We start from the raw sequence: 461,373 nt of genomic DNA on the forward strand, positions 1-461,373 counted from the left end.
GCACCGATTGCAATTGGACTCGTTCTAAGATGTTGGCCGTTTACGATGGTAGTTATTTATATGTTACATACGGGCATCATGAGGAGTTCTTTCTAGAGGCACCTGAAAACATTCGTCATCACCCCAACTTTTCACATTGGTCTTGGAGTGCAATTAATAAATACCAAATTGAGGGGCGTAACCTCATTTTACTCGGCCAAATTCGTAAATGTGAATACATGAGCCCCATGATAAGAGAATGGAGCAATAGTGTTTGGACTTACGATGGGGAGATAGATTGTACTTATCAAGAGAGTGGCCGTTATAAAAGTATTTTTGTGGCTACCATTGATGAAACACTCACTGGAAGTAGAAGTTCTATCGTGGGTGCTGAAAACGATGCATTAGATGGCGATATCACTAATAAATTATCGAAGCTTAAAGATTTGTACGAACGCGGGTTAATTACGCAAGAAGAATACGAGCAAAAAAGAAAGGAAATATTGAGCAACCTTTAACGTATCACCTTTAACATTGAGTTCTTCAGCTAACGTAAAAAAGGCATTCTATTGAATGCCTTTGTTTGACGTGCTTTATGCTAACTATTGCGCCGACGCGTTCAACAGTTCCAACACCTGCCCGTCATTTTGTTTAGACTGCGCGAGTAACGATACGCTTGCTTGTTCCACAATTTGGCTCTGGGTTAACCTTGCTGTTTCTTGCGCATAATCAGTATCCGTTATTCTGCTACTCGCAGCGGATACATTTTCGTTCATTATGGCGTTTTGTTTGTAGGCTGAATACATCTGATTAATTTTAGCGCCATAGTAGGCTCTTGATTCCCCAATTTCTTCCAAGGCTGAATCAATACGAGCCAATGCATCTTCTGCCGACGTTTGCGTTTCTAGCGACGTTGTTTCGATACCTAATGTCGTCATGGTTGCAGGCGTTTTATCTAGGCTAATATACTCGGTACCTACACCGAGTTGATTACTGTCGGTAATATTCACGCCACCCAGGCTAAAGGGGTTACTGCCCTGCGTACCTATGGAATCCCAGCCTACCGTAATATTGAAGTATCCATTGCCCACAACGGAAATGATTAGTGGTTCGCTAGTTTCATCTATGGTTAGCGACTCAAGGTAAGTACCAGGGTGTCCATCGCCTGAAAAGGTAAACGTAGCGCCGTTATGGGTACTCACGCCAGAGGTAGATAGATTACTGTCATCGTACGTTGCGTTCGGCTGATAACCATTAGTTTCAAGGAAAAATGAATCTTCAATGTCATTGGCATTATTGATGTCATTCACTCCCCAAGCACCATCGCTTAGGGGGGTGCCTATTACGTGTTCACCGTTGGTCTTAAATACTTGTATGTCATCGTCTGCGCCAAAGGAATCTAAACTGATACTTATACCTTTCGACCCTGCAGGAATATAAGCAATGGAACGTAACCCGCTTTCCATCGAGGTAGTTTGCCCGGCGGTAAACACATCATCCAAAGAGGATACATAGCTAGAGAGCAAATCATTATCGTCGACAAGGGGTAGTCGATTGAAAACTTCGGTGTTAAACGCAATGGCGTTTACTGCGTTCTTAAGTTGGTTAAATTCTTTATTCAGTGCTGCCCTGTCAGAATCGCTGTTAATACCATTTTGCGCTTGCACGGCAAGTACACGCATGCGTTGCAGTAATGCGGCAGATTCTTGCAGCCCTGTGTCTGCGGTTTGGGCGTAACTGATACCATCGTTAAGGTTGCGGTTAATTTGGCTATGGGCTGAACGTGATGAAGCTAAGCGTGTCGCTATTTGTAGCCCTGCACTGTCGTCGGCAGCACGATTAATGCGGCTTCCAGAGCTAAGCTTCTCTAGTGACGCGTTAAGCTGGCTGTTTTTAAATGTGTTAGCGATAGCTGCTGTATTTAAATTTGAGAGTGAAAACATACCTGTTTAATTTACATGCTCGTCCTAATTCTACATGTATGTAGCAAGTACCGTGCACAAACTGAACAAAGGGTGGAAAACGTCAGAAACAAAAAAGGGGCAGAGTTTTCACTCTGCCCCTTTTTCAATGTGAGTATTAATTACTCTTCAGTTGCTTCTACTGCTTCTTCTTCAGCTTCTACAACTGGACGGTCAACTAGCTCAACATATGCCATTGGGGCATTGTCGCCAGAACGGAAACCGCATTTTAAAATGCGAGTGTAACCGCCTGGGCGAGCTTCGTAACGAGGACCAAGCTCGTTGAATAGTTTACCTACAACCTCTTTATCACCAGTGCGGGCGAAAGCTAGACGACGATTTGCAACGCTGTCTTCTTTAGCCATAGTGATTAGAGGCTCAATTACGCGACGTAATTCTTTCGCTTTTGGTAACGTAGTTTTGATCACTTCGTGCTTGACCAAAGAGCCAGCCATGTTTTTGAACATAGCTTGACGATGGCTGCTGTTGCGATTCAACTGACGACCACTCTTACGATGGCGCATAGTTTTATCCTTCTCTACAAATCAGTTTGATAAAAACCTGATTAATCTTTTTCAGCGATGCTCTCAGGCGGCCAGTTTTCTAGGCGCATACCTAGAGACAAACCACGAGATGCTAGAACATCTTTGATTTCAGTTAGCGATTTCTTACCAAGGTTAGGCGTTTTAAGTAGCTCAACCTCAGTGCGCTGTACCAGGTCACCAATGTACTGGATAGCTTCTGCTTTCAAACAGTTTGCAGAACGTACTGTCAGTTCAAGGTCATCTACTGGACGAAGCAGAATCGGATCGAATTCTGGCTTCTCTTCTTTCGCTTCTGGCTCTGACACATCTCGTAAATCTACGAATGCATCTAGCTGTTCAGCTAGGATAGTAGCAGAACGGCGGATCGCTTCTTCAGGATCTAAAGTACCGTTCGTCTCCATGTCGATGATCAATTTGTCAAGGTCTGTGCGTTGTTCAACACGAGCAGACTCAACACTGTATGCAATACGTTCAACTGGGCTGTATGAAGCGTCTACTAACAAACGACCAATTGGACGATCATCTTCTTCAGAGGAGCGACGGGTAGAAGCTGGTACATAACCGCGACCCATTTCTACTTTAACGCGCATGCTGATTTCAGCTTCGCCAGTTAAAGTACAAATAACGTGGTCAGGGTTAACAATTTCTACGTCGCCATCATGCTGAATATCACCAGCAACAACAGGGCCAGCGCCAGATTTCACTAGAGTTAGGGTTGCCTCAGTTTTACCTTCAAGGCGAACCGCTAAACCTTTCAGATTAAGCAAGATTTCAATCACATCTTCTTGCACACCTTCTTTGGTGCTGTACTCGTGAAGAACGCCATCAATTTCTACCTCGGTTACTGCGCATCCTGGCATGGATGACAATAAAATACGACGTAGGGCGTTACCTAGAGTATGGCCAAAGCCGCGCTCTAGTGGTTCCAAAGTTACTTTGGCACGAGTAGGAGAAACGTTTTCGATCTCAACTAATCTCGGTTTTAGGAATTCAGTCACAGAACCCACAATGCTTCCTCTTTAGTTAGCTTTACTTAGAGTAAAGTTCGACGATCAACTGTTCGTTAATTTCAGCAGACAGGTCAGTTCTTTCTGGAACGCGCTTGAAAGTGCCTTCCATTTTGCTGCTGTCTACTTCAATCCAGGTTGGCTTCTCACGTTGGTCAGCCAGTTCCAAAGCAGCAACGATACGCGCTTGCTTTTTAGCTTTTTCACGAACAGAAACCACGTCTTCGGCAGAAACGTTAAACGATGGAATGTTCACAACTTGACCATTTACCATGATCGCCTTGTGGCTAACTAGCTGACGTGCTTCAGCACGGGTGCTAGCGAATCCCATACGATAAACTACGTTATCAAGACGCTGTTCTAAAAGTTGTAACAAGTTTTCACCTGTGTTGCCTTTTAGACGTGCAGCTTCTTTGTAGTAGTTACGGAATTGCTTTTCAAGTACGCCATACATACGACGAACTTTTTGTTTTTCACGCAACTGAACACCGTAGTCAGACAAACGGCCACGACGGGCACCATGTTGACCAGGCGCAGTATCGATTTTACATTTAGAATCGATTGCGCGAACGCCGCTTTTAAGGAACAAATCCGTTCCTTCGCGACGGCTAAGTTTGAGTTTTGGACCCAAATATCTTGCCATGATCTTTCTCCAACTGTCCGTCGATTAAACGCGACGTTTTTTCGGTGGACGACAACCGTTGTGAGGAATAGGGGTCACATCGGTAATGTTTGTGATCTTATAACCTGTAGCGTTAAGAGCACGGATCGCAGACTCACGGCCTGGACCTGGACCTTTAACGAACACTTCAAGGTTCTTAAGACCGTATTCTTGTGCAGCTACACCTGCACGCTCAGCAGCAACCTGTGCAGCAAATGGGGTAGATTTACGTGAACCACGGAAACCTGAACCACCAGATGTCGCCCATGCTAATGCATTGCCTTGACGGTCTGTGATAGTCACAATTGTGTTGTTGAAAGACGCATGGATATGAGCCATACCGTCTGCAACCTGACGTTTTGCGCGCTTACGCGTGCTACGAGCTGGTGCTTTTGCCATAACTTACTCCCCGCTTACTTCTTAATTGGCTTACGAGGACCTTTACGGGTACGCGCATTAGTTTTAGTGCGCTGACCACGTAGAGGCAAGCTACGACGGTGGCGAATACCACGGAAGCAACCCAGGTCCATCAAACGTTTGATGCTCATAGAGACTTCACGACGTAAGTCACCTTCAACGGTGAACTTAGCCACTTCGTCACGAAGCTTATCAATAGTCGCTTCGTCTAGCTCTTTGATTTTTGTATTTTCTGCAACACCAGCACCCGCACAAATGCTTTTCGCACGTGTGGGACCAACGCCGTAGATCGCTTGGATAGCGATGACAGCATGCTTGTGCTCAGGAATGTTAATGCCAGCGATACGGGCCATTAACAGCACTCCTCTTGTTTATTTGTCGACGACCTAAAAAGCCCGATAGGATACTTACCCGTCGACTAAATTGCAAATTTTGGTGCAAAATACTTATAAACAAAACTAGCAGAACCTGATAAGTATGATTCAGGTTCTGCTTACTTAGCTTTGCAAATATTCTGTACCGCTTAGATTAGCCCTGACGCTGCTTGTGCTTAGGGTCAGAACTGCAAATTACACGCACAACACCGTTGCGCTTGATAACTTTACAGTTACGGCAAATCTTTTTTACTGATGCACGAACTTTCATTACATCGTTCCCCTTTCTTTCAAAATTAAGGGGCTAACTTATCGGCCGTAGCCTTTAAGGTTAGCTTTCTTCAGCACAGACTCATATTGACTCGACATCAAATGTGTCTGTACTTGTGCCATAAAGTCCATGATAACCACTACGATAATGAGAAGCGACGTACCACCGAAGTAGAACGGCACATTCCAAGCAATTAGCATGAATTCAGGCACTAAACAAATAAAGGTTATGTACAGTGCGCCCGCCAGCGTTAAGCGAGTCATTACCTTATCGATATAACGTGATGTTTGCTCACCCGGACGAATACCCGGAATAAACGCACCAGACTTTTTCAAGTTATCTGCAGTATCACGCGGGTTGAAAACCAACGCCGTGTAGAAGAAGCAGAAGAAGATGATAGCTGCTGCATATAACATCACGTACAGCGGTTGACCAGGCGATAGCATTAATGCTACGTCTTGTAACCACGCTGTCGATTCATTTTGCCCAAACCATCCTGCGATAGTCCCTGGGAACAAAATGATGCTGGAAGCAAAGATAGGCGGTATAACACCAGCCATGTTGACCTTCAGCGGTAAATGCGTGCTTTGCGCGGCGAAAACCTGACGGCCTTGCTGACGCTTCGCGTAGTTTACCACAATTCTGCGTTGTCCGCGCTCTACAAATACCACAAGGTATGTAAGCGCGATAACAATCACAGCAATCAACAACAAGAACAACAGATTAATGTCGCCTTGTCTTGCTTGTTCCGCTGTCTGACCTATCGCTGTTGGTAGACCGGCAACAATACCAGCAAAAATCAATATAGAGATACCGTTACCAATACCTCGTTCAGTAATTTGCTCACCTAACCACATAAGGAACATCGTTCCTGTGACTAAGCTCACTACTGCCGTAAAGTAGAATCCGAAGCCAGGGTTTATCACCAATCCATTAATCAGGTTGGGCAGACCAGTCGAAATACCAATTGACTGGAAGATAGCCAATACCAACGTTAAATAACGTGTGTACTGGCTGATCTTACGACGACCTGCCTCGCCTTCTTTTTTAAGCTCCATCATCGGTGGATGAACCACCGAGAGCAACTGCATAATAATGGACGCAGTAATGTATGGCATAATGCCCAAAGCCAGAACGGATGCACGCTCAAGCGCACCACCAGAGAACATGTTAAACATTTCTACAATGGTGCCTTTTTGTTGCTCGAACAAGTCAGCAAGTACCGCTGGATCGATGCCAGGGATAGGAACATAAGAACCTAGTCTGAATACAACAATCGCACCAAGTACGAACAACAATCTTGCCTTAAGCTCACTCAAGCCGCTTTTAGCGCCTGAATCCAATCCTGGTTTAGCCATCTAGCTTATTCCTCTACTTTACCGCCAGCAGCTTCAATCGCTTCTTTAGCGCCTTTAGTAACCTTCAACCCGCTTACTGTAACAGCGCGTGATACTTCACCGCTCTTGATAACTTTAACAAACTGAATCTCTTTTTTGATAAGACCCGCTGCTTTTAAAGTTTCAAGAGATGCTGTATCACCCTCTACCTTAGCGATTTCTGCAAGTGTCACTTCGTCAGTAACAAAGCTCTTGCGTGAAGTGAAACCGAATTTAGGAAGACGACGCTGAATAGGCATCTGACCACCTTCGAACCCTGGCTTAACGCGGCCACCTGAACGGCTTTTTTGACCTTTGTGACCTACGCCACTCGTTTTACCAAGACCTGAGCCGATACCACGACCAGTACGCTTACCAGTTGGTTTTGAACCTTCGGCTGGAGAAATTGTATTTAAACGCATGTCTTACTCCTCCACTATCTCAACCATGTAATTTACACGGTTGATCATGCCACGTACGGCTGGGGTATCTTCCAGTTCACGAACATGGTTGATTTTACGAAGGCCTAGGCCTTTAAGCGTAGCTTTGTGCTTTGGCAAGCGGCCAATCGCACTTTTAGTTTGCTTTACTTTAATCGTTGCCATGTTTGATTACCCCAAAATTTCTTCTACAGACAATCCACGTTTCGCAGCAACTTTCGCTGGAGAATTCATCTCTGTCAGCGCGTTGATTGTTGCACGAACAACGTTGATTGGGTTTGTAGAGCCGTAACATTTTGAAAGTACGTTCTGTACACCAGCTACTTCAAGTACTGCACGCATTGCACCGCCGGCGATGATACCGGTACCTTCTGATGCAGGCTGCATGTAAACTTTAGAGCCAGAGTGACGACCTTTAATTGGGTGCTGTAACGTGTGGCCATTAAGGTCTACGTCAACCATGTTGCGACGAGCCTTTTCCATTGCTTTTTGGATTGCAGCAGGAACTTCACGTGCCTTACCGTAACCAAAACCAACGCGACCATTACCGTCACCCACTACTGTCAATGCAGTGAAACTAAAGATACGACCACCTTTAACCACTTTAGAAACGCGGTTTACAGCGATCAATTTCTCTAGAAATTCACCATTTTGAACATCTTGTTTAGCCATTATAAACTCCTAGAACTGAAGACCAGCTTCGCGAGCTGCATCAGCTAATGCCTTAACGCGACCGTGGTATTTAAAGCCACTACGATCGAAAGCCACTGTCTTAATGCCTTTCTCAAGTGCGCGTTCTGCGATTGCTTTACCGACTACCGTCGCTGCTTCAGTATTACCTGTAGATTTAAGATCTTTTGCAAGATCTGTTTCAACAGTTGAAGCCGCTGCCAACACTTCAGAACCGCTAGGAGCGATTAACTGAGCATAAATGTGGCGAGGTGTACGGTTAATTACCAAGCGATGCGCGGCCAGTTCACGAATTTTTGCACGTGCGCGAGTTGCGCGACGAATGCGAGCTGTTTTCTTATCCATCGTATCACCCACCTACTTTTTCTTAGCTTCTTTACGACGTACGTTTTCGTCAGCATAACGTACACCTTTGCCTTTGTAAGGCTCTGGTGGACGGTAAGCGCGAATGTTCGCCGCAACCTGACCTACCATCTGCTTATCGGCGCCTTTCACGACGATTTCAGTTTGGCTAGGAGTTTCAACGGTAATGCCTTCAGGCATCTCGTATACTACTGGGTGTGAGAAACCTAGCGTTAGGTTAAGCTTGGCACCTTGTGCTTGCGCACGGTAACCAACACCGTTTAGCTGAAGCTTTTTCTCAAAACCTTGTGAAACACCTTGAACCATTGCATTTAGGATAGAGCGAGCAGTACCTGCTTGTGCCCAGCTATCAGCGAAACCTTCACGTGGAAGTGCTTTAAGTTGGTTCTCTTCCTGTACAACTTCTACTGCGTCATTAAATACGCGGGTCAAAGTGCCTTTACTACCTTTAACAGTAACTTCTTGACCAGAGATAGAAATTTCTACACCTGATACAACATTTACTGGGGCTTTTGCTATACGTGACATTTCAACTCCTCCGTTATGCTACATAACCGATGATCTCACCGCCCATGCCTGCGTTACGCGCTGCACGGTCAGTCATCACACCTTTAGAAGTCGACACGATAGCAACACCTAAACCACCCATTACTTTTGGAAGCTCATCTTTTTTCTTATAGATGCGCAGACCAGGACGGCTTACACGTTCGATAGTGTCAATTACTTGCTTGCCTTCGAAGTACTTAAGCGTCACTTCTAAAACAGGCTTAACGTCACCAGAGGTTGCATAGTCAGCAATGTAACCTTCTGCCTTCAATACTTCACAAATAGCTGCGCGAAGTTTAGAAGACGGCATAGTTACAGAAACTTTCTGTGCCATCTGGCCGTTACGGATGCGGGTAAACATATCCGCGATAGGATCTTGCATGCTCATTATCAGCTACTCCTTACCAGCTGGCTTTTTTAAGGCCAGGGACTTCACCGCGCATCGCTGCTTCGCGAAGCTTAATACGGCTAAGACCGAATTTGCGTAGGTAACCATGTGGACGACCAGTAACACGACAGCGGTTGCGCTGACGTGAAGCACTAGAGTCACGTGGCAGTTGTTGTAGCTTTAGAACAGCGTCCCAACGCTCATCTTCAGAAGCGTTAACATCGCTGATAATCGCTTTAAGTGCGGCGCGCTTTTCAGCATACTTAGCGACTAGCTTAGTACGCTTAGCTTCACGTGCCTTCATTGATTCTTTTGCCATAACCCTACACCCCTACTTTTTGAATGGGAAGTTGAACGCGTCCAGCAGAGCACGTGCTTCGTCATTAGTATTCGCACTGGTAGTGATAGTAATATCCATACCGCGAACTTTATCCACTTTATCGAAATCGATTTCAGGGAAAATGATTTGCTCACGCACGCCCATGCTGTAGTTACCACGACCGTCGAATGATTTTGGGTTCAAACCACGGAAGTCGCGAACACGTGGAATAGCGATTGAAATCAAACGCTCTAGGAATTCCCACATACGCTCGCCGCGTAAGGTTACTTTACAGCCAATCGGATAACCTTCACGGATTTTAAAACCCGCTACTGATTTTCTTGCAACTGTGACTACAGGTTTCTGACCGGCGATAGCCGTCATGTCAGCTTGAGCATTCTCAAGTACCTTTTTGTCAGCAACTGCTTCACCTAAACCCATGTTTAGAGTGATTTTTTCAATCCGAGGGACTTGCATGACGCTTTTGTATCCGAACTGCTTAGCAAGTTCAGCTACTACTGTTTCTTTATAGAAATCATGCAGTTTCGCCATCGTACTCTCCAATATAATTAAACAAGTTCACCGTTTGACTTGAAGAAACGAACTTTCTTCTCGTCTTCGAAACGGAAACCAACGCGATCTGCTTTACCCGTTGCTGGGTTAACAATCGCAACATTAGAAACGTGAATAGAAGCTTCTTTCTCAACAATACCACCAGCAATACCCAGTTGTGGGTTAGGCTTAGTGTGTTTCTTGACGAGATTAACGCCTTCTACAATTAAACGGTTATCAGCAATAAGCACTTTAAGGACTTTGCCTTGTTTGCCTTTGTCTTTACCCGCTAATACGACTACTTCATCATCACGACGAATTTTATTAGCCATTATCGTGACTCCTTATAGTACCTCTGGGGCCAATGAGATGATTTTCATGAAGTTTTCACTTCTCAACTCACGGGTTACCGGTCCAAAGATACGCGTACCAATTGGTTGCTTGTTTGCATTAAGCAAAACAGCCGCGTTACCGTCAAAACGAATGGATGAACCATCAGCACGACGAACGCCTTTTCTAGTACGCACCACCACTGCATTCAGTACGTCACCTTTTTTAACTTTACCGCGAGGAATTGCTTCCTTCACAGTAACTTTGATGATGTCACCGATACCTGCATAACGGCGATGCGAGCCACCAAGAACCTTAATACACTGAACCCTGCGAGCGCCGCTGTTGTCTGCAACGTCCAGGTTAGTTTGCATTTGGATCATGTTAGTGCTCCGCTCTAAAAATTAAGACTCTCCCGAGTCGTTTAAGCTGCTAATCTCAACATGGAAGCGCTGAAATTATATACATACCCCCATAAAAAGGGCGCGAAATGATAACAGAAATCTTGGGGTAGTGATAGCGTTAAATTGAATTATTTTTAGGCGATGGAAAAATAATCGGCCTCGCGAGATAGTAGAAGCCGGAAGAGCGTTTATTATACCTGCTTAAGCGGTGCTGTCGAGCATTTCCGTTGGTGGGGATAGATGATAAAGCAAACGATCCCGTAAGCGGCTTATTCCCACTGGCTTTGAAATAAAATCATTCATGCCGGCGTGTAAGCATTTGTCTTTTTCGCTGGGCATCGCGTTGGCGGTTAACGCAATAATTGGCACGTCACTGCCTGCACCGTCTAAGCGCCTAATGTGTTTGGTCGCGGTAATGCCATCCATCACTGGCATATGGCAATCCATCAGTATTAGGGTGTAAGGAGCTTTAACGTTAATAGCATGCGTCACTTTGGCCACGCCCACTTCGCCGTTTTCCGCCACCTCTACTTTTAAACCAATCTCTTTTAATTGCTCTTTAATGACAATTTGGTTTATCTCGTTATCTTCTACTACTAATACCTTGGCATTTTTAAAGGTGTTTTTAAGTTCTGCCGCCGTATATCTCGCCTGGGCTTTATGCTGGTTTACTTTTGGCGCTATGCCATCGGCACTGTCTAATGTAAGGGTTACAATGAAGCGTGTCCCTGCCCCTAGCTCGCTAGACACATCTATACTTCCCCCGTAGTGGGTTATGATTTTATGCACAATAGCAAGCCCCAACCCGGTGCCACCAAAGCGGCGTTGTGTTGACTCTTCAGCCTGCAAGAACGGCGTGAATATTACCGCTTGCTGTGCTTCACTTATGCCTATACCAGTATCGGTTACTATAAGTTTTATTCTGTAGCGGTCAGGGCCATATTTGGTGCAACGGGTGGTCACTTTCACGTTACCCTTAAGGGTAAACTTAATGGCATTATTGATGAGGTTTATGAGTACTTGATTTAACCTTAAACTGTCTGCCATGAATAAATGGCCCGATAAGGCTTTCGTATCCGCTGTAAATTGTAGCCCTTTTTTATTCGCTAAACGTTCAAACATGGGTAATTGATGCAGTATTACCTCTTCAATATTCACGGGAGACGCTTCAAACGTCATTTGGCCTGAGTCTATTTTAGAAAAATCGAGTACATCATTTACAATGCCAAGTAGTGCTTCGGCACTTTTCATCGCCACATTCACATACTCTTTTTGCTTGGACGACAATGTCGATGCTTCCAACGTTTCCAACATACCTTGAACACCGTGGATTGGCGTGCGAATTTCATGGCTCATATTGGCGAGAAAGTCACTGCGGGCCGCTAAGGCTTTTTCTGCAATTTCAGTTTTATCTTGAAGCGTCTGTAAGGTATAGATGCGATCGGAAATATCTCGGGTGGCGCCCACTACCTTAGTGCACTTTCCGTTTTCAAAAATAGGTTGGGCACGGCTTTCTAGCCATTTGGTCTCGCCCGCATCGGTAAGAACTTCTAGCTCGTAATTCCAACCTTCACCGGTTTGTATAATTTCTTCAAACTTGCTTTGGTACTGTGCTTTGGTTTCATTATGCTTAATGAGAGCTAACACTTCCTGAGTGGTGATGTCTCGGTCTGGGTGAATATGAAGCATGCGTTTTAGGGCATCGCACCAATATAGCTGCTGTGTTGCGACGTTATACTCCCAGGTGCCTACGCCTACTAATGTGGTAATTTGGGTTAGCAAGGTATTTTGTTCAGCCAAGACCTCTTGCTGCTTTGACATACTGCCGAATGCCTGCTGTTTTTCGATTTCATTGCCAATCCAATCGGCAAACAGAAGCACATAGTCATAATCTAAATTGGAGAATGGGTTATCGCTGGCTTGTTCGGAAGAAAAATTAAGGGTGCCGTAGCATTTGTTATTCACATAGATGGGAGAGGCAATATAACGACGGAGTTTGAACTTATCGTAACAAGGGTGTGAAGCACCTGGATAGGCATCAATATTGGCGTAGGCAACGATTTCGCCCGCATTTATTGTATCTGCACAGTAGGTGTCAATAAGACTGAACGCGGTGCCAGCGACAATACTGTTATCAGGGGTTAACGCATGCATAATCACGTAATTATCATTTGTGACTTTGCTAACGATGGCGTTATCGAGGCCGAGGGTTGCCACGCCTATTTTCAAAAGATGCGCTACTTTATCGACAAACGGCAGGTCGTTATCCGTAGAAATTTGGTGCAAGTCGTTTATTACGCTCATTCGGTTCCTCCTTTTAATGCAGGCGCCATGAGGCAAAAAAGGCCATCACTTCAAAGTACTGGCCTTTTAACAACTTAACCTAATTTTTACTTATTGGAAGGCTTCTCACCTTATCAATTAGTCTAATTTTCAGGCAAATCAACTAGTAAAGAATGTTGATTTCATAACCTGTTGCAGTGTCAGCAGGTTCAACCGTTACAATATAGTTTTCTTCTTCATTAAACCCGAACAATGCTGTTCTATCTAAAAGGATTTGCTCTTCGTTGTCGTCTTCATATACCGCGATAACTTCGTAATAATCTGAAGGCAATACTTCGCTGTCGCTTTCACCAAACTCTAGGTTTTGTAAATCATACTCTGCGGTATCGATAGTTTCATCGTTACGTACAAGGTAAAAGTCTACATCATCGAAGTCTTCAACTAGGTTGATGAAATTAACCGTTTTGTCGTAGGCCTGTGGCAATCCACTTTCCACAAAGGTTGCTGCGCCAAGGGCACCATTTCTTTCGTAGATAAGAATGGCTTTACTCTCACCTTGGTTAAGGGTAATCAGTTTATTACTCAGCTGTGTATATTCACCTGTGCTGTCTGATACAGTAACGCGGTAGTCACCGTATGTGATAGTAGTAAATTCACTTAATTCACCCGCGTCTAGCGAGAAGGCTACATCTTCTTCGTCGGTTGTACCGCCAAAAGTGACATCCAATGCGGTGCTTAGGTTTGTTGAATTATAGATGCGGTATTGTGCATCTGCTTCAACGTCGGTTAGCGCAGTTACTGTAGATGAATTCAAAATTGTGTCTACAATTAGGCCGTCTTGAATAGCACCACTAACATCGCGCATTGTCATTAAGTATTCTGTCTCATAGGCAAAGTCGATAGTTTGCGATTCGAATACAACGTCTGTGCTACCTGGTTCTGTTAGGTAAATAGTATATTCACCTTCATCAAAGTAATCGCTGTCGTCATCTGGATCCCAGTAGTCCAATTCAATCATTTCGCTCGCAGTTACCGTGCCGAGGAAGTTTGCGGCTTCAAAAGGGTCGCCTGCATCACTGAGATAAAAATCGTAAGAATCTTCATCTATGGTTACCGAAAGGGCAAACAGTCTGAAGTGGTCTTCTAGTGTTTCACGCTCATACTGATATTCAGTAATAATAGGGTCTGAGAAGTCACCACTCATCACAATCAGTGTTTTGTACCCTGTTTTTAAATCAACTGTGTAGGTATCGATAAGCACTTCTTGATCGTCTGAGTCTGTGCGGATGAACTCTAGTTCATATTCATCCTTTTCCATAGAGTACATGGATGTGGTATCGCCAAACTGTGCAGAACCGAAGCTATCGCCATCCACCTCACGCATTTCTACGTTGGCTCCATTAGGAGATGCATTATAAAACTGAATATAAGCATACGAATAATCGGTGCTACTACCACTTGAGCCACCACAGGCACTTAAGCCAAGAAGTGCGATAAGCCCAATAGCTACATTTCGTAACCAAGCCTTTGAGTGAAATTGCATAAACTAAATGTCCTTACTGAATCATTGTTGGGTAAAGCAATAGGCAGGTGCTGCCGCGCTTAATGTTAGGCACTATGCCTGAGTAGTTACCTAACGGGGTGAACTATACTGCGCTATGGCAGTAAACAGAGAGGGTTAGTTCCAGCCTTTACGCCTTCTTTACAAAGCTGACTTAAAACTGTGTCTTTTATGCCAACAACAAGCAGAAAGCCCGCATTATGCGGGCTTTCAAGACGTATCAGGAATAATGTAAAGGCGACTATTACAGCGTGCGTTGTCTCACTATTTCGTACAAGCAAATCCCCGTTGCCACTGATACGTTTAAACTACTTACACTTCCTGCCATGGGTAACTTAACCAATTCGTCGCAGGTTTCTTTCGTTAACCTGCGCATCCCCTTACCTTCAGCGCCCATAACAAGCGCCGTGGGGCCTTTCAGGTCGATATCATATAAGGTTTTGTCGGTTTCACCGGCAGTACCTACAATCCACAAGCCTTTGTCTTGCAGATGCTTAAGCGTACGCGATAAATTAGTCACTTGGATAAGTGGAATAACTTCAGCTGCGCCACATGCCACTTTTCGTACGGTACCATTGAGGCTGGCTGATTTATCTTTAGGTACCACGACCGCATGCACACCTGCACCATCGGCAGTACGTAAACATGCACCCAAATTATGAGGATCGGTGATGCCATCTAACACTAACAATAAAGGTTGGTCTTGGCTTTCTAAAATACGGTCTAAGTCGGCTTCATCCAACACTTTTGCCGGTTTTGCACGTGCAACCACACCTTGGTGTTGTTCGCCGTTTACTTTATCGTCTAACGCTTTACGTTGACAAAACTGCACCGAAATACCGAAACGTCGTGCTTGATTCACAATATTGGTAAGGCGTTCATCATTACGCCCTTTTAATACCATGACTTCCATCACTCGCTCTGGCTCTTGCTCTAGCACAGACTGCATTGCATGAAGCCCATATAACCATTCTTGCTGCGCCACTACCCGTTACCCCCTTTTCTTCGCTCGTGGTGTTGCACCTTTACCTTTCGGTGCTGGCCCTTTCGGCCCTCGTTTGGCGTTCCTGCTTGGTTTTTTGGCCGTTTTCACTTTTACCTTCTTACCACCAGGGCCGCGCAGCATAGACTTATCCAGTAATAAATCAATCTTTCTTTCATCGAGGTTAACCGCAGCCACTTTCACCTCAAGCGTATCGCCAAGCCTAAATTGGCGATGGCCAGATTCACCCAAAAGAACCTGCTTAACTTCATCGTAATGATAAAAATCATCATCTAACGAGGTAATGTGGACCAAACCATCAATGTGGTATTCGGTAAGGCGAACAAACAAGCCAAAATTCGTAACCGAGCTCACCACACCTTCAAAAGTGTCTCCCACGTGGTCTAACATAAACTCGCATTTAAGCCAGTCTGCTACGTCACGGGTGGCATCATCAGCCCTGCGCTCAGTCATAGAGCATTGCTCACCAAGTTGCTCTATTTCTTCGCCAGTGTAATTTTTAAAGCCTGATACCGCTTTTTTGCCCTGCTGTTTAGCAATAATGCCTTTTAACGCACGGTGAACCACTAAATCGGGGTAACGCCTAATAGGAGAAGTAAAATGGGCATACGCATCTAAAGCTAAACCAAAGTGACCCAAATTATCGCCATCGTAGATAGCTTGCTTCATTGAACGTAAAAGCATAGTTTGAATCAGCTCTTCATCCACCCGCCCGCGGGTTTTCAGCACCACATCGGTAAAGGCTGAAGGCTCGGCATCGTCAGTAATGCGATGGGGTATCCCTATTTCACCCAAGTAGCTGGTGAATGAGGTTAACCGGTCTGCATCGGGTTTATCATGTACACGGTACAGTGCGGGCGCTTCATGCTTTTCTAGCATTAACGCCGCACTGACATTTGCCATAATCATGCACTCTTCAATGAGCTTATGTGCATCGTTACGCACGAGGGGCACAATATTTTCTATTTTGCGCTGTGCGTTAAACACAAATTTCACTTCTTGTGTTTCAAATTCGATGGCACCGCGCTGTTGACGTGACTTTTTAAGCGCCCGATACAAATCGTGTAAATGGCGTAAATGCGGCACATGGGCTTCGTAGCGCTGATGAAGATCTTTATCGCCTTGCAGAATATTCCATACTTTATTGTAGGTAAGACGTGCATGGGAATTCATGACCGCTTCGTAAAATTGGTATTCCTCCAGCTGCCCTTGAGCAGAAATAGTCATTTCACACACCATGCACAGACGGTCTACCTCTGGATTTAGCGAGCATAAGCCGTTGGATAATACTTCCGGCAGCATGGGAATAACTTGATCAGGGAAGTACACCGAGTTACCACGCTGCTGCGCTTCATCATCTAACGCCGTGCCTGTGCGTACATAGTGGCTAACATCGGCAATGGCCACCCACAATTGCCACCCGCCGTTGTCTAACGGTTCGCAATATACTGCATCATCAAAGTCTCTGGCATCTTCACCGTCAATGGTAACAAGGGGGAGTTGACGTAAATCGATACGGCCTTCTTTGGCTTCATCAGGCACCGACTCTGTCAGGTTACTTACTTGCTTAGTGACCCCTTTCGGCCATTGGTGTGGAATGTCGAACGTACGCAGCGCCATTTCAATTTCCATACCTGGCGCCATATGTTCACCAAGCACTTCCACTATTTTACCAACGGGGCTCATTTTCCGACGTGGACGCTGGGTCAATTCTACAACCACCACTTGCCCCATTCGGGCACCGTTGGTGTGCTCTGGTGGAATGACAATTTCGTGTTGTAAACGGCTATCGTCGGGCACTACCATGCCAAAGCCTTGCTCTACAAAGTAACGCCCAACAATGGGTTCGCTACGAGGCTCGATAACTTGGGTAACAAAGGCTTCTTTTCGCCCGCGTCTGTCGGTGCCGCTTACCCGCGCCTCCACGATGTCATCATGTAAGAATAGGTTCATTTGACCTGCGCTAATGAACAGGTCTCCACTTTTATCTTCAGGGCGCAAGAATCCAAAACCGTCTCTGTGGCCAATAATGCGGCCTTTAAATATTTCATCACGGTTTTGGAGTATGTACTTTTTCTGTTTGGTAAATTGAATCTGGCCTTCACGTTCCATTGCGCGCAAACGGCGCTGGATGCCAATTCTGGCTTCTTCTTCGTAGGCGTTTACCAAAGCGCAGATATCCAGAAACGACAATGGCTTGTCGTGTTCTTTTAATACGCTCATTAGATATTCTCGGCTTGCTACCGGGTTTTCGTACTTCTCTTTCTCGCGCTGATAATGCGGATCATCACTCATGTATTTATAAATTACCTTTTGTTGTTTCGTTTCGCGAATGCGTGTATTTCATTTGCTTGATTTTCTTAGACACATTCACGTAATTTGGTTCATGTGGTCAATTGATACACAGTATAACAGTATTTACAGCAAAACATTGCGTTGTAATTACAAGGGGATTAAACCTTGAAATGCCACGCCAGTGTCACACACCCTGTATAACATTAGCGTTCTTATTTTATGTCGCGGTGTTTCGCCACTGACAATAACCATTAACGAAAAATCAATAAATAAGCAGGCATTATGGACAGAAGATCGTTTATAAAATTATCGTCTCTCGCGGGCGTAGGGCTGACGGTATCTACCGGCTTGGCGGGTTGTGTATCTACCGCTAAGCCGCAGGTTGCTGCAAAATTTACTCATGGCGTTGCCAGCGGCGATCCATTGCAAACAGCGGTTATATTGTGGACGAGAGCCGTGCCCTCAGATGACACTAATCAAGCGCAAATTATATGGGAAGTGGCTGAGTCAGAAAGCTTTAATACCTTAGTTGCCAGCGGTGAAGTGTCATCAAACGCGACGCGAGACTTTACGGTTAAGGTTGACGTTACTGGGCTAAAGCCAGGTACCCGCTATTTTTACCGTTTCCGCAGTGCGTCTTCTGTCAGTGCCGTAGGTGAAACTAAAACACTGCCCGGTGACGCAGTTAACGAGGTTACTTTTGGGGTGTTCTCCTGTTCTAACTACCCTGCAGGCTTTTTTACTCCTTATGCCGAAGCCGCCAAGCAAGACAGCATTGATTATGTGTTGCATTTGGGCGATTACATCTATGAATACGATGGCAAGGGTTACGGAACCCAGCACGCTGAAGAAATGGGGCGTACCTTTGTTGCAGACAATGACACAGAGCTCTTTACATTAACTGATTATCGCAAACGCTACGCGCTATATCGCACCGACGAAGGCTTGCGTTCGCTTCACCAACGCAAGCCGTTCATTGTGGTATGGGATGACCACGAAATTTCCAACGACACCTATAAAGATGGCGCACAAAATCATCAGCGTGATGAAGGTGACTTTTATGCGCGCCGGGCAGCGGCAGTTCAAGCTTATTATGAATGGCTGCCTATTCGCCCCCCCTTTGGCGATAGCCGTTTAGAGATTTATCGCCAATTTACGTTTGGTAAGTTAGTGGATTTGTATATGCTAGATACCCGTGTGCTTGCGCGGGACAAGCAACTGGTTTACAGCGATTTTCGCGACCCACAAACGAACGCCTTCGATCAACAAGGTTTTGTCGCCGCCATGAGCAACCCTTCAAGAGGGCTGTTGGGCACTGCACAGCGTGAATGGCTTACCAATAATATGACCAAAAGTGAAGCCAAGTGGCAAGTGTTAGGGCAACAGTTATTAATAGGCCGCATGCATTTTCCTGCGTCTATTTTTAATGGTGTTCCCCGTGAACAGGTACCTGCTCATGTTCACACCTTAGCCAATGCTAAACGTCGTCAACAAGCCGGTGAGGATATTTCTGCAGAGGAAACTCACATGCTGAGTATGCTGATGCCTTACAACTTGGATGCATGGGATGGCTACCCCGTTGAGCGTGAGCGATTACTTGGCTTTATTCGACAACTCGATAAGCCGGTGATTTCATTGGCCGGTGATACCCACAATGCGTGGCACAACACGTTAACGCTTAATGACGGCACGGCCGTCGCCACAGAGCTTGGCACATCTAGCGTAAGCTCGCCGGGTATGGAAAATTACTTGAAATTTGACGACGATACCGCGAAAACCCTCGCCAACGACCTACCTGTATTAATCACCGACTTGAACTACTGCAACCTCCACCAGCGCGGATTTATGACGGTGAACTTTACTCACGATCACGCCGTTGCCACCTGGCACTTTGTAGATACGGTGCGTGATAAAGCCGGTAAAGTTGCTTCTACCTACTCCACAAAAATATCAGCCTAGCCAACAGTGAAAAACTAGGGCTCGCCTATTCAGGTATATGCTGCACATAAAAAATCCCGCATAAAGCGGGATTTTTTAATCACTTAAGCTCGTGGCTTAAAAATCGTAATACAAGCGAACCCCGGCAATTCGAGGCATGCCTCTTACAAAGGTAGGAATACCTAATCCACCACCGGTATTACCCGCATCAATGAGGTACTCTTTGTCGAGTAAATTGTCTACGTAGAGTTCAAAGGCGAACGGGCTGTTATCTTTAGACACTTTCATCGAGACATCGGTCAACGAATAGGTATCTTGCCAAAGGCCAGGGTAGTTGCTGCTTTCAAAATACACTTTCGACTGGAAGCTAGTTAGCCAGTTAAAGTCCAATAACCAGTTGTCCATTTCGACCAATTTATTGATGTTTATCGCGCCGCTAACTTCTGGTGCTAGGCGAAACTTGTTACCGCCATATTCGAATGGCGTGCCTTCAGCGGTTTCATCAGCAAACTCTGCATCCAAAAAGCCCAGGCTTGTGGTAAAAGAAAGCGTGTCGCTATATTGGTAAGTGGCCATACCTTCAATACCGGACATGGTTGAATCACCTACAGTAACGGTAATAGATTGTAGGGTTTCTGCATCAGTGTACGACTGTTGGTAATCGCTATACTGATAGGTAAACACGGCACCGGTAAAGGTAAAGTTAGCACTTTGGTATTTCACGCCTACGTCGTAGCTGTCTACAATTTCCGCTTTTGTGACGGTTACGCCAGAAGCGTCGGCATTCACTACGGGTGAACGACGGCCTTTTGCGTAGTTTGCGTAAAAATTCCAGTTATTGTTCATATCATAACTGACGGCTAAACGCGGAAGAGTGTCGTCAAAATCACCTTCCCCTTCAAATACAAAGGTACCCGCATCTAAGGTGTAGGTGTTTTTGGTGTAACGTGTTTCATCAATGTACCGAATACCTGCTGTTACGTTGATGTTATCGGTAACAAAGTAAGAAACTTCAGCCACGTAAGAGTTAATGTCTAACTCGGCCTCAAAGATATACGGCCCTTGAATAATGGTATCGGGAAAAGCATCGTTAGAGATGGGCGTACCGTCAGCATTAAACAATGAACCCACTAAGATAGCACGCAGCGCTTCAATTTCTTCGAGTGAAGCATCAGTGGCAATATTTTGGTCAAGCGGAATATCAAAAGTGGCTTCAAGCTGCGCTTTGACCGCGTCAAACGTGCCGCGAACAAAAGGGTCGACCATAACATAGTAAGGCAATATAGAATCATCATGAGACGTAGATGCACCAATGAATCCAACAAGCTTGTCCCCAGAGTCATAAACCAAACGCACCGAGCCGCCGTTCAACGTGGCATCGTTATCAAAATATGCATCCTGAATGCGTAACGCTGAACCATCCGCATCGAACCCTTCGCTAACTTCAACGTCTTTATAATAGGCGTCGGCGTGTAGCGTAAGCATGTTATTGATGTCGTAGTTAATTGTGAGATCGTATGCTTGAAGTGTACGCTCGATACCCAGTTCACTACCCATGCTAAATTCAGCCGCAGTATAGGGGCTGGTATCACCGCCATTTGGCGCGATAGAACCAGACTTAAATGCAATGCCCGGCTGGTCGTTGTATTCCATAGAAGCACGAGCAATCACTTCAAGTTGCTCGTAAGTGGCTTTCCACGTACCTCGAACCGCTTGAACCGACACACCTTGCAAATCTTCACTGTTACAAGAAACACTGTTGCCAAGATGGTCAGTCATGTTCGCGTTGCCATAGTAACTGTCGTCACTACATGCGTTATTTTCAACAATACCATCCATTTCACGATACAAACCCGCAATACGGAAACTGTGATTATCGTTAATTGGGCTGTTGAACATAAACTCAGCTTCTTTACCCGATTGCGTATCGTAGCCAAGCTGTACTTTCATTTCCTTTTCATCGGTAGGAAGTTGTGAGTGGATACTAATGGCACCATTTGCTGCCGCTACACCAAACAATGTAGGTTGCGGCCCTTTTAATACTTCTACTCGTGCAATGTCGTAAAGCGACACACTCGATACTGTTTTTTTGCTGATATCAAAGCCATCTTGATAGACAGAAATGCGAGGTGTACTGGATACGGATGAGGTGTCGTCGGTAACGCCACGTATGTTAAACGAAGGTAAACTCACCGCCTGTTCTTGTATTTGCACATTAGGCAACACCCGCGACAACTCATCAAGTTCCATGATGTTTGTACGCTCTAGAAACTCACTAGAAATAACGTCCATGGTGACAGGCACATCCATTACGGATTGCTCTCGCATCTGTGCAGTTACCGTAATTTCTTCAATGTATTCTTGTTCATCTAGCACTTCTTGCGCATAGGAAGGCGTGGCGAGCGCGCTTAAAACAGCGCTAGCCAATAGCGTTTTGCGGTACATGTGTCGTCCCTTATTTGTGTGTGTTGTTTTTAGTTTTTTGCGAATGCGAATTTATTTTTGTGAAGGCAATGAATCTAGAGGCGAATTGCGACCAATTAATGACCTGTGGGTGACAATTTTAAGGCAGTTTTGTGACGCACGGGCATCACCCACTCATTGAGTGATGCGGTACCGAAGAGAAAACCAGGGGTGATGAATAAGGTTAGGTTTAACTGTCTGCTGGACGTTTGGCTTCACGCACCGCTTTGGGGTGCATAAGCTTTTCAAGACGGGCTAAATAGGTGGCTATTTTTTGATGTTGCGTTTTATCATCGGTTACCGAGTGGTGTAGCCAATGATAAGCATCTTGATAATCGTATGGGCTGCCGTAGCCCTCTAAAAACAATTCCACTAATCGCATTTGCGCGGATAAATTTTTCAGCGCTGCGGCTTCTCTTAAATACACCACGGCTCTGCTTTTATCTTGCTGTACCAAGGTGCCTTTCGCGTAGTAGCGGCCTAATTGTTCTAGTGCAGCAGGTAAGCCCTGATTGGCAGCATCTTCCATGTAACTAATGCCCCTGGCTGGCGCGGCATCGACACACACACCCCAAGCCAACATATCGCCCCAAAGAAACTGATACGCAGGCACTTTTAACACATCGGCTCTGGCTTCTATGTCTTGAACGAGCTGACAGCGGTCTGCCACTACTTTATCTAGGTGCGTGTTCTCATTAATCATTTTGATTAATGCATCTTGGCTATACAGCTGCACGGCAAGCACTTCTTCTAAGGTTTCACCTTCTCTGGCCAGCGCGGGCGCGTGTACCACCAGGCAAAATAACCCAAACAATGTTGATAGTGTAAATGGCTTCATAAGTTTGTAACTGTTTGTTGAACATACAATCGAGTTATCGGCAGCGTAAGATAATTCTTAACGCTGCATTTATACTAGTGACCGCCCTTTGAGGTACATAAAGCACCTTGAATGTGCCGGGCATGATCGGCCACATCTATACCTAAGTCGGTTAAATATCCCCCGTCTGGCTGAGTAATCATACCCTTAGCGTATAAGCGACTTGCTGCGTTTACCATGGATTGGCTTGCATCGTGGTGTATTTTCAACCCTTGCAATAAACTGTTAGTGGGAAATTTAAGAATGAGGTTTAGTTCATCCACCATATCTTGATTAAACGTGTTCATAGTTCTACCTCAGGCAAAAAGGTTATTATTTTATTTTTCGCATTTGCGGGATGAGAGCAAAAATATTGCCTACATCCTTGTGTCCATGAAGGGCTATATGACTATCAATTGCCCAGACTGTCCAGATCATTTTGTGTACCTTTACGTCGTGCCTTACATTAAAAAGCATTAACCGTCAGCGTTTATTGTGCTTACAGGTCGGACTTTACGGCGAAATAGTATATTCTTGCCTCTAACTTTAGTCTGCGGATACCCCCTGTTCAAATGAAGTACAAAGATTTACGTGACTTTATTCACCAGTTGGAAGCCAAAGGTGAACTTGTTCGCATTTCCAAAGAGATTGATACCGACTTGGAAATGACAGAAATCGCCGATAGAACCCTTCGTGCTGGCGGCCCGGCGTTACTGTTTGAAAACCCTAAAAACCATACCATGCCAGTGCTCGCCAATTTATTTGGCACACCTGAGCGGGTGGCCATGGGCATGGGTCAGAACTCGGTGGAGGCGCTGCGGGAAGTGGGTAAGCTTTTGGCGTACTTAAAAGAACCAGAGCCGCCAAAAGGATTAAAAGACCTTTGGCAAAAATTACCGGTGTTTAAACAAGTATTAAACATGCCAGCAAAAACGGTAAAAAAAGCCCCTTGCCAAGAGGTAGTGATAAGTGGCGAAGAAGTTGATTTAACCCAAATACCCGTTCAACGCTGTTGGCCTGGCGATGTAGCGCCTTTGGTTACTTGGGGTCTCACCGTCACACGAGGGCCCCACAAAAAGCGCCAGAACTTGGGTATTTATCGCCAACAAGTTATTGGGAAAAACAAACTGATTATGCGCTGGCTATCGCATCGAGGCGGCGCACTGGATTTTCGTGAATGGTGTCAGACTCACCCTGGCGAACCCTATCCGGTGTCAGTTGCCCTTGGCGCCGACCCTGCCACGATATTAGGTGCTGTAACGCCAGTGCCAGATACCCTCTCGGAATATGCATTTGCAGGATTACTTCGAGGTGACAAAACAGAAGTTGTTAAGTCTATCAGCAACGATTTGCAAGTACCGGCTAGCGCCGAAATTGTTCTTGAAGGCTATATTGCACAAGATGAAACCGCTCCAGAGGGACCTTACGGTGACCATACCGGTTACTATAATGAAGTGGATGATTTCCCTGTTTTTACGGTAACGCATATCACCCACCGTAAAGATCCAATTTATCATTCTACCTACACAGGCCGTCCGCCCGATGAGCCAGCCATTCTTGGCGTGGCGCTTAATGAAGTGTTTGTTCCAATTTTACAAAAGCAGTTTCCTGAAATTGTCGACTTCTATTTACCCCCAGAGGGTTGCTCGTATCGCATGGCAGTGGTGACGATGAAAAAGCAATACCCTGGTCATGCTAAGCGGGTAATGATGGGCGTGTGGTCGTTTTTACGGCAGTTTATGTACACCAAATTTGTTATTGTGTGCGACGACGATGTCAACGCGCGGGATTGGAACGACGTTATCTGGGCCATCACTACACGAATGGACCCCGCTCGTGATACGGTAATGATAGAAAATACACCTATTGATTACCTCGACTTTGCGTCTCCTGTATCTGGGCTAGGCTCGAAAATGGGCATGGACGCAACCAATAAAATGCCCGGCGAAACGGACCGCGAGTGGGGTGAACCCATCGTTATGGACGAAGCGGTGAAAAAACGTGTAGATGATATCTGGGACGAACTTGGTATTATGAACGCTTCCTCGGTTAAACGTTAACAGCAAAGGTAAGAAGAGAATACATGTCACACATTAAATGTCAGGTTGCAAGCATTACGCCTTTAACCGACGTCGTAAAAAAAGTGGTGCTTACACCACCCGCTCCTTTAGATTTTCAAGCTGGCCAATATGCTATGGTGGTGATGGGTGAAAAAGATATGCGCCCGTTTTCCATTGCTAATGCAGCCTACGACAATGCGCGTATCGAATTACACATTGGTGCTGAAGCAGGTAATGCTTATGCAGGCGAAGTGCTCGCACGTATGGAAGCTGAAGGTGAAATTACCATTAGCGTGAATAATGGCGACGCCTTTTTACAGTCAAATGGGTTGCCTATGGTATTAATTGCCGGTGGCACAGGGTTCTCTTATACCTATTCTATTTTGCAGCAGCACTTACACAGTAACGATACCACGCCGATTACCCTGTACTGGGGAGGAAAGCATGCTAGCGATCTTTACCTGAGTGATGCATTAGAAGCATTAGCCAGCACACATTCACACTTTACGTTTGTGCCCGTGGTAGAGTTTGCCGAAGATAACTGGAAAGGCCGCACAGGCTGGGTGCATCACGCCGTCATGGCTGACCATGCCGACTTCGCCAATATTCAAGTGTATGTGGCAGGCCGCTTTGAGATGGCGAAAACCATTCGCGACGACTTAACCGCCCGCGGCCTTAAGTTAGAAAATCTTTTCGGTGATGCATTTGCTTTTATTTAAGTAAAGCATACCCGTTTGAATTGAGTTACCCCCTAATAAACGACGCCAACCGCAGCGTATTACTCGCTTCTGTTGGCGTTTTTACTTGTTCACTTCTTCCCCCCAGCCAACTGTAAAGATTACGTAAATATTTTCTACTTTTGCGCATTAAACCCTGCTAGTATCTTTTCTCTTATGAATAATTAACGAACCAAAACAGTTATCTTAGGCATTTTTAGAGTCGCTTTATTAGTAGCAGGACGCACGCACAAAGACCTGTCATGAAAGGGCACTTCGTATGCTTTCTAGGGAATGAGAATGAAGTATAAAAATACGTTTTTAGCCGCTGGCATACTTGCCGCACTGGCAGGCTGCGGCGGTGGTAGCGACGGCGAGACGAATGTGCCACCTCCGGGAAATTCTGGTGACAATCCAACCAATCCTTCTTACGAATATGTTGTCAATGCTACCTACATGTCTAGCTGTGGATACATAACGCCACAAACCGATGCAATGGTGATTCGCCATGGCAGCGATGGCTCTGCTGTGGCTGTGTATGAAGCCGACGCAAACGGTGACATTGCTATTGATTATGAAGATGTAGCCACGTACACCATGCTAAATGTTGGCTACTGGAATGGGCAGCCTTACCCACGCATACACACCTACGTTGATGTTACCGCGGATAAACTTGTCGACCGTAGAATTATTTCACAAGACTATGTTGATGACGGTACTTGCGATTGTGACACTGTCACCTTAGACATCAGTAGTGTGCCTGTGGCCTCGCCTGCTGCTAATGTAGTTTACTCAACCACTACCGCGAGAACTATTTACGAAGACCGTGATTTAGACGATTTCGTTGACGTTGAGGTATGTCGCCAAAACAACGAGGAATGGCCTGCCATTGCGCTAACCCTCACCAATTCAGAAGACGATGTACCGGAAGACTACTACACAGCCCTCATCACTAACTATACCTTTGATGAAACCCTGGTGGTGGACAATGCAGTACTTAGCAGAAAAGTTCCTATCAATGTGTCTAACCACAATGAAGACACTAACGGTAATCTGCGACTAGCAATTCGGGGGCGGGTAGACAATATCATCTACTATGCCGACAACATAAGTGGCTACGATCCCTCTGAACTTCCTAACAGCGTCCCCATGTTTGAAGAGCCTGGAGAGGCCACCACGGGCATTGATGTTTTCAATACCGAATATCAAGAGTTCTATGATTATGGTGAAGAAGTCAATATTACTTTCTACACAGGCGCTGAGGTAAGACTGCCTTCAACACATACCGCCACGGTAGATTTGCCAATGATGAGCTACAACCTGTTTGCTGAGCAGGCGATGTCTTTCTTTACCACCGAAAACTACGATTTTTCAGCATCAGGTGCTGACTCCGTAGAAATCGGTTTTTCAGCGCGAAATGCAGAGGATAATGTGGCCTTTTTCTTCACCTTGGTTACGCCGAACAAAGGGTCGCTAGATATTATTGATACCTTAGACGCAGACAATGTAGATTTCGCTCTTGATTTTGACTTCGACATGGACGAAGAGCTAAGCGGAAGTTACATGTTTATTCACACTAAGGATGTGATAAGCACAGATGATTATCTTGAATCCTTAGGAAGTGATGAAATGACTGCCTACGGTATTGTCTATTTTGATTTTTAGTTCAACACTGTAATTTAATAACCCGCCAAATGGCGTGAAGAAATGGCGTGAGAGTTTACTTTCACGCCATTTTTTATGCGCTTATGTTTATTGCCCGTTACATATGCGCTTTCCGCTATGCAATGTCTTTACGCGAGTTGCCTGACTATTTTTATTAAATGCGACTGTACACATTGTTCCTTTTCGTCGTATTCAGTATGGTTAAAGTACACAAAGGAGAAAACAATGATAAAAAATATATCCTCTCGCCTAACTCGCCCTCGGCTGTTCACTATTTGCTTTTCCTCATTAGCGATTATGCTGATGCCATCACAAGGGGTTCACGGGGAAGAAAATACGCGGCAACGCGCCTTGTACGATATTGCCGAGGCTATCTCCCCGCAACGTATAGAGCAAGACATTACCACCTTGGTCAATTTTGGTACCCGCCACACGCTATCAGAGACAGAGTCAGATACCCGAGGTATAGGTGCTGCCCGCCGATGGATAAAAGCCGAGTTCGAAAAGATTTCCGCTGAGTGCGGGGGCTGCTTAGAGGTTTATTTTCAATCTGAGGTAATTAGCAACGAAAAGCGTATACCCGAGGCAACGGACGTCGTCAGTGTGATAGCCATTCAACGAGGCAGCACAGATCCCAGCCGTTACATGATTATGTCTGGCGACATTGATTCACGGGTATCTGATGTGATGGATTTCACCTCTGATTCTCCCGGTGCAAATGACAATGCTTCTGGCGTAGCGGGTACGTTAGAAGCTGCGCGAATACTGACTCAGTACACCTTTAACGGCAGTATAGTGTATGCCGCACTAGCCGGTGAAGAGCAAGGCTTATTTGGCGGGCGTATCATGGCTGAACACGCTAAGAAAGACGGCTGGCGAATTAAGGCCGTGCTCAACAACGATATGATTGGCAATATTGAAGGGGTTAATGGGGTTATAAACAATACAACCGCACGTATCTTTGCGGAAGGTACGCGAGTGACAGAAACCGAGGCCGAGGCACGTAGACGCCGCTTTACCGGCGGAGAGGTAGATTCTCCAAGCCGCAATTTGGCCCGCTATATCGACAAGATTGCCGATCAGTATATTGAAAATTTAGACACCATGGTGATATACCGGCTAGACAGGTTTGGCCGTGGCGGCCACCATCGTCCGTTCAATGATCTCGGCTTTCCGGGTATTCGTATTATGGAGACTAACGAAAATTACACCCGTCAACACCAAGACTTACGTACCGAAGACGGTATTGCTTATGGCGATACCCTTGATGGTGTTAACTTTGACTATGCTGCTAAATTAACAGGGTTAAATGCCGTTTCTTTGGCGGCAATGGCTTGGGCACCTAACCCACCAGCAAATGTGGAAATAGCAGGCGCCGTTCAGCCCTCGACGACACTAAAATGGGAAGCATTAGATACACAACAGAACCCGCAACTAGCCGGCTATAAAATTTACTGGCGTCATACGGATGCTCCTCAATGGGAATTTTCTAAATTTGTTGGCAATGTCACACAAGCTACCCTCGACAATGTGGTGATTGATAATTACTTTTTCGGTGTCGCCAGTGTGAATAAAGAGGGTTTAGAAAGCCCTGTGGTATACCCAGGTCCAGCGGGCAGCTTTGGGTTATAGTGGTTTTTAACTACAGTTAATGCCAGCGGTACTAAAAATAGCAAACAATAAAGGCGGTAGTTAAAAATGGCTTTGGGTAAAAGTACAACCAAGAACGTAAAGCGCAGTATATTGTTAGGGTTATTTTTACTTAGCGCCAACGTAGGGGCAGAGGCACTTTCTCTTGCCGCCGCCCCCTTTGAAACCTACGTGGCCGATGACGGCGAACCCGGCCGAATTAATTCCTTACTTCACGAAGCTTTCGCCAAAATGGACGAAACCCAAGTGGATCTTCAAATTATGCGCGAGGCTTTTTTAGGAAGCGCTGTACGCGCAAAACGGGTTGACGGTGAGTTTGCTTATATCGACTTGGGTGAAAAGCAGCAAGGTATCGTGCTTTCGCGCCCCTATTTACCACTTACCCTTTATGCTACTGGGAAAGGCCCGGAAGTAGAGAACGTGAAATTGTTTCCTCATTTAAAAGGTCACCGTGTAGCTATCGAAAATAGGTTTGCTAACACGCCTACCTTTCGGTTACTAAAAAACATCAAGTGGTCTCGCAACCCCTCCACTTACGATGCCTTTCGCCAACTGGCCGATGACAGAGCGCCCTTTTTAATCACCAGTAAATTGCTGATTGATGAGTTTAATTTACTCCTTTCTTCGGTAGATGAAGAGTTGTTGCGCTTTTCAGCAAAGCCATTGCTGACATCGGGGTTTCGTTTAGCGCTGCATAGCGATGTACCCAATGCCCAAGGCTTTCTCTCTACCTTTAATGCCGTCATAGATGCCATGCAGCAAGATGGAAGTTATAACCGCTTGTTGGGTATTCATTGGCTTCTAAAAGATGTGAACAGTGACGGTGTGGCTGACTTTATCGCCAACAGCCGCATTACTACAGCGGCATCGCCTTTATCTACGGCCTATGCGTTAGACAATTCATTGCCTTCTGAGACTAGCCTGTTTATTGTGGATGGCGTGCAGTATGCTGATTTCGACCAAGCCAAGCTATCATTAACCGCCCCTGTAACGCCTCGTGAAAGCTTGCTTGACCCAGAGCTATACGACCTCATGTTAAAGCGTTGGTAAACGAGAGCGTGATTATTTTTGATGACGTAGCGTTTTAATATCTTGAATTAAGTAATCCACCGAGGCCGCATTTAGCCCATTATAAATTCCACGGATATGCTTGTTTTCATCTATAAGAAGCAAGCTTTCAGTGTGTAGAAAATCCTTATTCTTCTGTACATTGCCTAAATCTTCGCTGGCAAAATAAAAGGTTTTAGCAAGGCTGTAGATTTCCGCTTTATCACCCGTTAGCAAGTACCATTGCTGGTTGTTAATGCCATTCTTATTCGCATAAGCCTGCAAGATTTCCGTTGTGTCGGTAGTCGGGCGTATAGAGTGCTGAACAATTTTTACGTTTTCATCGTTGGCAAAAGTGTCTTGTACCTTGATAAGCTTAGAACGAATTGTGGGGCAAATGCCCGGGCAGGTACTAAAGAAAAAACCTGCCACATATACTTTTCCGTCTAAATCACTTTGAGTGATGGTATTGCCGCTTTGGTCGGTGAAGCTAAATGCAGGTATCTTGTGGAAAGACGTTAAATCAACCTCTCCCTTCGACAGCCAATAAGGTGTAAATGCCCCATCTTGGTAATAAGGTAATTCTTCACTTAAGGCACCAGCACTAAGCGTCGCCAGCTTGATTACGATAATAATCCACAGATATTTTTTCATCTTCTAACCCTACACAGTTATTTGATTTTCTAAGGCCAAAAATGCGCCCGTTTTTGTATTCAAAATTGCTAAACAACTTGCCATTTTTGCGCCAAGCTTGCTGCAATCCACTGGGTTGACCGGCAAGATAGTTAAAACGCTTAAATTTGTTTCCATTGCGGTACCATTGCCAGGCTTCACCTTCTGCTTTTCCGTTAACGAAAAAGGCTGCAGAGCGTTGATGACCATTAAACCACCAGCTTTCAGTAACCCCATGACGCACGCCCGCTTTGTAATGAGACAGAAAGGCCAGTTGGCCGCTTTCAAACCACTTTTGCACCACGCCATGACGTCGGCCGTCTTTAAATTCCTCGAGTGCCGCCATCTTGCCACTAGGGTAACGAGTGATCATTTCGCCACTAAAAGGAACATCATTGAGCATACGAAGCCCTTGATGGTTCGTCGCAAGTTCGGTGTTTAGTACAGGCGAATTGGGGCTAAACAAAACATCGCTAAATACTGTAAAGCCACCAACCAACAACAAAAATACGACACTTAGCACGTTAAGCATTGCGTCACCGCCTAATTGACACCGTTAGGCGTACCTTGGAAATTACCTGGAAAAATAAGGTAGTAATCGCCGTTAAGGTATTGCTCACCAGATATGTGATAGTGGTATTCGGCATCTTCAGCGTCTGAGCCGGTGAATTGAGTTATGGCGGTATGACCGTTAGATTCATCCAAATCGGTGGGGTAATCGACACTTGAATAACAGCGTCGACCATAAATGAAAAAGCCATCAGACATAATGCCCACCAGACTATCATCATCGTATGAAATCGCCTCTGGCTCTAAATGATAGTGATAAGTTTGCGGGCCGGTATGCGCACCGTTTCTATCGAAACCTTGAATAACACCAAGAGACACATCACCGTTTCCTTCCGAGTCATTAAAAATAGGTGCGCCGCTAGTGGCAATACCAATAGCGCCTAACGGCGTGGCCGATGAGGAACTCGCCAACGCTGGCTCTATGGGTACAGTTAATGTAAATACATTAATATAGTCTTCAATGTCACCTGGTGAACGGCGTTGGTCAAACAACTCAGGATCTTCCGGCTCGACATAAAGCCCGCTTTCGTTGCCTGAATCCCAGTATGAAGACGTATGATTAGGTTTACCATTGGCTTCAACTGTCACGTAGCAACCATCCGATGAAAGCACTGCAGTGACGTTAGGTGAGGTATTGAACTCTAAAAATATGGTGGGCAATGAAGTAACAGGGTTATCACAGGTTCCACTGTTGTCATCTGTGCCACTTGAGTCGTCGACTATAGAGACAGAGTCCACCGTGTCTGTACTACTACCTCCTCCACCACAAGCACTTAACAAAAGTACATTCGCGACCACCAGAGCACTTGCCTGCAAACCTTTCTTCACCATGATTATCTCACCTATTAACGACGTGTGACAAACAAGAGTACAGATGAAATGTGCAGAAACTGCACAGGAACAGCGAATTTATAAAGGCTTTTTAAAATCACGTCATCAACGTAAAAGATATTGAAAGACTGACTGTGGAAGGTAACTTCAACGCCTTTTACGGCAAGTAAGAGAACGTATATTCAAACATTTACGCCGCAGGTTGCGATACTGATGCGACGCTATAGGTTTACTCATCCTACGTGCAAGATGAAGAAGATTCTTCGCGCGGGGATTTTTTACACTTTACCAAAGAAATGTAGTTCAAGATTGCGCGATTTAAGGAAGGATTCATCATTTAGGATTTGATTAACTGTGTCGTCAAATTTTCTTTGCGGTACGCCTAATACGCTGACGGTAAAAACCTTCACGCTGAGTGAGTTTCACAGATATACCGCAGAAAAATCAACCTCTACAAACGGCACATTCTAAGATAAGAAGGAACGAATAAATGAAATCGATTGGTCACATTATCAAGGTAGCGATATTGAGCACCCTGATTGCAGCATGTGGTGGCGGTGGAGACAGCGGGAGTCGTGATTCGGGCTATTCAGGCAACAACGATGGTAATGACACCAACGTCCCCGCCGAGCCTTCTAGATTGGTATGGGACACTCAACTCCCTGTGGCTAGCTTCGCGTATTATTCATCGGTGGCGCTAAGTACCGACGAACAAACCTTATACGTGGGCACAGCTAAAAACGTACGAAACCCTTCTGCGGGTAACGATGTTGTCGCAGCCTATAACGTAGATGGCAGTATACTATGGCAACACTCGCTGCCAAACGGAGAGGAAGTTCGCTCAAGCCCCGTGGTGCATAACGATACTATTTATGTACTCGTAGAGAAACGTTCCGGTGAGTTCACTAAAGCCTATCGCGATCTCATTGCATTAAATTCTATCGGCGCACAGATTTGGCGTAAACGGGTGTCTACCTACCCAAATCAAACCGGTTCTGGACTATCCAAAGTTGTCGCCTATAACAATCAGATTATTTATACCGGGTTAGATATTTACGCATTTGATGCCGCTACTGGCGACGTGCTTTATGAGCGCTTATGTCATTGTAGCGAGCGACAAGACAGATTTATGAACGGCGCGGTAAACCATAACGGGGAATTAGTGTTTTTTGATGAAGGCAAAGTGCTCAAGCTGAATTTAACTGACTATACCTTATTAGGTGAATTCAAAGACGCAGAAACATTCGAATATGATCTGGTCCTTTCCACACCAGCCATCGATTCAAATAACAATATTTACTTTGGCTCAGAAGCTGGCATCTTGTACAGCTTTGACGATAACTTAGCGTTGAGATGGCGTTTCGAATTAGGCACGCCTGATGTGATTGAGGCCCCACATATTCGCTCATCAGTGGCCATAGATGAATCCCGTTCTACCCTTTATTTTGGTACAAAAAGTAATGAAAACAGTGAGTTTTACGCCTTAGACATGAACGATAAAAGCGTTAAATGGCAAGTGGCTATTCCAGGGGATATCTACGTTTCACCCGCCATCGGCGACAATGGCAACGTCTACTTTGCCTCGGAAACCGATTACCTATACAGCTATAATCCCGCTGGCGAATTAGAGTGGCAGGTTGATTTAGAGGTAAATGTGACTTGGTCATCCCCCGCCATAGACAGTAACGGCATTTTGTATATTGGTGGGCTGTCGTCTTCTGATTTATCTGCTTCAGACGCCACGGGCAAACTCTTTGCGATACAAACCGATAGCACCGGACTGATGCCAAATACATGGTCTAAACTTCATAAGAACAATCAGAACACAGGTGCGGGTCAGTAATCTGTGTCTGCCCTACGCTAATGTCAGCAGGGGTGCAAATTAAGTACAAAGCTAAGCACAAAGCCATTCAATAATGAATGGCTTTGTTATATCAAGGATTTCCATTTAACCACGCATATGGTCACCTGCCCCGCTATGCGCACCCCAAATACACTTCAACCCGCTTTTGCTACAGCGAACATCCCAGCATAAACCGCAACTGAAAATAAAATTAACTTGATCTGGATCAATAAGCGGCATAAACTTTCAGTAATTTCTGAAACTTCATACAGGACAACTCTTATGAAAATGACACCACTCATTACGTCTGCGGTGATGCACTTCGGTGAAATGGGAAGTCGCTGGGGATTTAACCGTACCGTGGGGCAAATTTTAGCGCTTATTGTGCTAAATGAAGAGCCCATTTCTGCCCAAGAAATTGCGGATGCCCTCAACATCTCGCGAGGTAACACCAGCATGGGACTAAAAGAGTTACAGTCGTGGCGATTGGTGAAGCAACATTTGGTGCCTGGCGAGCGAAAAGATTTTTTCATTCCCGCTGGCGATATTTGGACACTGGCGAATCGTGTGTTTGAAGAACGTCGCAAGCGAGAAATTGACCCCACGATGAGTTTGTTGAGGGACTTGCTGCTTGATGAAGCCGCGAATGAAAAAGAGGCGAACGCGCAACAAAAGTTGAACGAAATTCACGATTTACTCGAATCAATTACGGCATGGTCTGAAGAACTTCAGCACCTGGGGCCTGAGAAGTTAAACACGCTGATGAAGCTGGGATCTGGCGTGGGTCGTATGCTTGAGCTAAAGGACAAGTTATTACCGGGCAAAAACAGCGTTAACTAAGGGGGCTATCTGTGGATGCATTCTTGCTGTCTCGATTACAATTTGCGTTAAATATCAGTTTTCATATTCTGTTTCCTACCATCACCATGGCAATGGGCTGGTTTCTTTTCTATTTTAAATTACGTTCAAATACCTCAGGGCATCCCGTATGGATGCGTATGTACCGATTTTGGGTAAGGGTGTTTGCATTAAGCTTTGCGCTTGGTGTGGTGAGCGGCGTGACGATGTCGTTTCAATTTGGCACTAACTGGCCAGGATTTATGGAAAAAGTCGGCAATGTGGCAGGCCCTTTATTGGGTTATGAAGTCCTCACCGCCTTTTTCTTAGAAGCCACGTTTTTAGGTATTATGCTATTCGGCATACGCCGTGTGCCGAACTGGCTCCATACCGCCTCCACACTGATTGTGGCGTTAGGTACCACGACTTCTGCCTTTTGGATTCTGGCGCTGAACAGCTGGATGCAAACCCCGCAAGGCTTTGAAATGGTTGATGGCGTCGTGTATGCCACTAACTGGAAAGAGATTATTTTTAACCCTTCCTTTCCCTATCGATTTGTTCACATGATGTTGGCGTCTGGATTAACCGCAAGCTTTTTAATCGCCGGTTTGTCTGCCTATAGAATGTTAAAGGGCGACGATAAACTTGCACCTAAGTTAGCTCTTAAAACGGCCACTTATACTGCGGCAGTGCTTATTCCATTACAAATCTTTGCCGGTGACATGCACGGGCTAAATACGCTTGAGCACCAGCCCCAGAAAGTGGCCGCCATGGAAGGGTTGTGGGAAACCACCGAGGGTGCGCCTCTGCTCCTATTTGCTATTCCAGATGAAGAAAGCAGGGAAAATCACTTTGAAATACCCGTTCCTTACGGCGCTAGTCTTATTCTTACTCACGAATTACAGGGTGAAATCAAAGGGCTAAATGAGTTTAAAGGAGAACATCCCCCCGTGGCACCAGTGTTCTTTGGCTTTAGAGTCATGGTGGGCATGGGCCTATTAATGCTCGCCGTGTCTTGGTTAGGTAGCCTTTATCATCTACGTAATAAAACCTTGCCCACTTGGTTGAAGCGCACTTTTGCCGGTATGGCCTTTAGTGGCTGGATAGCCACCTTAGCAGGTTGGTATGTTACTGAAATTGGTCGCCAGCCCTATTTAGTGAGCGGCGTGCTTCGTACTCAAGATGCGGTAACTCAGTTACCCCCGGCAAACGTTGTGCTCTCGTTCTCCTTATACGCCATTATTTATACGGTTTTACTCTTTGCCTATATGGGAACGTTAATGTTGATGTGCCGTCGAGCAGTAGAAATTGAAGAAATATCTACTGAAGAAAGAGAAATGGCGAAAGCCGGAAAAATGTCCCCAGCAAATACATAAGGAGGCCACATGGTATTTGAAAATGTTTCTGCCGACGCCTTAGGTAATATTTATATTGGATTACTGGGTTTAGCGGTGCTGCTTTACGCCATTTTAGATGGCTACGATTTAGGGGTGGGCGTATTGCTTCCCCCTCGAAATGAAAAATTTAGAGATGACATGATTGCCTCCATTGGACCTTACTGGGACGCAAATGAAACCTGGTTAGTATTGGCGGTTGGGTTACTGCTTTTTGCGTTTCCTGAAGCACACAGTGAGGTACTACAGAGCTTGTATCTACCGGCCACCTTTATGCTACTGGGCCTAATATTACGCGGTGTCTCTTTCGACTTTCGCGCAAAAGTGGTTCAGGTTAATAAACGCAAGTGGGATTTAGCATTTAAGTACGGCTCTTTGCTAACCACCTTAGCGCAAGGTTATATGTTGGGGATATATGTAACTGGGCTACGCAGCGATTTATGGGCGCAGATGTTTGCTCTGTTAGCGGCATTGGGTGTCACTGCTGCTTACGCGTTTATTGGCAGTTGTTGGTTAATTTTAAAAGCGGAAAATCAATTGCAAGAAAAGGCCTATTATTGGGCAAAACGCGGATTAGGTGTTTTATCTATAGGCATTGTCGCGGTGAGTATCGCAAACCTAACACTGCACGACGAAGTCAGGGAGCTATGGCTATCAGCGCCGTGGGGTTATGTGTTAATGGCCATTCCTGTCGCTTGTTTTGCACTGTTGTCTTTGTGCGGCATGCTACTGAAAAAACTTCCAGAGGCGAAAGGCAAAGGAGAATGGCTGCCGTTTTTCATCGCCCTCTTAGTCTTTGTTCTTTGCTTTAGTGCGTTTGGAATAAGTTACTACCCCTTTGTTATTCCGGGTAAACTGACCATCACAGACGCATTGAGTGACGCAAACTCCTTACGCTTTTTACTTGTAGGCGTGGTGATTGTGGTACCTTGCATTTTAGCCTACACCGCTATGGTATATAAGATATTTTCAGGCAAGTCGGAAAAGCTCTCGTACTATTAATAAATAGCCTAAAGGCGCGTTTCCTCTTATATACTTTGCCTATATAGTAAGCATCACTAAAATGAAGTGGTGCTTACTCTTTTCACCATTTATCATTTTTGTTACGCACTTTTGTGTGTGTGAAGATGCGATCTTTCTTCAATTTTTGATCTTTTTCTCGTCCCAGCCATTACAAAATTTTAAGGATAAAGTGGAAACTTGCCTTAAATGTAAGCAAATTGTTACATGCATCTCATTTTTCACTCTATCCATAATAACTATTGACATTAAACTGTAATAATACTATCTTTTATTTGGGGCACTATTTATACAGAAGGAGCATAAAATGGTCAACGTTCTCCATCCGTTTTCTCGGTTCTTCAAGCGTGCACACCCCTATACAGTCGCTCATTATATTGGCCGTAAGAATGCACAGCGTATCTTAGGATGTAAAATCAAAAAGAAATCCAAGATTTTCGCGGAACAGCAAAGTGAAAACGAACATCATTAATTGATATGGGTCTCAGTTGAGACCCATTTTTTTTAGCTAAGCTTAAACTTGTTAGTGAGTATATTGAGGTTGCTGGCTAATTGAATCAAGGTACCAGATGCCTTTTCTACTTGTTCGTTATTACCGGAAATATCGCTCCCTAACCCGTTGAATTTATCAACCACGGCTTTAACGTTTTCAACTTGCTGCTGAGATTGTGATGCCAGAGTTGCCGCTTCTTGGCTAACCGCAACCAAAGATGAAATAGTGGCTTCTCCTTCGGTCAGGCTATCCACCAACTCGTTAGCCAACGAAACAGAAAAGTGCGCCTTATCTTGATTCGAACTCATGGTAGCCCCTGCGCGCTGGATAGCGGTGACAATTTTTTCCAGGATGTCGTTAATTTCTAACGTGGACTGATGTGTACGCGCAGCTAAAGTTCTAACTTCATCGGCAACCACTGCAAACCCCCGTCCAGACTCTCCTGCCCTCGCCGCTTCAATAGCTGCATTTAGCGCCAACAAGTTCGTTTGAGCAGCAATGTCAGCAATGGTTTTCACCACGCTAGATACGTTCTCACCTTCGTTTTGCAACGTCACTAAAATATCGGCAGTTTGTTCGATATCGGCCGTTAAATCAGAAATGGCAGTGGCTGTTTGCTGGACATTTTCGCGCCCTAAGCGCACATCGCCAGCACTCTGCTGCGCTACTTGAGCTGCGACCTCCGAGCGCGTCAAACTTTGCGACATACCTTCGTGTAACGCATCCATAATGACGACAAGAGCATCGATTTCTAGACGCAGATTTGCTACCGAAGTGGTCGATGCCGAACTAGATTGCGTCAGCACTAGCGTTGCATTATCTATACCGGTAGCAGCTTCCCTCACATCTTTCAGCCCCGCGTCAAAGACGTTAACAAGCCCTTGAAGACTGTCTGTCATTCTATTGAGTTCTTGCGTTGAATGGGCAGGTAAAACTGTCACTAAGTTTCGAGTCTTTGCTAGCTCGTCGAGTTCGTCGGCCATGCAAGCGATGGGTTGAGCGATACTTCTTTTCGTTAACCAAAACGCAATAAGCACAACTGTACTCAAAATAACAATGAGTGAATAAACCACAATTTGACTGGAAAATAACTGCGCTTCTATTTCTGCAGTGCGGCTATTTGCCGCCTTTGCCACTGATACCCGGACTTCATCAAGCCCTTGTTGGAATTGGCTAGCCAGTTGTGTAATACGCTGTAAATCGGAGCGGGCCACATCCCAATTTACGCTGTCTGCGGTCATTGTTTCAAACAGCGCATTTAATGAAAAAGACAGTGCCTCATAGTCTTGAAGCAAGTCATCATTATCTGTATACCCTAGGGAATAAAAGGCCGCTAGCGTAGATCCCTTGATACGATCAAACTGCTCATCAAACTCGCTAGCTTCTAAAGTGTAACCATATAGTGAGTACCCTATTAGTACCATCGACTTAGTGTTTGCTTTAATATTATCTATGTGTTTTAAGGCGGGTAGTGTTTCAGAAACAAACATATTAACGTGCCGAGCCACCTCCCTATTGTTGAGTGTTAGCACAGCCGCCGCTAGCAGCGTGACAAAAAGCACACTCGCATAGCCTGTTAGCACGCGAGCATTGACGGTATTGAGCATATTGAGAGCACTCCGGCAGGGTAAACACACGTCTACACAATGAAAATAAAAAACGTTTCAGTATAGATAGACCCGTGTTGCGGAGATTTTCTTTCGGCGCAACTTAAACCCGCTTTAGCGGTTTACTGCTATAACCACCAAGGTGCAGTGAAATTGACGTTTTCACTCGGTATCACATGGGTGAATGGTGGCGTAAAAGGTGCCCAAAAAACGTCTGCATAATCTTTATCGTGGATAACGAATTTACCCTGCTGCTGGTATTGTTTTAACAAGGTAGCGTAGGCTTCAATCGGCGTTAATGGGTTTGATTGTTGGAATATTACCTGCCCGCCAAATTTCTCATACAAGGCTTTCTCTCGTTGCCATTGCAACACTTGTTCTTTGGCTATTTCATCCGTGTCGGTATCGGACAAAGCTTGCTCAGTGAAGTCGTTTTTAAAACGCGCTTTGAATTTGGCGACCAAGGTGGAATCTAGCGGGATGACATCTTGAGGAAAGAAGTCCCCTAATACACCCTCAATGACTTTTTTGGCGAGCACTTGCTTCTTCATCTCTTCAATGATGTCTGCATATTGCTTGGGGTAATTCTTTTTCGTTTCTGCTTTAACTTTATTTTCAATCGTTAAGTCATTGCTATAAATAGGGGAGCCTAGCAAGGTAGCAATGGGCGCTTCATCTGCGAAAGCGTTAATTATTGAACAAAGGTAAATAGCAACAACCCATCCACTCACCGTTTTCAGCTTACTTACTAATAGCCACATACGCATACATCCCTTTTCTTTGTGGTTTCCCGTGTTTCTACTCTATTCAGTGGCGAATGAATAAACATGACAATCTACTACTCAACAAGAATAATGTTAGTACATAGTGTTACTGCAATAGGATTAAACGTCAAAGAGAAAAGCGAGGCATTACGCTTAAAATAGATAATAAGAGAGTGTGCTTGCCAGGTGCAAACAGTGGATGAAGTAAGGAAGAAAGAAAAACGGCGGTCTAATGACCGCCGTTTTTGAATTTCTTAGATGGCTTGCACGTTAGCAGCTTGAAGACCTTTTTGACCTTCTTCAACTTCAAATTCTACGCGCTGACCTTCTGGAAGAGTCTTGTAACCGTCAGAGATAATTGCACGGAAATGAACGAATACGTCCTTACCGCCGTTATCTTGAGTTAGAAAACCATAACCTTTATCAGCGTTAAACCACTTAACGGTGCCTGTAACTTTAGACATGTCGTATAGACCTCAAATATCATTTTAAAATGCGCGAATACGCGCGTGTAGCGTTTGTCTTTAATTAGGCGGAGTTATTGGGTCTTACTTACGAATGGATAACAACTTACAACAAATCACAAGGTAACTTGAGTGGTTCTACATATAGCAAATAATAAAATAATCGCGTCTATTTAAAGACATTTGGCTCAAAGCCAAAGTCACTATAACACTCTTCGGACTGATTAATATACAAATTAATTAAGAAATACAGCATTTCATAAAAATTTCACCCTACCGTAACACGGTTTAGTGGGTATAGCGCCAAGCAACGCACCAACAAGTCAGACCAGTAAGAGCACTTGCGCAAGGTGCGTACCAAGACAGGCCATAAAGTGGCAGAAGTGCCGCCAGTAAAACAAAGGTAGCGCCTACAATACCGAAGTGCATAGCGCGCCTAGATTTCTTCTGCTCTACCATAAGCGCTAAGTGCGATCTTTGCTGCTGCAATGGCATACGTTTCACTTGTTGCAAGCTGTCGTAGAGTAAATCAGGCATTTCCGGCAGTTTCTCAGACCAGAAAGGTAAGTTTGCCTTAACCTTACTTAACATCGCCGAAAAGCCGACTTGTTCACGCATCCAGTTTTCTAAAAAGGGTTTGGCGGTTTTCCATAAATCTAGCTGAGGATACAGTTGCCTTCCAAGCCCTTCTATATAGAGTAAGGTTTTTTGCAACAGTACCAATTGTGGTTGCACCACCATATTAAAACGGCGTGCTGTATTGAATAGTTGCAATAATACATTACCAAAAGAAATTTCTGCCAAGGGCTTTTGAAATATTGGCTCGCATACGGTACGAATGGCCATTTCAAATTCATCAATATTGGTATCGCCAGGTACCCAGCCCGAATCGGCGTGCAATTGCGCAACCTTTCGGTAATCCCGATTAAAAAACGCAATAAAATTTTCGGCTAAATAACGTTTATCTTCACGATTTAATGTTCCCACAATGCCAAAATCAATGGCAATATACTTAGGGTCTTCCGGGTGTTCGGTACTGACAAATATGTTGCCCGGGTGCATATCTGCGTGGAAAAAGCTGTCGCGGAATACTTGGGTAAAAAACACTTCCACACCACGTTCAGCCAGTTTTTTCATATTGGTGTTTTGCGCAAGCAGTGCGTCAATATTGGAAATAGGTAAGCCATAAATACGCTCCATAACCAATACATTATGGCGGCAATAGTCGCTATAGATTTTGGGGACATAGAGGGAGTCGGAACCCTCAAAATTTCGGCCTAGTTGAATACCGTTGGCCGACTCACGTAACAAATCCAGTTCATCGACAATGGTCTTTCTATACTCTATAACAACTTCTACGGGGCGCAAGCGCTTGCCGTCAGGCAACCATCGTTGAAGCACACCCGCTAAACTGAATAGCAACTCCATATCGGCCACTATCGTTTCACGAATATCGGGGCGCAACACCTTAACCACAACATCTTCATTGTTTGTATTAAGTTTGGCCGCGTGCACTTGGGCTATGGATGCTGACGCCAAGGGCGTCTCTTGAAACTCACTAAATAGCTCTGATAAATGGGACAGCCCTAATGAAGCTTTTATAATCTCTTGCGCCGCTTCTGAAGAAAACGGTGGTACTTTATTTTGGAGGCGAGCTAATTCATTAGCGATGGCTGGAGGAAGCAGATCCCGGCGAGTAGAAAGCATTTGCCCAAACTTAATAAAGACAGGGCCTAAGTTTTGTAGTGCTAACGTAATGCGCTCTCCAGGAGAGGTATGTTTATGTTGGTTGCGTATCCAAAAAATACAATGGCGTAAAAAGCGCGCATACCACGGCAGCCACTTGGCGGGAATAAGCTCATCAAGCCCATGCTCAAGTAATACTTTATTTATTCGATACAGCCTTAAAATACGCATGAACGTCTCTTACACTTATTATTTTTTCTGTTGTTCTAATACAGTTAGTCGCGCGTCTAATTTAGCCGCTGCATCTCTCACACTGTTGACTTCATCACTAAAATGCATAACCGCCAACTTATGCGCTGCCAGCTTTTTTTCTTCCACAATTGCGTTTGCCGCAATGCTACTTGTACCTGCCAGTGCCTTTTGCAATTGGGCCTTAACCCTGCCTAGAATACGAAAACTCTGATGAGCTAATACATCATTGGTTTTACCCGCGACAATCTCTTCAGCGTCTATATCTAACTGCTGGAAAAGCGCACTCGCCTGCTGTGCCACGGCTAATTCCCCTTCCACCTGCAACTTATTTTGTTGAATAAGGCGGGTCAGCATATTGGTGTTTTTAAGCTCAGGCAGCGTTTGCAACGAGGTTTTAATACAGCAATCTTTGGAGTTTAATTGCCCGACCATTTCTTCAAACGGCAGTGACACCGTAAGCACATCCACTTGCTGGGAAAACGCCAGCATAATGGCATGGGGTAGCGGGTCAATATAAGCAATGAGCCTTGCTCCATGCAGGGGCGCAAGACGCCCTTGGCTATCGGGGTCGAGTTTCAACACCGCGTTGATTGCTGTTTCAATGGTGGCGCTAATTAATGCTGAGGTGGGCATTAAAATTTATACCCACGGTGTAGAGCCACGATGCCGCCAGTAAGATTTTGATAGTCGCAGTGTTCAAAGCCCGCGGTTTCAAACATACCTTTGAGGGTTTCTTGATCTGGGTGCATTCGGATACTTTCCGCGAGATACTGATAACTTTCTGCATCGTTGGCCACAAGCTGCCCCATTTTAGGCAAAATATGAAACGAGTACATATCGTAAATTTTGCTTAATTGTTCGGAGGTGGGTTTAGAAAATTCCAACACCAACAGTCGACCACCCGGCTTAAGTACACGGTAAATCGAATTAAGCGCATTTTGTTTTTCAGTGACGTTGCGTAAACCAAACGCCATGGTTACCACATCGAAGTGGTTATCAGGGAAGGGTAATGCTTCTGCATCTGCTTGTACGTAATCTATATTACTCACTAACCCGCGGTCACGAAGCTTATCGCGCCCTACTTTTAACATAGACAAATTAATATCAGCCAACGTAACACGCCCCGTAGGGCCTACAAGACGCGAGAATTTGGCTGTTAAGTCGCCTGTGCCACCGGCAATATCGAGTACCTTTTGCCCACTACGTACGCCAGAACAATCTATGGTGTAGCGTTTCCACAAGCGGTGAACGCCCATGGACATTAAATCGTTCATAACATCGTACTTAGCCGCTACCGAGTCGAACACATTAGCAACCATAGAGGCTTTTTGGTTTTTTTCTACCTGCTTAAAACCGAAGTGCGTGGTTGGCGTTTGCGCCGAGGTGGTATTGGTATCATTATCGCTCATGGCATTCCTGTTCGTGCTACTAGCTAAAGGCTAAAGTGTATAGGATTGTTACGGTGAGAAACAGCGCTTTACTTGCAAAAAAGCGCAGGATTAAACCCTGCGCTGGTTTGATCCCCAACTGAAAGCCACCAGTAGGCTCAGCTCTTGTAGCGACCGACCACTTTCTTGTTGCCACTGAGCAAAGGCAGCATTGGCAGCCGTCAGGGTTTTCTTACTAGTTAGCCCACCATCAATGATGTCTTGTTTACGTAAATAATCTTCAACATCGCTGGAAAATAAAAAGGTGTCGACCCCCATTGCTCGCAGCATATACGGGCCTGTATTGCCTCCTAGCCGCGCCCCGCGCTGCTTTAGGAACAGCCACAAATCTGTGATGTTTTCAGCAGAAAATGACGAAACAAACTGTCCAAAGCTTCCGTGTTCTCGCGCCACATCCTTAATCATTAGGGCATTTTCGCGAACCGTCATCACTTTTTTGTAGTTACGAACAATACTGGGGTCAGACGCTTTTTGTTCGAGCATTTCATCTGGCATCAACAAGACTTTGTCTATGTTAAAGTCAAAAAATGCCGCTTCGAAGTTGGGCCATTTTTGCTCTATAACACGCCATACAAATCCGGATTGAAAAACCTTTTTTGTCATGGCAGAGAGAAATCGATGATCACTCAATTTGGCCACGTCGGCACGGGAAAGGGGCGTACTAAGCAATGCTTCCACCGCCGCCTCGCCACCTTTTCGTTCACAAGCGCGCGTGTAAATTTGCGCGAACTTTTCCGCCATTAACCTTTAATCCCGCTGTGTCTGAGTAGGGCATCCACTTGTGGTTCACGCCCCCTGAAGGCCACGAATAAATCCATAGGTGCTTTGCTTCCCCCCATTTCCAAGATATTTTCAAGGAAGGATTTACCCGTTTCGCGATTAAAAATTCCGTCTTCTTCAAACTTACTGTAAGCATCAGCCGACAGCACTTCTGCCCACTTATAGCTGTAATAGCCTGCTGCATAGCCCCCGGCAAATATGTGACCGAAACTATGTTGAAAACGATTGAATGAAGGCGGCACTACCACAGCGACTTCATCTCTAACGGCATTCAGTACTTGTTGTACATCAACCGATGCGCCGTCTTGGCTATGTAATAGAAAGTCAAAGAGACTGAACTCAAGTTGACGTACCATTTGCATAGCAGATTGATAATCCCGGGCAGCCAACATTCTATCTAGCAAGTCGGTTGGAAGGGGGTCACCCGTTTCATAATGACCAGAAATAAAGTTCAACGCGTCCTCTTCCCAACACCAGTTTTCCAAAAATTGACTGGGAAGTTCGACGGCGTCCCAAGGCACGCCGTTTATTCCAGAAACCCCCGCCACCGACATTTTAGTCAGCATGTGGTGGATACCATGACCAAATTCGTGGAACAGCGTAACAACTTCATCATGGGTAAATAACGCAGGTTTGTCGCCAATAGGAGCATTGAAATTACACGTTAGGTAAGCCACGGGAAGCTGTATTTCTCCACTGGCTGTTTCACGGCGTACTCGGCATTCGTCCATCCATGCCCCACCCCGTTTTTTAGCACGCGCGTAGAGGTCGAGATAAAAGCTTCCGCGCAACGCATCCGCGCTGTCGGTAATAGTGAAATAACGCACATCGTCGTGCCAAGTATCGATACCAGGTTGCTCAATAATCTTTAAGCCATAAAGACGGTGTACCACTTCAAATAGCCCCGACAACACTTTGTCTTCAGGGAAGTAAGGACGCAGCATTTCATCAGAAATGGTGTACTTTTCCTGTTTAAGCTTTTCGCTGTAGTAAGGTAGATCCCATGCCTGCAAATCGGTGACTTGGTGGGTTTGTTCTGCGTATGCCCGCACTTCTTGCAATTCATGCTCAGCTTGCGGTTTAGATTTAGCCGCAAGGTCACGCAAGAAAGTTTCAACTTGCTCGGTAGATTCTGCCATCTTGGTGGCCAAAGAACGCTCGGCATAGCTGTCAAACCCGAGTAATTGGGCAAGCTCGGTACGCAGCGCCAAAATTTCTTTAATAATAGCCGTGTTGTCCCACTTACCCGCATTTGGCCCTTGATCTGAGGCTTTGGTGGCATACGCGCGGTACATTTCTTCACGTAACGAACGGTTGTCTGCGTATAGCATCACAGGTAAATAAGAGGGAATATCTAAGGTAAACAACCAACCTTGTAGATCTTTTTGGTGGGCAGCTTGAGCGGCGGCTTCTTTTGCTGATTCAGGCATACCGGCTAGCTCATCTTCATCGGTAATGTGCTTTGTCCACCCCATGGTCGCGTCCATCACATTATTGGAGAAGGTTGACGACAGCTCACTTAGCTTGGCTTGTATTTGCGCAAACCGCTGCTTTTTGTCTTCGGGTAATGCCACGCCAGAAAGGGTGAAATCTCGAATAGCGTTATCGATAACTTTTTTACGTTGCGCATCTAACGTTGCGTATTCTTCAGAGGCTTTAAGTGCTTCATATGCCTGATACAAACCGTGATGCTGCCCTACCCAAGTACCGTATTCTGACAATAACGGTAGGCACGCATCATGGGCTTCGCGCAATTCGTCGCTGCTGACCACCGAATTCATATGGGAAACCGGCGACCACATTTTACTGAGTTTGTCGTCGACTTCCTCTAAGCGCAACACCAAATTTGCGTAGCTATAGTCTTTTGATGCCACCACCTCGTCTATTTCCTGCTTACAGGTGGCAATTGCCTTTTCAATCGCAGGCTTTATGTCTTTCGGCTCAATTGCAGAAAACAATGGAAGGCCGTCTACCTTTTCAATCGCGGGTGTTGTCATACGTCATTCACTCTTATTTGCTCATATCAATAACATGTTGGGTCGGTAGCCGTAAAAGCAAGTCTCACGACAAACAATTAACGGGCAATTAAAACTGTTACGTTAGCGGTTATCAGACAGTTTAGTTTGTATTTTCATGGACTTGTGCTGTCGCAAATGTCGCACCCTATCCTTATGTCTAGTTTGTCACTTAGATTTTCAATGCTATACATTACTGAGTCACTCAAAGAGATGGTGCAATGAAAACATTATCGTCCGGTGAAATTGCATCCTATTGCGATGTCAATTTACGTACAGTTATACGATGGATTGAAAGCGGCAAGCTCAAGGGCTTTAAACTGCCTGGCAGAGGAAACAACCGTGTTCTCGTAGATGACTTTATTGAGTTTCTCAACGACCACGGCATGCCCATCCCAGAGGCGTTGATGAGCGATGCTGCTCCCTCAATACTGATTGTGGATGATGAAATGCCTGTAGCAAAGTCTATCCAACGGGTGGCGCGTCGTGCGGGCTTTGAAACCCAAATTGCTACAGGCGGTTTTCAAGCTGGCGTTATGCTTAGCCAGCAAAACCCCAAAATGATGACACTAGATTTAAGTATGCCGGGCATGGACGGGTACAGTGTCATTGAATTCACCCGTCAACAGACTAAACACAAACACCTAAAGATTTTGGTTATTTCAGCGCTAGATGACGCAAGCCTTGAAAAAGCCATTGAATTGGGTGCTGACGCCACACTACAGAAACCGTTTTCAAATCATGACCTTACTCAGATTATTGAGCAGTTTATGACGCAATAAAGCGTGAGACGTTGATTTAACGAGGTTGGCTATGGTTGTACGACACATATTTAGGTTATCAATTTGCCTGTCACTGCTTTGCGTGGTGAGTGTGGCCATGTGCGAAACCCTAACCTTTGGCATTGTGCCCCAGCAATCAGCTAAAAAATTAGCGGAAACCTGGCAACCCTTGATTGATTGCCTGGAAGAAAGCACCTCCCTCTCTATTGAATTTCAAACGGCAAAAGACATACCCACCTTTGAGGCACGCTTGGCAAATGGTGACTACGACATTGCGTATATGAACCCCTACCACTATGTCGTTTTTAGCGACTCACCAGGATATCAAGCGCTGGTAAAACAGAAAGATAAAAAAATCACCGGCATTATTGTAGTGAGAGCGGATAGCCCTATTCAAACGCTCGATGAGTTAAACGGCATGCGGTTGGCATTTCCAGCACCTGCCGCATTTGCTGCTACAATTATACCTAGCGCACATTTACGCCAGCAAAATATTTCGATAAATCCGCACTACGTGTATTCACACGACTCGGTTTACCTAAACGTAGTGCGAGAGTTTTTTCCTGCGGGCGGAGGAATAATGAGGACGTTAGGCACTATCGATGAAGCCACTCAACAGAATTTACGTGTATTGTGGAAAAGCCCGGGCTTTACCCCCCATGCCATTGCCACACACCCTGATGTTTCCGAGGACGTTCGCATGGCGTTGGAAAAAGCGTTTTTAGCACTATCGGCCGATGAGAGTAAACAAGCGTTACTTCACAAAATGGGATTTACGCAGTTTGAAGGCGCGCACAATAGCGATTGGGATGATGTGAGGGCATTAGGCATCACATCGTTAGCTCGACCGCATTTGTAACGAGAACATAATTATGCGCCTGTCTCTTCGAACAAAAACAATTGCTGGCATGGCTATCATCGCCACTATTTTATTGACCTTTCTGTTAGCCACCGTGTTTAGTTTATTGAATCAATTGGTTGACGAAAGCGTAGAGAAATCGGCAAATACAACCGCAAATTTATTTGTCTCCACCACCAAAAATGCGTTTTTAAGCTTGGATTTGGCATCGTTAGAAGCCGATACCTTCGAGGTTCTCACCAACCCTAGCATTGCTTATGTTCGAATAAAAAACAGCGCTGGTAAGGTATACGTTGAAAAAGGCGACCTTGATGCCCTGCAAAGGCCATTTAATGCAGACAAAAACGTACGTTCGGCGGAAGACGGCGTTTACGAAATTTCAGCCCCTATTCAGGTTAACGACACCCTTTATGGCCACGTTGAGTTAGGCATGAATGTTAATGAAATCAATAATGCGATAACACGGGTTCGAAGCTGGACGTATGCCTTGGCCGCCTTCGAACTTACCTTGGTCGCCCTATTTTCGTTCTTTTTAGGTTCGTACCTAATGGCGCAGCTTAGGCAGTTAAGGGCCGGCGCCCGGCATTTAGCCGTTGCAGTAAAAGATAAGAACTATCAAAACATTACCGTGCAGGTAAGAGGCAAAGATGAGCTTAGCGAATTGGCAGAGGCATTTAATCAGCTCGTCAATTTACTGAAAGACGAGCATACCCAACGCCAACAAGTGGAAGATGAGCTTAAAAACTTCAATAGCTCTTTAGAGCAAAAAGTAAAAGACAGAACCCAGTTATTGAATCAAAAAAACCTTCAACTGGAAAACGCGAATAAAGATTTAAAAGACGCACAAGTACAGTTGTTGCAGGCTGAAAAAATGGCGTCGGTGGGTCAACTGGCTGCGGGTGTAGCCCACGAAATTAACAACCCAATAGGCTTTGTTAGCAGTAACTTAGCAACTTTAAGCAGTTATATTTCAACCTATCAAATGATATTTGCGCAGATAGCTTCTGTGCTGAATCAGGAGAATGAGGAAAAACGTAAAGCTGCGCTAGAAGAACTAGACAAATTACTAGCCAAGCAAGACATGGATTTTATTAACGGTGACATAAACGAGCTAATGTCTGACTCGAAAGAAGGCATGTTACGGGTAGCAGAAATTGTGAAAGGATTGAAACTCTTTTCACGTATCGACAGTGAAGAAAAGCAACTCTACAACATAAACGATTGCGTGCGTACTACGTTAACCATGGTAAACAACCAGCTTAAGTACATTTGTACGGTAGAAACGCATTTAGGCAATGTGCCCATGATACCGTTAAATGTCGGGAAGATTTCTCAAGTGGTAACAAACCTCTTAATTAACGCGGGGCAAGCGATAGAAAGCAGCGACGAAAACGGAACCATTACGGTCACCTCCTCGGTGAACAACAATATGGTTGAACTTAAAATAGAAGACACGGGTTGTGGTATTCCAGCGTCGCATTTAGACAAGCTGTTTAACCCCTTTTTCACCACGAAACCCGAAGGCCAAGGTACAGGCTTAGGCCTGTCAATTTCATTTGGTATTGCAAAAGAGCATGGCGGTTCACTTGATGCAAGCAGCGTAGAGGGTAAAGGCAGCTGTTTTATTCTTCGCTTACCTATAGACCCAGAGAATAACGAAGAGGCACTTTCTAATGCGTAAACCTACTGCTATGTTTACTTCTTTAAGCATGTTAATGCTGCTTGTGGACGCTGGCGCAAATACACACAAACATAATGAGGTGGTGCGTAATGAGTGGAAATGAGGCACAAGAAAAAGTCATCTTTACCGTTTTGTTTGTGGATGATGAACCTAATATTTTACGCGCCATTAAACGCGCACTTTTCACATTAGACATTAACTTATTGCTAGCGGAAAGCGGCGCAAAGGCCCTTGAATTGCTGTCCAGTCAAGACGTGCATGTGGTTATTTCAGACATGAAGATGCCACAGATGTCGGGGGCTGAACTCCTTGAACAAGTCGCGCTTCGCTACCCTGACACCTTCAGGGTTGTGCTGACCGGCTATGCCGATATTGAATCAACGATAAAAGCCGTTAACCAAGGGAAAATTCACCGTTACCTTCAAAAACCATGGGACAACCAAGAGCTTATTCGCGTTATAGAGGAAGGGTTAGAACGGGTTAAATTGAAAGCGGAGAATTTACGCTTACAGCACCTGACACGGTTGCAAAATAAGAAACTCAAAGAGATAAACACCTCCCTTGAAACCATGGTACAAAAACGCACTCGACAAATAAAAGCCGCGTTAAACAAAATTGAGAAGCATAACCTTGCGATGGAGCAGGTGCTGTTCAATGTCATCAGTATCAACCCCAATATTGACGGCAAATTTGCCATTGAAGTAAGCGAACTGGCGACTAAACTCGCCAAAATGGCAAAACTCGACAAAGATGAGGTAAAGCGTATTGGTTATGCAGGCCTCATTGGCGAACTTGGGTTACTCGGTTTACACACCGATGACTTCCTTGCGCCCTTTGGCAAACTTAACTATCAACAGCAACAGAATTATTTGTCTCAAACTAAACAGGCGGCGCTTATTTTAGCCCCTGCACATGACTTACTGCCGGTGTCAGAAATTATTGAGTACCAGTTTGAGCACTTTAATGGTTCGGGGTTGTACAACAAAGTTGCCAAGGAAATTCCTATCGGCTCTCGCGTTTTGGCCATTGCCCGCGATTACTGGCGCTTAGTGACAGGGCGATTAAGCGGAGTAGAAATGCTGGCTCGTGATGCGAAATTAGAGATGAAAAAGCACACCAACACACGCTACGACGGTGAAATACTCTCGCTTTTGCTTGAGGCAGAAGACATTGGCAAACCTCAGCACATTCAAGCCACACTGCAAGCCACTCAACTGCAAGCCGGTATGGTGCTATCACAGAATTTATACAATGATAGCCATATACTCATTCTGCCTGAAGGCCATGTGTTTAGTGAGGCAACTATCCATAAATTGCGCATGTTTGAAAAAGAAAAGGGTAAGCCATTCAGTATCTTAATTGAGCCTGAAAAACAAGAGTCGGCCGTGACAGAAAGCTGAACATGGTGGATCAACCCTTGATCAAATTAAAATCCAGTTCGTAGTGATACGCACTGGATTTATTATTTTTAGCATCTGCATCCTGTAAGCGTTTGTCGACTATTGCGGTCTGTTGATGGTGAACAGAGTGTGCCTTTCGCACATTTCGTGTAACAATAAACTTATTATTTATCGCCCTATGGATAAAAAGGCATCTCGAATGACTCATTTTGATTATATATGTATTGGCGGTGGAAGCGGCGGTATCGCGTCTGCCAACCGTGCAGCTAAACATGGTAAAAACGTTGCCATTATTGAAGCCAAAGATATTGGTGGTACTTGTGTCAATGTGGGCTGCGTACCTAAAAAGGCCATGTGGTATGGTGCCCAAGTTGCTGAAGCAATTCACAAATACGCACCAGAATATGGTTTCGATGTTACGTTGAACACGTTCAGTTGGGACAGCCTCATTGCCAGCCGCCAAGCCTATATTGAGCGTATCCATGCCTCATACGACCGAGCATTGACGGCCAATAATGTTACCCTTATCCGTGGCTTCGCCACCTTCATTGACAATAAAACCATTGAAGTTGATGGCGAACATTATACCGCCGACCATATTACTATTGCGACGGGCGGCCGCCCCATTATTCCTGACATTCCAGGGGCGCAGCACGGCATTGACTCAGACGGCTTTTTCGCGCTAAGAGAGCAACCTAAACGGGCAGTCGTGGTTGGCGCCGGTTACATAGGCGTTGAACTTGCTGGTGTCATGCATAGCTTAGGTACAGACACTCACTTAGTGGTGCGAAAGCATGCGCCTTTGCGTCATTTTGACCCTTTGATCCATGAAACCCTGGTCGATATGATTCATGCTGAAGGCTGTACGTTGCATAACCATGCTAGCGTGGAAAAGGTAGAGCGTAATGATGATGGCACTTTATCGATACATTTGACCAACGATGAAGTTCTTGAAGCAGATTGTCTCATTTGGGCCATTGGCCGCCAGCCTGCCACGGACGTTATTGCCATCGAAAACACCGATGTTGAGCTAACTGACAAAGGTATGGTAAAGGTCGATAAGTACCAAAACACCACAGCGGAAAATATCTATGCGGTTGGCGATATTACCGGTAAGGCAGAGTTAACACCTGTTGCAGTCAAAGCGGGCCGCCTGCTGAGCGAGCGCCTATTTAACGGCCAAAAAGACGCACATATGGATTACTCCACCATACCTACGGTGGTGTTTAGTCATCCGCCAATTGGCACCATTGGATTAACAGAACCCGAAGCCATTGAGGCCTATGGCGAAAGTGAAGTGAAAGTTTACACCTCTAGCTTTGCATCAATGTATACCGCGGTAACCCGTCATCGCCAGCTGACTAAAATGAAGTTAGTATGTGCAGGTAAAGAAGAAAAAGTGGTGGGCTTGCACGGTATTGGCCATGGTATGGATGAAATATTACAAGGTTTCGCCGTGGCCATAAAAATGGGCGCAACCAAAGCCGACTTTGACGCGTGTGTAGCCATTCACCCTACAAGTGCGGAAGAGTTTGTTACGATGACATAAACGCCACAGCGGCCAGTGACAAAAATGGCAGCCCTTCGGCTGCCTTTTTAGTTTCCTGTCTGGACAATAATGATAAAAAGCGGAATAACGACAATGATAAAAACAACGATAGCGCTGCTAAGTACTGCACTTATCGCAGGGTTGAGTGCCCAAACAGCAGCCACCCCATCTGACGACAACACCACTGTGGATACCCTCGCAGAAACATCTAAGTATGATGTAGAAAATTGGCAAGTCACCCAGCCGCCATTCAAACTCAACGAGGTTGCCATTTCTACCAATGAAACCACTTGGTCGAGCCTTGACGTGTCCCCCAATGGCAAGTTCATGATTTTCGATATGTTGGGTGACTTATACAAAGTGGATATAAAAGGTGGCAACGCCACCCCACTCATTCAGGATTTCGCGTGGAATATTCACCCCGCAATTTCTCCTGACGGCAAGCAAGTTGCCTTTGTTTCAGACCGTGATGGGCTAAGCAATGTCTGGGTTATGGATATTGACGGTACTCATCTAAAACAAATTACCCGTGAAAAGAAAAATATTATTCATGCGCCTAAATGGAGCCCAGATGGCGAATATTTGGTAGTGACTAAAGGCATAATGTCTAGCCGAAGCATTCCAGCGGGCGAGATTTGGATGTATCACAAGTCGGGTGGAGATGGCCTTCAAATAAAAGCAAGAAACAGTGGGAAACGGGATCAGCAAAATATTGCCGACCCTGCCTTTTCTCATGATGGTCGCTACATTTACTTCACTGAAAACACCGTTCCGGGCAGCCGATTCGAATACAACCGTGACCCTCTTGAGGGCATTTTTGCCATCACCCTATACGACCGCGAAAGTGGCGACGAACGCCGATATATTAGCGGTACCGGCGGCGCCGTAGTTCCTACACCCTCGCCAGATGGCAAATACGTCGCGTTTGTTCGCAGAGTGAAAGATAAAACAGCGCTTTTTCTAAAAGACATTAAAACCGGCACTGAAACACCACTGACTTTCGCCTTAGAGCGTGACATGCAGGAAGGATTTGGTTCAGAAGGTTACTTCACTTATTTTGATTGGACGCCAGACGCATCGGCCATTGTTTATTGGAGCCGTGGTAAATTTCACATCATTGACGTCGATTCGAAAGAAACCGAAACCCTTAATGTGCATATTGATACCACAGTAAAATTTGCAGATGCACTGCGTTTCCCAGTCGATGTAGCACCGGATAACGTTGAGGTCAAAATGACCCGCTGGTCGCAGATGTCACCCAATGGAAAAACCATTTTATTTCAAGCGCTAGGTAAGTTGTACGTACGAGATGTGAAGTCAGGTAAAGTAAAGCGTCTGACCAAACAGAACGACCACGATGAATATTACCCTCGCTATTCAAATGATGGAAAGTCTATCGTTTATACTACGTGGAACGACCAAGATTTAGGTACCGTTCGCGTGGTGTCTGCCCGTGGCGGCAAAGGCAAAGTCATTAGCGTGCAACCTGGACACTACATTGAACCGTCTTTTTCAACTGATGGTAAAAAGGTGGTTTTTCGTAAATTTACTGGCGGCAGCTTACTTGATCCTAAGTATTCAGTGGACCCCGGAATTTATGTGGCAAACCTGAAAAATGACACAGTAGAAAAAGTGGCTGACAGCGGGTACAACGCGCACTTTGCCGGTGATAATGAACGCATATTTTTTACCGAATCGGCCGGCGGAAAAGCGTATTATGAAACGCAACTTTCAAGCGTAAATTTAAAAGGAAATGACAAACGCACTCACTTATATGGCGCAGATAAAGTAAGTGAGTACAAACTTTCACATGATAAAAAGTGGGTGGCGTTTGTGTATCAATTTAAAACTTACGTCACGCCCTTTGTAGAAAACGGTAAGAAAATCACGGTAGGGCCAAACATGACTTCGTTACCCGTGACGCAGTTGTCGAGTCGTGCGGGTGAGTATTTAACCTGGTCTGCTGACAACAGCACAGTAAGCTGGTTTAACGGCCCAACCTTATTTACGCGCTCTCTTGATGAGGCATTCGCCTTTGTTGATGGCGCGCCTGAAACGCTGCCAGACCCCGTAGCTGATGGAATTGATTTATCCTTTACCACCAAGGCCGATAAACCTACAGGTTACACCGCCTTGATGGGGGGCAAGATAGTGACCATGCGTGATGCGGATAGCACGCAAGAAGTTATTGAAGATGGTGTGGTCCTGATAAAAGACAATCGCATTGCGGCTGTGGGCAAACGAGGCGAAGTAGACATCCCCGATAACACGTTGCAAATTGACACTCAGGGGAAAACCATCATTCCTGGTTTAATTGATGCTCACGCCCATGGCTCACAAGGGCGCAACGAGATTATTCCTCAACAAAACTGGAAACAGTACTCCAATGTGTCGTTTGGGGTGACCACCATTCACGACCCATCCAACGACACCACAGAAATAATGGCGGCCGCCGAACTACAACGTACTGGCCATATTGTAGCGCCACGCATCTATTCTACCGGCACCATTCTGTATGGCGCTGAAGGTTTAGGTTACAAAGCCATTATTAATAATTATGAAGATGCTTACTTCCACGTAGAACGTCTTAAAGAGGCCGGTGCCATTTCTGTAAAAAGTTACAACCAACCTCGTCGCGACCAGCGCCAACAGGTTCTGTGGGCAGCGAAGAATCAAGAAATGATGGTGGTACCTGAAGGGGGCGGGAAGTTACAGCAAAACTTAACCATGTTGGTAGATGGTCACACAGGTTTAGAACACAGCCTTCCTATTGAAAAGGGGTACAGTGACGTAACCCAATTGTGGAAAGCCACGAAGTTTGGTTACACACCGACCTTCGTGGTGTCGTACGGCGGCATGATGGGAGAAGAATATTGGTATGATAAAACAGAAGTGTGGAAAAACCCTCGCCTTCTCCGTTATACCCCCAGCACGGTGTTAGATAAGCGTGCTATTCGCCGGCCCACTGCACCGGAAAGTCAATACAACCACCAAAACGTGGCCCGTTACGCAAAAACCTTACGAGATAATGGTGTAAGTGTGCACATTGGTGCTCATGGACAGCGTGAAGGCTTAGCCGCACACTGGGAGTTGTGGATAATGCAACAAGGTGGCTTCACCCCTTGGGAGGCCCTACGCGGCGGCACCATTGATGGTGCAAAACACCTTGGGATGAGCAAAGACATTGGTAGCATTGAAACGGGCAAGCTCGCTGACTTGGTGGTTATTGATGGCGACGTACTTAGCGACATTAGAAAAAGTGAATTTGTTGAATATACGGTGCTTAATGGCCGAGTTTATGAGTCTGCAACCATGAACGAGGTAGGCAGTAAGAAAAAACGTAAGCCATTTTTCTTTGAACAAGACAACGCCACTTTTATGCCACAACAAACTGCCGATGAAGTTGAAGCAAAAGCCCATCATTATCACTGGGAACACTAACCCCCAAACCCCAGTGAAAGCAGTTTATAAATTAGAGGTTAACCCCTAATAGCCGAAAAGCCAGCGCGCAAAGGAAAACGCTCTTTTGAACGCTGGCTTTTTTTTATTGGCTTATCTGTTGCGGCCATACTGTTCGTGTGACGATACCCAATCGGAAGAACTAATGGCGGAGGCGAGAGAGATTTCACCTGCTAGCACAACAGAGGCCACTATTTCTGCAAGCTTATGCACCTTTCCTTTGCCATAGCAATCGATAAGCTCGAGGCATTCTCTTTGTGTCCCTATACCTGTGCCGCCTCCGTAGGTGGCAACAATTAATGAGGGAATGGTAATAGACACATAGAGGTCGCCTTCATCAGTGAGCTCGGAATACATCATGGCCGCTGATGACTCACTGACATTCGCCACGTCCTGACCCGTGGCAATAAACATCGCTGTAATGCCATTCGGGGAGTGTAAACCAGTATTGTTGACACCAGAAAGGAACGATCCCACGCCTGCAACCCGTCCGTGATAATCAATTTGTTTAGGGTCTACCCGCATAACCTGCAACAAATGCTCACGTTTAATCGTGGCTTCTGCCGTTACTCGCTTGCCTCGAGTTCGCATGATGTTAATTTGTGACGCTTTTTTATCAGTGGCGAAATTAGATTCTAAGTAAAAATTTTTAATCCCTTCGTAATTATCTAAAATCCATCCACAGGCAGCAAAGGTTGCTCGGCCTACCATGTTTTGCCCTGCGGCATCACCGGTTTTATAGTTAAACCGTAAAAAGGCAAATTTATTTGATAGGAAGTGGTCAACATAAGTGAGTTTGGCAATGCTGGATGTTGCTTCAGCTTCCTCTCTTATTTTATCCATGTTCTGTTTAACCCAAGCGACAAAATCTCTCGCGCCTCGGGCATTTTCAAAAATAAAAACCGGGGCTCGTTGCATGGCATCATCCACCACGGTTGCGGTTACGCCACCACTCATATTAAGCAACTTCATTCCGCGGTTATACGACGCCACCAGCGTACCTTCCGTTGTAGCCAAAGGAACAACGAAGTCTCCTTTGGCATGTTCGCCGTGAATAGTTAACGGCCCAGCAATCCCGATAGGCACTTGAGCCACGCCAATGAAGTGCTCGATATTCCCCTTTAATTCATTAGGATCGATGGAGTATTTAGCCACATGATTGAGTTTATTACCGGTAGCGCTCTCAAAATAGGCTTGACGAGCCTGAATCATGGCGCTGCCATAATCATCTAAGTCATCTCGTGGAATGTGGCCACCGCGCTTGGTGGCTTCAGTAATGTTATCTTCAACTTCAAATTTAAGCTTGCCAAACGGTGACGCTGAAAAACAAATACCTAATTTCCTTTTTTCAGGGCTAACTGCTTGGTCGAGAGCCACGTGCACCGTGATGGTTTGCCGCAGCGAAAAAGGCATGCCTTTATTCTTGTGCAATTCCTCCACCGAAATGTGGCTGTCTTTCGACGTTTGTAAGGTTATTTTATGGGTTGCTACTTTTTCACCATCCAACGATATCCATTTTAATTCTTTTAACGTGGCATCTTTCAACCGATTTTTTAAAGCAAACGAAATTCCCTTTTCTGTTTTAGTAAGACTGCCATGGGTATACAACTGTTTTAATAAAATACTCGGTACAAACATGTGAATTCCTATTTCAAAAGTCGGTGGGTAATATTTTTATCAGTGTGCTTAATTTTTTATAGCACAAACTTCGTACAGTACCGTTGAACTTTTTCAATTTCATTGCACTTCCTCAACATTTAAATTTGGGACGAAGCATTAAAAAATGCGCCAACGCCAGGCTATACCTCCCCTCCAAAGAGGCTGACTTAAGTTAGGTCACCCACTATTTTCACATCCATTATGCTTTTCAACGTCAACGAAAAACCTGACCACTTTGGATATTCAGTTCAACAACAAGTAAGCAACGCCCACCGGCTCGCTATGGTTCATTGGCCACTAAGGAAGTGGCAGCTGAATATCACTTTTTTAGGAGCAACGCATGAGAAAAGGTTTATTCCGCCAGCAAGCTTTACGTTATCAAAGGTCGCCGATTGAAGGTACCTTATTGATGACACCAAAGCCTGCCTATGTTTGGTTTACCTTTTTCCTGATTTTTTGGTTGCTCGCGATTGGCGTTTTCTTGAGTACCAGCAGTTACGCGAGAAAAACCACTGTGTCAGGTTGGCTGTCTCCTTCAGAGGGTGTTGAAAAAATTTATGCCGAGCCAAGAAAAGGGCGAGTGTCGGCGGTATTTGTTGAAGAAGGTCAACAGGTGCAACAAGGCAATGCACTATTAAGCATCGATTATGGCGTGCAACACACACAGGGGAAAAGCATAGAAGGGAAACAGCAAGAAGAACTAGATAAAAAGCTGTCTCGATTATCGGAAAGTTTACGCTTGCGCACCCAACAATTCAGCCGTGAAAATGCGCAGTTAGTTCAAGCATTAGAACATGCGAACACTGATAAGCGAGCATTAAGCAGCTTAAGTGACTTAGCGTATCAAGGCTATCAACTTGCCTCCCATCAATTAGAAGCCCAAACCGCGCTGATTGCTAGTGCCAGCATAAGCCGTGCTGAATACCAACAATCCAAGCTTGCGGTTATTCAGGCCAAACAGCAGTGGCAACAGGCCATTCGCGAGGTCAAACTTAAACAAGCCGACATTCATCGCTTAGAGTATCAATTAGCGGAACTGCCACAAGCCTATAGCAGGGACATTGTGGTAATTGAAAACCAAATAAGCGACCTTAATAGTCAGCGGTTAACCTTAACAAAGGCTGCTTCTCACACCCTATACGCCAGTCGAGATGGCGTGGTGTCTGCACTTCAGGCTTACCCTGGTCTGAATATACAACAAGGGTATCCACTACTTAGTATTACGCCTCTCCATGCTCAGATTGAAGCCACCTTACTGGTGCCGGTGAGCGCGGCGGGCTTTATTGAAGAAGGCCAAGCATTAGCCATTCGTTACGACGCCTTTCCCCATCAAAAATTTGGTATTCAAGAAGGCAGTATATTAAGCGTGTCCCAAGCCTTAGTATTGCCTGGCGAATGGAGCCATGCTCCGGTGCCAATGAAAGAGCCTGCCTATTTAGTAAAAGCAGCGATTGCCCGCTCTACCATAGAAGCGTATGGCAGGTCTGTACCTTTACGCACAGGCATGACATTTTCGGCGGATGTGTCCCTAAGCCAACGTAGCTTACTCGAGTGGTTACTGGAACCTGTTTACAGCATAACAGGGAGACTGTAGCCGTGCATTTAAATACCCTGCGTTTCTCCACCCGCAAATCTACGCCCTTGGTTCTGCAATCAGAAGCCGCGGAATGTGGACTGGCCTGCATTGCAATGATAGCGCAGCACTACGGTGACAGCCGAGACATGACCCAGCTTCGGCTACATACCTCTGTGTCGCTGCGGGGGGTGACTCTCATGGACGTAATGCACATTGCCGATGATTTAGGCTTGCAAAGTCGGGCACTAAAAATTGAGTTGAACGAGCTGACTCAGTTACGCTGCCCCGCCATTTTACATTGGGATATGCAGCATTTTGTGGTGCTCACACGCTGCACCAATACTACCATTACCATTCACGACCCCGCTTACGGCAAACGCACGCTTCCCATAAAAGAAGCCAGCGATCACGTAACAGGGGTTGCATTAGAAGTGACCCCCAGCGACACCTTTAAACCCGTAACGTCCGCACCGACATTATCGCTAAGGGATTTTTTCTCGCGCACCCTGGGATTTAAGCGAAATTTGCTCACTTTATTGGCCCTGTCCATTGTCATACAGGTGTTTTCTCTTGCCTCTCCCTATTACATGCAAACCGTTATAGATGACGTTTTGTTGCGCAACAATACCGCCTTGTTGGTTGCACTTGCAGTGGGGTTTGGCCTGCTTTTGTTGATGGACGTAATCACCAATATTGTCCGTCGTTTTCTCATACTGACCCTTTCAACCCGCTTGCAATTGCAACTCACTGCCTCAGTGTTTAAGCATTTGCTGTCTTTGCCCCTTGATTATTTCGCCAAACGTCACGTAGGTGACCTAGTGTCTCGATTTGGATCGCTAGCCAACATTCGCGAGTTTCTTACCACCAGCTTAGTCACTGCCCTTTTAGATGGATTAATGGCCGTTATCACCCTAGCAGTTATGGCAGTGTATTCAACTACGCTGACCTGGGTAGTACTGGGCGTCATGACCATTTATTTAACCTTACGCATTGCCTTGTTGCCTTTAATGCAGCGCTTAACGACGGAACGAATCTCATTGGCGGCCACCGAGCAAAGTCACTTTATGGAAAGCATGCGTGGCATCTTACCTATTCGTGTTTACCAACAAGAAGTTAAACGCCATGGCCAATGGCAGAATAAGCTGGTAGCCACCTTGAACAAAGATGTGAACTTAGGAAAAGTGGGAGTGGGTAACGCGGCGGCAAATCAACTCTTATTTGGAATAGAAAATATTGTGGTGGTGTATATTGCCGCGTCCATGGTCATGGGCAATGCCATGACCATTGGCATGATGCTCGCCTTTATCGCTTACAAAACTCGCTTTAGCAGTGCCCTGGACAACTTAGTCAATACCTTTATTGAGCTCAATATGCTTGGCGTTCACCTTTCTCGATTGAGTGACATTGTCTTTACCGCACCAGACAAGCGCCCTTTGGTTCACGATACGCCAACTGCCCCCCATTCAGACACCACTCACAGCGCCACGTCTAATAAACACGTGATAACAGAAAATCTTGCGTATCGATATGGGGATCATTGCCCCACAGTGTTTGAAAACATAAACCTAACCGTAAATAGGGGAGAGTTTATTGCCATTGTGGGCGCGAGTGGGAGCGGCAAAAGTACCTTTTTGAAATGTTTAATGGGGCTTTATGCACCGTCATCGGGCGCAGTAGAGCATATTGGTTCGCCCCGTCGCCCAAGGGTAGCATCCGTTTTACAAGAAGACATGTGTTTAAGTGGCACCATTGCAGACAACATAAGTTGCTTTGATGAAAACGTGGATCATAAGCGACTGTTTGACGTGGCGCAGCTCGCTTGCATCCACAATGAAATTACTGCGATGCCTATGCAATACCACACCCTTGTTGGTGATATGGGTAGTAGTTTAAGCGGCGGTCAAAAGCAACGTTTGTTACTTGCCAGAGCCCTTTACCAGCAGCCAGACATTCTTTTTTTAGATGAAGCGAGTAGCCACCTTGACGTAGAGAACGAGCGCCACATAAACCGCCACCTCAAAGCGTTAAATATCACTCGGATAATGGTTGCCCATCGTCCCCAAACGATTGCGCAAGCCGATACCGTTTACCAATTATCCCAAGGAAATTTACACCGATTAGATCCAACCCCCACCACAAATACAGTCGCCAACAATGCACTACAAAACAGCACCGGAGAAACACGATGAAGGAAGTAAGAGAACCCAGAAAAGCTATTATTAACGCTATGCCTATTTACACTATGGCTCACACAAACCCTGCGCTGACACACGCAATCAGCTCTTTATCTCGCCGCGAGATTGAAGTGGCCACCAAGCTTTTAGAAGGCTTACCCAACAAAAAAATTGCCGTTGAATTATTTATTAGCGAGCGAACGGTTAAATTTCACTGCGCCAATATATACAAAAAGCTCAACATCAATAGCCGTACTGCGCTTATCGCAGCTTGCTTTAAAACGTTTTATCAACTTGGCGAGGCATAAACCCTAGCCTATTTACTTTTAACACTCACTAATAAGGAAACAATCATGAACCATTCAAACACAACGGGCATGCAAGTGCTTAACGAAGCCAGCATTCAACAAGTGAGCGGAGGATATACCCGCGCGGTAGGCGTAGCTAACGTCAACCCTCCCCTTTTTGTGGTTACCTACCCGGTAACCCACATTTATGACAGGGATTCCCGCCATGGCAGTGGCTACTTTTTTGACAAAAACCTGTGAGCTGAAGGAGGTTAAGTTGTCCTCCATGTTATATTTTACCTAGGAATCTCTATGCAAATTGCATTACTTGGAAGTGAAAACGAGCCACAGGTAATCCATGTGGCTAGTGCATTAAAATCAGAAGGACATGAGCCTATCATCGTCAATACTCAATATTTTGGAAAACATTGGCAGCTTACCTATGACCCCGATTTCCATGACGGTCTATTGCATTTTTTAGACAGTTATCCCCTTGATAATAACCGCATGACCTTATCAGAAGTGCATGCAGTTTACTGGCATCAATACCTCCCGCCGGCAATGCCCCATGAAGATCCTAAACAAGCACAATGGATTGATCAGGAAGTTACCAGCGCTTTGCTATGCTGGTTTAACTTTAGCGACATTAAGTGGGTAAACGGCATCTCAGCCATTCGTGCACACCAATGCAAACCGTCTCAAATGCAGGTGGCTGCGCACTTAGGTGCCCATTTACCCTATACCTTTGTGGGCAACTCTGAAATTGCCGCCTTTCAATTTTGCAACAACATGGGAGAGGTCATTTACAAACCCATTAGAGGGGGGGAAACCACACACTTTTTACACAAAGGGACACAACTTAGACATCAGTTGTCGCAACTTTTACTCTCTCGCCCTGTTATGTTGCAAGCGTATGTACCGGGAATAAATATACGCAGTTATGTCTTTGGCGATGAAGTGTTAAGTGTGCAAATAGAAAGTCATGATACGCAAACTGCTGAAAGCCAGCACCATAAACCCCTTATCGTCATCACGCCGGCAGATATTCAACGGCTATGCGTGGCTATTTGTAAAGGCTTAGATATGCATTGGTGCACTATCAACTGGCGTAAAACAGCCAAAGGAGACTACTTCTTTTTAGATGCTGATCCCTGCCCTGACTTTCTCACGATTGAGAATCAAACCGGCATGGATATGACAGGGCGACTTATTAAGGTACTGACTCAATAAGCCCCCCTGCTAGAGGCCGTTTGTTGCGGTTTATCTTGTTACTACAAGATAAAGCGGGATAAATCTTCGTTATCAACCAGGCTTTCTAAATGACTATTTACATAGTCAGCGTCGATAACGAATGACTCTCCGCTTTTTTCTGAGGCATCAAAAGAAATGTCTTCCATGAGGCGCTCTAATACAGTGTGTAAACGACGTGCACCAATGTTTTCGGTGCGCTCGTTCACCTGCCATGCCGCTTCTGCAATACGCTGAATACCTGATTCAGCGAATTCTACATCTACCCCTTCTGTCTTCATCAGCGCCTTGTACTGGGCCGTTAGCGACGCATTAGGTTCGGTAAGAATACGGGTGAAATCTCCAACCTTCAACGCAGATAACTCCACGCGAATGGGCAAGCGCCCCTGCAGTTCAGGAATAAGATCTGATGGCTTGCTCATTTGGAATGCACCAGAAGCAATAAACAAAATGTGGTCTGTTTTAACCATTCCATGCTTCGTTGAAACCGTTGAGCCCTCGACTAAAGGCAGTAAGTCGCGCTGCACACCTTCGCGAGAAACATCACCCGAGGTATTGCCTTCTCGCTTACAGATTTTGTCGATTTCATCCACAAACACAATGCCGTGTTGCTCTACTGATTCAATGGCTTTTTCTTTCAAGTCTTCTTGATTCACAAGGCGAGCAGCTTCTTCTTCAATCAAAAGCTTGAACGCATCCTTAATCTTCAGCTTTTTCTTTTTGCTTTGTGAGCCAGACAGGTTTTGGAACATGCCTTGAAGCTGGTTGGTCATTTCTTCCATGCCCGGCGGCGCCATAATTTCTACGCCCACTTGAGGCAAAGCAACATCAATTTCAATTTCTTTGTCGTCGAGTTCGCCCTGACGTAGCTTCTTGCGAAACGCTTGGCGTGTGCCGCGATCTTCCACTTCCTCTTTTTTGCCCCATGCATCTTCAGGCGGGGGGATCAACACATCAAGAATGCGATCTTCCGCGGCTTCTTCGGCGCGAAACTTCACTTTTTTCATTTCGTTTTCTTTGGTCATCTTAACGGCAATATCAGCAAGATCACGAATGATGGTTTCTACTTCTTTCCCTACATAGCCTACTTCGGTGAACTTCGTGGCTTCAACCTTAATGAAAGGCGCATTCGCGAGTTTTGCTAATCGACGAGCTATCTCGGTTTTACCCACACCAGTGGGGCCAATCATCAATATGTTTTTAGGCGTCACTTCTTGACGAAGCTCTGGCTCAAGTTGCATACGACGCCAGCGGTTTCGCAGCGCGATAGAGACCGCACGTTTGGCATCTTGCTGACCGATTATATGACGGTCCAGTTCATGAACAATTTCTCTTGGTGTCATTTCAGACATGCATAAACCCTTTTCATTTGGTGTTTGTGTTACACAAACATAGGTGAAGGCGTTGGTTCGCTTTCACTTAGTAATCAAGTACATCTATCGTTTGGCTGTGATTGGTGAATACACAGATGTCGCCCGCAATGGTTAAACTTTTCTCGGCAATGTCTTTTGCACTTAATTCAGTATTGTCTAATAGTGCGGTTGCGGCCGCTTGGGCATAGTTTCCACCTGAACCAATCGCTATCAAGTCTTGCTCCGGTTGCACTACATCACCATTACCCGTAATGATGAAAGAAGCCGTTTCGTCTGCCACGGCAAGTAGGGCTTCAAGTTTCCTTAGCATTCGGTCAGTTCGCCAATCTTTCGCTAATTCTACCGCTGCCTTGGTTAAATGCCCTTGGTGTGCTTCAAGCTTAGCCTCAAAACGCTCAAAAAGCGTAAAGGCGTCTGCTGTACCACCCGCAAAGCCCGCTAATATTTTATCGTGGTATAAGCGACGCACTTTTCGGGCGTTACCTTTCATCACTGTATTACCCAGTGACACCTGGCCATCACCAGCCATCACTACTTGATTTCCACGTCGTACAGATACAATCGTTGTCACGTTTATTCCCCGTTTCTCTGGGTGCGCCAGCCTAGAAAAGATTCAAATTGGCTAACACATATAAATCCAATAATTCATAAGTGGGGGATGGCTGGGTAATTTCAAGGGGGAAAGACACGAGGATTAAACCCAGGCTTGTGGCCGAATGCGGTCACAAGCCTTGGCAGTAAGAAGGGTTATAAATTCCAGTACCAGATTTGACAGGTCGCAATATTGACTTTGCGTAAGCTGTGTTTGGCTTTTTCAGCGTCGCGTTTTGACTCGTATGGCCCCAAGATAACGCGGAACCAATCACCGTTACTACCACTACTGTGTCGAATGAGTGCTTCAAGCCCTTGAAACGCAATTTTCGCTTTCATTTCTTCCGCCTGTGCTCGTGTTCTAAATGACGCGCATTGCATTAAATAGCGTTTGTCCGATTTTTCTTGTGCTTCCACGTCAACTTCAACTTCATACCCTGGCAAAGTACGAATATATTCCCATTCTTCTTCTGGCAGTTCAGGTAAGGCTTCTTCGGTGGGCGCAACGGGACGCGCTATTTCTGTATCAACTTCAGTGCTAGCGTTGTCTTTAATTGACCATAAGAACACGCCAAACCCTATAAGCAGCACCACCACAATAACGAGGCGTACGATAGGAAACGACGCGACAGCACCTTGTTTAGATTGTTGAACCTGCTTGCGCTGGTTATTTTTATTGTTGGGTTTCTTCTTTTGTGGCGGTCGGCCACGAGAGACATAATCGCGTTGAGCCATGGGTGGCAGATTTCCTACTTCTTATGGTTTTATCGTTATCGTAAAAGGGTGATGCACGCAACACGGCCAGGCTAAGGGTTACGTGTGTACCTTTGCACACGAAGTTTATCGCAAACACCACTTGGGTGCTAACTGAAATCGGTAGGATCAATATCCACCGACCAACGCACTTTAGCCGCATCAGGTAGTGCCTGCATGTAAGGCAGTGCCACCCGTAAGCCATGATGAAGCGGGCCGCGCTTTTCATTGCTACACACTAACATAAACCGGTAACGCCCTTGTCGCTTTTCCATTAAACAAGGAAATGGGCCCGCCACACTGGGGCTGGTAGACCCTGACGGCATGAGAATGTGCTTACATTGCTGTAAAAAACGAAAGACTAACGCGCTGTCTGTGGCTTCCGCACGAATGACAATTTGACTAATATAAGGCGGCAAACCTGCTGCCTTTCTTTCCATTAATGCATGGCGAGCAAAGTGGGCATAGCCATTGTTGACCAAATCTTGCAACAACGGATGATGAGGGTTGTGGGTTTGTAACCACATTTCTCCGGGTTTACTGGCTCTTCCCGCTCGCCCCGCTAACTGGGTAACCAATTGCGCTAACTTTTCTGCGGCTCTAAAATCAGCACTGAACAAGGCCCCGTCACAATCGAGAACCACCACCAGTGTCACGTGAGGAAAATGGTGGCCTTTCGATAAAATTTGAGTGCCAACGAGTAACTGGTATTCACGATTATTAATAGCATCCAGGGTGGTGTGTAATTTGTCTTTCCCCCTTATGGTATCGCTGTCTATTCGCACTTGTTTGGCGTCGGGGAAAAGCGTTTCAAGGCCCTTTTCTACTTGCTCTGTGCCGGTGCCCGCCGTCACTAATTCAGTACTGTGACACACTTCACAATGACGTGGAATGGCTCTGGTTGCTGCACAGTGGTGACATTGCAATCGATTTTGCGATTTATGCACCGTATAGGGTTTATCACAACGCTTACAGGTAACGGTTTCCCCGCAGTGATGGCATAACATGGCAGGCGCATAACCTCGACGATTAACAAAAACCAGAATTTGGTTTCCTGCATTAACGTGTTGGCGCATCAGTGTCAGCATGCCTTCGGTAATGCCATAATGAACAGGTTGGTCTCGGGCATCGAGTAAATGTTGTTGCGTACGTTGAGCGCCACCCGCGCGTTGGGTGAGTTGCAGGTGAGTATAACGGCCAGAAAGGGCATTATTGAGGGTTTCCAGTGCCGGTGTGGCACTTCCCAGCAGTAAGGGAATGTTTTCTTCTTTCGCCCTGACGGCGGCTAAATCTCGGGCGTGATACCGTAATCCATCTTGCTGTTTAAAAGACTCATCATGCTCTTCGTCGACAATAATCATGCCCAAGGCTTTAAACGGTGTAAAAATAGCAGAGCGGGTGCCAATAATAATGCCTAGCTCACCGGCTTTCGCCCGCTGCCATACTAACAACCTTGCCGAATCTGTGAGTTGAGAATGAAGTACCCCCACGGCAATGGAAAAACGTTTTTCAAAACGCGCCACCGTTTGTGGTGTCAGCCCAATTTCGGGCACCAAAATAAGCACTTGCTGCTTTGCGGCCAATAAGGGCGCAATAGCCTGTAAATACACTTCGGTTTTGCCACTGCCTGTGACACCTTCTAGCAAACTAATCACAAAACGATGATGTTGTTGGTTTAGTGCAGCAATGGCTACCGCTTGTTCCTTGTCAGGTACCGGTGTCGCGCTTACCTTTAAATGAGATACATAATCAAAGGGTGTAAACGAAGGCATTACCTCTTTCATTTCCACCAACCCTTTTTCGATTAGGGCTTTTACCCCAGTGGGCGAAAACGCTTTTCTCGCTTCTGTGGCTATCATGGGTGATTTTTTCAGCGCGTCTAAACAGGCAAGTTGTTTTGGTGCCCGCTGCAACTTCGCCTGTTCACACATGTACCCGTCTTCTGTTGCAAAGAGGTAAGCCTGTTTGGATGGCTGCGCCGATTCGCCTTTGCGCAGCAACACGGGCAGCATGGCATGCAGTACTTCGCCCGGGGCATGATGATAATATTGCCAAAGCCACTGCGCCATTTTCATCAGTACACCATCAATCACCGGCGTGTCGTCTATGACCTTCTCGATGGGCTTAATTTTGTTGATATTCTCAACGTCGGCCTCGTTTTGCTGTGCTACCACTACGCCAATTAACGACCGCGGCCCAAAGGGAACAGCCACTCGAACACCACTAGGCAATGCAACCGCGTGTTGATAGGTGAACAATTGGCGAATGGGTACAGGTACCGCGACCTGAATAAATACCATGAAGATTAAGCCTTACTAATGTGAATACAGAGAAGTAACCCTGTGTATGATCTGGTATTTCTGGAGAATGTCAAACGTACTAGCTTGTCATGTCGCATGTTAGCTTCTGTTGCTATCCATAGGCTAATTGCTTACTGAATAAACAAAAATAGCTTGATTGCGCAGCCCTCTTCCTTTAATATGCGCCGCTCTTTTTACGGCTGCCTGCACTTATGCGGTCGGTCATTTGAATATTAAGTTACGTATGGTGTGCAACTTCGGGTTGTATAGCGATACGGCCTTTTACGTGAGGTAATCCCATGAAACAAGGTATCCACCCAGAATACACTGAAATTAAAGCGTCTTGCTCTTGTGGTAACGTGATGAACATCCGTTCTACACTTGGTAAAGACATCAACCTAGACGTTTGTTCTTCTTGCCACCCTTTCTACACTGGTAAGCAGCGTAACGTTGACACAGGTGGTCGTGTTGATCGCTTTAAGAAGCGTTTTGGTGCATTGGGCAAAAAGTAAGCCTGATACCCTTTTCGCAAAAAAGCGCCTTTATGGCGCTTTTTTTATACATTAAATATACTATTTAAAAAAAGACGTGCGATTAATGCACACTCCCTTTTTGTAAATGCTTCGCCCAATTGCCGCCACTTCGTTCATTGCACGCTTGTTCACTTTCAAATCGAAAACTTTTGGCTTCCCCTTTTACGGCTTCGCAGGCGAATTCCGCAGCTTCTACAAATGCGCTGTACCAACCATTGGAAAGTGCCCTTGCTTTATGTGCCTCGGTTTCAAACACCGCAACAATCTCAGGTCGACGCCAATGCCCTATATGGGTTAACCACACAAACCCTTCCTGCTTTTGCTTTGCCCATTCACACACATCGGTTAACTGTTCTACCAATCGTTCTTCAGACATCACTTTCTCCTTAACACCGCCAGCACATAGATACTGTTTCACAGAAAAATAGAAAAAACGTATAACTTACAAAAACATCATAAATAATGTGAATAACTAATATTCGACAAGGTGACTGGTCTTAGGCGTCGTCCTCCCCTACATTGAGTTATGTAAAAAGCTGATCAGATATGTACCACTTAATGGCGTGTGATACAGTTGCCACGTGAGAATACGTCAGCAAATTTGCATGCTATCTGGTTCTCATTTAGGCAATTTTTTGCTTCTAATTAATATAAACCATAGCAAAAACTGGGCAATGACAAAGATAAAAATAACCCCCTTTATCGCTATCTGGTAAACACGTTGCAATAACCCTACATCTAAGGATACGTTTACTCATGTCAGATTTTAGACAACGCGCACTCGATTATCACGCAAAGCCTACACCAGGAAAAATTCGTGTCGAGCTTTCGAAGCCGGCGGATGGCGTAGATGACTTGGCTCTTGCCTACAGCCCTGGCGTAGCGGAGCCGGTGAGAGAAATTGCCGAAGACCCCGACAACGCTTATAAATACACAGCTAAAGGCAATATGGTGGCGGTCATCAGTAACGGTACTGCCATTTTAGGATTGGGCAACTTAGGCCCTCTGGCGTCAAAACCCGTGATGGAAGGTAAGGCGCTCCTGTTCAAACGCTTTGCAGGCTTAGATGCTATCGACATTGAAGTAAAACACCGCACCACTGAAGAGTTCATCAACACGGTGGCCAATATTGCAGATACCTTTGGTGGCATTAATTTAGAAGACATTAAAGCACCTGAGTGCTTTGAGATTGAGCAAGAATTGATAAAGCGCTGTAAAATCCCGGTGTTTCACGACGACCAGCACGGCACGGCTATTGTAACGGCTGCGGGTATGTTAAATGCGCTGGAAATTCAGGGCAAAAATATCGAAAGTGCCAAAATAGTCTGTATGGGTGCAGGGGCTGCAGCCGTTGCTTGTATGGAATTACTGATTAAATGTGGGGCGCAGCGTGAGCGCATTTATATGCTCGATCGCAAAGGTGTTATCCATACTCGCCGGGAAGATTTAACCGAACACAAAAAGCTGTTTGCCAACAATACGGATAAACGCACGTTAGAAGACGTAATGGCAGGCGCAGATATCTTTGTTGGGGTATCCGGCCCTGACGTACTTCCACCAGAAGCATTGGCACTGATGGCGGAAAACCCCGTGGTGTTTGCGTGCTCTAACCCTGACCCTGAAATTAAGCCAGAACTCGCCCATGAAGTTAGGCAAGATCTTATTATGGCAACGGGACGCTCTGATTACCCTAATCAAGTGAATAACGTGTTGTGTTTTCCCTTTATTTTTCGCGGTGCATTAGATGTACGTGCGAGCGCGATAAACGACGAAATGAAAGTTGCCGCGGTAGAAGCGTTGCGCAGTATTACAAAAGAGCCGGTTCCTGAAGAAGTGCTTAAAGCCAGCAATAGTGAAAGTTTGGCGTTCGGAAAAGAGTACATTATTCCTAAACCTATGGATCCACGCTTATGTGAACGTATCGCCGGCGCTGTCGCCCAAGCGGCGATTGATTCTGGTGTGGCCAGAATACCGGGTACCTCTACGGACTAACTTGCTGTCGAGTTAGTCACTAATCTCAACCCATCTAACCCATACGGTTAGATGGGGCCCTCTACTAGGCTTATTAACGGCTAAGATTCTTTTTCATTTTCTACACTGGGGTCTATCCCCATTTCTTCCATAATACGGCGCGCCTCTGCCGGAATACGATTCGGGTTGTCTTTTTTCAAGTCGTCATCATTGGGCAATGGCTGACCTGTAAATGCGTGTAGAAAAGCTTCACACAACAATTCTGAATTAGTCGCATGTCGAAGGTTATTAATTTGGCGACGTGTGCGTTCATCCGTTAGCGCTTTAAGCACATTAATTGGAATAGACACAGTGACTTTCTTTACTTGTTCACTTTTTTTGCCATGCTCTGCGTAGGGGTGAATATAGTTACCGTTCCACTCTGCCATTATACTAACTCAGTCCACTTTTATTTTATGTTATGAACCGAAATTCTAAACAAGTTCACGAAAAGGTCAATTGAGCAGTGTAAACCTCTTGACGTCTAGACATATATTCATTAGTTTAGACGTCTAAACGTCTATAAAAGAGTAATAAGTCATGGTTTCTTACGCACAAGGTGTGGATGCACTAAATCAGTCCCTTTCGGAACTGCGCGATATTGATGTGTCATTCGAGTTTTTTCCGCCAAAATCTGAAAAGATGGAGCAAACCTTGTGGAAGTCAGTAGAACGCTTGGCGCCACTAAAACCTAGTTATATGTCGGTTACTTACGGTGCGAACAGCGGTGAACGTGATCGTACCCACGACGTAGTAAAGCGCATTCAACAACAAACTGGCGTTGCCGCCGTACCTCATCTCACGTGTGTGGATGCCAGTCGCGATGAACTTAAGCAAATTGCAAAAGACTATTGGGATTCCGGTATTCGCCGAATTGTGGCGTTACGTGGCGATCTTCCTCCTGGTGTTCAAAAAACTGAAATGTACGCTTCTGATTTAGTGGCCTTGCTTAAAGACGTGGCCGACTTTGATATTTCCGTGGCTGCTTATCCTGAAAAACACCCTGAAGCCCCTAACGCCCAGTTTGACTTACTCAACCTCAAGCGCAAAGCAGAAGCCGGTGCCAGCGAAGCCATTACGCAGTTTTTCTTCGATACCAGTGTATTTTTACGCTTCAGAGATCGCGCCGCTGCAGCCGGAATAGATTTAGACCTCGTGCCGGGCATTCTACCCGTAACCAACTATCAAACTTTGGTGAAATTTGCGGGCTTTACCAATGTTCACGTGCCAGGCTTTTTACACAAAATGTTCGATGGTCTTGATGATGATGACCAAGCCACACGTAACCTAATTGGCGCAAACATCGCCATGGATCAGGTTAAGGTATTAGCCAAAGAAGGCGTGAAACACTTCCATTTTTACACCCTTAACAGAAGTGAATTAAGCTACGCCATTTGTCATATGTTGGGTGTACGCGGCAACGGGACAAAATAGATTTAAACGTTTTATACATGAAACCCTTTGCTAGTCATGGGGCACGCGTTATACCATTTACCTTGTTTTATGACGAAACACATATTTATGATGCAAGGTACTTAGGAGTGCTCTAGTGGACTGGGAAAGGGTTTCAAGCGTTTATCAAAAGATTTCTCCGCAAATGCGGGATCTCTTTCGTATTTTCATTAAGCGCTGTAGAGAAGACAATATTACTATCTCTGCCGGCCACCTTGCTTATGTAACCCTCTTATCATTAGTGCCCTTTATCATGGTGACATTCACCATTATGTCGGCATTTCCTGCCTTTGCCTCCGTGCGCAGTAAGCTAGAACATTTTGTGTTTAGTAATTTTGTCCCTACCGCCAGTGACGTGGTACACAAATACATGACCGACTTTGTGGGTAACGCATCACAAATGAGCGCCATCGGCATTTTGTCGTTATTGGTGGTAGCACTCATGCTGATTTCTAATGTCGATAAAACCCTTAACCGTATTTGGCGTACGCAAAGCGACAGACCTATCGTCTATACCTTTGCCATTTATTGGATGGTCATCACTTTGGGCCCTATGTTAATTGGCTCAAGCGTTGTGGTCAGTTCTTATTTAACTGGCCTTGCAACCTTCACAGAAGAATATACCCCAGGCTTAGGTACCTTCTTACTCAGCCTGGTGCCGAGTTTTGCCGCCCTTCTCGCTTTCGGTATCTTGTACATGGTGGTCCCTAACCGTAGGGTCTATGCACGCCATGCATTCGGTGGCGCCTTTGTGGCTACAGTGGCATTTGAAATAACGAAGAAGGGGTTTGCACTTTATGTCACCAACTTTCCTTCTTATGAACTCATTTACGGCGCCTTAGCCGTTATACCCATTCTCTTTTTATGGGTATACATGTCATGGGTCATTGTCTTATTTGGCGCTGAATTTACGTGTAGCTTGGGTGAAGCGCTTGACCATAGAAAAGCGGAAAATGAACCTCGTAAAGTCCCTAAAGAATAGCGTTTGATTCGGTTCAATTAAGCTGCGTGTAAGCCTGGCAGACATAAAAAAAGCGCGACGTTAGTCACGCTTTTTTCGTTTACAGTAGATGCTAGTTGTTCATGGCTGAAATAAACGCATCTGATTCTGCAATGGCGGCATTCATTTGGCGAATAAGCTGACTAACATTGGTTTCAATGCTAGAGAGTTCACCCTGCAATGCGCCAATCGCGTTGGCATTTAAGTTATGCTTTAAGTACAACACATTATCTTGCAATGCCTCTAACACTGGCGGCATTTTGCTTTCCGCCTTACGCATTGCAGCTATTAAACTGCTGTATCTACGCTTAGTGTCACGAAGCTTAGCGGCACTGTCTCGTTTAAGCGCACCGCTTTGGTACTCTTCCAGCTCAGTTTCCCACTCGTCAAACAAGGCCTCGGCCACACTTTCAACTTTATCGATACGCGCCGATACATCTTCAGCTGCAGCAACACTGTCTTCGTATTGGCCATTGAGGTCGTTATAGACGTCTTCTAGTTCGCCACCGTCAAAAGCCACCGCCGCGCTGAAAGCTTCTAGTGCAGAGCTAAATTGCTCCTGTGCATCTTCTTGCGACTCTTTTGCATTTTCTACCCTATCTACCAGGATATCACGCTTCTCTACCCCTACCTTTTCCCAGGCGGCGTAATAAGCCGATTGACAGCCGGTGAGGGCAATAATAGTAAACACGGCTAGTATTGCGCGCATCATAATGCTGATCTTCCGCTATAGCGCGCAGCACTAATGATAGAAATAATGTGTAAAATAACACCTAGGGGCCAGAAAATAATGGCCAATACCACAGTTGCAGCAAGCGCATAACTCACACCCACAGCAATAAAGTAAAACAGTGCGCCTAAAATACGCCCTTGTACTAAATGGCCTAACCCTGGAATAAAAAAGTTACAAATGGCGGCAATGACATTGCCCCCTGATCCTTGACCTGACATACAAACTTCCTCGCAATTGCTCTTAGAATATGATTATGTAGATTTATGTAAGCATAAACTAAACTAAAACAGGCACCCGCACAACGCGTTGAAATAAAATGAAACGACTTTACCCAGATGTAACCTGCTATCAAAGTGGATTTGTGGATGTAGGAAATGGGCACTCGCTCTACTACGAGCAAAGCGGCAACCCTGACGGTATCCCCGTACTTTTTGTCCATGGCGGACCCGGCGCTGGCCTGCCGCCAAACTATAAATGCTTTTTTGACAACCAGCGTTATCGCATTATCGGATACGAACAACGGGGGTGTGGCCGCTCTCAATTCCACCACGCCACTCACCATAATGACACTTGGCTAAACGTAGATGACATCAATACCCTCCGCCAACATCTTGCTATAGATAAATGGCTCCTTTTTGGGGGGTCGTGGGGGTCCACGTTAGCGTTACTCTCGGCACTTAAACACCCAAGTCACGCCTATGGCTTGATACTTAGAGGCGTGTTTCTCGCGCGGCAAACCGACAGAGACTGGTTCCTTTCTCCCCAGGGTTGCGCAGCACAACTATTTCCTGAGCATTACCGAAAGTTTACCAAAGACATAGAATCTCCCCTGACTAGCGAGTCAATCTGTTCGCATTACAATCAAGTGCTTAGCGAGCACAATGAAGTTCGCCGGCACAGTGCACTTAAACGATGGTATCAATGGGAAGAGCGACTATCACGCCTCGCTTTACCCCCAGGAACGGGAGAATCTATAGGCCAATATCCGCTCTCGCTGGTTACCAGCCTAGCCACGCTAGAATGTCACTTTTTGCTTAACAAATGCTTTATGGAAGAAAACTATATTCTTGATAACATAAGTAAAATTAAAGATATCCCCGGAACCATCGTTCACGGCCGATACGATATGATATGTAAAACCGAGGCAGCGGAGAGCTTACATCGGGCATGGCCATCGAGTCAGTTACAGATAATTCCTGACGCTGGGCATAGTACTTCAGAACCCAGTATTGCCTATGCGTTATGTAGAGCGACCCGAGATATGTCTCGATTTATTCAGGAAAGTAAAAAATGATTGGATTGATTCAACGCGTGTCACGGGCTAGCGTGACGGTTGAGAGCAAGGTTATTGGTGAAATAGACCAAGGTATTCTGTTACTACTTGGTGTTGAAAAAGATGACGGTGACGATGAAATTGAAAAGCTTGCCAATAAGGTGAGTCGATACCGCATGTTTGCCGACAGCGACGGTAAAATGAACCTAAATGTAGAGCAAGTTGGCGGAAAGATTCTCGTGGTATCCCAATTTACACTCGTCGCGGATACGCAAAAAGGTAACCGACCCGGCTTTTCTCAGGGCGCAACCCCAGAACACGGCAAAGCGGTTTACTTAAAGTTTGTTGAAGCCCTTCAGGCGAAAGGGCTGGCCGTGGAAACCGGAGAGTTCGGTGCTGATATGCAAGTTGCTTTAGTTAACGATGGCCCCGTTACCTTTCATTTTAAGGTATAATACTCGCCTAAATTCGTGTGTACCCACATATTTTGGGAAAAACAATTTTGATTTTCTCTTACTTCATATAAGGCGTATTACCGTGTATAAGGTTGTCACACCAACAAGCAATACAGACTTTGACGCGTACTTTCAGTTTCGCTGGGCTCACTTACGCCAGCCGTGGAATTTCCCTCCGGGATCGGAAAAAGACGAGTATGAGCAAGTCGCAGAGCATCGCATGATTGTTGATGGTAAAGGCAACATCGTGGCATGTGGTCGCGTTCACCTTAACACAGCCGAAGAAGCGCAAATACGTCACATAGCAGTAGATACTCATCACCAGCGTAAAGGCTTAGGCCAAATGATGATGAGTGCACTTGAAAATGTCGCCAAAGAGCTTGGCGCAGAGCGTGCGGTTACCAACAGCCGAGAAATATCTATCGACTTTTTTACCGCGTGTGGTTTCTATGTGGAAAGAGAAGCCCCAAACGAATTAGGCATGCTTAAACGCCAGCAAATGGTGAAAAAACTCACCGAAAATAACTCGTTAGTGATGCACCCTAAATGGTGTAAGTCATTACAACAAACATGGTCGGATACCATCCCCATTACTGAACATATGGGGATTAAGTTATATCAGTACACGGGGCGCACCCTTGAAACCCGCGCATCGTTAAACAAAAATATCAATATTCATGGCACCATGTTCGCGGGCAGTATTTTTTCTTTGGCCACCCTCACAGGGTGGGGGCTAATTTACTTACAACTAAAAGAGCGCGGACTGGAAGGGGATATTGTCTTAGGTGATGGAGACATTCATTATCATAAACCCATTACCATGAAACCTCGGGCCATCTGCAACATAGAATCTTTGTCCGGCAAGTACTCTCCGTTGGAAAAACAACAAAAAGCGCGATTTGAGCTGAGTGTAAATATACTCGATGGCGATACCGCGGTAGCAGAGTTTGAAGGGGTATTTTGGGTTTTACCTGCCACCGAGAACGAAAACGACGACCACTAGTCCCCGTATCACCAACGACCTATCACGCCTGATCACGCCTGATCACGCCTAGATGGCTGCGTCAACCTAGTGGCAACGTAAACTCAGTTCTCATTTTTTAAGGCAATAAAAAAGCGCCGTTATAAGGCGCTTTTTCGACATGTGATTACCCTGCTGGGTAACGAGACCTGAATAGATTTAGCTATGTGATGTCTATTACGCCACCATAGCAGCTTGAAGTTTTTTCATCGCGTTCTTTTCTATTTGACGAACACGCTCTGCAGACACTTCATATTTATCGGCCAAATCTTGCAAAGTAATTTTACTGTCTGCCAACCAACGGGTTTCAATAATGTCCTGACTACGCTCGTCGAGGGTTTTGATCGCAGAGTAAAGACGCTTACTTGCGTTGGCATCCCAGTCACTGTTGATAACATCAGTTTCAACATCTGACGATTTATCCTCTAGAAACTGTACAGGAGCAAAATTGCCAGTTTCATCTTCATCAGCAGACAAATCGAAAGCTTGATCTTGGCTGCTCATTCGCGCTTCCATTTGAAGCACTTCTTTTGTACTCACACCGAGCTCATTAGCCACAGTTTGCACTTCTTCATGCGTAAACCAACCCAAACGCTTTTTCGCTTTACGTAGGTTAAAGAAAAGCTTTCTTTGTGCTTTTGTGGTGGCGACTTTCACAATACGCCAGTTTTTAAGCACAAACTCATGAATTTCAGCTTTAATCCAGTGCACCGCAAAAGACACTAGGCGTACACCCACAGTAGGGTCGAAACGCTTCACGGCTTTCATCAAGCCAATATTACCTTCTTGAATCAAGTCGGCTTGTGGCAAGCCATAGCCAGAATAAGACTTTGCAATATGCACAACAAAACGCAGATGCGACATCACCAGCTTACGTGCAGCTTGGAGATCTTCATCTTCGCGAAGACGGACAGCGAGCTCACGCTCTTCTTCCGCACTTAACATATCAATGCTGCTCACAGCTTGAATGTAGCCTTCGATGCTACCATTGTGAGGCACTGACAGTGCCATTGATTGTAAGTTGTTGCTCATTATTCACCTCATTCGTTGCCGCTTTATATTAGCAAACTAATATAAGCCGCGCGAGACCTAATTGTGATCAGAAATCTAACCGATATATGGATATAGTACTCATCTGCTAGAGATCAAGACCAAATCACAAAAAAAAAGTTCATTTTACTAAAACGTGGATAGACAGATAGCTAGAAAGGAACGACGCCTGTGTTTAGCAGCATGGTAATAACTCTGCCGCTACCTTCATATTTTTATCTACGAACTAAAAAATATCACTGTTCCATTATAATTTAATGACAGAAAAAACCCAATCCGTTCATCCTATCATACTGACATCAGCCGCTTTTCGTGCTGTGTGCCGCCGGCTATCCATAGCTGCTCTTGGCCACGGATATGACTATAGTGCTTTTACTCGACATTTGCGACATCAACAATTAGATTAATAGCGTCGCTTTTTTCGATAGAAGACTATCTACCTGAAGAACGCCCCCATCGCGTAGATAAAAATAATGATAAATAATGAACGCTGAGAGATAAGAGGTCCTTAATGTTCGCGTACGTGGCCAGACAACCCATTTTTGATGCACAGCAACAGGTTTATGCCTACGAGTTGTTGTTTAGAATGGGAGAAGACAATTGCTTTCCCGATATTTCCCCTGACGAAGCCACTTCCAAAATATTGACTTCTACCCACCTAAGCTTAGGTATTGAAGAAATTACGGGGGATAAAAAGGCGTTTATCAATTTTCATCGCGACACCTTGATGAATCATTTTCCTACCTCGCTAGATCCCAGCAAAGTGGTGATCGAGGTTGTTGAAACGGTGGACGTCGACGACGCGCTTGTCTGTGCCTGCAAACACATTAAGGAAATGGGATACCCTATTGCCCTAGACGACTATGACATGAAAGGAAAGTGGGAAGCCTTTATCCCCTTTACCAGTGTTATTAAAATAGACATTACCGAAATTCCCCATGACGAGATCCCGGCACTGGTTGAACGGTTTAAAGCGCACAACATAAAACTGGTGGCTGAAAGAATTGAAACCCACGAAGAATTTCAAACGTTTAAACATATGGGGTTCGACTACTTTCAAGGTTACTTTTTAGCGAAACCTGAAGTCGTCAGGCATAGGAAACTTGGGCCAAGTAGTTTAACCATGATGGAGTTGCTTACCTTAAGTAGCCGCCCACAACTCGATTTGACGCAAGTCAATACCATCATAGAGCGAGATCCTTCCTTAACCTACCTTTTACTTCGCTTCATCAATAATCCGCTTATTAATAAAAGGCACAAGATCACGTCATTGAAGCATGCCTTAAACTTCATGGGCGAAGTGGAAGTTAAAAAGTTTATCGCGTTACTTGCGCTCGCTAATCTCAGCGAGAGTAAACCCACTGAACTTATGTCCATGGCCTTAGTTAGAGCAAAATTTTGTGAACTCGCCTTTGCCGACATGAATGCACATAACGACCCCATGAAGGGGTTTCTCACTGGCTTACTGTCGTTGCTAGACGCCATGATGGAGCAACCCATAGAAGATCTTATTCGTAAAATACCTATTAGCGACGATGTGAAATCGGCGCTATGCGCCGAACGGGGCCATCTAAGAGACACACTTTTACTCGCCCAATGTTTTGAACGGGCAAATTGGGGAGGGATTAAAAAGTTAGCGTCTAAACATGCCTTCAAGCAAACCAAACTGCATGATTACTTCAATGAAGCCATAAAGTGGGCACATCACGTTCAAACATCAACCACGAAAACGTAAAGAGGCTCGTCATTTTTTATACAAGAATGACGAAATTCTGCATTTAATGTAAAAACCCTGTAATTAGTTGACGTAACACATCTTTAGGTCGATGATATAGATTCACACCGCCACACTGCCGTCATGTAAGAAGGTTGAATTTTCAGGAAATTTTATGTTTGCGTTTATCGCTCGAGAACCCATTTTAGACAAAAGCAAAAGTGTTTTTGCCTATGAACTTATCTTTAGAGATGGAAAAGGCGGTGCGTATCCAGAACACTCTCCCGAAAAAGCGCAATATATCGAAGAACAGTTTCACCCCTTAGGTTTAGACGATATTAGCGGCGAAAAAAGTTCGTTCATCAACTTTTCATCGGAAACCCTTATTTCGCGCTTCCCCACTACTCTGGATCCAGCATCGGTGGTGGTTGAATTGGCGGATAATCCGTTTACAGATACGGGGCTACTTGAAGCCTGCCAACATATCAAGCAGTTAGGCTATCGACTCGCGATTGATGACCCTATGATGCTGAGCGCCAGGCACGACATTCTGCCTCTTATCGACATTGTGAAAGTGGACGTGTCCCGTACTCGTTTTGAAACCATTGAAAAACATATTCCCCGTTATTTAGATGCTAATGTCAGATTGGTCGCTGAACAAGTGAATACGCCGGATCATTTCGCCACGTGTTCAGATTTAGGCTTCGACCTCTTTCAAGGCTACTTTTTTGCCCAGCCAGAAGCCCGAATTGTGCGCCAACTGCCCGCCTCTAAAATGAACATTGTCGATTTAATGGGTGAAGTTTCTGGCGATAGCTTTGATATTAACCGCATAAGTCATGTGATTGAGCGGGATGCGGCGTTAAGCTATTTGCTTCTGAAGTTCATTAATAATCCAGCCATTAATAAACGCTATAAAATCACTTCCTTAAAGCACGCCCTTAATTACATGGGCGAAGTCGAAATTAAGAAGTTCATTGCGCTACTAAGCCTGACTAACCTTGGTGATGAAAAGCCATTAGAAATTATTCACATGTCTTTGGTGCGGGCAAAGTTCTTTGACTTACTCTCACAGCAAAGAGGGTTAAAGGCCAACCCACCCATTGGCTTCCTGGTGGGGTTATTTTCGTTGCTAGAAGGTCTTTTAGACCAGTCAATGTCTGACATTGTAAAGCAGCTGCCACTTTCCGATGATCTTAACAATGCGCTGTTAGGCAAAAATGCCGAGTTTGTTCAATACATGACGTTAGTTAAGGCGTTTGAAAGTGCGTTGTGGATGAACGTCATTAAGGTTGCCAAGAACCTAGATATTGATCAGAAGCAGCTACACACCCTCTATAACCAAGCTATTGTTTGGGGCAATGGCGTAAGAAGTGTGATTACGGCCCATTACCCACAAGCCCAAGTACGAGAAAACTAGGCAAAGTAAGTTGCCCCGTTGCTGTCTTGTTTAGCTGCTACCTTGGTTCGATTTGCCTACCTTGGTTCGATCTGCCTCACGTGGCGCTGCACTGATATACGTGAACCTAATAAGCCAAGCGCCACAGACAAGCCAAGCATAGTCAGTAGTGCCGTGCCTGTAAGCCCTGTAATATTAAACTCTTTTTGATACATAGCGGCAAATGTTTGAATGCTACTGTCCATCCACCACAGAATAATAATCACAGCGAACCACGCCATTAAGCCACCTAGCAAACCATACCAAAACCCGGTATACAGAAACGGACGATGAATAAATGCGTCTGTGGCACCCACCAGTTTCATCACCACAATTTCATCGTGCTTATTAAGTATATTGAGGCGAATAGTATTGCCAATAATCAGCACCACAGCCACAAACAGAAGCAGACCGATAAGGGTGACTAAATCACTGGCAATGTCCACTAGCGCGTAAAGGCGCTCTAACCACTCAATATCTAGCTTTCCGATATCCACTTCTCGCTGTTGCGTTAACTTATTCAGTAGTGCTTTTGCAGCAGTAGGCCCAGCGTGCTTATCAGTTGGGGTAACTAACACCACATCAGGTAAGGGGTTAGATTCTAAGTACGCAATGGCATCACCTAAGCCAGACAAATGCTGGAATTCCTTCAGTGCGTCATCCGCGGGTATGTAGACTACCGCGTCAATTTCGGGCCAGGTGTTTAATCGTGCAACCAACTGCTGAGCACTGGTTGACGACGTAGACGATTTCAAAAAGAGCGAAATTTCAGAAGCTTGCTCCCACCCCGCAGTAATCTTTTCTGTATTTTTTACCATGATATAAAGCGTACTAGGCAAGGTTATACTTAACCCCAGCACACCAATAGTCATTAACGAGGCTACCGGTTGACGCCATAGCTCACCAAGACTAGACAATGCTTGCCTAACATGGCTAACAAAAAACATCACCAAAGATTGAATAACCCCAATTTTGACACGAGACGCCCCCGCTTTTCGATTTGAAAAAAGAATACTCATGATTGCCAACCTTCATCCAAACTGTCGTTGAGGCCGTCAGTGATCATTTGCCCATTTTTCAATGTCAATGTACGGTATTTCATACGTGCTATTAGCCCCAAATCATGGGTGGCAATGAATACAGAAACCCCCGCTTGATTGAAATCTTCAAATAAGCGGATAATTTCCATAGACAGTTTTGGATCTAAGTTGCCGGTAGGCTCATCGGCAAGAAGCAAAGGCGGTTTGTTCACCACTGCACGGGCAATGCCCACCCGCTGTTGTTCACCACCAGATAGCATAATAGGCAGGCTTCGGCTTTTATCCCTTAAGCCAACCATTTCTAACGCGGCGTCTACGCGCTTACTGATTTCTTTGTGGGTGTAGCCTTCAATCACTAACGGTAATGCCACGTTGTCAAACACCGACTTATCCATAAGCAGCTGATGACTTTGAAATATCATGCCTATATCGCGTCTTATATAGGCAACATCTCGACGTTTGATTGCGTTAAGGTCGTGGCCGTTAATTAAAACGCGCCCTACGGTAGGGCGCTCCATAATGCTGATGAGCTTAAGCAACGTACTTTTCCCCGCTCCAGAATGGCCGGTTAAAAACGCCATTTCCCCTGGGGCAATATGAAAGTTAACCTTACTCAGTGCACGTTGGCCGCCTGGGTAGGTTTTGCTTACCTGCTCAAACTTAATCATGAATGTTCCCTACAAAATGCCAGTGAAATTTATTTTGCGACGTCGCCACTCTCTATTTCACTAAACAGCGCATCTATGAATTCTTGGCCATCAAATTGGCGGAGGTCGTCTATGCCCTCGCCGACTCCTATGTATCGAATAGGTATACCAAATTGATCAGCAATAGAGAAGATGACCCCACCCTTTGCCGTTCCATCCAACTTAGTTAAGGTAATGCCTGTTAGCCCTACGGCTTCATTAAAGAGCTTCGCTTGGCTTACTGCATTTTGCCCTGTGCCGGCATCTAGCGTCAGCATGACCTCGTGGGGGGCATTTGGGTTAAGTTTTTTCATCACCCTAACCACTTTTTTCAGCTCTTCCATAAGGTTATTTTTGTTCTGTAAGCGACCCGCAGTATCTGCAATAAGTACATCACATTTACGAGACTTAGCGGCTTCTAAAGCGTCATACAACACTGATGCACTGTCTGCACCTGTGTGTTGTGCGATAACCGGTATATTGTTACGTTCGCCCCACACTTGTAGTTGCTCAACGGCCGCCGCACGGAAGGTATCACCCGCCGCTAACATTACCTTTTTACCTTGCTGCTCAAATTGCTTAGCTAACTTACCTATGGTGGTGGTTTTACCTACGCCATTAACGCCTACCATCAAAATAACAAAAGGCCCATCTTGCGCGTCGTGGCTTTGCATAACGTCTGGTAAGGGTTGATTTACCTTGGTTAGCATATCTGACATCTGCTGTTTTAAAATATCGAGCAAGGCTTCGGCATCTTTCAAATCTTTTCGAGATGCACTGTCTGTTAAATGGGTAATAATTTTTTGGGTGGTATCCATCCCCACATCGGCGACAAGCAATTGCGTCTCTAAATCTTCGTATAGCTCATCATCTATGGTTTTTCCCTTGAATAAGCTAACAAACCCGCTGCCTAAATTAGCCTTTGTTCTCGATAAGCTATCTTTTAAACGAGAGAAAAGTGATTTCTTTTCCTTTTTCTCTTGCGCTATTGGTGTGGCGCTTTCCTGTTTTAAGCTGGCAACAGCTTCCTCGGTTTGCGCTGTATCAACGACCCTTTCCGTGGCAGACACAGCCTCACTGACACTGGCAGTATCGACACTGACATCGTCTTTTGCGGTAGGCGTATCTACAATGGCATCAGCCTCTACGGGCACACCTTCGTCTCTAGTCGCCTCTGGCGCTTGATCGGACATCAAGTTTTCAGTTTCTGACGGTGTAATAGGTGATTGCGTTGTTAGCACATCATCTTCAGCGTCACTGCCTGGAACTTCTAATGGTGTGACATTTTCTTCAACAGGCTGTTGTGTTGCCTCTTGAGTATCTTCACCGACAGTGACGTTAGGCATGTCAGATGAACCTTGCGGCTCCGTACTTGTTTCGTTACTAGTGTCTGTATTCGTCTCAGAAAGCGTGGCATGCTCTGTTTCGTTTTCAGTAGTTTTTTGTTTATCTGTTTTTTTGTTCTTGCTGAACCAGCCAAAAAGTTTCGACATAGTGAGGACAAATCCTTATAAATTCTGCGCAAATTCGGCTACACTGGCCGGCTATTGTATGAACCAATGATACCATTGTCAGCTACCATGAAGCGAGTTTCTCGCCCTGCTAGGGCATCATCAAACACAAAACGTAGAAATACTACGCATAAAGCCGGAAAATCAGGTCATATTCGGATTATCGGCGGTCAGTGGCGAGGTAGAAAGCTACCTGTGATTGATGCAGAAGGTTTACGCCCTACCACCGACCGAAATAAAGAAACCTTGTTTAACTGGCTAATGCAATATACGCAGAATGCCCGTTGTTTAGATGTGTTTGCTGGCGCAGGCAGTTTAGGTTTAGAAGCGCTTTCACGCTACGCGACAAGTTGTGACTTTATTGAACTTGATAAACAAGCAAGGGAGCAATTAGTTGATAACCTTCGTACACTTGCGGTACCAAAAGAGAGCAGTACGACAGTTCATGCAGGTGACGCCCTTGCCGTTTTACCTCAACTAAACAAGCTTCCCTACGATATTGTGTTCGTGGACCCGCCATTTAACAAGGGATTGGTCGAGCCAACTTTAAACGCCCTCGACGCATTGGCATTAGTGCAACAAGGCAGCCACATCTATGTGGAACACGAAGCCGCCTTACCGCCTCTTTCGTTACCTGACCATTGGCAGGTAACAAAGGAAAAACACACCAGTGCACTGCGCTATTTTTTAATAGAAGTCAGTTAAAGCGCCAGCCCTATGTTGGATATGCCCTCTTCTAACGCAATGGCTTTTAATTGCTGAGCCGCTTCCTTTGGCGCGCTTGATTGCTCTACGCATTCCAATAAGGCATCTTGAACCGCAATTTCAAATTCCATTAAAGGGTGAGACTTCACTGTGTCATCGTCGGCTTCTTCACTGGCAAGTAAATAGGCTTCTACACTCCCCTGTGACAGTTTGCTCACTACCACGGCGCCTTGTGGATCATCACCGGCTAATAAATTAAGTACCGCAGCCACACCAATCGCGGCATCGATTGCTGGGTATACGCCGTAGGTATCAAAGTCTTGCGTGTCTGGCGTGCCGACTTCCACTTTCTCCAGTTGCACCCCAATATTAAACTTACTTTTAGGCGAAGTTATGGCCTCCCACACTAAATCGAGGCAGCTTCGTAGGTTGGCTGGCTCTTCGTACTCTGACACTTCGCAAAAAAGTGCGTAGTTAGGGATCATACGCTCTAAAAGGGAAGCGCTAAATGCAACGGCTTTCCAGCCTTCTAACGCACGAACCCGTGCGAATGTATTGAGTTTTTGCTTTGCCATTTAATTTGCTCCGGTGGCATGCATAAAGTATTGGGTGGCACCATCTAGCAACATCTGGATTGCGATCATAACCAAAATCATGCCCATTAATCGTTCCATTGCCACCAAGCCTTTTTCGCCTAGTAGTTTATGAAACACCCCTGAAAACATCAAAATAATAGCACTCACCGACCAAGCTGCGGCCAAGGCTATTGCCCAGTCTGTCATGCGGTCTGGGTTCTGATTTGCTAACAAAATTAGCGCGGCCAACGTGGAGGGGCCCGCAATCATGGGAATGGCCAATGGAACCAAGAAGGGTTCTTCTCCTACTGCCAGCCCACTTTGGTGACCGGCGGAGGGAAATATCATTTTTAGTGCGATAAGAAAGAGAATAATACCACCCGCAATGCTGACCGTTTCCTGTCCCACGTTGAGGAAGTTTAACACTGACTGACCGCTAAATAGAAAAACAAACAAAATGACAAGCGCGAACACAAGCTCTCTTATCAATATCATTTGTCTTCGTCGGGGTTCTATTGATTTTAGTACCGACATGAATATCGGTAGATTGCCCAGGGGGTCCATGATCAAAAATAACATGACTGCGGCAGACCAAGTGTCCATGGGTGTTTATTCTCCAATAGATTCCTGCGTGTACGCAGAATAAATGGTGCTATTTGTACGTGATGGGCAAAAAAGCACTCGAAAAAAATGAGATTTAGGCTTAACTATAAAGATTACGTCCTAAGAATACACCTTAAGATTACGCCTTAAGAACAATGCCATATCTGTACTACTTTTGGTGTAATAGCGAATCGGTTCTCTTGTTTCGCTGTGAAACGAATGTATTCACTGAGTACGGTTAAGGTGATTGGCGTAGAGTGTAACCAAAATTAGAAAGAAACCCAATAAAATACAACAACGTGTGGAATCAGCAGAATGAGTTTAATGACGGTAAAAGAAGTGGCTGCCTATCTGGGTGTGAAAGAAGTTCGTGTGGAAAGGCTAGAGCGTGAAAGCTTATTAGTATCGAAAGAAAAAGACACCGACGGTAACCCCCTTTTCGACAGCGGTGATGTGGATCGTTACAAGCAATTAGCCGAGCGATTGGGCGGAATTTAATTTTCCTCTTTCACGCATTTACCCCCTATACGTGCCACACGGGAATGTGACACGCAAAGGGGGAACATGTGTAGTTAGGCTTTGAAATCGTGAAGCATACGAGCAATAGCTCGGATGCCTTTTGCTGTAGCCCCAACAGGCATTTCTGCCGTTGCTCCACCATGATAAGCTGCAGCTAAATCTAAATGCACCCACCCCTTGCCTTGTGGATTAACAAAACGAGACAAGAATCCAGCCGCATTCGATGCGCCGCCGCCTCCGCCCCCTTTCATGGGACGGCTATTCGCAGTATCGGCAAATGCCGATGGACAACGATCGGCGTGAAACGCCTCTAAAGGTAACGGCCAAAAACGTTCATTTTCAAGTTTAGCGGCATTCAGCATTTGCTCGCGAGCACTGTCGTCTTTTGAAAATACGGCATGATAGTCAGAACCTAGTGCCACCATTGCAGCCCCCGTTAAGGTAGCAGCATCGATAATCAGTGGCGCGCCCGTTTCCGTTGCCGCCATTAAGCCATCAGCTAATACTAAACGACCTTCGGCATCAGTATTCACCACTTCTACCGTCACCCCATTTTTATAGGTGAGCACATCACCAAGCTTGTAAGCGTGGCCGCTAATCAGGTTTTCCGCACAGCATAAAATAAGTTTGATACGCTTATTAATACCTTGGGTAATGGCCAATCCCAATGCGCCTGTCACTGTCGCTGCGCCGCCCATATCGCATTTCATGTCGAGCATGCCTTCGCTCGATTTGATGCTGTAGCCACCGCTATCAAAGGTTATGCCTTTTCCTACGAGGACGGCATCAACGGGCGCGTCAGCATTGCCAGTGGGGTTGTAATCTAGTTCTAACATGGCTGGTGGTCGTTCACTGCCACGCCCCACATTGTAAATACCCACCCAACCTGCATCTTTTAATGCTTCGCCTACGGTCATCGTGAAGCTAACTTTGTCTTGACCTAAGCTTTTTACCCATTGCGCAGCGCGCTGAGCCAAGGTTTCGGGGCTTAAATCTTCTGGGGTGTCGTTCACCAATTGGCGGGTAAACACAAGTGCGGCATATTCTTGCGCCAATTGCGCTTGGTCATCGTTGTCGGCCCAAGTAATAGCACCCGGATGACGGGCACGGGTAAAGCTTAACGCAAACGCCCATTGCTGTTCTTTTTGCCAATCACCCGTTAAAGTAACCGCCGGTAAATTAAGACCGTCTAACTTACGGGCCGCTTGGGCAATCGCACGCTCACTGTCGCTGTCTTGTGCTAGGTGAATCACCGCGCCGGTTTCAGTAAATGAAAGCCGTGCATTTTCGCCCCAAGGCGCGCCAGCCTTTTCGTCACTCAAGCTAACGGTAAAATCTGCCATGGCAAGTTTATCCTTATATCATTATCAATTTATGTTTCGGTGCTGCTTCAATTTAACCGCACCATCACCCGTGCTAGGAGGCTGAAAGCATGCAATATTCAACACCCTTAATTCGCGGCACATTAGTGAAACGCTATAAGCGTTTCTTAGCTGACGTGACCTTAGAAAATGGTGAAGTTGTCACTGCACACTGCCCGAATACCGGCGCCATGACCGGTTGTGCTGAACCAGGCTTCACCGTTTATTTAAGTGAATCAAACAACCCAAAACGTAAACTTAAATACACTTGGGAGCTAGCACAAACCTTTCATGGCGACTTCATTGGCATTAACACGCACAATGCTAATAAACTGGTGGCAGAAGCACTAAATAACAAGGCCATACCCGCTTTTTCTCACATAGAAAGCGTAAAAGCGGAAGTCACACCGCCTGGCGCTGATAGCCGTTTTGATTTTGCCTGCATAGCGAATAATAAAACCCAATACATTGAAGTGAAGTCATTAACCTTGGCTCGAGGCGAACAGGGATTTTTCCCCGATGCAGTTACCGCGAGAGGAGCGAAGCACTGCCACTCTCTTGCTGCACTTGCGCAACAGGGTATACACACCACGCTTATTTTTTGCGTGCAACACACCGGAGTAACCTCAGTGCAAATTGCGCAAGACATTGATCCCCTTTATGGCGAGGCCGTAAAGATTGCCGCCCGTGCTGGCGTCAACATCATGGCATTATCGTGTTTCATTGATGAACAAAAAATTTATATAAATCAACCACTCCCTTTAAACTTGTAAAAAAGAGGTTGATTTTTTTTAATTCGCCTTCATATTTGCGCCTTGTTTTACCAGAAGGGCGACTATTTGCGTTGACTGGTAACTGTGTTAATGAATTCACGAATTCCCATTAGCATACTAATTACATAGACACGAGTCATTGCCTGAAATGCGCGATTCTGCTATAGATATGCGATTCTTTCGGGACAAAATGGATGTCGTAGTGTAGGAGATGTGGCATATGCCAACAGGAAAAGAAACAAAATCCCTGGGACTTTTAGCCCTTGCAGGTTTACAGCCTTACGAAGCAAAAGCTGACGAAGAATATATGGGCGAACCGCAAATGGAACATTTCCGTTTGCTACTTAAAGCATGGCGTAACCAACTTCGTGAAGAAGTTGACCGCACTGTAACCCACATGAAAGACGAAGCGGCTAACTTCCCCGATCCCGTCGATCGTGCAGCGCAAGAAGAAGAGTTCAGTCTTGAATTACGTACCCGTGATCGTGAACGTAAGCTCATTAAAAAGATTGAAAAAACACTTAAGCGTATTGAAGAAGACGATTTTGGTTTTTGCGACCAATGCGGTATCGAAATTGGTATTCGTCGTCTAGAAGCCCGCCCTACAGCCGATTTATGTATCGATTGTAAGACTATGGCGGAAATTAAAGAGAAGCAGTTACAAGGATAATTCACTTGTAATGAGCAAACTGCCAACCGAATACTCGTTTGGCAGTTTGTTGCTATTGCGCTTACCACTAGCGCTATATAACTGCGCCAATAGCTAATGTTAAGTGCCTATGACCCACACAGCTATATCCCCGCACAGTCATCATTCTGCTTATGTTGGTCGCTTCGCGCCCTCGCCTTCAGGTTCACTCCATTTCGGTTCCTTAGTCACAGCCTTAGCCAGTTACCTTGATGCAAAACATCACAAAGGTACTTGGTTAGTACGTATGGAAGATATTGATGAACCAAGGTGTGTAAAAGGTGCTGATGCTGCCATTCTCACTACGCTTGAACGTCATCATTTACAGTGGGACGGAGATGTTCTCTATCAAAGCCAGCAGCACCCCAGATACCAAGAGAAAGTGAATCAACTTTTACAGCAAGGTGCTGCGTATTATTGTCGGTGTACCCGTAAGCAAATAAAAGCCATGGGCGGGCGGTATAATGGCGAATGCCGCACACAAAACATAATAGACGATGGTCACGTCGCCGTGCGAATGAAGCTGGACAATCCACTGATGTCGTTTGACGATGGAATGATTGGGCACGTCGACGCAGGGGGTGAACCAGAAGACTGTGTTATCAAGCGCCGTGATGGCTTGTTTTCTTATCACTTAGTCGTCGCCCTTGATGATGCTTACCAAGGGGTAACCCATATTGTACGTGGCCGTGATTTACTTGATGTAACCCCGCTTCACAAAACCCTTTATGCCGCCTTAGGTTGCCCACCGGTAGCCTATTGTCACGTGCCAGTGGCTGCTGTCGCTGCTGGACGAAAGCTCAGCAAACAAAACCATGCGAAGCCAGTAAATAACAAACACGTGATGACAAACTTGCTTCACTGCCTGCAATTTTTAGGTTTGGCCAACGTTATGCCGTTAGATTCTCAGCATTATTCCAGCCCAGAATCTTTAATTTCTGCCGCAATTAGCCATTGGGATAGGAAATTAGTACCAAATACTGCTGAAATTATTGTCGATAGCAACGAATCCACTTATTATAGCCAACCTTTATAACCTTCGGAGACTCCGTCATCATTCATCGTGTTTTCAATTCTGTTAAGCGTGCCTTTACCAAGGAAAACACTGCTGACACCGCACTAACCCCTCGCACCATGACGCGAGGAGAACATGGTATATCTCGCGAAGATGTAAGTCCTAACGCGTTAAAAGTGATGTACCGCTTAAATGGTGCGGGCTTTGAATCCTACTTAGTTGGCGGTTGTGTACGCGATATTTTGATGGGGCATGAGCCCAAAGACTTCGATGTGGTCACCAATGCGACTCCCGAGCAAATTAAAGGCTTATTTAGAAATTGTCGTTTAATCGGTCGACGTTTTCGTCTAGCTCACATTGTTTTTGGCCGCGAAATCATTGAAGTCGCCACCTTCCGAGGCCATCACAGTGAGCCTGATAGTAACGATGAGGCGGCTGGCGATAGTAAAGCGGCAAAAGCCAAGGTTACGGCCAAACAAGACGCCCACGGACAACTGGTTCGCGACAACGTATTTGGCACCATTGAAGAAGATGCTGAACGTCGCGACTTTACCTTCAATGCCATGTACTACAGTGTGGCGGACTTTACAGTAAAAGACTTTGCCGGAGGCTTAGAGGCCATAGAAAAACGCGAAGTTAGGCTGATTGGCGACCCCGAAGTGAGATACCGTGAAGATCCGGTGAGAATGCTCCGTGCCGTAAGGTTCGCCGCTAAGCTGTCTATGTCCATTCACCCGGATACCGCGACACCTATAAAGAAACTCGCAAGCTTACTGACGAATATTCCACCGGCCCGTTTGTTTGAAGAGACCCTTAAGCTCTTTCTTTCGGGAAAAGGGGAAGCGACCTTCTTGATGCTGCGCGAATACGGCCTGATTGCGCCATTGTTTCCGCAAATTGAACCCTTTTTAGCCGACGAAAGCTGTCGCGAAATGCAGTTTATCCTTAAGGTATTACGTAACACCGACGATAGAATCAACAATGATCAACGAGTGACACCTGCCTTCTTGTATGCGGCGCTACTGTGGTATCCACTAGAAGAAAAGAGCCAAATTTTACAAGCTGAGTCTGGGTTAAATGCTCACGATGCTTTTAATATTGCGTCAGGTGAAGTCATTGCCAAGCAAACTCAGCGCATCATGATCCCGAAGCGTTTCTCAACGGTGATGCGCGATATCTGGATTTTGCAGCAACGCTTACCCAAACGATTTGGCCGTCGAGCTTTTCAGTTACTTACCCATCCTAAATTTCGAGCGGGCTACGACTTCTTATTAGTGCGTGGTCAAATTGAAGGGGGTGAATTGTTGGAGTTGGCCCAATGGTGGACTCAATTTCAACACGCTGATGCAACGAAGCAAAAGGGCATGCTAAACGCACTACGTAAAAGCGAAAACGGGCCTAGACCACGCAAACGCAAACGTCGGCCAGCAAAGAGGCCTCCTGATGCATAAAGAGCATGTATACCTTGGCGTCGGCAGTAACCTGGAAAACCCTATTAAACGCGTCACAGACGCTTTCTCTGCCTTGCACACCATTGAAGATACACGGGTATTAAAAACCTCGTCGCTTTATAGTAGCAAGCCTATGGGGCCGCAAGATCAACCGGATTACATTAATGCCGTTTGCTTAATCGAAACGGCACTTAAGCCCCATAGCCTGCTAAAACAACTCCAACAGGTGGAGCTCGACTTTGGCCGAGAACGTAAAGGCGAAAGATGGGGAGCGAGAACCCTTGATCTGGACATATTACTTTACGGTAGCCAACAAATAAAAACCGCCGACCTCACTATTCCACACATAGGCATGGCGGAACGCGAGTTTGTGATGGTTCCCTTGTTTGAAATTGCACCAAGTATGATAATGCCAGATGGAAAACCCATTTCTCATTGGGTGGCTAACTGCGCTCTTGATGGGCTAAAACGCCTACGCTCTTCCAATTAGCCGCAAAATCCGTATAGTTCGCCACACGATATCAACATCCGGATGGTTACCATGAAAAAAGTTACCGTTTCTGGTTTGCTTAAGAAGAAGCAAGCCGGAGAAAAAATCACCTCCTTGACCGCTTACGACGCCAGCTTCGCTAAGATGTTTGACGAACAAGGTATTGACGCGTTGTTGATTGGTGACTCCTTAGGCATGGTACTTCAAGGCGAAGACGATACCTTACCTGTAACTATCGATGATATTGCCTATCATACACGTAGCGTTAGAGCGGGAACGCAACGGGCGTTTGTGTTAGCTGACATGCCATTTATGTCATACGCCACACCAGAGCAAACCTATGCAAACGCAGCAAAACTAATGGCTGCAGGCGCAAGCATGGTGAAAATGGAAGGTGGACGCTGGTTATGCGAAACCATTCAGGGGTTAAATTTGCGTGGTGTCCCTGTGTGTGGTCACCTAGGGCTAACGCCTCAGTCTGTTCACGTGTTTGGCGGCTTCAAAGTTCAAGGAAGAGATGCAGATAAAGCGCAACAACTTATTGAAGAAGCCAAAGCCCTAGAAGCAGCAGGTATTCAATTATTGGTGCTTGAATGCGTACCTTCGTCACTTGGTAAAGCGGTGAGTGAAGCGCTCACTATACCGGTTATCGGGATAGGTGCGGGCAAAGATACCGACGGTCAAATACTAGTTATGCACGATATGTTCGGTATAAGCGCCAATTATATGCCTAAATTTTCAAAGAACTACTTGAGTGAAACCGGAGATTTGCGCAAAGCAGTTCAACAATACATTTTAGAAGTGCAAAACGGTGAATTCCCGTCAGCGGAACACAGTTTTGAGTAAAGAGGTTTTTATGCAAGTTGTCGATAATATCGCGGCGTTACGTGCGCTTACTCGCGAATGGAAGCGCGATGGCAACACAGTAGGTTTTGTTCCCACCATGGGAAACTTACACCAAGGGCACCTTAAACTCGTGAAACGTGCGAAAGCACATAATAGCAAGGTGGTGGTAAGTATCTTTGTAAACCCATTACAATTTGGGCAAAACGAAGACTTAGATGCCTATCCTCGTACCATTGAAGAAGATAAGCAGAAGTTAATCGAGGCGGGTGTAGACGCAGTATTCATGCCCTCCGTAAGGGACATGTACCCACGAGGGCTAGATCACCAAACCTTTGTAGAAGTGCCTGACATCTCGAACATCTTGTGTGGTGCAAGCCGTCCTGGCCACTTCAGAGGCGTAGCCACTGTGGTGTCCAAGCTGTTCAATATGGTTCATCCCGACGACGCTTTTTTCGGTGAAAAAGACTTTCAACAGCTTCAAGTCATACGGTTAATGGCGCAAGATTTGTCTACCGGCATTGTTATACACGGTGTGGAGACTGAACGAGACGCAACCGGCTTAGCGCTTAGCTCGCGCAACGGTTATTTATCGGCAGAACAAAAGCATACAGCGGCATCTATTTACAAACAAATGCATATTGCCAAAGCCCGAATCCTTGATGGCGAGCGAGACTTTATCACTGTGGCAAACGACCTCGCAGATGCGTTAGAAAATGTCGGCTTTAAAAAAGACTATGTGCATGTAGTTAATGCCCATACGCTTAAGCCAGCCACCCAAGAAGATACCCATTTAGTGATTCTTGTGGCTGCGTTTTTAGGCACCACTCGTCTTATCGATAACTTACAAATTAACCTGTAACGTTTAAACGCCACATAACCACAAACGAAAATGCCCCCGCACTTCATGCAGGGGCATTTTTTATTGTGCGTGCCCGGTAAATCCGACCACTAAACTTAAGGATGCTTAGCCGTTATGCTGGGTCTTGCGCAGCCAACTGACTGAGTGATTGCCATAATGGCGTACTGGTGGCAAGGAGGTGTTGCTCTGCCAAAATGGCGGCTAAATCATTGTGACTGGTTAATGGGTTAGCCAAAACAACCCTGAAAACCGTTATGCACTTTGCTGGGTAGTCTGGCGCTTCTAAACGGGTACGTGACACGAAAGATTTGCCCGCCTCACGTTGTTGCTTCTGCACACTCACCACCAGCGTATCAATTTTTTCATTAATTTCATCACGGGTACTGTCGTCTACCTGCTTTAAGGTGTGTTGCAAGGCTTGTGGGCAAACGCGATAGGTAAGCAACGACAAGGTAGGTGACGTGGTTAGTTCAAAATCAGGGTGTTTATCTATCATGTCAGCAAAAGCTTTGGCTTTTTGAATACTTCTATCAATAAGCAATTCATAGCCTCTGCGACCAAAAATATGTAGCGCTGAGTAGACCATCATGGCCATACCGTTTCTTGAACCTTCAAGGGTAGTGGCTCCTAAGTCCTTCGAGCCTGCGCGCAGAATGTATTGTGCATGATGACGTACGGCATTGGCGTTTTCGGGGTCTTTAAAGAGCGCCATACCTGCCCCCATAGGCACATACATTTGCTTATGCGCATCTATGGTCACTGAATCAGCACGTTCAATCCCTTTCAGTCTATCTCGGTATTGTGAAGAGAAAAGCGTAGCTCCCCCCCACGCAGCGTCGACGTGAAACCAGCAACCTAATTGCTCAGCAACATCCGCCAACTCGTCTAGCGGATCTACGTGACCGGTTTCAGTGGTTCCACCTACGCCCACAATAGCCAGTAACTTGTTTCCTTCCTCTTGATAACGTTTACCTGCGCGTAAGGCTTTTTCGGGATCTAGCGTTTGTTGAGGCGCTGGTAAGGCAATTAACTGCTCGCGGCCTAATCCTAAAGCGTCCACAGCTTTAGACAGAGAATAATGCCCTCGTTTACTGCACATCACCCCTAGATGATTGATGTTGTGAAAACGGTAGGCGGCGGCCAGACCCGCTTTAGCCACGCCAGCAAACCCTGGCTGTGGCCCTAGCAGTTTGTTTCGCGCTACCCAAAGGGCAGTGATATTTGCAATAGTACCCCCTGAACAGAATGCGCCAAGTGCATGTTGCGCGCTGTGTAAGTGTTGCTCGTAGAAGGCCTCTGAACGGTCGTATACTAGATTGTGCAACATCCCCAAGACTTGACGCTCTAGCGGCGTGAAAGCTTTCGAGGTTTCTATTTTCACCAGGTTTTGGTTTAAACCAACCATGAGCTTTGAGAGGGGTAAATGAAAATAGGGTAACGCAGAGGTCATATGCCCAATAAAGGTAGGCGAGTATGTGTTCACCGAGTGCGCTACCAGTTTATCTAACAAGGTTTCCGCATGGGTAGAGACAAACTCTGGCGATTCAGGCACTTTCGCGTTGGCAAAGTCTTTTTCAACCTCTTCAAGGGAGGTTTTTTTAGTGACCACGTGCTGCGACAAAAAATCTAAAATATTGTCGGACAAATGCTGTTCTATTTGCGCCAGCTTTGAGTCTTTGTGTTCAGGCTTGGTAAAGACCCTAAACAAGTGCTCCAGACTAACTTGAGCTTCACCCACTAAACACACCTCGCTAAACGATAAAACTTATGTACATCGACAATACTTGTTGGTCAATGCTCATCACCTTGGACTGATTGGTTATTCCCTATGAAAACTTATCACAACACTTTCAGGGTGACGAACTTTACCCTAGATTGACGAACTCGCCAAGAGGTAACATAAGGCATTTGTTTGCCCTACACGATAGCTGACAAGGGTGCTATCGTGACTCTTCCTGCCCACAAAGAAGCTGCCAGCATACTTGGCCGCTAGCGCGATATTTGCGTTCAAACGGCGTCATGCTCTTATCTCCAGTAATTTCAATAATATCTGACTGAATACCATATTGCTGCGCCGCTTGCGCAAATTCCAGCAAATACACTAACCAATTACTGCGAACCTCAATATGCGGGGTAATGGCCATCAAGTCCACCATCGCAGCACTTGCATGCCAGCGTTTTTGCACTTGTGTTTTTTTAGGATAGGGGTTCGGGTATAGCAAAAAGTGCTTATGGACCTGCCACTGATGGCGGCGCACTAAACGCCAAAAATCGTTAACATCCGCACGTATAACGCGATAGTTATCTTGCCCAGCTGCATAGTGCCCGTGCTTATCCACACGCTGTGCGGATTTATCTAGGCCTATGACCCTATGTGTCGGGTACGCGTTCGCGATATTCGCAGTACTTTCTCCGACCCCACAACACGAATCTAAAATGATGTTGGAAAAGTCTCCATTTAGCCATTCACACACATGGTTAAAAGCCGCTTGTGTATGCTCCCCGATAGGGCGCAAATTTTCTGACGTTTTGTACTTTTTCACCACATCATCAAGCTTCTCATGCACGCCTTGTTGATTAGTCGAGATAGCACGGGAGTTGCCAGTGGTCATTAACTACGGATCCCTTTTCCTGTTTTAAGTAAATAATAGGCAATGCCAAAAAGCACGACATTAAATATCACTAATAAACTCAGGGAAAAGGTGACTGGAACATCAGAAACACCCAAAAAGCCATATCTAAAGCCGTTTACCATATAAACAACAGGGTTGGCTTTACTCACCCATTGCCAAAATTCAGGCAATAAGGTTAGCGAGTAAAAGACGCCCCCTAAGTACGTTAATGGGGTTAATACAAACGTTGGTACCACGCTGATGTCATCGAAGGTTTTCGCAAACACCGCATTGATTAACCCTGCGGTGGCAAAAAGCGTTGCCGTTAATACTAGGGTAAGGGCGATGATGCCCAAGTGATGAATTTGCACATCAACAAAAAATAACGACACCAAAGTAACAATAATACCAATCAAAATGGCCCGGGCCACACCGCCGCCTACATACCCTAAAATAATCACCGAGGTGGGCACGGGGGAAACCAGTAACTCTTCAATGTTGCGCTGAAATTTCGCGCTAAAGAAAGAGGAAGATACGTTCGCATAGGAGTTGGTTATTACCGACATCATAATGAGGCCTGGAACAATAAACTCCATGTAAGTAAAGCCACCCATTTCACCAATGCGGTTACCAATTAAGTTGCCAAATATGACGAAATATAGGCTCATGGTAATGGCGGGTGGCACAAGGGTTTGTACCCAAATTCGTAAAAAACGTGTGCACTCTTTTATCCAAATAGTGGTCAGTGCCACGTAGTTTTGTTTAAACCAACTTACTTTTTTGTCTTGATTCATTAAGCTACTTTCTTGCTTCATTCTTTTACCCTGCCTGCTTCGCAGTTTCCACTAGGCGAACAAACAGCTCTTCTAGCCTGTTTGATTTATTACGCATACTCATCACTTGCACACCCTGTTCACTTAACTGAGTAAACACCGGGTTTAATCCCTCGGTTTTCTCAACATCAACTTCTAACGTGTGATCATCGATTAAGCGGTACTCAAACCCTGTTAAGTTGGGCGCTTGCGCCGTGGTTTTAATATCCAACACAAAAGTTTCAATACTCAGTTTGGAGAGTAATGATTTCATACTGGTATTTTCTACAATAATCCCCTTGTTAATAATGGCGATATTGCGGCACAACATTTCAGCCTCTTCAAGGTAGTGAGTGGTTAAAATAATAGTGATGCCTTGGCGGTTAATCTCTTCTAAAAAGCCCCACATAGAGCGGCGAATTTCAATATCAACCCCCGCCGTAGGTTCGTCAAGAATCAGTAGTTTTGGCTCATGCATCAGGGCACGCGCTATCATTAATCTGCGTTTCATACCGCCAGAGAGCTCACGGGCACGGGCATCTCGCTTTTCCCACAAATCCAGCTGGGCTAGGTATTTTTGTGCTCGTTCTTTGGCCACGGAACGAGGCACACCATAGTATCCGGCTTGATTCAGCACAATCTGCATGACAGTTTCAAACTGATTAAAGTTGAATTCCTGTGGCACTAAGCCAATACAGGCTTTTGCTTGTTCCATTTGGCTATTCAAATCGAAACCAAATACAGACACCTTGCCATTGGTTTGATTAACCAACGAGCTAATGATGCCAATGGTGGTGGACTTTCCCGCCCCATTCGGCCCCAGTAGTGCGAAGAAATCGCCTTGCTCAACCGTGAGATCTACGCCATTTAACGCTTGCACGCCGCCTTTATAGGTCTTTGTTAACCCTTGAATATCTAACGCTTTCATGAAATGCCCGTGTGTTGAATGCTACTGTTTATTCACGTTGGTGAGAGGTGCCTGCCAAAAAAACATGTAGGGTATTATATTGCTTCTCGCCCTAGTGTACCCTAATCCATTGATTAAGTTGATCTCACTCAGCAATTCCTTGACCCAACACATGTGAATAAGAAGGCAAACGCCTACCTTGTGCCGTTGTTGATTAATAATAGTGAAATTCCATTTTTCAACCCTAAGCGCCACTGATTGGGCAACATGAATGACATAAAATAGAAAGCTGATAACGGCAATAAAAAAGCGCTGTGCTTCGGTTGGGGACAAAACACAGCGCAAAGGGTAGGTGACCCAAGTTGGGGTGTGCATGAAGGCATACATGATGTCAAGCACCTGATAAGTAAAACATCACGATGAGGCATTGTTGGGGAGCGAAAGGGGAAAAGTTCCGACGATTACGGGCAATTATGTCAGCATTGTGGCCAAGTTATGCTTTTTTTGCCGAACTCAGGCAATTGTGAAACTTGCACGGTATAGTACACACAATATCCATGTTCCTCTGTAAATGAAGAGTGATTTTTATGCCTAAAACCATTGCTTTGGTTGAAGATGATGCCGCGATTAGAGAAAACTATTTGGCGGTTTTACGCGCTCAGGGTTACCACGTAGATGCCTATGAAGATAGACCCAGCGCGTCACGCGCATTTAATGCAAACCTACCTGACCTTGCCATCATTGATATCGGCTTAAAAGAAGAGATGGAAGGCGGTTTTTTACTGTGCCAGCAACTACGCAACTTGTCGCCAACCTTACCGATAATCTTTTTCACTGCCCGTGACAACGATGTGGATACTATCAGCGGGCTTAGAATGGGCGCAGACGACTACCTCACCAAAGACATTAGTATGGCGCATTTGTTGGCCAGGATTGCGGCTTTGTTTCGCCGTATAGACTTGATGCGAGCGCCAAAGGCACAAAATGATGAAACTGTGATTGGAGAATTACGTGTTGATGCATCGAGAATGACAGTGAGCTGGAAAAATGAACCCGTGGCGCTAACTGTGACCGAATTTTGGATGCTACATGCTTTAATTAAACATCCCGGACACGTTAAAAGTCGCCAGCAATTAATGGATGAGTCTCGTATGGTGGTTGACGATACCACCATTACCTCACACATAAAGCGGATGCGTAAAAAGTTTATTCAGCTTGATGCTCAATTTGATCATATCGATACCGTATACGGTATGGGTTATCGCTGGCAGCTATAGGGCATTCACCTAATGCGGTTTCGTTTTTCCATACGTCTACAGCTTCTGGTGCTGTCACTGTTTTTATTTGCTATTCCGTATTTAGGATACAAATACGTATGGGAATTAGAACAGTATTTGCGCATTGGCCAAGAACAAACCATGATTGGTACGGCTAGAGCCGTGGCCACTGCCCTACACGAACGCCCTGCGCTGTTTGACAGTCAATCTGCGTATCTAAAGAATGTACGCCCAGGCACAGATCTTTACGCACCGCCTATACAATACCCTATTCAGCTTGATGGCGAACTTAATGATTGGCAGCGAATTGATCACTTGGTGGCAAGTTATGGCAGCGATGAAGTCGTCGAAACCTACACAAAGACACTGGCTAACCCCAACCCCACTTTACGCTTCAAACACATGGTGGGACGTTACGGCCAGTTTTTGTATGCTATGTTTGAAGTCACTGATGATGTATTGCTTTGGCGTCAACCCAATAGTTTAAGTGTAGAAAGAGCAGACCATTTACTGATTGGGTTAAAAACGCCACAAGGCGACCTCGCACGTTATGTTATCGCCCCTTTTGAGAGCGGATGGGTAAACGCGTATAAGTTGTCAGATAACCCCAACACCTATCGTGCGGTTAAGAATGCCCTACAGATACAAGGACGCTGGCAGCAAACCGCCACCGGCTACAATATAGAGCTTCGTTTTCCTTTATCGATGACAACAGATGCTTTGGGCTTCGCCATTGTAGATGTTGATGATGATAGGACTAGAGAGAAACGACACGCCATTGGCACTGCTAACCCCAATCATATTGAGGAGCTAGGCACCGTAGTTACGCCGTCACCGGAAATTGAACGAATTTTGGCGGGATTGAAATACGCAGACTCACGGGTTTGGGTGATAGATAAACACAAACGTGTGCTTGCTCGGGCCGGCGATATTCAAACCGCCCCAGGTATTGCAATAAAAGATGCCAGGCGCGAATCGCAAGGTGTGTGGGGATGGATAGAATCCCGTTGGCTACTGCCCCTTTATTACCATATTCTCACAAAACCACCGGCAGATTTCGTAGACGAACTAGAAGACGCCTATGCCCTCGCCGGTCAAGATCTCGGCAAGGCCCTTGCTGGTCAACCCGATTCTTTATGGCGTCTTAGTCCAGACAATAAAGCGGTGATTTTATCCGCCTCTTACCCTATTTTTATTGAAGGTAACGTGATGGGCGCGGTAGTGGTAGAGCAAACCACAAATGGTATTCGTTCTTTGCGTAATCGCGCCTTAGAGCAACTTTTCCACGTAATACTGGCAGTCATGCTACTTGGTACAGTAGGCTTACTATTATTTGCAAACCGCATCTCTGGCCGCATTCGCCATTTACGGGACAGCACCGAGCGCATCATCGACAACAACGGAAAAATTGTGGGCACCTTACCTGTGAGTAAAAATCAAGATGAAATTGGTGATTTATCTCGTGCGTTTTCAGATGTGCTTCAACGTTTGCAGCAATATAACTCGTACCTGGAAAATATGGCGGCGCGATTGTCTCATGAGCTGCGAACGCCCATTGCCATCGTTAAATCTTCGCTAGACACCTTTTCGCAAATCGATGATGAGTCTCAAAAAGATATTTTTATACAGCGAGCGCAAAGTGGAATTCATCGACTCAGTACCATTTTAAATAGCATGAGCGAAGCCACAAGATTAGAGCAAGCCCTTGTGGATGAAGAACGCGTAACCTTTCAACTCGCTAACGTAGTTGAAGGATGTGTTGGCGGGTACGTGCATGCCTACACGCAACGTAAATTCAGCTTTGCTTGTCATACCGACAACAGTAAATTGCATGGCTCACCAGACTTAATTGCACAAATGTTGGATAAAGTGGTAGCAAATGCCGTTGACTTCAGCCAAAACAATGATGAAATAAGCCTCTCCATTTCGCAAAAAGATAAACAAATTCAGCTTATTATCTACAACCCTGGTCCATTACTGCCCGATGGTATGAAGTCGCAACTCGTCAATTCTATGGTCTCCGTGCGTGCCGATGCCACACGCCATGAAAAGAGTGATACCCCCCACTTAGGCCTAGGTTTGTTTATTGCCGACCTTATTGCTAACTTTCACCGCGGCACCCTTAATATTAGCAACGCCCCTGATTTTAGTGGCGTAGAAGTGATTTTTACCTTCCCCACCTTAAAGTAACACTTAAAACTTTTTTAAAAAAATATCACCATGATAATTATTATCATTTGTATTTACAAAAATTTTGACTTTCTTTACACTTCTGATCACACACATACAGATACTTCAAAGAAGACACTAGGAAACACAATGAAAAATAAAAGCTTATCGATGGGTGCATCTACCATTGCTGCGGCCTTAGCATTTGGACACAGTGCCGCATTTGCGCAAGATACCGATGTTGATTGTAAAGACTTAACGGCTGCAGAGTGCGCAAAACAAAGCGACGAGGCCATTGAGCTCATTCGAATTCATGGCGTTCAGCAGTCGATATACCGTTATAGCAAGTCTGGCGATCCTCGCCGTGTTGCGGATTTAGTTGATACACCACAAACCATTAGCGTTCTTACTCAAGACCAAATTCAAGAGAGCGGAAAAACCGACCTTAAAGATATTCTTTCAGCGCAGGCCGGTGTAACGCTGGGTACTGGTGAGAATGGTAATGCTTTTGGTGATCGCTATATTATTCGAGGCCACGAAGCCCGCAGCGATGTTTTTGTTGATGGACTGCGTGACCCAGGCATGACCACGCGTGAAAGCTTTGCTACCGAACGTGTTGAAATTACGAAAGGCCCAAGCTCTACATTTGCCGGTCGTGGTTCATCAGGCGGTGCGGTTAACTCTATTACTAAAAAGGCGTCAACCAGCTACAACTTTGGCCGCGTAGATGCAGCCATCGGTACCGATGAACATACTCGTTTTACTCTCGATTTAAATAAGACACTTACCGAAAACAGCGCCGTTCGTTTAAACGCCCTGACGTCGTCAGAAGACAAGCCAGGTCGCGAAGGTATTGAACGAGATCGTAATGGCCTTCAGCTTTCTTATGTAAACCAACCTACCGATCGCTTGTCGTTTACTGGTGATATTTACTATCTTGATGCGGAAGATAAGCCTGACCTTGGCAGCTACTTCGACCGCGATGCCGGCTATCCTCTTGAAGATATTCCAGTATACGCACAAGATGAAGACTTCATGAACTCAGAAGTGACGACCTTTACACTGCGTACCGAGTATGAAATTAGTGACAACGTGCGTTTTTATAACGCGACCCGCGTCGGTAAAACAGAAAATGAATATGTCACTACCGGTATGCGAGGAACAAACCGAGACGCAACCGACCCTGATGCCCCTGGTGCCTACACGCTATCGCTAAGCAATCACCAAGGCTGGCAAGATGTTGACTATGTCACTACTCAGTTTAACCTATTCTGGGACACGCAATTTGCCGGCTTTGAGCATAAATTTGTGTTCGGTTTTGAGTACACCGACGAGTCAGTGGACAACGGTGTATTCAGTGTAGAATACGGAAATGAGTCAAACTGCTTAACCGGTGGTCGTCGTGGTGTATCTGAAAGCTACTGCCTGCTCGATGGTGATGGCAACATGGTAGACAACATCAACAGCCTAATGGGTAAACAAATCACCCGTGGTGATGCTGACGCGCTTTACGATATTGAAACCTACTCATTGTACGCAATGGATACCTTCGAGCTAACTGAAGCCCTTGATGTATTTTTCGGCTTACGTATAGATAGCTACGACTATAGCAACCAAACATCTTCTGAACTCTATGAATTCTCTGATGAACTTTATAACGGCCACGCCGGCCTTGTTTATGAAGTATCAGAGCACGGTAATATTTATGCCTCTTACAGTACAGCCACTAACATTAATGGCGGCGAGTCTGACCTAGGTGCTAACTGTGGCTATGGCGGCCTTTGCGGTACACCTGAGCAAGCGGCGCAAGCCGATCCTGAACAAGTAGAAAATATTGAACTTGGTACTAAATGGCTATTGTTTGATGAGAAACTCAGCGCTAATGCCGCTATTTTCCGCATCACCAAAAGCGATGTACACGAAAGCGTAGGCGATGCATATTCTACGCTAGGCACACTAAACACCGGTGAGAACCGCGTTGAAGGTGTAGAATTTGGTGTGAGTGGTGACGTGACTGAGAAGTTTAGCATTCAAGCGTCTGCGGCCGTTATGGACTCTGAAGTACTAGACTCTTATTCTGACGATAACATTGGCCTTGCACTGAGTAACTTTGCTGATAAGAGCTTCTACCTACAAATGCGTTATCAACCCAACGAGAAGTTCGCGTTCGGTGGTGATTACAGCTATCAATCTGAAATGTATGGTGGCCAACCCGATACGGCGGCGGGTTACGATGCTGATGCGGGTGAATACAGTATTCGCGTACCTGACTATCAAGTTATCAACCTCTTTGCTAACTACTATCACTCAGAATCATTGACATTCCGTGTTAATATCGGCAATGCCCTTGATGAAGAGTACTGGACAGCGGCATACCGTTCTGGCGCCTTCATGTACATAGGTGATGGCCGTAATATTACCGGCACCGTGAACTACGAGTTCTAATTAGCCACGACAAAGAGATACGTTGAACCATGATCGTTATTGATAACCTGCTAAGTGCTAACGAAGTTGAACAATTTGTTGAAGCACTGGCGCTTGTGCCCTTTAATGATGGTAAAGAAACCGCCATGGGCATGGCCGCTGGGGTTAAAAATAACGGTCAGGCAGACGCACAAAATAAGCAAGTTCAGCAACTGGCTAATCACTTGCTATCGACATTGGGAAGCCACCCTAAGGTGGTTTCTGCTGCGCTTCCTCAACGTATCTTCCCGCCTTGCTTTAATCGCTATAGCGAATCACAAACCTATGGTTATCATGTTGATGCGGCCATTATGCGCATCCCCAATACACCGGACGTATTAAGAAGTGATATGTCGATGACGGTGTTCTTATCTGACCCTGATAGCTATGAAGGAGGAGAACTCGTTATTCAAACAGGGTTTGGCGAGCAGAGTATCAAGTGTGCCGCTGGCAGTGCTATTTTATACCCATCTTCAAGTTTACATAAAGTGACCCCCGTTACCAAAGGTGAACGAATGGCGGCCATCACGTGGATGCAAAGCATGGTCAGTGATCAGCACATTCGCGAGACGCTTTATCAATTGGATCAAAGCATTCAGTCACTTATTGCTAATGAGTCGGCCACGCGAGAAGAACTTGACCAATTGCATCATGTTTATCACAATCTGATTCGCAAATTTACCCAATTGTAAAAACCTACCAACTGGCAATGAAAGTAAAACCTGACTTGTCGGGTCTCTATATCGGGTATAGGCTATATATCACTCACCATTTGAGAAACCTGCATGAGAACAACACCTGTCCAGTTCATTTATTTGCTACTTTTCACCTTCTCGTGTTTATTTGTTAATGCGCAAGAATCGGTATCGGTGCAGGTTAACCTAAATGATGCCGAAAGCCATGCCGTGGAAAATGCCGTTATTATTTTTACGCCAACCTTTTCTGCCCCCGCAGTCTCAGAGCAGAACCAAACACCGGCAATCATGAATCAAATTGATAAACAATTTGCACCTCATGTTTTAGTGGTTCAAGCCGGCAGGTTTATTGCCTTTCCAAATGCCGACAACCTCTTTCATCACGTCTATTCTTTCTCGCCCGCAAAGCAATTTGAATTAAAGCTGTATAAGGAATTTACTGCTGAACCTTTGCGCTTCGACGAGCCGGGAATAGTGGACATAGGCTGTAACATTCACGATTGGATGTTAGGCTATATTGTGGTTACAGAGTCGCCCTATTTTATTAAGACAGACACCCATGGCAAAGCACAGATTGACCTACCAGCGGGTGAGTACGCGTTATCATTCTGGCACCCCCGCGCTAAGGATGCGACACCATTTAGCCAGAACACCATGGTATTTGACACCTCAAAGACCCTGTCTTTGCAACTCGATACAGTGATTGAAAACGACCTGGGGTTTGATGATGGGTTTGGCGAATACTAGCCGTACGCCTTTAACTAGCGCAGCCGTTTTCCTACTGACGCTTTTAGTCAGTGGTCAACTTTATGCAGACACCACCTTACTATTGCGTGGTGAATTGGTTAGCCAAGATGCAGACACCAGTTTTCAACAGCAAGGCATTAGTCATCAACGCTTCGACGATAATGAAATACAGCTGTCGCAAGCCATTTTAAGTACCCGCTTACAGCTAAACAGTGATTGGAAACTTCATGGTGTCTTCAACGCTTACAGTGATGGCGAGAAAACAGTGGGGGTCTCGCAGTTATTCGCCCAGTATCGTCCGTTGGTACGCCACACCATTAAACCCGAAGTCAAAGTCGGTGCTTTTTACCCCGCGCTTTCTGTCGAAAATACGGATATGGCTTGGCTATCTCCTCACTTTCTCTCGAACTCAGCCATTAATAGTTGGATTGGCGAGGAGCTTCGCATTGGAGGGGTAGAAGCCAGTTTACGGCAAAACGGCCGTCAGGTAAGACGTTCATGGTCGTGGAAAGCCTTAGCTGGCCTGTTTAAAGGCAATGACACCACAGGCACCTTATTATCTTGGCGTGGCTTCGCGTTACACGATCGCCAATCATTGTTTGACGATAGGGTTAATTTCTACCCCCTGCCTTGGATAGTGAATGATGATGAGTTAAATGCCCCTGCTTGGACAGAGCCCTTTAGAGAAATAGATAACCGAATAGGGTTCTACTTAGGCGGTCACCTCGCTTACCAGCGGCAATCGGAGCTACGTTATTATTACTACGACAATAGAGCAAATCCGATAAAAGTAGACCCAGATAGGCTTTATGCATGGCGAACTAAATTTCACTCTTTGTCTGTTCGACACCGCCTATCCTCTAAGCTAACTTTATTCAGCCAAGCGCTAGCGGGAAGCACATTAATGGGGGAAGATATTGTCAGAAACCACTTCTATAGTGTGTATCTTGCTGCTAGCTATCAACTTGACAACGCGGTGCTGTCTACTCGCTTAGACTGGTATCATGTGATTGATGATGACTCTACATGGCGAGATCCCAACCGAAGCATCGGCCAAGCCATGACGTTAAATTACTCCCGCCCCCTTTCCGAGTTGTTAACCCTGTCAGCGGAATGGCAACTGAATAAGGGTAAGCAGGCAAACCGCGTTGAGGCTCAGCACAGTGAATCTTTCAGTGAACATAGCGCCAAGCTAGCGATAACCCTTCGTTATTAACACCGAAGCGGCTACTGATCTTTACCATTTTTGTCTAACGCTGCATCGGGTACGTTTTTCACTAACATTCGCTCTTTACGCTTTATCATCATTTTAGCCAAGCGGCGCATGCTTACCGTGGTGTCTTTTTCATCGACAATATCTACACCGAGTAATCGCTCTAACAAATCTTCTAAGGTAAGCACACCTTCTAAGCCGCCGTATTCATCCACCACCAGCAACATATGAACGTGCTTATTAATGAAGTGTTCGAAGGTTACCGACAACGGCATAGTATTGAGCACGGTAACCATATCTTTAGCGTACTCAGACAAAGCCTTATCAGTATTTCCCCTTGCTTGCGCCACCAATAAATCGGAACGCATAACAAAACCGGTTATATTTTCCGAGTCCTTTTCTTCGTAGACAGGAATTCTGGAATATTCAATATTGGCGTATTTGTGGAAAAACGCCTCTACTGTGGTTTGCTCAGACACCGAAAACAACACGGTTCTGTGAGTAATCGCATCTTTGACTTTGAGTTCATGTAGGCTGAGCAGGCTCTTTAATACTGTGGCTTCGTGATTGGCCAACTGGCCTTCTTCACCCGATAACTCCGCCATGGCATGTAATTCACTTCGGCTTAACCCTCTTAGCGGACTGTCTTCTTTAAAGCCTCGGGTTAGTAGCGCAGACATTTTCACAAACGGCAATAAGATGAGCGATAAATACTTCAAAAAATACGCAGTGGCGGGGGCAAGGCCGCGCCAATAGGTGGCGCCTAATGTTTTAGGAATAATTTCTGAAAATACTAAGATAAGCAAAGTCAGTACGGCCGATATAACGCCTAAGTAGGCCTCACCAAATACCGCAGCGGCTTGCGCGCCTGCGCCTGCTGCTCCCATTGTATGAGCGATAGTATTTAAAGTCAGTATGGCCGATAGAGGGGTATTGATATTGTCTGTTTGCTTTCGTAGTAGCGCCCCGCTAGGACGCCCTTCTTTCTCTAATACAGAGATGTAAGCAGAGGACACACTAAGTATGACAGCTTCAGCAATGGAACATAAAAAAGAAAAGCCCAGTGCAATAACGACATAAAAAATTAATAACAGCATGTGTCCTTTCCGTGAAAACGGATCCTAAACTCAAACCCCTATTATGCTGTCATAGACGCCACTTACAAGAGCAGTTCCTAATTTTTCTTTTGCTGCTTCCGTTGATGTGGATTTACGCACTCGCCTTTGGCGCCATCTTACCCACAACAATGGCTACTTTCGCGCTTTACTCTATTCAACGCTGATATCTTTTTAATGTATAGGCGCACTATCAACCCAGCTAAAACCACCGCGCAAAGTGCGTAAATGGCTTGAACATCGGCTCCATGCTGATGTAATGCCCCTTCAGTTTTAATGAGGCCTTGTAATGAAAATGCGGACACCGCCCAGTTAACTAAATAGCCAAATGCGATACTGGCAGACACCACACTAAAAAGGTACGTCACTAGGGTTTTGCTGCCCATTTCTTGCTTTATCATACCCATAGTAGAAACGTTTGTGGCTGGCCCCGCCATTAAAAATACCAACACAGCACCGGGAGATAATCCTGCGGCTAAAAATCCCACCGCGAGTGGGGTAGAAGCCGTTGCGCAAATATACATAGGAATACCAATCACTGCCATAACCAACATCGCGATAACACCGTCGCCCCATTGGGTGAGAAAATCGGTGGGCACCCAGGTTTTGATGGCGGCAGCTAAGGCTAAACCAATGAGCAGCCACTTAACGATATCATCTAATAATTTTCCACTGGCATAACTCACCACTTGGCCTAATTTTACCACACCAGTAGAAAAAACACCGGCGTGAGCAGGGGCGTCTGCTTTGGCTTCACCAGAACAACAGGTGTCTTCTTTAACCGGCGGGGCGTTCACAGTTGTACTGTCACAGCAGCTATGTTGATTAGTCTCGACTTTAATAACCTCTGCTTTTGAACTGCAGCATGTACTTTGCGAGGTAGAAGAACGATGTCCGTGACCGTCATCATGAGTAGACACCTTAGCTACAGGCGCGTGATTAAATAAGCGCACCATGAGACCCGCATAGATAGCACTCACAATAGCGGCAATGGGCCTGACAATGGCATACAAGGGGCCTAACAATGCATATGAAACAGAAACACTGTCTACCCCAGTTTCGGGAGTAGAAACTAAAAAGGAAATAGTCGAAGGCGTAGAAGCGCCACTTCGGCGTAAACCGAGTGCAGCAGGAATGACGCCACAGGAACACAAAGGCAAAGGCGCGCCTATAACGGCTGCTTTCGTAATAGCACCCACAGAGTTATTCCCCATGTGGCGCTCTAAAAATGTCACGGGTACTAATTCATGCATGATGCCCGCAACCAATAAGCCCAATAGTAGCCAAGGCGCAGACTCTAAGAACAGTGCAACAAAGTTTTGACCCAGCATTAAAATATCGGACATGTACCCTCTCTGCCGTGTTAGGGGTTAGCTGATCCGTGTTGACACTTAGGTATCTCCAGAGCCATTTAGCCTCATTGTGCACCAATGCCCTTGATACCCCGCGTGACTAAGCACCCAAAGAATTCTATTTCATAGTAACAGAAGTCTCTCACCACAGAAAATGGCGAAAAACGATTAGTTTAATTTGTTTAGCGCAAACAAAATAAGGCCAGCATGTTAGGCTGGCCTTATTTCATGATTGACGCGTTATCAACAATAACGATATTACAAAGTGCCTATTAACCTTCAGACTCTAGGCTTTCGCGCTTTTCATCCTTTTTCAGTTTGGACACCACGGAGAACGCTTCAAGCATAACCAGCACAGAGACCACCAACACGACTGCATCAAGGAACACCAATAGGTAGTTTTCAGCCAGATAGTATTCTTTTAGCTTAATTAGCCCGGCGAAAAACGCCATAACGAGTACAAACACCATAGGGATGAGGGTGTATTTGGCGGGGCGTCCTAGCTTTATCAACATCACAGAGATAACCAACAAGGTGAGGCTGGCAAGTATCTGGTTGGTTGAACCAAACAGTGGCCAAATGATCATACCGCCACTTCCAGACGCGCCGCCTGCGCCAAAGGCTAATAGTAGGCAACATCCCACGGCAAGCAAGGTAGCAACCACACCGTTTTTCAGTAGGTTAATGGCGTAAATATCCCCCCATTCTTGAATAATGTAACGCTGAAGGCGTACACCAGAGTCCATGGTGGTACCGGCAAACAACACCACCATGACAGCCAGAATAGTGGATGAGAAATCTACAGGTAGCCCCCACCCTTGTTGAATGAGATTTGCGCCGCCGGTAATAAAGGCCCCTACGCTGCCCGCTCCAAGATGACTATAGACTTCATGCCACTCTTCCGGCGATGCTGCAAACGCTACACCACTGACGGCCACAATGGTAATGAGTGCCAGAGAGCCTTCCCCAATAGCGCCTAAGTAGCCTACAAAACGCGCATCGGTTTCTTTATCTAGCTGTTTAGAGCTTGTACCTGAAGCCACAATACCGTGGAAACCGGATACAGCACCACACGCAATCGTCACGAATAGCAAAGGAATCAGGCTAGGCGAATCAATGGCGGTTTGGGTATTAAACGCTGGTGCGGTAATGTCTGGTAGTGAAAAGAAAACCGCGCCATACAGTAAGAAAAGCCCCACTAATAACTGCATACCATTAATGAAGTCACGGGGTTGCAATAACATCCATACCGGAAGTAAGGACGCAATGGCTGCGTAAACAAACAAGATAATGATCCAGTTTGCTTTGTCTGCTAAACCGAACATGGTTTCCGGCAAACTAATCGGAATATAACTGCCAAAATAAACAGACGCATACAGTACAGCAATACCGACTAAGCAAAGCGGCACCAATGCAAAATTTCGTTTTAACAATTGGCCAATAACTAAGGCAACGGCTATGGCCATCCATGCAGGAAATACAGCATTGGGCTGTGAAACGAAGGAATTGGCGATCACCACACCAAATACCGCATTCACCATAAGCAATACCAGGAAGATGACAATCATAAACAACGAGCGTGAGCGCTTACCTATCACACTTTCAGATAACGCCCCCATTGATTTGCCTTTATGGCGTGAACTGGCCCACAAGGCGCCCATATCGTGCACCCCGGCAAACAATATTGTACCAAACACAACCCATAACACCGCGGGAACCCAGCCCCAATACACCGCAATAGCGGGTCCAACAATGGGGGCAGCACCGGCTACCGAGGTGAAATGGTGCCCCCACAATACCACTTTGTTAGTAGGAACAAAGTCCACACCGTCTTGTTCGGTGTGTGCGGGGGTAACGAAACTATCATCCAATTTAAATATGCGGCTTGCGATAAATTTTGAATACACAAACCAACCAAACATCATTCCGATGATGCCCAGTATAACGATGGCAATAGACTGCATGTTATTATCCTACTGTCGCATTAGTACACGCCGTAAGGGCGCTACGGTAACTAAAAGTGGGTAAAAGCATTACCCAATACGTAATTAGAACATTAATGTGGCGTTAACAAACGGGATGTTAGACTAAAGTCTCATTAACGAGAAGTTTTTTGCTACTCGTCGTACCATTTTTACGACAATTTTCATGTTTTTCCGGCAAATTTCTTAAAATTCCGCCATTTATCCCCGTGCCACTTCAAATAATACTTATTCTCGTTTATAACTATAGCCCCTAATCATCATACAAACTTGAAAACATCTATGGCTTCACCAAAATTACACATGGCATTTCGTAAATATCACCGCTGGCTGGGATTTTTCCTTGCTGGGATAATGGCTGTGTATGCCATTAGTGGGATTTTATTGATTTTCCGTCCCACCGACTTTTTAAAGTTTGAGCAAACTGAGATAAGACAATTAGACAGCGGGCTTACTGCCAAACAACTTCCTAATGTGCTTAAAATAAAGGGAAGTCGCGTTGTGGATGAAACCGATACCCACATCACCTTAAACGTGGGTGAGTATAGTAAAGCATCGGGTGAAGCGACTATTACCCGCAAGAACTACCCGTTGGTGCTTAATAAAATGGTTAAGCTACACAAAGCCACCAACAATAGCCCGCTATTTTGGCTGAATATTTTCTTTGGTATTAGCTTACTATTTTTCGTTATTTCTGCATTTTTGATGTTTATTCCCAAACTGCCCATGTATAAAAATGGATTGAAAATAGCGGGAATAGGTGCGGTGGTTACTGTACTCGTTGTCGTATTCGGCTCTTAAGCTCGCAACACCTAAAGCACCCACAGGGGCATGCTGCACAAAAGGAATACTTCACTGCAGCACGCCCAACTACCGTCAACGGTCTACTGCGTAAAGCCCACCAAAAAACGTTTCAGCTGTCGATATACAGACTGAGATTCAGGGGTTTGATGCGACACCAAATAGTCGGCATGGGACAGACCTTCATAAACGTCTAGTACGGTAGTGACACCCGCATCACGCATTTTACGGTTTACCCTTACCGTATCGCTTAAAAACATATCCCGCGTCCCTGTAACTAAAAAGGTAGGCGGAAAGTCGGTAAAGTCACCATAGATGGGCGACACTTTCGGATGGGTGAGAGGGGTATTACCCGCATATAAGCGCGCCGATGCGCCGAGTGTTCCATCGTAGGTAATCAGAATCCTATCGATGCCTTCATTGGTATACAGAGAGTCACCCGTTTTCGTTAAATCAGCCCAAGGCGTACCTGCATAAATGGCCCTTGGCGTTGCCACACCATTTTCAATTAGCCCTTGAACAAACGCGAGCAGTAAGCCCCCGCCTGCTGAAGTGCCCCCCATAAAAATATGATTAGCATCGTATTGCTGAGATAGAACACGATAAACATGTTTAACATCATCAAGCGCTGCAGGAAACGGGTAGGCAGGTGGCATTCTATAGTCGACACTGTACACCACGATCCCCAACCTGTGGGCAATCAAAATACCCTCTTCAATAGAAGGCAAGCCGGCGAATAACACATAAGCCCCACCGTGAATATCAATATACACATGGTCTTTGAATTCGGGAGACAGAGACTTCGGCGTTATCTTACGAACCGTTACACCCTTTATATCGAGCATCTCAACCGTCACCCCATAATGCTTACGCATGTTTTGAATTTTGGTTTTTTGCATTTTGTTTGTGGCCTGTACATAGTCACGCCACTGCGCGGCTGTCGTAGGAACAAATGACCTGGCTTCCTCCACTGAAGGCGAAGGATATTGCGCAAGCACCGCTTTTAACTCAGCACTAATAGACTGAGGTATGGGCACCTCTTTAGCCTGTTCCGCCGCCACCGCTTTATCAACACCTTGAACCATTAAAATCACCAAACTACAAAAAACAAGAAGACCATAGCGATGCATAGTATAAACACCATCGAAGTAAACCTGCGTCTACCATAGCAAATCTCCACGAAAAACACGCTGTTATAAAGGCAATCACGTACTAACAGGATCACTCTGCATCCCCTCCCCCAGACTTTCTACTATGCCGTGCAAAGGAAGTGAGTGTTGTGCCCTCTGAAACCCGACACCGCAGGGACGCGGTGTCGGAGCCGCCATATATTAGAAGCGATGGGCCCACGGCGTGTTACACCCCTCCCCCAGACTTTCTACTATGCCGCGCAAAGGAAGTGAGTGCTGTGCCCTCTGAAACCCTACACCGCAGGGAAGCGGTGTCGGAGCCGCCATGGATGGCTTTACGGCGTGTTTCTTCCTTCTCCGTACAGGCTCAATAAATGCAAAAGGGGGCGCTTGTTCACTCTAGAACTCTCAGCTGCATGGAAGCAGCTGCGAAGCCCCCATGGATGGGTTCACGGCGTGTTCTAGAGTGAACAAGCGCCCTCTGGTGTGCAGGCATAAAAAAAGCGCACCTGAGTGCGCTTTTTGGCTTGTGTTGCTAAGTCTAGATTAGTCTAGGATCTTAGATACAACACCAGCACCTACTGTACGACCACCTTCACGGATTGCGAAACGAAGACCTTCTTCCATCGCAATCGGAGCAATTAGCTCAACTTTAAATTTAAGGTTGTCACCAGGCATTACCATTTCTACGCCTTCTGGAAGCTCTACAGCACCAGTTACGTCAGTTGTACGGAAGTAGAACTGTGGACGGTAACCTTTGAAGAATGGAGTATGACGACCACCTTCATCTTTAGACAGTACGTATACTTCTGCTTCGAAGTTAACGTGTGGCGTGATTGAACCAGGCTTAGCTAGTACTTGACCACGTTCAACTTCGTCACGCTTAGTACCACGTAGAAGAACACCAACGTTCTCACCAGCACGGCCTTCGTCAAGAAGCTTACGGAACATCTCAACACCAGTACAAGTCGTCTTAGTTGTATCTTTGATACCAACGATTTCTACTTCTTCACCTACTTTAACGATACCTTGCTCAACACGACCTGTTACAACAGTACCACGGCCTGAGATTGAGAAAACATCTTCAATTGGAAGAATGAACGGCTTGTCGATTGCACGCTCTGGCTCTGGGATGTATGAATCAAGCGCTTCACCAAGCTCGATGATTTTCTTTTCCCATTCTGCGTCGCCTTCAAGGGCTTTAAGGCAGAACCTTGGATAACTGGAAGGTCATCACCAGGGAATTCGTATTCGTTAAGAAGTTCACGAACTTCCATTTCTACTAGCTCTAGAAGCTCTTCATCATCAACCATGTCACATTTGTTCATGAATACGATGATGTAAGGAATACCAACCTGACGACCAAGTAGGATGTGCTCACGAGTCTGAGGCATAGGGCCATCAGTCGCAGCGACTACTAGGATACCACCGTCCATCTGAGCAGCACCGGTGATCATGTTTTTAACGTAATCAGCGTGTCCTGGGCAGTCTACGTGAGCGTAGTGACGACAGCGGAATCGTATAAATATGAATCGTCGTTGTGACACTCTTAACGAGTGCCCACACAGATTGTCTTGTTTAAATTGTTAAAGAACGTTGCGACTTCGTCGCAATTCACTAGAAGCTTTTCTCGTTTCCTAAGTTAAAAGTCCGACCCACAAATAGACCGGACCGAACCTTCATTTAGATTAAATTCTAGATTCAATAATAGCCTGCGCCACATTGTTCGGCGCCTCAGAATAATTGAAGAACTCCATTGAGTATGATGCACGACCCTGCGTTTGTGAACGCAGCGCAGTAGCATACCCAAACATTTCTGAAAGCGGCACTTTTGCACGTATTATTTTAACACCTGCTACGCCATCTTCCATACCTTCGATCATGCCGCGACGACGATTTAAGTCACCAACAACATCACCCATCCAGTCTTCTGGAGTCGTTACTTCAACTTTCATAGTGGGTTCAAGCAACACCGGATTTGCTTCTGCGGCGCCATTTTTGAAACCCATAGAGCCGGCGATCTTAAACGCCATTTCAGAAGAGTCAACATCATGGTATGAACCATCGAACAATGTAACCTTAACGTCAAGTACCGGATACCCTGCTACGACACCACTTTGCAACTGCTCCTGAATTCCTTTGTCGACTGCGGGGATGTACTCTTTGGGTACAACACCACCGACGATTTCGTTCACAAATTCGTAGCCTGCGCCTTCTTCCTGAGGCTCAATACGCAACCAAACATGGCCAAATTGACCACGGCCGCCTGACTGACGAACGAACTTCCCTTCCACTTCAACAGATTTACGAAGGGTTTCACGATAGGCTACCTGAGGGTTACCTACGTTACATTCAACCTTAAATTCGCGTTTCATGCGATCGACAATAATATCCAGGTGCAGTTCACCCATACCGGAAATGATTGTCTGGCCTGTCTCGTCATCTGTTCTTACTTTAAATGACGGATCTTCAGCCGCTAATTTGCTAAGTGCAAGACCCATTTTTTCTTGGTCTGCCTGCGACTTAGGTTCAACTGCAATAGAGATAACCGGCTCTGGAAAATCCATGCGCTCAAGGGTAATCACATTATTAGGATCACACAAGGTGTCGCCTGTGGTTACGTCTTTTAATCCAATGGCAGCGGCGATATCGCCGGCGCGCACTTCTTTTAACTCTTCGCGATCTTTTGCATGCATTTGAACAATACGTCCAAAGCGCTCACGCTTGCCCTTCACTGGGTTATAAACCGTGTCACCCGTGTTTACCACGCCTGAGTAACAACGGAAGAAGGTAAGCGTACCCACGAATGGGTCGGTTGCAATTTTAAATGCAAGCGCAGAAAACGGCTCGTTGTCGTCTGCATGACGCTCAGCTTCTGTTTCGTCTTTGTCGTCAAGCACACCTGTGATGGCTTTAACTTCTGTCGGAGCAGGTAAAAAGTCGATAACAGCATCGAGTACAGCTTGAACACCTTTGTTTTTGAAGGCACTGCCACAAGTGGCAAGAACAATTTCGTTGTTCAAGGTACGCGTACGAAGGCCTAAACGAATCTCTTCCTCGGTGAGCTCTTCGCCTTCCAAGTACTTATCCATTAACGCTTCTGATGCTTCTGCAGCCGCTTCAATCATTTCGACACGGTACTGCTCTGCTTTATCGAGATATTCAGCCGGAATGTCTTCATAGGTAAAGGTCATACCCATGTCAGCTTCATTCCAGTTGATTGACTTCATCTTAATTAAATCGATGACGCCATGGAATTCATCTTCAGCGCCCATGTTCAATTGAATTGGAACACAGTTTGCACCTAAACGTTTGCGGATTTGACCCACAACGCGTTCAAAATCAGCGCCAGCCCGGTCCATCTTATTGACGAACACAAGGCGTGGCACTTCATATTTATCAGCCTGTCGCCAGACTGTTTCTGATTGAGGTTCAACCCCGGAAGACCCACAAAAAACAACTACAGCGCCATCGAGAACACGTAACGAACGCTCTACTTCAATAGTAAAGTCTACGTGTCCAGGGGTGTCTATGATGTTGATCCTGTGTTGATCGTACTGTTGCTCCATACCAGACCAGAAACAGGTAGTGGCAGCAGACGTGATAGTAATACCACGCTCCTGCTCTTGTTCCATCCAGTCCATGGTTGCAGCACCATCATGCACTTCACCGATTTTATGAGACAGTCCTGTATAAAACAGAACACGCTCTGTGGTCGTGGTTTTACCCGCGTCCACGTGAGCCACAATACCAATATTGCGATAACGCTCAATCGAGGTCTTACGAGGCATAAATCTCTCTCAGTTATATAACGTTGATTACCAACGGTAATGAGCAAACGCTTTGTTTGCTTCGGCCATACGGTGAACGTCTTCACGTTTCTTAACCGCTGAACCTTTGTTTTCTGCAGCATCAAGCATTTCAGCCGCTAGGCGTTGTGCCATAGACTTTTCGCCACGTTTACGTGCAGCTTCTACCATCCAACGCATACCTAGTGCATTACGACGAACTGGACGTACTTCAACTGGAACCTGATAAGTTGAACCACCTACACGACGAGATTTAACCTCTACAGTAGGACGGATGTTATCAAGTGCTTCCTCGAATACATCTAGGTGTGCCTTGCCGGTTTTTTCAGCAACAATATCAAGCGCACCGTAAACGATTTTTTCAGCGACTGACTTTTTGCCGTCGAGCATTACGACATTCATGAATTTTGCAAGTAGTTGTGAACCGAACTTCGGCTCAGGTAGGATTTTACGTTGACCTACGACTCTTCTTCTTGGCATTTTCTCTTCTCCGTATGAATTCAGGGATAACCCAAAACTCTTAAACTTCAGTTTGGCCTTACTAACGGAGAACCGTTAAGATTTAGGCTTCTTCGCACCGTACTTAGAACGGGCTTGCTTACGATCGTTAACGCCTGCACAGTCAAGGGTACCGCGAACTGTGTGATAACGAACACCTGGTAAGTCTTTAACACGACCACCACGGATAAGTACTACACTGTGCTCTTGTAGGTTGTGACCTTCACCACCGATGTATGAAGAAACTTCAAAACCGTTAGTTAGACGTACACGACATACTTTACGTAGTGCAGAGTTTGGTTTCTTTGGCGTAGTAGTATATACACGAGTACATACACCACGTCTTTGTGGACAAGCTTGCAAAGCAGCTACGTTGCTTTTTTCAACGGGCTTTTTGCGAGGCTTGCGCACTAACTGGTTAACTGTTGCCATTAACTAGCTCCTGATTAAAAACTACGAAAACCCAATCACTATGATTGGGTCCATACTAATGCGACTTCATCTTCGTCGCTCTCTTATTGCTAACCCTGTGCTCGTCAGGTTTAGCAGAGCTCTGATACAAAAAACCGCGCCCCTTTTCTGTTACCTTTTAAAGGCTATCAAAAATCGGGTCGCGGAATATTAATGATCATCGCCCTGACTGTCAAGCTGTACAAAGGATAGGCAGTTAATATTCCTAAAATATGTCAGCTTGACGTGCCAATTTGTTAGGAGCACGTTAACGTGCTCCCATAATCATACCTTATTCGGCAGTATCTTCGTCTGCACCCGCATTTAGCGCTTCGGTTAATGCCTGTTCTGCTTCTGCAGCAGATACTGACATTTCTTCGATTTGCTCTTTGCGTTTTTGTGCACGACGTTCGTGGTAAGCGAAACCGGTACCCGCTGGAATGAGTCGACCAACGATTACGTTTTCTTTCAGACCACGTAGGTCATCTTCTTTACCTTGAACCGCAGCTTCGGTAAGAACACGGGTTGTTTCTTGGAACGAGGCCGCTGAGATAAATGACTCAGTAGACAGTGACGCTTTGGTGATACCAAGCAGTTGTGTTTCATACTGCGCTGGGATCTTACCGTGTTTTTCAATTTCACGGTTAGCCACTTTAACGTTCGAGACTTCAACCTGCTCGCCTTCAAGGAACTGGGTATCGCCTGGGTGCGTGATAATACATTTACGTAGCATCTGACGGATAACGACTTCGATGTGCTTATCGTTAATTTTTACACCCTGTAGACGGTATACTTCCTGAACTTCGTTCACGATGTAGTTCGCTACCGCTGAGATACCACGTAGACGCAAGATATCATGTGGAGATTCTGGACCATCGGCGATAACTTCACCTTTTTCCACTTTCTCACCTTCAAACACGTTAAGTTGACGCCACTTGGGAATCATCTCTTCGTATGCGTCGCCGTCTGGCGGCGTGATAACAAGACGTTTCTTACCTTTGGTTTCTTTACCAAAGCCGATAGTACCTGACACTTCTGCAAGAATAGCTGGCTCTTTCGGTTTACGCGCTTCAAACAGGTCGGCTACGCGAGGTAGACCACCGGTAATATCACGGGTCTTCGAGCTTTCTTGAGGTATACGTGCTAGCACGTCACCTTCATTAGCCACTTTGCCTTCTTTCGCTTCAATAGTGGTGAAGCTCGGAAGACGAATTTCTTGAAGACCGAACTCGTCGCTCTCTAGAATTAGCTTAGGCTCTTTAGAGTTAACCTTAGAAAGATCTTTCACTACGATACGTGTAAGACCGGTCAGCTCATCCTGCTGCATCTCGGTGTTAGAGTCGTCAATGTCAGCGAAGCTAATCTTAGCTGCACGTTCAGTAACGATTGGGTGACTATGCGGATCCCAGTTAGCAACAATGTCGCCAGCTGCAATCGTTGCACCGTCATCCACGCTAAGTACAGCACCGTATGGCACTTTATAGCGCTCTTTCTCACGACCTTGCTCATCAATAACAGTAAGCTCGGTTGAACGAGAAACGATAACCAATTTGCTATCAGAGTTACGTACGAACTTCGCATTGTGTAGCTTAAGGCTACCCGCTGTTTTAACCTGTACGCTGTTTTCTGCTGATGCTCTTGATGCCGCACCACCGATGTGGAAGGTACGCATGGTAAGCTGTGTACCTGGTTCACCGATTGACTGTGCTGCAATAACACCAACCGATTCACCGCTACCTACCATGTGACCACGTGCTAGGTCACGACCGTAACACTTAGCACATACGCCGAAGTCGTTGTCACAAGTGATTACTGAGCGAACCATAACTTGGTCCACTGAGTTCGCTTCCAACATGTCTACTAGGGCTTCATCAAGCAATACGTTACGTTCAACAAGCACTTCATCAGAACCTGGCTTGATAACGTCTTCAGCGATAACACGACCTAGTACACGTTCACGTAGTGGCTCAACAACGTCTCCACCTTCGATAAGTGGTGTCATTTGAACACCTTCGAATGTGCCACAGTCGTCGTTAGTGATAACCAAATCTTGTGCAACGTCTACTAGACGACGGGTTAGGTAACCCGAGTTAGCAGTCTTAAGTGCAGTATCCGCTAGACCTTTACGCGCACCGTGAGTAGAGATGAAGTACTGTAGTACGTTCAGACCTTCACGGAAGTTCGCCGTAATTGGTGTTTCGATGATTGAGCCATCTGGCTTAGCCATCAGACCACGCATACCCGCTAACTGACGAATCTGTGCGGCACTACCACGAGCACCGGAGTCAGCCATCATGTAAACAGAGTTAAATGATGATTGCTCTTCTTCTTCGCCATCGCGGTTAATTACGATGTCAGTCTTAAGGTTATCCATCATGGCCTTTGCAACTTTCTCGTTGGCATTAGACCAGATATCGATAACTTTGTTGTAACGCTCACCCGCGGTAACAAGACCGTTTTGGAACTGTTCCTGAATTTCGATAACTTCTGCTTCAGCCGCGTCGATAATTTCTTTCTTAGCAGCAGGGATAACCATATCGTCGATACCAACAGATGCACCCGCGATCATCGCGTAGTGGAAACCGGTATACATGATTTGGTCAGCAGCAATGACTGTGTCTTTCAGACCTAGCGTACGGTAACAAGCATTCAATAGTTTTGAAATTTGCTTTTTACCCATGGCTTGGTTGATGATTTCAAACGGCAGACCCTTAGGTAGGATCAGTGAGAAAATCGCACGACCAACCGTAGTGTCAGTGAGCGTAACTTTCTCAGTTTTGTTGCCATCTTCATCGATGTCGAATTCTGAAATACGTACTTTAACGCGAGAATGAAGCTCAGCATTACCTGTACGGTATGCTTTTTCTGCTTCGTTCGGGCTGGTAAATACCATGCCTTCGCCTAAGCCGTTTACTTTGTCACGGGTTAAGTAGTAAAGACCTAATACAACGTCCTGTGAAGGTACGATGATTGGCTCACCATTCGCCGGTGACAGAATGTTGTTCGTAGACATCATTAACGCACGTGCTTCTAGCTGTGCTTCGATTGTCAACGGAACGTGTACCGCCATTTGGTCACCATCGAAGTCGGCGTTATACGCCGCACACACAAGCGGGTGAAGCTGAATCGCTTTACCTTCGATAAGTGTTGGTTCGAATGCTTGGATACCCAAACGGTGAAGTGTAGGTGCACGGTTAAGTAGTACCGGGTGTTCGCGGATAACGTCGTCTAGTACGTCCCAAACCTCTGGTGCTTCGCGCTCTACAAGCTTCTTAGCTGCTTTAATTGTTGTGGCTAAACCACGACCTTCAAGCTTACCGTAGATAAACGGTTTGAATAGCTCAAGTGCCATCTTCTTAGGAAGACCACACTGGTGAAGACGTAGTGTAGGACCAACGGTAATTACAGAACGGCCTGAGTAGTCAACACGCTTACCAAGAAGGTTTTGACGGAAACGACCTTGCTTACCTTTGATCATGTCTGCAAGCGACTTAAGTGGACGCTTGTTAGAACCCGTGATCGCACGACCACGACGACCGTTATCTAGAAGGGCATCTACCGCTTCCTGAAGCATACGTTTTTCGTTACGTACGATAATATCAGGAGCCGCAAGGTCTAGAAGACGCTTAAGACGGTTGTTACGGTTGATAACACGACGGTATAAATCGTTAAGGTCAGACGTTGCAAAACGGCCGCCATCTAGTGGTACTAGCGGACGTAAATCCGGTGGAAGAACCGGAAGTACTGTCAAGATCATCCACTCTGGCTTATTACCAGACTGTTGGAATGATTCTAGTAACTTAAGACGCTTAGTGATTTTCTTACGCTTAGTCTCAGAGTTAATTGAAGGTAACTCTTCACGCATGGCTGCTACATCGGCATCAACGTCAAGGACAGTTAGCAAATCGAAAACCGCTTCGGCACCCATTTTAGCGTCGAACTCGTCACCGTGCTCTTCTAGAGAGTCAAGGTACTCTTCTTCGTTAAGAAGTTGTCCACGCTCTAAGGTCGTCATACCTGGTTCGGTTACCACGTATGATTCAAAATAAAGCACGCGTTCGATATCACGCAGTGTCATATCAAGCATTAAGCCGATACGAGACGGGAGTGATTTAAGGAACCAGATGTGTGCCACTGGGCTAGCTAGCTCGATGTGGCCCATACGCTCACGACGAACTTTAGTCAGCGTCACTTCAACGCCACACTTCTCGCAGATAACACCACGGTGCTTAAGACGCTTATACTTGCCGCAAAGACATTCGTAGTCTTTTACCGGACCAAAGATACGCGCACAGAACAGACCGTCACGCTCAGGCTTGAACGTACGGTAGTTAATGGTTTCAGGCTTTTTAACTTCACCAAATGACCATGAACGAATCATGTCAGGTGAAGCAAGACCAATGCGAATATTATCGAATTCTTCGGTCTTGTTTTGTTGCTTTAGAAACTTTAATAAGTCTTTCACATTACTCTCCCAGCGGAGTCAGTCTCTAGAACCCGGCGCAAGCGCCGGGCCATCTCATATCATTACGCAGCGATTGCCGTGTTACTTTTCTTCAAGCTCGATGTTGATACCCAACGAGCGAATTTCTTTAAGTAATACGTTGAATGATTCTGGCATGCCAGGCTCCATTCTGTGGTCGCCATCGACGATGTTCTTGTACATCTTAGTACGGCCGTTAACATCATCCGACTTAACAGTAAGCATTTCCTGAAGGGTATATGCTGCACCGTAAGCTTCAAGGGCCCACACTTCCATCTCACCGAAGCGCTGACCACCAAACTGAGCTTTACCACCCAGCGGCTGTTGCGTAACAAGGCTGTACGAACCAGTAGAACGCGCGTGCATCTTGTCGTCTACTAAGTGGTTCAGTTTCAGCATGTACATGTAACCCACGGTTACAGGACGCTCAAACTCGCGACCAGTACGACCGTCGAACAAAGAAATCTGACCGCTTTCTGGAATATCAGCTAGCTTTAACATTTCTTTGATTTCAGATTCGCGTGCACCGTCAAATACAGGTGTTGCTACTGGAACACCTTTACGTAGGTTTTCTGCTAAGCGACGAACTTCGTGATCAGTGAAGTTATCGATGTCCACTTCTTGGTGATTTTCACCAAGTTCGTACACCTTCTTCAAGAATTCACGTAATTCTGCCAACTCACGCTGCTCTTTAATCATGCGGTCAATCTTCACACCTAGACCATGGGCTGCCATGCCTAAGTGAGTTTCTAAGATCTGACCGATGTTCATACGAGACGGTACACCTAGAGGGTTAAGCACGATATCTACCGGCGTACCGTTAGCATCGTATGGCATGTCTTCTACTGGCTGGATAGTCGAGATAACACCTTTGTTACCGTGACGACCGGCCATTTTATCACCCGGTTGGATGTGACGTTTAACCGCTAGGTAAACCTTAACAATTTTAAGAACACCTGGTGCTAGGTCATCGCCTTGCGTGATCTTACGACGCTTGGTTTCAAACTTCTTATCGAAGTCTTCTTTAATTTCAGCGTGTTGATCTGCAATTTGGTCAATCTCTAGCTGTGCGTCTTCATCGTTAAGTGCAATTTCGAACCACTTCTCGCGAGGCATGCTGTCAAGCTTAGCTTGATCAACACCTGCGCGGTTAAATGCGTTACGAGCACGTGCAAAGATACCATCCGCTAAGATTTCAAATTCATCAGTAAGATCTTTCTTAACCTGACGAAGTTGCATGTCTTCGATTTCAAGCGCGCGTTTGTCTTTCTCTACACCATCACGGGTAAATACTTGAACGTCGATAACGGTACCGTGAACTGAGTTAGGTACACGTAGAGACGTGTCTTTAACGTCAGACGCTTTCTCACCGAAGATAGCTCTTAATAGCTTCTCTTCTGGCGTAAGTTGAGTTTCACCTTTAGGTGTTACCTTACCTACTAGAATGTCACCGCCTTTCACTTCTGCACCAATGTAAACTACACCTGATTCATCAAGCTTGCTTAATGCAGATTCACCTACGTTCGGGATATCAGAAGAAATTTCTTCTGGCCCAAGCTTAGTATCACGAGCAATACAGCTTAGCTCTTGAATGTGAATCGTAGTGAAACGGTCTTCTTGTGCTACACGCTCAGAAATAAGGATTGAATCCTCAAAGTTGTAACCATTCCAAGGCATGAACGCGATACGCATGTTCTGGCCTAGAGCAAGGTCACCTAAGTCTGTAGAAGGACCATCAGCGAGTACATCGCCTGTCACAATCGGGTCACCCACGCTACACGTAGGCTTCTGATTGATACAGGTGTTCTGGTTAGAACGGGTGTACTTAGTCAGGTTATAGATGTCGATACCCGCTTCGCCAGGAAGCATTTCTTCTTCATCGACTTTAATAACGATACGGCTTGCGTCAACGTAATCGACCACACCACCACGTTTAGCGACAACAGTTACACCTGAGTCTACCGCGATAGTACGTTCCATACCTGTACCTACTAGCGGCTTATCTGCGCGTAGCGTTGGTACAGCCTGACGTTGCATGTTGGCACCCATCAGTGCGCGGTTAGCATCATCGTGTTCAAGGAACGGGATAATACTTGCCGCAATTGAAACGATTTGCTGTGGTGAAACGTCCATGTATTTGATGTCTTCTGTAGGCATCAAGGTAGTTTCACCACGGTGACGACAAGGAATAAGGTCGTCAACTAGCTCACCATTTTCAGTTAGCGCAATGTTCGCCTGTGCAATGGCGTATTGGCCTTCTTCAATCGCAGATAAATAATCGATTTCGTCAGTAACCACACCGTCTACGATACGACGGAACGGTGTTTCTAAGAAACCGAAATCATTGGTGCGCGCGAAGCTCGCCAATGAGTTGATTAGACCGATGTTCGGGCCTTCAGGGGTTTCGATTGGACATAGACGACCGTAGTGGGTCGGGTGTACGTCTCGAACTTCGAAGCCAGCACGTTCACGGGTAAGACCACCCGGACCTAAAGCAGAAATACGACGTTTGTGCGTTACTTCTGATAACGGGTTGTTTTGGTCCATGAACTGAGAAAGCTGTGATGAACCAAAGAACTCTTTAACGGCAGCTGAGATAGGCTTAGCGTTAATTAGGTCTTGCGGCATAACATTGTCAAGATCGCCTAAGCTTAGACGCTCTTTAACAGCACGCTCAACACGTACTAAACCAACACGGAATTGGTTTTCTGCCATTTCACCTACAGAACGGATACGACGGTTACCTAGGTGATCGATATCATCAACTTCGTCTTTACCATCACGAATCATTATTAGCTGTTTCATAACAGAAATAATGTCTTCTTTATCTAGTGTGCCAGAACCAATAAGTTCTTCACGACCCAGACGACGGTTAAACTTCATACGACCAACAGATGACAAGTCATAACGTTCTTCAGAGAAGAACAAGTTGTCAAACAAGGTTTCTGCTGCATCTTTCGTTGGTGGCTCACCAGGACGCATCATACGGTAGATTTCAACAAGCGCTTCTAGGCGGTTAGTTGATGAATCGATACGTAGTGTGTCAGAGATGTATGAACCGTGATCTAATTCGTTGATGTAAAGCGTTTCGAACTCTTTAATGCCCGCTTGGCTTAACGCAGCAAGGTTTTCAAGAGTGAGTTCGTCGTTCGCGCTAACAATGACTTCGCCAGTGTCTTCATTGACGTAAGTAGCAGCAAATACACGACCAATCAGGTAATCTGCAGGTACTTCTAGCTCAGTAAGACCGGCTTTTTCCAAGGCACGAGTGTGACGAGCAGAAACACGACGTCCGGTTTCAACAACCACGTTGCCTTCGCCATCAATGATATCAAAGGCGGCTGTTTCACCACGTAGGCGATCAGGCACCACTTCCATCATTAACTTGTCTTTATCAATCCGTACGCTAACTTTGTCAAAGAAGGTATCTAAGATCTCTTCTGACGTCATTTCTAGCGCGCGTAAGATGATTGTTGCAGGCAACTTACGACGACGGTCAATACGAACAAATAGGTTATCTTTCGGGTCAAACTCAAAGTCTAACCACGAACCACGGTAAGGAATTACACGTGCGTTATAAAGCACTTTACCTGACGAGTGGGTTTTACCTTTGTCGTGATCAAAGAAGACACCAGGTGAACGGTGTAGCTGTGACACGATAACACGCTCAGTACCATTGATAACGAACGTACCGTTCTCTGTCATCAATGGGATCTCGCCCATGTACACTTCTTGTTCTTTAATATCTTTTACGGTACCTGGGGCAGCGTCTTTATCGAACAACACTAACCGTAGTTTTACTCTTAACGGAGCAGAGAAAGTTACACCGCGAATTTGACATTCTTTAACGTCAAATACTGGCTCTCCCAGGCGGTAGCTTACATATTGAAGCTCTGAATTACCTGAGTAACTTTTAATTGGAAAAACGGAACGAAATGCTGCTTCCAAACCGTATTGAGCATCTGCGTCGATCTCAATAAACTTTTTGAAAGAATCAAGCTGAATTGAAAGAAGGTATGGAATTTCCAATACCTGTGGGCGTTTGCCAAAATCCTTACGGATACGTTTCTTTTCGCTATAAGAGTAAACCATGGGTTCCTCAGCCTGCTGATTTATGACCCAACCTGCTGCAAAATGCTTTAAAACGCGTGCTATGGGCTAAAAGCTGCGTTTTAAATGGCGCACTAAGCAACAAACTTCCACAACCCTTTTTCGGGTAGATACACCAGCATACAACAAAATTCAACTTATTATTAGTTAACTTGTTGGATTTTTATGCTTTTTATGGGTATTTCCGAAGTGCGCATTTAGCCGTGTAGTCAAGGGTTAGAATCTACACGCTATACAGCGCAAAAAGGCTGGTGGTTCAAAAAACCACCAGCCTTGCCGTCTCAGGCAAATAATCTAAACAAATAGATTACTTGATTTCAACTTCAGCGCCAGCTTCAACTAGCTGTGCTTTAAGTTCTTCAGCTTCTTCTTTGCTTACGCCTTCTTTGATAGCTTTAGGAGCAGATTCAACTACTTCTTTAGCTTCTTTAAGACCTAGGCCAGTCGCGCCGCGAACTGCTTTGATTACTGCAACTTTGTTGCCACCGAATGAAGTCATTACAACGTCAAATTCAGTTTTCTCTTCTGCTGCTGCTTCACCGCCAGCTGCTGGACCAGCTACAGCTACTGCTGCAGTTGCTTCAACGCCGAACTTTTCTTCAGCTGCTTCGATTAGCTCTACCAATTCCATAACTGGCATTTCAGCAATCGCGTTTAAGATATCTTCTTTAGTTAGAGCCATGTTCTCTAAACTCCTGGGTTTTTAATGTTAAAAAAATCAATATGCCAAAAACGGGAATTACTTCTCGTCTTTGATCGCCGCCAATACGCGCACAAACTTGGTAGGAACTTCGTTGATTGTTTGAACGAATTTGCCCACCGGTGCTTTGAAGGTTGCAAGAAGTTTTGCAAGCGCTTCGTCGCGAGTTGGAAGTGAAGCCACTGCGTCCAATTTCTCTGGACCAAGAAGACCACTACCAATTGATAGTGCTGTTACTTTTAGCTTATCGTTCCCTTTCGCAAAGTCTTTGAAAAGACGTGCCGCACCGCCTGGTGCGTCGATTGAGAAACCATAGATAAGCGGACCAGTAAGAGCGCTATCGATGTCTGCAAATTTGCTGTCTGCCAATGCACGCTTAGCTAGAGTATTACGTACAACCTTTAGGTATACGCCTTGCTCACGAGCTTTAACGCGCAGGTCAGTCAGTTCTGCAACTTCCATCCCACGGTATTCAGCGACGGCAACGGATAGAGCGCGAGACGCAACTTCAGAAACTTCTGCTACGATCTCTTTTTTTGCTGCTAAACCTAGTGCCACTGAGTTCACCTCTTTGTATCTGACTTTGCTTGTAGTTTCCTACTTACGCCGTCAGGGTTCACAGATTGATATCAACCAACACAGTTGATACCGCTCTACGGTGTTTGTTACCCCAGAGAGTCTGAGTCAAACCACCGTCTGCGCAGGTTGTTGTATTAAGCAATGTGTTGACTGTGAAAGTTCTCTTACCTCTTTCACCACATCGCACCTGCGGTCTTGGACGGGAGCTGCTTACTAGCACTGCTATGTACACAGCTCCAACCCATAACCTTTCAGAGATCCAATGGGAGATAATCCCTTTGGAATTAAAGACCTACAGAAGCCTTGTCAAGAGATACGCCAGCGCCCATAGTGGTGCTTAGGCTGATCTTCTTGATATAAGTACCTTTAGCAGAAGAAGGCTTAGCTTTCTTCAATGCTTCAAGTAGTGCTTCAAGGTTTTCTTGAATTTGGTTTGCTTCGAACGCAATTTTACCGATGCTAGCGTGGATGATACCGTTCTTATCGTTACGGTAGCGTACCTGGCCCGCTTTCGCGTTCTTAACAGCAGTAGCAACGTCTGGCGTTACTGTACCCGTTTTAGGGTTAGGCATAAGGCCACGTGGACCTAAGATTTGACCTAGTTGACCAACAACACGCATTGCGTCTGGGCTAGCCACTACAACGTCAAAGTTCATTTCGCCTTTTTTAACTTGCTCAGCTAGGTCGTCCATACCAACAATGTCAGCACCGGCTTCTTTCGCTGCTTCAGCATTTGCACCTTGAGTGAATACAGCAACACGAACGTCTTTACCAGTACCGTTTGGAAGCACTGTTGCGCCACGAACGTTTTGGTCAGATTTTTTCGCATCGATACCAAGGTTAACTGCTACGTCAACGCTTTCTGCGAACTTAGCTGTTGCTAGTTCTTTAAGAAGCGCTACCGCTTCATTGATTTCGTACTCTTTAGTCGCTTCAACTTTGTCGCGAATAAGACGAGCGCGTTTCGTTAATTTAGCCATTCGATTAGTCCTCTACGTTCAAGCCCATTGAGCGAGCAGAACCCGCGATAGTGCGTACCGCTGCATCTAAGTCAGCTGCAGTTAGATCTGGCTCTTTAGTTTTAGCAATCTCTTCTAGCTGAGCGCGAGTAACTTTACCCACTTTCTCAGTATTAGGACGGCCAGAACCACTCTTGATGCCAGCTGCTTTCTTAAGCAGGTAAGACGCAGGAGGAGTCTTAGTTTCGAATGTGAAAGAGCGATCTTCGTATACCGTAATTTCTACTGGTACCGGAGCGCCTTTTTCAAGGCTATCAGTTTTCGCATTGAAAGCCTTACAGAATTCCATGATGTTCACACCATGTTGACCTAGTGCAGGACCAACTGGTGGACTTGGGTTAGCAGAACCAGCTGCAACCTGAAGCTTGATAATACCGCTTACTTTTTTAGCCATTTTACATGCTCTCTTGTTTGGGTCTAACGCCTCGCAAATACAGAGAATATTTGCTCAATCGGCTTCCCGTTTCCGTTTAAAAGGGCGCGCATTATATAAGGTGATTAATTGCTATGCAAGCATTAATGTGATTAAAAAACGCTCTCACGGACAGTTTTTTAATGGAATTCTTCGGCAGATAATTATCAAGCCAACTCACTGGCAATGACTATCAAGAGGAAATGAAATGGAAGAATATCAATTTACAACATTAAGTGAAGACGAAATGAACCGTGTTAATGGTGCTTGGCTTGCAAATGCTGCTGGCGCTATCGCCGGTGGTGTAGGCGGTTTTTTTGGCGCTATAATTTCTGGGGGGCAAGACGCAACAGCAGAAGATTTAGCTATTGGCGCATTTTCTGGATTTATCGCTGGTGGATTAAACCCTGTAAGGGGTTTCGGAAGCTTGGCGACAACGTTGGGCGGTACAATCGTAGGATCAGGTGCGTCTAGCCTGGCTGATGATATGATACAGAGCAGAAGGCTACGTTATTGAGAGTGAGAGGAACGTTTATGGAATTTATTATTGGTACGCTATTGTGGTTAGTATGGGTAGTTGCCCTCAATGTCGTATTTAAGGGCGTATTGAAAGTCGGCTTTTGGGGCGCTATAAGCGACGCACCACAACTTTCGTCTTGGCAAGCACACCTACTGCAAGGCATATTCATTCTTGCCCTATTAGTTCCTGCTTACTTGCTTATTCCTTTTGGAAACGTTTCTTGAATAACGCTATACCGACAAAAACGTAATTAAAAACAAAAAACCTGCCAGAAGCAGGTTTTTTATTCGATAAAGCTAAAGGGCGATTAACCTTTTTCTACTTGACCAAATTCTAGGTCTACTGGTGTAGAGCGACCGAAGATAAGCACCGATACTTTTACGCGACTCTTTTCGTAGTCGACTTCTTCTACCACACCGTTGAAGTCTGCAAAAGGACCATCGGTAACACGAACCACTTCGCCCGGCTCGAACAAAGTTTTTGGCTTTGGCTTATCAACCGACTCTTCAAGACGGTTTAAGATAGCGTCTGCTTCTTTTTGCGTAATAGGCATTGGGCGATCTGATGTACCACCGATAAACCCTAGTACACGAGGCACACTTTTCACTAAGTGCCATGAATCTTCGTTCATCGCCATTTCAACCAATACATAACCAGGGTAAAACTTACGCTCTGATTTACGCTTTTGGCCTGCACGCATTTCAACCACTTCTTCTGTCGGTACAAGTACCTGACCGAAGTGCTCTTCCATGTTGTGCATTTTGATGTACTCAAGCAGAGTCTTTTTTACACGTGCTTCATACTGCGAATATGCTTGTACTACGTACCATCTTTTCTTAATTGCTTCTTCAGACATACGTTATGCTCCTATTCCAGTAATAAAGCCCACAAGACGAACAATAATGCCGTCTAGGCCCCACAAAATGAGTGACATTACCAAGGTAGCTGCGAGTACGATGATAGTGGTTTGATTAGCCTCTTGGCGAGTAGGCCATACCACCTTGCGTACCTCAGTACGAGATTCTTTTGCAAAACTTAAGAAATTACCGCCTTTGGTGGTAGATGCAGCAAGAAAGCCCGCAATTGCCACTACGACTACGGCCGCAACCGCACGGTAAAGTACCGAAATTTCGCCATACATGGTGTTAGCCGTAACTAAACCAGCAAGTAGGGCAAACACGATTACCCATTTAAACATGTCCAAGCCATTGGACTGATTTTCCGTTTTTTCGCTCATGTCACGATCCTAGCACTACAGCGTCGTTTAGCTCACGTTAATACGAAAGCACTTAATCTGGCAGGGGTGGAGGGACTCGAACCCCCAACCATCGGTTTTGGAGACCGCTGTTCTACCAATTCGAACTACACCCCTGTGGCGTTAAACTCACAAATTTTACTTACACTACCCTTGGGAATTCAGCGTCTTTTCGTTGGAAAGTGCGGTATCGCAAGGGAGGGACGCGTATTATACTCAAGAATGCAATGGGCACAAGGATTTTTCCACTCATACTGTCACTCGACACCAATAAAGCCCCCTGTTTGATGCGCCCACAACTTGGCGTAAATGCCATTGTGTTCAAGTAATTGTGCGTGGCTCCCCTGTTCTACAATTTTGCCTTTATCCAACACAAGTAGCCTGTCCATTTGCGCTATGGTTGACAGTCGATGGGCAATGGCCAGTACCGTTTTGCCTTCCATAACTTTATCGAGACACGCTTGTATCGCCGCTTCCACTTCTGAATCTAGGGCGGAGGTGGCTTCATCAAGAATTAATACGGGGGCATCTTTCAATAGCACTCGAGCAATGGCCACCCGTTGTCGTTGCCCACCTGACAGCTTCACACCTCGCTCGCCCACATGAGCATCGTATCCAGTGCGCCCCTGACTATCGGTGAGCGTAAGGATAAACTCATGGGCCTCGGCTTGTTTGGCTGCACGAATCATATCCTCTTCTGTGGCGTCGGTTCTGCCATATAAAATATTGTCGCGAACCGAGCGGTGCATCAACGAGGTGTCTTGAGTCACCATGCTTATTTTCGCGCGTAAGGTTTCTTGGCCTACTTGGGTAATGTCTTGGCCATCAATGGCAATGTGTCCACTTTGGGCATCATAAAAACGCATTAACAGGTTCACTAGGGTAGATTTTCCCGCCCCGGAACGACCGACCAAACCCACTTTTTCCCCTGGTTTGATGGCTAAGTCGAGTTGCCGGAATACATCTATAGGCTTGTTTCCGGCCCCCGTATAAGAGAAGTGGATATTGTCGAATGTTATTGCGCCGCCGTTAACCGTCAGAGCATTCGCCTTAGGGGCATCTTTTACCGCAATGGGTTGCGCCAAGGTATTCATGCCATCTTGAACGGTGCCTAAATTCTCAAATAAGCCTGACACTTCCCACATGATCCAATGCGACATACCGTTGAGGCGTAAACACAAACTTATCGCAATGGCGATATCGCCAGCACTGGCAATATTTTCTAACCAAAGGTGTATCGACAACGCACCTATAACAAAAATCAGTATGGCATTGGCCATTTCAACGCAAAATTCGAGTACGGTAACAAGGCGCATTTGCGGGTATACGGTTTTTAAAAAGCCGTCCATGCTTTCTTTGGCGTAATCGGCCTCTCGTCGGCTATGGGAAAACAGTTTTACCGTGGTGATATTGGTGTAACTATCAACAATACGCCCAGTCATTAGTGAACGGGCGTCAGCCTGCCGCTGAGAAACAACTTTCAGCTTAGGCACCAATACACGAAGAATACATATATAGACAAAAAACCAAACAATAAGCGGTACCGCTAATCGCCAATCCGTGCTGAAAATTAGCACCACCATTGAAATGAAGTACACACAAATGTACACCATTAAATCGAGCACTTTGGTTACCGTTTCACGCACTGATAACGCAGTTTGCATCACCTTTGTTGCTACCCTACCGGCAAATTCGTTATGAAAAAAGGTGAGGCTTTGCCCTAGTAAATAGCGGTGAGCCTGCCAGCGAATTCGCATGGGATAGTTCCCCATTAACGACTGCCTAGAAAACAATGAGCGCAGCAAAATAAAACCGGGAATAAGTACTAATACCGTGGTTCCCATCCCCACCAATGTCCATTTTTGCTCATCAAGAAAGGTGTCTCTGTTTTGCTCGGAAAACCAGTCCACCATTTGGCCAAGAAACCCAAACAGCGCGACTTCCAGCACAGCGACGATCGCACTTAATAAGGAAACAATAGCGATAACCCCCCACATGCCCTGGGTGTAGTATTTGCAAAAAGCGACAATACCTTTAGGAGGTTGAGCGGGTGGCGTGTCGGGAAAGGGCTTAGTTAAGCGCTCGAAAAATGAAAACATGGGTATGACTCACGTGGTTATACATCAACTGCAAATTATCTACAGGATTCTACACCATCTATTCGGTGCTATCGGTAAAACCTTTCACATTTTCCTCACTCTAAACGTTCACGCCTTACGCTAAGGTAGAAAAGACTGAAAGTGGTCTAACCTTTGTCGATAGTTTGGAATTATCTCGCGCCCATCACATATTGATGTAATGCTGACAGTTCTATGGGTATTAACATGAAGAAATAACAGTGATTTTAGCCTTTCAGTACACCGGATGCCGTTTTTCAGCTAGACTCCACCCTATGTCTACATTTAGCGTTTTCATTTATTGATGAAAGTTTTTACCGCGCGCCAAGCTATTTTTAACCGTCGCCAACATACTGTTGCCTACGAGGTCTTCTTTCGCGACGGTATTGAAAACGTCTTCCCAAAGGGTGTTGACCCTACCGTGGCAACCTCTCGGCTTATTGTAAATCAACATTTAAACGTGGGTATTACCGCTATTACCAACGGTAAACGCGCCCTCGTTAACTTTTCTCAGCAAGGCCTGATTGACCGCATCCCTTCTCTGATGCCGCCTAATGATATCGTTATAGAGGTGCTTGAAGATGTGGAGCCCACTGACGAAGTGTATGAAGCGTGTCGAGAGCTTTTTCACAAAGGCTATCGAATGGCCTTGGACGATTTTTTGTATCACAAGGATTGGGAGCGGTTCTTAAACTTCACCCGATTATTAAAGTTTGATATTCAAAACACCCCGTTAGAAGAAATCGCACCGCTTGTAGAAAAGTTTAAAAAACGCAAAGGCCTTAAACTGCTTGCGGAAAAAGTAGAAACACAAGAAGAGTTTATGCTGGCAAAAAAAATGGGCTTTGATTTCTTCCAAGGTTACTTTTTCTGTAAACCTGAAATGATTGAAAACAAGGATATTGAAGCGCAGCATGCCATGACGCTGATTATCTATCATGAAGCGTTAAAGCCGTTTTTAAACTACACAAAACTTGCGAGTTATTTCGAGCAAGATGTTAGCCTGAGTTACAAGCTTTTGCGCTTTACGAATTCAGGTCTATTTGTATTAAAAGAGCCCATTGAATCTATAAAGCAAGCCCTAGTCTATTTGGGAGAAGAGCAAGCAAGGAAATTCATTTGCTTAATTGCCACCGCCCACCTACGCAAAAATAAACCCGTAGAAATTATTAGAATGTCGATTATTCGTGCGCGCTTTTGTGAACAAATCGCCAAACACGTTGCCCCGGGCACTTCTGATAGCGCCTTCATGGTGGGCCTGTTTTCCATGATAGATGCCTTACTTGATACGCCCATGGCGTCGTTACTTGCTAAGTTACCGCTCAGTGAAGATATTAAAACGGCGCTACTGGGGGAAAAGAGTTTGTTACTGAATACCTTAGAATTGGTCAAAGCCTACGAGTCTGGCAGTTGGTGGGCCATCACGAAAAAAGCGGAACTGATTAATATTCCCCAAGATGATTTGCCCGATATGCACCGCAATGCAACCTTGTGGTCTGAAACCTACGAGACCATCAGTTAACCCATTAGGTCACAGGAATTACCGATAGCTTTGCCGTTATTTTCTACGCTAACGTTACTCGTTGCCGAACTCGGTAACATTTTCATACCCTGTGTTAATACGATACATTCCTTTTACGAGCACCCCGCTGGCATAATGCCGCTATCCATTGCCAGCCCACGCATAGTGGGCGTTTAACCCTAACTATTTAACTGGTGTGGTTCCTGCTTTTCCTATTAGTAAGCCAGTGAGCGTATTCACTGATGTCATTGAATTACCCTTGACTCACAAATAAGGAGAGCATGATGAATAAACGCAAAATAACCGCAATGGTAGGCGCAGTATCGTTAGCACTCAGTTCAGCAAGTTTCGCGGCTCACCATGATGACGATCATATCAGTGTGGTAATGAAAGATTTAAAGACCGAGAGCAGCATGGGCACAGTTAAAGTGAGTGACTATGATGACGATGGCGTGGTTTTCACCCCTAATCTTAAAGGGTTAACCCCCGGTATTCATGGCTTTCACATCCACGAAAATGGCGACTGCTTAGCCACCATGAAAAATGGTAAAACGGTACTTGGAGGCGCTGCGGGTGGCCATTTCGACCCCGAAGCAACCGGCCAGCATAAAGCCCCTTGGTCGGAAGCGGGTCATGAAGGCGATCTACCCACTCTATACGTGGATGAAAGCGGCAATGCCACGCAACCTGTTTTCGCCCCAGAGTTAGAACTTGAAGACATTCGCGGCAAAGCCATCATGATTCACGCAGGTGGCGATAACTATTCAGATGAGCCGAAAAAACTTGGCGGTGGCGGTCCTCGTGTAGCATGTGGCGTTATTTCAGAATAGTGGCACTTTGATTGACCCACAGGATGAGCCCTCTGCTGGGGCTCACTTTTGCGGGCACAAAAGGTACTAACCGAGGTGCCCGCTAGCCTATTGAAAGCCTAACTCTTTTAATATTCCTTCCACTTTTTCGACATGTTGTGCTTCCCACTGTGCTAACGACATTGCGGCGTCTTTTTGAGCCCGCGCACGGGCGACGTCATAAGCCTGTTCAGCTGCGGCTTTTGGAATCACAGCAATGCCTTCTTCATCGGCAACGATGATGTCGCCGGGGTGCACTAGTACAGAGCCACAATGCACGGGTTGATTGAGAGGCGACACACATTTTTTAGCGCCTGGTTTGGGTATCACCCCTTTTGCAAACACTGGAAACTGATTTTCTCTGGTTTCAGCAATGTCACGAATAACACCATCAATCACAAACCCTTTGATGCCTCTTGCTTGCGCAATAGCGCAAACATTACCACCAGCCACGGCAAACTTGTCGTCGGCCTCCACCACAAGGATGTCGCCCGGCCGCGCGCGATAGATGGCCGCATGAAGCATCAAATGATCGCCCGGTTCGCATTTTACTGTAAAGGCAGGACCTGCAATACGTGGCATTCCTGACCAAAGCGGCTTAATGCTGTAATGCATAAATTGATGGCGAGGCAAGGCATCGGCATATTCACAGGGTGATATTGAATCGAAGGGCAACATACGGGTTCCTTATCAAGAGTGCTGTGCACAGAAGCGCAAAGAATAGATGATATTCACTATAACCAACTTCCCTCCCTAAAGTTGTTACAAGCTATGTATTTTCACTATAAACGCTTTTTCTATTCGTCACTGCGTGATAGAAATATCCGGTCGTAAACGCCTATAAAAGGCGTACTAACAAAAATAAACCAGGAAGAAGTCATGTTACGAACTGTAGTAAGCCTAAGTGTCGCACTCGCACTAACGGCATGTAGTCCTCAAAACACCACCAGCGAAACCCCATCTCAAGCTCAAGCAGAACAACAACAAGCCTTACAATCTGGCGTAATTAAAGAGAACATGGATTTATCGGTAGATCCAGGTAACGACTTCTTTAGCTATGTTAATGGTAAATGGGTAGATAACCTTGAGATCCCAGCAGATAAATCTAGCTATGGTGCGGGCATGATTTTAAGTGACGAGTCTCAAGAAAATGTCATGGACATTATTAAAAGCTCTTCTGAAGGAGATTTTGCAGCGGGTTCCGACGAACAAAAAGTAGGTGATTTTTATCGTGCGTACATGGATATAGATACCCGTAACGCACTAGGTATGACCCCTATTGTTCCTGAACTAGAAAAAATTGACACCATTGAGAGCTACGACGACCTAGCGGCGTATTTTGCTTACGCTAACCGTTATGGCTATGCCAAACCCTTCAGTATCGGCCAAAATGCAGACTTCAAGTCGCCAGAAAGCTACATGATTTATACGTGGCAGTCTGGCTTAGGCTTACCTGATCGTGAGTATTACTTTAAGGATGACGAAGCCTCAAAAGACATTCGCGATGCCTATATTAAGCATATTGAGCGTATGTTTACGTTAGCTAAATTCGACGCACCTGCAGACAATGCTCAAATGCTTTTCAATATGGAAATGGCCATTGCCAAACTTCATATGAAGAAAGAACAAGTACGTAACTGGGCAGTAAACTACACGAAAGTACCGGTAGATGAACTCAGCACCTACATGCCAAATTTCCCGTGGACGTTATTCCTAAAAGAAATGCAGCTTGAAGACTTAGATAATGTGGTTTTTCTTCAAAGTGACTTCATGAAGAATATGGACAGCTTCATTGCTGAAACTTCCCTTGAAGATTGGAAGGTATTTTTGAAATGGGGTCTTCTTAACGCCTCCGCTAGCCGTTTAAGTGAAGACTTTGACCAGGCTGATTTCGACTTTTACAGCAAAAAACTTAGCGGCGTAGAAGAACAGCGCCCATTATGGCGCAGAGCCGTGGGGCTCACCAACGCCCACGTGGGCGAAGTTATTGGTAAGGTGTATGTGAAAAAGTACTTCCCACCCGCGGCGAAAGATCGCATGACAGAAATGGTGAACAACCTACTGCTTGCCTATAAAGACAGTATTGAGCAATTAGACTGGATGACGGAAGAAACCCGCCAACAAGCGTTAGACAAACTGTCTAAATTCACCGTAAAAATTGGCTATCCAGAGCAATGGAAAGATTATTCACAGTTGACGGTGAAAGCGGAAGACTTGTTCGGCAACCTTAAGCGCTCGGCTGACGTGCAGTATGACGTTATGCTTAAAAAGCAAGGCGGTCCAGTGTGGAAACATGAGTGGTCGATGACACCGCAAACGGTGAACGCGTACTACAACCCAACGGCGAATGAGATTGTATTCCCAGCCGCTATTTTGCAGCCGCCATTTTTCGATATGAATGCGGAAGATGCAGTAAACTACGGTGGTATTGGGGCCGTTATTGGCCACGAAATTGGACATGGGTTTGACGATTCTGGCTCGACCTTCGACGGCGACGGTGTGCTTCGTAACTGGTGGACAGATTCAGACTTAAGCGAGTTTAAAGCGCGTACCTCGACCTTAGTCAATCAGTACAATGAATTTGAAGTGCTGCCTGATTTGTATGTGAACGGCGAATACACGTTAGGGGAAAATATTGGTGATTTAGGTGGCATTAGTATTGCGCTTAAAGCCTACCATCTTTCATTACAGGGTGAAGATGCGCCCGTGTTAGATGGCTTCTCGGGCGACCAACGGGTGTTTATTGGTTACGGACAAGTGTGGGCTAGCAAGTATCGTGAAGAAGCCTTGCGTACGCAAATTCAGACCGACACGCACTCTCCAGCGAAATTCCGTACGAACGGTGCGCTTCGCAACGTACCTGAGTTTTATGAAGCCTTTAATGTAACCGAAGAAGATGCGTTGTACCTTCCACCGGAAGAGCGCGTAAAAATTTGGTAATACCATAGCGTTTAACACACGCTATTACCGATAAAAAAGGGGCGACACTTGGTGTCGCCCCTTTTTGTTTCTGTTATTGAGGTTAATGTGACAAAGAGGACAACACCATAACGGCTTCATCAGCACGCTGGCAAGGCACAAAAATATGATCGTGGTAAAAGCCTGCCACCACATTTGCACTAATCCCTTTGTCGGTGAGTGCCGTTGTCATGGCAGCTGTCATACCTACCGCATCTAAGCTTGAGTGCACTTCACAGGTAATACAGCTAAATGTACCTTCAAAAGTAAATCCATGTGTTTTTGCCACCTCAACCTCTAAAATCAACGTTACCCCTTCTTTTTCTTTAAAGGTTGCCAGGGCTTGCGACATCACATCAACAGACAATATGTCTGGCGCCACGCACACAAACACATAGTCCCCTGGCCTTTTCACAGGCATGAGGTTTTTTAGCAATGCTGACAACTTGGATTCACCCAGCATGTATACTCCTTTGACGTATTGACCGTTTCATCACCTAAAGCTTGCGAGCACGAACCCGCTTGCCTTTAATTTTGCCGTCTCTAAACAAGGCCATAGCGCGTTTTACACTGCGTGTTTTTAACGCCACAAAACTCATGCTATTTTGCACCGCAATTTTACCCACGTCATCGCCTGGAATACCGGCATCTTTGGTTAATGCTCCCACTAAGTCGCCAGGGCGTAGTTTTTGCTTTTTACCCGCGCCTAATGAAATACAGGTAAAATCAGGTAATACAATACGGTTTTTGTGAAAACGCAATGCTTGTGCGCCTTTCATCTCGATATCGCTTTCCTGAAGCACTTCGATTTTTCGCAAAAAGTGCTCCTCTTCATCACCTACAAGGGTAATGGCCGTTCCTTTCGCGCCCGCACGGGCAGTACGTCCAATTCGATGAATATGGGTTTCCGGCTCTTCACTCACGGTGTAATTAATGACACATTCTATGTCGTCAATGTCTAGCCCTCTAGCCGCCACGTCGGTTGCCACTAGCACCTGTAATGCATCGCTAGCAAATTGCATTAACACGGCAGTGCGCGCTATCTGCTCCATGTCGCCTTGCAAGCCCGCCGCACTAAAGCCTTCCTCTGTAAGCTCCTCTACCACTTCGTTGACTTGCACCCTTCGGTTACAAAACACAATGGCATTCTTAGGCTGGTAATGGGTCAACAGGGCTTTTAGTGTTTGAATTCGTGTATGAGGAAGTACTTTATACCCCAGTTGCGTAATAGCAGGCTTATTGATTGCGGCCTCTACCTTGCAGGTTACCGGGTCAGTTAAGTTTTGCTCAGCAATGCGTTCAATTTGCTCGGTAAAGGTAGCCGAGAAAAGTAACGTTTGTACCGTGTTTGGCATCGGCGAAAATATGACGTCTAACGCCTCTTCAAAGCCCATATCCAACATACGATCGGCTTCGTCTAGTACCCTTAACGTTACATTGGATAAATCTAATCGGCGACGTTCTACATGGTCCATCACCCGCCCTGGCGTACCCACAATAATATGAGCACCGTGTTTGAGCGACTGGATTTGCGGCCCCATAGGTTGGCCCCCGCACAGGGTAAGGACTTTTATATTGCCAATTTGCTTGGCCGCGTTACGGCACTGCTGCGCCACTTGGTCAGCCAGTTCTCGGGTTGGACATAACATGACAACTTGAACAGAAAAGTTGCTCTGGTCAATTTTTTCTAAGGCAGGTATGACAAAGCAAAGGGTTTTACCACTTCCTGTTTGTGCCTGCCCTATGACGTCTTTACCTGCCAAGGCATGGGGTAAAGATTGTGCTTGGATAGGCGAAAGCGTATAAATGCCCTGCGCATCCAAAGCACGTTGAATGTCTGGGTTGATATCTAAGTGCTTAATGGTTTCTACTGTCATTTCGGTTTTCCAAAGATGACAAAGGCCAGATTCACTGGCCTTTGATTAATAATGCAGGAATGAATTAGTTTGCGTTAAATGCGCTTTCTAATTTCCATTGTAATTCTTGGCCTGCGTAAAAAGGTACCATGTCTGTGCCATCGGCAAGGGTGACTTGCTCAGGTACCTGCCATTGCTGTTTGACTAACGTCATTGTAGTAGTATTGCGTGGCAGACCATAGAAATCGGCACCGAAATGGCTAGCAAAGCCTTCCAATTTATCCATTGCCCCTAGCTGCTCGAACACTTCTGCGTACAATTCAATTGCTGACCATGCGCTATAACAACCCGCACAGCCGCACGCATTTTCTTTCTTATGTTTCGCATGTGGCGCAGAATCTGTGCCAAGGAAAAAGCGCTTATGGCCACTGGCCACGGTTTCTCTTAGCGCTTGCTGGTGAGTATTGCGTTTTAGCACAGGCAAACAATAGTTGTGAGGGCGCACGCCACCCACGAGAAGATCGTTTCTATTCAAAAGTAAGTGCTGTGGCGTAATCGTTGCGCCAACAAAGTCACTGGCGTCTTTCACAAAACTAGCCGCATCAGCAGTGGTAATGTGTTCAAACACCACTTTCAGAGCTGGAAAAGCGCTTACAATTAACGACAAGTGCTTATCGATAAATGCCTTTTCTCTATCAAAGATATCAATATGGTGCTCGGTGACTTCGCCATGAACAAGGAGCAATAGTCCATGTTCTTGCATAGCCTCAAAGACGGGATAAAGGGCCTCTATGCCCTTAACTGCCGCATCTGAATTTGTAGTTGCCCCGGCAGGATAAAGCTTACAGGCGGTAACCCCTGCTTGCTTTGCCTCTGCAATATCTCGCGGCGTGGTTTGGTTAGTTAAGAACAAGGTCATTAAAGGTTCAAAGTGGCTTCCCTTTGGCCTTGCGGCTTCAATTCGTTGCTTATATGCCACAGCCATCTCAGCATTGACCACAGGCGGTACTAAATTTGGCATAACAATGGCGCGTTGAAAACAACGAGCCGTAGCAGGTACAGTTTCAGGCAGCATTTCGTTATCACGAAAATGCAGATGCCAATCGTCTGGAGTTGTAATAGTTAAAGTTTGCATGCCTGTATGATCTCTACTGTATAGCTAACGAATTAAGACTTTTTAGTGTATGAAGCAATGATAACAATGCGAGTACCATTCACCCTGCCTTCGATATGCAAAGGGTTGTCACTTAAACTGATGCCTCTCACCGGGGTGCCGCGCTTCGCAGTAAAACCGGCGCCTTTTACGTTCAGGTCTTTCACTAAATGAACGTTATCCCCAGGCTGAAGCACAGTGCCATTGCAATCTAGTGTTGGCTCACGTTCAATTAACCCCGCTTCAGCCCACTGCTTGGTGGCGTCTTCAAGGTACATCATATCCAGCAAATCTTGCGCCCAGCCTTCGCTGCTTAAGCGGCTTAACATTCGATATGACACCACTTGAACGGCAGGTTCAGTAGACCACATAGCGTCATTAAGACAACGCCAATGGTTAGGCGTTAACTCAGCGTCGCCCGTTAATTGCTCGCGGCACGTTTGACAGGTAGCGATAGCACACCCAGCTGTCTCATCTGGAGACTCTGGTATCATGTACACATCTAGGTTTTCGGTGTTTTTACATAGTTCACAAGCGCTATTCGCCCGCGTCATGACCGCTTCTTGAAGCACGACTATTATCCTGGCTAACTAACTGAGTTTAATTTGCGGCGCAGTATAGCACATTTAGCATTAAATAGTCGGTATGCTCGATGAGTTAAACCTAGTTAGCGTTAGCGGGATCGTGGTCAACCCATATAAGTTTATCTGTGTCATAACCTTTTTGGTTGGCAAAAGAGAGTAGCGCGTCTCGTGTCTCATCCGAGATGGTTTTAGAACGGGCTAAAAACCAAAGATAATCTCTATCAGGCCCGGTGACTAAGGCATATTGATAATTTTCTTTATCGAGCTTCATCACCACATAGCTGGCGTAAAATGGGCCAAAAAACGACACTTTTAAGTGAGCGATGCTAGGTTCACCTACAAAATAGGCTTTCCCTTCGGCTTCGTCCCATGTTCCTTCCTGCGCTGAGTATCCGCGGTTAATCACTTTTACACCACCGTCATCACGCATGGAATATTGGGCAGTAACGTGGCTTAAACCTTCTTCAAAACTATGATCATACCGCGCAATTTCATACCAGGTACCAAGATACCGGTTTAATTCAAACCCTTTAACTGGAGTGACATTGTCTGGCGTACTTGTGCAACCGGCTATTGCCATACCCACGATGGCCAAAAGTGCTGCTTTCACACTGAGTGCTATTTTCATTATTGTTCCTTTGAACTCTGTTCGCTTGTATCAGTATATTTAATTTATACCTTCATACGTATTCAAAGGTTTACCTGTCGACTATTGTACTTGCTTCATCTATATAGGGCTTACAATAATAGACAGGCAAGGCTACTGTAGCGGTAGCATAACGATATTGGAGTAACAAAATGCAAACTTATTTTCCCGAAGCAAGCCGGCTTATTTACGGCTGTATGGGGCTGGGCGGCGGATGGAACGATATAGCCGCCACCAACGATGATGTTAAGCAAGCGCAGAGTGTGATTGAAAAAGCCCTAGAGCTTAACATTAATGTATTCGATCATGCTGACATCTATACCTTTGGTAAAGCCGAAACCGTCTTTGGTAACGTTTTACGGGATTCCCCTGCGCTCAAAGAGCAGATGGTTTTGCAATCGAAGTGCGCCATTCGATTTGAGGACGATATGGGTCCCAAACGATATGACTTTTCTGCGAAATGGATTAGCTCCTCTGTGGAAGGCATTTTGTCTCGGCTTCATATTGAACAACTTGATATTTTGCTACTTCACCGCCCAGATCCACTGATGGAACTGGAAGAAGTTGCGCAAACCCTAGCGTTGCTTCAGCAGCAAGGTAAAATCAAACATGTTGGGGTTTCTAACATGCATAGCCACCAAATGGCTTATTTACAATCTGCCTTATCTACGCCTATTGTTGCGAACCAGCTTGAGATGAGTTTAGCTTTTAGAGACTGGTTAGAAGATGGAGTGACCACCAATAGTCCAGCGAATCGTCATTCAGGCTATGCCCCTGGCACCTTAGAGTATTGCATGATGAATAACGTGCAATTGCAAGCATGGGGGAGTTTGGCACAAGGCAAATACACTGGTGCTGCAACACAGAATGAGATGGAGGCTGCCACGGCGGCACTCGTTAACCAATTGGCCGCAGAATATACGACAAGTCCTGAAGCCATTGTACTGGCCTGGCTAATGCGCCACCCCGCCAATATTCAACCTGTTTTAGGTACCACCAATTTATCGCGGTTAACCGCGTGCGAACAAGCCAATCGTACACACTTATCTCGTGAACATTGGTACAAGTTATGGGAAACCGCGCGTGGCACAGAAATGCCTTAGGGCAAACTCAGCCAATACCCCGTTAGGAGAAAATCAAAGTGGAAACGAAAAAGGCGCAACTTAAAGGCTTCCATCATGTGGCGGTTATCTGTAGTGACTATGCAAAGTCGAAAGCATTTTACACAGAGATATTAGGGTTTGCCGTGATTGACGAAAATTACCGTGAGGAACGGGATTCTTATAAATGTGATATTGCACTGGCCGATGGCAGTCAGTTAGAACTGTTTTCGTTTCCGGGCGCGCCAGCGCGCCCTTCTCGTCCTGAAGCGCAAGGGCTACGCCATTTAGCCTTTAAAGTGGACCAAATAGAACAGGTTATCTCACATTTAGCCCATCATGGCGTAGCCTGCGAGCCTATTCGTATTGACCCTTATACACACAGGCGGTTTACGTTTTTTCAAGACCCAGACGGTTTGCCACTAGAACTCTACGAGCAGTGAATTGCTTCTTAGTGGCTCACCCTGTTCGAGTGAGGTGCGCATTATACGCTGGAAGTTTTTGTTGTCAACACTTTTTGAAAATTTATTTTCTGAAGCGTTTTCTTCTAAACTCCCGTCTTTACTGGCCTATAAAGGTAGTAGAGACTTACTTCAGGAGGCTTGCTGTTTTGCTTTTCCCCCGAAGCGGATGCGCATTTTAGGGAAATGAGCGCTCACGTCAACAAGTATTTTCAAAAAATAGGAAATTTGCGTTTTTTCGGTGCTTTTCTGTACACATGCATTAAATAGTGACCAGTAAACCTTGTTTAATGTTTACTGGTAGTACTTTACCCTTCACCATATTCGCTTGCTTCTAGCTCAGCTAACCTGGTTTGGGTTGGGTTTTTAACGTAGTTATAGCAAAGCCCTAAAAATAGAATAAGGGCAAAAACGGTCGCAACAATAAATCCGTATTTTGCATCGCCTCCATTCGCATCGCTCACCACCCCCATTATAAATGGACCCGCCGCTGCACCTGCAGCAGTAAAGAATAGAATGACGCCAGCCACACTACCGTGCTGATGTTTTGGAAAACAGCTAATTCCCTTTGAGTTAAACGTAGGGTAAATAACAGACATGAAGATGCCTGTTAAGGGGAACAAATACAGAGCAACGTGTTTGCCACCTACAAGGCCTAAGGTGAAACAGGTTACAATAGCACCGCTAAATAACATTAATACTAGTGCCCAGTTAAAGCGTGACATCATCCAAATACCTAAAAAGCGCCCTGCTGCTCGTAATATAAAGAAAGCAGTAACGGAATAAATGGCTAGCAATTGTGATGCGCCCTCACTGTAGCACTGGTAAGTTGCCTTCATACTTGTTGCATCACATACCAAATACGTTGGCATCCAAACATAAATAGCACTTTCAGCTGCCACATATAAAAATGCGCCTATCGAGAACCCCATTGCATAAGGGTTTTTGACCAAGGCTAGGCTGTTCCATAAAGACACTTTGTCTGTAGATGAAGAAGGTTGTGTATTGTAGGTGGGGTATTTCACGAACAGTGCGCCAAGGATAAGCAGCGTACATACGCCACCGGCAATAACGTAAAGCCATTGCCACGGCACCCCTTGGTGAATTAAGTACGCAACAATCAGCGGTCCTATAATTGCGCCTACACCAAAAAAGGCCTCGGCCCCGTTCATAGTAGAGGTATGCTGTTTGGTTGACGTTGATATATCGCCAATTAGCGCCAATGCGCCTGTTTTAAATATTCCAACAGCCACCCCAGACAAACTCATCAGACTTACAATAAGCAAAAAGTCATTGGCGACTAAAAAGCTATAGCAGGCTAATCCAAATAGAAGCAAACCAATAATAATAGTAGGTTTGCGTCCAATCTTATCTGCAAGAAAACCCAAAAATAAGCCAGATAGAGCAATTCCCAACATAGGTAGAGAGTGCATTAAGCTTGCTTGGGCGTTGGTGACAGAAAATGCCACTTTAACCTCTTTAATGATCTCGCCAACAGAGTCAGATGTCATCGCAAACATCATGAACATCAAATAGGTTAACCAGCGAATAACCCTGCTGTTTGGATCCTGGTTCGTCATAGTTTTACTCGTTATTAACTGCTTTTTGGTTTGGGTAAACTAGCCAACTTACACCCTACATTTACATGCTTTCAAAAATAACACGAATGTGAAATACGTAACTCAGCTGCTATACAAAACGAAACTTAATCGATTAAGATAAAAGTTAACAGAATATGAAAACCCTGTAAACCTTTTAATTTCGCCGGCACCAAGTGATCATTTTATTCATAACTAGGTAGAAGAACCTAGTTGATAACCAATAAGTGTTAAGTCGCAAGCGTATTATCCGCAGTCCCTTGTGACTAGCGCAGTAAAGGCAAACTCCCACCGAGGGAAAACTATTTTTCTTTACATTTTCTAGGGTTAGTTGAGTGCACTTAATTTATCGGCGCATTTCGTCAATAAGTGGCTATATTTTAGGGAACGAACTTATGCACGTAAAAGTATAAGCGCGTTGCACGTTACATGCGTGGTGATGTCAGCAAGGAGCATTAAAGATATGGAAAGTCTAATAAGGAAGTGTCATGAACAAAAACCAACCTCTCGAATACTTGTGTCCATACTGTGGCGTTATAAACGCGTTTGAACTCAATTCATTGCGAGACATGTATCACGAGCAGGTAGAAACGTGTTTTTGCTGCAAAAAGAAACTTAGCCTAACGGCGGCTGATGGCGTAGAAGGTCAAATCAACTTGGTGATTACTGAACTGGAAAATGAACTTCAGGTTAAATAACGTATTCCATCAATAGAAAGGAATTCGCCCACACTAGCCTAGCGCTTGCTTAACCTGGCTGTTGGTATGGGCGTAAGCGAATCACCTATTCAATGAATTGTGCTTAGGCGAAGAATTGTCGTCTTAGTTCTGCATCTTCTAAGAACTTCCCACCTAATGCAGACGTTTTGGTGTAGGAATTGGTATCACGAATACCTCTTGCCTTCACACAATAATGTGTGGCGTTAATGCTCACCGCAACATCTTCAGAACCGGTTAAGGTTTGGATGGCAACCAACACTTGCTGAGTTAAGCGTTCTTGTACTTGTGGGCGCTGAGCAAAAAAGCCGACAAGACGATTGATTTTAGATAATCCTAGCACGGTGTCTTTCGGAATATAAGACACAGTAGCGGTTCCATCGATAGTGACAAAGTGATGTTCGCAAGTACTGGTAAGGCTGATATCAGATACCTGCACAGGCTGGTCTAAACGCATTTTATTTTCAATTTGCGTAATTTTTGGAAACTTACGGTAATCGAGGCCGCCAAAAATTTCATCGACGTACATTTTGGCGATGCGCTTGGGAGTATCGCATAGGCTATCGTCCGATAAATCGAGACCTAGCGTATCCATGACCTCTCTCATAGCACTTTCAATTTTCAGTCGCTTTTGCTCGTCAGAAAGGCCATTACCTGCCATAGGTGTTTCTAAACCTTTCTCTTCTAACGCTGCTCTTACACGCTGTGCCGATTCGGAAATGGAGGGATCCAGCGCATCGCGCACGATTACCGCTTCTTTTGCTAACATTAACTTATTCCGTAATTACTTCTTTTTTGACCTTATACGCCCAATAAAACGTAAAGATCCGTTGGGCATAAAGATGACATTATTTTAATCTAATGGCAGTCCTCTATACCTTACTGGTAGTGTGATTTCGTTACACTACTATACCTCATTAGAGTAGTCCGACCCCTACACAGAAAAAGGAGACTTACTTGTCGTTACCTGTGTTAATTACCGGCGCTAGTCAGCGCCTTGGATTGGCTATGGCTGAAAGCCTTTTAGACCAAAAAATTCCCGTTGTTATCACCTACCGCACATATAAGCCGTCGGTGGCGTCACTTAAAGAGAGAGGGGCTACTGTTATACAGGCAGATTTTAGCACTGAGCAGGCTATTGATCGAGCAATTGCTGAGATTAAGGCAATCAATAAAAGCTATCGCGCCGTGATTCACAACGCCTCCGACTGGGCGATTGATGACAAATATGAGAACAAAGACCAATTAATGACATATATGATGCGCATTCATGCCCTTGTGCCTTATCGCATAAATTTAGCGCTAGAAACCCACCTTACCAACCACAACTTGGTGGCCGACATTATTCACATGACCGATTATGTACAAGAAACCGGTAGTGAAAAGCACATGGCGTATGCGGCAAGCAAGGCTGCATTGCACAATTTGACCTTGTCCTTCGCGAAGCGCTTAGCCCCTAAAGTAAAGGTAAATAGTATCGCGCCTGCGTTATTGATGTTCAATGATGGAGACTCGGATCACTATAAAGAAAAAGCGCGCACTAAGTCCTTACTTGAAGTTGTGCCAGGTGCACAAGAAGCGGTAAAGGCAATGCACTATTTGATGCAAAGTGAATATATTACTGGGCAAACTCTTCATCTTGATGGTGGCAGGCACTTAAAATAAAGCGTGGGGTAAATGTTGCGTATTCAGTCACGCAAAATTTTATTCTTTTCCAGCAATTAAATTCATGAAACCAGCTATTGGTAGGCAACCATTCCCTAGCTATAATTGTGGGTTTACACAAATCAACGAGATTAACATGCAAGGTAACCGAGTCATGGCTCCGGAATGGAACCAAGTGGATGCAGTACTTTTAGCTTGGCCCCACGCTCAAACTGATTGGGCGCCGTGGCTTGAGCATGCACGATTAACCTATATTAACGTCATTAATGCGGTTAACCGTTATGGTGCCGGCGTAATCCTATTGTGCGCACCTGATGACATTGATGCGCTTCAAGCACGCCTACCTGAGCAAGCAAAAGTGCTGATTATTCCCGCGTCGTTCAACGATACTTGGATGCGTGACTACGGCTTTATGACTTGTATAGACAGTGAAGGTAACGGCGCACCTGTAGAGTTCAAATTCAATGGCTGGGGCGAAAAATTCGATGCCTCCGAAGACAACCTAGCTAACCAACGCTATTTAGCGTCTTTGTGTCAATTGCCCCTGCGCAGCAGTCCGATTGTTGTGGAAGGCGGCGCGCTTGAAATTGATAGCACAGGGCACCTGCTCACCACCGCGCAATGCTTACTTAACCCTAAACGAAATGGCGATATGGATTTAAACTCATACGCTGAAGTGTTTACGCAGATGCTTGGCTGCAACAAAGTCACCGTGCTTCACAATGGCCATCTTGAAGGTGATGATACCGATGGGCATATCGATACTCTAGTGCGCTTTACGCCAAACAATGGTTTGGTCATTCAAGCTGCCTTTAACCGGCCACAAGATAGCCACTATGCGGGGTTGAAAGCATTATGTGAAGAGTGCGAACAATACCTCCCTCAGCACACGCAGTATCATTTACCTTTGCCCTATATTGTGGACGAAGACGGGGTTAGGCTACCGGCTTCTTATGCCAACTTTTTGATCTGTAACGACGCTGTTCTGCTACCCATTTATAAGCAGGATGAAGACGCCATTGCCATTGACGTTATGCAAAGCGCCTATCCCAACCATGTTATCGAACCCATTGATTGTTCTGTTTTGGTTAAACAGTATGGCAGCTTGCATTGTATTTCGATGCAAGTTCCCACCAACACACTGCAGGCTTCTGTACTAGCGCTGCTGGAAAAAGGAGTATCAATTTATGCCCAATAAAACCCTTAAAGTAGGCGTGGTTCAGCAAGCTGTCGCCGACAATAACAAGCAAACTAATTGGAATAAAAGTGCTGAGCAAGTGGCTAAGTTAGCCGATGAAGGGTGTGAGTGCATATTATTGCAAGAGCTTCACAGTACCTTGTACTTTTGCCAGCAAGAAGATACCGATGCGTTTGATTTAGCCGAGCCGATTCCTGGGCCCGCTACCGATTTTTTTGGTGAACTTGCTGAGAAGCATAATATTGTGTTGGTGACCTCTTTATTTGAGAAACGCGGTTCTGGCTTGTATCACAACACCGCGGTGGTATTTGATAGAAGTAAAGAAATTGCAGGTAAATATCGTAAAATGCACATTCCCGATGATCCAGGTTTTTATGAGAAGTTTTACTTCACACCTGGCGATATGGGTTTTCAACCTATACAAACCAGTGTGGGTAAATTAGGTGTATTGGTTTGTTGGGATCAATGGTATCCAGAAGCGGCGAGATTAATGGCCATGGCAGGCGCAGACTTACTATTTTACCCGACGGCCATCGGCTGGGACCTCAACGACACTGATGATGAACGCGTTCGCCAACATGGTGCCTGGGAAACCATTCAACGTTCTCATGCTGTGGCCAATTCCGTGCCTGTTATTGTGGCTAACCGTACTGGATTTGAAGCTTCTCCTGTGGACGGCGACCCTGGTATTCAATTCTGGGGGCAAAGCTTTATCGTTGGCCCACAAGGTGAAATTCTTGCCAAGGCAGACGCCAACGAAGAAACCACATTAACTGTTGAACTTGACCTTGCCCGCACTGAACAAGTTAAGCGCATCTGGCCTTACTTTAGAGACAGACGCATTGATGCATACGAAGATTTAACCAAGCGCTGGCGCGATTAAGGCAGGACGCAAGTAAGTTTATGTGAACCGGGCAACGTGATTGCCCGTTTCTTTATGCCATGCTGTTGTCTGAAGGACACAGAATTACACCTTAAAAATCGCACGGTCATACAACATATAACAAGCACGGGATTTTTCGGGCACTAATGCCAGCATAACCTCATCATTCACATCTAAGCCCCCGGTGAATTGACCAAACGCAGGCATGATGAATAAGTTGTCAGAAATCACGAAACACTTACCGGAAAATCGGCGTCGAGAAATGGTTTTTCGTGTTTTAGGGTGGTAATGCCCGATGACTTGCGGCGTGCTTTCGGCCTTGCCGGTTGCACTTACACTACTTTTCAGCGCGTCTGGTTCATGGCGAAACACCACACTATCGTGCGCTATTTCATGACAAGGATTGCCGGGAATGCCTACAGGTAAATCAGGATCGTGATTCCCCTCTACCCAATCCCATTGGGAAACGCTATTGACGATATCGCACAACAGGTTTTTGTCTTGTAGCGTCATGCGGGACAGACTGTGATTATCGTGAAAGCTATCACCCAAGCTAATCACCCGAGCAGGCATATAGTCTTTTATAACCAGCTGCAACCGTTTCAGCGTAGCTACTGAATCTATACTTGGCAGCGGATTACCATAACTACGTAAATAGCTGCCTTTCTCAAGGTGTAAGTCGGATACCACCAGCCAATCGAGCGCAGGTAAATAGGCCACTCCTCTGGCATCTAATACCCAAAGCAGCTCTGAAAACTTCACAATACTAATGTTTCGCAAGGCCACCTGCGACGATAGCCACTGCTCACTTATTGCCACTCTTTATTTACTTCCTCAGTCGATGACGACTTGATTTCTACCGTTTTCTTTAGCTCTATACAAGAGGGTGTCTGCACGTTTAATTAAAGAATCCAAAGAATTAGGTGATTTGCTATTTAGCGTTGCTCCTACGCTAAATGTCATCTCTTTCTTTGGATTAAAAGCTTCAATGGCATCGCAATATTTTTGGAAGGCGACGGCAAGCTTTTGAAAGATGTTTCTAACTACTTTTTCATCTGCCGAATTTAAGACGAATAACCATTCCTCACCACCGTATCGGCCAAATTCGTCGCCTTTAGGTAATGTATCTTTTGCTGCATTGGCAAAAGCAATTAGCACCATGTCGCCTATGTCGTGGCCATACTCGTCATTAATCTTTTTAAAGTAGTCTAGGTCAACAATAGCGATGGATACACTATGATGAGCTAGCTTAACGCTGGCAGCATTAAGTATTCCCCTACGGTTGAGACAGTCTGATAAATGATCGGTTGATGCCATACGATGGTATTTTTTTCGTTGGCGCACTTGCCGATAAAATAATAGCAAAGCCACAAGTACTAAAATAAACGCTATTGCCGCACTAAGGCGCCAAATTATTTTTTGTTGATACTCTTCTTTTGCCTGAAGTTCACTGATATTTTTTTGGTATTCTAACCTTCGAATTTCATCTTCTTTTTCTTTGACTTCAAACTTGACTTGCAGGGCTTTAATATTGCTTTCGCTGGTCGCTTCATAATGCTTATTAATGAAAAAAAGCTTTTTCTCCAGCGCTTCGAATGCTTCATCTACTTGATTAATCTTACGTTTTAGTTCATACCTTTCACCAAAAAACTCTGCTTTATAAATACTACGGCTAAATTTTTCAATGAGGTTAAAAACGTCATCATTTATTTGATTCGCTACTTCCAAGTTACCCTTTTCAATATATATATTACTCAGCAGGATCATAGAAGCCAGTTGCATATCATGAATACCCGAAGCCCGTGCAAGCTCTATATTTTCCTGAGCTAACTGTAAAGCCTCATCAAGATTGCCTTGAAGATATTGAACATTAGCAATGGAATATTGAGCAAAAGCTAACCCCTTTTTCATGTTTACTTTTTCAAAATAAGCCAGGGCTTTATGTAAGTAGAGCAACGCATTTGGGGTGTCATCGTTTTCTAGAAGTATATTGCCTAGGCTCCAATATGCCTTAGCAGTAAAAAGGCCGTCATTCGTTTTTTCAAACGTACTAACAGCCTTTTTAGCGTAATATATCCCTTTATCGCTTTCACTAAGGTAGGTGTAGGCGTCAGCTATTTTTCGGTAAAAATAACCTTGAGAAGCTACATCGCCTGTTTGCATCGCCAACTCGAGGCCATCTAAAGCCGCTTTCAGCGTTTTGCGCAACGCATCATCAGCCGTATAGTAATAAGCTAAAGCTCGATAGATAGTAATTTTTTCATCGTTTGAATGTTGCGATAGCTGTACTTCTAGCTTTTTCGCAAGTGCTTGTGCTGGGGCTGGATCATCCATTAATGTTAAAGACTTTAATTTCGTCTCTAGAAATAATAAATGAATGTCTTCTCGTTCTATGAACTCTTTTTTATCTAAGTAATATTGAAGGTGTGACGTTAAATCGCTGTATTTTTCTTGTCTGAAAAGAAGCTCGGAATAAAGCGCTGCCGCTTCAGCGTGAAGCGAATTCCAACCCTTTTCTTTAGCCACATTAAATACTTCCTTTAGGCTTTTTTCATTTTCAAGGTAATCAAGTCTGCTTTTTCTTACGTCACTAATAAACTGCTGAATCGCTTCACGATTCGGCGTATCTAGAGCGAGCTCGAGTGCTAGGCTCTGAAGGCTAAAAGAAAACACGGAAGCGAGCACGAATGCTCTGAAAAAATATCGAATACTTAGGCCTCTTGAGTGGGTGTTATTTTCAACAATTATCACTTTTGAACCAGCAAACTTAATCACACCATTTATCACTATAGCACTTCTTTACAAAGTTAAACCCATGTTTTTCGTTAATAATTTCCATCTAAATTGAAGTATTCAACGCTAACTCTAACTCACGCAGACAATCATGATTCAATAAGACTGCATGACAAGGTCTACTTTACCCTTATGATGATTGTTTAAAGGGTCGGTTCACTTATCAATCTCACCCTAATACCTCTATCATCACGTTTTCGTCACGTTTTTTCACACAAAAATCATTACATTGATTCATAAATTGAGCACCCTGTAATAAATCAACAAGGGACGACTTAGTAATGAATTCAAACCTAATAATACGAACTTTAGCGCTGTTGCTGACACTGGCTGCCTTTCATTCATACGCGGTTATCACCCGACATGATGTGGACCCAGCCCGTTATAAAATCGATACACCACCAGAATATTTTATTGATATGCCTTTTCAAGGTGCAGCAGTCTTAATTGATAAACATTGGTTACTTGCTCCTGCACACGTTATCTACACGTTTATGTATGAATATCAAAACAAACCCATAGCCATACACGGGGTCGATAACGTAATTGCAGAGGTTATTTTGCACCCTGATTACGAACGAGTAGGGGCATCATCAGATAACTCCCTGTTGACGCAGCTTAATAACAGCGTAGATATTGCATTAATCAGGCTGGAACATCCGGTGACCCATGTTTCGCCTATTCCACTTTATGGTAGCAACGATGAGAAAGGTATGAAAGTTACAGGATTTGGTCGCGGTGCCATAGGCACAGGGCTAACTGGCGAGGTTGAAGACAGTCAAGGACCAGGCTACGTGACCTATTATTGGTATCAAATCACAAAGTTCTTCTCAGACTGGGCATTTACTCAGGAAAACTATCAGCTTCAACAGTACAACAACCAGATAACTGAAGCCTCACAGCAATGGCTAAAATTTTCATTCGAAAAAGAAGACAACGCCATGCCCCTTGAAGGGACTATTGGTTCAGGGGACAGTGGTGGCGCGATTGTGATTTTTCGAGATAACAAGCCAGTTTTACTAGGCATGGCTTCATGGCGAGAATTTGAAGGAGATGTGAAGCAATTTAGCTTTGGACACTATGATGAGGTTGCAGTTTTTACACGGGTTTCATATTTTAAGGAGTGGATAATGGAACATGTTGAAACTGCTGAGGTAATTTTTAGGTAGTTAGCTGCCTAGAAAGCAATGGTGTATTCATCCTATGAATACACCATGAGGACGTCAGTCTCTCACACCGTTGGTATCAATGATTGTAAATTTCTCAAGATAGCGTGTGAGCGAAGCAGTTTCGTCGACTTACCTCACCAGCCCTTAAAATATTCAGTCAAACAGATTTGGATTCAGCGGTAAGTACTCGTTGATGCTTCCGCGTGTGTCTGGCTGCTTAAGACAAGGAGCGGACCTTTACCGCTTCAATCAGCCGCCACGTTAGCGGTCGGTTGCTTTGATTTGTTAAGTGACGTTGCTTCGATATCCAATATGATTAGGCCATTTCGTTCGGGGTAGCTGATAATCACCTCATCGCTAATAATTTCGAGGTCTCGCGGGCCATTTGGCGCCTCCCCTAGATAAAAGGTCTCAATAACTTCGAGAGATGTTTTGTCTAGCACGGCTAGTTCGCAATTGTTTCTATTCAATGAAAGGAGGTAGTTTTCATAAACTTTAACAGATAAAGGATCGACCCAATTGAAGTGTTTATTATGGGCGCCTTTCTGAAATCTAATGTCAGCACAAACCTCATAAGAATTGGAATCGACAACGCAAACCCCTCGCATTGACTGAAACATACCTATGTATATTTTTTGATCTTGTGGATCGATCTCTATACAAGCCGGAGTTGCATCATCTGAACGCCCATTATTGATCTCTGCGAGGTATAGAGTTTTCAAATATTCTTTCCGAGAAAGATCATAGACTGCCACAAAGCAATTTCCACCAAAATATGAAACTCCATTTAGCTTCCCTCCACGCTGTACCCCAATATATATAATCCTACCGCCTGGGTCTGCGGATAAGGACATGCAGCCACGTCCACCTAATGGGTAACTAATAGGTTCAAATTTATAGGTAGCACTATCTATTATATAAAACTGATTTTCTTTATTACTTGCAAAATAGATGGATTTTTCATCAGGAGATACGGCTATTTGTCCCTCTCCGCCTCCGGGGAGATAAATGCGCTTTACAATAGAATGAGTTTCAATATCAATTACAAGCAGAAAGTCCGAGAATACTTGGCCAACAAAAAGTCTCCCTTCAGCTATAGCCATATCTCCAGCCGGATGTTTTCGAATAACACGCTTACCGGTTCTTGAAGATTTTGATTCATATCTGTCTAGTTCAATAGTTCTAACTATCGTTCGTTTTTTTGGATCTACGATTGATATTGTTCCGCTTCCCCAATTAGCTGAAACTATAAGCTCTCCATATCTCAATAAGTGTTGGGGCTTTGAGTCATCTGGGAACTTATAGATCACCATACCATTTCCGCTATCAGAATAGATAAGCTGCTCTTCGCTGGAATTGGTTGATGCAGTTCTCTCAAATTCTTCTATTGATGTGACGAGAGTGATATTTGTATCTCGGACTGCATCTAGTGCTCCAGATTGAAATCCTTTTTCACTAACAATAATTCCTCGGTCCGCACCCACATCATCCACGATTGACTTTAGCGCCATAACCTTTTCTTTAGGCACTTTAGTTTTCCAAAGCTTGCATTCAACGACCCAGGTGCATTCAATACCCGAACGATGAAATTTCACATGCACATCGACTTCATGCTTTGCTCGTACACCTTGTACTATTTTTTCCACTTCGGCGTTGCAGCCTTGCCTTCTAAAGAAAGCAGCAACTTCGTTTTGATATGCACGCCAATCTGAAAATTTCAATAATGCCTCCCTAGGCACTTAACATTCTATTATTGAGATTTCATGGTAACACCCGTTTCCACTGAAAAACCATATTCTGTGTATTCATGGGAAGGAATATGAAATGTTTGCTGTACTTACGGAACTACCCTACAGCAAGCATTGACGGGCATCAAAAGACAAAGAGCGGACATTCAATGATGTGATTTTCTACTTCTTACTTTGGTCAATAGCGGACATTAACGCCGTAAACAGGGGGGAGCTGTAATGAGGCCCCTGCCAGATTTGATTTGCTGATGTTTATGGTAGCAGGTATCTACTTTATGAATAGGATTTAAGCCTATGACTCATATGGATTCTTTAATCATGATTTAACTAAATCGAAGTTTCCAAGCATAAAAACACTAAATACAGCCAATTTTAAGGTTGGTTTAAACAAAATTCAGTGAAGAGCCCGGTTCATCTGTTTTAACTGTCACAACCGATAGTTACTTTTCTGGTACTGGAGCACCTATATGAAATTTAATAAAATTGTACTTTTTTCGCTAACACTGCTATCGATAATAGTATACCCATTGATTTTCGACACAAATTTGGCTATTCATTTAGCTCAGAATATACAAAACTTTTTGCTGGCCTTCACGACATCCATCCTTTCTGTAATGTTCTATAAAAAACACTAACGTCTTATTGATGGGCGCATAAATGCTTGGCTGAAATTAGCGATGAAGGAGCGCAGGCCAAGCGTTTTACGTCTCTAAGAGTAACTGTAGAGCACATTACTTACTACTTCCGCTTTTCGCTCTAACTCATCCTTCTCAGGGTCTTCCAAGTCCCACTGAGATAAGCACACATATGAGCCAGATGTTAGTCCATCTATTTTCGCCATGATAGAAGGATCGTTATCATCACCGAACCGAACAACATAACCATAAAGCAATCCATCGTTGCTGTAATCGCCATCAATTTCGTAAGCGATTTGCTCTAATTCACCTTCGGTAACTCCAAGAAGAGCAGCTAAGCGACTATTTTTTTGTTCTTCAATTCTATCAAGCCAGTAGTCTTTATTACTGCCCATCAATGTGACTCCCTGCGAGGACGTGACAATTTAATAGGTTCATAGTCGTCTCTCAACTAAGCGCCGTACGAGGTCTTCAGTTACACTTTCATTAATTTCGAAGCCGCTGAACACTTGAAATAGTGGTGTAATTACTTGATGTATATAGCCTGAATAAGCACTTATAGCTGTATCGACAGGTACAGTTATATTCGTAGTTAAAGTATCTTGATGCGCAACTGCTGACCAAGATAACATTCTATTAGGGTTTGCCCATGAACTTAGGCTTCTGCCTTGTAACCCTTTCCATCTGAAAGTAAAACTAACATTTGACGTTTCTGAAGCCCCTAAAGATTTCGCGAACTCAATTGCTACAACTACACATTCTGCAATTCTCAAAATCATCAATGCAAAGTCGAGCACAGTGCCAGCCGCAGGTGTCCTATCTCCCCCACCAACATCATCTTGTAATGCCCTATGTAAATAAAATTTACCATCAGGGCTCAAACGCCAATAGTCAATATGATCACCAAAGCCTCTATCCAGACTTACGATTAGTGCTTCCCAGTATCCATCGAAAACAAATGGCCTTGCAGAATCATCAGTAAAAGAACGACTATCACACCATACTGGCCATCCTGTATATCTTGGGTTGCTAGAAGCCAATAAATTTAAAAAGTTTACATTAGTTGTGTGCTCATTTATCTCGCCTGTTACAACAGCAGCTACTTCGTAGCTTCCAAATGCTGGCAAGGTTAAATTGCGCTCACCTACAACTGTTTGAAATCTCCCATATGATTCTTCAATAAATTCAGCGGGCGTATCATTGTTTTCTTCAGGGGTCTCAATTCCTCTTAAAGTTTGAATTAGTTCTGATAAATGTTCACCTGACAAACTTGTTAAGTGACGTCTTAAAAACCGCCCCACATCAGCTTCTCTATTATCAAAACATTTTTCGACAATTGAGGGCCAGTCTGACCATTTAGCTTCTGTTGTACTAGGAGTGTTATTAGAACTCAACGAGCGTATTATGACTTTATGTGCTCTTATAAAATGTCGATCGCCTTCTTGAAGCCCTGACTTTGTTGCTACTGGAGATTTAACTCCTGATGGCGCTTCAACAACAACGAACGTATTATCGTCTAACACAGGGTAGTGGACACTTATCTCGAATGCCTCTGAAGAAAACCGAGATATAAGCCCTTGGATAATATCGACATGGAAAAGCTCACTGACATTGTCAGGCCCGTTAGGGTTTGGACTTCCGTCTGCATCATTAAAACCAATAAGTAAATAACCTCCGTTATTATTTCTCATTGCGATTAATGCTTTAACTATTTTTGACTGTCCCTCTTTAGTATTCGGATCAATCCAATCCTTTAACTCTAACGAAAGGCTCTCAACAGGATTGATTATCAACTGTTGAACATGGTTATCTGCTAACGGCATAAATGGACTTCCTTGTGAATTTCAAAACATATTAGTCATAAGCCATAGTAACACCCGTTTTCTCTGAAAACACAGTAAGTGTGCTTTCAAAAAGAATATGAAATGTCCGCTTCACGTACTTTGCTGCCTAACCTCGAACACTGACGGGCTTTAATAAACAAAATATAGTCACCACTACTTATAAGTTTGAGTTGAGCCTTGCGCTCAAGTGGTTGAGTGTATCGCTAACCTTAGTTGAGGATGAACGCACTGGAAACTTCAGGGTTCTTTAAACATCGTTGTAAGCAACCTTTCTCGTAGCGTTTTTCCGCTCACTTCGTCAATTAGAATAGCTAACAGCACATAGCCTATGTTGCCATAGTGCCATTTAATGTCTGGCGCATGGGCAAGAGGCAACGTTTTAACAAGAACGTGAAACTCTTCCACCGTAAGATAGTCTTCATTGCCAATACGAAACGGGTTACCCGATACAGCGGAAGACATCAATAAGGTCATAGGGTCTGCATCCCAAAAACGTATTCCACACCTTCGTCTTCTAACGCTTTTACAAACAAGTCAGACGCTTTCATGTGCTCCTCTCTCCTTTTAAGCTAAAAAATAATAGAGATCTTCGCTACGAGAAACCATCATAGGGATTTAAGACAGATAAAAAAATGTCCGCGAGCAAGCGCGGCATAATTTCAATGAAGGAAGAGGCGTGTTTATTCGCTAATAATAATACGTTTATAGGCAAGTAATGAGCCGTCTTCATTCTGTTCTATATCGAACAGGTAATCGTTATAGTCACTGCCAAAAACCGTATCTTGCCCTAGCAATGTATCAGGCTCTCCATGATGACTGTAGTCAACATGATTAGTACAAATGTCCTGACAAAACGCGTCAGTAAAGCCGAACTGAGAAATCAACTGATCATTGTTATTGCGACGAATGCGGAAGTGAATATGTATTGCTCTACTGCTATACCAACCAGGGAAGCAACTTTTTAGATTAACTCTGCCGCTGGAATCTGTTACCGCAATGCCTCGAAACCATTTGGCGCTCAGTGCGTCAGATTCATTGTCGGTACAGAAAGAGGAATTAAAATTGCTGCTGTCCGCACTGTCACTTGTATCACCAGAATAAATACCGTCAACATCACAGTGCCATACTTCAATTTCGTAGCCAGAAAGCGGATTACAACTTTCATCGATAAGCTGAAGACACAACATCATCGGTAGCCCGGTTTGCTCTTCGGAGATATCATCAAGATAGTCACTTTGAAAATAGCAAGGGCCTTCCGTTTGCGCGCCAGTTAGCGCAACGCTGCATACTGAACTGCTCTCGAACAAAGAATCATCTGGGAAGTCAGATACCATTGAGGCAGTGCCGCCACTTGCCCAGCCATCGGTACTCGTATCACTGCCATTATCGGTGCTATCGTCAGACCCAGTGGAACCATTTGTGTCAGAAGTGGTGGAATTAGAATCAGAGCTACCGCAACCCCATAAGCCAATAGCGATAGGCGCTAGGGTAAGTCCAGCTGCCGTTTTAATGAAACGACGTCTCTTCAATGTTGTTTTATTATCTCGCTCTAAGGTCATTATTATGTTTCTTAAAAGTTGTGGTATTTGTAAAGACTACCTATACACAATTGCGTTCTACTCTTTACGCAAACTTTACGAGAGCTGACCAAATTATTAACTCAACATTGCGAATATTAGGCTCCATTGCTTTGCGACTTCCATTGTTCAAGTGCCTGTTGGGTCGCTTTGTCTACATTCGCTTTATTTTCAAAAATCCACCAACGCTCCATAATTCTTACATTCTTCTGATTTGCTTTGTAAAAAATATCAGCGACATCTCCGACAAAGGGAATAAGTTCCTTTTCAATGTAATCTAAGAAAGCATCCGCTTTACCGCTGGGTACATCGGCAGTTGCGTGTGGGGTAGGCGTATAATCTATCTATCAATATTCAAACTTACGAATGCTTTAGCAATAATAGTGAGTATTTCAAAGTAATGAGTTTGGTCTTCTCTCAAATACCTAGGCGTGTGTCAGACTTGTCCCTGCTCCACCGCTGTTAGCTTTTATGACAAAAGCGCCCGTACTTCATCCAGCATACTTTCCGCTTCGGCATACAAGTTAGCTTGTTCTAGCATGGCGTGGGCGCCAGCCCCCTTTATTTGCTCACTTCTTACATCTAAAACAATAGGAATGGCCATAGGAGACACCTTTTCAAGGTTGACCAATGTGGTTTTGCCTACATACCGAATAAGCAAATTCGCTAAGCGCTTTATGTCCAGCAGCTCACGCTCAGCATCTGCTCGGGCTACGGTTAATAAGATATGGTCGGGGTCGTGCTCTCTCAGCGTATCGTAAATTAAATCGGTTGAGAAAGTGACTTGCTTCATGGTTTTTTGCGCCGCATGGTAGCGCTGCTCCGTTAATCCACTCACCACAGCCACCTGCCTGAATGAACGCTTCAGCATTGGCGCCTGTAACATCCAGTCTTCTAACTCATCGCCCAGAATATCCGGTTGAAATAAGGTGGTAAGCTGCGCCTCACTAATACGATTTACCGCGCTAATCGACAGCCCATAGTCTGTCACACTAAAACTCAGCGGCTTAATGCTCATCTTTTCCATACGCCGAGTAATTAACATGCCTAAGGTTTGGTTGGCCTTTCTGCCGTCAAAGGTATAAAAAAGCGTGTAATGGGTTTGTCTAAATGGAAATTGCTCAACCAACAGTTGCCCTGGAGACGGTAAGGTTGAGAAAGCTTGTTGCAAGCCTAACCACTCTTTCACTTGTGCTGGTAAATTACGCCACATGGAAGGGTTAGCAAGAATATCCCTTACGCCGTCGGCTAAGAACGTAGATAAGGGCATTTGCCCTCCGGCATAACTCGGTATTTTTGCTTCTTTCGCCTTCGCCGGTTTTGCATGTAATTGCATGTCGCGGATAGCCTCAAATTTAAGTACTTGCCCCGCAAAGTAAAAGGTATCTCCTGGCACTAACTGTTGCGCGAAATACTCTTCAACTTCGCCGATAACTTTACCTTGATTGCCCCGCCGAATGCGCTTTACTTTTAATCTTCCTGCTTCGACTATGGTACCTATATTTTGCCGGTGCCGCTGAATCACTCGCTTGTTCGCGGGCGAATAGGTGCCATCGTTATTTTTAGTCAGCCGTTGGTATCGTTCATAGGCATTTAAGGCGCTACCGCCATCAAGGGTGAATTGCCACAATTTGTTAAAGTCGTCTTTGTCCAACCCTTGATAGGGCGTAGCGTTTAGTATTTCTTTATACAGCGCTTCAGGTGTACTAGGGTAACTACACAAACAATTCAGTATGAACTGAGGGATAATATCCATCGCCCCGGGTTGGGGAGACTCACCATCTAGCTGCCCTTTTTTTATCGCGGTAATCGCCGCCTGGCACTCTAGCGCCTCAAACCTATTTGCTGGCACAAGAAGCGCATCACTCGGTTCATCCAATCTATGGTTGGCTCGGCCTATTCGCTGGAGTAAACGGCTTACCCCTTTAGGCGCGCCAACTTGAATGACTTTATCCACATCCCCCCAGTCGATCCCAAGCTCAAGTGCTGACGTACACACTACAGCTCGTAGTTCACCAGTAGCCATCAAGGATTCCGTTTTTCGCCTTTGCTCTTTACTCAAAGAGCCATGGTAAAGCGCAATGGGCAGCGCCTGTGTATTGGCTTCCCATAAATGTTGGAATAGCATCTCAGCTTGTGCTCGCGTATTGACAAACACTAAAGCAGTGCGTGCTTGAGCGATAGCGTGGTAAATATCGTCAATAGCATAGCGCGCCATAAATCCGCCAAACGGTATCCTAGCCTTGGATTTCACTATTTTTATCTTTGGCTTTTTACCCGCTTTCACTTTTATAACGTGAGCCGTATTTTCACTACCGGCCAACCAAGCACCTAACGTTTGGGGGTAAGCCACGGTGGCTGATAACCCTATCCGTTGAAGGTCGGGCGACAACGTATTTAGCCGCGCTAAGGCTAGCGATAAAAAGTCGCCCCGTTTGTTCGTATTTAAGCTGTGCGCTTCATCGATGATCACCCGCTTAAGCTTGCCAAATAAGGTGTCTGCGTCCGCATAACTTAGCATCAGCATAAGAGACTCTGGGGTAGTGAGCAAAATGTGCGGCGGCTTTCGTCGCTGCCTTTGCCGTTTATGAGAGGGGGTATCTCCGGTACGGGTTTCGGCAGTAATCGGCAATGCCATTTCTTCAATGGGCTGCAGCAAGTTTCTGTGAATATCTTGAGTCAGTGCTTTTAGCGGCGAGATATAAAGTGTATGTAGGCCCTTATGCTGATTTTCAGTTAGCTCGACTAAGCTAGGTAAAAATCCCGATAGGGTTTTCCCAGCGCCCGTAGGCGCTATTAGTAACGTCACCTTGTACTTATCTTTATTCACTAACATTTGCTTTTGATAAGGTCGCAAACGCCATGCCTTACTCGAAAACCAATGTGTAAAAACGTCAGGAATTGTTGGCCGCTTAGCTGTCATAAACGCTCGTTGGATGTCTTACATCAGAGTAAAATCTATACGTTGCTCATTCTCATAGGTTTATTTTGTTTTATATTCAACCAATTGCAACCTACCAACGTACCCATTTTCAACGTTGTTAAAACACCCTTAATGTAGGAGTCATGGTGCACCCGTCAAAGTGGATGAAGCCAGATGAGATTGGCTTGTTTTGCATACCCGGTGGTTTTTATATCGACCCCATGCAAAACGTGAGCACAGCCTTGATAACCCATGGACACGCAGACCATGCGAGGGCTGGTCATAAGCAGGTATTCGCTAGTCGCGAAACCCTCGCGATTATGCGTACTCGTTATGGTGACGACATGGCCAAAGAGCAGCATGTGGTTGATATGGAGGTGACCTATCATTTTGGTGAAGTGGCCGTTACCTTTTTCCCCGCAGGGCATATTTTAGGCTCGTGTCAGATACTGATTGAATATGGGGGCTATCGACTTGTGGTATCTGGAGATTACAAACGCAGACATGATCCTACTTGTCCGCCATTTAAGGTTATCCCATGCGACATTCTCATTACGGAAGCCACCTTTGGTTTACCGGTTTTTACTCACCCTCCCATTGACGTTGAAATTGCTAAATTGCTTCACTCTCTTACTGTGTTCCCTAACAGATGTCACCTTGTGGGTGCCTATGCATTAGGCAAATGTCAGCGAGTGATTTTGGCGCTAAGAAATGCGGGATACACGAAACCCATTTACCTTCATGGCGCTCAAATTAAGTTGTGCCTTCTGTATCAAGAAATGGGGATCGCATTAGGCGAGCTTGTACCGGTCAGCGAAGTGAACGACAAAGCTTCTCTGGCGGGAGAAATAGTGCTTGCGCCACCATCAGCCCTGGCCGACCGCTGGTCTCGAAGTTTGCCCCAAGTTCGCCCCGTCATGGCCTCAGGCTGGATGCAGATACGGGCGCGAGCGAAGCAACGGAATGCAGAGTTACCTTTAATTATTTCCGACCATTGCGATTGGCCAGAACTGTTACAGACCATCACAGAAGTTAACCCTAAAGAGGTCTGGGTTACTCATGGAAGGGAAGATGCGCTCATGTATCAAGCTGAAAAAATGGGTTACAAAGCAAGGGCTTTATCATTAGTGGGCTACGACGAAGATGAACAAGGGGCATCATGAGTGAAAGCGTTCAGTGAATTACTAGAACAAGTGTATTTTACATCGAGTAATAATGCGAAAGCGGAGCTTATTAAAGCCTATTTAGCCGCCACGCCCGATCCGGATAGGGGGTGGGCAATTGCAGCCATGGCCGGAACATTGAAGTTCGACTTTTTTAAGCGAAATACAATAAAGAAACTGATTAGCGAAAACGTGGACCCGGCCCTTTTTGCGATGAGTTATGATTATGTAGGCGAAGTCAGTGAAACTGTGGCGCATTTATGGCCTCACTACACGCCCGTTAGCCCTTTGCCTTCACTTAGTGAAACCGTAGAAACCTTTCAACATGTCAGCCGAAAAAACGTATCAACTACCTTAGCTCAATACCTTTCTAAAATGACACCCGCGCAACGCTGGGCACTACTTAAGCTGGGCACTAGAGGGCTTAGAATAGGAGTATCTGCCCGTTCCATTAAACACATATTGGCAGACTATGGAAATAAAGATATCAAGGACATTGAAACCTTGTGGCATGGCGTAAAGCCACCTTATACAGAACTGCTTGAATGGTTAGACAACAAGGCGCCAAAACCAGATATTTCTGGCCACGTGACCTTTCACCCCGTGATGCTATCCCACCCCATAGAAGACAAAGAGATTGATACGTTCACCCCCAAGGATTGGCAAATAGAAAACAAGTTTGATGGTATACGGGTACAACTTTCTTGCCAAACTGGTGCCGCCGACCCTGAAAAGGCACTTTATTCAAGAACGGGGGATGATATTAGCCAGAGTTTTCCTGACTTGCTAGGCGCGGTATCGGGTCATATGGTATTAGATGGTGAGCTGCTCGTCATGCATGGCGACACGGTAGACACCTTCAATGCGTTACAGCAACGCTTGAACAAAAAGCGCCCTTCTCAAACTCTACTATCCTCCTTGCCCGCTGCCCTTATGGTATATGACACCCTTGTATTAGACGGTAAAGATATGACTCACCTTCCTTTAGTACAGCGTCGGCAGCAACTTGAAAAATACCTGTCCAAGGGGGCACCTGAACGCCTTCATTTATCACCCTTACTGCAGGCCGATTCAGTCAATGACCTGCGTGATTTACATCAAAGCGTGTGTGAAAATCGTGCAATAGAAGGTTTAATGCTGAAGCGTTTAGATAGCACTTATGTACCGGGGCGACCTAAAGGACAGTGGTATAAGTGGAAGCGAGATGCGCTCACTGTAGATGCGGTGATTATGTATGCACAACGTGGGCATGGAAAGCGCTCTAGCTTTTACTCCGACTTTACCTTCGGAGCATGGCAAGGTGAGCGGTTATTACCCATAGGGAAAGCCTATTCTGGCTTTACCGATGAGGAGTTAAAAAAGCTAGACAATTGGGTTAGGCGCAACGCCATTGGCCGCTTTGGCCCAGTAAGGGAAGTGAAAAAAAGCTTGGTGGTTGAAGTGGCCTTCGACGCCGTGCACCCATCAAGTAGACACAAGTCGGGGGTTGCTATGCGGTTTCCTAGGATCCACAGAATTAGATGGGATAAACCGGCCGAACAAGCCGATACCCTTGCAAGCGTTAAGTCGCTCATTGAAACCTAAAAGCGCAGGCTACTTATTGCCTGTAACCTGGCAATAAGTAGCACCAATATATGTCAGAACTATTGTGCAATATCAGTTTGTGTAGGCAACGCACTGAATGCGCCATACTGCGTCACGGTGAACGCGCCACAGCGAATAGCAAATTCTGTTGCAGCACTCACATTCTCAAAACTTTCTACCCAAGCATTAAATTCTGTGGTGTTGGCCACTTGCGTAGTGAGGTAATAGAGGAAACCTCCGATGAAGGAATCTCCAGCTGCTGTGGTATCTTTTACATCCATTTTAGGTGACGCTAACGTACCGCTAAATTCCCGCGTGATGTATTGAATAGGCTCGCCACCGTCGGTAACCAATACCACTTTCACGCCACTGTCTAACCATTGCTGGACTTTTTCTTTGGCATTTTCTTCGCCGTACAATTCAGCCAGCTCTTCTTTACTCGCCTTCAGCACGGTCACTTTCTTAGCGACTTCGTCAATACGACCCGGCGCGTTCGCTGTATCATCCCAGAAAGCCGGGCGGTAATTGATATCTAAACACACCATCATATTGGCTTGCTTAGCTTTCTCTAAAATATATTCTGTACCTGGAATAAGCTCTGGCCCTGCGATAGATCCTGAACAAAAATGCAATATGCTGCTTTCATCACAGTTTACTGTAGCCAGGTCGTCTTCGTTAATATGTTTATGCGCGGCATTGTCGACATAAAAATCAAAAGAGCGCTCACCATCTGCGTCTAGGTTGACGAACGCAAGAGCTGTATTGCCTTTGTCACAACGCCATACATGGTCGGTGTTCACGTTATAGTGGTTTAACATTTCCGTTAAAAATGCGCCGAAAGTGTCGTTACCCACTTTCGACACCATGGCACTTTCTCCGCCTAACTGAGCAACCCCAACGGCCACATTAGCAGGAGCGCCACCAGCATAAGGCTGGAATGGCTTCATTGCGGGAATATTGCCCTCTTTGGGCGCGGCGCCTTGGCTCAACATATCGATTAATACTTCGCCTAAACATAAAACTTTCATTTTCCACCTCAGAGCATTTCAAGTAGTTAGTCATTAACATTTGTTGTTTGAGCGAAGGTATTGCTGGAGTACATTGCTCACTTTCGCACCTGAGAGCCTAGCGCAGTATGTCATGCTTTGCTCATATTAAGTGCCAATGCGTTAATGATTCGTTAATCAAATTCGCGACAGTATTCACCAACGCGACAAATAAATCAACCATGTTGATTTATTTATTTCGTTGTTTGTTTTTTAAACTCACCGTCGTCATTTTTATGTTTTTGAATCTAGGGAATTTTTAGAGTAGGTTGATATTTATGACAGTAATCTAAAAACCACAGTGCAAATACCTAGGTGAACGACTTCATTTCACAAATCATAACGAGGCAGTTTAGACATGACATGAATCTTTTTATTACGGCAGGGAGGCAAAATAAATCAGCAAATATGATATAAATGATGTTATACACCGCGCGAAGGAATGATCAACTCACATGACGACTGCAGAAGCTCCAACCCTTCTCGACCCTCGTACTCAAAACGAACGCGACATGTTACGGCTTATAAGGCAAGAACGTGCCTTACCTAAAGCTGAGATAGCCAAGCGTACGGGCCTGTCCGCGCAATCAGCGACAGTGATTATTAATAAACTTGAGGCGGATGGGCTAGTGTGTCGGTTGCCCGCGATTCGTGGAGGGGTAGGCCAACCCAAAATTCCCTTTGGCCTAAATGCACAAGGTGCATTTAGCGTCGGGCTTAAAATTGGTCGCCGCAGTTATGACATGCTGTTGCTAGACCTTTCTGGTCACGTTCGTGCCACACTTCATGAAAATATCGCTTACCCCACGGTAGACTCTTTACTTACCTTTTCACAGCGTGCTTTTGCACTTTTAGCACAACAACTGAATGAAGAAGGTGTATCACGCATTCGAGGCTTGGGTGTTGCCATGCCCTTTGAAATATGGAGTTGGGCTGAAGAAGCTGGTGCATCAGTTGAAGCGTTGAACGCCTGGCGTACCGTTGATATTAAGCAAGAGCTTGAAAACCAACTGCATTTACCGGTATTTGTCAGTAACGACGCCACCGCCGCATGTGGCGCAGAAATGGCCTTTGGTAATAGCCAACGTCTTAATAACTATATGTATATGTTTGTGGGTACATTTTTAGGTGGCGGCTTGGTCATTAACGGTAATTTATTTACCGGTAAATCGGGTAACGCAGGGGCAATAGGTTCGTTACCCTTCCTTGCGCCGCACAGCACACATGGCGCAGAATCCAGCCAGCTTATTACGCAGTCATCTTTGTACCTACTAGAAAAGGCACTGACCCATAAAGGTGAAAACGGCCTTCGCATTTACGATGACACTGAACATTGGCCTGCTTATGGTGAAGTATTGGATAATTGGATACAGCAAGCTTCATTGGGGTTAGCTCACGCTGCACACTGTGCCTTTACCTTGCTTGATCTTGACGGCGTTATTATTGAAGGGGCTATGCCACTAAAAATAAAGCAGCAGCTGGTAGAGAAAACAAAAACGGCACTTGCTAATGTAGACCATCGAGGCGTTAATTTCGGGCGCGTAAAAGCGGGCGAAGTTGGCAGTAAAGCCCAGTCTATCGGCAGCGCTAATTTGCCTTTAATTGCTAACTACTACTAAATTTCACACCCATTAAGCCATAAAGAAAGGAAGTGATTCACCACTTCCTTTAACTCGTTAACGGGTTTTCTCTAAAACTAGGCGCCTTTAATATTACGCGCAAGAAAATTTAGCAGCCCTTGATACAATTCTTTTCTGTTTTGTTCATCATATACGCCGTGGCCCGCTTGCTTGTACTTCAAGTACAAAGGGGTTTTACCTTGTTTTTTAAGCGCGTTGTATAAAGCTTCAGAGTTCACTTCAGGCACGCGAGTATCTTTTGAGCCATGAATAAGCATGACGTTCGCTTTAATTTTATCCACATGATAAAGAGGCGAGAACGCACGAAGCTGCTGAGGATCGTTCCCAAGTACACGTTGTAAATACTCTTTCCCGCCCCAGCTGTTGGGAATATCACTTTCAGTAAACATGAAGTTAAGGTCGTAAATACCCACGTACCCAATCGCGCATTTGTACAAGTCAGGCGCTTTTACCGCCGACATTAAGGCCGCGTACCCACCGTAACTGGCGCCGTATACACAGACACTATTGCCATCTACATAGCCTTTGTCTATCGCCCAATTGGCTGCGAAGGTAATATCATCAATCATTTTACCTCCCCACTCTCTATAGCCTTTCTTTCGAAACTCGTCGCCGTAACCATAGCTGCCTCTATAGTTAACTTGCAATACCGCATACCCTTCGTTGGCCATGAGTTGAACTTCAGGGTTGTACTCCCAATAATCTCGGGTTCCAGGCTGGTGTGGCCCACCGTGGATCATGACCACAAGGGGGGGCTTTTTCGCTGTGGTGTGTTTCGGCAACGTCAGGTACCCATTCAGGGTAACGTCATCGTCAGTATTGAACTGAACAGGCATCATTTTGCTTAACGTACGAGGGTCAATCCAAGACGCATTAGCCCACAAAAATTTTGCTTTTAGGGTATCTCGTTGGAAAAGATAGTATTCGCCTGGGTTGATATCACTGCTAACGTGAACCAGTAGTTTAGAACCATCTGCACTTCTGCTGGAAATCATGGCTGTCTGGCCCGCAAAAGCTTCGGCTAGCATCTTATGAATGTCCACAGTGCGAGATTCCACACTACTATAGACATACTCTGACGCCCCAGGGAATGTCAATGCAACTGCGGGTACACCCGCTTCATTTGACGTGTAAGATTCTATGTCTGTTTTATGGCCAGTAAAAAGCGTGGTTAACGTGGCAGAACCAAAATCGTATTGATAATAGGTCAAAATGCCGGTTTCTGGCGGGCGGCCCAGTAGTATGAGCTGCTGACCATTTTTACTTAATTTTACCGGCGACAGCGAGTCTGAAATACCTAATGCTGTGCCTAAATCTTGCCAAGGCGCATCGCTATTTTGTCGATACGCGCTAAAGTAATCTCCCTCTTTCGTGCGCCAGCTCATGAATTTAACCTCACCCTTACGGTTTGCAAAAGCCACCGCCCCGGGGTGAGGTAACACTTCAACTTTTCGCTTCTTACCGTTGAAAACATTAAGCTTACTAATAATAGGCTCACGTTTTCTTGCATCGTAATAGGTATTCCTCTCTTTCGACCAAGGGTATTCAATAATAAGAATGTGCTTTTTGTCGTGTTCTAGGTAACTCAATATTTCCTGAGTAGCGAAATTGTCTTCTCTGTTTGATATGCGGCTTCCAACTTTTGCATCACCGGCTCTATAGCCATAGATCATCAACCTATGGCTGTTATCAATATTGGCTGCGTATAGCTCACCGGTGGGAATTGGCTGGTCAAAATTATGGGTCTTTTCGGCATATTCAAACACCACCCTTTCATTACTGACCCAATTAACGGAGTGGATAATGTCCCTTTTATCCGGTTTTAGTCCGCCCACCGGTTTCATGGAGTTTGTTTCGAGAATAACCATGAATACACGGTTGTCTGCCCTAACACGGGCGGCTAGGTGTTTGCCGTCGGGTGATAACTTGAGGTCAAGGTAGTCGCCGTGCTTAACAAAATCGTCAAGGGGCAAAGAAGAGAGAGCCGGTTTAATACTTAAAAATAAGAAACACAGTATCACCAAGCAACTATAGACAACTTTCATTTAAAATCCTTTTTAGAAATACTTATTGTTTTTATTACCATAATTGCTGTATTGGCAAGTCTCAAGTATCAATAACTGTTTTTTATACTAAAGACCAATCTCACTTTTTAACGGGTTACCACGCTTTTAGCCCCTTTTAATAGGTCTTCCTTATCTATTTTATTGGGTACTGCGACTCCTCGGCGCGCAGCGGGCCTATCTTCAATACTGTTTTTCCAGCGCTGTAAATTCGCTAACCCCTCTATGCTTACCCCCGACCATTCATAAGTGCGCACCCAACACCAGTTGGCCATATCAGCAATACTGTAATCGTTTACTAGGTATTCGTTGTGGCTCAAATGTCCGTCCAAGACGGTAAACAGGCGCCTAACTTCATTTTGGTAACGGTGGATAGCAACAGGAATTTTCTCGTCTAAATAGCGATGAAACACGTTTGCCTGACCCATCATGGGGCCAACGCCGCCCATCTGGAACATTAACCACTGTAAAACTTGGCTTCGCTTTTTGGCATCCTTAGGTAGAAACTTTCCACTACGCTCTGCCAGGTAAATCATAATGGCACCAGACTCAAAAACGACAAAGTCATCATTCGCTTTATCAATAATCACGGGGATACGACCATTCGGGTTCATGGCTAGAAAGTCAGGCTGCTTCTGCTCCCCTTTCATTAAATTAACCCCATGCACCTGATAGTCAATTTCCATTTCTTCAAGGGCGACAGAGGCTTTCCAGCCATTCGGCGTTGCAGCTGTATAAAGTTCTATCATTAGGCTTTTGCGCTCGCTCGGTGGGTTATGGCGTCATACCAACGCTGTAAATGCGTGTGATCTTCCCTTATTCGAATTTTAACAACACGAGCAAAATCGATGGCACACACTGCCGTAATATCAGCTATTGAAAAGTGATCACCCGCAATATACGCATTGTTGGCCAACCGGCGTTCTAAGATAGACAGGTACTTGGCGGCGTTTATTCCAGCCTGTTCGCCATACTCTGGTACCGGCACCATTCTGTCTTTGAAATACCCAGTGGTATGTTGGAAACACATGCCGACTTGCATCATAAAGGCTAACTCAACCTGGCGCTGCCACATGGAAATGATGCCCTTTTCAACGGGCGTTTTACCCATTAATGGAGGCTCGGGTTGCAGCGCTTCAAAGTACGTACAAATAGCATCGGTTTCAGCGATACAGGTGCCGTCATCTAGCTCTAAAATGGGAATTTTCCCTAAAGGGTTTTTAGCTCGCATTTCGGGGCTTAAATTCTCGCCCTTTTGAATGTCGACCTGAACGTAATCTACGTCAATGCCTTTTTCTGCTAAAAACATGCGTACCCGGCGAGGGTTCGGGGCGGTGCGGGTTTCATAGATTTTCATAAGTATACCTAACATTTTATTAACATGCTTAGCATACTGGCCAGATTTAACAGATACAAATAACGATGAAAGGGGGTGAACTATTCAGCAATTGAATATTATCAGGTATGACTTAACAGGGTATGGCGCTTCTCATAACCTCATCCAGCTAGGGTACGTTCAAAGCAAAGAAGGTAATTGACTGCCATGCTAGCACTTAGCTTCCATTTACCGGTAAACGGATTCAGTGCCATTCCCGTTTGGTACTTTAGCGTGAGATGTTCCCCAGACCATGCGTCAAGCTCGCTAGGTTTAGCAAACTTTCGCCAGTCATGCGTGCCTACAGGTAAGTAACGCATCACATATTCCGCCCCTACTATCGCAATGACAAAGCTCTTCACAGTGCGATTAAGGGTAGCCAGAATCAGTAAACCGCCAGGCTTAACCAGTTGCGCGCATTCTTTTATTAATTGTTGTTGATTGGGTACGTGTTCAACCACCTCAGCATTGATAACCACGTCAAACTGCGCACCGTCGCTAGCAAGCTCCGAAGCCAGTTGATGGCGGTAGTCTACGTGTATCTGGTTGGCTTTGGCGTGACGTTTTGCGACTTCAATACTGGTAGCACTGGCATCTACCCCTGTCACCAATGCCCCTTTGTGTGCTAAAGGTTCACTGATTAAGCCGCCACCACAACCAATATCAACGATAGAAAGGTTGTCGAAAGGTGCGTCTACATGTTGTCGGTTAAAGTGTTGACGTATTTGCTGCTCAATAACCTCTAATCTTGCTCGATTAAAGTCTAAAGCCGTTTTGTACTTACCGTGTGGGTCCCACCAACTTTCTGCTAGAGCATCAAAGCGGGCAATTTCTGCCGTTGATAAATTGATCGGCGCTGACTTTTCGCTTTTGTCTATCATGAGGAAGTCGCTATGCCTTTTATTTATTATCTATAATGTACTAAGTGTGAGAGGCTTTGTCATACTACCCCCACAGGCTACCTGCGTGTGGCAGCTTGGACTTTACCTAAAGTGTATACGTTGTAACTGAGGCTTTTGATTTTGGCAAATGCAAAAAATGTTTATGGTAACCCGCTACAACTCTGTTGCGGAAATACGGGTTTTACGCGGGAAGGATTCTGCTATGTGCCCGACGCCGATGTGGGCAATCACAGTGTTTGCGCAGTCATGACTGACGAATTTCTGCAGTTTTCTCTTCAACAAGGTAATGATCTCATTACGCCATGGCCAAGCATGGCATTTCCAGGATTGTTAGCGGGCGATAGGTGGTGTTTATGCGCCGCTCGATGGCTTCAGGCATATGAAGCGGGCGTGGCACCCAAAGTACGATTAGCTGCCACCCATGAGCGCGCACTCGATATTATTCCGCTTTCTGTTCTAGAGGCCCACGCAGCGGAATAACAGCATACTGTTTTGTGGCTACATAGCCCTTTCAGCGTGAATCATGGTTTACGGTGTTCGAATTACCATTAGGCGCGTTTCCGTCATATCTTCTATGGCGTACTTAATACCTTCGCGCCCTAAGCCAGAGTCCTTCACACCACCGTAAGGCATGTTATCCACCCGCCAACTGGGTACGTCTCCAATAACCACTCCACCGACTTCTAACGTATTCCAAGCTTGATGGGCCTTATAGATATCACGGGTAAATACACCGGCTTGTAATCCATAGCGGCTGTTATTCACTTCTTCTAGCGCTTCCTCAAAGTGGTCGAACGGATACAGCACAGAAAGCGGCCCAAAAGCTTCTTCTGCACTGGCGTCGCAGGCTTTAGGTACATTTTCCATTACCGTGGCCTCAAGCATTGCGCCCTTTCTTTTACCGCCGCACAAAATGGTGCCACCTTCCTCTTTCGCGCGCTCAATCCAATTGTGTAAGCGTTCAGCTTCCGACTCTGAAATCATCGGCCCAATAAAGGTATCTTCGCTTGCAGGATCGCCTGCAACCAAGTTACTCACCTTGTCCACATAGGCCTGTTTAAATTCATCGTAAATGCTGCGATGAACAAGCAATCTTTGCACGCTGATACAACTTTGACCCGATTGATAATAAGCGCCAATGATAATACGCTGTATGGCGTCGTTAATATCCGCATCTTCATCCACTACGCAAGCCGCGTTCCCGCCAAGTTCCAGCACCACAGGCTTTTTCCCCGCTTTAGCTTTCAGTGCCCAACCCACGTCAGGAGAGCCAGTAAAGCTAAGCAGTTTTAAACGTTCATCGGTGGTGAACAAATCTGCGCCGTCTCGGCTGCAAGGCAAAATAGAAAACGCCCCTTTAGGTAAATCTGTTTCTGCCAATACTTCACCAATGATCAACGCGCCTATTGGCGTCCGTGATGCTGGCTTAAGTACAAAAGTACAGCCTGCTGCAATAGCCGGTGCAACTTTATGGGCAGCAAGGTTGAGCGGAAAATTAAATGGCGAGATAAAAGAACAAGGACCAATGGGCACCTTCTTCGTCATGCCTTGATACCCTTTCGCACGGGCTGAAATTTCTAGGTTAACAACCTCGCCGTTAATTCTTACTGATTCTTCAGCCGCGATTTTGAAAGTATCGATAAGGCGTGTTACCTCACCTTTAGCATCATTAATAGGTTTACCCGCTTCTATACATAATGCTTTTGCAAGTTCATCAGCGCGTTCGGTGAATCGCTTCACACAATGTTCGAGTATGGCTTGTCGCTGGTAAGGCGCTAACGCGGTCACTGCGCCTTGTGCCTGCTCAGCGGCTGCGATGGCCTTATCAATAACCTCGGCGTCCGCGAGTGCCACACGAGTGGCACACTCACCGGTGTATTTATTAGTTACCTCTAAATCTGTATTTGCATATACCGCTTCACTGGCTAAATAGTAGGGATAGCTATCCTTCAACATAATAACTCCTTAAAGTTTGGCACTTAATTCAGCAATCGTCTGATTAAGCGTTTTGTCGTTTTGGCTATAGTCCACGGGGCAATCAATCACATGTACTCCGGGGTTATTTAAACAACTCTCCACCATAGGAATGAGGATATCTGCACTATCCACCCGCCAGCCTTTGGCACCATAGCTTTGCGCATATTTCACAAAATCAGGGTTGTGATAATCTAAGCCAAATTCATTGAACGTCATGTGGGCTTGCTTCCACTTAATCATTCCGTACGCATCGTCACGCAATATGATCACAACCAAATCTAGCTTTAACCGTACGGCGGTTTCAATTTCCTGACTATTCATCATAAATCCCCCGTCGCCGCACACGCTAAGTACCGGCACATCAGGCTTCACCAACTTTGCGGCAATGGCCGATGGTAAGCCTGCGCCCATAGAAGCTAGCGCGTTATCAAGAAGTAACGTATTTGGGTGGTAGGCTGGATAATTGCGTGCGAACCAAATTTTATAAACGCCATTATCTAAGGTGACGATTCCCTCGTCCGGCATGACCTTGCGAATATCCCTAACAAAACGCTCAGGTAAAATAGGGAAGCGACTGTCGTTTTCGGCTTCAGCTCTATGTTGTACATACGCCTCATGAACATCTTTATAAAAGTCGAGCTTCCACGCTTCTTGTGGCTCAATCCCTTCTTTTATTTGCCAAACACTATTTGCAATATCGCCTATCACTTCCGCTTGAGGAAAATATACCGGGTCCACAGCGGCGGATTCAAAATTAATATGAATCACCTTTTTGCCATTGTGATGCATGAAAAAGGGCGGTTTTTCCACCACGTCATGGCCCACATTAATGATGAGATCGGCACGTTCAATGGCACGGTGTACAAAGTCGTTGTCTGATAACGCTGTGTTGCCTGCAAACCTAGGGTCGCTTTCATTCAGAACGCCTTTGCCCATTTGGGTAGTCACAAAAGGAATACAGGTTTTATCTACAAATTCACGCAACATTTTTGCCGTTAGCTTGCGATTTGCACCTGCGCCAATCAGCAGCAAAGGAGAGGTGGCCTGCTCAATCATGTCTATAGCATTGGCAATGGCTTTGTATTCAGCGATAGGGCGTCGAGTTAGGCTGGGGGATAGTAAAGGTTGAGTCGTGGTTTCTACCGCAATATCTTCTGGCAATTCAATATGCACAGCACCTGGACGCTCTTCATGAGCAAGGCGAAACGCTTCGCGCACCATGGAGGGTATTCTATCTCCACTGACAACTTGGGCTGTAAACTTTGTGATTGGCCGCATCATGTCAACAATATCGATAACCTGAAAACAGCCTTGCTTGCTGGTTTTAATCGGCTTTTGACCGGTTATCATTAACATGGGCATCGCACCTAGCTGTGCATAGGCGGCGGGCGTAACCAGGTTTGTGGCCCCCGGCCCCAAGGTAGCAAGGCATACACCCACCTTTCCCGTGAGTCGCCCGTAAGTGGCGGCCATAAAGCCCGCCCCTTGTTCATGGCGTGTTAATATGAGTTTGATTGTGGATGTGCGAAGCGACTCTAACAAGTCTAGATTTTCTTCGCCGGGGATCCCGAAAATATACTCTACACCTTCGGCTTCTAGGGCTTTAACAAATAAATCAGACGCTTTCATTGCTCATATACTCCATGCGGTGTAATGGCGCAGGAATGCACCAAGATACTCTTGCTACGGAGGGAGTATAATTAACGATTGATCTTATTTAATGACAGCCCTATCCATTTGGCGGACTAACGCCTGCTACTTATCTAAACCGGCTTCCCACTGAGCCAATTTCTGTTGGGTAGCGACATCCACGCTCTCTTTGTTCTGGCTTATCCACCAGCGCTCCATAAGACGCACGTTTTTTTGGTTAGCTTTGTAAAAGACGTCAATCAAATCACCAATAAACGGAACAAAGCCCAAGCCAAAATCTATCGCTGAGTTCTTAACCATTTGCGCTACCAGCGCTTTAGGCATACCCAATGACTTCCCCAGCCAAACAATACGCAATGAAATTAACAACATCAACGCATCACCCGCCCCAGGAATAAGGCCAACAATAGAATCTAAGCCTATACGAATCGGAATGAAAGGAAGCTTAATTGCCGTGTCTAGAAGGTTGGCGAGCTTCTGCGCTTTAAGTAAGGCTTTGGGTGCTTTAACTTCCATGTTGCTTCTCCACTTTCAAAAGGTTACTTCGTCGCGCCAAGCGCACGAGCAAGGTCTGCGCGTAAGGCGTTTTCACCGCCTAGTTGCCAACCATGCAGATTTTCCTTAACAATGTCGAAAATTACATCCATATGTTCATCGTCGCTATTCAACGCTGGGATATACTCATACTTTTCGCCGCCAGCCTCCATAAAGTATTCACGGTTTTCTTCACCAATTTCCTCTATGGTTTCCAAGCAGTCGGCGGAGAAGCCTGGACACATAACCTGAATAGATTTAACGCCTTTATCAGGCAATGACTTCATGGTTTCGTCAGTATAGGGAGTTAACCACTCTTCACGGCCAAATCGAGACTGAAATGTAGTCATGTATTCATCGTGTGCCAAGCCCAGCTTTTCTGCAAGTAAACGCGAGGTTTTGTGACACTCACAATGGTAGGGGTCGCCATTCATGAGGTAGCGCTTCGGAATACCGTGATAAGAAAGCACCAGTTTTTGCGCTTTACCATGCGTGGACCAATGCGCTTTTACCTTATTCGCCAGCGCGGTAATGTAACTGTCTCTATCGTGGTAATTATTGACGAATCTCAATTCTGGTAACCAACGGCGTTTAGTAAAATCGGCAGCCACCGCATCAAATGTAGAACCCGTAGTAGACGCACAATATTGGGGGTACAGTGGCAATACAACCAGCTTTCTCACGCCTTTTGCTAGCATATTGTCTATGACACTAGATACAGAAGGATTGCCATATCGCATGGCATAATCCACAACCACATCATCGCCATACTCGGTTTTGCACCGGGCTTCTAACGCTTTTGATTGCGCTTTGGTAATAGACAATAGGGGCGACCCCTCATCTGTCCATACCGTGGCATAGGCTTCCGCTGACTTTTTCGGGCGCGTGTTCAAAATAATAAGATTAAGTACAAACCACCATATGGCTTTTGGTACTTCAACAACACGGGGGTCGGAAAGAAACTCTTTTAAATACGGTCTTAACGCAGTGGCAGTTGGGCTTTCTGGGGTTCCCAGGTTGGTAATCAACACGCCTATTTTGTCTTTTTGCGCGTGAGTAAAGCCCGTATTACTTTTGTATTTCATGAATTCTTTCCGCGTTTAGTATTTTTAAAGGATGTACTTATTATACTGAATTAGCGCTAATTATGATCGCAAGTGAGAGAAATATACGGCGATTGGCCTAACAAGAAAAAACGATTAAAAAGGCGGTTTAAACCGCCTTTTTATGATAAAAGAAAAATAACTTTCTAGGGCTGGTAATAGGTGGCAGCGCCTGGCCCCACTGGCATACCTAGCAAAAATACCCAAATGTAAAAGAGAATAGTCCACCCTACAATAAACACCATGGAGTAAGGCAGCATCATTGCTATCAATGTTCCCATTCCCAGGTCTTTTTTGTATTTAGCGGCCATCGCGAGAATTAAGCCAAAATAGCTCATCATTGGCGCAATGACATTGGTGACGGAGTCTCCTATTCGATAGGCAGCTTGAATAACCTCTGGCGAATAACCAATCAGCATTAGCATGGGTACAAAGATGGGGGCGGTTACCGCCCATTGTGCAGAGGCACTACCCAAAGATAAGTTAACCACACCACACATTAAAATGAATAAAATAAACACAGACGGGCCATCTAAACCCACAGCCTGAAGCAGGGCTGCGCCCTTCACGGCCAATACTGTACCTAAATTCGTCCATTTGAAAAACGCCACAAACTGCGCAGCAAAAAACACCAGGGTGATATACAGCCCCATGGCGCCCATGCTTTTCGCCATGGCGTTAATCACATCCTTGTCGTTTTTCATGGTGCCAGTGATTTTACCGTAAACAAAGCCTGGCACCGCAAAAGTGACAAAGATAAAAGCAACAATGCCTTTTAAAAATGGCGAGCCTGGCACCGCACCGGTTTCTGGGTGACGCAAAATTCCGCTTTCTGGCACCACGGTTAACGCCAATATTCCACACACCACAAGAAACGACACACCAGCCCACACTAATCCTTTTTTCTCTAAGGCCGTAGGTTTGTGCATACTTTGAACGGCTAAATCATCCGTGGCGTCGGCTTCATCAAATTTCCCTAATCTTGGCTCTACCACCTTTTCAGTGACCAAGGCGCCCATAGTGGCCACCACGAAGGTACTGACAAACATAAAGTACCAATTAACTTCAGGCCCCACGGTGTAATCTGGATCTATCATGTGCGCGGCGGCCTCAGTAATTCCAGACAGAAGCGGGTCTACTGTACCTAATAAAAGGTTGGCGCTATAACCCGCAGAAACCCCAGCAAATGCTGCGGCTAAACCGGCTAAGGGATGACGACCCAAGGAATGGAAAATCATGGCAGCCAATGGAATAAGTACCACATAACCTAATTCACTTGCCGTATTGGAAATAATGCCGGCAAACACAATGGCGAAGGTTACCGCCCGTTTAGAGGCGTTCACTACCAATGCACGCATTGCCGCTGACAATAGCCCTGAGTGCTCAGCAACAGAAACCCCAAGAAGGGCGACCAATACTGTACCAAGCGGCGCAAACCCCGTGAAATTAGTCACTAATCCTGTAACGATGCGCTGCAGGCCTTCTGCGCTCATCAATGATATTACTTCAATCATGCCGTCAGCTTCGCGCCCTTTCGCGCCTTCAGGGCGAGGGTCAGCCACGGCAATATCAAAATAGCCCAGTACGCCGCTAAGCAATACAATAAACACAGAAAGGAGTGCAAAAAGCGTTACTGGGTGTGGAAGCAAATTCCCTAACCACTCTACGGTGGAAAGAAATCGCGAAAATAGCCCACTATTTCCGCCGTTTTTATCGGCAGAATGGGTGTTTGAATTATCCGGAATCAAAGTATTCCCCTGTCGTTTTTATCTCATACTTACCGACCCGTCAGCAGGGTGCTCTGCGGTGCCGTACCAATAAGCTGATTTTTATAATATGTAATTTTCGCGTGTATTTTACCCGATTTTGTCGCAATTGGGCAGAGGGGGTAAAAACAGAGAGGATAGAGAGGCGTAAATTAGGCGTAAAAAAACCAGCTGCAAAGCAGCTGGTTTTTGTTTAACTAGGTGAGGTAAATTAGTTCTTACCTTTCGAGCCATTCATGTAACGGAAGAAATCGCTATCGGGGCCAATGACCATGACGTCTTGCTTGCTGTCAAAACTGGCTTTATAGGCATCCATACTGCGTAGGAAGCTATAAAACTCTGCGTTTTTAGAGTAAGCATCAGCATAAATTTGTGCTGCAAGTGCATCACCTTCACCACGAAGCTGTCTTGCATTACGTTCAGCATCAGCCAACATAACGGTAACTTTTGCATCAATGTTTGCACGAATCACCTCAGCTTGCTCCTGACCCTCTGAACGGTGCTCTCTTGCCACTGCATCACGTTCTGCACGCATACGTTGGAAAATAGAGTTGCTCACCTCAGTCGGTAGGTTAATCTGCTTAACACGCACATCAACAATTTCAATACCCAACGCGTCAGATGATGTTGCGGCTTGCTCCATTGCTTGGTTCATCAATGCAGAACGTTCGCCAGACACAATCTGACCGATGGTACGTGTACCAAATTCAGAACGAAGGCCATTGTTCACTTTTTGCTTCAATAGGGCTTCGGCTTGCAGTTTGTTACCGCCAGTGGATAGATAATAACGCGCAAAATCATCAATACGCCACTTAACGTAAGAATCAACAATTAAGTCTTTCTTTTCACTTGTAACGAAACGGTCTGGCGAGTCATCTAACGTTTGAACACGCGCATCTAAATGCTTAACCGAGTCAATAAAAGGCAATTTAAAATGCAGGCCAGGGGTAAACACTTTGGTGTCTCCAGTTGCATCATCACGCTGCACTTTACCAAATTGGATAACAATGGCGCGCTCGCCTTCTTTGACCACAAATAAGGCGCCAGACATTAGCACGACAACTAAGACTAAAATTGCAATCGCTAAATTCTTAATCATGATTATCTCCCCTCTCTGTAGCTTTCGCCACGTAACCCTGTTGAGGGCGAGCTATTACGGCTTCGTTGCCCTTCATCAAGCACTGGCATTTGCAAACCTTCTAAGGTGCTGCGAGAGCGAGGCGTTGAACTGTTTTGCTGACGTTCCATTATTTTATCTAGCGGAAGATACATCATGTTGTTCCCGCTTTTGCTGTCCACTAGGATTTTACTCGTGGCGCTAAGTACTTGTTGCATCGTTTCCAAATAGATACGTTCCCGAGTAACTTCAGGCGCACGCTCGTATTGCGGAAGTAATTCTTCAAACCGTGCAACTTCACCTTGGGCTTCTAGTGTAACTTGCTCTTTGTATGCTTGAGCTTCTTCGTTCATACGATTCACTTGGCCACGGGCGCGCGGCTCTATCTCACGAGCGTAGGCTTCGGCTTCGCGAATGAAACGCTGCTCGTCTTCCTGGGCGGCAATAGCATCGTCAAATGCATCTTTAACTTGCTCTGGCGGACGGGCATCACGGAAGTTCATATCAATAATCGACACACCCATGTTATAAGGTTCGATAATTGCCTGTAACTCTTCCCATACACGTTGACGAGTGACTTCACGGCCATCGGTCAATACGTCATCCATAGTGGAGTGACCCACTACATATCTGATGGCGCTATCAAGCGACTGACTGAGACTCATTTCAGGGTTCTCTACGGCAAACGTCCATCGGAATGGGTCAACCACGCGATATTGCATTTCCATTTGAACATCTACCACGTTCTCGTCTTCAGTCAACATAGAGCCAGAAGAAGATTTATCGCGGATAGACTGCACATCGACAGGAATAACAGAATCGACAAAAGTAGGTGCCCAGCGTAAGCCAGGTTCAACCTGTTGATAATATTCACCAAAGCGCAGCACTACGCCACGTTCTGCTTCACGTATGGTATAGAAACCACTGATGATCCATATGACAACGATGAGGCCAATTAGTATACCGGCACCAATGCCACCCAAGCTTTTGCCTGAGCCACCATTGCCACCAGATTTACCAAACTTACCAAATAAGTTCTTAAATACATCATCTAAATCCGGGGGACCTTGATCGCGTCCGCCGCGGTTTTTCCACGGGTCGTTATTATTGCCACCCGGCTCATTCCAAGCCATGCTGATACTCCATAGATTACAGTTTTATTTTTGAAATTCGCATGCATTGCCGTGTTAATTTAAGCACGGTTAATGTCGCACAACATACTCTGATATTCCGTTTTCCAAGCGCTTTTCAAGCCTATTCCAGTCTGCCGTTTGCATACGCACATCGACGACCCAATCCCCGTGGCTGTCATATTCTTCGTTTGCTATACAGTCTAATTCGTATAGCACTCCGCGAAGACGACTTTGCGCAGGTGGGATTTTAAGCGTGTAATTTACCATACTTGTTGCCAAGCATTCACTAAGCGCTTGAGACAGTAACTCGGTACCTTCGCCAGTCTGAGCTGACAACCAGACGCGAGTTGGAATACCGTCTTCATTTCGTTCTATACGCGGTTCAACGTCTTCAAGTTTATCAATCTTATTACAGATAAGTAATTGTTGAATGTCGCCCGCATCTATTTCTTCCAATACGTTGTTCACTTCGTCCATGGTTTCACGATATTTCGCGTCGGCAATGTCCACTACATGTAAGAGTAAGTCTGCTTCTTGCGTTTCTTGCAGTGTTGCTTTGAACGCAGCAACCAGATCATGAGGCAGGTGACGTATAAACCCAACTGTATCGGCCAATATAGCTGGCCCTACGTCTTTCAGTTCAATTTTTCTAAGCGTAGGGTCTAGCGTGGCAAACAACTGATCAGCTGCGTAAACATGTGAATCGGTTATTGTATTGAAAAGGGTAGATTTTCCTGCGTTGGTATAACCCACTAAGGATACGGTAGGAATTTCCGCACGTTTTCTTGAACGTCTACCTTGCTCCCGCTGCTTTTGTACTTTTTCCAAACGGCGCAAGATAGCTTTTATTCGTCCTCGCAGTAAACGACGGTCGGTTTCAAGCTGGGTTTCACCCGGCCCACGTAGACCTATCCCACCTTTTTGTCTTTCAAGGTGAGTCCAACCTCGAATAAGCCGGGTTGAAATGTGACGCAACTGGGCCAGTTCAACTTGAAGCTTACCCTCGTGTGTTCTGGCTCGTTGGGCGAATATATCGAGGATAAGCCCAGTTCTGTCTAGCACCCGACATTTGCAAACCGCTTCTAGGTTACGCTCCTGTGAAGGTGATAGTGCGTGGTTGAAGATAACGACATTAGCGTCGTGCGCTTTTACAGCTGCCGCTATCTCTTCCGCTTTCCCGGATCCAACAAAAAATTTTGCATGAGGCGCACTGCGAGACGTCGTTAATACATCTGCGGCGGCGACGCCAGCAGAAGACACTAGCAACTCTAGTTCAGCTAAATCTTCTTTGTTGTTCTCATCGGTAAAATTGACATGAACAAGTACAGCCTGTTCACCGGCTTCATAACGGTCAAACAAGCGCGTTACCTTTTAAATTATTCACTTTTAGTATTTTCAGAATCTCCTGTTGAGCTCGGCATTGTAATAGCGCGAGCAGGCACAACGGTAGAAATTGCGTGCTTATACACCATTTGGCTCACTGTGTTTTTAAGTAGAATGACGAACTGATCGAACGATTCCACTTGTCCCTGCAACTTAATACCATTAACCAAATAAATTGATACTGGTATACGCTCCTTGCGTAACGCATTTAAGAATGGGTCTTGTAAAGATTGCCCTTTAGCCATTTGATATCCTTAGTTTTTATTATTCGCAGCATGGAAAAAATGCTACTGCACGTCTAATGTATACCACACTCCATTAAGTTAGAGTGTGACTTTCGCTGTAATTTTAGTCAAATTATCTTTAGCAAATGTGTCAAGCCAGGTTACGTCTTCCCATCCACGCAACCATGTGAGCTGGCGTTTGGCTAATTGGCGAGTAGCAATTATACCCCTTTCGCGCATGTCGTCATACGACATTTGCCCATCAATGTATTGCCACATTTGCCGATAGCCTACGGAACGTATAGAAGGTAGATCTTCATTTAGATCACCCCGTTCGTATAGCTGTTTAACTTCCTGTTCAAAACCTTCTTCAAGCATGATATCAAAGCGCGTAGCGATACGCTCATGCAATATACTTCTTTCAGACGGCGCAATAGCGAATTGGCTAATGGGGTAAGGGCAAGCCTCACCTTTCTCTTGTTGCCAATACGTCAAGTTTTTGCCCGTACTGCGATAAACTTCTAGTGCGCGAGTTAAACGTTGCGGATCATTAGGGTGAATTCTCGCACCACTAACGGGATCGACGCGACACAACTCGTCATGCAATTTAGACCATCCCAAGCTTTCAGCCTGTGTGGTTATCTCTGCACGTATCTTTTCATCAGACTTAGGTAGTGGCGAAATTCCATTTATCAAGGCATTAAAGTACATCATTGTACCCCCTGCCAAAATTGGCACCTTGTTTCTGCCGTGTATATCTTCAATTAACTTAACGGTATCACGACAAAATTCCGCCACCGAGTAACTCTGCGACGGGTCAATAATATCAATAAGATGATGAGGTACCGACTGCCTTTCTGCTTGCGTCGGCTTCGCCGTACCTATGTCCATATTAGTGTAGACTAAAGCTGAGTCTACGCTGATTATTTCGCACTCAACTTTTTCTGCTAGCTCAAGTGCCAGACCCGTTTTACCAGAGGCAGTTGGCCCCATGATAGCTATCACAGGTTTTGCAGGTTCTGTGCCATTAACCATCAACACCTCTCCAAAACTCAAGCACACGGGTTAAGTCGCGCACTTTACCAAATCGCTCAACCATTTCCCATTGTTTACGATCACTTTGCTGATCCAACCAGTGCCATACATCTAACGCCGTATTCTTATCGACTTCATCTTCATCAATGAGGAACGAGGACGCTATATCATCTGTATTGTTCAACGTGGTAGATATGAGTTTTTCGAACCATCGCAACCAAGGCAAATGGCGGGTTCCGGCGGGGACCTGTTGTAATCTAAATTTTCCCGCAACATGATTGATTTCAAAGTTGAGCTGCTGCAAAAGTGCAATGGTCGCCTCATTTGCCCCCTGACTATTTAACGCCACTGGCATCAATAATGGCTGGCTATGCTCGGCACTCTTGCATTGTTCAAGCAGCCATAACGGCACTATTTGAGTAACTTCTAAAAGGAAAACTTTCTCACCTTGTGTGTAAATTCTACACAAGCTTGTCAGTTGAAAAGCGGCTTCGTCGGCAATGCTTCTACCTGACGCCTGGGCTTGAGTGTTGCCATTTGGCGACATTAATGCATTAAATCCAGCTTGATAGGCCGCACTTGGGCCTTTTGACTGACGCGATGAATAAGTGCCCGACTCTCGCGCTTGAGGCGCCGGCTGCGAACGTGGCGTACTCGTTAACGGGCGAATATAGTCATGATTAACGTGACTGTGCTCAAACGCTTTGACCGGTACTTCTATGGATGTGTGCTCTGAACCTGAGTGTCCACTATTAGGTTCACTGGCTTCAGGTTCGCTTATTTCCTGTAATGCATCGCATACCGATTTACAGATAAAATCATGTACCAGCCTGCCTTGCTGAAAACGGACTTCATGTTTCGCTGGGTGAACATTGACGTCCACATCTTTGGGGTCGATGGTCATATAAACAACAAACGCTGGCTGCTCTACAATTCCCCATACACTCTCGTAGGCCTGCCGTATAGCATGCATTATAAGCTTATCTCGCATACTACGCCCGTTAACAAAGCTAAACTGCAAATCATTACTGCTTCTAAGCATGACCTCATTGCCTAGCCATGCAGTTAACGAAATACCTTGATAATCCACCTTAACCTGTACCGCATTTTCGATAAATTTCTGACCTAACACGGCAGCAATTCTTGATGCGAGTGACCCCTGCTTATCCGCAACATAACGTTTTACCATTTTGCCGTTGTGTTTGAGCAAAAAGCTGGCTTGAGGGTTACTTAAAGCGATGCGTTTAATCACCTCTTCAATATGCTGGAATTCTGTTTTTTCAGTACGCAGAAACTTGCGCCTTGCCGGGGTATTGTAGAAAAGGTCGGCCACATCTATTGTGGTGCCTTTAGGGTGAGCTGCCGGTTGAATAGTGACAGCCATCTCGCGCCCTTCACAGTAAGCTTGCCACGCTTCTGATTGGCTTTCAGGCCTTGAGGTTAAAGTTAACCGGCTAACCGAACTAATACTGGCTAGCGCCTCACCACGAAACCCCAATGACATGATATGCTCTAGGTCATCAAGGGTGACTATTTTACTGGTGGCATGACGACTTAGCGCAAGTTGAAGTTCATCTTTCGCGATCCCTTTGCCGTTATCACGAATGAGAATACGTTTATGCCCCCCCTTTTCGATTTCAACCTCGATTCGATTGGCACCCGCATCAAGGCTGTTCTCCAATAGCTCTTTAACTACGGAGGCGGGGCGCTCTACCACTTCGCCGGCGGCGATTTGGTTCGCCAACTGGGGGGATAATAACTGTATAGGCAAAGGAAAACCTGTTTACTGTTTTAATGTGAGGAAATTAGGTACTTGGAATGCTAAGTACTTGCCCGATTCGTACAACGTCACTGTTGAGATTGTTCGCCGCTTTAAGGCTACTGACTTTAACATTATAACGCTGTGCTAGCAGAGAAAGCGACTCCCCACTTTTCACTTTGTGCGTTCGGTTTGACGATCTCATCGACGCCCATAACGTGCCATCCGGTGGTACTTGTTTGAAATACCGCTTAGTTGCACTGAACATGGCATTGGCTAGGCGTTCACGATGCTTCGCCCAGTTAAGGTTTTTCTCTTCCTGCGGATTTGAAATAAACCCGACCTCAACCAATATGGAAGGAATATCTGGTGCAGTGAGTACAGCAAAACTGGCCGCTTGCGGTCGTTTCTTATGGAGGGATGTCACTTGCTTCAATTCTTCCACAACCTTATTTCCAAGGTCATGACTTGTGGCCATACTATGATCCATCGATAAACCCAGTATGGTCTCTGTTAAGTATCGCTCGCTTGATTTATCGTTAATGACTTCAGCAGCCCCACCTAGCAACTCTGAATGGCGCTCTGATTTCTCCAACCATCGACCTAACTCGGTGTCGGCCCTTCTCATTGATAATACCCATACCGACCCGCCTTTCGGTTGCGGCTGACTAAATGCATCGGCATGGATGGAAATAAGTAAGTCCGCTTTTTTCTGGCGAGCAATTTCAGGCCGCTGATTGGGAGAAATATAATAATCGCCGCTTCTGGTCATAATCGCGCGCATACCGGGCTCGGCGTTCACCATAGCTTCGAGCTTTTTGGCAATACTCAAGGTGATATGTTTTTCATAGGTGCCAGCAGGCCCCACTGAACCCGGGTCGTGGCCGCCATGGCCCGCGTCAATTGCCACGATGATGTCTCTATCTCGTTGGCTGTGGCTTTCATCCATGACCACGGTATTCTGTTGTGGCTTCGCCGTCACAGGGGCACTGTCTTTTAAATCGACCACAAGCCGATGCCCATAAGGGTGGGTGGGCGCCATAGCAAAAATAGAGGGGGTGGCTGCGCGATTAAGTTCAATAACAATGCGCGCCGATTGCTTATTTTTAGGCGTGGAGTAGCGTACTCTTTTAACCAACGAGCCAGTTTTATCGGCAGTTTTCAATTTTGCTTTGTCGGAAGTTCGGGGTAAATCGATAACCAAACGATGGGGATTTTTTAACGTAAAGTAGCTAAATTCTGGTGCACCCGACATATCAAAAACCACACGGGTGGAGTCTGTTGATGGCCAAATGCGAAGGCCATCAATGTTATTTTGGGCAGCGAAGACAATTTGCGCCCATATGCACAAGCTCATTACCCATAATATTTTGCGCACCATAGTTAAGCCTTACTTCGCCTTTGCGTACCTGTTGAACCAGGTTTATCGTTGTATTTTGTCGTCTCTTTGCTAAATGCACTTACAGTTTTGCAGTATTTTAGCGCCTTTGGCAGAGCGCGCCTCTATTTTAAATTGGCGTCCTGCAGGGTCAATATTTATACTAATCACTATGTCGGGCGATGCCAAGTATTCTGCGCCTTTTTCAGACCATTCTACTAGCGCGATAGTTCCGCCGCCGAAATAATCGCGAATGCCCATAAATTCTAGCTCTTCTGGGTCAGCTAACCGGTATAAATCAAAATGGTAAACAGACACGGTTTCCAACTCATAGGGCTCAACCAGCGTATAAGTTGGGCTTTTTACACTGCCATTGTGACCAAGTGATTGAATAAAATAGCGACTAAAGGTGGTTTTTCCCGCCCCGAGATCGCCGTCTAAATAAATCACCGCCTCAATGGGCGATTGCGCAGCAACCGCCGAGGCTAAATCTTTTGACAACACCTCTGTTTCTTCAGGTGTTTTGGCATAAAAGGTAGAGTGGGGATACGACATTAATTTACTTTCCACAAAACAAAACCAGCGTAAGCCAGCGCATTATTGATTAATTAGCACGCGAACCGCGTCAAACAGGTCGCTTGCAATCATACCACGTTGCCCGTACTGCTGCGCAATATCATCACCTGCTTTAGCATGAAGTACCACACCATATTTTGCCGCGATGTCTACCGCTAACCCTTGCGCCATTAAAGCACCTAGGATGCCACTTAATACGTCTCCGCTTCCTGCGGTGGCAAGGGCTGGATTTCCATGGCGGCAAACCCAGGTTTTTTTCTCGTTATCAATGAGTGTGCCCGCCCCTTTTAGCACACAAACCGCGTGGTAACGTTGAGAACACTGACGAGCATAATTGAAACGGTCACCTTCTACATCGTCTACCGACACGCCCAGCAAACGAGCCGCTTCGCCAGCATGGGGAGTAAGTATACTTTCGTTAATGGTGTATGCGGTGGACTGCTTGCATAAAAGGTTGAGGGCATCAGCATCTATTACTACCGGTTTGTTGTGCGCCTGACAATGCTTCATTGTGATTGCAAACGCCTCCTCGGCCCAACTATCTAGCCCTAGCCCTGGCCCAATAACCACACAGCTAGCCCATTCTAGCGCGGCATCTAAGTCGCTGTCCGTCACCATAAGTTCAGGTCTACCCGCACTGACTTGTATCACCGACGATTGATGCGTGTAAACGCGAACCATACCAGCGCCGCTACGCAATGCCGCTTCACTGGCCAGCCTAATCGCGCCCGCTGTGCCTTTATTGCCACCAATACATAAGAGCCGGCCGTATGTACCTTTATGGCTGTGCACATCACGGGGGCCCATGCCTTTGAAGTGGTCGATGTTCAGCAAAGTTGCACTGGCCTTTGCCAGCGATTGAAACGCTTTACCCACACCCAAATCGGCGTAGACCAATTGCCCACAAGACTGTTTACCGGCCCCAGTCACTAATCCAGGTTTAATCCCAACGAAAGTGACAGTGACATTGGCTTGAACACACCGCCCCATGCTTTGACCGGTATTCGCATCTAAACCAGAAGGAACATCGATACTCACCACGGGGGTGACGGCACTATTTACCGCATCGATAATATCTGCAAATTCATTTCGAATCGTGGTTGTGATCCCGGTGCCTAACAATGCATCAATAATGATATCAGCTTTGTCTATATCACCTTTCTCAAAGGCTTTTATTTTGCCTCCCGCCTTTAACCATTTCGCTTGTGCGTCACCGGCGTCGCCCTCAAGCGTGCGCTCTGGTTCAACCGCGCACACGATAACCTGTTTACCTGCTTGTTTCGCATTAAGCGCTGTAATATAGCCATCGCCAGCGTTATTGCCCTGCCCAACCAGAACAAGGTAAACATCTGAATTGGCAAACCGCTCTTGGCACTGTAGGTACACGGCATCGCCAGCCCTTTGCATTAAGGTGGCCAAATCACAGCCAGACTCTGCTGCCGCTTTTCCTTCATTTTCCCTTACCTGATCGGCGCGAAACAGTTTGTATGATAAGCTTGAGGAGAGTTGAGTATCTAACATAGCAGCATGTCCAAAATTCATTCTATTGACCTAATTCAATTGAGCAACGATATCAAGGCTTGGGGCCGCACGCTAGGCTTTCAAGACGTAGGCATATGCGATATTGATTTAAGTAAACACGAAAAGCCGCTGCGTGAGTGGTTAGACAAAGGCTATCACGGCAGTATGCACTTCATGGAAAGTCATGGCATGAAGCGCGCCCGTCCCGACGAACTGGTGCCCGGTACGCTTAGGGTCATCAGCGTTCGCATGAATTATTTGCCGCCAGATGCCTCGTTCGCTTCGCATCTCAATGATCCCGACATTGGCTATATAAGTCGTTATGCCCTTGGGCGAGATTACCACAAGGTATTAAGAAAAAAGCTTAAACAACTTGGTGAAAAAATAGCACACGCCATCGCCAATAGTGATATTGAACATCAATACCGCCCTTTTGTAGATTCTGCGCCAGTACTTGAGCATGCCCTTGCTGAAAAGGCTGGTATAGGGTGGACGGGAAAGCACAGCTTGACCTTGAATAAAGACGCTGGTTCGTGGTTTTTTCTAGGGGAGTTATTTACCAATTTACCCTTGCCGATTGATGCGCCAGCAGAGCCTGCCTGCGGAACGTGCAACGCCTGTATGACGATGTGCCCGACGAATGCGATTGTTGCGCCGTATACCGTCGATGCTAAGCGCTGCATTTCCTATTTAACCATCGAATTGGACGATGATATTCCAGAAGCGCTTAGACCCTTAATGGGTAACCGAATTTACGGGTGTGATGATTGCCAACTCGTGTGCCCGTGGAATCGCTATGCAGACATTACCGAAGAAAGTGACTTTTACCCGCGCCAAGTGCTGCATGGAAAGCGCTTAATCGACCTTTTTGCATGGTCTGAAGCCACCTTTTTAAGCCATACCGAAGGTTCTCCAATACGCCGAATTGGCTATGAAAAATGGCAAAGAAATATTGCCGTGGCCTTAGGCAATGCCCCTTATAGCAGTGAAATAGTGGATGCACTTCAACAGGCCTTAAAGAAGGTGAGTGACCGAGTAGATCGCCATATTCAGTGGGCGATTGCCCAGCAACTTGCGCGCAAGTCCAACTTAGGAAAGGACACGCCTCTTCGGCAGCAAGACCGCTTAATAAGAATTGTCCAAAAAGGGTTACCGAGGGATGCCTAGCTGGCTTGGCCGAGCTTCTGCGAACTTAATGTTTTACGGGTAGAAAAGGTAACTTCAATAGTCGCTATACCGTCGCCGGAAACTGCACGGCGCTTAGACTCATAAAAATGCCACCAATCTTGCTGCTGTAAATCGTGGATTAAGCGTAGAAAACCATCATTATCTCCCGCATATCGTGCCGTGAATTCACAGGCGTCGCTGGCATCGCATTGAAACGCCGTTAGGGTGAACGCCTTTCCATTTGGATGCGTATTTAGGAAGTCGGTTAATACTGCAGAACGTTGCGGAAAAGTCCCCGTTCCATGACGTATTGATGGCTGTTCGTGTTTTCGGGAACGGGTTAGCACGTCATTGATGCGCGCTTTTTCTGCAGCAGAGGCCACCAGTTTGCCTCGATAAAAGCCAAACTGATAACCTGCTACAGCGATAAAGCCCACCAATAGCACGAGGATCCAAGTTTTCATGTTGCGCGAGTGGATACCTTGTTGAACCTGTTAAGTAAGCTCAAATACGTCAACCTATTTGTGATAGGGCTGACTGAGTTCATGGACGGCATTCACAAACACGCCTGCGTTTTCTGGTGGCACGTCTAAATGGATGCCGTGGCCCAAATTAAAGACATGGCCAGAGCCGTTTCCGTAGCCTTTTAGAATATGAGCAACTTCTTCACGAATGCGTTGTGCAGGCGCATACAACATGGAGGGATCCATATTGCCTTGTAACGCAACCTTATCGCCCACTCGTGCGCGGGCATTTTCAATATCAATGGTCCAATCCAGCCCTACTGCATCACACCCAGTGGCGGCGATTGACTCAAGCCACATCCCACCATTTTTGGTAAACAGTGTAACAGGTACTTTGCGTCCATCTGCTTCGCGGGTTAAGCCGTCGACGATGCGAGCCATATATTGCAATGAAAACTCATTGTAATCACGAGGCGACAACACCCCACCCCAGGTGTCAAAGACCATGACAGACTGCGCACCGGCGGCAATCTGTGCATTAAGGTATTCAGTGACTGAGTCAGCAAGTTTTGCCAACAATGCGTGCAGCGTGGCCGGCTCTGCAAACGCCATTTTCTTGATTTTCGTGAACGCTTTGCTTGACCCACCTTCAACCATGTAGGTGGCAAGTGTCCAAGGGCTACCAGAGAAGCCAATTAAAGGGACGTCACCTTTAAGCTCGCGACGAATAGTACGCACCGCATTCATGACATATTGCAACTCGCCTTCTGGATCGGGAAGACCGATTTTATCTACATCGGCTTTGCAGGTGATTGGGTTTTTAAATCGAGGACCTTCGCCTGTCTCAAAATAGAGTCCAAGTCCCATTGCGTCAGGAATGGTTAGAATATCAGAAAATAAGATGGCAGCATCAAGGGGGAAGCGTCTTAAAGGCTGTAGTGTCACTTCACAGGCTAATTCAGCATTTTTACACAAGGACATAAAGTCGCCCGCTTCCGCTCGCGTTGCCTTGTATTCAGGTAGGTAGCGTCCCGCCTGTCGCATCATCCAAACAGGTGTAACATCAACCGGTTGTTTTAAAAGAGCCCGCAAATAACGGTCATTCTTCAACGCTGGCTTAGCAACACTATTTTCATTTTGCGACATACTTACACCTAATCAAATAAATTAATTCAAAACGTCAAAATTATACCAGTAATCTGGGTTAATGTATTAAAACCTTAGTAAAAATCACCCCATGAGACCAAACCCTGATTAAATAAGATGAACTTATATTGAACTTTAGTCTTGATTTAACCGTAGGGGTTTGCTATTACTATTACCAGCAACGAAAAAGAAGCCCTCAAGGGACCGTGCTAATCTCATTGAAACCCTGCTTCGGCAGGGTTTTTTATTCACTGCTTTACCTTAGCGATAAGGTTAACGCGCCTCTCCTAGCTTATTACTCATCCTTCACATTTTTAGCCTTCATTTTTTCTATGGTGGCCTCAATTAGCTGTCCCGCAATAGACAACTTTGGCGGAATATTCGGTAAAGCAGCAGGCGAAAACCATTGTGCGTCGTCAATTTCATTTTCTTGGCAACGAATGTCACCTTGCTCATACTCGGCGATAAAGCCCACCATAATTGAATGTGGAAACGGCCAAGGCTGGCTGTCAAAGTATTGAATATTTTTGACCTTAACTCCCACTTCTTCAAACACTTCGCGATGAACCGCTTCTTCTAAAGATTCACCACTTTCAACAAACCCCGCTAATGTGGAATACATGTTCGCTTCTTTGTGACGCACGCCTTTGGCAAGAAGAAGCTGATTTTCGCTATGGATAGAGACAATGATACAGGGCGACACCCGTGGATAACTTCTATGATTACAGCGATGGCAATGCACAGCCATTTCCCAATTCACTCGCTCTGTATGCGCGCCGCATTTGCCGCAAAACCTATGGGTACGAAGAAAGTGAACATACTGCCATGCGCGTCCAATGACCGAAAATACCGTATTTTGCTGCTCGTAAAGCAAATGTCGCAGTGACACGGCTTCCCACTCAGGGGCTTCGACACGTTCAGCCCCTAAATCCACCACATACACAGGCGCGTTTTTCTCTGCTACGGGTTCAGATAAGGGCGGTAACTCATGGATATCGTCTGCATACTCAGCAAGAAAATGAAAATCGCCTATACTGCCCGATGGAATATTGTTGTCGCCCTTACGAATGATGATACGGTCATTGCTTACAATCACCCAATGGCCTGCTTTGGCCGAAAGATGCTGAATACTGCGTTTTATCATCATAATATTGCCACCTATTCGCTATATATTTGCCGATAAGATAACATAAATATAATGTAAGCTTTTATCACGGTTCAATTTGTGTCGTGTTAGCAGAGTGTTATACTAAAACTCATTTGCGCTGAGCGGTTATCGGTTTTAAGGAAGGACCCAAACATGTTACAGCAGTTAGAAAGAGTGAAAGCTAAATGGGGCGGTAAAAGTGAAACCGTTGATAACTGGCTGTTAGCAAGGCAGCGCTTACTTGTAAGCTATTGCGCATTGGCAGGCCTGAATACGCATAATAGCTCGTTGCCCGAGGCAAACGATATTTCAGAGTTTTGCGAAAATCTAATGGATTACCTTTCTACCGGCCATTTCGAAGTGTTCGATATGCTGGTAGATAATGACGAAAACGGGCAGGCGCTAAAACACCGTCTTTACCCTAAACTTACGCAAACGACTGATGCTGCGCTTGAGTTTAATGATAAATTTGCCGAAGCCGTAACCATTGAACAAGCTGAACATTTTGATAGCGCATTAGCGAATCTTGGCGAAACCTTAGAAGAACGTTTTGGGTTTGAAGATGAGCTAATAGAGCACATGTACGCGAGCGATGCTGCGTCACAGGTGACACACCGTGTACCGCAGTAGAATAAACAACGTATATAATGGTAGTAATTAATGAATAATACGACGCTGATCCATAAAGCCCGCGTTTATTGCGAACAGCGAGGAGCAAGGTTCACACCGCTAAGAGAAAAGGTGTATGAAATCTTAGTCTCCAAGCATGGGCCAATGGGCGCCTATGAAATGCTAGATGCTTTGAAGGAAACAGAGTCTAGTGCAAAACCCGCTACTGTTTACCGCGCGTTAGATTTTTTACTGGATTTTGGTTTAATTCATCGGCTGGAATCAAATAAAGCCTTTGTTGCTTGCTATCATTTTGGTTGTAAACACCCTGTACAGTTTCTAATTTGCGACAGTTGTGGTGACGTTGCAGAGATACAGTCAGAAGGTTTAAAAGACACATTAGATAATCAAGCCAAGGCAAACGGTTTCCTTATTTCTAAGCAAACCATAGAAGCACATGGTCTTTGTGCAGATTGCCAAGCGTCGGAAGAAACCGTGGCCGAGGAACACTCACATGAATGCTGATTTTGTAAACCCTTTCATTGGCGGCTTGCTCAACGTTATGGAGACAATGGCGCAAACCAAGTTGACACCAGGTAAACCAAAGCGTAAACAAAGTGATGTAGCTAAGGGCGATGTTTCTGGCCTTATCGGTATGGTGGGCCCAAATGTAAGAGGCTCGATGTCGATTACCTTTGATGAAGCGTTAGCCCTGACCATTATGGAAAGAATGGTCGGCGAGCGTCCTGAAAAGCTTGATGCAGAAGTGGGCGACATGGTAGGCGAAGTGACTAACATGATATGCGGCAGTGCTAAGCGCGACCTTGCTGAGCGGGGTTATGAATTTGGTATGGCCACCCCTATCGTGGTTTCAGGCAAGCAACATACCATTAGCCACCAAGTAGATGGCGCCAAAATTATTTTACCCTTCATGTGCGATGAAGGTTTAGCGCACTTGGAAATATGTTTTGATAAATAATTTCTGGCACTCTGAAAAAATTACACTCCCGGCATTTCCAAGAGGCTTTCATTTAATCACTGATAACATTATTGAAGCCTTGCCGGATTTAAAAAGAGTTGAAATTGGTGTGCTGCATTTATGGTTACAGCATACGAGTGCGAGTTTAACGGTTAATGAAAACGCCGATCCTACCGTAAGAGCGGACATGGAGAGTTTCTTTAACCATACTGTAAAAGAAAATTTATCTTTTTACAGGCACACTTACGAAGGTAGTGATGACATGCCAGCGCACTTAAAATCAAGTATACTAGGCTGTCAGGTAACCGTGCCTGTAGAAAAAGGTAAACTCCTGCTAGGTACATGGCAGGGGATTATGTTAGGTGAACACCGCAATCATGGCGGCCCAAGAAGAATTATTGCCACATTACAAGGAGCTGAAACTAGCTCTATATAACAAATAGGCATAAATCGTGCTTAGCTATTTAGTTGAGCACTAGAAAGAATTATCACAAATCGATAATCACTCAACGTTAAACAGGATGTGACTATGAAAAAACACTTTAAATTGGCAGCAATTTCTTTAGCTGTTCTATCTACAACTGCGTTCGCACAAGACTCTTCAGAGCCGGAATATAAGCAGTGGTTTGGTTTATCGGGTATGTTTTATAACACCGACCCAGGTCGTCCGCTTACTGAAGGCGTTTATGATGATGGTCAAGGTATATCTTTCGAATACGGTTTCCGCTTTACGCAAAGCTGGGCTGCTCGTATTGAATATACTGACCTAGAACTTGATTACACATCTGCAATCAGCACAGGTTCTACATCTGAAGACGGCGAAATGGTCGGTATCGACGCACTTTACTTCATGCCTGACGACATGTACTACCTGTTTGGTGGTATTAAGCGCCAGTCAGTAGGTGAGTCAACTACCCTTGCTAACGTCGGTATCGGTAAACACTGGGATTTGTCTGATACGGTTAAAGTTATCACAGAAATCGCGACTTACCACGACTTCGGTGAAGACTACAACGACTACAGCGTTAAAGTGGGTGTAAGCATTCCATTCGGTAAATCAACGCCAGCGGCGCCTCAAGACAGCGACAACGATGGCGTAGTTGATAGCCGTGACCAATGCCCTATGACGCCAGCTGGTGTTCGTGTAGATGCAACAGGTTGTAGCGTAGATAACGACAACGATGGTGTTCTTAACAGTGTTGACCAATGTCCAAACACGCCTGCTGGCACGAAAGTAGATGCGAAAGGTTGTGCAATCAAAGATGCCGACAATGACGGTGTTGTTGATGCAATGGACGAGTGTCCTGACACAGCTGCTGGCGTAAAAGTTGATGCGAAAGGCTGTACAGTATTTGACGAAGAAACGGTAGAAATTACCCTACGCGTTCTTTTCGACAACGAAAGTGCTGTTGTGAAAATGCCTAAAGATCCTGAAATTTCAGAATTTGCTGAGTTCATGAAGCAATATCCTTCAACCACTGCGGTAATTGAAGGTCACACGTCTGCTCCAGGTTCTGAAGCGTACAACATGGACCTTTCTGAGCGTCGTGCTGCTAACTTCAAAGATGTAATGGTTGATATGTATGGTATCGATTCAGACCGTCTAGAAACTATCGGTTACGGTGAAAGCCGTCTACTTGATACTGCGAGCAATGCTGAAGCGCACCGTGTAAACCGTCGCATTTCAGTAACAGTGAAAGACACTGTTAAAGTTCCAGAAGAGAAGTAATAGTCACTCTTATTAAAAAAGGCGCCTAGGCGCCTTTTTTATTGCTCTGTTAACACGAGTTAACGCTGCAATTCTAATATTCATCAGGCACAGCAGGGCCTGCATAGTTGTCGAAACGGGAAAACTGGCCTTGGAAAGTCAGACGGCTGGTACCAATAGGTCCATTACGCTGCTTACCAATAATAATTTCAGCCACGCCCTTATCTTCACTGTTCTCGTGATACACCTCATCACGGTAAATAAACATGATAAGGTCGGCATCCTGCTCGATAGATCCTGATTCACGAAGGTCAGAGTTAACTGGACGTTTGTCTGCCCGTTGCTCCAAGCTTCGGTTCAACTGCGACAGGGCAACCACGGGCACTTCCAACTCTTTCGCCAGCGCTTTTAATGAACGGGAAATCTCAGCAATTTCCAAGGTTCTATTGTCGCTCAGCGAAGGGACTCGCATAAGTTGCAAATAATCCACCATGATTAAACTGATGCCGCCACGTTCTCGTGCTAGCTTTCTTGCTCGACTGCGCACATCCATGGGCGTCAACCCAGAAGAGTCATCGACAAACAAGCTATCTTTGTCTTTCAGCATGGCCATGGTGTTTGAAATACGCGCCCAGTCTTCATCATCAAGCTGTGCGGTTCTGATTTTCGTCTGATCCACGCGACTAAGGGACGCCAGCATACGCATCATGATTTGTTCCGACGGCATCTCTAAACTGAACACAAGTACCGGCTTTTCTTCCGACATCATGGCATTTTCGACCAAGTTCATGGCGAAAGTGGTTTTACCCATAGAGGGTCGAGCTGCCACAATGATAAGGTCTGATGGCTGTAATCCACTGGTCTTTTTATCAAGATCGGTGAACCCGGTGGTTACCCCTGTCACTTCTTTATTGGTTTTTACCAACACTTCGAGACGGTCAATGGTCTTGCCTAAAACCGACTCTACATCACGGGGGCCTTCGTTCTCGCCGGTTCTGCGCTCGGCGATTTCAAACACTTTACTTTCGGCTAAGTCGAGAATGTCTGCGCTGTCGCGACCTTCTGGGTTGTAGCCAACTTCTGCAATTTCGTGTGCCACACCAATGAGTTCACGGGTTATGGCACGCTCACTGATAATTTGAGCATAAGAGACCACATTTGCAGAACTCGGGGTGTTTTTAGCAAGCTCGCCTAAATAAGCAAACCCTCCCGCATCCTCGAGCTCATCATGCTTTTCAAGCTCTTCAGACACTGTGATAAGGTCCACTGGGTTACTGTTGTTCAGCAACCTAATAATGGCACGAAAGATAATTTGATGAGAACGGTTGTAAAAATCCGTGTCTGTGACCAGCTCAGCCACTTTATCCCAGCTTTCAGGATCAATAAGCATGCTGCCAAGAACTGACTGCTCTGCCTCTATGCTATGAGGCGGAACCTTCAATTTCTCTACGCTTTTATCGCCTTGGGGAGGAGATACCACTAACGTTACCTTCTTAGTTCACCAAAAATCCAGCTTGCTATTATGCGCTTTTGCGATGCTTTGAACAATAAAGGATATTGCCCAAAGCGTTTGAAGGTCAAAATTTTAATCAGGTGAATCGGCTCAACCAGCGGATAATAGAGGGGCTATATGGGTGCCACCTCTAACGTTTTTTCTATGCGATAGAAGGTACCATCAAAAACAGTATAAGCCGTGGTATCTTCCTGAAACACCAAAGTGCTACCTATATCTTTTGCGCCCAGTCCGCAATCTATGGTGACTTGTGTCACTTTGCCTGGGACAAAGCCAAGTGATTTAGCATCCACGCGATAATATTGGCTAAAGTCATCTAGATGAAACTGTTGTTCATGATAACGCGGGGTAATGCACTGTTGTTGATTCAGCGTCGCCCTATCACTTTTATATTGTAGAGAACGGCCTAATATCGTTTGTGCCTGCTGTGGTGACACAGCAGATATACCCGGTTGGTGCGCCTCTGTCACCACCCATGTTCCCTCAAAAAAGGCAGGCTCTTTTACCGCACAACCTAGGGTAAACGCACTGACACTGAGTGAAAGGGCAATAAAACTGTGAAAGCGCCAAAACCGCTTAAAATGGCGTACAACACCCACGAAAAACTCCTTATTTAAACTTTTTTCGTCCTATTCGCTACAGAATATGAGCCTCCCAGTAGAAGAGCGTTCATTTCTTAAGACAAAACGACAATAAAATACGTTGATAACACAGAAGAAAATAAAAAGTGCGGCGGCGTTCAATTTCTGAGTCTGCCCCTTTTCTTTCTCATCATTCATGTGTTGATGGTGAAGAAATGGGGGCAGATTTTGTTTTTTCAATCGTTATAACTAATTAGATTTTGACTATTTAATTCATTTTTCGTCTATGGTGATACTACCATGGACAGTAGAGATATCTACACTGCCTTCGCCACCATTGTTGATAAAGCGCAACCAGCTACTCGGGCCGTACTTTGGTTTTTGAGGCTTGTCGCTAGATATATTGTTTGAAATATTACCGCCAGCATGGGTCTCAATATCGAACTGTGCTGACACCCCTGGCTGAAATACCATATTGATGGTTCCACCTACTGAACTCGCCTTCACCCTGCCATTAGGGTTAAGTGTAAGGAGGCTTTTTACATAGCCATTGACGGTGTTAATAGATAGCGCATCAACAGTCTGTAGCGTCAAATCAATCTGACCATTGACGGTTTCGACGGTGACATCAGGGCTAGATGTCGTCACCGCAATCTCGCCGTTCACAGATGCAAACGACACCATTTCATTGCCTATATGGGCAGCTTGTATTTCGCCATTTACTGTCTCTGCATCTAAACGACCATAGACATTCTCTAGGGTAATATCACCGTTCACTGATTCGGCTTTTACCCGTTTACCTGTATTGCTGATACTCACATTTCCATTTACTACCTCGACGTTGGCACCTTGGGTGACACCTTCTAAATACACATCGGCATTAACCGCAGTGTAATTAATATCGCTGTCTTTAGGCACGTAAATGGTCAGATCGTCGCCTTCGTCGTTATTTTCCCACCACTTTTTGCCAAGTCGGTTTACTTCAACGTGTATGATAACCACGTTACCTTTGCGTTCAAAAATGAACTCATTGGTTCTATCACTTAGCTCGCCTACCACCTTGACTTGCTGATTATCCCAAACTTGAATATCCGCTTTACCATTTACATGCTCTATATCGAGCTTAGGTGAGGAGCCAGTGTCTAACGTACGATCCACCTTTTCACCGGCATCAGCTGGGGTACTTGCCAGACTAAGGCCTAAGGTAAATAGGCTTAGCGAAAGCACGCGTGCATAAGTAGAACAGTTGCTATAGAAATTCATGATGAATTCTCCTTAGATTTGCTGCCATTTGGGCGCGTGCACTCGCTCAATTAGGGCAATTTGTTGTTGATAAACTTGATGTAACATTCGAATAAGCGCCGCGTTATTTGGGTCGTTTTTAAGGGCTGTTTTAATAGCCAACGCCGCGTCGTCTAACTCATTCATTTGCGCTTGCCAGTTATCCGTTACCGCAGGCACACTTTGATAACTAGCAAGTAAACTGGTAACTTGCTGTTGCTGTTGCTGACTCATTGATTCCACTAAGGCATAGCCTGGGCTCTCCTTGTCATGCGTATCGAAAAACTGAGGAACCGTTAACCATAACACGCTGGCCAAACACACACTGGCTGCCAGTGCGAACCACTGATTTGATGACACTCTAGTCGAAACCGCTTTTTCTTCTACAATGGCTTCAGACGTTAGTCCCAACTCAATCCCTTTCCAGAGATCTCGCTGTGGCTGTTTCTCTGTTGGCAAGTCGTCGATTTTAGCGTGTAATTGTTTGTCGAAATCATTCATCTTCACACCCCATCCAACCTTTTATCAATTGCTTCGCACGGTGAAACTGCGCTTTACTAGATCCTATCGCCATGCCTAACATGGCCGCAATTTCTTCATGTCGGTAACCCTCTATGGCATGCAGCACAAACACCATGCGCGCGCGTTCTGGTAACCGTAAGATTAGCGCTTCCAAATCGACTTCTGCGCTGTCAGATTCAGCGACATTTGTCATTGCAGAACTCGTTTCAAGGTTAAACATGCGCTTTACCCATCCCCGCTGCTTACGCATATAATCCACAGTGACATTTGCTGTTACACTGTGTAGCCATGTAGTAAATAGGCTCTGACCGTTAAAGTTACTCAATTTATTGAATAACTGGATAAACACCTCTTGGGTCGCATCTTCAGCTAAACCTTTGTCACCGGTTAGGCGAAAACATAAAGCGTAAACACGCCCCACATGCCCATGGTACAGCGCCTTGAAGGCTTGCTTATCGCCTCGTTGCGCAGCTGATATAACAGCCTGTTCGTCGCTTGATACCGACACCGTACTGGCGTGTATGACACGTTGTTGGGTGTGCTCCATGATAATCTCTATTATTTATTAGCAAGCCTGAACATTCGCGGTTTTTGGCTGGCGTATTTGTTAGTATTGTTAGGTTAGTCGTACCCTATACTAGAAAGGTTTAAAGTCACTACAATTTTTTTGGAGTTTTCATGGATGCCGTTTTCACCGTTAATGGCCTTTTTGCTGGCCGTGCACAACCTTTGGGCCCAAGAGGCGCCCCGAGCTGCATTGTAAAGTCCGCTGTTGCTTCATTAACCGTAAGGGAAGATGGGACAGATGAGGATGATCAGGCGAATAAGCGATTACATGGAGGGCCAGAAAAAGTCCTTCACCAATTTGCCCCCATTAATTACCTTACTTTGCAAAAGCACTTTCCCGACGGTAAATTCGTTGCCGGAAGTATTGGTGAAAACATCAGTGTAGACGGCATGGATGATGCTACTGTATATATTGGTGATATCTGGAAATTCGGCGAGGTAGAGTTGCAAATAAGCGCGCCAAGGGCGCCATGTAACAAAATATCCCAGCGCTTTGAAATACCGAACCTAGACCGGTTTGTCGGTGAGCGAGGCATAACGGGTTGGTATTACCGAGTGATTAAAACAGGGAAGATTCACGTAGGGGACGAAGTCACGTTACTTCATCGTGAGGAAAACAGCGTGAACGTCAACACCTTGATGCAATGCGTACACACCAAAGCTGACAAGGTTCTCGCGAACACGCTTGCTCAACTGACTGTGCTTGATGACGAATGGCGCGAAAAATGTGAGAAAATTGCAAAAAAATAGCGCTGAAATAAGCCCATAGACACAAAAAAGCCGCTCAAAAGAGCGGCTTTTTCATATACGTCAACGCTTACGCTTCAGCAATGATGATCACTTTGATAGAAGTGATTACGTCAGAGTGAAGTTGTAGGTCGATGTCATACTCACCAGTCTCACGAAGAGTACCAGTAGGTAGTTTAACTTCTGCTTTTTCTACTTCAACGCCAGCTGCAGTGATTGCATCAGCGATGTCGCGAGTACCAACAGAACCAAACAGTTTACCTTCATCACCAGCAGGCGCGGCGATGGTTACTTCAGCCAACTCGTTGATTTTATCAGCGCGTGCATTTGCAGCAGCTAGCTGCTCAGCAATTTTCGCTTCTAGTTCAGCACGACGTGCTTCAAACTTTTCAACGTTGTCTTTTGTTGCAGGAACCGCTTTACCCTGTGGGAAAAGGAAGTTACGAGCATAACCAGACTTAACAGTCACTTGGTCGCCCAGACCGCCAAGGTTGGCGATTTTATCTAGTAGGATGATATTCATCTTAGCTACCCCTTAAGTTCGCCAAATTACTTGTGTGAATCAGTGTACGGAAGCAACGCAAGAAAACGTGCGCGCTTAATCGCAGAAGACAGCTGACGCTGATATTTTGCGCTTGTACCAGTAATACGGCTAGGGACAATTTTACCGCTCTCTGTGATGTAGTTCTTAAGAGTAGCGATATCTTTGTAATCTATCTCAGTCACACCTTCTGCAGTAAAACGGCAGAACTTACGACGTCTGAAAAAACGAGCCATGAGTGATCTCCTTAAGCGTTGTCTTCAGTGGTTTCAGTTTTCTTTTCTGCGCGCTCTTGGCGAGGTGCAGAATCGTCACGACGCTCACGACGAGGCTCTTCTTTCATCATTGGAGAAGGCTCAGTTACAGCGTTCTTAGTGCGCATTACCATGTTACGTAGGATAACGTCGTTGAAACGGAAAGCATTTTCCAGTTCGTCAACAGCTTCTGCAGTGGCTTCAGCATTGATTAGTACGTAGTGGGCTTTGTGCAGCTTTTCAATTGGGTAAGCCAGTTGACGACGGCCCCAATCTTCTAAACGATGAATCTGACCACCGTCTTGCTTAAGAATTGTAGTATAACGCTCGATCATACCAGGTACTTGTTCACTCTGATCAGGGTGAACCATAAATACGATTTCGTAATGACGCATTATAGCTCCTTACGGTTGTAGCCTCGACAGTACAGCCGACTGTATGGAGACAAGGAACGAATTGGGTTGGCTGTAAGGGCGCGCATTATACGCGCAGGCAATTAATTGCACAAGCATTAATCACCGACTAAAACCGCTTAATGCGTATTTAGCGACGTAAGTTAGCAGAGAAAGTAAACACCGTTGCCTGTTCGTTTGACACCACTGACAGTTTTCCTTGATGAGCTTCGGCTATTTGAGAGGCGATGAAAAGCCCTAATCCTAGCCCGCCCGAGTGTTTGGCATTTTTATTCCGCCAAAAAGGTTGGAAAAGCTTCGCTTTAGTGTCTTCTGGTATAGGGGTACCGCTGTTAGCTACGCTAAGGGTGAACACGCCATTCACCTTACCGGCATAAACATCGATAGGGTGGGCATGGTCGCCATGGACAATAGCATTAATCAGCAGGTTCGAAAGCAATTGGCCTATGCGTTCTGGGTCGCAATAATGAGGCCCAGAAACCTGAATATTGGTATTAATATGGCATTCGGGGTGTAGCGTAGCCAATTCATTTACACCGTGCAATAACACTTCTTGAAGCGTCTCAGACGAGCGTACATTTAGGGTAATGCCTTTGCCCATTTTACCATGGGTGAAATCCATCACATCATTAATAAGGCGCTTCATTTTATTCACACTGTTATCCATGCGCTTCAGTACCTTTTGGGTAGTGCCATCGGAAAGTGTTTCAGAGAGAAAGTCCACGCCCATTTTTAACGATGATAAAGGCGTACGAATATCATGGCCTAGGATAGCAATGTATTGCTCTCGCAATTTCGCCGCAGACTGCTCATCGAATAAAGCGGATTTGGCAGAACTAAGCTGATCGTTTACCTCAAGTTGGCGAGAGATGAGCTCAGCAAATGACGCTATTTGATTATCAATTTTTGCTGTTTTTAATGCGGTAGGGGTGGGATCTAACCCACACAAGGTGCCAAAAAATGAGCCGTCGGTTTTGTATATTGGGTAAGAAAAATAGCTCTCAAATCCATACATGACAGGAATGGGGCTGGTTTTATATTGGCTGTCTTTAGAGGCTTCTTCTATTACAATGGCCTTCGCAGACTGGCGAACTTGGCTGCAAAACGTGGTTTGGATTTCAAGCTCATCACCAGGCTTTAAATTAAAGTCTACCTTGTCGAGTACCGAACACATGGTCCAATTATCTTCGGTGACTCTGGCGACGCATATAAAGCGTAACCCTGTGGCTTCTGACAGAATATTCATGATATGCGGTACCGCTTCAATAGCTTGGATGGCAGCAATATCTTGTTGAATGGCCTGTTGCATTACATCTCCTTTCCTACCGAATTTCTGTCGCTTGTCTTTTTCCTATGCGTGGACAAAGTAGTGGGTCAGCATCACTTAAACACATCGGTGTTTCGCGAAATCTACCGAAATGGCGAAGCTTTTCCCAGAATAACAGACTTTGCCAGTTCCCCGCATCAAAAGTTATGCAAGCGCGGTGGTGGGCGCTGATATTCGCTAGGCGACCAAATACGTGTATAAACCTCAAAATTAACTGTTTATTTATACAGTAAAATACTGTACAGTTTTTGTGTCTTTTAAAAAACAGGGGACCTACCATGGCCATTACCACACAGTATGTTGTTACACACAAAGGGGTAGAAAAATTGGTAACTACCGATAAAAAAGAAGCCGATCAATACGATAAAATGCTTGACGCTGCCGACCAGCTAGCAGAATACATTCAAGCGAAAGGCATTAACTTAGACGATAGCCTTGCTGAAGAGCTTTCTATTATGTTGGCAAAAAGCAAAGATAAAGTGGCTAAGATATTTAAAGGTGCAACGGCACAGAGCGTCTTAGAAGACGAAAGCGCCGAAGTGGTAAAGCTAAAGGCTAACGGTTAACCACGGCGAGGTGACCTACCGTTAGCAAAGTGCTTTTCAAACGATTTGCCTGCGCTACGTAGTGAATGAATTACGTTTCGCGCGGGCAACTATCCACAGATGAGTCTAGCGCTTGTCAGTGCTAAAACGGAGAATAAGCGAATGCACTTGTTCTACTGTTGTTTTAAGGTCGTTACTGGCTTTGAGTGACGCTTCAGAGGCTTGTTGGGTGTCTTGCGCACCGTCAGCCACTTCTACAAGCTGCTGATTAATATGGTCGGCCACGGTACTTTGCTGTTCAACGGCTGACGACATTTCAACAGTGGCAGAGGCTATACCAGAAACTGCATTGTTAATTTCTTTAAGCGCCCCTCGAGTCTCTTCAACAATTTCGGTGCCGTGTTCTGCTGAACTTAGCCCTTCCGTTGACACTTTTACAGCGCGTTCGGTACGCGCTTCTAATTCTTGAATAATGTTGTGTATTTTATCCGTGGACTCTCGTGTTTTTGAGGCTAATGTTCTCACTTCATCGGCCACCACAGCAAAGCCCCTTCCCTGTTCACCTGCTCTAGCGGCTTCTATTGCTGCGTTAAGGGCTAACAAATTGGTTTGATCGGCAATCGTGGAAATAATACTGGCAGCTTCGCCAATATCAGAGGTGGATTGGGCTAGTTCTGTTACTGTATGAGAAATAGATTCTACGGCTTGACGTAACTGCAAAATAGCCTGCATGGATTGCTCAGCTTTGTCATTACCGGTTTTAACATTGTCTGCTGCAGTTTGCGCACTTGCAGCATTGGCCTCCACACGTTGAGCCACATCTTGGATGGCTTGGCTCATTTGGGTAACGGCAGATGCAATTTGCTGTGTCGCCTGATTTTGTTGTACTACGGCGGCACTGGTTGTTTCTGCTTGGCAATGTGTGGTGGATGCGATTGTCTCTAGCCCAAATGAAGCATCTTTAATTCGCGTTAGCGCCGTACGAGTTCTGGCTAGCTCACAGGCAAGTACTAGCTTAGCTTGAGCAATATAGTTCACATCCTGATAATAGGTTTGCGCCACAATATCGTTGCTGTAGCTAGCGGGACTTAACGCTAAAAGCCCCTTCCATTGCGCGCGGCTAACGCTACTTTGCCATGAGAGCATAACAAGGGAAGCCATCAGGGCTAACAAGCCTGCGAACGCGCCGTATGCAACCCCCGCCCCTATCGCAAGTAAGATACCAATGAGCCATATTGGATAGACGGAAGCGAGTAAAGAAGCGGCTTTACTCATCATACTGACCGGCGATTTATTCTCCTGTAAGCGGTGGTAAATTCCTAGCGCTCTTTCTTTTTCGTGGTCTTGGGCTGCGATCCTGACAGATTCGTAGCCCACAATATTGCCATTTTCATACACAGGCGTCACAAACGCCGACACCCAGTAATGATCGCCATTTTTGCACCGGTTTTTAACCAGCCCCATCCAGCTTTTTCCCGCCTGAAGGGTCGCCCACATCTCTTTAAAAACGGATGCTGGCATATCAGGGTGTCGAATAAGGTTATGATGTTGACCCACAAGCTCTTCGCGGGAATAGCCACTCACTTCCACAAACTCATCGTTGCAGTGCTGAATAACACCTTGGCGGTCGGTAGCGGATATAAGACGGTAGTGGGGAGGGAATACGTTCTCGCGTTGAGTGACGGGCTGATTACTTCTCATAGTTTACGCTATCTCCATCAAGCGTTATCACAGCGTGATACAAATTGTTCGTTATTGTCAGGCATAACAATAAGCCTAGAACACAATTCACAAATTTGTATACTAAAGTAGCATCTTTAAAAAGTCACTCTCTATCAAATACGTACCGAGGTGAATTAGGCACGTTTAAGCGAAACCGATACGGTTGTCCCTTGATTTTCTTGGCTCACCACTTCAATTTCGCCTTCGTGCTCTTCAATAATGGTTAACGAAATAGACATCCCTAATCCCGTGCCATCCCCCGGCGGTTTCGTGGTAAAGAATGGGGTAAACATTTTACTTATCACATCTTTTGACATGCCGTGCCCCTGATCTTCAACGCTGAGTATGGCCAACGTATCTGTCTCGTCTAAGCGAATAAAAATGCTTTTCCCTTCAGGTGTAGCGTAAATAGCATTGGTAAGTAAATTCACCAATACCTGTTGAATTTGCCCAGCATTTCCTAGTACTTGCACATCATGAGAAGGCGCAATAAAGTTAACGCTGTTTTTGTACTTATGTAAGTTGGCTGTCAGTTTTACCGCGGAATTCACAGCTTCCACTAGGCTTACGGCACTACGCTTGCCTGCGCTCGGGTATGAAAAACTACGAAGCGCTTTAACTATTTCGACAATACGTTCAATGCCTTCGGATGACTCTTCGAACATTTCGGCAATAGCTTCAGCACTTTCGTTTAGAGAGTATCTATCTTCAAACTCACGAAAACGCGCTAGGATGTCACCCCCTGCTTGCTCACACAAACCTTGAATATCGCCAAGGGCACTTTGATAATCTTTAAAGATATCTTTCGCCACTGAAGTATTACTTCTCACATACCCTATGGGGTTATTAATTTCATGAGCAATACCCGCTGCTAGTTGTCCGAGCATGGCCATTTTATCGGCAGAAACCAGCTTCTCTTGTAAATGTGCTTGGTTTTCTTGCATGGATGAAAGCGCGGCTTTTTGATGCCTAACCTCGTGCTTGGTGCTTTGATAACCCAAGCCAAATTGCAGGTAATGTTTCGTGGTGTCTAAGATATGCAGCATTTCTTCATCTAAATGGTCGTCTTTAGTCACCAATGCTAACCAAGCGTTTTCATCCTTGCCTAGCTTTTGCATAAAGTGGAGTAACCTCACCTCTTGCTCAATCCTTGGGTTATCGATTGCACTAACACACCAGTGAGAATAGTCGTCACAGTAAGAAAGAGGCAGCGCTTCCAAGATAGTACTCACCATATCAGGGGCATCTATCCACCCTTCGTCGTGGGTCCACACCTTATTGTCCGCTATTTCAGGTTCTTTTCCTGGCGAGGTGATGAGCACTATACCGCAATAGGCATCGGTGAATTCCACCGCCGACTTGAGGGCGGAAAAAATGAAGCCCGATCCGCTGTCGGATTGCGTTAGTTGAGAAGCAGAGCGATTTAAATAGAGAAGTTCTCGTTCACGCTTTTTACTATCGTGAAGCGCTTTACGTAAAGCTTGGTTAGCAAGATAGGCGTCGTTGGAGTAGCTTTCTAAAAACCACTCCGCATTTTTTCGGGCGTGTTTTTGACGCTTTAATTGGCGTTCAAGTGAGCTCACCTTAGCCTTAAGTTCGGCGACTTCTTTGGCTTCACCTTGTTGTGATGAATGCTCCAAAATCTCTTTCTCCTGACTTAAGGCTAGTGCTTTCCCTTATGGGTAAGTATAGCCCAAGATTACTGAGTGAGTTTATCCAATACCATCATGACGCGTTCACTTGCTTTTTCCATTTCCAGCACTTTGCTTTCTACAGTATGAGGGTCATTTTTCATATTGGCTTGCAGTGCCGCCACGCCATGTTGGTGAACCGCAGCGTGAGGGGCTTCAAGCTCTCTAAACGCTGAAAGTTGGGCCAATTGAGCATTCCGATTGTCGCTATACCATTGACCTAAACGACATTGTGTATGGTCAGCAAAATCACTGGCTTGTTTGCTACTATAGCCACACAGTACCGCATAAACCTCAGATTTCCACACTACGTGATCTAATTTAACGGTTTGAATAAATGCACTGAGTGCGCCTGTGCTTATGGTGCTTCGCATGCTATCGCAATGGTTGACCATCACTTCGTAGCTGTTGTTTAGCGTATTGATGCCAACTTCAAGGGCTTCATTGTTGCCTCGTAGCTCATTAACCCCAGACACCGCTTTCGCTGTGGATTGAATGATACCGTTAACCAACTCAGACACCTCCGTCGCTGATTTGTTGGTTTCGGTGGCCAACGCCCTAACTTCATCTGCGACTACACTAAAGCCTCTACCCGCATCACCTGCACGGGCAGCTTCTATCGCCGCATTCAGTGCTAGCAGGTTAGTTTGATCAGAGATACTGGTAATCGTAGAAACAAACTTGTTGATGTTATCAGCTGTGGTGGATAACCCTGAAATGCGCTCGCTCATGCTGCTCATTTGAGAGCTCAGGCCCCCCATGTCTTTGATGATTTTTTCCAATACACCGGAAGAGTCACTAAATAACTGGCCAATATCTGCGGTGGCTGTATTTTCTGCATCTATGTGTTCAAATGCAGCGAATACCGTTTCTCTGATCCCCCCCACTTGCTGCAATGAATCAAGCAAGCCCTTGGTGATCCCAGGCGCGTATTGGGTTGACTGTGACTGCTGCAGCTCGTTATTTTGTTGATGTAGCGACTGATTTTCAGTCTCTAGCGCGCTTATTCTGTCAAGCGCTTGGTGGTATTGTTGTTGGAGTTGCGATACTTCAGCCGCTTTTTCTTCATAACGATGGCGAGAGACAAACATAGGTGTACCAAATTAGATAAATTATTTTCAGGGTAACAGATGTGTCGGCACTTCCACCATTAGTCTGAAGTCGAATCTCATATTAATTTTGCGGTTGTACCTCTCACAATGACTTGAGGCGCCAGAATGTGCTCAATAGACATTTTCCCATCTCCGTAGGCATGATTTAAAATCCATTGCGCCGCCATCGCACCTATTTCCCTTATGGGGTAGTCAATGGTGGTGAGTTTAGGCGTTAGGTAACTGGCAAAATCCACGTTATCGAAGCCAATAACCGATACGTCTTCTGGTACCCGTTTGCCATGTTTTCGCAATGCATTTATGGCTCCTGAGGCCATTTCATCGTTCGCGCACGCAATGGCAGTAAAATGCACCTTGCGAGCCATTAATTCGTCTACGCACTCTTCACCAGAAAAAGCTTGGAAGCTACCTTCTGCCATCATGCTGTCTTGAAAACTAAGCCCATTTTCCTGTAACGCTTTTTTATGCCCGGTTAAGCGGTTAATACCATCAGCTTTAAATAACGCACCAGCGGCATAGGCAATGTCTTTGTGGCCTAGTTGAATAAGGTGATGTGTTGCTAAGTATCCACCCAGTACATTGTCTAAACTGATGCACTTTTCACCAATGTCCTCGATGTACCTATTAACTATAATCATGGGCACATCTTGGCTGGCTAAATCAACCAAATAGGCATCACTCACCGCTTCCACATGCAGTATAAGTGCATCGCAACGGCGACTTAGCAGCGCTTCAATTTCTTTCTTTTCAAGGTCTTCATCACTGTGACCTGTAACCACAAACATGTGTTTGTTGGCTTGTCTAAGTACCTTTTCCGACCCCGCCATCATAGTACCGAAAAACGAACCATGTAATTCTGGCACCACATAACCTACGGTATGTGTTTTGTTTGAGGCGAGTGAAGCTGCAATAACATTATGACGATAGCCTAGCTTTTCCATGGCATCGACAACTTGTTTGCGTGTTTTTTCCTTTACTGTATCTGTGTTGTTTATCACACGTGACACGGTTGCTGAAGACACTCCCGCTAATTCACTGACTTGCTTAATTGTTACCATAGTGCTCTAAAAATACATCGATTCCCGTGTACTTATCCCTGCTGTATTAGAGAAATGCCTGTTAGGCGTTATTTGTTTTTGTCGTTAAACCCAGCGCGTTTTGTATGGACACCACGGTTTGGTCATCTAATGTATACCAGCGCATAATTATCGCAACACCTATTGAAGCAACTGCAGGCCCAATGCAAAACAAGGCAACAATACCTTGCGCGACATCTGGGTTGAACACGCCCGCTTGATAATTGAAAAACGCGAGTAGCCAACCAGCCAGCGCTCCTCCTAATGCCAAACCAACTTTGATAAAAAATACCACGGTAGAATAGGTTAAGCCGGTCATTCTTAGGCCAGTTTTAAACTCGCCATAATCCACTACATCCGCAATTTTCGACCATAACAAAGGGGTCGCCATCTGCAAAAACAGCCCCCATAAAAAGTGCAAAGAAATAGCGGCGTACCACGCATCATAAGGAATGAAGAAGTTAACAACGCAAAGACAGGCACTGATTATTTGTAAGCCAATATACACTTTGATTTTACAAAACCGTTTGGCTACAGGGTTGGCCAGCGCACATCCAATAATACTGCCGATCATGCCGGCGGTCACAAACAAGGTGGCAGACTCTGGACGCTGTAATACATATTTCACGTAATATAGTGCAAGTGTATTACGCATTACCATGCCTGTCAGAAGTACTATTGCAACCAAACAAAGCACCCGACACTGGTCATTTTTAAATAACGCCGCAAGTTGAGACTTGTAGGCTACTGGCGCATTATTAGAGGGAGGCACTCGCTCTTTTGTGCCTAAAAAACAAAGTAAAAATAGCATGGCACCAACAGCACTCATAACCATCATTGCTCGCTGATATCCCAGCGCTTCGTTTCCCTCTCCAAGCCATTCAACTAACGGTAACATAAACGAAGTCACCAGTAGCCCACCAGCCATGGCGAAAACAAATCGATATGACTGTATGGATACTCGTTCAGAAGATTCTGCACTCATCACACCGCCTAATGCAGAATAGGGAATATTAATGGCGGTATACATCAACATTAACAATGCATAAGTGGCAAAAGCATAAATAAGCTTGCCGTTTTCGGGGAGCCATTGAGGAGAGGTGAAGGCCAGTACACTGCATAACGCAAAAGGTAGCGCTAACCACAACAAATAAGGGCGGTACGATCCCCAACGGGTGCGTGTTCTGTCCGCTAGCGAGCCCATAAGAGGGTCGGTAATCGCATCAAAAATCCGCACTAATAAAAACATGCTTCCAACGGCAGCTGCCGATAAGCCCACCACGTCCGTGTAGTAAAATGTCAGAAACAACATCACGGTTTGAAAAATGAAGTTGCTTGCTGTATCGCCTAACCCGTAGGCAATTTTCTCCTTTGCACTCACCATAAGCTTCACCGTTATTTTATTGTTATAAGTGTATTAAAGCATCTCTTTACGTTGCATGAGCAGATTTTGTAATTTCTTTGCACTCGCTTTTAGCGTGCGCTTTTGGGTACTGTAATCCACATAGACTATGCCAAATCGCTTTTCATACCCTAAAGCCCATTCAAAGTTGTCTAGCAGGCTCCACACAAAATACCCCGTAATATTCACCCCAGCTTCCATCGCATTGGCCACCGCCTGTAAGTGCGTGGCCAAATATCGAATACGCTGCGTATCGTTAACTTCACCTTCGTCGTTAAGAAAATCGTCACTTGCGAGGCCATTTTCTGTAATGAGCAACGGCGGTAAGGTGTAATCAGTATGCAGTTGTACAAGTAAATCCGTTAAACCTTGTGGATAAACCTCCCACCCCATTGCCGTGGTTTCACTGCCTTCAGGAGGGGGGAGCTGACACGGATCGCTAGTGCCATCATCTTTCACTTTAGCCCGCGTGTAATAATTCACCCCTAAATAGTCTAAAGGAGCCGCAATAATATCCATGTCGCCGTCTTTAATATCCGGACGATGTGCCAGCGGTATTTGCTCGATAAGTGAGGGATACTCACCATGAATAAGCGGCTTTATATACCAGTCGTTATGGTGATCGTGAGCCAGTTTCGTGGCACGTATATCCTCTTCGCTGGATGAATTAGAATAAAACGGGGTAAAATTCAGCACTATCCCCGCTTCTGCCTTAGGCGCATTTTTTCGGATAATAGGCATGGCTTTGCCATGGGCTAACAATAGGTGATGAATGGCTTTTTTGCCATATTCCTTACCCACCAAGCCTGGCGCGTGCACACCAATTTCATAACCTAAATAGGCGCTGCAAAAAGGTTCGTTTAATGTCGCGTAGGAAAAAACCCTGTCACCAAAGGCTTTTGTGACGACATCGACATAATTGGCAAATGCGTCGGCTGTCTTTCTATTCAGCCACCCGCCGGTATCTTCTAAATACTGAGGCAAATCCCAGTGATACAAAGTGACGTAGGCCTTAATATTGTTGCGTGCAAGGGTATCTAGAATTTTGCCGTAAAAATCTAAGCCTTGCTGATTAACGCTACCATCTTGTCTTATTATCCGCGGCCAACTCACTGAAAAACGATAGGCATCAACATTTAAGGCGTTAATGATAGAGAGGTCTTCTTCTATGCGGTTAACGTGGTCACAGGCCACAAGGCCATGACTGGCATCTGCAATTTTACCGGGCTTGTTACAGAAAGTGTCCCAGATGCTTAACTCTCTGTTATCTGCATCACCTTCAATCTGAAACGACGACGTGGCCACGCCAATCGTAAAATCACGTTGCGCGAATGGAGAACCTGCTTCGGCCAATATATCCATGAGTTAACAGCCCTAATTTAAAAATAGCTACTACGACAAGGCGATTCATCTTGCCTAATAAGACGGCAAAGACGACCACTAAATTCATTTGAGCTTACCAAATCTTGTAAGCGCTTTCATTTCATTTATATTAGCGTTACTTTTACACAAAATACCAGCTTTACATTTAACAAATAATTGGCACTCCAGTTGTAAAAATGCAGTAAACCAAAATAAAATCAACATTTTCCCGTGTGCAAAAACACCCCAAAAGCCCTTAGAAATGGGCAACGCCTGTTGCAAACATCAAAATCAAACACGCGTTTAAATGTTAAATTAATGAGAAGATGATTGATTTTTTCTCGTTGATATATTAATTTAATGTAAGCGCTTTCAGAAGGCCTTTTTATTTTTCTGACTTTGTAAGCGCTTACAGCACCCTTTTTACTGGCCATCGCGGCAATGATTACAACTAACTTCTATTGAACAGGGCTGAAAATAATGACTAAAAAAGCAACTCAACTTACGCGGATAGCAGCCGCGTTATCAGTCACTACCCTATTTGGCTGCGGTGGCGGTGCCACCACCTCAACTGACATCGACAGTGTTGACGTTTCTGCACCTGTCAGTGACTGGCAACTTGTATGGAGCGATGAATTCGACGATACGGGTATTGACGACAACAAATGGACTCATGAAGTTAACTGCGATGGTGGCGGTAACAATGAAGCCCAATGTTATACCGATAGTGAAGAAAATGCGTTCGTTAGTGACGGTGTACTGAATATTGTCGCTTTGCCTGCAGAAGAAGGGGCGGCAAAGCCTTACACGTCGGCACGCCTGATTACCCAATATAAAGCAGATTTTAAATATGGCCGCTTTGAAATACGCGCCAAGTTGCCTGAGGGTCAAGGCAGTTGGCCAGCATTTTGGATGATGCCAACTGATAGCGTATACGGTGGTTGGCCGCGTTCTGGCGAAATCGACATTATGGAAGCAGTGAACTTGAAAGCTGCAGATGCTGACGGTAATCCTGAAGCGCATATTTATGGAACGCTACACTATGGTCAAGAATGGCCAAACAACGACAGTTCTGGCCAAGCCTACTCGCTACCTGATGGGTCGAATCCAGCAGACGATTTCCACACTTACGCCATCGAGTGGCAAGAAGGTGAAATTCGTTGGTATATGGACGATTACCTTTATGCTACCCAACGTCGTTCTGAAGTAAGATATAACAGCAACGGTGAAGCCACAGGCTTATCACATCGTGGTTGGTACACTGAATATTTTGAACAGGGTACCGGAGAATTGGTTACTCACTGGGACAATGCCCCATACGACCAAGAATTCTACATGATCTTAAACCTCGCGGTAGGCGGTAGCTGGCCTGAAGCAGTCAATGAAACAGGCATCGATCCCGAAGCGTTCACGAATGGACAGAGCTTCGAAATTGACTATGTTCGTGTGTACGAATGTGGTTCAGACCCTGAAACGGGCGCGGGCTGTGAAACCATTCGTCCTGGATACGACTCGCTGGACGACGCATTAGTAGAAGGTGCAGCCCCCATTCCTTCGGCGCCTTCAACAGGCGTTGCGGTCAATCTAACCATTTTCGATGGTACAACAAACCCTGACTGGCCTGCATGGGACTGCTGCGGTGGTACCACACCCGCCATTGTTGAAGACAGCGAAGAAGGCGACGTTTACGAATTTAGTATTGGTGCTGAACCTACCGTAATGGGCTTTATCAGCCGCGAACTTTTCATTACCGATCCAGAAGGCGAAGCCTCACCATTTGACGCCTCGCCAATGGAAGAAAACGGCAGCGTTAAGTTTGACTTAAAGATGGTTTCTTCACCCGCAGACGCATCGGCAGCATGGCTATTTAAAATAGAAAGTGGCGAAGGCACGACGGCGGTAGAACTGCCATTGATGGATGGCTATGTAGGGCCTAATGCAGACGCTGGCGCGACACCCGAACAAGGGGTGTGGGAATCCTATGAATTTCCTTTAAGCGCATTAGCCGAAGCTGGCCTAGATACCAGCGCTATCGACGTCATTATGGTATTCCCAGCCTGGGGCGCCGGTGAAGGTGCAGTATACCGCATGACTAACATCGAAATTTCTCAAGAATCAGCCTATCCAGAATTGGTGATTTTTGAAGATGAGATGAATGCTGATTGGCCAATGTGGGATTGCTGTGGTGGGTCTACCCCCACAGAAGAAATCGATAACGAAGAGCATGGTGTGACCGCTGAATTTCGTATTGGTGCTGAACCTACCGTAATGGGCTTTATTACTCGCCCAGTTTCAGGTGGCGGTGATACACCTTTCGACGCGTCGGCGTTAGCTGATGGTGGACTACTACAGTTCGATATGCGTGTGGTTAGCATGCCAAATGACGCCAGCGCCGCTTGGTTATTCAAAGTAGAGTCTAATGATGCTTCCAGTGCAGTAGAGCTGTCACTCTCGGATAGCGTTGAAGGGCAATCGCCTGTGGCAGGCGAATGGCAAACTTATACCTTCCCCATTGCTGACTTACAAGCCGCGGGCCTCGACATCAGTGCTATCGACGTACTTATGGTATTCCCTGCATGGGGTAGCGGTGAAGGTGCTGTTTATCGCCTTGATAACGTAAAACTTTATCACCCTGACGGTGACGCGACTGCGGCAGAAGGACTTACTGTGTTTGCAGACACCGCCGCTGACCAATGGTCTATCTGGGATTGCTGTGGCGGTTCAACCCCCACCGAAGAAGTTGATGATGCTGACCACGGTACTGTCGCCGAGTTTCGTATTGGCGCCACGCCGACGGTAATGGGCTTTTTGGCTGACGATGACGTGTACTTTGACGCGTCTGCCTTGTTGTCTACCGGTGCGGTTAGCTTTGACCTTAAAGTTAGCGCAATGCCAAACGACACTTCTGCCCCTTGGCTATTCAAAATTGAATCTGGCGATGCAGCTACCGCTGTGGAGTTAGGTTTAGCTGATAGCTTAGAGGGTGTAGACCCAGTCTTGGGCGAATGGCAGACCTATACCTTTCCGCTGCAAACCCTTTACGACGCAGGTTTAGATATCAGTGCTATCGACGTCATTATGGTGTTCCCAGCCTGGGGCGCGGGCGAAGGCGCAGTGTATCGTATGGACAATGTTGAAATAGCAGCGCAATAACAAAGCTACTGCCGCCGGCTATTCTCAGCGGCGGCGGTTAAACAGTGAAAAGATTAGTAGGGCAATTATGAAAAATACAACCTTTAAAAAGACCCAACTTGCCACCTCAATGGCTTTGTTGATGGGCTCATCATTAGCACTTCCAACTTACGCGCAAGAAGCCGATGCAGAATTACAGCCTGAAGGCGAAGTAGAAGTGATTCAGGTCAGTGGTATTCGCGGCAGCATGATTCGTTCAATGGATTTAAAGCGCAGCTCTAGCGGTGTGGTTGATGCCATATCGGCCGAAGAGTTGGGTAAATTTCCTGACACCAACCTTGCCGAAGCGCTACAACGTATTACCGGTGTGACCATTAGCCGTTCAAACGGTGAAGGTAGCCAAATTACAGTGCGTGGTTTTGGGCCAGAGTTTAACTTGGTTACTCTGAACGGTCGTCAAATGCCTGGCACAGGTTTCACCCGTTCTTTTAATCTGGAAAACCTCTCTTCAGAGGGGGTTAATACCCTTGAATTACACAAAACGGCTCGAGCTGAAAACCCAAGTGGTGGTTTAGGCGCAACAGTTAACATTATCACCATGAAGCCGTTAGCGCGTCCGGGTCAACAGGCATCTTTCTCAGCAAAAGGGATTTACGACACATCCAATGTTGAAGGCGATGATGTAACCCCTGAAATAGCCGGTGTTTATAGCAACACCTTTGCCGATGACCGATTTGGCTTTGGCGTGTCATTTTCTCACCAGGAACGCGACTTCCAGCAACAATCTGCCAACATTCAAGGGTGGGTATTACAGGAAAATGCAGAACTGCCTGATTTAGATGCCGCCAATGTAATCGACAATCGCACAAATATTACTGACGCTGCCTTTTTTCCAAAAGACATGAACTACAGTATCAATGATGTTCAACGTGAGCGTTCAAACGGACAAGTTACCTTTCAATTCCGCCCTGTAGACAACTTCACGGCCACCCTGGATTACACAGCTACGCGTGCCATTACCGGCACTAACACAGTAGGTTGGGGTATTTGGAACAACTTTGGTTCTAACATCAATGCTTATGAGCTAGATGAAAATGGCACTGCGGTTTACGCCGACATCAGTGGGGATGACGCCTCATTTACTGCTAGCCGCAATACCACCCGCGTGGATGCCCGCTCTCTAGGTGTAAACTTAGATTGGGAATTGAATGATGACTGGCATTTCACCCTTGATTACCACGATTCTTATAACGAGACTGACAATGGCTACGATGAAGGCCTAGGCTCTTCAGGTCAAATTATCTTAGGTTCAGACCAACTTAGTTCAAAGGTTTATGATTTCAGGGAAGGTGAAATTCCTCAAGTATACGTAAACTGGAATAACGGAACCAATGAAATCCTTCCTAGCGAGATAGACTCAAACTTCAGTCAGTTTATTTATTCACCGGGCCGTTCTGATATAGAGCAGCTTCAATTGGATGGAACCTGGTTTAACTCTGCCTTTGATATCCCGCTTGTGAAAGTTGACTTTGGTGTAGCGCGCACCGAGCAAGCACTTACTGGCTTCACTGCATGGAGTGGATTACGTGGTGGCCCAGGTTTTAATCCGTCTTTTACTGAAATTTTTCCTGACAGTATGTTTGTACGTCACGACACCGATGGCTTCTTAGATGCCTTTGACGGTGGCGGTGCCGACATGAACCCAGGCTACTACTATACCTTTGATTTTGATGAAGCCATTGCGCGTCAATTGGCCTATTTAACTGCAGATGTTGTGGGTGAAAGTAACGTTTACTCTACCGACCCTTACTTTAGTGGCGACCCTTCTGTCAGTAATGTTGAGGAAGTGACCAATGCAGTTTATGTTCAAACTGAATGGGATTTCGACTACAAAGGCTATTACATTCAAGTGAATGCCGGTGTTCGCTACGAAGAAACGGAAGTGCCTAGTGCCGCCGAAGTACGTGTACCTACGCAAGTTAATTGGGTATCAGCCTCTGAGTGGGTTACCGATTTCGAAGATGACCTTCAGCTACTAGACTTTACCGGTGAGTACAGCATTGCGTTGCCGATGTTCGACGTAAAAGTTGACTTGACCGACGACATTGTAGCTCGCTTCTCGTGGGGTAAGTCGATAACCCGTGCCCCTATTGGCCTGTTACAAGGCGGTTTGTCGTTTAGCGGCAGTCCGAAAATTGGCGCTCGTACAGCCTCTGCCGGCAACACTAGTCTCCTGCCTTACTTATCAGACAACTTAGACTTGTCATTTGAGTGGTACTACGACGAAGCAAGCTATGCGTCACTGGGCTTATTTAGAAAATCAGTGAAGAACTACATCTCCTACACGTCAGTGCAGGAAACCTACGAAGGGCTTCACGATATTTATCAAGGTCCACGTTGGAACGAAGCAGTCTCGGCTTTAGAAGCTGATGGGGTTCAGGCAACTGACTCTGCCATTTACGATTATTTTGTACAAAATGGTTATGCTGATGAAAATGGTGTGGTGTCCCCTACTTCTGACGATCCTCTGATTGAATGGCGAGTCACGCAGCCTCGTAACCTTAGCGACAAGCGCACGGTTGAAGGCTTAGAAATTGCGGTTCAACATACTTTTGGTGATACCGGGTTTGGTGTCGGCGCAAACGCCACTATCGTTGATGGCGACGTAAACTACGACCCATACGATTTAACTGCAGAGCAAAATCCGATTGTGGGTATTAGTGATTCAGCCAACTTCCAGGTGTTTTATGAGAAGAATGGTTTGTCGGTAAAAGTCACTTATGCATGGCGTGACCAATACCTAGTAGGTATGGGCCAAGCCCAAGGCTCGGAAGACAACCCTGCTACTCAATTTGATACCTACGGACAAGTAGACGCCAGCGTGAACTACGACGTTAATGAGAACTTAACCGTCTTCCTTGAAGGGGTGAACATTAACGATGAAACCGAACGTGGCTTTGGCCGCTTTGAAGAGCAATTCTTATTTGCTCGTCAATATGGTCCACGTTATACATTTGGTGCGCGTTACACGTTCTAAATAATAACGCCGCCCATGGTTATCATAAAAACCACCGCCTAAGTTTAGCCGGTGGTTTTTTTCGTTTTGCCCAATAGGCTTCTATTTTCCGCAAGCTACACTATTCTAGCAATAGAGCTCCAGAGCCACTTGACGCGAGCTCGTCCTCAGGGTTCCTTAACGCACAAGCTTCCATTGATAAGCAGCCACACCCTATACAACTTGAAAGATCATCTCGAAGTTTAGTGAGCTTCTCAATACGTGCCTCAAGTTGCCTGTGCCAAAACTGAGACAATTGTTGCCAATCTGATTTGCTGGCCGTTTTGTTCATAGGCAGTACCGCGATGGCTTCTCTTATCTCATTCAGTGACATACCCAATTGTTGCGCCACTTTTATGATGGCCACACGGCGTAACACCGCCCTAGGGTATATTCGTTGATTTCCATTACTACGGGAGCTTTTAATCAAGCCTTTATTCTCATAAAAATGAAGCGCTGAAATACTCACACCACTGCGCTTTGCTAGTTCACCTACTTTTAATACCTGTTCCATACCTTTCTATCGCCGTTCAGTGCTGGGCCGTTTCCTAATTCACTCATTTAAGGAAAAAAGATATTGACCTCAACTTAAGTTGAGGTTTTAGGCTAAGTATAAATCACAATGTAACGGCCAACACAATAGGAAATCCACATGAAAAAACTACTTACCCTATATTCGAGCGCACGCGCCACGGGAAATACCTTCCAGCTAGTTAATACCTTTGTTCGAGTGATGCCAACAGAAGTATGTTACTTAGATAATATGCATATCGAGGGTTATGACTATCATTACCGAAACCAAAACGATGATTTCAATGGGCTTATTGAAAAAATGCTAGAGGCAGACATCATTATTTTTGCTTCCCCTGTGTATTGGTATGCCTTTACCCCTGCGTTTAAATGTTTCTTTGACCGCTTTACCGATCTCATCACTTTGGCGCAACAAAAACACAAGGGAAAAAAATTACGCGAAAAAGCCTTTTACGTATTTGCTACCTCAGCACACACCACACTTCCCGACAGCTTTATCACTCCACTTCAGCAAACACTAAGCTATTTAGGTTGGCAGTACCGAGGGCTGCTGCACATAAATTGCAAAACGGGCTTTGACCCGATAGTTGCACAGTCACTGTGCGAAAGAATGGCGAAAAGTATGGTTAGCAAACCTAAGCCATCCTTGTTAAGTCAGGTAGGTCGTTTCGCACAATATATGTCTTACTATAAATGATGATAAACGCATACGGACGAAGGACTGGAGAGCAGTGGCAGATATTGAACCACTGATGAATCTCCTTCCTTCACCGGATTAATCGTTTTTAATTTTCTATCGCTGGGCTTAAAGCTTCACGTGCCTGTTTAGTTTGAATCACTAGCTGTTCGCGAACGTGTTTGGCCGACAAGCACACGTCTTCGAAAGGCACAAACCACACGTTGTCGCCATCGGTGTAATGAGCGCCTTCAGGAAACACACCACACATTTTAGGGGCAAGAACGCCAACATTCAGCGTATGCTTTAATATGAGTGACATTGCATCCACATGATCTTCGTTCATATGGGTGATCATGCCGTCGACATTACTGTGCCATTCCTGTTTTTCTTGGTGCCAGTAGGCTTTATCTACCCAATGGATTTTACCAAACCCGCCTATGTAACGTACCCGCTCTGTTTTAATCACATAAAAGTTAAAGTCATGGGTTTGCTTATACCCTTTGGCTTGCGGAAAAAGACGAATGTACTGGGCTTCAATGTGTGACTCATTGACACACATTGCATTCCCCATAATAGTGACTCGCCCATTCGCTTGGGAGTCGTCTTCTTCGTTGTCGAAAATCGTTAAGCTCACTTTGTCGTTGGCTTTAATATTGCGCGTATGCAGCGCAATGTCACTGATATAAATAACCGCATCACCTTCAGGTGTCAGGTAGTATGGCACCACAGAACCAAAGGGATAACCAGGCATCGACGTAGAGTGCGTGCCAAGTACGCCACTGTGTTGTGCTCTGGCTAATTGTTTTGCAGCAAGTGCAATTTCGGGCATGCCCATGGTTTCTTCCTCTTCTATTTCGCTTAATGAGTAACAAAAACACCATGTTCAGGATGTTTTATAAGGTGTAAATCAGTTTGGTAACATTGCTTTAAAATCCGCTGGTCAAGCACATCCGCGGGCGCTCCATCAGCAATGACACCTTGATTAGCTAGCACCAGCATTCTTGTACAATAGGGCGTCACAAGATTAATATCATGGCTAATACATATGATGCTAAGGCCGTGTTGGCTTAATTTTGCCAATAACGCCATCACCAGTTTCTGGTGGCGTAAGTCTAGCGCCGATGTGGGTTCGTCCAGTAAAAGCAACTTGCCAGTTAAATCGTCCTCTAGTGACGAGGGGACAAGTTGTAGCAAGGCTTTGGCCAAATACACCCGTTGCTGCTCTCCTCCTGAGAGCGTTTGAATATTCCGGTGCAACAGGTGGCTTAAATCAAGCGCATCAGACACAGTCGCAATACACCCACGACGAATGTGGCTTGGTTCTATCATTGCGTGTCGCGCCAAGGTTAAAACTTCATCCACTAAAAAACCAAAAGGCGAGGTTTGATGCTGACACATCACCGCTCTCATTGTTGCTAACTGTTGAGCGCTGTAGTGCTCTAATGGCGTGTCATGCACATATATCTTACCGCTCACCAATGCGCGAAATGCCCCCTCTCCACCGCATATAGTGCTAAGCAGTGTGGATTTACCACACCCATTTTCTCCGGCTATAGCAATAAATTCTCCGGCCTTTACGGTGAAATTAACCTTGTTGAGCAGTGAACGTTCCCCCCGTTTCACCTGCACCTCTATAACCTGTAACACCGTATTTTCTGGTGTTTGAGTAATGCTATTGTCCACCGCTGAATACTCCTTTTTGCTGCCACAAAAGATACAAAAAGAACGGGGCGCCAATGGCAGAAGTCACAATGCCAATTGGTATTTCCATTGGTGAAAACACGCTGCGTGACAATGTATCAGCCGCACTTAATAAGAGTGCGCCAACAAGCGCAGACGCTGGAAGCAATATGCGATGGTTTACCCCAAATAGCGTTCGACAAATATGGGGAACCACTAAACCGACGAAACCAATTATTCCGCAAAGCGCTGTGGCCAGCGCCACACAAAATGTCACCAACCATAACATGCGCTTTTTATACCGTTTCACATCTAATCCCATGTAGGCAGCCTCGCCCTCACCTAGGGCCAATAAATTAAGTGCATTTTGCATTCTGAATAGCCCAATAAAGGCGGCCACACAGGTAATACTGACGATGATGGCTTTGTTCCAATTGGCACCTGCCAAGCTCCCCATTGTCCAATACGAAATCTGACGTAAGGCGTCATCACTGGCGACGTAGCTGACGGCTCCTATAATCGTGCCGGTAAACGCATTAATCGCTACGCCGGCTAAGATTAACGCGGCCACAGATACGCCTTGCGGGCTTTTTGAAAATTTCAGAACCAATAACACTGCAGCTAAGGCACCAAAAAACGCCCAAACACCTACCCAGAGAGACGCCATAGCAGGGGGGATAAAAGAAAAGGCACTGGCCGGCATCACAGCCATGCTTACCGCAGCTGCCGCTGCCGCTCCCCCTGAAATACCAATTAAGCCGGGGTCGGCTAATGGATTTCGCACTAAGCCCTGCATGGTACAACCTGCCGTTGCGAGCAACGCACCAATTAATGACGTCATAATGACCCGAGGCAGTCTCAGCTGGGTAAATACATACCAGTGAGTGGTGTTACTTATGCCAGAGGCGTCGCCCAAAAGCCCTTGCATATAGTCCACAAGCAAACGCCCCGTATGAATATCTAAACTTCCACGGGTCAAGGACAGATACATACTGACAAGGAGCGCAAAAGAGAACACCCATAGACCACGCTTGTGTTTTTGTTGCCTGGATCTCATGAAGCTAGGCAGTGACGTGCACACTTCAGCCATTTACTCTGCCTTATCACGCGCAGGCGTGGCAGTTTCATTGGCAGCCTTTAATGCCAGTGCCTTTAAAGCATGTTTAGAAATCGCAGACATGCCTTGTGCAAAACGGGGCGATAAACCTAATGCCACGTTACTATCCATGGCTTTTACCAGACAATGCTTACCCGCAAAGGTAGCAGCGATAGCGGGGTGGCGACATAAGTGACTCAACGCTTCTTTGCCATGCAGCATGTGGCCTGCCACAAAAATGACGTCTGGGTTATGTTGTAAAACGGCTTCGTTATTAATCAGTTTGTACCCTTCTAAGGACTCGGCACCGTTTTGAATTCCCAACAGATCGAACATTGCCTGAGGGACGGTATTATGTCCGGCCACGGTAAGCCCTCTGTCGTTGTTTGAAACGACAAACAACGCTTTCATCGGCCTATTATCGACAGTGGAGTAGGCGGCTTTTTGCTTTTTGAATGCCTCTACTTCACGGCTCACTCGCGCACTTATGGTTGTCGCTAGGTGTTGCGCTTTATCTGATACCTGTAACTTCTCGCCCACGTGTTCGATGAGTTGCCTTAAGCCTTGGAGGTTTTTAGGCATATCGTAAATAACCACATCAACACCCGCCCCCGAGACCTGCTCAATCATGTCACTGGGGCCCGTGGCACTGGCACCGAGCAACAAAGTGGGTTGTTGGGCTAGCACGCCTTCGGTGCTTAACTGGCGAAAGTAACCAAGTTTGGTTATGTATCGGGCTTTTTCTGGGTACATGCTGGTACTGTCTGTAGCCACCACTTGGTCGCCCAATTCAAGAGCAAAAACGATTTCAGTTAGGCTTCCCCCTGCGGTAATAATTCGCTGCGCATTTTGCTGTTCATGAGCATGGGCGTCTGAAAGACACCCTACGCTCACAAGCAAAATAGACAGACCTATCTGGGCAACCCATTTTGCATTTACCATTCTTCTACTCCGCGCTTAGCGCATCGCTGCGGAAACTGTAACTTCCTGACGTGCCTTCTTCATCGTAGTAGCTTGTAATTTGCATTTTAAACACAGTGTCACCCGCCTTAATTAAATACACGCCAAACTGGGAATAAAGTAAATGTGTCGTACTGTCGTAGTAATACCAGTTGTTTTCAGTTATTGCATATTCACTCACTGTTTCACTACTGAAGCCATAGTAAGCGGCCGCTGCTTCATCCACACCCGAATACGTATCTGCATCGGTTCTTAACACTAATGCATCATCGGCTAGGTTTATAGCAAACTCGCCTGCGCCATCGCTGCATTGAATGGTAATATCCCAAGCATCGTCGGCCGTTACGGCTTGTTGAAGATCAAAGTCAATATAAGCGGGTTCGGTACAACCGACTAAATTGGCAGTAACGGTTACCGCTTCCGCAAATTCTGTTTGCCCATCCAATACACTTTGATGCATAACAGTGAGGCTTATTTCTCCCATTCCATAGCCTTCAGTCACTATGTCTGTCACATTAAATTTAGTGTAATTGTCGTCGGATGAAACGATGTAATACACATCCTCAGCCGCGCTCACGACGTGCGTGGTCGTATCATAATTGTAAAACGTGGTGCCAATCACTTGGCTATCGCTGTCAGTCGAAAACTCAGTGTCATCAGGAATATCACTGGCTGACACCGCGAGGTAATCATCTAGCTCGCTATCTACGGTGGCATTTAGGAAACTATCGGCAATGGCATTGCCTTCGTCATCAAAGAAGTCTGCATTATTACCCGTAAAGTAAAGACTGACAGGCGTCTCTTGATGAGTATTTAAAAATACACTGGTACGTTTAAAGCCAATGTCCCACTGGGTGTCGGATGCAGCTTCTTCGTCGGTAAGCGTCACTTGGCTTTGGGTATCTAAATCAAAATACACGGCTACCGGCTCTGACGTCGTTCCTGTACTAAATGGGCCATAAATCGAGCCTTCCTCATTACTTGTATCATCAGTGCCGGAATCCGTGTCGTCGGTGCCGCTGTCGGTGCTATCGTCTGTTCCCACACCGGCATCCACATCTGTGGATGAATCACTGCTGGAACCGCCGCATGCTGCCAACCCTAAGCTAAGCGCAATAAGCCACGCTAATTGTGTGTGCTTCATTCTTTTTTCCTCTTTTCTATTTTACGTGTTGTGGCAAAAGTCATGGTGTTTCATGGTTAAAATGTATAGCTCGCCGAGAGATACACTCGACGCGAAGAAGTTGGCCTTGCATCAAAGACCCCCGCCGATACAGCATCCGGTGCGCGATGTTCGTTAGTGAGGTTTTCTACCCCAGCTCGCACGGTGATATCAGTATCAAGTTCATGCTGCAGTACGGTGTTAATAGTGGTGTATGCATCGTGAGAAGTTTGTGTGTAGCCGGCAGTGGGCGACACATCATTTTCATGAACAGCGTAAAGTTGAATACTGGTATCAGAATGCGTAAATCGGTAGGTTAAAGCGGTTTTAATAAGGTGAGTGGGCCGTTCAGGTAAACGTTCGCCATCTTGATCTTCTGTGTGTAGATAACTGTAGTTGGTTTGCCACTTCCAATTGTCATTTTGCAGTGCAACACTGACATCGGTGCCATAAAGACGTGCTTCATCCAGATTGTTGTATACAGAAATGTCTAGGCCGGCGTCGGTAGACGCTTCATCGTCTCTCAGGGTAATAATAAAGTCTGAGGCTTCCGTATAGTGAAGCTCTACGTCTGTTTTAATCGTCCATTCACTGTGTGAAATTGGCCATTCAAAGGCAGCGCCTATGTGACTACTGAGTGCTGTTTCGGGTTGCAAATCAGGGTTTCCAAGAACCATGTAACCCAAGTTGCTGTGGTCAAAAACGTAATAGCGTTCCTTCAAATTAGGCACACGGTAACTGCTACCTACACCCCCTCGTAAATGCACAGATATCCCGTTGTAGTTCAGAGAACCCGTCGCACTCAGTTTTGCGGCGGTATGCCAATCAAAATCTGAGTCGTTTTGAACACGTACACCCGCTAATAGTTGTGTATTGTTATGCTGCCACTGCCCTTGAAGATAGGTTTCAATGCTTTGTCGGTTTACATCATCAACCTCTACCACACCGGTGTCTATGTTCTGTTGATCAAGGGTATCCGCGTGCAAAACAACACCACTTACCCAGTCTATTCTTGCTTCGCCAAGTTGAGCAGTGAACGGGTACTGCGCGTCTATTTCGCCTAATGCGATATCCGTATTGCGCAGACCATTAGTATTACCACTGGTTTCATCATGCGCTAAATAACGCGTATTCACTTGCCATACACCGGGTTGTTTAATGCTTATATCGTGCTGCCACTGCTGAACATCTGATTGATAACTGATAATGCTGGTTTGCCCGGGTATGGCTGATTGAGGTCTATGCTTTGATTCATCAAACCACTGTAAAGCGTAGCTGATGTCAGTCCTATCAAGTTGGCTAGAAAGGGCCAATTTAACAAAGTTTTTATCTACCGCGCCGCCGTCTTGAGCAATGCTAGATGCATCATAGTCAAACCCAGGATTAGCAATATGCTGCGCGCTTAGTGACCCCTGCCAGCCCTTTAATTGCTTTGTGGCCGATAAACGAGCCGTATGCGTTAAGGTGTCTCCATCAATGGCATCATCGGTATAATGCCCAAGCTCATAATCTAGCGAAGCACGGTTTCCTCGTGGCTGCGCAGTGATAATATTGATTACGCCGCCCATGGCAGAGCTTCCATACAACACCGATGCAGCGCCGCGAACAATTTCTATTTGACGGATATTCGCTACGCTTATTTGGTCTAAGTCCACCGACGAGCCTGTGGGAGAGACAATTGGCTGGCCGTTAACTAACACTAAAACGTGGTCACCGTTAAAGCCATGCAGTTGTACATTGTAGCCATCTTTCTGGCTTCGCCTAACGACTACGCCAGGCATAACTTCCAATACTTGTCTTAACGTCCCCTTGCTTAGGCGTGTAATGGCCTCTTCGTCGATGACATCTACTTTAACCGGTGAATGAGACAACAGGGTAGGTAAACGGGTACCTGTGACGACCATGTGCTCAGTTTCGTCTATTGCCTCAACCACTTCCTCAGTAGGCACCCCTTCTACCGCCGTTGAAACCATACCCATCATTAGCGTACAAGCAAAGGGAAAAGGAAAGGTAGACGCACGCATAATTAACTCTAATACAAATGATAATAATTTGCATTTGATCTTATTTATTTTCTGTTAAATTGCAAGGAGGAATTTCGAGATGGGAAAGATATAATTAATTTTATAATAAATACAAAGGGTTATATTGTTAGCTCTTTACTTCCCCTCGCCTATGCCAGCGTTTGTATAGGTATGCCTGTGTAGATGATCACGAGGGTTTAACAAAAAAGGCCGCTGAGCACGACAATGGTGCTTAGCGGCCTTTACACATTAATATAAGTAATATCTTTAGATTACTGACATGAAATCACAGCTTGTTCTGCGCTGTCCGGCGTAAACTGAATATCCGCAACACTCACGCTCGCTTTGCCTTTAGTCCCTATTTCAAAGGGTACGACTAAGCCCGTGAAGTCGATACCTTCTTTCACAAAACACTGTAGATCAATGCTCATCGACGACCAAGTGTCTTGCGGTAGGGCATTAAGTTGCTCACTAATATCTATTTGTGCAGAGCAACTGCCAGGTGCATCACCTTCGCCCTCACAATTCATGCCGATAGTGAGAGGTTCTGAAATATCAGTGTGGCGGCTAACATTTAAGGTTAATGCTGAGTTCATTACCAATTGCGCACTTAGGTCTTCTCTAAAAAAGCTTTTGCTTGCAAAACGCATCGCTGCATACTGACTGCCATCAAATGTGAGCTTACGGGCGTCTTCTTGAACCACTTTGTCGATGGTTCGGTAAGTGAGCGCGCCTACGTTATGGATGCTAGCATTTACCGACAAGGATTCCTCTCCAGAGTAAAGCCATAATACCCAGGGTGCTTGTACTGCGCCATTAAGAATTTCCATTGGCTGACTGGCACTTGCATCGATTGTGACTTCAGTATTTAGGTTATTGTCTAATTCGCTTTCATCACTGAGCGTTAAGCCATAGCCATAAGGAAGTAGCGGCGCGTAATCCTCATCGCCTACATTGACAATTTGATCGGGAGTGGCCGGCCATGAGAAGGGCAACTTCCCTTTAAAATCGTGCTCACCAAATAGTACATCGGCAACCGCTATACCTTCCGACCCGGGTAACCAGGCAGCAACAAACGCGTCAGAGGCATTCAATTCGGCATTCACCCACATTGGACGACCACTAATAAATACAGTGACAACCGGAATACCTTGCGCTTTCAGCTTGGTGAGTAAGGCCAAATCACGTTTATTCCCGTTTTGGTAAATTAACGTTTCTCTGTCGCCGTGCCCTTCTGCGTAAGGTTCTTCACCAAATACCACCACAGCAACGTCAGGTTTGGTGTCAAATGTACCGTCTACTGACAGCTGCACTTCGCCACCGGCTTTTTCTACTTGGGCTTGAATACCATCAAAAATAGAGGTGCCACCAGGAAAATCTTCATTGGTGTTGTTCGTTCCCTGCCAAGTGATACTCCAGCCACCAGATTGCTTGCCAATATTGTCGGCAGCGTCACCAGCAACTAAAATACGCTGTGTGCCTTTTAGAGGCAGAACCTGGTCATTGTTTTTAAGCAATACCAAAGACTCGCGTACGGCTTGGCGTGCCACTTCACGATGTGCTTCAGCACCAATGAGTGACTTGTCTCCCGACAATGGGCGGTTCGCTGGGCTTGGTTTTTCGAACAACCCTGCGCGAACTTTTACACGTAAAATACGACGTACAGCATCATCAATACGCGACATGGCAATGGTACCGTCTTTAACTTGCGCCAGCGTATTATCAAATAAGGCTTTCCAATCATTGGGCACCATGAAAATATCTAGGCCCGCATTAATCGCTTGTGCGCAGTCTTCGTTGTTACAGCCTTTCACTTGCCCGTGACCATTCCAGTCACCCACAATAAAGCCGTCAAACCCCATTTGCTTTTTCAACACATCTGTCAGTAGATATTTGTGCCCGTGCAACTTATCGCCGTTCCAACTATTAAACGACGCCATTACCGATTGCGCACCTGCGGTTAACCCACCTACATAACCTTGGGCATGGATGTCGAACAATTCCTGTTCACTTGCCACATTGTTACCTTGGTCATCGCCACCGACAGTACCGCCGTCGCCCACAAAGTGTTTCACAGTACTGATAACCCGCTGGTCACTTAAAAAGTCTTTATCTGCTGCGCCCTGTAAGCCTTTGACAATGGAGGCTGCATATTGACGAACTATCTCTGGATTTTCAGAGTAACTTTCGTAAGTACGCCCCCAACGATCATCTCTCACCACGGCGACAGTAGGTGCAAAGACCCAATCAATGCCAGTAGCCATCACTTCTTTCGCCGTAATGTGGGCTATTTTTTCCAGTAACTCAGGGTTGTTAGCCGCCCCTAAACCAATATTGTGAGGAAACAAAGTCGCACCAATGACATTGTTATGGCCATGTACCGCGTCTGTGCCCCACATGGTAGGAATAGTAGAACCGTCGAGGCTATCGTCAATAGACGCTTGATAGAGTTTTTCAGCCAGTGCTACCCAGTCATCTGGGGTAGCATGCTTGTCGTTATTTGGGAATGCGCCACCGCCATTGAGGTACGAGCCAAACCCATATTTGCGCATATCTTCTTCGGTGATATTCCTAATTTCAGGCTGAATCATCTGCGCAATTTTCTGTTCTAACGTCATGTCTGCCATGATGTCAGTCACTTTTTGCTCTACGGCTGGATCTGCTTTCACTTCTATATCAAGTTTAGGCCAAATATCCGCCGCCTTGCTTATTGGCATTTTTGCCTCTGAAGACGGCTCATTGATGTCTTGAGGTGCCTGAGTGCAAGCGCCTAAAAACGCCACTGATATGATTGAAGCAAGAATTTGTGTTCTCATCATACTTCCTTAGTTGTTTTTAATTCAGTAACGCGACAGCCAATTAGCCCATAATAGGCGATGTATACATAACATAAGGCTGGCAATATAAAGGATAAGGTTACGCCTACGCTGTCTGCTAATACACCTTGCAGCAGGGGCACAATGGCGCCCCCTACAATGGCCAAGCAAAGAATGCCTGAACCTTGAGGTGTATGCTTGCCTAGCTTTTGTAGTGCCAAACTAAAAATGGTGGGGAACATAATGGAATTAAATAGACCCACACCCAGCATGGCCCATAACGCCACACTGCCTGTGCTACTAATAGACACGAAAATTAAGGCAATCGCCATGGTTCCGTTAAATGCCAATACTTTTCCGCCAGATATTTTCTGCATAACCAAGGCACCAATGAACCGGCCCACCATAGCGCCCCCCCAAAAATAAGCCAGTAGCTTAGATGCCTTGCCCTCTGACAGGCCAGCCACATCTGGGTTGGCTAAATAGTTCACCAACATACTGCCTATGGATACCTCAGCGCCCACATACATAAAAATACCCAGAGCACCCAGAACCAGATGGCGATGTTGCCATGCTCCGCCAGAAAATACTTTGGTATTGGCATTGGTATGATTAAGCTTTGGAAGTTTTAAGTAGAGGAAAATGAGCGCTAACAATAACAAAGCGGTAGCGAGTATCAGGTAAGGAATTTGTACATCTGACGCCGACGCCGTGGCGCTATTGTGCTCTCCGCTGGCGCCAAAAATAAGGTAAGAACCAAAAAATGGCGCAACAGTGGTTCCCAACGAGTTGAATGCTTGGGTCATCGTGAGTCTTGAAGAGGCCGTTTTAGGATCGCCAAGCGCGGTAACATAAGGGTTTGCAGATACCTGTAATATGGTAATCCCTGCCGCCAATACAAATAAGGCGATGAGGAAAATGGCATACACCCCCATAGAGGCGGCAGGATAGAATAACAAGCATCCTGCGCAGGCAATGCCCAAACCAAGTACAATGCCCTTTTGATAACCTATACGCGACACCACCATTCCCGCCGGTAACGACACGATAAAATAAGCGCTAAAAAAGCAAAACTGAATAAGCATTGCCTGAGTAAAATTTAGACTAAATGCCCCTTTTAAATAGGGTATAAGAATATCATTAAGGCATGTAATGAAGCCCCACATAAAAAATAATGTCGTTAACGATATCAGTGCGAAGCGATAACCACCTGTAGGTAAGGATGGGTGCTCGTCTATTTTGTGGGGTTGAATGCTTGTCTCCACTTTATCACCTCTAATGATAATTTCATGCTAAGGGTTTGCGATGTTAGCGCTTACATTTATTAATTTATCGTGCTGTAAGCGCTTACATTGATTCATTAATAATTACACGAAGCATTAACAAATTCAATGTAAAAAACATGTTATTTGACGTAAGCAAGCATTTTTAAATGGAAGAAGATGCTGCTAAATACAAGAAAAGTACGTAAGTTCAAGTGGAAAACCAATACATCCCCCGCTATCACTCTCGCTAAGGTTGTGACTTTCTATTCACAATTTCGCCACCAAGCATGTTAATAAATGTAAAAACACCTAAGGGTGAAGCCTCGCAGCTAACGCCCTTTTAACCCGGCGCATGTGCTGTACTTACCCACGGGTTTGGGTGTACGCCAATTACATATGAACATGAGGATGATGGTGAGGATGAAGGTGCAAGTTATCACTTTCGTCACGGCAGGGTTCGCCGGGCAATTCAAATTCAATGGTGGTATGCGCCAATGAATAAGGCGATAAGGCAGCGGCAACCTCGGATTTTAGGCCTCGTAATCTTTCATTATCAATGCTGCAGTTAATCACTAAATGGGCGGTAAGAACGTGTTGCTCACCGTCTAACGACCAAAAATGAAGATGGTGTAACTCCTCCACGTGAGGTAACGCCAATAGCGCCTGCGAAATAGCCTGTTTTTCCTCATCGTCAGGGACGCCCTGTAAAAATAGCGTCATTGTTTGGATCACATATCTCAGTACGTTAGATAAAATAAACAAGGTAAAAAGAATAGATAAAATAGGGTCAAGTATGGGCCAATGGACGAAATGGAGCACGATAGCCACAACAAGCACTGCTACCCACCCCAACGCATCTTCAAGCAAATGCCAATTAAGTACTTTTTCATTCATGGAGTGCCCCCCATGCAGCTTATAGGCGGCAAAGCCGTTAACAATAATACCTAACACCGCCATGCCCATCATACCTTCGGTGACTGGCATCTCAGGCTGCATCAACCGTGGAATCGCTTCTGAAAGTATCCAAACCGAGCCCACTACCAGAATGAGTCCATTGATCATTGCTCCCAATAAACTTAATCGCTTAAAACCATAAGAATACTTATCGGTCGCTGATTTATGCCCCAGTTTACTTAGGTACCACGCCAGGCCTATAGATAAAGAGTCGCCTAAATCGTGCACCGCATCCGCCATAATAGCTACGCTATTGGTCAGCCACCCACCAATAAACTCAATAATAGTAAACACAAAATTTAACCAGAACGCCCAAGCAATACGCTGACTGTCAGCCCCTGCCTGGGGGGAACTATGGGCATGGTGATGATGCATAAAACACCTCAGGATCTATACTAGATAAGTAGCATACCCTGTCAAAGCAGCTATTTCCTAGACTTAGTGACTCACGATAGGCGATTAAGAACAGATAATATTCGCTTTGCGCGTCTTATCACACTAAACGCTTTCTAATGAATATTAAAAACAGTAGATTAAAGACAGCGTTCATCTTTACTAAAGAAATAGCTTATGGATTTAAAAAATATGCAAGCTGTGCTGGATGCGTTACCTGATCCGGCATTTATACTTTCAAAAAGTGGCAAATATGTCGCCCTTTTTGGCGGTAAAGATAGTCGCTATTATCATGATGGCTCAGCCCTAGTCGGCCGGCTACTTTCAGAAGTGCTCAATGCATCGAAAACACAATATTTCATTAGTAAAATAGAAGAAGCCTTACATTCAAAAGATATGATCGTGGAAGAGTATGCGCTAAAGGATGAAGACTTTATTGCGCTGCCCTACGAAAATGAGCAAGAGACAATATGGTATGAAGGGCGTATTAAGTCGTTAGATTTTCTCGTTGAAGGCGAACCCGTGGTACTTTGGGTAGCCACCAATATATCTAAGCGCTATCAATTAGAAACTCAGCTGCGCTTTTTAAGTACTACCGATGAACTCACTGGCTTGTATAATCGTCGGCGCTTAGAAAAAGACCTTGCCGTACATTTTGCGAATTTTAAACGCTATAAAAGCCCCACCTCGGTGCTAATGCTTGATCTTGATAATCTTAAAATGGTGAATGATTTGCACGGTCATCCACAAGGTGACGAGGTGATTAAGACGTTAAGCGCCGTCATGCATCACGAGCTTAGAGAAATGGACGCCGCGTATCGCTATGGCGGAGACGAGTTTGTTATTATCTTACCCAACACCAATGTGAAACAGGCGGAGATATTTGCCAACCGCCTCAAATCGTCTTTCATAGCACAAATGAAGCTATGCCAAGGGGCGGATAGCACGACGATACAGTGCGTGAGTGCCAGCATAGGCGTGTCCGCTTTCGAGAAAAGCGACACGAATGAGGCAGACGCACTTGTGCGAGCCGACACCTTACTTTACCAAGCCAAAAATGCTGGCAAGGATGCGGTTCGCCTAGGTTAGCGCTTTTCGACCTGCCCTCTCGATAACGCTTGTACCTTCGTGCATTGTTGACGAACTGCCTGAGGAACAGGGTCAAGCGAGATACAATCGACACGACACAAAGCAGCGGGCACAACATGTGACGCAACCACTATTGGTGTGGTAGCAGACACCCGTTTAAGTAGCGTACACACCCGTTGTTGAGATTCAGCATCCAGTCCTTCGAATGGTTCATCTACACACAGTAGCGAGGGCGATGACAAGATAGCGCGAGCCAACACCAAGCGCTTACTTTCTCCACCTGATAAGTGCCGCCCTGCCTTGCCAACCCAGGTTTCCAGCGGTAACAGCGAGTCCAGTCCGAGTGCACGCAAGCATTCGTCCATTTTTTGCTCTGTAACACCCAAGCCCGCAGGGTCTAGATTTTGCTTAATCGTTGCCGACAAAACGGTAGGAGACTGCTCTACATACCGCCAGCCTTCAATTAACCCTTGAGATAAGGGCACACCATCAACAATACGCCTTCCCGTACTTGGGATTAAACCTACCATGGCTTGTAACAAACTTGATTTACCGCTGCCAGACGCGCCCTGCAATAAGGTTATTCCTTGCCGTTGAACAACAGCAGAAACACTTGCGCTGCGCCTCTCTAGGGGCTTTAAATGTTCACATTGCAGTTGCTGATTAAACCCGACGTTATTTAAATTATCATAAGGCACTGTAGAGAGGGCATTAAGGGCATTTCGGCTGTGCTGCCATTGGGAAAACCGTGTGACAGCGTGGAAGGCACTCGACGCCCAATCTGGTGATGCAAGCAACACCATGGGCACCACTATGGCCAGCGGCGTATAAAACACACTCGACGTTGCCAGTAGCCCCCCTATAAGTAAACAGTAGGCCACGCCTTGAAACAACCATGCCGCGCTATGGGCACTTGCTTGCTGTGTTAAGTTATCTCGCCATACCTGCTTAGCACTAGGCACATTTTTTAACTGATATCGCGGTGACTGACCTGAGGTGATGCTATCGGTTTTTTTAAGATGCCAAATAGCACTGGTATTAAAAAACGCTGTGGTTTGCTCTCTAAAATGAGTCGTGGACGCAGCATAATGGCCCGCACCTTTCAAACTTCTCACCCCTTGCCAACTCATGATGAATAGCCAACCAACAAAACCAACCCATAATATGGGCGCGCCGGGTAAGCCGAACGTAGATGCCCCAACACACACACTAACAAACAGAATAAGCACACTTGAAAGTGGTGCAATCCACGCAATCCACATAGATGCGACCTCTTCAGTATGATGCGCTAATGCTTCAGTAGAGTATGCATGGCTTCCACTATGCGCATTCGTTAACTGAGAAAACACCAATAAGCGCACACCACTTATCCGGTAAAGTAAGTCGTTGTGACCCACCCACATTGAGGCATAGCCTGATGCGATGCGAAGTAAGGCTAGCGCGCGAATAACCACGGCAGGAATAACATAGTTAAATCCTAAAGGTGCAATAGCGCTAATCGCAATAAACCACGAGGAAATAACCAAAATACTTAACCCCGCAGCACCATGTAAAATAGCAAGAAGCAAGGTTAATATAGCTGGCTTTTCAGTACGATTACGGTGTGTCATTGCACATTCACTTGTTGATGTTTAACGTTCCAAAAATGCGTAAACCAATTTGCTGGTAATGCCTTGTGAGATGCCCACAGTACCGTTTTATCTTGCGTCACCGAATGGATAAGCCGCGACAGTCTGTGATGTTGGCTATCAGATAAATGCGCAGTGGGTTCATCTAGCAACCAGATGTCGGCTTCTCGCAACAGGGCTCGGGCTAATGAAAGACGTTGTGCCTCGCCACCCGACAGTTCTGGACAATAAGAAAGTTGCGTATCTAAGCCGTCAGGAAGTGCTTCAAACCAAGATGTAAGCTCAACTTGGAGTAGCACCTGCAAAAGTTTTTCATCATCGTATACGTCATCTAAACACAGGTTTTGGCGCACACTTGAGGGTAAAACAACCGGTTGCTGTGTTAACCAAACCACCTTGCCTTTTAAACAATGGGAGCTTTCCCTTTTTGCTGAGAGCGCTTCAAGCAACAAGGTTTTACCGCTTCCAGAAGCCCCGCTGATAAGTATGTGATCGTGAGGAGAAATTACGAGTTTGTCGGCATGCAATACATCACCCGCACGAAAGGCACTTGCCTCAAAGCCTGAAAACGGTTGAGTGCTATCTGGGTTAAATGGCATGTCCGTTGATGAAAGCAGTGGCGCCAAATTATCCTGGGCTGCCTCAGCTTTTGCTTTTTGATGGTAGATGGCCCCTAGCTTTTTCATTTCGCTCAGCAGCAAAGGGACGGTTAACAATATCCAAAGGCCATCTTTCAATTCGATAGAAGGCCCAATATTAAGCTCCCCTAGAAGCGAAAAACCAATAAATACCGCCACCAAGGCCACGGATAAGGTCGCAAAGAAATCTAACACGCTGTTAGACAAAAACGCCACCCCCACCACATTCATGGTGCGCTTGTTAAGCTCGTCACTGGCTGCCACCAATAAATCAGTTTGCTTTTTATTCGCGTTGTAGTTCGCCAGCATAGGGAGCGCATTTAGCCGGTCGGTAAACATGCCACCTAATCGTGCTAATGCCAAAAAGTGTTTCCGATGCAGTGCACCGGCGCCCTTGCCTACAATCACCATAAACAAAGGCACAACAGGTAAGGTGATAAGTAACCCTGTGCCAATCACAGGGTTGATAGAAAATATCACTGCTAGTGCTAAAAGCGGGGCGATAATCGCTACCGTTTGTACTGTTCGATATTCAAATGCCCAATTGACCAAATCGACCAATTGATTTTGCCAGACATCTTGCCAGTAAAAACTGGAATGTTGGCGGGCCAACGCGTGTTGCTGCGTCGCAAACCTGTGATGAAGTAGACCTTCAAAGCGCTCAAGCGTGTTAATTTTACTGCGCATTAACTGTACGTTATAAACGCCATTTAATACCCAATTAATCAATAAACTCACCATAATGCCAATGATAAGTTCGTGGCTTGCTGGTTGCTTCAGCACAATCCATGACTGAGCAATGTGCGCGAAGAAGTAAAACGCGAACACCAGAGAAAAAAGTGACAGACACTTTATCACCACAAGTGTCATAAGCGACGACCCCATGCCAAGCCTATGAGCATCGTCTAACCTCTTACACCAAGATGACAATGTCTGTCTGTCAGAAACGGTTTCTTTTTTCACAGGTACTCTTACTTAGTTATCAAGTGCGCAGACAGTGATATCGTCCGCGCACGTTTTACCGAATATGATGCCGCATACTTTTTTATTCAGCGTCTTCGGGGCGATCTAGGTTTTCAGTCGATTCCAACCACATGGCGTTGATAATGCCAAAAGAACACGCGAGTAATACGCCTAAAATCCATGTGAAATACCACATTTTCGACTCCTTAATAGATGGTATGAGATTGGTCGAGATCAGCACTTTTAATGCGACCACGCATAACGTAAAAACTGTACGCTGTGTAACTAAGTACAATAGGAACAAAGAGACAGGCGACGAAAAACATGACATTCAATGTTAAATGGCTTGATGTGGCATCCCACACCGTTAAGCTTGCTTCTGGCATGGTGGCGCTAGGCATTAAAAATGGGAACATTGAAATCCCAGCGGTTAAAATGACACCTGCAATAAATAATGCACTGCTCACAAATGCCATACCGGCATTTCCCTTATTAGAGAAAAATGCACAGGCCAATCCAGCAACAATACCCAAGACTGGCGCTATCATGGTCAGAGGGTAGTCTCGGTAATTATTCATCCAGGCACCGCTTTGAATAGCCACCTCTTTTTTGAGGGGGTTAGACGTAACCAGCGTATCAAGGGAAGACGTAATAACGAAACCATCGATACCAACGGCCACCCATACTCCGGCTAAGACAAAGCATGCCACACCCACTAAACTTAATACCTTAGATACATTTCTAGCCCGGGATTGAATAAACCCATCGGTTTTCATTTGCAACCAAGTAGCACCATGGTTTAGCAAAATGGCAACCGACAATACGCCAGATAAAAGCGCAAACGGCGTGAGTAGTCCGAAGAACGAACCGGTATAGGTAGACTTAAGGGTGTTATCCAATTCGAAGGGAACGCCGAGTAGCAAGTTTCCAAAAGCGACACCAAAAATCAACGAAGGGATAATACCGCCAGCAAATAGCGCCCAGTCCCAAGCGTTACGCCATTGTGGGTTTGGCAACTTACTTCGATAATCAAATCCGATTGGGCGCATCCAAAGCGCAATTAAAGTGAGCGCAAGGGCAAGATAAAAGCCTGAAAAAGCCGTGGCATAAATCATTGGCCAAGCGGCGAATATAGCGCCCCCCGCCGTAATAAACCATACTTGGTTGCCATCCCAGTGGGGGCCAATAGTATTGATCATAACCCGGCGTTCTTTGTCGTTCCTGCCGATGAGTGTTAGCAATGCACCTACGCCAAGGTCAAAACCATCTGTCACCGCAAAGCCAATAAGTAGCACGCCAATTAGGCACCACCAAATAATGCGAAGAAGTTCATAATCAATCATGCTTTTGCTCCTTTGCTGTCTATATCTACAAAGTCTAAATCTGAGTCAGTTTGGCTGTCGCTAGGGGGTACGGGGCCTTTCTTGGCAAATTTTTTCATTAAATAGAAGCCAATAATGAACATCATTGTGTAGAAAAGGGTGTAAGCAATTATGGTGGTCACCACATCGCTTACGGCTAGGTTAGAAACAGAGGTATGAACAGGCAGTACTTCGGCAATCGACCAAGGCTGACGACCATATTCCGCCACAAACCACCCTGCTTCACAGGCTATCCAAGGTAGCGGCAAGCCATACAACGCCGACTTTAATAGCCAGCGTGGCTGAGTAATCTTATGTTTAGTGCTGAAATAGAAAGCGCAAACAAACAAAGCAAGCATGATAAAGCCAGCCGCAACCATGATACGAAAACTCCAAAATAGGGGCGCTACAGGGGGAATGCTGTAGTCAACAGCTTGCTGAATTGCCGCTTCAGAAGGGGTAGCTACATTATCGGTAAAAGGCTCTAGCAGCATGGCATACCCTAAGCTGTCTTTATGCGCCTCGAAGGTGGCGACTTGTTGCTCAGATGCGGTTCCGCTGCGCACACTATCGAGCAATTCATAGGCTTTAATTCCCGCTAAAATTCGCGCTCTATTTTCTGCTTTTATTTCTTTTATTCCTTTCACTTCTTCGGTTAACGAGCGGGTGGCGATAATCCCCATCGCCCATGGAATTTGAACGGCATATTCCGTTTCCTGGGTTTCATCATTAGGCAAACCAAAGAGTGTAAAAGGCGCGGGCGCGGGATGTGTATCATATTCCGCTTCCACAGCAGCCAACTTCACTTGTTGGACATGGCCGAGTTCATATCCGCTTTCATCCCCTAACACAATGACGGAAAGCGTCGCGGCCAAGCCAAAACTTGCCGCAATGGCAAATGAGCGTCGTGCGAAGGCGATATGTTTATGATTGAGCAAGTAGTAACTGGAGATGGCGAGCACAAACATAGCACCGGTGACATAACCTGCTGATACCGTATGAACAAACTTAACTTGGGCTACAGGGTTAAATACCACTTCCGCAAAGCTTGTCATTTCCATTCGCATTGCTTCGAAGTTAAATTCAGCCCCAATGGGATACTGCATCCAGCCGTTAGCGATTAATATCCATAAGGCAGAGAAATTTGAACCAATGGCAACTAACCACGTTGCCATAAGGTGCTTTACCTTCGACATCTTGTCCCAGCCGAAGAAAAACAACCCCACAAAGGTAGACTCTAAGAAGAAGGCCATCAGCCCTTCAATGGCAAGCGGCGCACCAAAGATATCCCCCACATAGTGTGAGTAATACGACCAGTTCATACCGAACTGAAATTCCATGGTTAAGCCTGTTGCCACACCAATTGCGAAATTAATCCCAAACAACTTTCCCCAAAACTGCGTCATTTGTTTGTAAATCTCTTTGCCCGTCATCACATAGACAGACTCCATAATGGCAAGGAGAAAGCTTAGTCCTAGGGTTAGGGGTACGAATATAAAGTGGAACATTGCGGTTAACGCAAACTGCCACCGCGATAGTTCTACTAACGTATCGCTCATGGGTGATCTCCCTCATCTTTTAAGTGTGCTGGAAGCGCCCAATGTGGATGGGCGCAGTTTCTCTACAGAAGGGCGCAGAGCATTCTCTGTTCCAGTCTTGCAGTAAAAGTACATAAAATAGGTTTTTGCCCTAACTACAGGGATTTCCTACTGTGCGGGAGAATTATGGCATGCGCGGAAAAAGCGAATTTTGATCCAACGCAAGATAACCTTTACTAACTACGCCAAAATTGACAAACAAAGTGCCATATTTGACACAAGTCCCATTTTTATCCTTATACCCCTGTGTTCTAAGGCGTATATGTCAGGGTAAATGCTCCTCGTAACGTGCCAATATCGAACCCCATAGCTTCGTCCTCTGGATAGGCGTCATCAATTGCAGCCTGCACTCTTGGGGCTACAGACTGGCCATGGCATGCCGTGCATATTTCGTCAGTTTTTATGGCTTTCAAGTATCTAAATTCACCTGTCGCGCTATCATAATGGGAGGCTTCAAGTGGTCCATCAAATTGAGCCGATAATTGATTAGAAAACGCGATAAGTTGTTCTCGTTCCCAAGCATCAGGGGTATTGGCTGGGTTGCGTACCCGCAGGGCCGTGCGCCCAACAGTCCAACCATTACCACTAATGGCTTTAGCTATCGGCCCAGCCTCTAATTTACAAGCCTCAATCCCCTTGACCAAACCACCTTGACCAATAGCTTCTTGCAAACGCGCTTTTAATGCACCGCCTAAGGCTTTCGCATGCTGCCGCGCGACAAGGGTTCTCGCCTTTAAATCGCCCACGGATTCGCTTTCTATCGTTACATTGGACGCAAAAGCAAAAGTAGTACTTAGCGCAAATATACTTAAGGGTAAAATTAACGTTACTTTCATCACTTGATTTCCTCTCTTATTCACAGATATCGGCTATCGAGATTAGTTGCTAATGCAAGGCCCACTAAACCTCGCTATGGCAATCCACAACAATGTTTATGCCAATATGATAGTCTTTAATTAATAAAACGAGGCTAAACCAATGTAGGGCAGCAAAGGTATGAATATCTCCATCATTCAGGGAATGATCGATGCTATTGATAAACCCGCAATTTTCATCAACCAAGACTATGTAATAGAAGCCGTTAACAAGCCCTATAGAGATACCTATCCTGTTACCATTAAGCTGGGCTTCAGTACCTGCTACCAAGTCTCTCACCGCAATAGCAAACCATGCGATCTGTGTGGTGAAAACTGCCCAATGGAGCAAGCCAAAGAAACAGGGAAAACCGCCAGCGTGGTGCATGTTCACGCCACCAATGAAGGGCAAAATTACTGCGATATTCGTATGAAGCCTATCATTGATGGCGAAGGAGAACTCCTTGGTTACCTAGAGATACTCGACAAACTAGCTTACGCCTCAAACACCTCATCCGAAGGAAAGATGGTAGGCGAATCTGATGCGTTTAAGGCTATGTTGAGCAAAATCAACCGTGCTGCCAACTCAAATATTTCTGTGCTTTTACACGGCGAAACCGGTACGGGAAAGGAACTCGTCTCTCACGCACTTCATAGCAGTAGTCATCGCGCTGAAAAACCCTTTGTCGTCATTGAATGTACAGGCCTAACTGATGCGCTATTCGAATCTGAGTTATTCGGTCATGAAAAAGGCGCCTTTACCGGCGCAGTAAATAAAAAGAAAGGGTTGATAGAAACGGTTGAGGGCGGCACGCTATTTCTCGATGAGGTAGGTGATATCCCTCTTGCTATGCAAGTTAAACTCTTACGCTTACTAGAAACGCAAACATATCGGCCAGTAGGAAGTATAGCCATTAAAAAAGCAAATTTTCGCTTAATTTGCGCCAGCCACAAAGATTTATTGGAGCTTGTTAATGCTGGAAAATTTCGCCACGACCTATATTATCGAATAGCTGGGCTCTCGATTCATTTACCTCCATTACGTGAACGCAATAATGATATTGTTTTGCTAGCAAAACATATATTAAATACATTAGGCAGCGATAAAACCTTGTCCCAACCTACTTTAGCTGCACTTAAGAAGTATACATTCCCCGGCAACATAAGGGAGCTTAGAAACATAGTTGAGCAAGCAATTCTAATGGCTGATGATAGAATCATTGAGCCTAGCGATTTACCTGAATATGTCTGCGCATCGACACAGCAAACGGCTCACTTATCACCACAGGGAGAAAAAGACATAATGACGCTAGCGGAAGTCGAAGCACATTATTTGAAAGATAAAGTCGATGTCTACACCGGCAATACTGAAGACTTAGCCGATGCGTTAGGAATAAGTGTGCGAACGTTGTACAGAAAATTACAAGCATTAAAAATAAACGCTCCTTAGTGCAAAAAATTTACTAGCAAACACCTAATCTCTAACGCTATTATACGATGCTCATATTTTTGATAGTTTTAAAGGCTCGTTATTAAAACGCTTATCACCTTTTCTGTGTGTATGGTTCTACTAATGCAAAATGCATTGGCGATCGGGCTGTCTGCCTATTCGATGAACAAAGCACATGAACAAGTGGACGGTGGCCTGAGCGATATTGAGCTTATATGTACCGGCAAAACTATGCGTTATGTGTCCGTTAGCGCCTCTGAATTGGCCGGTGAATTCGTTTTTGTCAGCCCTGAATTAGTTAAAACGCCCCCTCAAAACATCGACTGTACCAATGGTACGCTAGCCGATTTACCCAGTTATACTTCCGTGAAATACGATTTACAGGTGAGTGTTCTCTTTCAGCGCTTCTATGCGCTTACTGAGTCACTCGTTCAGCGCCCCTATACCGCCTACCCTTACGCGGCTCCTATTGGCAGAGCACCGCCCCTTTCATAACTGCCACCTAGTATTTCGAGCAAGGCAACTTGCAACCTAATACCACTATAAATGGAAACGTTATGAAAAAAACACTGACAGCCTTGGCGGTTATCGCCCAAGGTGTTACCCAATGCGCCTTAGCACAAGAATCACAAGGCGAAATAATTACGGTTATCGGAAGCCCGCTTACCCAAGTAGACGCTGAGCGTATCAACACTTCATCAAATACCGATGCCGACTTTGGCGATCAAATTGAGAAGTTAACAGGGGTGAGCATTACCCGTAATGGCCCTGTTACTGGCCTTGTTCAATATCGCGGCTTGTACGGCGATCGAGTGGGCATAACCATAGACGGCGTAGATATCGCAGGGGCTGGGCCAAACGCGATGGATTCACCTCTCTCTCACGTCCTTCCTGAACCCGGCCTTCAGGCGGTACTCTATCGCGGTATTGTGCCGGTAAGCGCTGGTGTACAAACCCTTGGCGGTAAGCTCGATATACGCGCCGATGACAGTGCCCTGTTTAATTTGGCAGATGGTTTGAAGGCTAATTTTAATGGTGCACTTTTCTCTCCTGGCACAGGACAGCAATATCAAGCTAATGGCGTATACCGTTTCGAAAGTGGTTTTTTAACTGGCGCGTTCACCCATCAACAACGGGATGAGCGGGAGGCCGCTGACGATATCGCGATTCCTAATAGCGCGTATTTACGTAACGGCGCAAAATTACGGGCTGGCTATGAGCAGGGCAATCACCAATTTACCGCGTCGTATCAAGCGCTAAATACAAATCAAAGTGGCACTCCGGCTTTAGCCATGGACATCAACTTTATCGACGCAGCTTGGTATCGCTTAGGCTATCGATACCAAGCTTCTGATAACACGTACTTTGTCTTAAATGCATTTGGCAATAGTAATCAGCACGCTATGGATAACTTCAGACAACGTCCCGTGATGATGGACAGTATGGCAAGGCAAAATGACGCGGACGCCATTGCTCAGGGATTCAACACGTCTTATGTCACCCCTCTCTATAACGGGACGATTACTCTAGGTGCCAATGTTGCTCACAAACGCAATAATTCCACCATCAGCAACCCAAATGACGCCAGCTTTTACATCAATAATTTTGCCTCCACCGAGCAAGATACTTACAGCCTATTCTCTGAATGGGAAGGTGTAAGAAACACGGTGCAGTATCAATTTGGCGCCCGTTTTACACAGGTGAATGCAGATGCAAACGATGTGGGCTCAAATATGGAGATGATGAACGATGCGGTTGCGAGCCTCGCCATAAGCTTTAATGGTGCCGACCGAGATAAGCGTTTTACTATGTTAGATTTAGCGGCAACCCTTGAAACAGCTATTGGCGACAACGCTATGTTCTTTGCGGGGGTATCTCAAAAGAACCGAGCACCCAATTACTATGAGTTATACACCTGGCTACCATTGGCAATAACTGGCGGTATGGCAGATGGGTTTAATTACATAGGCAATACGGCTTTAAAAGAAGAAACCGCACGCCAAATTGAATTCGGTACCACCTTTAGCGCAAAAAATTGGACGATATCTCCGCGGTTCTTTTACCAAGATATAGAGAATTACATCACTGGAATGCCCAGCGAAAACACATCAGCTATCATGTTTTCTAATATGATGAGTGGTACCGTTCCTTTTCAATGGGCCAATACCGATGCGGTAATGAAAGGCGTTGATATCACCCTTCACGGTGAACTTTTAGATAACCTCTCCTTAGATATGCTGGCAAGCCACACCCATGGCAATAGAGACGACATTGACGATGCGCTTTTTCGGATAGCCCCCGAGCGCCTGGTAACCCGTTTACAATGGCAAACCGCATTGTTCGCTTCCCCGCTCTCCCTAGAAGTCACGTCTGAATTGGTAGGCAGTCAATCCCATGTTTCCGCCTTGCAAAGCGAAACCGCTACCGCAGGCTATGGCCTTTTACACTTAAGCGCAAAATGGCAACTGACCCCCGTATTTGCCGTTAGCACACGGATTTCAAATGTAACCGATAAGTACTACGCGGCGCATACTGCCGGTATAAATAGAGTATCGGATGATGCCAATATTGCCACAGGAGAGAAACTACCAGGTGCAGGCAGAGAGTGGCAACTATCGCTTCAACTGGCGTTCTAACAACGTTTACGTTGGCATAGTCCCATTAAACGTTATGCTATGGGTCGACAACTTCTTGAATATAAGGCACTGCAGTGCCTTATATTCTAGTCGCTAAAAATGAATCGGTCGTGATAGGATTTACGTTATAAAACAATTTGCCTAACGACCTGCTTTATAAAGGATTAATCTTGCGCTCTTTCTTAACCATGGTAGTTCGCTCTCCCGTCATGCTCATGTGCGTATCCATTGTTCTGTGGATGCTATACCCCCCTCTTGTGAACTACTTAATCGATCGCTCAAGCACCTTATTTGTCGCTGGCATTTCTCATACGCTCGCTGCGATTGCAACCTTGGCGGTGGTCGTTTTTGTATCCATTGGTGATAAGAAAAATGGATTAGCGTCCCTTTTTATTAAGTACAAGCGCCGCGAATTACTTGTTCCTACACTCGGTTCGGGCGTACTCATCTGTGCTAACCACCTGCTACTTTATGCTGCGCTAGAGTCATCTCGAGAGTTTGATGTTATTGCCATTTTGATATTTGAAGCCTGGCCCATCTTATTCTTTTATATTGATAGTACTTTTAGAAAAGCTCAGCGTACTACCTCAGCTACAGACTATATCTTTTCTGGCGCGGCATTCGCTGGCTTCATTGTGTTGATGGCGCCTAACATCAGCCTCGCCGACTGGCTGCTACTTGAGAGCCCCATGCTCAACACCATTCTGCTAGCTGCTTTAGGTGGCTTGGCTATGTCCATAAACTGTTATATGCGTATGAAGTGTATGGACGCCTGGAGTCAGCTTTCTGAACAATACGATTTGTCGCTAACCCCCTTACGCCGTGCAATTCTGACTGAAGGTGGCGTGCGCTGTGTGGCAGCTCCACTAATTCTCACCACGTTATTTTTGTTTGGTCATCTAGAAAATCAATTTACGCACATTGACTACCTCATTGTTGCCTTTGTCGGCATAGCAATCTTAGCTCTAAGCAGTTTACTTTACGATCTTTCTGTTTACTCTGCGCCTAACGCCTCAATCAGTGTATTTTGGTATTTTATGCCCGTGGGCGCAGTGATTATCCTCGCGACCATGCAAGGGCGCATCCTTAATCAATACGAAGCTGTGGCTTCTGTGCTTATCGTCTCGGCAAACATTTTCTTAGGGTTAAAGTTTCCTTTGCGTTCGTCTCTTTTAATCTTATTTACCTCTGTTTGTTTAATCGGGATTTGGCTGATTTTTGCCCCCACTTATCCTATTGACTCGTATTACGATTTACTCGCCGTCTCAACGGTTTTCTTTGTGTTGTTGGCCACGTTTGCATTGGAAAGAACCACCTCTTTAAATCGTGAGAGAGAGCGTTTGCTAGGGGAGTTCAACGAAGCGGTCATGCGCTTGCCCAAGCAACCGAATACTGACGAAATAATGAGAGAGAAATATCAACCGCTGATTTACAACTATGTGACGAAGCACCTCTTTACCTTTGTGCGTGCGTTTGGAAATCTCAGCGAAATGCGCCACGTTCAAAATGAAATTCAAGAAATAAAACATCAGTTACTTTCTCAGGCAGGCGAAAAAGGGCGACTTAGAGAACAGCTTTTAAGCACATTTAACGTGGGTGAGAAAATCATGACCATGGAGAGTGATAGGATCCCCCCTGAAGAATTTGTTATTTTGATTTTACTCGGTGCCACCAATGTCTTCTTCTCTTTGATTTTCAGGCCCGATAATTTTTCCGCAGCGCTATTCTCGCTGATAGTGGCAACCTCAGTGATTTTCCTCATTTTATTAATCAATGAGAGAGACAAATATACACAGGTTAGACATGACCATGCGTTAGTTTGTGGGGATATGCTTAGTTATGCGGCTACCTTTAACCAAGGCGCAAATTCTGAAAGTAACAGCACGGTGGCGGCGGTAAAACACACGTTGGAGACCAAATCCACGGGTGTAAACAATGCCGTGCACAGCTACTGGGTTTTTGGCGTATTTACCTTTCTTTTCTTTGGTTTTGGCTATGCGCTTTTGTATGAAACACTCAATAAAATGCAGGCCGATGAATCATCACCCATCGTCTCTAGTCGAAACATGAATAACGCCCACGTTAACATTGCTCTTTTAGATTGGCCTGCGGCGCAAATTAAAGCGCACATACTCAGCGATATCATCAATACTCATACCGAAACGAAGGCACATTTAGTTTCCGTTGCTCACAAGCGCGCATTTGAAGAAATAGGGAAAAAGAAAGGCGCTATTGATGTACACCCAGATATCTGGGTGGCTAACAATGCCCCGCTAATTAGAAAGTTTGTTCGCGCTTTTAAATCAATGACATTGAGCCAAGCTTCGTCCTACGGTCAGCAAGGGCTCTGTTACACAAATTACCAAGACGCTACGCCACTTTCTATTGCAGAATTAGCCTCCTCTGATACCGCAGCACAGTTTGATTTATCCAATGATAGTAAAGGTGACATCTGGGTAGGCGCAAAAGGATGGACCGCAGTCGATATTGAAAAACGTCGACTAAACGCTTATGGCCTATCAGCTTATTACGATTATCATGTATTTGATCAAGATTTATTGCATCAATTGCTTAAGCGCAATAATGAAAACCAACAACCAAGCCTGTTTTTCTGCTATTACCCAGATGCGCTGTTTAGTAATGCTAACGTTCAGTTTGTCGATGAAGCGCCCCATAACGAAGCGCACTGGCTATCCATCACAAGAAGCGCTGAAGATAATGATGACCTAATAGGTACCTCATGGCCTCGCACCGAAATAAAAATAGGTTATCGCGCTTCTCTTGCAGAATCTTTACCTTCCATCGCTAAGTTACTAGACCACTATTTAATAGAAAATGAGGAATTAGTAAGCATGCTACATGAAATCGAGGGCGGCGCTCACGTGGAAGACGTTTCACAGGAATGGGTGAATGAGCATAACCATGACATTATTGAGTGGCTAACTGGCTTTGCGATTGCCTCTGACAATGACGATAAAGCCCCTTAACGTTTTACCGTTGACTTTTCACAAACCACGTTGAATACTGTGAACATGAATTTATACCTGACGAAAACAATGCCCATTACACAATCGGTACTAAGCATTATTATTCTCGCTATTCTTAGGAATTGGCGGGTACGTTAGTGTGTAAATAAAACCTTCACTAAAACCCGCCGTACTAAAACGAGACGACAGCCATGAACAACGCGATAACCCATGTATTACACCATTTGCATAGCGCGGTGAATGCAGGTGATAAAGACGCCCTTTCAGCCTGTTATGGTCATAACGCAAAAGTGGTAGCTAGCCCCATAAATAGCACAACACAGCGCGATTGCATTTCAGCGCTCAACCAATTTCAGCAGAAATTTATGCCTGAGCATATTGTCACGACCGGAGACGAAATCGTGATTGAGGCGGGGGATGTGGCGCTAGTGATAGCGAAACTCTATCTCGTTCCAAAGCATACCCCCCATGCGCTTCCTTGCGAAGGTAAGCGTGCTGTGTATGTGATGCAGCGCCAAAGCGACGATAGCTGGAAATGTATCATCGATAATTTCTTCGGCACTGATTTGCTTGATTTCGCCTAAGGTGAAAGTCGTACATACCGCGCCCCTATACCGTCACCCCAAAGAGCAGGGTCCCCTGCTCTTTTATTATTCGCTTGCAAGCAAAAATAATACGCCCAATGCCGCTGGGTATAACTTCATATTAATGTCTTCCCAATGCAAATGTGATAATATAACAACTTCAACTTTAGATATGTTATACTGTAACGATTAAGCAAAAGTTAATTGTCATGAGTGTCAGTTTCTTGATTAGAACATTTACTTTAGGTGTGGCGGGGTTGGGCGCGATAGCTGGCGCTATGCTTATGATTGGATCTGCCCAAGCCGCTGAGAATGAACACCGTCATGGTCAAGGAAGCCTGCAAATTTTGCAGGCTGAGAATCAATGGCAAATAACGCTTTCATTACCCCTCGATGACGCGTTTGGCTTTGAGCATGCCCCTGAAACAGATGAACAGAAATCACAGATACGGCACTTCGTTGCTCAGGCAGAATCTTTCGATACATTTATAAAAATGCAGGGAAATTGTTCACTTCAAGGTGCCACCGTAAATTTACCTTGGCCCTTTTATGCAGATGGCGAACCTCCTCGTCACAGCGAGAATGCGCACAATGAAAGGGTGCATGAAGAAGCGCATTCGCATAAAGACGTAGAAGCGGTTTATCAGATTGGCTGTGAAGAGGCGATTGAGTCAATAACAGTAAACGTACCCGCCATTTCACCCTCCTTGGTGTCTATTGACGCGCAATGGGCTACAGAAAAAGGGCAAGGCATGCAAATAATCACGCCGAATGACAATACGCTTTTTCTGCGCCGCAAAAATTAACAGTGACTGATGTGGAGTGATAAATGAGAAACACGTTTACGGATTCATCAATGCCAAAATTTGCACCTAAATTACAAACACGCACGGATAAGCTAGCCATATTGTTATCGTCTATGTGTGTGTTGCATTGCCTACTTACCCCTATTTTGCTTATTGCCATTCCTTCTCTTGCAGGCGTTGCTCTGTTAAATGATGAAACCTTTCATCGTGTGATGTTATTTTTTGTGGTACCCAGCGGTGTTTTAGCCTTGGCTATTGGCTACTCTCATCATCAAAAAGGGGGGTTAGCAATATCGGGGATATTGGGTCTTGTGGTGCTCAGCAGCCCTTTGTGGCTGGGTCATGAGTATTTGGGCGAAACAGGTGAAGTGGTGGTAAGTGTCATCGGGTCGGCCATTATCGTGGCGGTGCATACCGTAAACTACCGATTAGGCAAACGTAAGCCCGCTTTACCGCAATAATGCGGTCATTAATCTAAGCCCTCGAAATTTATACTTTCTTTTATCCTCTGGCAGCATAAACTGGTAGTTTCGTTTTAACCTGCTGGCATTATTGTTTGACACCAAGCCATCGCATTCAAAATTCTAAGGAAATTTATTTTGTTTTCATTCCCAACGGCTTTGCTTAGCAAACGCACACTTCCTCTAATCATCTGTTCGCTAACGTTGGGCGCCTGCGCTAGCACTACTGGCGCTATGCAAGCGGAAACTAATGCGGAATCTAATGCGGAATCTAATGCGGAAAGTTACCCCCTGTCTACCGCCGTGGTATACCAAACCGAAAGCAAAGAATACCCGCTACTAAGCAGCTACGTTTATGCGCAAGCGACAAAAGCCCTGCCGACGTCTTTCCAGCCAAGCGATGTGATTGTTATGGATGTTGATGAAACGGTTCTCGACAATAGCCAATATCAAAGAGAGCGCGAACAGCAAGGCTTGGGCTATTCCTCAGAAAGTTGGAACGCTTGGATTGCCCGTAAAGAAGCCACAGCAGTACCTGGCGTAACCGCCTTTTTAAACGAGGTTGTCGCGCGAGGAGGTAAAGTGGCTCTAGTGACCAACCGCGACAAGTCTATGGATGATGCAACCTGGCAAAACTTATTAGCATTAGGCTTACCTTTAACCGCTGAAAATACCTGTATTCTAGGCCGCACGGCACAAGATAAAACGACGATAGACGGTAACACTGTTATTAACGATAAAGACTTAAGGCGCAGCCAACTTAAACAAGGTACCGTCAACTGTTCTAATTCGACAACGGCAAGCAAGCCCACTTGGCAAACTCAGCATAAGTTGCTTATGCAAATTGGTGACAATATTGAAGATTTTGAGGGCGTGACGCAGGAGCATGCCAATGTAGATGCCTTATTGCCTAAGGTAGGTAAAAGCCTGTTCATCTTACCTAACCCTATGTATGGCTCTTGGTGATTTAACAGTAAGCAGGTGCTGATAATGTAGCACCTGCTATTGTTGGCCGAGTATTTGAAACTAGAGCATCTTTACTCCTCGTACAGCGCATAATTATCCAGTGACAATGAATAGGCCGATGTACCCATAGCATCTACTTTTTGTTCTATGGATACGACACCTTCAAACCAGTAAGGATCGTAAAGGTTTTCCAACGTAATGCCTTGCTCTGACTCGACATACAAAATTTGATTTGGCGGTGGCGGCGGCATGTGTAAGCAGGCACCGAAATAGGGCACAATAAAAAAGCGCGTTACTTCTTTATCTTCATTTTGTTCCAAAGGTACGATGAATCCGGGAATACGAATGGCTTTTCCGTCAAACCCTTGAATAACACGAGTGGATGACAGCGCGGCTTGGTATTGTTGCGCCTGTTCATCTTCTAACTGACGTTGCTGAAAGCTGTCGAGAGCATCTTGCGCCGAACCATCGGCGATGTCATCCAAAAATGCTGGCCTATTTAACAGGGCACTTAAGTCTTCGGCGGGCATTAATTCTGTCCAATCTATGTCTTCATAGATTTGCGCATCTGCACTAACAGCGGGCGCACTTGACACTATCAATATACCGCTAGCAATAAATACATAAGCTGCCACTTTCATGGAGGCGATTACGCGCAAAAATTTTGCGGTTGTTTTTCTAATTACGTGCATATAAGGTTTTACTCAAATCCGTCAGTTAAGCGTTAGACGCGATAACATGCATTCGCCTTATCGCCATAACATGTTATAACATAACACAAACTATAACGAGTCGTTGAAAAATTTTGACCGCTAAAATACCTACTTCATCGCTAACACCAGTGATTACCATTGACCAATTAGCTTACGCCTATAATAAGCAGGCGCCGTCTTTTGTTTTGCCCAAATGGCAAATAGAAAAAGGGCAGCGAATCTTTCTTCATGGCCCCTCTGGCGCGGGGAAAACAACCTTACTTAATTTGTTAGCAGGAATTTTAGTCCCCCAGCAAGGCACCATTCATTTACTCGATAAGCCCTTTTCAGCCTGTCGCGACAGCCAACGAGATAAACTTCGGGCCCAACACATAGGCGTTGTTTTTCAGCAGTTTAATTTAATTGCTCATTTGAGCGTTTTAGACAATATTAGGCTTGCCGCCTATTTCGCCAAGCAAGGTAAACAGGTAGATGAGCACGCCTTCGACTTACTGCATAAATTGCAGCTACCCGATAACATTGCCAGCCAACCTGCCAGCAGCTTAAGTATTGGCCAGCAACAGCGCGTTGCCATAGCACGCGCGTTAATTAACGCCCCTGAATTATTATTGGTGGACGAGCCAACCTCGGCACTCGATGCCAACGCGCGAGATGCCTTTATGTCGTTGTTATTGAATTTATGTGAGGCACATAACACTACCGTCATTTTTGTCAGCCACGACCCGCAATTAGCAAGCTACTTTTCTCAAAAGGTGGCGTTGCAAGAATTAGTGACGATAAAGGAGCCAAACCATGTTGTTTAGGTTTGCATTAAGTAGCTTAAAAAGCAGAAGAAAGTCGGTACTGCTTACCTTTTTGTCGCTGCTGATCAGTATTAGCGTACTACTTAGTGTTGAGCATATTCGCAGTCAAGCGGAACAAAGCTTTTCCCGCACAGTATCAGGCGTAGATTTAATTGTAGGCGCGCCAAGCGGGCAGTTGAATTTACTGCTATACAGTGTGTTCAGAATGGGAAGCCCTACCAACAGCATTTCGTATAGCAGTTATGACATGCTTCAAAATCACGCTCAAGTTGCGTGGGCCGTGCCCATTGCGCTAGGTGATACCCATCGTGGCTACCGCGTTTTAGGGACAAGTCGCGACTATTTCACGCATTTTCATTATGGCAATAAACAGCCATTAGTGTTTTCATCGGGGGGCGCTTTTGCCCAGCCTTTAGAGGCGGTGATGGGTGCCGATGTAGCCAAAAAGCTAGGCTACCAAGTAGGTGACGATATTGTTATTTCTCATGGTGTCGGCGCGGTTAGCTTTAAAAATCATGACGATGCCCCCTTTACTATCACAGGCATTCTTGCGCCAACAGGGACACCTGTGGATAAAACAGTTCACGTAAGCTTGCAAGGTATTGAAGCTATGCATATGCCTGCTAAAGCATTGCGGCAATATTTAAGCGCCTCTAGCGAAACGCAACTAAACCTAAAGCCAAAACAGATAAGCGCGGTATTGGTGGGGCTTAACAATAAATTTGCCACCTTCACCTTGCAGCGACAACTTAATAACTACAAAGGCGACAGACTCATGGCCATATTGCCTGGGGTAGCATTAGCCCAGCTGTGGCAGATGATGGCAAGTGTAGAAAACATTCTTATGGCCATCAGTGGCTTGGTGATGCTCTCTTCATTATTTGGGTTATCCACCATGTTGTTAGCCTCTATGCAACAACGAGAGCAAGAAATAGCCGTACTTCGAATACTAGGGGCAAGCAGCTTAACATTGCTTATGCTGATTGTGGTGGAAGCCTTAATCATCACTCTCAGTGCTTGCTTGGCTTCCCTATTACTGACATTTGGCTTGTTTACTTTATTTAGTGACACACTTGCTAACCATTATGGGCTATTTATTTCAGCCAACGTGCTCTCCCCCACCAACGCTGTATTGCTAGCAGGCGTGGTAGTCGCCAGCTTACTGACGTCCCTCATTCCAGCTATAGATGCCTATCGAAATGGCCTTCATGCCCGGCTATAACCGGGCATGCAAGATTAGGCGAGTTCGCGTTCACTTTTAAGCCCCAACACCTTTTTAAAAAATAACGTGGCTGGGCAAAAACCGGTAAAACTTTGCTGAAATAAATTGGCACCAACAAACACCGTTAACCAAACAAAGTTTGGATGAACCCAATAAGTTAGCGCCACTGACAACAGCACCATAAAGCCAGCAAATGCCGTAAGCGCTTTTTCTTGAGACATACTATTTCCTCTTTAAGTTTACGCGTTAATAGAAATAACGTAACGCCATATAACCGTTACTGCCATTTTCAAATTGCCCCCAGAAGGTGTCATCATCGCGGCCGCGAAAACCATTAATGCCGACGCGAAACTGCCAATTGTCTGTGGGCGTATAACGTAATTCGGCTTTTACATAACCATCGTTATCTGTGGGTGAATAGAACAAAAAACCGTTAATCGTGAGGGTTTGACGCAACGCCAACCATGTAAGGCGTGCGGTCAACCAATGTCGCACCTGAGCTTGTTCATGCTCTGGGTAATAAGCGACGTCCATCAACTGTGAGTAGCGCTGGGTAACTTCACTATACCATTGAGCTCCACCGTTAAGATTTGGTGCTAGCTCTTGGTTATAGCCAAGCAGAAAACGCTGTTGCGAATTAGGAATTCGAGGGTTGCGTCCACGGCTGTCGTCTACACTGTGATAATAAGCATACTCAGCATTGAATATGCCCTTATATAAGGGCATAACCACACTTGCTCCCACCACATTTAATCGGCTGTAAAGGAGCTCACCCTGCTCTGTCGTCGACAGCGGTTGCTTGTAGTAACCTCGGTATCCGTAAAGCGCCCACTGCGTGCTATTGAAGTTGCGATGCAACCTCACGGCTAATTCTGGCGAATTTGGCGTATGCTCTTTTGAAACGGAAAATCCGGGGGCGATATTTTGACCTGCTTGCGCACTAAAAAATGAGAAGACGTCACCGTTAATGGCAATATCCGGCTCAAACTCCGGCGTAACCACTACGTCAATATTCAATGCTGAAAAATACCCCGAAAGCTTAATAGAAGCACTCGGCGCTTTTAAATATTCGTCACTTCGACCAGCAAAAAAAGAGGGGTAGTCTTTGGGAAAAAGGTCATTTAAAAATACATAGTCGCCCGTGCCCCATGTCAGAACTTGTTGGCCGATTTTTACGTCGAAGGCATTACCCCATTCCCCTAACCCTGATAAATTACCCTGCCATGCTAATTCACGTATTTGTGCTTGCCATTTATCTTGTACGCCATCAAACCAAAGATCACTTTTAAACGATAGCGCGGAGGTAGAAAGTAGATAATCTAGGTTAATGCGTGCTCTAACGTCACTTAAGGTTTGGCGTGTGGATACTGCGTCATCAGACTGCCATCGGTAACCTTGAGTCGCTTCTAGAAAGCCGGAAATAGTGAGCGCAGAGGTAGTGTCTGTTGCAACATCCCACTCATCGTCAAAAACCTCATCCCACTCACTACTGTCGCTAGATGTATTGGCTTCTTGCTGCACGGCTCGATTTTGCATGGCCGTTTCTGATGACGACGTTTGCGCTTGCACCGCTAATGGCAGTAACCCCACTACCGCCATATACAATGGCATAAGCCCCAATGCCCAACATGATCTTTTCATCATGTTAACCTTAGTTTAAGTACGCGTGAGGAGGTGTACGTAAGCTTCGCTCACTAAAAATAGAATCAGGTAATCCTATATTGTAAGCGACTCCCCGAAACTCCATTAGGGTATAACCACCAGAAGTAAGGTCAGACACTTTGCTTCTTACTACTGTTGGCTTGCCTTCTATTGAGTCAATTTTTACCGCTTCCACTCTACGATAATTTTGCTCTCCCTTATAAAAGTTAATTAACGTGGGCAGGTAGGTTGCTTTGTCTATCTCTACAATATAGTGAGAAAATTCGACGCTGTCTGGGTTGATGGGAGTCGCCCTCAAAACGAAATGGGAGTCGGTTTCAGGAAGCAATGTGAAGTTATCCTCTTTCGTTGCTCTGCCCGACACATCTTCATAAAAAAAGTGAGAGCCAACAAAGGACGTTCGCTTATCACCAGCGGCAATACGTTTGACTAAATCAAGCGCGGGAAGATAAAGCCACCTATCGTCGTCTTCAGACAAGGCAGCATGCTTCTCCACACGAAACACCGTGCCTTTAACTTCGGTAGGACGTTGGAAAAAAACCAACATACGTTGATCGCCGGTTTCAACACCCGACTCATCAAGTACGTCTTTACGTAACAAAGTAAATTGGCGCATTTGTTTTCGGCCTTGGCTATCGACAATGATCATTCGCGCCATTGATCGGCCATCATCACCAGCATAGTAAGCCGCCTTTTCAGACATTGCGACAAGGCTTTTTACATCGGGGTCCGCGTCGGCTTTAGCCACACCAACCAATGTAACCGCCAATGCCAAAGACACACAAAGTAGTTTAATCATTTTCATCTTATTACTCCTTTGGGAACACCCAAGGTTTAAGTAAAAACATAGCAGCAGGCAAAACAAGCAAAGTGACTAGGGCAGAAATCGCCATGATGCTCGCGAGAAACACGCCCACAGTGATATAAGGCACAAGCGGCGCTAGTAGCAGGGGCGTAAAACCCAGAGCGATAACAAGGGCGTTACGGCTAATGGCGCTCGCGGGCTCGTCAAACATAGCGTTTAGCGTGAAATTCACATCACCAGTTTGTCGATAGATTTCACGGGCCCGAGCCAGGAAATGAATGGCGAAGTCTACAGACAACCCCAACGTAAGCGCCGACAGCACGGCGATTGGCATGTCATAATCTTTACCCACCAAACCAATAGCGCCGTATATAAACGTGATAGTGATGGTCAGTGGCAACATGGCGAGAATACCAAAAACGAAAGAACGGAATAGCAGCACCATCATCACAAATACAATCAAAAAAGCACTCAACAAACTATCGAGCATGCCTGCAACCATATTGTCTTGCCAGACTACATTCAGGTATGCCTTACCTGCCCACTGGTGGGTAATGCCCTCTGGCAGTGGATTGCCTTCGAAGTAACCATTGACGGCGTTGATTACCTGCGTCATATCTTGGTTGTCACCACTGGTAAGCTGCAGCCAAATAAGTGTTTGCTGATAATCTGGGGTTACAAAATGCCATAAATCTTGCGGGCGATGAGACGATTGGTACTGCAGAATGTGCTGTGCTACCGCTTGCTGAGAATGCGGCAAGCGATAATCTAGTGGGTCGCCAGATAATAGCTCTCGGTTAACCACTTTTACGATATCAGCAAGTGACTGGCTTTTCCCTACCAGAGGGTGTTCAGTCAGAAACGCCTGCAATTGAGACACCACCGCCAAGTATTCAGGCTGCTGAAATACGTTGCCCTGGACCCTTGCGGCATCCACTTTTTCGGCTAAACCTTCAAGCACCGCTATGGCTGCATCGGAATACCCCTCAAACAAGGCGTCATCAATCGCCATAGCCAACACAGTCAACTTATTATCGCTGTGGGCAACGGCCAGTTCAGACAACGCACCTTTTGACCACGCCGCCAACTCATCAGGAAGAGGGAATTGATTGAGCAGGGCTTTTGCATCTATCGCATTTGCGCTATTTTTCAGCACAATATACGCATTGTACGTGCCCGCGAATTCCTTATTCAAGGCAGTATCAGCAACCCGTATTTCATGATCAGCCTTAAACCATCTCACGGGATTATCATTAATTTGTATCTGGGAAATGCCCCACACCGACACGCCACACACCAACGCAAACGCTACCAACAACCCACCTTTGTAGCGTAAGGAGATAACCCGTAAAGCCTCTGTCATTTTTTGGAGTAATGTACGGTTTTGACTATGTGACGTATGCATTGCTTGTTGCAATTTTACCAGGGCTTTCGGCGACATACGGGATATATAAGCGGGAATAAAGGTTAGGGTAACAATAAACGCTAACAATATTCCCATACCAATATAGGCACCAAAAATCTGCACCGGGGGAATGGGTGTCAGCATTAATGAAAAAAAGCCTGCCGAGGAGGTTAGCGACGTAAATAACATTGGCTTATACAAATGCCCGACAACAGTTTGAATCACTGATGCTGCACTTTCACCCGGTTTATATCTATCAGAAAATTCTGACAAAATGTGAACGGCATCTACCACCGCAATCGGCATGAGGAAAATGGCGATCATGGAAGACATAATATGCACGGTAAACCCCATGCCAATTAAACTTCCCATGGTGATGATAACCGTTGCCATTGCCACGACCATAGGCGCCACAATCAATGGAATATTGCGGAAAAATACAAACAGCAATAGAAATATCATTAAGCCTGCGGCGGGGGCGGCAATACCCATTTGCACAAACATTTCTTTACCAAACTGATCTTCAGCTATAGGCAAACCTGTGATGTGCCAATCCCCGTTGACCGACTGAGTTTCGGGCAGCTTGGCAATAAACTGGCGTATTGCTTGGCCGATAGCGTAGCTTTGATTTTTGTCCACTATTGGCACATAAATCGCCGCCGCTTTTCCCGTTTCGGAAACCAGCGTGTTGTATAACATGGGCAAACGCTCTACAGCGTGTTTCACTTCAAGCGCTTGCACAGTGTCCTTTGGCGCAGTAGGCATAAGCCACGAAAAATTAAGGGTCCCATCGCTGCCTTGACGAATATTATCCACCGTAGACAGTGCCATCACGTCTTGCGTCACAACCCCGTCTAATTGAAGAATATATTCGGTTAACGCGTGAATGTTCTTTAGGAGTTCGGGGGAATAGATAACACCATTCTCTCGTCCGGCATTCCCTCGTCCTGCATTATCGTGGGACTGGGTAGCCACCACCCCCACAACAATAGCGTCGTACATCGAAAAGGTTTGCTTAACCTCGTTGTGTATTACACGTTGTGGATGTTCTTCAGGCAGCATATTTTCTGGGTCGGTGTCTATTTGAATCAGCCTGATTTGCCATGCCGCAATAAGCGTTAAGACAGCCAAAATACCGTATACCCACTTACCATGAGTCGAGCTTACTTTGATAAAAAAAGAGGCCATTAACACCATCCCAAACAAATATTAGAAACTCATTATATAATAACCTTCTAATATTTCAACTCCACAGAGTTGCACTAATAAAATAGGGGCCATCTATGAATGGGTGAGTTGACCAAAGAAGGGGGCGTTTAATGCTTTATTTAAACACCAATGACTGTTAGCTTAAGAGCCACTAGGCGATAAAAATGAAACAAATTGCGCCGTGCTGACTAGCACATTAGTTATCAAGGAGAGATACGTGCCTATTTGGGCTTATATATACTGCGTCTTCGTTATAGGCGGTACTTGCTATGCCATTTTCGACAAAGATAAGCTTCCTCGAGCCTATACCGTCGCCGGAGACATTCTAGACGGCTTGTGCTGTATCAATGTGTTTCTAATCGCCTTCAATCAAGTTGCCTTTGCGCACCCCAACATTGTCTCCACACTCTGTTTCATCTATACCTTAGCCTGGTCCTATCATGCCCACCGGCATTATTTTAGTTACCCAAAGTTTCGTGCTGACATTCATCATTCAGCGAAAGAGCTAGATAAGATAAGTGCGAAAAAGCATCGCGATGAAGGGCTAGACTTCACGCCTCAGTACCAATATGAACAAACAGAACGAGAAGCAAAAGCATGGTATAAGGGGGTTATTATCTTCTCAATACTCGCCTTACTGCCCTATGTATACGTTTATCTCATTTCCCTAAATTAAATTGGCGTATAGCCAAATCATGAGCCAAATTTATTATGCACACATTAGAACTCGCCCTCCTTTTTCTAATCGTTTTGTTTCCCATTGCTGACCTCTTTTTAGAGAAACACAAGTTCAATAGTAAAAGTGCGGAGTATGTGAAAAGTGCAGCCATGCTGTGGGCGGTAACAGGTTTTTTACTGTATTGTTTTTTCGAAGGAAGCTTAAGCGTGGCATCTCCTCAAGTACTTCCCACTGTAAGCTGGAAAGGATGGAGCGCAATTGCGCTATTTGTTGTTTTTATTGCCTACTTAGTGTTTGTCATCATCTCAATGAGAAAAAACCCCGAAGTAAGGAAGCAGGTCTTAGACGCCTTTAATAAAGGGGGAGATTCACTCAATGACATTTTGCCTTCCTCATGGAAAGAATACATGCTTTTTACTGCCCTGGTGTCTGTGTCGGCGGGCCTATGCGAAGAGCTCATTTTCAGGTGGTATGTGTTTAACTTTATAGACGTTCACTCACATTGGGCGGTTGCATTAGTGGTCAGTAGCCTACTTTTCGGCATATGGCATTTGTATTTAGGCTGGCAGCATGTGATTAAATCAGCGGTGGTGGGCGCGCTATTGTGTGGGCTCTATATATACACTGAAAGTATTCTCATCGTGATCGTTGCACACATTCTTATGGATATCTATTCGGGAACCGTCGCCATTTTCGCTCGCCAAAAACATACCTAAAAGGGATATTTCTGGCCAGGCATCGATGAATTTTTGTGCCTGTCTGTAAGAAGGTACAGATAGTGAGTAAATAATTCTCGCCTACACTGGCCTGAAATACCTCGATGTATTTTCACCTCAAAACTCACCACGGAAAATCATTTAAAAACATAAGGTTAAATAATTTTAACCTAAAAATAATTACTTGGCATGGTTAAAGCATATATTAGACTAACGGATAACAGTGAAGCGTTATCGTGAAGCTAGGATGGCTTTTGATTACAAGAGTAATCACAGGTAACGGGTTAGGCATTGAGATCGGCTGATAACATTGGATGTTATGGATTACGTCAGCCAAGGAAGCAGGGATGACTGGCTCATGGCAACCACTTTATTGTTAGTTAATCAGCTTTTGCGCGAACACCAATATGGATGTTCAAAAGGATAGTTAGGAAAACATACATGGCTAACATCGGATGTTAGAACGTACTCGCCAGGAAAGGCCAGTGCATAGATGGAAAGGTTTTCGCAATGGTGATTAGCCGTTTTACCGCTAGATGAAGACAGGTTATTTCACGAGTGAGATAACAAATGTCTGCGAGGAAGCGTTGATGAATACGGTGATGGAGCCACTGTTTAGTCTGACTACCTGTATCACTAGCGTTGACATGATGTCCATGTGCAGCAAAGGACTGTGACCTATTTTGGTAGCGTTGAGTAGACCTATTGAGCTACTTAGCGAAACCAACCTGAGGGCACACAAACTATCTTCGATAATTTGTGTGCGTTGTCACCCGACAACAAGCCTCTCCCCTCAAAGGCCCATCCCGGCCTTTACATACCTCTGATTTTGGCCCGCCTCTGGCGGGCATTTTTTTATATTCCAATATGTTACTATGCCTAGCATTATTAAGGTTCAGCCACTACGTCTTTTCTTTCATGACAGCCCAGACCTCTACAAGCGCCTCGCTTAATATTCTATTTTGCGCCCTACTGGCCACCGCGATAGGTCAAAGCGTTATGCTCACCACCTTACCCTCCCTCGGCAGGGAAGCGGGGTTAAGTGAATTTCATATTGCCACTATTATGTCTAGCTCTGCGCTTATTTTTGCCTTCGGTACAAGCTTTTGGAGCCGAGTTGCAAAAAAGCGAGGTTACAGACGCATACTGATGGTGGGCTTGGCAGGCTACAGCGCCGGTACCTTAGCGTTCGCAGGCATGTGGTCTTTGGGGTTTTCTGGTGTACTATCAGGGTCGGTTTTGTTTATAGCCTTATTGGTGAGCCGCAGCTTACAATCTACTATTATGTCTGCTTCGCCACCTTCTGCTGTGGGCTATGCCATTGCAATCAGTGCCAACGCAAAACGGGTAGGTGCTATTAGCCGCGTAACCTCAGCCAATAACGTAGGTCAATTGGTAGGGCCTGTTTTTGCGGGTGTGCTGGTATCTTTTAGCTTGGTATTCCCGCTTTATTGCGTGGTCATTTTCACCTTAATCGCACTGTTTTTAGTGTGGTGGAAGCTGCCGAATATTAACCATCCTAGCGTAACAACGGCTAACAAGGGTAATGCATCCGCTGCCGCTAAAACCAATAAAGGGATAACACTGGTATTAGTGCTTACTTGCGCCAGCTTATTTTGTGCTATGGCGATGATGCAACAAACCCTTGGGTTCTTTTTTATCGATCACTATCACCTTACCCCAGTGCAATCCGCGCAGCAGGTAGGCATTGCTATGATGTTAAGTGCCTCCACCGCCTTAGCGATTCAACTCCTTATCGTGCAAAAACACCGAATATCCGCCGATGGAATGATACCGCTCGCCCTTCTATGTTTGACCCTTGCCTATTTTGTTATGTATGTTCATCAACATATGATGTTACTTTACGCAGCCATGCTCTTGATGGGTGCTGGCATGGGACTAGGCTATCCGTCTCTTGCAGCGGCGGCCACCCAATACTGCAAACCGGGTAATCAAGCCCAAGTGACAGGATATATTACGGCGACACCCGCTATGGGTTACATTATGGGCCCGCCCGTCGCGGCCATGCTTTACCAAAAAAACATTCACTACCCCTTCTTAGCGGCCAGTGTACTGCTCGCTGGCTTTTTAATACTGGTCAGTTACTTTTTGCTAAGAAACAAATAACCCATAGATTAACGTACAGAAATTCAAACACTTACTGCCAAATAAGAACACTCATTCAAAAAAAACTAAATTATTTTCGCTATTGTTGAACTTTCTTATTTAAACACCGTCTTACACTACATATAAGGTCATTTATGTGTGTGGCTTTGTAGTGTGTAAATGTGTTTTCCAAGTTATGTTGTAGTTTTTTTAAGGGGCTTATTTAGCCCCTTTTTTTATTTTCTAAAAAGCAGAATTGTTTCGCGACTTTAATCCTAAACTTACAAATAGAAATGAGAACTATTATCAATATAAAATAATCTCCTGTCATCAAGAGGAGTCAAGTATGTCTAAACCTATCCCCCGTCAAGCCACTGTCATTAAATCTGAGCGTCTTACACCCAGCATTCAGCGCATTGTATTGGGTGGCCAAGCATTGCAAACTTTCCCTGCAACAAAAGCGGGCGCCTATGTAAAACTTCTTTTTGATACTCAGGGTAACCCTGTCACTGCTATTCAACAAGATTCCCCAATGGCCATGCGAACCTATACAGTTCGACATTTTGACAACGAGAAAGCGCGCATCACTCTAGACTTCGTTTTACACAGCGAATCTGGAGTAACCGGCCCCGCTTCGGCATGGGCAATGAACGCAAAAGAAGGTGACAGTATTATGCTAGCCGGGCCTGGCAGCAGTAAAGGTCTCGCAGAACAATATGACTGGGTTTTATTCGCCGGGGATCTCACTGCATTGCCGAGTATTACCAATCATTTAGCCGCGCTGCCTGAACACGTCACGGGTACCGCCGTTATCGCCATCCGCCACCCTGATGACAAAATGGCTTTAGACAAACCTAAAGGGGTTAATATTATTTGGATTGACGAGAACCACACGTCACTACATGAAAGTTTACAAAAGGTGCAATGGCAAGCGGGACTCCCTGCGGCCTGGGTAGCCTGTGAATTTTCTGATATGCGCGCTATCAGAGGGTGGTTAACGAAAGAGAAGCAACTACCTCATGAACAAGTGTACATCAGCAGCTATTGGAAAAAGGGCCGCAGCGAAGATCAACATAAAATCGAAAAGCGCCAAGACAGTGAAGCGTTTGCTGCTTTAGCGTAATAATTGGGGTTGCGAGCTAGGTTTCTGTTATGTAGGCCTTTCAAACCCCTGTAAATAATGCGCATCAAATGGTTCACCCACCTGATAAAATTCAACTTTTACCGCCTTATTTCAATAAGATACATACTGGAACAGCCATTGCAGGTTTAAGGATAACTGGCAATGTGTGTCAGCAATACTGGAAAAGGAGCCAAGTTATGAATAACGATCGTATTGAAGGCAATTGGAAAGAAATGAAAGGCAAAATCCAACAGAAATGGGGGAAGTTAACCGATGATGATATGGATGTAATCGACGGCCGCCGTGAAGAGCTAGTGGGTAAAATTCAACAAGCCTACGGCAAAAGCCGTGATGAGGCCGAAAAAGAAGTCGACGGATACCTCAATTAATCCGTAAAATCTTCCCCAAAAGCCCCTTAGCAGGGGCTTTTTTAGTGCGCACTTCTTCAATTTTCATCACCGGCTTGTGTGAGTTTCTCTAAAAAATATGAGAACAACTCAGAGTTGGAGCGCAGGTTCATTTTTGCATACAATTTCGCGCGGTGAACACGTTCAGTGCCAGGAGATATGCATAAAATATCCGCCGCAGATTGTGATGAATGCCCCATGATCACCAGCTTGGCAATTTGCTGTTCTCGTTTTGTCAGCAGTTCTGGTTCGAAATTATCCAGCAAGGCATTCACTCTATCTAGCACCAACGACGATAAGGGCTGCGCTTGCTGTGTATGCTTAAGCTGGCTCATTTCCATATGCTTTTTGAATAGTCCAATAATGGTATCGCTAACCGCATTAACTTCTTCAATATCCGCCTCTTGAAATACCGGGTTTGGCGCATAGCGTCCCATACTCATTTGCACGTAACCTAACTCGCCACAATCCACAAACAAATAAAGTAAATCTTCAATACGGCTTGGGCGATAGTAGGTTTCGTACATTTGAGAATCTTTAAAGCCTTCAGGCATTAACGTATGCCAAGGGTAAATGCCGCTTTCTGCATGCTGCATGTATGCTTGATAGGCTGGGCTTGCCACATACGCGCCATGGAGAAAACGGGCATGAAAGATTGTCTGTTCTGAGGGGGTTAAATCTGCATACAGCAATTCTGGTACGTGGTCTTTTCTATAGTGGATGGCGGAAGCACTATCAAACTCAATAAAGTGTTGAAAGTAAGCAAGCAAACAGTGGCAAAATTCTGGCTCGCCAATGGCATTTACAATGTCGACAAATTTGTTGGTGTCGTTGTTTTTCATTAAGGTAAGCCCAGATTTACATGTCATTTTTGTGGCTCAATAGCCATTTTCGAAACTGGCGAATAGCGTAGTCTTCTTGGCGCTCCTCGTCATACAAAATGTAAAACTTTTGCTGTGGCGTAAAGCTTTGTTCGCAGGCCTCCAGAAGATCGCCTTTTAATATATCTTCTTTTACTAAGTATTCGGGCAAAATAGAGACACCAATGTTATTTTTTACCGCTTGCAGCAGATAGATAAAATAGTCGAAGTGCTGCCCGCCTATCATAGAAATTTCTTTTTCAGTCATGCCAGCCTCAAGAAACCATTGCTCGGTGGTGGAGATGGCACTGCTTTGGTGGATGAAATCGAAATTAGCCACATCCCGCATGGTTTTGGCGGGTTTACGCCCACGCAAATATCTGGGTGTACACACCGCAAGGTAGGTTTCGGGCCTCAGTGGCTCCGCAAAGTAATGAGGCCAGCCGCCATCTCCCCATAAAATGGCAAAATCACAACGACGCGTATTCCGTGTAACCGACTCAAAGTCTGTGCCTAAATCAATTTCAATATCAGGGTAATTGATATAAAACTCGTTCAATTTTGGCATTAGCCAGGCAATGGCAAAGGTAGGCTCTGTGACAACTTTGAGTTTTACTGCTTTTTTATATTCCGTGTTTGAAGATATTTTCTGCGTTATTGCATTCAGGCTAGTCAAAATTTTATGCACTTCCTCTGCGTATTGCTCGCCTACTGGTGTAAGAATCAGCTGATTGTCTTGCCGGTAAAACAGTTTTCGGCCAATCATGTTTTCGAGGTTTTTCACCTGGCGGCTGACGGCACTTTGCGTAAGGTGTAATGCCTCTCCCGCGTAGGTCATGTTCAAATGATGGGCAACGGCGTCAAAACACTGCAATGAAATAATGCTGGGCAGTTTGCCTCTCATCACCTTTCCTTATTTATAAAGTAAAAATAAAACAACAATTTAGCGCCCTATCAAGCCTGAATTTACGGGGCGACCTCGTCATGATTTGGCTTATGCCAGAGTGTCGCACAAGCTATTACATTTTGGAATGGCACTAGGATTTTTCATTGTTTGCTGGTTAAAAAAACCGTCTCTAAGATGGAGCAACATCGACAAAAGTATAAGAACAATTCTTACAACAGGTAGATCTTGAGGGAGTATTTTCATGTTTAAACCCAGTAAATTACGAACAGCGATATGTTGTGCGTGCATCGGATTACCACTGAGTGCTATCGCTCAATCAGATTCTCCCGACGCGCAAGAAGAAAAAAACGCCAACAGTGTTGAAACCATTTCTGTTACCGCCACCCGTCGCGAAACGTCGATTCAGGAAGTCCCTTACAGTATTTCTGCGTATGGCGGTCAAGCGTTAGCAGAGTCTGGCGTTACCGACTTTTCAGCCTTGGCACGCTCTATTCCAGGGTTAGTGCTTAGCGATGTAGGGCGAGGTAAAAATGGTATTTCCTCAGGTATCATTATGCGTGGGCTTAACCTAACCGGCGGCGCACAAGAAGATTTCGCTATGACCACTGACCCAGTGGTCTCTGTGTACTTGGGTGAAACGCCACTTTTCGCCAATCTTGAGCTACGTGATATGAATCGCGTAGAGGTACTTAAGGGCCCTCAATCAACGTTATACGGCTCAGGGTCACTCGGTGGCACCATGCGATACATTCCCAATAAACCTGAGTTTGAGGAATTTTCGGGTAACGTGAAGGCGGAGGTGTCTAGCACCGACCATGCGGGTGATTTAAACCACGATATGGAGCTGACATTAAACCTTCCTATCAGTGACACGTTTGCACTGCGTGGTGTGGTTACTCAACTAGAAAATGCAGGGTATATCGACAGCGACTACATTGCTGTTTTAGACGCCGACAACCAACCCACTGGCGAATACACAAGCGCAAAAGATATTAATGACGAAAAAGTTTCCATGGCACGCCTTTCAGCGCGTTGGTTACCCACACAGAGCACCGATGTCTTACTGACTTATAATTATCAAAAAGATGATGTACAAGGATCTGCCGCCACCTCTGAAGGATTAGAAGGCTACCAAACCGCGGCAAAACTTATTGAACAGTTTGAGCGTGAAACTAGCATTACCTCGTTAGTCATTGATCACGATTTAGGCTTTGCTGATTTAACCTCTGCGACATCAATTACCAATAACGATGCCGAAAGCTTATACGACCAAAGCTATAACTATGGCTTTTCATCATGGTGGGGGCCCTATTACGTGGCGTATTACGGCTATACCGGCGGTACAGCACCGGCCGCAGAAGTCATTGCCGGTGAAAAAACCTACACCACGGATACCTTCACGCAAGAATTCCGTTTAGCAGGTACTACCGACAGTAATATCGATTGGTTAGTTGGCTTGTATTATAACTCTGTAGATTTTGACGCTGAAGCTTACGACATTGTATATGGTTTAGACGAAGCTTTTAACATCACTAACCCTCTGGATACTGATATAGGCTACGCCAATATTCAGCAAACCGAGTTTGAAGATTATGCCCTCTTTGGTGAAGTGACTTACTACCCTACAGATAACTTAAGTATCACTGCAGGTTTACGCTACTTTGAGCAAACCTTCTACGCTAAGCAAGAAGTCCTTCTGCCTGCGTGTGAAGAATTTTGGTATACCACCTTAGGTTTCTTCACCTGTGGCGATACTGAAAATGCTGGGGTTGACCCTCGGGGCTACGCCGCAGGTGAAGACGAAAAAGACTTCGACGATTTACTTTACCGCTTTAACCTTGCCTACGATTTTGACCTAGACACTAAGTTCTACGTGAATATTTCACAAGGCTTCCGCCATGGTGGTGCCAATGGCCTCCCCACCACAGGCATATTCGCAGAAAGTGAAGAATATTTATTTTTCGAGCCAGATAAAACCACAAACTATGAAATGGGCATAAAAGGCAACCTGCTCGATAGTGCCGTTTACTACAGCGCAACGGCATTCTATATCGACTGGGAAGACCCAATTTTGCTGGTGCAATCCCCAGCGGGCGGCTTTCCTGCCATGATTAACGCCCAAGAAGCGGAATCAAAAGGGATAGAAGTTGAAGTTAACGCTACCTTAACCGACACCCTTAAACTGAATGTAGGTTATACCTACACCAGCGCCGAGTTAACCGAAGATTTCATTGCCCCTGACGGTTCATTCGCCGGTGCGGAAGGTGAGTCATTGCCTGGTATTCCAGAGCAAACGTTAGTGAGTTCATTAATTTACTCTCAAGAGTTTGGCGCAGGCATGCTATCGGCCCAGTTAGGCGTGTCTTATAAAGGTGGGTTTAACACAGGCTTTGATGACCCATCATTATTTTATGAAACAGGCTTTGATGAAATTTCTTCATCTACCCTTTGGAATGCAAATATTCGTTATAAGCAAGACGCCTGGTCGGTTTCCCTTTATGCTGAAAACCTCTTTAACGCTGACGATGCAACCGCTTCTGATGGTGACGGAAAGTACATTATCAATGAAGCTGCTGGCGAGTCTAAAGCGGGTGAACAGTATGACATTGCCCAATTAGGCGACCAACGCTACCGTGTTAGACCCCGTACAGTAGGTGTTTCGTTTAGCTATGCATTTTAGCCAACCGTCCCCTTCGGCTTCGGCCGAAGGGAAAACACATGAGACGCCAATACGTATGCAAACCGCCTCCCAGTATCTAAAAGACGTAAAACAGGCAATGGTGGAAAATAACCTTGCTAAAGCCTCCCATTATTGCACGCTTGCGCTTAAGGCTTATCCTGAAAATGGCGATTTATGGGTGGCTTTGTCAGACATTAGTCTGCGGTTGGGGCAAAACAAAAGCGCCATTAATATGGCGTTAAAAGCTATTAATTGCGCCCCTCAACAATGCTGGCATTACTTCCATTTAGCGGGATGCTACATCCACCTTCACGTCTTTTCCGCTGCCAAAAAGGTGTTGGAGCAAGTTGAAAAAAACATGGCGACCACCGCATGTGAAAGCGCATGGAATAAACTGGGCGAGCTGTATTACATGACCAACGACGTTGACGGTGCTATGCGAGCGCATCAACGTGCTCTTAGCCTTGCGCCTGATAGTGTGAGTACTCGCAACCACTTAGCGGCACTGTTACGATTTAAAGGCCAGTTAGACGACGCGCAACAATTGTACCTAGAAGTACTGGAACGTGACCCAGCCAATTACCAAGCCTGCTATAACTTGTCGCAATTGCGGGTGGTGCCCAGCGATAGTCAGTTAGTCGCCCTCATAGACAACTGCGAGAAGAAATTGGCACACCATCATCATGGTCACATCATGTTGAATTATGCCAAGGGCAAAGCGTATGAAGATGCGGGGCAATTTGATGATGCCTTCGCCAGTTATCAAAATGGGGCAAGTCGAAAACGCACGCAACGGGGCTATTCCCTTGAGCGTGATATCGCCCTTATGCAATCCGTAGTTAAAGCTTGCGATAGCCTACCTGCGCCTGCTAACGCGGCCAATACTCTTGCACAGTCTCCCATCTTCGTTGTGGGTTTACCCCGCACAGGTACCACACTGGTAGAACGTATTTTAAGTTCTCATCCCGACATGGTCAGCGGCGGCGAACTCAATGCGTTTCCCATGGCATTGCTGGAAGCAGGTGGAAAGTCGCTGGCGGCTGGACTAGACGGGCTAGACAGCACATTGATCAACGCGTTAAACGACGCTGGCATGGCAAAGCTATCTAGTCGCTATTTACAGCTTGCGAACAACTACGTAGAAGGCGCGCCTCGATTTATCGACAAGCTGCCGTTTAACTTTTTGTATTGTGGCTTCATTCTTCACGCTATGCCACACGCGAAAATTGTTCATGTAAAACGTGACCCTTTTGATGCCGCAATCAGTAATTTCAAAATGCTGTTTGACCGTGGCTACGAATATTCATACGACCTTGCGGATACCGCCCACTTCATTGCCGCATATGAAGCGCTTATGCAACATTGGAAAGCCCGTTTCCCCACGCAAATCCACACCGTGGAATATGAAAAATTGGTGGCAAACCAGCGTGTTGAAACCGAACAACTTTTACAGTTTTGTCAGCTTAATTGGCATGACGACTGCCTTCACTTTCATCGTAATAGCAGCGCTAGCCACACGGCCAGTGCCAGCCAGGTACGAGAACCTATTTATCAAAGATCGGTAGATTTATGGCGTCAATACGATGCCCATTTAGCGCCGTTAAAAGCTGCGTTTGCCAGCCATGGCATTTTGCCAACTACAGCAAGGAATAATCATGAGTAGACTCGATGTTTTTCAATCAATGTGGGCAATGGAATACCGCCGTCCTGATGGATTTGAATTAAGTCTAGAAGAAAAAATCACAAAAATTGCCCAAGCGGGTTTTGTGGGTGTGAGCTTCGATATTGGTTATCACAGCTTTGAAACCATTGAAGCCGCTATGCCGCTATTGCAAGCTCACCATCTCGATCTTGTATACAACGCCTTTATAAAAAGCACAGAGCAATACGAAGAAGTCATTGCATTCGTGGCCAGTCAGCCGATTAAACCGCGATTTATTGCACTTATTGGCCAAATAGAGCCGTGGGATGTCAATGACGTTGCAGCGCAAACCAAACAATGGATGGCCATCAGTGAACGAGAAGGCATTCCTACCTATGCAGAAATACATCGCAACTGCATGACAAATGACTTACTGTTTACGTTGCAATTAATGGAAAAGGTACCTGATCTTCTCATGGTGGCCGATTTATCTCACACCCTAGTGAATCAGGAATATTACTTACCACTGCACGAGCTTGCTAACCAGCGTATTTCAGAGTTTCTTACCCGTGCTGAAGCTTTCCATGGCCGTGTTGCAACCCGCGAACAAGTGCAAGTACCCATCTTGTTTGAACAACACAAACCCTGGTTTGAATTATTTAAACAATGGTGGCTAGAAGGGTTTCAGAATTGGCTGGTACGTCATGGAAAAGACAGCGACGATGCCTGCGTATTTTTATGCGAATTAGGCCCGCCTGTTTACGCAATGACTGACAGCAAGGGTGAAGAATTAAGCGATCGATGGGAAGAAGCTCTCCTGTTAAGAGAAACGGCCCAAACGCTATGGCAACAAGCCATGGCTGGAGGCGAATAATACAACAATAAATAATGCCTCACCGCGCGCTTTCATCGCAGTGTAAGCACTGCGCCGTGGTGAGACACAACCAGCAAGTTAGACAAGGTTATAAAACATGAAGCAACAAAGAACCTGTGGTGAAGCACTAACCGCACTTTTAGAAGCCTACGGCGTTGATACCGTATTTGGCATCCCTGGCGTACATACTATTGAGCTTTATCGCGGTTTCAAAGACGCAAATATTCAACATATTACTCCCCGTCATGAGCAAGGTGCTGGCTTTATGGCGGATGGCTATGCCCGTGTTAAAGGCAAGCCTGGTGTTTGCTATATTATTACTGGCCCAGGCATGACCAATATTGTTACCGCTATGGGACAAGCCATGCAAGACTCTATTCCCATGTTAGTAATCTCATCGGTTAATCGCACTGCGCAGCTCGCCATGGGCGAAGGACGTTTACACGAACTCCCCAATCAATTAGCCATAACAAAAGGTGTATCTCGCTATAATCATACCTTGTTGAATGTGGATAATTTACCCAAGGTTCTGGCACAAGCATTTGCCGTATTTAGCAGCCAGCGTCCTGGCCCCGTTCACATTGAAATTCCTATTGATGTATTGGCACAAGATGCGAGTCATATCGACATGACGCCTTGGCCTATGCCTGCACCACCTGCTGCTAACCCGCAGAGTATTGATGCTGCGGCCGCGTTATTAGCTAGCGCTGAGCGCCCATTAATGATTTTGGGTGGCGGTGCCCGCCATGCCTCCAAACCGGCACAGGCGTTAGCAGAAAAGCTTGTCATGCCTATTGTCAATACCTGCAACGGGAAAGGCGTGGTCCCCAGCAGCCACCCGCTGTGTATTGGATCAACACCTTCTCACCCGGCGATACGAGAAGAAATTGAGCAGCATGCAGATGTGGTCATTGCGGTAGGAACCGAACTGGCTGAAACCGATTATGACTTCTTCTTCTTGGGCGATCTTGCAATGCAGGGCAAGCTTATTCGGGTAGATATCGACAACGGGCAATTGCTTCGTAATCACCGTCCGGATGTTCCTGTGTTGGCCGATGCGAGCCTAGCCCTAGCGGCGATTAACTCGCAAATTTTAGATGAAAAATCATCAAAAATGGATGCCGCCGTCGCGCGCTGCAAAGCCATTCAAGATAAAACCCTTGATATGAAAAAGGCCACTTATGCTGACTTTTTCGCTACCCTCACCGACACCCTAGGAGATTGTGTTATCGTCGGTGACTCTACGCAGCCGGCTTATTACGCGCAGGCTTACTATGAAACTCACCATACCGCCCGCTATTTTCACTCCACAACAGGTTATGGCACCTTAGGTTACGCCTTCCCAGCGGCCATTGGGGCGGCATTAGCTAGCCCTGAAACGCCAGTGATAGGCTTAACCGGCGACGGTGGCGGTCAGTTTAGTTTAAGTGAAATCATCAGTGCAGTAGACGCCCAAGTGCCAGTGATTTATATCGTATGGAACAACAGCGGCCATGGCGAAATTCGCCGCTTTATGGACGATGCCAACGTCACTCGCACTGGGGTAGATATCACCTCTCCCGATTATGCGGCCCTCGCCGCAGCCATGGGTTGCGCCTCTGCAACAGTAAACAGTTTAGAAGATTTGAAGGCTTCCTTGCTTGCTGCAAAACAACATACAGGCCCATTTCTTATTCAGCTCAACGAAGATGCGTTAGGTTGTGGCTATGCGTTTTAAGGAGTCTGTTATGCAAGCTTTTCTATTGCGGCACGTGTGTGACGCCCTTCATTTATCAATACGCCCGGAGAAAACAGGCACTGAATTACCCGCATCGGTTCATTCAGCGATAGGAGCGTTTTATGATTAAAACTCAAACCTCTTCGGAAAATCTGGATGCCACCCCTTTTTTGGTATGGGTTAAGTTATTGTGCTGCTCTTTGTTTGGTATAGGTTTCTTTCTTGTACCCTTTACCTATGATGGCTCTTGGACCATTGTACTAGGGGTTGCCTCTGGCGCAGTTTCAGGCTGGCTTGGCGACAACATGAAGTACTTCACCTGCAGTATTTTCATGGTTGGGGCGTTAATCTCTGTTATATACAATCTCACACCCCATTCATTTGCCATTCGTCTACCGCTAAGTCGCCGACTAATGGCATCTCACTGGTCTTGGACACTGCTCACCCTTATCGGTGGTATTACTGCTGCTATGACCCTATTTCAAGTGGGCCCCAATTGGATAATAGGCAAAGATACTGGGATTACCGCATATATTGATGTGGCTGGGGCCATATTTTTGCTTATCGGGTTAGGCTGTTTATTTTTGCCCTTTTTAACCGATTATGGCTTGCTAGACTTTATTGGCACCTTGTTACAACGTACCTTCCAAAGAGTATTTAACCTGCCGGGACGCGCGACCATCGATACACTCGCCTCTTGGGTGGGGTCATCAAGTATTGCGGTTGTCATGACCAACTATCAATACCAACAAGGGTATTATAGTGCGAGAGAATCAGCCGTCATTGCGACTAACTTTTCGGTGGTTTCTATTCCGTTCGTGCTGCTTACTTCTCAGGTGGCGGGTATTGAGCAATTCTTTTTGCCGCTGTATGGCACCATGTTTGGTATTTGCATTCTGTGCGCCATCATTACACCTCGTCTGCCGCCCTTAGCTTCGTTTAAAGACGAATACTACCAAGGGCAAGAAAAGCAACTGAACGAAGATGTAGAGCAGGGCGAAAGCCGACTATCCTGCGCCTTACAGCGCGCGGTAAGTACAGCCAAAAAAGCGCCATCTCCAGCGCAATCTATGAAGAAAGGCTTTTGGTCTATGTTCGACATCTATTTAATGATGATGCCTGCCGCCATGGCCATAGAATTTTTAACCCTCGCGGTTTATTACAATACCTCGATTATGCAAACCTTAGCTTACCCTTTATTCTTGCTACTCGATGCATTGCAAGTACCGCAAGCAAGCATGGCCGCGCCTGGCATGTTTATTGGCCTGCTAGATCAGTTTGTTCCAACCATTATTGCTGGCAGTATTGATAGCCCCTTCACCAAGTTTATTCTTGCTGGGCTTTCCATCACACAGCTTATCTTTTTTGCGGAAACCGCCATCTTGATTATGCGCTCGGCTATTCCGTTAACCATCATGCAGTTGATTGCTATTTTTGCCATTCGCACGCTAATCGCCTTTCCGATTTTGTACGGCATGGCACATTTACTCTTTTAACGTGCAAAAACCACAGACAACATAACATTCTTCGTATATTCCACACATGTTGTCTGTGGTTATATAACAACATAGAACAGGCATTAATATTTGGAGTTATATATGACCCCGGTAAACGCTATTACTAGCGACCACGTAGCGAAGCATGGCCTTCCTGCTGACGTGTTTAAAGACCCTAATACATACACCGCAGAATGCGACACCATTTTTGCAAAAGGCTGGGCGAGCATTGGATGCGGTCAACAAATCGCAAAGCCTGGCGACATTCTTCCTGTTCGCATTGCAGGACAATCACTGATTGCCATGCGCAATAAAGATGGCGAAATAGGGGTATTTCACAACATTTGCCGTCACAAGGCCGCCCCTTTAGTGGATGAGCCTTGTAATAAGCGTTCCTTGGTTTGCCCCTACCACAAGTGGAGCTTTAAAATAGATGGTTCGTTACTGAATGCCCCCCGCTATTTTGGTAAAGAAAACAAAGTGATGACACCGGAAGACAAAGCGGATAAAGGCCTTATTGCGGTTCGCTTTGCCGTGTGGTGGGACATAATTTTTGTAAACATAAGTGGCGACGCCGAGCCTTTTGAAGCATTCATCAAGCCCCTTGATGAGCAGCTTGCTGACTACCCGAAAGAACACATTCAAAAAATTAGTACTACGGATTACTCCGGTGACGTTAACTGGAAGTTGGCCGTGGATAATTTCCTCGATGGCTACCATGTTCCCTTTGTTCATTCACAAGCCTGTACGGTGGAGTCGGTACTAGAGCAAGATGACTTATTTTTGTCTGACAACATTGTGGGTTTACGCCTCATGAATGGCGCCAGTGCAAAACCCGCTAAAACCAGTAAACAGCTACCTCACTGGGAAGGGCTTAAGCCCGAGCTTAGAGGCACTCAGCAATGGTTTGGCATTTTTCCTAACACGTTATTTTTCGTGGACCCATGTTGGGTACAAACCATCGTCATTAAACCCATGGGCGAAACGACTACAGATGAATCTTTAAGTATTTATGTGGTGAATGAAAACGCAGCCAGCGAAGAGTTTGTGGAAGAGCGAGCTCGGCTTCACGACGTGCTAAACGAAGTCAATCAACAAGACATTGAACTGCTCGATAAACTTCAAGTTACACGGAGCAACGCCATTGCTAACCAAGGTCACCTTAACGACGCCTGGGACCAAGTGAATATGACATTCCATCAAATGTGGTTATCCAAAATGTCAGCAGCAAGCACAGAAAAATAGGAAGGCAAATGGCTTCACTTTCAGATTTATCGTTACTCACGACCCAGGCTTACCTGAACGGTGAGTGGGTAACAAAACCTCATTCCTTTGCGGTAAGTAACCCGTTCTCCAGTGAAGTAATAGCCGAGGTTAGCGATTGTGATGAACACGACGCTGCCTCGGCCGTTGCTTGTGCCAAAGCGGCCTTCCCTGCTTGGGCAGCCACCCCTGCAATAGAACGCAGCAAGTTACTGAAACAATGGTATGCACTGATTATTGAGAATCAGGCTGAACTTGGCAAAATATTAACCTTGGAACAGGGTAAACCGCTAAAAGAAGCGGTGGGCGAAATTGCCTACGGCGCGTCGTTTATTGAGTGGTTCGCAGAAGAAGCTCGACGCTTATATGGAGATACCATTCCCGCGCCGAGCCAAACTAAGCGTATTTTAGTGATAAAGCAGCCTGTGGGTGTGGTCACCGCAATTACGCCATGGAATTTCCCTAATGCCATGATTGCTCGAAAAGCCGCTGCGGCATTGGCGGCAGGTTGCACATTTGTGGTTCGCCCAGCAGCGGAAACACCCCTTTCAGCCCTTGCGTTAGCCATACTGGCAGAACAAGCAGGCATACCTAAAGGGGTTTTTAACGTATTACCTAGCTCAAACGCCGCGGCCATTGGTGAAGTACTGACTCAGCACCCTGATGTGGCTAAATTCTCATTCACCGGGTCCACCCGGGTTGGCAAACTGCTCACCAAACAGTGCGCTGACTCGGTAAAACGGGTGTCGATGGAACTGGGTGGCAATGCGCCTTTTATTGTCTTTGAAGATGCCGATCTAGACGCCGCAGCCACTGGACTGATTCAATCTAAATACCGTAACGCTGGGCAAACCTGTGTGTGCACAAATCGTATTTTAGTACACGAAGCCGTGCACGATGAATTTGTGTCTATTTACCAAGACAAAGTGGCGCGTCTGACGCTGGGTAATGGCCTCGATGAAAACACAGATATTGGTCCTATGATCCATCCGCAAGCCAGCCAAAATGTGCATAACATGGTGAAAGACGCGCTATATAAAGGGGCTACATTGCTACTCGGCGGCACCCCGGCCACTGAAAACAATATTTACCCTCCCACCCTATTAACTCATGTCACGCCAGAGATGCGGGTTTTTCGTGAGGAAATCTTTGGCCCCGTGTCACCTGTGGTGAAGTTTTCTCACGAAGCCGACGCGATTGCCATGGCAAACGATACCGAATATGGCTTAGCCGCTTACTTCTATTCCCGAGACATTGGCCGTGTATGGCGAGTCTCAGAAGCGCTTGAATACGGCATGGTGGGCATCAATGAGGGACTAATTTCTGATACTGCCGCCCCTTTTGGTGGGGTAAAACAGTCTGGTACCGGGCGTGAAGGTTCTCACTATGGTTTAAACGACTACATCAATATCAAATATTTATGCATGGGGGGAATTGGGCAATGAAGGTAGGTGAAACAATGACAAAGAACAGTGCACTACAAGAAAGAAAAAACGCCGTTTTTGCACGGGGACAAGGTAATGCCTATCCCGTATACGTAAAAGAAGCCCGCAATGCTGAAGTATTCGACGTAGACGGCAACCGCTATATAGACTTTGCCACCGGCATTGCAGTATGTAACACCGGCCACAGCCACCCTGAAGTGGTGAAAGCCGTGACCGAACAAGTGAGTCAATTCAGCCATACCTGTTTAATGGTAAACCCTTATGAAAGCGCGGTTGCATTGGCGGAAAAGCTCACCGCATTAGCGCCTGGGGATAGTAACAAAAAGGCCGTGTTTGTGACGACTGGCGCAGAAGCAGTAGAAAATTGCGTTAAAATTGCCCGTTGCCATACCGGTCGTCGTGGTGTCATTGCCTTTAATGCTGGCTTTCACGGCCGTACAAATTTAACCATGGCCCTTACCGGTAAAATTGCGCCGTATAAGAAAGATTTTGGCCCCTTCCCTGCTGATATTTACCATGTCCCTTTTCCCAATGCTGTACATGATGTCAGTGAGAAAGAGGCGCTACTTAGCTTAAAAAACCTCTTTAAGGCCACCATAGCCGCAGAAGATGTCGCCGCTATAATTATCGAGCCGGTGCAAGGTGAAGGTGGCTTTTATGCTGCCCCTGCCAGCTTTTTGCAGTCGTTACGTAAACTATGCGATGAGCATGGCATTGTCATGATTGTCGATGAAATTCAAACTGGGTTTGGCCGTACAGGAAAAATGTTCTGCTCAGAATACGCCGGTATTGAACCCGACTTAATGACAATGGCCAAAGGTATCGCGGGAGGTTTCCCTATTGCCGCCGTTGTTGGCAAAGCGGAGATTATGGATGCCCCATTGCCTGGGGGGCTAGGCGGCACTTATGGCGGCTCTCCTGTCGCCTGCGCGGCTGCCCTCGCCGTACTTGACGTCATCGAAAAAGAACAACTTATCGACAAGGCCAATGCACTAGGCGAGCGCTTTCACACCCGATTAACCAAGCTTAAAGAGCGCTACCCGAGCTTCATCGCTGATGTCCGCCATAAAGGCGCAATGATTGCCATTGAATTTATGTACAACGGCGACCCTCATCAGCCTAATTCGGCGCTAACACAAGCCATTATTGCTAAAGCCCAGGAATATAAACTTATTCTATTGGCCTGCGGATTTTACGGTAACGTCATACGCTTTTTGCCTCCATTAACCATGCCTGAAGCGCTGGCAGAAGAAGGCCTCGACCAGTTTGAAGCGCTTTTGGCCAGCTTACTAGACGATGTAGACGGCGTTGACTTTGAAGGTACACCTCAATCATGAGCTGCATCATTATTGGAGCCAGCCATGCTGGCGTACAGGCGGCAGTGAACCTGCGAGGTCAAGGCTATGAAGGTGGGATAACCCTGATAAGCGCTGAAAAGGTACTGCCTTATCAACGCCCCCCGCTATCTAAAGCCTTTTTGCAGGACACGCTGCCTGAACAACGATTATGGTTAAGGCCTGAAGCTTTTTATCAGCAAAAGAATATCGATTTAAAGCTTAATACCCGCGTGACTGCCATAAACCGGGAACAACAAACTGTGGTCTTGGAGAATGGCGATACCTTGCCGTATAGCCAGCTCATATTAGCCACGGGTGCCTCGGTGCGAAGGTTGAACCTTCCAGGTAGCGAGCGGAATGGTATTCACTATTTGCGTGACCATAGCGATACAAGCGGTATAAAAGCCCAATTACCTGACGTGACTAACGTGGTGGTCATTGGCGGAGGCTATATTGGTCTTGAAGCCGCGGCATCGCTGAACAAAATGGGGAAAAATGTGACGGTATTGGTCAATACCGCCAGACCGCTTCAACATCTCACAAGCCCAGTTATCAGCGATTACCTCTGCCGTTTACATGAGCGTAACGGCGTGACTATTGAGACAAACATACTGGCAACGGAAATCACCGGCGGTGCGCACCTTGATGGCGTCACCTGCGACAATGGAAAACACTACCCTGCCGACATGGTAGTGGCTGGGATAGGCGTAGAACCCTGCACTGAATTGGCCGCAATGTGTGGCTTGGCGATTTCAAATGGGGTTGAGGTTAATGGGTATATGCAAACCAGTGATGAGCACATCTACGCCATAGGCGATTGTGCTAATTTTCATCACGCTATATACAATAAGCCTTTGCGTATTGAGTCTGTGCAAAATGCAACCGATCAAGCTAAAACCGTGGCGCAAGCCATCTGCAATAAAGCCTCGGCTTATACCGCGCTTCCTTGGTTTTGGTCAGATCAGTATGAAGCAAAATTACAAATTGCGGGGTTATCTACTGGCTACGATGAGGTTGTGGTTAGGCAGGAGTCAGATACCAGCCTTGCGGCTTTTTATTTTGCCAAAGAACGCCTGATTGCGGTGGATACCATTAATCAGCCTAAATCCTTTATGGTAGCCAGAAAATACCTTCCCACACTACCTAACATTGATAAAACACTTTTGGCCGACCCCGACGTTGCCGTGAGTGATATTTTCACAGGAGCAGAAGCATGCCTAACGTAACCTTTATTTTACCCGACGAAAGCGAAGTCACTGTAGAGGCATTAGCCGGCGACAGCTTAATGCAAACCGCAGTAGACAACGGCATTGAAGAGATTACTGCAGACTGTGGCGGGTGTTGCTCGTGCGCCACCTGCCATTGCTTCATTACCCCAGCGTGGCAAGGCAAAGTCAGTCCAGCCGATGACATGGAACAAGCGCTATTAGAAACCGCTATCGAAGATGTGCAACCTAATAGTCGATTATCCTGTCAAATTACCCTTGATGACTCATTGGATGGGCTTGTGGTGAAAGTGCCACAAAGCGACTGGTGATGATTGCGATACCGCAGCCACAAAAAAGGGCAAGCAGATGAACCTGCTTGCCCTTTTTATTGCCATCATGACACTCACACAAATTGCAGCATAAAGTTATCTATTCGCTCGCACGCTTGTGCCAACTGTTCGTCATCGACCACATAGGAAATACGAATATAGTCTGATGCACACTGCCCAAATGCGGTTGCCGGCAGCACACCAATTCGCTCTTGCTCAAACAACGCTTCTGCAAACTGCTGAGCGTTTAACCCTGTTTGACTCACATCCACAAGTAAAAACATGGAAGCTTCTGGTGGTATACAGGCGAGGTTTTCGTGTTTTTCGAAACAGGCTACCAAAGTGTCCCGCCTTCGGCGATAACTCTCACGCATGGCTTCTGAGTCCATCAGCGCTTGGCTATCAGTGAGCGCAACATAAGCGGCTTGTTGCACAAAGCCGGGAAGGCCATACAACATACACAACGACAAATTAGACAAATGCTTTATGAGAGTTTCAGGCCCAATAGCCCATCCTGCTCGCCATCCCGTCATAGCGTGAGACTTAGACAAACTATTGAGGGTAATTGTACGCTCAGCCATTTTATCGAAGCCCGCAATACTGACATGCTCCCCCTCAAAGACAGTTCGGCTATATACTTCATCAGACACGACCCACAAATCGTGGGAAATGGCCAAATCTGCAATATATGAAAGCTCGTCTTTATTCAACATAACGCCGCTGGGGTTATTTGGGGTAGCAAAGAAAATAGCCCGAGTTTTCGGGGTAATCGCGGCGGCCAGCGCGTCTTTATCGAGTCTAAAGTTATTGTGCTTGTCCATAGCCACTGGCACAAGCTTGGCACCGGTTAATTGAATACACGCCTCATAGGTGACATACATAGGCTGTAAAACAATGGCTTCATCACCGGGTTGCAAAATGCAAAGTGCACTGGAAAACAGCGCGTTTTGTGCACCTGCCAGCAATATAACGTTGTCTTTTGTGACTGGCTGACCGCACTTTTGTTGGTGCTGGTTGGCAATTTCAGCCCTTAGGTTATCTCGCCCTTCTATTTCAACGTAGTGAGTGTCGCCGCCTTTAAGCCCTGCAACGGCAGCATCTATCACTGGCGTGGGCGTATCAAAGTCTGGATCGCCAATACTTAACACAATCACGCTTGAGTCTTTTTCTTTTAGCGCGGTGGCTTTAAAGTGAATATCCCAAGCATCGACAGTTTCACCCTGAATGGCCTGAGTGAGTGGCGCATAACGCATAAACTTACTTCCTACTATAGGGTTATCGCGAAGGCCACGGCAGCGAACAGTGTCACCACCATGGTGCGCGTTTTATTGAACAATAATGGCTTTCGTTTCAGTGTATTCGTGTAGCCCTTCTGCGCCCCACTCACGTCCATTTCCAGACTGTTTATAGCCTCCAAATGGCGCATCGGTATTAAAGTACGCACCTTGAATTAAGCACTGTCCCGCCTTTAATTTCATGGCAATAGATAACGCCTCTTCTTTGGACTTAGCATACACCGCAGACGACAGACCATATACGGTGTCATTCGCCATCGCTATCGCGTCATCAAGGGTTTCATAAGGCATAATGCAAAGTACCGGGCCAAAAATTTCTTCTCGCGCCACCGCCATATCTGGGGTGACGTTTGAAAAAATGGTGGGCATAACATACGCCCCTTTAGCCAATGCTTCGGGAAGTGAAGTGCCACCACAAAGCAATGTTGCCCCTTCACTTATGCCGGTTTCAATGTAGCTTAGTACTCGGCCTTGCTGGGTTTTCGAGCTTAGCGGCCCCATCATGGTATCGGGATGTTGAGGGTCGCCAGGTAACCATTCGTTCGCGCGCGCAATCGCCAATTGCTCTATTTCTGGCAAGTCTGCTTTTGGCACTAACATGCGGGTTAATGCGCTACAGGTTTGCCCAGAATTTATCATGATGTCTTCAACGCCGTATTTAACGGCTGCCTCAAGATCCGCGCCCGGAGCAATGATATAGGGCGATTTTCCCCCTAACTCCTGACACACTCGCTTCACCGTAGGAGCGGCTGCTTGTGCGACTTTTATCCCCGCTTGGGTGGACCCCGTAAACGACACCATATCCACACTTGGGTGGCTGCATAGCGCATGCCCAATGTCACTGCCAATACCTGTCACTACGTTGACAACCCCCGCTGGTACATCACATTCGTGAACGATGTCGGCCAGTATGAGATCTTGTAGCGGCGTTTGTTCCGCTGGCTTTAATACCACCGTACAGCCTGCCGCTAACGCTGGGCCAAGTTTGCCCACTAATTGAGACAACGGATAATTCCACGGGTTAATTAGCACGCACACGCCTATCGCTTCGTGTACGGTAATAAAGGTGTCGTGTTGTGTTTGCTGCTCTACCTGTGGCGCTAATGCGGCAAAGCTACGTAATGAATCAATGGCGCCCTGCACCTGAATGTCGTCAACGAAGGCCACGGGGCAGCCCATAGTGCTCACGATAGCGTCATTGAGTTCGCTTTTACGCGCTTCCATTACGTCACAAATTTTATGTATAACGCTAGCGCGTTCTGACGCTGATGTGGCACTCCATGCGGGAAAGGCCTGCTTGGCAGCCGATACGGCGGCATCCACCTCTTTTTCACCGGCCGCAGGTACGCTAGCCACAAGATCGCCATTGGCCGGGTTTACAACGTCAATGGTTTGTTGTGATTCAGCGCTTACCCAGCGTCCACCGATATAGAGCTTGTTATAAATCGTCATGAGGTTTTCCTTTATTCGGCATTGGCTAATTGCACCATAGCGCCTAAGAGCACCTGGCAGCCAGCAGTAATGTCTTCTGGTGTGGCATTTTCTGCTTCATTGTGGCTAATTCCATTTTCACATGGAATGAATATCATAGAGGTTGGCGCCACTTTAGAGACATATACCGAGTCGTGCCCTGCGCCGGAAAACATTTCCTCATAAGGTAAACCCGCCTGTTCTGCCGCGAATCGAACAGCGTCAATACACGATGCATTAAAGGCAACTGCAGGTGAATTCCATTCATCAACAATGCTGTGCTCTACCTTGCATTGGTTGCAGATATCTTGCGCTATGCGTCTGAAAGCGGCATCCATGTTATCAAGCACCTGCTGATCGGGATGACGTAAATCGACGGTGAGGGTGACTTGCTCAGGCACCGTATTACGAGAGCCTGGGCTTGCATTAATATCGCCAAAAGTCGCTCTAGCGAGTGGGCCTGTTTCTTCCGCCAAGTGATACAATTCGCTGACGATTTTGGCGATAGCCTTCATGGGATCGCGACGTTGTTCCATCGGCGTTGGCCCGGCATGTACGGGCTGCCCAGTAATAACCAAATCATACCAGCGCATACCTTGAACACCTTGAACCACGCCAATAGGCTTTTCAATCGCTTCAAGGATAGGGCCTTGTTCAATGTGTAACTCTAACGCCGCTTTGATGTTAAAAGGCGCACAAGGTGTGGCGCCCAAGTATCCGTGTCGCTCAAGCTCTTCTTTAATGCTGACACCCGACTTATCTTTGCGACTCCACCCGTAGTCTAGGCTGAATTCTCCACTCCATACCCCTGAACCAACCATGGCGGGAGAAAAGCGCGCCCCTTCTTCGTTTGTCCACACCGCCACTTCTAACGGATGTAAGGTTTCTATGTTGGCATCATGCAAGGTGCGAAGCACTTCTAACCCCGCCAGTACACCATAAACACCATCGAATTTTCCGCCGGTGGGCTGCGTGTCTAAATGGCTTCCGGTCAGCACAGGAGGTAGGCTGTTATCTCTGCCTGCCTTGCGTAGAAACAAGTTACCCATTTCATCCACGCGCAAGGTACAACCAATTTCTTCACACCAGCGAATAAATAACGCGCGTCCCTGCTTGTCTTTGTCGGTAAGTGCTTGACGATTGCACCCCCCTTTTTCAGTGCCGCCTATGCGGGCCATTTCCATTAGGCTGCTCCATAAGCGCTCACCGTTTACTTGTAATGTCATGACTTTCTCCTAAGCATCGGCGCGGCTAAGGGGCTGGCACATGCAATGCACGCCACCACCACCTGAGGTAAACATAGACATGTCAGGGGCAAACACTTCCAGTCCATGCGCCTTGGCTTTACCAACAAGCTCTTCACTGGCCTTTGGAATCAGTACTCTGTCTTTTCCAAGCGCCACAACGTTCACACCCAACTCCAGCACAGAGCGGTAAGAAATATCGATAATCTCAATTTGTCTCGCCTTCAGCCAATCAAGTAATTCGTCTTCAACCGCCTGTGTGCATACTGCCGCCAGCTTCTCAGACAACATGGCAAATTTCACATCTAGGTGCAAAAAGTAGGGGTCGAACTGGTAGGCTTTAAATTCCCACCCTTCTTTTTCAACCCAAGACTTCATTTGATTTAACCCTGCTTCACTGGTTCGCTCGCCGGTGTAACCACATAGCACCACGCCAGGTTCTAGCACCATAAAGTCGCCCCCTTCAAATGCCCCAGCGGTTATCACATCGTATAGCGGAATGTCTTGCTGCTGATAGAAGTTAGCTACACTCACCCACTCGCCTCTTCGCCATGGGCTATACATTTGCGTAATGACAGGACCCCACGGGGTGAGTACCGAGGAATCTCTCGCATATATTTGATAAGGTAAGTGTTCATCTGCCTCAAGAATGTGAGTTTTAACACCACAATGCTGATAAACATCAAGCATCTCTTGATACTGTTGTTGGGCAACCGATTTATCAAACTGTCGGCCTAATCGCATTGAGCGACGAGACATAGCATTGCCGCTCTTCCAACTGTAGTGATCCATTGGCCCTATTAAGACTTCTTTAAGCTCTGCATATTCAGAGTCCATACTCCAGTGGGCTAAACGCCCCGTGCCACCTTGAGGATTACGACGGTAAAAAGATTTGTTCATGGTTTTCACTCTTAAAACATTGTGAAAACCAGTTTATGGTGACATATTAAATACACAAGCATCTATTTATTACCACAATGGTCTAATAATAAGACCAACAAGCCATGAAGACAGAACAAAGCCCCTATTTAGATTTACGCCAAATTCCATTAAATGCGCTGGTGGCCTTTGAGGCTGCAGGCCGGCATTGCCATATGCGAAAAGCCGCGCAAGAAATGTTTGTGTCTCACTCGGCGTTAAGCCGCCATATTAAGCAGCTAGAGTCACGGCTAAATACGCAACTTTTCGAACGAAAAAGCAATAAACTGCAATTAACCGCCCCCGGCATGCGGTTACTTGCGTCTGTTCAAGCCGCCTTTGGTGAATTAAATAATGGGCTTCATATGCTGAATCCCACTCAAGTAGAAGGCGAGGTAGTGATTGGCACCACAGGTACAATTATGCTGAATTGGCTTTTGCCTGTGCTGGCCGACGTGCAAAAGCAATACCCGGAGATATCTTTCAAGCTACGCACGTTAGATCCTCAGCAAAAAGCGCTGCCGTCAGAATTGGATATTGCCCTTTGCCTAGGCTGCCCTGATGAGCCTGACAAGGAAGTGAAAAAACTTTACGACGAATATTATGTTCCTGTGTGCAACCCCGCATTACTTAAGGGCCAAACCCTACAGACAGTAGACAGTTTATTGGCTTATCCCTTACTGCACGATGGCTTGGGGCAATGGCTTCCATGGTTTCAACATCATCAACTCGATGGACGAAAGTCGCCTCATCACACTTATTTCGATTACGCCTATCAGGCCATTGAGGCCGCCAGAGTAGGCATGGGGCTGGCGCTTGCAGATATTGTTGAAGTGGCTGAAGATATTCGCCAAGGCAAGCTTATGCAGGCCATAGACTCAGCGCATACTGAAGGGGAATCAGTTTATTTGGTGACGCATCCCACCGCGTTAATGAACTACCGTACCCAGTTAGTGCTACAAAGCGTGATTAACAATTTAAGAGAACGAGGCGCACGACTCTGTGTGTAGTGCGCCCGCAATACTGAGGATATTAAGCGTCTTTGGGCTGTAGATTGTTGCTGACCTCTCGCGCATCGAAACTGGTTGCACGAGTAGGGCGAGTACCTTTCCCCATTTCAATACTCAAAATTGTTTCAATTTCGCTTTTTTTCGCGCCGCCGACAAACACTCCCGTTTCAAACTGAGTGGTAGGATGATAGGCGGTTCGGCAGGTAATCACCCCACACTCGGTTACCCTGGCGTAGCGCTGGCTAAAGCCCACTTGCGGCGACGTTTCTACACGCTCTTTGTCTACCATGGTTTCTCTGTCTGTAACCACGAACCAATCATAACCTTTCAGTAAGGTGAGTTCAGCAGCCCTTAACATAGCGTAATCCATCGCCTTGGCTTTATCCGACCCTTTAGCTTTGAAGTGCACCCGATATTGGGTCTCACTCATCTGCGATTCAGTGTAACCAAAACCACCCTGAGTGGCTTCTCTGTAATCAGGTTGACTTGCGCAACCCGCCATAAAAAGCACAACCAATATCATACTCAATTTAATTTTCATGAAACTCTCCTTCGGCGGTAGACACCACCTGCCATTGTTGTTTAATCGCTTGCTGCTCTTGTTGATGGTTGAGCGGTAGCGACAGCATCATTTTGTCTAACTCATTTTCAAAAACGTTCGATGCACTGGCCGTTTGATATTCGCCACGCATTGGCGAGACCAAAAAGGTCTCAGTGGCTTTCAGCTGCCAGTTACCTTGCTTGTTTTTACAAGCAATCATTACATTTAGTTCATCATTGCTCTGCACTTGGGCTTGACGACAATAATTGTGCTGAGTATCTTCAAAAGACAATTGCGGGGTAATGCGCTTGCCCGACGCCAACGTGATGGTGGTACCACTATGCACCGTATTCAACGCTTCAGACACATTCGCCCAGTAGCTGGATTGCTGTGATTCCTTGCTGTCGAGTTGGAAAAAGCTCAACCCTGCTACAACAGCAAGACTGGCGGCCATTGCCAACGGAAATGTCCACGACTTACGCTTGGTAGGCCGCATGCCAATGTGTTTCAACGTTGCAGAACCATCAAATTGCCGTTCAGTATCGGCGAACGGCAGTTCCTTGCGCGTCACTTGGGCGTGCTTTGTGTTATTGCCGTGAGTCGCATCCATGCTGTGCTGCCCCAACAAATGAACAACAGCAGCTGGCAAAGGTCTTCGGGTAGCCACATCAGCCGCTTTTTTTACCACCATATCCACTTGCGCCAGCTCAGCGAGACGGTCGGCTACGGCCAAATCTTGTGCCATGGCATCCCTCACTCGCTCCATATCACCAGCAGATAGCGCGTTATCTAAAAACGCTGAAAGCATGTCATCGGTAATCATTAGGACAATACCTCGTTATTCGCGCGTAACACGTTACTTAGCTTGGCTCTCGCCCTTGCTAGTCGGCTCATAATAGTACCTGTAGGCACCTCCAGTACGGCTGAGGCGTCACGATAACTCATGCCTTGTACGGCAATAAGAGACAAGGTTTCTCTTTGTTCATTGGGTAAATCATCCATGGCTTTAGTCACTTGCCTTAGCGTAATTTCGCTGGTTAATGCAGTATCTAAGGCCCCTTGTTCTTGGGCACGTAATTCGGGAGAAGCGGCCGCTTGCGTTCGTACTTTTTGTGCGCGGTATTCGTCTATCCAAATATTACGACACACCCTAAATGCCCATGCCATCAATGTGGCCTCTTGGGGTAAAGGCTTGCTAAGTAGCTTTTCAACCGTTGCCTGCAGTAAATCGTCTGCATCATGCATATTTCCAGTGAGCGAAAATGCAAACTTTCGCAAAGATGGAACTAAATCGGTAAGTTCTTCATTCATTTTGTTTACCCGTGTTCTTAACACTCTTTCACTGATAACGAGTGAGTTCGCAATTTATTCCCTAGATCATGGAATTTTTTTGATGGCGAACCGTTATTAAGGAAACCCTCGTTGCCTATTACTGAATGTTTTTTCTTTATCAACGTGGAGTATGGGCACGATTTGTGCCACCAATGAATGAGAGGTAACAACCTCAACACAATATAGTTGTGTAAATTGACGAGAAGGGGACCTATGTCTAACGTGACATTCTTAGCCATATTTTTGATGCTCATCACAGCGTTTAATTGCTATGGGCAAATCGCAATACCCAGCCAAGTCGCCCGCCCTATTACCCCTATTATTGAAAAGTTACCTGGCGAATTAACACGCATTCGAGAAACAGTAAAAAACCCCGTAGACACTACGCTAGCAAACGCTTCCTCCCTTTTAGATAAGGCCTCTGATCCCCTTTATGCCCTGCCCGATGCCATCACCATTAAACAAAGTAACGGCACTGCTGCGCTCAAGGAAATAAAAACCCCAGACGGCTTTTTAGCGATTGAAAAAGAGTGGGTATTAGTCGCGAAAGAGGCAGACATAAAGGCATTGTCTGACCCAGACATTCAGGTAGTCGAAAAACACTATTTGCAGGCCATTGGGCAATGGATGTATACCCTTAGAATCACAGCGAACCTTGAAAAACTGTCTGCAATAAGAGACAGCCTGCCAGCAGAGCTTCAACAACAATTAACTCGCAATTATGTTTATCTTTCGCAAACATCGAATCCTGTAGACACTTCCCGCAGACAGATGGACAGCGCACCATTACTAACATCATCTTCTCACTCACCTTCCGCTGAACTAGCAAAACCTGACGTTAAGACGTGTAGCCTAGCCTCAAGGGTGGGCATGATTGATACGCCTATTTTTGAATCTCATGAAGCATTTGCACATATCGATGTCACCCAGAAAAATTTTTTATCTAAGCCCCTCACGAATAACACCGTGCACGGCACCGCAGTGGCGGGCATTTTAGCGCAACGCCTTGCTAGCAATAGCCTTATCTTTAACGCCAGCGTATTTTACGAACGTAGCCAAGTTAGCCAAGGCGCCACCCTTGCTAACTTGCTCGAAGGCTTAAATTATCTCGCCGAGCAAAACGTTGATGCAATAAATATGAGCTTGTCGGGCCCTGAAAATGAAGTGCTACGTTTAGCCCTAGCCTCCATAGATAAACAAGGCATTCAAGTGATTGCCGCTGCGGGTAACAATGGCCCTGCGGCACCCGCAGCCTATCCAGCCGCCTATTTAAGCACAATAGCGGTCACTGCCGTAGACAGCGAGCATCAAATTTATCGCTGGGCCAATCAAGGCAGCTATATTGATTTTTCGGCACCTGGGGTATCTGTAGAAACGGCACATCCCACGCTAAGAACATCAAGGGAGTCGGGTACGTCCATGGCCGCGCCCATCATTACCGCGTATTACGCCTGTGCCCTACGCCATCGTGCACATAGAGGAGATGCCTTAACTTCGCTCATTGAAGCGTCGATAGATATGGGGAAAGAAGGTAGAGACGCTGTGTTTGGGTATGGGCTGTTGCCATAACATTCATGGCAACATATCCTCGTTGAAACAGGGCTGCGGTGGTTTAAAAGTGCAGTTTCATACCAAGCTCAGCCAGCGTTTCTTTGTAATCTGCGCTGTCCGTGGTAGAGGAATAATTCCCGTATTGCGTACTCAGCATGACATCGACATGTCGGCTAACAGGGTAATCGATGACCGCTTTAATGCGCTGCCGATGGTCATTGCGCCCGATGCCTCCTTCCCTCGCGCCTGCATAATCTCTCGTTTCATAGTGATAAGATAGCGTAAACTCGGTGTCTTTATGTAACCATGTAAGCGGGGTGGTATAAGCGACATCCGCTAAATAGCTGGTGTAATCAAAGGTGTTATCCTGCGCGTCTTCTTGCTGAAAAGTGAATCCAAACTGCCAAAATGCCTGGGCTTCATTAAACCAAAATACATCACTACGTAGTGCGTTTGCGTCACTGTCTCTTTCTGGTGTTGCCACAAAGATTTTTGAGATATTGTCTACGCTAAGCCGCCAGTAGCCCTTTTGTTGCCATGCACGCCCCACAGACAGCCCAGTTTGCCGATAAGTGAGGTAGTCGCTGTCATCTAATTTGGCATCAGCTGAATAATGGTGCAGCGCCACTTTTGCCCAATCGGCCTTATAGACCGCTTCTGCCGACAACGTGGTAATAGCGAGGTTAAACACAGAATAGTCGTTGTATTCGGTTGACGCATGTTGCGCAGACGTGTTCAATTGCCATTTCTCATGAGGCGTTATACTGGCTTTCACCTTTCCTTTCGCATAAAGCGCTGAATCACCTTCACCTGTGTTAGTGTCTATTTCACTCACACTCACATTGCTGTCATAGCCATAGCCGGCGTAGGCTTGTGCATCAAATTCAATCCATTGGGGCTCTGTAGAGGCGTCCTGTGCCAATGCCAAAGGAAACGGACTTACCAATAAAATCGAAATCGCGGTTTGCATTGCTGTATTCATAAGTCACCTATCAATACCTGTACTTATGGTGCGTTGAGGGGAAAAACGAGGTAACAGCCGCTATCCGACTGTTACCGATACATCGTGGTCAGGTGAAAATTACTGACCTAATACAGCTGTAATACTGCTAGTTACTGTGTCTTCGACAGATCCAGAAACCGTGTCATTTACATTGGAAGTAATGGTGCTATCAATGGTTGAGGTAAGCGTGCTTTCAACAGAGGTGGCAACGCCAGATGTCACAACAGCATCAATACTGTTGCTAAGCGAATTGTTTACGGTGGAATCAACCGTATTGGTAATGCTATTTTCTACATTTCCATCCAGGCTCGACACTAGTGAATTTACGCTGTCTGTAGACACTGTGTTGTCGAAAGCAGTAGAAAGACCAGATTGCACATCGGTGACGTGATTAGCAATAAGTGAAAGAGACGATTGTGCGTCTTGTGTAGCAGATTCACTGGCCTCAGTGGCTTCGTCATCTTCTACAGTGGCGTCAGTATTGTCTATTTCTGTATTCGCTACGTCCGTATTATCAGCTAATTCGGTATTTGGTTGAGTATCTAATTGCGAGTTAACCTGGGCGCTGGATTGTTGTGACAAATTGGCATCGAAAGATGAGGCACCATCAGAAGTGGCTGACACCTGAGTTTGCGATGAAGTGTCTGATGACGCCGATAGGTCAGCAGAGATTTCCTGCCCGTAAGCAGCGTAAGTGGTAAGGCCTAAAGCAAGTACGATGGAAGTGGTTAAAGTATTCATCCGTTAATCTCCTGTTTTTCATAATGGACATAGAGATAACGGGCGACTTGTGAGTTTATTCCTTTTTTATTTCTATTTTTTATTTTTAGTCTTCCGACGCGAGTTGCGACTTTTCCCACCATGGCGTCGAAAAATCGATGTTATTTTGCTGCAAAACGTTCTCGTATTTCACTCTTACCGATTCCCAAAACGCCGCTTTAAAAACAGGATCGTAAATCACAAACTCCCCTTGTTCACGATACTGCTCAAACAGTTCTTGGTAGGCACCTACAGGTGTAAGTGGGTTAGTCTGCTGCATAACCACGTCACCACCGTATGTGTTGTAGAGTGCTTTTGACACCTTCCAATTTTTTGCCATACCTTTGGCCATAAGCAAACGATAACGCTCAATGTCTTCGTCTGAATACTCGAGGCTACTTTCTAAATCGGCTGTCCAAGACTTAATGACACTATACGCAGACTCCACTTCACCCACTGTAGGTTTAATTTCATTTTTTGATGCGTAGTCTGCTAATACTGATTCAGTGATTTTTGTGCCCAAAGCACGTTGCGCTAGAATTTTGCGGATTTCAGGTTCAGATTTATCCGTGAGAATAGCCTGAAAGCGATTCACGTCGCTTTGAGAGGGTTGCAACTCGCTATTTGATATCGATTTATCAAATAAACGTGCAATAATTTCGTTTGCCGCTTGGGGGGTATTGATACCCAGCGACACCAATATAGCGCCAAATAGCACCATAGGTATTATGTCTGAACGTGTCATTGTGTGTGCTTCCCTGAGTTGTTGCTAACAGCGCGTGCGCAAAACGTATTCTTTAGAATTATTAGAATTTTCCATTCGTCTTACGAAATGACGTTGCTGAGCTACTACTTTAGGCTATATAGACCTAGATTTCCACTTTTTTACGCAATGACTTTCGTGCACTTCGCTGCTTTTTCGCTTCACCTCGACGCGCTTTCACTGCACGGCTTAACTTTGTCGGCCTTCTTGGCTTTTGCTTTTTCGTCGCATTGATTATCCAGGTTTTTAACCGATCAACCGCATCGTCTCTGTTCTGCTCCTGGGTTCGATAGTTTTGCGCTTTTAGCACAAACACGCCGTCTGTTGTAATACGGCTGTCATTGGTTGCCAAGAGCGCGTCTTTCACGGTTTGCGGTAAATCGGCGTTTGCAATATCGAATCGCAAATGAATAGCGCTACTGACTTTATTAACGTTTTGCCCTCCCGCACCTTGCGCACGAATAGCCTGCATGTCTATATCGCTTTCCCGAAGTTGAATGGATGACGTGACAGTGATCATAGTGTATTGAATTCCTATCTTTCATATTTTATTCGTCGTGTGACTTTTCAGTATTAAGGTAAACGCAATTGACGACACCGCGTTTTGTGATTAATTTAACTTTACCTACAGCGGTTGCGCATGGAGCGAACCTTGATTTACGTTGCTATTTTTCTTGCTTGCTTAGCCTGCATGCTGTTTTTCGCTTGGCGTTTTACCCGCCACATAGACAGCAAAATAGAACGCCAATTCCAGCCTTCAGGATCATTTACCGAGGTAGAAGGCGGCAGCATTCACTGGTACAAGCAAGGTTCGGGGCCTAATCTTATTCTCATTCATGGCCTTGCCGGTAGCGGCCTTAACTTTTCCACTCTCACCGCTTTACTCGCGAATGACTATACGGTTTACGTCATTGATAGGCCCGGCAGCGGATTTTCCACGCGCCAACCTTCTATTTCTGCCAATTTCGATGTGCAAGCGACAATGATTTTACAATGGATGGACAAATTAAACATTGAAAACGCCAACCTCGTTGGCCATTCAATGGGTGGCGCCATTGCATTAAGATTAGCCCTTGATGCCCCCTCACGAATTAACGCAGTAAGCTTATTGTGCCCTCTCACTACACCAGCAATGGACCCCCCTGGGCCGTTAATTTCGTTGTATATTCCCCATGATGGCCTGCGTAGCTTACTTGCCAATACTTTCGCGACACCACTTAGGGTAACCGTTGGCAAGCGTCATGTGAACCAAGTGTTTTACCCCGAATTGGTGCCAAACAAGTTTGCCATACAAGGGGGTGGTGCTTATGCACTGCATTCAACACAGTTTTTCAATGCCAGTTGTGACATAGTGGCATCGACGAGAAGTTTGTATAAACAGTACAAACGCTACAATGAAATAACCTGCCCTGTGGGCGTTTTATTTGGCGAGAAAGATAAGATTTTAAAGCCGTCTACGCACACACCTGCGGTCACTGAGTTAATTGAGAACAGTATCAGCGAGGTCGTGGCCAATGCAGGACATATGATTCCTGTTACCCAGCCGGATGCCTGCAAAGCGTTTATCGATAAAGTGAATCAAATGGCACAACCTAAGCCCATTTGATTTGATTTAGTGCGCCATTTGTGGCCTAACTGCAGACGTCGCTAGCGTTTGCGTAGGTGGATAAGGCGAGGTCGTCATAGCGTCTTGACGCAGCTCCCTTAGGAAGTGAGAAAGTTGCTCTATACCGTCTTCCATTAGACACAGATCCACAGGGGCCGCATTAATGGGCATTTGAAATTCATGAAACCACGCTCGCATGGTATCACTGTCCCCTTCTGACAACCCTATGAGTAAATGATACATACGGATGAAAGCAAGCTGGGTACGGTATTCAGGGGTGCCACTTTCAAACCCAAGCAACAATGTCTGCGCCAATGCATTTTCAGAAACGCCCAATAAATCAGAGGCTTGCTCTTGGGATAAACCTAGCTCTTGATAGGCCCAAGTGAAGGCTTTAGTCACCACGCTGGGTGGATATACTGATTTCATCATAATTTCGCCTCGCGTTAACACACAATAATTGGTTACATACTAAGCGGGGGTGCGAAATTCGTTCCAACTATTAAGAAAACCGCGATCTGCGCGTAATTTAGCATTTTAAAGTGGTGTAAAAGACAGTGTAAAAGGTCGGTAGAGCCAACACATTCTCTTAGGCTGGCACGTCAGTGTACTAAAGGCAGATGACACCCCACTCAAACTCGCAGCTTAAGTGGGGTAGGTTACCGCCATAAGAAGATCAGGCAGCCAGTACCTGCATTAAACCTGAAAACGTAGGCTTATTCTGTATGTTTAACGGCGCTTTAAGCTCGCGAGCAATATCGCTAACGCTAATGACGCCTCGTACTTCGTGATGATCTCTGTCTAACACCAAACAATGATGTTGTCCGTAATCTTTCAGGGTTTCAATAACGTCACCCACGGAAGATTTCGCCAGTTCATAAAAATCGAAAGACATCAGTGCCGTTTTCGGCTGCATAAAGTCTCTGACTTGTAGCTCTGCACGGGCAGTTTCTAGTTCGGCAATACGCTGAACAATATGCTGTTCGTCAACATCCTCAGCCGTCACAATACCAATAAAGGCATTGTCGCTGTTAACGACTAACATCATTCGCACATGAGATTGGCGCATAATTGTTTCCAACTTAACCGCTGGAGCGTTTGCGTCAATAACATGTGGCATATGCTGTTTAAAGTCAGTAAACACTGACATTGCTGATGATGTTAAAGAGATTTTGTTTTCGATAATGGGCCAAGCCAGCTTATCGGCGGCATCAGTTTTGTAAAGTGGTAAGGTGTGCATAACCTTCCTCCTATTAAAGCGTTGAAATGAGTTTAAATACAATTCATCAACGAAATAGTGGAGGGGCACGAATTAAGGTAGCGCCGAAAAAGGCGCGAGACGCAGGCAGCGTGGGGAAATGCCACTCACTGAAAGTGACAACCGCAACACCGGCGTCGAAGTGCGAAGCGCACGTGTCGTCTATATCGGAATTATCGAGACTATCTTGGCTTAAACTACTGAAATTTGAGCTGCCGGCGATACGGCCAGTGTCCACCAACGCCTGTTCTTGCTTGGTATTTTTTGCACCCGCTTCCCCCCCACCTTGTTCAGGGGTAGCAAACACAAAAGAAAACAATAAGAGGAGTAGGTTGATACTCAAAATCTTTCCTAAGCAGCCGTTAGCACGAATAACGATATACACATCTACTATTACTATATGCCCTTATACTGCGTTCAAAAGACCATCAATCTTATCTTTTAACCACTTTGTCTCACCGTAGAAAAAATAGAGCCTGAAAAACTTCAGGCTCATTGTTACTTTGGCATTAGTGAAGTTTCAGTTTAGGGCTAATCGCATTACTTAGTTTTTTGATTGCCAGTTTCAAAGCGCCCTTTAGTTTTCCATGTACAGCAAATTGGTGCATATTATACAAAGAGACATAGACAAGCTTAGCTAACCGCCCCTCAATAAACATACTACTATTAGAGAGCGATCCCATTAAACTTCCCACGGTACTGTATTTGCTTAAGTGAACCAGAGACCCATAATCTTTGTAGCTGTAAGCTCGCATTGGCTTGCCGGTAACTTGCGCTTGAATATTGTAAGCCACAGTATCCGCCATTTGATGAGCCGATTGCGCTCTTGGCGGCACCCATTTCCCGTTTTCCTGTTGAAAACCACAGCAATCGCCCAATACCCAAATATCTTGGTTCGATTGGCTACGCAAATACTGATCTGCAAGAACCTGGTTGGCTCTGTTGGTTTCAAATAACCCCATATTAGCAATGAAGTCTGGGGCTTTCACACCGGCAGCCCAAACCATTAAATCGGCATCTATACGGCTGCCGTCCTTAGTGATTAAGCCTCGTTCATCGGCCTCAGCCACCATCGTTTGCTCTTTAATGTCAACGCCAAGCTTGTACAGGGCTTTTCTTGCCGAGTTAGCAATGCGTTCAGGTAAGGCAGGTAAAATGCGTTCACCAGCTTCTACGATGGTGATCCTCAGCCTCGCTGCCGACATGTCAGGCATGCCGTAGGCCTTTGATAAGTTGGCAACGTGGTGCAGTTGTGCAGCCAACTCTGTTCCCGTCGCTCCCGCACCAACAATAGCCACGTCAATTCGACCATCACTATCATCTTGCTGATTAATTCGAATAAGCTGATTTAACAAGGCGCGATGAAAACGCTCGGCTTGTTGGAGTGAATCAAGAAAGTAGCAATGTTCACTTACCCCTGGGGTCCCAAAGTCATTACTCACGCTGCCAATGGCTAACACCAGTTGATCGTAATGAATTTGACGGGAAGGCAGTACTTGCGTGCCTTCTTCATCAATCAGCGGTAACAAGGTTATGGTTTTTTGTTGCGCATCTATGGCGCACATTTCTCCCAATTGAAACCGGTAGTGATGGGCAGCAGCGTGTATAGCGTAGTCAACACCATCAGAATGCTTGTCAATAATGCCCGCTGCCACTTCGTGAAGTAAGGGCTTCCAGATGTGGGTTCGACTTCTGTCGACCAGGGTAATTTCAGCGTGTTTTTTTCTCCCTAAGGAGCGGCTTAATCGGCTAGCTAATTCAAGACCACCAGCTCCGCCACCAACAATTACTATTTTTTGCATGGGTAAACCACCTATTTACAATCATTCCACCTATTGCCGCTTGATTATCAAAACGGCAATACATGGCATGACTGGCCCTACCTAGGTGATGGGCAGGGTACGTTCAACCGAAAATACTGACAACAGTATAGCGCCGGCGCCAACTAAAAATGCGACAAAAAAAATATTAGAAAGTATAATTTGCGCTAAACATGTAATGACGGGGTCGCCCAGGGAAATAACGGTCGCCAGTAAAGGTCGTATAATCTGCCCTTTCCGCATAAGCGGTATCGAGAATATTGTTTATGGTTACCGCGAGGGTTACGCCATTATTTAACTGATGCTCCCCACGCACATGCAGTAAATCATGTCCCTCATAACTGTGTGCATTCTCTGGATCGGTAAAATAACGCCCTACATGCTGCCACTCCAATTGAAGCGCGGTATCGGGGTTTATTTGGTAATGGGTTCTTGCATTGAATTGAAGTTCCGGCGCGGTATCCATATCGTTACCTTGAATGTCCACCTCTCCAACTTGCTGTGAATGTTCGTAAGTGTGTCTTGCATAAGTCCCTGCCACGTCTATGGCCCACTGCGGTAGCAGTTGGTAGCTCAGCGTAACCTCAACGCCCTTATGTAGCGTTTTGCCGTTATTGACATTAAAAAAGTCACTGTCTCGATAGATGACGTTTTCTTTTCGCAATCGATACACCGCGATATCAAGGCTGCCACTGTTAAACCCCGTGCGTAAACCTACTTGCGCACTTACCGCTGAAACCGAATCTAAATCAGCCACTTCTTGATCTCGTTGCAAGCGATATAACTCAGTGGCTTGTGGCGCTCGATACCCCTTGGCTACATCTAAATACCATTGAAGATTGTCTTGAGGCGAGTAACTCAGGGTAAATTTGGGGCTAAACTCTGTGAAGTTATTTTCACCACTCTCTGGGCGAGAATACCGGCAGCCGCCAAAACCACATTCAGTGCCATTGTCTCTGGTTCGTCCATCTATCATATTGTTGGTGTAGTCGTAGGCAAGCCGCTCGTATCGCCCACCTAGGGACACATTCCATTTTGCTGTTTGCCACTCTAGCGCAGCGAAAGGGGCCAACATAAACGCTGTCACGTCGTAATCGTAGTGTTTTCCTACCGGCACCGTTTCGACTAGAAAGTCTGAGCCTTCTGTTTGGGTGTCTTGCGATTGTACTAAGCCACCTCGGGTATATTCGGTATCCACACCTGAATTCAGGTATAAGTTAGGAGTAAGCTGATAGCGCAGCTGAGATAACAATCCTGCGCCTTTTTGGTCATTTTCTTCTAGCGGCGTTCCTGGTAAAAAATGCATGCGAAAATCCATATCCTGATGACGTACATAAGGAGTAATAGACAACGCCAGTTGCTGGTTGACTTGCACATCTAACTTAACCCACCCCCGAAAACTTTGGGCTTTTCTGAAGGCTTCTGGATTCGGGTTGGTTTTGATTAAAAGCGGATCTTCATAGCTTTCAAAACCGGTAATATAGCCCGCGGTGTCCTGGTCTAAATGGGTGTATGTAAGCCCCGACGTCAACGTTCCCTTCTCAAGGGCGGTTCTGTATCGTACATTCACCTTTTCCTGTTTCACGCCTTCGCCATTTCTATACCCGCTGTCATCTGTAATACTGGCATTCACTCCTATGCCACTATCACCGAAATCCTTGCCATTGCGCACTTTTATTCTAGCGTATCCATATGAACCATAGTCGGCGCCTAGCCAGCCACCTCCTTGCGTGGTATCCGGCGTGATTACATTTATGACACCATGAATAGCATTTGAGCCGTACAATAGAGAGCTTGGTCCCTTAACCACGTCTATGCGCTGCGCCATTTCGCTATGCGCTTCAAACAGCTCGTTAATATTACAAAACCCCGCTGCGCGTAATGGAATACCATCCTCTGCTGCAAGTATCCCCCCACAGGCACCCGCCCCCGTTAAAACTGGCGATCGCAAAGCGGGTAAATATTCTTGACCATTCCCTCGCTGCACGCCCGCACCCGCCACATAATTTAGCGCTTGTTGTATATGTTGTGGCGAGAGTTGTTCTATTTGCTGCTGGGAAATCGAAGTGATCGGATAGGCGGCATTTTGATTATCACTTACTATGCGTGACCCCGTGGTAACAATACGTTCAATGTTTTCTACCTCTTGTGCAGAAACACTCACCGCCATACCTGTAAAGGCAAGTACGCCTACTGCTAATAACGTGTGGCGTAGATGACCGCAAACTCTTGTTACCATGGTAAATATGTACCTGTTATCAAATAAGTTACAATACGCGATTTTAAGCACTTATGCTGTAAGAAGAAAGGCTTGTAATTAATCAAACCTAAGGTACTTTTAGCATAATTTGCGTTACAACCACCTATCACCTTGTTGGAGGAATGATTGGACACTCTGATTCCCAGCCTTTCACAGCTCATAGAGTTTGCCGTTGCCCCTGTATTTTTACTTACCGGTATTGCGGGCTTTCTTAATGTCATGTCATCCCGTTTGGGTAGAATCTCAGACCGCGTTAGAGTAGCAGAACGGCAAATCCATACGCTGTCAGACCCTCATATTGTGGAACGCTCAAAGCAAGAAATAAAAGTACTCTGGCGTAGAGTGAAAGTGATTAATTGGGCCATAGGTTTGTGTGTGGCATCGGGCCTTATGGTATGTACGGTTATTATGGCGCTGTTTGCTGGCTCGCTTTGGCTGGTAGATTTGAAAACCCCCATTATCGTTCTGTTTATTTTAGCTATGATGTTTCTGATAAGCGCATTGCTGGTCTTTTTACTGGAAGTCAAACTGGCTACCAACACCATAAACTTAGTAAGAACCATACGCTAACAAGTGCGTTCGCAGACGAAAAACAAAAACAGGCGCTTTTGCGCCTGTTTTTTTGTGCCTTACATACATAGCACCCATCAATGTCGTCAGGCTATTGAGCCAAATTATCTAACACAGAGAAAAGGACATTTGCCCCAATTCTAGACACTTCTTTGTCATACGTATTTTCACTATTCACACCTTCCTGGCCCCCTGCTAAATCACTGATAGCACGGATGATAACCCAATCAACATCATTAACCGTACATACTTGTCCTATGGCCGCCGACTCCATTTCGGTAACTTCAGCGTTAAACACTTCTCGGGTCCATTTTCTGTATTCACGGTTGTCCATAAATACCGAGCCCGTTATGCCATTTCCGCCCACGTGTAGTTTAGCGTCGCGCTCATCAAGTACACGCTGCACAGGCATAGTTGCCATCGCAGACTTCGCCGCCGAAAGAAGCCGTGGTGTAGCAGAAAAATACGCCGTATCCTTTGGCTTACTCATTCCATCTTTAATGATGAGCACTTCATCTGGGTGAATAAAATGAAACGGCTTATAATGGGGTAGATGAGGGTCTTCGGCGCGTCTTTCCGGTTGTTCTTCTAAAAACTTAGCATAGTACTCAGGCAATATATAAGCCCCCGGATTTTCAGGGTCTTCATTGGTGTAAACACTTTCGTCGTGATAGTACCAACGCGCTGGAACAATCACATCACCGGGCTGCCAAGCGGGGTTAACGGCACCCGCTATTCCCATATACACCACTTGCTCCACAGGAAAGTAATCAAGCGCCATCTGCATCGTCATTGCAGCATTTGCTATGCTCATGCCCGTTGCAAACACTAAAATAGGTTCATCATGGTAAGTCCCCATCCGATATGTCACACCCTTGATGGTTTTAGTGGTATCAATTTGAGCATGGGGATCTTGCTCTATGCGCTGCAAAATGCCTTCCATTTCGGGGGCGTAAGCCACCACTACCGCAGTAAACGCGTCGCTATTATGAACCTTAGGGCCAAATTGCCCAGACGAAGATGCACAACCGGAAATCCACACTAGTACGGGGATGAAAACAAAGACTAACTTTATATTTTTTATCATAATAATACGCTCTCAAATACAACCTTGCAGTAAAAGTAAACATTATGTAAAGGCACGAACATTCTCATTCTTTTCTATTCTAATGCCTGACGTACTCACCAACCGAGCTGGTTGTGTCTGTACAAATAAGTGACACCACTACTTTACATTGCCATACGTAATCACAGAAGCAAAAAAGCCCTGTGCGTTCCTTGTTATTCTGCACCTATTCGCTTGGTTTAATAAAAACGCGTTTAAGCGCAACTTAATGGGGTGAGCACCACTACTCTTGCTGAATTTTTTGTTTAGAATTGGTTGCCATTGTTCTTATACTTTAGTCAAAGGCCAGTGCCTTTTTTGCGATAGGATTTGCAAATGAATATGAAACTACTTCGCTCCTTACAGGTCTTTATAGCCGTTGCTGAGAGCGGCAGTATGAGCGTAGCAGCAAGGTCGTTACACATGACAGTGTCTGCAATTAGCCAACAGCTAAGAAAGTTAGAGCAGGACATAGGGCTAAGCCTATTTAATCGGAATACCCGCAGCCTAAGCTTAACAGAAGCAGGCCGGATTTATTACGATACCAGTAAGCAAATGCTAAAAACGGCAGAAATTGCACAAGAGCAAATTGAAACCCTGCAAGATGCACCTTCAGGAAAAATTAATATTATTGCGCCAGAAGGCTTCGGGGGCGGGTTGTTAAGTCAGCCTATCCATAAGCTTTGCGAAGAATTTCCAAAAATCACCGTATCACTTACTGTCACCGACGAGCCAAAAGATATTATTGCTTCGGGAGCCGATTTGGTACTTTGTTTTGCGCCATTGTCAGACACCAATTTCAGTAGTTTAGAGTTAGCAACGTGGAACCGCATTCTTTGTGTATCATCAGAACACCCTTTAGCTTCGGCTAACATTGGCTCTACAGACGCCTTGCAAGAATTCACCTACATCGCACACCGTCATATTGAAGATTACACAATGACACACCCAACCCATGGGAATATGGCTTTAACTTCACCGCGTATTGAAGTTAATTCAATGCAAACACTGATTCAGTTAACTAAGGATGGTATGGGCTATGCGGTTTTACCCGAGCCTGAAGTGAGACATTTACTGAATGATGGGTCGATGAAACAGCTTTTCAACGACTGGCAATTACCTAACTATACGGTATATGCAGTCACACCTAAACGAGAATTGGTACCTGCCAAGATTAGTGCGGCCATAAACTGTTTACAGGAATGGTTTGAAGCAATTTAGCCTCTTTGAGGGTGCTTATTTCATTGATTAAACACCGCGCTATATCTAAAAGACACAAATAAGCAGCCGTTACGCTGCTTATTTGTGGCTAAATGTATTAGAAGCTCATGTTAACCTGAGCACTTAGTACGTGCGCCGTGGCAGATTGGCTGCCCTCAATAGTAGAGGTAATACTACCAATATCACGAGACTTATCGATGTTTGCTTCACGACCATTGATGTAGGCATAGGCAAAATCGAAAGTGGTAGAATCGTTTAGGGTATAAGTTACCCCCCCTGTAATCCAATGGCGGTCTGTATCAGGAATACTTAAAGAACGGTTTTCAACTGTTACCACACCATCGTCATAGGCGTAACCGGCACGTAAAGTATACTGGTCGTTTAGCTTATAAGTTACCCCTAAAGACCCTCTCCATGAATCATCGAAGTTTTCTTCTTTAATGAGGAAATCATCACCGCTAGCTAAGTTTGCTTCAAGCTTTTGGAACGTACTCCAATCAGTAAACACTAAGCTTGCTTGAACAGACCATTGGTCATCAATAATTTGACTAACAGCAACTTCTGTAATAGCTGCAAGGTTGAGATCTAGGCTACCATCTTGGTTTAACTCAGCCGATAAATCAGAGCTTACTTCACCATCAAGTTCGAGTTCGGTTTCTGCGCGGTAAGATAGCGCGAGGGTTGTGGTTTCAGTAGGCTGATAATAGACACCCGCATTCCAACCGTAACCAATATCGTCACCTTCCAGCTTAAACACAGAGGCATTGTCTACTGCCAAGCCTAATACTGGGGTAAGTGAATTAGGGATAGCTGAGCTAATTTCAGCGTCGGCATAAGTAAAGTTAAGCCCAAAACCTACACGTAGTGTGTCGTTGACTTTGTATGAAACCGCAGGGTTAAGGGTAAATGATTTTACCTCAGCGGTATCAGCAAAGTGTAGCGCTTCAAAATCGTCGCTGTAATCAGAGCGTAGGCCATAGGTTGTGAATGCGCCGATACCAGCTGACCATTTGTCATTAATAGGAGTGGTATAGAAGAATGAAGGCACAAATGCAGTATCTGCAATATCATCTTCAGAGGCGTCTTCTGATGCCACGGTTAGGTTACCCGCTTCTGTAGCAACATAAGAGGTGGTTTGTGCACTTACGTCAACATTAGGATCAATAAAGCTGATTGAACCACTGAATTGTGACGTAGTAAACACACCAATAGCCGCAGGGTTTGTCGCTAAAATAGAGGCATTCTCAGCCATTGCAGCTTGACCCGCCATTGCACGGCCTAAACCATTCGCACTATGTTCATTGACCTGAAAGCCCGCCGCTAGCGCAGAAGAAGACGCGAGAGTAGCTAACGCTAAGCAAACAGAGGCACGTAAAGATAATTGTTGCTTCATAAAAAACTCATTCATTAAGGGAAAAAATGCAGTCGAGCATTCTACGTATATGGTGACTTTTGTTCAATGCAAGTAAACGTTATTTACGCGCTTTTATCGCATTTTTTACAACTTTACCGTCTATTTCACGACCATTTGCGACATTTTTGCAACATTTACTAAATACCATATTTACTTATTTTTAAAGAATGGCCCATTATCAGCATAATGAATTGGATTGAGTGGCTTTATCGTCCGATTATACCCACTCATAGTAAACAGGGTTGGAATACGCCAGTGTTACCCTCAGTCACAATAACAGACGAGATTTCACACGTTAAAGGAGAGCTATCTATGTCCACTTACAAAGAAATACACTTAGTAAAACGCCCACACGACGGAAAAATTGGCCCCCATTTATTTGAGCAGAAAACGCTGCCTATCCCCACTCCCGGCGAAGGGGAAATATTGATAAAGCAAACCTATATGTCGTTAGACCCTGCCATGCTGGGTTGGATGAGCGAAGACAGAGAAAGTTATATTCCCCCAGTAGAGCTTGGTGAGGTCATGCGATCAAGCGGCGTAGGGGAAGTGGTTGCCTCCAATCACGCCGATTTTAGTGTGGGTGATAAAGTGATGGGCATGACTGGCTGGCGTGAGTACGTGGTGAGTGATGGTTCAGGCTTTAACAAGCTGCAAGACGGCGTAACTGAAGAAATGGCACTGTGCGTATTCGCCCTTCCCGGCCTCACCGCCACCACGGGACTCTATAATTTTGGCGAACCCAAAGAGGGTGAAACCTTAATTGTCACAGGTGCCGCAGGGTCGGTAGGATCCATTGTTGGCCAACTTGCCAAAGCCGACGGCCTACGGGTAATTGGTGTGGTTGGTAGCGACGAAAAAGCAGACTGGATTGTGAACGAACTAGGGTTCGATGGTGCAATCAACTACAAGACCGACGATCTAGAAGAAAAGTTGAAAACACTAACCCCTGACAAAATTGATGTCTTTTTTGAAAATACAGGTGGCCCTATTCAACAGCACATTTTTAACCGTATGAATACCCATGGACGAATTGTCGTATGTGGCATGATTGCTGATTATCAGTCTGACAATCCCGCGCCGGGGCCTAATTGGATCCCCTTAATTAAAAAGCGTATTAACATTCGCGGTTTTGCTATGCCCGATCATTGGGGTGAGGTACCCAAGCTACTTCAGAAACTCACACCTTATGTACAGCAAGGCAAAATAAAATATCGTGCTCATACCATTGAAGGCCTAGACAATGCTGAAGAAGGGTTGAACATGCTGTTTAATGGGGAAAATAAAGGCAAGATGATGGTGAAACTCTAATTGCTTATTGGTGCTTAAATATTGACTGGAGGCGAGTCAACTACGGGTTGGCGTAGCTCTCCAGTTTAATGGTGTTTTTGCCCGCGCTTTTCGCCTCATAAAGCGCCTTGTCTGCAGTTTGAATCAAGGCTTCTAGTGACGTACCTTTGCCTTTTTCCATACACGCGATACCAATAGAACAAGTTACCCAGCGGTGGGTCGCAGTGTCAGCATGAGCGATACTTCTGCTTTGCCATAGCATGCTCATTTGCTCACACTTACTATATACTTGCTTACGGGTTAGGCCACTGACGACCACCATAAACTCTTCGCCGCCATAACGCCCTAACACATCAGTTTGACGCTTAAATATCTCCCGCATGAGGTCCGCCTGCATCACAATAACGTCGTCTCCTTTTTGGTGACCGAAGGCGTCGTTGTATTTCTTAAAATCGTCTAAATCTAACATAATGACGGCGAAATCGAGAGATTGTCGAATACTCAACGACAGCAGCGCTTCACTGCGCTGCATAAGCGCACGCCTATTAAGAAGGTTAGTTAAGGAGTCGATACGGCTTAATTTAGCTAACTTTTTATTAGATGACACCAACAGCTCCATCACCCTATCAAGCCGATACTTAGCATACACACATATGAATAATGAGCCTGCCACAAAGGCACTTGAAATCATGACCCGTTCGCCATAAACCGGTGAAACCACCATAAGTAAAACGAACCCTATAACGTTAATTAGGGCGGCCAATAGGGCTAGTTTAAACGGTATCCCTAAGGCAAAAACACAATAGAAGGCATAAAGTATGGTGCCCTCATAAGGGAAAGCGAAGTTGGCCTCTATCCAGCTTTGATGAATTAACCCGAAGTTGGATAGGGTTAGCACAACCATCAATAGTGTAAAAATCCAATGGCGTTTAGCATAAAAGAAGGGGGCGTACGATAAGCCTACCACCAATACGATGGTGGGTACTTGAAAATATAAGCGGTTAAAAAAATAGGTGTCATGGAGATTATCGGGAAGCAGAACGATATCAGCCCACATGAAACCACATATCAATAGTGCGCCCACTATAAGTGCGAGACGAAGTCGTACTGTTTCTTTGTGGGGCGAGACTACATCCATTACGGTATCCTAATCAGGGCTTAGCATATGCGATTCAATGCGTGTATCACCAGTATAGTACAGCGGGTAACGCTACATTGAAGAGGTGAGTGTATTTTCTCGCTCTAGTTTTACCAAACTCTCTTTCAGCGCTTCAATAGTAACAGGCTTAGTGACCACATTATTCATACCGGCTTCGATAAAGGTATCGTGACGCTCTTTGAAAGCCTCTGCCGTTAAACCAATTATAGGCGTGCTGGCAGCGCCACTGTCTAACTTACGAATACGTTTTGTGGCTTCAACCCCATCCATAACAGGCATATGAATGTCCATAAAGACAACATCAATATCCCCCTCTAATACGCGAGTGCTGGCCTTAAGACCGTTATCAACATGAATCACGTTGCAGCCCAGTTGCTCGAGTAACGCTTGCGCCACTACCGCATTAATCGCGTTGTCTTCCGCCAACAACACATTTAAATTGTGATTAACTGCCGGCGTTGCAGCGCAGGCTTCTTTATCTACGTTTGTGCCTACCAAATCTACAGATCTAGCGCGTACATTAGCGGTAACGGTAAAACACGAGCCCTCACCCACCTTACTGCTTACTTTAATGTCGCCGCCTAAGAGTTGGGCGAGCTCTCTTGCAATCGCAAGGCCAAGACCGGTTCCACCATAACGCCTTGAAATAGAGGAGTCTGACTGGGTAAATTTCTCAAAAATACTTTCTAGACGATCGGGCTCGATGCCAATGCCTGTATCCTTCACTGAAATCACAAGTTTATTATCTTGCGCTTCTTCCTGCGCCACCTGTTTCAGCTTGGCCGAAATGCTTACCGTGCCCTGCTGGGTAAACTTAATCGCATTGCTGATTAAGTTAATAATAATTTGACGCAGCTTGGTAAGGTCACTGGTCACCATAACCGAGTCTAAATTACGGCTCTTATACTCAAGGCGAGTATTATTGGCACTTGCGTTAGTGCCTAATAAAGTCACCAAGTCGCTTAACATTGAGTCTAAATTGAACTCAATGAGATCAATTTCAGACATACCGGATTCTATCTTCGATAAATCGAGAACATCGTTTATTACGTTCGCTAAAATTGAGGCCGACGCTTTTAGATCTGTTGCGTATTTCTTTTGTTTTTCGTTAAGCTCCGTATCTAACAATAGTGTTGCAAGCCCTTGAATGCCATTTAGCGGCGTACGTATTTCATGGCTCATTACCGCTAAGAAATCGGTTTTTGCTTTATTGGCCGCTTGAGCTCGAGATACATATTCTTGAATATCAGCCGACATGGTTTCCACATCCCGGGCCAGCTCACTCAGTTCATCAGTGCCTTTAACATCGATACTTATCCCTTGATGATTTTTTGCAATTCGACTGGTAGCACTCTTGATTTTATTAATAGGGGTAATAACAAGGTGCTGGGTAACCGACCCCATAAGTACACTTACCAGCGCCACGGCAAATAGGGTGATAATAATCGTAAGAAGTGCGATGTTCGATAAGGACGTTTGCAACGCATCGGTAGTTTGGCTTACCGTCAGTTTCCAATTCCAAGGCGAAAACTCGCTGCACGCGAAAAGTATTTCTTCGCTTCCCATGGTCGTTTCGCCAAAAGCCACTTTTTTGTTATTAATCGTTTGCCTATTGGCTTCACTAATATCGAGGGGCGACCAATTTTGTTGAGACGTATAAATCAGTTGCCCTGTGCTTTTTTCGCTCACCGTGAAGTGTTTATCTGTTGAAAGATGCAATGCGTCTAACTCGTCAAACACTTCTTTTTGATAGGCTTCGCGAAACATAGGGACATTTTCTAACCCTGAGTCCACCAATAGCTTATGTCGCTCTTCCACCAACTCCACAAAGGTGAGTGATAAGGTTTGGGTAAGTAATTTATACTCCCGCTCTCTCACGGATTCGTAGGCAGTAAGGTAAGCCCAATAGCCGATAAGCGTCATTCCAATCAGCAAGATAGGAATGTATATGGCTAATAATTTCGATTTAATTCGCATAATAACGTTTGGTCAACCCTTACTGATACACGTTGTTTTTAGCTAACTTCAAATAAGAAGAGGGAATTGGCAATCCCAGTTTAATCGCAGTAGATACGTTGACCGCGACGGTATATTTACTCATTCTTGAGACCGGGAATTGATTCGCCGGTGTGCCGCGAAGAATTTTCGCTGCTCGTTGAGCTGCGGACTTACCTATGCTGTTCACGTCCGACACCACACCTAGCAGTGCGCCGTCTTGAACCGACTCTATACTTTCCGCAAAAAGTGGAAATAATTGGGTTTGCTTTCTGATTTCACCAATCAGATTCTCCGCCTGCAATAGCGGCCCCGTGGACAACCACAAGCCATCAATGCTTCGGCTTTGTTTATGTTTAACAAGGGCGTTAATAATGCCTTCTCGCATAACAGGCAAGCCTTTGTCTCCATCAACATAAGGCGTACTAATCGCCACAAACTTCACACTGTCGTAATCGCTTTCTAAGGCAAGTAGGCTATCGACAGAACTCGCCGATGAAGGGTAGTCGGTATGAATTAGCCCTATAGTTAGCGGTAAGTCAGTGTCAGATGCCGCAATTAACCCTTGCAACATATCTAGTTTTACCTTGGCATCCAGCACATGAGACTCGCCGGTGATATTATCAGCGCTTGTTTCATCAAACTGAGTCACAATACCTTCCTTGACCGGGTCGGCTACCGTCATAAATAATTTGGGTGTTTGACGACTAATCTCAGCTTGATAGAGCGCTCGGGTCGCCAGTGTTGCGATAGACACAATAAGATCCGGCTCGCCCACTTGGTATGCCGCTTCTATTGCCGCGCGCGCGCCCTCGAAGGAGCCGCCAGCATCATAAACATCAAATTCAACAGACGCCTCAGGCATTATAAAACGAAGCTCTTTTTCAAAGGCGGCTTGAGATTCCATCACGATGGGCAAGGCATTTGTTTGAATGATGACGACTCTAAGCACAGTGTCATCGGCCTTTGTTAATGAAGAAACACTAGCAAAGGTAATAAATACAACGAAAAGGATCCACTTCATCGGATGACGCCCAAGGCAGAGTTGCTCAAAAATATTAGTCGAAAGTGTAATATGCTTGTCTGTGCGTATCATAATGTTATTCAAACATTTTGCATAGGCGATATTTGCCATGTTGCCCTCATGTGGCCTCGAACACCGCCCACATTCTCAAGCTATTGGCAGAAAAAGCACCCTATGGATTTAAGCTTCCCATCAACTCACTAAACAATTTCACACTTTTTAGGCGCTGTTCAATAGGATGAATTGGCATAGAAACGATAATTTCATCAGCTTGGGTGGCTTGCAAAAACCCATCTAACTTGTCGGCTACCGACGCTTTTGTTCCCACCATGGCATAGCGTAAAACACTTGCTAGCATAGCTTCATCGGCTGGGCTGCAGTTTTCTTTAAAGTTTTCAGACGGTTTCGAAAACGGCTTATTCGCGCCTTGGCGCAAGTGAATGAATTGCTGTTGAACCGAAGTAAACAGATATTGCGCCTCTTCTTCAGTGTCTGCCATGACCACCATGACACCCACCATCGCGTAAGGTGCGCTAACCTGATCAGAGGGCTGAAACATAGACCGGTAAACATGTAGGGCATCAAATAACTGATCGGGCGCAAAGTGAGAGGCAAACGAATAAGGGAGGCCCAGTTGCGCCGCAAGCTGAGCACTATACAAGCTCGAGCCCAACAGCCATAAAGGAACATGAGTATTTACTCCAGGTATGGCTACCACCTTTTGCGATGGATTAGGCTGCCCTAAATATGCCTGCAGCGCTTGAATATCACTGGGGTAACTGTCTACCGAATCTATCCCATTTCGGCGCAGGGCTTTTGCCGTAGCCATATCGGTGCCCGGCGCTCGACCTAATCCTAAATCTACACGATTAGGATACAAGGTGGCTAAGGTTCCAAATTGTTCAGCCACCACCAAAGGCGCATGATTAGGAAGCATCACGCCTCCCGCCCCAATTCGTATGGTGGAGGTTGCTTGCGCAATGTGACTTAACACCACAGCGGTGGCTGAACTGGCCACACCGTGCATACCGTGATGCTCAGCCAACCATACTCTTCGATAACCACAGTGTTCAGCCTGCTTAGCTAATTGCCGCGAATGTTCGAACGCCGCTTGAATAGTGGAGCCTTCTGCAATAGGGGCAAGATCTAACAGTGAGAAAGGGCGAGACATGTTACTCCTTAACCTGGTTTACTGGATATACCCCGCACGACGCATCACCGAGGTAGTTTGATACTGCGCTGTTTTCAACGCCTCTGATACTGATACCTGTTTCGTTAGTGCCATGTTCACTTGAACGCCCACTAAATGTCCTATTGCGGTAAATTCAGCAATAGGCACAAACTGCTTACCAATTGCTGACGCACTAGTATCAGTATGGGAAAGTGCGCGTAACGCTGAATACTCATAGGATGCCGATGGGATAGCCCGTTGATAGCTCTCGTCATAAGTGGAGTGACGCGTACCAGGAAGTACTGCATATAAACCGTAGTTTTCTCTTAGCGCGTCATTCAGCGCTTTCGACGTTAACCATAATGCCAGTTGTTGCGCAGCTTGTTTACGCTCACTGCTTGCTGGCACCGCAAAGTTCCAAGACCAAAACCATTGAGACCCCCTTTTAACTGTGCCAATAGGCGCTTGTGTTACCCCGACATTTTTCGCCACACTGGATGTTTTGGGGTTTAAAATGCTACCACCTAATGAGGAAGCATCCACGAAAAACGCAAGCTTTCCCTCGGCAAACAGCGCCTGATTCTCTTGCCAGCCTAAATCTTGGTGATTAGGTGGCCCAAAGTTGCCTAGCAAATCAATATACGTACTCACCGCCTTGTGCCACTCTCGCGTGTTAATTTGTGGCTGCATTTGTTGATTAACCCATTGCCCACCATAGGTATTGACCATCACAGAAAGCAGGGCCATATTTTGCCCCCAGCCCACGCGGCTTCTAAGACCAATGCCATATACCTCTTTTTCAGGCTGATGCAGCTGCTTCACCATTGCGTACAATTGCTCGTAAGTCAGTGGCGACTGTATATTAAGGCCCGCGTTTAATAGCAAGTCTTTGCGGTAATAGGTTAGGGTGGTTTCAGCTACAAAAGGTAAGGCATAAAGTGTCTCTTCATACGTATTGGCAGTGAGCGCGGCGCCAATAACATCATCGATATCATAGCTTTCGGGCACATCGGCAAACGCTGCTAACTGGCCTTTCTTGGCCCAAATAGGCACATCATAATTCCCAAGCATAACCAGGTCATAGTTCGTCTGGTTCACTGCGACATCCCCTTGCAGGCGCTTCCTAAGTACAGTTTCATCCATGACTCTCCAATCGATTGCAAGCTGTGAAAACGGCGTGTCATGGCTGCTTAAATACTGTATTACCTGTTTGATGCCATTAATATCCGGCACACCTACGGTTAACGATGATGACGAAGGCGCCGCCTCATACATACCGTATTGCTTTAAAACTTCCTCTATTTCACCCCTAGCTTCTAGCGCATGATATGCCTCATCAAAGCTTTCTATAATGTTTGCGGCATTGGGAGTGTCTTTTGATACCGCAAGGAAAAAAGGATGATCACGACTAAGCGCTTCTATAAAACGGTACTGCCCTTGCAAATGAGGGCGTTCGTTAACCAAGGTTTCTTTCACTAAATACTCATCTGCGAAAATCATGTCTACTCGGTCAAGCGCCAACATATCAAGTAACGAAGAAACGCTGCTTACCGCGATGGTGTCTATGTTACTTGCGTCAACCAGTGCCTGTGGTATCGGCGCGCCAGTGATATAGCCTATTCGTGTTAAACCAAGACGCAAAAAGTGGGCGTTAATATCGCCATTTTTGACGGGGAGAATCGTGTCTACCTGGGTTGCAACCGGTACCAAATAGCCTATTTTTGTGCCCGGTATGGGGTTTGAGTAATATAAACTGTCTTTGTGTGCCTGATTAGAGCGCAGAGGAAAAACGCCTGCGGTTTTTCCCTGGGTAGCCATGAAAACAGCGCGGGTGTGAGGATAATGCTCAAATCGAGTGGAAATCGATTTCGAAGCAAACGCACGGCGAATAATTTCATTGACGTAACCTGCTTGAGGGTTATGCTCTGAACTGAAAGGACTGGCGTTTGAGGTGGAGAATATAAGAGGTTCTGCGACAACGAAAGCCGGCAATATAAGACAAAGTAACCATAAAAGTGGGCATACACTGAGCCTCAATGCGCGTAGGCAAATATGACCGTTAATAAATTCATAATTAAAGCATCGCCCACGACTAAGTAGCATGATTCCACTCTATCTGCTCGAACCCTTCCCTATTATTAACGGGAATCTCGAAAAAACAACACATTAAATGAAATACTATAAGATTGACGAAGCCTATAATCGCGTAGTTTGGGTGATATAGAAGGTGTGACCATGCGCCTGGAAAATGGCTAAACAGGCACATCTTTGCGCTTGTTTAGCCATAGCGATGAATTAGGTGGGGTTTATTTTAACAAGCCAGTTGTGTTTATCTTCCGCTTTACCCCATTGAATATCATTAAGGGCTTGGCGCAGCTTCATGGTCACTGGGCCCGCTTCACCGTTACCTACTTGATATTCTTTTCCATTGTGAATAAAGGTTCCCACTGGCGTAAGCACTGCTGCGGTGCCCGATAATGCAGCCTCAGCGCTTGGCTTGGCAGCACGCTCGAGTAGTTCTTCAACAGTAATATCACGTTCGCTTACTGTCATACCGTGATCTTTGGCAAGCTGTAAAATAGTGGCCCGCGTTACACCGTGTAAAAAGCTTGTATCCAAGCCTTTAGTGATGATTTCGTTACCATCAACAAGTAAGAAGTTAGCTGCACCGGTTTCTTGTACGTCACCGTTAGGGCAAAACAAGATTTGATCGGCTTGCACGTCTGCTTTTGCTTTCAATATAGGAGGGAGTGCGCTGGCATAGTTACCACCGCTTTTCACCATGCCCATGTGTGGCGCGCAGCGCATGCCTGTTTCATCAAGCAACAAGCGCAGCGGTTTTAGACCACCAGCGAAGTAATCACCTACCGGCGATAAAAGCACATACAACATAGAGGTAGCTGAGGGTGCTGCCGCTTTACCAATAGACGCCTCGGTACCTATGTGAGTGGGACGAATATACATAGAACCTGGAGGCTCAGGAACCTCAGCGCTGTACGTAGACACGATGTCGATAATCATTTTTTCAACTTGTGCTTTGTCAATCTCAGGCAAGTTGAGTAAACGGCTGCTTTGCGCAAAACGTTCGATATTTCTATCCATACGGAAGATATTAATACTGCCGTCTTCGTGCCTAAATGCTTTCAAACCTTCAAAACAGGTACTTGAGTAATGCAAGACATGGGCACCCGGGTGCATTTGTATGCTGTCTGCACTGACAAACTCAGTCTCAGTCCATGTATCGTTTTCAAAGCGGGTAAGCGCCATCGTGGGCATGAATACAGTACCGAATACGGCCATTAGTTTTTCCTGTTTACGTCTACTCAAAAAATACACGAGAGAGTTTACCAAAAAATGGTCGTATTGCTAAAAGAATGTCCAATGATGAAGCATTATTTCGCGATAGGGTTTTGGCAAGGTATGCGTACGGGCGCATCGGCAACGCCATGACTGAATGGCAGCGAGGCTGCTATCTTGCGATAGCAGCCTCGTAACATGCGCGATTAGGTTTAAAATCGTGTTAGAACTGTGCTTTAAACGCTACACCAAAATAACGGTCTGCGTCCCTTGGAATTTGATAGCGAAAGTTATCACCGCTATACGTCGTCGCATAGCTTTCATCAAGTAAGTTTTTGGCGATTAAAGACACCCGGAAAGCATCATCTTTAAACGACATACCCACGCTAGCATTCACCATGGTGTAGTCAGGCAGTAACGAGGCCGCATTAAATTCACCAGTATTGCCTGGCAAGTCAGAATACTGCTCATCGGTATAGATATATGACGCATTGTAGTAAATGTCGAAGCCATACTCGGTTTCCATAATATACTCTGCTGACAACGAGTATTTAAGGTCAGGGGAGAAAGGCACATCTAAGCCAGAGCGATCAGTACAGGCATCAGCGTCTACTTCAGCAGGGCAATTAAACTCGTCGATTTCAGCTTTGGTGTAAGCCACGCCACCAATCAGAGTAAGATTGTCCGTCGCATTGTACATAAAGTCTAGTTCAACACCTTGGGTGGTGACGTTACCCGCGTTAGTTAAGCGAGTAATACAGGCACCGTCAGAACAGTCAAAGTTGTTCGCCTGAAAGCCTTCAATATCAGTGGAGAATACGGCCACATTTAGTAGTAAATCACGGCTAGCGTATTTATAACCAATCTCATAGGCATCCGACTCTTCTGCCCCAATAGGTCTGCCATCATTCTCGGGGTTAAAGTTGTAATAGACGTTAAAGCCTGGACCTTTATAGCCTTGCGAATAAGTACCGTAAATCATTTGGCCTTTCGCGATATCGTATTGAATTCCAACACGACCAGACAAATTGGTTTCATCGACACTCCCTGCAGCATCAGTATCTAATGTAGCAGGGCGCACGCCAACACCCGTGCGGCCGTATTCATCGTTATTCACACGCCGGTGGGTGTAAGACACTTCGTCATCGGTATAGCGCAATCCAAAAATTAAACGCATGTCATCGCTAAGATCGTAAGTCCCGTCACCGTACAAGGCCCAGTTGTTAAACTCTGTGCTCATGTAAGCTGTGGCCGACACAATATCATTGGCGTTACAGCTTACACCCAATGAATCAGCATAAGCGCCTAAATCAGATAACGCGGTTGTTAAGTCGTCACCGGAAAGGTTGTTTTCGGCATAATTGGTCAATGCAGCATCTAACTGCCCAGCATTGTTTTGACAACTCGCGTCACGGGTAAAGCTTCGCTCGGAGTCCATATTCCAGTAGAACAAGCCGGCTAAGAAATTGAAGGGGCCAGACAGGTTAGATGCAACGCGGAACTCCTGTGAAAACTGACTCCACTCTTGCGGGCCCACATCATGTAATTGGAAAGGTGCGCCAAATACCGGTTCGTTACTGTCCCCCGCAATGGAAGTGAAATCGCCCTCACGGTATTCGGTATTTTCCCACGAACGCTGTGCAGTAATTGAGGTATAAGTATAGTCACCCACTGTTTTGTCTACTTGCACAGAAAACGCAGCATGATCGTCGATGGTTCGCGACTCAAAATCATGATCGATTTGACGCTGATCCAAATCGATATCAGCGACACCATCAACAATGCCATCACTATTTGGCGCAGCTTCTGAATCAGGGTTACGACCACTTGGCAAGCCTTCTAAATCGGCACAGCAGTCATCGTCTGCGCTATAGAATTCGCTAATAAATTTAACCGTTAAATCGTCTGCAGGCTCGTAAAGCACAACCGCACGTGCCCCTTCACGATCGTAGCCATTTACCATTTCATTGTTATAGACATTTTTTATGTAGCCATCAAACTTGCCTTGGAAGACCGTTAAACTGGCAGATAATTCATCGGTTAAGCCACCGCTTACCGTCCCTTTCATACGGTATTCATTGTCTTGATAAAACTCAGTAGAAAGGCTGCCGGTTAGCTCTTGTGTAGGATCTTTCGTAGTAATATTCACCACACCTGCCGACGCATTTTTACCAAACAGCGTACCTTGCGGGCCTCGCAAAACTTCAATACGGTCAACATCGTAAAGGTCGGCAAACGCTTGACCCGAGCGCCCTAATACGACGCCATCCACGACAGTAGCGACACTAGGTTCAGCGGCAATACTAAAAGAAATGGTGCCAATGCCTCGCACGGTAAGTGCGGAGTTTCGAGTAGTGGTGCCTTTTCGGAAGCTGACGGAGGGGACTAACGCTTGAAGGTTTTCAACATTGTTTGCGAAAGCGGATTCAATCTGGTCGCCCCGTAGTACGGAAACCGCAACCGGTACATCACTGATGCTCTGCACACGTTTTTGTGAAGTTACGACGATTTGTTCAAACGACTTATCATCGTCTGGCGCTTGTGCTGGCTCTGCTTCTTGCGCGTAGGTGTGGGCGCTAACGAGCAGTCCAGACGTCATAGCAAGCGTGACCGCTTTACTTATGATTGATCGCTTTGTATTCATGTTGTTCTCCAGGTGTTTCGCTTATCACATGTAGGTTTACGACACGTGTTAATGCCCGCCTTATTAAGGGGGTAATTTATCGCAAGCCCATCACGCGTGGTTTTTATTGTGCGGCGTAGAATTAGAGTACAGCGCTACGCAGTGCGTTTATGAACCTTGTTTATTGATATAAGATATCTTGCGTCTAATGTCTTATATAAGAGTTATTAAGTTAAACAATTGTTAAAGAGTTTGCAAACGTTATGTTAATTTTTTTGCGTTTTTTCTGTACAGCCCTGTAGAAACGGGGCGAATACTTATAGACCAGGCGTAGCAAGACGCTTTAGGCCTCGCTCGTATTTAAAGCGCCACCACTTCAGGCTAAAGCCGATAGCGACAAAACAGGTGCTCCATAACGCGATAAGCGATGGAATAAAGAGATTGCTAATGCCGCCAACAAACCCCACAGGAGAGAACATGAGATAGAGGGTGACAATCAGGCCTACCAGCACTATGGCGCAGGGAATAGCGTAACGCCAAGGCGTCATATTCACTTCCGCTTTAGGTGTAAAGTGCCAGGGGGTTTGCAGGGGGTACAGACGGCCTATAACCAGCATAATGGCGAGCTCTATGGCAAATAAGATGGCATAGATGTGAATAAAGTTAATGTCTACTTCCCACACAAATTTTAGCAATCCGTATGCAATCACATGGAAAATAATGGCAACTTTTGCCGCTAAAGCTGGTACCCGTTTGGTAAATAAGCCTACCAACACAATGGTAATAACAGGAATGTTATAAAACCCGGTGAAGATACGAATAATTTGCCACAGGCCCTCAGGGGCAAACATTAAAAGCGGAGCCGTAATAAATGACAAGACAGCAATAACCAAGCTGGTTATTTTGGCCACACGAATAAGCTTCTCATCTGTCACTTTGTCTTTTTTCAGAGGCTTATAAACATCTAAACAAAACAGCGTGGCAGCACTATTGAGTAACGAGTTGAACGAACTGAATACTGCGCCCAGCAAAACAGCCAAAAAGAAACCTGACAAATATTGAGGTAGTACGTCTTTCACCAAATGAGGATAGGCTAAGTCGATGGTTTGTAAGTTCTCATCTTGATATAGATGATACGCAATCACACCAGGTAGCATCATCATAAAGGGCACTAGCACTTTAAAGTAACCAGAGAAAAGCACACCTTTTTGCCCTTCTACGAGGTTTTTAGCCCCCAGAGTGCGTTGAATCACATATTGGTTAGTCCCCCAATAAAACAAATTAGCGAGGATCATGCCGGTAAATATGGTGCCAAAGGGCACAGGATCGTCACGACTGCCTATGGCATTCAGCTTTTCTGTTTCTGTGGTGGCAATGGTCGATAACCCCTGACTGAAACTGCCATCACCCAGCGCGATTAACCCCAATACAGGCACCAAGAGCCCTACAATTAACAAACCAATACCATTTATCGTATCTGAAACCGCCACGGCTTTAAGACCACCAAAAATAGCATAGAGCGCACCCACGGTTCCCACAACAATAATGGTAAAGACCAATGACGCTTCATAGCTAATATTGAGTAACCCGGGTACATCAAATAGCCTTAGAACAGCAATAGAGCCTGAATACAGCACTGAAGGAATGGTGACCAAAGAGTAGCCCACCATGAAAAGCACCACCGTCATTCTTCGCACGCTGTCATCGAATCTGTTGCGCAAAAATTCAGGGAGCGTTGAAAACGCTCCTGCCAAATAACGGGGGAGAAAAATTAACGCCATAATGATGGTGGATATACCTGCGGTGACCTCCCATGCCATGGCGCTTAAGTTATAGCCAAATGCAGAGCCGTTTAGCCCGATGAGTTGCTCTGCAGACAAATTAGTGAGAATCATAGACCCAGCAATAAAGGTACCGGTAAGCCCTCTCCCAGCGAGGAAATACCCATCTTGAGTATTCACTTCGCCTTTGGTTTTCATGTACGAAATTACGGCCACAATAGCCATAAACGCCATGCATGATAATAGGGTTAGGGTGATATCCATGTACGACTCCTAGGGCTTATGCCGGCCAAAAGTGGGTGTTGGTCATGTCCATATCGGTATGCTGAACATCAGGTCCCATCACAATCTGCTTACCTTTTCGGATAAACACCGCCACTTCATCAAGGGCTAGCGATTCCTCTTTGTACTGACCTCCACCTACGGTTTCGTCTGTGCCCAATCGCACCCATTCACCTTCAGGAAGGTAGTATTTTATTTTCCCACCAGGGACCACACATGGCACTACGAGCAAATCATCGCCGCACATAAATTGCTGTTCAAAGCTATGGCATACGGGCTGTTCTGGGAAAGCGAGTGCCATGGCGCGCTGCACAGGCAAGCCCGTCTTCGATGCTTTTTCAGCCGTTTGCTTTAAATAAGGAATAAGACGGTAACGCAGCTTTAGCGCGTCAAACACGGCTTGGGATGCTTCATCGCCGTACGACCAAGGTTCGCGAGGGCCGATACCATGAAGGCGCATATGTGCGCTAAATACAGACGCTTGCGCCCAACGAACATAAAGCTCTGCATCACGGGTATCTTTATAAAAACCGCCAATATCGGTAGCAAAGAAAGGCCCACCAGACATACCCCATGATAAACTACCGCGAATACTGGCAGCTAAACCATGCCAATCGGCCTGTGGGTCGCCGCCCCATTGTGATGGATAGCGTTGGCTGCCCGTCCACGCCGAACGACTAAACAAAAACGGCCCCGTTTTACAGTATTTTTCAGCCGCTTCGTAAACACAGCGGTTGTACAACATACTGTAAACATTGTGCAGACGATTGCCTGAGTCACCGCTGTACGACACCATATTGTCGTCTTCTAGCTGCTCGCCAAAATCAGCCTTAATCATATCTACACCCAGTTCAAAAAACGGCTTGTGCGAGGTTTTCCAAAATTCGTAGGCTTCAGGATGAGTAAAGTCTAAAATGCCAGAATCAGGCAAAGGCGTAAGCACTTCACCAAACGGACTTAAATCCCACTCGTAGCGATAAGCTTCGCCGGTACGCTTGTCTTTAATTAACCAGCCTTTTTCTGCGGCCTTTTTATACAGTGGGTTTTTCACTGAAATCATTGGGTATTCCCATACGCAAATTTTAAAGCCTAGGGATTTCAGTTCATCAATAACCGGTTGCGGGTCGGCGTAGCGTGTTGGATCCCACTCAAATGCAAAACGGGTATCGGTATCTTGCCAAGCGCGGCCATCTAATGTGATCACATCGCAGGGCATATTTTTTTCGCGGACCTCCCTTGCCACCGACAAGAGTTCTTCTGCGTCTTTGTAGTAGGCCTTTGACAAAATAACACCAAGACTCCAAGTAGGAGGCGTTGGGGCAAAGCCTGTTAGCTGACTATAAGTATTAATGCTTTGCGCGGGACTATCTTGGTGATAGATGAACATGTCTAGCACCGCATCTTCAACCAGACACACATAAGCGCGCTGCGACCAAAGCGCGTAGCCTACGCCATGGGTAACAGGTGCAGGGGTATGTACAAACAGGTTCCAGCCTTCGGGGCTCCACGCATAAGGGGTATTTTTGTAGGATTTCTCGGCATTCACGCCCAGCGCATCATGATTGTACGAACGTACTAGCTGCCCCCGTTTATCTAACTTGCCCCATTTTTCACCTAACCCATAAACAGCTTCGTCGTAGTTAAGTTCTAAACTGATTAACCAACCACTGTCGGTTTTTGCAAAAGGCGGCAGACGATGTTGGCGCACAAAATGACCATCCGTCGCGCTCTGCTGTACTAAGGTGTCGTTCTTGTACAGTTTAAAATGCAACGGAGAAGCATATAGCTCAAGACGGTAATCGCCCCCTGTTAACGTGCTGTGGGATTTATCGCCTTTAAGGGTAAGCCTTTCATTTTGTGGAACCGTGCACAGCATTTTGAATTGATCATCTTGGCTTTCACCTGCTTGAAGGCGCATTCCAAAGGCGCTAATGGAAAGCTTGAGTTCGCCATACTGGGTAGGAACCACAAGCGTGGTATCGTTTGCAAGAAACGGCTGCGCTGTGATGTCGGCAGCCACAATATCATTCCAATTTGGTTCAATTAGACTAAACGCGTTACCCATTTATACATTACCTTTAATGTCTTATATAAGACACAAGTTAATGAAATGTAACTCGAGTGTCAATCACGAATGATAAATTTATGAAAATTCCGATCACATATACAGAACTTTTTAAAAAGAGACATTCCGTACAATCAGGGTAAAACCACTTAAAGAAAGCATACTTAGCGCTAATAAGCGAACAAAAGACGCGGGTATGCGTGCAGCTATAAGACGGCCAATACGAGTAAATATTAAAATAACAGGCACGGCGCACAGGGTCGACACAAAAATTTCTTCGGAAGGCAGTGTTCCAAAAGGCACAATGGCTAGCCTCAGCAACGAGGTGACGCTAAACACCGCCAACAAGGTAAAGCGAATTTCATGAATGGGCCAATGTTGGCGATAGCATTGAAATACCACCGGCGGACCAAAGGTAGAAAATAGCCCCCCAAGCAAACCGCCCAACGCTCCCGCTATTGTAAATCCGGTCGCACTACCTGAAGGTACGCTATGTTTACGTTTTGCCAGCAGAAGGCCACAACAACTAAGAATAGCCACCCCAAGGATGATGTTAAGCCAGGTTGCCATGCCAGCCGAAAGGTATTCTAGTAATGCATAACCCACCCCCATCAGGGGAATACCGCTTACGAGTAAAAGCGTAAATGCTCGCCTGTTCACTTGCTCGGTATTTTTAAGTACTAAGCTTACCGAGTTGAACAGACTTAAAAAACTCACCACAAAGGTGGTGGCGGTAAGCGGCATAATATTAAACAGGGTAAAACTCGATACCACCATAAGACCAAACCCAAAACCGCTTAAGGTTTGCAGAAGCGTAGCCAAACCAAGAAGCGCAAACATGGGGAGGAGTGTTTCCAGTAGCATCTCGTGTTATTCCTTCGATGTATGTGATTTATATTAAAAATGCGCTATAACTCTTGTGTATGATATAAAAACAAAAACTAAGCATTGGGTTACGGTTACATGTCTTCATCACAATTCGACCACAAACTTGGCGGTCCAAGCCTTGCCTTCCAACCTCTTTACCAGCAGGTTGCTGAATACATTAAGCAACTTATTGTAGAACGCAGGTGGCAACCGGGCGAAATGCTTCCAAGTGAATTCAAGCTAGCCGACGAATTTAACGTAAGCCAAGGCACTGTAAGAAAAGCCCTAACCTTGTTAACCGACACCAAAATAGTTAATCGCCGGCAAGGTGTTGGCACATTTGTATCTGAGCACACCGCACAAGATGCTTTGTTTCGCTTTTTTCCATTGCAAGCCGATGGAAAGGGAGCCGACTTACCCAAAGCCGAGCTTTTGAATAAAGCGTTAGCAGAGCCATCTGAAGCTGTTCAACGGGCATTATCTTTATCACCTAAAGATAAAGTCGTTAAGCTAAACCGCAGACGTATTCTTGATAACGAGTTCTGCATGCTCGAAGCCGTATATTTACCCGCCAAGCTTTTTGCCGATATTGAAAAGCGGGAAGATATACCTCATACGCTGTATCACTTTTACCAAACCGACTATAACCAAACGGTATTTAAAACCCGTGACAGCATTAAAGCGGTACTCGCGTCAAAAAGTGATGCGAAAAGCCTGAATATCGAAAAAGGCACACCTTTACTTCTGGTTACCCGAGTCACCGAGTCGATTGACGGTACACTCATAGAATACCGTGAAAGCAAATGTCGTACTGATCACTACCATTACCAGGTTGAATTAGATTAACTTTTTACTTTGCAGAAAAAGCGCAATCACATACTATTTTAGCCTCACACTCATCCGCTTTCTAATCTTTATCTTCGCTTCTCTCGCGAGCTGCAACTCCTGCTAATGCCGCCTATCGCATGCTTTCGCTGATTAGGGTGAGGTTAGACTCCCAGCAACCATTAAAAGATCCAGCTCTATTTGTTAACACTTTGTTGACATCGCTGGTTACGTATAATAACTTATGTCTTATACAAGACTAAAGTATTCTTTGTGAGGTTATACCTAACACCGCAATTGAAGTAAAACCCTTTAGATTAAATTTTCGACTGACAAGGTGATATACGCGATGAAAAATATACCCGAGGTGGGATTTGGCTTTTGGAAAGTAGATAAAGCCACATGCGCCGATACAACCTATGAAGCCATTAAAGCTGGCTATCGCCATTTAGATTGCGCCTCCGATTACGGTAATGAGAAAGAAGTTGGTGAAGGGATTAAACGCGCTATCAATGAAGGTTTGTGTACCCGTGAAGAGCTATGGGTCACCTCGAAACTTTGGAATACTTTTCATGCGCCGGAACATGTTAGCTTAGCACTAGAAAAGTCACTGAGCGATCTTCAACTGTCGTATCTTGATCTTTACCTTATTCACTTCCCTATCGCACAAAAATTTGTTCCTATTGAAACGCGCTACCCACCTGAGTGGTTTTACGACCCTGACGCTGCAACGCCCACGATGGAGCTAGCCCCCGTTCCTCTCTATAAAACCTGGGAAGCCATGGAATCGTTGGTAGATAGCGATAAAGTGAAGCAAATAGGGGTGTGTAACTACAACACCGGCTTACTTAACGACCTAATGAGCTATGCACGCATTAAACCCGCCATGCTGCAAATTGAGTCTCATCCTTATCTTACCCAAGAGCGTCTCATCCGTTTAGCGAAAGACTATGGGTTGGCAGTAACGGCATTTTCTCCTTTAGGCGCGCTATCTTACCTTGAGCTGGAAATGGCAGATAAAACTGAATCAGTATTACAGCAAAGTGTCGTCAAAGCGGCGGCGGAAGCGCATGGTAAAACCCCAGCGCAAGTCGTTTTACGCTGGGGTATACAACGTGGCAACGCCATTATTCCTAAAACTTCAAAAGTTGAGCGCATGAAAGAAAACCTTTCCTTGTTCGACTTCACGCTAAGCGACAGTGAAATGCAGGCAATTTCTGCATTGAATATAAACCGTCGATTTAACGATCCCGGGCACTTTTGTGAAGCTGCCTTCAACCGTTTCCACCCTATTTACGACTAGGAGTAAGCTATGAATAACGTCAATGATACTGCTGCGGTAAAATACGCACGTGTGCCTACTCAGCACACTTACAACGACGATGTGTTTCCGCAAATAGTTGTAAATAATGATAATTGTAAAACCGTGGCGGACACTGTTGAGTTTGTTAAAGCCAATCAGGCAGAGCTTGAAGCCCAACTAGCAAAAGCCGGAGCCCTGTTGTTTAGAGGTTTTCCCATCGACTCGGCCGAAACCTTTGACGTTTTTTCTGCCGGCTTTGGTTACCCGAATTTCACCTATCAAGAGTCGCTTTCTAATGCGGTGCGCATCAACTTTACCGAGCGGGTATTTACCGCCAACGAAGCACCAAAAGACGTAGAGATTTTCTTACATCACGAAATGGCGCAAACGCCTATTTCACCCAGCAAGCTGTTTTTCTTCTGTCAGTACGCCGCTGACGAAGGTGGGGCAACGCCGCTTTGCCGTTCAGATAAATTATTTGAAGCACTAAAAGCAGAAAACCCTGAACTGGCTCGTGACTTTAAAGAAAAGGGCCTTAAATATACCACCACCATGCCCGCCGCAAACGATGCAAACTCTGGCCAAGGTCGCAGCTGGAAAAGCACGCTGAGTGTTGAAAGTGTGGAAGAAGCCGAAGCTAAGTTACAAGAATTAGGCTATAGCTGGCAATGGATGGACGATGGCAGCTTAAAAGCCATTACGCCTGTTTTACCCGCTGTCATAGAATTAGATGATGGGTCTGAAACCTTTTACAATCAACTTATCGCCGCCTACATGGGTTGGAAAGGGGTAAGAGAAAACCCTTCTTCGGCAATTACCTTTGGTGATGACAGCGCCATTCCCAAAGAAGGCTTAGAGAGAGTGGCGGAACTTTCAGAAGATTTCACCTTCGATCTAGAGTGGCAAGATGGCGATGTCGCTATTGTTGACAATTATCGCGCTATGCATGGTCGCCGCCCCTATTCCGGGGATAGAAAGCGAGTGGTATTGGTAGCACTTGTAGCCTCTGAGCGATAACCATCATGAATGACATAGCAGTAAAATGTAAGCACATTTGGCCGGGTCTTGGCATCGCCACCATCACTGGAATGGCCGCGTTGTTTTTAAGTGAACATTACAACGCCCCTGCTATGTTATTTGCCTTACTACTTGGTATGGCAGTTTCATTTTTGTATCAAAATAACACCCCCTGTGCTTGTGGCATCGACTTTACCGCCAGCACGCTTTTGCGCGCGGGCGTGGTATTGCTGGGGCTGCGTATTGCCTTAGGCGATTTAGCCGTTTTAGGATGGCAAACTGCGCTGATGTTAGCGATGGCTATTTTTACCACCATCATACTTGGGGTAGTGTTAGCCAAATCTTTGGGGTTACAAAAAAGGTTCGGTGCCCTCACCGGCGGCTCTGTGGCTATATGTGGAGCGTCAGCCGCACTGGCTATTTCGACGATATTACCTAAAGGTGAAAACCACGAACGAGATACGCTGCTCACTGTTATTGGCGTGACGGCCATGTCTACCATTGCAATGGTGTTATATCCCATAGTGGCAGCCCAGCTTGGCATGTCTAATAACGAAGCCGGCATATTTTTAGGGGGCACCATTCACGATGTGGCGCAAGTTGTGGGGGCCGGTTACTCGGTTTCAGAAGACGCGGGCGATATGGCTACCCTAACTAAGTTAGTGAGAGTGGCAATGCTTATGCCTGTGGTGCTGATTATGATGCTGGTAGTCAAACGGTTTTACACCGCCAGTACGGCAAAAAACACCGCTGATGTACCCAAAATGCCCATGTTTCTTATTGGCTTTGTCGCCTTAATGCTACTAAACAGCTTTGTCACCCTACCTGAGTTTGTCATCAGTACAGGCACCGAAGTATCACGCTTTTTTCTGGTGGTATCCATTACTGCCATTGGCATGAAGTCAAACCTGGGTAAGTTGGCAGAAGTGGGCATGCTGCCTATTGTGATGATTATTACAGAAACCCTTTGGATAGCCCTTCTGATTCTCGGGTATCTATATCTAATGTAACAATATTCGCCCCAGATCAATGAGGTAAAGAAAGTGAAAAAACGTGGTTTACATTCACTGTATGCAAAAGACCCAGTACATGCCGATGAAGCCGTCTTTGGCAGAACCAGTCACCATGTAACGCGCCGAGGCTTTCTGTCTGGCTTAAAGTCGTTGTCTGTGTTGCTTGGTGCCGAAATTGTATATGGGCAATTCATGCCCGCAGGGCTTATCCCTGCGGCATTTGCACAAACCGACAATCCTTTTACCATTGAAGGTAAAGACGGCTTGGTTGTGCTTAACGACAGGCCAGTCAATGCAGAAACCCCAGCCCACTTACTTGATGACGCGGTGACCCCCGCATCCCGTTTTTTTGTTCGTAATAACGGCATCGTGCCTGAAAGCCCTGACCCAAAAACATGGACACTCACCATAGAGGGTGAATCTGCAGCGCAATCTAGAACCTTTACCCTCGATGAATTAAAAGCCCAATTTAAACACTACACCTATCAATTGACATTGGAGTGTGGGGGCAACGGGCGCGCCGAGTTTTCCCCTGCTGCCACGGGGAATCAGTGGACCACAGGTGCAGTGGGTTGCCCTTCTTGGACAGGCGTACGCCTAAAAGACATACTTAATGCTGTGGGCGTGAAAGACGACGCCGTTTACATAGGCTATTACGGAGACGACCAACATTTAAGTCGAACCCCTGGTAAAGCCGCCATTTCTCGCGGCGTGCCCATGAGTAAAGCGATGGAAGATGAATCGTTAATTGCCTGGGCCATGAACGATGCGCCCCTGCCATTAATGAACGGCTATCCATTGCGCTTAGTGTTTGGTGGTTGGCCGGCGTCGACCTCAGGCAAATGGCTTAAAAAAATAGTGATTCGCAACCAGATCCACGATGGCGCAAAGATGCTTGGCAAAGCCTACCGTACGCCGTGTAAACCTGTTGCGCCGGGAACCAAAGTGGCCGATGAAGACATGTGTATTATTGAAGCTATGCCGGTTAAGTCGCTTATCACATATCCTCAATCTGGCACTGCACACGCATTATCTTCGCCTCTTGAAGTGCGCGGTCACGCATGGTGTGGCAGTACAAGTGTAGAAAAAGTGTTTACCTCCATTGATTTTGGCCAAACCTGGCAACAAGCAAAGTTAACTCGCCCCAAAAACCGCCATGCCTGGCAGCATTTTAAAACCACCGTGACGTTTCCTCAGGCAGGCTACTACGAAGTGTGGGCTAAAGCAGAAGATACAAACGGACGGGCGCAGCCTATGGTGCTTCCAGGGTGGAACCCTAAAGGTTACTTAAACAATGCCTGTCATCGTATAGCAGTAAGCGTAACGGCCTAACAATACAAAAAGTGGAGCTGTCTCATGCGTAATTGTTGTTTACTGTTTGCCCTACTGGCGGGTTTAGCTACACCTGACATGGTAATGGCTCAAAAAAGCCCTGCCCCCCACACCACTAACCAAGTTAACGTAGACCCACAATCGGGCTTGGTCATTGCAGAAGGTTACAATATGGTTGCTGCCCATTGCAGCGCATGCCACTCGCCGTCGCTTATTACACAAAATGCCATGAGCCGAGAACGATGGCTAGAAACCATTCGCTGGATGCAAGACACACAAAAGCTTTGGCCGTTAGGTGAGGCAGAACCTGCCATTCTTGATTACCTTGCTACCTGGTACGGCCCTAAAACGCAATCCAGAAGGCCTGCTCTCGCCCCTCACCTAATGCCTAAACCTTAACCACAGTTTTGTGTCGGGCGACGTTGTCAACAAATTACCTTTCTAGAAGCGCGCAGGCCCTATACAACGGGATCTTAAAGTTTAAGTTCTGACAGACTTGGAAAATCATCAGGACGACGGCTTCCTTCCCAGGTGAGTTTGCGCTCATCTTTGCTAATTGGGTGCTCATTAATGCTAGCAATTCGGCGCTGCATTAGGCCTTGTTCATTAAACTCCCAGTTCTCATTGCCGTAGGCACGAAACCATTGCCCGGTTTCATTCTGATACTCATAGGCAAAACGCACAGCAATTCGGTTGTCGGTGTGCGCCCAATATTCCTTCACTAATTTGTAATTAAGCTCTCGAGCCCATTTTCGGGTTAAAAAATCCTCAATCTCTGCAGTACCTTTAATGAATTCAGCCCTATTTCGCCATTGGCAGTCTCCGGTATAGGCGGCAGACACACGCGCTGGAGAGCGGCTATTCCACCCATCCTCAGCTAAACGAATTTTTTCAATGGCGGTTTCTTTGGTAAAAGGGGGAAGCGGTGGTCTCATCAATTTATCCTGCAAAATTTAGGTTGCGGTAAGTATGATGGCTTGCGTGAATTAAATAATTACCATATTTTGAAATTTATAATTTCACTATATGAAATAATATGAATGTAGGACAAGGGGTAATAAAAAGGGGGCGTGGTGGATAGAATTCAAGCCATGACGGTGTTTGCCGAAGTTGCAAAACTGGGCAGCTTTGTAAGTGCGGCTGAACAACTCTCTATGTCAGCACCAGCGGTAACCCGCGCTATTGCCATGCTAGAAACGCAACTAAATACGCGGTTATTCCATCGCACTACCCGTCGCATTAGGTTAACAGAAGCAGGGCAACAGTACCTGAGTGACGTTAAACGTATACTCGCTGATATTGCCCAAAGTGAAGCCGCTATTGCCGGCGTACAATTACTACCCAAAGGCACACTACGTGTTACGGCGCCCGTATTGTTTGGCGAGCTTTATGTCACCCCAATTATCGTAGATTTTTTGCGAGATTTTCCCGAAGTCAACGTACATGGCTACATGAACGACAATGTGGTTGATTTAATTGATACGAATATCGATGTGGCTATTCGCATTAGTAAACCCAAAGATTCTGGGCTGTACGCTAGTTCTGTTGGCCACGTGCAAAAAGTAACCGTCGCCTCGCCAGATTATTTAGCTCACGCACCTAAATTAACAACTCCAGAAGACTTGAAGCAACATACTTTGCTGTACCCTAGCGACTTTACCGAACCACCTGTGTGGAACTTCAAGCGAAATGGAAAAACAGTTGCTATTCGATTACAACCTAGGTTTGAGTGTAACCAAAATCGCTCAACCATTCGCGCAGCAAAAGCAGGGTTAGGAATCACACGCCTAATGTCTTATCAAGTGGCTGACGCCATAGAAAGCGGTGAGTTAGTCAACGTGTTAGAAGAGTACAACGATATTAAGTTGCCGATACAGGTAATTAGCCTTGAGGGACGACAAAACTTAGAAAAAGTAAAAAAGTTTGTGCACTATGTGAAAAACGCACTCGCAAAAGATACGTATTTAAACCCCTGAACTGTCAGTACTTTTTATTTTTAGTCCGCTCATAGGATTCAACACAAATAATGGGGTCAGAGTTAATTACCGTGAACGTATGCTCGCAAAAAGTACTCTGACCCCATTAATTGATGAATGAATTCTTACCTGCCTTCGGTGGCGGACTAAAAACCACGCACTGGTCCACAGACTTTAGCTTTGCTTCAGGAAGTGATGCAGTGTTTATGGGCACCATGAGTGCGGATGTACTTAAAACGGGTAAAAATACCGGCCAATTTAACTGGGCAGTAAGGGTTCATGTAGAGAACGGAAAAGTAAAACGCTGGACATGGCTAGAAAATAGCTTCGCCATTTCACAGGCCTACGCAAAGTAAATAATGGGGTGTTGTCCACCAAAGTGGAGTCAGCATCCAATTCAGGTTCTTTCTCACATCCCTAGGAAACATTTGATCATGGAAAACATAAAATGGGACGTTCTTCGAATCCCAATAAGCTTTCTCGATTATTAGTTTTCGTCTAGTGGCTTCATTTTGCTCAGCTTCCTCAAGCGGTTTTGCCTGAATAACGATACGAGGGACACGCCATTCAGCATAATCAATGAGTAAGTCACTGGTCATCACCATATCACCGTCTTGCGAGAGAGGGTGTGCAAAGTTCTTCTGGTTGGCAATAGCACGAGTTTTTTCAGGGTTTAACGGAAATTGCTCACGTATATCAACCACGTTGGGATGATGCTCAGCTAAGAACGCTGGGAAAACTCATTAAGTGAAAAGAGTTGCAGAACACGCCCTGCCTTTAAGCTGGGCATACGAACAGATAAACCGTGTGACGGCACTTCACGCACGTGCAACCATGGTTTGTAATCTTCATTACGGCCTTGCCCACGACCTTCTTTAACCCACTTTTCATACTTCCTTGTATTTTGAACATAGTTCGCCATCCGCTTTACCTCCAAATTGAAACGGAAACTGTAAAAACAGACTCAATCCATGAATCTTTAGCAGTTTATACGTGATCAAATTATAGCAAAATGAGGATCTAAATGGTTCGACAAAAAGTCGTTAACTACATGTATTAATTGAGTTTTATAAAAATATCAGTAGGTTAAAGTGTAAAAATTTTTATAAATAACAACATTTATGTTGTTGAGATACCAAAAATTTAACTATTCGCGATCATCAAATGACCACCGTTGAGATCCTCTGACGATAGTCTTTGCATATCATTGCTAAATTAGCTAATTTAGCTAAACGGTAAAAACGAAGTCCTGATCATGTCTGAACAATCAATTTTTGAGCAAATTAAATTGGCACTCGCTGATGCACCACGGAATCAGTATACGGCTGAGTTACACCTGCAAATGATCAAATTCGCGGATGAACTCAAGCACATAACTTCAAAAGAATTCTGTGAAGGTGTAGGGCTTAAACAAAGTTTAGGAACAGAGTTCAGTAAGATGCGTAACTTGACCCATCGTTTAAAGGCTGCTGGACTCGACACTTTAAAATTGTGATCGTAAGTATTAAAACTCTATCAGCTCAAATTGCTAGACAAATATCTAAGGAAACTACATGACTGACATAACAGAATCAGAGCTTGATGAAGAAAAAGTCGATCCTAATGCGGTTGACGATGAGCCAGAACTACTTGACGAAGTGATGCACCCCTTCAACCCGACAGATATCGATATTGTCGTGGAGCCTAAGTCATTAGACGCTTTGATTAAGCGAATTCAGCATGACGAAATAGATATGAATACTGATTTTCAGCGACATGCAGAATTGTGGGATAACCGTAAAATGAGTCGGTTAATAGAGTCGATCTTGATTCGGTTTCCGTTACCAGCATTCTACTTCGATGCGTCAGATGAAAATAATTGGCTGATCGTAGACGGCTTGCAACGGTTATCTACGATTCGAAAATTTGTATTAGATAAAAAGCTTCGCCTTAATGGTCTTGAGTTTTTAACCGAACTAAACGGTAAAACTTTCGACAAGCTGCATCGCCAATATCAACGTCGTATTGAAGAATGTCCCGTCACTGTGTACATGATCAAACCTGGTACTCCAGAAGATGTTAAGTATTCGGTTTTTCGCCGTATCAATACGGGTGGCTTGACGTTGAACAACCAAGAAATCCGTAATGCGCTTGCAAAGCCACGAGATCGAGAGCTGTTGGAGATGTTGGCCAATTCAGAATGCTCCAAAGCCATGCTCGGTGATCTATCTAAACGTATGAAAGACCAGGAATTAGTATTGCGGTTTTGGGCTTTTTATCGCTTTGATTACCTTGACTCCAAGAACAAAAAGGAAATCGCCTCTTTTTTAGATAAAGCGATGGAAGATATCAAGAAAGGTGATGATGTTTATCGTGAAGATTTTAAGACGAATTATTCAACGGCGATTCAACGTTGTTGTCAACTTTTAGGAAAATCTGGGTTTGAAAAGGACCCGTCATCAAATTCACGAAAGCGTTCTAAAAACTCAACTTTGTTTGAAGTTTGGATGGTTGCACTAGCTAGGTTGCCAGACACAGAATTTAACTACCTTCTGGCTAAGCAGAGCGATTTTCAAGAAAAAGCACGAGCGCTTCTGAAAGATGGTGAGTTTTTTAACGCTATTACTTATTCGACACAGAAAAAAGACCATGTTGAAAAGCGTTATGAAAAGGTGAACTCGTTAATTCAGGATATGCTGAATGATTGAATTTATTAATATAAAGAATTTTAAAACTTTATTGAATGCTAGTTTCCCTCTTGGGAAGTTGAATCTATTTTCAGGCTTAAATGGAATGGGGAAATCTACCCTTGTACAGAGCCTATTACTTTTAAGGCAATCATACGAACGCAATACCCTAAAATCAAAGGGACTTTTACTGAACGGCGATTACGTAAACATAGGTACAGGCAAAGACGCGCTTTCTAGTTTTAGTGAACAGGAAGAGATTATCTTCACCGTGAAGTGGAGTGATAAGGAACTGCCAGATCTATTCGAGTTTGACTACCAGCACGACTCTGATTTGCTACCACTAAGGAAATCAGGTATCGGCACTAATTCAGAGCTCCTAAGTCTATTCAATTCGAATTTTCAGTACTTATGTGCCGATAGATTAAGCCCCCAAAGTCACCATCAATTGTCTGAGTTTCATATCCGTGATTTGAAATCTCTCGGTCACCATGGTGAGTTTGCCGTTCACTTTATCGCTGTAAATGGAGCTAAAGATCTAGAAATTTCCGCATTACTTCATCCCAATGCGGTATCAGGAACTTTACTTGCCAACATTGAAGCTTGGATGTCTGATATTACTCCAGGCTTAAAAATCAAAGCGGTGGCGCAACCTCAATTCAATTCAGCCAGCCTAAGTTATTCATTTAACCAAGGTAAAGAAACTACCGAAGAATTTAAACCTCAGAATGTAGGCTTTGGCTTGAGTTACGTGCTACCTGTCGTTACCAGTATTCTGAGCTCAGCAAAAGGTGATTTGCTGATTATTGAAAATCCAGAATCACACCTGCATCCAGCAGGACAATCATTGATGGGTAAGTTGTGTGCGATTGCTGCGAATAATGGTGTACAACTAATCGTTGAATCTCATTCTGATCATTTCCTAAATGGCATAAGAGTGGCTGTGAAGCAGAAAGTGGTTGCCGCTGATGATGTAAAGGTCTTTTTCTTACAGCGAGATGTTTACAATTCTATTCATGCTTCAGAAGTCATGTATCCCAATATTGATGATGAAGGTCGCATTGACTGCTGGCCGGAAGGCTTCTTTGACCAATGGGATAAGGAGCTGGATCAGCTGTTATGAGCAATGGAATTGTACTGAATCATCACTCTTTGCCGTTTGCTAACAAAGAGGATGCAGATAATGGATTATTGGCTTTCTTTAATGTTCTTAAAGTTTGCCGAGCCTCAGGTTTAAAAATTTTGTTGGTCGATGAGGATCAAGACAAATCACTAATGGGACTGGAACTGGCTGAAGGATACTTTATTCGCAATTGGTTTGTGTCAGCAAACAAGGTTGCGGTTCAAGCAGATTGGTGTCGATTTCTTAGATCTCTCGAAACGAAACAACCTCTCTTCGAAACTGTTGATATTGAAAGAGTTAGTGATACTGTAGAAGTAGGTTTGCCGGGGGAGACCTCTGGCAAGAGAGTACTATTAGCCGCATTTTATTTTGAAACTTTTCTTGCCAGCTTCACCGCGTTAGCAGCATGGATTAATAGCCATATTAAAGTATGGGTTCTCAATCTAGAAGCGACGCCAGAGCAATATGAAGAAAATCTATTAAACCTGAGTAACACTGCGAGTTTGGAAGCCCATTTTGAAGAACTCAAACAGCGTCGTAATGCGTTATTAAATACCGCTAAGAATATTTGGTTACAAAGAAATGATTTATTTCCTCATATCACTTTGTTGTCAAACCAAATAGGTACGAGCCTTCAAGGTTGGTCTGCTCGACAAGATGTATTATTCAAAGCACGTAATGCGCTATATGTGCTGGAGTCTTTCGGTGCGAAATGGCTTAAGGGAGACTATGTTGAGTACCGACATGAGTACTTGAGAGCTTTAGGTTTGGCAGCAGAAGTAAGCGGCGAATCGAAAAGCGTCAATAACGATCCCAAAAAGAAGAAAGAACGCATGTTTTGGTTAGATGATGGGCGACAGCTCTATTGTGAAAATCACGTAAAACTACCTGATGGGTATCGACTACATTTTTATGCAGATAACGATAAGAAGAGAATATACATCGCATATTTGGGACCACACTTGACTCTATAATAGTAATTATTACAAATTGCTAACTTAGCGCTGCTGTATTAGGAAATTAAATTATAAATAGCCTACTGTTCTAGAGGTTTTTATTACACCCAAGGAAGTATAATAATGAAAAGGAAATTAATATTCATAGGCGGTATCCATGGTGCCGGTAAATCGACCCTCTGTAAAAAGCTGATTTCAGAACTGAAAATTCCCCATTATTCTGCTAGTGAGCTTATAACTAGAGCCCAAAAAGGTCTTTATACAAAAAATAAGACAGTTAAAAATGTAACGAAAAACCAAGACGTTTTGTTAGTAGCACTAAATGAATTTGTGGATGAGCCCTGTATACTCCTAGATGGACACTTCGCATTGTTCGATGCAAAACAGAAAGTTCAACAAATTCCAGTAGAAACATTTGCCTCTATTGAGCCTATAGCTATGTGTGTTCTGACGTCCGATATTGAATTAATTCTAGAGAGAATTGCCGCGAGAGACGGAATTCAACATGACAAATCTGCATATGAAGCTTTAAGCGATAGCGAACTAGCTAATGCAAAGTCAGTAGCCAAGAGGCTGAATATTCCTCTTTTCATCCATGATACCAATAACGATATATTAGAGCTGACTCAATTTATCAGCTCAAACTTGGAGTAAGCTATGGAAAGTCTTAACTATCTACCCTTCAGACAAATAAATCTACACGATTCATTTTTTGATACATTGAGAGCCGATTATGCTGAGTTTCCGACTTGGTTTTTACGTAAAGCAGAGCAAAATGAATTTGCATACGTGTTAATCGATGGTCACTCAATAGATGGATTCATGTACTTGAAGGAAGAAATAGGTCCAGTTACCGACATTTCCCCATGCTTACCACTGGGCAGACACCTTAAAATTGGTACTTTCAAGTTTAACTCGCATGGAACTCGCCGAGGAGAGCGGTTTATCAAAAAGATATTTGACCATGCGTTAGCTCAAAAGGCTGATAACATATATGTTACTGTATTCGATAAGCATCATTATTTGAAAAGCTTATTCGCTAAATACGGATTCAAAGTACATGGTACAAAAAACACTACTAATGGCACGGAATCAGTTATGGTTAGGTCTATGCGAAATCAGCTAGGCTCCACACTTGATACATATCCTTTCGTCAAACTTAGCCAAGCGAACCAATATTTATTATCCATTTACCCTCAATTTCATTCCAGGATGCTACCTGATTCGATCTTGGACAATGAAACTCACGATATCATTCAGGACGTTTCACATACTAACAGCATTCACAAGATTTACATATGTGGGATGGATTTAGTGTCTTCGTTTAAAACCGGTGACAACATAGTTCTTTATCGCACTAGTGACAATAAAGGGCCTGCTCGTTTTCGTTCAGTAGCTACATCTATTGGCGTTGTAGAAGAATACAGAAATATTCACGAATTCAGTTCATTACAAGAATTCATCGATTATTGCAGGCCGTACTCTGTGTTTATGGACAACGAACTAGTACGTATATTTAACGAAAAAAGATACTGTCATATTATCAGATTTACATATAATGCAGCCCTTTCAAGACGTATTACTCGTGGTCACCTGATAGATGAAGTAGGGCTTGATGAACGTGAATACTGGGGAGCTATGCAGTTAACAGCCCAGCAGTTTAGACACATTGCTAGTTTGGGAGGAGTCAATGAAAGTCTTATTGTCGATTAAACCAGAGTTTGTAGATAAAATTCTTGAAGGTTCTAAAAAGTTTGAATTTAGGAAAAACACCTTCAAAAGAGATGGCGTTAAAACTGTCGTGGTGTACTCAACTATGCCTGTAGGTAAAGTTGTTGGTGAATTTGATATCGAGGATGTTATATCGGAGCACCCAGATCTGCTTTGGCGTAAAACTGAAAAAGCCGCGGGCATTTCTAAGCAGTTTTTCGATGAATACTATTTAGGTAGGGAAAAAGGTACAGCTATCCAAGTCGGAAATGTTATCAAGTACGAGCGCCCACTATGTTTAAGTGAGCTAGGCGAAAACATCACTGCCCCGCAATCATATCGTTATTTACCTGCTTAGTTTGTAGCAGATGGAACTCAACGAGTTCCATCTTACTTTCCAACTTTGTTTGTCACTTTCCATCCTTGTTTATAACTTTCCAACTTAGTTTGGGTGTGACAACTATTTGTCGTTACCAGTTACAAATCACTCCACCGTAACACTTTTTGCGAGGTTTCTTGGCTGATCCACATCCGTCCCTTTAATTAACGCGACGTAGTAAGACAACAGCTGTAGCGGCAGTGTGTATACAATGGGCGCAATAGGCGCATCACAGTGTGGTACGTCGATAACGCGCATGGTCTCATCGCCCGCAAAACGGGCATCTTTGTCGGCAAATACGTACATGATGCCGCCCCGCGCCCGCACCTCTTCCACATTCGATTTTAGCTTTTCCAGTAGCTCGTTGTTCGGCGCTACCACAATCACCGGCATTTCTTCATCGATAAGGGCTAACGGGCCATGTTTAAGTTCACCAGAAGCGTAAGCTTCAGCATGAATGTAAGAAATTTCTTTAAGCTTAAGGGCGCCTTCCATAGCAATGGGGTACTGATCGCCGCGACCTAGAAACAGGCTGTGGTGTTTGTCGGCAAATTCTTCGGCTAAGTCTTCTATGCCTTGCGTGATGGTGAGCGTTTCTTCTAATTTAGCTGGCAAGCTGTGCAACGCATTAACAATGTCTTGCTTGTCTTGTGCGGCCATGCCGTTGTATTCACCTAGCGCCAGTGTCAGCATTAAAAAAGCCGTTAACTGAGTGGTGAACGCTTTGGTCGACGCAACACCAATTTCAGCACCCGCCTGTGTCATAAAGGCTAAATCTGACTCGCGAACCAGGGAAGAACCTGGCACGTTGCAAATCGCCAAACTGGCGTTGTAACCTAGCTCTTTGGCTAACCTTAACGCGGCTAACGTATCGGCGGTTTCGCCCGACTGCGAAATAGTAATCAGTAGGCTGTCAGCATGCACAACCGATTTGCGGTAGCGAAATTCTGAAGCAATTTCTACATTGCACGACACATTGGCATATTGCTCTAGCCAATACCGCGCGGTCATGCCAGCATGATAACTGGTACCACAGGCCACAATTTGCACATGCTTAACCTTAGACAATATGGCATCAGCTTCTTTACCAAAGGCATCACGGGTTAGCCCACTTTCCCCCAGTCTGTCTTTTAGTGTATTGCGTACAACTACCGGCTGTTCGTGAATTTCTTTAAGCATGTAATGGCGATACATGCCCTTATCACCAGCGTCGTGCTCTACATTCGACTCTATGACTTCTCGCTCTACAGGACACCCGTCTTTATCAAAAATCGCCACGCTTCTTCGGGTAATTTCAGCCACATCGCCTTCTTCTAAGAAGATAAAGCGGCGGGTTACAGGCAATAGTGCCATTTGGTCAGAGGCAATAAAGTTTTCACCTAACCCTAAGCCAATCACAAGGGGGCTGCCTGAACGCGCGACCACAACACGGCTGGGGTCTTCTTTGTCCATGATAACGGTACCGTATGCACCGTGGAATTCTTTCACCGCGCTTTGTACCGCACTCAATAGTGTTTCACCGGTTTTTAACGCCTCGTGCACTGTGTGGGCAATGGTTTCAGTGTCTGTATCGCTGCCAAACACGTAGCCTTTTTCTTTCAGGGCATTACGTAATTTCTCGTAATTTTCAATAATACCGTTGTGAACCACGGCTACGCGCTCATTAGAAAAATGGGGATGTGCGTTGGCTTCGGTTACGCCGCCATGGGTAGCCCACCGTGTGTGCGCAATACCCGTTGTACCTAATGCTTCGCCCTCGGCCACCGCATCGGCTAACTCTTGCACCTTACCTGTTCGGCGAATGCGAGTTAAGATGCCATCGTTTTGCAATAGGGCAACACCAGCAGAATCGTAGCCGCGATACTCAAGTCGTTTTAACCCTTCTAGCAGAATTTCAACTACATTACGTTCGGCAACAGCGCCAACAATTCCACACATAATTATTCTCCACTTGGCGCAGCAATTAATACCGTCACGCCCTGATTTTCAATTTTGAGTTTGTCTTGATTGCTAATACCGTCATCGGTGATCAACACAGAAATTTGTTCCCAACCTAATTCTAAATTCGGCATTTTATGGGTGAGTTTTTTCGAGCTGGCGAGTATAACAACCTTACTGGCAGCCGCCGCCATTGCGCGAGTGACGCCAATGAGCTCATTAAATGTTGTGGTGCCTCGATTGACATCAATGCCTGCTGCGCCAATAAATGCAATGTCAAAACTATAGGCGCTAACCAGCTGTTCAGCCATAGCGCCTTGAAAAGACTGCGATTGGCCATCCCACGTACCGCCCACCATCAACACTGTGGGCTCTTTTTCACTTTGGGTTAAAAAGTTCGCCGTAGAAAGTGTATTGGTCATAACGACTAAGTCATTTATCTGTGTCAAATAGGGCAACACAGTGGCGGTAGTAGAGCCACAATCGATAACAAGCTTGGTACCAGGCTTAACTAATTCGGCAGCCTGCTTACCTATTACGCTTGTTTTTGGGTTTTCTGTTGGCTGTGGTGGTGCGCTTTTATGAAAGCCTTTAGCCGCTGAAGTGTCGGTACTCGGGGAGGGCACGGGCACTGCTCCACCAAACTGGCGAATGAGTACACCTAGCTGCGCGAGGGCAGCTAGGTCTTTTCGAATGGTCACTTCAGAGGTATTAAATTGCGCAGCCAGCTCTTCAACCTGAGTTTGACCCTTTGCATTTACCCACGCCACTATTTTCTGGCGACGTTCCTCGACTGACTTGCTGCTCTTCAACGCACCCTCAATATTTATTTTTACTTTCAAAACGAAAGATATAAGTTTTAAACTGAAAGCATCGTAAGTTAAAATGAAACTTTGATCAAGGGCGCTGTTTAAATATACGTCAGTGTTTTACCTGTTTCACTGGCCTTTATCGCCAGTTCCATCACCCGTATAACTGGGATAACGGTGCTGGCATCAGCGGGTGAACGCTCTGCATGCTCAATAGCATGAGCAAGCCGAGTGAAAAAAGTAAGGTATTCACCTTTTTGGGTAGGAATAGTCTGTTCCACCACGTCACCGCTTTCATTGACTAGCGCTAATACGCCATCCTGTGTGGGTTCTGAGGTCGCCCAACTTGCATCGTCAAAAGGAAGGCCAGCACGTAATTGGTTTTCCTGAGGATCTAAATGGAATTTACGGAAGCTGCCTTTAGTGCCCTGTAAATCATATCGCAGGGTGGTGCCCGCCTGAAAAGCGCTACTGCCTAGCTTAATCATTTTGTCTGTGTAATGCAGTGTTATGTCGAAGGTATCATCTGATTGTCCACCTTCTCGTAAGGTAAGTATGTTTGCAGACACTGCCTCTGGCTGGCCAAACAATTGTAGTGCTTGATCGATCAAATGCGGGCCCAAATCCCAGAAGATACCACTTCCGGGACCTGCATTTTCTCGCCATCTATTCCTAGGTACAGGACGAAATCGGTCGAAACGACTGTCCAATCGTTTAATGTCGCCAAGGGTACCTTCCTTGATTAACGCTGCCAGTGTAAGAAAATCGCCATCAAAGCGTCGGTTTTGGTAAACACACAGTTGTTTACGCTGTGCGTTAGCCAGTGCAACGAGTTCGGTGGCGTCTTGGCTACTTAAGGTGAAAGGCTTTTCTACTAACACGTGACAACTATGTTCTAACGCTATTTTAGCTTGAGGTGCATGAAGATGATTAGGGGTAGTGATTACAACTAAATCCACGTCATGAATTTTAAGCGCCTCTTCTAGTGAAGCGTACACTTCTGCGTGAGGTAAAACCGCTTTAACCGCGTCTGGCTTAGAAGAGATAACCACATCAACAGAAAACTGTGGCAAATAATTCAGAAAGGGTAAATGAAAAGTGGTGGCGGAGAATCCAAAGCCAACCAATAAGGTAGAAATCATTTCAAGAGCCTATGTTAATTGGAGACCATTCTGTAAGTGAGTATACACTATCAATATACCGCATGGGTATAAAAGCAAGAAGGTTCAATAGGTTGAAGAAAAATAGATAAGAGGCCTAAAAGAAAGAAAGCGAAACCAGCACAGCTTCGCTTTGGTGTATTTGCCACTCTATTAGAAATAGCCTGACTTTATTTCTTAGTTGGCCGAGGCCAATTTGCAATATTGCGCTGCTTGCCACGGGCAACCGCAAGCGCATTTTCATCAACCTTCGAGGTTATTACCGACCCAGCTCCAACCGTGGCGTTATCGCCAATGGTGACAGGCGCCACCAGCGATGAGTTTGACCCAATAAATGCATTTTGCCCAATGGTCGTTTTAGATTTATTAACCCCATCGTAATTACAGGTAATCGTCCCCGCTCCAATATTGGCGTTAGCCCCTACGGTGGCATCACCTAAATAGGTCAGATGGTTGGCTTTGGCACCTTCGCCAAGCACGGCTTTCTTCATCTCAACGAAGTTACCCACCTTCGCTTTGGCGTGCATTACCGCACCAGGACGTAAGCGAGCATATGGCCCTACTGTGCAGTACTCACCCACAAGCGCTTCTTCAATAATTGAATTGGCTTCTATTACCGTATTATCGGCAATTTCGCAGTTGCGTAAAATACAGTGGGCACCAATTTTTACGTTGTTGCCTAAAATTACCGTCCCTTCAACTATCACGTTGATGTCTATTTCTACGTCTTCACCCGTAGTGAGCTGGCCACGTAAATCGAACCTGTTTGGGTCGGCAAACGTTACGCCATTCATCATTAATTCGTTTGCATGGCGACGTTGTAATGCCCGTTCTAAATGTGCCAGTTGCAGGCGATTGTTAACCCCTTCCACTTCTACAATATCTTGCGGGTGCGCGGCATTGATGCGCTTGCCTTCTTTCGCAGCCATGGCAATAACGTCGGTGAGGTAATACTCACCTTGGGCATTATCGTTACTTAATGCGTTTAACCAGCGTTTCAAATCTTGACCCGACATCATCATCATGCCGGTATTAATTTCTTTTATCTCGCGCTGTGCATCGGAAGCGTCTTTATGTTCAACAATGGCGGTAATATTATCATTTTCACGAATAATCCTGCCCATGCCCGTTGGGTCGTCAAGTTCAACGGTTAACAACGCCAAATCGCAACGGCTTTTTACCTCAATAAGCTTCGCTAGTGTTTCTTCACGAATAAGAGGGGCATCTCCGACTAATACCATAACGTCTTCGTCATCGCTGATGTGAGGCACCGCCTGTTTTACAGCATGCCCGGTGCCCAACTGTTCTTCCTGCAAGCACCAATTGAGGTTGTCGCCCTGTAATGCCGCTTTCAGCTGCGTTTTACCATGGCCATAAATTAAGTGAATATTGTTTGCATCCAAGGCGTCTACGGTATTGATAATACGCTGCACCATAGGTAAACCTCCTACTTTGTGCAGCACTTTTGGTAATGCAGACTTCATGCGTGTGCCTTTTCCGGCCGCTAATATCACTACTGAAAATGCCATTTCATTCCTTTCACATTGCTCGTATTGGAAACTGGATATAGTGTAACGAAGGATTCCAAAGAATTCAGCGATTCATTTTAATCCTTCGTCCATAAGTCTAACCTACGCTGAACAGCCTAGCAGTTCATTAAAGCAACAGGTATACTCACACCTTTATTTGTATTCGTTCAGTCAGGCAAGGGAGTATGCGTAGTCTGTGAACACATTTCGAACTCTTCACCGAAGTCTTCTAGTGTTATTTGCTGTTGTGGTCATCGCAATCGTGACACTTGTCCACTTTAGTGTATCTAAAATCGTAGCAGAGCAAAGTCGGGCCCAGCAACAATCACTGTCGCCGGCTATTTCTCTTATTGTCGAACAACTTTTAAAACCCCTTCATACGTCTGAGGCATTAGGCCATTCCACCGAATTAGTGCATTTGATGGACGGTGAAACCTTGGATGAAGACGCCATTTTTGCCAGTTTAACTCGGCTTGAAGAGGAATTTGGCCTGTCTTTCTTTATTGCCAGCGAAACTAGTCGCAAGCTTTATAATTCAGACGGCAGCACGCTTGATTTAATTGAAGGCGAGGTTAGCTGGTATTTTAAGTATCGCGACTACCCTGAAGATGCTGTAGCCGATATTGGTAAATGGGAAGATACCCATTTTTATATCGACATTAAAATTTACGACTTTGACGGAAAATTTCTCGGCTTTTTTGGTATTGGCAAAAGCCTTCGTAGTTTCTTAAGCGTATTTGATAGCTACAAAAAGCAATACGGTTACGATTTCCTTTTTGTCGATGGCAATGGCGATATTATGTTGTCTTCCGACCCCAAATTAATTGCCACTTACTCTGATTTTACGAACCTCTCTGAATTACCTTGGTATGCCAGTTTGCCACTCAGCGTGCGAAACGATCAAGCGCTGAATAATAAGTTGGTGACTATCGATCAGAAAGATTACTTAATCGCCGAGGTAAAGCTAAATCAATTTGGTTGGACGGTATTTCTGTTAAGCCCGTTAGAAGACAGACAAACAGAGATCTCTCAGGCGTTTATTTTCAGCGTCGTCACCTTATTAGTGGTGATATTTTCGCTATTCCTGCTTATCTACAATTTGCTTTACTATTTCCGCCGCGACATGCAGCCTGACATGGTTGTGCGCCATGCGAATAGATTGCCTGACAGAGCGGCCGTTGAGTTGATTTATCAGTCGTTGTTGAAGGAAGAAAAGTCGATAAGCGTGGTACTTGTAAGCTTAGATGACTTCTCCCATATTTCCGACGCATTCGGCCGCAATACTGCCGATGATATACTCGACAAAGTGGCGGGCTATTTGGCGGATAACCTACGAGAGCAGGATGTCTTGGGCCGTTGGAGTAGCGAAGAATTTATTGTTTTACTGCCACAAACTGGCCCTCATGAAGCGTTTGATACGGCGCAAGGTTTGCGCCATGGAATTGCAACCTTGCCACCACCGGTAGGGCAAAACTCACTGCAACTTACCGCTTCATTCGGTATTTCGTTTACGGCATCTGCACGCATAATGAACGAAGTGACTGCCCATGCGGAAGACGCCCTTTATCAGGCTAAACGCGATGGCAGTAACTTAGTTCGCATGCAACTTATTGATTAATGTCATTACGCGCCTTTAACCCGCCGGCGCAACGGCTTTTTCTGTATGGCGTTAACCACACCTGTGGTTAGCGCTACGCCAAACAAAATCATTAATCCCCCCATAATGGTTTGCAACGACAAGTGTTCGCGTAAGAAGATAATTCCCCAGATAATGCCAAATAAAGGCACAAGATAGGCAACGGTTATTGCTTTGGCTGGGCCAATATCTGCAATGAGCTTAAAGTAAAGAATGTAAGCAATACCGGTTCCAGCCACCGCCAGTGCAATGGCATTAAACCACGCATTAAGGCTTGGCATAGTGTCAGGCAAGGTCGCTAACGCAAATGGCGCAAGCATGACAGTGGCCAATGCCTGACTTCCCGTCGCAACCACAAGCGGCTTCACCCCTTGCAGCCATTTTTTCATCATGCTGGCCGCCAAGCCATAGCCCATGGTAGCCAGCAAGGCGGTAACGATAGGTAAAAAGCTAATGTCTCCCTCGCCCAACTTCTGTTGGCTTATAATGGCAACACCAACAAAACCCACCGCCAAGCCAGCAATAGCACTTTTTGTAAGTTTGTCACCTAGCCAAAGCCATGCAAACAAGGCCCCAAACATAGGTGCCGTGGCGTTTAATATGGCATTAACACCCGCTTCTAAATGCAAGCTACTGTAGTTAAACAGCACAAAAGGTACTGCTGTGTTTGCCATACCCACCAAGGCAATCGGCACCCAGTAACGATAGATTTGGCGTACCCCGCCCATAATAATTAATATCGGTAAAAGGACACAGGTTGCCAGTAGCGTACGTATCGCCACCAGCACATAAATACCGAATTCGGGGGCAGCCACTCGCATAAAGATAAATGAACCGCCCCAAATAGCCGCTAGTATCAGCAACGCTACTACATGCTTTATTGCCATAACACGCCCTGTGCTCCCTCTAAATTGAGTAAAAATTGTTTACGACTAAGTCCACCAGCATAACCGGTAAGTGTGTTATTGCTGCCGATAACACGATGGCAGGGCACGACAATGGCTATGGGGTTTTTCCCATTTGCCATGCCCACTGCACGTACGGCTTTAGGGTTTCCTATGGCATTGGCTATGTCGGCATAACTGGCTGTGTCACCGTACTTTATTTCACCTAGCGCTTGCCATACCTGATGCTGAAATGGGGTGCCCTTGGCCGCTAAAGGTAAATCAAACTGCGTCAGTGTACCTGAAAAATACCCGTTTAATTGCTTACAGGCCTCTTGCACAATAGCATTGTGTTGCGCGTTCGCGGTTGGCGCTGAAACAAAGGCAATGGCGGTGACACCACTGTCATTGGCGGTAACTTCAACAATGCCTTGCTCACTTTGAATATGCCCTGCATAAAAACTGCTGGGTTGCTGACGTTGTAGAGCCGATGTCATCGCTTACTTAACTCCCATAATTGTAGGGTGAGATAACTGCGCCAAGGCGCTGCTTTTTCCGCTGAAACCGGATATTTCGCCGCCATTTTTTTAACAATAAGATCGCCCGCTAAATACACATCAGGATCTTTCTCCCCACGCATCTTAATGTAATCTAGTGTCCATTGACCAACACCTTTTATTGCCATAATGGCATCATCCTCTGGGGTCGTACCACTTGGTTGTTGAGCAAAGAGCGACGCAAAAGATATCAGTGCTTGCTTTCGTGCATTAGGCATTCTCAAAAAAGACACATCACTGCTTGCCACCTGCTGCGGCGATGGGAATGCAAAGCCAGGGCATGTAGCGGTACCTATGGGTGAATGCAGTTGCTTGGCTAACAAGGAAGCTTGCCCTATGGCCGCTTTTACACTGACTTGTTGCCCCACTATGGCCCTACAACCACTTTCAAATACGTCCCACGTGCCCGGTAAGCGAATCCCCTCATCAATAAGAGCTAAAGGTAGCCCAGCACCATGAAGGCTGGCTTTAATCAATTGTGGGTCTGCATGTAAATCCAGTACGCCTTTTATCTTTTCAATAATACTGTGTAGCCCGTCTAACGAAGGTAAGCGCAATTCGATATCAAAGCCATTAGCATGGGCATTATGGATCGCTTTTATTCGCCCCACTTCCCCCTTCACGCGAATATATCTTTGATAGCTATTATCGCTAACCGCTTCCACGCCCTCAATGGCACGCATCTTTAAAAAGTCTCGGACTTGTGGCCAATTGTACGGGGGAAGATAGGCCAGTCTAAGTGTTACGGTGGGTGCATTGCCCTTTACCGATTTACGCAGTGCTGAGGGCGTTGTTTTACAATACTGCTGCACGGCGCGCTGCAACTGACGAGACGACCCATAGCCAGCACTTAAGGCCACATCATCTACCGTCATTTCGGTTTGCTGCAATAACTGCTTGGCAAACAAAACACGATGTAAACTTTGATATTGCTTTGCCGATAGCCCAAGCCCACTTTGCAGCAGCTTGTTGAGATAGCGTTCACTAATCCCTAATCGCTCCGCTACATGACTGACAGGTTGGGAAGGAATATGGCTTAGCAACGAGATACCCCTTTTTACGGTAGTGGTGACACCCTGCCACGCGAATGAGCTTGGCGCGCTGTCGGGCCGACAGCGCAAACAGGGCCGGTACCCATGATGCAAAGCTTGCGTGGCATGCTCAAAATACTCCACGTTTTTTTCTAGTGGTAACTTCGCTGGGCAGATTGGACGGCAAAATATGCCGGTAGACTTCACTGCCACAAAAAAGCGGCCATCGAAGCGACTGTCTCGGCTTAATCGCGCTTGTGCGTAAACACGCCATTGCTCTTCAGTATCGCTTGCGCTGTTGGCTAACATTTATTGTGCACCTAATTACAAAACGAACAGTATGAAAGAAGTGTATCGCGGTTTTCGTGATGGTGTGCGACAAAATCGGAACTGACTATTATTTGAGGCAAAGTTGATAAACTGATGATGCATACGCATAATGTAGAAAAAATAATAACGCCAGCACCCCCACGGGCGTGCCCCAACTGAGCGAAATCTATGCTGCACACTTTCCGCTACGGGTATCAACGCCTTTTCTCTTTCATGCCTGTGTTTTTCGCCTTATTGTTGATGTGGTTAGCTTTACCTGCGCATGCCGAGAAGTGGTTAGACGATTACGCTAAACACGTTAAGCAACAAGCTAACAAGTATAACGTACCAGGCTATGCCTTTGTTTATTACGAGCAAGGTAAAGTTCCACAAGTATTTGTGTATGGTTATACCCATAAGGGCGGTGAGCGTATTAATGAAAATACGGTATTTAGGCTCGCGTCTGTATCTAAAACATTTACCGCGTTACTCACCGCCAAGCTGGTTGAACAAAACAGGCTAAAGTGGGAAACCCCAATCTCCACACTATTGCCCAATATTTCATTTGAAAAAAATGGCATGCAGTCGTTGCAGCTACAGCATATTGTGGGGCAATCCAGCGGCTTTATTCCCAATGCGTACGATAACCTAATTGAAGCTGATTACTCTCTTGAGCGGGTGTTAATGTCCCTCTCGGAACTCACCCCCTTGTGCCGTCCAGGCGAATGTTACACCTATCAAAATGCCTTATTTGGCGCCTTGGAATACTATTTCAGCAATAACAACACCTCGTATTCTAGAGAATTGCAAAACCAGATTTTAACGCCGTTAGGCATGAGTGCGTCTAGTGCAGGTAAAGGCGGCTTATTAGCGTCTGCGTCTTGGGCTCACCCTCACATTGCCATTGCCCGTAATCGCTGGCGAGAAGGCAGAGTAGAAAGCAATTACTACCGTTTCTCACCCGCCGCTGGCGTTAACGCCAGTATTCGCGACATGACCATTTATCTTCAAGCGCTGCTGGGCGAATTCCCTACAGTGATTTCAAAACAGATGATTGAAGAGGTGACAACGCCACGGGTAAGAACGCAGCGAGAAATAAGGCGTAGAGGGTGGCGTGGGCACTTAAATGACGCCCATTATGGTTTAGGTTGGCGGGTTTACGATTTTGATGGCAAGCGCATTAACTATCATGGTGGTTGGGTAAAAGGGTATCGCGCAGATGTTGCCTTTGCACCAGATTACAGCGTAGGGTATGTGATGCTAATGAATGCGGAATCTAACATGATTAACACCACTACCGCCGAGTTTTGGAAACGCTATTTTCAGCAAGCCGAACAACAATAGTTCAGCTTGCTGTGTTACTTAGATTAAGGCTTAAGATACGTGTAACCGCTTAAACAATTTTCATAAAAATCAGTCCAGCGTACGCCTTCTCTTGGATTTATGTTTCCACTAGACACGTGTCTGTCAATCAATCGTTTAACGTCTGACGCCATTGCCCGAGGATTGTATTGCATAATATTCAACACATCTTCCACAGACGAACCTTTCACCACTTCTTCAATGTAGAAGTCTTCTGGATCATCATCGTAACTAAAGATATGCACTTCGTTTAGGCGCCCAAACAAATTATGCATGTCTCCCATCACATCTTGGTATGCCCCGGTTAAGAATAGCCCCACATAATAAGGCTCATCTTTACGCAATGGGTGCATAGGCAACACATCGGTAATTTCACGGCCAATGGTGAATTGATCAATTTTACCGTCACTGTCACAGGTAATATCCACCAGTGAACAGTTCACCGACGGCTTCTCGTTCATTCGAGTAAGAGGAACAACTGGCAAAAGTTGGTCTATTGCCCACGTATCCGCCGCCGATTGAAACACCGAGAAGTTACACAGATATTGTGATGACAAGCCATAATCTAGCTCTTGCAGCTCTTCAGGTACGTATTCCTCTTTGCGGTACCATAGCTGTAAACGCCCCATAATGTCCCAATAAAGCGTTTCTATTTTTGCCAATTCTTCTAGGGTAATCACCCGGAGTTTAAAGGCATCCAGCGCCTGCTCTTTATACTGAGACGCATCGTTATACACTTCATGCATGTTAGTTTGACTGTCGAAGGTTTCCGACAACTCACGCATGTTTTTCAAAAAGAAGTGTTCACCTTCTTTTTCGCTTGTATCTATTTGCGCCGAATTCGACTTAATTTCACCGACAATTTCTGTAATAACACAGCTGTGGTGCGCGGTAATCGCCCGCCCACTTTCACTTACCAAATTGGGATGAGGCACGCCTTCTAAGTCGCACATTTCCTTCATACCGTATACCACATCAGCGACATATTCTTGCATACTGTAGTTACGGGAAGATTCATTGGTGGAATTACTGCCGTCGTAATCGATGCCCAAGCCACCGCCAACATCAACATAATCAAGAGGGAAACCCATTTTATGAAGGTCAGCATATATGCGAGCCCCTTCCGTCATGGCTTCTTTAACTGCACGAATGTCTGTTAGCTGGCTACCAATATGGAAGTGCAACAGTTTTAAACAATGGGCCATACCCTGTTCTTCAAGGTAGCGAGCCGTTTTAATGATTTCAGTAATGGTTAAACCAAACTTCGCTCTTTCGCCGCCAGAACTTTCCCATTTACCTCGGCCTTTAACCGTCATTTTTGCGCGAACGCCAATGATAGGATCAATCTTTAGCTCTTTTGAAATTTTAACCAACAGCAGAAGTTCGCTGTATTTTTCAACCACCACAACCACTTTACGCCCTAGCTTTCTACCTAGTAACGCTAAACGCATAAACTCATCGTCTTTGTAGCCATTTAAGATGGTTAATGAGTCTTCGTTGGTATTCATGGCAAGTACAGTAAGAAGTTCGGCTTTTGAACCGGCTTCCAAACCATAGTTAAACGGCTTCCCGGCTTCTACGATTTCTTCCACCACTTCGCGCATTTGGTTAACTTTTACCGGATAAACACCTTGATATACGCCGTTATAATCGGCCTCTTTAATGATGTTTCTAAACGCATTGTTCAAACTCGACACTTGCGAACGCAATATATCGTGAAACCTAACGACCACTGGAAATTGCACGCCTTCTTGACGAATTTCTTCAATCACGGCTTTAAAATCGATGCGGATACTCGGGTCATCGGGCACGGGGGTAACATGAACGTTGCCATTTTCACCAACTTGAAAATAGCCGCCACCCCACTGAGACACGCCATAAACGCGTTCTGCTTCTTCAATGCTCCAATCAGACAATGTTGTTCACCTTGTAAAATGCCCCGAGTTCATGCTCGGAATTAATGCGAAATAGGCGCGTATTATAGACAACACAACCTGCTGTGCTACGTAAAATATCTATGGTCGCGACTAATTTTGTTTATCGACTTGGTTTTGTTGTAACCACTGCGACATGTGCGATACCAGCGGCTCATTTTCTAACACCTTTATATGCGCTAGAAAATCACTGGAACTGTAGGTACGGGTAAGCTTGACATGTTGCTCATTAAAAAATTTATCAGCAATATGATCAACCTTCATCCCCTGTTCTTCTAGCCATACTTCACAGCGCTGGTTACGCCTGTCTAGATGGATAGGGGCTTTAATTCTCTCGGTAATTTCAGAAAAAGGCACAACCCACCCGCGCATATCCACAGCGATATTAAAGGACTTACCTTTTTTAGCATTGAGTTCGTTGGCTAATGCTGAAAGATATTGGATATTGGTCGCCATGTCCCAAACACCACGTAAGGTAATGCAAATCCAATTATCCAGGTTTTCAATTTTGTAAGGCGGTTGATACATCTACGTCAGGTCGCTCTATAGAAGATGGCGAGAAAGCAACGCATTATACTAAAGTTGTAGATGATGTGTGTACATAAAGTGCCCGCAATTTTTGGTCACTTTATCGTCCATGAGGCTTGGTTTACTATAAAAAAACGCCTGAGAGGAGTTTTATTTATCCTTATCAGGCGCTTAGATTTTCATGCCCACCAAGTTTGATGGTTTAAGGGTTTAGCGCTGCATAACTACCCAGTAAAAGGGATACGTTAATCGTCGCCAAACTCTCGAACAATGCTATTAATGGTGTCTTTCGCATCACCCAATACCATGCGGGTGTTATCTTTAAAGAAAAGTGGGTTGTCTACGCCGGCAAAACCTGCGTTTGCTGAACGCTTTAAAACAAATACGGTTTTAGCACGATACGCTTCAATAACCGGCATACCGTAAATAGGGCTGCCTTTCATTTCTTTTGCCGCAGGGTTAACCACGTCATTCGCACCAATAACAATGGCCACGTCATAGTTTTCCATACGCGGGTTCACATCATCCATTTCGTATAATTGGTCATAGGGCACATCGGCCTCAGCCAATAACACGTTCATATGGCCCGGCATACGCCCAGCAACCGCGTGAATGGCATATTCAACGGTACAGCCATTCTCTTCTAGCAAAGATTGCATTTCGCGCACCGCATGCTGAGCTTGTGCTACTGCCATTCCGTAACCAGGGATAACCAATACTGACTGTGCGGCTTCAAGTACATAAAACGCATCCTGCGCAGACAGTACTTTAATCTCACCTTCAATTTTTTCACCTGCTTCAACGGGTTTAGCAAAGCCAGAAAGAAGCACATTCATTAATGAGCGATTCATGGCCTTACACATAATGTTGGTAAGAATAAGTCCTGACGCACCCACCAGCAAACCAGTAACAATCAAAATGGTATTGCCTGTGGCTAAACCTGCTGCCGAGGCTGCAATGCCTGAATAGCTATTTAGTAATGCGATAACCACGGGCATGTCTGCACCGCCGATAGACACAGTGGCCCATAAACCGAAACTAAGCGCTAGGGCAATGGCACAGTATAACCACACGGTGTTTTGAGGGTCGGTAGTAAACAAATACCCCACCACTATCATGGCAATAATATGTGCAATACTTAACTCTCTTAAGCCAGTGAAAATAACCGCTTTAGACGTCATCTTACCCGAGAGTTTGCCCCATGCGATGACAGAGCCAGAGAAGGTCACGCCACCTACTAAAACAGTGAGAAACAGTGTCACAAAGGTAAATACACCTGTATTTAGCATGGCCAGGTCGCTCATGCTTGAGAGCGCAGCCCAACCTAGTAAAAGCGAAGCCATGCCGCCAAATCCGTTGAACAACGACACCATTTCAGGCATGGCTGTCATCTCTACGGTTTTTGCCTTCCAAGCGCCAAACGCGCCACCGATGACGACGCCGACTACGATCCATTGATAGCTAATAATGTGTTGATCGAGCAGTGTGACAACAACGGCAATAAGCATGCCCACGGCAGAGACAAAGTTGCCCCGTTTGGCCGTATCTGGGTGGCTAAGTAATTTTAGCCCTAGAATAAATAGCGCCGCTGCAACAACGTACGCAAGATTAATTATGGTTGCTATATCGTTCACTTGCGCACTCCCTATTTTTTATCTTTCTTTTTGAACATGCTTAACATGCGGTCGGTAACAAGGTACCCGCCCACCACGTTGATGCTCGCTAAGGCTACTGCGGCAGTGCCCAATACCGTGGTTAACCAAGAATGGTCACCACCCGCTGCTGCTAAAGCGCCCACAAGGGTAATCCCTGAAATTGCATTTGAGCCTGACATTAGCGGCGTGTGCAAAGTCGCGGGGACTTTTCGAATAAGCTCGAAACCTAAGAAGGCAGCAAGTAGCACAATGAAAAGTAGGTAAATGATTTCCATAATTAGGCTCCTTTATATGCGTTTAATAGCATCTCGTTGGTAATTTTACCTTCGTGTGCAATCACGCACCCAGCGAGAATGTCGTCCTCTAAATTCAACGCAAACGTTTTGCTCTCTTCATCAAGGAATTCATCGACAAGGTTGTAAATGTTGTTGGCATACATATCAGTGGCGGCTTTCGCCACAAATTGGCTCCAATTGCCGTTACCAATCACCTTCACACCATTGATTTCAACCGTTTCACCCGCTACAGACCCTTCAACATTGCCGCCTGACGTTGCCGCCATATCCACCACCACACTGCCGGGTTTCATTAAGGCTAAGGTGTCTTTTGATATCAACACGGGAGGCTTGCGGCCAAATAACTGGGCGGTTGTAATCACAATGTCCGAGTTGGCAATCGCATCACGCTGCGCCTCTTGCTGCTTGGCTTTTTGCTCCTCGGTAAGTTCTTTGGCGTAGCCGTCTTTAGTTTGGCCGGTCTCACCGATGTCTATTTTTAAGAACTTACCCCCTAGCGACTCTACCTGTTCAGCCACAACAGCACGGGTATCGTAAGCCAATACATTGGCTCCCAAACGCTTAGCCGTTGCAATCGCCTGCAAGCCCGCTACGCCGGCTCCAATAATAAAAACTTTCGCAGGTTTGATGGTGCCCGACGGCGTCATCATCATGGGTAGGATTGAAGGAAGTTGATTGGCCGCTTGCATCACCATGACATAGCCAGCCAAACTGGCTTGCGAACTTAATGCATCCATCTTTTGTGCCCGTGACGAGCGCGGGATCATTTCTACAGAGATGGCCGTTAACGCCTTTTCTGCAATAGACTCAATTAGCGGTTGTTGAAAGAAGGGGTCAAGATGGCCAACCACAATGGCCCCTTTTTTCATCACCGACAATTGGGCTTCACTTGGCTTGTTCACACTTACAAGCATGTCCGCAGATGATAAAGCATCATTCACGTCATTAATAATGGTTGCACCAGCATCTTCATATTCGTTATCAAGGTAATGAGATAATTCGCCACTTCCCGCTTCAATGTTCACCTCGACGCCCTTTTTACACAGGCGCTGCACACTCGCAGGCGTTACTGCACACCGTCGTTCCACATTTATTTGTGGTGTCGATGTTTTTGATTCATTTAAAACAATGATTTTCACACGCATCTCCTCCCATTCAGGCTCTATGAGAATGACACTGATCGATTGAGATCAAGCCATTTAATTCACTTATTATGAGCATTCTTTTGGTCAATTGAATGCCAGATATACACGTTTACCACGTTCTTTTACGTCGGCCTTCCTGTTATAGAAGGCGAAAAAGTCGGCATTACGGTGGGCAATCTACGTCAAATATAAATCATCAACTAGTATTATTTCGATACGATACATAACTAATATTTATATAGAGGTGGCATGATGTTAACTTAACTCACCCATAAATGCCACCGGTGGCATTTATCTTTATTTATGTTAACATAAGGTATATTTGGTTCGAATACATAGTATGGCGAAGATGGATAGGTACCTGATCCCAAGCGTTTTTCAGGCAATACAATTGTGTGATTTGCTAGCGCAAAATGCAGAAGGGTTAGCGGCGGCCGAAATTGAAAGCGCCTTGTCGCTACCACGTACCTCAGTGTTCAGGTTATTGAGAACGCTGGTCAGTGAGCGGCTTGTAGATAAACGCGGAAAGCGCTATTACTATGGGAATAGAATATATGAAATCAGTGCTTCTAATGCCCAAAGCCAACAGATTCAACAAGCCTTAATTCCCGCTCTAGCGCCGCTAATTGCAAAAACCAATAAAAGTGCCATTTTAAGTATTCCAGGGGGCTCCGCGGTATTTGTAATAGACGTGCTAGATGGCAGCCCCAACCGGGTCTCATCCATTAGGCCAGGCGCCAAACTCCCGCTGTTTGATTCGGCGCCAGGGCATATTATGTTGGCCTACCAGAATCAATTTAGTCTGCCTTTCTACACCAGTAAATTAGGTCACTTTGATAAAGCATTAGCTGAAAAAATTAGCCTGTCCACCTGCACGCGAGGCTATGCCGCTGTTTATGATAACGCGCTTGGCACCACCTGTGTATCGGTACCTGTTTTTATCAATCATGGCGAATTAACCGCCATGCTCGCGATTGAAATCCCCGGAAAAGAGGGGTCGACAAAGGCACTGCAATTTTGGAGCGAGAGCTTAAAAGAAGTCGCAACTTTAGCGTTCAACCATCAACTAACCAGCAACTCGGGCCTAACGTGAAAAACATTATCTATCTATTTTTGCTGTTGAATGTAATGGCATGCTCAAGCAGTTTCAGCACCACTGAAACGCCCCTCGCCTTTCCCGGCGCGTTGGGCTTTGGCAAATACACTCAAGGAGGAAATGAAGGGCAAATTGTCGTGGTAAATACACTCGCCGATAACGCTAAAGACCCGATAAAGGGTAGCCTTCGGTGGGCTGTAGAACAGCCTTTCCCGCGCTTAGTGGTTTTCAATGTCTCTGGGGTTATTGTGTTGGAAGATGAGTTAAAAATATCTCACCCTAATATCACTCTTGCCGGTCATACTTCTCCAAATGGCATTGTCGTAACAGGGGCCAGCACCACCGTAAAAACCCATCAAGTCATTATTCGGCACATGCGATTCCGGCCGGGTCATTTGATGAAAGAAGGTGATGCTCTCACGGTGCGAAACTCCAGCGATGTCATTATCGATCACTGTTCGTTAAGTTGGTCCAATGACGAGGTAGGGTCTTTTTATAATAATCAGCGATTTACACTTCAACACTCAATATTATCGGAAAGTTTAAACAATGCAGGGCACCATAAAGGGAGCCACGGGTATGGCGGAATATGGGGAGGCGCGAACGCTAGCTTTACCAGAAACCTGTTGGTGAGTCATACCAGCAGAAACCCTAGAATTAACGGTTGGCGCTTAAACGCTCCCTATGAGCAGGCACGTGAATTCGTTGAAATCACCAATAATGTGATTGCGAACTGGGGAAGCAACAGCATCTATGGCGGGGAGAACGGGAAGGCTAATATTATCAACAACTTATTTATTCCTGGCCCCGCCTCTCGCAACCTCTGGTTTTATCAATTATGGTACGAAAAAGCCCCGCTCACCCGAGTATTCCTTCAGGGTAATCACATGAAAGGCCACCCTAAGCTTCGCGAAAATAACCAATTGGGTGTGGTGGTAAAAAATGAAAGAAAACACTCTAAAGGGTGGCACAAAGCGCTAAACATCCATATTGCAAAAAAGAAAATTCCACACTTAGAAACTGAAACCGCCTTGTTGCCGCTGCCAACGAATGAGGTTTGGTCAACATTAATTGAAAACAAAGACGTGGGCGCTAACCTTAGCCGCAGCGGACTGAGAGCGGACATGGTCGATGAACGGATATTCACCTCTATAGAAACCCAGCACTACGGCAATAGTAACGGGATTATTGACAGTGAAACCCAGGTTATTAACTGGGAAGATTATAAAAAATCCCTCGATAGCCAGAAGGCTATTAGTTCAACTTCTCTCTCGCCGGAGGCATGGAGAGCCTTAGCCCTACGCTAGTCCAAAACTTCAATAAATATTCACATATAAACTTTAGGTTAAAAACTCGTTAAAATAGTGTGCATTATGTAAAGACTGAGCCATAATGCCACCGGTGGCACAGCTGCGGTGTGGATAGTCTGTGCTAATAATAAAACTAAAGGAGTGCTCAGCATGCACATGTTTAAATGGACAGCATTAGCGCTGTCTGTATCGGCAGCATTTGCAACGATGGCGCAAACAGCCAACCCTATACCTAATACAACCCCACAAGAAAACACCACTCAACCGCAAGAAGGAGACGAACAAGACATAGAAATTGTAGAAGTTAAAGGTGTAAAACAAGCCGACTTAAAAGCCCGTGATTTAGAGCGCATGAAAGACGGTTTCAGTTCTGTTATTTCAACAGATGACTTGGGTAATTTTGTCGATCAAAACGTGGCTGAATCGTTACGTCGTTTACCTGGGGTAACACTTCAACGGTCTGAAGGCGAAGGAAAGTTCGTCACTGTGAGGGGTTTAGGCCCAAGTTTTGTCTCTGTAAACATGAACGGTGCGCAAATGTCTGGCGCAGGTGAGGAGCGTAAAGTTGGCTTAGATGCGCTACCAGCAGATTTATTGGGCACCATTGAAGTACTGAAAACACTGACGCCAGATCAAAACCTTAACTCCATTGGCGGCACCGTCAATGTAAAAGCCATTTCGGCTTTTGACCGTGGTAAAAATACGCTAAAAATTAGAGCTCAAGATGCGTATTCGCAAAAGCGAGGAGCTCACTCGCCCAAATTCAGTTTAGATGGCACGCAATTCTTTCTCGACGATACCTTCGGTATTGGATTTGCCATATCTCATGAAGAGCGAAAAACCCTTATTGATGAAACCCGTCATCACAGCACAAATGAAATGAAGTTTTATAAAGCAGACTTAGGTAAAACGGATGACGAAATTGCTGCCGGCGACGAAATTTTAGCACCAGCCCAATTGGAGTATAGAAGGGAAGTAGCGGGACGAACCCGCCAAGCTGCCGCGCTCAATTTAGAATACAAGCCCAATGCGGATAGCTACTATTACGCTAAGGGCACCTACACACAATTTGAAGACGACGATCTCGCGCAGCGTGAATTCTACGATTTTCAGGATGCAGGTTCGGTAGGCAACAGTGAAATTGTCTATGTGAACAGTCAAACCAAGGAATTCATATTAAGCGATATCGATGTATTCCATCAGCACTTTATCCAAGAAAGTGAAAACAAGACGACTACCTTTAGCCTAGGTGGCGAAAATCGCATTGCGGAGCGCTTTGTGCTTGACTATGAGTTTGCGCAATCTCGCTCAGAAGAAGACTCTAGTGGCGATCGCCGTGTACAATTTAGAGAACGAGATTTAATCGTCTATGGTCAAGGAAGCCGGGATACAATAAGTGCAAAAATAATGTCGGCCGAGGATGCCGCCGAGATTGCGGGCCTCACTTACGACCCAAGCAACAGTATTTTTGGCACGTCCGGAAGTGGTAACGGATTTGAACTGTCAAATTATCAGTTTGATAACTTATTCTTAGAAGACGGTAAAAGAACCGATGAAATAAAAACGGTTAACTTAAACCTTCGTACAGATATTTTTAATGACTACCTTAACTACATCAAGGTTGGCGCTGAAGTAACCGAACGAGATCATGTTCGCGACAAAGACCGCTGGAGCTTCGACCCCAACCCAAATGATTGTAATGATGATGCCGCCTGCATTGCCGCCGTAAACTCAACCTTGGCTGATTATGACAGCAGCATTCCTTCTGACAGCAACTTTCAGCTACCGTTTGAAAGCCGAGCCACCGTGGATCAGATTGTCGACGCCACACGACAAACCGTGGTGCCAGCGACGAATGGTGAAGTGTCGATAGAAAGCACAAAAGGTGATTATGCCATTGTAGAGGATACTAAGGCCGTATACGCCATGGCAGAATTTCCCATTGGCTTAGATGCTACCCTCATCACTGGTGTGCGATGGACAGAAACTGAGTTCTCATCCACTGGGTTTATGTCACTGGAAAATGACGACTTTGAATTTAATGGCGCTGGCGCCGGTGCGTTGGATATTGCGATTCCTTTGCCAGAGGCAGCGATTAAATACAGCGAATTCTTTCCAAGTGCACATATTAAGTGGGAGCCTTCTGAGGACATTCTAGTACGCGGTGCAATTTGGACCAGCTTCACTCGCCCCTCCTTCAAACAAGCCCGTGCCTATGCCATTTTTGATAGCGACATTGAACTTTGCCCACCGGGTACAGATGATTGTGACGACAGCCAAGGTGGCGCATCGTTACAACAACTCAGTCAGTACGTATTAGGTTCAGACAATGCGTTAGATGTTGGTAACCCCAACTTGCTTGCGATGACATCGGTAAACTACGATGCCTCGGTAGGTTGGTATCCTAGCGAAAACCTCTTTTTAGAGGCTGCGGTCTTTTATAAAGATATTGAGAATTTCATTGTTGATGTAAATGGTATCGGGATGTCTATCGCTGATTTACCCCTTACCCTACCGGTGAACCAAGTCACAGAGTTTGTTATTCCACAAGATCTCTATCTAAACGAAATCAATGTGACGGTTAATGGTGAAAGCGCCAAGGTATATGGCGTTGAGCTTAGCTATAACCAATATTTCGACAATGGCTTCTTTCTGCAGAGCAACGCAACACTTCTCAATAGTGAGGCCGTGCTTGATGAGTCAATTCGACAGGGCAAAGTGGCGCTGCCCGATCAGGCTGACACCACGTTTAATCTGGTGTTCGGCTGGGAGAGCCAGACCTTCTCAGCACGTCTTATCGGCAACATCCGCTCTGATGTTTTGGAACAAATTGGCTCTTGCCCAGTCACCGCTGACATAAACGACCCTAAAGGTTGCAAAGTGTGGGGTGATCAGTACCAAGCCGATGTGAAAAGCCTCGACTTTAAACTTCAGTACGACGTCACCGACAAGGTTCAGGTGTATTTTGACGCCATCAATTTAACTGAAGAAGCAGACTTACGTTACTTCCAAGGTAATGCCTTAAGCGGCGGCAATATTCTTTATCAAAAAGAAGAATATGGCAGAAGTTACCAGTTAGGTGTGAACGTTAAATTCTATTAATTAGTTCGTTCTGAGCCATTGGCTCAGACATTGAAAATTTCAATGCCAACGCGAACTGATTAATAGGGTACGCGTGGCATTTCATGGAGGTTGAGTCAATGAAACTCACTTATGTTGCTGCCCTTATAGGTAGTGTTTTAGTTATTGCTGGCTGCGGAGAGAAAAGTACGACTAACGTAAAGCTGCCGCCAGATCCTGCGCTTACAGGTGTTTTTGTGGATAGCCCAGTCAGTGGGCTTAGCTATAATTCTGCGTCCGTTGAAGCCGGCCAAACCGATGAAAATGGTGAATTCTCGTACTTTCGAGGCGAGCAACTCTCATTCTATATTGGGGACTTAGTCTTTCCTGAGACCCCAGCATCAAGTGTTATATCTCCGCTAGATTTATTTGCTACTGACAATGCCTTTAACCAATCTGTGGTGAACACTATTAGATTGCTACAGTCGCTAGACACAGATGGCGACCCAACAAACGGCATTACGCTTAGCGCTGATGCTGCAAATGTGGCAACTGTCACCTTAGAAGAGGGCGAAACCCTCATTGACTTTTTCAATCAATCGGATGCAGATTTTGCCTCCGATGTTGAAGTTTGGTTACCCGCTGCAGGCGGGGCAAGCAACACACTAATAGACAAGTCAACGGCACTGTCGCATTTCGTCAGTTACCTTGAGACCGAGCTAGGTACACTCTTTCCTAATACCTTCGATGTCACTAAATTTACCGGCGACGTGTATGCACCCTTCATAGAAAATAGGCAAGTGACGCAGCGGACATTTACGTTTACTCCAGTCGATGAAAATAACTTAGCGGGTGACTTTACGTTAGTGACCGGGGATGAAACGCTCAGCGGAAACTACGAATTCGCTTTTGGCAGAAAAGTACTGGTTTTACATGCACAAGAAGAAACCCATTACCTCATTTCACGTGCCTACAATACCGTAAATGATGTCTATAGCCTGTGTTTAATCAGTGCTGATGACGCCACCCCGATTGCTACCTACGTTGAAAGCTGTTTATCAAATGACGACCCACAAGCAGCTGTGTTTGCCTTTACCCAAGCACAAGCTGACGCAGAATCAATAAGACTTGAAGAAGCTGCCAATGCGATTCAAGCCGCTTTAGAAGAGAACTTTGATACCGATACCGATACCTTTTTCTCATCCTCATACAAGCGACTTAGCGATGCGCCCGATGCAGGAGCGCTCTATTATGTTACCGGCGGTAGCCCGCTTGTGGATGCCTCAACAGGCCAGTTAACACTAGAAGGCGATCGCTTTTCTATTGGTAATGCGGCTGCAAATCCAGGGGCCAATACCTCAGGTACAGATACCGTTGGTCAAGGTATTTACAACCTAAGCGAAGGCTTTACGATTAGCTTCGATATTGTCGCAGTTGGCAGTGCTGGTAGCTTTAGCTTGTATGTTGACAACAACACCACAGGTCAAGACAATTCTATTCATGGCGCCGCGTCAAAATTTGTCAGTATTTCTCTTAGCGACGGAGAGCTTGAAGCCGGTACTCGCTATTCATACACGTATGAACCAGGCGATGATGTGAATGGCGGCGACCCTGCAGCATCCGATGCAAAGATTCTAGATAACACTGTTACTAACAGTTTCTTCCAGCTTCGAACCGACTCAAGTGGCTCAATTACCCTAGATAATCTTAAAATTGAGACCGTTGCAGATGCGGTTGACGTACCCACTGCACCAACGGAGCCTGAACCCACCGAACCTGAAGAACCGGTGATCATTCCTACTACCCCACTGCCTCTAAGTTATTCGTTTGCTGGCATTAGCGAGGATATCTTTTCCACCAATTTTGCTGCCATCGAAACCGCTGACGGTGTTAGCGTACCAATGTTAACGAAAACAGGGGGGCAGGTAACCCAGGTTAGCAATGGTATTGAGCTAGACGGTGGTCGTTTCACACTAGGCAATACTACACCCGATACTCAAAGCTCCGCAGATGATACATCAGTGAACGGCGCCCTCGATTTGAGTCGACCGTACCACGTCATCTTTGACGTAGTGGCTGCAGAAGATACTGAAGGCGATAACAAGTTCCAAATCTATGTGGACAATAACACCTCTGGCAGCGCCAATTCTTACCTAGGTGGAAGCTCTCGTTTTTACAATGAGCTTGTCACTAGTTTAGTTGCTGGCACCACTGTCACCGTGGAAGGGCCAATCGCTAGTCAGAACTCGTATTTACAGTTTAGAACTGAAAGCGGTTCGAGAGTGGTTATCGACAATATTCGCATTGAGTATATTGCAGCTAATGTGTTGCTTGAAGAAACCTTTGAAACCGACGTTGATAGCTTCTTCTCGCCAAGTTACAAAGCCACAGATGGCGGTGCTCAAACACCGTTTTATAGTATCACTGGCGGAAGCTCTGGCCTTACCATGAGCGACGGCTCCCTCACCATAGATAGTGCGCGCTTTACGCTGGGTAACACCACGCCTGATGTAGAGACAAGCGCAGACGACACTGCGACCACAGGTATATTAGATTTAAGCCGCCCGTACATGATTAGTATGGACATTATTAATGTTGAAGATACCGAAGGTGATAATAACTTCATCATCTATGCAGACAACAACACCAGCAGTAGCAGCAAGTCAATCCATGGCGGCGACGCCAAGTTCTTCAGTGAACCTATTACCTCACTCACTGCCGGTCAGCGATTATCTATTGAAGGTTTTGTGGCCACTACGTCATCATTTTTACAATTGCGTACCGAAAGTGGTGGCGTAGTCACCATTGATAATCTCGTGATCACCTACTTGGATGATGGATCCTCAAGCCAAGCGTTTAGCTGCGACTCTGCCCCCACGCTTTATTTTTGTGATGACTTTTCTTCGGGTTCATTCGATAACTTCGACCTATTAGCCAATGAAAGTGGCAGTAACGGTGCGCAAGGTAGCTTCGATATACTGGATGATGATGGCAATAATGTAATGCGATATACCGCAGGAGGTGAAGGTGGGGAGATTCTCTTAGTTAAAGACAGTGTACTCACCGACTTGCCTGAAAGTGGAGATTATTTTGTGGAAGCACGAATTCGTCCACGCCAAAATAGTACCACCAGAAACAAGCAAATTTTTCTACTTGGTCGATATGACAGTGTAGGCAATTGGTTTGCAGGCGGCTTGAACGTGCAAAATGCTAGCACCAGTACCCAAGTTGAAATAGCAGTGAGCAAAGCGGGCAGTATTAGCCGACCTCTACAAAAAAAATCGCCCATAGAAATAGGTGAAAAAGACGGTGTTGACGGCACTTGGTATCGAGTGCGTATAGACATGGTTGGCGATGAACTAACGGTTTATCTCAATGGAGAAAATCTAGGCTCAACCACCGATTCCAGTTACAGCGCGAAAGGCTTAATCGGGCTATTCACTAACAATCGCTCATTTGAATTAGATGATTTAAAGGTGGGAGACCCAAGTGAAAGGCCTGTACAGCTTACGCTGGACTACGCCACCAATGCATGGGAAACCACGACCAGTGAGGACCCTCTCTATGTTCACGTCACTGCGGTAAAAAGTGATGGTATTACTGAAGACGAATTTTCAGTCATAAGCAGTGATGAAAGTGTGGTTAGCGTAGAGCAGGATGGCTCGCTGGTTGTGCTAACCGCAAACGCGGAGGGTAACGCACAAGTCACCTTCACTTCTGGCGAAGACCCTGCATTATTCAAAGTGCTAAGCGTGACCGTGCAAGAAGGTTTTACTATGCCAAGTGCCACGTATGGTGACTTGTTTCCCCTCACCACGCCCTTTGCAGGCCAACAAAATGCGTACCTCGACGGGCTCCTCACACTTACGTTTGACGATGCCCCGACCCTTGGCACCTCCGGCGAAGTGCGTATTTACAAACAAAGTGATGATAGCATTGTAGACGTCATTTCAATGGGTGGTGACATAGACGCTCTTGGGTATCATGGGCAAGACAAACTGCGTCATGTAAATTACCTTCCTATCAAGGTGGAAGGTAATCAGCTTATTGTTAAACCTCACAATAATGTATTGGAATATGGCGAAAGCTATTATGTGGCCATTAGCGACGGTTTGGTCACTGACGCTTCACTAAATAGCCAACTTTTTAACGGTTTGGGTAAAACGGCAAATTGGACCTTCACAACGCGGGAAGCCGCTCCTACAGGCACCCGCCTTTTAGTGGATGATGATGGCGAAGCAGATTTTCGTTCATTACAAGGCGCATTAAACTATGTCATGGAAAACCTTCCTAAGGATCAGCCTGCAACCATTACCCTACGTGATGGTGAATACGAAGAGCTTCTCTTTTTACGCAATCAAAATAACGTCACCATTGAAGGGGAAAGCAGAGACAACACCCTTGTTTATTACGCCAACTACGACAGCCTAAACAGTGGCAGTGGAAAGTCTTCGCCCGTGGGCGCCACGGTAGCTGAAGGGGGACGAAGCGTGTTTCTTGTGGAGGGCGCAGATAATTTAACACTTCATAACTTCACCCTGAAAAATACACACACACGTAGCAACGCCTACTCCAATCAAGCTGAAGCCCTTTATTTCAACAATGATGATGGACGTTTAAGTGCGGTGAACATGAACTTCATCAGCGAACAAGATACATTGCAACTAAAAGGTTATAGCTGGTTTTATGAGACCCTTGTTGCTGGCAACGTGGATTTCATTTGGGGTTATGTGAATACCGCGCTTTTTGAAAACAGTGAAATTCGTACCATTGGTGATTCTAAAAATGGCAACCCAGATGAAGATACCGCTGGCGGCTACGTGTTACAGGCCCGCGTGCCAGACATTGACCACAAGGGATTCATTTTTCTAAACAGTCGTTTCACCAACGGCCCCGGCCCACTTGGTAATGGTGTGTTGGATAATTCTACTTACATTGCCCGAAGTGGCGGCAGTGAAAACTACTTTGATAACATTACCCTTATCAATAACCGATTTGATACTCACATTGCGGATATCGGTTGGGCGGGTGAGGGCGTGCGTGATCAACCCGCCCCCAACCCGGTTACGGCAACGGCGAATGCGGGATGGCGAGAATATGGCAGTATGGATTTACAAGGAAACGCGCTAAACCTTTCTACACGGGAGTCTGCTTATTTGCTCACTGAAAGCGACGTCAGTTCACTCACCACCCGAGAGGCTATTTTCGCCCATTATGACAATGATACTGGCTGGCAGCCGAGCGTACCTAGTGATCCGGTTGTGACTGTACCCGATGTTTCGGTGTCGCAAGGTTTCGCCCAACATAATTACAGCCTGACGGGCGGCGCGGGCGGCACTGTAGTCACCGTGAATACGGGGCTTGCATTGCAAGCGGCATTAGACGACGCAAAAGCAGCGAATACCCCGGTGACCATATACGTCGATGGCACCATTACCGACGCCAACAATGGCAGCTCGGGGGCGCCAATTGAAATTAGAGACATGAACGATGTTTCTATTATTGGTGTGGCCAGCCGTGGAGAATTGGACGGCATAGGCATACTGATAAAACGTGCCAACAACATCATTATTCGCAACCTGAAAATTCACCACGTATTAACAGAAGGAAAAGACGCCATTGCCATTGAAGGTGATAATGATGGCTCAACCACCAGCCATATTTGGATTGATCACAATGAACTGTACAGTACCCTCAATGTAGACAAAGACTATTACGATGGTTTAATTGACAGTAAAAGAGGCGCAAAAAGTATCACTATTTCCTATAACTACCTGCACGACCATTGGAAAGGTTCGCTGCACGGACATACGGAAACAGATACTGACAGTGCCAATACTGATCGCATGATTACCTTCCACCATAACCGGTTTGAAAACATCGAATCCCGATTGCCACTGTTTCGCTACGGTGTAGGTCATTTGTATAATAATTACTATAGCAACATTACCTCTACCGCCATCAATTCACGACAAGGCGCTGAGTTACGCATTAACAATAATGTGTTTGAAAATACTCAGAACCCCATCGTGTCTTTTTATTCCGATGTGGTTGGCTACTGGAATACATCAGGAAACGTGTTTGGTGAGGGTGTAACCTGGACAACGCCGGCTGACGGCGACGTGGTTGCGGGGCCAGAGGCTACGCCAACATCCAGTTACGAAGTGCCCTATGAGTATCAATTAGATGATGCCGATAAAACCAAAGCGATTGTCATCAACCATGCTGGAGTGGGTAAAATCAAGCAAGATCCTGAGTCTATTCCAAGTTTATAAACCCTGTAAGATGACAAGCCCTTAAGTGAAAAGCTTAGGGGCTTTTTTGTTGCCGAGCTTAGCGGTATTAACTAAGGCCTATGCGTAACAAGAAAACCCAGCACACTCGCATTGTGATAAAGATGCCCGTACACTAGCCGTTTTGTGGTTATCTTGGTGGGGTTAATATGAAAATTTTGCGTAATATGCTAGGTAGAACCAAAGCACTCATTGGTGTTTTTACCCTACTGTGTTTGCAAAATGCGTACGCCATTGATGCTGGGCAATATTACTATTATATTTCTGAAAAATGTGTTCCCAAAGGCCCTCAAGAACCGAAAGCGCGCGCCGCCGTTACCCCAGATCTCTGGCTGTTTGAGGTATCCCCTGCCGGCATCAGTGATTACTACGTTCATATGAATACAGAAGCACTGAACCAATACACTGACGAAGGCAAAAGCTATTTAGCCGAACTGGAGACCGAGCAGGCATATAACGCTGGGCACGCTAGCGAACAGGGCACAGGCGTTACCCACAACTTTATGCTTCAGCGAGAGGCCATTGGATTAACCGAGCTCATCGACATACTAAGCGGCTTTTCACAGCACCAAAAAGAAAAGGGCTATTACTTCCGCAAGATTTTATCATTAGACAACCAAAACGCACGCTTTAAAGCCGTGACCAAGGTGCAACTTGTGGATGTAGGAATGGAGGATAAAATGTTCGTGGCTGGCTATGTATCAAATTACTATTTGCTGGATAGTAAGGGAAAACCAGACACAGATGCCTTTATTTCTGTTGATCATAAAAACGCCCTCTCTGAGGCTATCCACCCCTACAAAAGCCCGTTCAACCAGTACACGAAAAACGGAATTTGCGGCGAACGCTGGGTGCCCTAAAGGGGCTAGCCGTTTCGATATAGCGTCTTTATCAAATGATAACCAAAACGGGTCTTAACTGGCCCGTGCACCTTTAACACGTCTTTTTTAAACACCACATCGTCAAACGCTTTTACCATTTGGCCCCGACGAAATTCCCCTAAATCGCCCCCCCGTTTGCCTGAAGGGCAGGTAGAATGGCGTTTTGCTAACGTAGCAAAGTCTTTACCCTTTTTAAGTTGTTGCAAAATGGATAACGCTTCTTTTTCTGTTTTCACCAATATGTGAAGTGCGGATGCCGTGGCCATATAAGAACCTTAAAAAAATCACTATTGCGCCATTATAACCTACTCCACGAAAGCCTTCATAACTGGGTTTAGTTATTGTTTTTGATTCCCCTGACTCGCAAATTTTGCTATGCCTTTTTGAGTTCGGCGAATGGGCTGTATGGTGCCATCTTCATTAAAATAGAGGTATTCAGCAGCAACGTGCCTTTGTCGACCACAGGTAGAGTCAATGTCTAACCAACGGTGGTAAAACAGTATCCATTGCCCCTGATAATTTACAATAGAATGATGATTGTTGCTGTTCGCCTCTTGTTCCATTATCACCCCGTGGTAGGTCCAAGGGCCTTTGGGTGACGGGCTGGTGTAATAGCTAAGTTCGCGATTATTTTCAGGCATAGTAAAGTAATATAAGTCTTCCCGTTTAAATACCCAAGGCCCCTCCATTTTGGGGGTATATCCCCCCATATCCATCTTTTCCAACTTACCTTTAATACTTCGCATGTCGTCAGCCATTTCTACCACATGATAATCAGCGCCTTGCGCGTGAACATATAAGTACGCTTTGCCATCATCGTCGATAAATAGACTGGGGTCATTAGCATAGGGTTCGCGCCACAAAGGCGCACCAATCATGTCTTTAAAAGGCCCTGTGGGGGAGTCACTTTCTGCCACGCCAATCCCCATCCATTTAGTGCTTTTTTCAGGGTTTTTTCTATCTTTGTGGCCTGTACCTGCGGGAAATACTAAATAATACATTCCATTTTTATACGCGGCATCTGGCGCCCAAGCATAGTTGTCTGCCCACGCAATTTCGTCTAACGATAAACTTGGGCCATGATTCGTCCAGTTCACTAGATCGGTAGAAGAAAAGGTATACCAATCTTGCATCCAGAAGTCTTCTTGGCATTCCATATCGTGTGAAGTATATAAATAGAGACGGCCGTCTTCCCATACGTGAGCGGACGGGTCTGCAGTTCTTAGCCCTTCACCTAATGGCAACGGGTTTTGAGCAAAAGCAAATAACGACGTCCCCATGAATAACCCCAAACACGATACCTTGAACATGTGCCCATTCTCCTAGCAACATAAATAAATAGTAGACCAACTACATTCTCACTAAGCGGCTATGCGTGCTAAGACTTCTGTTAAAAATATTCAAATAGGAATAATCACTCGAACCTACAAGTTAGACCTAGCTTCGCACTTAACCGGTTACTGCGAAAAACGGCTTACCTGATAAACATAAACCACTGAGGTACAACAACTTGAGGATAAAAAGCACAGGGCTTTAATTAAAACCCTGTAATAGATGATCGCTTAGGCTTGAATTTACGTTAAATATCCGTCACCCCACCACTGAGAATGGCCTGTGTTTAGTTTATTTAAATCTAACCCAACTAAAAAATTACGCCGACAATACGACAAGTTGCTTGAACGCGCCATGCATGCTCAGCGAAATGGCGACATAAAAACCTATTCTATGCTGACTGCAGAGTCAGAAACGCTTTACAAGCAAATTGAAGCGATTGAAAACAAAAATCGTGCTTGATTGGTTCGTGATAATCCACAGACATTGCAATAGACAGCGCGATTATGTTTAAAATTGAAAACCCAAACACTTGTCGCGCCCAGCCTTCAATATTGATGTCGCGGCGGTATCCCCGAAGTGCCATGAACAACCACCACAAACTGGTGGTACACGCCACAGCCATAAAGCCTATGCCCGTATAACCACTTAATGGCAGCAATAAAACGACAAGGGCAAATACTGCAATATAAAGCACTATGTGTTGTTTTGCTTTGGCCACCCCTTTAGCCACCGGCAATACAGGTATATTTGCCGCTTCATAATCTTTAAAACGGAAGATAGCAATGGCATAGGAATGCGGCATTTGCCAGAGGCTAAACATAACCAGCAAGATTGCCGCGGCAGTGTCGAACTGGCCGCTTACAGCACAATACCCCACCACAGGTGGTACCGCGCCGGAAAGGCTTCCCACCAAGGTACCGTATACCGAGTTCCGCTTCATGTAGAGGCTATATAACCCCACGTAAATGATGTACCCGAAGGCAGCAAAAAACACGGCGGTCATATTGGTGTAAATGACAAGGATGGCAAAGCCGAGTACACCTAAAAACAGGCCATGGAAAAACGCAGCGACAAGGGACATTTCTCCCGTAACCGTAACCCGAGTTTGGGTTCGCTGCATTTTCCTGTCGATATCACTGTCGATACAGTTATTGATGGCGCACCCAGACGCTACCACCAGCGATAGGCCCACCAAAGTGGCTATCATTAGCATTGGCTCCACATGACCTTTCGCTGCAAGTAAGAATCCCCCAGCAACAGAAACTAGATTCCCGAAAATAATGCCCGGTTTCGTTACGGTAAGGTAGCGTTTGAATGTCGCATTCATTGACTGTTTGCCTTCTAACTTAAGCGTTCATTAGTACATCATCATGGCGTTAGACTCATAAATTATCCAAATAGATAAGCCAACGACCATAAAAATGATAAGCGCACTGAATAAAAACGAAAAAGTATTGGCTCTCCCTTCGTCAGTGACAAAATTAAGATGAAGGAAGTATTTCAGGTGAACCCAAATTTGAATTAACCCTAAGATAATCACGCTCCAAAGCGTGGTCACCTTTGAAAAGTCGCCCTTCATGACCAACACAAACGGGATAACCGTTAGAACCACTGAAAGGATAAACCCCACCACGTAGGATTTAACGCTACCGTGGTCTTCATGCGATGCCTGCGCTGGCGCATCTTGATGCGCTTTGCTATGTGAATCGTGTAACGCCATTACATTGCCCCCATTAAATAAACCACGGTAAATACACAAATCCAAACAATATCGAGGAAGTGCCAAAATAAACTAAGGCAACTTAACCGCGTTACCGTATGCTCGGGTAAGCCCCGGCGGCTAACTTCAATGAACATCACCGTCATCCAAATAAGACCGGCGGTAACGTGCAAACCGTGTAGCCCTACTAGGGAGAAAAAGGCCGTCAAAAAAGCACTTTGCTGTGGCCCGTGCCCATGGGTAATGAGATGATGAAACTCATAGACTTCCATGCCTATGAAGCTTGCACCTAATAGCCATGTTACGGCTAACCAGGCTAACGCAGCCCCCCTGTTTTGTTTGTGAGCACCAATCATTGCGAAGCCAAACGTGATGCTACTTACTAACAGAGCAGCGGTTTCTACCGCCACAAAATTGAGTTCGAATATGTCTTTCCCTGACACGCCGCCAGCGGTATTCATAAACAATACCGCGTAGGTGGCAAAGAACGAGGCAAACAACAAGCAATCGGTCATTAAATACAACCAGAAACCAAATACCGTGTTGTTTTCATGATGCCCGTGGTGTGCGTGATCGTCGGTGTGCATGGTGGCTGTTACTGTATTCATGCATTTGCTCCTGTGGTATTTGCGCCCAAATGCGTTTGTTCAATACGCTCTATCTCATCTACCTGAACGTAGTAGTCCACATCGCGGGTGTAGCAACGCTTAATAAACACACCAATTCCAGCCATTAGCCCTACTATGGCTAACCACCAAATATGCCAAATTAACGCAAACCCCATCACGGTAAAGCTCATGCTCATAAACACTCCTGCTGACGTGTTTTTAGGCATATGAATAGGTGAATACTGCTGTGGCCGTTGGTAAGACTCCCCCCGCTCTTTCATGTCTGTCCATGCATCAATGTCCTGGATATGAGGAATGTGCGCAAAATTGTAAAATTGCGGCGGGGAGGCTGTTGACCATTCCAGGGTATGCCCATTCCATGGGTCGCCAGTGGTATCGTTTAGCTTATCTTTATTTTTAAAGCTGACGAACAACTGAAGCAACTGGAAAAAGATACCGATTGCAATAACGAACGCCCCCACCATGGCGATATATAACCAGATATTCCAATCTGGATTATCGGTATGGTTAAGACGGCGTGTCATACCCAAAAAGCCAAGCACATAAAGGGGCATGAACGCCAAAAGGAAACCAATTTGCCAACACCAAAACGCTGCCTTACCGGTTTTTTCATCTAGCTTAAAGCCCATGGCTTTAGGGAACCAAAACGCGAAACCTGCGAGGTAGCCAAATACAGCGCCGCCGATAATTGTGTTATGAAAGTGCGCAATCAAAAATAGACTATTGTGAAGCACATAGTCGGCACCAGGAATGGCAAGCAATACGCCAGTCATACCGCCAATGGTAAAGGTCACCATGAACCCTAAAGTCCATAAAACAGGAACGCTAAGGACTAAACGGCCTCGGTACATGGTAAATAACCAATTAAAAAGCTTCACCCCAGTCGGCACAGCAATCACCATGGTCATAATGCCAAAAAAGGCATTGACGTTGGCGCTAGAGCCCATCGTAAAGAAGTGGTGCAGCCAAACTACGAACCCTAAAATGGCAATAGCACCAGATGCGTACACCATCGACTTGTAGCCGAAGAGACGTTTTGCAGTAAAGGTTGAAATGACTTCCGAGAAAATACCAAACGCTGGCAACACCAGAATATACACTTCCGGGTGTCCCCACGCCCAAAATAAGTTGATGTACATCATGGAGTTTCCACCCGCTTCATTGGTAAAGAAGTGGAAATCCATATAACGGTCAAGGGTTAACATGGCCAACACGGCAGTTAAAATTGGGAAAGACGCAGCAATCAAAATGTTCGCCCACGTGCAAGTCCATGTAAAAATAGGCATTTGCATCAATTTCATGCCCGGCGCACGCATCTTAAATACAGTGACTAGAAAGTTAACGGCAGTAAGTAGCGTGCCGAGCCCGGATATCTGCAAGGCCCATATATAATAATCGACCCCCACCCCGGGACTAAACTCTAACCCCGCTAACGGCGGATAGGCCACCCAACCCGTTTTAGCAAATTCACCTAAACCTAACGAGACATTCACCAAAATTGCGCCGCCAGCAGTCAGCCAGAAGCTCAAGTTATTCAAAAACGGGAAGGCCACATCACGGGCACCAATTTGAAGCGGCAAAATGATATTCATTAAGCCAATCATGAATGGCATTGCCATAAAAATAATCATGATCACGCCGTGAGCCGTGAAAATTTGGTCGTAATGCTCTGGAGGCAGATACCCTGGCGCGCCATTAGTGGCCATGGCTAATTGGGTTCGCATCATAATGGCATCAGCAAAGCCACGCAGAAGCATTATCATCGCCAGTACAATATACATAATACCTAAGCGCTTATGATCGACGGAGGTTATCCAATCAAACCACAAAGTCCCCCATTGTTTATGCTTAGTAATAAGTGACGCTATCACTAATCCCAATACAGCAACCACTGCGAGGGTCACCATAATAATGGGTTCGTGATAGGGCACAGACTCTATCGATAATTTACCTAAAAAAGACATAATTAGTGTGTAACCTCTTTATGATGACCATTGTCCATTACCGCTGTCTCATGCATGCCTTCAGCGGCGTGATCTGGCTTTGCGTAAAAGTCCATAGAACCGTGGTCTGCCATATACTTCATGACGATATGGTGAAATAAGCCATCTTCCACGTCGCCGTAATAGGTAACAGGGTGATACTCTGAGGGCTGCGCCAATACCTTGTAAGACGCTTGACTTAAGGTTTGTTGCTGTGACTTAACTTTGCTTACCCAAGCGTCAAAATCAGCGTCAGTGGGCGTAGCAATAGCGTTAAATTTCATTCCCGTAAAACCAGCACCACTGTAGTTAGACGATATTCCCTTAAATGTACCTGGCTCGTTGGCAATAAGGTGAAGCTTGGTTTCCATACCTGCCATAGAATAAATTTGGCTTCCCAATTGCGGGATAAAAAATGAATTCATGGTGCCTTCCGATGTAATTTTAAATTCCACCGGTTTATTGGCAGGAAACACCAACTCATTTACCGTCGCGATGCCTTGCTCCGGATAAATAAATAACCATTTCCAGTTAAGTGATACCACTTCAACGGTAAGATGCTCACCTTTTCCTTCTAACGGAGCGTAGGGATCGAGGGCGTGCGTCGAACGCCAGGTTATGACCCCTAAAGCAATAATAATGAGAATGGGCACCGACCATACCACGGCTTCAATTTTGGTCGAGTGCGCCCACTTTGGGGTGTATATTTCAAAGTCACGACTGGCGCGGTATTTCCACGCAAAATAGAGCGTTAGAACAATGACAGGAATAACAACAAGCAGCATGAGAATGGTGCAAAGAATAATAAGGTTCTTTTCATCCACCCCCACTTGCCCTTTCGGATCGAGAATACCACCACTGCAGCCAGCCAGTGTTAGCACGCAAATAGTGACAAGTAATTTAAAAAGGTTACGAATAGACAAAATGGTTTCCTATAACCCACACGTTTAACGGCGATAGCTGCATGCACGCGCTTTACGCAAGGTACAGCTGGTTTAAAACATCAGAAAAAACATCACCACCCTGCCTACTCACACAAAGGGAAGTTCGGCATTCAGGTTTCAGATGTATAAATTGAAGACGGTTAGTTAAAAACCGGAGGGGCTCGACTACCTAGCTTTTGAACAAAAGGCTGAGGAAATGTAGGGCAAGGGTAAGATAAAGAGCGACGTTTTTTGGCAATTGGCGCTTTAGCTATGGCAATGGCTTTAACCAGTAGGCCACTTAGCACCAGGGCAATGGTAGGTACCATGAATTGAGAAAGCGTATGATTGGCAAACGCTATAACAAAAGGCTCTATAACAAGGCTTTCGTTTAACGCACTCACAAATTCCGCAGAATCTGCCATGGTGCCGCTAATCACTAATACCACATTTAGCAACAAGGCCGCATTCGCCAGGCACAACACAGCGCCTAAACCACTGGTGTAGGTAAAGGTGTGTTTGACTGATGCATATAATCCACTGGTAAAAGTGGACAATGGGGTTGCCATAAAAAGTATTAGCCTCAAATGAAAACGCGCTAAAGCAATATCTTGTTGTCTCAAGAAGAGTAAGACAAGCCGAGGCAGGGTAATGGTAAAAAACGGCAAACACAACCAAGTGGCTGTGAGGCGTTGAACGACATTGCAATACAAAGTTAGAAGGAGGGTTTAGAAAAAGCACAAATTATTTAACACTTCGCCTAGCCGCTGCGATATTACTTTCCGCGCCCTCTACCCCCCATCAACACTAACAAAAACGATAGCTATCGCGGACACTTCAATATTCTGTGATAGCACGAAGAATGTGCATTGTTAAAATTATGATAATAAAGCTAAGAGGTAATTTTCGCCCGGAGTAGGAATTTGATGGGTATCAAAATGCGTTAATCACCATTTACCGTGCGATGAAAGGTAGCATTTTTAAATGCTCATGCGGTGTCTCACTATTAAAAAGCGGTCATCAATGCACTGTAAACAATACGCCTGAGTCACTCGAATAGATTTGGCTTGCAACACCGTTGACTTATATGGATAGATTCAGCTGGGGTACGCATTTATACGTTGGTAATCCAGTAATTGTACGTAAATGCACAATCTTCCATAAGACAAATCCCGTAGCATCAATCTCATCGTTTTTATCCAAGTTCACATAAAGCCTGAGTTTTACAGTCTTTGTGTCACCCCAAACTTTGTGCAGGAGCCACTATGAGCCCGTTTTTTTTAAATGATGAATTTTTTGATAGTTTAGAGAGCTCAATACAAGAAATAGAACACGCTAATACGCTTCCGCCGTTATGTTATACCGATGCCACATTCTTCGATTTTGAAAAACGCGCGTTGTTTGATCATGAATGGCTATGTGTAGGCCGTGAAGATTGGGTTCCTAACCCGGGAGACTTTTATACTACATCTGTAGTCAATGAGCCTATTGTCGTAGTACACGATCGCGACGGTACTATTCGTGCGATGTCTTCAGTTTGCCAGCATCGCGCCATGTTAGTCGCTGAAGGTGCAGGAAACACCAGAACCTTCACTTGCCCCTATCACCATTGGGTGTACAACTTAAAAGGTGACTTGATAAACGCACCAGCAATGGAAAAAACCTGTAATTTCCATAAAGAAACAACGGGGCTGCCCAACTTTAAATTAGAAATATGGCATGGATTTATCTTTATTAACTTTAACAACAGTGCCGAGCCGTTAGCACCTCGATTAACCGCATTGGAACCTATATTGGCTAATTACGAAATTGCCGATGCAGAAGGGCCGGCCCCAGACCGTGATATTCAATATTCCTTTAGCTGGAAAGTGATGTTTGAAAACAATAATGATGGCTATCACGCCAACCGTTTGCACCAAGGTGAGTATCACGATTACATTCCGTCAGAATTAGCCAAATTTCCCGAGTCGCTACCAAAGGAGACGGCTGGTTTTTACCGTACCAATGGCACATTGCACAAAGATGCGAGCTTTAATCCAACACAAAAAGCGCTCATGCCGATATTTCCAAAATTAAACGAAGAAGAACGTAACCGAATGGCGTTCGCGAACTTGCCGCCTAGCTTGTCCCTCGTACTTACCTGTGACGCCGTAATTTACTTGATTCTTCGCGCTGATGGACCTGAAAGTCACCAGCTTGACTTGGGTGTACTGTTCGCCAAAGGTGCCATGGATGATCCAGACTTCGACAAAAAAATGGAAATGGTGGTAGAGCGGGCACTTGATATCAACGCACAGGATATTCATGTAGATGAGCTGGTACAAAAAGGGCTCCGCTCGCGCTACGCACCTCGCGGCCGCTATTCATGGCAGGAAGGCGCACAACGTCAGTTTAATACCTGGTTAGTCCCCCGCTATCGCGCGCAGTGGGAAAAAATGAAACGCAAGGGTCAGTAATTCAGGTTGGTGCAATTATGGAAAAAATAACGTTTACGCTCTCGGTACATAGTATTCGCTACGAAGGAGCAAGTACTCGCCTCATTGAATTACGACCTCCAGCGGGAACTTATTTACCTCCCGTGGAAGCTGGCGCGCATATTGATGTTCACATCAGCCCCACTATCACTCGGCAGTATTCATTATGTAATACTCCCGGTGAGACCCACCGATATATTATTGGAGTAGCACTAGACCCTTGTAGTCGTGGCGGCTCTCGAGCATTGCACGAAGTCATAAAAGAAGGTGACACTCTCAACATCGGAGGCCCCCGCAATCACTTCGAATTGCTACAGTCTGAAGATCACTCAGTATTAATTGGCGGTGGGATTGGCATCACCCCCCTGTTATCTATGGCTTTGCAATTAGAGGCGCAACAACGTACTTGGTCGTTGCACTATGCTGCAAAAAGCGCAGACCTCGCACCATTATTTCACACCATTAGCACACTTGCGAAGCAAGCCAGGTATGGACAAGTCAATGTGTACTTTAGTCAACCAGTGTCTCAACGTATGCAAGTGTCAAAGATTATGGCCGATGCACCTAAAGGCAGCCATTTTTACTGTTGTGGCCCGTTAAAATTATTGGATGACTTCGACGCTTGTAGTGAAGATTATCCTTCAAATCACTGCCACAGCGAACGCTTTTCTGGCGACCTTGACGTGGCCAAAGGTGGCTATACTATAGTGTTGGCGCGAACAGGCAAAGAAATCTACATTAAGGAAGAACAAACTATTTTAGACGCGTTGAAAGCAGAAAAAATGAATGTGACATATGCGTGCGCTGAAGGGGTCTGCGGAAGCTGTGAAGTTAAAGTATTAGAGGGCACACCTGACCATCGAGATGATGTGTTAAGCGAAAGCGAAAAAGCTCGTAACGATACTATGATGGTATGTTGTTCAGGTGCCATTTCAAAGCGATTAGTGTTAGACCTTTAGTAAAAATAAAGTAGTCAAGCAAGCCCTTTTCCTTAAGTAGCTTGCTTGGCGCATTGTGATTAACTCGCTATTGCGTTTTCACTATGCTTACGTCGGTATTCGCGTGGTGTAATATCAAACTCGCTTCTAAACACTCTGCTAAAATGACCCGCATCGTTGAACCCCCATCTAAAGCAGATATCCGACACAGATAAATGACGATACTCAGGATGTCCTAGTTCAAAACGGCATCGTTCTAGGCGCCTAGCTCTTACATAATTCACAAAACTGGTGCCGCTAGATTCAAACAACTTCTGAATATAACGTTGCGATACATGGTTTTGTACCGCCACCATGTTGAGTGATAACTCTGGATCTGCCAAATTTGCATCTATCATATTACATACCCGCTTGAACTGATCAATTTTCGCGGTACTGCCAAAATCCAAAACGCCACTTTGGTGAATAAGATTGCTAATTAAAAACTCAGAAAGAGCGATTTCAATTGGCCGTAAGTCAGTACTGTCTAATTCGTCCATGTTGTCACACAATGAGGAAAGCATAGTGGCAAAGACTCTGTTTATCCCAGATTCACAAGGCAAGTAGCCTACATTCAGTAAATTCAGATTCAACAAGCGTTTGTGAATTAGGTTTTCCGGTACTTTCATGTATAAAATTTTAAAATCAGAGTGCACTGACAGGGTCATGTCTAAGCCCGTTGGCGCATAGATGATGGAATTGACTTGGGCAGGGTACTGGGCACCCTTGTACTTTAGTGAAAAGTCACCTTCTAACAACAGTGCCAACCAAAACGAGAATGGTTGTTCTGAACATTTCCCGGATATCTCCATAGGAGAACCAGATAGAATGGAGAACTCAATACCTAAAGGGGTATCAATGGTATTAATGTTGCCTCGAAACTTCGTGTTACCCGTTTGAAATTGACAGGGCGGCATAAACACTTTATGCATCGCTTGTTGCCAAACATTAGAGCGTTCAACCATTGGACAATTATCGGTAGATACCTTCCAAGAGCTCATTACTGCACCTCCTTCGTATGCAACGTTTAAAGAACACGACCAGTCAGTACGTACCCGATAACACATGTTAAACAAAAAGCGAGAAGGCTGGTCTATTAAGACCCTTTGGAAGTGATTACGCGTAATCTAAATTTACCTTGCCTGTTAAAATCACACTCACGGCGGCGTCGTTTATTATGTTTTTTGACGCTCTATATTTTTTTATCGCCAGTGTGGTTGACAGCATGTTTAGGCTGTCGGAATGTAAATATGCATATCGTATACTGACTAGCCTTTATACTCAGCATAAACCATACCATCAGCAAGCAATTGTTTTTCAAGGAAATTAAAAACAAGACCAATAAAAATTGCACCAAATTTGTACACTTTGACACCAGTCTATAAAGATAACTGCGCGAATTAGGGGCAAAAAATGTGCTCAAGTGTCCAATTTAGCCTTTGATTGTTTAAATCCCGTTATCCGTGCAGCAAACATTTAATAAATAGTGTTTTTTCATATCCTTCGTTCGTACGCTCATTCCCTAAAAGTCATACACATTTGAACAATTATAAGCAAATAAACTGGCGTAGTATGAAGATGAAGCTAAGCAATTTGCGGTTTTTTTAGAGCAAGTTTGCCGATATTCACGTGAAGAGATTGGCGAGGAAAGCGGAATAAATATGCGTGTCATTGCTTGCGTTATAGATTAACGAATCACAGCGTATTTATGGGACTCCTATAACAAAACAAACGGCTGATGCAACATGGTTCCTAAGTAAGCCTGTTCATACGACCGCCTTAGCTGTCGCTTCTGCAACCTTTCAACAAGAGTAATCACCACCTAAAAAGACAAGATTACCAATATTAGAGGAAACATCATGCAGGAACTACATTTTAGAAAGACCTTGATTCAAAGTGCGCTACTTTCCATCTTTTGTTCTACCTCTGTCGCTTTCGCTGCGGAAGATGCGGAAGATAAAAAAGTCCCCGACGATGTAGAGACCGTAACTATCACCGTTGATCAGCGCCGCGTTAATTTACAAGATGCCCCGCTGTCTGTTACAGCGGTGAACGGTGAGTTAATGGAACAGGCTAATATTACAGATGCAACCGACTTAAATGGTTACGTTCCTGGACTTCAAATTAATAAAAGTGGCGGCTCAGAACGGATGGTTAGTATTCGTGGCGTAGGTTCGCAAACTCCGGAGAATTTTTTTAGCAATCCAGGTGTGTCGTTTCATATGGACGGCGCGTACATCACTAATAACATCGCGTTAAATATGGGCTTTTTAGATGTAGAGCACATTGAAGTACAACGCGGTCCTCAGGGAACAGCATTTGGTGCAGCCTCTACCGGAGGCACACTCAATGTCATTAGTAAGAAGCCTGTGTTGGGTGAGTTTTTTGGCGAAGTGCAGGCGGGCTTTGGTAATTACAACTACAATCAAGGACAAGTCGCTGTTAACCTACCTCTCGGCGATGATTTTGCGATTCGTGCCGTGGCGCAAACCACCAGTCACGATGGTTATGCTGAATCTAACGGCATTCCTGGTGGCTATGAACTCGACGATGCCAATAATGATAACAGTCGAGTTTCAGCCAAATGGCAAGCGAGTGACGATTTAAGCGTGGTCTTCATTGCTCAACATTATGATGCCCATAATAATGGTGCCGCGTTGAAAGCCATTGATGATCCTAATTCAGACCCGCGAGTGGTTTCACAGGATTTTCCCGCCAAGTTTGATATGACCATGGATGTCACGTCCGCCATTGTCACATGGCAGCTATCAGGCATGACCTTCAAGTCGATAACAAGCTACCAAAACATGGATCATGCCCAATCTTTTGATGCAGACAGAAGCACCATTGATAATTTTGGCGGGTACGATCACGTAACGACGTGGGCAACATCGGCCGAGACAGTGATGCAAGAAATATCACTAAGTTCTGATCCGGGCCGTTTTTTTGAGTGGGTTATTGGCGGTATTTACCTCAACTCAAACAGTGACCAATACGTCAATGAATACGCCGGCACCGATCCCGACGATGTCACTAGCGTTCTGCCAGCCGACACTGATCCTAGTTCACTTCCTGCTAATTTATCTTATGCTGAAAACTCATCTTTAGAACGCACATCGTGGGCTCCATTTTTACAAGGCACATTAAATGTTACCGACGATATGCAAATTATTGCAGGCATTCGTTACAACGACGATAGCTTTGAAGGCTTATCCTCTACCTACTATGCCACGCCTTCACCAAAGAAATTTGATACCGATGAAGTCACAGGCAAAGTTGCGGTGAATTACACGTTGTCATCAAACAATATGGTGTATACAAGTTTGTCTCGTGGATATAAACCCGGCGGTATTAATAGCGGCGCTGTTAACGCGATGGTAGTAAGCACCACCATAGAGCCGGAAATTGTGGATGCCTTTGAAGTAGGTAGCAAAAACCAGCTACTCGACAATAAGCTGAAGTTAAACGTATCGGCGTTTTACTACAAATACAAAGATATGCAGTACATTCAAGAAGACCCCATTCCCTATTCAGGCGGACTTGGGAATATTCCAGAAGCAAATATTTGGGGGATAGAAGCAGAGGCCTCGTGGTGGCTATTTAACGACAGCGTTCAACTTGGCATCAACGCCACATCGCTGCACGGTGAATATCCCATGGAGTACTATGCATTAGACCGTCGAGAAGCCGACGCTGCTGGCGCCGCTGCGCTTGCAAATGGTGATGCGCCTTACGCTTGGAGCTACGAATGGTTTGTTGCCCGAGGTTCAGCCACGGTTAACGTGGAGGGAAATACGCCACCAAACCTACCTAAATTGGCTGGCGGCATTAACGCCACTTGGTTTGGTGAATTAGAAGATGGCCTTATCACTGCGCGTATAGAGTACCTATACCGAGGAGATTATAGTGCCCGTATCTTTAGTACTGACGTCGATCAAGTCAACAGCTACGGTCTCGTCAACATGTTCCTTCAATATGAACCTGACGATGCAAACTGGAAAGCCTGGATCACTGCAACCAACCTTACTGACAAAGCGGCAATTGCTGGACGCTTTGTCGATCCGTACGGGAGCGGCGTGGTTAGTGATGAATACGTTGCACCTCGCCAAGTGATTGCCAACTTTAGCTACAATTTTTAAGCCTATTTGGTCGGAACATTTTTGTTCTGGCCATTCTCCACACCCTATTTAAACCTTTATACAACCCACGAACAGGTGCTACATGAGCAAACCGAACACACTGATATTTGTTGATTTGACCTCCGATGATCCCGCTGCCGCTGGCGAATTTTACGCTGATGTTTTCGGGTGGGAAAATGACCCTAGGCCTTATGGTGTCTTCCACCGTATGGTTCCGGGCGGCAACATGTATGATAGTAACGGTAACGAAACAACTATCGGTAATTTTCATTTAGGCATCCATAAAGCCGACAACACTCGCCCCCACCCTAATAATGAAGGTGCTGACCCCAGAGAAATTGCAGGCCCTGGCAGCAAAGCCCGAGTATGGATATTGGTGAGCGACGATGACACCATGGAAGACATCCTTGAGCGGGCGGTATCGAAGGGCGCGAAGGTACTTTGGAAAGACCATTTTTGGTACGAATTTAATGGCTTTAACTCTGCCTTTGAAGACCCATGGGGAAATGAAATAATACTCTGGGGAAAAGGTGGAGCTGAGCCTCAAATACCTGCGCACTTTACCACGGAATAACACTAAGCGCTCCATGCCGTACGTCAATCAAAGCCCCATTACTTAGATGATATTGGGGCTTTTCTCGTTCTCGTATTATGGCATTGGCAATGGCGTCTTGAAGAATGCGATATTTGGAGTTTAAGACGTTGTAAAAAAGAAAGCCACTACTTAGGTAGTGGCCAGCGGGATATAACAATTAAATAATGAAATCATCACGAGAATAATATACCCCTCATTTGAGACGATTAAGTCGCTTAGTATGCGTCAAGAGACTTTACGTTCAGCCACATTGCTATTATCAACCGCGATAGGACGCTCTCCTTTTACCCATAGTCTATGAGCCATTCGCTGGTATTTCACGTCGTCGTAGCGAGTACCCGTGTGTAATGTACAACGGTTGTCCCACATCAATAGGTCACCTTTTTGCCATTTGTGTTGATAAACATATTTTGGTTGAGTTGTGTAATTAACCAATCGCTCGACGAGCGCCATGGCTTCTTTATCGTCCATACCCAAAACATGTTTTACAGTGCCAGTGCTTACCCATAACGCTTTACGCCCATCAGAAGGGTGTACACGTACTAACGGATGAATCACATCGGGGTTTTCTCGACGCAGTTCATCGGTGATTTCATAGCTGTTAAAGTCACGATTTTGGATAAAATGCACCAGTGAATGGTGAATTTTTAAAGTGTCTAAAAAGGCTTTTTCATCGTCGGGTAAATCATTGTAGGCCGCTACTTGATCTGCTAATAGTGTATCTCCCCCCTCTTCTGGCACAGTCACCGCATACAACATAGTGCACATTACAGGTTCTTCCTTGTACGAATAATCGGTATGCCAACCTAATCCATCATTATGCGCGCCAATGGGCTCGCCATTCGCATCGACCATATTGGAAATTTTGAATATATGCGGGTAATTAGGTAAGCAGAACTTTGTCTGCGTATGCAGTTCTGGTTCACCAAATGCCTGAATAAAACGCATTAGGTCATCTGGATCCATGGTTTGGTTGCGCAGAACAATAGCGCCATGAGCGTGAAATGTGCGAACAACTTTTTGTAGCAATGCCTCGTCAGCATGTTGTAAATCTACATCAAATATTTGCGCGCCAAAATTGTCCTTCAACGGCGCAATCATTAATCCCGTTTCAGGGCTTTTACTTGCTTGTTGCATTGCAAACCTCTTGGTATTCAATGTTTCTAGGTAGCGCGCCCACAAATGGCAAGCGCAGTCATTGCGTAAATTAGAGCACTGTCGGTTAAATCTTTGGGTGTCGGGCGAAAGCGAGGCATACCCGACGTCACTGCAGGAATGCGTTGCATGTTAAACACATTGTGATCACGCCACATGCTTGAATACGCTGGATGAGCCAATGTAAGCGCTTCTCCCTTCACGGCTGAGGTTGCTTGACTCAGGGATTTAACCAGAGGAGCCACCTGTGCCTCGTCTGCAGCGAAGCCGTGGCGAACGACCACGGGCTCAATGTTGTAGCCCGTCAACCCTAAGCTAGCCAACAACCGATTAAGCTCATGGTAAGGTTGTGACGCTGTTTGTTTTGCAGTCAGGCCTACTTCAACATATATAGAACATACATCTGTACCAGCACCAAAAGTCAGGGGCGAACCGGCTTTAATAGCGTCAATTTGCACTTTCGGAACAGATTCTCCGCCACGACTTTTATAGTGATTCGTCTGTTCATAAGTTTGTGCCCATTGGTGCACCGCATCTATTACTTTCCCTAACTGGTAAATAGGGTTAGGGTGATCATTAGGGTCTGGAGAGTTGTCTAATATTGGGGTGAATACGCCTTCGCCGAGCAATTGAATGCGAAATAGCGCATAGCCATTACCCTGCCAAGTGACTCCCCAATCACACCCTTCCGCTGCAATAGCATAGTCTGCTACCACCCCTCCATGATGAAACAGATAGTTTGCGCCAATATCTTTACCTAAATAGTCTACACCTTGCCATTCTTCCATCGGCTCTGGGCCAATTTCACCCGGGCACGCAGTAAGATATAGCTTTCCAGATAAGTCTATACCTGCTTTCTTTAGTGCCTTGGCCGCCATCAAAAAACAACTCATGGGGCCTCGATCGTTACTAATGGGGTAACCTCGGAAACTGCCGTCTTCTAACCAACATTGCTGCCATTCCGGATTTGCCAAAGTTTCAGGTCGATATTTGTGCCGGTTAATATGCTCATCGTCGCTGGGGCTTTCCGTATCTAAATGAGCAGTAAACAGTAGGTTTTTTCCTAGTCCCTTGCCCCCGTACTCACCAATAACATTCTGCCTATGGGCTACGGCTCCAGTCGTGCGGGTTGTAAACCCTTCCTCAACTAGCCAATTGCGCACAAACTCACCCGCTTGCGCTTCTTCTCCAGAGCGACTAGGAATATTGCCGAGACTGAGCGCTAATTGCGTTAGCTCTTCCGTTTCAATGGCACTAGCAATAGCTGCCTTTTCCTCGTCGGTAACCGTGTAAGGCGTTTGAGTATCTGGGTTAAATAGCGATGTCATTGTGTCCCCCATATTGCGTGCACACTTTGCGTGTCAGTGAGCAGAGCAAAGCTTAATGCCATTGATCTTAAACTCGCCTGGTGAAGCTCGTCTTCATATGCGGCACACGCATCACTTACCACAAATACATGGTAATCGTGGTGAAACGCATCACGCACGGTAGACTCCACACAGCACTCTGTCGTTATTCCAGTTACCACTAGCGTGTCTATACCTTGAGTTTTAAGCCAACTATTTAGATCGGTTTGCCAAAATGCACTGTAGCGCGTTTTCAATACTACCTTATCGCTTGGCGTCGGCATGCACTGATAGAAAGCTTCACCTTGTGTCCCTCTACGACAAATTGCTTGCTCGCTTGTAGAGTCTTTTCCCTGTCGAGCCATCCATTCGCTCCACGCTTCAGAGTCTGTCTCAGGGGAAGTTTGTAGCCCTATGAACACAACAGGCAGCCCAATTCTGTGTGCATCTTCCACAAGTGAATTGATATTTGAAATGGCCGGAGCTAACCGTGACATGTCTACTCCATATTGGCCTAATAAGCCCTTTGGGCTTGCAAAGTCGTGCTGGACATCTACGATGCATAAAGCCGAACGCTCAGCACTTAGCCATGTGGGTTTTAATGGGGTCAGTACGTTTTGTTTGCTAGCCATAATGTGCTCTTAGCACTGGCAGAATTTCCTCGCCGAATAAAGTTAACCCTTGGTCATAGTCGTCAAAGTTCAGCATTACTCCGTCCATTTGGGTGTTGTCGAGCATACTAATTAGCTGGTCTGCGACCGAAGCAGGATCTCCGACAAGCTCACGACTCATAAAGGCACCTTGCGCACGTATTACCATGGCATTATCTTTTAATGCTGGGTCAATACCGTAGGAGCGCATCATTCCTTCTACTGCGCCAGCATCTTTGCCCTCGCGATATGCCTGAGCTTTCGCGAGTGCCTTTGTATTGTCTTTGTCTAGCACAAGAGTTGCCATGCAGTAGCACTTTATTGATTCGTCATACTCTTTGGCAATATCACGCGCCATTTGAGTAATAGAACGCGTTTCTGCATCATCCTTACCACCTACAAAACATGCGTCGGCATTCCGTACAGTAAAGCGTAAACCACGCTCAGACTGGCCTGCACACACCGTGAATGGTTTTTTCGCCGGCTTAGGCTCTGAAACACAATCTTCTAAGGTGAAGTACTTTCCATCAAAATCTACTCTAGGCTCAGTCCACAAGCGATTAACAATGGTGCTCCACTCTTGTGCGTACGCGTACCTTTCATCATGGTCAATGTCGTCGCGCCACGCGCCCATTTGATTTAATTCATCTCGAAACGAACCCGATACAATATTTAGCCCAGCCCGCCCATTTGAAATTTGGTCTAATGTGGAAACCATTTTTGCCACTGCACCTGGGTTCATCAGCAAAGTATGCACTGTGGCAATAATTCTGGCGTGCTGTGTAGCCTCTGCAAGTCCTGCCATCATGGTCATAGACTCTAATGAACAACCCCAATGATTGGTCTCGCCACCATAACCACGCCATTTTGCCATGGACATAATGAAATCCATGCCATATCCATCGGCTAACATAGCCGCACGTTTATTTTGTGCATAAGATCCATCTAGGGTGGGTGTGGCTGTTGATACGATCCAACCGCCTTTCGCAATTGGCAAAAATACACCAAATTCTTTTTTAGACATGTTATAGCTCCTTAGCTGCAGTGAGCTGAGTATCATTATGAACAGTGGGTGGCGAAACAGAGGCGGTTTTTTCCGCCCGCATAAAGGACACCACAACGAACACGACAGCCGGCATAGCCCCGACCAGTAAAAATGGCGACACAAACGACCCAGTAACATCGCGCATCGTGCCGCAAATATAAGGGGCACTTGCGGCCACGGTGGCAAACAGGTTTAAAGTTGAGAACAGTTGTAAGTATGGGCCTGATCCAAAGTAGCGTAGGATCAATACTGTGCACGACAAAAACGTGAGACCAAAACCAAAACCAATTGCTATTGCATAAATCACTTGAATGAAAAGGCTATTACCGTAGCTAAGCGCAACCATACCACCTGCCAACATTAATAAAGCGGCCTGCAACATTGTTTTAGGCTCAAAAAACTCAGCAATAAAGCCACCAATAACCCGAGACATCGCATTGCAGAATGCTTCTAACGACAGCATGGTGCTAGCTAGCGCAAAGGTAACGCCTATTTGTGTTAAGTGGGACACAGAGAAGCTATTCACTGTTGTACCTACCAACAACACACTGGTGTAAGCCGCACAAATTGCCCAATATTGCGGCGTGCGCAATGCGTCGCGAAAGCGCCAAGTTTCTCGGGTTTCATATACGTTGCTTTGGGTTGTTTTTTCTTCATCTTTAGGGGGAAGTTTTAAACGAGTAGCATCGGTAAAAGCCAATGATAGCCACATGAGCAACACAGAGGACGCAATTAGGGTAAGTGTAATAATCCAATGAAGTCGCCAATTGCCTAATGCGTCATTGGCTAACCAAACAATAAGGGGGCCTGCCACCCCACCAAGCCCGCCCATGGTGTAATAAAACCCAAAAGCCGTCGAACGCTTAACAAAGAAGTGGGTAATAATATACGTGCCGGGTATCGCGCCTACAAAGGTGTAACCCATCCCCACTAAAATACAGCCTAAGAAGTAGGTTGCTGGAATGTGTGTGGCATACAAGGTGAGAAAACCCACAGTCAGTAAACACAAACCCACAAAAAGGGTTTTGGCGATACCCCAGTTTTTAATGGTAATGGATGGCAAATAACCACTCACACCGCATGCCATGGCAAGGAAGGTAAATCCAAGCCCTGCAGTGGTCCATGTCCACTCTAATTCATTGACCATGAAAGGAATCACTACGCCTAAAGAAGAGAAAGTGGACGCACTGATTACGAAAAAGCACCAACTGAAAGTAAGCAAAATGAACCACGATTGTTTTTGGGCACTGATTTTAGGCATAAGTTATTTCCTCGTTAGCCTGACAACATTAGCAGCGTTACAATTCAGGCCCTAGTCGCTAAAAGATGAAATCGGCTATTACCAATCCCATGTATGGCAGGGTATAGTGTTAAGGTATCACTAGTTGAAGTACTACTTTTGTCTATACCCGCCTAACTTCTTGGCAATTTATGCAAACGTGAATAATTCCGGCATTTTTAGCCTTTCATCGTGCTATTTGCTGTCAGGTTCGCCTTTATTCATAACACTTCTTGGTATTTTCACGTGAACGCCTTGTACCGTATCGACCACCTGCGTTACCGTAAAGTCGCTGCCCACACTCATAAGAGAATACGCATCGTCTTTGCTTAATCCTCTGTGTTCGCTTAACAGCTCAAGCATATCAAGGGAGGCATTTTTCATGGCGATATTCAAATCCTCGTCAAATCCATGAACAATAAAATAATTTGGTGTCTCAAGTAGTGGCGATGGGAACACAAAGTCCTTTCGTAGAATAATTTGCATAGTAACGTCTAAGGATGCTTCTATCGCTGTACCACTTATCTCTCCGTCACCCTGAGATACGTGAGGGTCACCGATGGAGAATAGTCCGCCCTCTACTTGCACTGGATAGTACATGGTGGAGCCCGCCCCAATGCGCCAGTTGTCAATATTACCGCCGTGTTTACCCGGAGGAATGGTGCTAACACGGCCTGATTTGTCTGGCGCTACACCCGCTGTCCCTAAATGAGGACGAACCGGAACACGTACACCATTTAGCGCTTTGTGACGTTCGCACTCCGGACAATGGGTTACGGTGCCCGGCGTTTCATATTTACCCTTAAAGTCGTAGGCATAGTGTCCATGCGCCTGCATGCTTGCCGAATCTAGTCTATAAATTGTTACCCGCTCCTTCTCACCAAACTCTTCATACAAATGGCCCCAGTTGGCCGCCAAATTAGAGCCATAGGAAAAGCGAGGACGCATAGAGAGATAACGCACTTCTAGCATGTCGCCGGGCTGCGCGCCTTCTACATAAATGGGGCCTGTCATCAAATGTACACCCGGGTTTCTGTCGTCTTCAGGTATGCCCGCCCATACTGCTTTTAATGCATCATCCATCATAAGATCTGGCGCATCGCCCGCGTGGTGGGTCACGGCCTCCGCTTGAATAATGTCTCCACTTTTCACTTTAATTGCAGGAGCTTGAGTGGCTGAAAAGTAGCCCCAGTGGCAGTTTTCTACGGTGGCTTTTAAGGTGTGCAATGCCGAAGGATGCTTGCGGTCAGCATTGGTCAAGTCATCAATTTTTAATAATGCCATGAGGCGCTCCAGTAAAAGGTGAAGTTAGTATTTATTGGCGTATGCCCTTATTCGTAAATAAAGATTACTGGTGCTCCTCCCCAACTTCTTGCTTAGATACGCCCAGAAAGTTGGCCAAAATCCCCCGTTCACGTCGCTATAATGCAATACCTTACTGCAGTATGATGGTGGTCATATCTAACGAGCCATATTCACAGTATTGTGATTTAAATGTAACATTATCAGTAGGTTGACGAGCACCTAACACGTATAGTAAAGGAAGGTAGTGATCAGGACTGGGGACAGCTTGCTGAGCTTCTGGGCCGAAGGCTAAATAATCTACTGCGTGCTCCGGTGTGTTATTAGTCACTGCATTACGAATATAGTCACCAAACCGTTGTGCCCATGGATAGGTGGTATTACGCGCATTCCAGTTCATTACACCTAAATTGTGGACAATGTTTCCACTGCCTAAAATTAGGTAACCTTGCTCACGCAAGGCGGCTAATTTCTTTCCAATATTAAAGTGGTATTCGTTGTTTTGGGTGCGATCGATGGAAAGTTGTACCACAGGGATATCTGCCTTCGGATATACCTTAGACAATACACACCATGTTCCGTGGTCAAAGCCCCAACTCGTATCTAAGCTAGCATCTTCTTCGACTAGTAAGCTAACAACTTTATTTGCTAGCTCAACGCTTCCAGGCGCAGGATATTGCATTTCATACATTGCGGGAGGGAAACCACCAAAATCATGTATTGTGCGAGGGTTTTCATTGGCAGTTACCGCGGTTTTGTCGATATACCAGTGGGCTGATACACAGACAATACCTTTAGGCGTCGAAAATTCACTTGCCAAGTTGTCCCACATTTGTGTAGCTGGGTTATTTTCCAAGATGTTGCCTGGACTACCATGACCAATAAATATAGCTGGCATAATAGTGTTGAGTTCACTCATCGTTGCTTACTCTTAGCGTTGTACTAGATGCCATTACGCTATCCCGATAGACCTGCACAGTCTTGTATAAACCTGATTAAATAGTTGATAAAAAACGCCTAGCAAATTCAAGCAATGGCACTACATGCGTAAATTCCCCAGTTCTTTGGGCGTAAACAGACAAGAATCTCCTACACGGCTGACATACCGTTTACATGTTCATATTCAAACTGTGGGAAAAAGTCATGAAAGTAGCGGTAATCTGTGGCAGCCAACGAAAATCATCACAAACTGCCAAAGTAGGCCAATATGCGGTCAACCACTTAACCGACCTTGGTCACGACACCTATTTTTTAGATCTCGCCGTGCATCCGCTGACAAATTTCGACGATTCTTTTTGGTCTGAGCCTTCAGGCACATTGCAAACGCAATGGCAACCCATATCAGACGAGTTGAAAAGCGCCGACGCGCTTATTGTAATTACCCCTGACTGGCACGGGATGGTTCCCAGTTGCTTGAAAAATTTCTTTTTGTACTGTGGGGTAAAGGAAACAGCGAATAAACCGGGGTTAATCATTGCGTTGTCAGCGTCAACCGGTGGCTACTTGCCAGTGGCAGAACTACGTATAAGTAGCAGTAAAAACAATCGTATTTGCTGGATACCAGACCATCTAATTATCCGTAATGTCAAAGCGTGTTTTAATACGCCATGTCCCTCGGAAGATAAAGACGATACCTATATACAGGCTAGATTTTCCCACTCACTGGGCTTGCTATTGCAATATGCAGTAGGATTAAGCGGTGTGCGCGAAAGTGCTGTCGCCGATTACAAAACCTATCCTTTTGGCATGTAACAGTCGCTGTAGACTCATTGAGATCGGAGTAAATCATGGCATCTAATACTATTAGTATTACCCCACTTACACGTAATATTGGCGCTGAAATTGGCAATATAGATTTAACAAAGCCCCTAAGTGCAGAGGTAGAAAATCAACTCAAAAACGCCATTGCCCAATATCAGGTCATTTTTTTTCATGACCAAAAGATTAGCCATGAACAGCACATGGCGGTAGGGCAGATATTTGGCGATCTCATTATTCATCCCGGAGCAAAAGGAATAGAGGGCTACGACAAAATTGTGGCTATACACGCCGATAAAGACTCTAAATACATTGCAGGAGACAACTGGCATTCTGACTTAAGCTGTAATGCGCAGCCTCCGATGGGTTCAATGTTGTACATCCACACGCTTCCAGAAGTTGGCGGCGACACGCTTTTTTCATCCATGTATGCTGCCTATGACGCGCTATCTCCCGCTATGCAGCAGTATTTAGAGGGATTGCAAGCAGAGCACGACGCAAATCACGTATACCATGCTATTTATGGAGATTACGGAACGGCTTACCCTTGTAATGTTCACCCAGTAGTACGTACTCACCCCGTTACAGGTAAGAAGGCTATTTTTGTTAATGCGTCCTATACCACCCGCATACTCGGTGTATCTAAAAACGAAAGTGATGGTATTTTAGCGATGCTCTATGAACTGACCAAAGATCCAAACTTTCAGGTGCGATTTAGCTGGCAACCTCATTCAATCGCCATATGGGATAACCGTTGTACTCAACATTTTGCAGTATGGGATTACTTCCCCGATACCCGTTCAGGATACCGCGTAACCATTGGCGGCGATACGCCTTATTAGCTAAGCACGTGCAACTATGTTGCCGAGATAATTACGATGTCGATAGACAATCTGAATTTCGCCAAGATGATGCAGTTACTACTTCTGTACAGTTTCGTATCGTTAAAACTCAATGCATATTTACATGGCTAGCGGAAGTTAGCGTAGGTAGATTAATAGGCGGCCTTTTTGGCGTTGCTCTTGATGTCTACACTGCAATCACCATGTCATATTGAATTGAGTATACATAATGAATACAACGCTTCTAAAGGTTTGCGCCATATGTGCGGTTGCCGGTATCAGCGGCATACTGCCGCTTCCCACTCTGGTTAAAGCCGTTGTTGTCGTTGTGGCACTCATTGGATTGTTATTAATAAAGACAGAAGACGGCGAATAAAAAAGCCACCAAGAGTTAACTTGGTGGCTTCTTATATATGTCATGTTGTTGATGTTAAAAGCTATGCCTTTAAATCAACAAGCGAGACGGATGATTACATCATGCCGCCCATTCCGCCCATGCCGCCCATGTCAGGCATTGCAGGCGCAGCTTCTTCTTTAGGTAGTTCAGCTACCATTGCTTCGGTAGTGATCATTAGTGAAGCAATTGACGATGCGAACTGAAGTGCAGAGCGTGTTACTTTAGTTGGGTCAAGAATACCCATCTCAAGCATGTCGCCATAGGTATCGTTACCTGCGTTGTAACCGTAGTTACCTTCGCCGCCTTTAACTGCGTTGATAACAACAGAAGCTTCAGCACCGGCGTTAGACGCGATTTGACGTAGAGGTGCTTCCATCGCACGTAGTGCAAGCTTAATACCTACAGTTTGGTCTTCGTTGTCGCCAGTTAGCTCGCTAAGCTTAGACGCGGCGCGAACTAGAGCAACACCACCACCAGGTACTACGCCTTCTTCAACCGCGGCGCGCGTTGCGTGTAGTGCATCTTCAACACGGTCTTTCTTCTCTTTCATTTCAACTTCGGTTGCTGCGCCCACTTTAATGACTGCAACACCGCCTGAAAGCTTAGCAAGACGCTCTTGAAGTTTTTCTTTATCGTAGTCAGATGAAGACTCTTCAATTTGACCTTTGATTTGAGCACAACGGCCTTCAATCGCTTCTTGGTCGCCGTTACCGTCAACAACAGTGGTGTTGTCTTTGTTGATAACAACGCGCTTAGCAGTACCAAGGTCTTCGAGTTGTACTTTTTCAAGCTCAAGACCAATCTCTTCAGAGATTACAGTACCGCCAGTTAGAATAGCAATGTCTTGTAGCATGGCTTTACGACGGTCACCAAAACCAGGTGCTTTAACCGCTGCCACTTTAACAATACCGCGCATGTTGTTAACGACTAGAGTAGCAAGCGCTTCGCCTTCAACATCTTCAGCGATGATCATAAGCGGCTTACCAGCTTTCGCTACGCCTTCAAGGGTAGGAAGTAGTTCACGGATGTTAGAGATTTTCTTGTCAACCAATAGGATGAACGGGTTGTCTAGTTCAACAGTGCCGTTTTCTTGGTTGTTGATGAAGTATGGAGATAGGTAACCACGGTCGAACTGCATACCTTCAACAACGTCTAGTTCGTTTTGAAGTGCTTGACCTTCTTCTACAGTGATAACACCTTCTTTACCTACTTTTTCCATTGCTTGTGCAATGATGTCGCCTACTTCTGCGTCTGTGTTTGCAGAGATAGTACCAACCTGAGCGATAGACTTGCTGTCTGCACAGTCAGTAGAAAGCGCTTTAAGCTCTTCAACTGCAGCAATAACAGCTTTGTCGATACCGCGCTTAAGATCCATTGGGTTCATACCCGCAGCAACGCTCTTAAGGCCTTCAGTTACAATAGCTTGCGCGAGTACTGTTGCAGTAGTAGTACCGTCACCCGCTTCATCATTCGCCTTAGACGCTACTTCTTTAACCATCTGTGCGCCCATGTTTTCAAACTTGTCTTCAAGTTCGATTTCTTTCGCTACAGATACACCATCTTTAGTAATGGTAGGGGCACCAAATGACTTATCTAGTACAACGTTACGGCCTTTTGGACCTAGGGTTACCTTAACTGCGTTTGCTAGGGTGTTAACACCTTTAAGCATTTTTGAACGCGCGTCATCACCAAAACGTACTTCTTTAGCTGCCATGATTCAATTCCTCTCTAATTCGGTTAAACGTTAGTTGTTATTACTCAACAATCGCAAGAATGTCGCTTTCGCTTAGGATTAGAACTTCTTCACCATCCAGCTTTTCTGTTTTAACGCCGTAACCGTCATTGAAAATAACGGTGTCGCCAACTTTAACGTCTAGCGCTTTTACGTCGCCGTTATCAAGAATACGACCGTTACCTACTGCGATGACTTCACCGCGAGTAGATTTTTCCGCTGCAGAACCAGTCAGAACGATGCCGCCTGCAGATTTACTTTCTTGCTCTGCGCGTTTAATGATTACGCGGTCGTGTAAAGGACGAATTGCCATTTTCAAGTCTCCTGAAAATTCCACTATTCAAGTTTAAGTGATTACCGGTATTCAGTTATCTGAATACCGAATGCTTGGGATGCCCATTTCTGGGCAGTTAAAATCTTATCTGCGAGGATAAATGGGGGAGTGTCCTGACAACTTCAAGGGTTTTTACATAAAAAAATGTAAAAAAATTGATTTTAACGTTACTTCAATCGCTTATCAGGATCGTTTTGCGTTTTATCAGCAAACTCGCCTTCGATGACATCACTGTCGTCACGCCCGCCATTACGCTGGCCGAAGGGGTCATTGCTTTGCTCAAATGGGTTATGTTGCGCACCTTGCTGATAGTTGAACCCGCCAGCGGCTCCCGCACTACCTGGCACGACAACCCGCATCTTCATGTGTTTGCTTACTTGGGCAGCAAGAAAATGGCGTGAACCTGGTAGCGCAAATAAAAAACCGAATATGTCAGTGATAAACCCTGGCGTTACCAGTAATATGCCCGCCACCACTAGCATGAGCCCTTCAACTAACTCGTTGCCGGGCATCTCATTGCGCTGCATTTTCGCTTGCGCGGTTTGCAAGGTATTTATTCCTTCACGTTTAACAAAGTATGCCCCTATAAACGCGGATAAAATAACCAGCCCAACCGTGTTCCAACCACCAATAATGTCGCCAACATGTACCAATAGTGCTATTTCAACTATCGGTAGAATGGCAAAAAGTAAAAATAAAACCCGCAAAACCCTTCCTCTTTCTAACGTGTCATAGTCAGTTATAAGGGCTAAGACACTAATAACAAGCAAAGGTGCAATGGTTTCGGTTAATAGGCAAGGTAAAGCGACCGATGACGAATATGGTAAGCTTGGTTTATGAAAGAATAGGCTGCACATCCCGGTCTAATCAATCAGGTCAAATGAGGAGGCGAATAATGTCGTTACGTGTGGTTTTGTGTACGGCGCCAAATAAGGCGATTGCACAGCAAATTGCGAATTCCTTGGTGGCTGAAAAGCTTGCTGCATGTGTCAATATTATCAGCGGTATTGAGTCAGTGTACGAATGGCAAGATCAAATCGAAACCGACCAAGAGTACCAGCTAATCATAAAAACCGCCTCCACTTGCCTCGACAATGCCTTTCAATGTGTTTGTGCGTTGCACCCTTACGATGTGCCAGAGTGGATAGTGTTAGATGCGTGTGCAAGCGAACAATATGGCATGTGGATGCGTAACGTTCTAAACAATCACTAAGTATGTGTAACAATAAAAATAAAACAAAGACGAATTAACCATGATAAAAATGAAAAATCCCATGCTGTTGTTGCGCACACTAATGTGTCTGTTAGTGGTACAAGTCAGTGGGCCAGCATTTGGGCAACTGTCTAACGACTTCGACGACCCTTTCGGTGATGAACCTGAATATTTGCCTGTGGATCAGGCATTCATGTTCGACTTTAATCAAGATCAACAAGACTTAACGGTAAGTTTCACCATTGCAGAGGGTTACTATCTATACAAAAAGCAATTTAAATATGTCGCGAAAAATGCCGAGATAGGGGAAGCCTCTTACCCTAAAGGCAACATCATTGAAGATGAATTTTATGGTGAATCTGAAGTTTTTCACCAGCAAGTAGACATTCATATTCCCCTTACCCAGGTATCGGCAGATGGGATAGTTAAAGTACGTTACCAAGGTTGCGCCGAGGCAGGTTTGTGTTACCCGCCAACGGTAAAGGTGGTGTATGTAGACGCATTGGCGAAAAGTCCCGCGCACGGGAGTACGGCAACAAGCGAGCAGTACTCTTTGGCAGATAAGCTAATCAATAAAGACAATCTCGCCCTCACGTTACTGCTGTTTCTAGCCCTAGGTATTGGCCTTGCTTTTACACCCTGTGTATTCCCCATGTATCCCATTGTGTCGGGTATCGTTATTGGCCAAGGCAAACCCAAAGGGCTATCACACTCATTTTGGCTTACTTTTGTGTACGTTCAAGGCATGGCAATTACCTATTCTCTGTTAGGTGTCGCGGTGGCGGTTGCAGGGGCGCAATTTCAGGCTGCCTTACAACACCCCGTGGTGTTAAGCGTATTTATTGGTTTATTTGTACTATTAGCTGTTGCTCTATTTGGCGGGTTTGAGCTGCAACTGCCTGCAAAATGGCAAGAACGATTAACCCATTTAAGTAACAACCAAACCGCAGGTAGCTTTGCCGGTGTGTTTGTGATGGGTGTACTTTCAGGGCTAATTGCCTCCCCCTGCACCACGGCGCCGCTCACTGGCATTTTGTTATTTATCGCCCAAACGGGGGATATGCTACTGGGGTTTGCCTCGCTTTATTTGCTTAGCTTAGGCATGGGTATTCCGCTTATTCTTTTTGGCATCACTGGCGGAAAGCTGTTACCGAAAGCAGGTAACTGGATGAATGTGGTAAAAGTCACCTTTGGCTTTATGATGTTGGCCGTGGCCATTGTGTTTATTGAACGGCTGTGGACAAGCCCATTATCAGATTTCATTTGGGCGGCCTGGGGCTTTGGTCTGTTTGGATATTACTGGTATATCAATCGTCACACGCCTGCCACCAAGGCAAAATTGATACGCGCCATTATCGTCGCCATGGGTATTATGGGCAGTGTGTCGGTGGCATTCCATGCGGGCATTAACGCCGAATTGTGGGGCGAGCAAAAAGCCCACCCTACGTTTCAACAGGCGAGAAATCTCGATGAACTTTACGCGAATATTGCACAAGCTAATGCCGAGGGTAAAACCGTGATGGTGGACTTGTACGCAGACTGGTGTGTAGCGTGTAAAGAGTTTGAAAAATACACCTTCCCCAGCGAAAACGTGCAAGAAGCACTTCAAAACACGGTGTGGATGCAAATGGATTTAACCGATAACACGCCAGAGCGGCAAGCGGTGTTCGACAAGTTTGACGTGTTGGGTTTGCCTACTATCTTGTTTTTTGACAATGAAGGAAACGAGCTTAAACGCGCCCGAGTCACCGGCTTCATGAAAGCAGATGCCTTTGCCGCCCACGTTAACTCATCGGTAAATAGCGGAGCTTCTCGTTAATAAACACGAGGAACCGCTAACCAACTTGTGTTTTTAGGGGCGGCGTTACCCCAACGTATAAGATAATTTTTCGCCATGACTTGGTCTATTTTTAGCTAAGTCATGGCGCTATAACGCCCTTACTGCCTACCTTTGGCGAAATCGTCAGCGCTACTTTTCGGCTAACCTGTACTCAAAACTTTGCACCGAAAACACCTGATTAGACCAGTATTTTGCTGCGAAAACTTTCACTTTTACTATAATCGGTTGCTAATTCAATAAACGAGCGGAATTATTGGCTTTTTTTCGTGCAACTGTCACATTTTTTTGTTGAAATGACATTTAATGTGATTTTTTAACGAAGATAGCAGCAAATTCAATGAATATTTTGTTACTAAATGGCCCTAACCTAAATATGTTAGGACAACGTGAACCTGATAAGTACGGCTCGCAAACCTTGCAAGACATCGTGGATGATCTTCAAGCGCAAGCTGAGTCAAGTGATGTTACGCTTAGTCACTTTCAGTCGAATGCTGAGCACGAGCTTATTGACTGTATTCACAATGCAATGGGGAACATAGATGCCATTATTATTAACCCTGCTGCTTTCACGCACACCAGTGTAGCCCTTCGCGACGCACTGTTAAGTGTCAGTATTCCATTTATTGAAGTGCACCTGTCTAACGTACACGGTCGCGAACCGTTTAGACACCACTCCTATTTTTCTGATGTTGCAGCTGGCGTCATCGTTGGCTTTGGCGCAATAGGCTATTCACTTGCGCTAACTGCAGCAATCAATTTACCGAAATCGCAAAATTAACGCAGAGACAGAACATGGATATTAGAAAAATTAAGAAGCTAATCGAACTTGTGGAAGAATCTGGCATTGCCGAGCTAGAAATCACAGAGGGCGAAGAGTCAGTACGTATTCACCGTGGTCCCACCGGCGTTCAAGCGCCTATGAATTATAGCTTTGCGGCGCCTCAAGCGCCACAAATGGCACCGCCACCAGCGGCGCCTATTGCAGAAGCCCCTGCTGCTGTAGAACCTGCTGCGCCAGAAGGCCACGTGGTTAAGTCTCCTATGGTAGGTACCTTCTACCGCGCCTCTTCTCCTACTGCTAAGCCGTTTGCCGAAGTTGGTCAACAAGTCAAAGTTGGCGATACCCTTTGTATCGTTGAAGCAATGAAGATGATGAACCAAATTGAAGCTGATAAAGCCGGTGTGGTGAAAGCCATTCTGGTAGAAAACCAAGATCCAGTAGAATTCGATCAACCTATGTTCATCATTGAATAAGTGAGTGCTGCATCATGCTAGATAAAGTACTTATTGCTAACCGCGGCGAAATTGCGCTACGTATACTTAGAGCTTGTAAAGAGCTAGGTATAAAGACAGTAGCCGTGCATTCAACCGCGGATAAAAACCTAAAACACGTGTTGCTTGCTGATGAATCTATTTGTATCGGTAAAGCATCTGCCACTGAAAGTTACCTGAACATTCCCCGTATCATTGCCGCCGCGGAAGTGACTAACTCTATTGCTATTCACCCTGGCTACGGCTTTTTAGCGGAAAACGCTGACTTTGCGGAAGCAGTAGAAAAAAGTGGCTTTATTTTCATTGGCCCCACCGCCGAAACCATCAACTTGATGGGTGACAAAGTGTCGGCCATTAGTGCAATGAAAAAAGCGGGTGTACCTTGCGTACCGGGCTCAGACGGCCCTCTTTCCGGTGATGAAGAAAAGAATAAAGCGATTGCTAAGCGCATTGGCTACCCAATTATCGTAAAAGCTGCCGGTGGCGGTGGTGGTCGCGGTATGCGCGTGGTTCGCAGCGAAGGTGAGTTGGTGAAAGCCATAGAAACCACCCAAGCGGAAGCTGGTGCAGCGTTTGGGAACGCCACGGTTTACATGGAGAAGTTCTTAGAAAACCCACGCCATGTTGAAATTCAAGTGTTGGCTGACGGTCAGGGTAATGCCATTCACCTTGGTGAGCGTGACTGCTCAATGCAGCGTCGCCACCAAAAAGTCGTTGAAGAGGCGCCAGCGCCGGGCATATCCGAGCAAATGCGAGCCAAAATTGGTGACCGATGCCGCAGAGCTTGTATTGAAATAGGCTATCGCGGTGCAGGTACTTTCGAGTTCTTATACGAAAACGGCGAATTCTATTTCATAGAAATGAACACCCGTATTCAGGTAGAACACCCTGTCTCTGAAATGATTACCGGTGTAGACCTTATTAAAGAGCAACTTCGCATTGCCGCAGGCCAACCACTTTCAATTGACCAATCGCAAATTCAGATTCGTGGCCATGCTATTGAATGCCGTATTAACGCGGAAGATCCTGAAACCTTTATACCAAGCCCAGGTCCCATTGATATCTTTCACGCACCAGGCGGTTTAGGTATACGCTGGGAGTCACATATCTATTCTGGGTATGTAGTGCCACCGTATTACGACTCTATGATTGGCAAGCTTATTACCTATGGTGAAAGCCGCGATGAAGCCATTGCGCGCATGCGTCACGCCCTAGATGAACTTGTGATAGAAGGCATTAAAACCAATATTCCTTTGCAACGTTCGATTATGGCCGATGAAAACTTCTTCGCGGGTGGAACTAACATCCATTACCTTGAGAAGAAATTAGGTATGTCATAGTACCGTTTTTATCCCCCTTAGCGTCGTCTCTTAAGGATTACGAGACGGCGCTTTTTCGTTTTTTCCTTCATCAAGTACCTCTCACTCCCATTTTCTGTTTTTACGATTAAAACAATCAATATTTAAGATTTTTCTTATTAAGAGCAAAACTCTATACTGATTCCATTGTTAGCCCTCCCTGCTAACAGTGAAGCAATTTTGTTTCTAGTTGTGTTTACCCTCATTGGAGTCCACCTCCATTTCTTGCCGGTGTCTATCACCGGCTTTTTTTTGCCAAAATTAAAATCATTTAATAGGCTTGGGCAGTATCTAATCTATCGCGCGTAAACTTATCATCCATGGTGAAGCATAATAATGACAGGTAATCATCCCAAAGCAGTAGTCATGCCCTTTGCACTTTTGTTCGTTGTCGTGAGTATTTGCGGTTGTATGCTTTTTACGCCCGTATTAGCTAGCTCAGTCGTGTCGCAAAAACTCGATCTTCAATATCGATTTGATACGCGCTCCGACCGACCTAGTCGACATCAATACCGTGTGCGCTATTACCCTAGCTTATCCTTTGGCGATCAACGTCATTGGTCACTCAATGGGTTCATAGTCAGCGGCGACGATTTTGCTTCTAGCCATAATACCCTGGGTAGTGATAACGCCGATTACCTGTATGCCCGCCGCGTTTTTGTTCGCTATCAATCTGATTATGGAAAAACAGAGATAGGCGTAATACCGACTTACAAAGGGCGAGTTTCTTCAACGGGGTTATCTAAAGATGGGTGGATCACCGGCATCAGAAACGTGTTTCAATTACAAGACGACAGCGCCTTTGAAGTGGTTGTCGGCCAACTAAGCGACACCCAAGCAAATCGCGCGTTGTCTTTAGGGGGCGAAGAAGATTACGTAGAAATAGAGTATTCCGCCAACATGGGGAAAAAGCACAGTTATGAAGCCAGTATTGAGCGAATGACAGCGCAAAACTTTATACGGGGAGAATATCGCTACCAGATTACCCCGAGCCACACCGCCTTTTTTGAAGCGATAAAACGTCTTGACGATGCTAGCGCGAAAGTTGTGGTGGGTTTGTCAGGTTCGCTGTCACTTTATCATTATCCTCTTGAGTATTTTTCTCACTACTCTCATGTTGATGACGACTTCGGCGCCCGTGCAGAACTAACTGAAGATTTTCTTGGCACAGGACACGGTGTATCGCTGGAAGTCAGTGGAAACCTGGTCAGGCATCATCACCTTGAATGGTTTAGTCGAATCGATGTTGTAGACAGTGTCACCAGAGTAATGGCGGGAATAAAACTCTCTCTGGCTCAAAATTAAAAAAAGGCCCATCAAACGATGGGCCAAACAGCAAGAACGCGTACGCACTTTAACAGTGCATAATAGATACGCCACCTGGGCTTATTGTGTTCACCAAAGTAAATTACGTATTTTTAACCTTCACACCTTTCATATGCCAGCGCGATTTATTAGTATTGATAGTGAGCACTATCAATAAACGCTTTGGTTTTTAATAGTGCTCACGCCGTTCATGTTTTTCCATTTGTATTGATTAAGGTAGAGAAGGTTTCTTCAGTGCCCCAGAGATATACACAACTAAAAGATCAACTTCCTGTTTCTAGACTCACGCTTAACGTGCTGCTCGCCTTACGGCTGATGTATGATGATGTAAACGACGTGGTAAAGCTCGACAGTGATATAGAAGAACTCATACACTTTCCAGAAAGACTCAGTGACAGTTACCGTGCGGAATGGGAAAGCTACGTTCGTCGCGCACTCGTTAACGAGTTTAAGCAACATGGCGACGCGTCACCCGCCACTTTCATTGCTTCAATTATGGAACGGGTAGAGGCTGTGCAAGCATCAAACCCTCGGTATGCCGCATTAATGCCTATTATCGAGCGTGCACAACAGGTTAATCACGCTGAAAATACGCACCTTTTTCCGTCACCATGGCGGCAACAAATTATGGCGCTACTGCTGCCGGTTACCGCGGTTACGCCGCCAGACAAAGATAACTCATAATTCCCATTACGCTTTCTTATTAGCACTTTTTACTTTGTATTGAGAAGGGCAATACCCTCTGTCTACCCCTGCTGGACGTAAGCTGGCGTGCTTCGTTTTTCGTCCTGATACTCGTTCTCGCCAGTTCTTAAATGTCTTATGCCTGAGGTGCGCTCGCATCAACGCAATCACTTCTTTTTCGGGTATTCCATACAAAGCCTCTATGGCTTCAAATGGCGTGCGATCTTCCCACGCCATTTCAATAATTCGAGATTTGTCTTCTTCGCTGTACATGGCAAAACAACATTCACAATTAGGTACTGCTTTTACGCATTTAGGAATATTTTGTTCACTACACCCAATGATTAAGTACTACTTTCATCGTCTTTTTCGAACGCCAACTTGAGCAGTTCCGCGGCGGCTTTAGCGTCGCTCAACGCGCGGTGATGCCTTTCCATCTTAATATCAAAATGTTGGGTTAAATTTGCAAGGGAATAAGATGTTAAACCAGGATATGTACGTCGCATTTCGCGCACTGTGCACATTTTAGGCCGGCGATAGGTGTGCTCTAATCGAGCAAACTCTTGTTTAATGAAGCCATAATCAAAATTAACGTTGTGGGCCACAAATACAGCGTCTTCCGTGAAAGCATTGATATCTTCTGCAACATCGGCAAACACCGGGGCGGAGGCTACCATTTCATCTGAAATACCCGTTAAACGCGTTATATTGTTTGGAATTCGCCGCATTGGGTTAATTAAGGTTTGATACTGAGCAATCTCTTCACCCGCCACAAGCTTAACCATGCCAATCTCAGTTATCCTATTATAACTGTTGTTACCACCCGTGGTTTCTATGTCGACCACCACGTAAGGTTGTGCTGGATCTCTCACCCAGTTCACTGTGGTAACCGCCACTTCAAATCCTGCCTGCTGTAAGCGTTGAATAGACACCAGCTGGTTACGCCGTAATTGGTCGCCAGGCGCTTTAATCTCTTCAAAACGTAGGGTGTTATCTAACACCATAATATCGGGAAAGCCATCTCGTAAGTTTTCGAAATCTCGGCTCATCATACGCAATAAATTAAATATTGCGGGCAACTCTCCATGCGTTATCAGGGCGTCTAGGGGCGCGAGTAGGCCGCTTGACCACATAAATAAGCTATTCACCTTCCCGTAATGTTGGGTAGCCATTTTGTGTATATGGTGGCGTAGCTTTTGTTCGCTGTTTAGTGCAGTAAGCAACGACTCTATGCTATTTTCAAATTTTGTGTAGAAATTGTTTTGCTTAAGAGAAAGCGGGCGACGGTCAAATTCTGTAACCAGTGTGTCTTCTTCATAAAGCTGCTGCCAAAATGTTAACCCAAACAAGCTGCGCCAAAGCCGGTTTTCGGTACGCCAACCTTGCACGCCTTGTCTTGCATAATAGGCTAAAACGCCCCGCTCTACTTGTTGGTTTTGGCTAACATCTATATCCAGAGATTTGCTTGCGTTACGCAGCATATCGGTCACCGTACTGGTGCGCTTCTTGTGATATTTTCGAGCATAGAAATCCTCGGCGAACGCTAACAGCGTGTCTGATTGCGGGTTGTCTATAATGTGCTCTAGATGCTGTTTTACTGCATCGGTATCGCCCGCTTTGTAGGTTTCTCTAAGCCATTTTTCTTTTGCTTTATCGCTTTGTGCCAATTTAAGAATATCGAGAGCTTTTAACTTATCAAACTCCATTAATTTCATGCCCAAAGCATAAATAAATTGGTCTCGATAAAATGCAGCCGACACACTCTGTACATCAGGAAAAGGTAGCTTGGCTACTCCAAGTAATGCCGCTTGATCGTAATAGGCCAGCTTGCTGTAGCGATCGGCGTAAAACCACGCCGCTTCTGTATCTTCTTTGCTGTCAAATCGCGCGCTATTGCCAACCGAGTCAGACCGCGTACGCATGACACCCAGATCGCGCATTGAAAACTGATTCAGCCGGCTTTTGGTATTGCCAAAGTAAACAAACAGTAAAAAGCGCAGAGCATTGTCAAACAAGCATACTAAATAATGGTCTAGTGAAAAGCGATCAGGCCACCCATGTAGCGCAATTTCTTGGCGCAACCTTTCAACTAATTTGGGTTTGGTGAGTGCCGATAACCCTTGCGTACTCCCGTAGGTAGCCATGAGTTCGATAATGGCGTCTTTCGTCAGTACGCCCGCCATATCCTGTACCGAGGCATGGGATAAATCACCGAACCACCCGCTTTCAATAAGGCTATCGATTTGCTGTTGCGGGAGTGATATTTCAGCATAATTAAATTGGCTACGATCGATGACGGCGTACTTGCGGTTGGCAGCACGCACCACAATGCACTGTTTATCTTCATCTAAGGCGCAAAAGCGCGTAATAAAGGTATTGGCCTGCTCGGTCAATAAGTGGCCACTCGCCCCATCAAAGAAGCGCAAAAATTCATGAAAGTGGGTTAAATAGTATCGGGGCGGTAAGTCTTTTCGCATTTTAAGGCACTGATCATCGAAACCACCAACAGTGTATATTTATACAGCACACTTAATCAACCCTTTACTTCTTAGCAATCCAGAGCCGCTTTTATCGCGTAAAAGAATAACTCGGGAATTAATGGCGGTGAGAATAATGAGTTTAACGCGTTCCATGGGGTTTTCATGCCCCTATTGCATGGCGCCCAATGAGGTAGAAATAGATGAGATCAACGACGTTGGTCAAGTTCAGGTATTAGATTGCCAAGTATGTTGCCAGCCTATCGAATTGAGAGTGTTCCAACAGGGTGATGACATTGATTTAGAGGCGACCTGCGAAAATGAGTGAACCATGTAATACCTACAAGCTTGACGATATCACCACCATGCCTCAACGCTATCGGGCAAACTTTATCAACAGTTTATCAGGCTTTAAGTCAGCGGCACTGCTTGGTACCACTGATGGAAAAAGTCATAACTTAGCGATTGTAAGTTCGGTGGTACATGTTGGCGCTAATCCTCCTTTACTCGGTATGATAATGCGCCCCCATACGGTACAACGAGACTCATTGAACAATATTAAACAGCAAGGTGTGTACACCCTCAATCATGTTCATACGCAATGGGTAGATAAAGCCCATCAAACCTCAGCCCGCTATCAACCACAAGAAAGTGAGTTTGAAAAAGTAGGGTTAACGCCCTGGTTTAGCGATAATTTCAACGCACCGTATGTGGCTGAGAGTCATATAAAGATAGGCTTGAAGGTAGAGCAGCATTTTACGTTGTGTAACCAAACAGAGATGGTGATAGGGGCAATTAAAGAAGTACACCTTAATAAGGCCATGATGTCTGAGGACGGTTATGCGGATATCGAACGTGCAGGTAGTGCCTGTATATCTGGCCTTGATAGTTATCATAGTACCCACCGCATTGCGCAGTTTAGCTATGCGAAACCTGACACACCGTTAACCAATAAGTAAACTTTATGGGTGCCATTCATGTCTCATTCATCTAAACAGGCTATAGTTAGATGAATGAGATTTAATCTGGATCAATGAAGTTATTTCGTATTTAGCCGATCCTGACAATGCGCGTTATAGTATAATGTAGTGATAGAAAGAAACCTGCCTACGGGCAGGTTTTTGCGTTTAAAGCCTTGAATAAAAAAGAATCATTCTCGTTATTATCTCACTTGGAGAGAATTATGAAATCTGTAAACCGTCGCGACTTTTTGAAGTTGTCAGGGACAAGCTTAATAGGGCTAACCTTAGGTAGTGTTGCACTTCGCGCTCAGGCGCAAGAGCAACTTCAAGCGGATGATCCAACAGCCAAAGCACTTAACTACACCCCAGCCTCAACGGTTGACGGCGCACAGTGCAAAAATTGTATGTATGTACAAGGCGCAGATGGTGAAAACTATCGCCCTTGTGCGTTATTCCCCAATAAATTGGTTAATGCCAATGGCTGGTGTAGTGCTTGGGTTAAACGCCCCAGCTAAGACAGTGACAACAGGGCAAGTTAGTTAGCCTTTAGGTAACTGGCGTAGGCCCATATCAGCGAAAAGCCCCATTAGTGGGGCTTTTTAGTTTTACTGTCCACTCACAATATCTTCAAGTTCAGGGCTTTCCAAACGGCTTGGTAATAAACCTGGTTTTACATAAGCGCCATGCTTGGCTTCAAAAACACTGCCTATACGCAAGACTTTTTCATCTTGCCATTTACTGCCTATAAAACTTAACCCTACCGGTAATTGTTTTACCTCACCTGCCGGTACGGTTAAATGTGGGTATCCAGCAATGGCGGCTAAATAGCCAATTCCAATAAAGCCAACTGGCGAATGATCACCATAGACACCATCAATCAAAAAGGCGGGGCTATTTGAGGGCGCGACCAATATGTCCACCCCATTGTCCTGCATGAGTTTATCAATGCCATTTGTACCCGCCGTATTTTGCACTAAGCTTAATGCACTTTTGTATTCATCACTGTCGATGGCCGGCGCGGCTAGGGACTTTTCAAAAATATCTTGGTTGAAAAGCACGAGCTCTTTCTTGTCGGTTTTATTAAACGCAATAAGCGCTTCTAAATTGCGAGCAGGAATATCCGCGGGGCTATCCGCTAAATACGCATCAATTGTATGATGAAACTCACTGAGCAGCACGGTGTACGAATCAGACCAAAAGCTGTCTGGTTGCTCAAAATCGTTAATATCAACCAATTCTGCGCCCGCGGCTTCTAGAGTTTCTAGCGCATTTTCATACACCGAAAGTACATGTGGGTTGTCGCCCTGACGATAGCGTACTACGCCAACACGTATGCCTTTTAGATCCGTGGCCAACATACTTTCTTCGAGGGAAGGCAACAGGTGATCTTCTGCATCGGCGGTAGCGGCGTCTTTAACATCCACGCCATCCATGACCGAAGCCATTAACCACGCGTCGTTAACATTGGCGGTCATTGGCCCTGCGGTATCTTGTGAGGATGAAATAGGCACTATATAAGAACGTGAAAGCAAACCAACAGTAGGCTTAAACCCCACAATTCCATTCATAGATGATGGGCAGATAATAGAGCCATTGGTTTCTGTTCCTACCGCTAAAGAGCTTAGCCTTAGCGCCATCGCTGCCCCTGAACCGGATGACGAGCCGCAAGCGGTGCGCGACAGTAAATGAGGATTACGGGTTAGTCCACCCACTGCGCTCCAACCACTGATAGAAGATTCCGACCGAAAGTTTGCCCACTCAGATAAGTTCGTTTTACCTAAGATTATGGCGCCTGCCGCTTTTAAGTTGGCAACAATAGGGGCATCGCGACCTGTACGGTTGTTAACAAGCGCCATAGAACCGGCTGTTGTCGGCAACTCACTGGCTTCAATATTATCCTTTAATAATACCGGTATACCATGCAATGGGCCGGTGAAAGTGCCTTTCTGCGCTTGTTCATCGGCAGCTTTCGCTTGTGCAATGGCATTCGAGTTAAGCACTAAGATACTGTTTACTTTTTTGTCCCGCTCTTCTATACGCGCTAAATAACCGGTAACAAGTTGTTCAGAGGTAAGCGTACCGTTTCTGATGGCCTGTGCCTGCTCTGCAGCAGGCTTATCTAGCCATGTGTTGGTAACACTGGGGGCTGTGTCATTCGACTGAGCTTTGCAACCTACCACCACTATTGCTACTGCTGCAATTAAGAGTTTGAGCTTCATTATGTATTTCCCTGTTATTGTTTTTTATTTGTCGTTTTATACAGCATGCGACATATATAGTTCACAGGTCAACAAACATACAGAAACTAACGAAAGTTTAAAGGCTGGACAGGAGTAAGGGGTAAGGCTTCTTGTCGAATAGGGGTAAAAAGCAAGTTTTCTAACCCGAAATTATCAAGCAATGCTTGATAGCGGCCGTCTGCAATGAAACGCGCTAGTGTTGTGTTGAACTGATGACGTAACGCTGGGTCAGGGATGGCTGCACTATAGGTACTGACGGGAAAGATTTCATGAATTTGGGTAGCATACTGTTGTTTTTTTGGAAACTGGCTTTTTATATAGTGAAATATGTTTCTATCGAGAATAGCCACATCAACGCTACCAAGCAGTAGCAAACTGACTTGGCGTTTCTGCTCAGCCAACTCTAAGTAAGTGGGTTGCTGGTCAACCACGTTAAAAAATGCTTCCCCCAGTATCGACTTCGCCGTTTGAAAAGCAATAATGCTTTTCCCTGATAGGTCTTGCAAGTTTGAAATAGTGAGGTGACGCTCCTGCAGAGTTACTGCCACATTTTGATAGGCAATATACTCATTTGATAAAAGCGCTGGGTCAATATCATGCCGAGGAGTTAAGGTAAGGCCCACATCAACACTGCCAGAATTAACAATGCGAGCCGTTCTGCCAAACGGCACATAAATAGGGGTTATTTCATACCCCATCTCCGTAAAGATAGCTCGCACTAACTCCACTTCAAAACCAGAATTTTGCGCTGCTATAACATAGGGCGGTTTGTCCCAGCCAACCACAACATCAAGCCGCTTCCCGTAAGAAGCCGACGTAACAAGCAGTAGTAAAAGCACAATAAGTGAGCGGCGCATGCAGTTAATCAGTTAAGGAACTCATTATTGAGTGTATAAACTCAGGGCGTTTTCACCATTACCTAAAAGACTAAAATATCGGCAGTTCGCCGTTTAACCCCGTTAACCTTCATAAGTTTCTGGGCCTGAACTTCGCATTGCGACTTATTGGCTGTACAATAACAGCAAACCTCCAAACACTCTATTTCACATGGCCTGGCTACAACTACGAATTAACACCACCTCTGAACATGCTGACGCCATCGGCGATATGCTAAGCGCAAATGGCTCACAAGCTGTTACTTTTGTAGACGCGAAAGATACCCCTATGTATGAACCTAAGCCGGGCGAAGTTTTGTTGTGGCCAGATACGCAAGTAGTGGGTTTATTCGACGCTTCAGACGATATGAAACGTATCATAGATCGGCTCGGTAAAGCTCGCGTATTAGGAGCAGACTTTAAATACAAACTCGAACCTCTTGAAGACAAAGACTGGGAAAGAGAATGGATGGATAACTTCCACCCTATGCAGTTTGGCGAGCGCTTGTGGATTTGCCCAAGTTGGAGAGACGTGCCAGACCCTAATGCGGTGAATGTGATGTTAGACCCTGGCCTTGCCTTCGGTACCGGCACTCATCCAACAACCGCTCTCTGTTTGCGTTGGCTAGATGGGATAGACGTTAAAGATAAAACAGTGGTGGATTTTGGCTGTGGCTCGGGCATTTTAGCACTGGCGGCCCTTAAACTTGGCGCCAAGCGTGTTATTGGTATTGATATAGACCCTCAAGCACTGCAGGCTACCGAAGAAAATGCTCGTCGCAATGATGTTGCCTCGCGGTTAGATGTTTACCTCCCCGAAAATCAACCGCAAATAGAAGCCGACATTGTGATGGCCAACATCCTGTCTGGTCCATTGCTTGAACTCCAACCTGTGATTGCTGATTTTTGTCAAGCAGACGGCCTTCTTGTACTTTCCGGCATATTGGCAGAGCAAGTTCCCAAAATAGAAGCGGCTTACCGTACACAATTTACCCTCGATAAAAGTGCAATTGATGGAGAGTGGGCGAGAGTATCTGGTAAGAAGCACCCCTAAAGCGTAAATTTTTTGTTATTGAAACCCTTTTAGGGCGCGGCCTATGCGCCCTTTGAATATTTTTTAGCCAGCAAACCGGCACTAGACTCCTAATGTGACAGTTTTTTTTCACTGTCAAGCCCACTAAGTGAAATTTTGTGTGATTTTTAGCCTTTTCAAGTATTGCGAAAACGCGTACACTTAGCGCCCCGTTTTAGCCGGGTGTATATTTTATGTGCAGTTCTTTGATGGCGATTTATGCGTATTGGTCCTTACACGTTAGAAAACAATTTGATGTTGGCACCAATGGCAGGCGTAACGGATAGACCGTTTCGTCAGCTGTGCAAACGCATGGGCGCAGGCCTTGTGGTTTCGGAAATGCTGTCTAGCAATCCGAAGGTATGGAATACCGCTAAATCACTAGCCCGAATGAATCATGAAGGCGAAGATGGCATTCGCTCTGTACAAATTGCAGGTGCTGATCCTGAACTTATGGCACAAGCGGCACAATTTAATGTTGATAACGGTGCGCAAATTATTGATATCAACATGGGTTGTCCTGCGAAGAAAGTGAATAAGAAGCTAGCAGGCTCTGCTTTATTACAGTATCCAGAAACAGTGGAACGCATTATTCAAGCCGTGGTTAACGCGGTTGATGTACCTGTAACGCTGAAAATTCGAACCGGCTGGAATCCAGAAAATCGCAATGGGGTAGAGATTGCCCGTATTGCAGAGCAAAACGGCATACAGTCGCTTGCAGTTCATGGCAGAACACGAGCTTGTATGTATAAAGGGGAAGCAGAATATGACACCATTCGCCAAATAAAGGCGGCAATTTCAATTCCTGTTATTGCAAATGGTGACATTACTTCTCCAGAGAAAGCACAAGAGGTGCTGAATTACACTGGCGCAGATGGTGTGATGGTAGGGCGCGGAGCTCAAGGTAACCCTTGGATTTTTAAGCAAATCCAACATTTCCTTGAAACTGGCGAGAACCTAGCGTCGCCACCACTGTCTGAACAATACGAGATCTTGCATGAGCATGTTGCAAATGTGCAGAACTTTTATGGTGACGTGGCCGGTGTAAGAATTGCCCGAAAGCACGTGGGCTGGTATCTCGCGGAGCATGATACGGATCGTCAGTTTCGTAAAACGTTCAACGCTATAGATTGCGCGAAGGCGCAACTTGAAGCATTAGACACTTATTTTCAATCGTTGCAGAACACGGAAACCCGACAGATTTCCCCTGCAGCATAGTGATGACTAACTTAAGAGCAACACAGTATTATGTTCGATCAAAACGTGACTTCACCTTTTACTACTACAGTAACTACGCCTTCTCAAACGCAAGCTCAAAAGCCATTGCGTGACTCAGTTAAGCAAGCGGTTAACAAGTACCTAAAACAGCTAGACAACGCCAACATCGACAACTTGTACGAAATGGTGCTTGCCGAAGTTGAAGCGCCGCTGCTTGAGGAAGTCATGACCTACACCCGCGGCAACCAAACCCGCGCCGCCATCATGATGGGCATCAACCGTGGCACACTTCGCAAGAAGCTAAAGCAATACGGCATGAACTAAAATCCTAAGGGCATTGCCCGCCAAAGAGCACCAATCGGTGCTCTTTTTGTTTCAACACTACAACTTTGAAGCTAATACATTTATGCAAACACCAAAACCCATTAAACGTGCTCTTTTAAGTGTCTCTGATAAAACCGGTATCCTTGATTTCGCCACCGCGCTGCATAACGCTGGGGTAGAACTTCTGTCGACGGGAGGTACTGCGAAACTGCTAGCTAACGCAGGCTTACCTGTAATTGAGGTGTCTGAACATACTGGCCATCCAGAAATTATGGCAGGACGTGTAAAAACCCTTCACCCTAAAATTCATGGCGGTATCCTTGCACGCCGTGGCACCGACGAAGCCGTCATGGCAGAAAACAACATTGCCCCTATCGATTTAGTGGTAGTGAACCTTTATCCCTTTGCCGCCACCGTGGCAAACGAAGACTGCACATTAGAAGATGCCATTGAGAACATTGATATCGGTGGCCCAACAATGGTGCGCGCGGCAGCGAAAAACCATAAAGACGTGACTATTGTGGTGAACGCCTCTGACTATGGCCGTGTGTTAGCAGAAATGAACGATAACAATGGCTCACTCACCTACAGCACCCGTTTCGACCTAGCCATTAAAGCCTTTGAACATACCGCAGAGTACGACGGCATGATTGCTAACTACTTCGGCGCACGTTTAGACAGCACTGAATGCGAAGCCGATTGCGACCACCAGCACAGCGAATTTCCGCGCACGTACAACATGCAGCTGACCAAGAAGCAAGATCTTCGTTACGGTGAAAATAGTCACCAAGAAGCGGCATTTTATGTTGAGAACGACATTCAAGAAGCCTCTGTGGCTACAGCAACCCAGCTTCAAGGTAAAGAGCTGTCTTTCAACAACATCGCCGATACCGATGCAGCGCTAGAGTGTGTGAAAGAATTTGAACAGCCTGCATGCGTTATCGTTAAACATGCAAACCCGTGTGGTGTGGCGATTGGTGAAGACATCCTTAGTGCTTATGACCGTGCGTTTAAAACCGACCCTACGTCAGCGTTTGGCGGCATTATCGCTTTTAACCGTGAACTTGATGCGAAAACCGCGCAAGCGATTGTAGACCGTCAGTTCGTCGAAGTGATTATTGCACCAACGGTCAGTGATGAAGCGAAAGAAGTTGTGACCGCGAAGAAAAATGTACGTCTTCTCGCCTGTGGCGACTGGGCAGGTCAACTAACGGAAGGGTACGACTTCAAACGTGTCAACGGCGGCTTGCTTGTTCAAGAGCGTGACTTCGGCATGGTTGAAATGGAAGACCTGGAAGTAGTGACTAAGCGTAAGCCATCTGAAGACGAACTCCGCGACCTTATGTTCTGCTGGAAAGTGGCGAAATACGTGAAGTCTAACGCCATCGTTTACTGCAAAGACGGCATGACAGTAGGCGTAGGCGCAGGCCAAATGAGCCGCGTATACTCTGCAAAAATTGCTGGCATTAAAGCGGCTGACGAAAACCTAGAAGTGGCCGGCTCTGTAATGGCATCTGATGCATTCTTCCCGTTCCGCGACGGTATTGACGCTGCCGCTGAAGCTGGCATTAAAGCAGTTATTCAGCCAGGCGGCTCTATGCGTGACCAAGAAGTGATTGATGCAGCTGATGAACACGGCATTGCCATGGTATTCACCGGCATGCGCCACTTCCGTCACTAAAAAGCACTCTGTAAGGGCGGATTAACGCGATATCAAACACGCAGTATGCCAACGTTTCAAAGCATACTGCGTGCTTTATCTCCTCCCTGTTAAAGTAACGCATGCTTTTTAAGATTGCTGATACCTAAGCGACAAAGTTGCGAATTATTCTGCTAAGGCGTAAGTGCAACGAAGGGTTAGCTGCTAGGCTTGATCTGACCTGTGGTAATTTGTAGTAATAGTGTTACGCGGGCCTGTTAACCTTTGCTTTGCCATTTTGCATAACAAAGGCCGACAGCCCCTAAAAATGTTATGTTATTTGCCTACCCTCGACAGAAAAAGGAAATAAGAATGAAAAAGTTAGCCCAACTTGTATTGGCTGCAACACTTGGTGTTACCGCCACTTATGCCAGCGCCGATGCTATTTCAGATGCAGCCATGAGTGACATTCGTTCAGAAAAAGCGAAAGCCCGCGATGAATATCGTCATCCTCAACAAACCCTTCGCTTTTTTGGCTTAAAGCCTGATATGACTGTAGTAGAAGTCTCTCCAGGTGGTGGTTGGTATGCCGACATTCTTTACTCTGTCGTAAAAGAGGAAGGCAAATACGTTGCCGCGCATTTTTATGTTGATGACTCAAGTAGCGATTACTACAAAAAGTCAGTGAAAGGGTTTAAAGAAAAAACCAAGCCAGGCATGAAATACGAAGGCGCAGAAGTGACCGCTTTCGACCCGATGAAAGCACTGGATATCGCAAAAGCAGGCAGTGCCGATATGGTGCTCACCTTTCGTAACGTTCACAACTGGTATATGGGCCACGGTGAGGAAGGCATTAACAATGCATTCGGTGCCTTTTTCAAAGCGCTTAAGCCAGGTGGCGTATTAGGGGTAGTAGAACACGAATTACCAGAAAGTGCAGACGATGAAGCCATGAAGAAAAGTGGTTACATGAAACGCTCATACATTGTTGCGGCGGCGGAAAAAGCAGGATTTGTGCTAGAAGCAAGCAGCGATGTTAATGCGAACCCTATGGATACAGCAGACCACCCTCGTGGTGTGTGGACATTGCCTCCTCGTTTAGCACTTGAAGAACAAGATCGCGACAAATACCTTGCTATTGGCGAGAGTAATCGCATGACGTTAAAATTCAAAAAGCCAAATTAATACAACTCAAAGTTTAAAACGGAATAGTTAATGAACGTACTTGTCATTGGCGGCGGTGGCCGCGAGCACGCGTTAGCCTACAAAGCAGCGCAGTCTTCTGATGTATCAACGGTATTCGTTGCTCCGGGTAATGCCGGCACCGCTACCGAACCTAAGGTAGAGAACGTGGCTATTGATGTTAACGACATCGCTGGTCTTGTGTCTTTCGCTCAAGGTAACGACGTAGCGCTTACTATTGTAGGCCCAGAAGCACCGCTAGTTGCAGGCGTAGTCGATGCGTTCACTAACGAAGGGCTAATGATATTTGGGCCTACCCAAGCTGCAGCGCAGCTTGAAGGCTCAAAAGCCTTCACCAAAGACTTTCTCGCTCGTCACAACATCCCTACGGCTGAATACCAAAACTTCACTGAAATAGCCCCCGCTCTTGCTTATGTGCGTGAGAAAGGTGCCCCCATCGTGGTTAAAGCAGACGGCCTAGCCGCGGGTAAAGGCGTTATCGTCGCCATGACCCTTGAGGAAGCCGAAGATGCCATTCGTGATATGTTAGCAGGAAATGCGTTCGGTGAAGCAGGCAGCCGCGTGGTTATTGAAGAGTTCTTAGACGGTGAAGAAGCGTCTTTCATTGTTATGGTCGATGGCAAGAATGTACTGCCTTTTGCCACCAGCCAAGACCATAAACGCGCAGCCGATGGCGACAAAGGCCCGAACACTGGCGGTATGGGAGCATATTCTCCAGCCCCAGTAGTGACCCCTGACATTCATGACCGTATTATGAATGAAGTGATTATGCCAACGGTAGATGGCATGGCCTCAGAAGGTAATGACTACGTAGGTTTCTTGTACGCAGGGCTTATGATTATGGCTGACGGCACGCCGAAGGTCATTGAGTACAACTGCCGCTTTGGCGATCCAGAAACGCAACCGATTATGCTACGTTTAAAGTCAGATATTGTGCCTTTATGTCAAGCTGCATGTCGAGGTGAGCTAGCCGGCAAAACCATTGAGTTTGATGAGCGTGCGTCTGTGGGCGTGGTGCTAGCAGCGGGTGGTTACCCTGGCAGTTATAATAAAGGTGATGAGATCACAGGCTTTGAAGATGCCGCCAAACTAGATGGCAAAGTATTCCATGCGGGAACAGCCCTTGAAGACGGTAAAGTGGTGACTGCTGGAGGCCGTGTATTATGTGCCACTGCGCTAGGTCACAATGTTACCGAAGCGCAACAAAACGCTTATACACTGCTTAAAACCATTCAATTTAAAGATGTGTATTTTCGCAACGACATTGCCCATCGCGCCATTGCTCGCGAAGCAGAGGCCAGCTAGTGGTTAGCCTTTAACGAGAAATAACGACAAATAACACAAAAGCGCTAACCCAGTAGGTAGCGCTTTTTTTATGCCAACCCTTAACGACCTTTCAATATCAGCTTGCCAAAGACAGAAGCATCCTTAAAGCCTAAGTTCTTGTCGCCATTCACTGGGGTAATTTCATGGGAACCCATGAAATGTTCTCTGTCTTTTCCATCAGCATCACAATACGCCAACATAAAGCCAAGTTGCATCCCTTTTTTAAGGGTGAGTGGCGAGTTGTCTTTTCCGTGCTGATAGCTATCATCAAATACGCGGATGGCGGCTTCCCAGTAAACAAGAAACGGCGGGGTAAGATCACGCTTCCAGGCGCTGTCTACATGATCGTTATATAACTGAGCCACAGCGTCACCATTTTCATCAGGGCCAATATCTACCACTTGATTATCAAGGGCAAGGTGATAAGCAAAAGCATTGTAGTTATTAAAGTGATCGCCACCAGAACCATCGGCATCAATAAAGATTTCTAGGCAATCATCATCCCAGTAACGCTCTAAAGGGTCTGCATAGGTATCAGAGAGGTGGTCATCTTGAATTTCTGCAAGCAAATATAGGGCACGCTCGTCCCAGCGAAGCTTATAGCGACCCGAAAAATCCGTGGCTTCTGGCAGGGTTCCCCACATCTGGGATGACATGACATTCCACTTCACGTCTTTCCATGCGTCATCATCTGCAATGCCGTCAATGACCGGAGGCGTGGAAACATACGCAGCTTCATCCTCTGTCATATTGGCAAACGTTGCCCCTGATGCCAATACTGAATAAATGAATACTGCCTTGGTGAGTGTATTAAATACCGGCTTGAACCGCTTTCGAGTCATTGAATTTGCTCCGTATGGTTTCACTACAAACGTAAGGTCGACTATATACCCTCTGCGTACAAATACCAATTTGCCACGGTTGTTGGTATAAAGTGACTATTCCATGCCTTTTACGCACTCGGTATATGTCATTTCAACGCACTTGTTACAATATACTTACCCCTCATAGCGATGCACATGAGTTTAAAACACTGAGTAAGATTTTTGATTTTGCTCTGGTGATACTTGTTCTCGTTAATGTGGGCGCGATGATGCTTGAAACCGTGCCAGGCTTATCACCAACATGGCAGCGCGAACTTCATACTATTGAAATCGTATCTGTACTTATATTTACTGTGGAATATCTCTTACGTGTATACAGCAGTGCGGCAGCGCCCTCCCGCCATGGAGAAGAGGGGCGCAGTGCGAAGAAAAAACGCTGGAACTACCTTAAAAGTCCTATGGCTGTGATCGACCTTATGGCCATTTTACCCTTCTATTTAAGTATGTTTGTGGCCTTAGACTTGCGTATTTTGCGGGTATTTAGAGTCATGCGAATTTTAAAAATTGGCCGCTATTCGCGCTCAATGCAAACTTTGCTCACTGTATTAAGAAATGAGGCCCATAGTTTAGGTGCCGCCATCAGTGTTTTACTCGTGTTTACTGTTATTGCCGCAACCTGCATCTATTACATTGAACACACCGCTCAACCAGAGGTTTTTAGCAGCATTCCCGCGTCATTGTGGTGGGCGCTGGTAACACTCACCACAGTAGGCTACGGTGACGCCGTTCCTATCACCACATTAGGCAAAGTGTTTGGTGGATTCATTACAATTATGGGCATTTGTTTCTATGCGCTACCTGCTGGTATTTTATCTTCTAGCTATACCGCACAAATGCAACTTAAAAGAGACAGATTCACAGACACGGTTCGTACCGCATTGGACGATGGCCATTTAAGCGAACACGATAAAGGGCACATTGAACGTGTTCGCGATTTGTTAGACCTCGATGAAGAAGAAGCTCATCTCATCGTGCGCCTTCTTCAGCACCACCATAGCACGTCTCCAAACCCTAACGCCGACAAGAAGCCGCATACATAGACGCCATTCTCCACTACGTCACTGGACTTGCTTGATCACGAGGCCTATCCGATTCCATATTAAATTTCTGAAATAACCATCCTATTCCCACCAAGCTTAACCCCAAGCCAATGAAGGACAGGGCACGATATAAACCTTCAAGGCTAGACATGTCGATAATAAAGGCTTTCAGTAGTACAACCGTTAACAGGCCAAAGCCTAACTTCACGGCTCTATCTTTATGCATGTATTGGCCGAGGAAAATCGTTAAGGTCGCCAAAATAAGCCATACCACCGAGTAGGTGTATTGCTCAGCTTGACCTATCCCTAAACCGAACTCAACGTGTCCATGATGGAAAAGACGCCGAATGATGCTATTGATATAAAGCACCAAAAACAGACCGATAATCACCACAATACCTTTTAAGCATGGCCCTGAAATGAGCGCTTTTATCTGTGAAGCGCTGCTCGGCAATACCTTAAACCAAGGTGGCAACCACAATGTACTAAGCAGTAACGCTGGGGCTAACCATTGTAAAGCCATATAATTCAGTACTGCATTACCCCCCGTATTTTGTGGGAACACAAAGGGGTTATTCACCACTGATATATCTAAGTGAAGCCAAAAAGCCCCTATCATTAAGATAAAGCCTGCCACACGATAGAGTTTAGCCAACTGTTGAGCAACACAAGCACGGTGCCAATAGGTTACCGCGAGCGCGACCCATCCCAAGGCTAAAAAGACTTTTTCCGTGTAGGAAGCGAGGAATAGCTCTGGGTAGGCCCCCGTTAACCAATAACTAGGCTCGGTAGTAATAAACAGTGCAACAACATGCAATAACGCGCCTTCCAGCCACACCTTTAATGTCGGCGACGGGTTGTATTTTCGTGCTAACCATAAACTTAAAAACACCGCCGGATAGACAACAGCCGTCCAATGTATGCTGAAAATATGTTCGTCAGCATAATCCGCTAACCATGGCGCGCCAGTGAGTCTTAACAACACGGCAATCAATAAGGCTTTAAACAACCAGTCTGGTAGCGCTACGCGATACTTTGCACTTTGTATACTCACCATAGCCACTTGAATAGCCAACGCCAGTGATAATATTGCGGCATCAAGTACCATGGTAAAACACAATGTTAAACACGCATTGGCAAGCACGGAAAAAGAGAGCTTTTCTATATGAGGGTTAACTCTCAACGTGACTAAAGCACTTATTAGTGCAATCAGCGCAAGTTCAAGCGCCCAAATACCGTAGAGTACGTCGGTGATCTTGCTAGGAGCTAGCGCATAACTTACCCCATACAACGCCACTGGGCTTACTACCATGTAGAGCCAAAACGCCGGTCGCGCGGTGTCATGGGTATTGTGTTTTCTCGCTAACATCCCCCCGTATACACAAAGCCCTACCGCGAGGAGCTGAGAAAATAGATACTTTCCACTAAGAATAAAGCTAAGATCTATTGGGCCTTCAGCTGGCCTCAACATAGCAAAATGCGTCAAACCAGTGACCAACATCAGTGCTGGCCACACATCAAAGGCACTGTGTCGAATAGGCGCAATAAGCAGTAAAGCGGCCAGTGTGAAGGCGCTAATCCATATTTTTTCATTGCTGCCGTATTGAATCAGAAACCCATGAATGACGATTAAAACCAGTGAAATTGCCGCGAGTTGTTGCCGTTGAGCAAATAAACTTCTCAGTGTCATTCCCTGATGTTGCGTAGCCATTAATGACCAGCCCAATGTGCGAACCAACGCAAACAAGTAGGTTGAAAATACGCTAAAACACAACCAAGCACCAAAGTGGCTCGCCTCTGTACTTGATAGCCCCACTAATGCCCATAAAAATTGCCCTAAAAAACTCACTCGCCACAACCAAACCGCGGCGACCTTTTGTGCCACCCACACGCCAGATAAAGAAACAAGACTAACAAACGCCAAAAGCAAAGGAATATTATTCGACCCCGTATTCACGAGCGCTGGAATGGCAAATGCGCCCAATATCCCAATAAACGCCAGTAACGGGCCAAATCGCAGTGACAATGAAACCGCGCCTAATGCAATAAACGCTAACGTTGCAAATGCAATGAAAGGCGATAAAAAGCCATAGTAATTGAAGGCCACCAGCGTCATGGCGTAGCACGTGACCACACCGCCTGAGGCAAGTGCCGCACATACCGCTGGTGAATAGATAGAAAAGCGAATGCGATGGCGAGCTAAAAATTCTGAGGCCACCATCAGAGAAACACCAAATACGCCACCGAGTATCACGCGAAGTTCGGCTGAAACGAAACCCGACTCAATGGCGTAGTTTGCAAGAAAAATACCCCCCACCGCCAAAACTAAGCCGCCAAGCCATAATAACCCGTTACCCTTAATGGCGTTAACTAGCCCCTGTTGGTGCTTTTCAACATAGGAAATAAGCGTAGGAGGGCTTGACGGGTTGCTTGATGCACGAGGTTTGGAGACGCCCTCTAAAGCGCTAGCAGAGGCGTCGCGTTTAGACGTGGTTATGCTTTCAACGCGAGGTGCGGGTTTTGAAGAGGCAGATTTTTGCTCAAATGCCCTTAAGCGCCTTTCCAATTGCTCAATATGGATTTGCATGCGTGATAGCTTGCCCACATGTTGAAAAGAAAGCACAGCACCAGCTACGGTGACTAAAACCAGTATACCCAGTAAAAAAGATTCCATCGCCACTTCCTCATTGTGCTTTTTGTTATTTATTTTCCCCCAAGTTAGCGCTAATTCGTGCTTATAGTCAATTTCTCAGTAGGAGGGTGGTCTTGATTCTTAACCCACATCAGCTTATAACTAGTACCCGTCATTTCCAAAAAGAATTTCTATGTCTGTCAAACACCCTATTATTGCTATAACAGGTTCTTCTGGTGCGGGCACCACCACAACAACCAATGCTATTCGTCACATTTTCAGAAATTTAAGTGTAAATGCGGCGGTAGTGGGTGGCGACAGCTTTCATCGTTTTACGCGCCCAGAAATGGAAGTGGAAATCCGTAAAGCCCAAGAGCAAGGGCGACATATTAGTTACTTTGGGCCAAAGGCCAACGATTTCGAGTTGCTTGAAACCCTATTTAGAGAATACGGGAGTTCGGGTTCTGGCCAATTTCGTCAGTACCTACATACCTTCGATGAAGCCGTACCTTTTAATCAAATGCCGGGCACCTTTACACCTTGGCAGGATTTACCTGAAAATACTGATTTATTGTTTTACGAGGGCTTACACGGCGGTGTAAAAACCGAAGAAAATGACGTAGCTAAACACGTAGACTTACTGGTTGGCATGGTACCCATTGTGAACCTTGAATGGATCCAGAAAATTGTGCGCGACACCACAGATAGAGGGCACTCTAGAGAAGCAGTAATGAGCAGTATCGTGCGCGGCCTAGATGATTACTTCCAATACATTACGCCGCAATTCTCTCGTACTCACGTCAACTTTCAACGTGTGCCTACGGTAGACACATCAAACCCCTTTAGCGCCCGGGAAATCCCCACCCAAGATGAAAGCTTTGTTGTCGTACGTTTTCGACGAGAAATGAAGCACGTTGATTACCCCTATTTACTGCAAATGATTGATGGCGCATTTATGTCGCGCATTAATACGCTAGTGGTACCGGGCGGGAAAATGGGGTTGGCCATGGAGCTCATTCTTACTCCACTGCTTGAAGATATTTTAAATAGAAAACGACGAGCGGGTCATCAAATGGACTGGTTAAACACCCAAGAATAAACACACCGACCTGTGGCGGGTTAATGATGATACTTCTCCTTTATATGAGAAGATACGTCATCAACAGAGCAATCTGCCAGCGAGATAGAGTATTCGTCAGTGATATAACAATCTATTTACAACTTAAAGTCGAAATCACCTAAAAAGTGCGTCATGGTAAGCTCACTTAACCAACATTTTAGGTGATGCCATGCCAACGGTAACCAGTACGCAAATATGGGTAAAACAAGACGACTTAAATCAAACACAAGTGGTCGAACACGTGCTTTCTACAGACACGCTGGGGGAAGGCGAAGTCATACTTGAAATGGATTCCTTTGGGTTTTCTGCAAATAACATCACCTATGCCGCTTTAGGCTTTAATATGGGCTATTGGGGCTTTTTCCCCGCCGCTGAAGGCTATGGCATTGTACCGGTGTGGGGCTTTGCCACGGTTGTCGCTTCTAATCACAGTGGAGTGAACGTGAATGAGAAAGTGTTTGGCTACTTACCCATGGCCAGTCACTGGATCATTAAAGCGGGTAAAGTCGCGTCCCATGGTTTTTCTGACATTCATGAAAACCGAAAGAGTATTAGCCCTGTTTACGATCAGTACCTACGCTGCGCTAACGACCCTGGATATGATGCAAATCGAGAAGCGTGGCAGTTAAATTTCCGTCCTCTCTATATGACCTCATTCGTATTGGATGATTTTGTTGATGAGTCTAGTCAGGGCGAGTCGCTGTTATTGTCTAGCGCATCCAGCAAAACCGCACTGGGTACCGCGCAGTTGCTGAAAGATCAAAAAGCGCAGCGGGGGGCTAACTATCAAGTGATTGGGTTAACATCGGCATCAAATGTTGAAATGGTGAAGGCAACGGGCTGTTACGATCTTGTCGTCAGCTATAACGACATCAATACACTGAGTGATAACCAACAATATTGGTTACTTGATTTTGCTGCCAATGGCAGCTTAATTGGCGCTTTAGGCGATGCACTAGGTAACACGCTCTCGAAAATTACCCTTATTGGTGCCACAGATTGGAAAGCCGAGAAAAAGCCCAATAAAAAAGCCTTAGATGCAGAAATATTTTTTGCACCAGCTCGGGTTAAACAACGCCAGCAAGAATGGGGGCATGAGGCATTTTTGTTGCGGTACGCGAAGGCGTGGCAAGGTTTTGCAAATAAGATACAAGACACTTTCTATCAGCAAAACCATACAGGGGCACAACAAATAACTTCTCTGTATCTTAATACCCTAAACGGCAACGCAGATACCAAAGCCCTCAATGTCGTGCGCTTTAACTAACCACCGTTGACACTATTTGTAACAAAGAGAGATGCGCATTAGTGCATTCATCTCTTTTGTATTGTGCACCTTGTGGTTATAGTGAAAGAAAAGTAATTTCAAGGGTCTACATAATGGGTCAGGAAACGTCTAAAATTCTTGTGGTTGATGATGACATGCGTCTTCGCAGCTTATTAGAACGCTATCTGGTAGAACAAGGATATCAAGTTCGAAGCGCCGCCAATGCAGAGCAAATGGACAGATTACTTGAACGAGAAAATTTTCACTTAATGGTGCTGGATTTAATGCTACCCGGTGAAGATGGACTGTCTATTTGCCGGCGCTTGCGCCAAGCCAACAACGAACTCCCCATTATTATGCTCACCGCTAAAGGCGATGAAGTAGACCGCATCATTGGTTTAGAAATGGGGGCAGACGATTACCTGCCTAAGCCCTTTAACCCACGAGAACTGCTTGCACGTGCGAAAGCCGTACTGCGTCGTCGCAGCAGTGAAGCCCCTGGTGCGCCCTCTAAAGATATACAAATAATCGAGTTCGGCGAGTACAAACTGAATCTGGCCACACGGGAAATGATCGCAGGAGATACGCCATTAACGTTAACCAGTGGAGAATTCGCGGTGCTTAAATCGTTAGTGACTCATCCTCGCGAGCCTTTATCTCGGGACAAGCTAATGAACCTAGCTAGAGGACGAGACTACAGCGCCCTTGAACGGAGTATTGACGTTCAGGTATCGCGACTACGTCGAATGTTAGAGAAAGACCCTGCCAACCCCCGCTACATCCAAACAGTGTGGGGACTAGGCTACGTATTTGTTCCTGATGGCGCAAAAGTGTAATTATGACGCCTTTACTCCCTGTTTAGCGACATTTCACTGAGATAAACACCGTGCGACTCATTCCTCAAAGCGCCTTCGGCCAAACTGTGATGCTTATTGGCGTTTTGCTGTTAATCAATCAAGTGGTGTCTTATTTATCGGTGACTTATTATTTTATTCAACCCAGCTATCAGCAAATTAATAGCTTACTGGCGACACAGGTGAAAGGCGTATTGGCCAACGACCTTTTAGTGAGTAACGAAGAAAACCGCCAACGCTACTTTAAACATACCCAAATACGCATCCTCAATAGCAGCGACGCCAAACGTAAAGGGTTAGAAAATGCCGTTTACTATGGCTTTATGTCGTCCCAAGTGAGTGAGCAACTTCGGCAGTTGGCCGATGTGCGTATCAGTACAGTATCGCAACAGTCTGATAATTCTGCGCCCTACACGGTGTGGGTATCACTGTCTCGTTACCCAGATACATGGATTGCCATTCCAATTACCGGCCTTAATGAAGCTAACATTTCTCCTTTAACCATGTATCTCATGGTTATCGGTATTCTCAGTGTTGCTGGCGGTTGGCTATTCGTACGCAGGATGACACGACCGTTATCTGCTTTGCAACGCGCAGCGTTTGAAGTAGGAAAGGGAAAGCACCCTGCGCCACTGGCCGAACAAGGCAGTACCGAAATGATTCAGGTTACCCGCGCATTCAATAAAATGAACCAGGGTATAAAGCAGTTAGAACACGACAGAACCTTGATGACGGCGGGCATTTCACATGACTTACGCACGCCACTCACCCGCATTAGGTTAGCATCAGAAATGTTACCCGATGATCAAGATTGGATACGAGACGGCATTGTTAACGATATCGAAGACATGAATGCCATCATCGACCAGTTTATTGATTACGCTCGTTACGACAATGAAGAAGCCAAAGAAGAAACTGACCTTAATGCGCTTATCAGTGAACTCACTCAAGCCCGTCACGTGGAAGAAGGTCATCATATAGACTTAAAGCTTAATCCACTTCCTCCTGCGAATTTACGCCGTGTTGCGATGAAGCGTGTCATCGATAACCTGATAGAAAATGCCTTTCGCTATGGCTCTGACAATATTGTTATCACGAGCTTTTATGACCGCCATAAAAAGCGTATTTATTGCAAAGTACGGGATTTTGGGCCAGGTATTCCGCCGGAAGAATTAAGCAGCGTATTTATGCCGTTCGCCCAAGGTAACAAAGCACGAAGTTCGTTAGGCTCGGGGTTAGGATTAGCCATTATACGCCGTATTGTTGAAGCTCACGATGGCCAAGTTCAGTTAAGAAATCACACTGAAAGTGGCCTGATTGCGGAGTTTTATATTCCTATTTAAGCGTGGTGTTGCTTTACCAGCCTACTATAACCAAATGCCGCCAACCACAATACACAACCGCCCATGGGGATAACCCAAAACGCGGTAGTCAGAGGCACATAGTTTGCCCACAAGCCCGTAGAAAACGACGCCACTTGCACCCCTGTTGAATTACCGATAATACAAATACCGGATAACACGGGGCCGTTTTGGCTGTCAATATTCATTGCCGCCGATAGCATTAATGGAAAAAGCCCACCTAGACCTAGCCCCAAGAAGAGATTGCCCGCGCCAATTCCGTACAAACTCGGCATCAGCTTGATAGCAAACACGCCCACTAACGAGGCGCTGGCCATAAATACAATGAGGCGGTGAACCGACACAAACCGCAATAAAAAAGGAAACACCAAACGGCTAATGACCATGCCCGCTGTGAAGCAGGCTAGAAGGTTTCGCGATTGCTCGCCGGTAAAGCCAATTCCGTTTTGGGCGTAGCTGACAAACCAGTTTGCGTTACCAAATTCAACCGCACCATAGCCAAAGCTTAACAGCGCCATAAAAATAAATATGGGCTGCTTAATCACCGCGCCAAACGCCAGTGTTTTGCGCTCTGGCTTAGGTTGGCCTTTTAACACTTTAGCTTGTGAACGAGCAGCAATATAGGTGTAGGCGGACACACACACCATGACCGCAGCTAGAACTTGGATGGGTAAGCGCCAATTTTCTGCTATGCCGTACAGTACAGTAACAAAGAAGGAAGCGGCAAAGGTTCCTAAGCTGAACATAAAGTCCATTAGCCCCATCATGGTAAAACGCTTTTCTTCGTATAACCGCGCTATCAATGTGTGGCCTAGGGTAAATATGGTAGAGCTAACTATACCAATGAGTACAGCAACCACTAACACCCATTGCCACTGATGCAATTGAGAAATGGTGAACAGCAATAACGCATTGATGCTGAGCAATGCGGCTAAAAGCGGCATATGATCAAAGCGGCTCACGTATTTTCCGCCTATCACCGCACCTAACATCATACCAATACTAAAAAGAGAGAAAAAAGTCCCACTAACAAGCTCAGACATGCGTAAGTCTTTAGCAATATCTGGCAATAATATCCCCCATAAAATGAACAACATACCCAGCAAAAAAAAGCCAGAAAAGATAACAATAGTAACGGGGCGGCGGCTCATCCGGTCTCCTTGAGGTCCAGCATTTAAAACAAATTTAACGTCATGTGCACGGGACGTGCGTTATCGTAGGTAGGGTATGTGTTACTTATTATGAGGATTTGCATCGCTTTAGTGCGAGTTGAGCATAGCTTACGCCTTTAGTATAAAAGGCACAATAGAATCGCATAAAAAAGCCCGCGCAAAGCGCGGGCAATAACATCAATCACGTTGAGTGTGATGAACGTTGGGAAGGGGGAGGGTTTAATTCCCCTACATCTCTTTGACTAAGGAATCGCGCCTAAACTCAACCTTAGTCAGCAAGATTTAGTGGCCAGGGCCTGCGTTTACTATGGCGGCACTGACATCATATTTAGTAAAGTTTTGCTGGAAGCTTTCTACAAGACTGCTCGCAAACTCCTCGTATTTATCGGCGTCTTTCCATGTATTTTTGGGCACAAGCAAATGGCTATCCACACCTGGCACAGCAACAGGTACATCTAAATTTAGCCCTTCAATATGCTGCGTTTCTACGTTGGCAAGTTCACCTGATACCACGGCATCGATAATCGCCCTTGTAGTGGGAATATCAAACCTTTGCCCAATACCATAAGGCCCACCCGTCCAGCCGGTATTCACTAAGTACACTTTCGCGCCAAAGGCTCTTACGCGTTTAATGAGTAACTCCGCGTACACACCCGCTGGGCGTGGGAAAAACGGCGCCCCAAAACAGGTAGAAAAGGTGGATTCAATATCTGACGTTGAGCCTATTTCGGTTGACCCTACTTTCGCCGTGTAGCCACTTAAAAAGTGATAGGCGGCTGCCTCCTCGCTTAGCACCGATACTGGAGGTAAGACACCGCTGACATCGCAAGTTAAGAACACCACTGACCGAGGCTCACCGCCTCGATTTTCAAGCACCCGTTTCTCGATATGAGACAAAGGGTAAGCAGCGCGAGAATTTTGAGTTAAACGGGTATCGGTATAGTCCGGGGTGCGTTTTTCATCTAACACCACATTTTCCAATATGGTGCCAAATTTTATAGCGTCCCAAATCACCGGCTCATTTTTGTGTGATAAGTCGATACACTTGGCGTAGCACCCGCCTTCTAGGTTAAACACGCTACCAGGCGCCCAACCGTGTTCATCGTCACCAATTAAGAAGCGCTTGGGATCCGCCGATAACGTGGTCTTGCCCGTTCCCGACAAGCCGAAGAACAAAGTGACATCCCCTTTTTCACCCACATTTGCAGAGCAGTGCATAGGTAGAATATCTTTTGCCGGTAGCAAGAAATTTTGCACTGAAAACATGGCTTTTTTCATTTCCCCTGCATAGCGCATCCCTGCAATCAGAACCTGCTTTTTGGCAAAATTGATGATGACAGCGCCATCGCTGTTCGTACCGTCTCGGTCTGGTTCACAACAAAATCCAGGTACGTTAAGCACTTGCCAAGGTTGCTCTTGGGCTGGGTTCCATACTTCGGGAATAATAAATAGGTTTCGTGCAAAAACGTGCTGCCATGCGGTTTGTGTTCTCACTTCTAACGGTAGGGCATGAGCAGGATCCGCACCTACTTGCAAATGCGAAAGAAAATGCTCTTGAGTATTCAGGTAGTCTTCCACTCTCTTCCACAGCACATCAAATTTATCTGCATCGAAAGGTTTATTTACCTTACCCCAATCAATATCTTGTTCCGTCGAAGGCTCTTTCACAATAAAACGGTCATTGGGAGAACGACCCGTTCTTGCGCCCGTTTCCACCACCAGCGCACCGTTTTTATCCAGTACACCCTCGGCGCGTTTCACCGCACGCTCAATTAACTCGGCGCTTGATAGATTCAACAATGGTGAAACCTTTAATCCCGTTTGCAAAGACGCTGCTGCACTCATACCTGCCACCCCAAATGTAATTTTTCAAAAGAACTTTCAAAAAGTAACACTAAGACAAGTGTAAAGTAAATAAGGTATTTTTATGCATTCTTAAAACACATACCGACTATTTACCACGGATAACTTTCATAAATATTGTAATAAAATTACATAAATAGAGGGAGATTGAGAATAAGGATGCATAATCATGTAAAAAAACCAAAGATAAGTGGGAAGGGACGGCGAGAATGAAAAAATGTAACAAGATTTGACTCTCGTGTCAGGAACGCGAACGCCTAACCAGTAAGCACCTATTGCATTAAAAGAGGGGCAATAGGTGCGAGAGTCAACTTATTGGCTTGCTTCTGGCGGCGTAATATTTCCGCTGTGGATAGATTCAACGTCGATACTGTCGAAGCGATATTCAGTGTGGCAATACTGACAGTTCATTTTGATCGCGCCTTCTTCTTCAATGATGGACATAAGCTCCGACTTTTCAACATGTCGTAAAGCTTCTGCACTGCGCTCCTTTGAGCATGTGCAAGCAAACTTAACCGCATGAGCGGGGAACAATTCCACGTCTTCTTGATGATAAAGACGATAGAGAATGTCTTCTACAGAGAGAGAGAACATTTCTTCTTCCGTTAAGGTCTCTGTCAGCGTTGCAATATGTGAAAACGCTGTAGACTCATTAACATCGGTGGCGCTAGCGTCTGTTGGTAGCACCTGAAGCAAAACGCCCGCCGCCTTAACACGTTCTGGGTTTTGCATATCTGTCATTAAATGTACACGCGTAGCTAGCTGTTCAGATTGCGTAAAATACGCTTCTAAGCATTCGGCTAACGTTGGCTTTTCAAGTGCCACTACGCCCTGATAGCGCTCGCCTTCCTCAGGCGTAATGGTCATAACAAGTACAGCGCTTGTCAGTAGCTCTGAGAAAGTTTCTGGTAAGGTAGACAAACTGTCGTCCCAGCGCGCGACACCACGCAGGGTCTGGTCGTGGGTGGCGTTTATCACTGCGTAACTTACCGGCCCTTTGCTTTGTATTTGTAGCGCTATTTCACCTTTAAATTTTAGCGTCGCTGTAAGCAAGGATGTGGCTGCCGCCATCTCACTCAACAAACGCTGAATTTGTACGGGATACTCATAGCTATGCACAATATGGTTTAAACTCTCATCTAAGCGAACCAGTTCGCCACGAACATTCGCATTCGCGAAGATAAAACGATGTAATGTGTCAAAAGCACTCATAAACTTATCCTAATACGCAGCACACTATTGCTGCTTAAACTTAATAATTTGACGCCGCTGTTTTTTATCCGGCCGATGATCAGGTTTTGGACTATGAAACGCATTAAGCTTTCTTGCCGCTTGGTTCTCTTCACGTTTTTTTACACTTTCTTCTGTTTCCTCAAAAAGTGCCTGCGCCAACGCGGCTCCCAGTCGTTTATCACTTAAACCTAGCACACGAATTTCGCGAATATCCCATCCTGTGGGAACTTTTATCATCGCGCCATGCTCTACCGTTCTGCTTGGCTTCGCACGTTGGCCGTTGTAGTGAACTTTCCCTGACTGAACCATGTCTCTGGCAATGGCGCGCGTCTTAAAGAACCTCGCTGCCCATAGCCATTTGTCTAGCCTTACATTTAGCGGTGTATTCTCGGTTTCCGATTTGGACATGTAATATTTTCGTAACGGTTGGGCTTTAGTGTTGTGACCCCCACCTCTACTAGGCTATTATGGGTCGGCTAAAGCGCGGTTAACCAAAATTTCACTTTTAATAAAAAGCAGTACCATCAGTGGCAGCATGACATTCGACAAACTCAACCCACAATCGCTGGTTACCTATGTAAACCAGCACCAGAAACCACTACACACGCTTCTTGTGGTGCTGTTAAGCTTGTACCTAATAGCTTTCGCTGCCAAATTTGTGTGGCGAATTATACCTGAACCTCAGCTATCTGCGACTACTCAAGTGTCAAAAGCATCTGTTGTATCTACGCCTTCAGGGCAAGGTGGGGTCAATATCAGTAAAATACAACAGCTAAATTTGTTTGGTGACGCCAAGGCCGCCCCTAAAATTGTAGAAGAAGCGCCCGTTACCGATGCACCGGAAACCCGTCTAAAGCTCACGCTTGCCGGTGTGGTTGCCAGTTCAGAAGAATCCGCAGGGACGGCAATAATCGAGTATAAAAACAGCCAAGCGGTTTATGGTCTGGGTGACAAAATAGAAGGCACCAATGCTTCGTTAAAGCAGGTGTATGCTGATCGGGTAATTATTAAAAATGGCATACGCAATGAAACGCTCATGCTTGAAGGTATAGACTACGAAGAAGCCAATAGAAAGCGTCAGCAGCAAGCTCGCCGTAAACCCGCACCTAAAGAAGAGGAATCACGTACCCGTGAGTTAAGCGATAAGGCACTTGAAGCCACTGCGGCCTTGCGCGAAAGTCCGGCAAACTTTACTGACTTCATTTCTGTGTCGCCAAAAACCCAGGAAGGTCGCCTTATTGGTTATCAAGTTGGCCCAGGTAAAGACCCTTCATTGTTTAAATCGGCGGGCTTAAAAGCCGGCGATATTGTTTCTCAAATAAATGGTTTGGATTTAACTGATATTCGTCAGTCGCAAAACGCACTGTCAGAATTACGCACAGCCCAAACTATCGAGCTTACTCTCATTCGTGATGGAAGCCTCACCACGCTCTATCTAGATTTGCCAGAGCCTTCAGTCGAATAAGAAATAAAGGAAGACGGAATGAAAAGGCGCACTAGCCAAAAGATATTATCTCGCGTAAGCACAGCACTATGCACTGCCCTTCTCTGCTTTTCAGTTAGTGCAGCCGAGTACATGCCTAATTTTAAAGAAACGGATATTAATGAATTTATTAATATTGTGGGCAAAAACTTAGAGCGTACCATTATTGTCGACCCAAATGTGCGAGGGAAAATAAGCGTACGAAGTTACGATATGCTGGATGAAGACCAGTACTATCAATTTTTCCTCAACGTGCTTCAAGTCTATGATTTTGCCGTTGTTGAAATGCCTAGCGGCATTTTAAAAGTCGTACGTTCTAAAGATGCAAAAACTTCAAATATTCCTGTGGTTGAAGGCTCAGCTCGCGACGGCGATGAAATGATTACCCGTGTGGTTCCAGTGTATAACGTACCTGTACGCGAACTTGCCCCCATACTTCGTCAATTAAACGACCAAGCGGGTGGCGGTAATGTGGTGAGTCACGACCCTTCAAACGTTATGATGCTTACCGGTCGCGCCGCAGTGGTGAACCGTTTAGTGGAAATTATTGAGAGAGTCGATAGAGCCGGTGACGAAGAAGTCGAAATTGTTAAGCTTCGCTATGCGTCTGCGTCAGAAATGGTTCGTATCATCGAGAGCATTAACAAATCCCAAGGTAAAACCAATTCAGGAACCAAATCTGAGCCTCGCGTAGTCGCGGATGACAGAACAAACTCTGTGATTGTCAGTGGTGATATAAAAGCTCGTCAGCGCTTAATCAACTTGATTCAACGTATGGATCAAGAGCTAGAAACTAATGGCAATACCCGTGTTCTTTTCCTCAACTACGCCAAAGCAGAAGACTTAGTCAAAGTGCTTCAAGGCGTATCCGCTAGCATTCAAGCGGAAGAACAAAGTGGTGGCACAACTCGCCGTACGGGAACTAACCGCGAAATCAGCATTGATGCTCACCAAGATTCTAACGCCATTGTTATTACCGCAGAGCCCGACATGATGCGTTCATTAGAAGACGTGGTGCGCCAATTGGATATTCGTCGGGCACAAGTTCAAGTAGAAGCTATTATTGTGGAAGTCTTTGAAGGCGATGGTACCACCTTTGGTGTGCAATGGGCCTCTGAAGCAGGCGGCGGTACACAATTTAGTAATGGTGTTGTGCCTGTAGGTTCATTGGCCGTTGCACTAAAAGAAGCGGAAGACGATACCGATACCGAAGCTTATGTTACCGATGACGGTGAAGTTGTCACGGTCACCACCACCGACGAAGGCGACTACTCATCTCTTGCCAGCTTGCTCGGCAGCGCCAACGGCCTGATAGCGGGTATTATTGAAGATGGTTGGGGTGCAGTGGTTCAAGCGGTCAGCACAGATACCAACTCAAATATTCTCGCCACACCGCACCTGACGACCATGGACAACGAAGAAGCGTTTTTCATCGTCGGTCAAGAAGTCCCGATTATTACCGGGACCACCACTGGGTCGAACAACTCAAATCCATTCCAAACCGTAGACCGCCAAGAGATAGGTATTAAGTTGAAAGTGACCCCTCAAATCAATGAAGGCGATGCGGTACAACTGTTAATTGAGCAAGAGGTTTCTAGCGTTAGTGGTGCAACGTCTGTGGATATTTCTATAAACAAGCGTGAAATTAAAACCACCGTTATTGTGGATGATGGTGGCACCATTGTACTGGGTGGCTTAATTGACGAAGACGTACAAGAAAGTATTTCGAAAGTCCCTCTGTTAGGTGACATTCCCATTTTAGGGCATTTGTTTAAAAGCACGTCGAGTACCAAGCGTAAACGCAACCTGATGGTATTTTTAAAACCCACGATTGTGCGTGACGGGGCCACCATGAATGCCATCAGTCACAGAAAATACAATTATATGCGTGCCTTGCAGCTTAAGCGCCAGCAGGAAGGCATCACCCTTATGCCATCAGCGGAAACCCCGTCTATGCCAAACTGGGATGATAAGCTTTCACTTCCGCCGTCTTTCGAAGAGTACTTAACTGAGAAAGAAAAACAGAAAGAAGAAGAGAAGGAATAACATGGCGGGGCAAGACGAACAGTTAAGCTTGGCAGTAGAGGCGCAAGAAGAAGCCCTAGAAGCCATGGCACAAGACGAAGGATTGCCAGAGGCCCCCGTCGGCCCCAAACAACTTTCGTTTAGCTTTGCCAAACGCAATCAGGTGTTACTTGAAACCAATGAAACACCTGCGGTACTGTATTTTACCGAAAATACCCCTTTTGAAGTTTTTGCAGAAGTTCGACGCTTTTACGGCGAACCTTTTGTGCCAAAAACCATTGCCTCTGATGAGTTTGAACACCTGCTAACCAGTGCATTTCAACGGGACAGTTCCGCCGCCAAACAGTTAATGGAAGACTTAGGCAACGAGAGCGACTTATTCGCTTTAGCCGAAGATCTACCAGACACTGAAGATTTGCTAGATAGTGAAGATGATGCCCCAATTATCAAGCTTATTAACGCCATGCTTGGCGAAGCTATTAAAGAAGGTGCCTCAGACATACACATTGAAACCTTTGAAAACCAATTGGTTGTACGCTTTAGGGTAGATGGTGTATTGCGGGAAATATTACGCCCTAATCGCAAGCTTTCTTCTATGTTGGTGTCGCGAATTAAGGTAATGGCGAAATTAGACATTGCTGAAAAACGCGTACCGCAAGATGGCCGTATCACGTTACGCATTGCAGGGCGAGCTGTAGATGTGCGTGTATCGACCATGCCTTCTAGTCATGGTGAGCGTGTAGTGCTGCGCTTGTTAGATAAAAATAACGCACGCCTGAATTTAGAAGATTTAGGCATGACAAAAAATAATCGTGGTCACTTCTCATCATTGATAAGAAAGCCCCACGGTATCATTTTAGTTACCGGCCCCACAGGGTCAGGTAAAAGTACCACGCTGTACGCAGGTTTAAGTGAAATCAATTCACGAGATCGCAATATATTAACCGTAGAAGACCCCATAGAATTTGATCTTCCAGGTATTGGCCAAACCCAAGTTAATCCTAGGGTGGATATGACCTTTGCTCGGGGTTTAAGGGCCATATTACGACAAGATCCTGATGTGGTGATGGTGGGTGAAATCCGTGATATTGAAACTGCCCAAATTGCTGTTCAAGCCAGTTTAACCGGTCACTTAGTATTATCGACCCTGCATACCAATACTGCGGCTGGCGCAATCACACGTCTGGAAGATATGGGCATAGAGCCTTTCCTGCTGTCATCAAGCTTATTGGCTGTGCTATCTCAACGATTGGTGCGCACCCTTTGCACTGAATGTAAGAAGCCCCATTCCCCAGATACGCAAGAGAAAGAGGTATTGGGGATAAGTGCTAATGAGTCATTAACCATTTACACACCTCATGGCTGCGCCGCGTGTAATCAAACAGGTTACCGAGGCAGAACCGGCATACACGAGTTGCTCATTGTAGACGAAAAAATTCGCGAAATGATGCATGAAGGCGTAGGCGAACAAGCTATAGAAAAACATATTCGCCACACAACGCCAAGTATACGTGAAGATGGCTGTCGCAAAGTTCTGGCTGGTATTACTGCCCTAGAAGAAGTGCTTCGGGTAACCAGAGAGGATTAGTATGGCCGCATTTGCTTATAAGGCCGTTAATGCTCGTGGCCGCAATTTAAATGGAGTACTGGAAGGGGATAACGCCCGTCAGGTACGACAACAATTGCGCGAGAAAGGGCTAATACCTCTTGAAGTGGAACAGGTGGCTGAGCGCTCTCAAGAGAGCGAAAAGGGGTTTGCAGCCTCCTTATTTAAGCCACGTATTTCGGCTTCTGACTTAGCGCTATTAACCCGCCAATTAGCTACCTTGGTAGAATCGTCGTTGCCTGTTGAGGAAGCGTTACTCGCGGTTGCAGAACAAAGCGAAAAGCCCCGTCAAAAAAATATGATGATGGCCGTACGCAGTAAAGTCGTCGAAGGCCACGGGCTGGCTGATGCACTCGCAGAATTCCCCAGTGTGTTTGATGACCTGTTCAGAGCTATGGTGGCCGCCGGTGAGAAGTCAGGGCATTTAGACACGGTGTTAAACCGCTTGGCTGACTACACCGAGCGCCGACAACAAACCCGCAGTCAGATTATTCAAGCCATGGTCTACCCCTCGCTTATGTTATTTTTCGCGTTTGGTATTGTGCTCTTACTGCTGACGGTGGTGGTTCCCAAAATTGTCGGGCAGTTTGATCACATGGGGCAAGATTTACCGGGGATCACCCAGTTTTTGATTGCCATAAGTACTTGGCTGCAAAACTACGGGCTCTTTATGCTGATGGTGATTGCAGTACTTGTGGTTATTGCGCAGCGTATTCTTCAGCAAAAACACATGAAGTTAAAATTCCACCAGCTCATACTCAAGTTACCGCTTATTGGCAAAGTTTCCCGAGGCATGAACACGGCACGTTTTGCCCGTACACTGAGCATACTCAGCGCCAGTGCAGTGCCACTACTCGAAGCCATGCGCATTTCCGGTGATGTGCTGGAAAACCAACATATTAAGAACCAAGTGGCCGATGCTGCTGTCAATGTAAAAGAAGGCAGCAGTTTGCGCGCCGCACTAGAGAACACAAAAATTTTTCCGCCAATGATGATGCATATGATTGCCTCTGGTGAGAAATCTGGCGAGTTGCAACAAATGCTAGCCCGTGCCGCCGACAACCAAGACCGCGAATTCGAAGCCCTTATTGGTATTTCACTAAAAGTCTTCGAACCGTTACTAATCGTTTCTATGGCAGGCATAGTTTTGTTTATTGTTATGGCAATTTTGCAGCCAATTTTGGCCTTGAACAACATGGTGAATATCTAATGAGAACCTTAAAACGCAATTCTGGATTCAGTTTAATTGAAGTCATGGTGGTATTACTTATCATCGGCATTATGGCCTCTATGGTGGCGCCGCAAATATTGGGCAACCAAGAAGAAGCTCAACTAAAAAAGGCCGCCGTTGATATTCAACAGCTTGAAAGTGCCCTTGAGATGTACAAGTTACGCAACAACCGCTTTCCCACCACAGAGCAGGGTTTAGATGCGCTAGTGAATGCGCCCACTATCGACCCTATTCCACGCAATTACCCCGATGGTGGCTTTATTAAACGTCTGCCTGAAGATCCTTGGGGCAACCCATACGCATTAATTAGCCCAGGGGAATTAGGCGCGGTTGATTTATTTTCAAACGGCCCTGATGGCGAGCCGGGAACTGACGATGATATTGGTAACTGGAACATTAACGATTACCTTAACTAAATTATCCTATGCCTAACGTGAACCCAAAGCGAAGTGTACCCCGAGGCTTTACCTTGTTAGAGGTAATGTTAGTCCTCTTACTGATGGGGTTAGCCGCGGGCTATGTGATGTTTAACGCGTTTGGTGCCAGCAAAAGTGATTTATTAAAAAGCCAGGCCCAACGGCTACAGGTTATCGTAGATATGGCCAGTGATTATGCTGTATTAAATCAGCAGCAATTGGGTATACGAGTAGAGCAAGCGGAAAATAGCTATTATTTTGTCTACCTCGATGATGAGGACGAATGGCAACGAGTAGAAGACGAAAAAATGTACGCCCCTTATACGCTGCCTGAACCCTTTACCTTAACGCTGAATTTAGACGACCTACCTTGGGATGAAGAAGACAGTTTATTCGATCGGGACTTGTTTGATGAGAACCTCAGTGTGTCTGATGCTGGAGTAGACATTGGTAGCGAGGAAGAAAAAACATTGCCTCCACCACAGATCCTCATTATGTCCAGCGGGGAAATTACGCCCTTTAGTTTGATGTTTAATTACGAAGGTGATTTCAACGAAGAGCCGGTTTACTTTGCATTGCAAAACAAAGAAACACCGCCTCTTTCCCTAACAGGCCCTTTGGATAGCCCAGAATGAAGTGCTTCAATACGCCCTGTGGGCCAATCAAGCAACAAGGCATGACGTTACTTGAGGTGATGGTCGCCTTGCTGATTTTTGCACTAACCGGCAGCGCTATTTTAAAAGCCGCAGGGGATCACCTAAGCAATGTAGGGCAAGTAGAAGCGGTTACCTTCGCCAATTATGTGGCCAGCAACCGGCTAAATCAGCTACAAATTGACGCCACATGGCCGCCAAAAAATAATTTAAAGGGTGAGATGCCAATGGCCCAGCGCACTTGGTACTGGCAGCAAAACGTGGTGAAAACTAACGACGACGACTTGCGCGCCGTAACTGTGAAGGTGGGGCTACAACAAGACTATAGCGACAGCGTCACCAGCGTCACCACCTTTGTTGCCAAACCGACCTCAGGAAACCGCTAATGCAAAAAGGATTTACATTGTTAGAAATCCTCATTGCCATGGCCATTTTCACCCTGATTGGACTGGCATCAACAGGGCTACTGACCACCGTTATAGACAGTAACGACTTATCGAGCGAACGGTTCCAAAAATTACAGCAACTACAGCGCGCGATGGTAATACTAGAGCGAGATATTCAACAAGCCGTCCCCCGTGCCGCTCGTATTGAGGGTGAGCAACAAAATGTGGTCATGGCGGGTGGTGAAAGTGACATGGGCGACGGCGACACCCTAGGTTTCGTGCGCAGTGGTTGGCACAACCCACAGTACATGCTGCCCCGCAGTACGTTGCAGTCGGTAGTTTATCGCTTACAAGACGGCAAATTAGAACGGCTATACAGTAACTACGTAGACAATGTCATTGGGCACGAGCCTAAAATACGTGTCTTGTTAGACAATATTGAGCGCTTTGATGTTGAGTTTCTCAGCCATCAAGAGAATGCGGATGATAGCGACAGCGAAAGTGGCTGGTCTAAAAGCTATAAAGGCTCGGTATTACCGAAAGCCGTGGCGATAGAGTTTGATAGTAAAGATTTTGGCACGATACGTCGTGAGTTTGCCTTGACGCCAGGAGGGCAACAATCGTGAGACATTCTCTCAAACGCCAACACGGTGTCGCCTTGATGATAGTGCTGATGATTGTGGCGTTAGTATCGGTTTTAGCGACAGAAATGGGCACGCGTTTGCAATTACAAATACAACGCACAGCAAACATCAAAGATAACAATCAAGCCTACTGGTACGGCGTAGGTGCTGAAGCTTTTGCAAGAAAATCGATTCAAACCCTGATAGAAGAAACAGGCGATAAAATTTCACTCAGCCAACCTTGGGCACAACCTATTGCCTACCCGCTAGAAAACGGGGGCTTAGAAGCCGAACTAAAAGACTTACAAGCGTGTTTTAATTTGAATGCGATTTTACAAGGTGAATCAACGTCAACGGGGTCTAATAGCGATATCACTGAAGCCATGGCAGCATTTCATACCATGTTGCTTGCCCTTGAAGTAGATGGAATAGACGACTATACCGCCGATACAGTAAGAGACAGCCTGGCGGATTGGATAGATTCCGATGACAACATGCGTCCCTATGGTGCGGAAGACAGTGAATACGAGTCAAAAGAATTCCCTTATTTAGCCGCCAATGGGGTTATGGCATCCAAGTCAGAACTTCGTATTGTTAATGGCGTCTCGGCTAACTGGCTAAATGAGGTTATGCCCCTTGTATGCGTTATACCTGGCGTGGAAACCATGGCGATTAATGTTAATACCATTGAAGAAGATAACGCCGCTTTGCTAGCGGGTTTGACAGGCTTAGACATCACCCAGGCAAAGGGCGTAATCAGTAGCCGGCCCACTGATGGGTGGGACGACGCTGACGATTTTTTAAATGAAACCACCATTGCTGCTCTGGATTTGTCAGACACGCGCAAAGACTGGTTTAAAGTCACATCTGAGTATTTTATTTTGCACACGAAAACCCGCTACAATAAAGCAACCTTTAAGCTTTCCACCGTGTTTCATGCTGAAGAAGGCGCGGGCGTAAGCATAGTAAAACGCGAGTTTGGAGGAATTAAGTAATGGAACAACTCCTTGTCAGATTAGGCGCGACCGAATCTGATCCCATTAGCTGGATAGTCTACTCCACCTCAGAAGAAGAAATTATCGCTTCTGGCGAACTCACCCATGCAGACGACCTTGCAACCTTACGTGAACGCGCTGGCAATCGTGCGGTGATAGCGCTGGCCCCAAGCAGCGAAGTTTTGCTCAAATGGGTGACTTTACCACCTCGGGCAGGCCGCAAAGTACTCTCTGCGTTACCGTTTATGCTAGAAGATGAACTGGCCACCGATATTAGCGAGCAATTTTTTGCCATTGGGCCCAAACAGGGTGACAAACAAGCCGTGGCGGTAGTCAGTCACGAAAAGTTAGCCTTGTGGACACAATGGTTGGGTGACGCCGGATTATTTTGCGACCGTTTAATCCCAGATGTATTAGCAGTGCCGACTACAGAGAACGGTTGGTCACTCCTGACGATGGGCGAACAATTACTGGTTCGCCAAGACACGTTTAAAGGTATTCAAGGTGAACAAACCTGGTTACTTCCTACCTTAAGTCACTTTACCGCCCAGCACGATGGCCCCGTTAACATCACTAATTACGCCGGTATTGATTTAACCGACACACCGAATATTAATGTTAACGATGCGCCTCTAGATTTGCCTATGCAGGTGCTGGCAAAAGAAGCCATGACAAGCAATTTCAACTTGTTACAAGGCGATTATAAGGTTAAGCGTCAAACCAATACATTATGGTCGCAATGGCGAGTAGCTGCGGTATTGGCGGTATTGGTGCTTTGCACCAGCCTGATTGATAAAGGGGTTACCTTGTATCAGCTGAAAGCTGAAAATGCGGCGCTAAAAGCCCAAATAGACAGTGCCGTAAAACAAGGGTTTCCTAATTTAGGAGCCTATCGCAACGTAAAGCTTAAATTGCAATCTGAGCTTGATAAACTCGCGCTAGGTGGCGGTAATGCGTCTATGTTGATTATGCTGGAACAGTTAACGCCTGCATTTTCCAGTACCAAAGTGAAGCCGCAAACCCTTCGCTTTGACGCCAATAGAACCGAAATTCGTATTCAAGCAATGGGGAAAACCTTCGAGTCATTGGAGCAATTTCGCCGCCAGGCAGAAGCCGCTGGGTTTCTTGTTGAACAAGGTGCAATTAACAACCGTGATGATATGGTGATTGGCACAGTATCTATTCGGAGCGCGTCATGAAGGCCATGATTGAGAAATTTAAAGCGTTAACAGAGCGCGAACAAACCTTGGTATTAGTGTCGGGTGTCGTGGTGCTTATCGCACTGTTTTATTACCTTGTCTGGTCGCCACTTAACCATGCTCTCACTCAGCAGCAGAAGCTATTAGATAATCAGCACGCATTACTAGTATGGGTGGAAGACAGTGCCGCTAGAGCGAAGCAATTGCGCATTAATAGCGCCGGAACCCGTACACTTTCCGGTTCACTTCCTCAGGCCGTTAACCGGTCAGTGGCACAACATAATATTGAAGTGTCGCGCATGCAGCCTCAAGGGGATGAATTGCAAGTGTGGGTCGATCAGGCCCCCTTTAACGATGTGCTTGCTTGGCTTAAATCCATGGAGAGTATGGGCGTAGTTATATTGCAAGCAGACATTGCTGAAGCTGATGCCGCAGGTTATATCAAAATTAGACGTTTACAGTTAGGAAAAGCATGAAGTTACGTATAGGTTGGATACTTGGCGGCCTGATCGCCTTTTTGGTTTTTGTTATCGCCTATATGCCCGCCATTCATGTTGTTGGACGGCTCGATTTACCAAAAGGTGTTTCAATCAATAAGGTGTCGGGGACGATATGGTCTGGCAAAGCACAAACCTTAGTGGTTAACGGTTTACCTATTAACAACCTTAAGTGGTCAATATCACCTTGGTCGTTATTCACCGGCACCTTAGCAGGCGACATAACCGCTGGAAACATTCGTAACACTGACGATATTGCCTTTAGCGGCTCGCTTTCCACCTCGTTGTTTAACTTCAATGTTTTGGATGCAGAAAATGTGGTGGTTTACCTTCCTGTGGATCGCGTACTTGCTCAAGTAAAACTGCCCCTACCGGTTAATGCTGGCGGGCGTTTTAAAGTTAATATTCAAGAGCTCGCTATTGGGCAAACTTGTCAAACCTTGTCTGGCACAGGTGACTGGTTAAATGCCACCGTAGCAGGCACTCAAGGCCCTATAGATTTCGGTACTTATTCGGCCAAATTAAGATGTGAAGGCGATGATATTGGCATTAGTGTCAGTGAGCCTAACCTATTGGGGTTATCGGTAGATGCCATTGTTGCCATGAATTTAAAACGCATTAATGTAGAGGGCAAATTCAAGCCAGATGAAAGTTTGCCAGAAGAAGTTCATCAAGCCTCTCGCTTCTTTGGTCAGCCAGATGCTAATGGCTATATTGCCGTAAAATTATAAATTCAGTGACATTTGCTGACTGAATACCACACCAAACCTAAACAAGGGATTGTACTATGAAGAAAATTGCCTTAATCAGCGCGGCGGTAACGCTAGCGGTTCTCGTTATTGCGCCTAAATTTGTTGGCGATAACGTGGAATCCCAGGTGATAGACATCACTGATGCCTTAAACAACCATAGCATTTACGGGGCCGAGATTATTGAATACCAAAAGGGTTGGTTCAGTAGTACCGCGGATATCGCACTGACCATTAACGTCAACGATATTTTTAATGCTCAAAATGGCGCGACCTCTGCTGCCCCCACCGAAAGCAACCCCACTGTTATGGCGAAATTAGTTGCGCATCATGGCCCGATTTACGTAGGCGATAGCGTAGGCATTGGCCAAGCTCAATACAGTGTGGTGTTAGAAGGGGAAGGGTTTAGAGAGTATTTGCAATGGGATCAGGACAGCCCTTTTTATCGTAATCAAGGGGTAGTAGGGTTATTTGGCGGCTTGTCATATGAAGATGAACTGCCAGCCATGACAGCAAGTATCGAAGAAGAAAGCTTTTATTTTTCATTTTCCGGCTATCAAGGTAAGGCAAAGAGTGAGGGAGACGCCACCCACTTTACCGGTTTAGCCCCCACTTTCTCATTTTCTACGGCCGAGTTTACCACCACAGTATCGACCTTAGATGTTGCTATGACTAGCTACGGCAGCATGCTTGCAGCCATTAAAGGCGAGTTGTTGGCATCAAGTAGCACCTTGTCTGTGGAAAAAGTCACCATTGAGCGCATAGAAGAAAGCACGGTAACCGTGAATGACATGGTCTTAACCACAGACGCCACACTCGAAGACGATGGTGCACTGGCTAACCTTGGAATGAACTACACAGTGAGCTCTGTTATGGCAGACGACTTTGAAGCTAGCTCGCTAGAATTTGGCCTTGAGTTCAACCGTTTAGATACCGACTTCATCAAAGCATATCAAAAGTTTAATAATGAATCGCTTTCTACACCGCCTCTGGAGATGGCGGCAAAATTAACCTCACTGATTGACGATCACCTATTAAGTTTACTGGCCGCATCGCCAGAATTAAATATTACCCACTTGTCGGGCACCTTTCCTGAAGGTGACATCCGCGCTCATGCCAATACGAAGCTGGTTAATATCGACACCTTACCCGATAACCTGATGAACCCAAGTTTTTGGGCCAAGCACTTAGACGCTGAGCTTGCCCTAGATGCGAAAGAAGAAGTTATGGTTTGGCTCACGTCGCTCTATTTGCAGAATCAGTATCAATCTACGGTAGAGGGTGCCAGCATGAGTGATGAGGAGTTACGCCGCGTAGCGCTAGAACAAGCACCAGGGGTTTTAGATTTCATCATAATGCAACAGCTTATGGTCAAAGAAGAGGGTCGCTATCGTTCAACAATAGCGGTCAAAGACGGTTTTTCTACTGTTAACGGCACCAAGGTACCTATTCCTCTTGCTCAATAGCCGCATTTACAAACAATGAAGCGGTAAGGTTACTTCAACCTTACCGCTTTTTGCATAATGTCATTGTGTGACACACTTACTCAGCCTGCTTTTCTGCCACCATAATCGTTTTAATATTTACAAATTCCCGCATACCATAACCGCCGTGCTCACGACCATAGCCGCTATCTTTTACACCACCAAACGGTAGGTTTGGCTGAGCCAATGAATAACCGTTAATATTGACCATACCGGTATCAAACTCATTCTTCGCTAAATCAATTGCATTATCAGTATCACTACTGAATATTCCGCCCCCTAGGCCGTAGCGAGAATCGTTAGCCACTTCCATCGCTTGCTTGTCATCTCTTGCACGAATAAGCGAAGCGACGGGGCCGAATAGCTCGTCGTCATAAGCAGGCATGCCTGGTGAAACGTCTTCAAGCACGGTAATAGGATAAAAATAGCCACCGTCGTCGGGGATTTCACCCCCTAATGATAACGTGGCCCCTTTATCGATAGATTCTTTCACTTGTTCATGCAACTCGTCCCGCAAATCTTTTCGCGCCATGGGGCCAAGATCGGTATTTTCATTAGTAGGATCACCAACTTTCAGCTTCTTACACTGGGCGATAAATTTATCTTTAAATTCGTCGTACACGCTATCGACCACAACAAACCGTTTTGCAGCCACACAGGTTTCGCCATTGTTAATCACTCGGCCTTGAATACACATCTCTACGGCGTGGTCGATATCGGCGTCAGCGAGCACAATAAAGGCATCGTTACTACCAAGCTCCATGACGGTTTTCTTTGACAAGCTCGCCGCTTCTTTCGCGACTTGTTTGCCTACTTCATCGCTGCCGGTAAAGGTTACGCCACGTACATACTTATGCTTGATAAGGTCGCTTGCGGTGCCACCATCAATCAGTAGTGACTGATATACATTTTTCGGAAATCCTGCATCTTCGTAAAGCTGCTGAATAGCCACCGCCATGCCAAATACATTTTTAGCATGCTTAAGCACGGTAGTATTGCCCGCCATGATATTCGACACGCTGTATCTGATCACTTGATACAGCGGAAAATTCCAAGGCTGAATACCTAAAATAACCCCAATGGGTTGATAGGTAATAATGGCGCGTCCTCCTTCAAAGATACGATGTTCATCTTCTAGAACAGCAGCGCCATGCTCTGCGGTATAGCGACAGATTTGCGCGCAAAGCTGCACTTCTTGTTTACCTTGCGCGGTAACTTTCCCCATTTCTTTGGTCATGAGGTTGGCGAGATCATCAACCCGAGCTTCCATTAAATCGGCAAGATTGTTTAGCAAATCTGCACGGGCAGCAAAAGATGTTCTGCGCCAATTTAAATACGCTTCTTGAGAACGGGTAATGGCTTGTTCGGCATCGTCCGCTGACATCAAATGATAATGATCTAACTTCTCACCCGTCGCTGGGTTGTAGGTATCAATTGTCTCGCTCATAGTTACACTCCTTAATCCGTTGGTTAAGGAGCTATTGCAACTAAGAAGCCAAATTAAAGCGAACTCACAAATGCTTTATATATCATTAGATTAGCTGTAAAAGCGCCAACAAATTTCATTGTTCAACACGCTTAGCAGTTGGTAAAGATTACGGCCAAAGGTAAAGATTTCATTCTCTTTGGCCGCCAAGATTAGTCTGTGTAGAGGTCGGGAAAGTGGAACTTGGCCATGGCCAAGGTGAGAGCTACTTGATACACACTTTGCCGGGTAGCATGGTGACGGGTAAGTAAGCCAATAGCGCCGCCTTTTTGTTTGATATTGTGTGTGTCAAACAAGGCATCCATCACATCGCCTAACTCTTCTCCACGCTGTAGCGCCTGGTACACGCTCACTGGCAAAGGTAGGTTTGCACTTCGTCCCACTGACCAATGTCCTTCATGATAGATAACCACATAGGCAAAGGTCGCTGGGCCATCTTCAAAAACATCTACACCACCTTCGATGGCAACATACCAGGCTTCGTTTTCCCCACCACCATGAAGGGACAGCAACGCTTTCACCCGGTTGATGGCGCCTTCTCGGGTTTCTTCTTCTGTCATGGGTTGGTCGGATACGCCACTGGGAACAGATATTCCCTCTACCTCAAAGGCTTCATCAAGTGTGTCACTTAAGGTTTCAAGGGCGGCATTCACTTTTACTGGATTTTGAGATCCCACATAAAGATAACTAATCATGGTTTTTCTCTATTGCATGTTGACGTATGTCATCCAGCATAAGGCGATAATCGGTGACAGCGGGAAACTCTGTGATATTGCGGTGCGGCAAGGTGCTATCAGGGTTGTCCACTGCTAGTAGGTGTTTAATACCGAATTCTTTTGCCGCGGCCAATATAGGTAAAGAGTCGTCCACGAACAAGGTGCGCTCGGGGTTGAATTTCACCCTAGCTTGCAGCTTTTGCCAAAGGGATTGAGACTCTTTGGTGACACCAAACTCGTGGGTAGATATTAAATTGTCTATGTGGTCATCGAGTTGTGTAAACTCAAGTTTTAGCGCTAGGCTTCCAGGGTGGGCGTTGGTCACCAAAACCACGTTTCTCCCCGACGCATGCAAGGCCTCTAAAAAGGGAATGGTATCGTCTCGCAAGGTTAATAAATGCGCTAACTCTCTTTTGAGTGGCATAAATTCGTTATGTAAATCTAGCGCTAACGATTCGGCCCAATACTCAAGACAGTACCACTGTATCTGTCCAAAAACAGATTCATACCTTTTGGCCATTTCTTCTTGGCTTTGCGCCTCAGAAATACCACGCAATTCGGCTAACCGTTTGGGTAAATGATGAAGCCAAAACTGGTTATCGTAGTGAAGATCCAACAAGGTGCCGTCCATATCCAGCAACACCGTATCAATTTCATTCCAGGGCAGAAAGGGCAAGCGATTTTCCTTATAATGAAGTAAGCTAGATACAGTAGGTATGATAACAAAGTTGTAGCGAGAGACATGCGAAAAATTGACCCGAATAAGCCGTTACCACAAATTCATCATCGGGAAATCGTTGCCCAGAGTAAACTCTTTCGGGTAGAACGCCTCGATTTAGAGTTCTCAAATGGTGCAACCCGCCAATTTGAACGAATGGCCGGGGGCAATCGCGGTGCCGTTATGATTGTACCTATGATAGACAAAGATACCTTAGTGCTTATTCGAGAATACGCCGCGGGCACCCACTCATACCAGTTAGGATTTCCAAAAGGGCTAATTGACCCTGGTGAAAGCGCCCTGGAAGCCGCCAATCGCGAATTAAAAGAAGAAGCCGGATTTGGCGCAAACGAATTAATTGAGCTACATAAAGTAAGTATGGCGCCTACATTCTTTAATGCCAATATGACCATTGTATTGGCACAAGACTTGTATCCTCAACAGCTAGAAGGTGATGAGCCAGAGCCCTTGGAGGTTATTCACTGGCCCCTTGCCGACGCTGATGCGTTACTCGCTCGCGAAGACTTTATTGAAGCTCGCTGTATAGCCGCCCTGTTACTAGCTCAAAAGTGGTTTAAGGAACAATAATTTATGCCCGATGATGCCCACGAAGACCTATTAGAAATAGCCAAAAGAATTGCAATAGAAGCTGGTGAGGCCGTGCTCACCGTGTATGATAAAGGCGAGTTTGATGCCTACCAGAAAGAAGATGATTCGCCGGTAACCAGTGCAGATTACCTTGCCAATGACATCATTACGAAACAGCTTAGCGAAGCCACCCCCGATATTCCCATTCTTTCTGAAGAAAACAAACACGCCAGTTTAGAAGAACGCAAAGACTGGCCACGTTACTGGCTTATCGACCCCATTGATGGCACACAAGAATTTATCGCCCGCAGCGGCGACTTTGCCGTGAACATTGCCCTTATTGAAAATAATGAGCCAAAGATTGGCGTCATTTTTTGGCCCCCAGGGCAATCATTGTATTACGCGGAAAAAGGAAAAGGAGCGTTTAAATCGTCTCCCGACGGGGATCATCCTATTTCGGTTCGCCAACTAGACGACCCTAAAAACAGCGTGGTTATGATTGCCATAAGTCGTCGCCAATCCCGTGAAAAGGTATTAGGCCGTATGTGTGCTAAACGGGTATACCAAACCCTGCCTTTAGGCAGCTGTTCACTGAAAGCGTGCTTTATTGCAGAAGGTAAAGCCGACGTATTTATGCGTATTGGGGTTACCGGAGAATGGGATACAGGCGCCTCACAGTGCATTGTTTCAGAAGCGGGTGGTAGCATTGCGGCCGCCAATTTCGAACCTTTGACATACAACCAGCGCCATTCGCTAGAAAACCCGGATTTTGTGGTAATGGGCGATCAACGGGTGCCTTGGCAAGACGTTGTGCAGTATAATGATTTTGTAAACCCTCATACAAAGTAATAGATTTATCGTAAGGTTTCACGTTTACTGTGAGTCATCCTCGCAGGTATTTTGTTTGCGTAAACAAAGGAGTAATAACATGATTACAGCTCGAATTCGGACGTTGTCTGCTGCGCTTATTGCCTGTGGATTTGCTTTCCCTGCGATGGCTGACTGGAATGTAGACAAAGACACCAGCGCATTGCATTTCCTCTCTACTAAAAATGCACAAGTCACAGAAGTGCATCAATTTGATAGCTTCGACGGCAGTCTTTCAGACAGTGGAGCGCTAAGTATTGAGGTAGATTTGGCCTCAGTAAATACTGCCATAGATATTCGCAATTCACGAATGCAAGAGATGCTGTTTAATGTCGCTGAGTTTGCAAAAGCCACGTTTGTTGCCGACTTACCTGACACCCTCACAGACCTGGAAAATGGCGATGTGGTAGTGGCCAAAGTTGACGGCATCCTTACCCTACATGGCAAGGCCGTACCCACGACCTTTGCAATAAAAGCCAGTAAACTCGATGACGATACAATGACGGTAAGTACTGTTTCTCCTACTTTAATTAAGGCTGAAGCATTTGGCCTGACAGAAGGGGTAGAAGCATTGCAAAAGATTGCTGGGTTGAAAAGCATTACTACCACAGTACCAGTCACGTTCTCTGTCACCTTTACCCGTTAAAGATAAAATGGGTATACGACTGCGCGACTCAGGTAGGTAGTGACCGCCGTGAAAAGTAGTCACCGCCGTGAAAAGTAGTCACCGCCGTGAAAGTCATAAAAAATCCGATATCAGTTCCTGATATCGGATTTTTTGTATGCGTGAAGGTCCGTTGTAACTTATGCGGCCTGTTGCTGAATACCTTGCATAGGCAGTGGCTTTTGATGTAACGCCTGTTCAGGCATTGTTACCCACAAGCTATCTGGTAGCGCTGGAACTTCCGCTTTATACTGAGAAATTGAGAAGTAATTCATGGCGACACGTAAACGCTTAAGTGCCATACATTCTTTTACTTCCTGGTCGATAACGAAAACACCCCAATTGCGTAAGCTAACACCTAGGTGAGTAGAACTAGACAAGCGGATAATAGGCGCCGCCAGTACCATCCCAATTAAAACAGGAAGTAGCCACATAAACAGTGATGGCGTGTAGTAGAAGGTTGTCACGCCCCAAATTACTGCTAAACAACTCATTATTTGGGTATGCTTAAAGGCCACAGACCAAGGCACCTTGCGTCCTTCACGTTCTTGGGCTTCCCATTTAACTGAATGGCCAATAAAGACACTGATCACAAAGTAGCTGTGATAAAACATCATGAGAGGGGCAATCAATACCGCCATTACAAGCTCTAAAATGGCGCTTTTAAGCAACGAAAAGGCGCCGCCAAACTCACTTCTACGTTTGATGAGCGCTAAGGTAATACCCAGCAATTTAGGTAGAAATAATAGCGCTGCTGTGCCCCACATTGTCACCATCATCATGTCTTGGCGTGCCACCTGCCAACTTGGGAAAAGTTGATATTCTGACACAAAGAAGTCAGGCACAGAAGTAGCACGAATAAGCGCATCTGCGGTACCTAGCGCAAGCATACAAAATAGTACAAGTGAAGAAATGTAGGCAAAAGCTCCGAATAAAAAATGCAAGCGGTTAGCTGTTTTTAGCCCTTTCACCTTTAATAAACCCAAATGCTGAATGTTGCCTTGAACCCAGCGGCGATCGCGAATGGCATAATCGACGATGTTACTAGGTACCTCTTCGTAACTGCCTGTGGTGTCGGTCAGTAAGTAAGCCTGCCAGCCAGCTCGACGTAAAAGTGCAGCTTCCACAAAATCGTGACTCAGTACTTCGCCACCAAACGGTGCGCGGCCTTCAAGGGTTGGTAGGCCACAATGCTGCATGAAAGGGGCAATACGAATGATGGCATTGTGCCCCCAGTAATTTGCACTGTCTGTCTGCCAAAACGACAAGCCTGTTGCCAGCATAGGGCTATAGAGATGCGCTGCAAATTGAACAAACCGACCAAAGAAAGTATCTTGGCGAACGGGCATCGGTATAGTTTGCACTAACGCGGTGTCTGGATTCTGCTCAATGCGACGGGCAAGGTCTAGCATGCGCTCACCACTCATTATGCTATCCGCATCCAGTACAATCATAGACTCATAGTTTGCACCCCAGCGCTCACAAAAATCTTTCAGATTACCCACTTTCCTATGGCTGTTTTCTTCCCGGCGACGGTAAAAAACATGGCTAGCATACTGGCCTAAGCGCTTAGTCATGCGGTTCCATGCGCGTAATTCTGCCTCAGCTTTTTGTTCGTCACGTGTATCGCTTAACATGAAGAAATCAAATTGTTCAGCCTGTGTGCTGCCCATAATTTCCCGTACACACGCTTCAAAACCTACCATAATTCTGCGGGTATCTTCATTGTACACCGGCATTACCACCGCGTGTTTTTGCACCAGAGGGCTATCTTGGTCTGGCGCACATTGCTTTTTACGGAGGCTAAGGGGGTCAATGTTGAACAACTGCAATACAAACCCAATTATGCCTGTCCAAAATGCCATGCATAACCAGGCAAAAAGGGTTAATCCAAGACCCAATTGGGCTATTTCAAGGTTCGTTAGCCCGTTGGGCAGAAATATCTCGTATAAACTCCAACCGGCCAGTGCCGTGCTTGGAATAACTAGCATTGCCATAATAAACAAACGCATATGCTCTCCTTTGGTGTTCAGGTGGCTATGGGTCGACGATGCGTCTGTCGACGGTTTCTTTGTCTGCAAACCTTCTTGCAAACCTAGGCTATTACTGTGGTTGGTAGACATAATTCCATACCTCGCTAATACGCTTGCCGTCTTGCTCGATGTAGGCACGCATATCTACCGTTTGTTTCTCTTTGGGTTTCAAGAAGAATGTCGCTCTAATTTCTGCGCCATCTGCAACGGGGTGCATACGTTGCTTCGACACCTGACCGTTACTGGCTTGTACAATGAGTTTTGTCGTATCGCTGTTAAAGCTAAACCCTGAAGGCGCACTAAAGTCGATACTAAATTGACGCGTCGTATTCAGTGATGCATCTTCAAATTCATCACCAGGCAACACCGCAGCCCCTTGGCGCGTGCGAACGACCGACGCCAACTCGCTCACAAATGGGTTTTGTTCCACTGTGCTTAAGTTGTAAGAAAAATAGAGTGACTCACCCGATACAAAGGGCTTATCAGGCGTCCAAAATGCAACAATGTTGTCGTGAATTTCAGAGTTCGTTGGGATCTCAACCACTTCTAAACGGCCTTTTTCAAACCCAGTCTCTGGTGTTACCCACAACCCAGGACGTAGGTGATAATTGGCCTCAGCATCGAGATAGTTGTCCCACTCGCCATCGCGCTGCAACATACCAAACCCTTTGGGGTGGCTGTCACTCAGTGATGTCACTTGTAATCTGCTAGGGTTAGTTAGCGGACGCCAAATTTCTTCACCGGCGTGCGTCACCATAAGTACACCATCGCTATCGTGGACTTCTGGGCGATAGTCGTCGTGACGTTTTTGGGTATTCTCACCGTACAAAAACATGCTGGTAAATGGCGCAATACCTAACTTATCAACGTCTTCACGGGCAAATAACCAACTTTGCACTTTTACCTCTGTGTCGACACCGGGCTGAATAACGAACTTGTAAGCGCCAGCCACGGAAGGGCTCTCTAATCGCGCATATACCGTAATAGGTTGACCTTCCTTCGGCTCAATTAACCAAAACTGAGTAAAATGGGGAAATTCTTCACCTTTGGATAATGCAGTGTCTATCGCCAAGCCTCTGGCAGAGATGCCGTACACTTGATTTTTGCCCACTAGACGGAAGTAAGAAGCGCCGAGGAACACCGCGAATTCATCTTTATATTGCTCATTTTTTATCGGGTAATGAAGGCGAAAACCTGCGAAGCCATTTTCATCTTTCGTATATTGACCCAAGGATGACGCTTTACCATCGTAGCTAAACATCGCCTTTTCAAACGCGATTGGGCTTGCGTCATTATCTGCATCAATAACATTGACGGTCACTGGAAGTTGATACAAGAAACCAGGGTGAAAGAACTGAACCTCATAGTCATTTTCCCCATGCCACAAACTTTGTTCTGGCTTAAAACGAATAGCACGATAGGTTTGGTAATCAATGTCTTTCAATTTGTCATCAAGGCCATGATCATTTTCTTTATAGCTTTGCTCTGCAGACTGCTTTGCTTCATCAATAATAGACTGCAGAATAGGCGAGCTTTCGCCCGGTTGATTGTCTTGATTCACGTTTGTCGCTAATGCCCACGAAGAACCAAATACTGAAAACAGGGCGCCAACCAATAACGCCACACGACGGGTTGTCGCTATTGAAGTAAGTAATTTTGTCGTACCTTTTTGTCTTACCTTGTACACCGTATATCTCCCTTAAGAAATAATGCGCTTTTGAGCCATTGCCCTAAAAAACAAGTTTGGGCTGCGTCCATCCGTTGAAAAATCCAGAACCGAAATGACCTTCAAATTTGCAAAAGCACAGGAAAAAAGTGAAAGCTACACCTAGCAAAGCAAGAGCTGTTCCAATTGCATATTCTTATTAATTTACCTTTATTTTACATTGCCTTACGATCCAAACCCCCTGCAACCACTGTGCTAAACCATTGTGTAAATATGCGCCAGCACTTAGACAAAAGGATAAGTGTTGTGAATTTGCAACACATTCCTTCAGCGTATCGGCCCCTATGTGTAGGACAAGAACCTTTTCCTGTTCTGTTTACGCTAAAACCGTTTGGTCACAAAAAAAGAAAAAGGCATGAAAAACAGATTGATAGATAGCTAATTTGGGTCGAATGTGGAACGCAAGCGCTCGGCTGGCAAGGCAATTGCTGTATGAGTGTCGTGGGATGAAGGTAATAGCGTGTAACTGCCTATAGACATTCACGGGACAACACAGCCTTTCCCATGTAACAACGAGGCAGATAATGATTATCTGTACATAACAAGGAGCATTTATGCGTAAAGCACTCACACTACTTACCGCACTTTTCACCTCAGTTTCAGCGACACTTTCCTTTCCAGCTCTGGCAGACACGCCAGATTGGCGATATGTAGAAGGGGGATACACTAAAATCGACTTCGACGATGATGAATCTTTTGAGCCAGATGGCTTCAACGTCTCCAGCCGATATCTTCTTAACAGCAATATATTTTTAAACGGTGAGTACAACCGCGTAGAAGAGGGCAGCTTTGATCTTGATCTTATTACATTAGGTGCAGGTTATCGTATGCCTATCAATAGCACCACAGACGCCTATTTTACTGCCAACTTTGAACAGCTTGATGCTGACGCCACCGATGAGAATGGCTACAGCATCAATGCTGGTTTGCGTTCTATGGTGACAGAACAAATCGAATTAAATGGTGAAATTGGCTATTACGACGTCTTCGATGGAGAAGCCACCATAAAAATAGGGGCTAACTACTATGTCACCCCTCAATGGGCGTTTGGCGCAAGCTACAAATCTGTTGATGATTTAGACATACTTCAAGTTAACGCCAGATATGCATTTTAATCCTTCCTTTCCTCAGGATGGTTAGCCGGTCACCCGACCGGCTTTTTTATTCTTCATCGTTACCGTTAGCCAAAACGTCCTCTTTTGGACGAATATCCACACTCTCATGAAGCTCTGAATACACCAATACAGCATCACCTGAATGCAGTGCGCTAAGGATTTGCTCAACTTTATCGGTAAGGCTAATTTCCTGTTCGCCATAGTCTGTGCCTTCTCGAAGTACGAAGGCTTCAGCTATGCTGTAAAGGGTGTCTTTTTCGATGGCGTCTAAAGGAATGATCATACGGGGTCCATATAAGGCGTGTCAGAATTGATAGGCAGCACTTCACTAACAAAGCGCTTTACCCGTTCATGTAACCAAACTTTCGGTTTTAAAATAGAGCCTTGCATAAAGCCTACATGCCCGCCACGTTCACTGAGTTCTAACGTGACACTGCGCGCTAGCTCTTCCTCTTTTGGCACAATAAGGTGGTTCATAAAGGGGTCATCAATACTATGTAGAACCAATGTTGGGCAATGTATAGCACTTAGAAAATGATAAGCACTGCATTTTTCGTAGTAATCTTGTGCATCAGCAAAACCGTGCAGTGGCGCGGTAATTTTCTCATCGAACTGTGAGAAACTCGTCATGCTGTCTACATCGTCTTCCGTGAGTTGAATAAGCTTTCGGTAATCAATGTACGCCATCTTTTTCTTCAACGTGTTTTTCATGCTGGCGAGCAGATATTTTTGATAAACTCGGGAAAATCCATGATTAATCGACTTCGCACATTCAGACAGCTTCAAGGGTGACGACACCGCTACGGCGGCTTGCAGCCACTTTTGAGCAGGATTTTCGCCCAGTAGTTTCAGCAACATGTTTCCGCCCAACGAAAAGCCAATAGCCACTTTGGGCAGGGAAGGAAACTTGTCGTTAATCCATTGCAAAAAGAAGCTGGGATCTTCCGTTTCTCCCGAATGATAAGCTCTCGCCTTTAAATTAGGGACGCCACTGCACCCTCGATAATGCATCATCACGACTTGCCACCCGTTCACCGACAACGTGGCCATCATATCGTTGGCATAATGTGATCGGATACTGCCCTCTAAACCGTGAAATAGCACCACCACACCTGAGGGTTCCGCAGGTTTTGGCCCCCACGCCACGTCAACAAAATCGTCATCGGGCAGCGTTAACCTCTCCATACCATAGGTTAAAGGCAACCGCTTTTGTATGAACCTAGGCCAAATGGTTTGAATGTGACGATTTTTCGCCCAAGTAGGAATACGAAATTGGCTTTTAACGATTTTTCCGTGTGCTAACGCAGATTTGCTCATAGTGTTTCTTATTTTAAGGTAGCGCTTTAATGATGGCGCTTAATAGTAATCGGGCTTGAGGCGCTTCTCGTAACGCATAGGCGTTAATAAATGCAGCAATGGACGCATTAAAGACATTTCCACCGACGGCCGCTTCTTTAGGTAGATACGACACATCGAATTGATTAAACTGCGCCAAAATTAGTGCTTGTTGTGCTTTTTCCAGCTCAAGTTCTTCCGCTTTCAAATCGTCGTATCGCGCTGAAACCTCATCCTCTTTTGGCTTTGCAGCATGCCGTTTGTGCCTATGCGCTTTTAATTGGTGTTCGCTGTCTTCTACACACTCAATCAATTGCTGGCATTGGGTTAGCGTTAAAATAACGCCTTCTTGCAAACACCAACACAACAACATAATAAGATTCACATTGACGCCAAACCTGTCTTGAAGGGTTAACGAGGCTGGGGCCACGTCATCAATAGCGTAGGTGATATAGCTATAACGCCAAAAGTCCGCCCTACTAAGTAATACCTCACTGTTTTTCATAGGCCGCTCTTTGTTGTTCCATGTGTTCTTGAGCGTCTAGCCATGCCATTTCATGCTCTTCCAATTGTTGTTTTATCGATGCTTGTTCGTCTAACAAAGCCATTAAATCCGCTTTTTTATCATCACTATATAACGGGCTATCCGCCAATAATGCTTCAACCTCGGCTAAACGCCCGGTGCATTTATCCAACGCTTTTTCATGTTTTTCGAGCGCTTTTTTAAAAGGCGCGATTTGTTTTCTAAACTCGGCTTCTCTGCGCTTTTCTTCTTTCCTGTCTATTTTACGTTCTTTTTGCTCACTCGGTTCGCTATTCGCTGCTTTAGCATCACTGTTCGCTTTGGCTTTGTCTTGTGCTTGTTGCTTTAAAATCCAGTCACGATAATCATCCAAATCACCATTGAACGTATCGACTTGACCGCTATCAACCAAATAGAAATCTTCACAGACTGACGTCAGTAAGAAACGATCGTGAGAAACCAGTACCATGGCGCCTTCAAACCCTTGCAAGGCCACATTTAATGCATGTCTCATTTCTAGATCAAGGTGGTTTGTCGGCTCATCGAGAAGCAGTAAATTGGGCTTTTGATAAACAATTAACGCCAAAACTAAGCGCGCTTTTTCTCCCCCAGACATGGGCGCCACTTCGCTTAGTGCTTCATCACCGTTAAACCCAAACCCACCCAAATAATCGCGTAATTGCTGTTCCGTGGCTTTCTCATCTAAACGCTGTAAGTGCAATATTGGCGTAGCCGAAGGGTCCAAGGTTTCAAGCTGATGCTGCGCAAAGTAACCAATTTTCAGCCCTTTTGCAGTATCAAACATGCCTTGCATAGGAGAGTGTACGCCAGCAAGCAATTTGATTAAGGTAGATTTACCTTGTCCATTTCGCCCAAGTAGGCCAATACGACTGCCGGGCACTAAGTTTAATTTAACCTGTTCCAACACAATGTGTTCGCCATAACCAAGCTGTACATGCTCCATGTTAACCAAAGGGTTGGGGAGGGCAGAAGGGGGCGCAAATGAAAAGCTGAACGGGCTGGCAGCATGGGCAGGCATCAGGGTTTCCATCTTTTCCAGCTGCTTTATACGGCTCTGTGCTTGCTTTGCTTTACTGGCTTTCGCCTTAAATCGCGTAATAAAGGCATTGAGGTGCGCTACTTTTTGCTGCTGCTTTTCAAACTCAAGGTTTTGCAAACGTAAGCGTTCAGCTCGCTGAGTTTCATACGCAGAATAGTTACCTGTGTAGGTGACCAGCTTTTGCTGCTCCACACTGATAATTTGTGCCACTGTGTTATCGATAAAGGCTTTGTCATGAGATATGAGTAATAGGGTGCCAGCGTAACGTTGTAACCACTTTTCTAACCAAATCACCGCGTCCAAATCGAGATGGTTGGTGGGCTCATCGAGCAAAAGGAGGTCAGACGGACACAACAGTGCTTGCGCCAAATTAAGTCGCATACGCCAACCACCAGAGAAGTCTGATACCGGCGCGTCTAACTGCTGATTCGTAAAACCTAAACCAGACAAAATGGTGGCCGCCCTAGCTTCCACATCGTATGCGCCTGCTTGCTCTAATTGCCCATGAGCCTGAGCAATGGCCACACCATCTTCTGCACGTTCGGCTTGCGCAAGTAAGTGCTGTAATTGTCTGAGATGTTTGTCTCCGTCAATCACATAATCAATGGCTTTTCGGTCAGTGGATGGCGTTTCTTGGGCCACACTCACAATTTTCCAATCGGCTGGAATGGTACAATCACCGGCATCTAACGTTAATTCATGACGTAACAAGGCAAATAGTGAAGATTTGCCGCATCCATTGCTGCCAATTAGCGCAACTTTGTGGCCAGGAAATACTTGTGCAGACGCTTCTTCGAGTAAGACTTTGCGCCCTCTCATCAGCGATACGTTAGTGAGCTTTATCATCCGGTACCTGTATTGGAACAATTTAAGTGGCGTATAATACCAAAAACTCTCGTTAAAAGCTGATCAGCAACGGTCATTTCGCTGTATAATAGACTGATAACAAAGATTGAGATTTATTATGCAAAAGAGAGTAAAACGTCGCTTTGTGGCGGGCGCAGTTTGCCCTAAATGCCAAGAGCTCGATACTATTTCCCTCTACTATGAAAACAATGTAGAAAAGCTTGAGTGCGTGTCTTGTGGCTATCACGATGTTCAAACCGACGAAAGCGTGGAAGCGGTTACCCGAGAAAACGAAAACGTCATCGGCATATTTAAACCCCATTAAACATTGCCAAAGCTGGAAAATTTTACCCTTTTGACTGTAGAAGCCACACTGTTTATCTCTTCTTAGCCCGTGGCTTCTTGGTTCCACCTCCCTCGCAAAATCATTTTAAAACAAATAATTTCAACAACCTAGAGTGTATTCTTAATAGACATTTTATCTAGGCATACTCTTTGATGGCATAAGCCATAAGGAGATCACTATGCAACGTAACAATCGTCGAATCGTCATCAGTCTTTCCGTGGTACTGATTTTACTGCTTGGCGTAAGAATAAGCCTACCCTATGCCGCCCAATGGTATATAAACAGTACCTTAAGCCAGCCAGGGAACTATGATGGCCGCGTGGGAGACGTGGATATCATGCTGTGGCGCGGGGCTTATCGACTACAACATGTGCTTCTTTATAAAGCCAATGGAGAAGTGGAGCGCCCGCTTTTTCGAGCCAATTCGGTGGAATTCACCCTCATTTGGTCACAATTGTTTAAAGGTGCCGCCGTTGGCAGTGTTCATCTCATTGACCCAGAAATTAACTTTGTGGATGGGGCAGACGAAAGCAAAGACCAAGTCGGTAAAAATGAAGATTGGTTGAACATAGCGAATCAGCTTTTCCCTTTGCGTATAGACGCACTGACCATAAAGCAGGGAAAAATTACCTTTTACAACCCTCAGACAAGCCCAGCCATTGATATTTCCCTGCATCAAATCAATGGCACGTTATCTAATTTAGTGAACAGCGACGCGTTGTCAGACAACCGCGTTGCTACCGGATCGGCCACAGCACAAACAGCCGACCAAGGTAGCGTAAAGGTGGACGCTTCACTCAATCCTGCCACGGCAAAGCCTACATTTGATATTAATCTTGAAGCTGACAATGTTGCGCTGGTGAACTTTAAGAACCTACTAGATACCTACGCCCCCTTTGATTTAGAGGCGGGCACCCTAACTCTCGCTGCCGAACTGGCGGCTGACAATGGCGAAGTTAAAGGGTATGTAAAACCGATTCTTCATCACGTAGAGGTCTTCTCGTGGAAAGGTGATATTGAAGAAGACGGTGACGGCCCAATTGAAGGCGGTATTGAACTTATCTCAGCATTCTTCACTGAACTGTTTGAAAACCAGAGTAAAGATCAGGTCGCTACACGCATCCCCCTTGAAGGAAACCTTGCCAACCCTGATACCAGTATGTGGTCTGCATTAGGCGCGCTGATTAAAAATGCCTTTGTGAAAGCATTGAGTGGCGATGTAGAAGATTCTGTTGAATTAGATACATTACCGTCGAAAAAACAAACGGATGCGTCTACCTCGCAGGCACGAAATCAATAGTGCGGCGGAGGCATTTCCTCAGATTGCTTTGCAATATTGGATGGCTGGATAGATTTAACACGGTCTATCACATGACGCACTTTGTAGTGTAAATCTTCAAGTTGCTTTTGCTGTGACGCCAAGGCTTCATTTAACGCCTCTATCGTGTGCTCTTGAAAAGCCACCTTAGTTTGCAACTCTTCAATGTTGTTGTTGGCTATTGCAAGTGCTTCGCTTAGCGCTTCTTCACGTTTATTTTCGCTCATTAATTACTCTATTTTTCCCATTGCCAAACTTCGGCTAAACCGCTGCTGCTTTCAGTCACAATAGTACCATTGGATTGAAAGGCAACGCCATAGACAACTGCAGTGGGTGGCGACACAGACTCGCGGGAAGCCACTTGCCAATTCTCTTCTTGGCTACCATCTTCAACATTCCACAGATAAACCTGTCGCGAAGGCGAACCAGTAAGTAAATACTTACCATCTTTGGAAAACTCAGCGTCTGTGAAAATACGCTGGCGCGCAAAATACCGTAACGTACTCACAGGTTCACCGGTTTGCACATTCCAAATTTGCGATTTGTTTTGGCTGTCAGCGGTAAACGCGAAGCGGCCACTATCATCTAAAGCCACCTTGCTCACCCGCGTGGGATGGGTAAAAGAATGGATTATTTGCCCAGTATCCGTGCTCCACAAATAGGCGATGTAGTCGTTGCCTCCGGTAAGGGCATATTTTCCATTGGGCGAAATATCAATCGAATTTACCTTTTCCTGATGCCCAAGAAACTCTAAACGCCGTTGCGTTCGCGGCTCAAAGAACATCACCTTACCATTAGAACGAGCCACCAAAATGCCCTCACCGTTGTTGGTAACTGCCACATCTCGAATAGAAGCCTCGTCAATTCGCCAGAACCCTTCTGGCTCGCCAGTTTCCAAGCTCCACAGCGCAAAGGCTTCTCTATCTGCGGTAACCGCGTATGAATTATCGGCGGCGATGTGAATTGAAATGACTAAATTATTCCCTTCACCTTGATGACCCCAATGATAAAGCGGCTTTTCTTCACCAATGCGCCATACGTTCACACCATTATTGATGCCGGAAACAACAGCGAGAGTACCGTCGGTAGAAATATCTGCCGCATACGCCCCTTCTTCAACATGACGCCATTGCATTAACGGTGTGGTTTCTGGCAGGCTACACCCTACCAATCCACAAACTAACGAGATAAGTAACAGTTTTGTGGGGAACAAATCAGCCCTAAACATAATCAAATGGGTTTCGCTTTGTGAGTGCTACGTTTAACATAGCACGGATCACGCATCTTTCACTATCGTGCACACTGCCTTAGATGCAGCAGTAAAGACACAGAAGCATGATGAAAAATTTATGGAGAGGTTTTTATGCAGAAGTCGCTTGTTGCCCTATCTACCCTGGCTGCGCTAGGTTTGTTTGCTTGCCAGCCAAATACGTCAGATGAAGCAACTACCACCACAACTGAAACCACACAAGCGCCAAGTGGCTCAGGTGAGTCAATGACAGATGCGCAGAAGCAAGCGTATGCAATGGGTGCGAGTATGGGGTTATTTGTAAATAACCGCGCACAACAGCAAGAACAGCTAGGTTTACCCTTAGATCAAGCTGCCCTTAAAGAAGGGTTTAATGACGGGTTAAACGATTCACTGAAATTCACTCAGCAAGAAATTCAAGAAATTGCTCAACAAGGTGAGCAAGTATTGCGTGCCAAACAGCAGGAAATGGCCGAAGCCGCCGCAGCAAAAAATATAGAGGCTGGTGAAGCTTACTTGGCTGAAAACGCAAAACGTGATGGCGTTATCGTGACCGAGTCTGGTTTACAGTACGAAGTGCTAGAAGAAGGCGAAGGCGAAAGCCCGTCGGCAGAAGATGAAGTAAAAGTGCACTACCGCGGTACGCTTTTAGACGGCACAGAGTTTGACTCGTCCTATGCCCGCAATGAACCCGCTCAATTCCCGCTAAATCGGGTTATTCCAGGTTGGACTGAGGGTGTACAGCTGATGAAAGAAGGGGCGAAATACCGTTTCCACATTCCTTCAGAGCTAGCCTATGGTGAACGCGCTACAGGCTCCATTACACCTAACTCGACCCTTATCTTTGATGTTGAGTTACTAGAAGTGATTCCGGTAAACGCCGAAGGCGCTGCTGAATAATATGGCCTGATAAGCGGTATTATTCCGCGTAAAGAATAAAGCCGACACAAAAAATTGTGTCGGCTTTTTTAGTTGAGTCAGCATAATCCATGCTTACCTTTTCCCTCGGACTTAACGACACATCACACGAAGGTGATGGCCCCTTATCCGTTCTCACATAGTAATGCGAGTTATTCGGTGAGGTATCTCGAATCTACCTCTTAAGCATAGTGCCTTTTTGCGAAAAAAGGCGGGGGAAACTGTGCAGTTTTTGGACTTTATTACGATAAAACCTGGTCACTTATAACTGTAAGTTTTAACCCACCGATGTTCTTACTCTCGGGGCATTCTTCGACGTTCATGATGCACTTTAAACACCGCAAAATGTTTCATGATAGCTTGTCCAAGTTTGAACATGACGTAACCGATCAGCAGGTATCCTGCTGTTTTCAAACTCTCGATTCGAACTACGATATCCAAAAACCCGTAAATCAGTAGCAAGGCTCCACTTAAAAACAACATAAAGCCTAGAATGGTACCTATGGTGGCAAAGCGCTTATCGCTTTCACCCGCGGTCAAACTGCGGCCGTTTTGTGAAGTTTTAACCATGAGAACTTGCTCCTTTCCCTGTTTATTTTGACTACAGCAACAAACTAAAGGTTCATGTTCAACTAATAACCGACCAGTTTAGATTAACCAGTAAATGACGTAGTAGAATATTGCCTTCTGCATATTTACCCTCATACACTAGGGTAACGTTATTTAATTTACCTAATTGCTTGTGAAAACACCACTTATTACCCGCAAAGGATACCTCAAGCTTCAACAAGAGCTCGATCACCTTTGGCGTGAAGAACGGCCAGAAATAACCCGCAAGGTCACTTGGGCCGCTAGCTTAGGTGACAGAAGTGAAAATGCGGACTATCAATACAACAAGAAAAAACTAAGGGAAATCGACCGCCGTGTACGCTACTTGCGAAAATGCCTAGAAAATTTAAAGGTGGTTGATTACAGCCCTCAGCAAGAGGGCAAAGTTTTCTTTGGTGCTTGGGTAGAGATAGAAAACGACGAAGGGAAGGTGCTGCAATTACGATTAGTCGGTTACGACGAAATTTTCGGCCGTAAAGACTACATTTCCATTGACTCCCCTATGGCTAGAGCGCTGGTGGGGAAAGAAGAAGATGACGATTTATCCGTAAAAACCGAAGCTGGAATAAAAGAGTGGTGGATTAATAAAATATGGTACGACACCACGGACAAACTCTAACCTAGGGTTAAATACAATTGTGGGTGGATAAGTAGTCATTTTCTCCTATGCTACGGTGATATACTTGCCATCTTATTTTTCATTTTTTAGACAGTTTGCCCAAGGTCGATAAATATCCACCCGCAAACCATTGCCTAGAGCGTATTATGATTATCAATAAAATTGCTGAAGAACTATCGGTTCAGCCCAACCAAGTAAACGCAGCCGTTCAATTGCTTGACGAAGGAGCGACCGTTCCTTTTATCGCGCGTTACCGTAAAGAAGTCACTCAAGGCTTAGACGACACTCAGTTAAGAAACCTACAACAGCGTTTAACCTACCTTAGGGAGTTGGAAGACCGTCGAGGTGTTATTCTCAAATCTATTGATGAGCAAGGTAAACTCACCGATACGCTAAAGGCCGATATTAATAACGCAGATAGCAAAACCACCCTTGAAGATTTATATCTTCCGTACAAGCCCCGTCGCAGAACAAAAGGACAAATTGCTATTGAGGCAGGTTTAGCGCCTCTAGCCGACGCCCTGTTTGCCGATCCAAGCCTTACCCCTGCCACGGTCGCTGCCCAATACATTAGCGAAGAAAAGGGAATTGTTGATGAAAAAGCCGCCTTAGAAGGCGCACGATTTATTTTGATGGAGCGTTTCGCCGAAGATGCTTCGTTGCTAGGAAAAATACGTCGTTACCTGACTGAAAACGCGCACTTAGCCAGCAAGGTAGCACCTGGGAAAGAGAAAGACGCGGCCAAGTATAAAGACTACTTCGAACACAGTGAAAAATACAAAACGGTGCCATCCCATCGTGCACTCGCCATGTTCCGTGGACGCAACGAAGGTCTTTTACATATTCAGCTAGATGCCGATCCACAACAGGACGACAATGCGTCAGGCTCACATTGTGAACACCTTATTGCCAGCCACTATAATATTCTTCACCGCAATAGACCGGCTGATGACTTCTTAGCCCAGGTAGTGCAGTGGACGTGGAAAATAAAGATTGCGTTACATATGGAAACCGAGCTGTTCAGCACCTTGCGTGAAAGAGCAGAAGAGGAAGCCATTGAAGTATTTGCCAAGAACTTAAACGACCTGCTAATGGCCGCTCCAGCGGGGGCTAAAACCACCATGGGGTTAGATCCCGGTCTACGTACAGGGGTCAAAGTGGCTGTGGTAGATAAAACAGGTAAAGTCCTAGCCACCAACACGATTTTCCCTCACGTCCCGCAGAATCAGTGGGATAAATCTATGCGTACACTCACCACCTTGTGTAAGCAATACAAGGTGGAATTAATCAGTATTGGTAACGGCACCGGCTCACGAGAAACCGATAAGCTAGTTGCCGAGATGCTAAAAAATAACAGTGATCTTCAAGCCCAAAAAATCATGGTAAGTGAAGCCGGAGCGTCCGTCTACTCGGCCTCTGAATTGGCCTCTAAAGAACTGCCGGATTTAGACGTGTCGCTTCGTGGCGCAGTGTCTATTGCGCGTCGTCTACAAGATCCATTGGCCGAATTAGTTAAAATTGAGCCCAAAGCCATTGGTGTGGGTCAGTATCAGCATGATGTTAGCCAAAGCCAATTAGGCAAATCTCTCGACCGTGTCATCGAAGATTGTGTAAATGCCGTGGGCGTAGACCTTAATACTGCCTCGCCAGCGCTCCTTAGCTATGTTTCAGGGCTAAATAAAACACTGGCCCATAACATCGTTCATTTTAGAGACACTAACGGAGCCTTTGCAGATAGAAAGTCATTACTTAAAGTAGAGCGATTAGGGCCCAAAGCGTTTGAGCAGGCAGCGGGCTTCTTACGTATTATTAATGGTACTAACCCCCTCGATGCCTCTGCAGTTCACCCTGAAGCTTATCCCGTGGTAGATAAAATCATTGATACCACGGCGGTGGCCGTGAACGATATTATTGGTAATACTGAGCTACTCAAAAGCCTGTCGCCTGACACCTTTACCAGTGAGGCTTTTGGTCTACCTACAGTGCAAGACATCTTTAAAGAACTTGATAAGCCAGGACGAGATCCTCGCCCTGAGTTTAAAACTGCAGCGTTTAAAGAGGGTGTTGAAACCATCAACGATTTGAAAGCAGGTATGATTTTAGAAGGTGTGGTCAGTAACGTCGCAAACTTTGGTGCGTTTGTGGATGTGGGTGTTCACCAAGACGGGCTCGTTCACATATCGGCGTTGACCAACAAGTTTATCTCAGACCCTCGAGAAGTGGTGAAAGCGGGTGATATTGTTAAGGTGAAAGTGCTTGAGGTGGATGTAGCACGCAAACGTATTTCTTTTACGATGCGTTTAGACGATACCCCTACACCCTCTGCCCGCCCCGCCAAAAATGGACCGACGGCCAATAAAGGAAAAGCCCAACGTCCACGCAATGACAAAGGCTCAAAGCGTAATACAGGGAATGCTCAACCACAAAATAGTGCCATGGGTAATGCGTTTGCCGACGCTTTTGCTAAAGCCAAGAAATAAAGTGTAGTCATCATTCTAGCCGGCGTATTAAACGCCGGTTAGCCCATGACAACAAAGTAAAAGAAACGAGGGTAAGGTGACCCAATTAAGCGCTCGCTGAAAACCCTTGTGAAGCAGGTGTATAGGCTTGCGTATAAACATTTTGAATACGCCCTACCCGTGCCGCCATGGCTGGGCTGATTTCCTGTGCTTCCCCAAAATCAAGTGAACGTGCACCACCCGCATAGGCGTTTTTCTCACTGTTTTCCTTTGCTGCTTCCTGCGCGGATAGAACCGCATCGTCAAGGCTTCTTGTCGGAGGCTCTATGGTGTTATCTGTGATGTCATTTAATGACGGGGGTGTGATGCTAACACCATTACTTTGTGAGGATGAGCCTTCAGAAGCTAAGGCTTGCCCGCTTTCTTCTGCTTTTTCTTCCGCAATTTCTGCTCGTGCTTCAAAGGCTTTCTGTGATGCTTCCGCAGCGACCTTTAAGTCTTGAGCGGAAGGTTGCGCAGGGGCGAGCGCAGCAGTGCGCACCTGCTGCATTTTACTTAAAGTTTGTTCTGGCGTTTGCGCTTCTGAAATATCAATGGAGACTTTGCCATCTGTAATGTATCGCTTGTTGTCTGGCCCCGTTGTGTACTCGTATTGCGGCGTACCTGCATACTGGCCCCCGGCGACTGCATGGGCTTGCTCATGGGTACGAACTTCCTCATCACGAGCTTCTAAAGACGCAAT

At 45.6% G+C, this 461,373-nt stretch carries 412 protein-coding genes, 1 tRNA gene and 2 pseudogenes (2 of these 415 running past the window's edge); 179 read left to right on the forward strand and 236 right to left on the reverse strand.

From position 1 onward, the window contains the following. Positions 1-497 carry the 3' portion of an SHOCT domain-containing protein gene (locus EP13_RS16265; protein ID WP_044058201.1) on the forward strand. The gene continues 238 nt to the left of window position 1, outside the view, so the window shows 497 of its 735 coding nt (coding positions 239-735); its start codon lies off the left edge, out of view; it ends in the stop codon at positions 495-497. An 84-nt stretch (positions 498-581) separates the two neighbouring features. Here the strand turns inward: EP13_RS16265 and EP13_RS16270 are convergent, their stop codons facing one another. From EP13_RS16270 to rnr, 22 genes are all read right to left on the reverse strand, one after another. Then, the gene (locus EP13_RS16270) at positions 582-1,922 is read right to left on the reverse strand and encodes a flagellin N-terminal helical domain-containing protein (RefSeq protein WP_044058202.1); all 1,341 of its coding nucleotides are present in this window, start codon (positions 1,920-1,922) and stop codon (positions 582-584) included. 140 nt (positions 1,923-2,062) lie between these two features. Next, complete coding sequence (gene rplQ, locus EP13_RS16275) at positions 2,063-2,464, reverse strand: 50S ribosomal protein L17 (RefSeq protein ID WP_044058203.1); 402 nt, start codon at positions 2,462-2,464, stop codon at positions 2,063-2,065. A 41-nt stretch (positions 2,465-2,505) separates the two neighbouring features. Further along, the gene (locus EP13_RS16280; RefSeq protein WP_044058204.1) at positions 2,506-3,495 is read right to left on the reverse strand and encodes a DNA-directed RNA polymerase subunit alpha; all 990 of its coding nucleotides are present in this window, start codon (positions 3,493-3,495) and stop codon (positions 2,506-2,508) included. A gap of 19 nt (positions 3,496-3,514) precedes the next feature. Next, a complete protein-coding gene (gene rpsD / locus EP13_RS16285; RefSeq protein WP_012519214.1) occupies positions 3,515-4,135 on the reverse strand; it encodes a 30S ribosomal protein S4 in 621 nt (206 codons plus the stop codon). 24 nt (positions 4,136-4,159) lie between these two features. Beyond that, positions 4,160-4,552 (reverse strand): 30S ribosomal protein S11, encoded by a 393-nt coding sequence (gene rpsK, locus EP13_RS16290; protein WP_013786215.1) that lies wholly within the window; start codon positions 4,550-4,552, stop codon positions 4,160-4,162. Positions 4,553-4,566: 14 nt separating this feature from the next. Then, positions 4,567-4,923 carry a 30S ribosomal protein S13 gene (gene rpsM, locus EP13_RS16295; RefSeq protein WP_012519216.1) on the reverse strand — a complete coding sequence of 119 codons (357 nt, stop codon included), beginning with the start codon at positions 4,921-4,923 and terminating at the stop codon, positions 4,567-4,569. Between the two features lie 175 nt (positions 4,924-5,098). Further along, entirely contained in the window at positions 5,099-5,215 is a 117-nt protein-coding gene (gene rpmJ / locus EP13_RS19155) for a 50S ribosomal protein L36 (RefSeq protein ID WP_012519217.1), read from the reverse strand. 38 nt (positions 5,216-5,253) lie between these two features. Then, on the reverse strand, positions 5,254-6,573 hold the full coding sequence (gene secY / locus EP13_RS16300) for a preprotein translocase subunit SecY (protein WP_044058205.1): 1,320 nt from the start codon (positions 6,571-6,573) through the stop codon (positions 5,254-5,256). Between the two features lie 5 nt (positions 6,574-6,578). Further along, on the reverse strand, positions 6,579-7,013 hold the full coding sequence (gene rplO / locus EP13_RS16305) for a 50S ribosomal protein L15 (RefSeq protein WP_044058206.1): 435 nt from the start codon (positions 7,011-7,013) through the stop codon (positions 6,579-6,581). 3 nt (positions 7,014-7,016) lie between these two features. Then, the gene (rpmD, locus tag EP13_RS16310) at positions 7,017-7,196 is read right to left on the reverse strand and encodes a 50S ribosomal protein L30 (RefSeq protein ID WP_044058207.1); all 180 of its coding nucleotides are present in this window, start codon (positions 7,194-7,196) and stop codon (positions 7,017-7,019) included. Positions 7,197-7,202: 6 nt separating this feature from the next. Next, positions 7,203-7,703 carry a 30S ribosomal protein S5 gene (gene rpsE / locus EP13_RS16315; RefSeq protein ID WP_012519221.1) on the reverse strand — a complete coding sequence of 167 codons (501 nt, stop codon included), beginning with the start codon at positions 7,701-7,703 and terminating at the stop codon, positions 7,203-7,205. Positions 7,704-7,712: 9 nt separating this feature from the next. Beyond that, entirely contained in the window at positions 7,713-8,066 is a 354-nt protein-coding gene (rplR, locus tag EP13_RS16320) for a 50S ribosomal protein L18 (protein WP_044059081.1), read from the reverse strand. Positions 8,067-8,078: 12 nt separating this feature from the next. Then, the gene (rplF, locus tag EP13_RS16325; RefSeq protein ID WP_044058208.1) at positions 8,079-8,612 is read right to left on the reverse strand and encodes a 50S ribosomal protein L6; all 534 of its coding nucleotides are present in this window, start codon (positions 8,610-8,612) and stop codon (positions 8,079-8,081) included. 13 nt (positions 8,613-8,625) lie between these two features. Beyond that, positions 8,626-9,018: a 30S ribosomal protein S8 gene (gene rpsH, locus EP13_RS16330; RefSeq protein ID WP_044058209.1), complete on the reverse strand. Its 393-nt coding sequence runs from the start codon at positions 9,016-9,018 to the stop codon at positions 8,626-8,628. Between the two features lie 13 nt (positions 9,019-9,031). Beyond that, the gene (rpsN, locus tag EP13_RS16335; RefSeq protein ID WP_044058210.1) at positions 9,032-9,337 is read right to left on the reverse strand and encodes a 30S ribosomal protein S14; all 306 of its coding nucleotides are present in this window, start codon (positions 9,335-9,337) and stop codon (positions 9,032-9,034) included. Between the two features lie 12 nt (positions 9,338-9,349). Continuing rightward, on the reverse strand, positions 9,350-9,889 hold the full coding sequence (gene rplE, locus EP13_RS16340) for a 50S ribosomal protein L5 (protein WP_012519226.1): 540 nt from the start codon (positions 9,887-9,889) through the stop codon (positions 9,350-9,352). A 17-nt stretch (positions 9,890-9,906) separates the two neighbouring features. Beyond that, a complete protein-coding gene (gene rplX, locus EP13_RS16345; protein ID WP_044058211.1) occupies positions 9,907-10,221 on the reverse strand; it encodes a 50S ribosomal protein L24 in 315 nt (104 codons plus the stop codon). A gap of 12 nt (positions 10,222-10,233) precedes the next feature. Continuing rightward, the gene (gene rplN / locus EP13_RS16350) at positions 10,234-10,602 is read right to left on the reverse strand and encodes a 50S ribosomal protein L14 (RefSeq protein ID WP_013786228.1); all 369 of its coding nucleotides are present in this window, start codon (positions 10,600-10,602) and stop codon (positions 10,234-10,236) included. Between the two features lie 222 nt (positions 10,603-10,824). Continuing rightward, positions 10,825-12,927: a GAF domain-containing hybrid sensor histidine kinase/response regulator gene (locus EP13_RS16355; RefSeq protein WP_044058212.1), complete on the reverse strand. Its 2,103-nt coding sequence runs from the start codon at positions 12,925-12,927 to the stop codon at positions 10,825-10,827. Positions 12,928-13,069: 142 nt separating this feature from the next. After that, the gene (locus tag EP13_RS16360) at positions 13,070-14,449 is read right to left on the reverse strand and encodes a DUF4397 domain-containing protein (protein ID WP_044058213.1); all 1,380 of its coding nucleotides are present in this window, start codon (positions 14,447-14,449) and stop codon (positions 13,070-13,072) included. Between the two features lie 262 nt (positions 14,450-14,711). Further along, positions 14,712-15,452, reverse strand: a complete 741-nt coding sequence (rlmB, locus tag EP13_RS16365; protein WP_044058214.1) for a 23S rRNA (guanosine(2251)-2'-O)-methyltransferase RlmB — start codon at positions 15,450-15,452, stop codon at positions 14,712-14,714. Between the two features lie 6 nt (positions 15,453-15,458). Next, complete coding sequence (gene rnr, locus EP13_RS16370) at positions 15,459-17,765, reverse strand: ribonuclease R (RefSeq protein WP_044058215.1); 2,307 nt, start codon at positions 17,763-17,765, stop codon at positions 15,459-15,461. 282 nt (positions 17,766-18,047) lie between these two features. Here rnr and EP13_RS16375 point away from each other — a divergent pair, with 282 nt between their 5' ends. Then, a complete protein-coding gene (locus EP13_RS16375) occupies positions 18,048-19,724 on the forward strand; it encodes an alkaline phosphatase D family protein (protein ID WP_044058216.1) in 1,677 nt (558 codons plus the stop codon). 96 nt (positions 19,725-19,820) lie between these two features. On the opposite strand, the gene EP13_RS16380 is transcribed toward EP13_RS16375, so the two are convergent. The 3 genes from EP13_RS16380 to EP13_RS16390 all read right to left on the reverse strand — a co-directional run bounded on the left by EP13_RS16380 (position 19,821) and on the right by EP13_RS16390 (position 23,330). Beyond that, a complete protein-coding gene (locus tag EP13_RS16380) occupies positions 19,821-22,148 on the reverse strand; it encodes a TonB-dependent receptor (protein ID WP_044058217.1) in 2,328 nt (775 codons plus the stop codon). 208 nt (positions 22,149-22,356) lie between these two features. Continuing rightward, positions 22,357-23,004: a tetratricopeptide repeat protein gene (locus tag EP13_RS16385; protein WP_044058218.1), complete on the reverse strand. Its 648-nt coding sequence runs from the start codon at positions 23,002-23,004 to the stop codon at positions 22,357-22,359. Between the two features lie 74 nt (positions 23,005-23,078). Continuing rightward, positions 23,079-23,330 (reverse strand): TIGR02647 family protein, encoded by a 252-nt coding sequence (locus tag EP13_RS16390; protein ID WP_044058219.1) that lies wholly within the window; start codon positions 23,328-23,330, stop codon positions 23,079-23,081. Positions 23,331-23,594: 264 nt separating this feature from the next. Here EP13_RS16390 and ubiD point away from each other — a divergent pair, with 264 nt between their 5' ends. From ubiD to EP13_RS16415, 5 genes are all read left to right on the forward strand, one after another. Further along, positions 23,595-25,082, forward strand: a complete 1,488-nt coding sequence (gene ubiD, locus EP13_RS16395) for a 4-hydroxy-3-polyprenylbenzoate decarboxylase (RefSeq protein WP_044058220.1) — start codon at positions 23,595-23,597, stop codon at positions 25,080-25,082. 23 nt (positions 25,083-25,105) lie between these two features. After that, positions 25,106-25,801: an NAD(P)H-flavin reductase gene (gene fre / locus EP13_RS16400; protein WP_044058221.1), complete on the forward strand. Its 696-nt coding sequence runs from the start codon at positions 25,106-25,108 to the stop codon at positions 25,799-25,801. A 297-nt stretch (positions 25,802-26,098) separates the two neighbouring features. Further along, positions 26,099-27,463 carry a hypothetical protein gene (locus EP13_RS16405; RefSeq protein ID WP_044058222.1) on the forward strand — a complete coding sequence of 455 codons (1,365 nt, stop codon included), beginning with the start codon at positions 26,099-26,101 and terminating at the stop codon, positions 27,461-27,463. Between the two features lie 297 nt (positions 27,464-27,760). Beyond that, complete coding sequence (locus tag EP13_RS16410; RefSeq protein ID WP_052364551.1) at positions 27,761-29,095, forward strand: M28 family metallopeptidase; 1,335 nt, start codon at positions 27,761-27,763, stop codon at positions 29,093-29,095. 66 nt (positions 29,096-29,161) lie between these two features. Continuing rightward, positions 29,162-30,163 carry a substrate-binding periplasmic protein gene (locus tag EP13_RS16415; RefSeq protein WP_231497883.1) on the forward strand — a complete coding sequence of 334 codons (1,002 nt, stop codon included), beginning with the start codon at positions 29,162-29,164 and terminating at the stop codon, positions 30,161-30,163. A 12-nt stretch (positions 30,164-30,175) separates the two neighbouring features. Here the strand turns inward: EP13_RS16415 and EP13_RS16420 are convergent, their stop codons facing one another. Genes EP13_RS16420 through EP13_RS16430 form a run of 3 tightly spaced genes read right to left on the reverse strand, consistent with a single transcriptional unit; the run spans position 30,176 to position 32,233 of the window. Next, entirely contained in the window at positions 30,176-30,814 is a 639-nt protein-coding gene (locus EP13_RS16420; protein ID WP_044058223.1) for an SCO family protein, read from the reverse strand. Next, positions 30,765-31,364: a toxin-antitoxin system YwqK family antitoxin gene (locus EP13_RS16425; protein ID WP_044058224.1), complete on the reverse strand. Its 600-nt coding sequence runs from the start codon at positions 31,362-31,364 to the stop codon at positions 30,765-30,767. The genes EP13_RS16420 and EP13_RS16425 overlap by 50 nt, the downstream gene beginning before the upstream one ends. A gap of 11 nt (positions 31,365-31,375) precedes the next feature. After that, positions 31,376-32,233 carry a YHYH protein gene (locus EP13_RS16430; protein WP_044058225.1) on the reverse strand — a complete coding sequence of 286 codons (858 nt, stop codon included), beginning with the start codon at positions 32,231-32,233 and terminating at the stop codon, positions 31,376-31,378. Between the two features lie 490 nt (positions 32,234-32,723). Between EP13_RS16430 and EP13_RS19160 the strand changes: the two genes are divergently transcribed. From EP13_RS19160 to EP13_RS16455, 4 genes are all read left to right on the forward strand, one after another. Beyond that, the gene (locus EP13_RS19160) at positions 32,724-34,076 is read left to right on the forward strand and encodes an outer membrane protein assembly factor BamB family protein (RefSeq protein ID WP_081869525.1); all 1,353 of its coding nucleotides are present in this window, start codon (positions 32,724-32,726) and stop codon (positions 34,074-34,076) included. Positions 34,077-34,358: 282 nt separating this feature from the next. Beyond that, positions 34,359-34,916, forward strand: a complete 558-nt coding sequence (locus EP13_RS16445; protein WP_044058226.1) for a GbsR/MarR family transcriptional regulator — start codon at positions 34,359-34,361, stop codon at positions 34,914-34,916. Positions 34,917-34,927: 11 nt separating this feature from the next. Next, positions 34,928-36,289: a cytochrome ubiquinol oxidase subunit I gene (locus EP13_RS16450; protein ID WP_044058227.1), complete on the forward strand. Its 1,362-nt coding sequence runs from the start codon at positions 34,928-34,930 to the stop codon at positions 36,287-36,289. 9 nt (positions 36,290-36,298) lie between these two features. Further along, positions 36,299-37,309, forward strand: a complete 1,011-nt coding sequence (locus tag EP13_RS16455) for a cytochrome d ubiquinol oxidase subunit II (RefSeq protein WP_044058228.1) — start codon at positions 36,299-36,301, stop codon at positions 37,307-37,309. Between the two features lie 522 nt (positions 37,310-37,831). Here EP13_RS16455 and EP13_RS16460 read toward each other — a convergent pair. The 8 genes from EP13_RS16460 to prlC form a co-directional block, all read right to left on the reverse strand. Beyond that, positions 37,832-39,427, reverse strand: coding sequence for a methyl-accepting chemotaxis protein (locus tag EP13_RS16460; RefSeq protein WP_044058229.1), 1,596 nt, complete (start codon positions 39,425-39,427; stop codon positions 37,832-37,834). Positions 39,428-39,555: 128 nt separating this feature from the next. Further along, positions 39,556-40,188, reverse strand: coding sequence for a hypothetical protein (locus EP13_RS16465; RefSeq protein WP_156026774.1), 633 nt, complete (start codon positions 40,186-40,188; stop codon positions 39,556-39,558). A 257-nt stretch (positions 40,189-40,445) separates the two neighbouring features. Then, complete coding sequence (cspE, locus tag EP13_RS16470; protein WP_012519905.1) at positions 40,446-40,655, reverse strand: transcription antiterminator/RNA stability regulator CspE; 210 nt, start codon at positions 40,653-40,655, stop codon at positions 40,446-40,448. 288 nt (positions 40,656-40,943) lie between these two features. Beyond that, positions 40,944-42,572 (reverse strand): ubiquinone biosynthesis regulatory protein kinase UbiB, encoded by a 1,629-nt coding sequence (gene ubiB / locus EP13_RS16475; RefSeq protein WP_044058230.1) that lies wholly within the window; start codon positions 42,570-42,572, stop codon positions 40,944-40,946. Positions 42,573-42,590: 18 nt separating this feature from the next. Further along, positions 42,591-43,226 (reverse strand): ubiquinone biosynthesis accessory factor UbiJ, encoded by a 636-nt coding sequence (locus EP13_RS16480; protein ID WP_044058231.1) that lies wholly within the window; start codon positions 43,224-43,226, stop codon positions 42,591-42,593. Then, the gene (gene ubiE, locus EP13_RS16485) at positions 43,226-44,002 is read right to left on the reverse strand and encodes a bifunctional demethylmenaquinone methyltransferase/2-methoxy-6-polyprenyl-1,4-benzoquinol methylase UbiE (RefSeq protein WP_044058232.1); all 777 of its coding nucleotides are present in this window, start codon (positions 44,000-44,002) and stop codon (positions 43,226-43,228) included. Before ubiE ends, EP13_RS16480 begins: the two co-directional genes overlap by 1 nt. A 90-nt stretch (positions 44,003-44,092) precedes the next feature. Next, entirely contained in the window at positions 44,093-44,782 is a 690-nt protein-coding gene (locus EP13_RS16490) for a DNA-3-methyladenine glycosylase I (protein WP_044058233.1), read from the reverse strand. Further along, complete coding sequence (gene prlC / locus EP13_RS16495; RefSeq protein WP_044058234.1) at positions 44,782-46,818, reverse strand: oligopeptidase A; 2,037 nt, start codon at positions 46,816-46,818, stop codon at positions 44,782-44,784. Before prlC ends, EP13_RS16490 begins: the two co-directional genes overlap by 1 nt. 239 nt (positions 46,819-47,057) lie before the next feature. On the opposite strand from prlC, the gene EP13_RS16500 reads away from it, so the two are divergent. The 6 genes from EP13_RS16500 to EP13_RS16525 all read left to right on the forward strand — a co-directional run bounded on the left by EP13_RS16500 (position 47,058) and on the right by EP13_RS16525 (position 56,548). Continuing rightward, positions 47,058-47,618 (forward strand): response regulator, encoded by a 561-nt coding sequence (locus tag EP13_RS16500; RefSeq protein ID WP_044058235.1) that lies wholly within the window; start codon positions 47,058-47,060, stop codon positions 47,616-47,618. A 31-nt stretch (positions 47,619-47,649) separates the two neighbouring features. After that, the gene (locus tag EP13_RS16505; RefSeq protein WP_044058236.1) at positions 47,650-48,477 is read left to right on the forward strand and encodes a phosphate/phosphite/phosphonate ABC transporter substrate-binding protein; all 828 of its coding nucleotides are present in this window, start codon (positions 47,650-47,652) and stop codon (positions 48,475-48,477) included. A gap of 13 nt (positions 48,478-48,490) precedes the next feature. Further along, positions 48,491-50,158: a sensor histidine kinase gene (locus EP13_RS16510; protein ID WP_044058237.1), complete on the forward strand. Its 1,668-nt coding sequence runs from the start codon at positions 48,491-48,493 to the stop codon at positions 50,156-50,158. 89 nt (positions 50,159-50,247) lie between these two features. Continuing rightward, positions 50,248-51,558, forward strand: coding sequence for a response regulator (locus EP13_RS16515; RefSeq protein WP_044058238.1), 1,311 nt, complete (start codon positions 50,248-50,250; stop codon positions 51,556-51,558). A gap of 199 nt (positions 51,559-51,757) precedes the next feature. Continuing rightward, positions 51,758-53,107, forward strand: coding sequence for a glutathione-disulfide reductase (gorA, locus tag EP13_RS16520; RefSeq protein ID WP_044058239.1), 1,350 nt, complete (start codon positions 51,758-51,760; stop codon positions 53,105-53,107). A 93-nt stretch (positions 53,108-53,200) separates the two neighbouring features. Beyond that, positions 53,201-56,548 (forward strand): amidohydrolase family protein, encoded by a 3,348-nt coding sequence (locus EP13_RS16525; RefSeq protein WP_044058240.1) that lies wholly within the window; start codon positions 53,201-53,203, stop codon positions 56,546-56,548. Between the two features lie 111 nt (positions 56,549-56,659). Here the strand turns inward: EP13_RS16525 and EP13_RS16530 are convergent, their stop codons facing one another. Further along, positions 56,660-58,204, reverse strand: a complete 1,545-nt coding sequence (locus EP13_RS16530) for a hydroxymethylglutaryl-CoA reductase (protein WP_044058241.1) — start codon at positions 58,202-58,204, stop codon at positions 56,660-56,662. A 361-nt stretch (positions 58,205-58,565) separates the two neighbouring features. Here EP13_RS16530 and EP13_RS16535 point away from each other — a divergent pair, with 361 nt between their 5' ends. From EP13_RS16535 to EP13_RS16555, 5 genes are read left to right on the forward strand one after another with little or no spacing between them, the layout of a single operon-like run. Further along, the gene (locus tag EP13_RS16535) at positions 58,566-59,819 is read left to right on the forward strand and encodes an HlyD family secretion protein (protein ID WP_044058242.1); all 1,254 of its coding nucleotides are present in this window, start codon (positions 58,566-58,568) and stop codon (positions 59,817-59,819) included. A gap of 2 nt (positions 59,820-59,821) precedes the next feature. Further along, positions 59,822-61,990: a peptidase domain-containing ABC transporter gene (locus EP13_RS16540; protein WP_044058243.1), complete on the forward strand. Its 2,169-nt coding sequence runs from the start codon at positions 59,822-59,824 to the stop codon at positions 61,988-61,990. After that, the gene (locus EP13_RS16545; protein WP_081869527.1) at positions 61,987-62,283 is read left to right on the forward strand and encodes a helix-turn-helix domain-containing protein; all 297 of its coding nucleotides are present in this window, start codon (positions 61,987-61,989) and stop codon (positions 62,281-62,283) included. The genes EP13_RS16540 and EP13_RS16545 overlap by 4 nt, the downstream gene beginning before the upstream one ends. 45 nt (positions 62,284-62,328) lie before the next feature. Next, on the forward strand, positions 62,329-62,523 hold the full coding sequence (locus EP13_RS16550) for a hypothetical protein (RefSeq protein ID WP_044058244.1): 195 nt from the start codon (positions 62,329-62,331) through the stop codon (positions 62,521-62,523). Positions 62,524-62,574: 51 nt separating this feature from the next. Continuing rightward, a complete protein-coding gene (locus tag EP13_RS16555; protein ID WP_044058245.1) occupies positions 62,575-63,492 on the forward strand; it encodes an ATP-grasp domain-containing protein in 918 nt (305 codons plus the stop codon). A gap of 41 nt (positions 63,493-63,533) precedes the next feature. Here the strand turns inward: EP13_RS16555 and hslU are convergent, their stop codons facing one another. From hslU to priA, 4 genes are all read right to left on the reverse strand, one after another. Continuing rightward, positions 63,534-64,862 carry an HslU--HslV peptidase ATPase subunit gene (hslU, locus tag EP13_RS16560; protein WP_044058246.1) on the reverse strand — a complete coding sequence of 443 codons (1,329 nt, stop codon included), beginning with the start codon at positions 64,860-64,862 and terminating at the stop codon, positions 63,534-63,536. Positions 64,863-64,929: 67 nt separating this feature from the next. After that, positions 64,930-65,454, reverse strand: a complete 525-nt coding sequence (gene hslV, locus EP13_RS16565; protein WP_044058247.1) for an ATP-dependent protease subunit HslV — start codon at positions 65,452-65,454, stop codon at positions 64,930-64,932. A 176-nt stretch (positions 65,455-65,630) separates the two neighbouring features. Further along, entirely contained in the window at positions 65,631-66,209 is a 579-nt protein-coding gene (locus EP13_RS16570; RefSeq protein ID WP_044058248.1) for an SPOR domain-containing protein, read from the reverse strand. Positions 66,210-66,337: 128 nt separating this feature from the next. Then, a complete protein-coding gene (gene priA / locus EP13_RS16575) occupies positions 66,338-68,527 on the reverse strand; it encodes a primosomal protein N' (RefSeq protein ID WP_044058249.1) in 2,190 nt (729 codons plus the stop codon). A 299-nt stretch (positions 68,528-68,826) separates the two neighbouring features. Between priA and rpmE the strand changes: the two genes are divergently transcribed. After that, entirely contained in the window at positions 68,827-69,039 is a 213-nt protein-coding gene (rpmE, locus tag EP13_RS16580; protein WP_044058250.1) for a 50S ribosomal protein L31, read from the forward strand. A gap of 82 nt (positions 69,040-69,121) precedes the next feature. On the opposite strand, the gene EP13_RS16585 is transcribed toward rpmE, so the two are convergent. Continuing rightward, positions 69,122-69,436, reverse strand: a complete 315-nt coding sequence (locus EP13_RS16585) for a hypothetical protein (RefSeq protein ID WP_044058251.1) — start codon at positions 69,434-69,436, stop codon at positions 69,122-69,124. 380 nt (positions 69,437-69,816) lie between these two features. Here EP13_RS16585 and EP13_RS16590 point away from each other — a divergent pair, with 380 nt between their 5' ends. Further along, positions 69,817-71,052: a malic enzyme-like NAD(P)-binding protein gene (locus EP13_RS16590; RefSeq protein WP_044058252.1), complete on the forward strand. Its 1,236-nt coding sequence runs from the start codon at positions 69,817-69,819 to the stop codon at positions 71,050-71,052. Between the two features lie 80 nt (positions 71,053-71,132). Here EP13_RS16590 and metJ read toward each other — a convergent pair whose 3' ends face one another. Beyond that, positions 71,133-71,459 carry a met regulon transcriptional regulator MetJ gene (gene metJ / locus EP13_RS16595; RefSeq protein ID WP_044058253.1) on the reverse strand — a complete coding sequence of 109 codons (327 nt, stop codon included), beginning with the start codon at positions 71,457-71,459 and terminating at the stop codon, positions 71,133-71,135. Positions 71,460-71,610: 151 nt separating this feature from the next. Between metJ and metF the strand changes: the two genes are divergently transcribed. Both metF and EP13_RS16605 read left to right on the forward strand, forming a co-directional pair. After that, positions 71,611-72,504 (forward strand): methylenetetrahydrofolate reductase, encoded by an 894-nt coding sequence (gene metF / locus EP13_RS16600; RefSeq protein WP_044058254.1) that lies wholly within the window; start codon positions 71,611-71,613, stop codon positions 72,502-72,504. A gap of 115 nt (positions 72,505-72,619) precedes the next feature. After that, on the forward strand, positions 72,620-73,504 hold the full coding sequence (locus EP13_RS16605) for a virulence factor BrkB family protein (RefSeq protein WP_044058255.1): 885 nt from the start codon (positions 72,620-72,622) through the stop codon (positions 73,502-73,504). Positions 73,505-73,595: 91 nt separating this feature from the next. Here the strand turns inward: EP13_RS16605 and EP13_RS16610 are convergent, their stop codons facing one another. Beyond that, positions 73,596-74,234 carry a DUF2959 domain-containing protein gene (locus tag EP13_RS16610; protein ID WP_044058256.1) on the reverse strand — a complete coding sequence of 213 codons (639 nt, stop codon included), beginning with the start codon at positions 74,232-74,234 and terminating at the stop codon, positions 73,596-73,598. Next, complete coding sequence (locus tag EP13_RS16615; protein WP_044058257.1) at positions 74,231-74,473, reverse strand: hypothetical protein; 243 nt, start codon at positions 74,471-74,473, stop codon at positions 74,231-74,233. The genes EP13_RS16610 and EP13_RS16615 overlap by 4 nt, the downstream gene beginning before the upstream one ends. Before the next feature lie 98 nt (positions 74,474-74,571). Between EP13_RS16615 and pip the strand changes: the two genes are divergently transcribed. The 3 genes from pip to EP13_RS16630 all read left to right on the forward strand — a co-directional run bounded on the left by pip (position 74,572) and on the right by EP13_RS16630 (position 76,986). Then, entirely contained in the window at positions 74,572-75,549 is a 978-nt protein-coding gene (pip, locus tag EP13_RS16620) for a prolyl aminopeptidase (RefSeq protein ID WP_044058258.1), read from the forward strand. Further along, entirely contained in the window at positions 75,546-75,983 is a 438-nt protein-coding gene (dtd, locus tag EP13_RS16625; protein WP_044058259.1) for a D-aminoacyl-tRNA deacylase, read from the forward strand. Before pip ends, dtd begins: the two co-directional genes overlap by 4 nt. 82 nt (positions 75,984-76,065) lie before the next feature. After that, positions 76,066-76,986, forward strand: a complete 921-nt coding sequence (locus EP13_RS16630; RefSeq protein ID WP_044058260.1) for a bifunctional GNAT family N-acetyltransferase/hotdog fold thioesterase — start codon at positions 76,066-76,068, stop codon at positions 76,984-76,986. A gap of 195 nt (positions 76,987-77,181) precedes the next feature. On the opposite strand, the gene rpoH is transcribed toward EP13_RS16630, so the two are convergent. Next, on the reverse strand, positions 77,182-78,036 hold the full coding sequence (gene rpoH / locus EP13_RS16635) for an RNA polymerase sigma factor RpoH (protein ID WP_044058261.1): 855 nt from the start codon (positions 78,034-78,036) through the stop codon (positions 77,182-77,184). Positions 78,037-78,565: 529 nt separating this feature from the next. Here rpoH and EP13_RS16640 point away from each other — a divergent pair. Both EP13_RS16640 and EP13_RS16645 read left to right on the forward strand, forming a co-directional pair. Further along, positions 78,566-79,789 (forward strand): EAL and HDOD domain-containing protein, encoded by a 1,224-nt coding sequence (locus EP13_RS16640; RefSeq protein ID WP_044058262.1) that lies wholly within the window; start codon positions 78,566-78,568, stop codon positions 79,787-79,789. A 154-nt stretch (positions 79,790-79,943) separates the two neighbouring features. Then, a complete protein-coding gene (locus EP13_RS16645) occupies positions 79,944-81,188 on the forward strand; it encodes an EAL and HDOD domain-containing protein (protein ID WP_044058263.1) in 1,245 nt (414 codons plus the stop codon). A 56-nt stretch (positions 81,189-81,244) separates the two neighbouring features. Here EP13_RS16645 and ftsX read toward each other — a convergent pair whose 3' ends face one another. Genes ftsX through ftsY form a run of 3 tightly spaced genes read right to left on the reverse strand, consistent with a single transcriptional unit; the run spans position 81,245 to position 84,425 of the window. Then, the gene (gene ftsX / locus EP13_RS16650; protein ID WP_044058264.1) at positions 81,245-82,225 is read right to left on the reverse strand and encodes a permease-like cell division protein FtsX; all 981 of its coding nucleotides are present in this window, start codon (positions 82,223-82,225) and stop codon (positions 81,245-81,247) included. Continuing rightward, complete coding sequence (ftsE, locus tag EP13_RS16655) at positions 82,222-82,914, reverse strand: cell division ATP-binding protein FtsE (protein WP_044058265.1); 693 nt, start codon at positions 82,912-82,914, stop codon at positions 82,222-82,224. Before ftsE ends, ftsX begins: the two co-directional genes overlap by 4 nt. A 29-nt stretch (positions 82,915-82,943) precedes the next feature. Continuing rightward, positions 82,944-84,425, reverse strand: coding sequence for a signal recognition particle-docking protein FtsY (ftsY, locus tag EP13_RS16660; protein ID WP_044058266.1), 1,482 nt, complete (start codon positions 84,423-84,425; stop codon positions 82,944-82,946). 66 nt (positions 84,426-84,491) lie between these two features. Between ftsY and rsmD the strand changes: the two genes are divergently transcribed. Further along, the gene (gene rsmD, locus EP13_RS16665; protein ID WP_044058267.1) at positions 84,492-85,148 is read left to right on the forward strand and encodes a 16S rRNA (guanine(966)-N(2))-methyltransferase RsmD; all 657 of its coding nucleotides are present in this window, start codon (positions 84,492-84,494) and stop codon (positions 85,146-85,148) included. On the opposite strand, the gene EP13_RS16670 is transcribed toward rsmD, so the two are convergent. Both EP13_RS16670 and EP13_RS16675 read right to left on the reverse strand, forming a co-directional pair. Continuing rightward, positions 85,145-85,723 carry a YjaG family protein gene (locus EP13_RS16670; protein ID WP_044058268.1) on the reverse strand — a complete coding sequence of 193 codons (579 nt, stop codon included), beginning with the start codon at positions 85,721-85,723 and terminating at the stop codon, positions 85,145-85,147. The genes rsmD and EP13_RS16670 overlap by 4 nt on opposite strands. Further along, positions 85,724-86,326, reverse strand: coding sequence for a YhgN family NAAT transporter (locus tag EP13_RS16675; protein WP_044058269.1), 603 nt, complete (start codon positions 86,324-86,326; stop codon positions 85,724-85,726). It lies immediately after the preceding gene. A gap of 315 nt (positions 86,327-86,641) precedes the next feature. Here EP13_RS16675 and EP13_RS16680 point away from each other — a divergent pair, with 315 nt between their 5' ends. Then, complete coding sequence (locus tag EP13_RS16680) at positions 86,642-86,824, forward strand: hypothetical protein (protein WP_044058270.1); 183 nt, start codon at positions 86,642-86,644, stop codon at positions 86,822-86,824. A 74-nt stretch (positions 86,825-86,898) separates the two neighbouring features. Here EP13_RS16680 and pepB read toward each other — a convergent pair whose 3' ends face one another. Continuing rightward, the gene (pepB, locus tag EP13_RS16685) at positions 86,899-88,188 is read right to left on the reverse strand and encodes an aminopeptidase PepB (protein WP_044058271.1); all 1,290 of its coding nucleotides are present in this window, start codon (positions 88,186-88,188) and stop codon (positions 86,899-86,901) included. 89 nt (positions 88,189-88,277) lie between these two features. On the opposite strand from pepB, the gene sfsA reads away from it, so the two are divergent. The 7 genes from sfsA (at position 88,278) to panC (ending at position 94,328) form a co-directional block, all read left to right on the forward strand. Continuing rightward, positions 88,278-88,979 (forward strand): DNA/RNA nuclease SfsA, encoded by a 702-nt coding sequence (gene sfsA / locus EP13_RS16690; protein ID WP_044058272.1) that lies wholly within the window; start codon positions 88,278-88,280, stop codon positions 88,977-88,979. 220 nt (positions 88,980-89,199) lie between these two features. Continuing rightward, the gene (gene dksA, locus EP13_RS16695; RefSeq protein WP_044058273.1) at positions 89,200-89,649 is read left to right on the forward strand and encodes an RNA polymerase-binding protein DksA; all 450 of its coding nucleotides are present in this window, start codon (positions 89,200-89,202) and stop codon (positions 89,647-89,649) included. A gap of 109 nt (positions 89,650-89,758) precedes the next feature. After that, positions 89,759-90,703 carry a tRNA glutamyl-Q(34) synthetase GluQRS gene (gene gluQRS / locus EP13_RS16700; protein WP_044058274.1) on the forward strand — a complete coding sequence of 315 codons (945 nt, stop codon included), beginning with the start codon at positions 89,759-89,761 and terminating at the stop codon, positions 90,701-90,703. Positions 90,704-90,801: 98 nt separating this feature from the next. After that, positions 90,802-92,133 (forward strand): polynucleotide adenylyltransferase PcnB, encoded by a 1,332-nt coding sequence (pcnB, locus tag EP13_RS16705; RefSeq protein ID WP_044058275.1) that lies wholly within the window; start codon positions 90,802-90,804, stop codon positions 92,131-92,133. Continuing rightward, positions 92,126-92,623 carry a 2-amino-4-hydroxy-6-hydroxymethyldihydropteridine diphosphokinase gene (gene folK / locus EP13_RS16710; protein WP_044058276.1) on the forward strand — a complete coding sequence of 166 codons (498 nt, stop codon included), beginning with the start codon at positions 92,126-92,128 and terminating at the stop codon, positions 92,621-92,623. Before pcnB ends, folK begins: the two co-directional genes overlap by 8 nt. A 51-nt stretch (positions 92,624-92,674) precedes the next feature. After that, positions 92,675-93,469, forward strand: a complete 795-nt coding sequence (panB, locus tag EP13_RS16715; RefSeq protein WP_044058277.1) for a 3-methyl-2-oxobutanoate hydroxymethyltransferase — start codon at positions 92,675-92,677, stop codon at positions 93,467-93,469. A 10-nt stretch (positions 93,470-93,479) separates the two neighbouring features. Continuing rightward, a complete protein-coding gene (gene panC, locus EP13_RS16720; protein WP_044058278.1) occupies positions 93,480-94,328 on the forward strand; it encodes a pantoate--beta-alanine ligase in 849 nt (282 codons plus the stop codon). Positions 94,329-94,440: 112 nt separating this feature from the next. Here panC and panP read toward each other — a convergent pair whose 3' ends face one another. The 4 genes from panP to EP13_RS16740 form a co-directional block, all read right to left on the reverse strand. After that, complete coding sequence (panP, locus tag EP13_RS16725; RefSeq protein ID WP_044058279.1) at positions 94,441-96,066, reverse strand: pyridoxal-dependent aspartate 1-decarboxylase PanP; 1,626 nt, start codon at positions 96,064-96,066, stop codon at positions 94,441-94,443. Between the two features lie 202 nt (positions 96,067-96,268). Then, on the reverse strand, positions 96,269-96,940 hold the full coding sequence (trmB, locus tag EP13_RS16730) for a tRNA (guanine(46)-N(7))-methyltransferase TrmB (RefSeq protein ID WP_044058280.1): 672 nt from the start codon (positions 96,938-96,940) through the stop codon (positions 96,269-96,271). Beyond that, a complete protein-coding gene (locus EP13_RS16735) occupies positions 96,940-97,755 on the reverse strand; it encodes an ABC transporter permease (protein ID WP_196898173.1) in 816 nt (271 codons plus the stop codon). Before EP13_RS16735 ends, trmB begins: the two co-directional genes overlap by 1 nt. A 4-nt stretch (positions 97,756-97,759) precedes the next feature. Continuing rightward, positions 97,760-98,680 (reverse strand): ABC transporter ATP-binding protein, encoded by a 921-nt coding sequence (locus tag EP13_RS16740; protein WP_044058281.1) that lies wholly within the window; start codon positions 98,678-98,680, stop codon positions 97,760-97,762. Positions 98,681-99,246: 566 nt separating this feature from the next. Here EP13_RS16740 and pdsR point away from each other — a divergent pair. The 6 genes from pdsR (at position 99,247) to EP13_RS16775 (ending at position 107,226) form a co-directional block, all read left to right on the forward strand. Then, positions 99,247-99,936 (forward strand): proteobacterial dedicated sortase system response regulator, encoded by a 690-nt coding sequence (gene pdsR, locus EP13_RS16750; RefSeq protein WP_044058283.1) that lies wholly within the window; start codon positions 99,247-99,249, stop codon positions 99,934-99,936. Positions 99,937-99,948: 12 nt separating this feature from the next. After that, a complete protein-coding gene (gene pdsS / locus EP13_RS16755; protein ID WP_044058284.1) occupies positions 99,949-102,126 on the forward strand; it encodes a proteobacterial dedicated sortase system histidine kinase in 2,178 nt (725 codons plus the stop codon). A 129-nt stretch (positions 102,127-102,255) separates the two neighbouring features. Then, positions 102,256-104,550 (forward strand): TonB-dependent receptor, encoded by a 2,295-nt coding sequence (locus EP13_RS16760; protein ID WP_044058285.1) that lies wholly within the window; start codon positions 102,256-102,258, stop codon positions 104,548-104,550. Between the two features lie 29 nt (positions 104,551-104,579). Then, on the forward strand, positions 104,580-105,260 hold the full coding sequence (locus tag EP13_RS16765; RefSeq protein ID WP_044058286.1) for a Fe2+-dependent dioxygenase: 681 nt from the start codon (positions 104,580-104,582) through the stop codon (positions 105,258-105,260). A 93-nt stretch (positions 105,261-105,353) separates the two neighbouring features. After that, entirely contained in the window at positions 105,354-106,010 is a 657-nt protein-coding gene (locus tag EP13_RS16770) for a methylamine utilization protein (protein ID WP_052364457.1), read from the forward strand. After that, positions 105,967-107,226, forward strand: coding sequence for a hypothetical protein (locus EP13_RS16775; RefSeq protein WP_231497884.1), 1,260 nt, complete (start codon positions 105,967-105,969; stop codon positions 107,224-107,226). Before EP13_RS16770 ends, EP13_RS16775 begins: the two co-directional genes overlap by 44 nt. Positions 107,227-107,237: 11 nt before the next feature. Here the strand turns inward: EP13_RS16775 and EP13_RS16780 are convergent, their stop codons facing one another. From EP13_RS16780 to EP13_RS16790, 3 genes are all read right to left on the reverse strand, one after another. Continuing rightward, positions 107,238-108,320: a CNNM domain-containing protein gene (locus tag EP13_RS16780; protein WP_044058288.1), complete on the reverse strand. Its 1,083-nt coding sequence runs from the start codon at positions 108,318-108,320 to the stop codon at positions 107,238-107,240. 137 nt (positions 108,321-108,457) lie between these two features. Further along, positions 108,458-109,684: an SO_0444 family Cu/Zn efflux transporter gene (locus EP13_RS16785; protein WP_044058289.1), complete on the reverse strand. Its 1,227-nt coding sequence runs from the start codon at positions 109,682-109,684 to the stop codon at positions 108,458-108,460. 278 nt (positions 109,685-109,962) lie between these two features. Continuing rightward, positions 109,963-111,654 (reverse strand): carbon starvation CstA family protein, encoded by a 1,692-nt coding sequence (locus tag EP13_RS16790; RefSeq protein WP_044058290.1) that lies wholly within the window; start codon positions 111,652-111,654, stop codon positions 109,963-109,965. Between the two features lie 300 nt (positions 111,655-111,954). On the opposite strand from EP13_RS16790, the gene EP13_RS16795 reads away from it, so the two are divergent. Continuing rightward, on the forward strand, positions 111,955-112,473 hold the full coding sequence (locus EP13_RS16795) for a membrane protein (protein WP_044058291.1): 519 nt from the start codon (positions 111,955-111,957) through the stop codon (positions 112,471-112,473). Between the two features lie 83 nt (positions 112,474-112,556). Here the strand turns inward: EP13_RS16795 and EP13_RS16800 are convergent, their stop codons facing one another. The 11 genes and pseudogenes from EP13_RS16800 to rplK form a co-directional block, all read right to left on the reverse strand. Further along, a complete protein-coding gene (locus EP13_RS16800) occupies positions 112,557-113,558 on the reverse strand; it encodes an alpha/beta hydrolase (RefSeq protein ID WP_052364556.1) in 1,002 nt (333 codons plus the stop codon). A 591-nt stretch (positions 113,559-114,149) separates the two neighbouring features. Continuing rightward, positions 114,150-115,111 (reverse strand): annotated as a pseudogene (gene tuf / locus EP13_RS16805) (elongation factor Tu); the annotation flags it as partial. 180 nt (positions 115,112-115,291) lie between these two features. Further along, complete coding sequence (gene fusA / locus EP13_RS16810; protein ID WP_044058292.1) at positions 115,292-117,394, reverse strand: elongation factor G; 2,103 nt, start codon at positions 117,392-117,394, stop codon at positions 115,292-115,294. Between the two features lie 27 nt (positions 117,395-117,421). Then, positions 117,422-117,892, reverse strand: coding sequence for a 30S ribosomal protein S7 (gene rpsG, locus EP13_RS16815; RefSeq protein ID WP_044058293.1), 471 nt, complete (start codon positions 117,890-117,892; stop codon positions 117,422-117,424). 75 nt (positions 117,893-117,967) lie between these two features. Further along, the gene (gene rpsL, locus EP13_RS16820) at positions 117,968-118,342 is read right to left on the reverse strand and encodes a 30S ribosomal protein S12 (protein ID WP_013786326.1); all 375 of its coding nucleotides are present in this window, start codon (positions 118,340-118,342) and stop codon (positions 117,968-117,970) included. A gap of 310 nt (positions 118,343-118,652) precedes the next feature. Then, complete coding sequence (rpoC, locus tag EP13_RS16825) at positions 118,653-122,825, reverse strand: DNA-directed RNA polymerase subunit beta' (RefSeq protein ID WP_044058294.1); 4,173 nt, start codon at positions 122,823-122,825, stop codon at positions 118,653-118,655. 81 nt (positions 122,826-122,906) lie between these two features. After that, a complete protein-coding gene (gene rpoB / locus EP13_RS16830; RefSeq protein ID WP_044058295.1) occupies positions 122,907-126,935 on the reverse strand; it encodes a DNA-directed RNA polymerase subunit beta in 4,029 nt (1,342 codons plus the stop codon). 325 nt (positions 126,936-127,260) lie between these two features. Further along, on the reverse strand, positions 127,261-127,635 hold the full coding sequence (rplL, locus tag EP13_RS16835) for a 50S ribosomal protein L7/L12 (protein WP_044058296.1): 375 nt from the start codon (positions 127,633-127,635) through the stop codon (positions 127,261-127,263). Positions 127,636-127,692: 57 nt separating this feature from the next. Beyond that, positions 127,693-128,211: a 50S ribosomal protein L10 gene (gene rplJ, locus EP13_RS16840; protein ID WP_044058297.1), complete on the reverse strand. Its 519-nt coding sequence runs from the start codon at positions 128,209-128,211 to the stop codon at positions 127,693-127,695. 305 nt (positions 128,212-128,516) lie between these two features. Then, the gene (rplA, locus tag EP13_RS16845; protein ID WP_044058298.1) at positions 128,517-129,212 is read right to left on the reverse strand and encodes a 50S ribosomal protein L1; all 696 of its coding nucleotides are present in this window, start codon (positions 129,210-129,212) and stop codon (positions 128,517-128,519) included. A 4-nt stretch (positions 129,213-129,216) separates the two neighbouring features. After that, positions 129,217-129,645: a 50S ribosomal protein L11 gene (rplK, locus tag EP13_RS16850; protein ID WP_044058299.1), complete on the reverse strand. Its 429-nt coding sequence runs from the start codon at positions 129,643-129,645 to the stop codon at positions 129,217-129,219. A gap of 226 nt (positions 129,646-129,871) precedes the next feature. Here rplK and EP13_RS18950 point away from each other — a divergent pair, with 226 nt between their 5' ends. Together EP13_RS18950 and EP13_RS16860 are read left to right on the forward strand one after the other, a co-directional pair. Continuing rightward, on the forward strand, positions 129,872-130,180 hold the full coding sequence (locus EP13_RS18950; RefSeq protein ID WP_052364458.1) for a hypothetical protein: 309 nt from the start codon (positions 129,872-129,874) through the stop codon (positions 130,178-130,180). Between the two features lie 17 nt (positions 130,181-130,197). Continuing rightward, the gene (locus EP13_RS16860; protein ID WP_044058300.1) at positions 130,198-130,407 is read left to right on the forward strand and encodes a hypothetical protein; all 210 of its coding nucleotides are present in this window, start codon (positions 130,198-130,200) and stop codon (positions 130,405-130,407) included. Between the two features lie 83 nt (positions 130,408-130,490). Here the strand turns inward: EP13_RS16860 and nusG are convergent, their stop codons facing one another. The 4 genes from nusG to EP13_RS16880 all read right to left on the reverse strand — a co-directional run bounded on the left by nusG (position 130,491) and on the right by EP13_RS16880 (position 133,537). Further along, complete coding sequence (nusG, locus tag EP13_RS16865) at positions 130,491-131,039, reverse strand: transcription termination/antitermination protein NusG (protein WP_044058301.1); 549 nt, start codon at positions 131,037-131,039, stop codon at positions 130,491-130,493. Between the two features lie 3 nt (positions 131,040-131,042). Further along, entirely contained in the window at positions 131,043-131,420 is a 378-nt protein-coding gene (secE, locus tag EP13_RS16870) for a preprotein translocase subunit SecE (protein ID WP_044058302.1), read from the reverse strand. A 58-nt stretch (positions 131,421-131,478) separates the two neighbouring features. Then, positions 131,479-131,555 (reverse strand) — tRNA-Trp (locus EP13_RS16875). A gap of 140 nt (positions 131,556-131,695) precedes the next feature. Continuing rightward, entirely contained in the window at positions 131,696-133,537 is a 1,842-nt protein-coding gene (locus EP13_RS16880) for an ABC transporter ATP-binding protein (protein WP_044058303.1), read from the reverse strand. 322 nt (positions 133,538-133,859) lie between these two features. Here EP13_RS16880 and EP13_RS16885 point away from each other — a divergent pair, with 322 nt between their 5' ends. Both EP13_RS16885 and sodC read left to right on the forward strand, forming a co-directional pair. Then, the gene (locus tag EP13_RS16885) at positions 133,860-135,077 is read left to right on the forward strand and encodes an EAL and HDOD domain-containing protein (RefSeq protein WP_044058304.1); all 1,218 of its coding nucleotides are present in this window, start codon (positions 133,860-133,862) and stop codon (positions 135,075-135,077) included. Between the two features lie 284 nt (positions 135,078-135,361). Beyond that, positions 135,362-135,907 carry a superoxide dismutase family protein gene (gene sodC / locus EP13_RS16890; RefSeq protein WP_044058305.1) on the forward strand — a complete coding sequence of 182 codons (546 nt, stop codon included), beginning with the start codon at positions 135,362-135,364 and terminating at the stop codon, positions 135,905-135,907. 87 nt (positions 135,908-135,994) lie between these two features. Here sodC and EP13_RS16895 read toward each other — a convergent pair whose 3' ends face one another. Further along, positions 135,995-136,603, reverse strand: a complete 609-nt coding sequence (locus EP13_RS16895; protein ID WP_044058306.1) for an RraA family protein — start codon at positions 136,601-136,603, stop codon at positions 135,995-135,997. A gap of 201 nt (positions 136,604-136,804) precedes the next feature. On the opposite strand from EP13_RS16895, the gene EP13_RS16900 reads away from it, so the two are divergent. Further along, positions 136,805-138,865: a M13 family metallopeptidase gene (locus EP13_RS16900; protein WP_044058307.1), complete on the forward strand. Its 2,061-nt coding sequence runs from the start codon at positions 136,805-136,807 to the stop codon at positions 138,863-138,865. Positions 138,866-138,947: 82 nt separating this feature from the next. Here EP13_RS16900 and EP13_RS16905 read toward each other — a convergent pair whose 3' ends face one another. The 5 genes from EP13_RS16905 to EP13_RS16925 form a co-directional block, all read right to left on the reverse strand. Next, the gene (locus tag EP13_RS16905) at positions 138,948-139,346 is read right to left on the reverse strand and encodes an ACT domain-containing protein (protein ID WP_044058308.1); all 399 of its coding nucleotides are present in this window, start codon (positions 139,344-139,346) and stop codon (positions 138,948-138,950) included. A 34-nt stretch (positions 139,347-139,380) separates the two neighbouring features. Continuing rightward, entirely contained in the window at positions 139,381-140,760 is a 1,380-nt protein-coding gene (gene dbpA / locus EP13_RS16910; protein WP_044058309.1) for an ATP-dependent RNA helicase DbpA, read from the reverse strand. Positions 140,761-140,824: 64 nt separating this feature from the next. Beyond that, the gene (gene pyrC / locus EP13_RS16915; RefSeq protein ID WP_044058310.1) at positions 140,825-141,874 is read right to left on the reverse strand and encodes a dihydroorotase; all 1,050 of its coding nucleotides are present in this window, start codon (positions 141,872-141,874) and stop codon (positions 140,825-140,827) included. A 32-nt stretch (positions 141,875-141,906) separates the two neighbouring features. Continuing rightward, the gene (locus EP13_RS16920; RefSeq protein WP_044059092.1) at positions 141,907-142,446 is read right to left on the reverse strand and encodes a PhnA domain-containing protein; all 540 of its coding nucleotides are present in this window, start codon (positions 142,444-142,446) and stop codon (positions 141,907-141,909) included. A 109-nt stretch (positions 142,447-142,555) separates the two neighbouring features. After that, on the reverse strand, positions 142,556-143,104 hold the full coding sequence (locus EP13_RS16925; RefSeq protein WP_081869528.1) for a lipocalin family protein: 549 nt from the start codon (positions 143,102-143,104) through the stop codon (positions 142,556-142,558). Between the two features lie 170 nt (positions 143,105-143,274). Between EP13_RS16925 and EP13_RS16930 the strand changes: the two genes are divergently transcribed. Together EP13_RS16930 and gloA2 are read left to right on the forward strand one after the other, a co-directional pair. Continuing rightward, positions 143,275-144,225: an aldo/keto reductase gene (locus EP13_RS16930; RefSeq protein ID WP_044058312.1), complete on the forward strand. Its 951-nt coding sequence runs from the start codon at positions 143,275-143,277 to the stop codon at positions 144,223-144,225. Between the two features lie 38 nt (positions 144,226-144,263). Next, complete coding sequence (gene gloA2, locus EP13_RS16935) at positions 144,264-144,665, forward strand: SMU1112c/YaeR family gloxylase I-like metalloprotein (RefSeq protein WP_044058313.1); 402 nt, start codon at positions 144,264-144,266, stop codon at positions 144,663-144,665. 326 nt (positions 144,666-144,991) lie between these two features. On the opposite strand, the gene EP13_RS16940 is transcribed toward gloA2, so the two are convergent. Further along, on the reverse strand, positions 144,992-146,212 hold the full coding sequence (locus tag EP13_RS16940) for an MFS transporter (protein ID WP_044059093.1): 1,221 nt from the start codon (positions 146,210-146,212) through the stop codon (positions 144,992-144,994). Between the two features lie 557 nt (positions 146,213-146,769). On the opposite strand from EP13_RS16940, the gene EP13_RS16945 reads away from it, so the two are divergent. After that, positions 146,770-146,979, forward strand: coding sequence for a hypothetical protein (locus EP13_RS16945; protein WP_044058314.1), 210 nt, complete (start codon positions 146,770-146,772; stop codon positions 146,977-146,979). Positions 146,980-147,082: 103 nt separating this feature from the next. Here EP13_RS16945 and folE read toward each other — a convergent pair whose 3' ends face one another. Continuing rightward, a complete protein-coding gene (gene folE / locus EP13_RS16950) occupies positions 147,083-147,766 on the reverse strand; it encodes a GTP cyclohydrolase I FolE (RefSeq protein WP_044058315.1) in 684 nt (227 codons plus the stop codon). 188 nt (positions 147,767-147,954) lie between these two features. On the opposite strand from folE, the gene folM reads away from it, so the two are divergent. The 3 genes from folM to EP13_RS16965 all read left to right on the forward strand — a co-directional run bounded on the left by folM (position 147,955) and on the right by EP13_RS16965 (position 150,743). Continuing rightward, positions 147,955-148,662, forward strand: coding sequence for a dihydromonapterin reductase (folM, locus tag EP13_RS16955; protein ID WP_044058316.1), 708 nt, complete (start codon positions 147,955-147,957; stop codon positions 148,660-148,662). Between the two features lie 136 nt (positions 148,663-148,798). Continuing rightward, positions 148,799-149,860 carry an agmatine deiminase family protein gene (locus tag EP13_RS16960; protein WP_044058317.1) on the forward strand — a complete coding sequence of 354 codons (1,062 nt, stop codon included), beginning with the start codon at positions 148,799-148,801 and terminating at the stop codon, positions 149,858-149,860. Beyond that, entirely contained in the window at positions 149,850-150,743 is an 894-nt protein-coding gene (locus tag EP13_RS16965; protein WP_044058318.1) for a carbon-nitrogen hydrolase, read from the forward strand. Before EP13_RS16960 ends, EP13_RS16965 begins: the two co-directional genes overlap by 11 nt. 84 nt (positions 150,744-150,827) lie before the next feature. Here the strand turns inward: EP13_RS16965 and pdeM are convergent, their stop codons facing one another. Both pdeM and EP13_RS16975 read right to left on the reverse strand, forming a co-directional pair. After that, the gene (gene pdeM / locus EP13_RS16970; RefSeq protein ID WP_052364459.1) at positions 150,828-151,562 is read right to left on the reverse strand and encodes a ligase-associated DNA damage response endonuclease PdeM; all 735 of its coding nucleotides are present in this window, start codon (positions 151,560-151,562) and stop codon (positions 150,828-150,830) included. 15 nt (positions 151,563-151,577) lie between these two features. Beyond that, positions 151,578-153,530: a tetratricopeptide repeat-containing diguanylate cyclase gene (locus EP13_RS16975; RefSeq protein WP_231497885.1), complete on the reverse strand. Its 1,953-nt coding sequence runs from the start codon at positions 153,528-153,530 to the stop codon at positions 151,578-151,580. Between the two features lie 287 nt (positions 153,531-153,817). On the opposite strand from EP13_RS16975, the gene EP13_RS16980 reads away from it, so the two are divergent. Further along, a complete protein-coding gene (locus tag EP13_RS16980; protein ID WP_231497886.1) occupies positions 153,818-154,705 on the forward strand; it encodes a trypsin-like serine protease in 888 nt (295 codons plus the stop codon). A 245-nt stretch (positions 154,706-154,950) separates the two neighbouring features. Here the strand turns inward: EP13_RS16980 and EP13_RS16985 are convergent, their stop codons facing one another. The 7 genes and pseudogenes from EP13_RS16985 to EP13_RS17010 form a co-directional block, all read right to left on the reverse strand. After that, a complete protein-coding gene (locus EP13_RS16985) occupies positions 154,951-156,426 on the reverse strand; it encodes a restriction endonuclease (RefSeq protein ID WP_052364557.1) in 1,476 nt (491 codons plus the stop codon). Between the two features lie 736 nt (positions 156,427-157,162). After that, a complete protein-coding gene (locus tag EP13_RS16990; protein WP_044058319.1) occupies positions 157,163-157,483 on the reverse strand; it encodes a hypothetical protein in 321 nt (106 codons plus the stop codon). A 39-nt stretch (positions 157,484-157,522) separates the two neighbouring features. Next, positions 157,523-158,911 (reverse strand): AlbA family DNA-binding domain-containing protein, encoded by a 1,389-nt coding sequence (locus EP13_RS16995; RefSeq protein WP_044058320.1) that lies wholly within the window; start codon positions 158,909-158,911, stop codon positions 157,523-157,525. 258 nt (positions 158,912-159,169) lie between these two features. Then, the gene (locus EP13_RS17000) at positions 159,170-159,406 is read right to left on the reverse strand and encodes a serine hydrolase (protein ID WP_044058321.1); all 237 of its coding nucleotides are present in this window, start codon (positions 159,404-159,406) and stop codon (positions 159,170-159,172) included. 206 nt (positions 159,407-159,612) lie between these two features. Further along, on the reverse strand, positions 159,613-160,491 hold the full coding sequence (locus EP13_RS17005) for a dioxygenase family protein (RefSeq protein WP_044058322.1): 879 nt from the start codon (positions 160,489-160,491) through the stop codon (positions 159,613-159,615). A gap of 212 nt (positions 160,492-160,703) precedes the next feature. Continuing rightward, positions 160,704-160,853, reverse strand: a pseudogene (locus tag EP13_RS19395) (DUF4112 domain-containing protein); the annotation flags it as partial. A 125-nt stretch (positions 160,854-160,978) separates the two neighbouring features. Continuing rightward, positions 160,979-163,432: a ligase-associated DNA damage response DEXH box helicase gene (locus tag EP13_RS17010; protein WP_044058323.1), complete on the reverse strand. Its 2,454-nt coding sequence runs from the start codon at positions 163,430-163,432 to the stop codon at positions 160,979-160,981. Positions 163,433-163,578: 146 nt separating this feature from the next. On the opposite strand from EP13_RS17010, the gene EP13_RS17015 reads away from it, so the two are divergent. Together EP13_RS17015 and EP13_RS17020 are read left to right on the forward strand one after the other, a co-directional pair. Then, positions 163,579-164,595, forward strand: a complete 1,017-nt coding sequence (locus tag EP13_RS17015) for a ligase-associated DNA damage response exonuclease (protein ID WP_044059098.1) — start codon at positions 163,579-163,581, stop codon at positions 164,593-164,595. Then, positions 164,596-166,179, forward strand: a complete 1,584-nt coding sequence (locus EP13_RS17020; RefSeq protein WP_044058324.1) for a cisplatin damage response ATP-dependent DNA ligase — start codon at positions 164,596-164,598, stop codon at positions 166,177-166,179. 59 nt (positions 166,180-166,238) lie between these two features. Here EP13_RS17020 and EP13_RS17025 read toward each other — a convergent pair whose 3' ends face one another. Then, a complete protein-coding gene (locus EP13_RS17025; protein ID WP_044058325.1) occupies positions 166,239-167,207 on the reverse strand; it encodes a carbohydrate kinase family protein in 969 nt (322 codons plus the stop codon). A gap of 473 nt (positions 167,208-167,680) precedes the next feature. Here EP13_RS17025 and EP13_RS17030 point away from each other — a divergent pair, with 473 nt between their 5' ends. Next, entirely contained in the window at positions 167,681-168,844 is a 1,164-nt protein-coding gene (locus tag EP13_RS17030; protein WP_044058326.1) for an ROK family transcriptional regulator, read from the forward strand. A 77-nt stretch (positions 168,845-168,921) separates the two neighbouring features. On the opposite strand, the gene EP13_RS17035 is transcribed toward EP13_RS17030, so the two are convergent. The 4 genes from EP13_RS17035 to ubiG form a co-directional block, all read right to left on the reverse strand. Continuing rightward, positions 168,922-170,910 (reverse strand): alpha/beta hydrolase family protein, encoded by a 1,989-nt coding sequence (locus EP13_RS17035; protein WP_081869530.1) that lies wholly within the window; start codon positions 170,908-170,910, stop codon positions 168,922-168,924. A gap of 107 nt (positions 170,911-171,017) precedes the next feature. Continuing rightward, positions 171,018-171,677 carry a glutathione S-transferase family protein gene (locus EP13_RS17040; RefSeq protein ID WP_044058327.1) on the reverse strand — a complete coding sequence of 220 codons (660 nt, stop codon included), beginning with the start codon at positions 171,675-171,677 and terminating at the stop codon, positions 171,018-171,020. After that, positions 171,677-172,285 (reverse strand): glutathione S-transferase family protein, encoded by a 609-nt coding sequence (locus tag EP13_RS17045; RefSeq protein WP_044058328.1) that lies wholly within the window; start codon positions 172,283-172,285, stop codon positions 171,677-171,679. Before EP13_RS17045 ends, EP13_RS17040 begins: the two co-directional genes overlap by 1 nt. Positions 172,286-172,425: 140 nt before the next feature. Continuing rightward, positions 172,426-173,184 (reverse strand): bifunctional 2-polyprenyl-6-hydroxyphenol methylase/3-demethylubiquinol 3-O-methyltransferase UbiG, encoded by a 759-nt coding sequence (gene ubiG / locus EP13_RS17050; RefSeq protein ID WP_044058329.1) that lies wholly within the window; start codon positions 173,182-173,184, stop codon positions 172,426-172,428. A 141-nt stretch (positions 173,185-173,325) separates the two neighbouring features. On the opposite strand from ubiG, the gene EP13_RS17055 reads away from it, so the two are divergent. Next, positions 173,326-173,685, forward strand: coding sequence for a DUF2237 family protein (locus EP13_RS17055; RefSeq protein WP_081869591.1), 360 nt, complete (start codon positions 173,326-173,328; stop codon positions 173,683-173,685). A 48-nt stretch (positions 173,686-173,733) separates the two neighbouring features. Here the strand turns inward: EP13_RS17055 and EP13_RS17060 are convergent, their stop codons facing one another. The 14 genes from EP13_RS17060 to EP13_RS17125 all read right to left on the reverse strand — a co-directional run bounded on the left by EP13_RS17060 (position 173,734) and on the right by EP13_RS17125 (position 190,361). Beyond that, entirely contained in the window at positions 173,734-175,161 is a 1,428-nt protein-coding gene (locus EP13_RS17060) for an aldehyde dehydrogenase family protein (RefSeq protein ID WP_044058331.1), read from the reverse strand. Between the two features lie 9 nt (positions 175,162-175,170). Beyond that, positions 175,171-176,811, reverse strand: a complete 1,641-nt coding sequence (locus tag EP13_RS17065) for an acetolactate synthase large subunit (RefSeq protein ID WP_044058332.1) — start codon at positions 176,809-176,811, stop codon at positions 175,171-175,173. Between the two features lie 126 nt (positions 176,812-176,937). Continuing rightward, complete coding sequence (locus EP13_RS17070; protein ID WP_044058333.1) at positions 176,938-177,348, reverse strand: DUF4112 domain-containing protein; 411 nt, start codon at positions 177,346-177,348, stop codon at positions 176,938-176,940. A 23-nt stretch (positions 177,349-177,371) separates the two neighbouring features. Beyond that, positions 177,372-178,451: a ferrochelatase gene (gene hemH, locus EP13_RS17075; protein WP_044058334.1), complete on the reverse strand. Its 1,080-nt coding sequence runs from the start codon at positions 178,449-178,451 to the stop codon at positions 177,372-177,374. A 164-nt stretch (positions 178,452-178,615) separates the two neighbouring features. Beyond that, the gene (locus EP13_RS17080; RefSeq protein ID WP_052364559.1) at positions 178,616-180,214 is read right to left on the reverse strand and encodes an AbgT family transporter; all 1,599 of its coding nucleotides are present in this window, start codon (positions 180,212-180,214) and stop codon (positions 178,616-178,618) included. Positions 180,215-180,446: 232 nt separating this feature from the next. Further along, on the reverse strand, positions 180,447-181,331 hold the full coding sequence (hflC, locus tag EP13_RS17085) for a protease modulator HflC (RefSeq protein ID WP_044059100.1): 885 nt from the start codon (positions 181,329-181,331) through the stop codon (positions 180,447-180,449). Between the two features lie 5 nt (positions 181,332-181,336). Next, positions 181,337-182,485, reverse strand: coding sequence for an FtsH protease activity modulator HflK (gene hflK / locus EP13_RS17090; protein WP_044058336.1), 1,149 nt, complete (start codon positions 182,483-182,485; stop codon positions 181,337-181,339). A gap of 69 nt (positions 182,486-182,554) precedes the next feature. Continuing rightward, positions 182,555-183,844, reverse strand: a complete 1,290-nt coding sequence (gene hflX, locus EP13_RS17095) for a ribosome rescue GTPase HflX (protein ID WP_044058337.1) — start codon at positions 183,842-183,844, stop codon at positions 182,555-182,557. A gap of 17 nt (positions 183,845-183,861) precedes the next feature. Further along, a complete protein-coding gene (gene hfq / locus EP13_RS17100; RefSeq protein WP_044058338.1) occupies positions 183,862-184,113 on the reverse strand; it encodes an RNA chaperone Hfq in 252 nt (83 codons plus the stop codon). A 78-nt stretch (positions 184,114-184,191) separates the two neighbouring features. Beyond that, positions 184,192-185,127: a tRNA (adenosine(37)-N6)-dimethylallyltransferase MiaA gene (miaA, locus tag EP13_RS17105; RefSeq protein ID WP_044058339.1), complete on the reverse strand. Its 936-nt coding sequence runs from the start codon at positions 185,125-185,127 to the stop codon at positions 184,192-184,194. Next, the gene (gene mutL, locus EP13_RS17110) at positions 185,120-186,898 is read right to left on the reverse strand and encodes a DNA mismatch repair endonuclease MutL (RefSeq protein WP_044058340.1); all 1,779 of its coding nucleotides are present in this window, start codon (positions 186,896-186,898) and stop codon (positions 185,120-185,122) included. The genes miaA and mutL overlap by 8 nt, the downstream gene beginning before the upstream one ends. Positions 186,899-186,932: 34 nt before the next feature. After that, positions 186,933-188,267, reverse strand: a complete 1,335-nt coding sequence (locus EP13_RS17115) for an N-acetylmuramoyl-L-alanine amidase (protein WP_044058341.1) — start codon at positions 188,265-188,267, stop codon at positions 186,933-186,935. Positions 188,268-188,336: 69 nt separating this feature from the next. Then, positions 188,337-188,819 carry a tRNA (adenosine(37)-N6)-threonylcarbamoyltransferase complex ATPase subunit type 1 TsaE gene (gene tsaE, locus EP13_RS17120; protein WP_044058342.1) on the reverse strand — a complete coding sequence of 161 codons (483 nt, stop codon included), beginning with the start codon at positions 188,817-188,819 and terminating at the stop codon, positions 188,337-188,339. A 42-nt stretch (positions 188,820-188,861) separates the two neighbouring features. Continuing rightward, positions 188,862-190,361, reverse strand: a complete 1,500-nt coding sequence (locus EP13_RS17125) for a bifunctional ADP-dependent NAD(P)H-hydrate dehydratase/NAD(P)H-hydrate epimerase (protein ID WP_044059101.1) — start codon at positions 190,359-190,361, stop codon at positions 188,862-188,864. A gap of 6 nt (positions 190,362-190,367) precedes the next feature. Here EP13_RS17125 and queG point away from each other — a divergent pair, with 6 nt between their 5' ends. Continuing rightward, positions 190,368-191,528 carry a tRNA epoxyqueuosine(34) reductase QueG gene (gene queG / locus EP13_RS17130; RefSeq protein ID WP_044058343.1) on the forward strand — a complete coding sequence of 387 codons (1,161 nt, stop codon included), beginning with the start codon at positions 190,368-190,370 and terminating at the stop codon, positions 191,526-191,528. On the opposite strand, the gene EP13_RS17135 is transcribed toward queG, so the two are convergent. The 3 genes from EP13_RS17135 to nudC all read right to left on the reverse strand — a co-directional run bounded on the left by EP13_RS17135 (position 191,525) and on the right by nudC (position 194,285). After that, positions 191,525-191,992, reverse strand: a complete 468-nt coding sequence (locus EP13_RS17135) for a hypothetical protein (protein ID WP_044058344.1) — start codon at positions 191,990-191,992, stop codon at positions 191,525-191,527. The genes queG and EP13_RS17135 overlap by 4 nt on opposite strands. A 54-nt stretch (positions 191,993-192,046) precedes the next feature. Beyond that, complete coding sequence (gene hemE, locus EP13_RS17140; RefSeq protein ID WP_052364460.1) at positions 192,047-193,138, reverse strand: uroporphyrinogen decarboxylase; 1,092 nt, start codon at positions 193,136-193,138, stop codon at positions 192,047-192,049. A 295-nt stretch (positions 193,139-193,433) separates the two neighbouring features. Further along, positions 193,434-194,285, reverse strand: a complete 852-nt coding sequence (gene nudC / locus EP13_RS17145; RefSeq protein WP_044058345.1) for an NAD(+) diphosphatase — start codon at positions 194,283-194,285, stop codon at positions 193,434-193,436. Positions 194,286-194,438: 153 nt separating this feature from the next. On the opposite strand from nudC, the gene rsd reads away from it, so the two are divergent. The 5 genes from rsd to EP13_RS17170 all read left to right on the forward strand — a co-directional run bounded on the left by rsd (position 194,439) and on the right by EP13_RS17170 (position 197,602). Continuing rightward, complete coding sequence (rsd, locus tag EP13_RS17150) at positions 194,439-194,915, forward strand: sigma D regulator (protein ID WP_044058346.1); 477 nt, start codon at positions 194,439-194,441, stop codon at positions 194,913-194,915. 30 nt (positions 194,916-194,945) lie between these two features. Beyond that, positions 194,946-195,419, forward strand: a complete 474-nt coding sequence (locus EP13_RS17155) for a transcriptional repressor (protein ID WP_044058347.1) — start codon at positions 194,946-194,948, stop codon at positions 195,417-195,419. Continuing rightward, entirely contained in the window at positions 195,409-195,873 is a 465-nt protein-coding gene (locus EP13_RS17160) for a chemotaxis protein CheX (protein WP_044058348.1), read from the forward strand. The genes EP13_RS17155 and EP13_RS17160 overlap by 11 nt, the downstream gene beginning before the upstream one ends. Then, complete coding sequence (locus EP13_RS17165; protein WP_044058349.1) at positions 195,863-196,309, forward strand: secondary thiamine-phosphate synthase enzyme YjbQ; 447 nt, start codon at positions 195,863-195,865, stop codon at positions 196,307-196,309. The genes EP13_RS17160 and EP13_RS17165 overlap by 11 nt, the downstream gene beginning before the upstream one ends. 93 nt (positions 196,310-196,402) lie before the next feature. Next, positions 196,403-197,602: an OmpA family protein gene (locus EP13_RS17170; RefSeq protein ID WP_044058350.1), complete on the forward strand. Its 1,200-nt coding sequence runs from the start codon at positions 196,403-196,405 to the stop codon at positions 197,600-197,602. 73 nt (positions 197,603-197,675) lie between these two features. On the opposite strand, the gene dnaB is transcribed toward EP13_RS17170, so the two are convergent. The 5 genes from dnaB to EP13_RS17195 all read right to left on the reverse strand — a co-directional run bounded on the left by dnaB (position 197,676) and on the right by EP13_RS17195 (position 202,025). Further along, on the reverse strand, positions 197,676-199,061 hold the full coding sequence (dnaB, locus tag EP13_RS17175) for a replicative DNA helicase (RefSeq protein ID WP_044058351.1): 1,386 nt from the start codon (positions 199,059-199,061) through the stop codon (positions 197,676-197,678). A 146-nt stretch (positions 199,062-199,207) separates the two neighbouring features. Continuing rightward, positions 199,208-199,693, reverse strand: a complete 486-nt coding sequence (locus EP13_RS17180; protein ID WP_044058352.1) for a hypothetical protein — start codon at positions 199,691-199,693, stop codon at positions 199,208-199,210. 255 nt (positions 199,694-199,948) lie between these two features. After that, entirely contained in the window at positions 199,949-200,938 is a 990-nt protein-coding gene (locus EP13_RS17185; RefSeq protein WP_052364461.1) for a DUF4097 family beta strand repeat-containing protein, read from the reverse strand. A 12-nt stretch (positions 200,939-200,950) separates the two neighbouring features. Beyond that, positions 200,951-201,457 (reverse strand): hypothetical protein, encoded by a 507-nt coding sequence (locus EP13_RS17190; RefSeq protein ID WP_044058353.1) that lies wholly within the window; start codon positions 201,455-201,457, stop codon positions 200,951-200,953. Next, entirely contained in the window at positions 201,450-202,025 is a 576-nt protein-coding gene (locus EP13_RS17195) for an RNA polymerase sigma factor (RefSeq protein ID WP_081869531.1), read from the reverse strand. The genes EP13_RS17190 and EP13_RS17195 overlap by 8 nt, the downstream gene beginning before the upstream one ends. 131 nt (positions 202,026-202,156) lie before the next feature. On the opposite strand from EP13_RS17195, the gene EP13_RS17200 reads away from it, so the two are divergent. After that, a complete protein-coding gene (locus EP13_RS17200) occupies positions 202,157-202,795 on the forward strand; it encodes an MOSC domain-containing protein (RefSeq protein WP_044058355.1) in 639 nt (212 codons plus the stop codon). Between the two features lie 67 nt (positions 202,796-202,862). On the opposite strand, the gene rplI is transcribed toward EP13_RS17200, so the two are convergent. From rplI to EP13_RS17220, 4 genes are all read right to left on the reverse strand, one after another. Next, positions 202,863-203,315, reverse strand: coding sequence for a 50S ribosomal protein L9 (rplI, locus tag EP13_RS17205; protein WP_044058356.1), 453 nt, complete (start codon positions 203,313-203,315; stop codon positions 202,863-202,865). Between the two features lie 26 nt (positions 203,316-203,341). Further along, on the reverse strand, positions 203,342-203,569 hold the full coding sequence (gene rpsR / locus EP13_RS17210) for a 30S ribosomal protein S18 (protein WP_012519954.1): 228 nt from the start codon (positions 203,567-203,569) through the stop codon (positions 203,342-203,344). 11 nt (positions 203,570-203,580) lie between these two features. After that, positions 203,581-203,982, reverse strand: coding sequence for a 30S ribosomal protein S6 (rpsF, locus tag EP13_RS17215; RefSeq protein WP_044058357.1), 402 nt, complete (start codon positions 203,980-203,982; stop codon positions 203,581-203,583). Positions 203,983-204,130: 148 nt separating this feature from the next. Next, on the reverse strand, positions 204,131-205,309 hold the full coding sequence (locus tag EP13_RS17220; RefSeq protein ID WP_044058358.1) for a GAF domain-containing sensor histidine kinase: 1,179 nt from the start codon (positions 205,307-205,309) through the stop codon (positions 204,131-204,133). A 296-nt stretch (positions 205,310-205,605) separates the two neighbouring features. On the opposite strand from EP13_RS17220, the gene EP13_RS17225 reads away from it, so the two are divergent. After that, positions 205,606-205,893 (forward strand): YebG family protein, encoded by a 288-nt coding sequence (locus EP13_RS17225; protein WP_044058359.1) that lies wholly within the window; start codon positions 205,606-205,608, stop codon positions 205,891-205,893. Positions 205,894-205,998: 105 nt separating this feature from the next. Here EP13_RS17225 and EP13_RS17230 read toward each other — a convergent pair whose 3' ends face one another. From EP13_RS17230 to EP13_RS17255, 6 genes are all read right to left on the reverse strand, one after another. Beyond that, positions 205,999-207,573 carry a methyl-accepting chemotaxis protein gene (locus EP13_RS17230; protein ID WP_044058360.1) on the reverse strand — a complete coding sequence of 525 codons (1,575 nt, stop codon included), beginning with the start codon at positions 207,571-207,573 and terminating at the stop codon, positions 205,999-206,001. A gap of 155 nt (positions 207,574-207,728) precedes the next feature. Further along, positions 207,729-209,234, reverse strand: a complete 1,506-nt coding sequence (locus EP13_RS17235; protein WP_044058361.1) for a sensor histidine kinase — start codon at positions 209,232-209,234, stop codon at positions 207,729-207,731. A 59-nt stretch (positions 209,235-209,293) separates the two neighbouring features. Further along, on the reverse strand, positions 209,294-210,376 hold the full coding sequence (locus tag EP13_RS17240) for a methyl-accepting chemotaxis protein (RefSeq protein ID WP_044058362.1): 1,083 nt from the start codon (positions 210,374-210,376) through the stop codon (positions 209,294-209,296). Positions 210,377-210,453: 77 nt separating this feature from the next. Further along, positions 210,454-211,455, reverse strand: a complete 1,002-nt coding sequence (locus tag EP13_RS17245) for a LacI family DNA-binding transcriptional regulator (RefSeq protein ID WP_044058363.1) — start codon at positions 211,453-211,455, stop codon at positions 210,454-210,456. Positions 211,456-211,516: 61 nt separating this feature from the next. Next, positions 211,517-212,857, reverse strand: a complete 1,341-nt coding sequence (locus EP13_RS17250) for a glycoside-pentoside-hexuronide (GPH):cation symporter (protein WP_044058364.1) — start codon at positions 212,855-212,857, stop codon at positions 211,517-211,519. 33 nt (positions 212,858-212,890) lie between these two features. After that, complete coding sequence (locus EP13_RS17255) at positions 212,891-214,237, reverse strand: GH1 family beta-glucosidase (RefSeq protein WP_044058365.1); 1,347 nt, start codon at positions 214,235-214,237, stop codon at positions 212,891-212,893. A 480-nt stretch (positions 214,238-214,717) separates the two neighbouring features. Between EP13_RS17255 and EP13_RS17265 the strand changes: the two genes are divergently transcribed. Both EP13_RS17265 and EP13_RS17270 read left to right on the forward strand, forming a co-directional pair. Then, complete coding sequence (locus tag EP13_RS17265; RefSeq protein ID WP_044058367.1) at positions 214,718-217,390, forward strand: glycoside hydrolase family 16 protein; 2,673 nt, start codon at positions 214,718-214,720, stop codon at positions 217,388-217,390. Positions 217,391-217,457: 67 nt separating this feature from the next. Continuing rightward, positions 217,458-220,406 carry a TonB-dependent receptor gene (locus EP13_RS17270; RefSeq protein ID WP_044058368.1) on the forward strand — a complete coding sequence of 983 codons (2,949 nt, stop codon included), beginning with the start codon at positions 217,458-217,460 and terminating at the stop codon, positions 220,404-220,406. A 100-nt stretch (positions 220,407-220,506) separates the two neighbouring features. Here EP13_RS17270 and soxR read toward each other — a convergent pair whose 3' ends face one another. Beyond that, on the reverse strand, positions 220,507-220,938 hold the full coding sequence (gene soxR, locus EP13_RS17275) for a redox-sensitive transcriptional activator SoxR (RefSeq protein ID WP_044058369.1): 432 nt from the start codon (positions 220,936-220,938) through the stop codon (positions 220,507-220,509). Between the two features lie 138 nt (positions 220,939-221,076). On the opposite strand from soxR, the gene EP13_RS18955 reads away from it, so the two are divergent. After that, the gene (locus tag EP13_RS18955) at positions 221,077-221,652 is read left to right on the forward strand and encodes a flavodoxin family protein (RefSeq protein ID WP_052364462.1); all 576 of its coding nucleotides are present in this window, start codon (positions 221,077-221,079) and stop codon (positions 221,650-221,652) included. Between the two features lie 88 nt (positions 221,653-221,740). On the opposite strand, the gene EP13_RS17285 is transcribed toward EP13_RS18955, so the two are convergent. From EP13_RS17285 to EP13_RS17325, 9 genes are all read right to left on the reverse strand, one after another. Next, complete coding sequence (locus tag EP13_RS17285) at positions 221,741-222,469, reverse strand: HugZ family pyridoxamine 5'-phosphate oxidase (protein ID WP_044058370.1); 729 nt, start codon at positions 222,467-222,469, stop codon at positions 221,741-221,743. Between the two features lie 23 nt (positions 222,470-222,492). Then, entirely contained in the window at positions 222,493-223,317 is an 825-nt protein-coding gene (locus EP13_RS17290) for an ATP-binding cassette domain-containing protein (RefSeq protein ID WP_052364463.1), read from the reverse strand. Continuing rightward, complete coding sequence (locus tag EP13_RS17295) at positions 223,307-224,404, reverse strand: FecCD family ABC transporter permease (RefSeq protein ID WP_044058371.1); 1,098 nt, start codon at positions 224,402-224,404, stop codon at positions 223,307-223,309. Before EP13_RS17295 ends, EP13_RS17290 begins: the two co-directional genes overlap by 11 nt. Beyond that, positions 224,405-225,352: a heme/hemin ABC transporter substrate-binding protein gene (locus EP13_RS17300; RefSeq protein WP_052364464.1), complete on the reverse strand. Its 948-nt coding sequence runs from the start codon at positions 225,350-225,352 to the stop codon at positions 224,405-224,407. A 4-nt stretch (positions 225,353-225,356) separates the two neighbouring features. Continuing rightward, positions 225,357-226,514 (reverse strand): HmuY family protein, encoded by a 1,158-nt coding sequence (locus EP13_RS17305; RefSeq protein WP_044058372.1) that lies wholly within the window; start codon positions 226,512-226,514, stop codon positions 225,357-225,359. Between the two features lie 56 nt (positions 226,515-226,570). Further along, positions 226,571-228,556, reverse strand: a complete 1,986-nt coding sequence (locus EP13_RS17310; RefSeq protein WP_044058373.1) for a TonB-dependent receptor plug domain-containing protein — start codon at positions 228,554-228,556, stop codon at positions 226,571-226,573. A gap of 272 nt (positions 228,557-228,828) precedes the next feature. Then, entirely contained in the window at positions 228,829-231,372 is a 2,544-nt protein-coding gene (locus EP13_RS17315) for a glycoside hydrolase family 3 protein (RefSeq protein WP_044058374.1), read from the reverse strand. Further along, positions 231,372-232,637, reverse strand: coding sequence for a sugar MFS transporter (locus EP13_RS17320; protein WP_044058375.1), 1,266 nt, complete (start codon positions 232,635-232,637; stop codon positions 231,372-231,374). The genes EP13_RS17315 and EP13_RS17320 overlap by 1 nt, the downstream gene beginning before the upstream one ends. A gap of 390 nt (positions 232,638-233,027) precedes the next feature. Continuing rightward, complete coding sequence (locus EP13_RS17325; RefSeq protein WP_044058376.1) at positions 233,028-233,966, reverse strand: cation diffusion facilitator family transporter; 939 nt, start codon at positions 233,964-233,966, stop codon at positions 233,028-233,030. A gap of 195 nt (positions 233,967-234,161) precedes the next feature. Between EP13_RS17325 and EP13_RS17330 the strand changes: the two genes are divergently transcribed. Beyond that, positions 234,162-235,073: a GGDEF domain-containing protein gene (locus EP13_RS17330; protein ID WP_044058377.1), complete on the forward strand. Its 912-nt coding sequence runs from the start codon at positions 234,162-234,164 to the stop codon at positions 235,071-235,073. On the opposite strand, the gene EP13_RS17335 is transcribed toward EP13_RS17330, so the two are convergent. From EP13_RS17335 to EP13_RS17360, 6 genes are all read right to left on the reverse strand, one after another. Further along, on the reverse strand, positions 235,070-236,683 hold the full coding sequence (locus tag EP13_RS17335) for an ATP-binding cassette domain-containing protein (RefSeq protein ID WP_081869532.1): 1,614 nt from the start codon (positions 236,681-236,683) through the stop codon (positions 235,070-235,072). The two genes, EP13_RS17330 and EP13_RS17335, sit on opposite strands and share 4 nt — an antisense overlap. Continuing rightward, complete coding sequence (locus EP13_RS17340) at positions 236,680-238,302, reverse strand: ATP-binding cassette domain-containing protein (RefSeq protein ID WP_044058378.1); 1,623 nt, start codon at positions 238,300-238,302, stop codon at positions 236,680-236,682. Before EP13_RS17340 ends, EP13_RS17335 begins: the two co-directional genes overlap by 4 nt. A gap of 82 nt (positions 238,303-238,384) precedes the next feature. Beyond that, positions 238,385-238,498 (reverse strand): cytochrome bd-I oxidase subunit CydX, encoded by a 114-nt coding sequence (gene cydX / locus EP13_RS19170; RefSeq protein WP_044058379.1) that lies wholly within the window; start codon positions 238,496-238,498, stop codon positions 238,385-238,387. 10 nt (positions 238,499-238,508) lie between these two features. Further along, the gene (gene cydB / locus EP13_RS17350) at positions 238,509-239,645 is read right to left on the reverse strand and encodes a cytochrome d ubiquinol oxidase subunit II (protein ID WP_044058380.1); all 1,137 of its coding nucleotides are present in this window, start codon (positions 239,643-239,645) and stop codon (positions 238,509-238,511) included. Continuing rightward, positions 239,642-241,222, reverse strand: a complete 1,581-nt coding sequence (locus EP13_RS17355; RefSeq protein WP_044058381.1) for a cytochrome ubiquinol oxidase subunit I — start codon at positions 241,220-241,222, stop codon at positions 239,642-239,644. Before EP13_RS17355 ends, cydB begins: the two co-directional genes overlap by 4 nt. 290 nt (positions 241,223-241,512) lie before the next feature. Then, positions 241,513-242,097: a Tll0287-like domain-containing protein gene (locus EP13_RS17360; protein WP_044058382.1), complete on the reverse strand. Its 585-nt coding sequence runs from the start codon at positions 242,095-242,097 to the stop codon at positions 241,513-241,515. Positions 242,098-242,257: 160 nt separating this feature from the next. Between EP13_RS17360 and EP13_RS17365 the strand changes: the two genes are divergently transcribed. The 8 genes from EP13_RS17365 to EP13_RS17400 all read left to right on the forward strand — a co-directional run bounded on the left by EP13_RS17365 (position 242,258) and on the right by EP13_RS17400 (position 252,005). Beyond that, a complete protein-coding gene (locus EP13_RS17365) occupies positions 242,258-243,565 on the forward strand; it encodes a sigma-54 interaction domain-containing protein (protein ID WP_231401196.1) in 1,308 nt (435 codons plus the stop codon). Positions 243,566-243,688: 123 nt separating this feature from the next. Further along, entirely contained in the window at positions 243,689-244,060 is a 372-nt protein-coding gene (locus EP13_RS17370) for a hypothetical protein (protein ID WP_231401197.1), read from the forward strand. A 62-nt stretch (positions 244,061-244,122) separates the two neighbouring features. Further along, positions 244,123-246,201: a TonB-dependent receptor plug domain-containing protein gene (locus tag EP13_RS17375; RefSeq protein ID WP_044058385.1), complete on the forward strand. Its 2,079-nt coding sequence runs from the start codon at positions 244,123-244,125 to the stop codon at positions 246,199-246,201. Between the two features lie 170 nt (positions 246,202-246,371). Next, positions 246,372-249,188 carry a glycine betaine ABC transporter substrate-binding protein gene (locus EP13_RS17380; protein ID WP_156026775.1) on the forward strand — a complete coding sequence of 939 codons (2,817 nt, stop codon included), beginning with the start codon at positions 246,372-246,374 and terminating at the stop codon, positions 249,186-249,188. 191 nt (positions 249,189-249,379) lie between these two features. Next, positions 249,380-249,772 (forward strand): YybH family protein, encoded by a 393-nt coding sequence (locus EP13_RS17385; protein WP_044058387.1) that lies wholly within the window; start codon positions 249,380-249,382, stop codon positions 249,770-249,772. A 209-nt stretch (positions 249,773-249,981) separates the two neighbouring features. Next, positions 249,982-250,578: a ZrgA family zinc uptake protein gene (locus tag EP13_RS17390; protein ID WP_044058388.1), complete on the forward strand. Its 597-nt coding sequence runs from the start codon at positions 249,982-249,984 to the stop codon at positions 250,576-250,578. Between the two features lie 23 nt (positions 250,579-250,601). Further along, positions 250,602-251,039: a MerC domain-containing protein gene (locus EP13_RS17395; RefSeq protein ID WP_052364466.1), complete on the forward strand. Its 438-nt coding sequence runs from the start codon at positions 250,602-250,604 to the stop codon at positions 251,037-251,039. A 138-nt stretch (positions 251,040-251,177) separates the two neighbouring features. Further along, positions 251,178-252,005: a 5'-nucleotidase, lipoprotein e(P4) family gene (locus EP13_RS17400; RefSeq protein ID WP_231497887.1), complete on the forward strand. Its 828-nt coding sequence runs from the start codon at positions 251,178-251,180 to the stop codon at positions 252,003-252,005. Positions 252,006-252,076: 71 nt separating this feature from the next. Here EP13_RS17400 and EP13_RS17405 read toward each other — a convergent pair whose 3' ends face one another. Then, a complete protein-coding gene (locus tag EP13_RS17405) occupies positions 252,077-252,646 on the reverse strand; it encodes a DUF3299 domain-containing protein (protein WP_081869592.1) in 570 nt (189 codons plus the stop codon). A 164-nt stretch (positions 252,647-252,810) separates the two neighbouring features. Here EP13_RS17405 and EP13_RS17410 point away from each other — a divergent pair, with 164 nt between their 5' ends. Together EP13_RS17410 and EP13_RS17415 are read left to right on the forward strand one after the other, a co-directional pair. After that, positions 252,811-253,521 (forward strand): ABC transporter ATP-binding protein, encoded by a 711-nt coding sequence (locus tag EP13_RS17410; protein ID WP_231497888.1) that lies wholly within the window; start codon positions 252,811-252,813, stop codon positions 253,519-253,521. After that, positions 253,511-254,743, forward strand: coding sequence for an ABC transporter permease (locus EP13_RS17415; RefSeq protein ID WP_044058390.1), 1,233 nt, complete (start codon positions 253,511-253,513; stop codon positions 254,741-254,743). The genes EP13_RS17410 and EP13_RS17415 overlap by 11 nt, the downstream gene beginning before the upstream one ends. 14 nt (positions 254,744-254,757) lie before the next feature. On the opposite strand, the gene EP13_RS17420 is transcribed toward EP13_RS17415, so the two are convergent. Genes EP13_RS17420 through EP13_RS17435 form a run of 4 tightly spaced genes read right to left on the reverse strand, consistent with a single transcriptional unit; the run spans position 254,758 to position 259,803 of the window. Next, positions 254,758-254,964, reverse strand: coding sequence for a YgaP family membrane protein (locus tag EP13_RS17420; protein WP_044058391.1), 207 nt, complete (start codon positions 254,962-254,964; stop codon positions 254,758-254,760). Positions 254,965-254,989: 25 nt separating this feature from the next. Further along, entirely contained in the window at positions 254,990-256,387 is a 1,398-nt protein-coding gene (locus EP13_RS17425; RefSeq protein ID WP_156026776.1) for a hypothetical protein, read from the reverse strand. 7 nt (positions 256,388-256,394) lie between these two features. Beyond that, positions 256,395-257,204: an outer membrane lipoprotein-sorting protein gene (locus tag EP13_RS17430; RefSeq protein ID WP_044059112.1), complete on the reverse strand. Its 810-nt coding sequence runs from the start codon at positions 257,202-257,204 to the stop codon at positions 256,395-256,397. 10 nt (positions 257,205-257,214) lie between these two features. Beyond that, complete coding sequence (locus EP13_RS17435) at positions 257,215-259,803, reverse strand: efflux RND transporter permease subunit (RefSeq protein WP_044059113.1); 2,589 nt, start codon at positions 259,801-259,803, stop codon at positions 257,215-257,217. A 238-nt stretch (positions 259,804-260,041) separates the two neighbouring features. On the opposite strand from EP13_RS17435, the gene EP13_RS17440 reads away from it, so the two are divergent. The 5 genes from EP13_RS17440 to EP13_RS17460 all read left to right on the forward strand — a co-directional run bounded on the left by EP13_RS17440 (position 260,042) and on the right by EP13_RS17460 (position 264,837). Beyond that, complete coding sequence (locus tag EP13_RS17440) at positions 260,042-260,500, forward strand: hypothetical protein (protein WP_044058392.1); 459 nt, start codon at positions 260,042-260,044, stop codon at positions 260,498-260,500. Between the two features lie 35 nt (positions 260,501-260,535). Then, the gene (locus tag EP13_RS17445) at positions 260,536-261,219 is read left to right on the forward strand and encodes a CPBP family intramembrane glutamic endopeptidase (protein ID WP_044058393.1); all 684 of its coding nucleotides are present in this window, start codon (positions 260,536-260,538) and stop codon (positions 261,217-261,219) included. A gap of 918 nt (positions 261,220-262,137) precedes the next feature. Further along, a complete protein-coding gene (locus EP13_RS17450; RefSeq protein ID WP_081869534.1) occupies positions 262,138-263,346 on the forward strand; it encodes an MFS transporter in 1,209 nt (402 codons plus the stop codon). Between the two features lie 325 nt (positions 263,347-263,671). Next, positions 263,672-264,448 carry a siderophore-interacting protein gene (locus EP13_RS17455; RefSeq protein ID WP_044058394.1) on the forward strand — a complete coding sequence of 259 codons (777 nt, stop codon included), beginning with the start codon at positions 263,672-263,674 and terminating at the stop codon, positions 264,446-264,448. A 197-nt stretch (positions 264,449-264,645) separates the two neighbouring features. Continuing rightward, a complete protein-coding gene (locus EP13_RS17460; protein ID WP_044058395.1) occupies positions 264,646-264,837 on the forward strand; it encodes a CsbD family protein in 192 nt (63 codons plus the stop codon). Positions 264,838-264,893: 56 nt separating this feature from the next. Here EP13_RS17460 and EP13_RS17465 read toward each other — a convergent pair whose 3' ends face one another. After that, positions 264,894-265,724, reverse strand: coding sequence for a response regulator transcription factor (locus EP13_RS17465; protein WP_044058396.1), 831 nt, complete (start codon positions 265,722-265,724; stop codon positions 264,894-264,896). Next, positions 265,714-266,619: a LysR substrate-binding domain-containing protein gene (locus EP13_RS18960; protein WP_052364469.1), complete on the reverse strand. Its 906-nt coding sequence runs from the start codon at positions 266,617-266,619 to the stop codon at positions 265,714-265,716. The genes EP13_RS17465 and EP13_RS18960 overlap by 11 nt, the downstream gene beginning before the upstream one ends. Before the next feature lie 244 nt (positions 266,620-266,863). Here EP13_RS18960 and EP13_RS17475 point away from each other — a divergent pair, with 244 nt between their 5' ends. The 10 genes from EP13_RS17475 (at position 266,864) to EP13_RS17520 (ending at position 280,613) form a co-directional block, all read left to right on the forward strand. After that, positions 266,864-269,302: a TonB-dependent receptor gene (locus EP13_RS17475; RefSeq protein ID WP_044058397.1), complete on the forward strand. Its 2,439-nt coding sequence runs from the start codon at positions 266,864-266,866 to the stop codon at positions 269,300-269,302. Further along, on the forward strand, positions 269,292-270,965 hold the full coding sequence (locus tag EP13_RS17480; protein ID WP_044058398.1) for a tetratricopeptide repeat-containing sulfotransferase family protein: 1,674 nt from the start codon (positions 269,292-269,294) through the stop codon (positions 270,963-270,965). Before EP13_RS17475 ends, EP13_RS17480 begins: the two co-directional genes overlap by 11 nt. Continuing rightward, a complete protein-coding gene (locus EP13_RS17485) occupies positions 270,958-271,818 on the forward strand; it encodes a hypothetical protein (RefSeq protein ID WP_044058399.1) in 861 nt (286 codons plus the stop codon). Before EP13_RS17480 ends, EP13_RS17485 begins: the two co-directional genes overlap by 8 nt. Before the next feature lie 97 nt (positions 271,819-271,915). Next, the gene (locus EP13_RS17490; protein WP_044058400.1) at positions 271,916-273,535 is read left to right on the forward strand and encodes a 5-guanidino-2-oxopentanoate decarboxylase; all 1,620 of its coding nucleotides are present in this window, start codon (positions 271,916-271,918) and stop codon (positions 273,533-273,535) included. Positions 273,536-273,657: 122 nt separating this feature from the next. Beyond that, complete coding sequence (locus tag EP13_RS17495) at positions 273,658-275,031, forward strand: YjiH family protein (RefSeq protein ID WP_044058401.1); 1,374 nt, start codon at positions 273,658-273,660, stop codon at positions 275,029-275,031. Positions 275,032-275,133: 102 nt separating this feature from the next. Continuing rightward, complete coding sequence (locus EP13_RS18965; RefSeq protein ID WP_052364470.1) at positions 275,134-276,276, forward strand: aromatic ring-hydroxylating oxygenase subunit alpha; 1,143 nt, start codon at positions 275,134-275,136, stop codon at positions 276,274-276,276. Positions 276,277-276,284: 8 nt separating this feature from the next. After that, on the forward strand, positions 276,285-277,739 hold the full coding sequence (locus EP13_RS17505; RefSeq protein ID WP_044058402.1) for an NAD-dependent succinate-semialdehyde dehydrogenase: 1,455 nt from the start codon (positions 276,285-276,287) through the stop codon (positions 277,737-277,739). Positions 277,740-277,753: 14 nt separating this feature from the next. Beyond that, positions 277,754-279,076 (forward strand): 4-aminobutyrate--2-oxoglutarate transaminase, encoded by a 1,323-nt coding sequence (gene gabT, locus EP13_RS17510; protein ID WP_044059117.1) that lies wholly within the window; start codon positions 277,754-277,756, stop codon positions 279,074-279,076. Further along, positions 279,073-280,302, forward strand: coding sequence for an NAD(P)/FAD-dependent oxidoreductase (locus EP13_RS17515; RefSeq protein WP_052364471.1), 1,230 nt, complete (start codon positions 279,073-279,075; stop codon positions 280,300-280,302). Before gabT ends, EP13_RS17515 begins: the two co-directional genes overlap by 4 nt. Further along, positions 280,290-280,613 (forward strand): 2Fe-2S iron-sulfur cluster-binding family protein, encoded by a 324-nt coding sequence (locus EP13_RS17520; RefSeq protein WP_044058403.1) that lies wholly within the window; start codon positions 280,290-280,292, stop codon positions 280,611-280,613. The genes EP13_RS17515 and EP13_RS17520 overlap by 13 nt, the downstream gene beginning before the upstream one ends. A gap of 74 nt (positions 280,614-280,687) precedes the next feature. On the opposite strand, the gene EP13_RS17525 is transcribed toward EP13_RS17520, so the two are convergent. The 4 genes from EP13_RS17525 to EP13_RS17540 all read right to left on the reverse strand — a co-directional run bounded on the left by EP13_RS17525 (position 280,688) and on the right by EP13_RS17540 (position 285,522). Continuing rightward, the gene (locus EP13_RS17525; protein WP_044058404.1) at positions 280,688-281,866 is read right to left on the reverse strand and encodes a pyridoxal phosphate-dependent aminotransferase; all 1,179 of its coding nucleotides are present in this window, start codon (positions 281,864-281,866) and stop codon (positions 280,688-280,690) included. A 72-nt stretch (positions 281,867-281,938) separates the two neighbouring features. Then, the gene (locus EP13_RS17530) at positions 281,939-283,360 is read right to left on the reverse strand and encodes an aldehyde dehydrogenase family protein (RefSeq protein ID WP_044058405.1); all 1,422 of its coding nucleotides are present in this window, start codon (positions 283,358-283,360) and stop codon (positions 281,939-281,941) included. 11 nt (positions 283,361-283,371) lie between these two features. After that, positions 283,372-284,604, reverse strand: coding sequence for a Zn-dependent hydrolase (locus tag EP13_RS17535; protein ID WP_044058406.1), 1,233 nt, complete (start codon positions 284,602-284,604; stop codon positions 283,372-283,374). A gap of 9 nt (positions 284,605-284,613) precedes the next feature. Continuing rightward, positions 284,614-285,522: a dimethylarginine dimethylaminohydrolase family protein gene (locus EP13_RS17540; protein ID WP_044058407.1), complete on the reverse strand. Its 909-nt coding sequence runs from the start codon at positions 285,520-285,522 to the stop codon at positions 284,614-284,616. A gap of 104 nt (positions 285,523-285,626) precedes the next feature. Here EP13_RS17540 and EP13_RS17545 point away from each other — a divergent pair, with 104 nt between their 5' ends. Next, entirely contained in the window at positions 285,627-286,550 is a 924-nt protein-coding gene (locus EP13_RS17545) for a LysR substrate-binding domain-containing protein (protein WP_044058408.1), read from the forward strand. Positions 286,551-286,572: 22 nt separating this feature from the next. On the opposite strand, the gene EP13_RS17550 is transcribed toward EP13_RS17545, so the two are convergent. Genes EP13_RS17550 through EP13_RS17560 form a run of 3 tightly spaced genes read right to left on the reverse strand, consistent with a single transcriptional unit; the run spans position 286,573 to position 288,402 of the window. Beyond that, positions 286,573-287,091, reverse strand: a complete 519-nt coding sequence (locus EP13_RS17550) for a CC0125/CC1285 family lipoprotein (protein WP_044058409.1) — start codon at positions 287,089-287,091, stop codon at positions 286,573-286,575. After that, positions 287,081-287,914, reverse strand: a complete 834-nt coding sequence (locus tag EP13_RS17555) for an anti-sigma factor family protein (protein ID WP_044058410.1) — start codon at positions 287,912-287,914, stop codon at positions 287,081-287,083. Before EP13_RS17555 ends, EP13_RS17550 begins: the two co-directional genes overlap by 11 nt. Continuing rightward, a complete protein-coding gene (locus EP13_RS17560; RefSeq protein WP_044058411.1) occupies positions 287,914-288,402 on the reverse strand; it encodes an RNA polymerase sigma factor in 489 nt (162 codons plus the stop codon). Before EP13_RS17560 ends, EP13_RS17555 begins: the two co-directional genes overlap by 1 nt. Positions 288,403-288,636: 234 nt before the next feature. Here EP13_RS17560 and EP13_RS17565 point away from each other — a divergent pair, with 234 nt between their 5' ends. Then, the gene (locus tag EP13_RS17565) at positions 288,637-289,992 is read left to right on the forward strand and encodes a S8 family serine peptidase (protein ID WP_052364472.1); all 1,356 of its coding nucleotides are present in this window, start codon (positions 288,637-288,639) and stop codon (positions 289,990-289,992) included. Between the two features lie 43 nt (positions 289,993-290,035). Here EP13_RS17565 and EP13_RS17570 read toward each other — a convergent pair whose 3' ends face one another. The 4 genes from EP13_RS17570 to arfB form a co-directional block, all read right to left on the reverse strand. Continuing rightward, positions 290,036-290,956, reverse strand: coding sequence for a surface lipoprotein assembly modifier (locus EP13_RS17570; RefSeq protein ID WP_052364473.1), 921 nt, complete (start codon positions 290,954-290,956; stop codon positions 290,036-290,038). A 99-nt stretch (positions 290,957-291,055) separates the two neighbouring features. Then, entirely contained in the window at positions 291,056-291,718 is a 663-nt protein-coding gene (locus EP13_RS17575) for a hypothetical protein (protein ID WP_044058412.1), read from the reverse strand. A gap of 85 nt (positions 291,719-291,803) precedes the next feature. Next, positions 291,804-292,481 (reverse strand): hypothetical protein, encoded by a 678-nt coding sequence (locus EP13_RS17580; RefSeq protein WP_044058413.1) that lies wholly within the window; start codon positions 292,479-292,481, stop codon positions 291,804-291,806. Positions 292,482-292,605: 124 nt separating this feature from the next. Continuing rightward, complete coding sequence (arfB, locus tag EP13_RS17585) at positions 292,606-293,019, reverse strand: alternative ribosome rescue aminoacyl-tRNA hydrolase ArfB (RefSeq protein WP_044058414.1); 414 nt, start codon at positions 293,017-293,019, stop codon at positions 292,606-292,608. Between the two features lie 132 nt (positions 293,020-293,151). On the opposite strand from arfB, the gene EP13_RS17590 reads away from it, so the two are divergent. Then, positions 293,152-294,105 carry an alpha/beta fold hydrolase gene (locus EP13_RS17590; protein WP_231497890.1) on the forward strand — a complete coding sequence of 318 codons (954 nt, stop codon included), beginning with the start codon at positions 293,152-293,154 and terminating at the stop codon, positions 294,103-294,105. Positions 294,106-294,111: 6 nt separating this feature from the next. Here EP13_RS17590 and EP13_RS17595 read toward each other — a convergent pair whose 3' ends face one another. From EP13_RS17595 to EP13_RS17615, 5 genes are all read right to left on the reverse strand, one after another. After that, positions 294,112-294,537 (reverse strand): transcriptional regulator, encoded by a 426-nt coding sequence (locus EP13_RS17595; protein WP_052364474.1) that lies wholly within the window; start codon positions 294,535-294,537, stop codon positions 294,112-294,114. Positions 294,538-294,781: 244 nt separating this feature from the next. After that, positions 294,782-295,345 carry a CBS domain-containing protein gene (locus EP13_RS17600; protein WP_044058415.1) on the reverse strand — a complete coding sequence of 188 codons (564 nt, stop codon included), beginning with the start codon at positions 295,343-295,345 and terminating at the stop codon, positions 294,782-294,784. A gap of 46 nt (positions 295,346-295,391) precedes the next feature. Next, positions 295,392-295,706, reverse strand: a complete 315-nt coding sequence (locus EP13_RS17605; RefSeq protein ID WP_044058416.1) for a hypothetical protein — start codon at positions 295,704-295,706, stop codon at positions 295,392-295,394. 166 nt (positions 295,707-295,872) lie between these two features. After that, on the reverse strand, positions 295,873-297,165 hold the full coding sequence (locus tag EP13_RS17610; protein WP_044058417.1) for an NAD(P)/FAD-dependent oxidoreductase: 1,293 nt from the start codon (positions 297,163-297,165) through the stop codon (positions 295,873-295,875). Between the two features lie 166 nt (positions 297,166-297,331). After that, the gene (locus EP13_RS17615; RefSeq protein ID WP_044058418.1) at positions 297,332-299,422 is read right to left on the reverse strand and encodes a TonB-dependent receptor; all 2,091 of its coding nucleotides are present in this window, start codon (positions 299,420-299,422) and stop codon (positions 297,332-297,334) included. 147 nt (positions 299,423-299,569) lie between these two features. On the opposite strand from EP13_RS17615, the gene EP13_RS17620 reads away from it, so the two are divergent. Continuing rightward, positions 299,570-300,013: a DUF2721 domain-containing protein gene (locus EP13_RS17620; RefSeq protein WP_044058419.1), complete on the forward strand. Its 444-nt coding sequence runs from the start codon at positions 299,570-299,572 to the stop codon at positions 300,011-300,013. 91 nt (positions 300,014-300,104) lie between these two features. Here EP13_RS17620 and EP13_RS17625 read toward each other — a convergent pair whose 3' ends face one another. Continuing rightward, the gene (locus tag EP13_RS17625; protein WP_044058420.1) at positions 300,105-301,100 is read right to left on the reverse strand and encodes a 5'-methylthioadenosine/S-adenosylhomocysteine nucleosidase family protein; all 996 of its coding nucleotides are present in this window, start codon (positions 301,098-301,100) and stop codon (positions 300,105-300,107) included. Positions 301,101-301,454: 354 nt separating this feature from the next. On the opposite strand from EP13_RS17625, the gene EP13_RS17630 reads away from it, so the two are divergent. Beyond that, positions 301,455-302,339: a LysR family transcriptional regulator gene (locus tag EP13_RS17630; RefSeq protein WP_044058421.1), complete on the forward strand. Its 885-nt coding sequence runs from the start codon at positions 301,455-301,457 to the stop codon at positions 302,337-302,339. Between the two features lie 97 nt (positions 302,340-302,436). Here EP13_RS17630 and EP13_RS17635 read toward each other — a convergent pair whose 3' ends face one another. Beyond that, a complete protein-coding gene (locus tag EP13_RS17635; RefSeq protein WP_044058422.1) occupies positions 302,437-303,732 on the reverse strand; it encodes an OmpP1/FadL family transporter in 1,296 nt (431 codons plus the stop codon). 333 nt (positions 303,733-304,065) lie between these two features. Between EP13_RS17635 and EP13_RS17640 the strand changes: the two genes are divergently transcribed. After that, a complete protein-coding gene (locus tag EP13_RS17640; protein ID WP_044058423.1) occupies positions 304,066-305,064 on the forward strand; it encodes an NADP-dependent oxidoreductase in 999 nt (332 codons plus the stop codon). 40 nt (positions 305,065-305,104) lie between these two features. On the opposite strand, the gene EP13_RS17645 is transcribed toward EP13_RS17640, so the two are convergent. The 10 genes from EP13_RS17645 to EP13_RS17690 all read right to left on the reverse strand — a co-directional run bounded on the left by EP13_RS17645 (position 305,105) and on the right by EP13_RS17690 (position 321,304). After that, positions 305,105-306,181, reverse strand: coding sequence for a GGDEF domain-containing protein (locus tag EP13_RS17645; RefSeq protein ID WP_044058424.1), 1,077 nt, complete (start codon positions 306,179-306,181; stop codon positions 305,105-305,107). Between the two features lie 72 nt (positions 306,182-306,253). Continuing rightward, complete coding sequence (locus EP13_RS17650; protein ID WP_044058425.1) at positions 306,254-308,179, reverse strand: ATP-binding protein; 1,926 nt, start codon at positions 308,177-308,179, stop codon at positions 306,254-306,256. Positions 308,180-308,198: 19 nt separating this feature from the next. Beyond that, complete coding sequence (locus EP13_RS17655; RefSeq protein ID WP_231497891.1) at positions 308,199-309,332, reverse strand: ABC transporter substrate-binding protein; 1,134 nt, start codon at positions 309,330-309,332, stop codon at positions 308,199-308,201. A gap of 61 nt (positions 309,333-309,393) precedes the next feature. Beyond that, on the reverse strand, positions 309,394-310,392 hold the full coding sequence (locus EP13_RS17660) for an LLM class flavin-dependent oxidoreductase (protein ID WP_044058426.1): 999 nt from the start codon (positions 310,390-310,392) through the stop codon (positions 309,394-309,396). An 18-nt stretch (positions 310,393-310,410) separates the two neighbouring features. After that, entirely contained in the window at positions 310,411-312,495 is a 2,085-nt protein-coding gene (locus EP13_RS17665) for an ABC transporter substrate-binding protein (protein WP_052364475.1), read from the reverse strand. Positions 312,496-312,687: 192 nt separating this feature from the next. Next, on the reverse strand, positions 312,688-313,719 hold the full coding sequence (locus EP13_RS17670) for a branched-chain amino acid aminotransferase (RefSeq protein ID WP_269746469.1): 1,032 nt from the start codon (positions 313,717-313,719) through the stop codon (positions 312,688-312,690). A gap of 193 nt (positions 313,720-313,912) precedes the next feature. Then, entirely contained in the window at positions 313,913-316,333 is a 2,421-nt protein-coding gene (locus tag EP13_RS17675; RefSeq protein WP_044058428.1) for a TonB-dependent receptor, read from the reverse strand. A 296-nt stretch (positions 316,334-316,629) separates the two neighbouring features. Continuing rightward, a complete protein-coding gene (locus tag EP13_RS17680; RefSeq protein WP_044058429.1) occupies positions 316,630-318,357 on the reverse strand; it encodes a solute:sodium symporter family transporter in 1,728 nt (575 codons plus the stop codon). Positions 318,358-318,373: 16 nt separating this feature from the next. Then, positions 318,374-320,440: a glycoside hydrolase family 31 protein gene (locus tag EP13_RS17685; RefSeq protein ID WP_044058430.1), complete on the reverse strand. Its 2,067-nt coding sequence runs from the start codon at positions 320,438-320,440 to the stop codon at positions 318,374-318,376. Between the two features lie 111 nt (positions 320,441-320,551). Further along, on the reverse strand, positions 320,552-321,304 hold the full coding sequence (locus EP13_RS17690; protein ID WP_044058431.1) for a TSUP family transporter: 753 nt from the start codon (positions 321,302-321,304) through the stop codon (positions 320,552-320,554). Between the two features lie 99 nt (positions 321,305-321,403). Here EP13_RS17690 and EP13_RS17695 point away from each other — a divergent pair, with 99 nt between their 5' ends. The 6 genes from EP13_RS17695 to EP13_RS17720 all read left to right on the forward strand — a co-directional run bounded on the left by EP13_RS17695 (position 321,404) and on the right by EP13_RS17720 (position 327,196). Continuing rightward, a complete protein-coding gene (locus EP13_RS17695; protein ID WP_044058432.1) occupies positions 321,404-322,153 on the forward strand; it encodes a GntR family transcriptional regulator in 750 nt (249 codons plus the stop codon). A gap of 328 nt (positions 322,154-322,481) precedes the next feature. Beyond that, on the forward strand, positions 322,482-323,435 hold the full coding sequence (locus EP13_RS17700; protein WP_044058433.1) for an aldo/keto reductase: 954 nt from the start codon (positions 322,482-322,484) through the stop codon (positions 323,433-323,435). 9 nt (positions 323,436-323,444) lie between these two features. Next, positions 323,445-324,452 carry a TauD/TfdA family dioxygenase gene (locus EP13_RS17705; RefSeq protein ID WP_044058434.1) on the forward strand — a complete coding sequence of 336 codons (1,008 nt, stop codon included), beginning with the start codon at positions 323,445-323,447 and terminating at the stop codon, positions 324,450-324,452. A 5-nt stretch (positions 324,453-324,457) separates the two neighbouring features. Further along, positions 324,458-325,462 carry a YeiH family protein gene (locus EP13_RS17710; RefSeq protein WP_044058435.1) on the forward strand — a complete coding sequence of 335 codons (1,005 nt, stop codon included), beginning with the start codon at positions 324,458-324,460 and terminating at the stop codon, positions 325,460-325,462. Positions 325,463-325,519: 57 nt separating this feature from the next. Next, a complete protein-coding gene (locus EP13_RS17715; RefSeq protein WP_332309698.1) occupies positions 325,520-326,797 on the forward strand; it encodes a sulfite oxidase in 1,278 nt (425 codons plus the stop codon). A 78-nt stretch (positions 326,798-326,875) separates the two neighbouring features. Then, complete coding sequence (locus EP13_RS17720) at positions 326,876-327,196, forward strand: hypothetical protein (protein ID WP_408605306.1); 321 nt, start codon at positions 326,876-326,878, stop codon at positions 327,194-327,196. A gap of 74 nt (positions 327,197-327,270) precedes the next feature. On the opposite strand, the gene EP13_RS17725 is transcribed toward EP13_RS17720, so the two are convergent. Further along, a complete protein-coding gene (locus EP13_RS17725) occupies positions 327,271-327,732 on the reverse strand; it encodes a nuclear transport factor 2 family protein (protein WP_044058438.1) in 462 nt (153 codons plus the stop codon). A gap of 138 nt (positions 327,733-327,870) precedes the next feature. On the opposite strand from EP13_RS17725, the gene EP13_RS17730 reads away from it, so the two are divergent. Then, positions 327,871-328,773 (forward strand): LysR family transcriptional regulator, encoded by a 903-nt coding sequence (locus EP13_RS17730; protein ID WP_044058439.1) that lies wholly within the window; start codon positions 327,871-327,873, stop codon positions 328,771-328,773. Positions 328,774-328,886: 113 nt separating this feature from the next. Beyond that, complete coding sequence (locus tag EP13_RS17735; protein WP_044058440.1) at positions 328,887-329,129, forward strand: nuclear transport factor 2 family protein; 243 nt, start codon at positions 328,887-328,889, stop codon at positions 329,127-329,129. Here the strand turns inward: EP13_RS17735 and EP13_RS18970 are convergent. Next, a complete protein-coding gene (locus EP13_RS18970; protein ID WP_052364476.1) occupies positions 329,109-329,477 on the reverse strand; it encodes a TnsA endonuclease N-terminal domain-containing protein in 369 nt (122 codons plus the stop codon). The genes EP13_RS17735 and EP13_RS18970 overlap by 21 nt on opposite strands. Positions 329,478-329,494: 17 nt before the next feature. After that, on the reverse strand, positions 329,495-329,695 hold the full coding sequence (locus EP13_RS18975; RefSeq protein ID WP_052364477.1) for a hypothetical protein: 201 nt from the start codon (positions 329,693-329,695) through the stop codon (positions 329,495-329,497). Positions 329,696-330,028: 333 nt separating this feature from the next. Here EP13_RS18975 and EP13_RS17745 point away from each other — a divergent pair, with 333 nt between their 5' ends. From EP13_RS17745 to EP13_RS17775, 7 genes are all read left to right on the forward strand, one after another. Continuing rightward, complete coding sequence (locus EP13_RS17745) at positions 330,029-330,268, forward strand: HTH-like domain-containing protein (protein WP_044058441.1); 240 nt, start codon at positions 330,029-330,031, stop codon at positions 330,266-330,268. Positions 330,269-330,326: 58 nt separating this feature from the next. Then, positions 330,327-331,460: a DUF262 domain-containing protein gene (locus EP13_RS17750; RefSeq protein WP_044058442.1), complete on the forward strand. Its 1,134-nt coding sequence runs from the start codon at positions 330,327-330,329 to the stop codon at positions 331,458-331,460. Beyond that, positions 331,453-332,562: a DUF3696 domain-containing protein gene (locus EP13_RS17755; protein WP_044058443.1), complete on the forward strand. Its 1,110-nt coding sequence runs from the start codon at positions 331,453-331,455 to the stop codon at positions 332,560-332,562. The genes EP13_RS17750 and EP13_RS17755 overlap by 8 nt, the downstream gene beginning before the upstream one ends. Continuing rightward, positions 332,559-333,536 carry a hypothetical protein gene (locus EP13_RS17760; protein ID WP_044058444.1) on the forward strand — a complete coding sequence of 326 codons (978 nt, stop codon included), beginning with the start codon at positions 332,559-332,561 and terminating at the stop codon, positions 333,534-333,536. The genes EP13_RS17755 and EP13_RS17760 overlap by 4 nt, the downstream gene beginning before the upstream one ends. 105 nt (positions 333,537-333,641) lie before the next feature. Beyond that, positions 333,642-334,172: an ATP-binding protein gene (locus EP13_RS17765; protein WP_044058445.1), complete on the forward strand. Its 531-nt coding sequence runs from the start codon at positions 333,642-333,644 to the stop codon at positions 334,170-334,172. Between the two features lie 3 nt (positions 334,173-334,175). Continuing rightward, a complete protein-coding gene (locus EP13_RS17770; protein ID WP_044058446.1) occupies positions 334,176-335,231 on the forward strand; it encodes a hypothetical protein in 1,056 nt (351 codons plus the stop codon). Next, entirely contained in the window at positions 335,209-335,586 is a 378-nt protein-coding gene (locus tag EP13_RS17775) for an ASCH domain-containing protein (RefSeq protein ID WP_044058447.1), read from the forward strand. Before EP13_RS17770 ends, EP13_RS17775 begins: the two co-directional genes overlap by 23 nt. Positions 335,587-335,712: 126 nt before the next feature. Here EP13_RS17775 and glmS read toward each other — a convergent pair whose 3' ends face one another. The 4 genes from glmS to glmU form a co-directional block, all read right to left on the reverse strand. After that, positions 335,713-337,545, reverse strand: a complete 1,833-nt coding sequence (gene glmS, locus EP13_RS17780) for a glutamine--fructose-6-phosphate transaminase (isomerizing) (protein WP_044058448.1) — start codon at positions 337,543-337,545, stop codon at positions 335,713-335,715. Between the two features lie 2 nt (positions 337,546-337,547). Continuing rightward, positions 337,548-338,357, reverse strand: a complete 810-nt coding sequence (locus EP13_RS17785) for a DeoR/GlpR family DNA-binding transcription regulator (RefSeq protein WP_044059125.1) — start codon at positions 338,355-338,357, stop codon at positions 337,548-337,550. Positions 338,358-338,455: 98 nt separating this feature from the next. Then, complete coding sequence (locus EP13_RS17790) at positions 338,456-339,496, reverse strand: Gfo/Idh/MocA family oxidoreductase (RefSeq protein WP_044058449.1); 1,041 nt, start codon at positions 339,494-339,496, stop codon at positions 338,456-338,458. Positions 339,497-339,684: 188 nt separating this feature from the next. Next, complete coding sequence (gene glmU / locus EP13_RS17795; protein ID WP_044058450.1) at positions 339,685-341,043, reverse strand: bifunctional UDP-N-acetylglucosamine diphosphorylase/glucosamine-1-phosphate N-acetyltransferase GlmU; 1,359 nt, start codon at positions 341,041-341,043, stop codon at positions 339,685-339,687. A gap of 196 nt (positions 341,044-341,239) precedes the next feature. Here glmU and EP13_RS17800 point away from each other — a divergent pair, with 196 nt between their 5' ends. Then, the gene (locus tag EP13_RS17800; protein ID WP_044058451.1) at positions 341,240-342,661 is read left to right on the forward strand and encodes a sensor domain-containing diguanylate cyclase; all 1,422 of its coding nucleotides are present in this window, start codon (positions 341,240-341,242) and stop codon (positions 342,659-342,661) included. 5 nt (positions 342,662-342,666) lie between these two features. On the opposite strand, the gene EP13_RS17805 is transcribed toward EP13_RS17800, so the two are convergent. From EP13_RS17805 to EP13_RS17815, 3 genes are read right to left on the reverse strand one after another with little or no spacing between them, the layout of a single operon-like run. Further along, on the reverse strand, positions 342,667-343,566 hold the full coding sequence (locus EP13_RS17805; RefSeq protein ID WP_044058452.1) for a DMT family transporter: 900 nt from the start codon (positions 343,564-343,566) through the stop codon (positions 342,667-342,669). Further along, positions 343,557-344,060, reverse strand: a complete 504-nt coding sequence (locus tag EP13_RS17810) for a methylated-DNA--[protein]-cysteine S-methyltransferase (protein WP_044449018.1) — start codon at positions 344,058-344,060, stop codon at positions 343,557-343,559. Before EP13_RS17810 ends, EP13_RS17805 begins: the two co-directional genes overlap by 10 nt. Beyond that, positions 344,057-345,460: a DNA-3-methyladenine glycosylase 2 family protein gene (locus EP13_RS17815; protein WP_044058453.1), complete on the reverse strand. Its 1,404-nt coding sequence runs from the start codon at positions 345,458-345,460 to the stop codon at positions 344,057-344,059. The genes EP13_RS17810 and EP13_RS17815 overlap by 4 nt, the downstream gene beginning before the upstream one ends. Positions 345,461-345,694: 234 nt before the next feature. Between EP13_RS17815 and EP13_RS17820 the strand changes: the two genes are divergently transcribed. Then, entirely contained in the window at positions 345,695-346,804 is a 1,110-nt protein-coding gene (locus EP13_RS17820; RefSeq protein ID WP_156026859.1) for a serine hydrolase domain-containing protein, read from the forward strand. Positions 346,805-346,827: 23 nt separating this feature from the next. Here EP13_RS17820 and speA read toward each other — a convergent pair whose 3' ends face one another. The 5 genes from speA to EP13_RS17845 form a co-directional block, all read right to left on the reverse strand. Further along, entirely contained in the window at positions 346,828-348,738 is a 1,911-nt protein-coding gene (gene speA / locus EP13_RS17825) for a biosynthetic arginine decarboxylase (RefSeq protein WP_044058455.1), read from the reverse strand. Positions 348,739-348,849: 111 nt separating this feature from the next. Beyond that, a complete protein-coding gene (locus EP13_RS17830; protein WP_156026777.1) occupies positions 348,850-349,212 on the reverse strand; it encodes an arginine decarboxylase in 363 nt (120 codons plus the stop codon). A 317-nt stretch (positions 349,213-349,529) separates the two neighbouring features. Beyond that, positions 349,530-350,918, reverse strand: a complete 1,389-nt coding sequence (locus tag EP13_RS17835) for an NAD(P)(+) transhydrogenase (Re/Si-specific) subunit beta (RefSeq protein WP_044058457.1) — start codon at positions 350,916-350,918, stop codon at positions 349,530-349,532. A gap of 11 nt (positions 350,919-350,929) precedes the next feature. Next, complete coding sequence (locus tag EP13_RS17840) at positions 350,930-351,214, reverse strand: NAD(P) transhydrogenase subunit alpha (RefSeq protein WP_044058458.1); 285 nt, start codon at positions 351,212-351,214, stop codon at positions 350,930-350,932. Between the two features lie 2 nt (positions 351,215-351,216). Next, positions 351,217-352,374, reverse strand: coding sequence for an NAD(P) transhydrogenase subunit alpha (locus EP13_RS17845; protein WP_044059127.1), 1,158 nt, complete (start codon positions 352,372-352,374; stop codon positions 351,217-351,219). Between the two features lie 346 nt (positions 352,375-352,720). Between EP13_RS17845 and EP13_RS17850 the strand changes: the two genes are divergently transcribed. The 5 genes from EP13_RS17850 (at position 352,721) to EP13_RS17870 (ending at position 364,999) form a co-directional block, all read left to right on the forward strand. Further along, on the forward strand, positions 352,721-353,473 hold the full coding sequence (locus tag EP13_RS17850) for an IclR family transcriptional regulator (RefSeq protein ID WP_231401203.1): 753 nt from the start codon (positions 352,721-352,723) through the stop codon (positions 353,471-353,473). After that, positions 353,470-354,783, forward strand: a complete 1,314-nt coding sequence (locus EP13_RS17855) for a pectate lyase family protein (protein WP_052364479.1) — start codon at positions 353,470-353,472, stop codon at positions 354,781-354,783. The genes EP13_RS17850 and EP13_RS17855 overlap by 4 nt, the downstream gene beginning before the upstream one ends. Positions 354,784-354,936: 153 nt before the next feature. Then, on the forward strand, positions 354,937-357,888 hold the full coding sequence (locus EP13_RS17860; protein WP_044058459.1) for a TonB-dependent receptor: 2,952 nt from the start codon (positions 354,937-354,939) through the stop codon (positions 357,886-357,888). A gap of 98 nt (positions 357,889-357,986) precedes the next feature. Beyond that, a complete protein-coding gene (locus tag EP13_RS17865) occupies positions 357,987-364,121 on the forward strand; it encodes a pectinesterase family protein (RefSeq protein WP_044058460.1) in 6,135 nt (2,044 codons plus the stop codon). Between the two features lie 167 nt (positions 364,122-364,288). Further along, complete coding sequence (locus tag EP13_RS17870) at positions 364,289-364,999, forward strand: hypothetical protein (RefSeq protein WP_044058461.1); 711 nt, start codon at positions 364,289-364,291, stop codon at positions 364,997-364,999. 5 nt (positions 365,000-365,004) lie between these two features. Here EP13_RS17870 and ppiC read toward each other — a convergent pair whose 3' ends face one another. Both ppiC and EP13_RS17880 read right to left on the reverse strand, forming a co-directional pair. Next, on the reverse strand, positions 365,005-365,286 hold the full coding sequence (gene ppiC / locus EP13_RS17875; protein ID WP_044058462.1) for a peptidylprolyl isomerase PpiC: 282 nt from the start codon (positions 365,284-365,286) through the stop codon (positions 365,005-365,007). A gap of 72 nt (positions 365,287-365,358) precedes the next feature. After that, positions 365,359-366,330, reverse strand: a complete 972-nt coding sequence (locus EP13_RS17880; protein WP_044058463.1) for a family 43 glycosylhydrolase — start codon at positions 366,328-366,330, stop codon at positions 365,359-365,361. Between the two features lie 304 nt (positions 366,331-366,634). On the opposite strand from EP13_RS17880, the gene EP13_RS19175 reads away from it, so the two are divergent. Next, positions 366,635-366,814: a DUF6435 family protein gene (locus EP13_RS19175; protein ID WP_081869535.1), complete on the forward strand. Its 180-nt coding sequence runs from the start codon at positions 366,635-366,637 to the stop codon at positions 366,812-366,814. On the opposite strand, the gene cyoE is transcribed toward EP13_RS19175, so the two are convergent. From cyoE to EP13_RS17910, 6 genes are all read right to left on the reverse strand, one after another. Beyond that, positions 366,744-367,682, reverse strand: a complete 939-nt coding sequence (gene cyoE / locus EP13_RS17885; RefSeq protein ID WP_081869536.1) for a heme o synthase — start codon at positions 367,680-367,682, stop codon at positions 366,744-366,746. The genes EP13_RS19175 and cyoE overlap by 71 nt on opposite strands. Positions 367,683-367,712: 30 nt before the next feature. After that, positions 367,713-368,075, reverse strand: a complete 363-nt coding sequence (cyoD, locus tag EP13_RS17890) for a cytochrome o ubiquinol oxidase subunit IV (RefSeq protein ID WP_044058464.1) — start codon at positions 368,073-368,075, stop codon at positions 367,713-367,715. Then, positions 368,075-368,683, reverse strand: coding sequence for a cytochrome o ubiquinol oxidase subunit III (gene cyoC, locus EP13_RS17895; RefSeq protein ID WP_044058465.1), 609 nt, complete (start codon positions 368,681-368,683; stop codon positions 368,075-368,077). The genes cyoD and cyoC overlap by 1 nt, the downstream gene beginning before the upstream one ends. Continuing rightward, positions 368,680-370,668, reverse strand: coding sequence for a cytochrome o ubiquinol oxidase subunit I (gene cyoB / locus EP13_RS17900; protein ID WP_044058466.1), 1,989 nt, complete (start codon positions 370,666-370,668; stop codon positions 368,680-368,682). The genes cyoC and cyoB overlap by 4 nt, the downstream gene beginning before the upstream one ends. 2 nt (positions 370,669-370,670) lie before the next feature. After that, the gene (gene cyoA / locus EP13_RS17905) at positions 370,671-371,609 is read right to left on the reverse strand and encodes a ubiquinol oxidase subunit II (protein WP_044058467.1); all 939 of its coding nucleotides are present in this window, start codon (positions 371,607-371,609) and stop codon (positions 370,671-370,673) included. A gap of 161 nt (positions 371,610-371,770) precedes the next feature. Continuing rightward, positions 371,771-372,178 (reverse strand): hypothetical protein, encoded by a 408-nt coding sequence (locus tag EP13_RS17910; RefSeq protein ID WP_044058468.1) that lies wholly within the window; start codon positions 372,176-372,178, stop codon positions 371,771-371,773. A gap of 696 nt (positions 372,179-372,874) precedes the next feature. On the opposite strand from EP13_RS17910, the gene EP13_RS17915 reads away from it, so the two are divergent. Both EP13_RS17915 and EP13_RS17920 read left to right on the forward strand, forming a co-directional pair. Beyond that, a complete protein-coding gene (locus EP13_RS17915) occupies positions 372,875-374,065 on the forward strand; it encodes an aromatic ring-hydroxylating oxygenase subunit alpha (protein ID WP_044058469.1) in 1,191 nt (396 codons plus the stop codon). Between the two features lie 17 nt (positions 374,066-374,082). Then, on the forward strand, positions 374,083-375,042 hold the full coding sequence (locus EP13_RS17920) for a PDR/VanB family oxidoreductase (RefSeq protein WP_044058470.1): 960 nt from the start codon (positions 374,083-374,085) through the stop codon (positions 375,040-375,042). 59 nt (positions 375,043-375,101) lie between these two features. On the opposite strand, the gene EP13_RS17925 is transcribed toward EP13_RS17920, so the two are convergent. Beyond that, a complete protein-coding gene (locus EP13_RS17925; protein ID WP_052364480.1) occupies positions 375,102-376,061 on the reverse strand; it encodes a helix-turn-helix transcriptional regulator in 960 nt (319 codons plus the stop codon). Positions 376,062-376,919: 858 nt separating this feature from the next. On the opposite strand from EP13_RS17925, the gene EP13_RS17930 reads away from it, so the two are divergent. Together EP13_RS17930 and EP13_RS17935 are read left to right on the forward strand one after the other, a co-directional pair. Next, a complete protein-coding gene (locus EP13_RS17930) occupies positions 376,920-379,199 on the forward strand; it encodes a TonB-dependent receptor (protein ID WP_052364481.1) in 2,280 nt (759 codons plus the stop codon). Between the two features lie 82 nt (positions 379,200-379,281). Then, positions 379,282-379,773, forward strand: coding sequence for a VOC family protein (locus EP13_RS17935; protein ID WP_044058471.1), 492 nt, complete (start codon positions 379,282-379,284; stop codon positions 379,771-379,773). 246 nt (positions 379,774-380,019) lie between these two features. Here EP13_RS17935 and EP13_RS17940 read toward each other — a convergent pair whose 3' ends face one another. From EP13_RS17940 to ygiD, 7 genes are all read right to left on the reverse strand, one after another. Next, positions 380,020-380,931: a TauD/TfdA dioxygenase family protein gene (locus EP13_RS17940; RefSeq protein ID WP_052364482.1), complete on the reverse strand. Its 912-nt coding sequence runs from the start codon at positions 380,929-380,931 to the stop codon at positions 380,020-380,022. Between the two features lie 26 nt (positions 380,932-380,957). Further along, entirely contained in the window at positions 380,958-382,277 is a 1,320-nt protein-coding gene (locus tag EP13_RS17945; RefSeq protein ID WP_044449035.1) for a zinc-binding metallopeptidase family protein, read from the reverse strand. Next, a complete protein-coding gene (locus EP13_RS17950) occupies positions 382,274-382,927 on the reverse strand; it encodes a cysteine hydrolase family protein (protein ID WP_044058472.1) in 654 nt (217 codons plus the stop codon). The genes EP13_RS17945 and EP13_RS17950 overlap by 4 nt, the downstream gene beginning before the upstream one ends. Next, positions 382,920-383,969, reverse strand: a complete 1,050-nt coding sequence (locus tag EP13_RS17955) for an LLM class flavin-dependent oxidoreductase (protein ID WP_044058473.1) — start codon at positions 383,967-383,969, stop codon at positions 382,920-382,922. Before EP13_RS17955 ends, EP13_RS17950 begins: the two co-directional genes overlap by 8 nt. A gap of 1 nt (position 383,970) precedes the next feature. Continuing rightward, a complete protein-coding gene (locus EP13_RS17960; RefSeq protein WP_044058474.1) occupies positions 383,971-385,251 on the reverse strand; it encodes an MFS transporter in 1,281 nt (426 codons plus the stop codon). 213 nt (positions 385,252-385,464) lie between these two features. After that, a complete protein-coding gene (locus tag EP13_RS17965; protein ID WP_044058475.1) occupies positions 385,465-386,553 on the reverse strand; it encodes an acetamidase/formamidase family protein in 1,089 nt (362 codons plus the stop codon). Between the two features lie 151 nt (positions 386,554-386,704). Then, positions 386,705-387,490 (reverse strand): 4,5-DOPA-extradiol-dioxygenase, encoded by a 786-nt coding sequence (gene ygiD, locus EP13_RS17970; RefSeq protein ID WP_044058476.1) that lies wholly within the window; start codon positions 387,488-387,490, stop codon positions 386,705-386,707. A 224-nt stretch (positions 387,491-387,714) separates the two neighbouring features. On the opposite strand from ygiD, the gene EP13_RS17975 reads away from it, so the two are divergent. The 3 genes from EP13_RS17975 to EP13_RS19275 all read left to right on the forward strand — a co-directional run bounded on the left by EP13_RS17975 (position 387,715) and on the right by EP13_RS19275 (position 389,547). Then, positions 387,715-388,323, forward strand: coding sequence for an NADPH-dependent FMN reductase (locus EP13_RS17975; protein WP_044058477.1), 609 nt, complete (start codon positions 387,715-387,717; stop codon positions 388,321-388,323). Between the two features lie 35 nt (positions 388,324-388,358). Further along, complete coding sequence (locus EP13_RS17980) at positions 388,359-389,171, forward strand: TauD/TfdA dioxygenase family protein (protein ID WP_044058478.1); 813 nt, start codon at positions 388,359-388,361, stop codon at positions 389,169-389,171. Positions 389,172-389,400: 229 nt separating this feature from the next. Then, the gene (locus tag EP13_RS19275; RefSeq protein ID WP_156026779.1) at positions 389,401-389,547 is read left to right on the forward strand and encodes a hypothetical protein; all 147 of its coding nucleotides are present in this window, start codon (positions 389,401-389,403) and stop codon (positions 389,545-389,547) included. Between the two features lie 94 nt (positions 389,548-389,641). On the opposite strand, the gene groL is transcribed toward EP13_RS19275, so the two are convergent. From groL to EP13_RS17995, 3 genes are all read right to left on the reverse strand, one after another. After that, positions 389,642-391,282, reverse strand: coding sequence for a chaperonin GroEL (gene groL, locus EP13_RS17985; RefSeq protein WP_044058479.1), 1,641 nt, complete (start codon positions 391,280-391,282; stop codon positions 389,642-389,644). A 40-nt stretch (positions 391,283-391,322) separates the two neighbouring features. Beyond that, positions 391,323-391,613, reverse strand: coding sequence for a co-chaperone GroES (locus EP13_RS17990; protein WP_044058480.1), 291 nt, complete (start codon positions 391,611-391,613; stop codon positions 391,323-391,325). A gap of 188 nt (positions 391,614-391,801) precedes the next feature. Next, complete coding sequence (locus EP13_RS17995; protein ID WP_044059135.1) at positions 391,802-392,341, reverse strand: FxsA family protein; 540 nt, start codon at positions 392,339-392,341, stop codon at positions 391,802-391,804. A gap of 188 nt (positions 392,342-392,529) precedes the next feature. Between EP13_RS17995 and cutA the strand changes: the two genes are divergently transcribed. The 7 genes from cutA to EP13_RS18030 all read left to right on the forward strand — a co-directional run bounded on the left by cutA (position 392,530) and on the right by EP13_RS18030 (position 399,327). Beyond that, positions 392,530-392,847: a divalent-cation tolerance protein CutA gene (cutA, locus tag EP13_RS18000; protein ID WP_044058481.1), complete on the forward strand. Its 318-nt coding sequence runs from the start codon at positions 392,530-392,532 to the stop codon at positions 392,845-392,847. A gap of 61 nt (positions 392,848-392,908) precedes the next feature. Further along, positions 392,909-394,666, forward strand: a complete 1,758-nt coding sequence (locus EP13_RS18005; protein ID WP_044059136.1) for a protein-disulfide reductase DsbD — start codon at positions 392,909-392,911, stop codon at positions 394,664-394,666. A 358-nt stretch (positions 394,667-395,024) separates the two neighbouring features. Next, positions 395,025-395,465, forward strand: coding sequence for a type II 3-dehydroquinate dehydratase (gene aroQ, locus EP13_RS18010; protein WP_044058482.1), 441 nt, complete (start codon positions 395,025-395,027; stop codon positions 395,463-395,465). Between the two features lie 14 nt (positions 395,466-395,479). Next, positions 395,480-395,941, forward strand: coding sequence for an acetyl-CoA carboxylase biotin carboxyl carrier protein (gene accB, locus EP13_RS18015; protein ID WP_044058483.1), 462 nt, complete (start codon positions 395,480-395,482; stop codon positions 395,939-395,941). 14 nt (positions 395,942-395,955) lie between these two features. Continuing rightward, complete coding sequence (gene accC, locus EP13_RS18020) at positions 395,956-397,299, forward strand: acetyl-CoA carboxylase biotin carboxylase subunit (RefSeq protein WP_044058484.1); 1,344 nt, start codon at positions 395,956-395,958, stop codon at positions 397,297-397,299. A gap of 354 nt (positions 397,300-397,653) precedes the next feature. Then, the gene (locus tag EP13_RS18025; RefSeq protein ID WP_231497892.1) at positions 397,654-398,622 is read left to right on the forward strand and encodes a hypothetical protein; all 969 of its coding nucleotides are present in this window, start codon (positions 397,654-397,656) and stop codon (positions 398,620-398,622) included. A 255-nt stretch (positions 398,623-398,877) separates the two neighbouring features. After that, positions 398,878-399,327 carry a hypothetical protein gene (locus EP13_RS18030; protein WP_044058485.1) on the forward strand — a complete coding sequence of 150 codons (450 nt, stop codon included), beginning with the start codon at positions 398,878-398,880 and terminating at the stop codon, positions 399,325-399,327. Positions 399,328-399,333: 6 nt separating this feature from the next. Here EP13_RS18030 and EP13_RS18035 read toward each other — a convergent pair whose 3' ends face one another. After that, complete coding sequence (locus EP13_RS18035) at positions 399,334-399,600, reverse strand: TIGR03643 family protein (RefSeq protein ID WP_044058486.1); 267 nt, start codon at positions 399,598-399,600, stop codon at positions 399,334-399,336. Between the two features lie 71 nt (positions 399,601-399,671). After that, the gene (locus EP13_RS18040; RefSeq protein ID WP_044058487.1) at positions 399,672-401,804 is read right to left on the reverse strand and encodes an exonuclease domain-containing protein; all 2,133 of its coding nucleotides are present in this window, start codon (positions 401,802-401,804) and stop codon (positions 399,672-399,674) included. Between the two features lie 136 nt (positions 401,805-401,940). On the opposite strand from EP13_RS18040, the gene EP13_RS18045 reads away from it, so the two are divergent. The 3 genes from EP13_RS18045 (at position 401,941) to EP13_RS18055 (ending at position 403,281) form a co-directional block, all read left to right on the forward strand. Continuing rightward, on the forward strand, positions 401,941-402,132 hold the full coding sequence (locus EP13_RS18045) for a CPXCG motif-containing cysteine-rich protein (RefSeq protein ID WP_044058488.1): 192 nt from the start codon (positions 401,941-401,943) through the stop codon (positions 402,130-402,132). Further along, positions 402,125-402,763 (forward strand): flavin reductase family protein, encoded by a 639-nt coding sequence (locus tag EP13_RS18050; RefSeq protein ID WP_044058489.1) that lies wholly within the window; start codon positions 402,125-402,127, stop codon positions 402,761-402,763. Before EP13_RS18045 ends, EP13_RS18050 begins: the two co-directional genes overlap by 8 nt. A gap of 224 nt (positions 402,764-402,987) precedes the next feature. After that, the gene (locus EP13_RS18055; RefSeq protein WP_044058490.1) at positions 402,988-403,281 is read left to right on the forward strand and encodes a high-potential iron-sulfur protein; all 294 of its coding nucleotides are present in this window, start codon (positions 402,988-402,990) and stop codon (positions 403,279-403,281) included. Positions 403,282-403,371: 90 nt separating this feature from the next. On the opposite strand, the gene EP13_RS18060 is transcribed toward EP13_RS18055, so the two are convergent. Together EP13_RS18060 and EP13_RS18065 are read right to left on the reverse strand one after the other, a co-directional pair. Then, entirely contained in the window at positions 403,372-404,985 is a 1,614-nt protein-coding gene (locus tag EP13_RS18060) for an amidase (RefSeq protein ID WP_044058491.1), read from the reverse strand. A gap of 86 nt (positions 404,986-405,071) precedes the next feature. Further along, on the reverse strand, positions 405,072-405,863 hold the full coding sequence (locus EP13_RS18065) for a substrate-binding periplasmic protein (RefSeq protein WP_052364483.1): 792 nt from the start codon (positions 405,861-405,863) through the stop codon (positions 405,072-405,074). A gap of 190 nt (positions 405,864-406,053) precedes the next feature. Here EP13_RS18065 and prmA point away from each other — a divergent pair, with 190 nt between their 5' ends. The 6 genes from prmA to purD all read left to right on the forward strand — a co-directional run bounded on the left by prmA (position 406,054) and on the right by purD (position 412,642). Next, positions 406,054-406,935 (forward strand): 50S ribosomal protein L11 methyltransferase, encoded by an 882-nt coding sequence (gene prmA, locus EP13_RS18070; RefSeq protein WP_044058493.1) that lies wholly within the window; start codon positions 406,054-406,056, stop codon positions 406,933-406,935. A 237-nt stretch (positions 406,936-407,172) separates the two neighbouring features. Further along, the gene (gene dusB / locus EP13_RS18075) at positions 407,173-408,171 is read left to right on the forward strand and encodes a tRNA dihydrouridine synthase DusB (RefSeq protein WP_044058494.1); all 999 of its coding nucleotides are present in this window, start codon (positions 407,173-407,175) and stop codon (positions 408,169-408,171) included. 30 nt (positions 408,172-408,201) lie between these two features. Next, entirely contained in the window at positions 408,202-408,495 is a 294-nt protein-coding gene (gene fis / locus EP13_RS18080; RefSeq protein ID WP_012520109.1) for a DNA-binding transcriptional regulator Fis, read from the forward strand. 82 nt (positions 408,496-408,577) lie between these two features. Next, the gene (gene purH, locus EP13_RS18085) at positions 408,578-410,176 is read left to right on the forward strand and encodes a bifunctional phosphoribosylaminoimidazolecarboxamide formyltransferase/IMP cyclohydrolase (RefSeq protein WP_044059138.1); all 1,599 of its coding nucleotides are present in this window, start codon (positions 408,578-408,580) and stop codon (positions 410,174-410,176) included. 330 nt (positions 410,177-410,506) lie between these two features. Continuing rightward, positions 410,507-411,319 carry a class I SAM-dependent methyltransferase gene (locus EP13_RS18090; RefSeq protein WP_044058495.1) on the forward strand — a complete coding sequence of 271 codons (813 nt, stop codon included), beginning with the start codon at positions 410,507-410,509 and terminating at the stop codon, positions 411,317-411,319. Positions 411,320-411,349: 30 nt separating this feature from the next. Then, entirely contained in the window at positions 411,350-412,642 is a 1,293-nt protein-coding gene (gene purD / locus EP13_RS18095; RefSeq protein WP_044058496.1) for a phosphoribosylamine--glycine ligase, read from the forward strand. Between the two features lie 80 nt (positions 412,643-412,722). On the opposite strand, the gene EP13_RS18100 is transcribed toward purD, so the two are convergent. Further along, entirely contained in the window at positions 412,723-413,412 is a 690-nt protein-coding gene (locus EP13_RS18100; RefSeq protein WP_081869594.1) for a sugar-binding protein, read from the reverse strand. A gap of 218 nt (positions 413,413-413,630) precedes the next feature. Here EP13_RS18100 and EP13_RS18105 point away from each other — a divergent pair, with 218 nt between their 5' ends. Further along, entirely contained in the window at positions 413,631-414,587 is a 957-nt protein-coding gene (locus EP13_RS18105; RefSeq protein ID WP_044058498.1) for an ion transporter, read from the forward strand. A 13-nt stretch (positions 414,588-414,600) separates the two neighbouring features. Here the strand turns inward: EP13_RS18105 and EP13_RS18110 are convergent, their stop codons facing one another. Beyond that, positions 414,601-417,261 (reverse strand): DUF2339 domain-containing protein, encoded by a 2,661-nt coding sequence (locus tag EP13_RS18110; RefSeq protein WP_052364484.1) that lies wholly within the window; start codon positions 417,259-417,261, stop codon positions 414,601-414,603. A 151-nt stretch (positions 417,262-417,412) separates the two neighbouring features. On the opposite strand from EP13_RS18110, the gene EP13_RS18115 reads away from it, so the two are divergent. From EP13_RS18115 to envZ, 4 genes are all read left to right on the forward strand, one after another. Then, complete coding sequence (locus EP13_RS18115; protein ID WP_044058499.1) at positions 417,413-418,318, forward strand: phosphoribulokinase; 906 nt, start codon at positions 417,413-417,415, stop codon at positions 418,316-418,318. Between the two features lie 190 nt (positions 418,319-418,508). Further along, the gene (locus EP13_RS18120; protein ID WP_044058500.1) at positions 418,509-419,606 is read left to right on the forward strand and encodes a DUF2855 family protein; all 1,098 of its coding nucleotides are present in this window, start codon (positions 418,509-418,511) and stop codon (positions 419,604-419,606) included. Positions 419,607-419,719: 113 nt separating this feature from the next. Beyond that, a complete protein-coding gene (gene ompR, locus EP13_RS18125) occupies positions 419,720-420,442 on the forward strand; it encodes an osmolarity response regulator transcription factor OmpR (protein ID WP_044058501.1) in 723 nt (240 codons plus the stop codon). Between the two features lie 50 nt (positions 420,443-420,492). Continuing rightward, positions 420,493-421,803, forward strand: coding sequence for a two-component system sensor histidine kinase EnvZ (envZ, locus tag EP13_RS18130; protein ID WP_044058502.1), 1,311 nt, complete (start codon positions 420,493-420,495; stop codon positions 421,801-421,803). On the opposite strand, the gene EP13_RS18135 is transcribed toward envZ, so the two are convergent. From EP13_RS18135 to hslR, 4 genes are all read right to left on the reverse strand, one after another. Further along, positions 421,800-422,972, reverse strand: a complete 1,173-nt coding sequence (locus tag EP13_RS18135; protein ID WP_044058503.1) for an MFS transporter — start codon at positions 422,970-422,972, stop codon at positions 421,800-421,802. The genes envZ and EP13_RS18135 overlap by 4 nt on opposite strands. Positions 422,973-423,275: 303 nt before the next feature. Continuing rightward, entirely contained in the window at positions 423,276-424,838 is a 1,563-nt protein-coding gene (locus EP13_RS18140; RefSeq protein WP_052364485.1) for a phosphoenolpyruvate carboxykinase, read from the reverse strand. A 330-nt stretch (positions 424,839-425,168) separates the two neighbouring features. Further along, positions 425,169-426,068 carry an Hsp33 family molecular chaperone HslO gene (gene hslO, locus EP13_RS18145; RefSeq protein WP_044058504.1) on the reverse strand — a complete coding sequence of 300 codons (900 nt, stop codon included), beginning with the start codon at positions 426,066-426,068 and terminating at the stop codon, positions 425,169-425,171. Between the two features lie 24 nt (positions 426,069-426,092). Beyond that, positions 426,093-426,497, reverse strand: coding sequence for a ribosome-associated heat shock protein Hsp15 (gene hslR, locus EP13_RS18150; RefSeq protein WP_044058505.1), 405 nt, complete (start codon positions 426,495-426,497; stop codon positions 426,093-426,095). A 127-nt stretch (positions 426,498-426,624) separates the two neighbouring features. Between hslR and gspC the strand changes: the two genes are divergently transcribed. From gspC to EP13_RS18215, 13 genes are read left to right on the forward strand one after another with little or no spacing between them, the layout of a single operon-like run. Beyond that, the gene (gspC, locus tag EP13_RS18155; protein WP_044058506.1) at positions 426,625-427,554 is read left to right on the forward strand and encodes a type II secretion system protein GspC; all 930 of its coding nucleotides are present in this window, start codon (positions 426,625-426,627) and stop codon (positions 427,552-427,554) included. A gap of 18 nt (positions 427,555-427,572) precedes the next feature. Beyond that, positions 427,573-429,618 carry a type II secretion system secretin GspD gene (gene gspD / locus EP13_RS18160; RefSeq protein WP_044058507.1) on the forward strand — a complete coding sequence of 682 codons (2,046 nt, stop codon included), beginning with the start codon at positions 427,573-427,575 and terminating at the stop codon, positions 429,616-429,618. Position 429,619: 1 nt separating this feature from the next. Further along, positions 429,620-431,185 (forward strand): type II secretion system ATPase GspE, encoded by a 1,566-nt coding sequence (gene gspE, locus EP13_RS18165; protein ID WP_044058508.1) that lies wholly within the window; start codon positions 429,620-429,622, stop codon positions 431,183-431,185. Between the two features lies 1 nt (position 431,186). Further along, a complete protein-coding gene (gene gspF, locus EP13_RS18170; RefSeq protein WP_044058509.1) occupies positions 431,187-432,413 on the forward strand; it encodes a type II secretion system inner membrane protein GspF in 1,227 nt (408 codons plus the stop codon). Then, on the forward strand, positions 432,413-432,850 hold the full coding sequence (gene gspG, locus EP13_RS18175; protein WP_044058510.1) for a type II secretion system major pseudopilin GspG: 438 nt from the start codon (positions 432,413-432,415) through the stop codon (positions 432,848-432,850). The genes gspF and gspG overlap by 1 nt, the downstream gene beginning before the upstream one ends. A gap of 8 nt (positions 432,851-432,858) precedes the next feature. Next, on the forward strand, positions 432,859-433,485 hold the full coding sequence (gene gspH, locus EP13_RS18180; RefSeq protein ID WP_052364486.1) for a type II secretion system minor pseudopilin GspH: 627 nt from the start codon (positions 432,859-432,861) through the stop codon (positions 433,483-433,485). Beyond that, complete coding sequence (gene gspI / locus EP13_RS18185; protein ID WP_044058511.1) at positions 433,482-433,889, forward strand: type II secretion system minor pseudopilin GspI; 408 nt, start codon at positions 433,482-433,484, stop codon at positions 433,887-433,889. Before gspH ends, gspI begins: the two co-directional genes overlap by 4 nt. Then, a complete protein-coding gene (gene gspJ, locus EP13_RS18190; protein ID WP_044058512.1) occupies positions 433,889-434,515 on the forward strand; it encodes a type II secretion system minor pseudopilin GspJ in 627 nt (208 codons plus the stop codon). The genes gspI and gspJ overlap by 1 nt, the downstream gene beginning before the upstream one ends. Next, on the forward strand, positions 434,512-435,507 hold the full coding sequence (gene gspK / locus EP13_RS18195; protein WP_044058513.1) for a type II secretion system minor pseudopilin GspK: 996 nt from the start codon (positions 434,512-434,514) through the stop codon (positions 435,505-435,507). The genes gspJ and gspK overlap by 4 nt, the downstream gene beginning before the upstream one ends. Beyond that, the gene (gspL, locus tag EP13_RS18200) at positions 435,507-436,706 is read left to right on the forward strand and encodes a type II secretion system protein GspL (RefSeq protein ID WP_044058514.1); all 1,200 of its coding nucleotides are present in this window, start codon (positions 435,507-435,509) and stop codon (positions 436,704-436,706) included. The genes gspK and gspL overlap by 1 nt, the downstream gene beginning before the upstream one ends. Further along, positions 436,703-437,182: a type II secretion system protein GspM gene (gspM, locus tag EP13_RS18205; RefSeq protein ID WP_044058515.1), complete on the forward strand. Its 480-nt coding sequence runs from the start codon at positions 436,703-436,705 to the stop codon at positions 437,180-437,182. The genes gspL and gspM overlap by 4 nt, the downstream gene beginning before the upstream one ends. Beyond that, a complete protein-coding gene (locus EP13_RS18210) occupies positions 437,179-437,934 on the forward strand; it encodes a type II secretion system protein N (protein ID WP_044058516.1) in 756 nt (251 codons plus the stop codon). The genes gspM and EP13_RS18210 overlap by 4 nt, the downstream gene beginning before the upstream one ends. Before the next feature lie 56 nt (positions 437,935-437,990). Beyond that, complete coding sequence (locus EP13_RS18215) at positions 437,991-439,418, forward strand: YdgA family protein (protein ID WP_044058517.1); 1,428 nt, start codon at positions 437,991-437,993, stop codon at positions 439,416-439,418. A gap of 76 nt (positions 439,419-439,494) precedes the next feature. Here EP13_RS18215 and EP13_RS18220 read toward each other — a convergent pair whose 3' ends face one another. The 3 genes from EP13_RS18220 to yrfG form a co-directional block, all read right to left on the reverse strand. Next, positions 439,495-440,883 (reverse strand): NAD-dependent succinate-semialdehyde dehydrogenase, encoded by a 1,389-nt coding sequence (locus EP13_RS18220; RefSeq protein WP_044058518.1) that lies wholly within the window; start codon positions 440,881-440,883, stop codon positions 439,495-439,497. Between the two features lie 191 nt (positions 440,884-441,074). Then, the gene (yjjX, locus tag EP13_RS18225; RefSeq protein WP_044058519.1) at positions 441,075-441,617 is read right to left on the reverse strand and encodes an inosine/xanthosine triphosphatase; all 543 of its coding nucleotides are present in this window, start codon (positions 441,615-441,617) and stop codon (positions 441,075-441,077) included. Then, positions 441,610-442,314, reverse strand: a complete 705-nt coding sequence (gene yrfG / locus EP13_RS18230) for a GMP/IMP nucleotidase (RefSeq protein WP_044058520.1) — start codon at positions 442,312-442,314, stop codon at positions 441,610-441,612. Before yrfG ends, yjjX begins: the two co-directional genes overlap by 8 nt. Before the next feature lie 66 nt (positions 442,315-442,380). Between yrfG and nudE the strand changes: the two genes are divergently transcribed. The 3 genes from nudE (at position 442,381) to EP13_RS18245 (ending at position 444,457) form a co-directional block, all read left to right on the forward strand. Further along, entirely contained in the window at positions 442,381-442,944 is a 564-nt protein-coding gene (gene nudE, locus EP13_RS18235) for an ADP compounds hydrolase NudE (RefSeq protein WP_044058521.1), read from the forward strand. 3 nt (positions 442,945-442,947) lie between these two features. After that, positions 442,948-443,793, forward strand: a complete 846-nt coding sequence (gene cysQ / locus EP13_RS18240; RefSeq protein WP_044058522.1) for a 3'(2'),5'-bisphosphate nucleotidase CysQ — start codon at positions 442,948-442,950, stop codon at positions 443,791-443,793. A 79-nt stretch (positions 443,794-443,872) separates the two neighbouring features. Further along, complete coding sequence (locus EP13_RS18245; RefSeq protein ID WP_044058523.1) at positions 443,873-444,457, forward strand: YceI family protein; 585 nt, start codon at positions 443,873-443,875, stop codon at positions 444,455-444,457. A gap of 158 nt (positions 444,458-444,615) precedes the next feature. Here the strand turns inward: EP13_RS18245 and mdoH are convergent, their stop codons facing one another. Next, a complete protein-coding gene (gene mdoH, locus EP13_RS18250) occupies positions 444,616-446,598 on the reverse strand; it encodes a glucans biosynthesis glucosyltransferase MdoH (RefSeq protein ID WP_044058524.1) in 1,983 nt (660 codons plus the stop codon). Beyond that, positions 446,579-448,195 carry a glucan biosynthesis protein gene (locus EP13_RS18255; RefSeq protein WP_081869540.1) on the reverse strand — a complete coding sequence of 539 codons (1,617 nt, stop codon included), beginning with the start codon at positions 448,193-448,195 and terminating at the stop codon, positions 446,579-446,581. The genes mdoH and EP13_RS18255 overlap by 20 nt, the downstream gene beginning before the upstream one ends. Positions 448,196-448,788: 593 nt before the next feature. Here EP13_RS18255 and EP13_RS18260 point away from each other — a divergent pair. Next, entirely contained in the window at positions 448,789-449,349 is a 561-nt protein-coding gene (locus tag EP13_RS18260; protein ID WP_044058525.1) for a porin family protein, read from the forward strand. A gap of 46 nt (positions 449,350-449,395) precedes the next feature. Here the strand turns inward: EP13_RS18260 and EP13_RS18265 are convergent, their stop codons facing one another. Genes EP13_RS18265 through EP13_RS18280 form a run of 4 tightly spaced genes read right to left on the reverse strand, consistent with a single transcriptional unit; the run spans position 449,396 to position 453,113 of the window. Continuing rightward, positions 449,396-449,632 carry a YheU family protein gene (locus EP13_RS18265; protein WP_044058526.1) on the reverse strand — a complete coding sequence of 79 codons (237 nt, stop codon included), beginning with the start codon at positions 449,630-449,632 and terminating at the stop codon, positions 449,396-449,398. Then, complete coding sequence (locus EP13_RS18270; RefSeq protein ID WP_044058527.1) at positions 449,629-450,666, reverse strand: hydrolase; 1,038 nt, start codon at positions 450,664-450,666, stop codon at positions 449,629-449,631. Before EP13_RS18270 ends, EP13_RS18265 begins: the two co-directional genes overlap by 4 nt. 13 nt (positions 450,667-450,679) lie before the next feature. Further along, positions 450,680-451,189 carry a TIGR02444 family protein gene (locus tag EP13_RS18275; RefSeq protein WP_044058528.1) on the reverse strand — a complete coding sequence of 170 codons (510 nt, stop codon included), beginning with the start codon at positions 451,187-451,189 and terminating at the stop codon, positions 450,680-450,682. Continuing rightward, positions 451,176-453,113: an ATP-binding cassette domain-containing protein gene (locus EP13_RS18280; protein WP_044058529.1), complete on the reverse strand. Its 1,938-nt coding sequence runs from the start codon at positions 453,111-453,113 to the stop codon at positions 451,176-451,178. The genes EP13_RS18275 and EP13_RS18280 overlap by 14 nt, the downstream gene beginning before the upstream one ends. Positions 453,114-453,231: 118 nt before the next feature. Here EP13_RS18280 and EP13_RS18285 point away from each other — a divergent pair, with 118 nt between their 5' ends. Beyond that, positions 453,232-453,438, forward strand: a complete 207-nt coding sequence (locus tag EP13_RS18285) for a YheV family putative zinc ribbon protein (RefSeq protein ID WP_044058530.1) — start codon at positions 453,232-453,234, stop codon at positions 453,436-453,438. Between the two features lie 199 nt (positions 453,439-453,637). Beyond that, positions 453,638-454,759: a DUF748 domain-containing protein gene (locus EP13_RS18290; protein WP_044058531.1), complete on the forward strand. Its 1,122-nt coding sequence runs from the start codon at positions 453,638-453,640 to the stop codon at positions 454,757-454,759. Here the strand turns inward: EP13_RS18290 and EP13_RS18295 are convergent. Both EP13_RS18295 and EP13_RS18300 read right to left on the reverse strand, forming a co-directional pair. After that, positions 454,753-455,004: a SlyX family protein gene (locus EP13_RS18295; protein ID WP_044449081.1), complete on the reverse strand. Its 252-nt coding sequence runs from the start codon at positions 455,002-455,004 to the stop codon at positions 454,753-454,755. The two genes, EP13_RS18290 and EP13_RS18295, sit on opposite strands and share 7 nt — an antisense overlap. Positions 455,005-455,012: 8 nt before the next feature. Continuing rightward, positions 455,013-456,005 carry a WD40 repeat domain-containing protein gene (locus EP13_RS18300; RefSeq protein WP_052364487.1) on the reverse strand — a complete coding sequence of 331 codons (993 nt, stop codon included), beginning with the start codon at positions 456,003-456,005 and terminating at the stop codon, positions 455,013-455,015. Between the two features lie 135 nt (positions 456,006-456,140). Between EP13_RS18300 and fkpA the strand changes: the two genes are divergently transcribed. Further along, on the forward strand, positions 456,141-456,926 hold the full coding sequence (gene fkpA, locus EP13_RS18305; protein WP_044058532.1) for an FKBP-type peptidyl-prolyl cis-trans isomerase: 786 nt from the start codon (positions 456,141-456,143) through the stop codon (positions 456,924-456,926). A gap of 312 nt (positions 456,927-457,238) precedes the next feature. Here the strand turns inward: fkpA and EP13_RS18310 are convergent, their stop codons facing one another. After that, positions 457,239-457,514, reverse strand: coding sequence for a hypothetical protein (locus EP13_RS18310; protein ID WP_044058533.1), 276 nt, complete (start codon positions 457,512-457,514; stop codon positions 457,239-457,241). 172 nt (positions 457,515-457,686) lie between these two features. Here EP13_RS18310 and greB point away from each other — a divergent pair, with 172 nt between their 5' ends. Both greB and EP13_RS18320 read left to right on the forward strand, forming a co-directional pair. Beyond that, complete coding sequence (gene greB / locus EP13_RS18315) at positions 457,687-458,172, forward strand: transcription elongation factor GreB (protein ID WP_044058534.1); 486 nt, start codon at positions 457,687-457,689, stop codon at positions 458,170-458,172. Positions 458,173-458,318: 146 nt separating this feature from the next. Next, positions 458,319-460,652, forward strand: a complete 2,334-nt coding sequence (locus EP13_RS18320; RefSeq protein ID WP_044058535.1) for a Tex family protein — start codon at positions 458,319-458,321, stop codon at positions 460,650-460,652. Positions 460,653-460,737: 85 nt separating this feature from the next. On the opposite strand, the gene EP13_RS18325 is transcribed toward EP13_RS18320, so the two are convergent. Continuing rightward, positions 460,738-461,373, reverse strand: the 3' portion of a protein-coding gene (locus EP13_RS18325; RefSeq protein WP_044058536.1) for a putative metalloprotease CJM1_0395 family protein. It continues 363 nt past the right edge of the window; 636 of the gene's 999 nt are visible here — the last part of the coding sequence; its start codon lies beyond the right edge, outside the window; the stop codon is at positions 460,738-460,740.

Origin of the sequence: Alteromonas australica (assembly GCF_000730385.1) — a bacterium.
Taxonomy (GTDB): Bacteria; Pseudomonadota; Gammaproteobacteria; order Enterobacterales; family Alteromonadaceae; genus Alteromonas; species Alteromonas australica.

Bases quoted from the DNA above. Each gene is read 5' to 3' on its own strand.
- EP13_RS16270 (WP_044058202.1), bottom strand. From the start codon at position 1,922: ATGTTTTCACTCTCAAATTTAAATACAGCAGCTATCGCTAACACATTT.
- rplQ (WP_044058203.1), bottom strand. From the start codon at position 2,464: ATGCGCCATCGTAAGAGTGGTCGTCAGTTGAATCGCAACAGCAGCCAT.
- rpsD (WP_012519214.1), bottom strand. From the start codon at position 4,135: ATGGCAAGATATTTGGGTCCAAAACTCAAACTTAGCCGTCGCGAAGGA.
- rpsK (WP_013786215.1), bottom strand. From the start codon at position 4,552: ATGGCAAAAGCACCAGCTCGTAGCACGCGTAAGCGCGCAAAACGTCAG.
- rpsM (WP_012519216.1), bottom strand. From the start codon at position 4,923: ATGGCCCGTATCGCTGGCATTAACATTCCTGAGCACAAGCATGCTGTC.
- rpmJ (WP_012519217.1), bottom strand. From the start codon at position 5,215: ATGAAAGTTCGTGCATCAGTAAAAAAGATTTGCCGTAACTGTAAAGTT.
- secY (WP_044058205.1), bottom strand. From the start codon at position 6,573: ATGGCTAAACCAGGATTGGATTCAGGCGCTAAAAGCGGCTTGAGTGAG.
- rplO (WP_044058206.1), bottom strand. From the start codon at position 7,013: ATGCGTTTAAATACAATTTCTCCAGCCGAAGGTTCAAAACCAACTGGT.
- rpmD (WP_044058207.1), bottom strand. From the start codon at position 7,196: ATGGCAACGATTAAAGTAAAGCAAACTAAAAGTGCGATTGGCCGCTTG.
- rpsE (WP_012519221.1), bottom strand. From the start codon at position 7,703: ATGGCTAAACAAGATGTTCAAAATGGTGAATTTCTAGAGAAATTGATC.
- rplR (WP_044059081.1), bottom strand. From the start codon at position 8,066: ATGGATAAGAAAACAGCTCGCATTCGTCGCGCAACTCGCGCACGTGCA.
- rplF (WP_044058208.1), bottom strand. From the start codon at position 8,612: ATGTCACGTATAGCAAAAGCCCCAGTAAATGTTGTATCAGGTGTAGAA.
- rpsH (WP_044058209.1), bottom strand. From the start codon at position 9,018: ATGAGCATGCAAGATCCTATCGCGGATATGTTTACCCGCATCCGTAAC.
- rpsN (WP_044058210.1), bottom strand. From the start codon at position 9,337: ATGGCAAAAGAATCAATGAAGGCACGTGAAGCTAAGCGTACTAAGCTA.
- rplE (WP_012519226.1), bottom strand. From the start codon at position 9,889: ATGGCGAAACTGCATGATTTCTATAAAGAAACAGTAGTAGCTGAACTT.
- rplX (WP_044058211.1), bottom strand. From the start codon at position 10,221: ATGGCTAATAAAATTCGTCGTGATGATGAAGTAGTCGTATTAGCGGGT.
- rplN (WP_013786228.1), bottom strand. From the start codon at position 10,602: ATGATCCAAATGCAAACTAACCTGGACGTTGCAGACAACAGCGGCGCT.
- EP13_RS16355 (WP_044058212.1), bottom strand. From the start codon at position 12,927: ATGAGCGTAATAAACGACTTGCACCAAATTTCTACGGATAACGACCTG.
- EP13_RS16360 (WP_044058213.1), bottom strand. From the start codon at position 14,449: ATGCAATTTCACTCAAAGGCTTGGTTACGAAATGTAGCTATTGGGCTT.
- rnr (WP_044058215.1), bottom strand. From the start codon at position 17,765: ATGAGTGATGATCCGCATTATCAGCGCGAGAAAGAGAAGTACGAAAAC.
- EP13_RS16375 (WP_044058216.1), top strand. From the start codon at position 18,048: ATGGACAGAAGATCGTTTATAAAATTATCGTCTCTCGCGGGCGTAGGG.
- EP13_RS16380 (WP_044058217.1), bottom strand. From the start codon at position 22,148: ATGTACCGCAAAACGCTATTGGCTAGCGCTGTTTTAAGCGCGCTCGCC.
- EP13_RS16385 (WP_044058218.1), bottom strand. From the start codon at position 23,004: ATGAAGCCATTTACACTATCAACATTGTTTGGGTTATTTTGCCTGGTG.
- EP13_RS16390 (WP_044058219.1), bottom strand. From the start codon at position 23,330: ATGAACACGTTTAATCAAGATATGGTGGATGAACTAAACCTCATTCTT.
- ubiD (WP_044058220.1), top strand. From the start codon at position 23,595: ATGAAGTACAAAGATTTACGTGACTTTATTCACCAGTTGGAAGCCAAA.
- fre (WP_044058221.1), top strand. From the start codon at position 25,106: ATGTCACACATTAAATGTCAGGTTGCAAGCATTACGCCTTTAACCGAC.
- EP13_RS16405 (WP_044058222.1), top strand. From the start codon at position 26,099: ATGAAGTATAAAAATACGTTTTTAGCCGCTGGCATACTTGCCGCACTG.
- EP13_RS16410 (WP_052364551.1), top strand. From the start codon at position 27,761: ATGCTGATGCCATCACAAGGGGTTCACGGGGAAGAAAATACGCGGCAA.
- EP13_RS16415 (WP_231497883.1), top strand. From the start codon at position 29,162: ATGGCTTTGGGTAAAAGTACAACCAAGAACGTAAAGCGCAGTATATTG.
- EP13_RS16420 (WP_044058223.1), bottom strand. From the start codon at position 30,814: ATGAAAAAATATCTGTGGATTATTATCGTAATCAAGCTGGCGACGCTT.
- EP13_RS16425 (WP_044058224.1), bottom strand. From the start codon at position 31,364: ATGCTTAACGTGCTAAGTGTCGTATTTTTGTTGTTGGTTGGTGGCTTT.
- EP13_RS16430 (WP_044058225.1), bottom strand. From the start codon at position 32,233: ATGGTGAAGAAAGGTTTGCAGGCAAGTGCTCTGGTGGTCGCGAATGTA.
- EP13_RS19160 (WP_081869525.1), top strand. From the start codon at position 32,724: ATGAAATCGATTGGTCACATTATCAAGGTAGCGATATTGAGCACCCTG.
- EP13_RS16445 (WP_044058226.1), top strand. From the start codon at position 34,359: ATGAAAATGACACCACTCATTACGTCTGCGGTGATGCACTTCGGTGAA.
- EP13_RS16455 (WP_044058228.1), top strand. From the start codon at position 36,299: ATGGTATTTGAAAATGTTTCTGCCGACGCCTTAGGTAATATTTATATT.
- EP13_RS16460 (WP_044058229.1), bottom strand. From the start codon at position 39,427: ATGCTCAATACCGTCAATGCTCGCGTGCTAACAGGCTATGCGAGTGTG.
- EP13_RS16465 (WP_156026774.1), bottom strand. From the start codon at position 40,188: ATGTGGCTATTAGTAAGTAAGCTGAAAACGGTGAGTGGATGGGTTGTT.
- cspE (WP_012519905.1), bottom strand. From the start codon at position 40,655: ATGTCTAAAGTTACAGGCACCGTTAAGTGGTTTAACGCTGATAAAGGT.
- ubiB (WP_044058230.1), bottom strand. From the start codon at position 42,572: ATGCGTATTTTAAGGCTGTATCGAATAAATAAAGTATTACTTGAGCAT.
- EP13_RS16480 (WP_044058231.1), bottom strand. From the start codon at position 43,226: ATGCCCACCTCAGCATTAATTAGCGCCACCATTGAAACAGCAATCAAC.
- ubiE (WP_044058232.1), bottom strand. From the start codon at position 44,002: ATGAGCGATAATGATACCAATACCACCTCGGCGCAAACGCCAACCACG.
- EP13_RS16490 (WP_044058233.1), bottom strand. From the start codon at position 44,782: ATGGCGGAAAAGTTCGCGCAAATTTACACGCGCGCTTGTGAACGAAAA.
- prlC (WP_044058234.1), bottom strand. From the start codon at position 46,818: ATGACAACACCCGCGATTGAAAAGGTAGACGGCCTTCCATTGTTTTCT.
- EP13_RS16500 (WP_044058235.1), top strand. From the start codon at position 47,058: ATGAAAACATTATCGTCCGGTGAAATTGCATCCTATTGCGATGTCAAT.
- EP13_RS16505 (WP_044058236.1), top strand. From the start codon at position 47,650: ATGGTTGTACGACACATATTTAGGTTATCAATTTGCCTGTCACTGCTT.
- EP13_RS16510 (WP_044058237.1), top strand. From the start codon at position 48,491: ATGCGCCTGTCTCTTCGAACAAAAACAATTGCTGGCATGGCTATCATC.
- EP13_RS16515 (WP_044058238.1), top strand. From the start codon at position 50,248: ATGAGTGGAAATGAGGCACAAGAAAAAGTCATCTTTACCGTTTTGTTT.
- gorA (WP_044058239.1), top strand. From the start codon at position 51,758: ATGACTCATTTTGATTATATATGTATTGGCGGTGGAAGCGGCGGTATC.
- EP13_RS16525 (WP_044058240.1), top strand. From the start codon at position 53,201: ATGATAAAAACAACGATAGCGCTGCTAAGTACTGCACTTATCGCAGGG.
- EP13_RS16530 (WP_044058241.1), bottom strand. From the start codon at position 58,204: ATGTTTGTACCGAGTATTTTATTAAAACAGTTGTATACCCATGGCAGT.
- EP13_RS16535 (WP_044058242.1), top strand. From the start codon at position 58,566: ATGAGAAAAGGTTTATTCCGCCAGCAAGCTTTACGTTATCAAAGGTCG.
- EP13_RS16545 (WP_081869527.1), top strand. From the start codon at position 61,987: ATGAAGGAAGTAAGAGAACCCAGAAAAGCTATTATTAACGCTATGCCT.
- EP13_RS16550 (WP_044058244.1), top strand. From the start codon at position 62,329: ATGAACCATTCAAACACAACGGGCATGCAAGTGCTTAACGAAGCCAGC.
- EP13_RS16555 (WP_044058245.1), top strand. From the start codon at position 62,575: ATGCAAATTGCATTACTTGGAAGTGAAAACGAGCCACAGGTAATCCAT.
- hslU (WP_044058246.1), bottom strand. From the start codon at position 64,862: ATGTCTGAAATGACACCAAGAGAAATTGTTCATGAACTGGACCGTCAT.
- EP13_RS16570 (WP_044058248.1), bottom strand. From the start codon at position 66,209: ATGGCTCAACGCGATTATGTCTCTCGTGGCCGACCGCCACAAAAGAAG.
- priA (WP_044058249.1), bottom strand. From the start codon at position 68,527: ATGGTATTTATTCAGGTCGCGGTACCTGTACCCATTCGCCAATTGTTC.
- rpmE (WP_044058250.1), top strand. From the start codon at position 68,827: ATGAAACAAGGTATCCACCCAGAATACACTGAAATTAAAGCGTCTTGC.
- EP13_RS16585 (WP_044058251.1), bottom strand. From the start codon at position 69,436: ATGTCTGAAGAACGATTGGTAGAACAGTTAACCGATGTGTGTGAATGG.
- EP13_RS16590 (WP_044058252.1), top strand. From the start codon at position 69,817: ATGTCAGATTTTAGACAACGCGCACTCGATTATCACGCAAAGCCTACA.
- metJ (WP_044058253.1), bottom strand. From the start codon at position 71,459: ATGGCAGAGTGGAACGGTAACTATATTCACCCCTACGCAGAGCATGGC.
- metF (WP_044058254.1), top strand. From the start codon at position 71,611: ATGGTTTCTTACGCACAAGGTGTGGATGCACTAAATCAGTCCCTTTCG.
- EP13_RS16610 (WP_044058256.1), bottom strand. From the start codon at position 74,234: ATGATGCGCGCAATACTAGCCGTGTTTACTATTATTGCCCTCACCGGC.
- EP13_RS16615 (WP_044058257.1), bottom strand. From the start codon at position 74,473: ATGTCAGGTCAAGGATCAGGGGGCAATGTCATTGCCGCCATTTGTAAC.
- pip (WP_044058258.1), top strand. From the start codon at position 74,572: ATGAAACGACTTTACCCAGATGTAACCTGCTATCAAAGTGGATTTGTG.
- dtd (WP_044058259.1), top strand. From the start codon at position 75,546: ATGATTGGATTGATTCAACGCGTGTCACGGGCTAGCGTGACGGTTGAG.
- rpoH (WP_044058261.1), bottom strand. From the start codon at position 78,036: ATGAGCAACAACTTACAATCAATGGCACTGTCAGTGCCTCACAATGGT.
- EP13_RS16640 (WP_044058262.1), top strand. From the start codon at position 78,566: ATGTTCGCGTACGTGGCCAGACAACCCATTTTTGATGCACAGCAACAG.
- EP13_RS16645 (WP_044058263.1), top strand. From the start codon at position 79,944: ATGTTTGCGTTTATCGCTCGAGAACCCATTTTAGACAAAAGCAAAAGT.
- ftsX (WP_044058264.1), bottom strand. From the start codon at position 82,225: ATGAGTATTCTTTTTTCAAATCGAAAAGCGGGGGCGTCTCGTGTCAAA.
- ftsE (WP_044058265.1), bottom strand. From the start codon at position 82,914: ATGATTAAGTTTGAGCAGGTAAGCAAAACCTACCCAGGCGGCCAACGT.
- ftsY (WP_044058266.1), bottom strand. From the start codon at position 84,425: ATGTCGAAACTTTTTGGCTGGTTCAGCAAGAACAAAAAAACAGATAAA.
- rsmD (WP_044058267.1), top strand. From the start codon at position 84,492: ATGATACCATTGTCAGCTACCATGAAGCGAGTTTCTCGCCCTGCTAGG.
- EP13_RS16670 (WP_044058268.1), bottom strand. From the start codon at position 85,723: ATGGCAAAGCAAAAACTCAATACATTCGCACGGGTTCGTGCGTTAGAA.
- EP13_RS16675 (WP_044058269.1), bottom strand. From the start codon at position 86,326: ATGGACACTTGGTCTGCCGCAGTCATGTTATTTTTGATCATGGACCCC.
- EP13_RS16680 (WP_044058270.1), top strand. From the start codon at position 86,642: ATGAGTTTAATGACGGTAAAAGAAGTGGCTGCCTATCTGGGTGTGAAA.
- pepB (WP_044058271.1), bottom strand. From the start codon at position 88,188: ATGGCAGATTTTACCGTTAGCTTGAGTGACGAAAAGGCTGGCGCGCCT.
- sfsA (WP_044058272.1), top strand. From the start codon at position 88,278: ATGCAATATTCAACACCCTTAATTCGCGGCACATTAGTGAAACGCTAT.
- dksA (WP_044058273.1), top strand. From the start codon at position 89,200: ATGCCAACAGGAAAAGAAACAAAATCCCTGGGACTTTTAGCCCTTGCA.
- gluQRS (WP_044058274.1), top strand. From the start codon at position 89,759: ATGACCCACACAGCTATATCCCCGCACAGTCATCATTCTGCTTATGTT.
- pcnB (WP_044058275.1), top strand. From the start codon at position 90,802: ATGACGCGAGGAGAACATGGTATATCTCGCGAAGATGTAAGTCCTAAC.
- folK (WP_044058276.1), top strand. From the start codon at position 92,126: ATGCATAAAGAGCATGTATACCTTGGCGTCGGCAGTAACCTGGAAAAC.
- panB (WP_044058277.1), top strand. From the start codon at position 92,675: ATGAAAAAAGTTACCGTTTCTGGTTTGCTTAAGAAGAAGCAAGCCGGA.
- panC (WP_044058278.1), top strand. From the start codon at position 93,480: ATGCAAGTTGTCGATAATATCGCGGCGTTACGTGCGCTTACTCGCGAA.
- trmB (WP_044058280.1), bottom strand. From the start codon at position 96,940: ATGACCACTGGCAACTCCCGTGCTATCTCGACTAATCAACAAGGCGTG.
- EP13_RS16735 (WP_196898173.1), bottom strand. From the start codon at position 97,755: ATGAAGCAAGAAAGTAGCTTAATGAATCAAGACAAAAAAGTAAGTTGG.
- EP13_RS16740 (WP_044058281.1), bottom strand. From the start codon at position 98,680: ATGAAAGCGTTAGATATTCAAGGGTTAACAAAGACCTATAAAGGCGGC.
- pdsR (WP_044058283.1), top strand. From the start codon at position 99,247: ATGCCTAAAACCATTGCTTTGGTTGAAGATGATGCCGCGATTAGAGAA.
- pdsS (WP_044058284.1), top strand. From the start codon at position 99,949: ATGCGGTTTCGTTTTTCCATACGTCTACAGCTTCTGGTGCTGTCACTG.
- EP13_RS16760 (WP_044058285.1), top strand. From the start codon at position 102,256: ATGAAAAATAAAAGCTTATCGATGGGTGCATCTACCATTGCTGCGGCC.
- EP13_RS16765 (WP_044058286.1), top strand. From the start codon at position 104,580: ATGATCGTTATTGATAACCTGCTAAGTGCTAACGAAGTTGAACAATTT.
- EP13_RS16770 (WP_052364457.1), top strand. From the start codon at position 105,354: ATGAGAACAACACCTGTCCAGTTCATTTATTTGCTACTTTTCACCTTC.
- EP13_RS16780 (WP_044058288.1), bottom strand. From the start codon at position 108,320: ATGCTGTTATTAATTTTTTATGTCGTTATTGCACTGGGCTTTTCTTTT.
- EP13_RS16785 (WP_044058289.1), bottom strand. From the start codon at position 109,684: ATGTCCGATATTTTAATGCTGGGTCAAAACTTTGTTGCACTGTTCTTA.
- EP13_RS16790 (WP_044058290.1), bottom strand. From the start codon at position 111,654: ATGCAGTCTATTGCCATCGTTATACTGGGCATCATCGGAATGATGTTT.
- EP13_RS16795 (WP_044058291.1), top strand. From the start codon at position 111,955: ATGGCTTCACCAAAATTACACATGGCATTTCGTAAATATCACCGCTGG.
- EP13_RS16800 (WP_052364556.1), bottom strand. From the start codon at position 113,558: ATGGTTCAAGGTGTTGATAAAGCGGTGGCGGCGGAACAGGCTAAAGAG.
- fusA (WP_044058292.1), bottom strand. From the start codon at position 117,394: ATGCCTCGTAAGACCTCGATTGAGCGTTATCGCAATATTGGTATTGTG.
- rpsG (WP_044058293.1), bottom strand. From the start codon at position 117,892: ATGCCAAGAAGAAGAGTCGTAGGTCAACGTAAAATCCTACCTGAGCCG.
- rpsL (WP_013786326.1), bottom strand. From the start codon at position 118,342: ATGGCAACAGTTAACCAGTTAGTGCGCAAGCCTCGCAAAAAGCCCGTT.
- rpoB (WP_044058295.1), bottom strand. From the start codon at position 126,935: ATGGTTTACTCTTATAGCGAAAAGAAACGTATCCGTAAGGATTTTGGC.
- rplL (WP_044058296.1), bottom strand. From the start codon at position 127,635: ATGGCTCTAACTAAAGAAGATATCTTAAACGCGATTGCTGAAATGCCA.
- rplA (WP_044058298.1), bottom strand. From the start codon at position 129,212: ATGGCTAAATTAACGAAACGCGCTCGTCTTATTCGCGACAAAGTTGAA.
- rplK (WP_044058299.1), bottom strand. From the start codon at position 129,645: ATGGCTAAAAAAGTAAGCGGTATTATCAAGCTTCAGGTTGCAGCTGGT.
- EP13_RS18950 (WP_052364458.1), top strand. From the start codon at position 129,872: ATGGAAGAATATCAATTTACAACATTAAGTGAAGACGAAATGAACCGT.
- EP13_RS16860 (WP_044058300.1), top strand. From the start codon at position 130,198: ATGGAATTTATTATTGGTACGCTATTGTGGTTAGTATGGGTAGTTGCC.
- nusG (WP_044058301.1), bottom strand. From the start codon at position 131,039: ATGTCTGAAGAAGCAATTAAGAAAAGATGGTACGTAGTACAAGCATAT.
- secE (WP_044058302.1), bottom strand. From the start codon at position 131,420: ATGAGCGAAAAAACGGAAAATCAGTCCAATGGCTTGGACATGTTTAAA.
- EP13_RS16880 (WP_044058303.1), bottom strand. From the start codon at position 133,537: ATGTTTTCATTTTTCGAGCGCTTAACTAAGCCCTTTCCCGACACGCCA.
- EP13_RS16885 (WP_044058304.1), top strand. From the start codon at position 133,860: ATGAAAGTTTTTACCGCGCGCCAAGCTATTTTTAACCGTCGCCAACAT.
- sodC (WP_044058305.1), top strand. From the start codon at position 135,362: ATGAATAAACGCAAAATAACCGCAATGGTAGGCGCAGTATCGTTAGCA.
- EP13_RS16895 (WP_044058306.1), bottom strand. From the start codon at position 136,603: ATGTTGCCCTTCGATTCAATATCACCCTGTGAATATGCCGATGCCTTG.
- EP13_RS16900 (WP_044058307.1), top strand. From the start codon at position 136,805: ATGTTACGAACTGTAGTAAGCCTAAGTGTCGCACTCGCACTAACGGCA.
- EP13_RS16905 (WP_044058308.1), bottom strand. From the start codon at position 139,346: ATGCTGGGTGAATCCAAGTTGTCAGCATTGCTAAAAAACCTCATGCCT.
- dbpA (WP_044058309.1), bottom strand. From the start codon at position 140,760: ATGACAGTAGAAACCATTAAGCACTTAGATATCAACCCAGACATTCAA.
- pyrC (WP_044058310.1), bottom strand. From the start codon at position 141,874: ATGCAAACTTTAACTATTACAACTCCAGACGATTGGCATCTGCATTTT.
- EP13_RS16920 (WP_044059092.1), bottom strand. From the start codon at position 142,446: ATGACGCGGGCGAATAGCGCTTGTGAACTATGTAAAAACACCGAAAAC.
- EP13_RS16925 (WP_081869528.1), bottom strand. From the start codon at position 143,104: ATGAAAATAGCACTCAGTGTGAAAGCAGCACTTTTGGCCATCGTGGGT.
- EP13_RS16930 (WP_044058312.1), top strand. From the start codon at position 143,275: ATGCAAACTTATTTTCCCGAAGCAAGCCGGCTTATTTACGGCTGTATG.
- EP13_RS16940 (WP_044059093.1), bottom strand. From the start codon at position 146,212: ATGTTCATGATGTTTGCGATGACATCTGACTCTGTTGGCGAGATCATT.
- EP13_RS16945 (WP_044058314.1), top strand. From the start codon at position 146,770: ATGAACAAAAACCAACCTCTCGAATACTTGTGTCCATACTGTGGCGTT.
- folE (WP_044058315.1), bottom strand. From the start codon at position 147,766: ATGTTAGCAAAAGAAGCGGTAATCGTGCGCGATGCGCTGGATCCCTCC.
- EP13_RS16960 (WP_044058317.1), top strand. From the start codon at position 148,799: ATGCAAGGTAACCGAGTCATGGCTCCGGAATGGAACCAAGTGGATGCA.
- EP13_RS16965 (WP_044058318.1), top strand. From the start codon at position 149,850: ATGCCCAATAAAACCCTTAAAGTAGGCGTGGTTCAGCAAGCTGTCGCC.
- EP13_RS16980 (WP_231497886.1), top strand. From the start codon at position 153,818: ATGAATTCAAACCTAATAATACGAACTTTAGCGCTGTTGCTGACACTG.
- EP13_RS16990 (WP_044058319.1), bottom strand. From the start codon at position 157,483: ATGGGCAGTAATAAAGACTACTGGCTTGATAGAATTGAAGAACAAAAA.
- EP13_RS16995 (WP_044058320.1), bottom strand. From the start codon at position 158,911: ATGCCGTTAGCAGATAACCATGTTCAACAGTTGATAATCAATCCTGTT.
- EP13_RS17000 (WP_044058321.1), bottom strand. From the start codon at position 159,406: ATGACCTTATTGATGTCTTCCGCTGTATCGGGTAACCCGTTTCGTATT.
- EP13_RS17005 (WP_044058322.1), bottom strand. From the start codon at position 160,491: ATGACCTTAGAGCGAGATAATAAAACAACATTGAAGAGACGTCGTTTC.
- EP13_RS17010 (WP_044058323.1), bottom strand. From the start codon at position 163,432: ATGACAGCTAAGCGGCCAACAATTCCTGACGTTTTTACACATTGGTTT.
- EP13_RS17025 (WP_044058325.1), bottom strand. From the start codon at position 167,207: ATGAAAGTTTTATGTTTAGGCGAAGTATTAATCGATATGTTGAGCCAA.
- EP13_RS17030 (WP_044058326.1), top strand. From the start codon at position 167,681: ATGACGACTGCAGAAGCTCCAACCCTTCTCGACCCTCGTACTCAAAAC.
- EP13_RS17035 (WP_081869530.1), bottom strand. From the start codon at position 170,910: ATGAAAGTTGTCTATAGTTGCTTGGTGATACTGTGTTTCTTATTTTTA.
- EP13_RS17040 (WP_044058327.1), bottom strand. From the start codon at position 171,677: ATGATAGAACTTTATACAGCTGCAACGCCGAATGGCTGGAAAGCCTCT.
- EP13_RS17045 (WP_044058328.1), bottom strand. From the start codon at position 172,285: ATGAAAATCTATGAAACCCGCACCGCCCCGAACCCTCGCCGGGTACGC.
- ubiG (WP_044058329.1), bottom strand. From the start codon at position 173,184: ATGATAGACAAAAGCGAAAAGTCAGCGCCGATCAATTTATCAACGGCA.
- EP13_RS17060 (WP_044058331.1), bottom strand. From the start codon at position 175,161: ATGTTGAAGGATAGCTATCCCTACTATTTAGCCAGTGAAGCGGTATAT.
- EP13_RS17065 (WP_044058332.1), bottom strand. From the start codon at position 176,811: ATGAAAGCGTCTGATTTATTTGTTAAAGCCCTAGAAGCCGAAGGTGTA.
- EP13_RS17070 (WP_044058333.1), bottom strand. From the start codon at position 177,348: ATGGAAGTTAAAGCACCCAAAGCCTTACTTAAAGCGCAGAAGCTCGCC.
- hemH (WP_044058334.1), bottom strand. From the start codon at position 178,451: ATGAAATACAAAAGTAATACGGGCTTTACTCACGCGCAAAAAGACAAA.
- hflK (WP_044058336.1), bottom strand. From the start codon at position 182,485: ATGGCTTGGAATGAGCCGGGTGGCAATAATAACGACCCGTGGAAAAAC.
- hfq (WP_044058338.1), bottom strand. From the start codon at position 184,113: ATGGCTAAAGGGCAATCTTTACAAGACCCATTCTTAAATGCGTTACGC.
- miaA (WP_044058339.1), bottom strand. From the start codon at position 185,127: ATGGTTAATGGCACAGAACCTGCAAAACCTGTGATAGCTATCATGGGG.
- EP13_RS17115 (WP_044058341.1), bottom strand. From the start codon at position 188,267: ATGGTGCGCAAAATATTATGGGTAATGAGCTTGTGCATATGGGCGCAA.
- tsaE (WP_044058342.1), bottom strand. From the start codon at position 188,819: ATGTCGTATCCCCACTCTACCTTTTATGCCAAAACACCTGAAGAAACA.
- EP13_RS17125 (WP_044059101.1), bottom strand. From the start codon at position 190,361: ATGTTAGATACTCAACTCTCCTCAAGCTTATCATACAAACTGTTTCGC.
- queG (WP_044058343.1), top strand. From the start codon at position 190,368: ATGTCCAAAATTCATTCTATTGACCTAATTCAATTGAGCAACGATATC.
- EP13_RS17135 (WP_044058344.1), bottom strand. From the start codon at position 191,992: ATGAAAACTTGGATCCTCGTGCTATTGGTGGGCTTTATCGCTGTAGCA.
- hemE (WP_052364460.1), bottom strand. From the start codon at position 193,138: ATGTCGCAAAATGAAAATAGTGTTGCTAAGCCAGCGTTGAAGAATGAC.
- nudC (WP_044058345.1), bottom strand. From the start codon at position 194,285: ATGATGATAAAACGCAGTATTCAGCATCTTTCGGCCAAAGCAGGCCAT.
- rsd (WP_044058346.1), top strand. From the start codon at position 194,439: ATGTTACAGCAGTTAGAAAGAGTGAAAGCTAAATGGGGCGGTAAAAGT.
- EP13_RS17155 (WP_044058347.1), top strand. From the start codon at position 194,946: ATGAATAATACGACGCTGATCCATAAAGCCCGCGTTTATTGCGAACAG.
- EP13_RS17160 (WP_044058348.1), top strand. From the start codon at position 195,409: ATGAATGCTGATTTTGTAAACCCTTTCATTGGCGGCTTGCTCAACGTT.
- EP13_RS17170 (WP_044058350.1), top strand. From the start codon at position 196,403: ATGAAAAAACACTTTAAATTGGCAGCAATTTCTTTAGCTGTTCTATCT.
- EP13_RS17185 (WP_052364461.1), bottom strand. From the start codon at position 200,938: ATGAATTTCTATAGCAACTGTTCTACTTATGCACGCGTGCTTTCGCTA.
- EP13_RS17190 (WP_044058353.1), bottom strand. From the start codon at position 201,457: ATGAATGATTTCGACAAACAATTACACGCTAAAATCGACGACTTGCCA.
- EP13_RS17195 (WP_081869531.1), bottom strand. From the start codon at position 202,025: ATGGAGCACACCCAACAACGTGTCATACACGCCAGTACGGTGTCGGTA.
- EP13_RS17200 (WP_044058355.1), top strand. From the start codon at position 202,157: ATGGATGCCGTTTTCACCGTTAATGGCCTTTTTGCTGGCCGTGCACAA.
- rplI (WP_044058356.1), bottom strand. From the start codon at position 203,315: ATGAATATCATCCTACTAGATAAAATCGCCAACCTTGGCGGTCTGGGC.
- rpsR (WP_012519954.1), bottom strand. From the start codon at position 203,569: ATGGCTCGTTTTTTCAGACGTCGTAAGTTCTGCCGTTTTACTGCAGAA.
- rpsF (WP_044058357.1), bottom strand. From the start codon at position 203,982: ATGCGTCATTACGAAATCGTATTTATGGTTCACCCTGATCAGAGTGAA.
- EP13_RS17220 (WP_044058358.1), bottom strand. From the start codon at position 205,309: ATGCAACAGGCCATTCAACAAGATATTGCTGCCATCCAAGCTATTGAA.
- EP13_RS17225 (WP_044058359.1), top strand. From the start codon at position 205,606: ATGGCCATTACCACACAGTATGTTGTTACACACAAAGGGGTAGAAAAA.
- EP13_RS17230 (WP_044058360.1), bottom strand. From the start codon at position 207,573: ATGAGAAGTAATCAGCCCGTCACTCAACGCGAGAACGTATTCCCTCCC.
- EP13_RS17240 (WP_044058362.1), bottom strand. From the start codon at position 210,376: ATGTTTGTCTCTCGCCATCGTTATGAAGAAAAAGCGGCTGAAGTATCG.
- EP13_RS17245 (WP_044058363.1), bottom strand. From the start codon at position 211,455: ATGGTAACAATTAAGCAAGTCAGTGAATTAGCGGGAGTGTCTTCAGCA.
- EP13_RS17250 (WP_044058364.1), bottom strand. From the start codon at position 212,857: ATGGTGAGTGCAAAGGAGAAAATTGCCTACGGGTTAGGCGATACAGCA.
- EP13_RS17255 (WP_044058365.1), bottom strand. From the start codon at position 214,237: ATGGATATATTGGCCGAAGCAGGTTCTCCATTCGCGCAACGTGATTTT.
- EP13_RS17265 (WP_044058367.1), top strand. From the start codon at position 214,718: ATGACTAAAAAAGCAACTCAACTTACGCGGATAGCAGCCGCGTTATCA.
- EP13_RS17270 (WP_044058368.1), top strand. From the start codon at position 217,458: ATGAAAAATACAACCTTTAAAAAGACCCAACTTGCCACCTCAATGGCT.
- soxR (WP_044058369.1), bottom strand. From the start codon at position 220,938: ATGGAACAGGTATTAAAAGTAGGTGAACTAGCAAAGCGCAGTGGTGTG.
- EP13_RS18955 (WP_052364462.1), top strand. From the start codon at position 221,077: ATGAAAAAACTACTTACCCTATATTCGAGCGCACGCGCCACGGGAAAT.
- EP13_RS17285 (WP_044058370.1), bottom strand. From the start codon at position 222,469: ATGGGCATGCCCGAAATTGCACTTGCTGCAAAACAATTAGCCAGAGCA.
- EP13_RS17295 (WP_044058371.1), bottom strand. From the start codon at position 224,404: ATGGCTGAAGTGTGCACGTCACTGCCTAGCTTCATGAGATCCAGGCAA.
- EP13_RS17300 (WP_052364464.1), bottom strand. From the start codon at position 225,352: ATGGTAAATGCAAAATGGGTTGCCCAGATAGGTCTGTCTATTTTGCTT.
- EP13_RS17305 (WP_044058372.1), bottom strand. From the start codon at position 226,514: ATGAAGCACACACAATTAGCGTGGCTTATTGCGCTTAGCTTAGGGTTG.
- EP13_RS17310 (WP_044058373.1), bottom strand. From the start codon at position 228,556: ATGCGTGCGTCTACCTTTCCTTTTCCCTTTGCTTGTACGCTAATGATG.
- EP13_RS17315 (WP_044058374.1), bottom strand. From the start codon at position 231,372: ATGAGAACACAAATTCTTGCTTCAATCATATCAGTGGCGTTTTTAGGC.
- EP13_RS17325 (WP_044058376.1), bottom strand. From the start codon at position 233,966: ATGCATCATCACCATGCCCATAGTTCCCCCCAGGCAGGGGCTGACAGT.
- EP13_RS17330 (WP_044058377.1), top strand. From the start codon at position 234,162: ATGGATTTAAAAAATATGCAAGCTGTGCTGGATGCGTTACCTGATCCG.
- EP13_RS17335 (WP_081869532.1), bottom strand. From the start codon at position 236,683: ATGACACACCGTAATCGTACTGAAAAGCCAGCTATATTAACCTTGCTT.
- cydX (WP_044058379.1), bottom strand. From the start codon at position 238,498: ATGTGGTATTTCACATGGATTTTAGGCGTATTACTCGCGTGTTCTTTT.
- cydB (WP_044058380.1), bottom strand. From the start codon at position 239,645: ATGATTGATTATGAACTTCTTCGCATTATTTGGTGGTGCCTAATTGGC.
- EP13_RS17355 (WP_044058381.1), bottom strand. From the start codon at position 241,222: ATGAGCGATACGTTAGTAGAACTATCGCGGTGGCAGTTTGCGTTAACC.
- EP13_RS17360 (WP_044058382.1), bottom strand. From the start codon at position 242,097: ATGAAAGTAACGTTAATTTTACCCTTAAGTATATTTGCGCTAAGTACT.
- EP13_RS17365 (WP_231401196.1), top strand. From the start codon at position 242,258: ATGAATATCTCCATCATTCAGGGAATGATCGATGCTATTGATAAACCC.
- EP13_RS17370 (WP_231401197.1), top strand. From the start codon at position 243,689: ATGCAAAATGCATTGGCGATCGGGCTGTCTGCCTATTCGATGAACAAA.
- EP13_RS17375 (WP_044058385.1), top strand. From the start codon at position 244,123: ATGAAAAAAACACTGACAGCCTTGGCGGTTATCGCCCAAGGTGTTACC.
- EP13_RS17385 (WP_044058387.1), top strand. From the start codon at position 249,380: ATGAACAACGCGATAACCCATGTATTACACCATTTGCATAGCGCGGTG.
- EP13_RS17390 (WP_044058388.1), top strand. From the start codon at position 249,982: ATGAGTGTCAGTTTCTTGATTAGAACATTTACTTTAGGTGTGGCGGGG.
- EP13_RS17395 (WP_052364466.1), top strand. From the start codon at position 250,602: ATGAGAAACACGTTTACGGATTCATCAATGCCAAAATTTGCACCTAAA.
- EP13_RS17405 (WP_081869592.1), bottom strand. From the start codon at position 252,646: ATGAAAGTGGCAGCTTATGTATTTATTGCTAGCGGTATATTGATAGTG.
- EP13_RS17415 (WP_044058390.1), top strand. From the start codon at position 253,511: ATGTTGTTTAGGTTTGCATTAAGTAGCTTAAAAAGCAGAAGAAAGTCG.
- EP13_RS17420 (WP_044058391.1), bottom strand. From the start codon at position 254,964: ATGTCTCAAGAAAAAGCGCTTACGGCATTTGCTGGCTTTATGGTGCTG.
- EP13_RS17425 (WP_156026776.1), bottom strand. From the start codon at position 256,387: ATGATGAAAAGATCATGTTGGGCATTGGGGCTTATGCCATTGTATATG.
- EP13_RS17430 (WP_044059112.1), bottom strand. From the start codon at position 257,204: ATGATTAAACTACTTTGTGTGTCTTTGGCATTGGCGGTTACATTGGTT.
- EP13_RS17435 (WP_044059113.1), bottom strand. From the start codon at position 259,803: ATGGCCTCTTTTTTTATCAAAGTAAGCTCGACTCATGGTAAGTGGGTA.
- EP13_RS17445 (WP_044058393.1), top strand. From the start codon at position 260,536: ATGCACACATTAGAACTCGCCCTCCTTTTTCTAATCGTTTTGTTTCCC.
- EP13_RS17450 (WP_081869534.1), top strand. From the start codon at position 262,138: ATGACAGCCCAGACCTCTACAAGCGCCTCGCTTAATATTCTATTTTGC.
- EP13_RS17455 (WP_044058394.1), top strand. From the start codon at position 263,672: ATGTCTAAACCTATCCCCCGTCAAGCCACTGTCATTAAATCTGAGCGT.
- EP13_RS17460 (WP_044058395.1), top strand. From the start codon at position 264,646: ATGAATAACGATCGTATTGAAGGCAATTGGAAAGAAATGAAAGGCAAA.
- EP13_RS17465 (WP_044058396.1), bottom strand. From the start codon at position 265,724: ATGACATGTAAATCTGGGCTTACCTTAATGAAAAACAACGACACCAAC.
- EP13_RS18960 (WP_052364469.1), bottom strand. From the start codon at position 266,619: ATGAGAGGCAAACTGCCCAGCATTATTTCATTGCAGTGTTTTGACGCC.
- EP13_RS17475 (WP_044058397.1), top strand. From the start codon at position 266,864: ATGTTTAAACCCAGTAAATTACGAACAGCGATATGTTGTGCGTGCATC.
- EP13_RS17480 (WP_044058398.1), top strand. From the start codon at position 269,292: ATGCATTTTAGCCAACCGTCCCCTTCGGCTTCGGCCGAAGGGAAAACA.
- EP13_RS17485 (WP_044058399.1), top strand. From the start codon at position 270,958: ATGAGTAGACTCGATGTTTTTCAATCAATGTGGGCAATGGAATACCGC.
- EP13_RS17490 (WP_044058400.1), top strand. From the start codon at position 271,916: ATGAAGCAACAAAGAACCTGTGGTGAAGCACTAACCGCACTTTTAGAA.
- EP13_RS17495 (WP_044058401.1), top strand. From the start codon at position 273,658: ATGATTAAAACTCAAACCTCTTCGGAAAATCTGGATGCCACCCCTTTT.
- EP13_RS18965 (WP_052364470.1), top strand. From the start codon at position 275,134: ATGACCCCGGTAAACGCTATTACTAGCGACCACGTAGCGAAGCATGGC.
- EP13_RS17505 (WP_044058402.1), top strand. From the start codon at position 276,285: ATGGCTTCACTTTCAGATTTATCGTTACTCACGACCCAGGCTTACCTG.
- gabT (WP_044059117.1), top strand. From the start codon at position 277,754: ATGACAAAGAACAGTGCACTACAAGAAAGAAAAAACGCCGTTTTTGCA.
- EP13_RS17515 (WP_052364471.1), top strand. From the start codon at position 279,073: ATGAGCTGCATCATTATTGGAGCCAGCCATGCTGGCGTACAGGCGGCA.
- EP13_RS17520 (WP_044058403.1), top strand. From the start codon at position 280,290: ATGCCTAACGTAACCTTTATTTTACCCGACGAAAGCGAAGTCACTGTA.
- EP13_RS17525 (WP_044058404.1), bottom strand. From the start codon at position 281,866: ATGCGTTATGCGCCACTCACTCAGGCCATTCAGGGTGAAACTGTCGAT.
- EP13_RS17530 (WP_044058405.1), bottom strand. From the start codon at position 283,360: ATGACGATTTATAACAAGCTCTATATCGGTGGACGCTGGGTAAGCGCT.
- EP13_RS17535 (WP_044058406.1), bottom strand. From the start codon at position 284,604: ATGACATTACAAGTAAACGGTGAGCGCTTATGGAGCAGCCTAATGGAA.
- EP13_RS17540 (WP_044058407.1), bottom strand. From the start codon at position 285,522: ATGAACAAATCTTTTTACCGTCGTAATCCTCAAGGTGGCACGGGGCGT.
- EP13_RS17545 (WP_044058408.1), top strand. From the start codon at position 285,627: ATGAAGACAGAACAAAGCCCCTATTTAGATTTACGCCAAATTCCATTA.
- EP13_RS17550 (WP_044058409.1), bottom strand. From the start codon at position 287,091: ATGAAAATTAAATTGAGTATGATATTGGTTGTGCTTTTTATGGCGGGT.
- EP13_RS17555 (WP_044058410.1), bottom strand. From the start codon at position 287,914: ATGATTACCGATGACATGCTTTCAGCGTTTTTAGATAACGCGCTATCT.
- EP13_RS17560 (WP_044058411.1), bottom strand. From the start codon at position 288,402: ATGAATGAAGAACTTACCGATTTAGTTCCATCTTTGCGAAAGTTTGCA.
- EP13_RS17565 (WP_052364472.1), top strand. From the start codon at position 288,637: ATGTCTAACGTGACATTCTTAGCCATATTTTTGATGCTCATCACAGCG.
- EP13_RS17570 (WP_052364473.1), bottom strand. From the start codon at position 290,956: ATGAATACAGCAATGCAAACCGCGATTTCGATTTTATTGGTAAGTCCG.
- EP13_RS17575 (WP_044058412.1), bottom strand. From the start codon at position 291,718: ATGAATACTTTAACCACTTCCATCGTACTTGCTTTAGGCCTTACCACT.
- EP13_RS17580 (WP_044058413.1), bottom strand. From the start codon at position 292,481: ATGACACGTTCAGACATAATACCTATGGTGCTATTTGGCGCTATATTG.
- arfB (WP_044058414.1), bottom strand. From the start codon at position 293,019: ATGATCACTGTCACGTCATCCATTCAACTTCGGGAAAGCGATATAGAC.
- EP13_RS17595 (WP_052364474.1), bottom strand. From the start codon at position 294,537: ATGATGAAATCAGTATATCCACCCAGCGTGGTGACTAAAGCCTTCACT.
- EP13_RS17600 (WP_044058415.1), bottom strand. From the start codon at position 295,345: ATGCACACCTTACCACTTTACAAAACTGATGCCGCCGATAAGCTGGCT.
- EP13_RS17610 (WP_044058417.1), bottom strand. From the start codon at position 297,165: ATGCAAAAAATAGTAATTGTTGGTGGCGGAGCTGGTGGTCTTGAATTA.
- EP13_RS17615 (WP_044058418.1), bottom strand. From the start codon at position 299,422: ATGGTAACAAGAGTTTGCGGTCATCTACGCCACACGTTATTAGCAGTA.
- EP13_RS17625 (WP_044058420.1), bottom strand. From the start codon at position 301,100: ATGATAAAAAATATAAAGTTAGTCTTTGTTTTCATCCCCGTACTAGTG.
- EP13_RS17630 (WP_044058421.1), top strand. From the start codon at position 301,455: ATGAATATGAAACTACTTCGCTCCTTACAGGTCTTTATAGCCGTTGCT.
- EP13_RS17635 (WP_044058422.1), bottom strand. From the start codon at position 303,732: ATGAAGCAACAATTATCTTTACGTGCCTCTGTTTGCTTAGCGTTAGCT.
- EP13_RS17640 (WP_044058423.1), top strand. From the start codon at position 304,066: ATGTCCACTTACAAAGAAATACACTTAGTAAAACGCCCACACGACGGA.
- EP13_RS17645 (WP_044058424.1), bottom strand. From the start codon at position 306,181: ATGGATGTAGTCTCGCCCCACAAAGAAACAGTACGACTTCGTCTCGCA.
- EP13_RS17650 (WP_044058425.1), bottom strand. From the start codon at position 308,179: ATGCGAATTAAATCGAAATTATTAGCCATATACATTCCTATCTTGCTG.
- EP13_RS17655 (WP_231497891.1), bottom strand. From the start codon at position 309,332: ATGGCAAATATCGCCTATGCAAAATGTTTGAATAACATTATGATACGC.
- EP13_RS17660 (WP_044058426.1), bottom strand. From the start codon at position 310,392: ATGTCTCGCCCTTTCTCACTGTTAGATCTTGCCCCTATTGCAGAAGGC.
- EP13_RS17665 (WP_052364475.1), bottom strand. From the start codon at position 312,495: ATGCTACTTAGTCGTGGGCGATGCTTTAATTATGAATTTATTAACGGT.
- EP13_RS17675 (WP_044058428.1), bottom strand. From the start codon at position 316,333: ATGAATACAAAGCGATCAATCATAAGTAAAGCGGTCACGCTTGCTATG.
- EP13_RS17680 (WP_044058429.1), bottom strand. From the start codon at position 318,357: ATGGATATCACCCTAACCCTATTATCATGCATGGCGTTTATGGCTATT.
- EP13_RS17685 (WP_044058430.1), bottom strand. From the start codon at position 320,440: ATGGGTAACGCGTTTAGTCTAATTGAACCAAATTGGAATGATATTGTG.
- EP13_RS17690 (WP_044058431.1), bottom strand. From the start codon at position 321,304: ATGCTACTGGAAACACTCCTCCCCATGTTTGCGCTTCTTGGTTTGGCT.
- EP13_RS17695 (WP_044058432.1), top strand. From the start codon at position 321,404: ATGTCTTCATCACAATTCGACCACAAACTTGGCGGTCCAAGCCTTGCC.
- EP13_RS17700 (WP_044058433.1), top strand. From the start codon at position 322,482: ATGAAAAATATACCCGAGGTGGGATTTGGCTTTTGGAAAGTAGATAAA.
- EP13_RS17705 (WP_044058434.1), top strand. From the start codon at position 323,445: ATGAATAACGTCAATGATACTGCTGCGGTAAAATACGCACGTGTGCCT.
- EP13_RS17710 (WP_044058435.1), top strand. From the start codon at position 324,458: ATGAATGACATAGCAGTAAAATGTAAGCACATTTGGCCGGGTCTTGGC.
- EP13_RS17720 (WP_408605306.1), top strand. From the start codon at position 326,876: ATGGTAATGGCTCAAAAAAGCCCTGCCCCCCACACCACTAACCAAGTT.
- EP13_RS17725 (WP_044058438.1), bottom strand. From the start codon at position 327,732: ATGAGACCACCGCTTCCCCCTTTTACCAAAGAAACCGCCATTGAAAAA.
- EP13_RS17735 (WP_044058440.1), top strand. From the start codon at position 328,887: ATGAATGAATTCTTACCTGCCTTCGGTGGCGGACTAAAAACCACGCAC.
- EP13_RS18975 (WP_052364477.1), bottom strand. From the start codon at position 329,695: ATGGCGAACTATGTTCAAAATACAAGGAAGTATGAAAAGTGGGTTAAA.
- EP13_RS17745 (WP_044058441.1), top strand. From the start codon at position 330,029: ATGTCTGAACAATCAATTTTTGAGCAAATTAAATTGGCACTCGCTGAT.
- EP13_RS17750 (WP_044058442.1), top strand. From the start codon at position 330,327: ATGACTGACATAACAGAATCAGAGCTTGATGAAGAAAAAGTCGATCCT.
- EP13_RS17755 (WP_044058443.1), top strand. From the start codon at position 331,453: ATGATTGAATTTATTAATATAAAGAATTTTAAAACTTTATTGAATGCT.
- EP13_RS17760 (WP_044058444.1), top strand. From the start codon at position 332,559: ATGAGCAATGGAATTGTACTGAATCATCACTCTTTGCCGTTTGCTAAC.
- EP13_RS17765 (WP_044058445.1), top strand. From the start codon at position 333,642: ATGAAAAGGAAATTAATATTCATAGGCGGTATCCATGGTGCCGGTAAA.
- EP13_RS17770 (WP_044058446.1), top strand. From the start codon at position 334,176: ATGGAAAGTCTTAACTATCTACCCTTCAGACAAATAAATCTACACGAT.
- EP13_RS17775 (WP_044058447.1), top strand. From the start codon at position 335,209: ATGAAAGTCTTATTGTCGATTAAACCAGAGTTTGTAGATAAAATTCTT.
- glmS (WP_044058448.1), bottom strand. From the start codon at position 337,545: ATGTGTGGAATTGTTGGCGCTGTTGCCGAACGTAATGTAGTTGAAATT.
- EP13_RS17790 (WP_044058449.1), bottom strand. From the start codon at position 339,496: ATGATTTCTACCTTATTGGTTGGCTTTGGATTCTCCGCCACCACTTTT.
- glmU (WP_044058450.1), bottom strand. From the start codon at position 341,043: ATGGCATTTTCAGTAGTGATATTAGCGGCCGGAAAAGGCACACGCATG.
- EP13_RS17805 (WP_044058452.1), bottom strand. From the start codon at position 343,566: ATGGCAATAAAGCATGTAGTAGCGTTGCTGATACTAGCGGCTATTTGG.
- EP13_RS17810 (WP_044449018.1), bottom strand. From the start codon at position 344,060: ATGACATCGGCTCTACAACGTCAGCAACCCAGCAGTTTTTATGCAGGG.
- EP13_RS17815 (WP_044058453.1), bottom strand. From the start codon at position 345,460: ATGTTAGCCAACAGCGCAAGCGATACTGAAGAGCAATGGCGTGTTTAC.
- EP13_RS17820 (WP_156026859.1), top strand. From the start codon at position 345,695: ATGCCTGTGTTTTTCGCCTTATTGTTGATGTGGTTAGCTTTACCTGCG.
- EP13_RS17830 (WP_156026777.1), bottom strand. From the start codon at position 349,212: ATGGCGACCAATATCCAATATCTTTCAGCATTAGCCAACGAACTCAAT.
- EP13_RS17840 (WP_044058458.1), bottom strand. From the start codon at position 351,214: ATGGAAATCATTTACCTACTTTTCATTGTGCTACTTGCTGCCTTCTTA.
- EP13_RS17850 (WP_231401203.1), top strand. From the start codon at position 352,721: ATGGCGAAGATGGATAGGTACCTGATCCCAAGCGTTTTTCAGGCAATA.
- EP13_RS17860 (WP_044058459.1), top strand. From the start codon at position 354,937: ATGCACATGTTTAAATGGACAGCATTAGCGCTGTCTGTATCGGCAGCA.
- EP13_RS17865 (WP_044058460.1), top strand. From the start codon at position 357,987: ATGAAACTCACTTATGTTGCTGCCCTTATAGGTAGTGTTTTAGTTATT.
- EP13_RS17870 (WP_044058461.1), top strand. From the start codon at position 364,289: ATGAAAATTTTGCGTAATATGCTAGGTAGAACCAAAGCACTCATTGGT.
- ppiC (WP_044058462.1), bottom strand. From the start codon at position 365,286: ATGGCCACGGCATCCGCACTTCACATATTGGTGAAAACAGAAAAAGAA.
- EP13_RS17880 (WP_044058463.1), bottom strand. From the start codon at position 366,330: ATGTTCAAGGTATCGTGTTTGGGGTTATTCATGGGGACGTCGTTATTT.
- cyoE (WP_081869536.1), bottom strand. From the start codon at position 367,682: ATGAATGCGACATTCAAACGCTACCTTACCGTAACGAAACCGGGCATT.
- cyoD (WP_044058464.1), bottom strand. From the start codon at position 368,075: ATGGCGTTACACGATTCACATAGCAAAGCGCATCAAGATGCGCCAGCG.
- cyoC (WP_044058465.1), bottom strand. From the start codon at position 368,683: ATGAATACAGTAACAGCCACCATGCACACCGACGATCACGCACACCAC.
- cyoB (WP_044058466.1), bottom strand. From the start codon at position 370,668: ATGTCTTTTTTAGGTAAATTATCGATAGAGTCTGTGCCCTATCACGAA.
- EP13_RS17910 (WP_044058468.1), bottom strand. From the start codon at position 372,178: ATGGCAACCCCATTGTCCACTTTTACCAGTGGATTATATGCATCAGTC.
- EP13_RS17915 (WP_044058469.1), top strand. From the start codon at position 372,875: ATGAGCCCGTTTTTTTTAAATGATGAATTTTTTGATAGTTTAGAGAGC.
- EP13_RS17920 (WP_044058470.1), top strand. From the start codon at position 374,083: ATGGAAAAAATAACGTTTACGCTCTCGGTACATAGTATTCGCTACGAA.
- EP13_RS17925 (WP_052364480.1), bottom strand. From the start codon at position 376,061: ATGAGCTCTTGGAAGGTATCTACCGATAATTGTCCAATGGTTGAACGC.
- EP13_RS17930 (WP_052364481.1), top strand. From the start codon at position 376,920: ATGCAGGAACTACATTTTAGAAAGACCTTGATTCAAAGTGCGCTACTT.
- EP13_RS17935 (WP_044058471.1), top strand. From the start codon at position 379,282: ATGAGCAAACCGAACACACTGATATTTGTTGATTTGACCTCCGATGAT.
- EP13_RS17940 (WP_052364482.1), bottom strand. From the start codon at position 380,931: ATGCAACAAGCAAGTAAAAGCCCTGAAACGGGATTAATGATTGCGCCG.
- EP13_RS17945 (WP_044449035.1), bottom strand. From the start codon at position 382,277: ATGACATCGCTATTTAACCCAGATACTCAAACGCCTTACACGGTTACC.
- EP13_RS17950 (WP_044058472.1), bottom strand. From the start codon at position 382,927: ATGGCTAGCAAACAAAACGTACTGACCCCATTAAAACCCACATGGCTA.
- EP13_RS17955 (WP_044058473.1), bottom strand. From the start codon at position 383,969: ATGTCTAAAAAAGAATTTGGTGTATTTTTGCCAATTGCGAAAGGCGGT.
- EP13_RS17960 (WP_044058474.1), bottom strand. From the start codon at position 385,251: ATGCCTAAAATCAGTGCCCAAAAACAATCGTGGTTCATTTTGCTTACT.
- EP13_RS17965 (WP_044058475.1), bottom strand. From the start codon at position 386,553: ATGGCATTATTAAAAATTGATGACTTGACCAATGCTGACCGCAAGCAT.
- ygiD (WP_044058476.1), bottom strand. From the start codon at position 387,490: ATGAGTGAACTCAACACTATTATGCCAGCTATATTTATTGGTCATGGT.
- EP13_RS17975 (WP_044058477.1), top strand. From the start codon at position 387,715: ATGAAAGTAGCGGTAATCTGTGGCAGCCAACGAAAATCATCACAAACT.
- EP13_RS17980 (WP_044058478.1), top strand. From the start codon at position 388,359: ATGGCATCTAATACTATTAGTATTACCCCACTTACACGTAATATTGGC.
- EP13_RS19275 (WP_156026779.1), top strand. From the start codon at position 389,401: ATGAATACAACGCTTCTAAAGGTTTGCGCCATATGTGCGGTTGCCGGT.
- groL (WP_044058479.1), bottom strand. From the start codon at position 391,282: ATGGCAGCTAAAGAAGTACGTTTTGGTGATGACGCGCGTTCAAAAATG.
- EP13_RS17990 (WP_044058480.1), bottom strand. From the start codon at position 391,613: ATGGCAATTCGTCCTTTACACGACCGCGTAATCATTAAACGCGCAGAG.
- cutA (WP_044058481.1), top strand. From the start codon at position 392,530: ATGTCGTTACGTGTGGTTTTGTGTACGGCGCCAAATAAGGCGATTGCA.
- EP13_RS18005 (WP_044059136.1), top strand. From the start codon at position 392,909: ATGCTGTTGTTGCGCACACTAATGTGTCTGTTAGTGGTACAAGTCAGT.
- aroQ (WP_044058482.1), top strand. From the start codon at position 395,025: ATGAATATTTTGTTACTAAATGGCCCTAACCTAAATATGTTAGGACAA.
- accB (WP_044058483.1), top strand. From the start codon at position 395,480: ATGGATATTAGAAAAATTAAGAAGCTAATCGAACTTGTGGAAGAATCT.
- accC (WP_044058484.1), top strand. From the start codon at position 395,956: ATGCTAGATAAAGTACTTATTGCTAACCGCGGCGAAATTGCGCTACGT.
- EP13_RS18025 (WP_231497892.1), top strand. From the start codon at position 397,654: ATGACAGGTAATCATCCCAAAGCAGTAGTCATGCCCTTTGCACTTTTG.
- EP13_RS18035 (WP_044058486.1), bottom strand. From the start codon at position 399,600: ATGTACAGCGAAGAAGACAAATCTCGAATTATTGAAATGGCGTGGGAA.
- EP13_RS18040 (WP_044058487.1), bottom strand. From the start codon at position 401,804: ATGCGAAAAGACTTACCGCCCCGATACTATTTAACCCACTTTCATGAA.
- EP13_RS18045 (WP_044058488.1), top strand. From the start codon at position 401,941: ATGAGTTTAACGCGTTCCATGGGGTTTTCATGCCCCTATTGCATGGCG.
- EP13_RS18050 (WP_044058489.1), top strand. From the start codon at position 402,125: ATGAGTGAACCATGTAATACCTACAAGCTTGACGATATCACCACCATG.
- EP13_RS18055 (WP_044058490.1), top strand. From the start codon at position 402,988: ATGAAATCTGTAAACCGTCGCGACTTTTTGAAGTTGTCAGGGACAAGC.
- EP13_RS18060 (WP_044058491.1), bottom strand. From the start codon at position 404,985: ATGAAGCTCAAACTCTTAATTGCAGCAGTAGCAATAGTGGTGGTAGGT.
- EP13_RS18065 (WP_052364483.1), bottom strand. From the start codon at position 405,863: ATGCGCCGCTCACTTATTGTGCTTTTACTACTGCTTGTTACGTCGGCT.
- prmA (WP_044058493.1), top strand. From the start codon at position 406,054: ATGGCCTGGCTACAACTACGAATTAACACCACCTCTGAACATGCTGAC.
- dusB (WP_044058494.1), top strand. From the start codon at position 407,173: ATGCGTATTGGTCCTTACACGTTAGAAAACAATTTGATGTTGGCACCA.
- fis (WP_012520109.1), top strand. From the start codon at position 408,202: ATGTTCGATCAAAACGTGACTTCACCTTTTACTACTACAGTAACTACG.
- purH (WP_044059138.1), top strand. From the start codon at position 408,578: ATGCAAACACCAAAACCCATTAAACGTGCTCTTTTAAGTGTCTCTGAT.
- EP13_RS18090 (WP_044058495.1), top strand. From the start codon at position 410,507: ATGAAAAAGTTAGCCCAACTTGTATTGGCTGCAACACTTGGTGTTACC.
- purD (WP_044058496.1), top strand. From the start codon at position 411,350: ATGAACGTACTTGTCATTGGCGGCGGTGGCCGCGAGCACGCGTTAGCC.
- EP13_RS18100 (WP_081869594.1), bottom strand. From the start codon at position 413,412: ATGACAGAGGATGAAGCTGCGTATGTTTCCACGCCTCCGGTCATTGAC.
- EP13_RS18105 (WP_044058498.1), top strand. From the start codon at position 413,631: ATGTCATTTCAACGCACTTGTTACAATATACTTACCCCTCATAGCGAT.
- EP13_RS18110 (WP_052364484.1), bottom strand. From the start codon at position 417,261: ATGGAATCTTTTTTACTGGGTATACTGGTTTTAGTCACCGTAGCTGGT.
- EP13_RS18115 (WP_044058499.1), top strand. From the start codon at position 417,413: ATGTCTGTCAAACACCCTATTATTGCTATAACAGGTTCTTCTGGTGCG.
- EP13_RS18120 (WP_044058500.1), top strand. From the start codon at position 418,509: ATGCCAACGGTAACCAGTACGCAAATATGGGTAAAACAAGACGACTTA.
- ompR (WP_044058501.1), top strand. From the start codon at position 419,720: ATGGGTCAGGAAACGTCTAAAATTCTTGTGGTTGATGATGACATGCGT.
- EP13_RS18135 (WP_044058503.1), bottom strand. From the start codon at position 422,972: ATGAGCCGCCGCCCCGTTACTATTGTTATCTTTTCTGGCTTTTTTTTG.
- EP13_RS18140 (WP_052364485.1), bottom strand. From the start codon at position 424,838: ATGAGTGCAGCAGCGTCTTTGCAAACGGGATTAAAGGTTTCACCATTG.
- hslO (WP_044058504.1), bottom strand. From the start codon at position 426,068: ATGAGTGCTTTTGACACATTACATCGTTTTATCTTCGCGAATGCGAAT.
- hslR (WP_044058505.1), bottom strand. From the start codon at position 426,497: ATGTCCAAATCGGAAACCGAGAATACACCGCTAAATGTAAGGCTAGAC.
- gspC (WP_044058506.1), top strand. From the start codon at position 426,625: ATGACATTCGACAAACTCAACCCACAATCGCTGGTTACCTATGTAAAC.
- gspD (WP_044058507.1), top strand. From the start codon at position 427,573: ATGAAAAGGCGCACTAGCCAAAAGATATTATCTCGCGTAAGCACAGCA.
- gspE (WP_044058508.1), top strand. From the start codon at position 429,620: ATGGCGGGGCAAGACGAACAGTTAAGCTTGGCAGTAGAGGCGCAAGAA.
- gspF (WP_044058509.1), top strand. From the start codon at position 431,187: ATGGCCGCATTTGCTTATAAGGCCGTTAATGCTCGTGGCCGCAATTTA.
- gspG (WP_044058510.1), top strand. From the start codon at position 432,413: ATGAGAACCTTAAAACGCAATTCTGGATTCAGTTTAATTGAAGTCATG.
- gspH (WP_052364486.1), top strand. From the start codon at position 432,859: ATGCCTAACGTGAACCCAAAGCGAAGTGTACCCCGAGGCTTTACCTTG.
- gspI (WP_044058511.1), top strand. From the start codon at position 433,482: ATGAAGTGCTTCAATACGCCCTGTGGGCCAATCAAGCAACAAGGCATG.
- gspJ (WP_044058512.1), top strand. From the start codon at position 433,889: ATGCAAAAAGGATTTACATTGTTAGAAATCCTCATTGCCATGGCCATT.
- gspL (WP_044058514.1), top strand. From the start codon at position 435,507: ATGGAACAACTCCTTGTCAGATTAGGCGCGACCGAATCTGATCCCATT.
- gspM (WP_044058515.1), top strand. From the start codon at position 436,703: ATGAAGGCCATGATTGAGAAATTTAAAGCGTTAACAGAGCGCGAACAA.
- EP13_RS18210 (WP_044058516.1), top strand. From the start codon at position 437,179: ATGAAGTTACGTATAGGTTGGATACTTGGCGGCCTGATCGCCTTTTTG.
- EP13_RS18215 (WP_044058517.1), top strand. From the start codon at position 437,991: ATGAAGAAAATTGCCTTAATCAGCGCGGCGGTAACGCTAGCGGTTCTC.
- EP13_RS18220 (WP_044058518.1), bottom strand. From the start codon at position 440,883: ATGAGCGAGACAATTGATACCTACAACCCAGCGACGGGTGAGAAGTTA.
- yjjX (WP_044058519.1), bottom strand. From the start codon at position 441,617: ATGATTAGTTATCTTTATGTGGGATCTCAAAATCCAGTAAAAGTGAAT.
- nudE (WP_044058521.1), top strand. From the start codon at position 442,381: ATGCGAAAAATTGACCCGAATAAGCCGTTACCACAAATTCATCATCGG.
- cysQ (WP_044058522.1), top strand. From the start codon at position 442,948: ATGCCCGATGATGCCCACGAAGACCTATTAGAAATAGCCAAAAGAATT.
- EP13_RS18245 (WP_044058523.1), top strand. From the start codon at position 443,873: ATGATTACAGCTCGAATTCGGACGTTGTCTGCTGCGCTTATTGCCTGT.
- mdoH (WP_044058524.1), bottom strand. From the start codon at position 446,598: ATGTCTACCAACCACAGTAATAGCCTAGGTTTGCAAGAAGGTTTGCAG.
- EP13_RS18260 (WP_044058525.1), top strand. From the start codon at position 448,789: ATGCGTAAAGCACTCACACTACTTACCGCACTTTTCACCTCAGTTTCA.
- EP13_RS18265 (WP_044058526.1), bottom strand. From the start codon at position 449,632: ATGATCATTCCTTTAGACGCCATCGAAAAAGACACCCTTTACAGCATA.
- EP13_RS18270 (WP_044058527.1), bottom strand. From the start codon at position 450,666: ATGAGCAAATCTGCGTTAGCACACGGAAAAATCGTTAAAAGCCAATTT.
- EP13_RS18275 (WP_044058528.1), bottom strand. From the start codon at position 451,189: ATGAAAAACAGTGAGGTATTACTTAGTAGGGCGGACTTTTGGCGTTAT.
- EP13_RS18280 (WP_044058529.1), bottom strand. From the start codon at position 453,113: ATGATAAAGCTCACTAACGTATCGCTGATGAGAGGGCGCAAAGTCTTA.
- EP13_RS18285 (WP_044058530.1), top strand. From the start codon at position 453,232: ATGCAAAAGAGAGTAAAACGTCGCTTTGTGGCGGGCGCAGTTTGCCCT.
- EP13_RS18290 (WP_044058531.1), top strand. From the start codon at position 453,638: ATGCAACGTAACAATCGTCGAATCGTCATCAGTCTTTCCGTGGTACTG.
- EP13_RS18295 (WP_044449081.1), bottom strand. From the start codon at position 455,004: ATGAGCGAAAATAAACGTGAAGAAGCGCTAAGCGAAGCACTTGCAATA.
- EP13_RS18300 (WP_052364487.1), bottom strand. From the start codon at position 456,005: ATGTTTAGGGCTGATTTGTTCCCCACAAAACTGTTACTTATCTCGTTA.
- fkpA (WP_044058532.1), top strand. From the start codon at position 456,141: ATGCAGAAGTCGCTTGTTGCCCTATCTACCCTGGCTGCGCTAGGTTTG.
- EP13_RS18310 (WP_044058533.1), bottom strand. From the start codon at position 457,514: ATGGTTAAAACTTCACAAAACGGCCGCAGTTTGACCGCGGGTGAAAGC.
- EP13_RS18320 (WP_044058535.1), top strand. From the start codon at position 458,319: ATGATTATCAATAAAATTGCTGAAGAACTATCGGTTCAGCCCAACCAA.